The following is a 461,373-nucleotide window of genomic DNA, read 5'->3' on the forward strand; positions in this document are numbered from 1 at the left end:
ACCGTCGTTTTCCGCCTCTTACTCGGCGGCCCTGGCTGGCTGTGGTGGGTGGCAGGGGCTTTCCTGTACGGGCCGGTCGCCTTCCTGACAACCCGGTTCCTGCCCGCCGGCTGGGGCGTGACCGCCGCCGCCCTCGCCAATGCCGCCATCTTCATGGGCGCGCTGGCAATCCTAAGCCTTTTCACCGGCGCTTTCGACTACTACTCCCCCTACGTTTCCCCCGCCAACTTCTGGCGGCTGACCATAATAGAACTGCTGATGATTCCCCTCGCCACCCTTATTCTCGACTGGGCCCTCAAAAAATCGCTCGCCTTTCACCGCAGCTACAGCGACCTCGCCTGGCAGGCCAACTTCGACGGCATGACCGGCCTAATCAACCATCGCCACTTCCAGGAGCTGCTTACCAGCCTGCTGACCGTGCCGCAAAACCAGCCGCTGTCGGCGCTGATGATCGACATCGACCACTTCAAGCGATACAACGACGCCTTCGGACATCAGCGCGGGGACACCCTGCTTCGCGAACTCGCCGCCCTATTCATGGCCAACGTAAGAAACGACGACATAGCCGCCCGCTACGGCGGCGAAGAGTTCATCATCATCCTGCCCGCCACAGACACCGAGGCGGCGCTCGACATCGCCGAGCGCATGCGCCGGGCCGTGGCGGCCCACCCTTTCTACGGACGCGAAAAAATGACCAACGGGCGCGTCTCCGTATCGATCGGCGTGGCCACCTACCCCGTCGACGCAGCTGGCAAAAACGCCCTCATTTCCGCCGCCGACAAGGCCCTGTACACCGCGAAAAGGGCAGGGCGGAACCAGGTGAAGAAATACACCCCCGATATGGAAGACGCATCGTGACCAAACGGAAGCACCGCCCGGCGGCGGTGCTTCTCCTATTCCTTGCCGGCCGGTCAGGCCCTTTTCCGTCTCAGCAAGGCCATAGCCTCGGCCGCCGGCCGCGTGTTCACGATATCGGCCGCCGACAGCCATCCCTTGCGGGCCACGGCGACGCCGTACCGGACATAATCAAGCTCAGCCGGCGCGTGGGCATCGGGGTTAACCGCCAAAAGCACCCCCGTCTCCTTCGCCTTACGGCACCACCGCCAGTCGAGATCAAGGCGATAGGGGCTGGCGTTGATTTCGATAACCGTGCCCGTGGTTGCCGCCGCGGCGATGACTGCCCCCAGGTCGACCCCGTACCCGTCCCGGGCCAGCAGTATCCGGCCGGTGGGGTGGCCGAGAACGCCCACATACCGATTTTCCATCGCCCTGATGATCCGCCGCGTCATATCCGCCTCGCTCTGGCGGAAAGCGGAATGGACGGAGGCAATGACAAAATCGAACTCCGCAAGCACCTCGTCCGGATAGTCGAGCGAACCGTCGGGCAAAATATCGCATTCGATGGCCGCCATCAGTCTAAAGTCGGGGTTGGCCGCGTTCAGACGCTCGATCTCGCGGCGCTGTTCGGCCACCGTCTCCAGCCGGAGGCCGCGGGCGTAAACCGCCGTGCGGCTGTGGTCGCTCACCCCCAGATAACCCCAGCCACGCTCCCTCGCGGCCGCCGCCATTTCCGCCGGCGTCGCGCTGCCGTCGGAAAAGGTCGTGTGCACGTGAAAAACACCCTGAATATCCCTGGCGGTCACCAGCTCCGGCAGCGTCCCGCCAGCCGCGGCTTCGATCTCGCCCAAACCCTCGCGCAGCTCCGGCTCGATATAAGCCAGCCCCAGCATCCGGTAGAAAGCCGCTTCGTCGGGCACCGGCAGCCGCTCGCCGACCGCCGTCTCGATCCCGTACTCATTGATCTTCAACCCTTTATCCTTGGCCAGGCCCCGCAGGCCCACATGATGTTCCTTGCTGCCCGTAAAGTGGTGGAGCGCGGCGGCGAACTCCTCCGGCATCACGGCCCTAACATCCATATTCATCCCGTTCGCCAGCCTGACGCTCGTCTTGGTCGGCCCCCGGCCGAGCACCGCTTCCACCCCGGGCATCGCGGCCACGAGCTCCGTCGCTGCCGCGGGGTCGGCCGCCGCCACAACGACATCGATATCCTTCACCGTCTCCTTGCGGCGGCGTATGCTGCCCGCCACCGCAGCCCGATCCACTCCCGGCTGGCCCTCGAGCCAGGCGGCCGCCTTCTCGGCCAGCGGCCAGGCATCGACCAGGAGAAACTGCCCCTGAAACCTTTTAACATAATCGATCCCCTGCAGAATCCGCTCCTGGGTCTTTGCGCCGAACCCCGGCAACGCCACCAGGCGGTTTTCGCGGCAGGCGTACTCAAGCTCGCCGATCGAATTCACTCCAAGCTTCTCGTAAAGCTGCAGCGCTTTCTTCGGCCCCAGACCGGGAATCTTCACCAGCTCGAACAGTACCGCCGGAACCGCGGCCTTCAGTTCTTCGAAATACTTCACCCGGCCGTCGGCCAAAAACTCGCGGATTTTGAGGCCGAGCGCCTGGCCGATCCCCTTGGTCGCATCCATCCGCCCGCTGGCCACGAAGTCTTCCAGGTCGCCATCCAGCTCCTCCAGAATCCGCGCCGCCGTCTCGTATGCCCGGATCTTGAAAGGATTCTCCCCCTTCAGTTCCAGCAGCACCGCAACCTCGGCGAAAATCCGCGCCAGTTCCTGCTTATCAGCCACCAGACACCACCTACCTCGGTTCGAAATGGACGGTCACTTCCGCGCCCGGGTTTACGACACTGTTCGGCGGCAGCGACTGCCTGACCGCAACCCCGCTGCCCGCCGGCACGAAAACCAGTCCCGCCCCGTTAAGAATATCGCCGGCATCGCGCATGCTCCGGCCGAGAACATTGGGCACCGCCACCTTACCGGGCCCCGGTTTCACGACCGGCGCCGCCTTCTGGTGCGCCGGGGCCAGCGCCGGCGCAGAAGGTCGCGGCGCGGGAACGGTTACCAGCTCGGCGGCGTTGTGCGGCCGGATGGTCAGATAACGCATCACCTGGTTCATAATCTCGCCGAAAACCGGGGCGGCGATTTCGCCGCCATAGTATGCGCCCACAGGATCGTCGATCACGACCAGCGCCGCCACCTGGGGGTCTTCCACCGGGCCGAAGCCGACGAAGGAAGCGATATAGCTCCCGGCCTCGTAGCCCCCGCCGCTCTCCTTCAGTCTCTCGGCCGTACCCGTCTTGCCGGCAAAGCGGTATCCCTTCACGGCCGCCCGCTTTCCGCCGCCCTCGCTGACGACTTTCTCCAGCAGGCCGGTAAGCAGTTTCGCGGTTTCGGGGCTTATTACCTGCCTCACCCGTTGCGTAGGCGTCGCCGACGCCAGCGTCCCGTCGGCGTTGTATATCTCCTTGACAATATAAGGCTTGAGCAGCACTCCCTCGTTGGCGATCGCCGACACCGCTGTCACTAGCTGCAGCGGCGTGACGGCGATGCTCTGGCCGATCGCCATCGTGGCAACATCGGAATCGCGCATCTCCTTGGACCTGAACAGCAGCCCCTCTTCCTCGCCAGGCAGCTCAATATCGGTAGCCTTCCCGAACCCGAAAGCGCGGGCGTATTTATTCAGCCGGTCAGCGCCCAGCCGCAGGCCGATCTCGACGAAGCACGTGTTGATCGAATTCTTGATAACATCGACCAACGGCACCGTCCCGTAGCTGTCGCCGTTCCAGTTCTTGATCCTGCGGCCCGAAACCTCGACATAGCCTTTATCGACAAACCGGTCATGCAGTTTAACAACATTCTCCTGCAGGGCGGCCGCGGCGACAACCGCCTTGAAAGTGGACCCGGGCTCATAAATGATCGAAACGGCCCGGTTTTTCCACTCACTTGCCCCGTAACGGTAAAAGCGGTTGGGGTCGAAGCCCGGCCGCGACGCCATCGCCAGAATTTCGCCGGTACGCGGATTCATAATGACAACCGTAGCCCCCTTGGCCTGCGTTCGCGCCATCACCTTGTCCAAACTCTGCTCGACGATAAACTGGATGGCGCTGTCGATGGTAAGGAATACGCTCTTGCCTTGTTTAACCGGCTTGAACTTCACGCTCGACCGCAAAATTGGGATGCCGTAGCTGTCGGTGTCGACCGCCTGCCGCACCAGTTCGCCCTTGATCGTTTTGTCGAGCGCCATCTCCACCCCGCTAAGGCCGATATCGTCGGTGCCGACAAACCCAAGCACCTGGGCCGCCAGACCGTCGTTGGGGTAATAGCGCTTGCTCTCGTCGATAAAATGAAAGCCGCGGATATTCTCCGCTTTGATGAGATCGATGACCTTCTGGGCCGTCTCCGGCTCCAGCGTCCGCTTCAGCCATACGAAGCTTCCCCCTGCCAGCAATCTGTCGCGCACCGTCTCCATCTTCATATCGAGGATGGGGGCTAGCTTCGCCGCCATTGCGGCCGGCTCTTTGTTTAATTCGCGGGGATTAACGTACAGCGACTTGCGTAGACTACTTATAGCCAGCTCGCGGCCGCTCCGGTCGTAGATCGTGCCGCGCGGCGACTGGAGCAACTTGTTATCGCGCAATTGGGTCCGCGACCTCTCCGCCAGCTCCCGCCCCTCGACGAATTGAACCCAGGCGATGCGACCGACCAGCGCCGCGATCGCCGCCAGCAGCAGGAACATGGTGACAGCGATCGTTTTTCTCACCTGCGGCGTGGCCCTCGACATCGTTTCACCCTCCAATAAACTAATCCTTACGTATATTCGCCGCCTGCACGGCATTCCCTGTCCTTACGGCCATATTATTAGCCCCGCCCGCGGACGCGATACAGCCGCCCCCGCCCATAAAGTTCGCATGTCCAGCCCTATCCCGTGTAAATCTGCTATAATGGTATTATAATCACGCGTTTTCGACGACAAGGGAAGGTGCCCCGATGCCCCCGTTACCCGAATGGAAAAAAAATCTTGCCGCCCTATGGTTCGCCCAGCTTGCCGGCATGGGAGCCATCACCGGCGTAATGGCCTTTTTACCCCTTTATGTACGCGAACTCGGCATCACCGACCTCGCTGAGGCCGGGGTATGGTCGGGTCTTCTCATGGGCGCCGCGCCCCTCACCGCCGCCCTGGCAGGCCCCTTCTGGGGCGCGGTGGCCGACCGCCGCGGCCGGAAGCGGATGGTGGAAAGGGTCATGTTCGCCTTCTTCACCGTCATGGTGCTTATGGGCTTTGTGGCGTCGGTTAACCAACTGCTTTTCCTGCGCGTAATCCAGGGCGTTTTCGGCGGCTTCACCGCCGCCGCCCTCGCCCTCGTCACGTCTTTAAGCCCACCCGACCAAATAACCTGGACACTCGGCATATTCCAGACGGCCATGATTGCCGGCAGCGCCTTCGGACCGATGTTCGGCGGCATCATCGCCGACCACTTCGGCTACCGGTGGGCGTTCGTCTCCTTCGGCCTTCTCTGCCTCATATCGCTCGTCATAATCCGCCTTGCCGTCGTCGAGCGCTTCACGCCCGCGGCCGCAACGGCCAAACAGCCCGTCTGGCGGGAAATCGGCTCCATCATAACCATCCCGGGGCTCTGGCTTACGCTCGCCCTCCAGTTTCTCATCCAGTTCGCCATGATGATCATCGCCCCCATCCTGCCCATCTACGTCCATGTCTTGTCCCCCGACCTCACCTATATAGCCAGCGCCGCCGGCGCCATCATTGCCGCCGCCGGCCTCACCAGCGCCGTCGCTTCGGCTGCGATGGGCAAAATCAGCAAACGGTTCAGTCACCGCGCGATCTTGACGGTTGCCGGCGCCCTGTCGGCGATTTGCTTCGCCGCCCAGGCCCTCGCCGACAACGTCCTCCTCTTCGGCGCGATGCGGGCCGTCAGCGGCTTTTTCCTCGGCGCCATGCTTCCCACCGTCAACGCCCTGACCTACTTCCTCATCCCCGAAGAAAAGCGGGGAGTCGCCTACGGCGTCACCACCGCCTCGATGCAGATGGGCATAGTCCTAGGCCCCATCAGCGGCGGCGCCCTGGCCGTTTACTTCGGCTTCCCGGCGGTTTTCTGGCTTTCCGCCCTGCTGTTCGCGGCCGTAGCGGTATGCGTGCTGCTTGTCCGCAGCCTCCCCGACACCGGTGACGACAAGCCCTCCGCCTGATCGTCCCCCGCGCTCATCATGCCGATTGTTAGTGGCAAACTTCGTCACCATTTATCACTATCTATCTTTTTTCGTGAAAATTTTGCCGTCCCGGCCAATGCCGTTTACGAATGCCATAATAGTACTACTCGCCAGTTTTACAACTATCCATCCGCAGGGGAATCGGCCGCTGCGTTGAATTAACTGATTAAACGTAACACTAAGGCGGTGTGACTGTTGAAAAGAGCCCTCATCATACTCATAGCGCTGGCCGTCTTCCTGCCCGCGTCCGTACCCGCCCGGTCGGCGCCGGCCCCTGCCCCCCCCGCACAGGCTGACAAGGAAAAACCCGTATTGTCGGCGATTGCCCCCTGGCCGGCCAAAGCCGCCTGGGTCGGACAGCAGGCGACCATCGTTCCCGCCAAACTTTACGCCTCCTCCAGCTACTTGCTCATTTTCCGGGACCCCGACCAGGACATGAGCGGCGTCGACCAGCTCTTCCTTGCCCGCAAAAACATCGGCCAAATCTTCACCGTCCAGGGCCTGTACAAATTAGCCAAAAAGGGCGCCGCGGCCCGATACTTCTGGCGGCTGGACAGTAAAGACGGCACAGTCCTGTGGATCAGAGACTACCCGGAGGTCACCCTTTCCGGACTGCCGTTCGCCCTCGACAGCGAGATCGAAGCCGAAAAACGGGCGATCGCCGAAATAAACTCTCTCGTAGGGAATACCATCTGGATCGACCGCAACTATATCCCGCCAAAGGAACTGACCGCCGATGTCGCCCATCTCGCCCCGCTCACCGTCACCGCCTTCAAATCCGCCGGCCCCTTCAGCGAGGCTTATGCCCTCTCCCTCCGCCGGGAGGACGGCTCCCCGGTCGTATGGACCATTGCGCCCACGGGCGTGCGGGCCGCTTTCAGCAACAGCCAGTTTTACGGCATGATCAGGAGCGGCTTTATGCGTCATAATCCCCAAACCCTCTTTCCCCACTGGCCCCAGGACGACTGGCAGTTGATCAGGGATCAGGAGATCCGCGCCGGCTGGGACAAAGATAAAGTGCTTATGAGCTGGGGCGAGCCGAAAATGCCGCCCGTGTTGGTGCCGGACGGCTCGGAGGAAGACATGTATGAATGGCGGTACGGCAATTACTATTTGTACTTCAAGAATAACGTGCTGCTGAAAATCAAGATCCCCGACCCGGCCTACGTCCCCGCAAAGGCCGACGACAAGAGCGCCTCCGGCGGCAAGCCGGCAGCCCGCCAAGGCAACAAGCAAGATAAAAAGGACGGGCCGAAGATGATCGAAATACCCGCAGCCAAAAAGAATGACAACCGTGAATCCCCCCAAAACAAAAGGAGCGGCTAAGCCGCTCCTTTTTCATTCCTTATCATGCAGGCGCCGTTCGATGGCAAGCCCCGTCGGCGTTCGCGCCAGCCCTCCCTGGGAAGTCTCCCGGAGGCTGACCGGCATAGCCACCCCAACCCGCCGCATCGTGTCGACGACCTCATCGACCGGGATGGCGCTTTCCACGCCCGCCAGCGCCATATCGGCGGCCACCAGGGCCTGGACGGCATAAAAGGCGTTGCGCCGTACGCACGGCACCTCCACCAATCCCGCCACCGGGTCGCAGACCAGCCCCAGGGCATTCTTAAGCGCCAGAGCCACCGCCATCCCGATCTGCCGCGGCGAGCCGCCGTCCATCTGAACGATCGCCGCCGCCGCCATCGCGCCCCCGGCGCCGCACTCGGCCTGACAGCCGGCCTCGGCGCCCGAGATCGAGGCGTTCTCGGCGATGATCAGCCCGGCGCCGGCCGCTGTAAGCAGGCCGTCGACGATCGCGTCCTCGCTATAGCCCCGCGTCTCGGCCGCCGCCGCCACCGCCCCCGGCATGATGCCGCAAGAGCCGGCGGTGGGAAATGCTACTATCCTGCCCATGCAGGCGTTCACTTCGCTGACGGCGAGCGCGTAGGCGATCGCCCGGCCGGCGATCTCCCCGGTCAGGGCTTTGCCGCTTTCGAGCCGGGCGTGGCAAAGGCGGGCGTCGCCGCCGACCAGGCCGCTTGGCGACTTTTCGCCGCTCGCCAGCCCGGCGGCGATAGCCTCACGCATCACCCGCCAGTTGCGGGCCATATCCGCGCGGATGGCAGCCGCCGGACGTTGGGCGTGCCTGCTCTCCTGCTCCGTGATCACGGCCGCCAGCGTCGTGCCGGCTGTCTCCGCCCGCCGGATCCATTCGCCGAAACTGCGGATGCTGCTCATACGCCTTCCCCCAAAGCCGGCACAGCCAATACCGCCTTCATGGCCGCCACAGCCCTGATCGGCGGCAGCGCTTGATGGGGAATGGCCTCGTCGGCCTCGATGACCATCAGCGCCTCCTCGCCCCGTTCCTGGCGGGAAACCTGCATAAAAGCGATATTGACGCCCTCCTCGGCCAACCTTTTCGTGACCACCGCAATCACTCCCGGCTTATCTTCGTGGATGGTGATAAGAGTATGATACTGGCCGGTCACCCGCACGGGGTACCCGTCGATGCTGGTGATGAGAATATTGCCTCCGCCGACCGACGCGCCCACCACCCGGCGCGTCTGACCCGACACCCCGGTAAGCTCGATCAGGGCGGTATTGGGGTGCACGTCAGGCAGTTCCACAGTGGAAAAACCATACTTCAGGCCATGGTCGGCCGCAAGACCGAGGGCCGACTTGATCCGTTCGTCATCAGGGGCGAAGCCCAGCAAGCCGCCGATAAGCGCCTTGTCGGTGCCGTGGCCGCGGCAGGTCTGGGCGAAAGAACCGTGAAGCTTGATCTGCGCCGCCGCCGGCCGCTCGCCCAGGATAACCCTTGCCATGGCGCCCAACCTGACCGCGCCGGCGGTATGGGAGCTTGACGGACCGACCATGATCGGCCCGGCGATGTCGAACAACCCTCGCATATCAGCCGCCACCCCTCTTCGTCAAGGGCGTTCTCGCCAAATGAATAGCTCGCCCTTCAAGCGCGTGCACACTCTCCATGACCGTCTCCGCCAGCGTCGGATGGGGGTGAATGACCTTGCCGATATCCTCGGCCGTCAGGCCATGGCGAATGGCAATCGCCCCTTCCATCACCAGGTCGCTGGCGTGCGGCCCGAGGATGTGCATGCCGAGCAGCTTGCCGTCGTCGGCGTCGGCCACCACCTTGACCAGCCCATCGGCCTCGCCCATCGACACCGCCTTGCCGTTGGCGGCGAAATTAAAGCGGCCGGTCTTTACCCGGCGGCCGGCGGCGAGCGCCTCCTGCTCGGTCAGACCGACGGCGGCGATCTCCGGGGCGGTAAAAATGCAACCGGGAATAGCCCCATAATCCATCTCCACAGCGCCTCCCAGAGCGCTCTCGACCGCCGCCAGTCCCTCGCCCGAAGCCGCGTGAGCCCACATATAACGCCCGGTCACATCCCCGACGGCGTATATGCCGGCGACGTTCGTCTCCATCATGGCGTTGACCTCGATCCCTTTGCGGTCGAACGCCACACCCGCAGCCTCCAGCCCGAGACCGCCGACAATCGGTTGGCGGCCGGCCGCGGCCAGCACCTTCTCGGCGACGAGTTCCAGTTCCTTGCCGTCGGCGGTCGTCACGGCGACCGTAAGCCCATCGGGACCTGGCCGGATGCCGGTCACCTTCGCGCCGGTCAGCATTTTTATCCCCTGCTTGCGCAGCAGCAGCGCCATCCGCTTCACCAGATCGGCGTCGATACTGGGCAGGAGGGTCGGCAGCATCTCCACGACCGTAACCTGGCAGCCGAATGCCCGGAAGATAGCGGCAAACTCCACCCCCACCGCGCCGGAGCCAACCACGACCATACTGCGCGGCACCGCGTCCAGCGCCAGCACCTCGTCGCTCGTCAGCACCCCCGGCAGGTCGGCGCCCGGCACCGGCAGCCTCATCGGCTCCGAGCCGGTGGCGAGAATAATTTTGCAGACGGCGAACTCCTCCCGCCCGGCGTGACTGCTTACCGCCAGCGCGCCTGGGCCGGCCAGCGCCGCCTCGCCGTACCTAACCTCGATGCCGTTTGCAGCCACCAGTTGAACGACGCCAGCCTGCAGCTGCCCCACCACCTGGTCCTTGCGGGCCATGACGGCGGCGAAGTCGAAGCCGATGTTCTCGGCCCGCAGGCCGAAGGCCGCGCAATCCTGGAGGCTTTGCCACCGCTCCGCGCTCCTGAGCAGCGTCTTCGTCGGAATGCAGCCGCGATTGAGGCACACCCCGCCCAGTTTCTCCTTCTCGACCAGCAGCACCCTGGCGCCCAGCTGCGCCGCCCGGATGGCGGCCGTATAACCGCCCGGCCCGCCGCCGACGACCGCGATGTCGTACATAAAATCCCCCTCGGTTAGCGCAATAAATTCCAGCTATCGCAGCCATACTTCTCCGCCGCAAGTGTCGCGGCGACCGCCCGTTCGCCGGCGGTCAGGCCGCCGGGAACGAATTCATCCGCCAGCGCCGCGGCAAAACCCGCCGTCAGAGCATCGGTCAACTCCGTCCAGGCGGGTAAGCGGCCAAGCGCCTCCTCAAGGCCGATTGCCCGGCCGGCCAGCATCGCCGCCGTCGCCGCCCGCGCTTCCGGAGACGGCAGCCGGAGTATGGCCGCGACTTTGGCGGCGTCAAACCTGAGCAGCAGCGACCCGTGCTGCAGGATGACCCCGTTCTTGCGCACCTGGGCGCTGCCAGCCAGCTTGCGCCCCGCGCAGGTAAGCTCATACTGGGCCGGGGCGTCGAAACACGCCGCCGAGGCATGTTTAGACCGCCGTCCCTGTCCGTAGGCGGCGGGGGGGATGCTCAGTCCGGCCTCGACCCCCAGCCGCTTTAGCCCGTCCAGCAGTCCGCCGCTGAACCAGCGATAGGCCCCGGTAATCGTCGGCGGCACGCCCGGAAAATCTTCCCGCACCACCACGCTGTAAGTTAGCTCCGCGTCGTGCAGCACCGCCCGGCCGCCGGTAAGACGGCGCACCACGTCGATGCCGCGCGCGTGGCAGGCGTCTAGATCTATCTCCGCCGCCGCCCGCTGGAAATAACCAAGGCTGACCGCCGCCGGCCGCCAGCCGTAGAACCTGAGCGTGGGCGGCGCCTCGCCCGCCCCGTGGGCGAGCATGATCGCCTCATCCGCCGCCATATTTCCGGCGGCGGATGAGGCGCCGCTGTCAATCACCCGCCACGGCACGCGCCCCGCCCCCGATCACTTCGCATTCGGCGATCGCCTGCGCCGTCTCTGCCGCGGTCAGCGGCCGCGGATAGTTATACATCACCCCGCCGGGGCGCTCGTTATAATACGGACGGTTGCAGTCCGGACAGCCGCTCGTGCGGAACGCCGTCCCGTCGGCCAGCAGCCCGGCCAGCCCGTCAACCGCGAACCCGCCTATCGCGCCGCCCCGGCAGACTATCGCCTCCCGGCCGTATCCCTGCCGCAGCAGGTGATGCGCCACCTGGACCCGCCGGTACCGGCCGACGGGGGGCGCCGCCAGACCGGCCCAGGCCGTTCCCTTCACCGGCGTGAACGCAAACAGCCCCACCGTAATGCCCTTTTCTATGCAGGCCGCCAGAGTGTCGGCCATCTCTTCCTCCGTTTCGCCCAGGCCGACAATGAGATGGGTCGTAACCCTTCCCGGCAGGGCAGCGGCGCATTCGGCCAACAGCCGCCACCGCGCGTCCCAGTCGCCCTCCTTGGCTGCCCGGTACGCCGCCGGCGTGGCGGCGTCCAGCGCCACGCAAATGCGGTCGGCGCCGGCCGCTATCAGCCGCCTTGCCTCGTTTACCGTTTCCAGGTTGCTGGACACGCACACCGGCACACCGCTAAGAGCGCTCATAGACGACACCGCCTCCGCAGCCCCCTCGCGGTCGTCGCCGTCGTGGACGACCTGCAGGCAGGCCCGCCTGATCCTGCCGGCGACATAGGCGGCGTCGATGCCGATGATTGTCTTGGCCGCCTCCGCAGCCGGCCAGGTGACGCGCGACAACATATTGGCGCGCGCGCCGCTCTCCCGCGCCTGGGTGCAGAAGCGGCAATTATTGCGGCATTTTTCTCCCAGCATCACGTAAGCGGTGGTCGGCGGCGCCTCGCTCCGCGTCGCCAGACCGGCGACAACGGCGGCGGTTCCCGCCGACAGCCTCCAGAAATTCATAACACGCAACACTCCCCTCGTCCAACGGCGGTCAGGCCGAGGCTTTCGGCCAACCGCACCGCGGCGGGTGTAGGCTTTACGATCGCGTTGAAGCCCAGGCGAACCGCCGCCTGGTCCATGGTGTCGCGATAGCGGCCGCCCGGTCGCATACAGCCCAGGCGGACCGGCACGTCCGGAAACAACTGCCGGGCTGCGGCCATGACCGTCAGCGCCGCGTCAAGGTCAGGCGGCTTGCGTCCGGCGTAGCGCGTACCCCTGGTAGGCGTGAACACGATCAGCGTCAGACTGTCGGCGCCCAACAGCTTCAACAGCGCCAACGCCTGGTACTCGCCGCGGATCTCGCCGCCGTGCAGGCCGATGCAGACGTGAGGCGCCACCCGGCAGCGGGCTCTGAGCTTATGATAGCAGGCCGCATAATCGGCTACCTTCCGGTTGAGGCCGAAGACCTCCCTGATGGTATCGTCGGCGCCGACAAAATCGAACGACACCGTGTCGGCCAGCGGGGCGACGACATCGATATCGGCGTCGTCGATCAGCCCGGTGTGGATATTGAAGCGGCGGCCGGATTTCAGCGCAGCCAGCCGCCCGGCGTGTACGGCCAGCGGCACGCCGCCGCCGGCCGTACAGCCGCCGCTGATAAGGCAACTGGGGCCGAGTCCTTCGCCCCGGCCGGCCACCGTCGCCAGCGGCGTCATCCTCCTGAGATACACCCCGCCGCAGTGGGCGCAATCGAGGGCGCAATCCGCCCCGGTCACACTTACCGTCGTCGTCTGCGTAGGATAAGACAGGGTGATCACGGGGGGGAAATTCTCCTCCCTGATCGCCCAGCACTTTGCCTCAAGCTCGCCTAAGCCTTCCATCGCACCACCGGCTTGCGGGCGGCGGTCGCCTCGTCGAGCCTCCCCACAACGGTGGTGGCTGGGGCGGCTTTAAGCTTGGCGGCGTCCTCCTCCGCCTCGTCGGCGATCCTGAGCATGGCGGCGATAAAACCGTCGAGCGTCTCCTTGCTCTCCGTCTCGGTCGGCTCGATCATCAGCGCCTCCTCGACGATCAGCGGGAAGTAGATCGTCGGCGGATGATAGCCGTAATCAAGGAGCCTTTTTGCGATATCCAGCGTCCGCACGCCGTACGGCTTCTGGTCCTTCGAGGTCAGCACACACTCGTGCATGCAGAACCGCGCGAACGGCGAATGAAACTTCTCCTTCAGCCGGCTCAGGCAGTAGTTGGCGTTCAAAACCGCGTCCTCGCTGGCCGCCCTGAGCCCGTCGGGGCCCATGGCCAGGATATAGGCATAGGCGCGGACGATCACCCCGAAATTGCCGTAGAACGACTGCATCTTGCCGATCGACAGCGGCCGGTCGTAATCGAGGCGGTAGCTGCCGCCCTCGGCCGCAATCACCGGCACCGGCAGGAAGGGGATGAGCTCCTTCTTGACGCCCACCGGCCCCGAACCGGGACCGCCGCCGCCGTGGGGGGTGGAAAACGTCTTGTGGAGATTGAAGTGGATGACATCGAACCCCATGTCGCCCGGGCGGGAAATGCCCATAATGGCGTTGGCGTTCGCGCCGTCATAGTATAGCAGGCCGCCGGCGGCGTGGACGATTTCGGCCACCGCGCGGATATTTTTCTCGAACAGGCCCAGCGTACTGGGGTTGGTCAGCATCAGGGCGGCCGTGTCCGGGCCTACGGCGGCCCGCAGCGCCTCCAGGTCGACGGCGCCGTCCGGGTGGGATTTGATTTCCACCGTCTCCAGCCCGCCGACCGCGGCGGTGGCCGGATTGGTGCCGTGGGCCGAATCGGGGACGATGACCTTCGTCCGGTTCTCGCCGCGGTGGCGGTGGTAAGCGCGGATGAGCTTGAGGCCGGTCAGTTCGCCGTGGGCGCCAGCCGCCGGCTGCATCGTCACCGCATCCATGCCGGCGATCTCCGCCAGGTAGCCCTCCATCGCCGCGACCAGCTCCAACGCGCCCTGCACCGTCGCCTCGTCCTGGAGAGGATGGATGGCTGCGAAGCCGCTCATGCGACATGCATCCTCATTGATCTTCGGGTTATACTTCATCGTGCACGAGCCGAGAGGGTAAAAGCCCGAATCAACGCCGAAGTTGCGCTGCGACAGGGCCGTATAGTGGCGCACTAACTCCAACTGGCTGACCTCGGGCAAGGCGGCCGACGTCCGGCGCCGGAAGGCGTCGGGGATAAGATCGGCCGCGTCGGGGGCCGGCACGTCGCAGGCCGGCAGGTCGATCGCGCGGCGGCCGGGTTGACCCATCTCGAATATAAGCGCCTTGGCCTTTCTCATAATACCGCCTCCACTGTCCGCACCAAGCGGTCGATCTCCGCCCTGGTGCGTTTTTCGGTCACGCACATCAGCATGCAGCCGGCCAGGTCGGGGTAATAACGGCCGAGATCGAGGCCGCCGATAATTTTCTCACTGAATAAAGCAGCGTTGATCTCCGCCACCGGCTTGGCGCAGCGTACGGCGAACTCCTTGAAGAACGGTGCGCCGAACGCCGGCCGGCACCCTGGAAGCTTCGTAAGGGAATCGCAGGCGTAGCGGGCCTTCTTAACGCACAGCTCCGCCACCTCGCGAAAGCCCTCCCGTCCCACCGCGGTGAGATGCACCGCGGCCGCCAAAGCGCACAACGCCTCATTGGAACAAATGTTGGAAGTCGCCTTCTCGCGGCGGATATGCTGTTCGCGGGCCTGCAGCGTCAGCACGAAGCCGCGGGTGCCCTCGAAGTCGGTCGTCTGGCCGACGATGCGGCCGGGCATCCGGCGCATCAACTTCTCGGTGGTCGCAAAGAACCCCAAGTACGGACCGCCGAACGAGACTGACAACCCGAGCGGCTGCCCCTCGCCAACGACCACATCGGCCCCGAGCGCCCCCGGTGCCTCCAGCACCCCCAGCGACACCGGATCGGCGGCCGCGACCAGCAGCGCACCGGCCGAATGGGCCAGCCCGGCGGCGGCCGCCACATCCTCCAGGCAGCCGAAGAAATTGGGCGTCTGAACGATCACCGCCGCCGTCGCCGGCCCTACAAGATCCCCGAGGGCTTCGGCGTCCGTCGTGCCGTCCGCGAACGGCGCTTCTTTCACAGTTACGCCCCGGTCGACCGCGTAAGTGGCGAGAACGGCCCGGTAATGCGGATGGACCGTCCGCGCCACCACCACCTCACTGCGACCGGTCGCGGCGCAGGCCGTCATCGCCGCCTCGGCCATCGCCGTACCGCCATCGTACAGCGACGCATTGGCCACCTCCATGCCGGTGATCTCGCAGATCATGCTCTGATACTCCCACAACGCCTGCAGATAGCCCTGGGAAATCTCCGGCTGGTACTGGGTGTAAGCTGTGTAGAACTCCGACCGGCCGATGACGTGATCAACCACGCTCGGCACATAATGGTCATACGCCCCGGCCCCCAGGAAACAGGCGTATTCGTCCAGGCTGGCGTTCCTGGCGGCCAACGCCCGCATATGTCTAGCCAGCTCCGGCTCGGCCATCGCCGCCGGCAAAGCCAGCGGCCTGTCGAGTCGCACCTCCGCCGGCACGTCGGCAAACAGTTCCTGCGTCGACCCGACGCCGATGGCGGCCAGCATGGCCCGCCGGTCGGCGTCGGTGTGCGGCAGGTAACTCCTGGTCATGCTAATGGCCTCCCTCCGCCGCGAACTTCTCGTAGCCGGCGGCGTCAAGCAGCGCGTCAAGCTCGCCGGGGTTCGACATCTCGATTACAGCGATCCAGCCGGCTCCATATGGTTCTTCGTTGATTTTCTCCGGCGTATCGTTCAGCGCGTCGTTGACAGCTACCACCGTACCCGAAAGCGGGGTATAGATGTCGGACACCGCCTTTACCGACTCGACCACCGAAAACTTCTGCCCGGCAGTCACAGCCAAGCCCACCGTCGGCACCTCGACGAACACCACGTCGCCAAGCTGATGCTGGGCAAAATCGGTGATCCCTACCGTCGCCCGGTTGCCCTCGACCCTTACCCATTCGTGCTCGCGTGAATACTTAAGCTCCTGCGGATTATTCATTGTCATTTCCCCTCTCTTTTGTAAAATGGCCTTGGTATGATTTCGGCGGCCACGGCTTTGCCGCGGATCTCCACCGCAATACCTGTTCCCGGCTTCGCATACGCGGCCTCAACCAGCGCCATACCGAGGTTTTTATCCAGCGTCGGCGCATATGAACCGGTCGTCACCGTCCCGATTCTCCGGCCGTCGGCCAGCACGGGATACTCCGCCCTGGCCACGCCGCGCTCGGTCAGCGCGAAGCCCGCGATTTTCCGCAACGGGCCGGCCTCGAGCTGCGCGGCCAGCACCGGCCGGCCGTTGAAGTCCCCCTTTTCGGGTCGCACAAAGCGGGTCAGTCCCGCCTCCACCGGCGAAATCTCCGGCGACAGCTCATGGCCGTAAAGCGGCATGCAGGCCTCGAACCGCAGCGTATCCCGGCAGCCCAGACCGGCCGGCGCCAGCCCCAGCGGCGTTCCCGCCTCCATGACCGTCTCCCAAAGATAGGCGGCGTCCTCCGGGCGGCAGTAAAGCTCGAACCCGTCCTCGCCCGTATAGCCGGTGCGCGATATCATCACCCGCCTGCCGGCCACCTCGGCTGCCGGCAAAAACCAGTAATAGCCCAGCTTGCCCACGGGAGCGCCGGTCAGCTTCGCCATGATCGCCTGCGCAGCCGGCCCCTGCAGCGCCAGCTGCGCCGTTTCCGCCGACAGGTTGGCGAGCTTCACGTCGAAGCCCGCGCCGTTATCCCGCAGCCAGTCCCAGTCCTTGGCGATATTGGCGGCGTTGATCACCAGCAGGTAATCCTCGGGTCCGTAGCGGTAGATAAGCAAATCGTCGACCGTGCCGCCGTCGGGGTAGCACATCGGCGAATACTGCACCTGGTTATCACTCATCTTCGCCACATCGTTGGTCACTACCTTCTGCAGGTAAGCCAGCGCATCCGGCCCCTTAACCGTCACCTCCCCCATATGGGATACATCGAACAAACCCGCCTTCTCCCGCACCGCCCGGTGCTCGGCGATAATGCCGCCGTACTGTACAGGCAGCAGCCAGCCTCCGAACTCGACGATTTTGCCGCCATACTTCAGGTGGGTCTCGTATAAGGGCGTCTTCTCGGCCATGCAACTCTCCCCCTCGTTGAATATAGACTCTCTCCGCACCAGGATATTTATTAACGCGCCTGCCCTTACTCCCCGGAATCTTCTGCTCGTACAGAAGAAAAACAGAGACAAAAGAGCATTCGCTCCTTTGTCTCTGTCCCTTTTACCTGAGAGATTCACCCGTTAGGGTTCTCCTTCGGCGGCGCCTGCGCGCACTCTCCAGAGGATGGTCCGGCCATGGTCCTTTTGCCTGAGAGTTTAACAAAGGTTTTACTCCTTCGGCGCCGCATTCGCGGTCTCTCCCACTGCCATCATACCTTTATTCTGCTAATAAATTCCTTCGCTGCCGCCCGCCTTTTTCCTGCGCGGCGGCAATAAAATCTTTATTTCACAAAGTCCGCGCGTAACGGCACGTCAATAGCACTGCGGACGGCGGTCGGCGAATACCGGCATCCGCCGGCGGATTTCCTCCCCGGTCGCGAAATCCATGTCCACGACAAGGACCTCCTCGCCCGTCTCCGATCCCTCGGCCAGCACCTCTCCCCACGGATCGACGGCCAGCGAATGGCCATAGAAAACGTTCGCCTCATCGCGGCCGACCCTGTTAACGGCGATCACGAACATTTGGTTTTCGATCGCCCGCGCAATGTTAAGCGCCCGCCAGTGCGCCCCCCGCGACGCCGGCCACTCGGCGGGGACGAACAGCGTGCGGCAGCCTTCCAGCGCCATGGTCCGCGGCAGCTCGGTAAACCGCAGGTCGTAGCAAATGATCATCCCGGCGGGGCCGAAGCTCAGCTCGAAAACCGCCCGGCTGTCGCCGGGAGAAAGATAGCGGTCCTCCTCCATCAGGCCGATGAGGTGAATTTTGCTGTACTTGGCGATCACCGCGCCGTCGGGGCCGATGGCGTAGCAGGTATTGTAGACCCGCCCGTCCCGCGCTTCGGCGATCGAGCCGCTGATGACCTCCACGCCATGCTCGCGGGCGAACGCCGTCAGCATTGCCATCGTCGGTCCGTCGGCCGGCTCGGCCAATTTGTCTATCTCGGCAAGCTTATAGCCTGTCGTCCACATCTCCGGCAGCACGAACACCGCCGCCCCTCGCGCCAGCCCCTCCGCCAGCATGGCCTCCGCCTTGCGGCGGTTGGCGGCCACGTCGCCGAGCGCGATATCCATCTGCAGCAGCGCGACCTTCATCGCATTCTCCCTCCCCGCCCCGGGCGGCCAATCTTTCCTAAATATAATATGCGCCGCCGGCGGCAAAATCCTGCCGCCGCCGGCGCATATTTAAGTTACCGTTACTTCTTGAGCATCGTCGCCTTGCCGTCGACCACCAGCACGCCCTCCTGGTTGGTCACCGTCGTCCTGAATATCAGCCTGTTTTTGGCCTCGAGCTTCTCGACGCATTCGACCGTGGCCGTCACCGTGTCGCCAATCTTCACCGGGGCGCGAAACAACAGCTCCTGGCCCATGTAAATGGTGTTGGCGCCCGGCAGGGCGGTGCCGAGCACGGCCGAAATCAATCCCGCCGACAGCATTCCGTGGGCGATCCGCTCCTTGAACATCGTCTGTTTGGCAAACTCGATGTCGACATGCACCGGATTGAAGTCGCCGGTCACGCCGGCGAAGGTATAGACGTCGGCCTCGCTCACCGTCTTGGTCATGCTCGCCTTGTCGCCCACCTTAACGTCGGCGAACGGGATATCCTGCACCATAGCGGATGCTCCTTCCTTTCCCTAGCGGAGTATAGCCCCCGAAATAACCATCTTCTGCACCTGGTTGGTGCCCTCGTATATCTGGGCGATCTTGGCGTCGCGCATCAGACGCTCGACCGGATACTCCCGGCTGTAGCCATAACCGCCGAAGACCTGGACCGCGTCGGTGGACACCTCCATGGCGATGTCGGATGCGTACAGCTTGGCCATCGCCGCCTCCTTGGAATACGGCAAGCCGTTCTGCTTGTTGTAAGCCGCCCGGTAAGTCAGCAGCCTGGCGCAGTCGACCTTCACGGCCATGTCGGCCAGCATGAAGGCTACGGCCTGGTTGGCGGAGATCGGTTTGCCGAACTGCACCCGTTCCTTCGAATACTTGACGGCCTGGTCGAGAGCCGCCTGGGCAATGCCCAGCCCCTGCGTGGCGATGCCGATGCGGCCGCCGTCGAGGGTGGTCATGGCGATCTTGAAGCCCTCGCCCTCCTTGCCGAGGAGATTTTCCTTCGGCACCTTCACGTCCTGGAAAATCAGCTCCTGGGTCTGCGAAGAGCGGATGCCCATCTTATGTTCCTTCTTGCCGAAGGTGAAGCCGGGCATGCCCTTTTCGAAAATGAAGGCGCTGATGCCCTTGACGCCCTTCGTTTTGTCGGTCATGGCGAAAACCACATAAGTCTCGGCCTCGCCGCCATTGGTGATGAAAATCTTGCTGCCGTTCACGAGATAGTGGTCGCCATTGTCGACGGCCACCGTCTGCTGGGAGGCGGCATCGGTGCCGGCGTTCGGTTCGGTGAGGGCGAAAGCGCCGACCTTCTTGCCCTCGACCAGCGGCACAAGGTATTTCTGCTTCTGCTCCTCGGTCCCGTAGGCGAAAATCGGCCAGGCGCACAGCGACACTGTCGCCATATACGACACGCCGATGCCGGCGTCGGCCTTGCAGATTTCCTCGGCGGCCAGCACGTAGCTGAGATAGTCGCCGTCGGCGCCGCCGTACTTCTCGGGGAAACAGATGCCGTTGAGGCCGAGCTCGCCGATCGCGTCAAGGAGCGCGCGATCCGGCGTCTCGTTCTCGTCCCGCTCGGCCGCTCCCGGAGCGACCTGCTTCTCGGCGAATTCGCGGACCATCTTCTGCATCATCACTTGATCTTCAGTCAACTCAAAGCGCATTTCTCTTCCTCCACTTCATATACTTCACAATCGCTCTGACCTACTGCGGGGCGGTATCAGCGCCCGCTATCCCGGCGATCTTCTTCGCCAGTTCCTTCTTGCCCTCGATATTGCCCTGGCGGGCGATCATGATCCGCTGCGCCTGAGGCGAACCGGCGCCATGCATCGACTCGGTGCGGTAGCCGACCGCCGCCGTCCCCAGCGTCAGGTTCTCCACCAGCCTGAGCACCCGCAGGCGGTGCTCGGTAGGCACGCCCGCCGTCCCGCCCAGGTACTTCTCGATTTTCGGGCCGATCTCCGGATGGCGGAGATCCTTCTCCGACGGCATGGTCACGAACAGGCCGCCGGCGATGTCCTCGGCCAACCGGGCGATCTCGTACGGGAAGCGGGTCACGTTCTGCTTGCACACGTTGGCCAGCAGCATATCGATCAGATACGTCCCTGAAGCCGTCCGCGACCCGGCGGCCGAGCAGGCGATGCCGCAGGCATACAACGTCTCGTTGAGGTGAACCATCTCGATCAGCTTATCCTTGACATGCGACGCCTTCGCCGCCCCGTTATACTCGGCGGCCAGCGCGGCGGCGCCGATCAGCACGTCGCCCACCCCCACCTTGCAGCCGCCGTAGCTCTGGCGATGATACCCGGCGAACCGCTCCACCAGCGCGCCGCTGTAGCGGTACTCGCCGCACATGAACACGTCTTTCCACGGCACGAACACATCCTCGAAAATCACCAGCGACTCGTGGCCGCCGAACGTGCTGTTGCCGGTATCGATGTCCCCGCCTTCCAGCTTGCGGGTGTCGCACGACTGGCGACCGTAAATATAAGTTATGCCGGCCGCGTCGGCGGGCACGGCGAAACACACCGCGTAATCCGCGTCCGCCTCGCCCATGCTGATCGTCGGCATCACCAGGATCCAGTGGGAATTTAGCGCCCCCGTCTGGTGGCACTTCGCCCCGCGCACCACAATGCCGTCAGCCCGTTTTTCCGCCACGCGGAGGAATAGGTCGGGGTCGGCCTGCTTGTGGGGCGGCAGACTGCGGTCGCCCTTAGGGTCGGTCATCGCCCCGTCGACCGTCAGGTCCCCATCCTGGACCAGGCGGATAAAATCGTTGAACCGCGTGTGATATTCCGTCCCCAGCGCCTGGTCCATCTCGAAGGTCACGCTCTCCACGGCGTTGATCGCGTCCATACCGACGCAACGCTGAAAACACGCGGCCGTCTTCTGGCCCAGCAGCCGCTGCATCTTCACCTTCTTCATCAGGTCGTCGGCGCTCTGATGCAGATGGGTGAAACGGTTGATCTTCCGCCCCGTCAGGTGCGAGGTCGCCGTCATCAGCTCCGCGTGGGCCGGGTCGTGCGCCAGCGAATAAGTCATCTTCACCGCGTTGAGCGACGGACGGATGACGGGATGATCGACCGGATTGGCGACCTTCTCGCCCAGCAGATACAGGTTGAACTTCATCTTGCGCAGACTTTCCTCGTACTGCGCCGCCGTCATGAGCGCCATATCAGCCCTCCTTGCCTATCAGGCCGCGGCCGACCGCGAACGCGCGGCTGTCGTCGGCGTGGAACTTCTCGTCCACCATCGTCAGCAGTTTCTTCAGGACTACATCGGGCGGCAGGATATTGCTCACCGCCGTAAACGCCCCCAGCATAACCACGTTGGTCAGCAACACATTGCCGAGCTCCTTGGCCGCCCTGGTCGCGTTGAGGAAATGGCCGGCAAGCCCTTTCTCCCTGATGACCGCCACGATCTGCTCGGTGCTCGGGTATTCGTCCACCTTAAGGTTGGCGAGAATGGTCGGCACCGGCGCGGTATTGATGATGAACGTGCCCTTCTTGCTCAGCAGGCCTATATAGCGCAACGCCTCCAGCGGCTCGAACCCGAGCAGCACGTCCGCCTGCCCGGCCGGCACCAGCGGCGAGAAAATTTCGCCGTCGGCAATCCGCACGTGGGACAGCACCGAACCGCCCCGCTGGGCCGCGCCCTTCGTCTCCGTATTGACAACGTTATAGCCGGCATCCATCGCGCACTTGGCGACGACCTGGGAAGCGAGAATGTTCCCCTGGCCGCCGACGCCGGCGATCACTAAATCGAACTTCATTTTATGGCCCCCCTCTTGCATACCGATACGCATACGCCGCAGCCGTTGCAGGCGCTCGGCTCGATAACCGCCTTGCCGTCGCTCAGAGTAATGGCCGGGCAGCCGAATGTCCGCACGCACAGGCCGCAGCCGTTGCACACCGCCACATCCACCGCCACCTGCCGCGGCGTATACGAAATCCTGCCCTCGCGGCCGAACTTCAGATAGCACAGCGCCTCGGCGACAACCACCTTTACGCCCGTTTCCGCCGTGGCCTCGGCGATCACCCGGGCCGTCTCCTCCACATTATACGGATTGCAGCGGAACACCTTCGCGCCCATCGCCGCCGCCACCGCGCCCGGCTCGATCGGCGCCACCGGCTGATTGAGATTGTTGGCGCTGCCGGGGTGGGGCTGGAAGCCGGTCATCGCCGTCGTCGAATTGTAGGCGATCACCACCGTGATGTCGGCGCCGTTATAAATGGCGCTCGCCAACCCGGTCAGGCCGTTATGGAAAAAGGTCGAATCGCCGATCAGCGCGTACACCGGCTTGTCGAACCCGGCCTTCTTGATGCCGTAGGCCATCGGAATGGACGACCCCATGCAATAGATGGTCGCCTGCAGATTCATCGGTTCGAAAGTTCCCGCGTCGTGGCAGCCGATATCGCCGGTGACCACGCCGCCGTTCCCGCGCACCACCTCTTTCAGGGCTACCAGCAACCCGCGATGGCTGCAGCCGGAACACTGGGTCCGCGTGCGCGCCGGCACGTACTGGCCCTGCGGCGGGGCGGGGTACGGCTTGCCTGCTAAAGCCGCCTCCACCGCCGTCAGCACCAGATTCGCCGACAGCTCGCCCTCCTTGGGCAGATAGCCGCTGCGGCCCAGCACCTCCAGCACGATCTTGTGCTCAAAACACAGCTGCTTAATAATATTTTCCACCACCGGCTCAACTTCCTCGAACACCACGACCCGCTTCAGGCCGCGCACGAAATCAAGCACCTTGCCCTCCGGCAGCGGCAGGGTCGAAAGCTTGAGGATAGGCAGCTTGGCGCCGTGGATCCTTTCCGCCTCCTTAAGGAAAGCGTAGCCGATGCCGCAGCCGATGAAGCCGGTTTCTCCCGGCGCCTTCTCGACGCTGTTGAACGGCGAAGCCTCCATCACCGCCCTCAGTTCGGCCTGCTTGGCGTTCAGCCAGCGATGCCGCATCTTCGGCCTGAGCTCGCCGCCGGATTCCTTCTCCACCACCGCCGACATCACGAACCGCTTGCGGTCGATCACAAACTCGGCCGGGCGGCTCTCGGCGCCAAGCTCGCCGTGCTCCACCAGCCCGCCGGCGTGGTTGACGCGCATAACCGGGCGAAGAGCGAAGACCACCTCGGTCTTCTCCGACAGCTCGAACGCCGCCTTGGTCATCTCGTAGGCCTCCTGCACGCTCGACGGGTCGAACATCGGCAGGTGGGCGTAATTATGGACCAGGATCCGCGTATCCTCCTCGCACTGCGACGACAGACCGCCCGGATCGTCGGCGGTGACCAGCACCATCCCGGCCCTGATGCCGGTAAAATTGACATGCATCAGAAAATCCGCCGCCGCGTTGGTGCCGTTGTGCTTCATAACCGCCATCGACCGCTGATTGGTCAACGACGACGCCGTCGCCACCTCGAAGGCGTGCTTCTCGTTCGCCGACCACTCGGCGTACACGCCGGGATAACCGCCGCACAGGTCGACGATCTCGGTAGCCGGCGTTCCCGGATAGCCGGCGACGACCCTGACGCCGGCCTCCGCCGCCCCCCGGGCGATCGCCTCGTTGCCCAGCATAAACTCTTTACACATCGACTTTCCTCCCATTTCAAGCTCAGAATAATAATTGGCATCCGCCTGGCAATTAAGCCCTTGCGGCCGACGCACAGCTCCGGCCGCCCACAGGCGCCCTTTACTTGTTCATATATATGAACGCTGTTCATCTCCACGAACACAGGCATGGCCGTCATCTTCGCCCGCACTCAAGCCTGCGGGAACCTCGGCGACAACCAGACAGTTCATTATATCGAACACAGTTCACCATTATGAACAAAATAAAACTGTTGTTTATGGCGACAGTATTCTTGGCGCTGTTACGATTTTCCTGCCGGCGCACAACTTAATTTATCTTACCGCCGCCGCACCCGCATACCCCGCGCCGGTGACCGGTCTACACCTTTCCCAGGCGCATCGATACATGCCCGGCCATCGCGCGGACCTTCGCGACCACCGCCGGCATCATGTCTCCTTCGTACGCGCGGCCGGCCGCCATCGTCACGCTCAGCGCGGCCACCGTCTTGTGGGATTTGTCGACGATCGGCGCGGCCACGCAAATGCCGCCGGGAATAATCTCCTGATTGTCAACGGCATAGCCCTGCTCGGCCACTTTGCCCAGTTCGGCGACGAGCGCACCGAAGTCTGTCAGCGTATTGTCGGTGTAGCGCTCAAGCTGGATGCCGCCAATGCGGGCTTCGAGCTCCTCATCCGGCAGCGTCGATAACAGCACCTTGCCGATCGCGGTGGCGTGGGCCGGGATACGGTAGCCGATCGTTGCCACCACGCTGACGTCTCTCGACCCGTGATGCTTGGCGATATAGACGATGTGCCGCCCGTCGAGGATGCCGGCGTGGGTCGTCTCCCCGAACTCGTCGCTCAGCTTCTTGATGCCCTGGGAAATCTCCCGGGAAATATTGGTGTTGTTGATGCAGACCGCGCTGATCTGTATAAGCTTCAACCCTGGGTAATAAACCCGCGTTTCGGGGTCGTAATCCAGGTAATCACTGTTGACAAGCTCGTGCAGCAGCAGCGACAGCGAACTTTTCGGAATGTCGAGGTGGTGCAGGATAGCGGTGAAATTGGGCGGTTTGGCGCTTTTGGCGATATAGCCGATAATATCCAGGGTGCGGGACGCCGATTTCACCAGCGGCGCTTTGCTGCCTGCCACGGTATAACCCCCTTTTCGTTTGGGTTTCGGCAAAAACACCGACATACGACAGTGTTATTCCATAAAAGGCGCGTCATCCCCTGCCGTTCGGCCCGAAAAACACAAGTATCCGCCTTACTCGCCGGCCTTTTCCGCCACTATACCGATGAACACTTCTACCAACCGGGGATCGAACTGCACGCCGGCAAACCGTCTCAGCTCTCCGACAGCGTCCCGTTGCGTCATGGCTTTGCGGTAAGGCCGGTTGCTCGTCATGGCGTCAAAAGCATCCGCAATGGACAGAATGCGGCATTCCAGAGGAATCTCCTCCCCGCTAAGGCCAAGAGGATAGCCCCTCCCGTTCCACCACTCGTGGTGCTTGAGGATAAAATCGCTGATCGGGACAAACTCGGGTACCGATTGGGCAATCCGATGACCAATCTCGGAGTGGCGCTCCATCTCCTTCCTTTCCTCGGCGGTCAGCGGGCCGGGCTTGAAAAGCAGCGCATCGGCGATACCCACCTTGCCGATATCATGGAACTGGGCCAGCAGACTGAGATCATTTAGCTGCGATTCCTTCAGCGCCAGCCTTCTCGCCATCGCCACCACCAGTCCGAGAAGGCGCTGGGAATGGCCTTCGGTGATAAAATCGCGCGCCTTCAGCAACTCCAGCATGCCGTTTACAAGCGTGTTGCGGTTGCTGTGGCTGCTTGACAACTTGCGGCGGTACATGAAATCGTCCGCCTGTTTCAGAAGGTCGCGCACGGTGGCCTCACTCGGACTGGAGCCCCCGTAGTAGGCCCACCCGACCGACAGACTCAGCTTCAGGCCAACGCCGCCGAAATCTCCGATCTTCACTTCCCGCCGCATCTTGCGGCTTGCCTCCTGAACCTCGTCCTCGCCGATATCGGTCATCACGGCCGCAAACTCATCGCCTCCCAACCGCGCGACGAAACCCTCGCCGCTCACAGTCTCACCGATGATCGTCGCCACTTCGCACAACACCCTGTCTCCGACCGAATGACCGAAAGAATCGTTGATCAGTTTCAGCCCGTCGAGATCACAGCATATCACCCCTATCCCCTTGGGCCGGCTCGCGATCAGGCGGAGAATGGCCTCCTCGAAGTACGTCCGGTTAAACATTCCCGTCAGCGGGTCGTGCAAACCCAGATAAAGCAGCCTCTGCTCGGCTTTCTTGCGGACCGCGAGCTCCCGTTTAACCGAATCCAGCAGCCCGGTTATTTCCGCCTGCGACGCTTCGATCTGCGCCAGCATCGCGTTCATCGCCGCAGCCGCCCCCGACAGCTCGTCGCGGCCAGGCAAGTCCAGCCTGACCGAATAATCCTTCTCCCCGATAAGTGAATGAATAAACGTCCCCAGCTTTCTGACCCGCGCGAGAACCAACCTGTCCAGAACCAACAGAGTGATCATCGTCAGCAGCACCCCGAAAACCGCCGCAGCCAGCAGGAAAAACCGCATTTGCGCCTGGCCCTGCTTGTAAATATCCCTGGGCGTGGTGCTGACCAGGAACAAGCCTTTCTCGCCGCTTGCACCGACTAACGGGTAATACGCGGTTATGACCTCGTCACCCGTTTGCAGGATGACCCCGTCGCCCGCTTGCTCACGGCCGGCGTCCGCCAGGCTGCCGCCGTCCTCCCCGATCGCCACCTTCACCTGCGTCCGGCGGCTGATCTCCGCCATCAGCGCCGCGTCCCCATATTTCGCGAAGACGAATAGCCCCGGGCTGGGGCCGCTCTTGTCGCTTCTCAGTATTCTCTGCATGGCAAACAAAACTGGTTGTCCTTCCACCACAACAAAGCTTTTCAATTTTTCCTCGCCTTTAAGAACCGCGCCCTGCTCACCGGCCACCTTTTCCATCGCCGCCAGCAAAGCCCCGGGAACTTTGGTCTCGGTTTTCTTCTCCTGATCCACCGCTTTGGCGAACAGCACCCGCCCCCGCGCGTCGGTGACAAGCGCCACATTAATCTTCAAGTTAGCCATTTGAGCGTCAGGCAGGTTCTTCTCCACAAATTCCCGGTCACTGACATCCCGGGCGAAAGCAGCCAGGTCGTCCCATGGCGCCCAGTCGCCGACCAGCGATCCCAGAATGTCAAGCTCCTCTTCCCAGGCGAGCCGCGTCCTGGTAACGTTATTCATCACCTCCTCCCGTTCGAGGCTGAGGTAGCTCTCCCCCCACACCATCCGTCCCAGGAGAAGCATCGCGCCAACAAAAGAAACGATCAGCAGCACTTGCAGCATGGCTATTTTACGACCCAAGCCCATTGTAAGTACCCCCAGTTATTGAAACTAAGGTATTATTCTCCATGGTTCGTCAATAGCCGGCGCTCATTCCTTCTGACTAAAGGTAGATATACTTTCCGGCGACGGCGACGTCAGTCCCTCCGCGCAACGGAAAACAGCGGCACAGGCCGCTGTTTTCCGTTTGTTTCCCGCTGCTCGGTTCGCTCGTCCCTTCAGCGCAGCGCGGCGATCTTTTCGTTGTATACCGCCACTTTGGCGTATTCCTGCTCCCAGAAGGCCATATCCCGCATACTGTCCAGATAAGCCTGGCTATAGCCGAACTTCAGCCAGTCCTTCTCCTTTTGCGCGAACAGCCTTTCCTTGGCGGCCGCCTTGCGCACGTCGTAGATGCGGCTTTCGTCAGCGCCGGCGAAAATATCCTTAGCCCACCGCTCCATAACAAAGGGCGCGATCTCCAGATACCGCCGCTCCATATCGGCCAGCACCGAGTGGTAGCGGTCAAAACCGTCCGTGGCCACCGTGACGACATTGTCCCCCGGTCCGAGGCGAAGGAATTTGGCCAGCTTGACGGCACCGATAATGTTGCAGATGCCAGAAGGGCCGAATCTGTCCCGCAGGCTGTCAGCCAGCGCCCGGTCGACCCCCAGGGACGCGAAAATATCGGCGCCGTCCTGGAAGAGCTTAAGGCCCTGGATAGTTTCCTCATCTTTGATAAGAACAAGAAAATCGGTTGTCAAAACATTATGGATCAGTGTGCACATCTTGTCGCCGATACCCTCGATACGGTGCTGTCCCCGCCCGCCGTTGGCCAGCGTCGAGCACTCGTACGGTTCGAGGGCCCCGACCTTCGCCTCGGGGAAAGCCTGCTTGATCTGATCGCCGGCGGCGATCGTCCCGGCCGACCCGGGCGCCGAGACAAAGGCGGCGATGCGCCCGTTGCCCACCCCCCGGACAGCGGCAACGGCGCTGCCGCCCGTGACATGGCGGTGAAAACGATAGTTGGCCATCAGTTCGAATTGGGCCAACGCCTTGTTGAGCGGATTCTTCATCAGCGCGTGGGTGCGTTCCAGCGTCAGAATGACGTCCGACTCCGACCCCGGCGTAAGCTCAAGCTCGCCGCCATACTTCCTTATTCGCTCATAACGCTCCTTGCTCATGTTGTCAGGCATGATGACGACGGCCCGCAGGCCCAGCAGCTTGGATATATAGGCCGTGCCGATGCCGAAGTTGCCCGTGGACGGCCCTAAAATGGTGTGTGCATCGGTTATTTCGCCGTCGACAATGCCCTCGATGAGCGTGCTGTAAGCCGGGCCGACCTTATGGGAACCGGAGGGAAACCCGCAGCCCAGCATAACGACTACATTAGCGTCCGTGCCGGTAAGGGCGGGAGGCAGGACGAGCTTCCTGACCTGGTCGTCGGCGCCCCGCCAGGTGATATTAAAGAGATTGATGGGATTCATCTCGTCTTCGTAAAGCGCCTTAAGCGCTTTCGCCCGCACCGACGGCTCGATCAGAGCGGGCGAAAGCATCTCATCATAGGTTGGTCCGAAAGGAATCTTTGCCACGGGGTTGCCCTCCTCTGTCACTCGTCGAACTTCAATATGCTGGCGGCTATCGCCTGATAACCAGCGGCGGCGCCGGTCAACTGGTTTAGCTCCATGTATTCGTCGACCACATGGGCGCCGTCTTCCCGGCCCGGCCCGAAGCCGATAGTCGGGATGCCGGCGATGCCGGCCGAATAGCTGCCGTTGGTGCAAAAACTGTACTTGGTAACCTCGGGGTCAAGCCCACCCTGTCGCAAGCCCCGCAGCGCACCCGCCACCAGGCAATCGGTTTCCGGCAACACCCAGGCGGGGAAAAACCTTTTGCCGGCCATCTTTTCGCCGGTATAACAAACCTGCTCCGCGGTCACCACTTCCACCTCAGCCCGGAAAGCCCCGTCGTCCGCCGCCAGCTCGGCGACACACCGGCGTAGGGGCGCCAGCACGCTCTCCTCCGTTTCCCCCACCAACAGCCGCCGGTCAAAGGTCGCCCGGCACTGGTGCGGCACCACCGACGCCCCCGGATAAGGGACCGACACGATGTCGGTCAGCTCCAGAATGCCCTCGCCGAGGAAATCGTCACGCGGCACGGCTGTCCGTACAATCCGTTCCGCCAGCTTCATCATCATGTACACGGCATTCTTGCCCACCGCCGGATTGGAAGAATGGGCCGCCTTGCCGAAAGTAGTAACCGCGATTTCGGCCCGTCCCCGCTGGCCCCTTTTCAGGCTGAGCGCCGACGCCTCACCGATAACCACATAATCCGGCCGCACCGCCTCTACCACCCTGCCGAGCGCCAACCCCTCGAAGGTTTCCTCGCACACCGTCCCGGAAACTACAACAGAACCCTTCAGCTTGTCCTTATACTTCGCCAAGGGGGCCAGCCCGTAAACCATGGCCGCCAGCGCGCATTTCATATCGCTCGCGCCCCGCCCGTACAGGCGGCCGTCCTTTATCACTCCGGCGAACGGGTCCACCGACCACTTCTCCCGGTCGCTCACCTCGACAGTGTCCATATGCCCGTCGAACAGCAGCTTCGGCCCCGGGCCGCCCCTGATCTCGCCGATGACGTTGCCGGCGGCATCGGTACGGACATCGTCGAACCCCAGCTCAGTCATCGCCGCCGCTAAAAGCTTCGCAACGCCGCCTTCCTCGCCGGTATAGCTGCGCTGCCGGACAAGCCGCTGGCAGAACCGGATCATCGCCGACTCGTCGCAAGGCGCCACCGGCGGCCTTAACACCAATCCCTCTTTCATAGGCTCCTCCTGACCTCGGCCGCCGGCAAAACCGCTAGAACACAGGCGGCGTGATGGCCGAGATAAAAATTAATTCCTGGTCGCCGACACTCCATATCTTATGGGGGATGCTGGAAAGATAATAAATGCTGTCCCCTTCGTCAAGCTCGAAAAAATCCTGACCGATCTGAATCCTCATCTTCCCCTGGACCACCACCAGATTTTCCTCGCCGAAATGGCTCAGCGGCTCCTCGCAGGTGACACCGCCCGGCTCCACTCTGCCCACCATCATCTCGATGGTGCGATTCAGATCGGGGGACAACAGCTCGAAAGTGACCTCGCCCTTGCCCGTCTTCACCACCTTGCGCGCCCCCTTGCGGACGATAAGATTGTCAGTTTGCTCGTCCATCAGGAAATAAAAAATGGGTACGTTCAGCATCGCGGCAATCTTGCGCAGCGAGGTAATCGACGGTTCCGCCAGCCCGCGCTCCACCTGGCTCAAAAATCCCGAGGTAAGATCGGCGCCGGTGGCCAGTTCGCGGATGGTAAGCCCTTTTTCCTGTCTCTTGTCGCGGATTTTTTTCCCTAGCATTGTCGCCCTCCAGCAGAAAAGGTACTCCTTCTATTTTCTTCGTTCCCTGCGAAGAACCTTTCCCGCCGGAGAGCCTGCCGCCTCCCCGTTTTTTACCGCCGCCACCCCGTTAACGAACACATACTCGATCCCTACGGGATGGCGGCAGGGATTGGTGAAGCTCCCCCCCTCAGCCACTCTCGCAGCGTCAAACAGCACGATATCCGCAAACGCTCCCGGTGCGATAAAGCCCCGGCCGATAAGCCCCAGCCGGCTGGCGGGACGCCCGGTCATCCGGGCGACAGCCTCAGCGAGGGTAAGCGCCTTCTCTTCCCGCACATATTTCTGCAGGATGCGCGCAGCCGAGCCGTAGGCCCGCGGATGAGGCTTGCCCAGCAGCAGACCGTCGGTGCCCAGCATGCCGCTGCGGTGACGGATAATAGCGCCGACATCCTCCTCGGCCATGCTGAAATTGACCATCGACACCTTCAAATTTTCTTCGATCAGCAGATCGAAAACCGTATCTTGCGGCGTCGTGCCTTTCTGGCCGGCGATCGCGGCGAGGCTGACGCCTTCCCAGCGCTTGTTGGGGCCGTCGTCAAGGCCGGTCACCAGCACGCCGTCCCACCCGGCCGCCGAAGCGATGTTCTCCCAGCCCGGCAACCCGGCCGCCATCTCCTCCGCCAGCCGCGCCCGCGTCGCCGGATGCGCCAGGCGGGCCAGCAAAGCCTCCGGCCCGCCGGCGTGGGCGTGCGGCGGCAACAGCGCGCTCAGCATCGTGCTGCCGGCGGGGTAGGGATACTGGTCAAATGAAGCCGCCAGATTTTCGGCCGCCGCCTGGTCGAATAGCGCCAGAACCTCGTGCGCCGTGCCCCAGTTTTCCCGCCCGATCACCTTCAGATGGGAAATATGCGGAGCAACGCCTGTCTCCCGTGCAATGGCGAAAATCTCCCCGATCGACTCCTTAACCAGGCCGCGCTCGTTGCGGACATGGACGACGAATATCCCGCCGGCCGCCGCCGTAGCCGCGGCCAATGCGGATAATTCCTCACCGGCGGCGAACACGCAGGGAGGATAGATAAGCCCGGTGGAAAAACCAAACGCGCCTTCGGCGAAAGCCCGTCCCGCCATCTCGACCATGGCGGCTATTTCGGCGCTGGTGGCCGGCCGCTCGTCCGCGCCCGCGGCCGCCAGCCGCAGCGGACCGTGACTGACCAGCACCGCCAGATTGGTGGCTGTTCGCCGCCGCTCCAGCTCCGCGAGATAGTCCCCGAAACTCCGCCATCCCCAGCCCAGCGGCGGATCGCCCAACAGGCCCGCCACCTGACGGCGGTAAGCGGCAACCGTCCCGGCCGTCAGCGGCGCCACCCCCAGGCCATCCTGGCCCAGCAGCTCGGTGGTTATCCCCTGGCGGATTTTGGCCGCCGCCGCCGGCTCGACCATCTGAATAAGGTCGGAGTGGCTGTGCATATCGATGAAGCCCGGGCTCAGCGTCAGCCCATCGGCATCGATAACGGCGGCGAAAACCCCGTCCCGGAGAGACACGCGGCCCACCGCCTCGATACGGTCGCCGGCGATCGCCACATCGCCCGTAAAAGGCTCTTTGCCGGTGCCGTCGACGATAACTGCATTACGAATCAGCGTTCTAACCATGGGCTCCCTCCCCGGCGACAACCGACCGGACGGCCTCCAGGGACGGCTCTATCGCCACAGGCGATCCCGCGGCCCGGATGGCGCTCCGGGTATCTTTAAGGCCGTTGCCGGTTACAATGATGGCCACCGTTTCCCCGGCGGCGATTATTCCCTGCTCCGCCGCCTTTTTCACCCCGGCCACTCCCGCCACTCCGGCCGGCTCGCCGAACACGGCGGCCTTGCGGGCCAGCGCGACCATCGACCAAGCTATCTCATCGTCGCTTACCGCGACGAACGCTCCCGCCGAAGCGGTCACCGCCCTCAGCCCCTTGCGGAAATTGCGGGGATGGCCGACGGCGATGGAATCGGCGATCGTATCGGCCGCCACCGGACACAGCGATCCACCCTCCCGCCACGCCGTCACGAAAGGCTGGCACCCCGCCGCCTGCACGCCGAGAATCTTCGGCACCTTCGGCATAAACCCAAGCCGGTGCATCTCCCGTAAACCCTTCCACACGCCGCCGACCGTACAGCCGTCGCCCACCGACACCGCCACCCAGTCCGGGCAGGGCCGGCCTGTTAGGCTCGCGAACTGCTCGACCAGCTCGAAGCTTACCGTCTTCTTGCCCTCGATAAGATACGGGTTGACCGCGCAATTGCGGTTGTACCAGCCGAACTCCGCGCTCGCCTGCATGCACAGCTCCCAGGCCTGGTCATAAGTCCCCTCCACCGCCAGCACCTGAGCGCCGTAAATCATCAACTGGGCTTTTTTCGCCTCCGGCGCCTGCCGCGGCACAAAAATCGTGGCCGGCAGACCGGCCGCGGCCGCAAACCCCGCCAGGGAGGAAGCGGCATTGCCCGTGGAAGCGCAGGTAATCCTGGCGGCGCCTTTCTCCAGCGCCTTCACCACGCCCACGGCGCTGGCGCGGTCTTTAAAAGACGCGGTCGGATTTCGCCCTTCGTCCTTGATATAGCATTCCGCCACTTTCAGTTCCCGGGCCAGGCGGGGCGCCGGATAAAGCGGCGTCCAGCCGACCTGCGGGCGCGGGATCAGCGCAGGGTTCTCCACCGGCAGCAGCGGCAGGTACCGCCACATCGACCGTTCATCGCAGGCCCCCATTATCGCCGGGTTGATCTCCCGGCCTACGGCCGCATAATCGTACTTTACGTCCAGGATGCCGTCTTCGTAACCACAGACCGGGCAATAATATTCCACCTCCCGGCAACTATAGCCGCGCCCGCAGGTTACGCACTCCAGACCTTGAACATGACTCATCGGTTCGCCCCCGTTCAATGGCGGATTCTTCTCAGGAACGACTTGGTGCGCTCGTGGGCCGGAGCTTCAAAGATAGCCTGGGGCGGACCTTCCTCGACAATCGTCCCTTGATCCATAAAAATAACCCGGTCGGCTACCTCGCGGGCAAAGCCCATCTCGTGGGTGACGACCACCATCGTCATCCCGTCGGCCGCCAGCTCCTTCATCACCTGCAACACCTCGCCCACCAGCTCGGGATCGAGAGCCGAAGTCGGCTCGTCGAACAGCATTATCTTCGGACTCATAGCCAAAGCGCGGGCGATGGCCACCCGCTGCTGCTGCCCCCCGGACAACTCCCGGGGGTAACTGTCCCGCTTATCCGACAGGCCCACTTGCTCCAACAGGCGGCCGGCAATCGCCTCAGCGTCTCCTCTGGCCATTTTCTTGACGATCAACGGCGCCTCGATGATATTTTCCAACGCCGTCTTGTGGGGAAAAAGGTTGAAACGCTGAAACACCATGCCGATCTTCGCCCGCAGACTGCATAAATTCGTTCTCGCGGTCAGCGTCTCCCCCTCAAAGCTGATCGTGCCGCCCTGGATCGGCTCCAGGCGGTTGATGCAGCGCAGCACCGTGCTTTTCCCCGACCCGCTCGGCCCGATGATTACCACCTTCTCCCCGTAATGCAGATGGAGATCGAAGCCCCGCAACACTTCCACCGGCCCGAAGGCCTTATCTACTTTGTCCATTTCAAGAATATGCTTGTGGTTCATTGGCGCGCCATCCTTTTTTCCAGGTTATCGGCAATCACCATGAAAATAGAATTCAAGATCAGATACAGCACCGCCACCGTAGTATATACTTCGAAACTGCGGAACGTAGTATAAATAATTTGCTCACCTGTCCGGAACAGCTCGGTAATCGTCACCAGCGAAGCGATCGAAGAATTCTTCAGGGTCATGATAAACTGGTTCACCAGCGGCGGAATGCAGATCTTGCTGGCTTGCGGCCCGATGATGCGCACCATGGTCTGGCGGTAATTCATGCCCACCGACAAAGCGGCCTCCATCTGTCCGCGGTCGACGGCCTGGATGCCGGCTCGGATAATCTCGGTAATATAGGCGCCGGTGTTGATGGCGAGTCCCAATACGCCGGCCGTCATGCTGTCAAGCTTGAGCCCCAGCTGCGGGAGCCCGAAGTACAGGATGAACAACTGGACCATCAGGGGGGTGCCCCGGATAATCCAGACATAGGAAAACGCCAGCGACATCAGCAGCCGGTTGGAGGAAATTCGGCACAGCGCACCCGCTATGCCGAATACCATCCCCAGGAGCAGCGAGAAGAAAGAAATCTGCAGCGTAACCCAGCAGCCTTCCAGCAAAATGGGAAATTTGGCGATGACAATTGAGTAATCCAAGCTCATGGCGGAAGATCCTTTCCGGAAAAACTATTTGGCGCCTACCAGCCACTTCTTGTAAAGCTTGTCAGCTTCACCGTTCTGTTTCATTTCCTTGAGCGTCGAATTGATCAGAGCCAGCAGCTCCTTGTCGCCCTTCTTCACGGCGATGCCCAAAGAAGCCTTGGTAAAGGGGTCGCCGACGATTTTGACGTTGGGATGGGACTTATTGTATTCCAACTGATTCAGAAGATCGTTGATGGAAGCGTCCAGGCGGCCATTCTCCATGTCGAGGAGATAGTCAACCGTCTCTTTGTAGCTCTTGATCGTCATATCCGTACCCTTGGCCTTCTCGTCCTGGGCTACCTTCTCGCTGGTGGCCCCCGTCTTTACGCCCACCGTCTTGCCTTTGAGGTCTTTCAGACTCTTGATGCTCGTATTGTCCTTCATCGTCACCAGCACCATGCCGGTATCCATGTAGGGATCGGCAAAATCGACCACCTCCCGCCGCTTGTCGGTTATGTACATCGCGGCGATTACCAGGTCGGCCTGGCCGTTTTGCAGGGTGGGAATAAGACTGGTGAACTGCATCTCCCGCACTTCCAGCGGAACGCCGATTTTCTTGGCGATCATCTCGGCCAGATCGATATCATAGCCGATAATTTTGTTGGTCTTCTCATCGTGATACTCGAAAGGACGATAGTTGCCCGTAGCCAGTACCAGTTTGCCTTTTTTCTTGATCTCGTCAATACGGCTCTTGGGAGCGGCGGCCGGAGCCGGAGAACTGCCGCACCCGGCGGCCAAAAGACCGGCGAAAGCCAAAATGGTAATAAATCCGACGAGCTTGTGGAAAACCCTCATGCTGATCCTTCTTTCTGTAAAGTTTTTATAATAAGGCCATTGCCCTATTACCAAGCCACGAACGCAAAAAGGCCCTTGCCGAAAAAGCAAAGGCCCCGTCGCCCGATCAAACATAAATGCCCCGGTCTTTTGACCGGGGCATCATCGCCGTCAACTTTTCTATTGAGTAAAGTATAGCAAAGGCCTCACCAGTTGGCAAGTATTTTTGTTTAGTATATGTTATGATTTTTTATTCCTACTAAACTTTCAGCATCATCGCCCAGAAGCATCCGCACTTAGTACGTCGAGCGATGTATTGTCGCCTGCGTGAAAAACAGCGGCAGAGGCCGCTGTTTCCTTTTCCGCCGTTACTTTGCCATATTGTGCCCGGTCCAGCAATGCTTGCTGTTCGCCATCCACTCCTGCACATGATTCAGCGCCTCGCCAAACCGCTGGAAGTGCACGACCTCCCGCTCCCACAAAAAGCGCAGCGCATCGTTCACAAGCGGGTCCTCAGACAGGGCGATCAGATGCTCGTACGTCGTACGCGCCCGCTGCTCGGCTCCCATATTAGCCATCAGGTCGGCAATCGGATCGCCTTGGGCATGCAGGTATTTCGCTGTCCAGGGCACCCCGTTAGGATCGGTCCAGAAAAGCGCCCCGTCATGAAGCGCGTATTGCGTTCCCCAGCCGCCCTCTTCAAAATCCTGCGGGCAGGCGTCCTTTGTCAGCTTGTAAACCAAAGTCGCTATCATTTCCATGTGCGCCAGTTCCTCGGTGCCGATGTCGGTGAGAACCGCCTTGGACATATCGGTCGGCATCGTATATCGCTGGTTAAGATACTGCAGGGATGCGGACAACTCCCCGTTCGGTCCGCCATACTGCGCCACGATATACTTGGCCAGCTTAACGTTAGGACAGGTGACCTTCACCGGGTATTCGAGCTTCTTTTCATATACCCACATATTTCACCATTCCTTTATCTTAATATGACATTTCCCACGGCCACGGACCCTCGATCCAGTTCCACTCCTTGCGGCCGTGGAAACCGTGCGCCAGCAGTGACCCGAACTCTTCCTCGTATTCGCTCATCAGCTTGTTCAGCATTTCGACCGCGCAGTTGTAGTCGTTCAGCGCGTCCTGGTCACACGGATGGGTGTCGAGATACAGGTGTAATTCAATAGCCACGAACTGCATCTCCTGTATCTTCTTGAAAAGCATCATCTGCTGTTGGCAATCCATACATTGCACCTCCTAATCACTTCGGGACAGGGTACGCGCCCCAGAGTTCGGGGAAAAGAGTGCCTTTCATCAAGGCCTCGCATGGCGAGAACGCCGCTGTGTAGCATTGCCAGGGGATATACGCGTGAGCCAACATCCCGGGCGGGATGGGATACTCGTCTCCCGTGGCTTCGGTCACTTCCATGGCCATGCACCCGTCGTTCATCATCATTCCCTTCGCCGGCGGGCACCCCATCATCGCTTCCTCGTACCATTTGGGTCTGGTCTGTTTATCCAAACGAATCTCCCTCCTTAATCATGGACCTACTACATTTTATGTGAATCTGACTGGCAACGTCACAAAGGGCAAAAAAAAAGCCGACCATCACAGTCAGCCGGAGGCGCATTTCGTCACAGCGGCATCAGCAAAAACGCCAGCAGATACAGGGCCACGCCAACGCCCCGGTATAGGCAGGCCAGCACCCAGCCCAGGCGGATAAAAGTCGTATCAAACCCCGTATACTTGCCCAGGCCCGCGCATACCCCGAAAACCATGCCATTGTCGGGATCAAGAACAAGGTGCCTCCCGCCGGGAAAATAAGCGACCGGCCCCGTCCCGTCGTGCAGAAAACTCCAGATAACAGCGCCGCTCAACATATAGGCGCCCAGGCGGATAAGCCACAACATAAAAAGCCCCCTCGCAGTAGCATTATGCCACCATGGCGAGAGGGCTAAACATTTCCGTTCTTATTTCCTGCCCAGCCGGCGGTTGACCAGTTTCAGGCGGACGCTCTCCTTCTCCGGTCCGGTTTCGTCCGGCGGAGCGCCCTTTCCTCCCAGGCGGCCGACGCTTATCAGCAGGCCGGTCGCCAGCAGATTGACCACCAGAGAAGTGCCGCCGAAACTGATAAAAGGCAGCGGAATCCCCGTCACCGGCAGCAGGCCGGATACCATCGCGATATTGCCCGCCGCCTGGCCGACGATGAGGAAGGTCGCCCCGGCGGCCACCATCATCCCGACGCCGTCACGCGCCTGCAGCGTGATCTTGATGCCGTACCAGGCCAGCAGCGCGAACAGGGACAGCACCAGGAAAGCGCCGGCAAAACCCATCTCCTGGCACAACACCGCGAACGCGAAGTCGGTGTGGGCCTCGGGAAGATAATAAAACTTGCTTGCCCCCATCCCCAGGCCGGTGCCGAAAAGGCCGCCCGACCCGATCGCCATTAGCGCCTGGACCGTCTGATAACCGCTCGTCTGTTCGTAAGACCAGGGATCGAGCCAGGCCAGGATGCGCTCGGCCCGGTACGCGGCCGCGTAAACAAGATACACCGTCCCCATCGCGCCGCAGAACAAGAGGCCATACACCTGCCGTTTCGGTATACCGCTTGGCAGATAAAGAATCAGGCACAGGCCGACAATGACCACCGCCGTCCCCATATCCGGCTGCCGGAGAACAAGAAACCCCATCACTCCGGCGACGATTACCGGCCAGGAAAAAATCGTCACGGGGCGGCCTTTCTCAAGGCGCGGTCCTAAATAGGCGGCCGCCATCAGCAGCGCGGTCAGCTTGGCGAATTCCGACGGCTGAAACTTAATCCCCAGCTTCAGCCACCGCCGCGCGCCGTTGGCATCGATCCCGGCGAAATGCACCGCCACAAGCAGCGCCAGCATAACCAGCACGATCAGCGGCAAATACTTTATCAGCCGGCGGTAATCGATGCTGGCGGCGACGGCCAGGCCGACCATTCCGACCGCAAAGGCGACAAGATGCCTCTTCAGAAAAAACAAACTGTCGTTCAAGAGCTGCCCGGCCAGAACGAAGCTGGCGCTGAACACGTTGATCGCGCCGATGGCGAACAGTATCAGCACAATATATAAAACCGCTTCGCCGGGGCTGGCCCACGGAACAGGCACCCTGCGCACACCGCATCCTCCTTCCGTGCCGGGAAAACATCCCGTCCCCATTATACCAGAAACAGCCGACCCGCCCAATATCGCTTTTGCCCTGGCCAGAATAATATATACTACCGATTTCCGGAGGTGATACATAATGCCTACCTCAGCCGTCACCCCTTTCACCCTCCTCCTCCTCGACGCCGCCGGCCATTCCCTCCTCCTCGCCGACGGCCCCAGCGGCGAAGTTCTCGCCGAATTCCCCCTGCCGCGGGGATACGCTGCCATCGACCTGCTGCCCGGCCCCGGCCGGAACCATGCCTTCGTCACCCTGGCCGGCCACAATGGAACCGGCGCACTCTGCAAAATCGATCTCACGGCAAGAGCGGCCGACCATTCCGCCATGCCTTTTCCCCTGCCGCATCCCGTCCAATTTTCCCTGGCCGGCGACGGACTTGTCGCCTACCTGGCGGACCCGGCCGGCATCCCGCACGCCCTCGACCTCGCCACCGCGGCCTGCTCTACCTGGGAAAAACCGCCGGACGCTTCCGCCTGCGCCGGCCTCGCCGTAGCCGGAAACGAAATACACGGCGTATGGGAAGCCGACGGCGGCGGACTGGCTGCCGTCTACAGCCCAGACGGCACCCTTCTACGCACCTGTCGCCTCGGCGTCGTCCCCACCAGCCTCTCCGTCGTTCCCGGCCTGCTGCTAGCCACCTATACCGCCAGCCCAGTAAGCGGCGAAGGTCTCATCCTCTTTCCTCCCGACGGAGCCTCCCCCGTCGTCGTCACCATCCAGTGCTCCCGCTGCGCCGCCTCCCACCCCGTTTACCCGGCCCACGCCGCCTCAGCCGACGGCCTGACAGCCTACATCGCCTGCGAAGACAGCGCCTCCGTAGCCGTCGTCGACCTTGCCGCCGCCACGGTAACCGGCACCATCCACCTCGGGCGCTCGGCATCGCGGCTGTCCCTCACCGCCGACGGCCGGTTCGCCATTGCCACCAGCAACGCCAACGCCGATCTCTGCCTCATCGACCTCGTCAACCGCCGGCCGCTCGCCTTTACCGCCTGCAGGCGCGAACTCCTCCGGCCATTGGCGATAATCGACTGAACACATACAGAAACAGTGCGGACAAAATTAACCCCGCCAGTAAAAAGAACCCCTTTCCAGGGGTTCTCGTTTTACTTCTGCGCCCCTAGCGGTCGGGGCCACTTACCGCTCCACTTGACCTTGGCCGGCTTAGCCGGCGGCTCCGGCGGCGGGGGCGTAGTCGGCAGCGGCGCGTCTTCACGCTCACCGTCCTCCTCATCCTCCCCGTCATTATCCTCGTCATCGCGTCCGCCGTACTCCTCGTCATCATCCTCGTCTTCATCGTCGTAATAAACAACCGCCGGATTCTGGGCAAGCTCCGCGGCGGCCACCGCGACCGCACCGCCGGCGGCCATAACCGCGGTTTCCTCCAGAGCCGCGAACTCAAGCTCGCCGTCCTCGTCATAGGGGACGAAAGTCCCCTTCTCCAAAATAGCCAGCACCAGCAGGAAGTGGTCCGCCTCCCGCCGCACATGGTCGGCCAAAAGCGCAGGAATCAGACCCACAAGCCGGCACTCTGCGATCAGCGACTCGACCGCCCGCTTAAAATCCCTCAATTTGAGCGTCGACACCCGAACATCCTGCAAAAAACGCCGGAATGCCGGCACCTCATTTGTCGACCCCCTCAACATGCTCACGAAATCGCGGCCCTGCAGATAAAGAGCGTCGAATTCGCACGCGAACCCTTCCGCCGTCTCCACCATCGCCCGTTCCGAAGGGTCAAGGCGGTGGACGATAAACCGGCTATGATCTGCCATCAGCCGCAGCCAGAAAGTCACCTCCCGCGCGCCAGCCGACTGATAAAGCAGCCGTCCGCTCCCCATCGCGGACAACAGCATGAGAAAATATTCGGCCTCCCGCGACACATGGTCGAGAAATAGGGCGAAATTACACCCCAAAAGCTGGCACGTCAGTTCCATCTGCAGCAGACGGCGCTTATAACGGTAAAATTCGCCTACGACCGTCTGCGTAGCGTCGACAAGCTCGGTGAACTGCCGCTGGTTCTGTACCTGCTCAGCGCGGACCCGCAGCGCGGCAAACTCCTGCTGGAAATTATCGGCCTCCCCGATGAGGACGATGCTATCGCAAGGCAGGCCCGCCTTAATGAACTGAGCATGCTCTTCCATTATCCGCAGCCAAAACTTCAGTTCCTCAAGATTAAGCGGCGGTACCGGCTGACGTTTATCATTCACAACCTTCGGCCGTGGCATAGTAATCCTCCCCGTTTGCCAGATTTTTCGCTACTACATTGTATGCCACGACCCGAGCATTTGTTAAGTTTTACATAACTACGGAAAAACCACCTCGCAGCGGTTTATCTTCACCCCCAGCGATCTGAACCGCGTCTCGTACTCAGTCATGATATTCCCGGCCGCGTCGGCAGGCAAGTCGAAAGACACGTTCCGCACCTCCAGGCCAGCCTTCGCAAACTCCTCCAACGAAAAAGCGAACAACTCGGCGTTGTCGGTCTTAAAAAACAACTCGCCCCCCGGCGCCATCACGCCCCGATACCTCGTCAGAAAAAGCCCGCTGGTCAGGCGGCGCTTGGCATGGCGCTTTTTCGGCCACGGATCGCAAAAATTGATATACAGCCGCCCCACCTCGCCGGACGAAAAAATTTCCGTAATCCCGTTAGCGTCGAAATGCAGCAGGCGAACGTTCGGCACCCCGCGCGCGATGACCCTCTTCGCCGCCTGAAAAATCACCTCTGGCTGGGCCTCGATGCCGACGAAATTTATCCCCGGCTCCCTCGCCGCCAGCTCGCTGATAAAGGTACCCTTGCCGACCCCAAGCTCAACATGCAGCGGGGCCGTCCGCCCGAACTCCCTCTGCCATCCGCCTCCGGTACAAGCCGCTACCACGAGCCCCTCGTATTGCTTCAGAGCCTCGGCGACCCCCGGTTTTCTCCGTAAACGCACGACCAATCCTCCGTCCTCTTCGCAGTTCAAGGCAAAGCCGTCCACCCGCAGGCGCAATACCGCTTCGCGAAAAAATAGTAAAAATTTCCCTTATTTGTCATTTATTTTACAGGAAATGGAAAACAAATGGAGAATATCTAATACCATAAACGTTGAAAGGAGAGATCCCTGTGCCCCTTCCGGCCTTGCTCCAGGTTGTCCTCGACGCCATCCCGGGCGCTGCGCTAATCGCCGACGTCGGCCACCGCGTCGTCTACCTCAATAAATGCGCCGAAGCCCTGCTCGCCCTGCCCCGGACAGCAGGCACCGGCCGGCGGCTGCCCAACACCCCGGGCCTGGCCTGGCTGGGTCCGCTCCTTCAGAACCAAACCGCCTTCAAAGGCGAACAAGCCTCTATCCCCGGGCGACCGGCCACCGTCCTCGTCGACGCCACCCCGCTGCCCCCAGGTGGCGGCCCCGGCAAAACCCTCGTCATAATTCGTGAAACCCCGGGCACATGCGAAACCGCCCTCCGCACCGAACAGCTCGAAAGCCTCGCCGGCATCGGCGAAATCGCCGCCGGCGCCATCCACGAAATACGCAATCCGCTGACGTCGGTCAGCGGCTTCATCCAGCTCATGCGGGCCCGCGCCATCCGTCAGGCCGACCAGACCACGACAGACTACTGCACACTGATCGCCGAGGAAATCGGCCATATCAACAGCATCCTGTCAGACTTCCTCTCCCTCGCCAGATCGCGAAAAACCGAATTTACCGCCGTCGACATCGTCCAGCTCGTCCGCGACGTGCAAAACCTGATTTACGGCGAAGCCATTCTCTCCGGAGTAACCGTCGCGGTCCGCCTGCCCGGCGAACCGCTCCTCATCCGCGGCAACGGCGACAAAATCAAGGAAGTGCTGATAAACCTCGCCCGCAACGCCTTTCAAGCCATGCCGGAGGGCGGCGTCCTCACCATCAGCGCCCTCGCCGTCGGCCCCGCCGTGCGCGTCGACGTCGCCGACACCGGCCAGGGCATCGCCGGCCACGCCATGGCGGACATCTTCAAACCCTTCTACACCACCAAAGAAAGCGGCACCGGGCTCGGTCTGGCCATCTCGCGGCGCATCGTCGAGGACCACCGCGGAGAAATAACCGTCAGCAGCGAAGTGGGGAAAGGCACGGTCTTTGCCCTTACCTTCCCCCGCCTTCCCAGCGACGATACCTTCGCCGGCATGCAATAAAGCTTATCCGCTCCCAGGCAATCTTTACTCCTTCTCCAAACCGTACTTCTTGATATACCTGTACAACGTCACCCGGCTCACATCCAACATCCCCGCCAGACGGCTGACATTGCCGCGGGCCGCCTGCCACGCCGCCACAAACGCCTCGCGGTCTTCCTTCCAGGCCTCGCTCCGGCCCGTCTCCCCCGGCAGATGGATCGCCTGGGCCGTGATCACGCCTCCTTGAGTCCGGAAGAACGCCTGCTCGACGACAGTCTGCAGTTGCTTGATATTGCCAGGCCACTCATACGCCTTGAGAACCTCCACCGCCTGCGGCGCCATCTCCTTGGCGTCCATCCCGTGCTGCTCGGCCAGCTCCTGGATGATATGCGCGGCCAGCAGCGGGACATCGTCGCGCCGGGCTCTGAGCGCCGGCACGCGGATAACCGGCTTCGCCACCGTCTCATACAGGCTGAGCGGAAACCGCCCTTTCTCCGCCGCACGCCGAAGATCGCCGTCGCAGGCGGCGATAATCCTTACATCCAGCTGCTGCTCCGGCCGCTCCGGCAACCGCCCGGCCGCGAGTACGGCCGCCAGCCGATCCGCCACCGTCGGCGGCATCTTCTCGATCTCGTCAATAAACAGCGTGCCGCCGTGGGCCAGCTCCAGCTTGCCGGGGCTATGTCCCGCCGCGCCGCCTTCCGCCCCGAAAAGCTCGCCTGCCAGCACCTCGGGGGGGATATCGCCGCACCTTATCGTTATGAGCGGGCCGGCAGCCCGCGAACCAGCCTGGTGGATGCCGTGGGCCAGGCGCTGCTTGCCCGTCCCCGGCTCGCCCTGCAGCAACAGGTGATTATCGCTGCGGGCCGCCCGCCCGGCCTTCTCGATCATCGTCCGGAACACCGACGACTCGCCCGTAAGACTTGCCAGACTGTAGCGGGCCGCGTAACCGACCGCGTGGGCAGCCAGCACCTTCAAATCCTCGATCGACTGCGAGATCGCCGCGATGCCGCTCACCTCGCCGTCGCGATAAAGCGGCAGCACCGTCGTGATATCCTCATACGTCTTGCCCGGCGTAATCCACACCACTTCCTTGTTATAGGACGGGATGCCGAGCAGCCCCTTGGCCAGCGGCGTATGCCGGTAATTGAGCACAACCTCCTCCAGAACGGGCAGTCTGTCCGCATCGCCGCCATCAACCGGGGGTGCGAGCCGGCTTTGGCCCAGCCTGTTGGCATAAGCCACCCGGCCGCCCGGCAGAACATGGTAAACCGCCAGCGGCACCGCGTCAAGGATAGCGTGCTTGGCCTCCAGGCGGGCCACCATCGCCAGATTGTGCTCCATCGCATACTTCACCGTCAGCAACAGAGACTCCAGCGCCCCCGGCGGCAGATCGGCCTGCTGGGTTGAAACAAGCGTAAGGATATAATGCAGCTTGCCGTCCAGGAAAACCGGCGCCGACCCCGCGTCCCCCGCCTGACCGTCCTCGATCCACATCTCCGGGCCGAAAACGAGGAAAGGCGTCCTATGCTCGTAGGCGATCGCGATACTCGACGTACCGATATCCCGCTCGGTCAGCCTCGCCCCCTCCACCTCGCCCGGCGGCTGCTGAAAAAAAGGCAGCGCATAATTCTTCAGCGCGTAGCATTCGCTGTCAAGCAGCAACAGACTGAGATTATACATATTGAAGTGCCCCCGCACCTCCTGATACAGGCCTTCCAAAAAAGTCAGCGCGGTGCGGTGCTTCGCCCGGCGCTCCTCAAGCTCCGCCTTCGCCAGCTTCACCGGCGGCCTGAGCGAATCGCGCGGAACCCCCCAGGCGCGGCTTCGCTGCCAAGACTCGGCCACCCACGGGTGGACATTGGCGTCAAGCGTCCCGTGCTCAACGAACCGCCGGTAATACTGCAACAATTTTTCTTTGCTCCGCCGCTCTCGAATCATAATGTTTTTGCCCTTTCCTTTCGATATATAGTGTAAAGGAATTCGCCCGCAATTATAAGCGGAAAAATAATATTGGTTATCCACTAGTATTGATTATTATTATTTGCTATAATAAGCAAAAAAGGAGGGCTTTTCATGTTGGTAAACGGAGTAAGAGTAAGCGCCGACCCAGCCTTGAACAACGAGGAGATCGTCACCCTCGTCCATGACGAAATCAGGCTGTGGCATCAGCGCAACAAAACCCTTGGCGCGATCGAGCTGACCCTCGACGGCGAAAGCATCATCATCCGCGGCCACGAAAAATCGCCCATCCGCCGCGTCCGCCGCATCACCGGCTACCTCAGCACCGTCGACCAATTCAACGACGCCAAACGCGCCGAATGCCAAGACCGCGAGGTACACGCCGGCTGACCGCCGACCCGCCCTTTTCCGTTCATCCCGGGCAACCCGACAGGACACCGCCGGTGTCCTGTCCTTTTGTTCCCGGTGCCATCCGGCCCGATTTACCATACAATTCGCTATTTTTTACTATATTCGTGGCAAACCTTGCTTTCCCTCTCGCCCGTCGCGACCAGGAGCGGGACGTTCACACGGCAGGGGTTTCCCCGCCGGCGACGAACTATCAATATATCGTCCCGGCGCCGGGATTTCCAACGCCGGCGCCAGCGGCATCATCGAGCGAAACAGGGAGGTTTCAAGAAATGGCTCAGGCATTTGCGTCCCCAGGCAAATACATCCAGGGCTACAACGAACTGGCCCGCATCGGCAAACACGCCGCCAGCTTCGGAAGTTCAGCTCTCGTCCTCTGCAGCCGGGCACGGCTTCACGACCTGCAAGACATTATCGCCGACAGCTTCAAAAACGCCGGCATCCAGGCAGTCTTCGAGCCCTTCGGCGGCGAATGCACGAAACAGGAAGTCGAGCGCCTGCGCTCCCTCGTCAAAAATCACCAAAGCGACCTCATCGTCGGCCTCGGCGGCGGCAAAGCCATCGACACCGCCAAAGCCGTCGCCTACCACGAAAAAACCCCGGTCGTCATCGTCCCCACCGTCGCCTCCTGCGACGCCCCCACCAGCTCGGTCGTCATATTTTACAACGAGGACGGCGCCTTCCAGGAAGCGCTGCTAACGCGGCGCAACCCCAACCTCGTCCTCGTCGACACCCGCATCATCGCCAACGCCCCCGTCCGTCTGCTGGTGGCCGGCATGGGCGACGCCCTCGCCACCTACTTCGAGGCCCGCACCTGCGTCCAGGCCCACCGGCGCAACCTCGCCGGCGGCACCTTCACCCTCGCCTCCTACGCCCTCGCCGAGCTATGCTACCGGACCCTGCTCAGCGACGGCCTCCCCGCCGTTCTGGCCGTCCAGAGCAAAGTAGTCACCAAAGCCCTCGACAACGTTATCGAAGCCAACACCCTCCTGAGCGGCATCGGTTTCGAAAGCAACGGCGTCGCAACCGCCCACGCCATCTACGACGGCTTCACCGTCATCCCCGGCGCCCGCCGGATGTATCACGGCGAATGGGTCGCCTTCGGCACCGTCGTCCAGCTCGTCCTCGAAAACCGCCCCCGCCAGGAACTCGACGAAGTCCTGGGCTTCTGCCGCAGCGTCGGCCTGCCGACAACCCTCAAAGACCTCGGCATGGAAAACATCGGCCGCGACCAACTCCTGCAGGTCGCCCAAGCCGCCACCGCCCCGAAGGAATCGATCCACAACGAACCCTTCCCCGTCACCCCCGACGACGTCGTGGCCGCCATCCTCGTCGCCGACGCCCTCGGCCGCGAATATAGAGGCACCGTTGATAAAGACTGAGCCAGAATGCATTAAAACTGCCGGCAAACATTGCCGGCAGTTTTTACTTGGACTTTATCGCATAACCCATATAAGACACGCTCACATCGTCTCCTTCAGCCAGCGCAAAAACTTCCGCCAGTTCCCGTCCACCCAACCTGCCGCTCTTTATCGCCGGCAGCTTCCACAGTATGGCCGACTTGCGCCGTGACGTAAGCCCGCGCACCTCCCGAGCGGCCAGGTTATTTTTTTCCATCAGAGCAGCAAGCTCGGCCGGAGTGATGAATTTTTCCCATACATGCGCGTTCTCCGGACACAATCCGCTCCACTCCTGCCAGAACTTAATCATCACCAGCTTGCTTGCCAGCGTCCTGTTGACAGTTTCAAAGAAAAAAAAGCCGCCGCTCCTGAGAGTTCTCGCCGCTTCGCTAATCACCCTTCCGGCATCTTCAACATGTTCGAGAACATCGCAACAGGTCACGATATCGAAGCTTTCTTCCGCAAACGGCAACTCCTCGCCCCGTCCCACCCGGTAATCGATGAGGACACTGTTTGCTGCGGCATGCTCGCGCGCCGCCGCCACCGAGGCTGACGCCGGGTCGATACCCGTAACCGCAAAACCGTCCCTGGCAAACTCCTCGGCGAGAAAGCCTCCACCGCAGCCGATATCCAGCACCTTCCGCCCCGAAAGGCCTCCCTCCTGTACCTTCCGACGGAAAAATCCGTAGCGCACCGGATTGAGACAATACCTGAGGCTGGCGAACTCGAAGCCTGCATCCTCCCGCCACCATCGGTCGCCGCGCGTTTCGTACAAACCGTTGTTTACCGGCATCGTCCCGTCCCGCCTTTCCCGGTCAGTCCGAAATGCGCCAACGCCGTCCGACGGTTGACCAACAAATGGCCAAACGCGAGGATAATCATCAAATAGCCGGCTATCTCGTGACCCCGCCGCAAAAGGAAACCAACGGCCTGCTGCGGGGGTTCCAGGCCCCCCGGATTCGCCATGTAATCAAAGTCCCGATGTTCGTAATGGTGAATCATCACCCCGCTTGCCGCCACCCCGACAAACACCAGCATCAGCAGCAGCGACACCACTCTTCTTACAGCCATCTCAGCACACTCCCGCCGTATTCTCATTACCCCCCGCTCTGGCGCCCCTCCTCAGCGCTCTGACAACAAAAGAAAACATCGACGCCGCGTCCCTTATCACATCTTCAGCTTCGCGCGCCACTACCAGCGGCGGCGCGGTATACTCGGTAAACGCCTCCACAAACCGCAACGCGGTTGTCGCAGTATCGCCCGCCACCTCGAAAGCGCCGCACCGTATCCCCGCCAGCAGCACATTCTCCACCCTGCCCGCAAGTTCTCGCTGGATAACCTGACGGTGACCGAGCACCTTCTTGCCGATATAGCTTATGGCGCTTTCCATCATCAGTTCATAAACACCCCGGTTATTCCGGAGTTCCTCATTGTATCCTTTGATATGCCCCAAAATCAATTGCCGCAAAAGTGCTTCCGGCGGCAAGTCCTGTGCGGCCAGACCGTCGAGCCGCCGGATGCAGTGCTCCACCGCCCTTTGCCAGAAAGCGTCAATCAGTGCCTCCTTGTCGGAAAACTCGTTATAGATCGTGCCGACGCTTACCCCCGCTTCCCTGGCGATATCCTTGATCGTCGTCCTGCTGAGTCCGAATCTCGCGGCCAAATTTTCAAATATATTAAGAATTTCCTCGCGTCGCCCGTTCACTTAACCCCTTCTTTTTTGAACATTTTACGTTTCCATTCAAATATTACTAAGCCCGTGATCAAAAGTCAAGTCTATTTTGCCGTCGCCCCGACGCCGGTTCCAGCACTAAAAAAGCAGCCGGATATTCGGCTGCCCTATCAACGCCCCGCCGCTTGAACCGCCTGCAATGCCATGGCGATCCGCCGCTCCGGGGGCATACACGGCTGGTACCATTCCTGGGCAGGAGCATGCTCCCGCCGTTTCCGCGATTGGCATACCCATCCCGCCTAATGCCAAGCGCCTACCCCGCCGATCAACTGCCGTATCCCGCTCGTCCGACGTTGGCGGGCGATGGCGTTCTCCTCCCCTCCCACCGCTTATCCACCGAAAAAACCGCCTGACGGCGGTTTTTCCCGGCTATGCTTATTGGGGCTGCCTGGCTCCGGGGTCGGGCGTCCGGAACACGGGCGGCTGGGGGTCCTTGATATCGAAATACTTCCCCGGCGTCGACAAGTCAAAATACAGCCGGGCGTTTTCATCCACCCCCCAGTCCTGGGTCGAACTCGTCCCCTGCACCCGGTTAAAAGCCTGCCGGAAAAGCGTGTTATGGGCCTCCTCGCGGTTAAGGAGAAAATCGATCGTCTGCCGGACATACTTATCCTCAATCTGGCGGTGGAGATATTCGTACACCACCTTGGCCCGCTGCTCGGAGGCGATATTCGACAACAGGTCGGCGGGAAGGTCGCCGGTGACATTGACATAAGCCGCGGTCCATAAGTAGCCCGAAGCATTAGACAGCGCCGGGTTAAGCCCCATCAGCACATGACTCTCGATATGGCCCGCAGCCACCGCCGGCGCGTCCACGTCATGCCCGTTCAGCAGATTGACCGTCGTAGCCACCATCTCCATATGGCTCAGCTCCTCGGCGGCGATATCCATGAACAGATCCTTGATTGCCGGGTCCTTGATGCGGAAGCTCTGCGCCATATACTGCATCGCCGCCTTCATCTCGCCCTGGGGGCCGCCGAGCTGCTCGGTCAGCATCGCCGCATACGTCGGATTGGGCCTTTCCACCTTGACAGGCTGCAGCAATTCCTTATTATGCATAAACATCTGAGCATCCCTCCTTCTGTCAATAGTTTTTGCTTCCGGAGCACGCTCTATGCAGACGCAGCGGGCCCCCTGCGTAAGGGGCCCGCTGCGCCTGCGCGGCAACAATGACCGTTCACTTTGTAGCGCTTTATCGCCAATCACCCATTCCGTCAGCCACCCCGATCAGTTCGCCATTTACTCCCGGCCCAGCTTCCCGGGTTCAAACTTTCCTGTTCAGGCTTTCCGCCGCCGAGTCAAGCTTCGACGCCATAGCGCCGATGGACTGAACCGATTGCGCCACATCACCGATCGCTTGGGCAATCTGGGAAACCATCTCTTCGATGCGGCCAAGCTCCCCTTGATTAACCTCGCTATCATTCTGAACACTTTTTATAATTGCGGCGATTTTACTCACCGAACAGGCCGAATTGTCGGCAAGCTTCCTTATCTCATCCGCCACCACCGCAAACCCCCGTCCATGCTCGCCCACTCTGGCGGCTTCGATGGCGGCGTTTAGGCCGAGAAGATTTGTCTGTCCGGCGACGGTCTTGATCATATCCAAAACCTGCCTGGTCTCCTGAACCCTCACACCGGAGCTTTGCACCAGGTGGGTCAGGGACTTGCAGGCCGCGGCCACTTCCTCAGTCTGCGCGGCTACTTCCTCGGTGGTGCTGGCAATAGTGCCGATCGCATCGGTCAGCGACGCCGCCATCTCGTTCACAGCGTCGTAGAGATCCACCGACTCGACAAAGGCCACCGCGCCGATTACCTCGTTCCCCGCAGCGAAAATCGGGATCGCCGCCCCAATATAGGGAACACCGAATTTCTCCTTGCCGCCCCGCATATGGACAACCGCTTTTTCATCCATTGCCCTGACAATCGCCGTACCTGGTATTAATGCCATGCCGACTTTTACCCCGGTGTCGATTTTAGGGTTGACCAAACTAAAAAGGTACTTTTCCCTGTCGCACACCGCCATAGTGACGTCACCGCGAATAAGTTCCCTGACGACAGGCAGAACACGGAAGAACTCCTCGAAAACGCTTTGATTCGTCCCGGCGCTCATTCGTTTCACCCCCACCAGGGTCTCAGCAAGAACACGCAAACTCAGCGGCAGTTTTCGCTCTTATTTCTTCCACTGTTACCCCGGGATATGTTTCTTTCAGCACAAGCCCGCGCGAGGTCACTTCGAATACGCACAGATTGGTCACAATGAGATCGACGACCTTTCTCCCGGTCAGCGGGAGCGAGCACTTCTTCAATATCTTCGGTTCTCCGTCTTTGCTGGTGTGCTCCATGGCGACAATCACCTTCCTGGCCCCCGACACGAGGTCCATCGCCCCGCCCATGCCAGGCACCATTTTCCCCGGCACCATCCAGTTGGCCAAGTTTCCCTCCTGGTCGACCTCCAGCGCCCCGAGAACGGTCACATCCACATGTCCGCCGCGGATGATCGCGAACGACATCGCGCTATCGAACACGGCGCCGCCGGCGGCGATCGACACCGGCTTCCCGCCCGCATTCGTCAGATCCTCATCGACCCGTCCCTGCAAGGGCGACAGCCCGATGAAGCCATTCTCAGACTGAAGGATAACCTCCACGCCGGCCGGCAAAAAATCGGCCGCCAAAGTAGGAATTCCGATACCGAGATTAATTACATAGCCATCCCTGAACTCCTGAGCTACCCTTTTTGCGATCACAGTTTTGGCATCCATCACATTGCCCCCCCCTACCCCTGAACGATCCAGTCTACGAATATTCCCGGCGTCATTACCTCGTCCGGGTCCAATTGCCCTGCCTGGACGATCAGTTCGGCCTCCACGATAACCACCCCGGCTGCCGTCGCCATCAGCGGATTGAAGTTGCGGGCCGAACGGCGAAACACCAGATTCCCGGCGGTATCCGCCATGTACGCCTTCAGTAGCGCGACATCGGCCTTCAGCGGCTTTTCCAGCAGATACTCCTTGCCATCGACTTGTATCACTTCTTTCCCGTCGGCGACCATCGTCCCGAGGCCCGTGGGGGTGAGTACGCCCCCAAGGCCGGCGCCGCCGGCGCGAATCCTCTCGGCCAACGTTCCCTGGGGCACGAGCTCGACATCCAGTTCGCCGTTGTTCATCCGCCGGCCGGTCTCGGGGTTGGTGCCGATATGGGAAACGATGACCCTCCTCAGCCGGTCATTCACGACAAGCTTGCCGATTCCCCTGTCCGGCGTCGCGGTATCGTTGGCGATCACGGCAAGCCGGTCCGTGCCTCGTTGCAACAACCCGTCTATTAACTTCTCCGGCGTCCCCACGGCGAGAAACCCGCCGATCATTACGGTCATGCCGGCCTCGACCGCGTCGAGAGCCTTATCGAGTGTGCGGACCTTGTCCATCTTGTCCTCCTGCTCTTTTATAACCGGAGAAGCCGGATTCCTCCGGCTCCTCCGCTTCTTACAGGGTAACTCTGACTCCCGCCGCGTATTGCGCCAGCAGCGCGTCGAAACGGCTCAAGTAACTGAAATCGTTTACCCCTCTTCTGTTTTGGGCCTCGGTAACCAACTCCACGACTTTGTCGTTGAAGGGGGTCGGGACACCACTTTCCCGCCCCTTGCGGCAGATAATGCCGTTTATATAGTCGATCTCGCAGTCGCGGCCCTTTTCGAGATCCTGCAGCATGCTGGCCTTCAGCTTGACATGCTGCCCCCAGATCTTTTTGTAAAGAGGCATTTTCGCGGGTATTTCGCCGGGGTCATGAAACTCGAAAGATTCCATATCCTCCCCCTGCATTCTTGCCAGCCGCACTCCCTGCGCATGACTGACCTTGATGCACTCGTCGGCGATGAACGCCACGCAGGTCATCGCCTTGGCATCGGCCAGCACATCCCCGAAGGTGCACCCCAGCGCGGCCGACATGCCGCTGAAAGTGGCGTTCATCAGCACCTTGGCCCAGCGGATGCCCATCAGATTCGTCAGGATTTCCGTATTGCCCACGCACTGCAGGTACTCTTGCACCGCCGTCAGGCGGGGGCGGACGACGCCGTCCAGTTCACCGATTTCAAAGGCGAATTTCCGGACCGCTTCCTGGGTGGTAGTCAGCATCGAAACGCCCGGTTTCAGCCAGGTTGCGCCAAAACCCACCGCGCCCCCGATAGTCCTCTCCCGGCCTACGACCGCGGCCACACTTTCTTCGGGAATACCGTTCTGCAGCGTGCAAACGATGCTTTCCTCATGCAAAAACGGCAGCAGATTTTTTAACACCACAGAATTGGCCGTCTGCTTGTTGAGCAAAAACACCAGATCGTACTTTCCGGTCATTTGCTCGGGAGTGTACGCCCGCACCGGCACATTCAGCTCCATAAAGCCGGTGATCGTCGCCCCCGCGGCGTTAAGCGCCGCCACGTTCTCCACACTGACGTCGATCAGGTCGACGCTTTTTCCCTTATGATTCATCAGGGCGCCGATGATGGTGCCCAGAGAACCCGCCCCAATAATTGCGGCTCGCATAGAACTCGTCCCCTTGTTGTTATTTTGCCGCCGGTTTGGCGGTAAGCGATACCTTTTCATGAGCCGCTTCATCGGACTCCTGGCGGATGCGCAGGGCGACCGCGCGCGTAGACGGGCTCACGTCGGCCTCGAAATACGCCTCGTACGCCTCCTTGGGCGGAGCCTCCGTCATAAATACGGTTACCAGCACCGCGGCCAGCGACACTACAGCCCCGACGGCAAACGGGTTGGTAGCCCCCATTATCTTGGCGATAACATAAGTGCCCGCGCCGACGAACACCCCGGCATAGGCTCCGGCCCTGTTCATCCTCTTCCAGAAGAGCCCGAACCACACCGGCCACATGAACGCCGCGCCGAAAGCGCCATACACATAGGTGAAGCCCATGGCCAGAAGCATCGGCGGCTTTATGGCGCTGAGGACCGCCAGAACGCCGAGCAGGAACACCGAGACCCGCAGATGTTTCGTCGCTTTGGCTTCGTTCATTTCGCGGTTGGGGAAGAGGGCGCGATATATGTCGTAATAGATGGATGTCCCGCAGTGGAGCAGCATCGAGTTCGCCGTGGAAACCGACGCTGCCATGATGGCGATCAAAGTCATCGCGCCCACGAACGGGGGAGCGTACTTCTGGACGATGAGCGGCATGATGTAGTCGGTGGTCTTGCCGACCGGCAGGCTGGGCAGCAAGGCTTTGGCCCCCAGGCCGATGATTATCAGGCAGATAAAAATGGGGATAAGCGCGATTACCGTCCACATCATCTGCAACACGGCCGCCTTGGCGTTTTTCGGGGCCATGAAACGGGCGATCCAGTGCGGAGCCACCGCAGCTCCCAGGGCATTGGCCATAAAAATCGCCATCAGCGCACCCCAACCGAAGCTGCCCTCGGGAGAAAGCATGATCCCCGCCTTGATCGGCGGTCCGCCTACGTTGACAGGAGCGGTAGTCACGGCCACTGCGTCGAGAATATTGCCGATGCCGCCTGTCGCCGACAGGACGGCGCCCAGACCGAACGCCAGGCCGACGAGGATCAGGATGGCGTTGACGGTATCGGTCGCCGCCACCGACCAGAAGCCGCCGGTGCAGGTCATAAGCAGGAATACCAGGAAGCCGAAAATTGCCCATTCGTAAGGAATCCCGGTGATAGTATTGAAAACGATGCCAAAACCGACCACCTGCAGATGGGAGAAAATGAAATAACCGATGAACATGAGAACGGCCACGATAATTTGCAGACTGCTGACCTTCTGGAAAGGCTCATAGCGCATGCGGATAAACTCCGGGAAAGTCCGCGCCGGTATATCCGGCCGCCGGACCTTATAGGCGAGGAAGGGCATGATCGCCGTCGCCAGGAACCAGCCGGCCACCCAGCCGATGATCGCCGCCACGCCGGTGCGGTATAAAAATCCGGGAACGCCCATGACGGACGCGACGCTTACCCAGGTGGCGACAGAGGTGCCCACGCCGATGAACAGGCCCATCCGGTGGCCGCCGGTCGTGAAGTCCGACAGGCTCTCAACTTGCTTGGAGCTCTGCCAGGCCGTCCAGCCCAGAAAGACAACATATAGGCCGAAAACTATGATGTAAGATATGTCCATTTATTGCGCCTCCTTTTTTTCATAACTGAACAAACTACCTGTCGCTCCCCACCGTTTGACGCCGGACGCCTCGATCTTCATGCAAAGAATCAGAGCGACGACTAAAACGAACAAAATACTGCATCCCCAAAACATAAACGCTATGGCCACTGATTTCACCTCCCCGTTTTTGCGCGTTCCCCTCCGGAGCCCAGGTTATTTCGCCGCGGCGATAATGTCCTCGAATCTGGCGAGATAGCTAAAATCGTTTACCCCCTTCCTCGCCTCGGCTTCTTTCACCAGTTCCACCACCTTGTCGTTAAACGGCGTGGGAATACCGCATTTGCTCCCGCCGCGGCACACGACGCCGTTGATATAATCGATCTCGGTCTTTTGGCCCTTTTCCAGGTCCTGCAGCATGCTGGCTTTATTATTGTGGCGTCCCCACACCTTTTTGTAAAACTCCATCTTAGACGGGATGTCGGCCTTGCTCCCAAGCTCCAGGAAACCGAAATCGACCCCCTGCATCTCGACCATTTTATAGCCTAGCCCCCGGCACACCTTTATAACCTCATCGGCGATATGCGCCACGCAGACCATCGCCGTCGGGTTGGCCAACACCTCGCTGAACGTGCCGTTGAGCGCCGCCGACATGCCGCTGAAAGTCGCGTTCATCAGCAATTTGGTATAGCGGATACCCATCAGGTTGGTCAGGATAGTCGTCCCGCCGGCCGCGCCGAGGACATCCCTTACCTTTTCCAGGCGCGGGCGCAAAACGCCGTCTATTTCGCCGATCTCGAAGGCATATTTCTCGACCGCCTCCATCGTCGAGGTCAGCTCGGACACGCCCGGCCTCAGCCAGGTGGCGCCGAAGCCCACCGCGCCGCCGATCGTCCGTTCCTTACCCACGTAAGTCGCCACCGATTCCTCGGGAACGCCGTTTTGCAACGTGCATACGATGCTGTCCTTATGAAGAAAAGGGAGCAGCTTGGGTAAAGCGGTTTCATTGGCCGTTTGCTTCGTCAGCACCAACACCAGATCGTACGTCCCGGTCATCTGCTCCGGGGTAAGAGCCCTTACCGCCTGATGCAGGCTGAGATTGCCGGTGACCGTGGCGCCGTCGGCGTTCAACGCGTCCACATTAGCTTTGAATGAGTCGATCAGATCGACCTGTTTGCCGTTCCTGGTCATGAGCGCGCCGATGATGATGCCGAGCGCCCCTGCCCCCAAAATAGCCGTGCGCACAATAAGTCCCCCTGTAGCAGTTAATAATTTACCTTGTCAAGCCCCTTAAGAGATAGCATCGCCCGCGCCTCGTCGGCGGTCGCCGTCTCCAGCCCCAGCCGCTCGGCGATCTCCTTGAGCTGAACGACCTGCTCGGCGCTGGACTTCGCGAGCACCCCGGGCCGCAGATAAACATTGTCCTCCAGGCCGACCCGGGCATTGCCGCCCATGGCCAGCGCCGCGGTCACCAGCGGGAACTGAGCCTTGCCGGCGGCCGCGCACGACCAGACAAAATCGCCGATCTGCTCCCGGGCCGTCTTGACGAGATACGCCAAATTCTCCACCGTTGCCGGAATGCCGCCGAGAATGCCCATCACGAACTGGAGGTAAATCGGCTTTTTCACGATCCCCTTCTTGTAAAAATAGGCGATGTTGTTGACCATGCCCACGTCGTAGACCTCGAACTCCGGCCGGATATCGTATTTGTTCATGGTCTCGATGTAATACTCCATGCCGGCGAAGGTATTCGAAAAAATCAGGTCGTACGTGCCTTTCAGATGAGGGATCTCCCAGTCGTACTTCGGATTTTTGAGCTTGGAAGCGAGATCGGCGAATACAAAGTTGACCGATCCGGCGTTACAGGACGCCAGTTCCGGCTTGAGCTCCACCGCCGGAGCAAGACGCTCCTCCTTGGACATCCATACCGCCCCGCCGGTAGTTACGCACACAACCGCATTGCACTGCTGCTTGATCGAAGAAACGATGTGTTTCATAATCCCCAAATCGGAAGTCGGCTTGCAATCCTCGGGATTCCGGGCATGGATGTGGACCACCGCGGCGCCGGCCTCATGGGCTTTAACGGCATCAGCGATGATCTGTTCCGGCGTAGCCGGGAAGTAGGGGCTCAGGCTCGGCGTATGGGTCGCCCCCGTGACCGCCGCGGTGATAATAATTTTCTGGGTTGTCGCCATCTTGGATCCCTCCATCCGTATTTTTGTGCTGCTTATCCGCGAAGTGTCGTCAGTACCCATGGTTTGGCGACCTGCTTCAACTGATTTGCGTGTAACTATATAGAGCAAGAAGCATGCCACACTGTTTTTATGTAAAGTCCATCCACTCGTTCCACCCTGCCTGGACCCGCGCCTTTTTCCGCCAGGCCTGACGCCGCAAGCCTCCGAGCCCATCTGATCGAGCCGTGGGTAGTGCTGATCCTGGCATTAACCAGTCTACAAACGACGCCGCAATTAGCCGTCAAAAGTGTAAGCGAAAAGCAACACAAATCTTTGCGAATATTAAAAAAGTTGCCGCCATTCCCAACAATCAAGCAAAAAGAGACAGTGTAAGTAATTACTTACACTGTCTCTTTTTGCTTACACTATTTTTCTCGTCAGCTTATACCCAGGCGGCGCATTTTTTGATAAAGCAGCGGTCTGGCGATATCCAGCAGCTCGGCCGCCTTCTTTTTATTTCCCTGAGTAGTCCGCAGGGCGTCTAAGATCATTTCCTTCTCGGTGGCCGCCTTGGCTTCCTGGATGCCGCGTCCGGCGGTCAACTGCCCCCTGTTCTCGATCTTCGGCACCAGCCACTCGAAGTGCTTGGCTTCAAGAACATTACTGTTGCATTGGTTCACCGCTCTCTCGACGGCATGCTCCAGCTCGCGGATATTTCCCGGCCATTCGTATTTCATTATCAGCCCCAGAGCCTCCGGGGCCACAGACACCGTCCCCAGTCCCGCCTGATCCCCGTATAATTCCGCGAACTTTTCCACGAACAGCGGTATATCCGCTCGCCGCTCGCGCAACGGCGGCAGTTTGATCGGAATAACGTTCAACCGGAAAAAGAGGTCCGAGCGAAAAGCCCCCCGCGCGACCAAATCTTCCAGACTGTCGTTGGTAGCCGCCACGATCCGGACATTGACGGGGATGGAGTCGGAGCCGCCCACCCGCTCGATTTCCTTCTCCTGCAGCACCCGCAACAACTTCGCCTGAGCCGCCGGTGACAACTGGCTTATCTCGTCCAAAAACAACGTTCCTTTGTTGGCCTGCTCGAATTTGCCCTTTTTCCCGGACTTTCGCGCCCCGGTAAAAGCACCCTCCTCATAACCGAACAGCTCCGACTCGACAAGCTCCTGCGGAATGGCCGCGCAATTGAGCTTAACGAAGGGATAATGGGCCCGCCGGCTTTCCTGGTGCAGGGCATGGGCCACCAACTCCTTGCCGGTGCCCGTTTCCCCCTGGATCAGCACCGTTGAATTCACCGACGCCGCCTTGAGGATCGCCGCGCGGATCTCCCCCGCCGCGCTGCTGGAACCGATAATATCCGCCAACGAATACCGCACCCCGGAGTATTTCTTGACCTTCTGCTTGTAATAGTCAAGCTGGCTTTGCAGCTCCTTTATCGATTCAAACAGCTTCTCCGCCACCTCGAATACCTGGAAAGACATCGCGCCGATCAAGACCCCGTCCTTCATCAGCGGCATCCTATTGCATATCAGCGGCTTTCCCTGGTGATAGAACACATCTCCCAATATCGGCTTGCCTGTTTCAACCACCAGGGGCAGTTTGCTGGTCGGCACGACATCCTTCACGTTACGCCCAATAACGGCCTCAGGGTCCAACCCCCTCGACCGCGCGTACTTCTCCTCGAAGAAAACGATGCGGGATAAATGATCAACGACCACCAATCCCCACATATGCGCGAATACCTGTTTCATGATCTCGCTATGCTTCGCCAAGTATACCCCCCCTCCCCAGGCCTGAGACCGTCAAATTCCGCAAAAACCGTTCCCGGGTCGCGTTCCCTGATACCGGTAGTATTTGACCCGCACGCGCCAATACCTTCACCGCACATCGATTTCCCAACAAATGCATGAAAAAATGCCCGGCGCCAAGGACGGCGGGGCTCGATAAAGTGACCTAAATCACTTTCTCACAGTATTATTTTTACTATACTTGATACAATAGCGCCAACTCATTACCTGCTGCCGACAGTCCCCCTGCTTAATTCTATTTTCACAATCGAAGGAGGAGCACCATGACGTTACCCATCGCCAACATCCCCTTCATCAACAAACGCGTAAAATTCCCCGTCACCCCCCATATCCCCGCCGGGCTTACCACCCCGGACCAGCTCAGGCAAATCGCCGCCATCGCCGAAAAATACGGCGGCAGCCTTAAGATCACCGGCGGCGGCATCGTCATCCTCGGCCTCAGCGTCGCCGACGGCGAAAAAGCCCTCGCCGAGCTCGGCGCCAAGCCCGAATCGTTCATCGCCAAAGCGGTGAGGGGCGTTGCCGTCTGCCCCGGCAAACCCCATTGCCCCATGGCCCGACAGGACAGCACCGCCCTCGGCCTCGCCCTCGACGCCGAATTCTTCGGCCAGCCCACCCCCGGCAAACTTCGCCTGGGCATCAGCGGCTGCCCCAACTGCTGCGCCGAAGTGATGGTCAAAGACATCGGCCTGTACGGCACCGCCGAAGGCTTCACCGTCGCCGTCGGCGGCAACGCCGGCCGCAGCGCCAAAATCGCCCGGGTAGCGGCCGAAGGCGTACCCGCCGGCCAAATCGCCCCCCTCGTCCGGTCCATCCTCGCCTTCTACCGCGACCACGGCAAAGACAAAGAACGCCTCGGCGACACCATCGGCCGCGTCGGCTGGGAGGAATTTCTGACAGCAGTCTTCCCTCCCCGCTAGCCCCGCTGCGCGCGCCTGTTTCCACCCCAATACAAATTTGTCGCGTTTCTCCATATAATCCCCGCCACAATGGAGGAAATCGCCTCCTCCAGCCAAGCGCTAGCCCGGATGGCCGAAGAACTAACCAACGCCGTCAGCAGGTTTAAAGTATAATACACTTCCAGAACAAAAGCCGCTTACGCAAAAGGGTCGGCCGGTCCCGGTCGGCCCTTCCTTCTTCTCCGGGCAGCCCGTTTGTCAACGTCAAAGGGGCTGCCCTGTTTTTGCGACAGCCCCTTCCGTAAAGCCTGGGGTTACAGCCCCGCGGCCACGGCCAGCTCGACCGCCTGCCGGGGCACGTACACCTTGCCCGTCTTAGCGGCCAGCACAGTCAGTCCGTGCATTTCGCAACTCGTGCCGCCGGCCCTGACGATATCCTTACTGATCGGCAGCTCGACTCGCTTCATTCCCTTTTCCACCACCAGCACCGGATTGGCGGCATCAGCTTTATCCAGCCTCACAGTCGCGCCGATGGCGGCAAATGCCTTGTCGGCCTCGACGAACAACTTGCCGTCGACGGCATCCAGGTCGAGGCCCAAAGCTCCCGCCTGCGCCAATGCGAGGTCGGTATTCTGGATGAGGCCGGTCGGTCTGTTGGGGCCGTAAGCGTACAGGAACACATCCTCGCCGGTATGGCCGTTGGTGGTCCAGCCGATCACCGACCGGCGGGAAATCACCGGCCCGACCGCATAATTCATGCTGCCTTTCTTGGCTTTCTGGATTGCCGTCACTTCCCCGGCAGTCAGGTCATCGACGCCGTAGTAATTGCTCATGACAAACCGGATATTGCTCTCGGAAAGATCGCCATCCAGCACCTTCTCGATCCCCTCGCCGGTAAGCGTCGCTTTTTTAAGCGGGGCGATCAGCGCCTCGAAAGGCAGCTTGTCGTAAGTGGCGTCGGTCGTCTTGTTGCCGATCGACATGCCGCCGTTGCCGTGGTCGGTAAAGCCCAGCACCAGCGTCTGCCCGTCTTTCCTGGCGAAGTCGAGCGCCACCTTCATCGCTTCGTCGAACGCCAGCACGTCGCTGATTACACCGATGGGGTCGTTGGCATGGGACGCCCAGTCCACCTTGCTGGCTTCAACGAACAGGAAGAAACCGTTCTTGTTCTGGGAAAGCAGCTCGATCGCCTTCCCGGTCATCTCCGCCAGGCTTGGCTCCTCGGGGCGGAAGGTCGGGCGGTCGAACTCGTAGGCCATATCGTCCATGGCGAACATGCCCCAGACCTTGCCGCTCTTTACTGACGCCATCTGCCCGCGGTCTTCCACGAACCGGTAGCCGCGGTCCTTCAACACGGCGACGAGATTCTCGCCGTCGGTGCGTTTCCCGCCCTGCGCCACGGGAAGAAGATACTGCTTGCCGCCGCCGAACACCACGTCGATATCGAGGTAAACCTGCTGCTCGGCGATATCGTTATAATCGTTGCGGTTGAAGGTATGGGCCGAATAGCCGGCGGGGCTGGCGTGCTGGATGTTGGAGGTGGCGACCAAGCCCACCGCTTTACCCTGCAGTTTGGCCCCCTCCAGCACGGTGGCGCCCGGCTTGTACTTCAACTCATCCGCGACCGGGGCGACCCCGGGCATCGTAGTTTTCGCCGGCAGAATACCAATGAACTTGGAATTTGACTTATGGCCGGTGGCAAAGGCAGTCGACGCCGGCGCCGAATCGGATATAAGACTTTCCGCGCTGTAAGTGCGGATCGCGCCGCAGATCATCTCGTCGGAGACCAGCGCCTTCCCGCCGTTATACCAGCGGGCGACCGTGGCATGAGTGGCGCTCATGCCGTCCGGCATCACGATAATGACGTTTTTCACCGGCGCCTTGGCAAGCGCACCGGCCGGGAATAAGGGAATAAGCAACGCGGCTAGCATGAGCCAAACGGCAGCTTTTCTTTTCACAGCTTTAGCCTCCAATTATCTTTCTTTTCTTCGCGGTCGCTTACTAGGCGACCACCGACTTGACAGCCTCCACCAGCGCACCCTCGTCCTCGGTTGTCCAAATCAGGTACAGCTGTTCGAGAGTCGCCTGGGAAAACACATAGTTGCGGAACGCGAAAAACTTCGCGGTTTGCAGGTCGGCATCAGTCATGCCGTACTCCCGCTTGGCAATTTCGCCCACCTTGGCGATCGTCCACTTCGCAGACGGGACAGACAATACCCAGTCATGGTCTCCCAGATGAGTGATAAACCCTTCGACGCGGCGAGGCAGGGGAAGGGTTTTGCCGTCGGCGGCCAGGAGGCCGAGCGCTACAGGGTCTTTATCGGCGAGAATAGCCGCCGCGGAAAGCCAATTGACCACATCGCGCTCATCGTTGGCCGACCCCGGATGATTATGGGCGCAGGCCATCGCCACGACAAGCTCGGCCGGCATTTCGCGGTGGATGAGCTCGGCGATGGTGAGAACGTGGTGGGCGCCCGTACCGGCGATCGGGTACTCGGTACGGGACGCACCGCTTTCCTGCCACTGGAAAACCCACGGCTTATGCAGGTCGTGTAGCGTCTGCGCGGCGACGACGATATCGCGGCTCACCTGATAACCGTATACATCCTTGTACGCGTTGTAAAAACCTAGCGCAGCCTTTACGTTGACCGCCACGTGCGTGGCCAGCCCGCCGGGGTAGGAATGATGACTGGCGTAGCCGCTGCCGGGAGCGGCATAAAACGGGATTACTGCTTGGTTTGGGCTCTTGCAGGGCGGCAAAAACTCGTCGTAGGCGGCGCCGTCTTTAAGGTACCCGGCAGCCACCAGGCGCCTTTTCGCGTTATCCTTTTCGGCATCGCCCGGATACAGTTCCATCAGACGGGGCGCGGGATTCTTCAATATTTCCAGTGTCGTGCGGCGGATGGTCTCGTCCTGTATTTCCCGGGCAGTCGTTACCAGAAAATCGTAGGCGGCCTTAACGTGGGAGGATCGCTCCGCCATAGCGACCGGCTTCATAGCCAGGCACTCCGGTAGCGGCAGCTTCTTGGCCTTCAGCGCCGGCGCTTTCGCCGCGGCGGGTTGCGGCAAAGAGGCAAACGCCAGCGCGGCCGCGGCCCCTGCCGACATCCTGATAAAGTCGCGGCGGTTACAGTCGAGATTCATCTTGTCAAACGGATTACTCATTTTATCCCTCCTGGTATTCATCTGCTAACTCTATTGTAGCGGGAATAAATTCCTTGATTGTTAACCGCCTGTTAATTATATGTAAAATATTGGATAAGGGCCGCTGCCACCCTGTCGGCGGCAGCCCCGCGCCTATAAACCGCCATCGCCAAAACCGGGACAGCGTATTTGGCCTTGCCGGTCGCGATGCCCGCCCCTCCATAATATCCGGCGACGGTCCGCCGGATATTATGCCTGCCCGGCCTGTCAGGCAACCAATTGTCGCAACGTTTTGAAAAATCGTTGACACCCGTCATCATCCCGTGATACATTTAATATGAAAACTGACTCACTATTCATATAATTTCTTATCGAGCGAAATTATATATTTTTTTTGCGGCAAATATGAATAGTGATTCATGTTTCATGTTAAGCGCCCTTACAAAGAGGAGGGGAGTGGCCCGGCGGTATTTTATTTAGGACGTCCATAGTCTGCCAAACAAGACGACCGAGCGATTAGAAAGGGGATGAAACAATTGAAAACAAGCACAAAGGTCATCATCGCCGTACTTTTTTGTTATTTCGTGGCCTGGCTCGACCGTATGGCCATCAGCATGGCGCTCCCGTATATCGGCAAAGAGTTCAACCTGTCGGCCACAGCGCTTGGCGGCATCCTGAGCGCCTTTTTCATCGGTTACGCCGGCTGCCAAATTCCGGGCGGCTGGCTGGCCGACAAATTCGGCGCCCGGCGGGTAATCACAAGCGCCCTGGCGGTGTGGTCGCTGTTCACGGCTTTCACCGGCATGGTATCCAATATCACCCAAATGCTCATAGTCCGCTTCGTGTTCGGGGCCGGCGAAGGCGTTTTCCCCGGCCCGGTATGGAAAATCGTCGGCAGCTGGTTCAGCAAAAAAGACCGCGGCACCGCCAACTCCTGCGTCCTGACCTCGACAACTTTAGGCCCGGCCATCACGCCGCTGCTGGTGGCCCCGCTCATCGCCGCTTACGGCTGGCGCGCCGTTTTCTATATCCTGGGCGCGCTCGGCATCGTTTGCGTCTATATCAGTTGGCGCTACATCGTCGACAAGCCGGAAGAGTACCCGGGAATCTCGGCCGAGGAGGTCCGGCTCATCAAAGAACAGCGGGCCGCGGACGAAGCGGCCGCCGCAGGCATGGAACAAAGCATCGCTCCCAAGGCGTCCTTCTGGGAACTTATCCAGGAGCCGCGTATCTGGGTCATGTTCTTCGGCGTATTCTTCCTGACCGTCCCCATCTGGGGCTACATGACCTGGCTGCCCACCTACCTTGTAAAAGTGCGCGGCCTCACGCTGGCGAAAATGTCCATCGCCGCCTCCATCCCCTTCTTCGTGGCCACCGTCGGCATGCTGTTGTCCGGCTGGATGTCCGACAAATTCTTCCGTGGCCGCCGACGCTACCTGGTCATCGCCGCCGAGCTCGTCGGCGCCTTCTGCCTGTACCTGTTCTACACCACGCCCTCGGTGGAATACGCCACCCTGTACCAAAGCCTGGCAGCCGGCTTCCTTTTCATGGCCCTCGGCTCCATCTGGGCGCTGCCCGTCATCTACCTGCCCGAAAACCTTATGGGCTCCGGCAGCGGCTTCGTCAACACCGGCGGACAACTGGGCGGTCTCGTAGCCCCGTTCGCCCTTGGACTCGTCATCGACTGGACGGGCGGCAACTATGACGCGGCCTTCAAGCTGCTGGCCTTCTCCTGCCTTATCTCCTCCGCCATAATCTTTCTCGGCATCCGGGAAAAGAAAAACCCGGCCGGCCCGCTGCCGGCCGCCCAGGCTACCGGCAGGTGAAGCTGCCGGCCTGCCGAAATGCTCCTCTAGATCACCAAATTCCACGCAGGAGGGATATATAGATGAAAGCGTTGGCGGTGTGCGGCTCGCCGCGGAAAAACGGCAATACCGAATATTATCTCCGGCTCTTCCTGTCAGAACTGGCGGCCAAAGGAATCGAGACCGAATTCCTCTGGCTGGGCGACAAACGGATTCTGCCCTGCAAAGGCTGCTACGGCTGCCTGGAGCACAAGGCCTGTGTCCAGCAGGACGACTTCGAAGAAATTTTCGCGCGGATGCAGGCCGCCGACGCCATCATCGTCGGCTCGCCGGTATACGTAAGCAAGCCCACGGGCCTGTTGGCCTCCCTGCTGGAGCGGGTCACCTTCTCCGCCAGGGCCTCGGGAAGGATGCTGTCGGGCAAGGTCGGCGCGCCGGTGACCGTGGCGCGACGGGCCGGGCAAACCTTTGCCTTCGCCGAGCTCCTGCTGTGGTACTTCATCAATGACATGATCATTCCCGGCTCGATGTACTGGAACGTCGGCGTGGCCGGCGCCAAGGGAGCCATCGACGCCGACCGCGACCTGGAAGGAATCGAAATCATAAAATACGCGGCCGCCAACATGGCCAGAGTTATACAAGCCTTGCAGACGGCCGGCGCCAACGCCCCGGTCGACCGGGACAAACTCTTCTTCACCCCGCCGGCCTCCGACAAATAAAAAAACGGGTTCGCCGACCGCTTCGGCGAACCCGCTCCCGCATACAAAAAAGCTAAACCGTTATCAGGTACTAAACGCACCCCGGCGGATAAACCTCATGATCTCGTGGATAACCTCGTCCGGCACTGGCTTGCCGTCGAAGATTATCCATTTGAGACCGATGAAATTCGATATCCCGATCAGGCTGTATGCCAGGATACGGGGATCGATATCCGTCATCTCGCCCGCCTTCTGGGCGGCCTTGAGCTTCGACACATATCGCTCGGCGAACTTTTCATAGTAATCGCGGAACAGATCGTTATCGACAAACTGCGCTTCCCAGATTATCTTATACAAACCGCGGTGCTTGCTGACAAAATCGAAGAAAGTTTTGAAACCGATATACTCCTGGTCATAGCGGGTCGCGCAGCCGGTCGCGGCGATTTCTATCTCCCTGCGCAGCGTATGGCCGAGGTTCTCGAGTAAATAGCGAAAAACACTGATCTTGTCCTCGAAATATATGTAGAAGGTTCCGGGCGCCACTGAAGCCGCGGCCGTGATATCGACGACCGACGTGTTGTAATATCCCTTTTCGGCGAAAAGCTGTTCCGCCGCGCGGCATATTTTCTCCAGCGTTTCCTGTCCTTTCGCCGTCTTCGGCAGATTGACGCTAGCCAAATGTTTCTACCCCGCTTTCACCACAACCGTAAACCTATTATAACACCGATCGCCAAAGTCAGCCACCGGCCGTCCCCAGGCCCCGCCGGCCGGCGATCACCTTCACAAGGAGGCACAGCCATGGAACTCCAGACTTGGGTCGGAAATTACGCCTACTTCCGGGCGAGAACCTCGCCCGACAAGGAAGCGATCCACGACCTCGACAACGACGTCCGCTACACCTACCGCGAGCTCGATCGACGGGCCAACATCCTCGCCAACCACCTCGCCGCCAGGCTGGCCGTCGCCAAAGGCGACCGGATCGCCTTTTTGTCACGGAACCGCATCGAGCTTTTCGACGCCTACTACGCCACCGGAAAAACCGGAACCGTTCTCGTCCCCTATAATGCCAGGCTGTCGGTCGACGAACTGGCCCAGCTCGTCGCAAGCGAAAAGCCTTGTGTGCTCTTTTACGAGGACACGTTCGCCAAAATAGTCGCCGCCCTCAAAACGAAAGCCAGCATCAAACATTACGTCGTCCTGCCCGATACCCGGGAATCCCTGCCAGACCCCAATTACGAAGAAATCATGGCCGACGGCGATCCCACCCCGCGCAGTTGCCCCGGCCTTTCCCTCGACGACACCCACCTTATCATCCACACCGGCGGCACGACCGGCCTCCCCAAAGGCGGCATGATCTCCCACGGCGCCATGCTTTTCAACGCCATGAACGAGATAATCACCTGGGGCGTCTCCCATACCGACAGCGCCCACCTGCTGCTGCCCCTCTTCCACACCGGCGGCTGGAACCTGCTGACCCTGCCCCTTCTCCATGCGGGCGGCCGCCTGCTTATCAACAAGCAGTTCGACCCCAAGACCGCCCTGAAAATCATCGGCAGAGAAAAGCCCACCTTCGTATTCGGCGCCGCGACCATCTTCCGCATGATGATCGACCAGCCCGAATTCGCCGCCACCGACTTCTCCTCCGTCAAATGGATAATGGCCGGGGCCGCGCCCACCCCCGTCAACATCATGGAGAAATTCTGGGACAGAGGCATCCGCTTCGTGCTCGGCTACGGCATGACCGAGGCCGGCCCCAACAACCTATCCGTGCCGGCCGAGTTCATAACCCGGGACGTTATCCGGGAAAAATACGCCTCTGTTGGCAAACCGATGTACTTCACCCTCGCCAAAATCGTCGATGACGCCGGCAACGAACTCGGCGACGACCAGGTCGGCGAGCTCGTCTGGAGCGGACCGCAGATTTTCAGCGGCTACTGGGACAACGAAGCCGAGACGAACAAAACGCTGCGCGACGGCTGGATCTACACCGGCGATATGGCCAGGCGCGACAAGGACGGCTACTATTACATCGTCGGCCGGAAAAAGAACATGTTCATCAGCGGCGGCGAAAACGTCTTCCCGCCCGAAATCGAAAGATTACTTTATGAGCTGCCGGAAATATACGAAGCATGCGTGATCGGCGTCCCGGACGAAAAATGGGGAGAAGTCGGCAAAGCGATCATTTCCCTGCGCCCCGGCCACACACTGACCAGGGAAAAGGTCCTCGCCTTCCTGAGCGACAAACTGGCCCGCTATAAAGTGCCGCGCTATATTAGGTTCGTCGACGACCTGCCCAAAAACAACGTCGGCAAAATCGAAAATTCCCGGGTAATCGCCCTGTACGGACAGCCCGAAGATTAAGGAGCGGAAGATGGACAACAACTTCGTCGGCATAAAAGACATACAAATCTACGTTCCCGAAACCGTTCAAGACAGCCGGGTAATCGCCGAAAAATCGGGCATCCCCTGCGAAACCATCGAGCAAAAATTCGGCATCAAGCAACGACACAAAGCCGGACCGGACGAACACGTCTCCGACATGGCCATCCAGGCCGCCCGCAAAATCCTTGCCGGCATCGACCCTGCCGACCTCGATCTTGTCGTGTACTGCGGCAGCGAATATAAAGACTATTACCTGTTCAACCTCGCCGCCAAAGTGCAGCACGCCATCGGCGCGAAAAACGCCAACGCCTTCGAAATCCATTCCCTCTGTTCGGCCGGCGTATTATCGCTCAATATCCTCAAAAGCATGATGCTCTGCAATCCCGAACTGCGCAACGTGCTGCTCGTCTCCTCCTCCAAGGAAACCGACCTCGTCGCTCTTGACAATCCCCGCGCCCGCTTCATGTTCAACTTCGGGGACGGCGCGGCCGCCGCCCTGCTGGTAAAAGGCCATCCCGCCAACCGGATTCTGGGGACCCACATGATCACCGACGGGCAGTTCGCCGAAGACGTCGCCTGCTACGGGGTCGGCTCCCGCAACTACTACCGGACGGAAACACTCGACTACCCGCAGCGCAACCTCGATGTCCGCGACCCCCAGTCGATGAAAGAGCGGCTCGACCCCGTCAGTCTGAACAACTTCCTCGCCGTGATCGCCAAGGCCGCGGAAAAAAGCGGCTACAGGGCCGCCGACATCAAGTTCATCGCGCCGATTTTCATGAAACGTTCTATCCTGACCCACATTCTCGACCACTTTGGCCTGACGGAGGATAACTCCTTCATCCTCGAAGACTACGGACACTGCCAATCGGCGGACGCCTATATCGCCCTTTCCGAGGCAGCCAGACTCGGCCGCCTGAAGGACGGCGACCTGGCCGTCATGCTGGGGGCGGGAACAGGCTATACCTGGGCGGCCACCGCCATCCTGTGGGGCATTCCGTCGTAAGCCGCCGACGGCGTCTTCTAGCGATTATGGGGATTGTGATTTATCGACACTTTGGTTTTGGCCAGTTCGTTGCCGCGCTGGTCAACGAAGGTCACATTCACGCCGCCCCACACATCGACATACTTGCGGTCGATAGCGACGTAGTCTGACGGAGCGGTAAGATTTCTGGTCTCCATCTCGCCCGGCTTGACGCTCCTGGTGCGCACAGTAACAGTCAGGGCGTTGCCGGTCAACGTCACCTTTTCGATACCGATCGCGTCGGCTCCGCCGCCGCTCCCCAGGTAAGCGAACAGGACCACTTTCTCGTCATAGTCGACAGCCTTCGCCCGGGCCAGGACCGCTTCAGGGATACGGCCGTCTTTTCCAGCCTGGGCGTAGTCGGTGATGACCGCCATCGCCATATCGCCCGGGTACGCGCCTTTGTACCAGTTCCAGCCTTTATATTCATCCGTTCGGAAAATCACCTTGCCGGCGGGCGGCTGCGGAACCGGCGCGGTAACCGGCCCGTCGACCCTGTAGGTCGTCCAGATCGCCCCGCCGCCGCCAAACGGCCGCACGACGATCATCTTGTAAACTTTATCCCCGTGCTTCACCGCCACGTCCACCTGCCCGTGTCGCGCAAGAGGGGTGGCGCTGCGCCTGTTGACAACGGTAAAGGTGTCGTCGTCACCAAAGCCGTAATAGCTCTTGCCTTCGCGTTTCGCCACCTCCAGCGGATCGAGGCGCCACTGGTCGCGGCCGGCATCAACCGCCTGCTGCCACTTTATGATTTTGGCGTAGTCGAGTCCTGCCACGCCTGGCCCCACATCGGGTTTTTCGTCGCGGACCACGGCCCTGACCTGGCGGACCGCGGCGACCTGCCATATATTATGCGTACCCGGACCTGCCGGCTGAATCAGCTTGACGAGAAAGAACCGGCTGTCGTGGCCGACCAGTACCTGAGCCTCGCCGGTTCCCGACCGCGCACCCTTGTAAAGCTGGGAAACGAGGGTAAAGGTATCGCGCTCGGCGGAAAAACCATAGTCGGCAGCGCTCCTCTTAACTACCTGGACGGGGTCGAGAAGCCAGGACTGACGGCCTTCGTCGGCCGTGGCCTGAAGCTTGCCCGCTTCACCCTCGTCGATCTTGATCACCTTGGTATCGTCGGCCGCGTCTTCGACAATTACCCGGGCCGTTTTACCGTCGGGCCCGGTAACGGCCGCTTCGCCGCCTACCTCCACAGTTGCGACCGCTTCGTCGGACTCCGTTTCGACCGCCGCCCGGACAGGCGCCGGCGCCGGTTCGGCATGGGCGACCGCCTCAAGCCGTTGGCCGTAACGCTGCGTGAAACCCAACCACTTGGCCGCCGCTTCGTCCGGCATGGCCAGCGTCGCCACCGCTCCCGCCAGCAGCGCCAGGGCGGCGATACTATAAGTAATCTTGCCGTATTTGTTCAAATTCCTCTACCTCCTCTTCAATTGACTGCACAGTCACATCATGTTATCAAACGTTCGCCGCCCGTAAAAAGTAACGGCGGAAAAAAAGGAAATCGCCCGGTCCTACTCCAGCGACCGGGCGATTTTCTGCAATTCGTCCTCCGGCAGATTTCCTTCCACCGTTACGACCATATCTTTGATAGTCACCGTCACCCGGTTGGCCTTACCCTTGGCGGCGCCATCAGGCGGGGCGACCGCCGCCGCGTGGGCGGACGCTTTTACCGCGTCCGGCGTCGCCGCCTTACGCTGGGTAATGACGATCGCCTCGTCACCGTGGCCGTAAACCCGGCGTACGGTTTCGGCTCCCTCATCCACCGCCGTTTTCTCCGGCTGACGGCCGGGCCAGGCGAGGAAGCCGCTCCCCGGTGGCGACGCCGGTTTCTCCGTTGCCGGCTCCGCCGTTTTCTCCGGAACCTTGGCCAGCATCGTCCGCGGCCCGCTCCGGCCGCTGCCGGCAGCGGCCCCCGGCGCCGACCCCTCCTGGGCGGGAAGGCTGTCCGCAACCTGCGGCGGCCGTTTTGCCGCCGCAGGCTCATTTTTGACCCTGCCGGCCTTAGCCGCCCCGGCGGCATTATCGGCCGCCGGCTGCGGAGCCGGTATGCTTTCGATCACGACACTACCGGCGGGCGGAAGGGTCATCTGCGGCTGAGGCGGTGCCGACGGGCCGAGGTTGAAGGCAAACACGAGCACCGCGGCTGCCGCGGTGCCGGCAGCCCCCGAGGTCAGCCACAGCCGGCGCCGTTTCCGCTTCGCGGCCAGTTCGTCGCCCACTTTGTCCACCAGCGCAGCCACCACGGCCGGCGGCGGGCCGGTCCGTTTGAGGAGAAGCGCCACGCGGGCCAGCTCCTTCGTCTCCTCGTCGCCGCCGGCGGGCATTTGGCCGCGGTTCAGCGCGTCGAGCGCCGCCGACAGTTCGGTAAGTTTCTCGTTTTCCTTAAGGCCTATCGTGTTCACCTCCTAGCCGCTGATCCCATGTTCCAGGAACAAGCGGCGCAAATTCTTCAAAGCCCGTTGCTGGAGCATCTTCACCGCCGCCTCCGACTTGCCCATCAGCTTGGCGGTTTCCTGGAGGGTCAAGGCGGCAAATATTCTCAGTTCCACCGCCTGACGCTGCTCGGCGGGCAGCATGGCCACCAGCCGTGCGATGTCCTCCCGCCGCTCCTTGGACAGCGCGCTGTCCTCCGGCAGCGGGGCAGGGTCGGCGAGCGGCTCCTGGAAGTCGGCCAGCGCAACGACCTGCGGCGACCGTCCCTTCCTGCGCCAGTGGTCGGTTATCAGGTTGAGAGCGATCCGGCCCAGATATGTTTTAAATGACGCGCCCGTCTCCCGGTAGCCCGGCAAAGCCCTAAACGCCTTCAGAAAAGTCTCCTGCGTTATCTCCTGGGCGTCCTCGCTGTTGGCGGTTTTAAGGCAGGCCAGCCGGAACACCGGCTGCCAGTACCGGGCAACAAGCGTCTCAAGCGCCGCCTTGTTTCCTTGCTGCGCCTGGTCTATGAGCATCTTCTCGTCCGACACCTCAACTCACCACCTGGAGAAACTGAACGCTTTTTCAATCTTCCCACCAGGCGGCGAAATCATGCTTGCGGGGCGTTCTTTTGCCAGTCATTCTCTTAAACGCCGCCCAAGCGGAAAAGTAACGCCGGGGAAGAAAAAAAGCAGCTTTTTTACGCTGCAAGGACACACTATAGTAAAGCGCGGTCCGGAAACGGCCGCGGCGGCAAAGCCGTGAAGCAGCGAAAACAACGGCGCGGCCTGGGGGGGAGGCGAACGATGGACTACGCGGCGGACATCGCAGCCGAGCTGGCGGTGCTTAGGCACCTAGGGTATTCCGAGCCTGATGTGGCGCGGGTTGTGGGCATTTATAGCGGTTATTTGAGCTGGGAGGGGTTGTCGCGAAACCAGCAGCGGCGGCTGGCGGCGGACCTTAAGAGGCACACCCGCATCGCCCGGCGGTGGTATTTCGCGGTGGCGGCGAGCGCGGAGTCGCCCCTGACAAATCACTGACATAATCTGACGTTTACCCTGACATTTTCCCTGACGTCAACCCTGGCGGATGGTCTGACAATGGCGCAGGCGACGGGCTATTGCCCGTCGCCTTTTATTTGGGCAACGATTTTAACGATTTTTTCGCCATAGCCGACCCCGGGTATGGCCCATTTTCCGCCGAGGCTCTCCCAGGTCGGGCACTGGGCGAAATAGCGGGGGATGGCGCGGACGAGGTTGTAGCGCGGGTCGATGATCGGTTTGAGCGGTTCGCGGGCGGTGGTGTAGGCGAGGAGGTGCTGGACGTGGGCCCGCACGCCGAGGCGGGCGGACTCGAACGTGGCGCCGCGAGGGCCGCCGCCGGTGGTGCCGATGCCGGCGAAGTTGTTTTGTGAGGGCAGCACGTCGCCGCCGAACCGGAAGTAGCCGGTTTCGAGGATGGCCTGGGCGAGGGCGAGGTCGGGACGGATGCCCTCATGGCCGGCTTCCTCCCAGTACAGGTTGACGAGTTCTTCCAAGGCGACGTTAATTTTGGGCATCGGGTTGTGGCGGCGGATAAAGGTCACCATCTGTTCCTTGGAAATCTCGGCCTGGCCGAAGATGGGGGTGTGGCCTTTGACGGCTTTGGCGGCCTGAGCCGGCGTAGGCTCCGGTTTCGGAGATTGTTTCAGGATGTTCATGATGCGGTCGTAGAAGCTTTGGCCGTTGGTCTGCGAGGCGGTTTGGGCCGCTCCGCCGGTCCTCTCGGGGGAGGCGTTGGCCGGGGAGCAGACGAGGAGCAGGGCGAGGCCCAAGATGCAGGTTAGCTGTCGCGCAGGCGGCATGGTTCACCTCAGGTAGTTTTTTGCGTAAACTGAATATTCCCTAAAGGCCGGCGATAATCCTGCCGGCCGCAAATTAATAAGCCGGGAGTTGCACCCGGCTTGTCGGCTTCACAGTTTGCGTCTGAGATCCTGGCGCGCGGGCCGGTACATGCGGCAGAAGCGTTTTCCGCAGCTTGGCTTGTAGCAGGCGCGGCAGGTTTCCTTGTCGGCGCAGTCGGCGCAGCGGCAGTTGATGCAGGTGATGGGCTGGTTGACGGGGCTGGCGTTTTCCTTCAGGGTATAGAAGGAGCTGGGCTGCGTGTCGCGCACCGAGGAGAGGGTGACGAATTTGATGATGTCTTCCTGGGTGACGGGGTTGATGGAGACGAACTGACAGCCGATGTCATAGGAGCCGGATTTGTTTTTGATCGAACGGACGACTTCTACAGTGCCCCGCACTTTGCGGTCGGCGAGCTGAAATACGAGGTCAAGCCTGGTGCCGACCGGGAGGGCGAATTTGCTTGTGTAACGCAGGCCGCCGGCGCTGATGTCTTCGAGGGGCAACGGATAGTTGCGCCGCAGACTTACGCCCTTGGGCGTGGTGAAGCCTACGGCGGTCATGATCGTTTTGAAGTTTATGCGGCGGAATTTACGCTGATTGGGGTTCACCGCGTTCACATCCCTCCGTGGCGTTTGCCGGTCCGTCCCTGGAAACCGGATATTTATCTGCTACTATATATTGTCGTAATCTGGGGAAAAATCTTAAGCGGAAATGCGGTCGATCTGCGACAAAAAAATGTAAATACGTCCTTATTATGGCATTTTTTCGTTGTTTGGCACTCAGGAAGGATACCGGGCGGATTATCGCGAAAAGAGTTGTATCCGAAGGGGGTGCGACATTGGAAAAACTTGATATCGCGATTGTCGGCGCGGGGGTCGTCGGCCTGGCCGTGGCGGCGGAAATCGCCCGCCGGCAGGACGAGCTGGCCACTATCGTCCTGGAGCGCCACGGTAAGTTCGGCCAGGACACTTCAAGCCGCAACAGCGAGGTAATCCATGCCGGGATGTATTATCCGACCGGCAGCCTGAAGGCGAAGCTGTGCGTGGCCGGAAACCGGCTGTTGTACGAGTTTTGCGAACAGCACGAGGTTCCTTTCCAGCGGATCGGCAAGCTGATCGTGGCCAGCGAGGCGGCGGAGATCGAGGCGATCGACGCGGTGTACGCCCAGGGCGTCGCCAACGGGGTGCCGGGGCTGACCAGGCTGGACGCCGCGGAGGCCAAGAAGCTGGAGCCGAATATAAAGGTGGAGACGGCGCTGTTTTCCGAGTCGACCGGCATCATCGACACCCACAAGCTGATGGCGCGGCTGGAACATCTGGCGACGGCCAATTACGCGATGCTGGCCTATAAGCATGAGGTGACCGGCATCAAGCCGGTGGCCGACGGCTACGAGGTTACCTTCCTGGGGCCGGACGGCCAGACGGACGCGATCGAATGCCGCTGGCTGATAAACTGCGCCGGGCTTTACGCGGACAAGATCGCGGCGATGTGCGGCATCGACACGGCCGCCGCCGGCTATGAGATCAACCCGGTGAAGGGCGAGTATTTCGCGGTGGGGATGGGCAAGTCGAAGCTTGTGAATCATCTTATCTACCCGCCGCCCCTCCACGGGCTGAAGGGCCTGGGGACGCACGTGACCAAAAGCCTCGACGGGCGGGCGCGCCTGGGGCCGAACGTGGTGAACGTGACCGACCGGGAGGACTATGACGTCGATCCGGAGCACCTGGAGGAGTTTTATCAGGCGGCGGCGGCCTACCTGCCGTTCATCGGGCGCGAGGACCTGGCGCCGGACATGGCGGGGGTACGGCCGAAGCTGAAATCCTCGAACGGGGCGGTGGTCGATTTCATCATCCGCCACGAGACGGAGCGGGGCCTGCCGGGACTCGTCAATCTGGTGGGCATCGAGTCGCCGGGGCTGACCGCCTGCCTGGCGATCGCCAACCATGTAGCCGATATCGTGGACGCGGGCCTATAAAGCTTCGCGCCAACAAAAAGGAGAGCACCGTTGCCGGTGCTCTCCTCGTTTTATTATCGGCGGGCGATATGCTGACTCGACAGTAAAGACGACGATTATTCCTTGCGTCCAGAACGCTTTTATCAGCAACCGGCTGCCGGTCTCTGGAAGGCCCGGAGGAGGGCTGGCGGCCACGCGCGCAGGGCCTAAGCGCAGCGGCTTAATGCTGGTCTCAGAGGCGAATGCCGTCTGGGATCTGCCGCAGGGCAAGTATTGTTACTTCGAACTTATGAGATCGAGAAGCAGACCTATAATATTAAGGGAACGTAGTATAATGCAATTTGCAAAATTCATAGTGCCATGATATAGTACCTTCAAGAAAGAAGGAGTGAATTGATGTCGGTCGTTCTGTAAGAGTTTAGGCTAAGGGCATTAAACGAGCAGTTGTACTGCTTTTATTTGTGTTGCCATAAACTGCCTTACAGATTGAACACGCATCCGTTACTTTAATGGTGTAATTTGTAGCGCAGTAGCATAAAACTGCGCTTTTTATTTTCTTTCTGTAAGGCTGAAAACGGAAAGGAAGAGTATATATGTATACATTCACAAACCAATTTATTTCTGATAATAATAACGTGGAGTTTTTGAAGGCCACTATGATGGGGCCGAATGCTATGCGGGTATCCGAGGAATTGGCGTCACACCTCAACATCAATGAGAATATGCGGATACTTGACCTCGGCTGCGGGTGCGGTCTTTCCACGCTTTTGTTAACAAAAAAATACGGTGCGTCTGTTTTCGCAGCCGACCTTTGGATTTCACCAACTGAGAATTATGAGCGGTTCCAATCCATCGGGATTGATGATAAGGCCGTTCCGATTTCCGTAGACGCGACCAAAGGGCTGCCTTTTGCAAACGGATATTTTGACCTGTTGTTTAGCGTGGATGCCTATCATTATTTCGGAGATACGGCGGAAATGCTCCCATCGATCATTCCTCTTATAAAAAAAGGCGGCTATGTCGCCGTGGCGGTTCCCGGATTAAAATATGAGTTTGGGGAAAATGTCCCGGAGGAAATGCGGCCGTTTTGGAATGACGATATAGAAAGAACCATACACTCTCTTGACTGGTGGAAGGAGCTATGGAGGGCGGAGAAGGGCATTGAAATGGTTGACATCCGCGAAATGGCTTGCTGCAAGCAGGCGTGGGATGAATGGCTTTCCGCATACCATCCCGTTGTTGCGGGAGACATAGAAATGATGAAAGCTGAAAACGGCAAGTATTTTAATCTCGTTCAGCTGATCGCTAAAGTCATCTAATATCTTTGCCTTTTTTCTTGTTCTTCTTAGCAATATAAGCCCTAAAAGAAAACAGGGCGGCGGCAGGATGCGTAAAGGATAAAGGCCCCTAAAAGCAAGCTTTTAGGGGCCTTTACATTACTTCTTCTCCGATTCCTTCCGGATAGTTTCGATCTTCTTATCGCTCCTCGTGTCACGTCCATCTAGATTCCTAACTGTTCCTGGAGGCAAACCACGGGTTTTTTCAAAATTACCTACGGTACAATCACTTCTTACTTTTCTTACCATATTTTTCACTCCACCATAACGATATTAGTCTTAGGCGCTTTTATTAATGGTTACGACCATATGGTTTAACACCTTAAGGATTTCTCTACTAGAAACAGGGATGATGTTTGAAAAATTGGTGCTGGATTTAGTACCTGTACTCAAGTCCCAGTAAGAAAACGTATCATACCCAGACGGCCAAGGGGGATTAATCTTAAAATACTGAGCCAGCCCCTTGAGTACCTGAAGTTCGCGCGTAATATTTTCCGGCCGACCAAAAGTGAGCGTGATAATTTCCGTTTTTTTGCTACTAATGAGATAGGGAACTGGAATAGATACTCCTCCACGAGGGCAAGACTGAAGATGCTTAGGAGCGACCCATATTTCCGCATCGGCAAAAGTCAGATTATAGTCTGGCTCCAAGGCCAGAAAAAAGCTCTTGGCATTCCTGAGGAATTTGGATGTCAGTCCACTCTTGCGCACTCGATCTTCATAGTGCAAAAACGGATTACTATTCTTCTGATAACAAACTTGTCTTACGATTTCAATCGTATCCCGGATAGATAGTATGTACAGTAAGCTTCTCCTCGGGCTATCACCCTTAGGGTATCCAAAAAAATCACGATAAACATTGTATACAGGAAACTTCATGAGCGACCTCCTCGAATTAATATTCGAATCTGCGTCGGCTCACAGTTTCGTTCATTCAGTGTAAGTTTTTTAGCGCGTATCTCCTTCCACACCGTATTGCAAAAAAGCGTGTTCGTATGGTAAAATACTTAATAGCTATTAACATTTTAGCCGACTCCTACGAGTCCACAACAGCCCTAAGTGGTGATTCTTGGGGCTGGAAGAAGCCAACGTTCCCGCGTTGGCTTCTTCTCTTTTTTGTCACTTACCATTATAACGAACGAACGTCTGGTCTGTCAACATCTTTTTCGTGATTCACGTCTCTCCTGCAAGCCTCATCATTTGCGTCGCGTCGCGCCATTACACTTTATTCATCAGTTTCATTGCCACCATCATCATTCGAATCCAACGGGCGTTTTAAATCAACAATTAAGGCTTTATTATCTTCATCCCAATACGAAAAATATCGTATTGCTCTACCAGTAAACATCTCTGAACTATCCTGAAAGTATCTCATTAAGAATCTAATGAAATCTTTATTATTAATACGCACATAGCCATTCTTTAATTTCGAAATAAACTCTATTTTATTGGGTTCACTTTCACTAGTTGGAATTACTCCTATAACCTGTTTTTCCTTATCGAACGCTAACACAATATAGTCAGGTTTGGACATTACTTCAACAGCAGCCCTACTAAAAGTCAGTCCGTATTCCGCTATAGATACCGTAATCGTTCCTAAACTAGGATTAAAGTATTCAAACTTAAACAACATTATCACCTCATTAACTTATTCACATATATTCACTTTTATATTTGCATTATATCATTAATCGTTTCAAAAAAACACATCTATACATCAATGTTCATTTTTTAAAGTTACATACACTCTTTTAAATTTGTCATAACAATTAAACGCTTAGTCCACTAACTAACAAAAGAATACTTTGCAATATATGTGTTCATTTGACTCCCTAACACATTTATAAGGGAATGGTTCCTTTATATCATGGCAGGTGGTCTTTTCTATATTATTAAATTCCAAAATCAGTCATACGCTTCCGGTTTCATCTTGTGGAGATACCCGAACCCTATCAAAACATATCAACAGCAAAAAGCCGCGTACTGCGCGGCTCTTCCGGATTTGCATAGTGGAGGCGAAGCAAGTCGGACCCTTCCCACTTGGCTGAGGATTGCGCCGCTGGCGCTTTGGGGTGAAGCCACGGAAGCGAGGCGGCGGCCGCTACTTGGCGAGAGAGCCGGTAACGGCAGCCGGCGCGAGCCAGGGACGGCGAGCGAGCCGCTATCTGTCAGGAGACAGTTAGCGGCGTACGGCTAGCTGTCGGCGACGAGCCTAGTAAGACCGCCGCCGTAGCGTGTGGCGAGCCACAAAGCACCAGAAGGCGCAGGCAAAAGGCTCAAGAGATCAATTAGCCCTCCAGGGACTTGCGGATGGATTCGAGCTCCCGCCTGCGCTCGGCGGTGATTTTCGGATAGGCCATGTGGAGGTCGTGTAGGGCATCGAATAAAGACTGGGGGACGGAGTTATTGACACACCTTTAGGTTGGAATGTCAGTTACCCCGTCCCCTTCACACTCGTTCACTAGATTGTCGCTTACTCATTAACGAATCATGGCGGATATCCTGGACCCGTTTACCCATGACGGTAAATGCTAGCTGTATCGAAGGCCCCAGCGTTAAGGCCACGATCAAGGTACCGATACCGATCGGCCCCCCTAGCAGATAACCGGCGGCAGCGACGCTCGTTTCAAGTATCGTCCTCACTTTCCACACCGGCCACCCGGTCTTGTGAATAGCCCCTACCATGAAGCTGTCCCTGGGGCCGGCGCCCAAAGCCGCCGTGAGGTAAAAATAGCTGCCCCAGCCAATGACCAGCACTCCCCCCAGCAACATCGCCAACTGTCCCGGCCAGAAAAGCGGAGCCGAAATCCAGGGGCTGGCCATAAACAGATCAATGAAAACCCCGATAAAATACATGTTGGCGATGGTCCCCCAGCCGGGATGGATCCCCATCAGTGCGCTCAGCGCAATAACGATTACCCCTGTAAGCTGGCTTACTTGTCCAAGGGTTAGAGGAAGATAATTGATCAATCCCAGGTGAAACGCATCCCACGGTCCTGTCCCCATATTACTTTTCACGGTTAAGACGATACCGAGTCCGAAAAGACAAAGACCAAAAAGCAAAGATACCATTCTGACAATCATTCCCACGACTCCCTTTAGTCAGCCGGAAATAGGCTTGCGCCAGTTTCCGATTAATCATAATCATACCTGGTAGAAAAACCATCGTAAACATCCAATCTATAATTTGCGCGAAATAATTGGCTATCAGAAGGGGAAACTGCAAATGGGCAAGAGCGTTAGCATTGCTCAACCGGCACCCGGACGAATAAATATAGACTATATACACGATTAAATAAGCGCGCAATACAAAAGATGACCTGTATGCCGCAGGTCATCTTTTGTATTGGCGTAAAACAAAGAAAGCAGGGAAGACGAAGAATATTTCCGGATTTGGTTGGTGGCGGCGAGGGGAGAGCTAGCAAATCCCCCTAAAACAGGAATGCGCACGAGCCTTCCCGGCTGGAAATCGGTCGCTGCCGGCCCGCCAACCCCTCCACAAAAGCTCCCGAACCCGGCTTTTCTGCTTTCTCAAAACTTCCAGCGGCAGCCGAGGTTGAAGCCCCACTCCTTGCTGACAGCCGTGCCCCAGGATTTTTCGGCATCAATGAATAGCTGATAATGCTTTTTATCCTCGACAAAGCCGATGCCAGTCACCCACTGGTGACCCTTAAGATTTGAGTCAAAAGCTGCGCCGTCGACCCTCGTGGTGCTCTCGCCCTTGTACTCGTTAACCCATGACACCTTGCCGTACACCTGCCGGGTCGCCCCGTCGGCGCCCTTCCAACTGCGGCCCGCGGTGACACCCAGTCTGAGCTGCAGCGACTGCGCAGCCGGCGTGTCCACCGGCAGGCCATTGGCCGTGGTGTACGATGCTTTACCCGCCCACAAGGCCCCCAGTTCAGCCGCCGGCTCGATATAGGTGCCGTTTCCTTTATCGAACCGTTTGCCGATCTCGGCTGACAGGCCGAAACCGGTATTGCGGTAAGAACCGCTGTCGCTCGCCGTGTTGAAGCGGTTGCTGAACCAATTGTACTTGCCGATGATGTCGACGAAGTTGCCGTCGTCCCTGAGCCAGCTGACATAGGCCCCGGCGTAGTTGCTGTCCGTGGTGCCGCTGCCGCCGGCATTATAAGTGGCGTCACTCCTGCCTTTGCCAAGGACGAACCCGGTGTATTTTTTGCCGCCGGTAAAGGACTGAGGGTTGTCCTTGCCCACCTCGAGGCCGCGCATGATCAGGCTGGCGTCGCCGGAGACACCGGGCTTAACGGTAAATTTGCTGGCGTAGGCGCGAGCCCAAACGTCGTCGGAAGACTGGCTGCCCATGCGCAGGTCACCCATGCGTTTTTTGATTTCGTTCATTTCTCCGTACCACGCAATTATCGTGCCGGCGGATAGGCTCATGGCCGCTTGCGAGGTGGCGGAGGGACCGGGATATGCGAAATAATAGTCCTCGGCATCTAAAGAGGCGGACAGATATGATCCTTTGACCACCGTGTAGCGGTAAGCGCCCACGTCGCCGCCGCCGGTGAAGGTCGCAGTGCTGCCGCCCGGCAGGTCGACGACCTTTGCGATCTGTCCTGAGCCGGTTGCTCCGCCGGTATCGGTGATATAGAGCCGATGGCTGCCGTTGGCTGTGCCGGTGACGGTGATGGTGTCGGCATAGCCGCTGGCCAGATTGGTGTAGAGGCTGAAACTGCCGGAGCCGGACAGTGTGCTGAGGTTGAGGCGGCGGCCGGCGGTGGGGCCGGGAGAGAAGGTCAGCGCGCCTCCGCTGAGGGCCAGGTTGGCAAGGGTGAACGTGCCAGTGGCGCCGCTGAGGTTGATGGCGCCGCTGTTGTTTACGGTGCCGCCCACGTTCGAGCCGGCGGCGAGGATGACAGTGCCAGCGCTTTGCACGTTAACGGTGTTGCCGTTGCCCCCCACCGCCAGGCCGTTTACCGTGCCGCTGGCGACGGTCATGGTGTTGGCGGTGCCGTTTAGGACGACGCCGGCGACGGCGGCATTGCCGGTGACGTTCACCTGGCCGGAGGCGCCGGTGAGAGCCAGGGCGGCGGTGCCGCCGGTGACGGTGCCGCCGGCGATGTTGACGACATTGGCGGTGCCGCTGTCGGCTATGCCGTAGGTGCCGCCGGTGACAGTCCCGCCATTGATGGTGACGACGTTGGCGGCGCCGCCGCTGATGCCGACACCGGCCACGCCGCCGGTCACGGTGCCGGCCAGAGTCGCCGTACTGGAGCTAACATTGTTGAAAGAGACTCCATCCGTCGCGCCGGAAAGCTTGCCGCCCGGGTAGACAGTTAAGGTCGATTGATCAGCATTTACGTCAACTGCCACCCCCGCCGCATTGATAACGCTCCCGCTACCGGCTACAGACAGCGTCTGCCCTCCTCCAATCCATACAATTCCCTCATTTACTGTCCCGACGACTGTAGCAGTACTACTCAATGTTATCGCGGCACAGGCAGTGGAAAACAACAGGCTGTCCAGAATCTGGCCGCCCCGGGCCAGGCCCGCCTGCCAGGCGGCGTCCACCTCCTGCCGCCGGGACGGCGGCAGTTCGGCTAAGGAAGCGGCCGCAGGGACGGCCAGGGGGGCTAGGCTGCCGAGGGCATTGACAACGGCTAGCAGAGCAGACACCTTCTGTTGGCGGCTCAGGCGGCGTTTCTCGCTTTTTTTCATCTTGGTATCTCCTCTCTCTTAGGCTCAAAGCCGTGGTCGGCCATCAGCCGGTCGATGACGCTGTTGACCGCCTCGGGGGTGATGGCCCGGGTGCATTCGAACTGGCGGTCGGTGTCCTTGTGGCGGGGGCACCAGGCGAAGTCCTCGTGATCGAATTCGAGGGCCCCGTCGGAAAAGCAGCTGTTGCAGACATGGTAGTTGATAATCCGGTAGGGAGTGAAGAACTCCATGGTGGGCAGGCTGAAGCCGCTGATAAGGACGACAGGCTTGCCGGCGGCCCAGGCCAGCCAAGAGAGGCCGCTGGCCAGGCCGACAAAGAAGTCGGCGTGATAGAGGAGATCGACCCGCTCGGTGAGGGGCTTGTCGCCGGTGAAGTCCTCGGCCCCGTAGGGGATGGTGTTCCAGCGGCTGCCGCGGCCGTGCAGTGGTTCCCGGTCGATGCACAGCACCCGGTAGCCGCGCTCTTTCAGGTGTTTGACGGTGTTCATCCAGCCGGCGGGATTGTTCCAGTACTTGGCCTGAGCGGTGGACTGACTGGCGATGCAGACATAGGGCTCGGGGACGGGTCGCTCCAGGCAGCGAGGGGCGGCAACCGGCCGCACTTCCTCCGGCGGCAGGCCCAAAAGGTAGGGAATGGTTCTCTGAAGGCCGACGCTCCGCCAGTCCACCGGCTGGTGGTCCCGATCGCCACCGGGGAAGACCCCCAGGTAGTAGGAGGCGTAGACGCCATCCGGCCGCTCGTCCGGGCCGACAAAATGCAGATCGGGGTACGACGGGGCGAAGACTTCGGCCAGGTGTTTCTCCATGGCGCAGTAGACCTGGCAGTCATGAGTGTGCTTGAAGACCTGGGCATAGGGAAACCAGGCGATGGCATCCCCCAATGTGCCCACCGGGAACTGGATAAGCACCTTTTTGCCGGCAGGGCTATAGTCGTGGGAGAAGATCAGCCGGTCGCCCCGGTACACCTCCAGGCCGAAGTTGACGAAGTATTTTTTTGTGCTGATGGCGTAATCGCCGGAAACGATATTGTCGAAAAGGGTGACGCGGGCGTCCCGGTCGATAAACCGCACCCGCCAGTCGCCTTCCGGAACCTTGACCCTGAGCCCATAGTTAAAGTCAAACGCCAGGCCGGCGACGTCGGTTTTGCAGGTCAGCGGCCCGGGGGATATATTTAAGTAAGCCTTCTGGCCAGAGCGGACACCGGCCGGACCGCCTTGTACCCGCGTCAGGAGCTTGCTTTCATCTTGGGGTGTAGCCTGTATATCGCTCATCGTCTTCGCTCCTCCTGTGGTTCCTCCTTAATTATCCGCATCAGTAAAAAGCCTTTTGCGCCTACTGCTTGCATTGATGGGGCGTTTTTTACACTATTCGGTAAAAAAAAACCTACTTCCTGCTTGTTCCTACTCCCGGACGGCTTAGCCCAGCGAGTCGCCAGCCGCCTGCACCTCAGACCTTCCAGCCGCTGCTAGGTCTCCTCGCCCCCCGCCTACCACAGGCCGGCGCCGCATATGCCGATCTCCAGTCCTTCTCTGGTCACGGTCCTGCCGCCCCCGGTCGCCGGCAGGCCGTCGGCGCATACCGCCACTTGCAGCGACCTATACCTCTCACTTTGTCCATCAACGCCGCTGCAGCGTGTGGCGAACCCAAACTGGCCAGCAAAGGCGCAGGCAAAAGGCTCAAAGCGATGAAAAACCCGGCCTCGTTAAGACCGGGTTTTAGGTATGGGTGGGATGCGGCTTTTATCAGCCCTCGAGGGACTTGCGGATGGATTCGAGCTCCCGCCGGCGCTCGGCGGTGATTTTCGGATAGGCCATGTGGAGGTCGTCGAGGGCATCGACGATGATCTGCGAAACGATCAGCCGCGCGTTGCGCTTATCGTCGGCCGGCACTACGTACCAGGGGGCGTGCCGCGTGCTCGTCGCCTGCAGGCATGCCTCGTAGGCTTCTTTGTAGTCGTCCCAGTAGCGCCTTTCGGTAATGTCGGCGGGGCTGAGCTTCCAATTCTTGTCCGGGTCGTCGATGCGTTCGAGGAAGCGCCGCCGCTGCTCTTCGTGCGACAGGTGGAGATAGAACTTGATAACCCGGGTGCCGTTGCGGTGGAGGTGCCCTTCGAAGTCGACGATGGAGCGGTAGCGCTCCTCCCAGATGCTTTTCTCGTCGAGCAGTTCGTCGGGGAGCCCCTGGTTTTGAAGGAGCGCGGGGTGGACGCGGACCACGAGCACGTCTTCGTAGTAGGAGCGGTTGAAGATGCCGATCCGCCCGCGCTCCGGCAGGCGGCACGCCGCCCGCCAGAGGAAATCGTGCTTCAGTTCTTCGCTGCTGGGCTGTTTGAAGCTGAATACCTCGCAGCCCTGCGGGTTTACCCCGGTCATGACATGGCGGATGGTGCCGTCCTTGCCGGCGGCGTCCATGCCCTGGAAGATCAGCAATAAGGCGTAGCGGCCGGACGCGTAATGAAGGCGCTGCAGCGAGCACAGGCCTTTGACATGTTTTTCGAGCAGGTCTTCGTATTGTTCTTTGGATTCGTAATAGGGCCTGACGAGCGTCGGCCACTTCCCGAGCCTGACTTTATCGCCGGGCGGTACAAGAAAATCGGCGGCAGCAATTTTCACCGTTATCTCCTCCATTTCTTAAAATAGCCGGCGCTCTTTGCAACCTGACAAGAAGACTTATGCGACTCTTTCCCCGCAAAGGCGGGGATTTCCTCTATTTCCAGGTGCCGGGAGTGCGCTGCACGAACGGAACAGCCTTCCCGCAAGTGGCCTGCCTATGGTATAATTGCGGTGATAAAAGGGGAGGAGCGTGGTGCAATTGAATAAAAACAGGCTCGCAGTCGTAGGCCCGGCCGATTCAGTTGCACTGATCAGCGAGGTCGCTCAGGAGCGCGGCTCGCAGCTCAAGGTGTTCCCGATTATTTACCAGGATGCGTCGGAGGTGCCGGAAATACTCCGGCGCTACGATAACGAGATCGATTTTTGGCTGTTTTCCGGCAAGGTGCCGTATTGCCGCGCGGTTATTTCCGGGAACACGCAAAAGCCTTTGTACTATATTCCCCACACCGGCTCCAGCCTTTATCGCGTGCTTGTGCAGATCGCCAATAGCGAGAAGCTGCCGATAAACAATATCAGCTTCGATACCTTTAGCAAGAAGGAGATCGAGGAGGCCTTCGCCGATATATCCCCGGATATCCCGCGGTTTTATCTGCTGGAATACGACGGGGTCATTTCGGCCGGCGATGTGGCCGACTATCACTATGAGCTGTGGAAAAGCGGCAAGATCGAGGCGGCCGTGACGTGCTTTTTGTCGAGCTATCAGAAGCTGCGGGGGCTGGGGGTGCCGGCGTTCCGCATCTGGCCGACCAGGGACACCATCCGGACGATGCTGTCGGTCGCGATCAGCGAGGTGGAGGCATCCCGGTTCAAGGGCGGCCAGATAGCGATTCAGCATATCGCGATCGACGGCTATGAGGATTTTATCCGCGAGTCGGCTTCGAACTATGCCGCCAAGCGGACGGAAATGCGGCTTTATGAGCTGCTGCTCAATTATACCGAGGCGGTGAAGGGCTCGATCATCCTCCACGGTAACGGGCAGTACACCATTTATTCCACCCGGGGGGTGGTGGAGGAGCTTACCCGCCAGTTTACGGTGATGCCGATTTTGGATGATGTCACCCGCGAGCTGGTGGTCGGGGTGAGCGGCGGGATCGGCTTCGGCTCGACCGCGTATGCGGCGGAGGAGAACGCCCATATCGCGCTGGGGCTGGCCCAGCGGGCCGGAAAAGGCAAATGGATGGTCGTGCTCGACGATAAAACGGTGTGCGGGCCGCTCAATTCGGCAACCCATCTGCGCTATTCGCTCCGCGCCGACGAACCGGCTTTCCGCGAGCTGGCCGCCAAGCTGAATGTCAGCGCGACTACCGTGAACCGTATTTTCGCGGCCTGCGACAAGCTGGACCACGCGACGGTAAATGCCGACGATCTGGCTCCTTATCTGGGCATAACGCCCCGCAGCACCCGCCGCCTGCTCGCCAGCATGGTGGCGAACGGGCTGGCCGAGGTGGCGGGCGAGGAAGGCTTCGGCAAGGGACGGCCGCGCAAGCTGTATAATGTAAATCTGGACAGACTGCTCCCGCGGCCTTAGGGATGGAGGCCGGGCAAAATTTTTTCGCGGATTAATTTAGGAAATGACTTTAAATTGCCTAAAATATATTGTATAATCGGTGATATCAAGAATATATTTTACTACGAGTCAAAAGCGATGGAGCTTTGCACTAACTGCAAAACTCCATTTTTTTCTTTCGGCATTAAAGGATAAGTCCAAAAATGGCCGAATATAAAGGGCATGAGACAATTTGCGAAAGGTGATTTCGAATGCGTGACAATATTTTAGGGAAGAGCCTCGAAAGCCTGGTGACCGAGCTGCGGCGGGATTTCCACCGGCATCCCGAGCTGAGCGGCGAGGAGAAGAGGACGGCGGCGGTGATCGCGGACTGTCTGCGGCAGCTGGGGATCGCGGCCGAGACTTTTGGGACCCACCATGGCGTGGGCGGCGTGATTACCGGCGGAAAGCCGGGGCCGACGGTCGCTTTGCGGGCGGATATGGACGCCCTGCCCATCCAGGAGGAGCCGGATGCGCCGTACCGGTCGCTGACGCCGGGCGTTATGCACGCCTGCGGCCATGACGCGCATATGGCGATGCTGCTGGGGGCGGCGGCGCTGCTGGTCCGAAACCGGGAAAGCCTGGCGGGAACGGTGAAGCTTGTTTTCCAGCCGGCCGAGGAGGCCAATCCCGTCGGCGGCGCGCAGTTAATCCTGCGGGAGGGGTTTTTGGACGATGCGGCGGCGATTTTCGGGCTGCACGTGTGGCCGGATTTGCCTACCGGCCATGTCGGCGTGAAGCCGGGCGCCCTTATGGCGGCCTCGGACCGCTTTACGGTGAGGATAATGGGCAAGGGGGCCCACGCCGGCCAGCCCCACCAGGGGGTGGATGCGATCACGGTCGGCGCGGCGGTTATCAATTCGTTCAGCCACCTTATCAGCCGCCAGACGAATCCGGTCGATACGGCTACCCTGTCCATCGGCTCCATCCATGGCGGCGAACGGTACAACGTTATCGCCAGAGAGGTGGTAATGGAAGGGACGATCCGGACGCTGGACGAGGCGACGCGCCGCGAGATACCCGCTCAGATGAAGAAGCTGCTGGCCGGGATCGCGCAGGCTTATGGGGCCACTTTCGCGCTGGACCACCAGCCGGGTTATCCGGTGCTGAACAACTGGAGCGGGCCGACTCGGACGGTGATCGACGCCGCGTGCCGGGTGGCGGGGAAGGAACAGGTCCATACCGATGTCAAGCCTGAACTCGGGGCGGAGGATTTCGCCAATTATCTCACGCGCATTCCAGGAGCATTTTTCTGGCTGGGCTGCAGCGCCGCGGGGGAAAAAGCCGCCGCGTTGCATAATTCCGGTTTTTGCCTTGACGAGGCGGCCTTGCCGGTAGGCGCAAAGCTCCTTTATCAGATTGCCGTCGACGCTCTCGCGGGCTGTCGGGGCGCAGGGGGTGATGGCTCGGCCGCGTAGGGGCAGGAGTACTCAAAATATGGATTTAAGGAGGTACTTATGTCAAACACCGGACAGATAAACCCCGTTCCCCCAACGGAAAAGTCCAGTTGGTTCCAGAAGACCCTTGACGTAATCGAGTTTGTCGGCAATAAGTTCCCGACCCCGTTCGTCCTCTTTTCTCTCCTGGCCTTGTTCGTTCTGGTCGTGTCGGCGGTGTTCGAGGGCACGGCGGTTTCTTACCTGGGCAAGGGCGGCAAGCTGGTGGCCGTGAAGGTGGTCAGCCTGATGAACGCCGACGGGTTCCGCTATATTATTACGAGCATGGTCAAGAATTTTATCAATTTCCCGCCGCTGGGCCTTGTCGTGGTTATGATGCTGGCGATGGGCCTGTCGGAAGCGACCGGGTTCGTGAGCGCGCTGGTGCGCAAGATTTTGCTGGGGGTACCGCCCTGGGCAATCACGGCGACTATTTTTCTGGTAGGCATCAACGGCAATCTGGCTTCGGACGCGGCGATGGTTTTCGTGCCCGCAGCGGCGGCGGCCGTGTACGCCGGGATGGGCCGCAACCCGATTCTGGGGATGTCGGTAGCGTTTGCGGCCACCGCCGCCGGGTTCAGCGCGAATTTCCTGCCGGCAGGTACGGACGCTCTGATCGCCGGCATCACGCAAACGGCTATCGGCTCTATTCCCGCGACAGCCAAGTCGGCGGTCCACCCGCTGATCAATTATTATTTCATGAGTTCTTCGGTCATTATTCTGACGGTTGTCGGCACGCTGGTCGCCGAAAAGGTGGTGGCCCCCCGCCTGGCTAAATTGAACCTGCGCGATTTGGCCGACGATACGGCCGAGCACAAGGTGACGGCGGAGGAAAACAAGGGGCTTAGGTACGCCGGTGTGGCGGCCCTCGTTTATGTGCTGCTGCTGCTATTGTTGATGGTGCCCGAGTTCGGCTGGCTGCGCGATCCCAAGACTCATACCCTCATACCCAAGTCGCCGTTTATTTCCGGCATTATCCCCATTTTGTTCCTGTTCTTCTTCTCGGTGGGGATAGCGTTCGGCATCGGCAAGGGCGCTATCAAGAGCGAGCGCGATGTTTCCGATCTGCTGTCCAAGGGCCTGGCCGGCTCTCTGAGTTTTATCGTGACGGCTTTTGCCGCCGCCCAGTTCGTCGCCTGGTTCGGCAAGACGAATCTGGCGACGGTCATCGCGGTCAAAGGGGCGAACCTACTGCAGTCGATGCATTTCACCGGCGTCGCCCTGGTGATTTCCCTCATCCTCCTGTCCGCCATCGTCGATCTGTTCGTTATCAGCGGGTCGGCGAAATGGCTGGTGCTGGCGCCGATCTTCGTGCCGATGTTCGGCCTGCTGGGCTACGAGCCGGCGCTGACGCAGGCCGCGTACCGGATTGGGGAAAGCTCCGTCAACGCCGTGACGCCGCTGAACTATTATGTGCCGGTTATGCTGGGCATCATGGCGCGTTATCTGAAGGACGGCGAAAAGGCTGGCATGGGAACGCTGATGGCGACGCAGATCCCCTATGCGCTGGCGTTTTTGGTTGTCTGGACGGCGTGGCTGATCGTCTTTATGGCCTTCAATCTGCCGTTGGGACCGGGAGCGAAAATATTCCTGTAGTTTGCCGCTTCATTATATATTGCGGCCCGACAAAACCCCCGTGTACGGTTACACGGGGGTTTTTGTGTCCGGAATTACGCCTCACGCATGTAAAAATTCGCCTGATTTGCCGGTTATGTGTCGTTCGGCGGTATGTTAATTAAATTTTAACGAAATATTTGCGAGTTTGCATTATAATAGAGAATGGAGTTCATTAGCATAGCGAAGGTGAATATATTGGAGATTAAGGCGCTTAAGAAGCTGCGGTTATACGGGTTCAACAATCTTACCAAGACACTCAGTTTTAACATGTACGATATTTGTTACGCCAAAAGCGTGCAGCACCGCAATGAGTATATCGCTTATATCGACGAGGAGTACAACGCCGAGAGGCTTACGGCCATCCTGACCGAGGTGGCCGACATAGTCGGGGCGAATATCCTCAACATCGCCCGCCAGGATTACGAGCCGCAAGGGGCGAGCGTGACGATGCTTATTTCCGAGGGCAAGCATAAGCCGGGCGCAGCCGATGAGGACGGCTTGCTTGATCCTGCGGCGTGGGGCGAGGATATAGCGGCTCACCTTGATAAGAGCCATATTACTGTCCACACTTACCCTGAAAGCCATCCCGATAAAGGCATCAGCACTTTCCGGGCGGATATCGATGTTTCGACCTGCGGCGAAATTTCGCCCCTTAAAGCGCTCAATTATTTGATCAACTGCTTCAGTTCCGATATCGTGATCGCCGATTACCGGGTAAGGGGCTTCACCAGGGACATCAACGGCAAGAAGTTCTTTATCGACCATAAAATCAACTCTATCCAGAACTATATCGCGAAAGAGACCCGCGACCTTTATCAGATGATCGACGTTAATGTCTACCAGGAGAACATCTTCCACACCAAAATGCTGCTGAAGGAGTTCGATCTGGATAATTATCTGTTCGGGACCGCCAAAAAAGAGCTGCTGCCCGGCGAAAAAAAGAAAATCAAGCAGCGCTTGAAGAAGGAAATGGCCGAGATATTTTACGGCAAGAATATCCCGAAGGTTTGAGTGAGATAATTCCGTTTGTACGCGGGGTTATATGGCAAAGCGCCGTTTCGGTTTTTGCCCAGGGACGAGATGATTATGCAGAAGGAGGGCCAATAATGAGAATCGCCGAGCAAATTTTCCGGGCTAAGGATCGTACCAGCCAGATTCAGACCGACTACGATACCGGCCACGTGTTCCAGGTGTTTGTCAACGGCCGGCTGCAGGATCCCCACACATACCAACGGCAGGGACAGACGATCAATATGGGCTTCGATTGTCTTGTTGCCGGCGACGTGGTGCAGATATTTTACTTTCTGCCGTAGACATCGCGGCTTTCCGGGCCATCTTTAACTTGTGAAAACTGGCGTGCCGCCAGTTTTTTTGTTTGCCGGCCGGCGCCAAGTTTTGCCTTGATGTTTGGCGGAGGCGCGGTCCGCCGGGTCTAGCAATAGATCCGTTTGCCGAGGGCGGAGGTGATTAGTTCCACCGCCAGGACGGCGGTCGTGTTGCCGCCCCGGTCGACGATGGGGTTGACTTCGACCATTTCCAGCGATCTGAGGAGGCCGGTTTCGGCCACCAGTTCCAGGGCGAGATGCGCTTCCCGATAGTTGAGGCCGCCGGTAACCGGCGTTCCGACCCCGGAGGCGATCGACGGATCGACCACATCGAGGTCGAAGCTGACGTGAAAGCCGGTGCCGCCGCGGCCGGCAATGGCCACAGCTTCTTTGACGACGGCGGCGATTCCCATTTCGTCGATTTTGTTCATGCTGTAGACAGTTACTTTCGACCGCTTCAGCCGTTCTTTTTCTTCGGGGTCGAGGTCCCGCACCCCGATGATTACGGTTTTTTCTTCTTTTACTTTGGGGGTGAAGCCGCCGATGGTCACCAGGCGCGGATCGCCCCAGCCGCACGAGGCTGCCAGGGACATGCCGTGAATATTGCCGGTTTCGCTCGTTTCGAAGGTGTTGAAGTCGCCGTGGGCGTCGAACCATATGACGCCGACATCGGGGATTCTGCGGGCGACGCCCGCGAGCGTGCCCAGGGAAATGCTGTGATCTCCCCCCAGGATCAGCGGCAGGCTGCCGCGGCCGACAATGCCGGAAACGATGTGCGCCAGCTGTTCGCAGCCGTGAATGATTTCGTCGACGAACAACAGGTGGGGGTTTTCGATTTTGAGGCTTTCGGGAACGGGGATTTCGATGTTGCCGGTGTCGATGACGTCGATCTCCATTTTCTGCAGCGCCTTGCTGAGGCCCGCATAGCGGAGGGCGCTAGGGCCCATGTCCGTCCCCCGCCGGTTTGCCCCCAAATCCATGGGCACGCCCACTATTTCTACTTTCATCTTATTCTCTTTTCCTCTCCTCATGAATAAGGCTTTGTTATCGCTTGCCCCGTATTATTGTACGTAGCCTGAGGTCCCGTATGCGCCGCAGGCTGGTGCGGCTGGTTCAGTCAAGGGGAAGGTAGTGCTTTTTACCGTTTGGCTCCAACAGGAATTTGCGGCGGAGGTCAGTCAGGTTGGGGCCGAATTTGGCTTCAAGCTCCCGCCCGAATACGCTCATGATTTCCATGATGTAGATATCGTGGATGATGACTTCGGTGATCGGCATGACCAGCCCGGGATGCCCCGTCCAGGCGGCGCGGCTTTCTGCGCCGAGGGAAACGATGCCGGCGATGATTTCGCGGTCGTCGATGCTGGATACGATCCAGCGGCCGCCGTATTCGGCGGTGATTTCTTCCGGCATGTAGTGTTGATAGACGGTTGCAAACGGGAAGTCCAGCGCGCCGTAAGCTACTATCAGGATTTTTACTCCCTTGCGGGCCGCTTCCTCCAGCGCGTCGCGCAGCTCCAGCGCGTCGTCGCTCCAGACTTCGAGCAGTACGCGCCGCTCGGCTCTGCCGATTTCGTCCCGTACGCGGGCGATAATCGCCTCGTGGCCCGCGATGTTCCAGATGGTTTCGCGGTGCTGCGCGGTTACGGCAAAGCGCCGCAAAGCTTTCCGGGCGACATGATAGGTATTTTCCGCGCGGTGTTTCCTCCGGGCGATGAGCTCGTCGGGGGGCAAGGGAAGATACTGGGGCGTGCTTTCCTGGCTGACCAGGATGTCGCCGCGCGACACCAGGGCGCTCAGCACTTCGTAGATTTTGGAGCGCGGCACGCCGGAGTTCAGCGAAATCGCATAACCAGACAGCGGGGCTTTTTCCAGCAGCGCCAGATACGCTTTGGCCTCGTATTCCGTAAAATTGAGCTGCTGCAGAATCGAAACGACTTCACTTTTCATCCGCGTCCCCCTCGATAATATTCTTTGCTCTAAGCGGTTTGGGCTTGACAGGAAAGAAAAACCTTTCTATAATTACAAACAATAGCTACCTTTGTAGCTACTATTATACGGCAGCGACGGAGATGTTGCAATAGCGCCGCGGCCGGCAAGCAAATATTGTGGAGGAAGATCGAGAATGACGACGGCGCTTTTACCCGCAACACCGAACCGGTGCGTGATCGTGATGGATAAGGAGCTGTCCGGGGGAAGCCTGGCCAACGCGATCGCCGTGATAGCCCTCAGTGTCGGGCAGCGGCATCCCGCGCTCGTCGGCGAACCGTTGGTCGATGCCTGCGGGTTCGCCCATCCGGGGCTGATCCCCACAGGCATTCCGATGCTGTGCGCGCCGCAGGACGCTTTGGCGAGCATCCGGCGGGAGGCGCTGGCGAACGAGTGCGATGTGGTGGACTTTCCGGTGGAGGGTCAGCAGACGAAAAACTACGGGGAGTTTCAGGAGATGGTGAGCCAAGTCCCCACAGAGAACATCAAATATACCGGCCTGGCGCTGATCGGCCAAAAAAAGACGATCAGCAAGATCGTAAAAAGACTCGATTTGATGAGTTGACAACGGATGGGCTGACGCTGGGATGCGCGCAATGGTAGACGAAACCCCGGCCTGTAGAGGCCGGGGTTGGCTGTTTGTTCAGGGTCGGCTTTGCCGGCGGTTGTTCGCCTTTTACAGCCTGAACTTGGCGACGGCGACTTGCAGTTCCTGGGCAAGCCTGGCCAGCGCTTCGCTCGAGGTCGCGACCTCCTCCATCGAGGCCAGTTGCTCCTCGGTAGCCGCCGATACGCTCTGCGCTTCATCGGACGATTTTTTGCTCAGATCGTCGATCAGGTTTACCGATGCCACGATCTTTTGGCTGCCTGAGGCCATTTCCTGGATAGCCTGCGAGATCTGTTTGATTTGGCCGCTCACTTCGGTTACCATGCCCGCTATCTCGCGGAACGTGGCGCCGGCGGCATTTACGACTTTCGCGCCTGTTTTCACTTCTTGCGTCCCTTGCTGCATCGCCTCGACCGCTTTGTCGGTGTCGATCTGGGTATCGCTTATCAGGCCGGCGATCTTTTTCGCCGCCTCTTCAGACTGCTCGGCGAGCTTACGCACTTCTTCCGCCACGACGGCAAAACCCCGGCCCTGTTCTCCGGCGCGGGCGGCCTCGATGGCGGCGTTGAGGGCCAGGAGGTTGGTCTGGCCGGCGATTCCGGAGATGGTGTCGACGATCTGGCCGATTTCTTTCGACCGTTCACCCAGCTTAGCCACCACCGCCGCCGAACTGTCGACCGTTTTTTCGATGCGGTCCATCTGGCCAATAGCTTCGTCGACAGCCGCACCACCGGCAGCGGCTTTTTCCGCCACCCGTTCGGACTGGTTTGCGACACTGCCGGAGTTGGCGGCGATTTGCTGGATGCCTGCCGATAGCCTGGTAACCGTTGCGGCTGCTTCGCCGGCGGCGTTTATCTGTTCGGCGGCCCCGCTCGCGACTTCCTCGATGGAAATGGCGATTTGGTTGCTTGCCTGGGAAGACTGACCGGCGCTGGCGGTAAGTTCTTCCGAGGAGGCGGCCAGATACTCTGCCTTAGTCGAAATGTGTTTGATGAGGCTGCTGATGCTTTGGGTCATTTTTTCAAAGCTTTGCGCCAGGCGGCCAATTTCGTCGTTCGAGCTGATGCCCATGCTCGCCTGGGATAAATCGCCGCCGGCAATCTTCTGGGCGGCTGCCTCAAGCGACTGGATGGGGCGGGCGATGCGCCGGGCAAACCAGCTGATGGCGATGCCGGCGAGCAGCATGACGACAACGATGGTCACGAGGGAGATGATTGTAAGTGACGACAGCACGCCGGTTATTTCCCCCGTCGGCACGGTGAGGGCCAGCGACCAGCCGGTGCCCGGGACCGGAGCGTAGGCGATCATTTTTTCGACGCCGTCCCAATCGTAGCGCGCGAAACCGGTCTCGCCTTTCACCATTTTCCCGGTCACATCGCGAATGGCTTGGGGAAATTTTGTATCGGTCAAGGAGTTGGCTTTCATCACCAGGTCTTTGTTGGCGTGGATGATCACCAGCCCGTCGCCGCGAACCATGTAGGCGTTGCCTGTCTCGCCGACCTTGATGCCCAAGGTCCGTTTTTCCAGTTCCTCAATATATATGGCGCTTACCAAGACGCCCGCAATTCGATCACCGGCCTTGATGGGGGTGGCGAGAACAACTACCGATCTGCCTGTTGTCATCGATTTAAGAGGGTCGGAAATCGAGGTGACGCCTTTCATGCCCGCCTGAAAATAGGCCCGGCTGCCCAGGTTGCCTTTTGTCCCTTTTGTATCCACCAAGGTGCCGTCAGGCTTAATCCAGAAAATATTCTCGTAAATCCCCCGGTTGTTGCTAATTTCCGCGCCAAGATAGGCCAGCATAGCCTCCTGGTTGCCGCTGGCCATTACCGGGGAACGGGCAATGGTCATAACTTCCGTTTTGCGGACTTCCAACCACTTGCCAAGTCCTTCGGCGTTGGCGCCCACAGATTTTTGGAGCTCAGCCACGACGTTGTCGGTGATGATCGCCCGCGCCCGCCAGTAGTTCAGGCCGCCCAGGGCGGCGAGCGCAACCAGGACAATGGCGAGAATGGTAACCGTGAGTTTTGCCTGAATAGTTTTCACGAAATCAGCTCCTCCCAAATTGTGCGGAACCCTTCTGCCCGAAATTGCATTAAATTTGTAACAACTGCAAGAATTGTACCATTGTTGTCGCGTCAGGGGAGCGGGAGCCCGGGAGCCTGTGTTCGCCAGGGTATGTCAAATCTTTTCTTGCTTGCGGCCCACGAGGGCTACCGACAATATTTTACAAACTATCCGGTGTCGCTTTTTTGTCAAGCTGTTTTTGATACACCCAGGGAGATTTTGTATCATTATGCTCCTCTCTGATTATTTTCGCGGCAAACGCACCGCGGGACCTGCCCGCCGACGATGAGCCAGGGCTTTTTTCGGACAGCGGGCCGGGTATGACCGGGTCGTTTTTACGACGATTTGGTCAGTTGCAGCGTTATCTGGCACACTTCTTCGCTTTCTTGGCGGATATTTTCGATAGCGTCGAAAATCTCCATGATCTGTGTGTTTTCCTGCTGCGAGGCCTGCGATATCTCGGCGAATAAGGCCTGGTTTTCGAGCATTTCGCCGGACAGGTTCCCCATGGCGAAGACTATCTCGGACACGGCCGCCTGGATGCTGCCGACCGCCTGGCGAATGGTGTCGGTGGAGGTCTGGCTTTCGGCAGCCAGTTTGCCCACTTCCTTGGCCACGACGGCGAAGCCGCGCCCGGCCTCGCCGACGCGGGCGGCTTCGAAGGTGGCGTTGAGGGCCAGGAGATTGGTCTGCCCGGAAATGTGTTTGATGGCTTCGACGATGTTGCCGATGCTTTTCGCCGCTACCGACAGGGTATCGGATATGCTCTTGACCTGTTCAAGGGTGGCTATGCCGTGGCGGAATCTTGCGGTCAGTTTGTCGAAGGACGCGGTCTCCTCTTGAACGGACTGGGCTCGCTGCTGGGTGATGGCGGAAATCTGCTGCATCTTTTCCATGAGATGGTTCATGCCGTTGACGACTTTGCCGGACAGCTGCCTGTAACTGAACAGGGTGACCCATTTCATGAGCTCGCAGGCTGACCTGATTTCGATCATCCGCTGGGCGGCGATTATCCGGCTGGCGGGATTTAGGTACTGCCGATATTTCTGCTGCAGCGCGCCTTTCGCGCCCACAAGGGTCTCCGGCCCGATGACAACCTCGGCTTTGCCGAGGAGTTCGGCAACTTCATCCCCGGTGATTTCTTCGAAGGGGATATACGCGAAGCGCAGGTGGTCGATGCCGTTGCTGACGCATTGGTCGGCAACCATTTTCGTAAATTGCGCCGTGTTGCCGAATACGTGCACAGTCTGGTCCCGGGGCAGCTTGGCCAATTCGATGAAGTAAGGGGTGTAGGGGAGCAGGTCTATGCCGACCAGTTTGTCTACGGGTATGAGCTTGGCCAGTTCGGCGCGGCGCTGGGAAACGCAGACGAAGAGATCGGCCGCGTCAGGGCCGGAAAGTTCGCCAAGCGGGCAGCCCCGGATAGCAACGCCTTCCCCGAGCACTTGCCTGACAATTCCCGCCACCTCGTCCGCGACCAATTGGTCGCCGGCCACTGTCATAACTCTGATGTCCTGCACGCGCATTCCTCCGATGCAATCTTTTGAATATTTCCGGCGGTATTACGTCGTATGGAGGTGCTAAATAATGGCTTTTTGCAGTTGATTGTTATTTCGACACAATCCAGCGTAAACCTCCAAACAGTGTATTCGCGCGGCGAACGAACCCCGGCGCTGCCTGCGGCGAATCTATTTCTTGCGAGTTACCGCCAGCAGGGCGTCGACTGCTATGGGATCGAATTGCCGTTCCCTGCCTGCCTGTATAATGGCGATCGCTTGTTCCACACTCATGGCTTTGCGGTATACCCGGTCGGAGGTTAGAGCTTCAAAGACATCGGCGACGGCAATAATTCTGGCAAGGACGGATATCTCGTCTTTCTTCCGGCCATGGGGGTAGCCTCGCCCGTCGAAGTGTTCGTGATGGTCGCGGATCGCATCGCTGACGTTTTGCAGCCGGCCGATATGCTTGAGCGCGTCATACCCGATCTGAGGGTGCCGGCGTATTATCGAAAACTCGGCGTCGGTCAGTCGTTCCGGTTTGTTCAGTATCGGCTCGGGAATGCAAATTTTCCCGATGTCATGCAGGATAGCCGCAATGCTGAGCTCTTTCAGTTCGTTGTCGCCGAGGCCGATGTGTTTTCCTATGGATAAGGCTAGCGACTGCACGTTGGCGCTATGGGTTTTCGTGGGCGGGTCTCTGCTTTCGATAAGGTGGACCATGGAGGTTACTATATCCATCAGGCTCTGGAGGTTTTCCATTTCCAGAGATACTTCCTGGGTTATGTCGGTTACGATTTCAAAGACCTGCTCGATATTCCCGTGACGGTCTTTTACCGGTATAACTGTTTGCTGCCCGTATTTTTGGCGGCCGTTTCTATCGTATTTGAGCTTGGCGCCGCTTTCCGGCCTGCCGGATACGAACGCTTTCTGAACGAGGCAATCGCCGCAAAGTTCCCCGTTCCCTAAAACCTCGTAGCATTTTTTCCCTCTGACGGCTTGGAGCTGCATGCCGGTAACTCTCAGTACCAGCTCGTTGGCGTCGATGATGGTGAAGTCCTTTTTCAGTATGACTACAGCGCCGGGCATATACATAAAAAGCGGTCTAAGCGCTTCGTAGGCTACCGGGTTTTCAGGCCGAACAACCCTTGCGGCGGCCCGATATTCCGCAAAGACGACATAGGCGACGATCATGAGCAGCAGGAACCCGGCTCCCTGCAGCAGTACGATGTTATCAAGCCCCTGGCGTTGCGCGAGCTGATATTTTGTTGTGGCGATAATACTGAGGGCGATGCCGAATAGACATAGCGGCACCGCTGCCGTTTTCACCTTTATCGCTTCTCATCCTCTCACCGGGATAGGGGCAGAGCCCGTTTGACGATTATTGTCTAATTTTAGCATTATATATGGATATGCCTATTTCCTCTGGGAATTCGCTGAAACCCGGGTTTTTTCTTAAAATCGGGGGGCAACGCGAAAACCCGGCCTTGGGGCCGGGCTTTGCGTGCTGCGCGTGATGCGGTTGTCGGGCGGTCTACGGCTTGATGGTCTGCTTGTATACCTGCTTGCCGTCTTTGAGTTCGAGGATTACTACGCCTCTGACGGCGTCGTGGGTGGCGTTGAGGTTCATTTCGCCGCTGACGCTTTTGAAGTTTTTGGTGGCGGCCAGGGCTTCGCGGATTATGTTCGCGTCGGTGCTGTTGGCGCGTTTGATGGCGTCGGCGAGCAGGTTGGCGGCGTCGTAGCCCATGGCGGCCATGGAGTCGGGAATCTGGCCGTATTCCTTTTTATAGGCTTCGACGAATTTGTTGGAGGCGGGGTTTTTGTCCTCGGTGGAGTAGAAGTTGGTGAAGTAGGTGTTGTTGGCGGCCTGGGGGCCGGAAAGCTCGACGAGCTTGGGCGAATCCCAGGCGTCGGCGCCGAGGATGGGCGCGGCGATGCCGAGTTCGCGGGCCTGCTTGATGATTTTGCCCACGTCTTCGTAGTAGCCGGGGATGTAGATCATGTCGGGGTTCTGGGCTTTGAGTTTGGTGAGGATGGGTTTGTAGTCCTGGTCCTTCTGGAGGTAGGCTTCCTGGGCGACTATCTGCCCGCCGCCGGCGGCGAAGGCGCCGCGGAATATTTCGGCGAGTCCTTTGCTGTAGTCGCTGGAGTTGTCGACCATGACGGCGGCTTTACGGGCTTTGAGGCCTTTGAGGGCGAAGTCGGCGCCGACTTTGCCCTGGAACGAGTCGATGAAGCAGGCGCGGAAGGTGTAGTCCTTTACTTTGCCGGTGCGCTCGTCGACGGTTACTTTGGGGTTGACGGTGGCGGCGGCGACGAAGGGGATTTTGTTGGCTTCGGCGACGGCCGAGGCGGCGATCCCGCAGGAGCTGACGGTGAAGCCGGTCACGGCTACTACTTTGTCCTGGGATATTACTTTGGCCATGGCGTTGGTCGATTCGGACGGCTCGCCTTTGTTGTCGGCGGTTATGATGTCAAGCTGTTTCCCGAGGACGCCGCCGGCGGCGTTGATTTCCTTGAAGGCAAGTTTTGCGCCGTTGGCGGCCGAGGTGCCGTAGGACGCGGTGTTGCCGGTGAGTTCGTACACCATGCCGATTTTTATGCCTTTGTTGTTTGCGGTGCCTCCGCAGCCGGCGACGAGACCGGCAAGAACGATGATGGCGAGCGCTGCGAGGCCCGCTACAGACAACCGTTTCACGTTTATCCTCCCTCTGTTAGAAGCCGATTTTTGATGCTGCTTTACGCTACGGACCGATGTCCTGAATACACGTTATTTGACACGAAGCTTAAAAAACCTCCAGGACGAATGAACTAGGACAAGATTTTGGCAAGCAGGCGGGGCAGACAGGAACACCGTGCCGGCGCTCTTGTCCACGAGGGTTAGCCGGCGGTGTCCCGGTAGTCGTTGAAGTTTTCGGGGGGATCGCTGCTTTCGGCGACCAGTTTGCCTGCGGTTTGGCAGCGGGGGCATTTGCCGAAGTCGTCTTCCAGGATCAGGCCGGTTTCGGTTTTGAATTTTGCCCCGCATTGCGGGCATATGTAGAACAGCCAATAGGCTCCCCAGGTCATCGGGGGGCACCTCCTTTTTTGTGCACTTATTATATGATACCATTTTTTATGGCTGAGGGCGGACTTTTTAGCGGCGAGAGTCGCCGGGAACTGTATCAGGGTAGTGGCTTTATCGGCAAACAGTGATAATATTATATTGTCGGATTTAGTTTTCGTTGTGTCTAAATATGGTTTCGGGAGAGTGGGTAACAGATGAGTGTACGAGAGTCGGCCGAGCAACTGAAAGAGGAGCTTATCTCCTGGCGGCGGCAGATCCATGCGCACCCGGAGGTGGGCTGGCATGAGGTGGCGACGGGGAATATGGTGGCCGCGGAACTGGAGAAGATGGGCATAGAGGTGACGAGGGTGGCCAAGACAGGCGTGCTCGGCGTCATTAAGGGGACGGCGCCGGGTAGGACGGTGGCGCTGCGGGCCGATATGGACGCCCTGCCGATAACCGAGGCCAATGAGGTCCCTTATAAGTCGCAAAATCCCGGTGTCATGCACGCCTGCGGCCATGACGGGCATACGGCGATGCTGCTGGGGGCGGCGAAGATTTTGAGCCAAATGAGGGAGAAGATCAAGGGCACGGTGAAGCTGTTCTTCCAGCCGTCGGAGGAGATCGGCGGGGGAGCGCTGGCGTTTATCGAGGCCGGGGCGATCGAAGGGGTGGACGCGATTCTGGCGCTCCACCTGTGGCCGAATCTGCCGAGCGGCAAGGTTTCGCTGGTGCCCGGCCCGCGGATGGCGTCGGCGGACAAGCTGTTTATCAAGGTGCGGGGGAAGGCGGGACACGGGTCGATGCCCCATCAGGGGGTGGACGCCATTTTGGCCGCCGCCGCGATTACGATGAACCTGCAGTCGATCGTCAGCCGGGAGGTGGCGCCGCTCGAGCCGGCGGTGGTGACGATCGGCAGGTTCACCGGCGGGACGACCTGGAATATTGTGTGCGACGAGGTGGAGTTGGAAGGCACGACGCGCTGCTTCAGCCGCGAGATCAGGGACAAGTTCCCGGCCACGATCGAACGGATTATCAAGAGCACGGCGGCTTCGTACCGGGCAGAGGCCGAGCTGGAGTACGTGCCCATTTCCCCGCCGACGATCAACGATCCGTTGGTGGCGAAGGTGGCGGCCGGCGCGCTGACGGGGCTTTACGGCGAGGAAGCGCTGGGCGAGATGGAGAAGGTGATGGGCGGGGAGGACTTCGCTTATTTCCTGGAGCGCATCCCCGGGGCGATGGTGTTTGTGGGGGTGGGTAATAAGGAGAAGGGGACCGATTACCCGCTCCATAACGAGCGGTATAATCTCGACGAGGATGTGCTGCCGGCCGGCGCCGCGCTGCACGCCCAGTTCGCGCTGGATTTTCTGAGCAGGTAATATATGAACAGCAGCAAAACCCGTGCTCTGCCGCGGGTTTTGCTTTTTTTCCGGCGCGCGGCGGGGGGACGAACGCTTGAGAAACTAACAATTTTTTGATATAATGTAAGTTGTTAGTTTAAATAGTACAGAGATTATCATAATAAGAAAGGGGGAATGCTATGATCCGTTTTGAGTCTGTTACGAAGACGTACGATAATGGGCACAAGGCGCTGGACGGGATCAGCCTGACGGTGAATAAGGGCGAGCTGCTGGCGATCATCGGCCCGAGCGGCTGCGGCAAGACTACGACGATGAAGATGGTCAACCGCCTGGTGGAGCCGACGGGCGGCCGGATTTTTATTGGCGATAAGGATATAGGCACTCTCGATCCCGTTGAGCTGCGCCGCAATATCGGTTATGTGATCCAGAGCATCGGTCTGCTGCCGCATATGACGATCGCCGATAATGTGGCGCTCGTTCCCAAGCTGAAGCGCTGGGATAAGGACCGGTATCTGGGGCGGGTGGCCGAGCTGCTGAGAATGGTTCACCTCGACCCGGACGTGTACGGCAGCCGCTATCCGAACCAGCTCAGCGGCGGGCAGCAGCAGCGCATCGGCGTTATCAGGGCGCTGGCCGCCGACCCGGATATCATTCTGATGGATGAGCCGTTCAGCGCGCTCGATCCCATCAGCCGCGAGCAGTTGCAGGATGAACTGGTGCAGCTGCAGGAGACGGTACGCAAGACGATCGTGTTTGTTACCCACGATATTGACGAGGCGATCAAGATCGCCGACCGGATCTGCATAATGAAGGAAGGCCGAATTGTGCAGATCGCTTCGCCGGAGCAGATACTGCGCCATCCGGCCAACGAATTCGTGCGGGGCTTCATCGGCGAGGACCGCCTGCAGCGCCCGGAGGCGCTGCCGGCGATCAGGGACGTGATGGTGAGGCCGATCACGGCCCGCCCGAACAAGGGTCTGGCGGAGGCGATCGCGCAGATGCGCAAGCAGCGCGTCGATACGCTGCTGGTGGTGAATAACGACAATGTTCTCCTGGGCAAGGTGAGTGTGTGGGATATCCACAGCCACTACCAGGATGAGAGCCTTCATTTGCAGGATATGCTGCGGTCCGATGTGGCCCGGGTGAATGTCAGCCAGCCGCTGGCCGAGGCGGTGCAGATCATTAGCCGCGAGGGCATCGCTTATCTGCCGGTGGTCGGCGACGCCGGCGAGCTGCTGGGCGTAATAACGCGGGCCAGCCTGGTGGACGTGATGGCCGAAAGGGAAGGAGGGGCGGCGCTATGATGAATCAGTTGCTGGCCTTGTTCCAGAACCGCTGGCCGGATATCGCGACCGCTTCGTGGGAGCATCTGGAGCTGACCTTCGTTTCTCTTATTCTGGCCAATCTGATCGCCGTCCCGGTGGGCATCCTGCTGACGCGCTACCGCCGGCTGGCCGAGCCGGTCATCGGGGTGACGGCGGTTTTTCAGACGGTGCCCAGTTTGGCGTTGCTGGGGTTTATGATCCCGCTGTTCGGCATCGGTACGCTGCCGGCGATAATCGCGCTGACGATTTACGGTCTGCTGCCCATTCTCCGCAATACTTACACCGGAATCCTCGGCGTCGCGCCGGCGGCGGTGGAGGCGGGCGTGGGCATGGGCATGACGTCGCGCCAGGTGCTGCTGATGGTTGAGCTGCCGCTGGCGCTGCCGGTTATTATGGCCGGGATCAGGACGGCGACGGTGCTGATCGTCGGCGTGGCGACGCTGGCGGCGCTGATCGGGGCGGGCGGCCTGGGGGATCTGATTTTCCGGGGCATTTCGATGGCCAATTCGCCGCTGATTCTGGCGGGCGCCCTGCCGGCGGCGCTGATGGCGATTGTGTTCGATTATTTGCTGAAGCGGCTGGAGGTAATGGCTCAGCCGCGAGGGACGCGCAGATAAAAGGAGGTCAATGGATGAGAAAAAAACTGGCGATTGTTATGCTGATAGTTTTCGCGGCGGCGGCGCTGTCCGGCTGCAGCTTGCTGGGCGGCAAGGGCGACCGCGTGGTTATCGGCGGCAAGAATTTCGCCGAGCAAGATATTCTCGTTTATCTGATGAAGTATACTATCGAGGATAAGACGAAGGTAAAGGTCGATACCAAGCCTTTCCTCGGGGGCACGAGCATCGTGGCGCAGGCGCTTGACCGCGGCGATATCGATATCTATGCCGAGTATACCGGCACGGCCTTGATAAATCTGCTGAGGGAGCCGCTGATCAACGACCCGCAGGCTGTCTACGACAAGGTGAAGAAGATTTACGCGGAGAAGAAGGGCCTGGTGTGGCTGAAGCCGTTCGGTTTCAACAATACGTACACGCTGACGATGCGCGCCGACCACGCCAAGAGCCTGGGAATCGAGACGATTTCCGACCTGGCGGCGAAGGCCTCCACCCTGATGCTGGGCTGCACTCAGGAGTTTCTCGAGCGTCCCGACGGCCTGAAGGGGCTGGAAAAAGCGTACGGCTTCCAGTTCAAGGCGACCAGCGGCATGGACCCTGGGCTGACGTATGCGGCGGCCCGCGATAAGAAGGTGGATGTCATCGACGGGTTCGCGACCGACGGCCGCATCCCGGCGTTTAATCTGAAGGTGCTTAAGGACGACAAGCATTATTTCCCGCCGTATTACGCGGCACCGGTGGTGCGGGCCGACGTGCTGAAGAAGCACCCCGAGATCGAGCAAGCTCTGAACCTGCTGGCGGGAAAGCTGGACGACAAGGAGATGGCGGCGCTGAACGCCCAGGTCGATCTGGATAAGAAGGACCCGAAGGATGTGGCCCGCGCATGGCTGAAGGCCCAGGGGATAATCAAGTAGCGGTAAAGGAGAAGAGCACCGGCGACGGTGCTCTTCGTGCGTGTTTGTTGTTGCTGTCGCCCGGCCTAGTGCTTCCAGGGAATGATTTTGCGCTCGGCCCACTCCAGTCCGTAGTTGAAGATGAAGCCCAGCAACGACAGCGTCAGCACCCCCACCATGAGTTTGGTGGTGAGCATGAGGTCGCCGTAATGGAGTACCATCGCGCCGATGCCTTCTTTGGCGGCGATCATTTCGGCGGCGACGAGCAGCAGCAGGGCGGTGCCGGCGGCGAGTTTCAGGCCGGCAAAGATGACGGGCAGCGCTCCGGGCAGGACGACTTTGCGGATGATGCTAAAGCGGGTGGCTTTGAAGCTGACGGCTACTTTGAGCAGCAGCGGGTCGACGTTTTTGACGCCGGAGTAGGTGTTGATGACCACGGGGAAAAATACGCCGAGGCTGATGATGGTGATTTTCGATACTTCGCCGATGCCCAGCCAGAGGATGATGAGGGGCAGAAGGGCCAGCTTGGGGATGGGGTACAGGGCGTAGATGACCGGGTTGCCCACCGCCTCGGCCAGGCGCGAGAAGCCGACGGCGAGGCCGACGAGCAGGCCGGCGGCGCTGCCGAGGATGAAGCCGGCGCAGATGCGCCACAGGCTGGCCGCGGTGTTGGCGGCCAGTTCGCCGCTCGCCAGCATATCCCACCCGGTGGTGAGGATGGCGGACGGGGCGGGCAGAAAGAGCGCGGATACCAGGCCGCTCCGGCAGACGGCCTCCCAGGCGGCGAACAGGCCGAGAACGGCCGCCGCCGGCACCCAGCGGGGAATGCGCTGCTCCATGAATGCCAGCCGGTTGCGTACTTCGCGCTGAAAGTTCATCCGCCGTCCCCCTCGATCAGGGCCTCTTGCGCGTCTTTGCGGATGAGGCCCCATATTTGTTCGGCATAGGCGTTGAAACGGGCGAGGTGCTGTTCCCCGTCGCGCCCCTGGCGCGGCAGGTCGATGGCGATGACGCTGACGATTCGGCCGGGCCGCCGCGACAGGACTACCACCCGGTCGGCCAGGTAGACGGCTTCCTGGATGTTGTGGGTGACGTACAGGGTGCTGAGGCGGGTGGCGCACCAGATGCGGAGCAGTTCTTCCTGCATGAGGGTGCGGGTCTGGGCGTCGAGAGCCGAGAATGGCTCATCCATAAGCAGCAGGTCCGGCCGGATGGCCAAGGCGCGGGCGATGCCCACCCGTTGGCGCATGCCGCCGGAGAGCTGGTGGGGATAGGCGCGCTCGAAGCCGCTGAGACCAACAAGGGCACTGTAGTACTGCACCCGCTCGGCGCGCTCGGCCTCGTCCAGACCAGCCTCTTCGAGGCCAAAGGCGATGTTGCCGGCGACGGTGCGCCAGGGGAAGAGGCCCACGTCCTGGAAGACTATGCCGATGGAAGGGTCCCGGTCCTCAGCCAGCCCTTCGACGCAGATGCGCCCGGCGCTGGGGCTGAGCAGCCCGCCGACCATGTTGAGCAGGGTCGATTTGCCGCAGCCGCTGGGCCCCACAAGCACGACGAATTCTTCCTCGTCGATGGTGAGGCCGATGTCTTCCAGGGCTACGACTTGCTGGCCGTGCCGGTCTTCATAGTATTTATAGACATGGTCGACAACCACTTTCATGCTGTGTCCTCCCCGCGGGGCTTATTTAACCTGCTTGCTGGCTTCTTCCCACAGGGCGGTGTTGACGACTTGGGCGGCTTTTACCGGCTTGTCGATCATTTTGTGGGCGGCGTACCAGTCGATCTGGGTCTGGATGTCGGCGGCGAGGAGTTTGCCGTCGCGGTCCATGTAGGGCAGGCCGGATTTTATGTCGGCCGCCGGTGCTCCGGTGTATTTGGCGATGATGCCGACGACTTCTTCGTAGTTGGCTCCCGGCGCGCTGCGGCCGTCTTTGCGGATGAGCACGGCGTCGTAATAGTAGCGGGTGGCTTTGATATAGCCTTTGAGGAACTTGACGGCTGTTGCGCGGTCTTTGAGGAATTCAGGCGAGAAGAAGAGCCCCGAGGTCTGATAGTCGATGACGTCTCCCACCTGGGCGACGACTTTGCCGTAGCCGGCGGCGACGACTTTGCTGATGTTGGGTTCGTTCAAAATGACGGCGTCGACTTGCCCGCTCTGGAGGCTGGCCATCAGGGCGCCAAGCTTGCCCAGGGGGACCAGGTCGACGTCGGCGAGCGACAGCCCCTTGGTTTCCAGCAGCCGTCCGGTCATGTAGTGGAAGGTCGACCCCTTCTGGGTGATGCCGATGCGTTTGCCTTTGAGGTCTTCGATTTTGCGGACGCCCTTGTCCCACAGGTCGGTCCGCACCATGATGGCCGAGGAGGAGTAGCCTTTTTGTTCACGGCCTTTGTCCGCCACGATGGCCAACTGCTGGCCGCCGGCCACGAGGTTGTAGAGGCTGGCGGTTATGCCGGTAGCGCCTACCGCCACTTTGTTCGAGGCGGTGGCCACGACGATGGGATGGGCGGCGTCGAACCACTGGACTTCGAGATTGACGCCCGCTTCTTTGAAAAAGCCTTTTTCGATGCCGATGAAGATCGGCGCGGAGCTGGTCAGCTTGAGCATGCCGATTGTGACTTTTTTGTCCGCAGGCGCCGGCGCCTGCGAGCCGCAGCCGGCGGCCACGAGCGCGAGCGTTACCAGCCCTACGAGGATTCCGATTGCCTTGGCTTTCATTTCTTGTCTCCCCTCTCATATGGCAAAATCAGCGGAAAATAAAAAATCCCGTCCCCTTAGGGACGAGATTGACTCCCGCGGTACCACCCTTTTTGTATGATTACCACTCTGCAGATACGGGACGCTTACGTCCGATATCCCGGCCGGGTAACGGCGGCTGCCGGCTCGGCCTACTGCCGGGACGACCCGCCCCGTTTTCAGCCTGCAACTCAGGGGTGTATTTCACGGCGCGGCATCCTCCGGTTTTCACCAACCACCGGTTCTCTGCGCGAGACGCGCCACTACTTCTCCCCGTCTCTGTCTTTGTCGCTGTTTTTTATTAATAATACCAATGTATCCTTTCTTTGTCAATTGGCTTTTTCCCGCGGCCCTTGGCCGGTAGGCTATTATTGGGTTATGGCGAGGATGCCGGGTTTCTGTACGCTGATGCTCAGCACTTTCTTCGTCGCCGGGTCGATGCGGTATACCGCATTGTCCGGCGAGCTGGCCGTCCAGACCGCTCCGTGGCCGACCGCGAGGGTCGCCAGCCGCGGTCCGGCTTTGACCGTATCGGTAACCTTATTGTCCTTGGGGTCGATGAAGACGACGGTCCCCTCGGCATAGTTGGCGACGGCGATAAAGTCGGCGCCGGCAGCGGTCCATCGGCTGTTGCCCGTCTTGATGGCTGCGGCTACTTTCGCCTGCGCGGGGTCCAGGCGCAGGACGGTTTTGCCCATCGGGTTGCCGACCCACAGCGAGCCGAAGCCGGCGGAGATGCCGCTCGGATTGGTGCCGACCCGGATTGTGCCGACTACTTTATTGGCTGCAGGATCGATTTTCGATACGATCAGGTCGACGCTGGCCACCCATACCGCGTTATCGTGCACGCAGACGCTGTTTAAAACGCTGTTGGTGACCTTGATCCTCGCCGTCACCTTGTTGGTGGCGGGGTCGATGCGCACGATCGTACCACCGTTGGCGTCGGCCACCCATACCGAGCCCAGTCCGGCGGCGATGGCGGCCGGGGCGCCGCCGACATTTACCGTGGCAGCGATTTTGTTGGTGGCGGCGTCAACGCGCCATACTTTTCCGCCGCCGTAGTCGGAAAGCCATAAGCTGCCCCCGTCGGCGGCCATGCCTTTGCAGACCCTTTCAAGCGGTACTGTGGCCACAATCTTGTCGCTGGCCGGGTCGATCCGGTACAGCTTGCTGTCCGTCAGGCTGCCGCTGGCCACCCACACTCCGGCTGTCGCCACCGGGCCTGCGGCTTTTACTTGGGCGCTTTTTTCCTTATTGTCCCTGGCCTGCTCGCCGCCGCCACAGCCGCACAGCAGCTGCGCGGCCAGCAGCGTGGCCGCCGTCAGAACCACGGTCGCCGCCCGCCGTATCGTCCGGGTTTTTTCCATCATATCATCACCTCTCGTAATGATTACTGCGTTTTGCCCCGTTAATGTACAGGAAATATTTTACATTTTTATTTTTACCACAGTGGCGGGGGATTGTCAAACAGCGATCGCCGCGCCAAGCGCCAGGATTGTGACCGACAGAGGCCCGTCTCGGCGAACGCTTTTCCGGCAGACGCTGTTTGCCGACAAAAAAAGAGCACCGGAGTGCTCTTTCGTTTGTGGTATTATTTCTGTATTTTTGCCCACGAGTCTTTCAGACCGACGATGCGGTTGAAGACCGGTTTGCCGGGAGCGGAGTCGGGGTCGGCGTGGAAGTAGCCGTGGCGGATGAACTGGAAGCGGTCGCCGCTGTTGGCCGCGCCGAGGGCGGGCTCGACAAAGGCGGCGAGGGTGATGAGCGAGTCCGGGTTGACGCGGGAGAGGAAGTCTTCGTCGCCGGCCTCGGGGTCCTCAAGGGGGAAGAGGTGGTCGTAGAGGCGGACTTCGGCGGGGACGGCGCAGGCGGCCGAGACCCAGTGGACGGTGCCCTTGACTTTGCGGGTGCTGCCGGAGCCGCTCTTGGTTTCAGGGTCGTAGGTGCAGCGGAGTTCGACGATGTCGCCGGCGGCGTCCTTGACGACTTCCTCGCATTTGATGATGTAGGCGTTCTTTAGGCGGACTTCGCCGCCGGGGGTGAGGCGGAAGTATTTGGGCGGCGGGTTTTCCATGAAGTCGTCCCGCTCGATGTAGAGGACACGGCCGAAGGGCATGACGCGCGCGCCGAGGGCCTCGTTTTCAGGGTTGTTTTCGGCGGGGAGGTCTTCGGTTTTATCCTCGGGGTAGTTGGTGAGGACGACTTTGAGGGGGCGGAGGACGGCCATAAGGCGGGGGGCCTTGGGGCTGAGGTCCTCGCGGACACAGTGTTCGAGGAGGGCGTAGTCGACGACGCTGTCGGCCTTGGCGACGCCGATGCGGCCGCAGAAGTCGCGGATGGCTTCGGGGGTGTAGCCGCGGCGGCGCAGGCCGGATATGGTAGGCATGCGGGGGTCGTCCCAGCCGGCGACGCGGCCGTTTTCGACGAGGGCCCTGAGCTTGCGCTTGCTCATGACGGTGTAGGTGACGTTGAGGCGGGCGAATTCGATCTGCACGGGACGGGGCTGAAAGGCGCCGAGAACGTCGAGGCACCAGTCGTACAGGGGACGGTGGGCTTCGAACTCGAGGGTGCAGATGGAGTGGGTGACGCCTTCGTAGGCGTCGGAAAGGGGGTGGGCGTAGTCATACATGGGGTAGATGCACCATTCGTCGCCGGTGCGATGGTGATGGGCGCGCATGATGCGGTAGAGGACGGGATCGCGCAGGTTGAGGTTGGGGGAGGCCATGTCGATTTTGGCGCGGAGGACGCGGGACCCATCGGGGAATTCGCCGTTTTTCATGCGTGCGAAGAGGTCGAGGTTTTCGGCGACCGGGCGGTTACGGTAGGGGCTCTCTTTGCCCGGTTCGGTGAGGGTGCCGCGATATTGGCGCATTTCGTCGGCGGACAGGTCGCAGACGTAGGCGTGGCCGGCTTTGATGAGCTGGACGGCGTAGTCGTAGAGTTTGCCGAAGTAGTCGGAGGCGTAGAAGAGGCGGTCCTCCCAGTCGAAGCCTAGCCAGCGGACGTCGTCCTGGATGGATTCGACGTATTCGGTTTCCTCTTTGCTGGGGTTGGTGTCGTCGAAGCGCAGGTTGCATTTGCCGCCGTATTTGAGGGCGGTGCCGAAGTTGAGGCAGATAGATTTGGCGTGGCCGATGTGAAGGTAGCCGTTGGGCTCGGGCGGGAAGCGGGTGTGGACGCGCTGGCCGTATTTGCCGCTGGCGTTGTCTTTGTCGATGATGTCGTGGATGAAGTTGCTGCCGACATGATGTTCAGGTATGGACATGGCTCTGTGCTCCCTCGATTTATTTTTCCTACGGGCATATCTATGATAGATTATTTTACCACAATACCGGCGATAAGCAAAATCAGCGCCTGAGGGTGGCCTCGAGGCGCGTGGGGTTGAGGAGGAGGCCGATGGCGGCTTCGGGGCCGGGAACTACGATGTCGGCGGCGAGGATGGTGGGGACGCTTGCTCCTTCGGTACTTAGGATGCAGACAGACAGGGCGGCGGCGGCGAACATCTCTTTGTCGTTGACGCCGTTGCCGACCGCGACGACGCCTCCCGCCCCGGCGGCTTCGACGAAGGCGGCTTTGGCGGCGGCACCCTCGCCGGCGGCGAGGATGACGAGTTCGACCGGCAGGCCGCGGAGCTGATCGCGGGCGATGCCGAAGGTGTCGGCGGTGATGACGGCGACACGCAGCCGCCCGGCGAGGGCGATGAGGCCGTCTTTTACGGCGGCGGGGAGGAGGCCGTCGACGGCGAGGGTGCCGTTGTAGTCGAAAACGGCGGTGTGGAATGCGTATGTACGGCCGTCGGGCAGGGCGACTTCGAGCATGGCGGCGCCTCCTCCGCAGAATGTTTATGCTAGTATTTGGCACTGCGGCGGCAAAAATCCTGCAAAAGGAAAAGCCTTGCGACTTTTTCGCAAGGCCGATGGTCACTGAGCGTTTTTGTCCGGAGCTCTCCCCATCTTTTCCAGGCTGGCGGCGATGCGCTGCAGGGAGTGCGATATCTGCGTGAACCGCCACAGGATGTAGACGATTATCGCGATATGCAGCAGGGCGAATACTATGCCGAACCCGCTCATGAACCCGAACATTCCGGGGTACCCGTAACCGTAACCCATCATGCCTCTTCACCTCCGTAATACGTTGCCTTAGTATACGCGGGGGGGTGGGGGAGTATGTACGGACCCTAGCGGGTCCTTGGGGCGGCTATTTGTGTACGTAGACGCGGTTGCCGCCGGCGTTTTTGGCTTCGTACATCTTCATGTCGGCTTTGCGGATAAGGTCGTCGAGGCTGAATTCCTCCCCGCTCACGGGGGTTATGACCCCGAAACTGGCGGTGACCGGCACCATGGCGTCCCCGTAGGCGGAGCCCATGGCTTCGACCGCCTGCCTGAGCCGCTCGGCCAGCGCCGCCGCCCCGGCTTTGTCGACGCCGGGCAGGATTATCACGAACTCGTCCCCGCCGTAACGCCCGAATATGTCTTCGGCGCGCAGGTTGCCGCGGCAGATACGGGCGAAATCGGCAAGCACGGAGTCGCCTGACAGGTGACCGTGGGTGTCGTTGACGATCTTGAAGTCGTCAAGGTCGATGAGTATAAGGGAAATGGGGGCATTGCTCCGGCGCGCGTGGCCCACCAATTCCCTGCCGACTTTCTTCCATCGGGTGCGGTTCCAGGCTTTGGTGAGCGGGTCGATGGAAGCCTGGAGACGCAGGCCTTCTACGATGGTCGAGAAACGGGTGACGTCGCGGAGGACAACAATGAAACCGGCGTCTTCTCCCTGGCCGTCGTATAGTTCGATGCGCTGCAGTTGGTAGTTGATCCTCTCGCCGTCGACTTTTATGTACATCGTTTGCTCATCGGCTGAGCCGTCGAGGAAGTGTTGCATCGCCACGTGCTCCTGGAACAGGCCGCTGCCCCGCTTGCCTTTCGCCTGCTCGGTCAGGAAGGGGAAGGTCCGGCCGGCGGCAAGGTTGAAGTCGGCCAGACGTCCCTCACGGTCGAAGACGAGGATGCTGTCGGATAGCATCTGAAATATTTCCTGGCGGGCGAGGGGGACTATTTCGAGCATGCCAAGGCCGAAGGCGGCCCATGCGTAGAGAACCGCGGGAACGAGGAAGGCCGCCGGGTGAGGGTCGATCCCCCAGGGGACGGCTTTCATAAGGTAGGCGATGTAGACGCCCCAGGGAAACAGGGACCCGAGGAAAAACACGAAGGCTTGTTTGCTTTTTGCGGGCGGGGCGTTCCGCCAGGCGCGGGCGTATAGGATGTTGCCATAGAGGACGGCCAGGTTGATGTAGACGGTGTGGACCCAGTACCACGGCCCGGGCTCGAAGGCGACCACCGGAAAAGGGGCGTCGGGGTTGAGGCGCAACGGACCGTAATGCAGATGGTGAAATTCGGAGGTGTTGCTGAGGACAAAGGTGATGGCGGACAGCATGAGCAGGACGGCTTTTATGTGGGCCCATCGAGCGTTTTGCGCTCTGGTGTGGTATACGGCGAGGGTTACCCAGGCGGCCGGGAGGAAGGCGATGCCGACGGATTCGATCCGCAGCCAGAATCTGATCGCCGGCAGGGTATCGCTGGCGAGTTCGCACATATAGCCGAAGGTGTAGAAGGCGACCAGAAGGGCGAAGAGGAAAAACGTCCGGCCGAGAGGGCTCCGCCTGCGCCGCCAGGAGGCGAGGAGCAGGATGCCTATGATAAGGACGCTCAGGCCGATGAGGGTAACCAGCGCCCACCTTGCCGATTCCAATACAACCATCCCTTTATCGTGCCAGAATGGGATTTATCGGGTTCTATGTCGATTTTATCACTAGTAATCTTTTGCTGACAAGCTTTTGGAGGTGAAAATAACCTTATCGGCGCATTACGTATAGAACCCCGGAAAAGACTGTTCACGGTCTTTTCCGGGGTTTGCCGAACTACTGCCGGAGCAGCGCCGCGCCGTTCGGGGGAGCAATCAGCCGGTTTGGAAGTGGTCCTGCAGGGCTTTGTTGGCGATGGCCTTTACTCCTTCCCAGCCCGGGGCGGCGGCTTTGGCGATGACGGCACGCAGTTTTTGGATGGCGGAGGAGTAGTCGTCTAGGCCGAGGGCTTTATCGACGAGGGCTACGCCGCGGCGGGTGAGGATGATGTCGTCGGTGGCAACGGCAACGGGGTTGGCGTCGTCTTCGCCGAATTTGACGGTGACGCCGCTGATGAGGCCGGCCGTATAAAGAACGTTGACGGCGCGGCCGAGGGCTTCGCCGGCAAGACCCATGCTCTGGGCGGCGGCGCTCATTTGGGGTTTTTTGGCATTGCGTTCGGCGTAAAGGGTGTATAGTAGTTTTTCGGTGTTGTCGTCCATGGTTTTCCCCCCTTCGGTGTATTTTATAAGATTATATGCCGGAGCAGGAGCGTTTGGCATGGGCGGGGAGAATAAGGCGGCGGCGGGGGGTGTAAGCTAAAGGCACCCGATTATATGGAGGCGATGGTATGGAGTACGGTATTCCGGTGACGGTGGAGCTGCCGCAGGAGGTTTATGAGGAGGCGGCGCGGATAGCCCGCTACCGGGGCGAAACGGTGAGCGAGCTGGTGACGGCGGCGGTGCGGGCGGTGGTGGCGGCGGAGCGCGCCGAGTACGCGTACCCCGATTGGCCGCTGGGTCCGGCGCCGGGATGGGAGAACAGGGGCTAAAAGAAGACGCCCCTGGCGGGGCGCTGGTGCGGGAACGACGGTGTTAGAATTTGTAGGTGAGGCCGAAGCCCCAGCCTTTGACGGTGACGTCGGTGGTCACACTGGCGTTGCTGGCCGAGTAGACGGAGCCAGCGGGCGGATTAATGTTGCCGCCGGCGAATTTTAGCGCGTCGAACTTGGTGTCACGGTAGCTGACGTTGAACTGGACGTCTTTGCCGAGGTCGTAGGAGAGGCCGGCTTCCCAGTTGCGGTAGTCGCTGCCGAAGGAGGCGAGGCCCCAGAGGTTGGTTTTCTTGGCAATATTGTAGGAGCCTACGACGCCGAAGTGAAACATGCTTTTGTCTTCGGATTTGATTTCGGGGGCGGTGATACCGGCTTTTTCGGTGTTCAAATAAACACTACCGGTGAAGAGCCTTACGGCGACACTTTCAAAGCATCGCGCAACTTCGACGGCGACGCCAACCTCGATTTTGGGCTTACTTTCGGTATTGGGAACAAATGGGCATTGCAATACCGGCAGTACAACCCCGCTGGCACCATCTGGAGTGGCCGTGTAATCGATAATTCGTGGTCCGAAAATGAAGGGCTGTGCAAGTATAATGAGTACGTCGCCCTCAGTTTCGAGGGCAAGCTGCGGTCCGACGAGTTTAACCTGATGTACAGCCTGAACAAAAACTGGGCCGCCTTCGCGGGCGTTGTCCGGTCCAGCGCCAGCATCAAGACGACCGGCAGCTATGGATACAGTCACATCCATGACGACGGCTCATACAGCTAAACAGCGTAAAATATGTGTCGGTATCCGCGGGGCGGGCAGGCGTGAATCGGGCAGGAAAGACGGGCCGTCGACAAAAGAGGCGACGCCGGGCGCCCGGCGTCGCGGCGGGAAACTGCGGGAAGCCGCCAGGCGTAGGGTATGGGGCAGGTTGTTGTCGATAAAAAGTGCGGGCAGCCTTGCGCCTGTATGTACAAAGCGAAAGCCTTCCTGGAGCGTGGAAGGCTTCGGCGCTGTGGCGGCCCTGGGCGAGGTTGTTGGCGGCCGGGTTTCGAGCTGAAAAAAAGGCGAGGCCCCCGCATGCCGGGGGCCTTTTGTGGTGGCTTATATTCTGATGTCGATGACGGCGGCGACGCCGACTCCCTGGACGCGGGAGAAGTTGGCCGGGTTTTTGCTGTCGATGGGGATGAGGGCTTTGATGCGGAATTGGCGGTCGAAGTTGGCTTCGACCTGGAGGACGGCCTGGGTCATTTCGACGAGTTCGGGGTCGCCGACGATCTGGGCGGCGCCGATGTAGCCGCCGGAGCCTAAGGAGAGGATGGGAACGACTTTGGTGGCGTAGTCGGTGTCGGCGCCGTTCTTGGCCATTAGCCTGTTGATGAAGTTGTTGAGCGAGCCGCTGAATTTGTCGACGAGAAAACCGATGCCGCCTGCTTTGATGATGTCGCCCAGTCCGATCGCCTGGGCGGCCGGCAGCGCGGCGAGGGACAGAAGACAGACCACGAGGATGCCGACGACGGCCTTTTTCTTCATCCGGGAATAACCTCCTCCGCAGTTGGTTTGCCATCATTGTAGCACCCCCAGGGAGCGGATTTGGTCGGAAGGCGCGCGGCCAAAAAAAATGAAAGCCCCGCATTTTGCGGGGCTTTCATGGGTGTGGAGCCGATAAGAGGACTCGAACCTCCGACCCGCGCATTACGAATGCGCTGCTCTACCAACTGAGCTATACCGGCATTGGTCCGATAATTATTGTAGCGTCTCGGGCCCAAAATGTCAACAGTACCGGCTCAGGCAATGTTTGTAAGGCTCAGGCGGGGCAGGTGCCGGGCAGGATTTCTTCGACGGTGTCGCCGGCGGCGAAGAGGGTGTGGACGATGTCGGCGTCGAGGCGCCGGGCGGCTGCCATGTCGAGCATGATTTTTTCCACATCGCTGAGCGGCATGCTGGGCCGGTAGGGGCGGTCTTCACGCAGGGCGGCGTAGACGTCGGCGACGGCGACGATGCGGCAGCCGAGCCGGAGGTTGGCGGGCGGAATACGGAAGGGGTAGCCGGTGCCGTCGAGGGTTTCGTGGTGGAAGGCGGCCCATTCGGCGATGAGCTCGAAGCCGTCTACCTGGGTGAGGATGCGGTGGGTATAGTAGGCGTGCTGTTTGATGACGGTGAATTCGCGGGGAGTAAGTTTGCCGGGTTTTTCGAGGATTTGGTTGGGGACGGTGAGTTTGCCGAGGTCGTGGAGAAGGCCGGCGACGCGCATGATTTTTGTTTCGGTGTCGGAGTAGCCTTTGACGCCGGCGAGGAAGGAAGCGACCGCGGCGACCGTACGGGAGTGCGTGGCGGTGAAACGGCTGGTGCGGTCGACGATGGTGGCGAAGATTTCGGCGGCGCCGAGGAGGCCGTCGATATTGAGCCGGACCTGGCCGTGGCTCTGGAGGCTATGGAAGAAGTGGTCGAAGTAATGGGGGGTGGCAAGGTCGAACCAGAAGCTGTCTTTATAGGCAGCCTCGCCGAGGGCTTCGACGAGGTCGGGGTCGAATTGGCTGCCGCTATGGCGGACGATGGCGGCGAGGATGTCCTCGCGCTGGTCGAGGATGTAGCGACCATCGTTGATGAGCACTTCGAAGGTGTCGGCGAGGTTGATGATGCGCGCGGCGAGGGGAAGGTCCTTGCCGGCGAGGCCGGAGGGGCTGGAGCCGTCCCAGCGGTCGTGGTGATGGCGGATGGGTTTGGCCAGAGCTTTGAACAGGGGCGAGTCGACGAGCAGCCGGTAGCCTTCTTCGGCGTGCCAGTAGAGGTCGGTGATGGGTTTATGGCTATAAAGACTGTTTTTTTCGTCCCATCTGGAGGCTGCCCCGATGTCATGCAGAAGGGCGGCGTAGAGAAGGTTCTGGCGCGGCCCCTGGGCGAGGCCGATCTGGCCGCCGATGCGGTCGGCAACCATGGCGGTGCGCCAGTGGTGGCGGGAAAGGCCGCCGTCGGTGAGTTCGAGGGCGAGGGAGAAGGCTTTGAGAAGGTTGGTGAGGTAGATATTGAAAATCAAAGTGTCACCCCGTTGCGATTTTATGGCTTTCTTCCAGGCTGTCGATTTTTACTTCGTCGAATTTTGTCATAATACCTGCCGGTTTTTTGAACTATGTTTTTTTTGTCCCGCCAAAGGGACGTAACGGGCGCTAATCCAGGTTTTTCAACAAGACAAGCGACGGCCGGTCTGCTAAACTGAAGTTAACATAAGTGGGGAGGTGGGGAACGGGTGACTGTATACGACGTACTTAACAGGATCGACAAAGATTTGGGGGCCTGCGAGGACGCCATCCGCCGTTCTCGCCGCAAGAAGTCGCTTTACGTGCTGGTGAAGGCGACGGAGCGCAAGCGGGCCCTGGCGGAGATAAAGCAGTATATTCTGGCCAATCACTGATGCACGGCGGTCGTTTTTCGGCCGCTTTTTCACGACAAAGCCTCCCGAGCAGGGAGGCTTTTGTTTTGCAGATGGGGGCTTATCAACGGTCGCATATCTCCGACGTGAGGGCGTTCAGAGGTCCCCAGATGCAAGCGCTCTGAGGAGCAACGCCGCAGATGGGGGCTTATCAACGGCCTCACGTGTGGAAGCGGAGGAGGAGGATGGTCGCCATCCCCACTCCCATCGTAAGCGGGGCGCTGCCCGACCGCCGGGCGACGGCGGCGGCGACAAGGCCGGCGAGGAGGTAGGGGTTGTGCCAGGTTAGGTCGAGGCTGCCGCGGGGGAGGACGAGGGCGGGGACGATGAGGGCGGTGAGGATGCCGGTGGGTACATGTTTGAGCCAGCGGGAGAGCCAGGCGGGTATGCCGGTGCGGCGAAAGGCGAGCTGGGCGCCGAAGCGGGTGAGGAAGGTGACGACGGCCATGGCGATGATTATAACGACGATGTCGGTTCTCATGCTTTCGCCTCCTTTTCCGGGGAGGGTTCGAGGAGGCCGCCGACGATGGTGGCGGCGAGGGCGGCGAGGATTATGTACCATTTGCCGGGCAGGCTGAGGGCGGCGGCGACGGCTACGACGGCGGCGGCGAGGCAGACGGCGAGGCTGGTGCGGGAGTCCAGGCGGGGTATAAGCATGGCGAGGAAGGTGGCGGGCATGGCGAAGTCGAGACCCCAGGCGAGCGGGTCGGGGATGTATTCGCCGAGGAGGACGCCGGCGAGGGTGGAGAGGAACCAGGCAAGGTAGGCGGCGGTGTTGGCGCCGAGCTGGTGGCTCTCGCTATAGCCGTGCCTGGCGACGCGGTCGATGGTGATGGCGTAGGTTTCGTCGACCATGCCGAAGGCAAGGAGGGCCTGGCGGGCGAGGGGCAGGCGGGCGAGGTGGGGGGCAAGCGAGGCTCCCATGAGGAGATGACGGAGGTTGATGAGCAGGGTGGTGAAGACGATGAGGCTGAAATCGGCCATCCCCATGCCGAGCATGGTTGCGCTGATGAATTGGGCGGCGCCGGCGAAGACGAGGAGGGACATGAGGACGGTTTCCAGGGGGGTTAGGCCGACGGTGAGGCCGACGATGCCGAAGGCGACGCCGAAGGGCATTACGCCGATGAGGATGGGGAGGGTGTCGAGGACGCCGCGGCGGAAACCGGCGATGGCGGTTGTGTTCATGGGGGTTCAACTCCTGGTCGGGTATTTTCTTTTATGATACCTGGCAGGAATTAACCGGTAAATATCCAATTTTCTTTTTTAAGCGATAATTGGCTATTATGCAGGAGGTTTTGAGCAATGGATATATCCATTGATTTGACGACCGCGAGCGCCGGGCCGGAGCCGATGTATGAGCAGATCGCCGCCCGGATAGCCGCCCAGATCAAGAGCCAGGCGCTGCCGCCGGGATCGAAGCTGCCGCCGGAGCGCCAGTTGGCGGAACGGTGCGGGGTGAGCCGGACGACGGCGATCAATGCGTACCGCCGCCTGGAGGAGCTGGGGCTGGTGCGGACGCGGGTGGGCAGCGGCACGTACGTGGCGGAGGGCTCGGGCGAGGCGGCGGTGCTGCCTATGCCGTGGCATCAGCTGCTGGTGCCGGCGTGGCAGAGCCCGGTGTCGGGCATTATCCGCGATCTGGTGGCGATGGATGCGGCGGCCGGGGTGTCGATGGCGACCGGCATGCCCGACCCCGGCCTTTATCCGTGGGCGGCTTTTCAGGGCCTGCTGGGACAGGGAAGCCTGGCGATGAAAGATCTCGGCCATATCGCGACCGAGGGCTACGGGCCGCTGCGGGAGGCGCTGGCCGCGCGCCACACGGCGGCGGGGGTGCCGGCGAAGGCGGAGAACGTGGCGGTGGTGGCGGGGGCTCAGCAGGGGCTTTACCTGCTGGCGAAGGTGTTTTTGAATCCGGGGGATTATGTGATCGTGGAGGCGCCAACTTATATGGGGGCGCTGCAGATTTTCCAGTCGGCGGGGGCCAGGCTGCTGACGCTGCCGGCGCCGGGCCCGCTGCAGCTCGATCTGCTGGAGGATTACCTCATCCGCTACCGGCCGAAGCTGCTGTATGTGCTGCCTACATATCAGAACCCCACCGGCCGGGTGATGACGCAGCCGGAGCGGCAGGCGCTGCTGACGCTGGCGGCCCGCCACCGCCTGGCGGTGATCGAGGACGATCCGTACAGCGATCTTTTCTACGACCGGGAGCCGCCGCCGCCGCTGAAGGCGCTCGACCAACACGGCGGGGTGATTTACCTGCGCACTTTTTCGAAGACGGTTTTCCCGGGGCTGCGCGTGGGCTGGGTGGTGGCCCCGGAGGCGGTGATCCACCGCCTGGCGCTGGAAAAGCAGTACGTTGACCTGCACAGCAACAATCTCGCGCAATGGCTGCTGTACAAGTTTGTCGCGTCGGGGGGGCTGGACAGGCATCTGACGGCGGTCCGGCGGGAGTACCGCCAGCGGCGGGATGCGATGGCCCAGGCGCTCAGGCGGTTCGCCGGCGGACGGCTGAGCTACGCGGTGCCGGACGGGGGCTTTTATTTCTGGTGCCGGCTGACCGCTCCAGGGCTGACGACCAGGGCGCTGCTGACGGAGGCGGGCCGCCAGGGGGTGAGTTTCGTGCCGGGAGACGCTTTTTATCCGGGAACGGAAGGAGAACGGGAGTTTCGCGTGTGTTTCGCGACCAACGGGGCCGCGGAGCTGCAGGAGGGCGTCAAGCGGCTGACGCGGGCCGCGGCCCAGGCGGAGAAGGGGAGCGTGCAGGCGCCGCGTGCGCCTGCCGCGCCCCTGCCGCCGATAATCTGAGGAGACGAGTCTTCTAACTTGGCTGCCATTATAGATAAAAGAACAATAAAAGAGCACTACTCTTTGTATCAAGAGTAGTGCTCTTCCACCGATTATCTAAGGGGCAGGATATATGCGAATAAAAGACATGGCGGGAGAATCGGCGTTGTTGCCGTCAAAAAGTAATATAGTGGGCGACAGCAGCTTCCAAACTCCTTGGCACCAGGGGCGGAAAGTTCCGTCGCCCCTAAAACAAAAACTATATTGGGTTTTATGCAGCCAAACATATACTGCGCCGGCCTTTTTTTCGTTAAACTCAATACCGAGGTAGTCACTATTTTTATATTTTGGATTTTCGCCTAAAGCTGTTTTGGCTATCGCTATTGTAACGTCGTTGTCAAGAACCCAAATACCCTCGACCGGGTCGAGCGTTCTCCCGGCAAATAGTTTGTCAATGGCTTGCTGTTGACTGCCAATATCGCCAAAAGGTTTATATGGCGCCGCCCAACATGTACCCGACAATATGAATATGAAAATAACAACAAGGGTTAAAATAAGATTTTTTTCATAATTATCCCTCCCGAATTAATTTCATTATATTTATTCCATAAATTTAAAAATATCCCTTTTTAAAGAAAACGCCATTTGACAAGTACCCCTTACTGTTCCTCAATTGTCCTTCCCGAACCGTGCGCAGGCCGTTCAGGGCGCCGTAGGCAAGGCGCCCCGAGGACGTGCAGCGACGACGGCCCCGGATGGGCCTAGTGCCGGGCGCGCCATGGATGGCGTAGCGCCCGGCCGCGTACATGCAGTACGCTAGCAAGCGCCCGCAGGAGCAACGCCGCCTACGGGGTCATCAACGGCCTGCCCCCGAACAAAAATAACCGCTGGCGATCTCGCCAGCGGTTCTTTTAGCCGTTAGATTTTTGGAAGTCGATCATGAATTGGGCGAGCGCCCGGCACGCCTCCACCGGCACGGCGTTGTAGGCCGAGGCGCGGCAGCCGCCGACCGAGCGGTGGCCGGCGAGGCCGACGAAGCCCGCTTTTTTGGCTTCGTCGAGGAATTTTTTCTCAAGGTCCTCGCTGCCGAGGCGGAAGGTGATGTTCATGAGTGAGCGGCTGTCCTGCTGGGCGTGGCCGCGGTAGAAGCCGCCGCTCTTGTCGATGGCGTCGTAGATGAGGCCGGCTTTGTCTTTGTTGCGTTTGTGGATGGCGTCGACGCCGCCCTGTTCCTTGATCCAGGCGAGGACGAGGCCGACGAGGTAGATGCCGAAGGTGGGCGGGGTGTTGTAGAGGGAGTTGTCCTTGGCGTGGGTGGCGTAGCGGAGCATGGTGGGAACGCCGGCGTTGGCCTGTTCGAGAAGGCCGCGGCGGACGATGGCGACGGTGACGCCGGCCGGGCCGAGGTTTTTCTGAGCGCCGGCGTAGATGAGGGCGAATTTGCTGACCTCGACCGGCCGGGCGAGGATGTCGCTGGACATGTCGGCGATGAGGGGCACGGCGCCGGTGTCGGGGAAGGCGTGCCACTCGGTGCCGAAGATGGTGTTGTTTGAGGTGAGGTGGATGTATGCGCTGTCGGGAGCGTAGCTGAGGTCGCCGGCGGCGGGGACGCGGCGGTAGTTTTCGCTTTTGGTGCCGGCGGCTTCGAAGACTTCGCCGAACTGCTTGGCTTCGGCATAGGCTTTCTCGGCCCAGGAGCCGGTGAGGATGTAGCCGGCTTTGCGGCCGGACGGGAGGAAGTTCATCGGCACCATGGCGAACTGGAGGCTGGCGCCGCCCTGCAGGAAGAGGATGTCGTAGTCGGCGGGGATGGCCATGAGTTCTCTTAGGAGGCTGACGGCCTCGTTGTGGACGGCTTCGTAGTCTTTGCCGCGATGGCTCATTTCCATTATGGACATGCCGGTGCCACGGAAGTCGACCAGTTCGGCCTGGGCCTTCTGGAGTACCGGCAGGGGCAGGGCCGACGGGCCGGCGTTGAAGTTATAGGCTCGGTTCATGTGAGGGTCCCCCTTGTGCTGTATTCACTATGTAAATTACATATATTGTAGAATATTTTACCTCCCGAAGGGCGTTACGTCAAATTTGTTTGCGGTTTTGCCGCAAAAGGCGTCTGGGCTTAACAGGATTTTGTCTGCGGGTGTCGAATGGATATTGTTATTTTAGGCCACCAGATTGTTTTTCTGATGGACTTGGTTTCCGCCTGTAACGCCCCGGGAAAGGGCTGGCGCGCAAACCAGGTTTTCTTCATTGGTGCGGTCGGAACCGGTTTTAAATTGTTATTCTTATTTAGTGATTAGGTGGGGAAGGACAATGGAGTTCGTTTATTTGTATGCGGCGATGGCGACTGCTTTCGTCGCGGCGACGGCAGGAGCGCTCAGCCTTAGGGCGCGCCCGGAGGCGGCCAACCGGCTGGCTCACGGCCTGTCGGCGCTCGGCTCGCTGCTCGCCCTGGCGGGGGCGGCTTTCGTTTTTTCCGCCGGGCCGCAGGAGTTCACGCTGACGGGTGATACGCTGTTCGGACCGGTGGCGGTACGGGTCGATTACCTGTCCGCTTTTTTCCTGGCGGTGATCGGCGCGGTGGGCGCGGCGGCGAGCGTTTACGCAATCGCTTACAGCCGTGAGTATTATGGGCGCCGGCTGGGGGCGATGGCGGCGCTGTACGCCGCTTTCCTGCTGTCGATGCTGGCGGTGGTGACGGTCAGCCATGTGGTGGCGTTTATTGTGGCCTGGGAGCTGATGACGGTGACGTCTTTCCTGCTGGTGGCCCACGAGCGGGAAAAGGCGGCGAGCAGGCGGGCGGCGTACGTTTATTTCGTGATGACCCATATCGGCACGGCGTTTATAATGGCGGCTTTCCTGCTGCTCGTACCTCCGACCGGCAGCATGGCGTTCGCCGACTTAAGCGCGCCGACTGGCTGGCTGCGCGACGCGGCGTTCCTGTGCGCGCTGGTCGGCTTCGGGACGAAGGCGGGGATTATTCCTCTGCACGTTTGGCTGCCGGAGGCTCACCCGGCGGCGCCGACCCATGTGTCGGCGGTGATGTCGGGGGTAATGATCAAGACGGCTATTTACGGGCTGGCCCGTTTTTATCTGGAGTTCCTCGGCACGGGCCCGCTGTGGTGGGGGGCGGCGGTGCTGGCCGTGGCGGCGCTGTCGTCGGTGCTGGGCGTGCTGTACGCGCTGATGCAGCATGATGTGAAGCGCCTGCTGGCCTACTCCAGCGTTGAGAATATCGGCATTATTCTGCTGGGAATGGGCGGCGGGATGGCGTTCACGAGCGCGGGTCTGCCGGGACTGGCCGGCCTGGCGTGGGCGGCGGCGCTTTTCCATGTACTCAACCACGCGGTTTTCAAGTCGCTGCTGTTTATGGGGGCGGGGGCGGTGCTGCAGGCGACCCATACCCGCGATATCGAGCATCTCGGCGGACTGATCCGCTTTATGCCCTATACGGCCGCCTTTTTTCTGGCGGGCGCGGTGGCGATTTCCGGCCTGCCGCCCCTCAACGGGTTCGTGAGCGAATGGCTGACCTTCCAGGCGCTGTTCGCCCTGCCGGCGGCGCTGGCGGGGCTGACGGGCAAGCTGACGGCGGCGGTGCTGGTTAGCCTGCTGGGACTGACGGGCGCGCTGGCGGCGGCGTGTTTCGTGAAGGTGTTCGCGATGATTTTCCTCGCCAAGCCCCGCAGCGCGCATGCGGCGGAGGCGCAGGAGGCGTCCGGGCTGATGCTGGCGCCGATGGGGTTCCTGGCGGCGGCGTGCCTGGCGCTGGGGGTGCTGCCGGTGCCGCTGCTGGGCTTGCTGACGCGGACGGTGGCCCCGTTCCTGGGCGAGGCGCCGGCGACTACGCTGGCGACGGGCGACTGGTACGCGATGGGCTTTAAGGCGGCGGCGACTACGGGGACGATGTCGCCGGCGGCGCTGGCGGGCTTGCTGCTGGCCGGAGCGGCGGCGGCGTTCGCCGGCTATCGTCTGTACGGCCGGGCAGGCCGTACCGCGGGCGAGACGTGGACGTGCGGCATCGTGCCGACCGCGAGGATGGAGTATACGGCGACGGGGTTCGCCGAGCCGATCCGGCGGGCGTTCCGGGCGGTGCTGCTGCCGAAGCCGGATGTGGTGGTGGAACGGGATCCGCACCGTTATTTTGGCCGGCGGATGGTTTTCCATGTGAAGATAACGTATGTTCTCAGCGAGCTGGTGTACCGCCCCGTAAACCGGGGCGCGGTCGCCCTGGCGCGTTATATGAAGCGTCTCCAGACCGGGAGTGTGCAGCTTTATGTCGGCTATATCATGGCTGTGACGATTGTCGTGCTGGTCTGGAGCATAAGGTGGTGAGCGCGGTGGATTTGCTGATGCAGTTTCTGGTCGGCCTCGCCCAGGCGGCGATGGTCGCATCGCTGGCCCCGCTGGCGGCCGGCCTGATAAAGACGGCCAAGGCGCGCCTGCAGAACAGGCGGGGACCGGGGATATTGCAGCCGTATTACGATCTGGCGAAGTTCCTCGGCAAGGATAGCGTGGCGTCGCCTACGACTTCGTGGCTGTTCGCGGCCGCGCCGACCGTTTATTTCGCGGCCGCGCTGGGGGCGGCGGCCCTGGCGCCGGTATTGGCGCCGCTCGCGTTCGGCCTTGGCATGGGCTTCGCCGATCTGTTCATGCTGCTTTATTTGTTCGCGCTCGGCCGTTTCTTTCTGGCGCTGGCGTCGCTGGACGCCGGCAGCGCGTTCGGCGGCATGGGCGGGTCGCGGGAGATGTTCATCGCGGTGCTGGCCGAGCCCGCCATCCTGCTGGCGCTGCTGTCGGTGGCCCTGCCGGCCAAGTCGACCGGCCTGGCGGCGATGGCGGCCTCGGCGGCGGGCGTGAAGTGGACTTTGTCGGAGGTGTTCGCGGCCGGGGCGTTCTTTATCGTGCTGTTGGCCGAGACGGGCCGCATCCCGGTGGATAACCCCGATACCCACCTGGAGCTGACGATGGTTCACGAGGGGATGATTCTGGAGTATTCCGGCCGGCCGCTCGGCCTCATCCATTGGGCGGTGGCGATCAAGCAACTGGTGATGATAACGCTGTTCGCCGTTCTCTTTTTGCCGGGGGCGCCGCTCTCGTGGCCGCCGCTGGCGCAGGCGGCCGTGCTGGCCGCCAAGGTGGTGGCGACCGCGCTGGCCCTGGCGGCGGCGGAGACGGCGACTAACAAGATGCGGCTGTTCCGGATTCCGGCGTTCATGTCGGTGTCCGGGGTGCTGGCGCTGCTGGCGCTGGTGGCGCGGTAGGAGGGGAAGGCATGGAGATTCTCGCGTTTTTGCTGCTGATTTCGGCTTTTTTGCTGACAAGGACTACGCGCCTGTCGACAGCGGTGCATATTTTGCTGGCCCAGTCGGCGGTGGTGGCCGCGGCCTGCGCGGCGGCCGGCTGGCAGGCGGGGGAGACGCATATGTTTGTGGCGGCGCTGTTGACGGTGGTGGTGAAGGCCGGCCTTATTCCATACGCGCTGCTGCGCCTGGTGCGCCTGCTGAAGAAGGAGCGGGAGGTCCACCCGGTGGTCGGCCCTAATGGTTCTTCACTGGCGGCGGTGGCGGCGATGGTGCTGTCGTACGGTCTGATCGAGCGGGCGCTGCCGGCGGTGATCAGCCGCGACGCGGTGGCGAGCGCGGTGGCGTTGGTGCTGATCGGCCTGTTCCTGATCATAACGCGGCGGCAGGCGATCATGCAGATCGTCGGGCTGATCACGGTGGAGAACGGGCTGTACGTTCTGGGGCTGTCGACGACCCGCGGCCTGCCGCTGATTATCGAGTTGGGAATTTTCTTCGACGTGCTGGTGATGGTGACGGTGATGGTCATCCTCGCTTTCCGCCTGAAGCGGTCTTTTCATTCGACCGATACGAGTATTCTGAAAAGGTTGAAGGGTTGAGGATATGTACGAATTGATCGTGCTCGCCCTCGGTCTGCCGCCGGTGACGGCGGCCGCGAGCCTGGCCGTGCGCCGGCGGGGGTTTTTGAAGGTGATGAATGTGGCCGCCAGCCTGACGACCTGCGGACTGACTTTCGCGCTCGCGGCCGGGGTGCTGCGGGACGGCCCTTACGCCGGCGGGTGGCTGTTTGTCGATGCTCTGAGCGCGCTGCTGCTGGTGGTGGTGGGGCTGCTGACTTTTACGGCGACGCTTTTTTCGGCGTCGTATATGGAGGCGGAGGCGGACGAGGGCCATATAAAACCGGGGCTTCTGGGCGGCTATTACGCGCTGCTGCAGTTGTTTTCGTTCACGATGCTGGCGGTGCTGGTGGCGGAGAACCTCGGCCTGATGTGGGTGGGGGTGGAGGCGACGACGCTGGCGTCGACGCTGCTGGTGGCCTTCTATTTCAACCGCTCGGCGCTGGAGGCGGCCTGGAAGTATGTGATGGTTTGCAATGTGGGCATTTTGCTGGCGCTGCTGGGAACGATACTGCTGTATTATGCGCAGCTTAGCGCGGGGGGAGGCGGAGCGCCTCTCAGCCGGGCGGCCATGGAGGCACTGAGCGGCCGGCTTGATCCTTTCCTGGTAAAGCTGGCGTTCGTGTTTATCCTGATCGGTTACGGCACGAAGGCCGGTCTGGCGCCGATGCATACCTGGCTGCCGGACGCCCACAGCCAGGCGCCGTCGCCGGTGAGCGCGCTGTTGTCGGGGGCGCTTTTGAGCTGCGCGTTGTATGTGCTGATCCGCAATCTCGGCATCGTTACGGCGGTGCTGGGCGGAGAGTTCGTGCAGGCGGCGCTGCTGCTGTTCGGGGTGCTGTCGGTGGCGGTGGCCGTGCCGTTCATGCTGGTGCAGCACGATATTAAGCGGCTGCTGGCGTATTCGAGCGTGGAGCATGTCGGCATCGTGAGCTTCGGCTTGGGGCTGGGGACGCCGCTGGCACTGTACGGGGCGGCCTTCCATATCCTCAACCACGCGGTGGCCAAGTCGGCGCTCTTTTACCTGTCCGGGATAATTATTCAGCGGTACCGCTCCAAGCATGTGATGCGCATCCGCGGGCTGTTCGCGGCGATGCCGGCGGCGGGGACGATGTTCCTGGTGGCGGTGCTGGCGATCGTGGGTACGCCGCCGCTTAGCGTGTTTTTCAGCAAGTTCGCGATTGTGGCCGCGGCGTTCGCCGCCGGCAAGCCGGTGCTGGGCGCGGCGCTGCTGCTGCTGTTGGCGGGGGTGTTCGCGGGGATGATGTATTACGCGACCCGGATGATGTTCGGCACTGCTCCGGCCGGGCTGGCGGCGGCGCGACCGGGCGCCTGCGCGCTGGCGGCGGCGGGGTTGTCGCTGGCGTGGGTGGTGGGCACCGGTCTGTATGTGCCGGCGGCGCTGGATGAACTGCTTACCAGGGCGGCGGCGCAGATGTTCGCCGCGGTGGGAGGGCTGAGATGATGATCAAGACTTTTGTCGTTAAGGCGGAGAATCTGCGGGCGGCCGCCAACGCGTGCGCGAGCCGCAGCCGCCACGGGCTGCTGGCGATGTTCGCCTGCGACGAGCGGATCAGTACGGGCAGCTACGCGATATACTGCCTGTTTGACGGGCGGAAGCCTGACGGACTGGTGACGGTGAAGGGGCTGGTGCCTGCCGAAGGGCCGCTGGAGTTTCCTTCGCTGACGCCGGTCATTCCGGCGGCGGCCTGGTACGAACGGGAGATTTTCGATATGTTCGGCATAAAGCCGACGGACCATCCCGAGCTCAGGCCGCTGGTGCTGCACGAGAACTGGCCGTCGGGACTTCATCCGCTGCGCAAGGATTTCGATCCCGCCCGGGAGGTGCCTGAGGCGGACAAACCGTTCCCGATGCTCCACGCCCACGGCGAGGGGGTGTTCGAGGTGCCGGTGGGACCAATCCACGCGGGCATCATCGAACCGGGACATTTCCGTTTCAGCCAGGCGGGGGAAACGATCCTCCGCCTGGACGCCAAGCTGTTTTTCACCCACCGCGGCATCGAGAAGGCGGTGGAGGGGCTGACGCCGGACGAGGCGTTTCCGATGGTGGAGCGGATCTGCGGGGTGTGCTCGGTGTCGCACGCGCTGTCGTTTTCGCAGGCGCTGGAGGGGCTGACGGGGACGTCCATCCCGGAACGGGCGAAGTGGATCAGGGTGCTGACAGCCGAGCTTGAACGGCTATACAACCATGTTGGCGATATTGGCAACCTGAGCGCCGGGATGGGGTTCCAGGTGGCGGTGAGCAACGGCGCCCGTCTGAAGGAGAGTCTGCTGCGTCTGAACGAGGCGGTGACCGGTAACCGCTACCTGCGGGGCATGGTGGTGCCGGGCGGAGTGGCGATGGATGTGACGGGGAAGCTGTGCCGTGAGATTGGGGCCGCGCTGGAGCGGTTCGAGCCGGATTTCGCCTCGCTGGTCGGCCTGATGAGGGAGAACGACGCTTTTCTGAACCGCGTGGATACGACGGGAATCGTGCCGTTCGCCGCGGCCCGCGACCTGGGCGTGGTGGGGCCGGCGGCCCGGGCTTCGGGGGTGGACTGGGATATGCGCCGCGATAAGCCGTACGGCGGCTATGGCGAGCTCGATTTCGCCGTGCCGGTCCGCCACAGCGGCGATGTGGCCGCCCGCCTGTGGGTGCGGGTGGATGAGGTGCCGCAGACGGTGAGGCTTATCCGCCAGGCGCTGGAGAGGCTCGGGGCCGCCGGTCCCGAGCTGGCGGCGGCGGTGCCGCCGGCGCCGGCGTGGGGCGCGGGGGCGGGCTGGAGCGAGTCGGCCCGCGGCGCGAATCTGCACTGGCTGATGATGGATGACGATAACAGGATCTGGCGCTATTTCGTCCGGTCGGCGTCTTATCCGAACTGGCCGGCGCTTACGGTGGCGGCCCCGGGCAATATCATCCCGGATTTCCCGCTGATCAACAAGAGTTTCGAGCTCTGCTACGCCTGCCTGGACCGTTAGGGGGACGACGATATGCTAAAGATTCTGCAGAAGATAATGGCTGTGGGCACGGTGACGGAGGCGTGGGACGCCGGGGAGGCGCCGGAGCGGTTCCGCGGCCGGGTGGCGCCGGCGGGCGGGTCGTGCGCCGCCTGCGGCGCGTGCGTGGCCGCCTGCCCGGTCGGGGCGATCGAGGCTGACGGCGATACGGTGACGGTGAACCAGCGGGCGTGCATTTTTTGCGGCCGCTGCGTGGAGCGGTGCGAACGGGGCCTGCTTACCCAGACGGGCGACTATAAGCTGGCCGAGCTGGGGGGGCAGCTGCTGGGCGAGGCGGTGCGGGCGGAAATTGCCCGGACGCTGGGCCGGTCGCTGCATATCCGCCATTTGGACGTCGGGTCGTGCAACGCGTGCGATTTCGAGCTTAACCAGCTTTTAAGCCCGGTGTACGATTTGCAGCAGTACGGCGTGGATTTCGTGGCGTCGCCCCGCCACGCCGATCTACTGATGGTGACGGGTGTGGTGACGCGCAATCTGACCCAGGCACTGCTGATGACGTATGAGGCGACGCCGTCGCCGCGGCTGGTGATGGCGGTGGGGGCGTGCGCGGCCTCGGGCCGGACGTTCGGCGCGGACAATTACGCGGTGCGCGGCGGAGCGGACGCGTTGGTGCCGGTGGACGTGTATGTGCCAGGCTGCCCGCCCAGACCGCAGGCGCTGCTGTACGGGATATTGCTGGCGCTGGGAAGAATAGAGCAAGCATAGGAAAACCTCCGGGAGACGATCCCGGAGGTTTTTGCGTTGGATTTGGGTCTTGATGGGGTTTGCCGGCGGCCGATCAGCGGCCCCAGAGGCAAGCGCTCTTCCGGTGCGCCGCATCTCAGGTCTATCAACGCTTCTTTTAAGGGCGCAGGACGACTTTGACGGCGGCGTCGTCTTTGTCGACGAATTGGAACGCCTTGTCGATGTCTTTGAGGGAAAACTCGTGGGTTATGAGGGATTTGATGTCGATCAGCCCCTGGACGACCGGTCTGAGCGCCTGCGGGGTCCATACCTGCCGTTCCTGGCGGGTGTGATGGACGAGGCAGGTGTTTCTGAATTCGATGCCGTCGTCGTGCCAGCGGCTGATGTCGAGCCGGACGGGGCGCGTTATCCAGCTGTACCATACGAAGATCCCGTTGTGTTTCAGGAGGGCGGTGGCCGCGTTGATCGACTGCTCGCTGCCGGCGGCCTCGACGACGACGTCGGCCCCGCTGCCGCCGGTGATGTCGAGGACGGCCTGGACGGGATCGTCGGCGGTGGCGTTGATGACGATGTCGGCGCCGAGTTTTTTGGCGAGCTGGAGTTTGCCGTCGAGGACGTCAATGACTATGACCTTGGCGGCGCCTTTCTTCTTGGCGCACTGGGCGATGATCTGCCCGGCGAAGCCGCCGCCCATGACGGCGACGGTGTCGCCGAGCTGGACGCCGGCGTGGAGCCCCGAATACATGGCGCAGGCGACCGGTTCGCCCAGGGAGGCGATGTCCATTTCAAGTCCTTCGGGGACGGGCTCGAGTTCGAACACTTTGGCTTTGAAGTATGTGGCGAAGTTGTTGTTCCAGCCAAAAGCCATGACTTGGTCACCAGGCTTGAATTCCCTGACCTGACGGCCCACTTCCACGACTTCGCCGCCGCTTTCGTGGCCGAGATAGAAGGGGAATTTGGGTTCCTGGCGGAATTCGGCCGTCTTGGGCGGCAGTTGGCCGCGATAAAAGGATTTGTCGGAGCCGCAGATGCCCATGAGGTGGTTTTTGACGATGACTTCGTCGTCGCCGCATTCGAGCTGTCTATCGACGAGGCCGATGGCGTATTCCTTGGTGAGCAGGGCCGCTTTGGTGGCTTGCATTATTTCCTCCTCCCGTTATGCGCCGGGGGCCGCAACGTTCGCTTTGCGCTTTTTGTAGATGTTGACCGCTATCGGGGCGATGAAGGACAGGAGCGATACGCCGAGCAGCACGGCGGCAATCGGGCTGTTGAGGAAGATGGCGTAGTCGCCCTCCGACATGATGAGCGAGCGCCGGAATTCCTGCTCCGCGAGGCCGCCAAGGACGATGCCGAGGATGATGGGTGAAAGGGGAAAATGGTATTTTTCGAGTATGTAGCCCAGTACGCCAAAGCCGAGCGTCAGCCAGACATCCATCATGTTGTTGCGGATGGCGTACGAGCCGACGATGCAGAGGACAAGGATGACGGGCCCCAGTATGGGGTAGGGGATGCGGATGATGTTGGCAAAGCCCCTGATGAAGAAGGGGGCTACGAGGAGGATGATCGCGTTGGCGATCATCGTGCCGAGGAATATTGTGTTGATGAATTCGGCCTGTTCGGTGAACAGCAGCGGCCCCGGCTTGAGGCCGTGGAGGATGAACGCTCCCAGCATTACCGCCGTGGTGGCGCTGCCCGGTATCCCCAGCGCGAGCAAGGGGACCATGGCGCCGTTGGCGGCAGCGTTGTTGGAGGATTCGGGCGCGGCGACGCCTTCCGGATGCCCGGTGCCGAATTTTTCGGGTGTTTTGGACCAGCGGACGGCTTCACTGTAGCTGACCATGGCCGCGGTGGTGGCGCCGATGCCCGGAAGGATGCCGATGACCGTGCCGAGGGCCGAGCCGCCTAATATTGTCGGCATGAGCCGTTTCTGCATGGCGAAGCTAGGCAGTGATGTCCTGATTTTTCCTAGTTTTACTTTGACGGAGGTGTCTTCCATGACCTGGCGGAGTATTTCCGATATGGCGAACAGGCCGATGAGCACGGGGATGAAGTCGATGCCGCTCATTAGGCTGGGTAGCCCGAAGGTGAAGCGGGGAATGCCCGCCATGGGATCGATGCCGACAGTTGCCAGAAAGAGACCGAGCAAAGCGGCGAGGAACGCTTTCACCATGTTTTTCGCCCCCAGGGTGGTCACTACGCTGAGGCCCATGATGGCCATACCGAAGTATTCCGGCGGGCCGAAGGCCAGGGCGATTTTGGCCAGTTGGGGCGCTACGAGGATGAGAGCCGCGCCGCCGAGCAGTCCGCCCAGCGCCGAGGAGTAGACGGAAATCCCCAGAGCTTCGTGAGGTTTGCCCTGTTTGGTCAGCTCGTAGCCGTCGAGGGTGGTAGCGACCGCCTCGGGGGCGCCGGGGGTGCGGAAGAGAATGGCGCTGATGGAGCCGGAAAAAACGGCCGAGCAGTAGACGGAGATGAGCAGCAGGAATGCGGTGTCAGGCTCGAGGGTGTAGGTGAGCGGGATGAGGAGTACCACCATCATCGTGCCGCTCACCCCCGGCGTGGCGCCGCTGAGCATGCCCAGCAGGGCGCCGCCTAAGACGGCGGCGAGGTTCGAGGGTTGTATGATGTGGAGCAGGGCTGCCAGAAAGCTGTCCATTCCCCATGCCTCCTAATAGAAAAATAGGCTGATCATCCTGAAGATGCCAATGCCCCTAGGCATGGGAACAGCCATGATTTTAGGGAAAAGCACTACGAAGAGAACGGTAGCCCCGGTGGCTGTCAGCAGCAGGCTTTTCACGGATCTGACGCCCAGGACGGACATGATGGCCAGACAGAACAGCAGGGTGCCGACCGCGAAACCGAGCAAAGGCATGACGAGGGTGTACGCGACAGCAAGGGCCAGCGTGTACCAGAATCGAAGCGGGTAGGGCTTTTTATCTTCCTCCGCGGCGGCCAGAGCCTTGCGGCGTTTATATATGTCGACGAGGAGCGCCGCGGACAGGATGATCATGCCGGCGAGCAGCAGTTGCGGCCAGTATTCGGGACCGATATCGCTTATCCGCGTTTTGGGGAAGAAGAAAGTCTGGTAATAAAAGAGGCAGGAGGAGGTGAGAAATACCGCGGCGATCAGGGATTCTGTCAGCAGCACCGACATTTTTTTGCCTCCTTTGTCGCTATACTAGGGAAGGGCTGGGGGGGAGGGGAGAAGTTCCCCCAGCCCTTCGGAGACTGTTGCTATTTGATGTAGCCGAGTTTGGTGAGGGCTTTTTTGTAGATGTCGATGTCTTTCTGGATAGCGGCGCCATAGTCTTTGCCGTTCAGGTAGCCGGCCCGCAGGTCAAGGTAGGTGTCTTTCTCCACTTTTTTGTAGGTGGGGGTGTCCTTGGCTTTGGTGAAGGTTTCTTCGAGTTTTTTTACGACGGCTGGGTCAGTGCCTTTTTTGACCATTACACCGCGCCAGTTGCCAAGGGTGATATTCCAGCCTTTGTCGGGCGCGACCGGCAGGTTGGGGAATTTCTCAAGCTTTTTCTCGCTGAAGGCCAGTACGGGAATGAGGCTGCCGTCGGCTACCCGGCCGGCGACCGGACCGAGTTCCTCGAACATGACGTCAAGGTGTCCGCCGAGCAGGGCTGCCTGCATCTGGCCGCCGTTTTCATAGGGCACGTAGTTGACTTTGATGCCGGCTGCGTCTTCCCAGAGGGCGACCACGACTTCGTCGAAGCTGGCGGCACCCGTGCCGCCGACTTTGAGTTTGCCGGGGTTGGCTTTGGCGTAAGCGATGATGTCGTCGATGGTTTTGAATTTGCTGGTCTTGGTGACTTGCAGCATGGCGGTGTCATGCTGGATGCGGGCGACGGGGATGTATTGGTCCAGTTTGTGGGGGGTGCGCCCCAGGGCGACGTTGACGGCGTAGTTGGAGCCCATGAACCAGAGGGTATAGCCGTCGGCCGGCTGCTGGGTGACATAGTCGCCGGCGATGGCCCCGGACGAGCCGGGCATGTTCTTAACGGCGACCGGCTGGCCGAGGATTTCGCCGGCGGGTTTGGCGATGGCCCGGGCGAATACGTCGGTGCCGCCACCCGCGCCCCAGCCGACGATCCCTTCGATCGGCCGTTCGGGATATTTGGCTTTTCCGTCGGTGGCGGAGCCGCCACCGCAGCCGCCGACCACGAGGACGGCGACGAGCAGCAGGACACAAATCAGGCTCGCTCTCGATTTGGTTGTCATTATTATCCCTCCAGTGTTTTTGCCTGTCATTCGGCCATGAGCTTCAGGAGCGCGGCCGCCCTGGCGGGGTTGACGATGCCGCAGTGGCACTGGGCGGCGAGTTCGTCGGCCGCCTGCTGGGGAGTTTTGCCGCCCGCCTTGATTTCGTCGACCATGTGGTTGATGAGGTTGAAGGCGACCATGCCGTGGCCGCACATGGTGCTTATCTCGAGCACCTGGTCATTGGGCAGGCGTTTGGCGTTGCCGTGAATACCGAGGGAGTGTTCGATGGTGTGCCTCTCGATGCCGGCTTTATTGCAGCAGGCGTCGACATGGTCGAGGAGGCCGGAGACGACGATGGACAGCCCTAAGTCTGCTTCCTTCAGTTCTTTGAGGACTTGGGCGACGACTTCTTTGTCGGTGTAAACGGCGTGGACGATGGAGTTGTCCTGATGCCCGTTGGCAATGGCCTCGAGGCCTACTGCCAGGATGTTGCCGGTCTTCATGTCGCCGCTGAATACCGGATTGTATTTGTTGACGATTTTGTAGAACTCGCCGAAAACCGGGGCTTTGCCTTTGGCGTTGACGGTCTGGGCGGCGATCGCGAATACGACGTAGTCTTCCTGTAGGTTTTCCATTGTGCCGTGGCGGTGTAGCGAATGCGTCATTGTATTTATACCTCCTTCGCCAGCGGTCGTCCCAGACCGACGTTTGTTTTGCCGTTTAACGACGGTTCGAAGCCGACTTGGCGGGCGATTTCTGCGGTGGGCACGGTGTTGTCCGCCGACATGCGGCTGGCAAGGTCGAGGCTGAAGACGGTGTCCAGTTCGGGGGCGACCTGCTTGATCGCGGTCAGGGCGACCGCCAGTTTTTCGATGGTGACGTCGAATTCGACGATAGCTGATAGCACTTTTTCGTCAAGTATTCCGTCCTGCATTTTGCCGGTGGCGGTATCGACCATCAGCGCGGTGACAGGGTTTTGCGGCTCGAAGGTTACGCCGATCGGGGCAACCGCCATGGCGACTTTTTCGACGTCACGGAATCTGGTGCCCGTACCCGGTCTGCCGAGTTCGACGGCTACGCCGGCGTGCCCGCGCTTGAAGCGGCCGGTGACGTCGTTGGTTTTCATTTCTTCGGTGCCGCGCCCGGGAACTGAGGTGGTTTTGTGGGGGACGAGGGGGTTGGAGAAGGTCCTGCGGAGGTTGCGCATTTCGTCCAGCTCCTGTTGTTGAAGGGCGCCGGTGGGGCAGACTTTCGGCCTTTGGCATATGCCGCATTCGACGCATTCGTCGAGGTCGATCGCGCATTTCCCTTCGTTTTCCCGGTAAGAAATGCACCCCATTGGGCAGTAGGGCTGGCACAGTTGACAGCCGATACAGGTTTCCTTGTCAATAATCATAGGCTGCTCTCCTTTCGTTTTGGGCGTGGTTGCTTATGCCGTTTCTCCGTCTGTGATTTTCGCCGAGCGGCGGGAAGCCGCCTATTTTATTGCTTAAATGAGGCTGTTAATTGTCTTAATTGCTTTTATTTTTCGTTTATTTCATTTATTTACAGCCTGTTTAGTGTTTTTATTTCGTGGCGGCCATGTTAAAATTTTGGTGATAAAGAAACCTTGGTTAAGGGGGGCGGTAGTATAAATTTCTCCGATTCTTCCCTGCAGAAAAAGGTTTTTTTGTTGAATCTGCTCAGCGGTATGATAGTGTTGGCAATCATCATTTCGCTATTTTATCTGTCGCTTGTCGATAATACCGAGAAGCAAATAGCTGTCCAGGCGCGGAGCGTCGCTAATCTTGCGGCTGCACGGGTGGATGTCATCCAGGCTTATCTTAGCAAAGACCCGTCGAAAAATCTGGGAGGGATTGCGTACGAGGTGGAAAGAAAAACGAACGCCGCTTTTGTCGTGTTTCTGGACAAGAACGGCATTCGTTACACTCATCCTAACCCGGATCTGATTGGCAAGCCTTTTACCGGCAACGATGAGCTGCCGGCGTTGCGCGAGGGCCGGTCGTATATTTCGAAGGCGATTGGCATATCCGGCCCGTCGATCCGCGCCTTCGCTCCGGTGTTCGAATATACCGGCAACCAGTTGGGCGCGGTGGCGGTGGGCTTCTGGGAGCCCGATATCGCCAATATCATCTGGGGAGTTTTCCGCATCTTGTATATTATCATCCCGGTCAGCCTCGTTTCGGTCGCGCTGTTTTCCTTTCTACTGGCGAGCAATGTAAAAAAGACGCTGTTCGGCATGGAGCCGGCGGAAATCGCCATGCAGCTTAAGGAACGGGAGACGATGCTGGAGTCGGTCCGGGAGGGTATCATCGCGATCGATGCCGATTGCAAGGTGACGGTGGCCAACAGCGCCGCCCGTATAATCCTGGCGCCGGAGGAGAATATTCTCGGCAACGATGTGACCAAGGTGATTCCCAATACCAGGCTACCGATCGTGATGATGAGCAGGGCGGCCGAGCTGGACGAGCCGATGCTCCTCAACGGCCACGTGGTGCTGGTAAACCGTATCCCGCTCATGGTCGGCAACAACGCGGTGGGCGCGATTTCAACTTTCCGCGATATGACGGAGATCAATAATCTGGCCGAAGAGCTGACGGGAGCGAGGCAGCTTGTGGATTCGCTGCGGGCGCGAAGCCACGAGTTCATGAACAAGCTGCAGGCCGTTTCGGGCCTTATCCAGCTCGGTTCGTACGCGGAGGCCCGCAAGTATATAACCAGGCTGACGGCGAAGGAGCAGTCGTTTATCGAGTTTTTGCTGAAGAATATCGCCAATCCTGCGGCCGCCGGACTGCTGGAGGGCAAGTCGGCCGAGGCGCAGGAGCGGGGAATCGCGTTGTCGATTGACCCGCACAGCAGGCTCTCGGCGTTGCCGTCGTATTTCGATGAGAACGCGCTCATCATCGTGCTGGGCAACCTGATTGAGAACGCGATGGATGCCGTGCAGGATCTCCCCCCGGGCAAGAGGAGGGTAAACGTGCTGATAGCGCAGGACGCTGACGGGATATTCATCAGGGTCGTGGATAACGGCTGCGGAGTGCCAAGTCATTATCTGACCCAGATTTTCGAGAAGGGTTTTTCGACCAAGGAGTGGGGGAGGGGGTACGGGCTGGCGAATGTCAAAGCTAGGGTTGAATTGGCGTCCGGTTCGATCGATGTAAAAAGCGATGCTTCGGGAACCGAGATTGCGGTGAGGATACCCGTCGGGCCGGCCTGTTCGCAGGAATAGACGTTTATACTATTGCGGGGTGACAAGATGTCTTTTTCGGTGCTGATTGTGGAGGACGACCCGATGGTGTCGGATATTCTTCGGCGGGTTATCGAGCGGATGAACGGTTTTAAAGTGGCGGGCATAAGCGCTACGGAAACCGATGCGCTCAGCAGCATCGCCAGGTTATCGCCCGATTTGATCCTTCTGGATATTTATCTGCCAACCGGTAACGGGCTTAATATCCTCAAGCATGTCCGGCACAGGGAACTGGCCACCGATGTCATCCTCGTCACCGCCGCTAAGGATGTGCAGACGATTTCCGCGACGCTAAGGTTTGGGGCGATCGACTATATAATCAAGCCTTTCGATCTGGACCGCTTGAAGGCCGCGCTGAAGAATTACGCCAGGATGCGCAAGGTGTTCCACAAGAAAGAGGAGATCCGCCAGGACGATCTCGATAAGATCGCCAACCGGGTCGACCCGGATGCCGAAGAGGTGAAGGAGCCCTTTCACGAGGATCTGCCCAAGGGTGTGCATCAACTGACGCTGGAGCAGCTGCTGACGATTCTCCTGCGGGAGAAAAAACCGATGACATGCCAGGAGATCGCGACGGCGATGGCGATGTCGAAGATTACCGTCTGGCGCTATCTGGAGTATCTCGTGGAGACGAAGATGATCAAATATTCGTTGTTGTACGGCAGTACCGGCAGGCCCTCGAAGCTTTATTTCATCGAAGGTTGAGACGCCGAGACGGAAACGGACAAATTTTAGGCCTCCGGGATTATCATCCCGGAGGCCTTTTCTAGCAGCAAAATCGGCGAAGGCGGCAAGAGTACGCCGGAGGCCTTATTCCCGCTCCAGCAGTTTGGGGACGCGCGGGGCGCGGAGCTGGGAGGGGGAGGGCAGGCCGGAGCCCATGAGGGGCCGGACGTAGAATTTGAAGGCGTCGGTGACGTGGTTGCCTTCGGCGTTGATGAATTCGTCGGGCATGGTGCGGGTTTTGCCGGCGACGTCGGCGAGGGGCTGGAGACGGTAGTCGACCGAGTAGTAGCCGGTGCGGACGATGGCGATGGAGCCGTCGACGTTGTTCCAGACGGCCATTTGCACCGCGCGCTCACCGACTTCGCGGGCCTCGTGCTGGTCGACGTCGGAGACGCAGCCGAGGAAGGACCGCTGAAGGTAGCCGAAGGTGTCGCTACGAACGCGGGAGATGCCGAGTTTTTCTTTGATCTGCTGGGTGAGAAGGTCGCCGATGACCCAGCTGCCTGATAGGGAGACGTTGCCGTGGGCGTCGAATTCGGTGTCCTTGCGCAATGAGAGGACGATGGGGTCGCCCGAGCGGTCGCAGATGCCTTCGGAGAGGGCAACGACGCATTTGCGGTGGCGGTCGTAGGTCTTTTTGACCGCGGCAAGGAATTCGTCGATGTCGAAGATGCGCTCCGGCAGATAGATGAGGTGGGGACCGTCCTCGGGGTATTTCTGGGCGATGGCGGACGAGGCGGCGAGGAAGCCGGCGTGCCGGCCCATGACGATGCCGAGGTAGACGCCGGGCAGGGCACGGACGTCGAGGTTGATGCCCATGAAGGCCTGGGCGATGAAGCGGGCGGCCGAGCCGAAGCCGGGGGTGTGGTCGTTGCCCGTCAGGTCGTTGTCGATGGTTTTGGGGACGTGGATGGCGCGCATTTCGTAGCCGGAGGCTTCGGCTTCGTCGTTGACGATGCGGACGGTGTCGGCGGAGTCGTTGCCGCCGATGTAGAAGAAGTAGCGGATGTCGTGGGCTTTGAGGACTTTGAATATTTCGTGGCAGTATTTGCTGTCAGGCTTGTCGCGGGTGGAGAGAAGGGCGGAGGAGGGGGTGAGGGCGACTTGTTCGAGGTTGTGCGTGGTTTCCTGGGTGAGGTCAAGGAAGTCTTCGCGGATGATGCCGGCGACGCCGTTGACCGCGCCGTATACTTTGGTGATCTGGGCGAACTTGCGGGCTTCGAGGACGATGCCGGCCAGGGTCTGGTTGATGACGGCGGTGGGTCCGCCTCCCTGGGCGACGAGGGCTTTACCTATCAGGGCCATTATTATACCTCCTGCACGTTATTTTGTTTTATACGCGGGGCGGGGAGGGATTATGCCCCGCGGGATTAGTGTGGCTTTTTCGCGAGGACCGTATCCTGCCAGCAGGTCAGGCCGGATGGCGGCGAAACCGGGCCGGATTTGGTCCCTGTGCCGGATTATGGAATCGTCTTTTTTATTTTCGCCGCCGTTTGGCGCCTTCCTGCCGGGGAAAACGATTAGCGTACCGGACAAGAACAAAAAAGCCCCCGGCACGAGACCGGAGGCTTGGGGACGAGAGGGAGGCTAGCCGTGAAGGCAATATTGGCCGCTGATGCGCAGCACGGCGCGGCCGCCGAACAGGATGCGCCGGTCATGGCCTTCCCCGACGCTGCGCAGTCTGACGATGTTCGGATTGTCACGGGAGGGGCCCTGCTCGATGATGACGCCGTCTGGCCGCCACAGGCCCTGGTCGTGGAGGTAGTGGCCGAAGGCGGCGTTGCCCGAGCCGGTGGCCGGGTCTTCGAGGTAGCCGTATTTGGGGGCGAAGACGCGGGTGCGGAAGTGGGCGGACGCCAAGGCTGTTTCGCGGGCGAAGACGAGGATAATGTCGACGCCGTGCTGTTCGCAGAACAGGCGAAGCTCTTCCTGCGGGGGTAGCAGGGCGAGGCAGGCGTCCAGGGCGGCGAGCGGCAGGATGAGGGTGCGGAGGCCGGCATTGATCAGCCTCGCAGGCAGGACGGCGTCGACGTCGGAGGCGCTGGCCGCGAGGGCGCGCGCTATTTCCCCGGCCGCGAGCGGGCAAGGGAGGCGGCGGGGCGGGGGGGCGGTGATGTAAACGGCATCTTCTTGCGGAACGCGGTTGACGACCACGAGCCGGTCGGCGCCGACCAGGAGGGATAGCTCCGGTTTGCGGCGGAGTTCTTCGCTGTCGCTGATGAGGTCGTACATGATGGCGATGGTGGCGTGGCCGCAGAATTCGACCTCGCATTCGGAGGAGTAGAATTGCAGGGCGAAGCTGTCCTCAAGCGGCCGGAGGTAGCCGACTTCGTTGACGAAGCCTTTGAGTTCGCGGGCGATGCGCTGCATTTCGGCGGCGGCGATGACGGTGTCTGCGCCGAGGTAGATGCAGCCGGCGGGGTTGCCCGAGGCCAGGCCGTCGGCGAAGGCGTCGATCTTTTTGAAGGGAAAGGGTTTCATGCTGGCACTTCCTTTCGGCAGTCGGCGACTATTTTACTTCAATGGAGACGAAGAAACGATCTTCACCGAGGTGAGGGGGAGGAGCGGAGAAGACGACCTGCAGGATGGTGTCGCCGCTGTTGACCAGGCGGTGGACCTGGCCCGCCCGGATGCTGAAGCAGTCGCCCGCCTTGACGGATGCCGCCTGCTGCCACTCGACCGCGTCGCCTTTCAAGGCGCCAACGGCGATTTCGCCCCTGCCGCCGACGATGTGGTAGGCTTCCGCGCCGTCTTTATGGTAGTGGGCAGGGAGCGTGACTCCCGGGTCAATGGCGGCGAAGTACAGCGAGAGCTGCGGGTCGGCGGTGAGCCTGCGGATGCTGAGGCCGGTGCCGGGATCGGGGGGCTGGCTTGTCTGGGCATCAAGGTAATTCACAATTTCCATGGCCGATTCCTCCTTTATTGGCTGCCAGACAAAGACGTGCTATAATGAATATAAATTCCAATATATTGTCCAGCGACTTCGCCTTCATTCTATATTATATTGGAAATTTAGTCAATATATCGGAGGTAAATGTGGAGGAAATCGGTAAAAATGTGGCGGCTAATCTGAAGGAGCTGAGGAAGCGCCGTCAGCTTACGCTGGAGGAGCTGGCGGAGAGGTCGGCGGTGAGCAGGAGCATGCTGGGCGAGATCGAGCGCGGGCGGGCGACGCCGACGATAACGGTGCTGTGGAAGATCGCGCAGGCGCTCAAGACGCCGCTGACAACGCTGATCGGCAACCGGGAGGACAGTTTTACGGTGGTGCGTGCTACCGACCGGGTTCCCTTTAATGAGGAGGCGGGGCATGCCATAACGAGTATTTTCCCGTATTACGAGCCTCACCGCCTGGAAGCGCTGGCGATCGACCTGGCGCCGGGGGCGGCGCTCGATAACGCCGGCCATATGAAGGGTGTGGAGGAGTATCTGTTCGTGCTGGAGGGCGCGATTGAGGTTACTGTGCAGCGGGAGAAGATAGGCCTCCGCGCCCGGGATTCGATCCGGTTCGCGGCCGATACGGCCCACCGGATCGAAAACGTCGCCGCCGGTGCCGCGCGGCTGTTGAACATAATTTATTACCGCTAGAAGGGTCTTTGCCCGTCAATGTACAAAGGGCTCCGGAATTAATCCGGAGCCCTTTGTGGCGGTTATTATCTCTCGCGGGTTACGGCTTGACGGTCGCCCTGTACACCTGCTTGCCGTTCTTCATTTCGATTATGACCGCGCTCTTGACGGCGTCGTGGGTAGCGTTGAGCGTGGTGGCCCCGGTGATCGCCGGGAAGTTTTTGGTGGCCGCGAGGGCGTCGCGGATCTTCGCCGGGTCGGTGCTGTTGGCGCGCTTGATGGCGTCGATGAGGACGTTGGCGGCGTCGTAGCCGAGGACGGCCATGGCATCGGGGGCCTGCCCGTATTCTTTTTTGTAAGCATCGACGAAAGCCTTGGAGGCGGCGCTGGTGTCGTCTACGGAGTAGTGGTTGGTGAAGTAGGTGTTGTTGAGGGCCGCAGCAGTGCCGACTTCGACGAGTTTGGGCGAATCCCAGCCGTCGCCGCCGATGATCGGCACGGCGATGCCGAGTTCGCGGGCCTGTTTGACGATTTTGCCGACTTCTTCATAGTAGCCGGGTACGTAGATCATTTCCGGGTTGAGGGCTTTAGTCTTGGTGAGGATGGCTTTGAAGTCCTGGTCTTTCTGCAGGTAGGCTTCCTCGCCGAGGACGGTGCCGCCGCCTTTGGCGAAGGCGGCCTTGAAGAAGGCCGACAGGCCCTTGCTGTAGTCGCTGCTGTTGTCGACGAGGATCACGGCCTTTTTGAGTTTGAGGGTGCCGAGCGCGAAGTTGGCGCCGACCGTGCCCTGGAAGGGGTCGATGAAGCAGACGCGGAAGGTGTAGTCTTTCACTTTGCCGGTTTTTTCGTCGACCGTTACTTTGGGGTTGGTGGCGCCGACGGCGAGGAAGGGCACCTTGACGGATTCGACGACGTTGGAGGCGGCAATGGCGTTGGAGCTGGCGAATACGCCGGTTACGGCGACGACTTTGTCCTGGGTGAGGAGTTTGGTCATGCCGTTGGCCGATTCGGAAGGTTCGCTTTTGTTGTCGGCAACGACGGCTTTGATCTGTTTGCCGAGTACCCCGCCTTTAGCGTTGGCTTCTTTTATGGCCATCTTGGCGCCGTTGGTGGTGGAGGCGCCGAAGGTGGCGTTGCCGCCGGTCAGTTCGTTGAGTAGGCCGATCTTGATTTCGGCGGAAGACGAGGAATTGCTCCCGCAGCCGGCCAGTAGGCCGGCCAGCATGACGACGATCAGTGATATTACCGTTATTTTGAATGACGTTTTCATTATTATCTACCTCTCCCTTTTGTTTCGGTTGCCGCGCGTTGCGGCCGTGTTGCCGCTGACGCCCGGCGGCATATCTTTACGCCATCATTGATCGCTTGCATCCCCCCAAACGGTATGACCGGTCATGCGGTTCCGGCTGATCTCCCCCGGCAGCGGCGTAGTAGCAAAATAAAAAAAGCCAAATCATAAGATTTGACTCCGAAGAATGGACATTTGAGTTATCCGCCGCACAAAAATGCGACCGGATCAATCAACTGCTCTGTCCTTTTGCCTGAGAGATTCATCGGCTTGCACGCATGCCGACTTGCACCTTCGGCGCCCTTATCCAGGGGCTCTCCAGAGTTCCATCCGCCCACGGTTCCGCAACAGGGTATTTCGCTCCTCGGTTGCTGTTCCGTAGACTTCATATGGACACAAGTATTGAATTTTCGACACCTTTTAAAGTATACTCCCGGCGCCGGGGGTTGTCAAGGAAAATACAGCCTGGCAAAGACGAAACGCCTTCCGGCCGGAAGGCGTTTTTTTTTGGAGCGGGCAACGAGATTCGAACTCGCGACCCACGGCTTGGGAAGCCAAAAAATGCTCTTTTATCCCTTATACAGGGTCCACGAAGTCGGAAAAAGCGGGGGGTTCTGCTTGCAGTAAGTGCACCTCGCCTACTATTTCTATCTGGTTTTATACCCTATTGCCTTCCTAATTGCCTTCCTAAAATCGCAGATCCAAGCGCTCACTCACTTGCCCCCTCTCCGACCGTGTCATTCTGGAGCCGATACAACTCCTGTACTGGTCTCACTATAACAGGACATAATATGGGTAAATATTACAATATAGCATTTTATGTTATAATATAGATAAATGGAAAGGAATGGTGATGCTTTTGACTAGGCAAATAACAGCGAATCAATTAGACATAATGGAGCACCATCGGTACGCTGTATACTACGATGATCTACAAGAGGGTATTTGGGTCCAAAGCTTACATCCCAACCTTAATAACGTTGACTTGCACCCCATTACTGGTGCATTACGCCATAATCCTCAATTGGCTGCGGTGTTATCATACGATCGTCCTGATGCGATTATAACGGATAATGGTATACCGATATTGGTAATTGAAAGAACGGTCGAAGTCCCTAGTGGCCATAACGTAGGCCAGCGATACGGCCGACTAGTTGCTGCCGCAGAAGCGGGAGTTCCATCTATTTACTTTGGCCCGTATGCAGCTAGAAAACATGGCGGGGCGACCGAAGGTCCTAGGTATATGAATTTGAGACTTTTTTATTCGCTAGATAAGGTTACGCAGGTTACAAATATAGCAACAACCACTATTAACTGGCCGGTTGATCAGAACTACGAAGTGCGCCAAGATCCCGCAAAAGATCAGCGAGTAAGAGAATATCTCATACTTTTCTTTCAAGAATACGAAAGAGTTGGGTTAGCAGGGCTAAATCGGGCAATAATTGATTCTGAGTTTCAACGCAGACAGCTAAATGAAAGACAAGAATTTATTCGCACTAGAGTACGCAGGCCTGCTCAATACGACGGACCACCGGGGTCGGTCAAACTTCTAAATACCGAAGACGCCAGAACAAGATACCACCTGCCGGCGCAAAGCCTTAGGGAGTTTACTCACGTCGTAATCTATATGGCAGGGATGAGGTATCTAAGGTCAGATCCCTATGCAGGGATGGCAATGCTTTATAAATATCTTTATATATTCGGGGAAGAAAATGAGATTGGGCTGGTTTTACATTTTCCGAATATAACTATCGACATGTGGAGGAACCTAGAAAACTCCCAGCGTAAAGATATACGAATTTTTCGGGGTGTAGCTGATGGAATCATATTCCGGGACGGGTTCCTTGACGTAGCCGCATTACAACCTCAAACTACTATCACAACTTAAAAACGGGGGCGGCATTTGCTGCCCCCGTTAAATTATGGTTTTTGAAAAAATAATAGTAGCTCTGTTCCCATCTTGTTGGCACGGCGATTAACGCCAGCCCTCGTCGTTTCGGCTATTAGATTGAAACCGGCAATAGTCGCCAATTCTTTTGTTATGCTGCCCAAATCAACTATTTCACCTTTTACTAACGGATTACCAACCATCATGAACATACTTCTACCTGGTTTCAATACACGAAAAGCTTCAAGCATTGCTTTCTGATAGCTATTGCAGAAACGTTCCACCACATCTTTTGACTGACGACGACCGCCAGTGAGCTTTTCGTCTAATGCTTTTGGCTCATATCCCAACCATTTAAGACTTAGGCTCCCATACTCAGCGTAGGGAATAGACCCAATATAGGGTGGGTGAGTAACAATTGCATCTATAGAGCTATTACTAAGCGGTATATTTGCCGCATCTCCAAGAATTATCTCGGGGGTATACTTTGAAAATGGATATATCATTAATTCTTGAACCATTTGAATGCAGTCATATAAAGACTTTAAAAATAAACCTCCCGGAAGCGGGCGGGGTTTTGCGTCTCTATGAAACATTACATTAGGGTATCCATTGTGAGCGTTGCTACTGCGCCGAACTATATCGCTAAAAGCAACTAATGCTAAGTCCCGACAATCCTTATCTTCAATAATCTTAATATTTTGATGAATAACTATTAGTTCTTTTAGAACCGGAAGCTGATACCATTTTGTGAACCATGGATCTGTTAGCCTAGAATCCTGTTGTAATCCCAGGCTAATATTAGATGTCTTGGCAAATAAAGATGAATCATCAAGCTCAGCAAGTCTTTCAATTAAAAACCGAAAATCTAAGGTTAGTTTTTCTAAGCGCTCCATAGGTATTGGAGTAATCTTTACTTTGGAAATAAGCGCTGCTAAAGGGTTCAAATCTATTCCTATAGAATGGCGTCCGGCCAAAACTGCTTCTACTAAGGTAGTGCCTGAACCTACATATATATCGAGAACAGTTTCTTCTGGGGAAGATAGTAGTTCAATGGCCTGTCTTGCAATTTGCGGAATGAATTTACCCGAATACCGGTGAAGATTATGTGTCAAGTATTGGGTATTTGCGTTGTGAAACTCCCAGTCTAGACAAGATACATTATCCTGAAGACTAGTCCAATAGGCACTATCAGCTTTATTACAGTCTAATATCATATTCTTTCCTTCCTAGAAAGGTCCCTCTAATCTTGCCTCAGTCAGATTGGTTATTCGAATATAAATAAATCCGGGATCGGGCTGTTCAATAAACTCTTGTGCAGAAAAAGCTAAGGCAGGTATTAGTAAGAGGTTGTTCAGTGGTAAGATAGCAGAAATTCTTCTTTCGGTTGCAAATTTTTCGAGGGAACCCAAAAAATCATTGAGCCTATTGTCCAAAAGATCCCGCAGTTTATCACGATCGTCTCTGGAGTATTTCGGTTTAGCCTCAACAATGAGTAACTGGTTGTTTCGAAAAGCTAAAAGATCAGGAACAAGCTTTCCCTTACTATGACGCCGCGGGTCGGGGCTATTATCGCGCGCTAAATTAGGGTCAACAACATTTAAGGCATGCAATTCATCATCCGACCCGCCGGGGTATTGGCCTGCAATAAGTAACCAGCCCTCTCTCTTTAAGAAATTGCGCATTGCAACATGAATGTGACCTTCTGATAACGCCATTATCGCGAGGACCTCCTGTGGAAAAGCATTATATACTCTTCTTGGATAACTCTTTCTTGCCAGGGGACTTGAGAATTGCTATTATTTGTTTTTAGTTTATGTCGAATGGCATTATCAAACACAAAACCGTTGGCCTCAAAAATTTCTTTCATGATTATATCATTCGGAATTATGGTGTCGCCAATTTTCTTGTTTCCTATGACAAAGGCAACTCGTCCATTTGAGCGCATCCAAAAGCGCAACTTACTTGCAACCATATTCATGTCTTCAAAGAACTTCATCATCATTAATGTTCGGATATGGTGCTTGGAAGACAATGTCGCTCCGAGTGTCTGACTAAAGAAAGAACGATAGGTTTGGCTATTGTTGGAGACAAGGAAATCTTCGACGTGGGGCGGGTTTTTAGGTAGATACTCAGAGCCTATTACATGTTGTCCGAATTCGTATGGATCTGTTTCAAGGAACTGTTCTAGTGTTCTATATGACAGTAGATGCGTTCGAAGATAGCTTATGGCTTCTACTCCGTAAGGGGGAGATGTAATTACATGAGATACAGATGCCTCGGGTAGATCTACTTCCAAGACATCTCTTTCTAGGAGTGAAACAGAATGCTCGTTCACTAGTGTGTCGCGATGAGTTACAAGAGAATCCTGGATTGACTTCAGCATTTTGGAAAGCTGTCGGATCACTATTTGAAGGACATCAACATTCTCTTTCGGTTTTTTGCTGTACTCCGCCCGAACTACATCAACGTCTACATTACCGATGCTTCTCATTTTAGAAGAAAGCGCAATTAAAATTATATCACGTGCATATTGCTGTTGAGTTGCTGCAAACTCCGTTACAATAGATACTCCTAACAACGCATCCCTAGTAAACCAATTTTGGTAATTGGGGAAAGCAGAAATCAAATTGCCCGGTCGTGAGAGAATGTCTTCATAAGGTATTTCGTTAATGAGCCTCCCGCGCAAAAAACTTGACAACCGCTCGCTGTAGAAAAAGGACAACTGTTCAGGTATGTGCGAAACGCTGTCAGTGTTCATGGGGAACTTGCTTTTTGTCCGGGCAATCAAAGAAGATAGCGGACATATTTCGATACCAATTGATGGAATGCCAAGCAGCCTACATTCAACTAGTGTAGTTCCACTTCCAACGAAAGGGTCTAGGACAATATCATTTTGGGTTGCCTGAAAGTGGTTAAGAAGTGCTCTGACGAGATGTGGGGGAAATCTACCTACATATCTGTGCCACCCATGAGGTCCATAGTTTGAATTCCAACTTTTAGCATCTTTTTTGGGTGATTCGAGCCTAGTCAAGGAAGTGGGTTCTTCGGTAAAGCCTGTACTTTCAATTAGCGAGAGCCGCTTACGATAGAGTTCCCACGGAATTCTTTCCTCTGATTGTTCTTGCAAAGAGATTAGTGTGTTGTGGAACCAATTCTGATCGATAGGCCCATTGATTACGAATGGTGAAACGCGGATGATCTCTTTGGCGTTTTGACCATATTGAAATAGCCGATGAGCTTTGTTCTCTAGTCGATCAATCGAAGGCAGGCTCACATCAAAATCATTTTTCTTTAGTAACGAAGGATTTTGCATTATAATATACTTCTCCCCGACAACAATTTCGTAACATCATATAATTCTATTCGACAATTGAAACTACCTTCCATTCATATTGTGTTACTTGTATGATGCCAATTTCGACGTCGTACGAGATTGGCGGTTCTTATATTAAACTTAATTCATATTCAATGCTTCAAGAGCGTGGACGGCAGTCTGTTGCATGTCTGGCATCAAATGGGAATACGTGTCTAATGTCATTTGTATAGTGGAATGTCCCAGTCGCTCGCTTATAACCTTTATATTCACCCCCTGCTTTAATAGCAAGGTGGCGTGAGTATGCCGTAAATCATGAAAACAAAAATGCCGGTCCAACCCTGACTGCACTAGCATCTTCTTAAAATACCTTGTGGTAAAATTTGATGTATCCACAGGCTTCCCGAATAAGTTAGCGAATACAAGATTTTCTTTTGCATCGTATTGGTCTCCCATACCATTAATAAACCATTGCTGCTCTTTCTGGTACCGCTCAAGAGCTTTTTTGACGGCATCGGTAACTGGGATACGCCGTTTGGACCCTTTTGTCTTTGGCTCCTCAAATATCATTCCTTTAGTCGCGGAGGATACTAGTGACCGTCGAACGCTGACCACCTTCTTGGGTAAGTCTATATCGCCCCATTTTAAGCCAAACACTTCACCTAACCGCATACCCGTGTTAAGTGTCAACATCACAACTGCATAGGCCATAGCTTTATGATATTCACTGGCTGGCGACGGTTTTCGCCGCTGCTTAACCCCTAAGTAAAAGAATTCTCCTTCCTTCGCAGCCTTAAGAAGCAAGTTGGCTTGTTCTTCCGTTAGTGGCTTGATTTCTTCTTTTACCAATTGGGGAGGTTTGGTGGCATGAATAATATTTCGTGCAACTATGCCGTCTTCGATTGCCTGTTTGTACGCCATAGCTAAATACCTCCGGGTGGACCGTACTGTTGAAGTCGATACGCCAATACCAGCTCGCCCACCTTTGGTAAGCATCTCATTGAATACTTTGCGAAAGTCTTCCGGGGTTAATTTTTTTATAGGTTTGTCTCCGAGCTTGGGCTTAATATAGCTTTTGAGGCACGACTCATACTTCTCGAAGCTCTTAATCCGCACATTGGGTTTAATGCATTCCTTTAACCAATGGTCCAACCAGTCCCAAAGAGTCTTCTTGTCCGCACCGGGGACTAAACCGCTTTTTATGGTATCCTGAAACTCTTTCCCCTTTTTTGATACTTCAGTCTGGCTTTTCCCTATTATCAGCTTACGTTTGGTCTTACCCGTTGCCGGGTCCGTGTAAGGGAATTGCCCTTCCCACCTTTTACGTTTTACGTTCTCATAAATCGTCCCTTCGCCGGCGGCTCGGACCCTTGTTCGATTAGCCAATTCCTCCGATCTCCTTTGCTGGTTCAAGTAGTGTGTCAATGTTACAATTCAACCGGCGACTAATCAACTTAATTAAGAATAATTATCTCGTAATACGGAAAGTTTTCGGTTGGTTTCCAAAAAACCCGTGAGAAACGGCGCGCGCAAAAATTGAGGCCCCCCTCCGGTCCGGATTTTGGCAATTCCCGCCAACGACCCTGGGGGGCCTCCTGCATTGTTTATCCGAAGGTCAGCCGCCGGTTCGACCCGGCCGGCTTCACAGGCGGATGGTTTATCGCTGTCATCCGCTTGATATGGAATAGCTCATACTGCTCAACGCACTCAGCCCTGATCTCCTCCAGCAGCGGCTCCGTAAGAATGGAAACGATACCGTAGTAGCGGCCTTTGTTTATGCAGCACGGTAGCTCAATATCCATCACCCCGTCCTTGTTGTTGCGAATCCTTATCTGGTCGATCACCAGCACGCCATCCAGCACGACCGAGCAGAATCCCCGCAGCCCCTCATCCCGCGGCGTTGTATAGTGCCTAAACGTTGCCTTGGTTACTTTCATTCTGTCACCTCAAAAAGAAGGCGGGACCACCGACCACGATGGCCCCGCTATTTTTGTTTTTTACGCCGCGGCCTGGCTGAGCTTAACGAAGGCGTCGGCTATGATGACCTGCACGTCGCCGATCATGACGGCCTTGTAGTCGATCAGGTTCTGTTTGAAGCTCGACTCCAGGCTCTTTTCAATCGTGATCGACAGAGGCAGGTTATAGGCCAGGAAGTCGAAGCTCCCGAAGAAGAAGTTCCCGAACCCCGCGTAGTCATCCAGGATAACAGGGCGGCCAAGCAGGTAGCCGATACCTTCTGTCTGCGGATTGTTGACGAAGATCGGCTGGCCGCTGACCGTGTTGGTCATGCCCCAGACCATAGAGAATAATGTCTGGTTGCTCATGACCCACTTGGCATTGGCGCCATAGCCAGCTTTCAGGAGGGAAGCGATCCCCGTCAGGTCGGTGAACTTGGGTACCCCGCCGTTGGCGTAGGTAGCGGAGTTCGCCGCCGACCAGGCGATGCTGGCGAGGCCCGCACCGGCCGTCCCGCCGGCGCCGTTGATAAGGGCATTGTCCAGCGAGTTCATCATTACGGCGGTTAATTCATCGATCAGGTAGCTTTCCAGCGCGTCGATGCTGGTGGCCTCCGCGTTGCGGGACAGGCTAAATATCTTCACCGTCTCATTCGGCTTGAACAGGACGTTGGCTATGCTCGGAGTGTCGGAATCGACGGCGGTACCTTCGCTGTGGCCGCCAAACTGCGTCAGGCCGCTCGGCGTCGCCACAGGCACGGAAAGGTTGGACGGAATCCCAAACGACCGGGATATGCCGATGACGCCCAACTGCGCCCGAGCTTTGACGAGGATTTGATTCAGTGTCTGCGTCGGGATGACGGCCGCCATGTTGCTAGCGGCACCGAAGGTGCTGGCCCGCAGCTCCGCTTTGCCTTGGTTAAATACGCTCCGCTCCTCGTCGGTCAGGTCCAAGCCTTTTAGGTTTTTGAAGAACGCCCGGCGATACTCCTGGGTAGAGTAAACGTTGTCGTCCCGGTTCTCGGCGCCGATATTCTGAAGAGGGTTGAACGCTTTGCTGGTGCCTCGCTTCTCCGCTTGGTGGGCGACGACTTCCTCCAGGGCGGCAAGTTCTCTCTCGATCTCTTCTAGGTTAGCGTCATGATTGGTCCGCAGTTCATTCCGTATGGCAAGCTTGCGGGCCTCGATTTGGGAGCCGGTCAGGTTCTTGTGCTTGTTGAAGTATTCGGCTACAGTCATTGTTACACGCTCCGTTTTTGAGTGATACGCCGTGCTTGCGGGACGTGCCATCCCCGGCGCTCGGTATTTCGCACGATCTATACGCCACCGCCCATCTGGTCCGTCGCTTTGGCTATCCAGCCGCCGCACAAAGGCTTTACTGCTCGCTTTCCTCTCCAGGTCCGCCAGCAGGTTGTTTGAACTTGTAGGAGAGCTGGTACGCGTTGATGATGGCTTGGTCAACGAAGTTAAGGCTCTGGAGGCACTTCTGGCCTTCGGGGCCTTCGATCTGCGGGAGGCCGAGGATTTGTAGCGCTTGGTTCTTGTTGAGGACGCCAAGCGGCATGATCTCCTTAATGGCATTGATCTTGTCCGCCATAGAGGCGAAGGCCATACGGCCGGCTGTTTCGACCGTAATCCGGTTGTCATTTGCTATTTCCCTCTCTGTGAGCAGAGCCACGGACAGCCCGATTCCCAAGGAACGTGCAAAGGGCAATATGGTCGATTCAACGAAGTTGCTATATTCTTCCGCCGTATAACTCCCGTCCACAATTTTGGCGTTCACCCCAAGGTAGGCGTAAATCTTGGAAGCTACCGCCTGCTGCTCGGGAGCATTGACCGAGTAGGGCGGTATGTCGAGTTGCTGGAAGGTGGCCTTGGCATCGATTGACGCAATCCCGTTGTTGGCTCTTAGCGATTCAGTGAACTTCTTGCGCTGGGCTTCTATGTCTTCCGGCCGTAGCGTTTGCACGAAGGATAATAGCCCCCTGGGGCTTTGCACCTGGCCGATGCCGGCTATTAGGCCCTGCGTCTGGTCGCTGGCCAACTGAATCGCCGGCGTGATGGACTGGTTGGTCTCCGACAGCAGGTCGTTCTGCATGGGCATCCGCTTTAGGTGGATTAGGTCACGGTAGGGAAGGGTGGAGCAGTTACCGTTCTGGAAGATAAACCGCACGTAAAGGTCCGTCTTATCACTCACGAACTCGGCTGAGGATGGCGCCACCGGCCAGATAGCCTGTAGACTGCCGGTGTCCCAATGCGGCCAGAGCCAGAGGTCGTTCTTGGAGAAATATAGGGCGGTTATTCGATACAGCCACTCTTGGGTATTGCTGTACGGCGTGGGCCGAAGCCCCAAGACCCTATTGATTTGCGCATCGCCAGGCGCCCGATTTCCTTCCTCCCCAACAACGGCCTGAACGGTAAGCTTGGATGCGGCTTTGGCGACGGCGTTTACCCCCGCCAGGAATATGTCGGAATTGCTTAAGCCGCCGTAGCTCTTGAAGGCTAGCCCCGATGGCAGGGTCACTATCGACGTCTGCTCTGTCGGCGCCGGCCTCGTGAACAGGTTCTTGAGAAGTTGAAATGCCATGAGTTGCTCCTTTCGTGCCTACCGTTTGCATTTCGCTTCAAGGTATTCACGCAGAGAGGCCGCAGCTTTTTGTAGCCACGGCCTCACCTTGTGATCCCTTACGCTTTTTTTGTTTGCCTGATTACGTAGCATGTATTCGTTATACCTGGTGTATAGGCCCATCTTCCGCCCTCCCATAAATCGCGACCAGGCAGTCTAGTTTGGACTTTAGTTCAGGCAACGAAGCTATACCAAATACGGACTCAACAATACGTATGGCACCTTCCGTTTGCCAGACGTGGATGTCGATGTTGTTTCGTCGCCGGCAATAAAACCCGCAGACTTCGATGTCGTAGCCGTTGCCAAGATCACGGTAAACGCATTCACACCCGTCGATCACCCTCATGCAATAGTCGGTGCCGAGAAAGTCCAGAGCAGCGATTAACCGTCTACTGATAGCCATAATAATACCTCCAGTTTTGAAATAGTGACAAAATGACAAAAGTTCCACGATTTCACCCGGTGTTCTGTATGATTTTCTCCATAGGGGGAAGGTAGAGATTTTTGTCATTCTTGTCACTTTGTCACTTTTCTAAATAACAGCCTCTTTAATTCCAGCCCAAACCCATCCGTAGTTCTTCTTGTTCTTGACGTATTGCTTCGCTTCCATCATTCGGCCAAAGGTGGCTGCGCTTCCCGGCATATGGCCATTGTTGTAGCACCATGCCTTGTAGGCTTGGTAGAATGACCGAACAGGTGCCTCACATCGCAGCCCTTTTTCGCATTCATCCTCGAAAAATTGCTCCAGGGTATCGCACTCTTGGCGGTATTGTTCGGTCCCCTGGATGACAGCATCAGGTTCCCGCAGCCCTTCCCGCTGCCACTCCATGCAACCGGTGACGGCCCATGACAAGACTTCCGATAACACGACCGGGTCACGCAACCGCTCCTTGAGCGTGCTGTCGCGGCCTTGGCCGTCGCGGAACTGCTGCGTAAAGGGCACAATCAGAAACCGGCGCCAGATGCCCTCGTCAGTACCTCTAATCCGAGGAACGTGGTTCGTTGATAGCCAGAGCTTGAAAGCCGGCATGAAGTTAAAGGGATCGCAGCGCAGGCGCCGGGCTGTGAGGCGATCACCGCCTGTCAGAGCCTTTACCTTGGCTTCGTCCAATATCCGGCCCTGGCCCGTTTCAGAAGCCAACAGGAGCCTCACACCCGGTAATTTCGCGATCTCAGGGGTGGGCTCACTGCCTGTACTGGTCGTCTTATTTTGGAGCAAGACCTCGACGGCCAGAGTATCTGAGTAATCTCCCAGCGTGGCGCCCAACGTCTCCGTCAGGGTACCTTTGCCCGCTCCGCCATCACCGTGGAGAACCAGGAACTTCTCCTCTCGCACGCTCCCGGTAAGCGAGTATCCGGCGAACCGCTGAACGAAGGCCCGAACGTCCGGGTCCGGTAATATTGCCGTTACCGTTTGCTCCCACAGCCCGCGGGGCGAATCCGGCCGATACTCGGCCGCGCAGATGCGGGTCATAAGGTACTGGGGATTATGTGGAAGCAGGCGGCCGGTGCGTAGGTCAACAACACCGTTCTGGCAGTTGAGAAGCCAGAGGTCGGTATCTAGCTCATCCGGCCTTACCGGTACCAGGCTCTGGGCTAGCTCGATCATTGCCGTTATACGGGACCTTGTTTCCGACGACTTTGCCCATTTCTCTAGCGTATCATCACCGGCTACTGTTGCCGCCTTTCGGGTCTGGACAAGGACCTCCTTCGCCATCTCGACGATCCGGCCCGTGCTATCCATCGTCCATCGTTTTTTGTCCCAGATCAGCCATGCCCGCATGGCAAAACAATACCGAAGGCGGCTGCCATAGACGGCAATAAGGCGTTCGCTGTTGCCGACATCAGTTTGCCGGAAGACGCGGAGATCGGGTGTTTCACCGGAGGATGTAATGACCCGCTTAGGCTCGTAGCGTGCCGCCGAGCGGGCGATGGTTTCAACCTCTTTCTCCTTAAGGGGAGGATTACATCGGTCTTTGTTCGCCTTCAGTAACGCGGCAAGAATCTCGCTGGATGAAAACCCACTATTGCGGAGAGAGCAGCCCATCCGGAATAAGGTGTCGTTACGACTTCCCTCCGGTATTTCCTCTGGGCTCTCCTGTTTCTTGGTCGTTATGGTTTTTGTTGCTGCAGCTACCAGCCAGGCCGGGGCGTCGGCAATCGGAATGTCGCCCGGGTAAAAGGCCGGGTCCCAGGCGTAGCATCGTCCAGACTTGTGAAGGCTTGGAGCGGCTACGATATATCCGCCGTCGCCGCGCACGTCGATCTTGGGTCCAATCTTTCCGGATGAGTTTGGGATATGGGTACCGTTGTGCCGGAATAGATAATGCCGGCCACCGCCGCCCGTCTGGGCTTCGACTGTGTCCGGCAAAGGACTGTGATCCTTTATCAATTCTTCGAGCGCATCGCGACCAATATCTCCGTCGATATCAAGGACCCAAAGACCAGACTGTCCGCCAGTCGCGATTCCGATGTTGGCCGTCAGCCACCAGTTCCACCACTTTCGTATCTGGGCGGGGTCTGTAGTGGCGTCCTTCAGTCCATTCACTGTCCTCGGGTGTTTGCCGATTCTGTCGCAGTTTGGATTCCCGCAAGTACAATGACCGTCTTTGTCAGGAGTATGGACCGGAAACACTGACCAGCCCAGGGAGGCATAAAAAAGCGCTGCCTTCAACCTGTCGTCCTGAGCAGTAGCAGCGTTAAGCATCTCTTACACCCTCGTTCCGTATCGCGTTTACCGCTTTCCGGGGCGTAGGGTCCCACTTCCCAAAAGCGTTCTTCGCGTCCAGGGCCTCCTCTCTAGGCTTGCGCCTCCTGTTGGCGCGTTGTCGTTCTCTTTGAGCCTTACTGCAGGGCATTATTAATACACCTTTCTTGGGTTCGTTCCTTAGGAACCCCCCTAATCTCGACGATCGCTAGGTCGGATTGACTGTAGGCTTATTAAGTTTTTCGTCCACCCACCAAGCCGGCACGAATAACCGTCGACCGACCCTTACAGTCGGTACCGCCCCCGTCGAGCAGGCTTTATATAAGCCGGCGCGGCTCATGGGGAATGGGCCACCATTTTCCGCCAGTAGCTCAAACAACTCATACAGTTTCTTCTCATTCATCTGCTCTTCACCCTTTACATAGAATTCATTGGTTCGATGTAAGGCCAAAAAAAATCGAGACCGTTTAATCCCTTTTCAATTTTTTCGAGGCGTATAGAAACGCATCAACCCACTTCTTCTTTAACCACGGTTCAGCGTCAAAACCGCCCAAAATCCACTCAAACTCAAATGCGCCCTTTTTAACGATATTCCCGCGCTTACTCAAAACAGATAGTCTTTTCTGATCGTCTTCACTTACGTGTTCAGGATAATCCCCCTTTCTTATCTCCATTATTAGTATCATCCGGATAAAACTAATGGCTTGCGGAGAAATCTTAGGCATTTTTCCGCCGAATACTTCTCTTTCACGGTCTTGGCCGTATTCCCCGTGCATTAACGCCCATGCAGCGTAGGTTTCTTCGGTTGTCCCCGGAGGATAAATCGCAAATGCGCCACCAGGTCCACCACCACCCCTGTGGGCTTGTGGAATATGCCCACGTTCTTCATACTTCAAAAAACCCCGCCGGGTCAACTCGACCCCCAGTGTCGACAAAGCTTTCAGTTCCTCATCTGGGTTCAAACTTTATCCCTCCTTTCATGGAACTAATTGGTTCTATGTAAATTATACTGCCTCCCAATCTTGGCCGTCAAGTGTTTTCCTTTGAGTATGTTTAATAACTTCTTGTATTGCTTTACTCCGCTGCCTTCCTAACAAAAAAACGGCCTCCAGGCAGGTGCCTGAAGGCCGCGTCGTTACTGGGGGAGGAAAGGCAGGTCCTAAAAGAATCTCAAGCATTATCCAAAAGACTATTTTTGTACTGCCTGAGCCGCTGTAACAGTCTCCTTGTTTCTATTAGCCATTTTATCATGTAAAGCGATAAATGAATAGTGATTTGCAATTGTATCTATGATCGTGCCTTTCGTTTCTTCTTTGCGAACTTTAAGGTTTGCGAATTTACTCAGTGTAGTTAGGTCAGTCTTATTATATGCATTCAAATATGTTATTATTTCGTCCCTACTAGACATATTCGATATTGCGTAGAGAACTTCGTCCATCTCAAAGTGTCTTGTTTCTTTGCCAATTTTCTCGTTTTTATCTAACAAACGACCATGAATATCATCCAGCATCTCTTTAAAAGTGCTATTTTCATATAGTTTTAGAATCTCAAGTATTTTTTCAGCCAAAAGTATAATCTGTTTGATTTTCATGCTCTCACCTACTTAATCCGAGCTAAAAATTCTTTTGTTATATTTATTAACGCTTCACTTTGTTTCTTTGCGTTTGCATTTTTGTCTTTATATGCGTAAACAGGATATCCAGATGCTGATGCTTTGGGAATCCCATCTCCATTAGTTAAGTAGTTTTCAAAAACTTGATTAGGAAAAATATTCTTCAGTGTAGTCAAAACATTACTTTGCGAGTCTTTGGGTTCCTGAGAATATTCTCTAACATTATTAGAAACAATTCCTGCTAAATTAGTTTCATGAAAGTTGGCGTCAGAACCGGAAAACGCTTTATTCAGGTCTTTCACCTTATGAGTAATTGACAAAATACCATATGATGATAGTTTATCTAATATTGTAGGGATTAGATAGTAGTCACTCTCGTATAATGCATTTTGCGTTATAAAATTTAAATTTGGAGGACAATCGAAGAAGATAAAATCGTATTGGTCTTTTACTCCCTTTAAGATATTATGAACTATGCGAAATTTATATATATCCTTATTCATTAAATTGGCTTTGAAACTTGGTTTAGCATAAACAGCGATATCCATGTCCGTGTAGATCAAGTCAGGGTGTGACACTAGCAAATCTACATTAGTGTAAATATACCCCTCACTGGACCGTACAGATTTTTTCAAAATATATTGACTTAAATCCACATTTGCATTCTCATCGACCAAAAACTTCTCAAACAAATCTTTGATTGTACCAATTTTGTCGGTAAATACCTTCTTTTCAAAAATGTCATCGCTTAGACATGATATCGAAAGGTTACATTGAGCGTCAAGGTCGACTAGGAGGACCTTAGGTGAGGTGTCAGTTCCCAGAAGCTCAGACAGATTAGTTTCGGATAGCTCCTGAAGGCCGGTCCCCAAGTGATGCGTGAATGTCGTCTTTCCAACACCACCCTTCCAATTAATAACACTAACTACTTTAGTATTGCCCATTATTAATTCCCCCAACCTATATAATTGTAAGTAGAGTGTTAATTTTAAAATATTTCCATAAAAAACGAAATATACCTTCACTCATTCTATCTTTTCTATCCTGTTATACCCTCTATTGCCTTCCTTAACTGCCTTCCTAAAGAAAATGGCCTCCAGGCAAATGCCTGGAGGCCGCGATTTTACTGGAGCGGGCAACGAGATTCGAACTCGCGACCCACGGCTTGGGAAGCCGATGAAGACCTTTTCTGTTTAAATCCTATAATGCTTTACACCCAGGGAGAAATCTTTATGCTGCCAAGTGTTTGAGACTTTGACGGTGTGGCCAACAGTATCCAATCACTGCCGTTCTCGCCCATGCGTTGCACCCATGTTGCACCAAAAGACTTGCGCACTACTTTACATAATTTTGTTTTGTTGAAAGAGCGACATACTCTAATTGAACACTTTTATGGAGAAAGTCAAACTCTAATACTTTGCAAATTATATAATCGCCAATATTTAGCTGCTCATAATTATCTGAAGACAGATTGTACTTCTGTTCGAGTATCGATAAAAATCCTTTAATTTTATTCTCAACATGACAATTTATAGAGTTTCTCTTTTTGTTGGTGACAACTGCTTCTACAACCGTCCCAACCGGGAATTCCTCTGTGAAACCAAATACTTGTCTTGCTTCTGAATCGCTATCAATAAGTCGTTTTATTGCATTATAAGATATATTTAAATCAATCGAGTTTAAGTAAGTACCATCCTTTAGATATACAGACGGCGAAGTAATAAACTCTTTCCTATAGTCTATTAGATAACCGATCATATCAAGTGCAGTTGCTATAGACGAGATCTTTTCTAAATATACAGGAGATGATAATCTGCGGGAAATTCTAATCATTATTTCACTATTTTTATATAACGTATTTTCCGCGCAAGTTGCCAAATATGTTACATTTTCTAATAAATCTAGATGAACTGAGCCTGAAGGCGATATTTTGACTAGATCCTCATTTGCTATATCAAAAGATTGGCTTTCGGCAAAAATCAATTCCCTTTTTGATAGGACAGCAATTTCCCTCATAGTTATCTCGTCTTTATGTCCAAATAACTCCAGATCAGCAACAATATCTGCTACTCTATGGTAACCCTTGACACGACTTGGACCTTCAACGTTTAGTTTATCTTTTAGCCAGGATAAAATATCTATTCTCACGAAAGGATCAGGTAAATCATCCGTATACTTTGAAGAAAATAGATTTACGAAATTTGACTTCTCTTCATCAAAATATTTTCGGTTTTTTCTTAACAATGTATTGAGTATTATATGTTGTGGTAGGCTATATTGTTCTTCATATTCATTACCAGAAACTCTAATCATAAATATATCCTGAGCTTTAACATGTCCACTCTTGCAGAAATTAATAAATAATTCAATACCATCTCGTATACTTCTATTAGATAAGTTATAGAAAATTTTCAACGTCAATCGATCGTTTCTGATCGATTGTAATATCTTTTTAAAATATTGTATTTGCTCATTCTTTTCTATATGAATTGTAATTCCATTTTCCAGCGTGTAAGTTGTTGCTTCGTTTAATTTATTTGCATTAATGCGCAAAATGTATTCTAGTCTTGCCTGTAATACCTTAAATAAATCAGGAGGGTCTATTCTAAAAACTAAGTCTTTTACTACTGTATCAAGTGGCGGCGTATTTCGATAATTATCATATGTTGTATCTCTCAATGGCAAAAGAATTAAGCACTTAAAAGTATCTCTTAACCATTGAGCAACATCAAACATTAGAAGCTGTTGCTCGGCTAGTAATTTATCGCAGTTATCCAAAACCACAATAGGAATCTTTGTGTGCGTTTCTTTTAAATACTTTATATAAGATTTTAACTTAATTTGGTTATTATTTGTGCAATTTACTAAAACAGAATATAATTCTTGATTATATTTATCCGGTGTCGAACTTAATAATGCTCCCAAGCCTTTCTCGAACTCTTTTATTTCCTTTTTAAATACCTTTTTAATTGTTTCAAATTCTGTGAAGTCTATTTCCGAGTGATTATCTTGAATCCTTTGTATTGTGGCATCAATAATCCAGTCATATATTTTATCCTTATTTCCTGGAGCGTTATTCATGTTAATAAAAATAAATTCACATTGGTTGTACAACTCAATATGATTAACTTTCAAAAATACTTCCTTAAAATGCCTTATAAAAGTTGTTTTACCGCTCCCTTTAGTTCCAATAAATAGCATCAAAGAATAATTATCATTTTTTAATTCAATATGTTTATTTATTTTCTGTACTATCTCTTCCGGGTTATCAGTAGATATAAGAGTAGAATTGACCTCGCTTGGTAATTTAAATTTCTTTATTTCCTTAAACAGGGGTTCTGCGTGCTGTTCTCGTTTAGCGGAAGCCACGTAAGCATTATTAACGATTTCGATTCTGTCATCCTCTGTTTGAGGATCGAAAATGTTTCTATTTTCAAACACAAGAGTTCTACCATACTCATTTTCAATTAACTCTTGATCTTGGACTCTTTTACCACCAAGTTTTGATACAGGAGTATTATACAGTGCTTTTCCTTTAATGTCAGAATAATATTTATCAACAATAGAATTTAGTGTATCCTTCGAACAAAACTCGATTAAATTAACAAACGCTTTACTTCCAACAAATACTTCATCAAAATTTAGTTTAACTATTGGATCTGCTTGATCAAAATAACCGGTCCAAATTTCTCGTCCATTACACACCATTATCTTTTCACAAACATTTAGTTTATGCTTAAATTCAGAATTTATTTCATTAGCATAAAGTCTTGCTTCTGAGAACGCTTTTGTAAGATCCTCATTGGGTCCTTTAGCTTCAACCACCATCATAGGTATTCCACGCAAACTTATTAAATAATCAGGAAAATAGTAATGCTGTTTACTACCCTTATCAATAAGTACTTGACGTATTATGGTTTTTGTTCTTATGTCCGATGGCTTATAGCCTAACCCTAAAGGATTACTATTAGTCAACATCGGGAAGATAAACTTTTGTTCAATATCGCTCTCGGTTACTAAATCAGACAGATCACAGTATAGAGACATTACTATCCCCCCGAGTTAATATTCTCATCAACTTGTCTATTTTTAAGCTTTTGCCCGTTAGGTAATATTTCCATTTATTAATCAAAGCTCCTTCTGTGTCGATTTATTTCGCCTTACATTTTGTCTATAAAACAGATGATTTATAGACACAAAATTTCTTATCCATAAAGCCCGACTTTAAAGGATTTCTCAATAGCTTTGGGAAGCCAGGTTTTATAGACAGGAACCAAGCGTGTAATTTCCAAATTTAAAGACAGGCTAACTGTCATAATTGCGATTCCTTAAAATCAACTCCCGTGCCGTCCAACGGCACGGGAGTTCTTATTTGCAACTCGCAATTCTAATTATGACAGATAGATTGTAATCGGTAAAAAGGTTATCGATGCTTAAAAGTGTCATAGTTTATTATCAAAAAGAAGGACTAACCCACGTCCGGTTAGTCGAGAATCGGCTCTATCTAGCACCACTGAAGCACAAGGCCCCAGGTGACACCTATAATATACACCCGGTTATTGCCTAAGTCAAACTGGCATACCAGCTCCTTCGAATCCTATCCCATTATATCTCTACTAAGTGATGAATGGCGTTATTCTAGTCCTGGTGATAGGCCCAAGGAGCGACGCTGCATTGGAGCCGGAAAATCGCTCCTACGGCCTCCTAGGCAACCAAAAACTATTTAACCCTCGTCCTCGGGCGCGATATACTTACACGCCGGGTATTGATCGCAGCCTAATTTCCCGCCGAGCTTCTCGCGCGGAACTATGTGCCCTTTTCCGCAGGCCGGGCAGATCGGCGCGTCACCATAGGCCGGCTCTAGCGGCTCTGGTGTAATCGGCGTCCGTCGCCTTTTAGCCTCGGCCGCCTTTGCCCGTGTTATCCGTTCTGCCTGGCCCTGGCTCTTCCAAACGGCCAGGATGGGGGGGTTATCGTTATGTTTGAGTTCTCGAACGACGTATATTAGGCCGCCCAGGAGCATATCGAGATCATCGGGCCGCAGCCCTTCGGTCTCAAACGCTATGCGCATAAGCCCCCCAAGCTCTATTTTGTCCCTCGTGTCCGCTTTCCTGGCGACTTTATTTGCGTTGGCCGATCTGACCTTAATTTCGCGGTCAATCTCCGCCCGGCGCTTTCTCAGGCTTTCAATTCGCGCGGCTTCGCGCGTAGCAAAAGTGCTAATACTACTCACCTCTTTCTCGTCTAGTTTCTCAGCCGGCCGCCAGCGTGAGCAGATCGGCGCGGGAAAGTTGTAACCCATCGGCCAGGCCCTGGGCGTAACATTCATCGTACAACACGCTCGCCATAGCCTCCCCTGCGGCCTCCAGTTCGCGGGCGACCGTCGGACCGCACCGGCGAGCAACCTCCTCCAGAGCCGAGCAATAGCGGCCCTGGGCCTCGTGGTATTCCGGGTTACTCCTCGGCGCGAACGTGGCCAGCACGTCGCTCGTCCTCACCCTGGCCAGTTTACCCATGATCTCACCCTTGGTTAGTTCCATACAATGCCTCCCTTTAATTTGCCCGGAGGCCGGCTGCCGTGCTATTATTATGGCAAGGCAGCCCCGGCCCCGTTCGGGTGTTGTTCTGATAAGGAGTCGCCTGACTTTCGACGGTGGGGCGGCTCCTTAGTCATTCGGTTTCGGTGCGGCTAGTCCTTGCAATAACGCCATAGCTACCGCGTATTCAAAAGGGGTTTCTTGCTTGACTATGAACTTTTCGATGAGGGCGACGCACATATCAACGCTCAAATGAACCTCAACGCAAACCATCTTTTCCTCGGGGATCTGATTACGGAAGCGTTCTTTCCCTCTTGTTACCTGCAGGTGCTTGAATTTTCCCCGAACTAATTCCAGTTTCTTAACGTCGGTGCTCGCCGATGTAAAATCAAGCTCTATCGCGTTAATAATGACCGCCGGATTAATTTCAGCCATAATTCACCCTCTTTTAATCACTCGGTTTTACGAGCTTCACAAGCTCCTTCGGCCCCGGTCGGATGACTGTCATCGGCGACGGCAGCGGTATTGTGTCACCGCCCTGGCGGGAACATTTCAGATAGAGCGTCAGAGCTTCGGCCGCCCTGGCCAGCGCCTGGTCTTCGTCGGCCGCGCAACTTATACAGCCGGGAAGATCGGGAAAAACCACTGTTACGCCGTCGCCGGCGCGGGAGAATACGGCCGGGTAGTAAAATTCGCGGCTGCCGTCTGGATTTAAACGGTAGATTCGGCCCTCCTCGTCAGCGTGGCTTGTTGCCAGGCCGGAAGCGTGGGCCTGGCTGATCGCCGCCCTGGTCGCGCTGCCGAGGAGCTTTTCCTGCTCGTAGGCCGCTAGGGTCCAAAAATTTTTACTCACCGTCGCCGTCCTCCTCCAGATCGCCAATCAACAACTCATCATCACCGGCAGCGGCCATGACCGCCAGGGCCGGCCCCCAGCCGGCGCGGGGCAGCTTGTCGGGATTATACGCGTATTCGCGTGGCCCGGTCTTGACGATCACGCCGGCTGCCTCGGCGGCGCGGATATGATCGACGGTGGCCCGAATCCTCGCCAGCTTTTCCGCTTGATAGTGTTGCCTGCTGATTCGGCGGGCCTTGATGATCTGACGCCGCCGAGGGGTCTTTTTCGCCCTGCCCAATCATACCAACCCCTTGTATTTCGTGGCTTAGAAGGCTTCCTAGGAGGCCGTTTTTTTGTGGCCAAGCCCGGTTATTTGCAAAACATGCTCTAGGCGACGAAATCCAGCCGACCATGGCCGCGATAGCCAACGACCGGCGAAGCGATTCGCGCCGGTGCAACCCTTGATTACAGTTTCCCCGCCGGGGATCTCATCCGTCAAGGATTATAAACCGCCTCGCGGCGCTGCGCGTCCTTGACAGATGAGATCCCCGGCGGGTACGGTCTGGCCAAGGGTTGCCGGCGGCCCCTGCGCTTTCCGGGGTTATTCTCGCTCCAATCCCCTGTTTTGCCCGTGGTCGTGTTCGGACGTGTCTGCGTAATCGCCCAGGTCTTGGTGCAGCGCCGATATTCTCAGATTTAACCCGCCCTTGCCGTGGCTCTCAGCGCGGTTTAGGTCGGCGACGATATTATTGAGCGCCCGCCCGATCTGCGGCGCTGGGGCCGCGTTTTTACCGTTCCGGTCGTGGCTTCTCATTAGGGCACGTTGGACCGCCTTAAACTCCCCGTCTTTTGTGCTAAAAACATCTATTTTTTGCTCGACCGTCGCCCGCCTGGATTGCTCCTGGTTGTCTCTGCCCCGTATTTCGAGGAAATAACTGTTTATTGGGCCAAGATCGGCTTTGGCGATAGCTCGTATTTCCGCCTTTTTCTCTTCCAGCGTCCTTGCCGCTGCGTCCCGAAATTTGACGAGGTTTTCGAGCTTGTCGCCCACCGTCCCGGCCACTTTGGCCGTTTCGTACGCCTTTGTCGCTTCGGCGACCTTGGTTTCCAGCGCCTTAATTACCGGGTCGTGTTCGCGTAAAACGTTATCGTGGTGCCAGTTCCAAGCCATATCCTTGATCTCGTCCCTGGTCAAACCCTTTGCTGGCAGCGTCGAAAGCTCATTTTTGAGATCACGCAAATGCGCCCCGCAGGCGGCGCGGGCGCGGACTATCTTTTCTAGCGCTTCGGCATGGCCTACCTCGCCAGCCTCAATCTTGGTGGCCAGCGCCCGTAAATCTGTCTCTATTGCTTGCGCGGCGGCGGCGCGGCTTTGTATTTCGGCGGCCTTCGCGGTCTTAGCCTTTTCAACCTCCAATGCCTTGGCCAGCTTGGCGGCCCGCTGCTCCTGGGCGGCGTCTTTCACCGGCGCCGGTGCTGGCCGCTGCTCGGCCTCGATGGCCCGCCGCTGCGTCTTTTCGCGTTCCAATTGCGTTAAAATCTCGCCGGCCTGGGCTGCCAGGGTGACCGGGTCAGCGAGATCGCCGGCAACATGGGCTTTGCTGGGCATATACTCGTGATTCTCCGGCAATGCCAAGGTACTGCGCAGCTTTTCGACTTCCCCCCAAGCGGCCTGATTGCCGCCCGCGCGATCGATTTCCCGCACGGCGTCAGATGCGGCGTAAAATACTTCTGCGTAACTGACGGCCTGGCCGTGGGCTTTTACTATCCGTTTTTCCGCTGCCGCTCTGGCGATGGCCGCGGCATCTTTCTCGCGGCCGATGCGACCGGCCTTGATGCCGGTTATCTTCTCTACGCGCTGACGGTCCCGCTCGGCGATATCGCCGGCGATCTTCGCGATCTCTGCCTGGGCCTCAGGGGTGGCCAGTTCTTTGGTTAATTCGGCCTGCCGAAGCTCGGTCAGTAGGCGGGCCTTGTAATTTTCGTGCCGTGCGTCCGCCAAGCGGTCAAGTTCGGCCTGCTGGGCCGCGCTCGGCCGCTTGCCTTTAAGCTGCTTTGCCAGCGCCCGCTCTTCTTTGCGGAGGCTGTAGTCCTCCTTTTTGAGGTCCCACACTTCGTTTTTTAGCTCACGGCCCAGGCCATGCGTGTAACGATGGAGGGCGATCTTCTCGATCTCCTCATCAGTTAACGGAGGCCGATCCTTTGTCCTGGCGCGGTCCGGTCCAAGGTGCTGCTCGGGTTCGCGGTCAAGCTGGGTCGCCTTTTCGTGGTCGCCGGCTTCCAGGGCGGCTTGTCGCTGATCGACGAGGCTGCGCATGTCGATACGGGCCTCATGCCCGTTATTCTCTAGATGGCGGTTACATGTGCGCTCCCATTCTTCGCGTATCCGAGGAATAGCGTCTAAGTCGTGCCACATGACGCGGTCTTTTCTGGCCCCGTGGGCGGCCGGGTCGGGCTGCTGCCTGGTCGGGTCTTTATATTGCTTAGCGGCCTCGCTGAAATATACTTCCGGCGCTCTTTCGATTCCGTCCCTTCGCCTGTCCGAAAACATTATATGAGCGTGGGGGTTATCCTTCTGACCGTCAAGCCGCCCGACGTTGCTATGATAGGCCCACTCATACGGGAAGTCTTCGCCGAAGACCTGGTGGCAATAATCCTTGATGAGCTCGATGTTTTGCTGCTCGGTAAGCTCGACCGGGAGGGCTATCCTTATCTCGTGGTACGTTCTGCCGTTACTTCGCTCGTAGGCGTCGGCTGCCGCCCAGAAGTCGCGTGGGTTTGTCGCGGCCCACTCCGGGGCGTTCTCCATCTCCTCTGACTTGGCAACCAGTTCCTCGGCTTTCTCTCCGTGGCCATATTCGCCTTGTCTCATGATATAATCGCGGTGCGCTACTGCCGGGGTTACATTGCCGGTGCGGTCTATGCTGCTTCGGCTATGGGACATATTACAATGAGGTATCGCCACGGTATCACGCTCCATTTCGTGCTCGGCCACACCGCAGGTGTCTATGTTATGCGCCCGCAGGGTCGCACCATGTTACTTTGTAACATGGGGAAGTGCGCATTACCTGACAACCGCGCACGGTTGGTCAGGCATGACGCCTCCGGCGGATCATATTTTTGTGATTGTCCCTCGGTACACTTTCAACAAACTAAGCTAGTTTTTTAGCATAGGGACAAACCATCACACTTTCATAAACTCTGCCGAACTCTTCAGATTGAAGAGTAATGATGCCTTTTTCGCAACTGGAGAACCATTTGCATATAGAACAATTTGGCGGAGGCACAGGTTTATCCACTGACGGTACAGCCAACAGTTCTGCGGGCGGACGTTTAGAAGGGTCGCGTGCGACGGTAACCAGCCAGCCTGGACCAAGCTTTTTCGGAGTTTGGCTTTTGGCGTATGCGATCAATTGCCTAATAACTATTTCGTCGCAAATAGCAGATGTTATTGTCTTTACACCGTCTTCGGTTACCCCAAAATTTTTTAATTCGGCAACAAGAGCACATGTTGTTGTTGTCTCTTCGGAAGTCTCCGGGGTAATCTCTGGTATAGGTCCCGGCAGGTTTTTGTTATCCATCCCAACAAGGTGTGGTACTGGACCCGACACCTTGTTGTTTTCCATTCCGACAGGTTGTAGTGATGAGTATTTTCGCTTTTCGGCGGCTATTTTGACTAGTTCATCAATCTTTTGATAATCAAGGGTATACCATTTGGTCTGATCATAGCGCAGCCTGTTGTATTTTCCTGTCAGCAGAATTCCGCCATCTTTTAATTTTTTGAGTATACGTCGTACCGTTTCTTCACACCAGAACGGGAATTGTTCTTGCCAATCGGGTATAGTGTTATATACCCAAACACGGCCGTCGTGGTAATGATAATTGTACTCGTCCTCATTACGAGCGCGACTCTTTTCTATATTTTTTAACCAGTAGTGTATTTGTTGGGTTACTATAGCCTCATTCAGGCCGATAGCGACAGCCAATAGTGGTAACACTAGGAGAGGATATTCGTCTAATAGTAGCTTGCTCAAGCCATTCCACTCCCTTTCAAAACCATCGGCTTCGCAGATTACCGCTGCAAACTACTTAATGCCTCTATAAAGCCCTTGCTTTTATTTCTGTGTTTTGAAATAGTAGTTTGACAAGGAATAAGCGTGCATCCCCTGTGGCCTGCGAACTCCATAGCTCTGCAGCGCAAAACCGCTAATGCACCTTGGACATCTATACGAAAGCCATGTGCTGTTCGTTCACATGGAATAATCCTTAATCGACATAACTTCCTAATCTCTTTTTGTGATATCCCGGTAATTACCGCAAATTTAGCAGGATATGCAAATATTGAAAAAGGCGTATCATGCTCCATCAGAGCTACCTCCTAAATTAGAGTTCAACATAATCTCCAAACGCGTTATAACGGATTTCGTTAGTTTGTCGTTAAAAAAAATTGCCGGCTTTACCCCTAGTACTAATGCAATAATCTTTAACCTCTCAGTATCTAGCCTTGTCTGACCTGACATTATATGCCGATATCCTTGTAATGAAAGACCCAACTTATGAGCAAGGTATGTTTTTGTAACTCCCCGTGCTTGTCGAATTTTTTCAACATTTTCAAATACTGCCACACTAATCACCCTTTTGTCAACGGTTTTCGTTAATATTTTACTAACACCCGGCGTTAGTTGTCAATATTTATTTTGCATATTATATCCGATTTCGTTACCAAAAATATCGAAATAGGTTGGTAAATTTGTTACAATAGTGCCAGGTGGTGGATGAAATGAATATAGGCGAACAAATTCGGCTTTTTAGAAAACGCAAGGGGCTAACCCAAAAAGAACTAGGTGAGAAAATAGGGAAAACTGCACAAGTAGTATCTAACTGGGAGCGTTGCTATACGCCGACACTTAATCACGATGACTTAATCGCAATAGCACGAGCTCTAGAAATAACAGTTCCGGACATAATCGGTAAAGAAGAAGCGATTGATTATTTACTCCACAGCGGACAGAACCGCCCTTTTGATCTTGAAGAGTTACTTAAATATAATCAATTGCAGTATCGTGGACTTATGCTAAACGACGACGCTAAAGATGATATTAGAGTTGTGTTAGAAATAATATATCAGCGAAGCATGAAGTCAAAAAAACATAAATCCTAACGATGAATTAATAGGAGAGAGCATGCCTAAAAAGCGCGTAAATAATACCGGTAGCGTTTATCATGAATCTGGCCGTGGCTATCGAGCACAGGTTTCTTTAGAGGATGGCCGACGAGTATCAAAACGATTTTCTGATTCAGATTTAGGGCAACAACAAGCTTACGATTGGCTTCATGAGCAATTACATCATATCTCAAAAGGTGTTTTTGTAGCGCCGACAGACATAACTCTTGGTGAATGGCTCCTGGAATGGCTTGAAATCTACAGCAAGCAGAACGTCCGGCAAAGGACTTTTGAACGTTACGTTTCCCTTGCCAAACACGTCAATCCCATAGCAGGGTACCGGCTCCAAGATTTAAAACCAACCCATTTCCAGAAACTCTATGTTTCTTTGGGTCATTATTCCGGAGAAACGCGAAAGAAGGTTCACAATATCCTTCACGCCGCGCTAAAACAAGCAATCCACGACAAACTGTTACCTTATAATCCGATGGAAGGAGTAACACCTCCGAAAGTAGTACGGAAAGAAGTAATCACTTTCTCTAAAGAAGAAATGGAGGCTCTATTGGGTTATGCTAAAACACACCGGTGGTATCCCGCTCTGCTTTTGGCAGCCCATACCGGCATGCGATTAGGTGAGGTCCTTGGCCTTCGCTGGCAAGACGCCGATTTCAATGACCGGTGTATTTACGTGCGGCAAACCTTGCAGCACCCTAGCACCGGTATAAAATTTGAGCCGCCAAAGAGCAAAGCCAGCCGTCGGAAAATATCCATCCCTGAAGAGACGGTGGCTACTCTCCGCGAACATCATAGGCAGTGTATGGAAGACCTGATCCTAAGAAATAACCCGCACGGCCTCTACTTCACAGCCAATAACGGGTCACCGATACAGCCGAAAAACTTTGAGCGCTGGTGGGCGAAGCTCCAACTACGTATCAACGATGAGTGGCAGGAACTCGATAAACAACGGGAGGAGCTGCTAGCAAAGAAAATCAGCGCAAAGAGCCAAGAATATCGAGAGATAGTAGCCAAGCAGAAGGTTGCTCAGGAGAAACATCACAAAAAATTCCATGCTTTTCGACATACTCACGCCACTGATTTACTGGCCAGCGGCGAGAATATTATGGACGTAGCCCGCCGGCTAGGGCACTCGAAGGCATCTACGACACTCGACCTTTACGGCCACGCTATCCCAGCAAATGATCAGAGGATAGCCGAAAAGGTTGGTAAATTATATAAATTATAAAAAACTAGCCCGTCGATGGTATCGACGGGCTTTTAGCCTGGCTATTTAGTGGTTAGCTGTTTACCCATACAAGCTGACAGAAGATAAGTTGCTAAAGTATTTAAGCTTACGTCCTCTTCTTCCGCTCTCCTAGCTAAATCGCGATGGAGAGATCGCGGAATTCTAAGATTAAATTTACCGCTATATTCATCTGCTTCGGGAACCGGCTCGGGAATTGCAATCCCTTCCGCTAAAGCAGCATCTATCCAAGCGCCCTTCGCGTCCTCAATCATACGCAGCGTCTCTTCCGAGGTTTCACCCTGGGTAATGCACCCCGGCAAGTCGGGGATCGACGCTACATACCCGCCTTCTGCCGCTGGATGAAATTCAATTTTATACGGCAAGGAAGCGTAATACGCAAAGTCCCTCCTTCTTTCGTTCATAAGTTTACCTCCCTAGTATTTTTCTTTTAAAATCAGTCGTCTTTTATTTTCTCCTCTCCCCCTAATTGGTGGGAGGCCCACATTGCCAGGCTATTTTTACTCGCATGTTTTCTATCTATTTAGAGGTCCCAGGAGAGGACTACTCCTCCAAGCAGTCCCCAATTGCCTCTAACGCGAGCTCTACGTAACGTTCCTTAATATACGGCTGGTCGAATGGTACAGTTAATATCTTTCTATTTTTAGTATAAGTGTAATGACTCGACCCGCTTCTCGGTTGGCGCCTGGTGAATCCAGCCGTTATAAGTAGTTTGTCCAGTTCGTCAAACCTTACTGTCTTGGGATTGTTTCGAATTCTCAAAAGCAGCTTAAGGAGTTTACTCATTCATTTTCTCACCGCCTTGGCTGACGCCTTTTTAGTACCGCCGGTAGTACCACGTTCCCCTGCCACCATAGTACCATATATAGTACTAATATACAAGGGGCACGTGAAATAATTACAGAAAAAGTGGTCTTCCCTTTGGGAAGACCACTAAGCATTTCCAACGACTGCACCCACGTTGCACCCATTTGACCTGCGTCTTGATTGCACCATGCCTGTCAATCGTTGATTTTACTGGAGCGGGCAACGAGATTCGAACTCGCGACCCACGGCTTGGGAAGCCGGTACTCTACCACTGAGCTACGCCCGCATGTGTTGATTGACTGCGGTATTTACTATACCATATTTGCCGGCCGAGTTCAAGTGGAAGGATTGGGAAAAGGCTTTATGCTTTGCTTGCAGGAGTGGAGTTCGGCGGCAGTTGCTTAGTAGAATAGTTTTATGAACAGCTCGGCGAGGTGGGGATCGAATTGGCTGCCGGCGCACCGGGCGATTTCGGCAAGGGCTTCGTCGTGGGAGAGGGCCTGGCGATAAGGCCTGTTGCTGGTCATGGCGTCGTATGCGTCTACGATGCCGAGGATGCGGCATTCGAGCGGGATGTCTTCACCTGCTATGCCGAGGGGATAGCCTTTGCCGTTCCACCATTCCTGGTGCTTGAGGATCCATTCGGCGATGGGGGATAGTTCGGAGGAGGCGCGGGCGATCCGGTAGCCGATTTCGCAATGCCGTCGCATGATGGTCATTTCTTCTTCGGTGAGGCGGCCGGGCTTGTTGAGGATGCTGTCGGGGATGCCGACTTTGCCGATGTCGTGAAACTTGGCCAACAGCCTGATGTCGGCCAGCCGTCCTCCGGGCAGATCCAGTTGTTGGCCGAGTTTTTCGGCGAGGTGCTGGAGGCGATCGGCATGGCCTTCGGTGATGTGATCGCGCTCTTCGAGCGCTCTCATCATGGTCTGGACGATGGAGCTCCTCATGCTTTGGCTCTGGTGGAGTTTCCGGCGGTACATTTCATTGTCGGCGAGTTTGAAGAGTTCTTCGGCCCGCGTGCCGCTTGTGTAGTCGGCCGCCCAGCCGATGGACAGGCTAAGGGGCAATTGGGGGTTATTGTTGTTGTAGTCGGCGACAAACCGATCCATTTTTTCGAGGGCACGCTCGATTTTATCTTTGTCGGGGGCGTAGATGATGACGGCAAATTCGTCGCCGCCTATCCGGGCTACGATGTCATTGCCGGAAACTACGGTGTACCGAAGGCCGGCGGCTACGACGCGGAGGAGATCGTCGCCGGCGCGGTGGCCAAGGGTGTCGTTGATGAGTTTGAGACCGTCGACGTCGCAGACGAGGACGGCGATGCCGCGCTTGTCCAGCCAGGCAGCTTTGCGCATGGCGTCTTCGAAGTAGGTCCGGTTGTAGACGCCGGTGAGGGGGTCGTGCATGCTGAGAAATTCGATTTGGGCCTCGGAGTGTTTGATGGCGGTCATGTCCCGCATCATGGCGAGGACGACGGCATCGCCGACTTTCGAGAAGCGCATGTCGCGGTAGCGGAGGGCGCCGCGAACGTTGATGTTGTATTCATAGAACTGGGTTTTGCCGGTGGCGATTGCCTGGCTGATGCAGCGGCGGAAGTTGTCGGCGACGTCGTCGGGAAGGAGGTCGTCGATGTTACGGCCGATGGTTTCCGGCTCGATTTCGGCAAGGGTTTCGATTTCTTCGGGCTTACGGTAGTTAAGCAGGGTGCCGTTCTGGTCGAAAATGAGCATGAGGTCGGGAATGGCGTCGAGGACGGCCTGTTTTTCCGCTTCGGATTCGGCAAGATCTTTTTCGATCTGCATCTTCGCGGTGATGTCGCGCATGACCGTCAGACAGCATACTTGGCCGTCGATGGTCGCACGCCGGGCGTTTATCTCGACCACGATTCTCTGCCCGCTTTTGGTCGCGGTTTCGCGCAGGTAGGTCTGCGGGCCTTCGTTGACGGCCCTGCGCATGACTTCGACGGCGGCAGGGTAGTTCTGGGGGGTGGAAATAAGGACCGCCCCATGCTGCTTAAGTTCGTCTTCAGTGTAGCCGAACATTTCGACGGTGCGGCGGTTGGTCCAGGCGATGCCGCCGTTCTGATCGTTGACGATGATGGCGTCGTTGGTGCTGTCGAGGATTTCGCTGAGGGTGGTTTCGCTTTGCCGCCGTTCGTCGAGTTCGCTCTGGAGGGAGGAGTGGAGGGCGGCGTTGGCAAGGGCGAGGGAGGCGAATTCGCAGAAGTACTCCAGGAGGCCGATCTGCTCGGCGTCGAAGCTCCGTCCCGGTTCGGTGTGGGCCAGGCCGAGAACGCCGGCGATCTTTTGGCCGTCACGCAGGGGGGCGGCGGCGAGGGCGTGGATTTTGCCGCCGATCGGGGAGGTGAATCTGTCCGGCCAACGCGGGTAGTCGTTGACGACTTCCGTTTTGCCGGTGACGAAGACTTTGCCCATGAGCCCCTTGCCGACGGCAACGGGGGGAAACTCGCCGCTGTAGATGCCGAGGCCGGCTTTTATGTTGAGGATGGCGCCGTCGTCGGACGGGAGGGAAACGAAGGCGTCGGTGACGCCGGTTATGGCGGCCGCCTGCATGATGATGGCGGCCAGCAGTTCGTCCATATCTAGTTTATTGATGACGCCCAGGACGGTCTGCTGCCCAATGGACAGAAGGGCATTTTTCCGCGATATCTGTTCGTTGGCCTGCAAAACTTCGTCGTAGCGCAGGCGGAGCTCCTCTTCGGTGGCAAGCAGTTCTTCGTGGGCGGCGGTTAGGTCTTGGTGGCTGTCCCGCAGCTTGTGCTCGGTTGCCGAGAGGTTGGTATAGAGGCGGGCGTTGACGAGGGCAATGGCGGCCAGTTCGGCGAACTGGCCGAGGAGGGCGACTTCGTCGGCGGTGAACTTCCGCTCGCCGGCCAGGTAGCTGAGGCCGAAGATACCGATGACTTTGTCCCCGTCTTTAAGCGGGACCTCGACCACGCTTTGCAGGTTGTCGTGGAATTCGCCCGGCAGGCGGTTTTCCCAGGCGGAATAGTCGTCGACGAGGCAGACTTCGCCGCTTTGGTAGGCTTTGCCCAGCAGTCCGTCAGTTAGGGCGACCTTGTTGCCTATGTTCCCGGCAAATACGCCGCAGCCGACTTTCGTTTCGATTACGCCTGCGTGTTCGTCGACCAGGCAGAGGAAGGCGTGGGGGGTGCCGATGAGATTGGAGGCTTGGGCGACAATGGCGGTGAGTACTTCGTAAAGGTCAAGCCTGTTAACAAGGCCGACAGCCACTTCGTGAAGCGAGGCGAGGACGGCGTTGCGGCGGGCGATGGCTTCTTCCCGCTCGGTGGCGATGTTGTATTGCAGCCGCAGTTCCTCTTCGGTGGCGAGCAGCTCTTCGTGGGCGGCGTACAGTTCGTCGAAGCTTTCCTGCAGTCGCTCTTCGTTTTCCCTCAGCCGCTCTTCGGCCTGTTTCTGCTCGGTGATGTCAATAGCGGCGCCGATGACGCCCTTTACCCGTCCGGCGCCGTCAAGCATTGGCACCATCCGGTTGCTTAAATAGACGCCGTCGATAACTTGGTCGAAATAGACACGCTCCCCGCCGAGCGCCTGTCGCACGCTATCCAAGCTTTCCGGACGGGCTTTGAAGATGTCGAATATCGACTGACCGACGTATGCCCCCGGCCGGAGGCCGAGTCTTCCGAGGCCGCGCCCTTCGTTGAGGGTAAAGTGGCCGTATTCATCGAGGGAGTAAATTATGAGGGGCGTATTCGTCACTACTGTCCTGAACCGCTCCTCGCTCAGGCGGAGCCTGCGGGCACGGCCGACGATTCCGGCGGTGAAGATGACGACGAAGATGCTGGCAGCCCAGGCGACGCCTATGTAGAGATTGCGCCGCTGCTCCAGGGGGGCGAGGACGGCCTGAGATACGCCGACCTGGACGACGAGCGGATAGTCGCGCATCAGGCGGTAGCTAACCAGCAACCGCTGCCCGAAGACGCTGTCGTCAGCCACGAAAAAGCCTGCCGGACTTTTGGCGAGTGCGTCAAACAGCGGGCCGCCGGCTACCCGGGCGCCGACTTCGCTGGGTGTGCTGCTGGCGCGGACCGTCCGGTCGGTGCCGATGACCCTGATGACGTAGTGCTCGTCGAGGCCCATATCCCGGTAGAAGCTGGACAGGTAGTCGGCGGACAGGGCGAGGTAGGCGATGCCGCCGAAGGTGCCGTCGGGATTGCTGATGCGGCGGCTGAGGGCAATGGAGGGTTTGCCGGAAACGCGTCCTATGAAGGGCTCCCCTACGTAGAGGCCGCCGAGCGTCGCTTTTTGCTGGGCGAGAAAATGGGGCTCACGGGAGAAGGTCAGTCCGGACGGGGGGAGCAACAGGCTGACGACCATTTCGCCGGCCGGGTTGATTATCGCCCCCTGGTTTACGACCGGGTCGCGGGCGAGGCTGATGATAAGCCGGCGAAGTTCGGGAGTGACGGCCTGATTTTCTTCGTAATTGGCCTTGATTATTTTCAGATACTGGTCGTATAGTTTCAGTATCCTGTTGACGTTTTCCTCGAAGGTGACGCTGAGGGTTGCGCCATCGTGCCTGATGGCGTCGAGGGTGACTTGTCGGTCTTTTTCCGTTTGCCAATATGCTCCGCCCCAGATGGCGCATAAGACAAAAAAACCGAACAGCAAAACGGCCAGATCGGGCCGCAGCCATCCGTACAGACGCAAAGCAAACTGCCTGAACCGCAGGAAAGCACTCAACCGGGTCCCCTCCAAGTGGGCCGGAACGACGTTTTCGACGATCCCGGCCGGCGGCAATCGCAATATATTGTTTTTTTCTACAATTTACGCCATTCACCTTCTTGCAGGTTTGATTTTCCCCAGTCAGGCTGTCCGGCAGCCGAAAAGGTTGCGGCTCCCCTTGGGGGAGCCGCAGGTCAAGCCATATTGTCTTTGCATTTTTGCCAAAGCCAGTAGTAGCGGACAAGCACTTGTTCGAGTTTGGTTTCGAGCTCGCGCACTTTGGGGTCGAGCCTGCCTCTGGCTTTGAGAGCGGCGAGGTCGCGTCTTATGTCTTCGGCTTTGGTCTTCACTTCCTCAAGCTCGGCAAGGCCGGGATATGTGCTGACGGCAGTGCTGCCGACGGCCATGTTTTCGCAGATTTCTTCTTTCCCTCCGGCCAGACGGTCCAGCATCTTGGCCAGTTCTTCGATGCGGGTGCGGAGCTGTTCGAGTTCGGGCATTTGTGCGGCCTCCCTTTCCGACTGATGGTTTAGTTTGCCCGTTAGACCGGGTAATGATGCTTCAGGCGAGGCTGAGCAGGCAGGCAAGCCCGAAGGCGGCGATGACTATGCCGGAGAGCCTGTTTACCCACACCAGCCGGGAGGGGCCCAGTTCGGCGCGGAGAAGACCGGTGGCGCCGCTTAATATCAACCACCACAGCAGTGAGCCGGCGAAGACGCCGAGGACGAGAAGGGCGGCGCCGCGGCTGTCCTGACCGCCGCCGACGCCTACGCCGGCGAAGACGGCGGCAAAGGAGAGAACGGTAAGGGGGTTGGTGAGGGTGAGAGCGAAGGCGGAAAGGTAATCGCCCGGCAGGCTGCCGCCGATTCCGGCGGCAGCCTGCCGGGCAGGCGCGGCCCGGAAAGCCGTCCAGCCGAGATAGCAGAGAAAGAGGCCGCCGCCGAGCCGAAGATATGTCTGATGATCGACAAGCATAGCGGCGACGGCGGTAAGCCCAAGGGCGGCGACGAGACCGTAGATGGCGTCGGCGGTGGCGGTGCCGAGGCCGGTGACAAAACCGCGGAGAGGACCGCCGGCGAGGGTGCGGCGGATGCAGAGAACGCCGATGGGCCCGACGGGGGCGGCAATAGAGAACCCAAGCACAAGGCCCTGGAAAAAGAGGTCTGAAACCATGGCGCTCACTTTGCCGGCCCGAGCGGCAGTACGGGGGTTTCCTTGACGGTGGATAAGATGACGGTGGTGCGGGTCCTTACAATGCCGGGCAGGGCTTTTAGTTCTTCGCTGATGAGCTTCTCCAGGTGACGGGGGCCGGTGCAGCGGACTTTGAGGAAGTAGTCGTCGTCGCCGGCGGCGTGATGGCATTCAAGGATTTCCGGCAGGGCGGCGACTTTGGCGAGGAAGGGGGCGCGATGTTCGGGCTTTTCCAGGGTGACGGCGATGAAGGCGGCGAAGCCACAACCGATGGCGTCGGGGTCGAGAAGAGCGGCGTATCCTTTGATAACGCCGCGCTGTTCGAGCCTGCGGACGCGATCGGCGGCGGCGGGGGCGGACAGGCCGAGCAAGGCGCCGAGTTCGGCCCAGGTGGCGCGGGCGTTGGCCATCAGGGCGTCAACTATTTTGCAATCGTTATCATCAAGCACATTTATCACCCGTTTCGCAAGTTTTGTTTGTATTATAATTTGTATTAGTAGTTTTTGCAAGCTTTTGTCTTCCGAAATGAAAAACGCCTGCCGCGAGGCAGGCGTGGGGGTGTCAGGAGCAACACCGCAGATGGGTGCTTATCAACGGAACTGTTTACAGCCCGAGGCCGTTCAGAAGCGCCCAGATGCAAGGCGCACCGGAGGCTGACACCGGAAGCGTACACGGGCGTACGCTGAGGATGGCAGCCGAGGAGTAACGCCGCAGATGGGTGCTTATCAACGGCCGGTATCTGCGAAGGTTTGAAGCATGTGGGTGATAAGGTCCGCCATATGTACGCACCCCAGATGGCCGCCGACCCGGCGGACGACTTCTTCCCGGCCGAGGGACGCGAGCGGCGTGCCCGACAACGAGGCGACGGCGGCGGCGGATTCGGCGCAGATTTTGTCGGGAGCGCGCAGGAAGGCGCCCTGGGCGGCGGTGATGACGCCGCCCACGACGCTGAGGCGGGAGTCAAGTTCGTGGTAGGAATCGGTGAAGCTGCCGGCGATGTCTGCCGAGCCGTCCGTGTGCTCGGTGACGACAGCTGTTTTGGCACGGGTGAAGAGCAGATCGCTCCAGGCGCGGTTGGCGACATGCTCGTACCAGCTTCGTCCTTCGTAGGAGCGGTCGCTATACCGCCGGCAGGAACCGGTGTAGTTTTCCTTCCAGCTTTTTTCGAACGTTTCGGCGTCGGAAAAGCCGCGTTCGCCGAAGAGGTAGGTTTCGGACTGGATTATGCCTTTTACGCATTCGACCAGCAGCCGGTAGGGGACATCGCCTTCTTCCCTGGCGGCGGCGCGCAGTGCGGGGCCTGAACCGAGGCCGGCCGCCACTCCCGCGAGGGCGGGTACGGCGCGGCTGCCGTTGTGGGCGGCGCCGGGGGAGCGGCAGACGATCCAGCTGGCGTCCGAAATAATAAAGGTGGCGGTTGCGGCGTTTATTGAAGCGGTGGCTTCCCAGCCGGTGGCCAGCAGGGTGCTGCGGGCGTCGAGCCGGCCGGGGCCGCTCCTGGTGACGACGGTGAAGATGTTGCTGTGATATAGCGGGGTCATCGGACACCTCCGTGGCTTGTTGGCATTATTATACTGCACGCGCCGCTGCCCGGACAAGCCCGGACGGTCTTTCGCGTTACGCCGGGCAATAGCAAGAACGTTCAATACAGGCCCGCGGACTCGGAATATACTTGAGGTGCGAAGTGCCTTCAAGGAGGAGTTCATTATGCAAAACGGGTTTGCGGCGGCGGTGGCCGCAGGGAAAATCAATCATTTGTCGAAGGAGGTTCTGGCGGACAGTGTCGCCTGGACGGCTCATCCGCGCTTTCCCGGCGTGTTTTTGAAGGATGTAGTGCCGGGCGCGGATACGAAGAATGTTTTCAGCCAGCATCTGGTGCGGGTCGATGACGGCTGCGAGATCGGTCGCCACGCCCATGACGGCAAGTGGGAGCTGCACAATGTCGTCGCGGGGGCCGGGGCGTGCGTACTCGGCGACAGGGTAATCCCCTACGTCCCCGGAGAAATAACGGTGCTGCCGGCGAATGTGGAGCATACGGTTACGGCGCGGGGCGCCGACCTTTATCTGCTGGCCACATTTGTGCCGGCACTGGCTTAAGCGCCGCGGAAAGGCGGGCACGCAATGGCGTGCGAACGCGCGACGATCAGTCTAAACCGGGTCAGGGAACTGCATAACGTCGAGCTTGTCCGGGCGAGGGGCGTGGAGCATTCGCTGCCGCGGCACATGCATGATAAGCTGTGCGTTTCGATTATCGACAGCGGCGCCCGCGAGTTTTTTTACAGAGGCGGCCGTTATGTCGTCGCGCCCGGGCAGGTCCAGGTGGTCCCGCCGGGGGAGGCTCATACTTGTCGCACGGCGGCAGCGATGTATTCGTATCGGGTCGTCTGCATCGACGAAACGGTTCTGGCCGATACGGGCGGACGGTCATCGCGTCTTCCGGCCGCGACGGCGCTTTTCCGCAGCCCGGTGGTCGAGGACGCCGTGTTGTATCGCTCGCTGGCGAATATGCACGATATTTTATCCGGACAACCGGGGGCGCTGGAGAAGGGGGAAGCGTTTCACGCTACTGTCGCCCAGCTGTTTCGCCACGCGGCGACCGCCCCGGACGAACGGCCCGCCGGCAGCGAAAACGGGGCGGTCAGACAGATAAAGGATTATTTAGAAGGTCAGTTCGAACGGAACGTGTCGCTTGACGAGCTGGTGCTGATAACCGGCTTGAGCCCGTATCATCTTGTCCGCGTTTTCACCGCCGCGGTGGGGATGCCGCCTCACGCCTACCTTAACCAGGTCCGCGTAACGCGCGCCAAATTGATGCTGGCGGCGGGAAGGCGACTCGCCGACGCGGCCCTGGCGGCCGGCTACGCGGACCAGAGTCACTTTCAGCGTTCATTTAAGAAGGTCATGGGGATTACCCCCGGCCAGTATCTTGCCGCGCTATAGAACGGCAAAACCCCGCCGCTGGCGGGGTTTTGCCGTGGTTGGCGGTTCGGGCGTTACCGCTTGGTATTGAACCGGTTCAGGATGGACTGAACTTCTTGGTCGCTGTTCTGGGGAAATTCACGGTAGTGCTGGCCGACGGCCATAAAGGCCGCCGGCTGCAGGGGGCAGATGACTTCGTCGACGTCGGCAATCGCGGCGACGGTTTCGGGCGGTGCGACCGGGACGGCGACGACGATCCCGGAGGGGCGGAGGGTTTTGAGCCAGGCGATGGCGGCGCGGATGGTGTAGCCGGTGGCGATGCCGTCATCGACGATGACGGCGGTCCGCCCGGTTATGTCGGGGGTGGCGGCGCTGCCGGTGTAGGCGATCATGCGGCGCTCGATTTCAGCGAATTCGCGGGCTATGGCCCGGTCGAGATATTCCGTGGGAACGGCGTAGGCGCGGATGATTTCTTCGTCGAGTACGGCGGTGCCGTCGGCCATGACGGCGCCGATAGCGACTTCGGGGTTGGCCGGATGTCCGATCTTACGGGTGACGAGGATGTCGATTCGCACACCGAGACGTTCGGCTACCGGGGCGGCGACGATGACGCCGCCCCGGGGCACGGCGAAGAGGCTGACGCTCCCGTATCCGCGGTCGGCCAGTTCGGCGGCGAGGGCTTCCCCGGCTTGGCAGCGGTCTTGGTACATTACCTCACCTTCTCTTATAGTCTTTCCGGCTTATGGCGGTGAACTCGGCCCGCGCTCTGGCAAGTGCGTCGCGGGCGCGACGGGGCGCTGCGGCGTCCCGCGGACGGTAGCGGGCTTCCGCCGAGGCGCGGCACCATTCTTCGGCACAGGCAAAGGCGTAGACGAAATCGTAGGCCAGGTCGCCCTTGAGATGGACTGCGGCTTGCTTGCTGCGGTCCAGCCGCTCGGCGGCGTCAAGGTAGTAGTCGCCCGCAGCCTGGGACCCGGCGAGCTTGTCTGCTTCCGCCGATATCCGTTCCAGGCCGAGGAGCATTTCTCCTGCGTATTCGCGGGCGAAGGCGTTGTCGTCGTCGTTATAGTTGTCGAGGAAGGGGCGGGCGAGATGGCCGATGCCTGTCAGAAGAAGGATTACGGCCAGCCAGCCGATGATTGCCGTTCTCATATGTATTAGCTTTAACGATGCGCCGCCGGCAATGCGTGGGAAATAACGGCAAAAAGAGAAAGCCTTGACGCTAGGCGTCAAGGCTTTCTCTCCGATGGTGCCGCAGGGCGGAATCGAACCGTCGACACGAGGATTTTCAGTCCTCTGCTCTACCAACTGAGCTACCGCGGCATGATATGGCGACCCCGAACGGATTTGAACCGTCGATCTCCGCCGTGACAGGGCGGCATGTTAGACCACTACACCACGGGGCCGTATATGGCGACAAATGCACCCCTTGAAAACAGGGACATGTATTATAATACCGCATCCCCGCCCCTTTGGCAAGCGGTATTTTCTGGATTACGACGGCGCTCCGGGGTCGCAGGCGGGCGGTTCCTGCGGCGGTTCTTCCTTCTCGTCAGGCTTGGCCGGCTGCTTGTCCTGCAGTTCGGCCTCAAGCTGGGCGATGCGCCTTTCGGCTTTGAAAAGCCGGTACCGCGTCTTAATCTGGACGAACATGCCGAGGAGAAGCGCGGTGATGAAGCCGAGCGTGGCGGCCCCGAGGATGACGATAACGAGCGACGCCTCGAAGGTCCGGGTAAACAGGTTCACGGTGACCAGGCTGCTGTTCTGGACGGCGAAGAACGCCGTAGCGAACGATAGGATGGCGGCTGCCAGCAATGTCAGATATGCCATTGTTTCTTACCCCCCAGTCATTGTTAGGCCACCCCCAGGGCGGCAGGGACACCCGCTCCGGGCGTATTACAGGTGTTGCGGGGTTAGTCCATATATTAATATTATATTACTTTCTATCAATCTGGGAATATAGTAAAATAATTACCAAACGCCCGGCAGGCGACGTTAACGTAGGAGGACTTGTGATGAACGCCAGACAAGGGCTGGGAACTTTCGACGGAGTTTTTACGCCTACAATCCTTACCATACTGGGTGTCATCATGTACCTGCGGCTCGGCTGGGTGGTCGGCAACGCCGGTTTTGTCGGTACGCTGATAATTATTGTGCTTGCTCACACGATCACGGTATGCACGGCTTTATCCATGGCTTCGGTCGTGTCGAACATCGAGATCGGCGCCGGCGGCGCGTATGCCATCGTTTCGCGTTCGCTGGGTCTTGAGGTGGGCGGGGCGGTCGGCATCCCTTTGTATTTGTCGCAGGCTTTTTCCGTCGCCTTTTACATCATCGGCTTTACGGAGTTGTGGCACAGCTTTTTTCCCGGCCATTCCACCGTCCTGGTGGGGGTCGCAACCTGGGTCGCCCTGACCGCCCTGTCCCTGGCGAGCGCCCGGACGGCCTTCAGGGTGCAGTATGTCGTCCTGGGGGCGATCGTCCTGTCGGTCGCGTCCTTTTTGGCCGGACCGTCGCTCAACACCGCCGGCACATTATGGTGGAGCAATTTTCCGCAGGCCAACTTCTGGGAGACTTTCGCCATCTTTTTCCCGGCGGTCACGGGTATTCTCGCCGGGGTGAGCATGTCCGGGGAGCTGCGGACGCCGCGAAGAAGCATAATCGTCGGCACGCTCGCCGCGATCGCCCTCGGCATGGTCACGTATATCGCTTTGGCATACTGGTTCGCCCACCAGGCCACAGGCGAGGCGCTGCTGGCCGACACCTCGATAATCCTTGAGCTGGCGCTTTTCAAGCCGCTGATTGTCGCCGGCATAATGGGAGCGACGCTGTCCTCCGCTCTTTCAACGTTGGTGGGCGCGCCCCGCACGCTGGCGGCCCTCGCGGATAACCGGCTTGTGCCCTTTTCGCAGTTTTTCGGCAAGAAGGCGGCTGATAACGAGCCGCGGAATGCGATTCTCGTCTCGTCCCTGTTTTCGCTGGCGATAATCGTGGCCGGCAGCCTTGACCAACTGGCCCAGTTGTTGACGATGTTTTTTCTGACGACTTACGGGACGATCAATTTGGTCGTGCTTGTCGAGCAGGCCACCGGCATCGCCAGTTTCCGCCCCCGGCTGAGAGTGTCTTTGGCGGTGCCGTTCATCGGTTTTGTCGGCAGCATCCTCACGATGCTGCTGATCGATATGTGGTTTACGATCGTCACGCTGGTGGTGATCAGTGCGCTTTATATTCTTCTCGCCAGGAGAGAGCTGATTTCCCCCTGGGGCGATGTGCGGGGAGGCATTTTCACCGCTCTGACCGAGTGGGCGGCGCAAAAGGCGCTGTCGACCACTTACCACCCCCGGCTGTGGAAGCCGGCGGTGCTTGTTCCCGCGGAGAATCCCGACGATCTGCGGAAGACGGTGCGGTTCGTGAGTAATATACTCTACCCTTCGGGACGGATGTATCTGCTGTCGATTACGAACGGCGACAAAAACGCGACGGCTCGGTGCTACGAGGATGTCCTGGAGCCGTTGCGGAGGAAGAATCTGTTTATCCGCACGACGATAATCAGCAACGCCAACGCCGATTTTTTGTCGTCATTGTACGTGGTTACCCAGACCTTACTGAATTCTTTCCTGCCGCCGAACGCGGTGTTCCTGACTGTCAGCGGCGACAAGGACAAGCGGGCGAGGCTTAAAGAGGTTTATGCCAATATGCGACAATACAATACCGGGTTCATGTTCCTCAACATCCATCCCAAGATCGGGTTCGGCCAGGAGCGGACGATCAACTTATGGCTGCGCGACAAGAGCCCGAACACCAATCTGGCGGTGCTGCTCGCGATGCAGTTGACCAGGAACTGGGACGCAAAGCTGTTTTTGCTGAGGACGATCGGCGACCCGGCGGAGCGGGAAGAGGTGACGGGCGAACTGCAGGCGTTCGTGGAGCATGCCCGCCTGCCGGTGCAGACACAGGCAAAGGTGCTTGTGGACGATTTTCGCAGCGCGGTGGAGCGGGAAGCGGGCGATATCACGATCATCGGCATGCCGGACGATTTTGACAAGATGCTCGCGCTGGCGGACGGGCTGCCGGGAACGGTTCTGTTTGTGGCCGACTCCGGCCTGGAAAACGCCATCGTGTGATCGGCGGATAAGTAACGAAGAACGGCTCATCCAAGCAGTGGATGAGCCGTTCTTCGTGTTTGGTGGGCGATGACAGGATCGAACTGCCGACATCCTGCTTGTAAGGCAGGCGCTCTCCCAGCTGAGCTAATCGCCCGGATGGTGACCCGTAGGGGACTCGAACCCCTGTTCCCGCCGTGAAAGGGCGGTGTCTTAACCGCTTGACCAACGGGCCATTGTGGTGACCCACGATGGACTCGAACCATCGACACCCTGATTAAAAGTCAGGTGCTCTACCGACTGAGCTAGTGGGTCATGTCTGACAATATCAGATTATACCGTAAGCCTGTCAGCCTGTCAATGGTCAGATTATGGAAGTTTACGCGGCGCACCTTAGGGTGCGCCGCGGTATCTTAGGATGTGATTTTAAAATACTTCGTGAAGAACGATGGTCTGGTCCCTCGCCGGGCCTACGGACACGATCCCCAGCGGCACGCCGACGATTTCGCTGAGGCGCTCGATATAGCGGCGGGCGTTGGCGGGAAGGTCGGCGTAGGCGCGGACGCCGGTTATCGACTCCGTCCAGCCGGGCAGTTCCTCGTAGACGGGCTCGACTTCGCTCAGCACTTTGAGGCTGGCGGGAAATTCCCCGATGAGCTGCCCTTTGTATTTATAGCCGGAGCAGATTTTGAGGGTTTCGAGGCCGTCGAGGATGTCGAGACGGGTGACGGCGAGGTAGTCGAGACCGCTGACCTGGGCCGCGTAGCGGACGACGGCGGCGTCGAGCCAGCCGCAGCGGCGGGGCCGCCCGGTGACGGTGCCGAATTCGCGGCCGCGGTTGCGGATGAGATCGCCGGTGGCGTCGTTGAGTTCTGTGGGGAAGGGGCCTTCGCCGACGCGGGTGGTGTAGGCCTTGACGACGCCGATGACTTTGCTGATCTTCGTGGGGCCGATGCCAGCGCCGATGCAGGCGCCGCCGGCGATGGGGTGGGAGGAGGTGACGTACGGATAGGTGCCGTGGTCAAGGTCGAGAAGGGTGGCCTGGGCGCCTTCGAAAAGCACCTTTTTGCCGCCCTTGAGGGCTTCGTTGATGTATACGGAGGTGTCGGCTACGAAGGGCCTGAGAACCTGTGCGTAGCCGAGGTATTCGGCGCGGAGCTGTTCGAAGTCGAAGCCTTCGGCTCCGTAAACGGCCTGCAGAAGGTGGTTTTTGGCCTCGAGGTTGCGCTCGAGCTTGGCGGCAAATTCTTCTTCGTCCATCAGGTCGACCATGCGGATGCCGCTGCGGGCGTTTTTGTCCATGTAGCAGGGGCCGATGCCGCGTTTGGTGGTGCCGATTTTGTGCTCGCCGCGATAGTCTTCCTCGACTTCGTCGAGGAGCCGGTGATACGGCATGATGAGGTGGGCGCGGTTGGAGACTTTGAGGTCTGAGGTTTCGACGCCCTGCGATTGCATGGTGCGCAGTTCCTTGATCATGACTGCCGGGTCGATGACGACGCCGTTGCCTACTACGCAGGTTTTGTCTTTGTAGAGGATGCCGGAGGGCAGGAGCTGGAGCTTGAATTCCTTGCCGTCCACAACGACGGTGTGGCCGGCGTTGTTGCCGCCCTGGTAGCGGACGACGACGTCGGCTTTTTCGGCCAGGTTGTCGACGATTTTTCCTTTGCCTTCATCGCCCCACTGGGTACCTATTACTATTACCGCTGACATGTTATCACCTCTTGTTATAGGCCGAAACGGGCCATTATGGTATCGACGTGCCGCAGGTGGTGGGTGGGGTCGAAGCAGGCGGTGATTTCCTCCGGCGACAGGAATTTGGCGATCTCGGGGTCATGGGTGACGTTGGTTTTGAAGTCGGCGCCTTCGAGCCAGCGGGCCATGGCGTTGCGCTGGACCCAGCGGTAGGCGTCTTCGCGGCTGACGCCTTTGTCGACGAGGGCGAGGAGCAGTCGCTGGCTGAAGATGAGGCCGCCGGTCTTGTTCATGTTGGCCTGCATGGCGTCGGGGTAGACGAGCAGTTTGTCGATGATGTCGGTCATGAGACGGAGCATGTAGTCGACGAGGCTGGTGCTGTCGGGCAGGATGACGCGTTCGACCGAGGAGTGCGAGATGTCGCGCTCGTGCCAGAGGGCGACGTTTTCCAGCGCGGCCTGGGCGTTGCCGCGGACGACGCGGGCCAGTCCCGAGATGCGTTCGCAGGTGATGGGGTTGCGTTTGTGGGGCATGGCCGAGGAGCCTTTTTGGCCGGGGTGGAAGTATTCTTCGGCTTCGCGGATGTCGGTGCGCTGGAGGTTGCGTATTTCGGTGGCGAATTTGTCGAGCGAGGAGGCGACGACGGCCAGGGTGGTAAGGAATTCGGCGTGGCGGTCGCGCTGGATGACCTGGGTGGCAAGCCGGGCGGCCTTTAGGCCCATTTTGGCGCAGACGTGGGCTTCGACCCGCGGGTCGATGGTGGCGTAAGTGCCGACCGCGCCGGAGAGCTTGCCGACGGCGACGGTTTCGCGGGCCCGTTTGACGCGTTCGATGTTGCGCTCGGTCTCGTCGAGCCACAGGGCGAATTTCATGCCGAGGGTGATTGGCTCGGCGTGGATGCCGTGGGTGCGGCCGATCATTACGGTGTGTTTGTGTTCGCCGGCCCGCCGGAATAGGACGGCGCGGAGCTTGGCGAGGTCTTCCAGGATGATGTCGGCGGCCTGGGCCATCATGCTGCCGAGGGCGGTGTCTTTCACGTCGCTGGAGGTGAGGCCCATGTGAATGTATTTGGCTTCGTCGCCAACGCTTTCAGCCACGGCGGTGAGGAAGGCGATGATGTCGTGGCGGGTCTCCCGTTCTATTTCCCGGATGCGCTCGACGGAGAACTTGGCTTTCTCTTTGATGACCGGTACGGCGTCGGCAGGAATCTGTCCCAGCTCGGCCATGGCCTCGCAGGCGTATATTTCGATGTCGAGCATTGTCTGGAATTCGTTTTCGTCGGTCCATATTTTGGCCATGGCGGGGTTGGTGTAGCGCTTGATCATTTTATCACTCCTTCGGGGCAAGCCGCCGGTTCCGGACGGCCTGGCACAGTCGACTCTGTTACGAAGATTTTCCTTCGCGGGCGATGATTTCCCTGGCCACTACCACGCCGGCGGCCGAAGCCTGGGCGAGGCCGCGGGTGACGCCCGCGCCGTCGCCGGCGGCGAAGAAGTTGGTGATCTCGCTTTCCAGCACGGGGCTGAGGCGCGGACGGGAGGAATAAAATTTGACTTCGACGCCGTAAAGCAGGGTGTGGCGTGAGTTTACGCCCGGCGCAACCTTGTCGAGGGCCTCGAGCATTTCGATGATGGCCACCAGGTGGCGGTAGGGAAGAACGAGGCTGAGGTCCCCGGGGGTGGCGTCCTTGAGGGTGGGCTCGACCATGCCGCGGCTGATGCGTTCGGGGGTGGAGCGCCGGCCGTCGAGCAGGTCGCCGAGGCGCTGGACGATGACGCCGCCGCCCAACAGGTTGGCGAGTTTGGCAATCGATTTGCCGTAGGTGATGGGTTCTTTGAAGGGCTCGGTGAAGCTTTTGGAGACGAGCAGGGCGAAGTTGGTGTTCTTGGTTTTCTTTTCGGCGTAGCTGTGGCCATTTACGGTGATGAGGCCGGCGTTGTTCTCGTTGACGACTTCGCCGTAGGGGTTCATGCAGAAGGTGCGGACCCTGTCGTCGAAGGATTTGGTGTAGTAAACGAGTTTGGACTCGTAGATGATTTCGGTGATGTGCTCCATGACGACGGCGGGCAGCTCGACGCGCACGCCAATGTCTACCGGGTTGGTCATCATCGACAGGCCGAGCTTGGCCGCCTGTCCGGAGAACCATTCGGCGCCTTCGCGGCCGGGGGCGGCGACGAGGTATTTGCTCTCGATCCTTTCCCCGCCGGCCAGTTCCAGTCCCGCGTATTCGCCGTTTTCGACAATGATAGCCTCGACGGCGGTGTTGGTACGGATTTCGCATTTATCGTCGAGATACTCGCGCATGCGGGTAAGGATTTCGGTGCATTTTTCGGTGCCGAGGTGGCGGATGCGGGCGGGGATGAGGTTGAGGTCGGCTGAGGCGGCGATCCGCTGGATGCGGCGGATTTCTTCTTTTTTGTCGTCGCCGTAGACGGTGGTGGTCGCTCCAAAGTCAAGGTATATTTGGTCGATATATTCGATGAGCTCGGCGACCCGGTTTTTATCCATGTACTCGTCGAGGACGCCGCCGAATTCGGTCGTGAGCGTGAGTTTGCCGTCGCTGAACGCGCCGGCGCCACCCCAGCCGCAGAGAATATCGCACGGCTTGCAGCGCAGGCATTTGCTGCCGTGGTGGTTGATGGGGCAGCGGCGGGAGGTTATATCGCGGCCTTTTTCGAGTATCAGGGTGCTCAGACCGACCCTGGCGAGTTCCAGCCCGGTAAAGATGCCGGCCGGTCCGGCACCGATAACGACAACGTCGTAGCGTTTGGTCACGTACATCACCTCGTGTTTAGTCTTCCCTTGGTCAGAAAAATAACTCAAATAGGCGCGGACGTCGCTGCTATTTGAGTGCGCATGAGGAAATATACGTATTTTCCCTTGAATATAATAGCATTTCACCGGTGGGGTGTCAATATCAAAATTCGAATGTTTTTTATGCTTGGGCAAAAATCGTTCGGATTACCAGGCTGCTCCGAGCGACCCGGCAGAAGGGCGGGCGCAACCCGGTAAGCCAAGGGGTCTGCCGGGCGGGTAAGAAAGAGCAATGCGACAATAATAAGGCTTACTTATCGTGCAGGAGCCGTCATGGAAGATAATATTTTCGCCATTATAACACGCGCTGCTAAAAGGGTGCTCGTATACGAGCCGCCGCCCAATCCCAGCCGCTTTGTTCTGGCGGAGAACCCGAACGATGGTCGGCAGCGGACGGCAGGCGCGCCCCGCCCCTTCGACCGGTCGCTGGCGGGGCCAATTGTCGGCTTTCACCGGTAAAGTTTCGCTCCGCTAAAATATAAGGGCAGGAATAAGGTTCAACCTTTTCCTGCCCGTAATATTTCTGCTCATCTGTTCCGGCAGACTGCCCGGCGGGCCGCCTTTACGCCGGCTCACCCATTTTGGCATGATTGCGGAAGCGGGTGAATTCTTTCTGGAAGTACAGTTCGACGGTGTCGACGGGGCCGTTGCGGTGTTTGGCGACGATGACTTCAGTGATGTTCTTGTTTTCGGTTTCGTGGTTGTAGTAGTCTTCGCGGTAGAGGAAGGTGACGATGTCGGCGTCCTGCTCCAGCGAGCCCGATTCGCGCAGATCGCTGAGCATGGGGCGCTTGTTCTGCCTGGCCTCGACGCCGCGGCTTAGCTGGGAGAGAGCGAGGACAGGGACGTTGAGCTCGCGGGCGAGGGATTTGAGGGAGCGGGAAATTTCCGATATCTCCTGCTGGCGGCTGTCGCTTTTGCCGCCGGCGCTGCCCTGCATGAGCTGGAGATAGTCGATGACGACGAGGGAGAGGTCGTGCTCGACTTTGAGGCGGCGAGCCTTGGATCGAATTTCGGTGACGGTCGCGCCGGGGGTGTCGTCGATAAAGATGGGGGCGGAGGAGAGCCGGTCGGCGGCTTTGACGAGGTTGGACCAGTCTGTGTCTTTGAGGTCGCCGATCTTGAGGCGCTGGGCGTCGATGGTGGCCTCGGTGCAGAGCATGCGCTGGACGAGCTGCTCTTTGGACATTTCGAGGCTGAAGAAGGCGACCGGCTTTTTCTCTTTGACGGCGACGTGCTGGGCGATGTTGAGGACGAAGGCGGTTTTGCCCATGCTCGGCCGGGCGGCGATAAGGATGAGGTCGGAGGGCTGCAGGCCGGCGGTGAGGCGGTCGAGGTCCTTGAAGCCGGTGGGCAGTCCGGTGATGCCGCCTTTGGTGTGGTAGAGCTGCTCGACCCTGTCGAGGGCGGCCATGAGGATGTCTTTGATGGGGACGAAGTTGCCGGTGACCTTGCGGTTGGCGACTTCGAGGATCATCCGCTCGGCCTGGTCGAGGATGTTGATGACTTCTTCGTTGGCTTCGTAGCCGAGGCCGGCGATGTGGGTGGCGGTGTTGATGAGGCCGCGCAGAAGAGCTTTCTCCTCGACGATCCTGGCGTGGTAGATGACGTTGGCAGCGGTGGGCACGCTGTTGGCCAGCGAGGTGATGTAGGAGATGCCGCCGGCTGCTTCGAGCTTGTCCTCACGGCGCAGTTGCTCGGTAAGGGTGATGAGGTCGACGGCCTCGCCGCGGTTGTAGAGCGCGAGGACGGCGGCGTATACGAGGCGGTGGGACTCGCGGTAGAAGTCTTCGGGGCGCAGAAATTCGGCGACGCGGGATATGGCTTCACGTTCGATGAGCATGGCGCCGAGGACGGATTGTTCGGCTTCGAGGTTTTGGGGCGGCATTCTGTCTAGCACGGTATTCTCTCCCTTATGCGCTGACGCTCTCCGAGGCGGCGAAGAGCACGGCCAGCGCTTCGTCAACCGTTTCGACCGGGCGGATGTCGAGGCCGAGATGCCCGGCGGGGATGTCTTTTTCGTTTTCCTTGGGAATGATGATGGTGGTTATGCCGGCCTGCTTGGCGCCAAAGGCCTTTTCGAACACGCCGCCGACGCCCTTTACCCTGCCCTGGATGGAGACCTCGCCGGTGACGGCGCAGTCCTGACGGATGCTCCGGCCGGTGATGGCCGACACGAGGGCGGCGACGATGGCGGTGCCGGCCGAGGGGCCGTCGATGCGGCCGCCGCCGATGATGTTGACGTGGATGTCGTAGTCGGCGGGGTCCTGGCCGGTGATTTTGCGGACGACGGCGGCGGCGTTGAAGACGGAGTCTTTGGCCATGCTGCCGGCGGTGTCGTTGAAGCGGATGCGGCCTTTGCCCTTTTCAGCGGCCGGGAAGGCTACGGCTTCGATTTCTAGGACCGAGCCGAGATAGCCGGCGACGCCGAGGCCGAAGATTTTGCCGACTTCGCCGGTGGCGGTTGCTTTAAGGTTGACGAAGGGCGAGAGACGGCTGACCTGGGCGACTTTATAGATGTCTTCGATGTCGATGGTGATCTGGCCGGTCTCGCCGCGGTAGAGGGCCAGGCCGTAGGCGTCGGCGAGGATGTTGATGGCTTTGCGTCCTTCGATGGTGTATTCGCCGATAAGGCGGGGAATGTCGGGATGGACGGCAACGCCAAGTTTTTGAGCGGCGTTGTAGACGATTTCCTCGATGTGTTTGGGGGTAAGGGGCTCGAAGTATATTTCGGCGCAGCGCGACCGGATGGCGGGGGTGATTTCGCGGGCATCGCGGGTGGTGGCGCCGATGAGGATGAAGTCGGCGGGGGCGCCTTCTTCGAACAGCTTCTTGATGTATTTGGGGACGTTGGGATCGCTGGGGTCGTAGTAGGCGGAGTCGAAGAAGACGCGTTTGTCTTCGAGGACTTTGAGGAGTTTGTTCTGGAGCATGGGGTCCATTTCGCCGATCTCGTCGATGAAGAGAATGCCGCCGTGGGCGTCGGTGGCAAGACCGGGTTTGGGCTCGGGGACGCCGGTGTCGGCTAGGTCGCGGCGGGCGCCCTGGTAGATCGGGTCGTGGACGGAGCCGAGCAGGGGGTTGGTCATGTCGCGCGGGTCCCACCTGAGGGTGGTGCCGTCAACTTCGACGAAGGCGGCGTCTTTGGCGAAAGGGGTGTATTGGAGCTTTTTGGCTTCTTCGAGAACGAGGCGGGCGGCGGTGGTTTTGCCGACGCCGGGCGGGCCGTAGAGGATGAGGTGCTGGGGGTAGGGGGAGGCGAGCTTGGCGCGGAGGGCCTCGATGGCCCGCTCCTGGCCGACGATTTCGCCCAAAGATCCGGGGCGGAGTTGCTCCATGGCCGATTTGGTGAGTTTCTTCTGCTCGAGTTTTTCGAGGATGGCGTATTTTTTCAGTGTTTGCGGGGTCTCGACATTATCTTCTTCTTCTTTGAGGACCTGCATCTTAATTTCCTGAACGTATTCGCGGTGGCGCTCTTCCATCCGTTCGGCGATTTTCTTCTCGAGTTTGTCTTCGACTGCCCTGCGGGCCATGAGATCAGCCAGTTCGTCCTCGATCTCCTCGAGGAGGGCGGGGATTTCGTCGAGGGAGGGGAGTTTGTTGACCGTGGGGTCTTCGAAGACGAGCTTCTGGAGGGCCAGCACCCGTTCGGGAAGGCTATCTGAACGCAGCAGGCCGAGAGCGTCGAGTTTGCCTGCTTTGAGGACCACTTTTTCGGAGCCGATGAGGCCGGAGTAGAGGCCATAGAGGGAAGCGACGCGCCGCTTGAGCTGCTCAGCCTCCGTGTCGCGAACGGTTCCGGGCCGCTGGGGAATGAATTTGTTAAAGAAGTTCTTCATCGCTTAGTCCTTTCAGGGTGCGGTTTAGGAAACCCGAAACCGGCGGCCTGAGATTCACGGCCGTTCAGAAATCCCCAGATGCAAGGCGCACCGGATAAGCAGACATACTACGCTTTATCGCTTATACCCGGAAAGGGTGCGAGCGCGCCGCGACGACGGCCCCGGACGGGCCTAGTGCCGGACGCGCCATGAATGGCGTAGGCGTCCGGCCGCATACTGGGTGCGTACGCTAGCAAGCGCGCTGAGGAGCAAGTGCGCAAGTTCTTGGCGCTTCAGCGCCTGGAACTTGCGGCCTGCCCCTCGCGGGTACGCCGCGGATGGGGGTTTATCAACGGCCGGTAGTTTATTGGGCGGTGACCTGAACCTCGATTTGGGCCGACACTTCCGGATGGAGTTTGATTGTTACCGGGTACGCGCCGAGAGCTTTGATGGCATCCTTGAGCTCGATTTTGCGTTTGTCGAGGTCGAGGCCGTGCTGGTTTTTGAGAGCGTCGGCGACGTCTTTGCTGGTTACCGAGCCGAACAGGCGGCCGCCTTCGCCGGTTTTTACGGCGACGGTGACTTGCAGTTTGGCGATCTGGGCGGCGTGAAGCCGGGCTTCGTCGAGAATCCGCTTGGCTTTGCGGGCCTCGTTTTCTTTCTGTTGCTGGGCGGCGTTGACGTTGCCGGCGGTGGCGGGGATGGCGAGTTTCCGCGGCAGCAGGTAGTTGCGGGCGTAGCCTTCGGATGCTTCTATGACATCGCCTTTTTTGCCGAGGTTTTTAACTTCTTGTTGGAGGATTAGTTTCATCACTGTCACTCTCCTTGATGTACTTGGCGACGAGCGCGACGACGCGGCTCTTGGCTTCTTCGACGCCGACCCCTTTGAGCTGCGCCCCGGCCACGGTCTGATGACCGCCGCCGCCGAGTTCTTCCAATATGACCTGGACGTTGACTTCGCCCAGGGAGCGGGCGCTGACGGCGACGCCTTCTTCGATGGGGAAGAGGACGAAGCTGACTTTGACGCCCTCGATGTTGAGCAGCATATCGGCCGCCTGGGCGGCGGCGATCTGCGGGTCGCTGATTTTCTGGGTGTAGGTGGCGATGACTACGCCGCCTGGCAGCGTTTCGGTGTTGTTGATTATTTCGGCCCGATGTTTGAGGGTATCGAGATCGACGCGGAACAGCCGGCGGACGAGCTTGGGGTCGGCTCCGGCCCGGCGGAGGTGCGCGGCGGCGTCAAAGGTGCGGACGCCGGTCTGGACTGTGAAGCTTTTGGTGTCGACGACGATGCCGGCGTAGAGGGCGGACGCCTCGATCCGGGTGAGGTCGATTTTTTCGTCGAAGTAGGTGATGAGTTCGGCGACGAGTTCACTGGTCGAGGAGGACGAGGGTTCAAGATAGACGAGCAACGGGTTGGCGATGAAGTCTTCAGCCCGCCGGTGGTGGTCGATGACGACGGTTTTCTCGGCCTTGCCGAGGATGGCGGGGGCGGCGACGAGCGCCGGCCGGTGGGTGTCGACGACGAACAGGACGGTACCGGGGCCGACGAGGGGTTCCGCCTGAACGGGGTCGACGAACAGATTGCGATGTTCGTCGTAATCGTCGAAGCATTCGGCCAGCTTCTCGACCGCCACCCCCGGGCGGCTGACGACAACATGCACGGGCTTGCCGAGGAAGCGGGCCATCCTGGCGACGCCGAGGGCGGCGCCAAGGCTGTCGAAGTCTTCGTTGGCGTGGCCCATGACGACGACTGACGCCGCGCCGGCGATGAGGTCGCGGATGGCCTGGGCGACGATACGAGCTTTGACGCGGGTGCTTTTTTCGACGGTTTTGGCTTTGCCGCCATAGAACTGGACTTTGCCGGCGATATGGACGGCGGCCTGGTCGCCGCCCCGCCCGAGGGCGAGGTCTAGCCCTTCCTGGGCCCGCTGGCCGAGCGCGGCGATGGTGGGCTCGTCGGCGGCAACGCCGAGGCTGAGGGTTACGGGGATGCGGTTGCCGCCATGGATTGAGCGGATGGTGTCGAGGATGTCGAATTTGTCGGCCAGCGTGGCGTCGAGGGCCCGCCGGTCGAAGACCGCGATGTAGTTGTCTTCGTTGTATTTTTTCAAGAAGCCTTCGAGGAGGCCGGTCCACTCGGCGAGGCGGCGGTTGACTTCGGCAAGGATGGCGGACCGCTGGCTTTCGCTGAGACCTTTGAGAACGTCGCTGTAGTTGTCGATCTGGATGTAGGCGAGCACGGGCATGGCGCCTTCGCAGCTGAGTTTGACGGTTTCGCTGGCGGTTATGTCGGTGAAGGAAAAGATCATAAGCGCCGGCCCGTCCTGGGCGGGTCCTTCAATGGGTTTGTAGACCGCCTGGTAGTGCCGGCCGCGGGCGTGAAAGGACTCGTACCCGGATTTGCCCCACAGACGGTCGAGGTCTATGCCCGGCCAAAAGCGGTCGATGCCGTCGCCGGGTCCGAGCTCGGTGTCGGCCCAGTCGGCGACGACACTGTTGCGCCAGTGGAACTTGCCGGCCGCATCGACTATGGCGATGGCCAGGGGCAGGTTCTGAAGGGCGTAGCGAGCCGCCTGGCCGACGCCTTCGCTCATGAGGTCGAGATAGGCGGACAGTTGTTTCTGCCGTTCGAGGTGTCTTTCCCGCCCGTATAGGTAGAGGATGTAAAGGAGGATGGCGCCAATGACGGCGACGTATTTGTTGTAAAAGAGGATAATGAGAAGCAGCGCGGCCGATACGGCTAAATAGACGCGGGTATCGAACCACAGGGACGGTCCGCGGGGCATGGTTTTCCCTCCTGTCAGGACGACCGAGGTGTGTTTTGCTGCCGGTAGCCGACGGCTAGATCAAAAAAGCCGGCGAAAACGGCCGCTATTTGAAGAAAGCTGTTGACCAATATCATAATCAGTATAATATTGCGCATCAGCCTTGACAAATTGTATTTGTCGGCAAGGAAGTAAAATAGCGCCAAGCCTTGCCCGAAAAGGAGTATGGCCGCCACCCCCAGCAGGTTTAGGCCGATTTTGCCGATCAGCTCGTGATGCAGGTATTGGCCGATGAACAGCGTCGCCGCGGCGAGGGTGACGAAGTGGAGCATCTGCCTGGGCAGCGACCATTCCTTGAAGGGAGGAAAGGATATGGTCTGGTGGCCGAGCTTGCGCAGCACCGCCCGGGCAAGAATGAAGTTGAGGTAGGTCTGGAAAACTGCGGACATGGCGAGCAGCGCCGGCAGGAGCACCTGGAACAGGGTCATCATGACCTTGAACTGCTGCCGCATCTGGGCAAGGGCCGCTTCCGTCATGCCATAGCCGCGGTAAAACTCGACAGCTTCGGTCATCGCCTTTTCCATAGTCTCTATCTGCAGGTTGAACGGATTTATTCCCATGACGACGAAGGTGAGACCCATCAGCGCCAGGTTGGAGATCAGGCAGACGACCGAGCCCCAGAGAATCGTTTTGAAGGGCCCGAAACCCGCCCGGAAGGCATGCCCGAAGACGAGGCCGACAAGACCGAAGCCGACGACGATGTTGACAGCTTTGAAGGGGGAGATGAGGATGGCGCTAAGCACGCCGGCGACGACGGTGGCCATGACGCTCCACCGGAAGCCGTGGCGGACGCCGAGGAGGATGATGGGCACCGGCCACAGGAAGGTGACGAAAGCGCCGACGACGGGAACGTAGACGCTGATGAGCGCGAAGATGACGGCGATGGCGGACATTATGCCCGCTTCCACGGTGGGGCGCGTGTTGGTCTGTCGCATGGTTCACCTCAGGTATAGATTAGCGTTGGTGCTCGCGGCAATAGCATCGGCCAAACGCCGGTTTTCGATTCCCGGCTGTGGCATTGCGCGCCGCCGAGGAGAAACGCGGCAGATGGGGGCTTATCCGCGGCCGAAAAAGTCTGGACTGTATTTATTCGCACTCATATGCCCCGTTTCCTTCATGGCAGCGGCAAGCGTCCCTGCGGACCGCCGCTTAATTTCTGCCAGCTATTTTACGATATTAATGGTACATGACGATTAAACGGTTCTGTCGGCAAAGGGGGATTACCGATGTCAAGCGAGTACGCTAAACGCTCCTCGGGCGACGATGCCGCGCTGCACCGCGAGGTGGCCGAACTGGCATCGGCCAAGGCCAGCCTGAGCAAGGAACTGGATTTTTCGCGGACGGCCAACAAGTTTTTGAGCTCGGTGCTGGATACCGTTGACGCCCTGGTGGTGGTGGTGGATGCCTCCGGCCGGATCGTCCGCCTCAATCAGGCTTTCCGCCAAGCGCTGTCCGCCCCGGGACAGAAAATGGACGGACGGTATCTGTGGGAGATGCTGCTGCTCCCGGACGACGTCCTGGCAATTCAGACGATAATCGGCCGGCTTCAGGCGAAGCAGTGCCGAACGGCGTCGGCCAGTTTCTGGCTTACCAAGAGCGGCAATCTCCGCCTTATTTCCTGGTCGTTCACCGTGCTGCACGGCTCGGGGGATGAGGGCGATTATATCGTCGGCGTCGGACTCGATGTGACGGAGAGGGAGCAGGCGGAGGAGAACCTGCGGATCAACAAGGAGCGTTACCAGGTCCTGTTCAACAGTGTGAATGATGCTGTTTTTGTCTATAGCCTGGCGAAGGGCGATCAACGGAGCCGCCTTATCGAGGTGAACGAGGTGGCTTGCGAGCGCCTGGGGTACCGCCGCGAGGAGTTGATCAAGCTTTCGCCGGCCGATATCGAACGGCCGCTTATCACTGCCCAGATTCCGCTTATCGACCATAAGCTCCGCCAGCAGAAGCACGCTTTGTTCGAGGCGGTCCACCTGACCAAGACGGGTGAGGAGATCCCGGTGGAGGTCAACGCCCACCTGTTTTCGTTGTATGGGCAGCCGACGGTGCTGTCGGTGGCGCGGGATATCACCGAACGCAAAGAACTGGAGGAAAAGCTGCGGTTTATTACGATGCACGATTCGCTTACCGGGCTTTACAACCGGGCGTACTTCGACGAGGAGGTGCGCCGCCTGGAGGCTGCCCGCGAGCTTAAGGTCGGGATTGTGGGCTGTGATGTGGACGGGCTTAAGCTGATCAACGATTCGATGGGTCATCAGGCCGGGGACGCATTGCTGCGCGCCGCCGCCGCGGCGATCGCCAGCGCGGTCCGCGAGGGCGATTTCGTGGCCCGCGTCGGCGGGGACGAGTTCGTCGTCCTGCTGTACAATATCGACGCTACTGGCGTAAAGAGGGTTATGGACCGCATCCGCGCCGCAATCGCCAAGCAGAACGGCGCCGAGCCCGGACTGCCTCTGAGCATTTCCCTCGGGTGCGCGGTGGCGACCGAGGATACGAAGGATATCCATCAACTGCTGAAGGAAGCGGACGACCATATGTACCGCGAGAAGCTTCACCACAGCAAAAGCGCCCGCAGCATGCTGGTCCACGGACTCAAGAAGGCGCTGGAGGCCCGCGATTTTATCACCGACGGTCATGGTGAACGCCTTATGGACCTGATCGACAAGCTCGGCCGGACCATTGGCCTGGATGAGCGCGATATGGCCGAACTCCGCCTGCTGGCGCAGTTTCACGATTTTGGCAAGGTGGGCGTCCCCGACCGCATCCTGTTCAAGCCCGGCCGGTTGACTGAGGAGGAGTACGCGGAGATGCAGCGCCACTCTGAGATCGGTCACCGCATCGCCCAATCGGTGCCCGATCTTTGCCCGATCGCCGACCGCATTCTTAAGCATCACGAGTGGTGGAACGGCCAGGGGTGCCCGCTGGGGCTCGCCGGGGAGGATATTCCCCTGGAGTGCCGCATCCTGTCGATCGCCGACGCGTATGATGCTATGACCAGCGACCGGCCTTATCGCAAGGCAATGCCGCCGGAGGATGCTTTGAAAGAGCTGCAACGTTTCAAGGGGCGGCAGTTTGATCCGCTGCTTGTGGACAAGTTCATAAATGTGCTTAACCAGTAAGAATGGATAAAGCGCCGGCATGCCGGCGCTTACATTTTGCGGTGTAATTGCTAACTTGCCTGCCCGCGGGGGACGAGGCGGTCTTCAGCCGCGCCTGCGCGACGCCGGTAGGCAAACCAGTAGAGGAAGTAGAGGGTAGCCAGCGCGGTTAAACCAGCTACCGCCAGGACTTTATCGGCCCCGAAGCGACCGGCAAGGTACCCGCCGGCCAGCATGGAGACGATGGCGGCCGGGGTCAGGATAGCGGTGACGGAGCCGTAGACGCGGCCGCGAAGGTCGGCGGCGGTGGCGAGGTCGCGCAGGGAGTGCAGGCCGACGAGCGCGGCGTAAAAGAAGACGTAGCCGCCGAAAACGGCCGCGGCGGCAAGGTAAAAACTTTGAACGAAAGCGAGAAGGATGAAGCTGCTGTAGTGGATGGTGAGGCCGGCCATGGCGAGCGCAAGGTGACTGCCTCGTTTCATGAGCCAGGGGCCGGCGAGGCTGCCGAGGATGCTGCCGATGCCGACAGCGGTCATGAAATAACCGTATTCCTGGTCGCCGCCGCCGAGGAAGCTTTTGACATAGACGACGAACAGGGGCAGTTGAAGGCGCAGAGACAACGTCCACATGAAGGCAACGGCGATCAGAAAGCGCAGCTTGGGGCTGGCGAGAATGTAGCGGAGGCCGGCGGCAACTTCGGGCAGCAGTTGCCGCGGCGTAGCGGCGGCGGCGTGGCGCGGAAGGCTGATGATGCGGCTGAGCGCGGCCACGACCAGATAGGCGGCGGCGGTGGCGACGAAGAGGGCGGCGGTGCTAAAGGCGGCGGTGGCGAGCCCGGCAAGGAGCGGCGCGAGCATCTTGGCGCAGTTGAGACTGGTAAGCACCGCGGAATTGCCGAGCAGGAAGCCGTCTTGTGTCATGATTTCGGTCATGAGCGCCGTGCGGACGGTAGTGATAACGGTGAGGAGCAGGGAGATGAGCAGCCACAGCGCGTATATCCATATCAGGCTGGAACTGAGGCTCATCGCCGCAACGAGGACAGCCGTCGCTCCCGCCGCGGCCGCGAATACCGCCGCCCGGCTGTAGCGGTCGACGACGACGCCGTAGACGGAGGCGAACAGGCGCGGGGTGAAGGTGAGGGCCGCAAACACGCCGACGTTGAGCGCACTTTGGGTCAAGTTGTATACGTAGATGGTCATGAGGAAGAAGATGAATTCGTAGCCGAAGGCGGACAGGATGTAGGCGATAATAAAGTTCGCGATGTTTTTCTTGCCGATTGTCTGCACGGGATATTTCCTCCTTTTTGCGGTTAACTGAAAAGCGCTTTCCTCTCCGCCCCTAATTAGTATATAATGGTAGCCACAAGCGGGCTCGCGCTATATTACCATTGTCGGGACTTTAAGGGTCGTTTTCTTGTATTTTTTTGCGCTGTTGGGAGGCAACGTGGTGAACGGGCGAAACAGTTCCCCTGAAAACGCCATCAGCTATTTCCGTGCCGGCGACATCCAGGGGCTGGAGCTGTATCGCGGTGTCGGCGTCACCCGCCACGTGCCGCGGCATGTCCACGGGATGTTCAGCCTGAGCGTCGCCGAGGCGGGGGTGCGCATAAGCGAAAGCAAACGCCAAAAATACCGCATTACGCCCGGCTCGATCTTCGTGAGCGAGTGGGGCGAGGCGCACGCCGGCGATATTCCCAGCGGCACAAGTTATTCGAGCCGCTCGCTGCGGATAAGCCGGGAGCTTTTTGCTTCGCTGCTGGCGGAGCTGCCGGGCCGGGAAGCCTCGGAGGCCCATTTCCCCATGCCGCTGGTGGACGATGCCGAGCTATACGGGAAAATTTTTTGCCTGCATATGCTGGTTGCGTCTCCGGAGTCGCAATTGGCCAAGGAGTGCCTGCTGCGGGAGGTTTTCTCCCTGCTGGTCAACCGCCACTCCCGGCGGAAGGACGACTGGCCGGCGGTCGGCGACGAGACGGCGGCGGTGCGGCGGGTGTGCGATTATCTCGGTGACTGTTGCCGTGAGAATGTGTCGATCGGGACGCTGGCGGCGATCGCGGGGTTCAGCCCGTTCCATCTCTGCCGGGTTTTCGAGCGGGCGGTCGGCGTCCCCCCTCATGTTTACCAGTTGGATGTGCGCCTGACGAAGGCCGCCGAGCTGCTGGCCGGCGGCCGGAAAATCATCACCGTGGCGCTGGAAACGGGGTTCTGCGATCAAAGCCATTTCCATAAGGCGTTTAAGCGGAAGTTCGGGGTGACGCCCCGCCAGTATCTCAGATAATACGCAACCGCCGGCGAGACGCCGGCGGTTTTTTTGTGGCCGTTAACTGAGCAAGATTTTACAATATCCGTCGTTGCTGCCGCTCTTATCATAGTGGGGAGACATACTGCGGGAGGCGCGACGATGGGACTGATCGGGGATAAGTGTGAGTCATCCGATAACGGCGGGAGGAGCGGGGAAGGGTTTGCTCTTGTCGCGGGGGCGCTGTGGGGAGTTAATTATGTGGTGGTTAAGCTCGTGCTGGCGACGGTGCCGGAGCCGCTGTTTCTCCTCATCCGCTTCGGGGCGGCGATCAGCCTGCTGCTGGCCTACGCGGCTTGGCGCGGCGAAAATGCCCGCATCGCCCCCGGCGATGTTCTGCCGGTTATTCTTCTAGGACTGTTCGGCGTCGGAGTGCAGAATGTCACCTGGACCTACGGCATCCACCGGACGACAGTGTCGTCCGCGGCTTTGTTGATCTGCACGGCGCCGCTGTTCACGCTTCTGTTTTCGGTCATCACCGGCCGGGAGAGGGCCGGCATGCTTCGCCTGCTCGGCACGGCGGCCGCATTTGCGGGCATTTATGTCATTGTCGTTACGACGCCGGGCTCGCGCCTGGAGTTCAGCTCGGCGGCATTTGTAGGCAATCTGCTTATCCTGGCCAGCGCTCTGCTGTTCGCTTTTTATTCGCTTGCCTCCCAGCCGCTGCTTCGGCGTTACTCGGCTGTCAAGCTGTTTACGCTTGCTTCGATCGTGGCGGTGCCGGTGCTGGTCGCCAACGCGGCGCTCGCCCCTCCGCAAGACGATGTGAGGTTGTCCGGGCAACTGGTGCTGGAGTTTTTATATCTGGAGTTTTTATATATCGTTGTTTTCGGCACGATCGTGGCGTTCGTGTGCTGGTTTCAGGGCATCGGCAGGACATCGCCGGTGAGGACGACCCTTTATCAGTACACGACGCCGCTGGTAAGCACGCTGCTGAGCGTGACCATGTTAGGCGAGCCATTCAGCGGTGGCCAGGCGGCGGGCGCAGCCCTGATCTGCGGCGGCCTGATGGCGGCCCGTTATGATCGGACGGCTTTGACCGGTAGCCGCAGAAGAACGGGGAAAGCGGCAATATCGCCTTAGCGAGTAATGCGGAAAATTATGTCAGGAAGGGAACTGCAGGGCCGGAGACGAATATTAACAGGGTGGTTTGCGAAAGGGGATTTTTTCATGCGCCTGATTTCGACCCTTCTGACACTGCTCCTTGCCCTTGCCCTGAGCGGCTGCGGCGCAACGAAACCCGTAGCGCCCCCGCCTGCGCCCCCGCCTGCGCCGCAGGCGAGGGAGACGCCGCAGTTCGCCAATATGCTGACAACAGCCGGCGGGGATACGGTTTCGCTCGACCCAACCACCGTTAAGGCGAACGGCAAAGATGTGTCGCTGGTGCTCCGGTTTACGAAGAGCATCGTCAAAAACGGCGTCAAGACCGAGAGCTGGGATGCCGTCTTCCGGCCATCGGAACGGCTGGTCGCCGTAAAGGCGAAGATGCTGTACGGCGAGGGCGGCCAGGTGCTTTCGGCCGATACGGCCGGCGGCGACTGGGAATATGTTATCCCCGGTTCGGACACGGAACGGATCATGGCGGCGGTGGTGACGTACTGCAAGAGCCGCGGCCTGACGGTGAACGCGACGCCGCCTCCGTACGCGCTGCCCGGTTTTAAATTTCTGGCCAAGTCGACGGACAACAATGCGTATTATCTTTACAAATCGGCTTCGGTGCGGTCCGGGGGCGGACAGACGAGCGTCGAGGTACTGACGATCTACGAGACTGTCAAGGACGGCACCAAGTATGCGATATCGGCGGTGGACTTCCAGCCGGCGGCGAAGAAGTACCGCGCAACGACCAGGATGCTGTACGATGAGGCCGGAAAGATGCGGACAGCGCCGGGTGACCAGGGCTGGCAGCCCGTCGCGCCCCATTCGGTTTACGATATGCTGCTGGACGAAATAGCGCAGGACAGCTGAAAAGCAAAGCGGATGCCGCCGGGCATCCGCTTTTTCGTCCGGGTCACAGGGCGATCACGTCAACATCGTATTCGATTTTGCGGGCCACTTCCTGGGCAAGATCGGCGCCGAACAGTTCCCGCAGCAGGTAGAAGCCGAGCTCGAGGCCGGAGCTGACGCCGCCGGCGGTGACGATGGCGCCGTCGCGGACAACTTTGGCGGGCAGAACTTCGACGGAATAGGCCGCCAGTTCGGAAAAGGCAGTGTGATAGGTAGTGGCCTTGCGACCGGTGAGCAGACCCGCCTCAGCAAGCAGGAAAGCACCCGTGCAGACGGAGGTGACGAATCTGGCGCGTGTCTGCCGGTTGCGCAGGAACGCGAGGATGACCTGATTTTTCATCGCGGCCAGGCGACCTTTGCCGCCGGGAGCGACGATGATGTCGAGCGGCGGGCACTCGGCGAGAGTGGTATCGGGAATGATCCGCAGGCCGTTGAAGGCGGCTACCGGTTCGCGGTCTTCGGCCACGAGGAGGACGCGCGTGCTGTCTGGCCGGATTTTGTTGATATAGCTCAACACTTCATACGGGCCGACGAAGTCGAGTTCTTCGATCTGGGGAAAGAGGATAATGCCGATGGTAATCATGCTAACCACTCCTTCGGAACTCATTATATGCGCCTTAGCGGCTGGTCGGCCTGCCCGACAGCGTTACTCCGGATAAAGGCTGGCAGCAAAGGCCGTCTGGCCGTTGGTCCGGATAAAGGCGGTGGGGCATAGGCGCGCGCAAGCCCGGCAGGCGCCGCAGCCGTTGCTAGCCGCGCCCGGCGCATAGCTTATCCGCAGCTTTGTTCCTTTATCAAGAAAGGTCAGATAGCTTCTGCCTATTTTCCGGCAGACGGCGACGCAGCGGCCGCAGAGAATGCACCCCTTGGCCATTTCCGGCAATGCGGATTCGCTTTGCGCCCCACCGACGCCACTGGCGGCTCGCGGCGGGGCGACCGCGACGCCGGCCGCCTCCGCGGCGGCGAGCACGTCGTTTAGCAGGGCGGCGACCGCTTGCTCCCGGAAGGGAGCCCGCGCTTGCAGCATTTGCGCAGCCAGAGCCCTCAGACGGTGTATGGCGGGGGATGCGGTGCGTATTTCCAGCCCGGAGGCGCTGGGAAGCGTACAGGCGTGGCTTGCCTTCCACCGGCCCTGGCTGAACACTTCGACGATGCACAGGCTGCAGCGGCGCTGCGCGCCAAGCCGGGTATGATAACACAGCGCCGGTATATTGAAACCTGCCGCCAGCAAGGCCGGCAGCAGCGGCTCGCCCGCCGAAACCGCCAACGGTTGCCCGTCCACGATGATGGTTATGGTCTCATTCACAGCCGGTCACCTCCGGAAACCGCCCGGATGGCATAATGGGGGCAGATCTCGGCGCAAATCCGGCAGCGAGTGCACTTCTCATGGTCGAAGGTGTAGCCGAGCGGGCCCTTGCCGGCCTGATAGCTGATCGCCTGCACCGGGCAATCCAGGCAACCCCGGCAGTCGGTGCAGCGGGAGGGGATGATCTCGAAACGGATCAGGGGTTTACAGGATAGTGCCGGGCAGATGCCGGCCAGGTGGGCCTCGCATTCACTGCGGAAATGGCGGATGGTCGTCAGCAGGGGGTTTATGGCCGTTCGGCCCAGTGCGCACAGCGACAGGTCGGCGACGGCCCGGCTCAGTTCCGCGAGTTCGTCGATAAGGCCCGGGGCTCCTTTGCCGGATGTCAGTTCTTCCAGCAGGCCGGTAATGCGGGCGAGGCCGTCCCGGCAAAACAGGCACTGGCCGCAGGATTCGTCGGCCATGAAGCTGCTCAGGTGCCGGGCCAGGTCTACCACGCAGCGCGAATGATTGAGGACGACCAGTCCGCCGGAGCCGATCATCGCCCCTGCCGTAGACAGCGAGGAATAGTCGAGGGCAAAATCGGTGTAGGGAACGATGCCGCCGGAGGGCCCGCCGATCTGCAGCGCTTTGACTTCATCAGGCGAGGCGCCGCCGATTCTTTCGACGACCGTCCGGGCGCCGTCGCCCAAGGGCACTTCAATAAAGCCGGTATTTGGTATATCGCCGGTAAGGCAGAAAATTTTCGTTCCCGGGCTGTCGGCGTTGCCGGCCTCGCGGAAGGCGGCGGCGCCGCGGGCGATAATCCACGGGACGTTGGCGAGCGTTTCCACGTTGTTGATAACGGTGGGATGCCCGTAGAAACCCTGCTGCGCCGGGTACGGCGGACGCGGCCATGGTTCGCCGCGCCGGCCCTGCATAACCTGGAGCAGGGACGATTCTTCGCCGCAGACGAACGCGCCGCCGCTCTGAATGATACCGACCTTAAGGGAAAAGTTCGTTCCCAGTATCTCTTCGCCCAGCAGTCCGGCGGCCCGGGCATCGCCGACGGCCCGGCGCAGTCTCGCCACCGCCAGCGGGTACTCGTGCCGCACGAATATGTATGCCTCGCCGGCTCCGCAGGCATATGCGGCCAGTATTATCCCTTCGAGCACCCGGTGGGGGTCGCTTTCCATCAGCGTCCGGTCCATGTAGGCCCCCGGGTCGCCTTCATCCGCGTTGGCAATGACAAACCGCCGCGGGTCGCGGCTGGCGGCCGCGGTTTCCCATTTCCGGCCGGTATAAAAGCCGCCGCCGCCCCTGCCCCTAAGGCCGGAGGCGGTAATTTCGGCAATTATGTCGTCCGGGGTACGCTCTAACAAAGCCTTGGCAAGGGCGAAATAGCCGCCGGTGGCGACGTATTCCGGCAGGCTGAGGGGGTCGATCAGGCCGCAGTTACCGGTGATGCGGCGTTTTTGATGCTCGAAAAAAGCGGCGAACGCTGCTCTTGGCGCCTTTACTGTTTCCAGATCCTCGAACCCGGTCAGCAACCCGGGGCAGCGTTCGCGCAGCACGAGCCATGCGCCCTGCTGCATGGAGCGCTGCTGGGCGGTGCGAATGATCGGCCAGTGAACTTCACTGGAGACCTCCCCGAAAATGTGGTGCAGACCGTCGGGAGTCCGGACGTCGACCAGCGGCTCGGCGTAGCAGGCACCGATACAGCCGACGTTGCGTACGATTACGCGGTTGACAAAATCCGGCCGGGCCGCCAGCCGGGCCGCCCACGGCGCCGCGCCGGCCGCTTGGCCGCAGGAGGCCATCCCGACGCTGATGCGGGACATATTGGCTGGGCATAGGTCGGCGTGACCCTGTTCGGCTATTGCCCGGAGGGCGGGCGGTATCGCCCGCAATCCGTAGCGGACAGCCAATAACGGGGGGATTTCCTGAGGCGCTTTAGAAGGCACCGGGGCGGCGGGGGGCGGGGGGGTATAATGCTTAGGGGGCAGTTGCATTTTCGCCCTGACGAATAAGTCTTCAGCCGCGCTTTGCATCTTCTTCTCTTAATTCCCGCAGTTTGCCCGCCATTTGGTGCGATTTTGCCTTGCCTTCGAGGTCGCCGTTACAGATGAGAACCGGAGCCAGGCTGCAGGCGCCGACGCACTGCACCTTGTCGATGGTGACGAATCCGTCGGCGGAAGTGCCGTCGGCGTCGAGCTCCATTTCGCCGGCTAAACGGTCATATAGCAAATCCGCCCCCCTGGTATAACAGGCCGTTCCGTAGCATACCGATATGTGATTCCTGCCCAGCGGGCGGGTGCGGAAGCTGTTGAAAAAGCTGACCAGCCCCTGCAGCACTGATTCCGGCTGCCCGGTTTCAGCCGCAAGTTCCTGGAGGTCTTCACGGGAAATATACCCCTTTTGCTGCTGTATTTGGTTGAGAATATTGATCATTTGCCTTTCATTTTCCGGCAAGGCCTGCAAAATCTCCGTTACGCACAGCGGTTCGTCGCCCACGGGAAACCCTCCTAAGAATAGCGGCATTGGCGTGATTGTTAACTTCATTATAACATGCGGCGGCGCTTTCTATGGACAAAAGAAGGCGAGATGCGTACGCATCTCGCCTTCTTTACGGGATTTGGAGGCTCCACCTGCTATTATACCGAAGCCCCTTTGGTTTCTACGACGTTGCAGGACTCGAGGTTTTTGCCCTTGGTCTCGGTGCCGAGGAAGCCGACCGCGAGCGCCGACAATACGAAGCCGATACTGACGACCGTCAGGGTCATGTACAGCCCGATGATCGGATAGAGATAGCCGACTACGGTCGGTGCCAGGATGCCGCCGATACGGCCCAGGGACATGGCCGAACCGGTACCGGTGCCGCGAACTTCGGTCGGGTAATTTTCCGGTGTGTAGGCGAAGACGACCGAGTAGGCGCCGGCCAGGAAGAACACCGACAGGGAGCCGAAGGTCAGCATGAGTTCCACCGGCATCTTATGGGTGAGGGCCCAGCCGTAGAGAATGCCGGTGACGCCGGACAGCAGCAGGTAGACGACAATCGGCAACTTCCGGCCCACTTTATCGGCTAGGTAAGATCCCAGCAAGCCGCTCGGGATCCAGACCAGGTTCATGACCAAAACATAGCCGATCGAGGCGAAGGTCGAATAACCGGAGTTTTTCAACAGGGTGGGCAGCCAGGAATTCAGGCCCCAGTAACCGAACATGAGGCAGAACCACAGGATCCACAGCATCACCGTGCGCCGCATGAACAGGGGGCGGAAGATGACGGCCATCCGGTTGCCGGTTTGCGATTCGAGCTTGCTGACCGGCTGCGGCGGCGGCAGCTTCGTGCCGGTTTCCGCCTCGACGGCCTGCTCGATTTCGGCAAGGTGTTGTTCGGCGGCTTTATAGTCGCCTTTTACGATGTACCAGCGGGGCGATTCGGGAATGCCTTTGCGCAGGAACCAAACAAGGATGGCCGGGAGAACGCCGGCGAAGAAAGCGGCTCGCCAGCCGTAGGCGGGAACGAGCAGAAGGGCAACGCCGGAGGCGATCAGCACCCCGCCGCCCCACAGAGCTTCCGTCAGGCCGTTGAGACGGCCTCGATAGGCGCTGGGCATCATTTCGCTGTTGTAGGTGAAGACAACGGGTTGCTCGGAACCCAGACCAAGACCGGTAATGAACCGCAGAATCAAAAGGGTTTCGTAGCTGTTCACAAACCCGGTGAGGAAGGTCGCGACCGAGAATACCAGCAAGGTAATTTTGAAAAGCTTCAGGCGGCCGAACATGTCTGCCAGAATGCCGCCGCACAGCGCACCGAAAAACATCCCCAGGAAGGATATGCTGAAGGCCAGACCGATCTGCAACGGCGTCAGGCCAAGATCCTTCGCGAGGGCAGGCATGACGAAGCTGAGCAGCATGATATCAAAGGCATCAAACAGATAGCCGATTGCGGCCAGGGTAAAGATTTTCTTGTGCATCCGCGAGAACGGCAATCGTTCCATGCGGCCAATAAGCTCTTCCGCGGTAAACGTGGTTGTCGCCATTTCTGATTACCTCCGCTTTTTCAGTTTTTTATTTTAATATTTACAATCCCTACCTCTCTCCGGAACACCTGCTATTAACGCGCACCCACCACCTCCTTTCGTGTTTTCGGCAGGGTCTTTTATCGATGATTCATATATCAACCGGTTTAGAGAACTTGTTCCCATCCACCGAATACCTGTCCCAGGGCCGCGTCGACGGCACGCCGGATGATAGCCGGACCAGCCTGCTTTTTGTAGGCCGCGGACGCCCGCTGCCCCAAGGTCACACTGATTTCCTGCAACGCCGCCTGGACGCAGGCGTCGCGGTTGTTGCGCGTCAGGCTGCAGTTTTTCCAGATATTTTCCGCCGTTCTGACGCGGAAGGGGCTTTGGGCAACCGCGCCGACGGCGATCCGGCAATCCGTGCACATAAGCTCGCGGTCGTCGTAGCCGATGATGGCGGCGGCGCTGATCCGTGAAATGGCAAGCGCCTTGCGGCGTCCCAGTTTGATGAAGGCGCTTCCGGTCTTGGGCGCCAGGGCCGGAAAGGAAATGTCCACAAGAACTTCGCCCGGCAAAATGGCTGTCTGGCCGACGCCGACGAGGAACTCTTCAATGCCCAACGTGCGCTCGCCAGCCGGTGACAGGAGGCGCAGCCCGGCGTCGAGGGCGACCAGGGCAGGGACCGAGTCGGCCGCAGGCGAGGCGTTGACAATGTTGCCGCCGACGGTGCCGCGGTTTCTGATTTGCGGCGAGCCGACCGACGCGGCGGCCTGGGCGAGGACGAAAGCGGCTTCGCGGATGATCGGCGATTCCACGATGGCGGTGAAGGTCGTGGTCGGGCCGATATGGATGGTGTCGCCGTCGCTGCGGATGCCGTTGAGGTCGGCGATCTTGGTTATGTCGACAAGGGCTTGCGGCGTATGGCCCGCCCGAATCTCCACCATGACGTCGGTTCCCCCCGCCAGTACCATCGCGCCGTCTTTTTTCTCCGCCATGACCGCCATTAGCTCCGCGATGCTGCGGGGGGCGTGATACGTGTAACTCATACGCGTGCTCCTTCCCGGGTCATTTCTGTGGGGGGAGGTATTGGTTTTCGATGTCCCGGACCGCGGGCAGTCCGACCAGTTCGTTGAACTGCTGGAAGGGAATCATGTCTCCGACTAAGCCTTGAGTGGTGCCTGTGGACTTAAGTTCCTGCATGACGCGGGTGACTGCCTGGGCGGTGATGTAGGTCGATGAAGTCGGGAAGATAACCAGACCGTAACCGAGCGCCTCCAGTTCCTTGGCGGTCATGAGCGGCGTGCGGCCGCCTTCCACCATGTTGGCCAGCACCGGTATGTCGAAGCTGGAGGTGATGAGCTTCATCTCATCCAGGCTCTCCGGCGATTCGATGAACAGCACGTCGGCGCCGGCCGCAGCGAACGCTTTGCCGCGACGCAAGGCTTCTTCGATCCCGAGGGTGGTGCGGGCGTCGGTCCGGGCGATGATCACGAAATCCTGATCCTGGCGCGCGGCCACCGCCGCCTTGATTTTGCCGACCATTTCGTCGAGCGCGATTACCTGGCGGCCGGTCATGTGGCCGCATTTCTTCGGGGCGATCTGGTCTTCCAGTTGGATCGCCGCCACCCCGGCGGCTTCGTATTCCCTTACGGTCCGCATGACATTGACGGCGTTGCCGAAGCCAGTATCGCCGTCAGCGATGACGGGGATCCCGACCGCGGCGGCGAAGTTCCGCGCCCGCATCACCATTTCGGTCATGGTCATCAACCCGACGTCGGGCCCGCCCAGATGACTGGCAGCCTGGCCGTAGCCGGTAAAGTAGACGGCGGCGAAGCCCGCTTTTTCGACGATTTTGGCCGCCAGCGCATCGTGGGCGCCCGGCGCGACGAGGATTTCCTTGCCGGCCAACAGTTGCTTCAAGATCGTTGTTTTCTTCATCTGTTTCTCCTTCGCTAGTCGAGTCCGAACTGCCGTCGGGCGAAAGCCAGACAGGCGTCGCTGTATTTTTGTCCGAGAACGCCTACCGCGTAGAGAAGGTAGTTCTCATCCACGATAAAGCGCGGTTCTGTCGGCAACAGGGAAATGCCCGGATTGGCGAACGCCTGCTTCAACACGAACAGCTTATCCGCCGCCGAGCGGTGCGTGAAGATGCCGCCCACGGCGATGACGTTCCTGACCCGGCGCAGGTCGCGGCCAAGCGGCGTTCCCGGCACGATTCCCATGACGGGGTTGAATTCCTGGGAGATATAGCCGGCGTGCCGCTTCAGCGCCACCTCAATGGCGGCGGCGGCCAGCGCCAGGTCAAATTCCCGTTCGGTTTCGGTGCGGCTGATGTGCTCGGGGTTTTTCTCCAGGAAGGCCGTATAAGCCAGCAACTGTTCCTGCAGTTCTTCGCCCTGTTTGCCTATTTTGGCGAGGACGCCCTGCGGCCCGACCGCCTCGACGATGCCGGTGGCGCTGATCCTTAAGCCCAGGTTTCCTTCAACCGTGCGGTAGGAGGGCTGCTTTTCGTTGGTGACGACCAGCCCCTTTTCCTCGATCGTCAGTTTGTCGAGCTCCGGCAGCACGGAATGGATATCGGTGGTTGCGCCGCCGATATCGATGACGAGCATGTCGCCGACGCCTTCCCGGGTATAGGTGCCTTTGGCGAGCAGCTCCGCTCCCAGCAGGACGGCACCCGGCGTCGGCATGACTTTTTGGTCGGAAATGACATCCAGCAGTTTGTGAAGTCCTTTGGCCTGCGTGATTTGCTTGATGAACTGCTCGTGGATAGCCTCGCGGGCCGGCTTGACTTTAAGCTCGTGAATGGTGGGCATGACGTTGGGGACGCGAATTGATGCCACCCCGCCGCGGGCGAGGATGTCGGCCGCTTCGCCCTGGGCGTCTTTGTTGCCGGCGATAATGATGACGGCTTTGCTGCCTGACTGCACGATGATTCTGGCGTTCTCGATCAGTGAATCCCGGTCGCCGCCGTCGGTACCGCCGGCCAGCAGAACAATGTCAGGCTTGATTTCCCGCAGAACCTGCAGGCGGTATTCCGGCGGGTCTTCATGGTTGACGATTTCCAGCACCCGCGCGCCGGCGCTCATCGCCACTTCTTTGGCTGCTTTAGCGGTCACGCGCGGCATATAGCCGAGCGCGATCATCCGCAGGCCGCCGGCGGCGCTGCTGGTGGAGTATATCGCCGGGGCTGCAGCGACAGTCACGCCTTGCTGCGCCAACGAACCGCGGGCCGCCTGCACGCCGATTTCGATGTCTTCGATGGTCGTCGGCGCCTGGGCGCGGGCCGTATAGGTCAGCACTCCGTCCGCCAGGCGAAAGGCCGTCAGCTTGGTGTAGGTGCTGCCGACGTCATATACGAGGAGGTTTGCTTCCATGTCTGTTCATCTCCCCTGTCGAGCCATCAATTTCTGACGAACGCATACCCTTCCATGATCCGTCGCGCGGTCCGGGCGAACGCCGCCCGCGACAGCTGCCCGTTCTCGAAGGCGGCTTCGATCTCGATGACGCCGGCCGGGTGGCCGATGCGGATAACCTTGAGGGAATCGATGTGGGGAATGGCCTCGTGCACGATTGTGCCGGGGATTTTGGCGGCGGCGCCGGTGCAGGCCGTGCCGGTACCGGGATAGGTCTTGTGCAGCACCTGCATGAACATCATGCGGGAGATAAAGTCGATCTGGTCTTTGCGGATGGTCTGGCCCGAGGTGAAATCGACATAGTCCATCGCCGGTGCGACGAAGGCGACCATCGGGAAGGCCGGGCTTTTGGCGGTGGCTGTCGCGACGTCGGGCGCCATGCCGATCATGACGCAGGCTTGCGCGCGAATCTCTTCCATGAGGGCGAGCAGCTTCGGGTTGCCGTTGACGTCCTGAGGGGTTTCGCCACCGGTCATGCCCACATCTTTGGCGCGGACGAATACGCAGGGGTTGGAGACGTCGACGATTGAAATCTCCAGCGGTCCGGCGCTGGTCTGAATGGTATCCACCGGGTTGCCGGTCGGCAGCAGCTTCTTGGTCACCGAGCCGGCGGTGCCGGAAAAATCCATCATAATTTTAGCGCCGGTACCGGGCACGCCGTCGATTTTGCAGTCGCCCTTCACTTTGGCGAGGCCATCCTCGGTCGGCACTTCGGCGACGAGGATCTTGCCGGTGTTGGTGTTGTGGATTCTTACCGTTGTGAGCGAGCCGGTCGCCGCCACATATCCCTCGTCGATGGCGAACGGGCCGACGCCGGAGGAAATGTTGCCGCAGTTGCCGGAGTAGTCGACATACGGGGTGTTGATGCTTACCTGGCCGAAGGTGTAGTCGACATCGGCGCCGGGATGGGTGGAGGGGCCGATAATCGCCACTTTGCTGGTCAGCGGGTCGGCGCCGGCCAAGCCGTCGATTTGGCGGACATCGGGACTGCCGAAGATTTCGAGGATCACTTTATCGCGCAGGTCCTTATCCTGGGGCAGGTGGTTCGTTTTCAGAAAGATTCCCTTGCTGGTGCCGCCGCGCAGAATCACGCAGGGGATTCGCCTCATATCAGCCATTACAGACCCTTCCTCTCAAGCGCTTTTGCCGTCCATTCGACGCATTGGTCCGGATCGGTGCCCGGACCGAAAAAATTCTCCACACCGAGGAAGCCCGGGCCTTCTTTGGCGATTTTCTCTTCGTAGAAGGCGTGCTCTTCCTCTTTTTCCGCGATCCGTCCCCCGGCGATCAGCAGCACCTTGTCGCTCATGCCGAGTTCCTGCAGGCGTTTTTGCACCCGCGGGAAGAGTTCGCGCCCGAGACCCAGAAGGTTGGTGACCCCGACAATCTCGGCTTTGGCTTCGGCGGCCACTTCCGCCACCGTTTCCGGCAGGTTCATGCCGCGCAGGTAGATAACTTCGTAGCCGGCTTTTTCGAAAGCCTCGCGGATCATGTTGACGCCCATGACATGCGCGTCGGCGCCGACCGTGGCCAAGACCATTTTGTGCTTCCGCGTCGGTTTCTTGACAACAGGCACTTCGACCGCTTCACTGGTGATTGCCATCCGCGCCGTATCCACGCCCAGGGGGGTGAAGCCCGGCACGTAGCGTTTGATGCCGTCCTTGTCGCGGTGGGTGCGGACATGGCGTTTCAGGTCCCAGCCGCCGGCGCGCGGGCAGTCCATGATGCCGGCTTTGCCGGCGGCGACGATTTTTTCGATGAGTTCGTCGCTTTCATAGCCGCGCCAGAAGCGCTCGTTGATCTCGCTCGGCGCCAGTGTCCGTCCGATGCCGAGCACTCCTTCGAGCACCGCCATCGCTTCATCGAGAATCTCCGTCTTGCGGGCGTCGATATAGGGATCGCTGATTTCGACTTTGACCGTGCTTTCGAATACATTCTGCGTACCCCAGATGGCCTTCGCCATCGAGCCGCCGGTCGGAATACCCACGGATTCGGCCGCTTTCGGCCGGTAGAAGTGGGCGCCGCCCAGCTTGGCGCTGATCGCCATGCGGGCGAAATGAGCCGCTTCGGCGATAAGATCGCCCGGCGGATTCTGGAAGGTTTCCGGCACCACGATCAGGCTCTTGCTCCACATGGTTTCTTTGAAGGCGCGCATCGCGGCGAGGTCGCCGAGCAGGTTGAGGCCGGCCACATTCATCTGAACGGCGCTCAGTTCGGGCGGGAGTCCGGCCAGGATGCCCAGACCTTCGGCCAGTAGGCACATGGCCAGCGCCATACCGTCGGTGCCGCCGATGTTGTTCAGGTGTTTATGCGACTCGATCTGGACGAACATGTTGCTTTCGGCGCAGATTTCCAGCGCGCGGTAGCCGTTGACCACCTTGGTCTTGTAGTCGTGAATGCCGCGGCCGCCGAAATGGACATGGATGACGGGACCGATGTCGGTGCCGTCGAAGCCGGCGATTAAGGCGTTGATGATGGAGAGGTGGGGGGTGTCGCCGGTCGCGTTGATGCGCATAGGATGAGTCGCGCCGCCGCCCAGCTCGACCAACTGCCGTTCGCCCAGCGGCGTGATGCCGCCCTTGCCGCGCGACTGCTCGATCAGTTCGCGGCCGTTCAGCGGGTCGATATGCCGGGTGGCCTCGGAGTGAACGAAGTGGAATAGTTTGATGCCGAGTTTTTCGGCCATATTGTACATTTCCAGCGATTCTTTGTAGGTTTCTTCCGCCGTGTTCCGGCCCAGGATCGGGTTTTGCACCGGAATCCCGGTTTTTTCGGCCTGCCGGGCCAGCTCGTAGATCCGGTAGCCGCTGCGCTCGACACCGCTGACTGTCCGCGGATACGGGGCCGGCATGCCGTCCACCGATCCGTCTTTCCCGAGCGTCGGCATGGGAACGGCGAATGTCTCCGCGTACGCTTTCACCCGTTCATAGTCTTCGGCTATAATCCGCCAGGTTTTTTCCTGCATTGTTTTCCCTCCGCAGTCATTCTCAGTCTGTGATTCCGAGTTCTTGCCGGACCCTGTTGATCAAGCCGCCGGCTTGGACGGTGGCCAGGACGGTCGGCGCGAGCGGTTGTCCCGCCAGCACTTTGTCCGCCGTCCGGATGGTGCCCGCCGCAAGGTCGACCTCGATCCAGTCGCCGGTCTTGACGTGTTCCCGGATGTCGGCCAGGAGGACCGGCAACCCGATATTAATGGAATTCCGGCGGAAGATGCGCGCGAAAGAAGGAGCGATCACCAGGCTCACGCCGGCGGCCCGCAATGCGACCGGCGCTTGTTCGCGGCTTGAGCCGCCGCCGAAGTTCTTGCCGGCGACGATAATGTCGCCCGGTTTCACTTGGCTCGAGAAGTCCGGCATTTTGCTGCCTGCCATTGCGAAGCGCCCCAGGTTGGCCGCAGCCTCCGCCATTGCGTAGCCGGGCAGGATCTGGTCGGTATCTATATTGTCGCCAAAAACCCAGATACGTCCTTTGATCGGTTCCATCAATGCCCCTCCTCCGCCAGCAGCGCACCCGGCTCGGTGATTTTGCCGCGTACGGCGGTAGCCGCGGCGGTCGCCGGGGATGTCAGATAAATGCCGGCGGAACGGTGTCCCATGCGGCCGGGGAAGTTGCGGTTGGTCGTCGAGACGATGACGTCTTGCTCCGCTCCCAGCCCCTGATGCGCCCCGAAGCACGGGCCGCATCCCGGGTTTGTCACAACCGCGCCCGCGTCCCGTAGGATTTTGCACCAGCCGCGGGTTTCCATTTCGTCCAGCACGATTTTCGACGCGGGGATGATCAAACAGTTCACATCCGGGTGAACGGGATGCCGTCTCAGTACAGCCACCGCTTTTGCCACGTCGTTCAGGCGGCCGTTGGTGCAGCTGCCGATTACCACCTGGCTCACGGCAATGTCGCCAAGCTCGGCCACCGGTTTCACGTTCGCGGGCGAAGGCGGGCAGGCCGCGACGGGGGCGATCTTTTCCAGGGGGAGCTCGACGGTTTCGGCCACCTGGTCGGCTTTGCTTTCCGAGCCGAAACAGGCGATCATCGCCCCCATCTCGATCCCCATATTGCAAATGGTCATCCGCTCTTCCAGCGGCAGGCAGGCAATCCCCGGTCCGGTAAAAACGACCGCTTTGTCGGTGAGGCCGTCCACGCCAAAATGCCGGATGAGGTGCAGCACGATATCTTTGCCGGCCGCATACCCTTGGAGGGCACCGGTCAGATATACCTCGACGACAGGCGGCACTTCCAGGTCGATCGTTCCGGTCGCCATCGCGGCGGCAAGCTCGGTCGAGCCGACCGGTATGCCGATGACGCCGTACCCGCCGGCGGTGCAGGTGTGCGAGTCCGCCCCGACCAGTATCTGGCCAGGCTGCAGCCGGTGCCGCTCGGACAACAACTGGTGGCAGACGCCCTCGCCCTTGCTGTAAAGGGTCACACCGTATTTGCGGGCAAATTCCTTCATAATCCAGTGCGCGGTGCGGGCCTGCACGGTCGCGGCCGGAAATATATGGTCAATAACCAAGACCACTTTTTGCGGATCAAACACCCGGTCGATCCCGATCTGCTCAAACTGTTGAATGGCTATCGGCGCCGTGACGTCGTGGCTCATGGCCAAATCGACCCGGCAGCGGATGTCCTGCCCCACGCAGACTTCTTGTAGTCCGGCGGCCGCAGCCAAATACCTCTCAATAAAGTTCAAAAATGTTTCCTCCTACTCGACGGTGTCGATGCCGAGCTCTTTGGCAATCCGGAACGCTTCGGGCAGATCAGAGGCGTTTTTCAGCACCAGTCGCGCGCCGCCCCGGTTTAGGGTTTCCACCATCCCGTTCCGCTCGGTGGCCTCGACGGTGATCTTCTGCAATTGGGCTTCCGCTGCCGGTACGATCTCCACCGCGATTCCGGCGGCGGCAACCTTGTCCATCACTTCGCGGTAGAGCTTGCTGTTATCCGTGCCGGCGCCGTATACGGCCGCCATGAGGATCCCGGGGACATTGATCCCCCTCCGGGCAAACAGCTCGGCATAGAGTTCGATCCGGACCTTCCGCACATCGCCCTTGGCGAGGAAATGCGCGATGCGCGCCGCGTTCGTCGGCGAACCGACAGCCTGACTGCTGCCCCCCACCACGGCTTCGCTGAACGGTTTCACGATCGGGTTGGCCTTGCTGGCCAAGGCTCGGGCTTCGGCCAGCGCCTGGCCGATGGTCTGATCGATCCGGGCGCTTTCGTCCGCCTTGATGTCGGGCGAAATGTAGCTTTCCACCGCCTGGTTGGTCTTGAAGAAGGGCTCCATGTACTGGATGACGGTCGGTACCACGTATTTTGCCGAGATGGGGTGGACCGCCGCGGCCATGGCTATCATGACATCCGCCGGCACCGTGATCGGGATGGAGGTATGCATCGCCAATTGGGCCGCCAGTTTGCCGATCATCACGCCGCCGCCGATATGGGTGGCGCACAAACCCGCCACCATCACCCGGGGAGTGCAGGGATTGGCGATCGTGGGCGACAGGGCCATGACAATCGCCCGTTCCATCTGGTCCGGGCTGCCGCCCGCCAGTTCGACGAAAGCTGCGGCCGAAGCGGCCGAGCCGGCCCCGAAGCCCTCCATGTTGCAGCCGGTTGTGGTTTTTCCGACACGGAAAATCGTGCCGATTTTCATCATCACGGCCGCGACGCGGGCGGTCAGCTCAAACTCCAGGCCTTCTTCCAGCATCGCTTTGACGAACCCCGAGTAGGTGCAGGAGTCGCCCGTGCCGGCGCAGGGCTGCAAGCCGACCGAGTGATTGCCGACCTGGGCGCCGAGCGTATAAGCAAGTACTTTGTTGAGGAAGGCGTCTGCCACGATCGGCGTTGCCGGTTCCTGCGCCAGTTCGCGGCCGGCGTTGCCCATCAAAAAGCTCGATCCGGTGGTTGTGCCGATTTCGATGGCGTACAGATTGTGGGAAAAACTGGCCATAACCGCCGACAGCACTTCCTGGCGGGTGAGTTGCCCGACAGCCATCGCTTCGGCGATGATCACCTCGCTGACCCGCTCACCGGTTTGCCGCGCAAGGGCGATGCAGTCGCCGACCGTCAACCGTCCGGGCGCCAGTCCTTGCTCTGTCATGGTTCCGATAATTGTTTCCATTGCCACACCTCTTACTTGTTTTCGCGGACTTGCACGCCGACAAGTTCTTCCCATACCTTGATCACGGCGGAAATGTCCTCTTTGCCCAGGCCTTTGGCACGCGCCATCTCGAATACCTGCTGCGCCAACGTTCCGAGCGGCAGCGGCGTCTCTAGGGTTTTGGCGGTTTCGATCGCCAGTTCCAGGTCTTTATACTGGAGGTCGATGGCAAATCCGGCCGCGAAGTTGTTTTTCAGGATGAAGCCGGGACCCTTGGCCTCCAGGGCATAGCTCCTGCCGGAGCTTCCCTTGATTATGTCCAGCATGATCTCGGGCGACAGGCCGGATTTGACGCCCAGCACCAGTGCTTCCGCCACCGCGGCCATGTTGATGCCAAGCAGCAGGTTATTGACGACTTTGATGGCGTCTCCGGCCCCTACGCCGCCGACATGGTGAATGTTTTTACCCATCGCCCGCAACACCGGGTCGACTTTCCGGACGTCGTCCGCCTCGCCGCCGACCATTATGGTCAGTGTTCCGGCGGTCGCGCCCGCCACGCCGCCGCTGACCGGGGCGTCGACATAGCCGACGCCGTTTTTCCGGGCCAGCGCGGCCATCTGCCTGGTGCTGGCGGAAGAGACACTGCTCATGTCGATCAATATCTGTCCGGGCCTCGACCCGGATAACAGCCCGGTGTCGCCGGTGACGGTGGCTTCCACGATTTTGGCGTTGGGGAGCATGGTGACGACAACGTCGGTTTGCCGCGCCAGGTCCTGCGGCGATGCGCACGGCTTAGCGCCCTGCTGCTCCATCGCCGTTACCGCTTCCTTACTAACGTCGAAGACAAACAGTTCGTAGCCGGCTTTCATGAGGTTGAGAGCCATCGGTTTTCCCATGGCTCCGATGCCGATAAATCCGATTCGCAAAATGGCGTCCTCCTATCTTAGTCCGTCTTCACCCTTGACCTGATCGACTGTCAAACCGCCTACCCGTGGCAAGGGACGCCCGGAATCGGTGAGGGCGATAATCAGAACTATTTCGTTTTCGCGCGGCGCGTCGGCGATCCGCACTTCCATGGCGTCGAAATGCGTCCGCACATAGGCGGCGTTTTTAAAACCGAGGGAAACGTCGATCGCGGTGCCTGGCCCGCCGACCTTCTTGGTGGAGGGCAGGATGGCCTTGCCGCCGCCGACATTGTCGCGGATGGGGGTGCCGAGTTTCGGATGCAGCAAGGCGGCGGCATGCTCAAGTTCGCCGTTGGTGCCGACGATGGCCGCTTTGCCATAGCTTTCGACTTTTTCCGGCGCAATGCCTAAGGCCTCCACGGCCTTTTTGGTGAGCAGCTCGCCGATGGCGACGCTGGCGTCGATCAGGGGGGTCAAATCTTCTACGTATTTGCCGGCATACGGGTTGGTCAGCACCGCCGCCGCCGCCACCTTGCGCGTAGGTTTCGCGAGCTCTTTGCCCGCTTCCTGACGGGTTTCTTCCACAACGGTCACAATTTTACGGATTTCCAAGCGGTCCACCTCTTTCTTTATTTATTGTTTTTCAGCGGGTACAGAAATTCTTCCGGCACCGTTACCGCGATATCGCCGATGAAGATGGCGCAGCCACGGATGATTCCCTTGTCGTAATACTGCTTTGCCCGTCGCCGGCCATTTCCGAGCGCCGCTTGGATGATTTCGGGCGGCAGTTCGCCTATGTCTCGGACCACCAAGCGGCCGGGGATGTCGGTCGCGGGATCGATTTCCTCGGCCCGCACCAGACGGATCGCCGGGTGGGGGGCGTAGACGGCGTTGCCGATGCTGGTGGAACAGGCGTCCGCCAGGGCGGCGCAGCTGGCCGCGACCGTGGCCGCGGTGGCGATCCCTTGGGAGAAACTTCGTCCTCCCGAGCCGCTGGTCGTTATACCGCCGATCCCGTCGCCGGCGTTAGGCCGCAATACATGGGCGGGCTGCCGGCCGAGCCCCGGAGCGACGCCGACCGTCACTCGCTCGTTGTCCGCCAGCCTGACGGCGATATCGCCACCGTTGTTGACGATGCAGCGTGGTATGCCCTGGGCGAAAAGCCAGTCGGCCGTCATGTCGGCGATCGCGCCGGCAACCGCCGCCAGCGGTGTCAGGTCTTCGTCACCCGACATGCGTACCGCGGCCGCCATGCGCTGCAACACTTCCGGCAAACCGGCGATATCGCCGAGTTCCTGTTGAGGCCTGGCCGCGATCAGCCTGACTTCGGCCAGTTCGCCGATTTGCCTGACGGCATACACTGCGGCTTCGCGCGCCAGTCGGGTGGTCGCGCCCGCGCCGGAAATCTGGATGACCATCTGGGTAGGCCCGTAGTCGAGCGCCACTTTCCCAGGACCCAGTTCGTTTATCATCGTTACTTGCCTTGCCGCAAGGAGGGTAAAGGTTTGATGGCGTCGACATGGCCGCCGATTTCCGCATATTTGTTGCGGGTCATAGTGTATTCGACCGGCGCCACTGTGGCGGGGGTCGGTACCCAGGTGAAGGCTTTCGGGGCGACCTGCTCGACATCGACCAGGAAGTTGATGCCGCCGCCGGGCAGGATAAAGGTTTCGGCTCCGCCGATGGTCAGTTTAGCCTCGCCCGCATGCACCGCCCGCGACAGCTTGATGGGGAAAGTTGTGACGCCGGCCCGCGCGCTGCCGCCCGTTCCGCCGACGTATACGGCCGACACCCTCGCTTCTTCGCAGTTGTCGGCAATCAAGTCGACGATGGCTTTAGCGGCAGCAGTCAACGGGATTTCAGCCACGCTGCCGTCCGGCTGGACTTGCAGCAGTGCGCCCTTTTGCCCGGTGGTTTCGGTCACCAAGATTTTCATTCCGGCTTGGGCTACCGCCATGTCGACCGATTTGACGGCCTCCAGCGGGTGTTCGATGTGCGTGCCGCCCCAGCCATGGCCGGGATCGCCGAAGTAACGCCCCCGGGTGCTTTTTCGGCCGTTCGGCACAACGCCGCTCCAACGCATGCCTACTTCCTCTCCGGCGCGATGCTCGGACAATAGTCCAATAATGTGGTGGTCGAGAACGATCACTTCTTCGACCGCCTCGCTCATGGTCCGGGCGAACATGCCGACTGTGGCGCTGCCACAGCCGACCCGCATCTTTTTCTCGGCGACGCCATCAATGACTGGCACGCAGCCGACCTGCAGCTCCAATGTGCTGCCTTTCTCTACCTGCAGCGTGACCCGTTCTTCATTCGCCAGTTCGACGATCGTCCGGGCGGCGGCAAAGCCGTTTTTGCCGCTTAGTATGCTTGCGCCGCCAATGTAGAGCATCTTCGATCCGTACTCCTCGGGCTCGACCATGCCGACAACCGCGCCGTCGCGAAAGATTTTGGCGCCTTCTTCGCCGATATGCTGGTTGGCGTCGATTTTGATCTTGATGCCGCTATAGCTGAGCGGCGCTTCGGTGACGACGGTGACGACATCGATGCCGTCCACCGTGTCGCCGACGATATGCGGCGCCGGGCGGCAGCAGGGGTATTCGGTGCCGGCCCCCGCGCCGGTTGTCAGCGGCCGGTCGGGGATGGCGCGGTCGGCCGTTCGGGCCCGTTGGCTTTCGAGGACAAGGTCCCGGTTACGGACCAGCGTGCCGTTGATGTTGCTGTAGCGCCGGCAAGCGCCTTCAAAGCCCGGTTTGATCTCGCACTGCACCGGGCAAGAACGGCAGGAGGCCGAGCCGGCGGCGATTTCCGCCACGCGCGCGATCGCCTGAAAGGGACATACCCGCACGCAGACTCCGCAGCTGACGCAGTTTTCCTGCACAACAGCCAGTTTGTCGATAATCTTCACCGCCCCGGTCGGGCAGTTCTTTACACACAATGAGCAGGCTTTGCAGCGATCCTTTTGAATGATGATCATGCGAGCTTCCTCCCTACGGTCAGGCGATAGTGACTTTCCCCACGGGCGGGGGCGTGTTGCGGCTTTTGCTCACCTTGACCACTCCATCGACCAGAACCAGCGCGACACCCGGCAAGTCGCCGGCTTCGATCGCTTCCAGCGCGTTCTTGCCTACCGAGCCCATCGGGGTGTCCATAATGACGATATCCGCTTCTTTGCCCGGGGCGATCACGCCGGTATTCAGCCCATACACGCGGGCGGTATTGCCGGTGGCCATCGCTATCGCCTGAGCGGCCGGAATCCCGGACATGCTGGCCAGTTGGCAAATATTCCGCAGGATGCCCAGCGGGATGACGCCGGTGCCGGAGGGAGCATCGTTCCCGAAGATGATGCGGTAAAGCTGGTTGGCGGCTTGGGCTTTGCGGGCGACATAGTCGGCGACCTTCGGGTTGCCGCACTGCACGATTTCCAGCGCAAGCCCGGTGTTGTCCAGCAGGCTGTCCACTTCCGCGAGGGAGACGGCGGTCGGGCCGCCGTTGATGTGGGAAACGACATCCGGGTCGGTTTTGATTACATCAGCAGCGGTGACGGTGGAACTGCCGGGTATTGAGGTTCCCCCGGTATGCATCATGACCTTCATGTTGTGTTTTTTCGCCCACGCCACCATCGGCGCGGCATCTTCCGGTTTTTTCACCGAGCCCAGGCCGACTTCGCCGACAATTCGGACGCCGGCAGAGGCCATTTCGGCGAAGTCGGCTTCGGTCAGTCCTTTTTCCAAGATGACGGCGCCGGCGTAGACTTTCACGCCGCCCGGCTTAAGGATGGCGAACGACTTACTCGCGAGAATCGCCAGGGCCTTGACGCCCGCCGGGTCGGTCGGCCGGCCGGGGGTATGGACTTCCCCGGCCGAGATCATGGTGGTGACCCCGCCGTGGATCGAGCTGTCGATGAAATCGGCCATCTTTTGCCGCGGAGTATAGTCGCCGATCACGGGATGGGTATGGGAATCGATCAGTCCGGGAGTTACGGTCATGCCGCCGGCGTCTATCGATTTATACTTCACGGCTGCCGCGTCCAGAGCGGCAATCAGGTCATCGCCGCCCACAGCGTCAATTTTGCCGTCTTTGATGACAATCACCGAGCCAGCGACAGTCGGTTGGTCGACAAGTCCGCTGACGATCGTTCCGATATTTTTGATAACGGTGACTTCCATGCTGTTCACTCCTATTCGCTTAATCACTCCGCCGCTTTCGCTACAGTAGCTTCCTTTTCCGCCAGCGCCTGAAGGACCCTTTCCGGCGTGATCGGCAGCGAGTAGATGCGCACCCCGATCGCATCGTGAACGGCGTTGGCGATAGCTGCCGCCGTGGGGATCAGTGCCGGTTCGCCGACGCCTTTGGCGCCGAACGGGCCGGTTGGCTCAGGGTCCTCGACGATGAAGGGGTATATTTCCGGGGTGTCCAGTGCGGTCGGCAACAGGTACGTATCAAAATTCGGGTTGCCGATCCGGCCTTCGGCGACGGTTACTTCTTCAAGCAAGCCGTAGCCGACCCCCATGTTGCTGCCGCCCTCGATTTGCGCCTCCACAAGCTGCGGATTGATGGCTTTGCCGACATCGTGGCTGGCAACGATCCGCGTGACTTCCACAAGGCCGGTCTCGGTGTCCACCTCGACCTCGACGACCTGGGTCGCGAAGGCGTACGTGGCGTACGGCGAGCCGGCGCCGGTCGCGGCGTCGAGGCCGGTAGTCTCCGGATTGAACCAGCCGTGCCCGAGGGTGAGTTTTCCTTTGAGGCGGCAGTTGTTGATCACTTCTTTGACTGTCAGCGTCGTCGCTTTTCCGTTGACGATGACCTGCCCGCGCACAAAGTCTACAGGTCCGTCCGTTTTCAGCATGGCGCGGGCTTCGGCCAGCGCCACTTGCTTGGCTTCTTGGGCCGCCAGGCGGACGGCGTTGCCGGAAATGTAGGTCTGCCGGCTGGCGCTTGTCGCGCCGCCGTCAGGAGTCACCAGGGTATCCGCCGAGGTGACCCGGACGTTTTCCATGCTGATGCCCAGCTCTTCCGCCACGACCTGCGCCAGAACGGTATCTGATCCCTGGCCGATGTCGGCGCAGCCCGTCAGCAGGTTGGCCGCCCCTTCGTCAAGCCATTCGACGAAGGCCGAAGCCGGATTGGGGAGGCCGGTGTTGCCGATTCCGTAATACATGCAGCCAATCCCGATGCCCCGTTTTTTCATCACAATACCCCCGTGCGGAACAGCTTGTCGGCCTGGGCGCAAGCCTGGTTCAGCGTTGCCTCGATGCCTACGCTGTGGTTGAGAACTTGACCGGTTGCGGTCGTCCCACCGGGCCGCAGGACGTTTACGGCCCTGATTGCGTACGGCGGCATTCCCAGTTCTTCCGCCAACAGGTCCATATGCGACTCGTGCGCGAACGCCATCTGCGGAACGCCGAAGCCTCGCATTGCGCCCGCCTGGGGGTTGTTGGTATACACCGCGTAGGCGTCAACGAATACGTTCGGCACTTCATAGGGGCCGGTGGCGTGTACGGCCGCCCTGGTCAGCACGGCAGGGCCGTACGATGCGTAAGCGCCGCTGTCGCCGACGACGGTCGCTTTCAGGGCCAGCCATTTACCTGACGCATCGGCGCCGACTTTGTAGTCGATCCAATATGGATGGCGCTTGGCGGAGGCGGTCATCGATTCTTCGCGCTGCCAGACCATTTTCACCGGCCGTCTTGTCTTGTAGGCCGCCAGCGCCAGGTAGCACTGAACCGAGATGTCGAGCTTGCCGCCGAAGCCGCCGCCGGTCACTGCCTGCACGATGCGAACCTGATGGACACCCAGGTCCATGTTGCGGGCCACTTCGCGGCGGTCGAAGTGCACGTTTTGCGATGAGACCCAGATGGTGATCACGTTGCCGTCGTACTCGGCGACGCCGGCTTCCGGCTCGATGTAGGCGTGCTCGACCCATTGGGTGGTATAGCGCTTTTCAACGATCACCGCCGAGGCGGCGAACGCGGCTTCCACATCGCCTTTGCGAATTTTCCGCACCGTCAGAACGTTTGACGAGCCATGAAGCGGCACCGCGCCGGTTGCCATGGCGGCGTACGGGTCAAAATACGCCGGCAGTTCTTTGCAGGTGACGCGTACTTTTTTACCGGCGTCTATGGCAATTTTTTCGGATTCGGCCACCACCAGCGCCAGCGCGTCGCCGCGGCGCCTGATCTTATCGCCGGCCAGCATCGGTTCGTCTTTGATGATTATGCCGACGCCATTGGTCCCGGGGATATCTTTCGCGGTCAGAACGGCGAGAACGCCGGGAGTCGCGGCCGCTGCCGCCACGTCGATGTCTTCGATGACGGCATGAGCGATCTCGCTGCGGACAACTTTGGCGAATGCCAGGCCGGGACGCTTGATGTCCGCGGCGAAGATCGCCGCGCCGGTTACCTTGGCCAGCGCATCGGATTTCAGCACCGAGTCGCCTACGCCGGAAAGCCTCATCACCCCGCACCTCCTTGACGGGCGACCGCTTCAACCGCATCAACGATCTTGGTGTAGCCGGTGCACCGACAGACATTGCCGGAGATGGCGACCTTGATCTCTTCGCGGGTCGGCTTAGGGTTTTTGTCCAGCAATGCTTTGGCGGACAGCAGCATCCCCGGGGTGCAAAAACCGCATTGTACCGCGCCGTGGTCGAGGAATGCCTGTTGCAATACGTGCAGTTTTTCCCCTTCGGAGAGCCCTTCGACTGTCGTGATTTCGCAGCCATCGACAGCTGCCGCCGGAATCAGGCACGAGGCAACCGTCTGGCCGTCAAGGATCACGGTACAAGCCCCGCATTCGCCTATCCCGCAGCCCCGCTTGGTGCCGGTCAGCCCAATGTCGTCGCGCAAGAAATCGACCAAAAGTAGTTCGGGGCTGACAGATGCTTTTACGTTTTGTCGGTTAATTTTGCAGGAAATCTCGATATTCAAGGCTTACACCTCCGGAAATATTCCTAGCACGAACTGTACCAGACCGCAAAACAAACAAAAAACCTGCCAGATAAACTGCCAGGCGTCGTTGCCGTGTGGGTTCTCTTTGCTGTTTCTTGATTAGACATGCTGTGGATAAGGCTTAAACGACATTGCAAAAGCGAAATGACATTTCATAATTGCAAGGGCACCAACGGCCAATTGCAATTCGGGCAACATGGGCGGTTCTATTTTCCCATAAAACCAGCAGCTTTCGGGATAATCCAAAGCGGCAAACAGGGCCGCTTTTTGCTCGCGAAGGCAATATGCGCCTTCGCGTCATTTCATTTTTGAAATCAGCTGCCTTATTCCTGACAATTCATTGTTTCGGCGATTTTATCCAACTGCGCTACGCTTTGCGTAATCTGCTGGACGGTGGCGGCGATCTGTCCGACTGCCTCGGCGATCTGGGAAATCGAGCTTTGAATTTCGTTCATACGGCGGTAGGACTCTTCGCTGTCTTTACGCAGCGAATCGATGATGGTGCTCACATTGTTCACCGAAGCGGTGCTCGTTCCGGCCAGTTTACGAATCTCCTCCGCCACTACCCCGAACCCTCGGCCCTGCTCGCCGACCCGGGCGGCTTCGATCGCGGCGTTGAGTCCCAGAAGGTTCGTCTGATTGGCAATGGTGCGAATCAATGCCAGGACATCGTCCGTTTGCCTGGCCCTCTGCTGCGATTCGCGCGCCAGGTTCGTCAGCAACTGACTGGAAGCGGCGATCTCCTGAGTCTGCGCCGAGATTTCCTCGCTGGTGGCGGCAAGGGTGCTGATGCTGTCCAGCAAACCCGCCGACATGTTTTTGAGCTTCTCCTCGAGTTCAACCGGCTGGGTAATGGCAATAGCGCCGACAACCGCGCCGCCTTCGTCGAATACCGGAACTGCGACGGAAATATAAGGTACACCATACAGACTGCTGTCGAAGCGCAAAGCAATCCGCCGGCGCTCGTGCATGGCCCGATATACGCCGCTACCCGGCTTGACCGGCGCGTTGGGCGGCACTTTCAGATCGAAGGTTTTTCCCGGCTTATAGAGCAGGAAGTTGTCGCGGTTCGTCAGGGTGACTCCGGTTTCCTCATGGACTGCGCCCTGAATAAGGGGCAAGGAATAAGCCAGCTTCGCCAAAATTTCTTCTGCTGTTGCCATAGTCTCCTTTCTCGTTGCCTCGCATTTGCTATTGCTCTCACAATAACACGCAATAATCGTGCCAACAACAATGCGATTGCGACGGGGCAAAAAGGGGCCACCGCTTATGCGGTGGCCCCTTTGCCAGGTTTTTTAATATCAAATCTACATGATTAGCGCCATATTGTCAATACGTGCCGGAGGGAGGCGTTGGCCGTTTTACGGCGTAAAACCCGGCTTGCAGGCCGGAAGCCCAAAAGAGCTCGGCCGCCGAAAACCCGGACCCTTCAAGCAAGGCCAGATGTTCCGCGATTGTAATGGGTAATAGTTCGCTTCCGTAGCGGCTGATATGTTTTTCAACTTCCGCCGGCGCCTTGCCGCTGTTGAGTTGATGTGCGCGCCAGCGCTGCAGGCCGACTTGCACGCCGCGCTCAGACAGCGGACGGATTGTTTCGAAGGTGATGTAAAGGCCGCCGGCGCGCAGGCCCTCGCAGCATTTTCGGGTAGCTTGCGCCCGTTGCGCCGGACTTAGATAGTGATGCGCCATGACGGCGGTTACGACGTCGAAACAGTCGGTATAGGCAAGATTTTCGCTGCCGCACTGGTTATAGTCCACGGGCAAGGCGGCCAGTTTCTCTCTGGCAAGCTCCAGCATGGCCTCGGAGGGGTCCGCGGCCAGGAAGCGGGTATTGGTAAACGATTCCGCCGCCCGGGCAATCAAGGTGCCTGTTCCGCAGCCCGTATCGAGCCAGGAGCGGGGGGAAGGAGCCAAGACCCGGACAAGGTCGAGCACTTCGGCGTGAAAGGTGTGATAGCGGGGGATGGTCTTATGCACGTTCTCATCATAATGTATTGCTGCTTGCGAGGTCTTGTTGTCGTTCATGGGTTTCCTCCAACGGTTTACGGTTTCTCGTTCTTTAAGGAACCGGGGCCGCTTTCAAGCCCTGTTTCTACCAGCTTGCGCCAAAGTGTGGTCGTGCTGATTCCCAATCGGTGCGCGGCGGCTTTTTTTGATTGGCCGGAAAGGGCCAGCGCCCGCATAATGGCGTCCCGTTCCGCCAGCCTTACAGCTTCGGCTAATGTTTCGATACGCGGAATGGAATTTGGGGCGGACAGGTTCTGGATGTATTGGGGGAAATGGGTCAGCTCCAACACATTTTCATTGATACCAATGATGTTGATGGCGTATTCAAGACAGTTTTGCAGTTCCCTGACGTTGCCGGGCCAGGTATGTTCCCTCAACCGTTTGATGCTCTCATCCGATATGCTTGTCACGAATTTGCCCAACAGGTGATTGTACCGGCTGATCATTGTTTTGATCAGCGCCGGGATATCCTCGGGACGCTCCCGCAACGCCGGGATTTTAAGCTGAACCACGTTCAACCGGTAGTAGAGGTCTTGGCGGAAAGTGCCGGCAGCAACCATTTCGGCCAGATCGCGATTGGTGGACGAGACGATTCTTACGTCGATGCGGATCGGTTTGGAGCCGCCGATGCGAGTCACTTCCCGCTCCTGCAAGACCCGGAGCAGTTTGCTCTGCAAGTTGATGTCCATTTCGCCGAGCTCGTCGAGGAAGAGGGTGCCGCCGTTCGCCTGCTCAAAGGCGCCTGAACTTCCGGATTTTTTAGCGCCGGTAAAAGCGCCTTCCTCATAGCCGAACAGATAGCTTTCGATGAGCGATGTCGGCAAAGCGCCGCAGTTTACCGCGATGAAGGGCTTGCTGCGTCGTTCGCTGCAATTGTGGATGGATTGGGCGAACAGTTCTTTGCCGGTGCCGGTCTCGCCCAGGATGATGATCGATGAAATCCCGTTGGCGACATACTGAGCCATGCTTTTAACTTTTTGGATTTCCACGCTCGTGCCCACAATATCGGTGAAGTTGTAGCGGGCATATTGGAATTTCTTTACTTCTTCAAGTAATTTTTGCTGACGCAGCACGCCATGTTCGTTGTTAAACCCGAACCCGAACCGCGGGGTAATGGGGATGCGTACCCCGATGGCGCCATGGGCTGACATTGACTCGCCGATGACCGGGCGGCCGGTTTGCATCGCCTTTTGCGCCGCATTACTTATCTTGCCGATGAAGCTGGTGTTGGGCTGGCCATCGTAGTTCACGCTGGCGGTCCGCTTGCCATTTTCGTCGAACAACACGGCTTCGCCGCCGGCGACGCGGGCAATGAACGGCAGCGCCAGATTCAGCGAGTCCTGCAGTTCCTGTTCGCGTTGGATGCGTTCCAGGTTGCTTGACGCGATCACGTAATCGCCGAGCGGCAAGGCCCAGGCTTCCGCGCCTTCGATGATCTCGGAAGGCCCGGTGCGCACCTGGCCGCTTTCCCCGGCGGCTTTCGCCAGTTCGAACAAAGTTCCCCGCCATGCTTCGATCTCTTTGCCTAAGGAATCGAAGGTGCGGATGCGTATTCCCGTCTTATCGGTCACCGTCGCATAGCCGCCGGTGATGCGAGCGATAAACGGCAGCGCCGTAATCAAAGTCTCAAGCGATACAGACATTGTTGCACCTCAATGATTGATAATCAGCGTCCTTTGGCAGTATGGCGCTTTCGCGAGCGTGCTGCTGCTTTCTATGTTTTGCATGCTCTGATTCGCTTATATCAGCTTCGTCTTTGTCCAGCGATTTCCTTTTTATTATTTGTAAAATAGTCAACCGGCAACCCCCGCCGGTATACCGTGTGGCGACTTCCCGGCCAATGTCTTCCTTAGGCGCGAACCAGCGGACGAAGCAAGGGAGGCATGCATGTCAACTATTTAAAAACCCCAGAAGCATTAATGCTTCTGGGGTTTTATGTGCTTTATTCGGCAGTGAACGGCAGCAGCGCCATATTACGCGCTCTTTTGATCGATACTGTCAATTGCCGTTGATGTTTCGCGCAGTTGCCCGAGATGCGGCGGGGCAGGATCTTGCCGCGCTCGGTGGTGTAGCGGCGCAGCTTGGGAACGTCTTTATAGTCAATGGACGCTACTTTGTCCACGCAGAAACTGCATACTTTTTTCTTCGGCTTACGGCCTTTTCCATCGCGTTTCATGCTAAACCTCCTTTAAAAGGGAATTTCTTCTTCCGGAAATACCTGACCGCCAAACGGGGTGGCTTCCTTGTCTTCGGCGGGCTGCTTGCGCTCGAGAAACTCGATGTTCTGGGCGACGACTTCCGCTACGCGGCGCTTTTGCCCGTCATTGGTTTCGTAGGAGCGGATCTGCAGGCGGCCTTCGGCGAGAATTCGCTGCCCCTTGGTGAGGTTGTTGCCGCAGGTCTCGGCGAGTTTTTCCCAGGCGACGATGGGGATAAAATCGGCTTCCTTCTGTCCGCCGCCGGCGAACCGGTTGACGGCAATGGTGAAGGACGCCACCGCTTTGCCGCTTTGGGTGTAGCGCACCTCGGGATCCTGGGCTAGACGTCCGACCAGAATGACCTTGTTCATAGCTATCCTCCTGGCCTAATCTTCCTGTTTGACAACCATGTGGCGCAGGATTTCGTCGGTAATCTTCATCACGCGATCCAGCTCGGCGACGGCGCCGGCCGGGGCGGTAAAGTAGACCACGAAGTAAATCCCTTCGTTGAAGTCTTTGAGTTCGAACGCCAGGCGGCGTTTGCCCCAGCGGTCGACCTTGTCGATCGTGCCACCGTTGTTCTTGATGAGGTTCTCGAATTTGGCGACAACCGCCTCGACAGCCTCTTCTTCCAACGGCTTCACGATGTACATGACTTCATACTTCTTCATGAAACCACCTCCTCCTTTGGACTTTCGGCCCCCGTGAGGGAGCAGGGAAGGTTCAAATATTAATTTGAAACCTGTCTCATTAGACCAGTATATTATAGCACCAAATTTATCGCTAATGCAAGAAAAGCGACCAAACTATTTTCGCCGGCCACATGGTGTAAGCCCCGCAATAGTTGTTACTATGTGTCGATGGTAGCGATATTCTGTCGCGACAGCTTGGTATAAACGAAAAATTCTTTGTTACTAGGGGCGCTTGGCAAAGAAAAAGGCTAAAAAGCGGGGCCTGTTTGGCCCCGCTTTTTAGCAGCCCTGATTAGTAAGGCGTGAGGCCGTGTAGATGGCCCCTGATGCTAGGCGCACCGCAGACGCCGCCGCAACGCGCCTTCGGAGCATACGCCAGCAAGTCGGCGAGGAGCAACGCCGCAGATGGGGTCTTATCAACGGCCGGGATTATACGTTGAAGCGGAAGTGGACTACGTCACCATCCTGCATTATATATTCTTTGCCTTCCAGGCGGACCGTTCCCTTATCCTTGGCGGCGCTGTAGCTGCCGGCGGCCATGAGGTCGTTATAAGCGACGAGTTCGGCGCGGATAAAGCCGCGCTCGATGTCGCTGTGGATCTTGCCGGCCGCCTTCTGGGCCTTGGTGCCGCGGCTGATGGTCCAGGCCCGCACCTCCGGCTCGCCGGCGGTGAGGAAGGTGATGAGGCCGAGGAGTTTATAACTGGCACGGATAACTTTGTCGAGGCTCGCTTCACTGAGGCCCATCTCCGACAAGAAGGCGGCCGCTTCTTCGTCGGACAGTTCGGCGATTTCGGCTTCTAGTTTGGCGCAGACGGCGATCGCCTCGGCCCCGGCTTTGGCGGCGTGTTCTTTGACGGCCCGGAAGTAGGGGCTGGCGTCGGGGTCGGCGGCGTCGGCTTCGTTGATGTTGGCTACATAAAGGATAGGTTTGAGGGTGAGGAGGTTGAGTTCACGCACCAGGGCGATTTCGTCTTCGCCGCCGATTACCTGGCGGACCGGAATTATTTCTTCGAGGGAGGCCTTGAGACGGGCGGCGAGTTCGAGTTCGGCCTGGGCGCGCTTGTCGCCGCCTTTGGCCATTTTCTGCAGTCGCTCGGCGCGTTTCTCCAGTGTCTCGATGTCGGCGAGACACAGTTCGGTGTTGAGGATGTCGATGTCGGCAAGCGGGTTGGGCTCGCTGTCGGCGTTCATGACGCCGGGGTCGGTAAAGCAGCGGACAACTTCGATGACAGCGTCGACCTGCCTGATGTGGGAAAGGAATTTGTTGCCGAGGCCGGCGCCCTTGGATGCGCCCTGGCCGAGGCCGGCGATGTCGACGAACTGCATTTTGGTGGGGGTAATTTTCTTGGGCTTGTACATGGCGGCCAGGGCTGCAAGCCGCGGGTCGGGCACGTCGACGACGCCGACGTTGGGCTCGATTCCCCCGGACACAAAGCTGGAGACGGCTACGCCGGCCTTGGTTAGAGCGTTGAAGAGGGTGGTCTTGCCGACGTTGGGAAGGCCTAATATGCCTACTTCGAGGTTGGTACTCATGAATATTCCACCTTAACTTTAGAGGCTGTACCCGGACAGCCTCCGCGTTTTTTTCTCAGTTAATTGTAGAATATCCCCCGCAAGAATGCAATAGTCATCCGCCGGCTGCTTTGGGTACGCTGAGGCTGCGGATGACACAGTTTTCCCGGCAGCGCGGGCAAGTGTCCATCGCCATTTCATAGAGGCGCTTGTACTTGTCGCGCTCACCGATAAGGGTAGCAACGTTGGCTCCGGCAAGGCGGCGGTAGCGGTCGCGTTCGGCGGCGAGACAGTGGTAGCAGGGGGTTTCGACGGTGTATTTCCCGCATTCCGGACAGGTTGTAAGCATGAGCGGATATCCCTCCTTGAGTAATTGTGAAAGAAGGACTCCTTGCGCGGCCCGGCGGCGGAAAACAAATAAAAAACGCCTGGGCCGAAGGTATCCTGCCCAGGCGGTCGGCTGTCTGCAATACGGTCCCCTGTGGTTGATTCCACTGATCCGCCAGTTCCGTATTGGGGTATTCGATTCTGGATCTATTATACCCGGCGTGAGCCGAGGCCGTCAATACCAGTCCAGGCGAGCAGCGTGACCCACGGGCCCTATTTGCCGGCTTCACGGGGAACGATGTTTTTGACCGCCTTTTCGAATTTGGGGCGGGCAATCATAACCCGGCGGCCACAGCCAAGGCATTTGAGGCCAAAGTCGATGCCGGTGCGGGTTATCTCCCATTGGTCCGAGCCACAGGGATGGGTTTTCTTCATTTTCACGATGTCGCCGATTTCATAATGGACGGTCATGCTTTTCCTCCCTGCCTGCCGGGCAGCAGCAGCCCCGGCGCCGGTATTCCGGCCTGCTCGAACAAAATCTTGGTTTTATGGCGAAAAGCGGTCTCGACCTTGACTTGTTCGAGGGGAACGGTTTTTGCCACGACGCGTACGATGACTTCGCCGGGTCGGAGGTCGACGACGCCGATTATCTTCGGTCCTTCCTGGACCTCGGGCATGCGGGCGATTTCGCCGGCCGCCTCGCCGAGAAGGGCGATGACCTTGTCGATATCCGCTTCGTAGGCGACGGGGATATTTATGACCGCCTGCATCTGACCGCGGGTGTAGTTGCTGACGCGGGAGATGACGCCGTTGGGGATGATGTGGAGAACGCCGCTGGCGTCGCGCAGCTTGGTGACCCGGAAGGTCAGTTCTTCGACGGTGCCGGCCATGGTGTCGCTGACAATGTAGTCGCCGACCGCGAACTGGTCTTCGAAGATGATAAAGAAGCCGGTGATGAAGTCTTTTACGAGCCCCTGGGCGCCGACACCCAGGGCAAGGCCGACGACACCCGCTCCGGCGATTATGGAGGTGGTGTCGATGCTGAATTCCTGCAGAATAAGGATAGCCGCCAGGAAGTAGAGCGTGTAACGGATAATGGTCTTGAGCAGGGCGCTGAGGGTGCGGGCCCTTTTCTCTTCAAGAAACTTCTTCGCTCCCTCGGGCGGATGGAAAAGGCGGTCGACGACCAGTCCGCTCAGGCGGCCGAGGAGAACGGCGACAACGACAATGGCGATGATGCGCGCGCCTTTGTAGCCGAATACGTACATCAGGCCGGATTTGAAAATGCTCTCCATGCTTACTCTCCGTATTCGCGGATTTTCTCCCACACGCGGTCTGACAGGCGACGGTAAAGCAGGCTCCAGCGGGCCGCGTTGGCCGCGAGGACTTCGAGGGCGGCTGCCTGGTCCGCACCTTTCAGCAACAGGCTTTGCCCGCAACTGAGGTCGATTTCCCGCGGGGTCGGACGGGCGATTGTCTCAAGCCCCGCGCCGGCGAGCAGATGTTCCGCCCGGACGGCGTCATGGACGGAGATGAAGGTAAACAGCAGGTCGTATTGCATCTCAGACGTCATTTTACAGAGTGACGGCTTTGCCGGCGGCCAACTGGTCGAGGATGGAGTACATGTTGGTGACGCCGCCGACCGCCAACTGGTCTTTGAGACCGAAGAAGTCTAGGCAGGTGCCGCAGGACAGTACGGTGACGCCGGCGGCGGCCAGGGCGCCGAGATGGTCGAGGACGGGCGACCCGGCCACAGCAAGCCGGACGCCGCCGTTCACGAACAGGATGGCCTTGGGCAACGGCTCGCTTTCCCGAACGGTGAAGAAGAAGGATTTCATCAGAATGGCGCCGAGGTCGTCGCTGCCATGGCCGAAGGTGTCTTTGGTGATGAGGTAGACGGTTTCCCCGGCCGGACAAACTGCCGCCTCGCCGGCCGAATTACCCTGAGCGGCGGCAGGCGCGCCTTTGGTTATGCGGATGCGGTAGTGGCCGTCCTGTTCTTGGACGCTGACGCCGCAGCCGCTGGCGACGGCGAATTTTACGACGTTTTCCTTGGCGGCGAGGTTGTCGACGAAAGTGGTGACGACGCCTTCAGCCATGGCGTCGAGTGCTTTTTTTGTGGCGATGACCGGTTGCGGACAGGCAAGTCCGCGGGCATCGATGTCAGTAGACATGGATTTCTCCTTTCCCTCGGGCGATCAGGTGACCGATGCGGGCGGCATGGTTGACGCCCGCTTGCTTAAGGGCGGCGAGCAGGGAAGCGGCCTCGGCCTCCGGAAGGGCGAAAAGCAGTCCTCCGGAGGTCTGCGGGTCGAAGCACAGGTCGCGAAGCCTCTCGGGTACGTCGTCGGCGAAATCGACGGCGGTGAGGTAGCTGCGGTTGGTATAGGCGCCCGCGGGAACGAGGCCCATGGCGGCTGCGTCGGCTGCGTCGGGCAGCAGTGGCAGGGCGGAGCTGGCGATTTCAGCGCGCACGCCGCTGGCGCCGGCCATTTCGAAAAGATGGCCGAGGAGCCCAAAGCCGGTAATATCGGTGCAGGCATGGATGGTAAAGCCGGTTGCCGCCTGGGCGGCATTGGCGTTGAGGGTGGCCATCGTCTGGATGGAGGCGGCGACGCCGGCAGGATAGAGGTCGGCCTTGGCGGCTGTGGCGAGAACGCCCGTGCCGAGGGGTTTGGTGAGCACGAGAGCGTCGCCCGGGCGGGCGCCGGCGTTGGTCCAGATTTTTTCGGGATGGACGAGGCCGGTCACGCTGAGGCCGTATTTGGGCTCGGTGTCGTCGATGGTGTGGCCGCCGGCGATGACGGCGCCGGCTTCGGCGACTTTGTCGTAGCCGCCCTTCAGGATGGCGGGCAGTGTGTCCCCGGCAAGGTCGCATGCGGGGAAGGCGACGATGTTAAGCGCGGTAAGCGGCCGGCCACCCATGGCGTAGACATCGCTGAGGGCGTTGGCGGCGGCGATCTGGCCGAAGGTATACGGGTCGTCGACGATCGGGGTGAAAAAGTCCACCGTGAGGATCAGGGCGGTGTGGTCGTCCAGCAGGTATACGCCGGCGTCGTCGGCGGTAGCTGTGCCGACCAGCAGTCGCGGGTCATTGCTTTGCGGCAAATGGCGCAGCACGTGCGCCAGGGCTCCCGGCCCTATCTTGGCCGCTCAGCCGCCGCTGTTGGTGTATTTGGTGAGTTTGACCATTCCATTACCCCCTTTCCGGTGGTCTCGGCTCAAGGCAATTATTGCCTATCCCCACAGTTATTTATACCAGCGGGCGCTAAAATCCTTTTTTGTTCCCTGTGCATAAAATAGATGTAGTCTGACAGCAGGAGGTGGCGATGTGGCGACTACTTCGACCGATGCCGTTTCCCAGACGATCATCGACACTCTTCTCGCCGACGTTAACGCGATCGTTCCGAATTACGTATCCCTGGTAAATTCATATCGGCTGCTGGTCGGGGCGGCGGAGGAGACTCACCGCATACCCGGGGTGACCCCTGACGCGGTAGCCCGGGCGATCGAAAGGTTCGACCGCAGCGGCGTGCTAATCGATATCATCATCGATTTGCTGTGCTGTAAAATCGCGTTCAGCAGCGAGCTTTTAGCTGTAACTTGCGCGCCGGTGGATATTTTCCGCCTGCTGGCGAACAGGTTTGACGTCGCTGATACTCCGCACTTGGTGGCGGAGGAAATCCTCGTGCTCGAAGTGGTGCGCCGGGCGCAAGAACGCCTGCGTGGGGTAGGACCGGTGCCTCCCTGCACGCCGCCGGGGGGACCGCCGTATACCTTTGCTACCTCCTGCTACGTACCGCCGCCCCCGCCCCCGCCGCCAATACCGCCGGAGCCGCCGTTCACACCGCCCTGCTTCGTGCCGGTATCAGCCGAAGAAGGCGTGCCGGCCCCTCCGGCAAAGTCAGCCTCCGATACTAACGAGGTTGCTGATAATGCCGAAAAAAAACGGAAAGGGTCCGCTGCGCGCCGTGATTGCAACCCGCTCAGGCCACGGCGGCTGAAGAGATGAAGCGCGTCTGCCGACGCGCTGTCGTTAAGGCACCGCAGCTATTTGTCGGGGCAGGTGCACGGCTCGAGGTGAATCGTTGCCTCGCACGGCGACAGGCTGACTTCCAGCGAGGCCTCGACCTCGTCGCAGACGGCGTGCGCAGCGTCAAGATGCATATCGCGGCGGAGGATTACGTGGACGTCGATAAGCCGCAGGCTGCCGGACCGCCGCGTCCTTAGCTGGTGGAAAGCGAGGATCGCGGGGTGAGCGGTGAGGATGTTGGCGATTATTTCTTCCTCTTCCGGCGGCAGGCTAACGTCGGTAAGCTCGTAAAGGCTTTTTTTCGTCATGTCGTACCCGGCCTTGAAAACGAAGGCGGCGACGACGATGGCGATTGCCGGGTCGAGCCAGGTTAGGCCGGTGATTTTTATGACTACTAGGCCGCCTAGGACCCCGCACGAAGTCCAGATGTCGGCTTTAAGGTGGAGGGCGTCCGCCTCGAGGGCGTGGGAACGGGTTTCATGCGCGACTTTCATCAGCCTGCCCGATACATACCAGTTGACGAGGATCGATACCGCCATTACGGCGATGCCGTATTCCAGGTAGGCCGGAGTATGGCCGGCAGTGAGTTTATCCACCGCCTCGTAAACGATCCATAATGCGGCTAGCACGATAAGGGCCGCCTCAATGGCGGCGGACAGGCTTTCCACTTTGCCGTGCCCGTAAGCGTGGTGTTCGTCGGGCGGCTTCGCCGCCTTGCGGACTGCGAAGTAGGCGATGAGGGCGGCGATGAGGTCGACGGCCGAATGGGCGGCTTCGGATACGATACTGACAGCGCCGCCAGCCAGGCCGACGGCGAGTTTGAATATAACCAGCGCCGTGTTTGAAAAAATCGACAACCGGGCGGTATTCTGTTTTAAGGTATTGTGATCCAAAATAACCCCCCCCAGTAATATTATGCGCGCCGCCGGCCAAAAAGCTCCGGCTGCCATGACCTGATTACTCCCGCTATCCGCAGATAAGCGTTTGCCACAGCCCCAAAAAACAAAAGCCTGCAGGACTTGTGGTCCCACAGGCTATGCCTGCTGCCTTTGCCCGGCCGCGCCGGCTGTCGCCGGCCGCCTGATCCTTATTTCATTATATTACCATACGGGGGCGACGGTGTAAATCCACTGCTTGGTCAGTCGTTGCCTATCTGCACTAGATGGGTGACGGGATAACCAATGGCCGTCAGCCGGTCGACGAGGACCTTGGCGTCCTTGACGTCGGCGCGGATGACCATTTCGGCCCGGCCGTCTTCGGTGTTGTAGGTGGCCATGCTGAGGATGTTGATGCCCAGTTCCTTGAAGACGGCGGCGACGTCGGCCAGGACGCCGACCTTGTCGTCGAATTCGAACGTCAGGCGGGTGCGGCCTTCCGTCAGCCCCATTACGTCAACGAGGCATTTGAAGATGTCGGTCTCGGTGATGATGCCGGCAACCGCGCCGGCGGCGTCTACGACCACCAAGCCGCCGATTTTATGGGTGTACATCATCAATGCAGCCTCTTCGATGGTGGCGTCGGCGCCGATGGTGATGACCGGGGATTTCATGATTTCCTTGACAAGCATTTTGGCAAGAAGGTGATTGATTTCGAAGACGGACAGGGTGGTAGCCGGCGACGGCGCGACGGCGCGCAGGTCGCGGTCGGTTACGATGCCGACGAGCCTGCCGTTGTCGACGACGGGGACGCGGCGGAAGTTGTTGCTTTTCATGAGGTTGGTGGCTTCGGTAACCGTCATGGTCGGAGGAATAGTCACCGGATTGGGGGTCATCCGTTTGGAGACGAACATGGCCATCTCTCCTCGCTGTTTTTTGGTTGCGTTAGCCGCCGAGGTACGCCTTGCGGACCGCTTCGCTCTCGGCCAGCTCTTTTGCGGTGCCGGAAAGGGTGATTCGCCCGGTTTCGAGCACGTAAGCCTTCTGGGCGACGGAGAGCGCCATGTTGGCGTTCTGTTCGACCAGGAGAATGGTGGTGCCGCTGGCGTTTATTTCCTTAATGATAGCAAATATTTCTTTAACCAGCAACGGGGCGAGTCCCATGGAGGGTTCGTCCATCAGCAGGAGGCGCGGCCTGCTCATGAGAGCGCGACCGATTGCCAGCATCTGCTGCTCGCCGCCCGAAAGGGTGCCGGCGACCTGGGTCTTGCGCTCGCGTAGGCGGGGGAAGCGTTTGAAAACGGCTTCCATGTCCTCGGCGATGCCTTTGCTGTCCGAGCGCGTATACGCGCCAAGCTCGAGATTTTCGAGAACGGACATGTTGGCGAAGATGCGGCGGCCTTCGGGCACGTGGCAGATGCCCTTTTTGACGATCTCCTGGGCGGGCAGGCCGGCGATGTTCTGGCCTTCGAAGGTCAGATGTCCGGTCCTGGGCTTGAGAAGCCCCGATATGGTGCGAAGGGTGGTGCTTTTGCCGGCGCCGTTGGCGCCAATGAGGGTAACGATTTCGCCTTCGGACACTTCCAGGCTGATGCCTTTGAGGGCATGGATCGCGCCGTAGTAAACGTTGATATCGTCGATCTTAAGCATCAGTGCACCTCCTCGCCGAGGTAAGCCTCGATGACCCGCGGGTTGTTTTTGATCTCGGCCGGCGTGCCCTGGGCGATGATGCTGCCGTAGTCGAGAACATAGATGCGTTCGCAGACGCCCATAACCAGGCTCATGTCATGCTCGATGAGGAGGATGGTGAGGCCGAACTCCTTGCGAATCCAGCGAATCATGTCCATAAGCTGCTGGGTTTCCTGGGGATTCATGCCTGCAGCCGGCTCGTCGAGCAGGAGGAGCTTGGGCTGGGCGGCGAGGGCGCGCGCGATCTCAAGCCTGCGTTGTTCGCCATAGGGTAGGTTTTTGGCGATTTCGTCCTTCCGGTGAGCAAGCTGGAAGATTTCCAGGAACCTAAGTGCCTTCTGGTCGAGGCTTTCTTCTTCGGCGTGATAACGGCCGAGGCGCAAAACCGTCTCCAGGAGGCCGTATTTGACGTGGAAGTGGTAGGCTATTTTAACGTTGTCGAGGACGGATAGTTCGCTGAACAGGCGGATGTTCTGAAAGGTTCGGGCGACTCCGCGCTGGGTTATCTGATACGGTTTGAGACCGACAACGTTTTTGCCGTCGATTTCGATTTGCCCCTCGGTGGGATCGTAAACGCCGGTCAGGAGGTTAAAGGCCGTTGTTTTGCCGGCGCCGTTGGGGCCGATAAGGCCAACCAGTTCGCCCGGCTCGATGGCCATGTTGAAGGACGAGACGGCGCGCAGGCCGCCGAAGGACTTGGACAGGTTAGTTACCTTTAGCAGTGTCACGCCGTTCACCTCCCATCAAGCGTCCGAACATTTTGAGGCTGAGTTCCTTGTTGCCGAACAGACCCTGGGGCCTAAAGAGCATTAAGGAGATGAGCAGGAGCGAGTAGATGACCATCCGCCATTCGGGCCAATCGGCGAAGAAGGCCGACACCCCGGTGAAGAAGATAGCGCCGACGATTGAACCGCTCATGCTGCCAAGGCCGCCGAGAACGACCATGGTGAGGATGTCGAAGGACCGCATGAAGGTGAAGGAGGCAGGGTGGGCGATATAGGTGTAATGGGAGAAAAGCGCCCCGGCCACGCCGGCGAACGCGGCGCCGAGGGTGAAGGCGAGGACTTTGTATTTGGTGGTGTCTACCCCCATGGCTTCGGCGGCAATCTCGTTCTCGCGGATGGAGATGCACGCCCGGCCGTGGGTGGAGTTAACGAAGTTTTTGATAAAGAAGAGAACGAAGAGCATCAGGAAGAAGGCCCAGGTAAAGTTGGTAAGCTTGGGGATGCCCATGAAGCCCGAGGCGCCGCCCACGTAGGGTATGTTGAGGATGGTGATGCGGATTATCTCGCCGAGGCCGAGGGTGGCGATAGCGAGGTAGTCGCCGGTAAGGCGGAGGGTGGGCAGGCCGATGATAAAGCCGAGTACGGCGGCGCCGAGGGCGCCGGCGATGATGCCCACGATGAAGGGCAGGCCGAGTTTGACGGTCATGATTGCGCCTACATACGCGCCTACGGCCATGAAGCCCGCATGGCCGATGGAGAATTGGCCGGTGATGCCGTTGATGAGGTTGAGGCTGGTGGCCAGAATAACGTTTATACAGACGTAGACTATGTTACGTTCCCAGTAGTCCTGGATGAAGCCGATCGAGATGAGGGTTTGGATTGCCGCGTAGACGACAATGCCGAGTAAAAGCAGCCGGAGGTCGTGTTTCGTTTTTTCTCGCATGCCGGTCACCTACACTTTCTCCCGGACGTATTTGCCGAGCAGACCGGAGGGTCTGAAAAGAAGGATGAGGATCAGGATGCCGAAGGCGGCCGCGTCGCGGAAGGTGGAGGATATGAAACCGCTGACCATAGCCTCGACGACGCCCATTATGACGCCACCCAGCATTGCCCCCGGAAGTATGCCGATGCCTCCCAGGACCGCGGCAACAAATGCCTTAAGTCCCGGCATGATGCCCATAAGCGGGTCGATGGAGTTGTAGTAGATGCCGACGAGTACGCCGGCCGCAGCGGCCAGGGCTGAGCCGATGGCGAAGGTGAACGAGATTACGCGATCGACGTCGATGCCCATGAGGCGGGCGGTATCGTTATCGAAAGAGACGGCGCGCATGGCTTTGCCGATTTTCGTGCGGTGGACAATGTAGGTAAGGATGGCCATCAGGATGAGCGAGACGACGAGGATAATGATCTGATAGCTGTTTATTACTACGCCGCCGAGGTTATAAATCTCGGTGGGAAGAAGGGCGGGGAAGGTGCGGGGTTGAGGCGAGACGACGAGCATCCCGCCGTACTCAAGGAACAGGGAGACGCCGATGGCTGTAATAAGAACGGCGATCCTGGGCGCGTTCCTGAGTGGACGGTAGGCGAACCGTTCGATGGTGACGCCCACCAGAGCGGAAACCGCCATGGCAACGATGAGGGCGGGGAAGAAGGACAGTTTCAAGAACGTTGTGGCGAAGAACGCCACATAGGCACCCAGCATGTAGACATCGCCGTGGGCAAAGTTAATGAGACGGATGATGCCGTAAACCATGGTGTAGCCGAGTGCGATAAGCGCATAAATGCTGCCAAGGGAAATACCGTTTACCAACTGTTGATAGAACTGTTGAAGGAATGAATCCATGCGCTCCCTCCTTATCGTAGTTATTGTCGGTGCGGCGTCCGCTGCCGCCTGAATCGGTGATGACAAGGACATTATATGTCCAAAGGTTTTCCCCCGCAAAGGCCGAGGGCCAACCGTTGTTTTCCAAGAGTTGTCGTTGGAGCTCCTCGTGTAGTCGCGGTCCGCGATGCGGGCATGCAGGTCTCCTTAGAAACGACGAGGGCAGTCACCGGCCCGCGGCAGGCCGGCATCCGCCCCATATACACTCTTCGCGCGGTCCTCCAGCCAAGGACAATCGTCCGCCTTTGGACCATCATATGTTATCCACAGTGTATATTATAGGGAGACCTTCCAGGCCTGTCAATACTTCGTGACGCGGATTTTTTAATATTTGTCTCCTGGTGGTGTACTAGGGTTTGGGGGTGCATAGGTGCGTAAGAAAGGGGATAAGGACAAGTCCTTATCCCCTTGCACTACGACGATGTACCGATTAGGGATTGACAGTTTCCTTGAATACCATTTTGCCATCTTTCAAGGCGATAATGACGGCGCTCTTGACAGGGTCATGGTTGGCATTCAGGTTAATGGTGCCGGTTACGCCTTTGAGGTTCTTGGTCTGGGCGATGGCATCCTTGATTTTGACGGAGTCATCGGGACCGGCTTTCTTGATGCCTTCGACGACCATCAGCGCGGCGTCCCAGGCAAGAGCGGCCAGGGCGTCAGGGGTTTGGCCGTATTCTTTCTTGTAGGCTTCGACGAACTTGATGGTGTCGGGGTCCTTGGAGTCGGCGGCGTAGTGGTTTACGAAGAAGGTGTTTTCAAGCGCTTTGGCGCCGGCGATTTCGGCGAGCTTGGGAGAATCCCAGCCGTCGCCGCCCATCAGGGGCACGGTAATGCCGAGTTCACGGGCCTGCTTGACAAACATGCCGACTTCCTGATAGTAGCCGGGGTTGAAGATTACTTCGGGATTAGCGGCCTTGATCTTGGTGAGGGCGGCGCGGAAGTCGGTGTCTTTCTGCTGGTAGGCTTCCTTGGCTACGATCTTACCGCCGGCCTTGGTGAAGGCTTCTTCGAAGAACTGGGCCAGGCCTTTGGCATAGTCGGAGCTCATGTCTACGTATACGGCGGCGGTCTTGGCCTTGAGGGATTTGGCGGCGAAGTTGGCGGCGACCGTGCCCTGGAACGGGTCGAGGAAGCAGGCGCGGAAGACGAAGTCTTTAACTTTGCCGTTCTCGACGGTTACTTTCGGGTTGGTGGCGCTGTTGGAGACAACAGGAACCTTCTTGTCCATGGCGATCGGGCTTGCAGCCAAAACGTCGGAGCTGGTGACCGGACCGACAACGGCGACGACTTTGTCCTGGGTGAGGAGCTTGGTCATGGCGTTGGCGGCTTCGGCCGGTTCGGATTTGTTGTCGGCGACGACAAGTTCTAGCTTCTTGCCGTTGACGCCGCCGGCGGCGTTGATCTGCTTGAAGAGTAGTTTAACGGCGTTGACGGACGATTGTCCGAACGTCGCCTGCCCACCGGTCATTTCGAAGTTGGCGCCTACCTTGATGGTCGCCGATTTGGCGGGAGCGCTGCCGCCGCCGCAGCCGGCGAGAACGGCAACCATGGTGACTACTAAGGCCAGGGCTACGAGTGTAAGCCACTTTTTGGACACCTGAATTCCTCCTTCTCAAATACGCGTTCTTAATTAAACCAAAAACCAAATTATACTTTAGTTCCCCCTACCCTTGAGAAATCGGTTTTCCCCTTCCCCCCTCCGTTGATACAGGATCTTGATAATATGAAAAAGCCTAGAAAGAAGCCCTCCGGGGAGGACTTCTCACAAGCCTTTTTCCGCCTGCGGTGTATCCCGAAACTGGTTAGGCCTCCGGTGGCTGGCGGCAACTCTGCCGCCCATGGTACACATGGCGGGGATTTTTGTCTTTGTGTTTTATTATAGGTGTACTGTTTCCAGCCTGTCAACAACATTTTGGCGACAATACGTTGCCCCATGTCCTTGTGTAGAACACAACTGTCGCCATACACCTGGAGAATGTAGATAATTTTCGGCACGCATGGAAAGATTCCTGCCTCTCATTCCACTTATTTCCACAAATATTCGCGTCGGCCCGTTGACATTACCGCAAAGACAGGAAAACTCTCCCCTAAAGACAAATGCCTGCCTTCCGCCGGCGGGGCCGGGCGGAAAGCCGTGTACACGGTTACACAGACGATCGCCGAGCGCCGCGAACGAAATGCAGGCAACTGCGCCTTAGGCTTTATAGGTTTTGTACATATTGATCGGCTCGGCGTTATCGTACATCGTCCATATGCCGCATGGGCAAACCCCGGCGCATATGCCGCAGCCGATGCATTTTGCGCTGTCGCTGACGTATTGGAAACCTCCGCCCGCTAACGCGACGCGGGTGATGGCGTTTTCCGGACAGGACTTCAGGCACATGTGGCAATCGCGGCAGGTGCCGCAGCTGATACAGCGCAGATAGTCGTCGCCGGGAGAAGGCAGGTCGCAGCTGTGGCACTTTTTGAAGTAAGCGGTGCTGAGCTGCCCGGCGGGGATACGCTGCTTTTTCTCAGGCTGGTAGCCGCCGCCGGTGAGGTATGCGCTCACGGCAAACGCGGCCTGACGGCCGGCGGCGACGGCGTCGACCAGGCGCCCGGGCCGGATGGTGTCGCCGGCGGTAAATATGCCGGGAGCGACGGAGTAGTCATCGGCCGGCTTCAGGCAGCCACGCTCGAGAGTTATTTCCGCCGGCAGGTAGCCGAGGTCGGGGGCTTCGCCGATGGTAATGATGACGGTATCGCCGGGAAGGAGGTCGCCATTTTTGAGGATTATGCCTTCGGCGGTGATTTCCTTGGTCTCGACCGGCCAGAGAAGCTTGCCGCCCAGTTCCTCGACATGGGCGATCTCCTTGGCGAAAGCGGCCGGGGCCTGGATGTCGATGCAGGTAACTTCCTCGGCGCCCATTTGGTATGCTCCAACAGCGGCGTCCATGCCGGAGTTGCCGCAGCCGATGACGATGACGCGCTTTCCGACGGCCGGCTTTTCGCCACGGTTGACCGCTTTTAGGAAGTCAAGCCCTTTTACGATGCGTTCGTGGCCCGGCCAGGGGATGACCCGCGCCACGTGGGCGCCGGTGGCGACGACAACGGCATCGCTGGCGGCGCGCAGGGCGGCGAATTTTTCTTTGTCGACGCGAACGCCGGTTTGGAACTCGACGCCAAGGCTTTCGATACGGGCAAGTTCTTTGCGAAGCGCTTCCTGGGGCAGGCGGCCGCGGGGGATGACTTGCTCCATTTTTCCGCCCATGGCGGCGTTTTCTTCGTAGACGGTCACGCGGTGGCCCTGGCGGGCGAGGTGCCAGGCGGCGGTAAGGCCGGCTGCGCCGCCGCCGATGACGGCAACCTTTTTGCCGGTTTTGGCGTCGGGCGGCGCGACCAACGTGTCGGCGGAGTAGCGGCCGAGAAGGCCGATCTGGGCGGAGAGGTCGACCTGCTGACGGGTGCAATCATCCATGCAGAGGTTGGGGCATACGGCGCCGCAGATGGAGGCGGGGAAGGGGGTGTATTCGAGAATGAGGCGATAGGCTTCTTCTATTTTTCCGTCCCGCAGGAGGTTGAAACGCTGCTGGGAGGGGATGGAGGCAGTACAGTTATACTCGCACGGGGCGGCATAGCGGGCGTTTTCCCACTGGGGCACGCGCTGGCGGTTGATGCCGGTGGCCACGAGACCGACTGTGGCAAGATCATCGCTCGAAACGTCGCCGAAGATGCCGCCAGGCACCCATTCGGTGGTGCGGAAAGCGCGGATGTCTGTGTTGACTTTTTTCGGCCGTTCGTCGTAGGTGAGGGGCACGACTTTCCGCCATTCGTCCCAGGCGGAGAGGGTTCCTTTGAGCTCCGGGCGGTTGATGCCGCCGAGGAAGTCGTCCATCGTGCCGGCCAAGTAGGCGATATCGTCCCGGTCAAGGGGCAGCACCTTGACATCTTTGGCGGACAGGCCCGCGGCCTGTCCGCGGAAGTAGAGCCGGCCGCCGACCATGCCGACACAGGCCCGGTCGCCGAGAACCGAGTCGAGGTTTTCGCTGTCGACGCCGCAGACTACGGCTATGCCGCCGGACATGAATTCGAACGAGAAAGAGCCGCAGCTTTTCAACACCCAGAATTCGGGCGGGGCGTAGAGCGGGTCGTGTTTCATCATCGAGCCGGAGCGGGTGCCGACGCGGCCGCCGACGTACACGGAGCCGGAGGCGGCACAGTGGGCGCTGGTGTCGCCGCCGTCTCCCCTGACGATGATGCGTCCGCCGGCGTTGAGCCAGCCGACGTCGGCCGGTGCGGGGCCGTCGACGATGATTTCGGTGCCTTCCATGCACATTGAGCCGACGCGTTGGCCGGGGTTTGTGACAAAGAATCTTAGCGGTTTGCCTTCGGGATGCCAGAGCGGCCCGCCGATGTCGTGCTGGCCGGCGGCGTCGATGTGGAATTCGGTCTCGCCTTCGGCGAGGGCGTTGCTGATTGCCTGCAGGAGGTCCTGCGTAGGCATCCGGTCGTTGCCTTCAAAGGCCTTGATCTTAAACACTACGCGTCCCTCCTAGCATGAATATTGTATCGCCAGTTTGTCGGCGATGGCTTTGTCGGTGGTTACGAGGGCGTCGGAGCGGCCGACCGGCAGAGAGCTGTTGCCGATGGGGGCCATCATTTTCCTGATTTCGGCGTCGAGGGCCAGCATGTAGTCGACGATGTTCTGAGCGGCTTTGTCGACGTCGAGGCGCCTGACGAGGCGGGGGTCCTGGGTACAGATCCCGGTGGGGCAGAGACCGGTGTTGCAGGCGTTGCAGCGGCTTTCTTCGTTCCCGATGCAGCCGCACAGCTGGATGAGCAGTTTGCCGAGAAAGACGCCGTTGGCGCCGAGACAGATCATTTTGAAGGCGTCGGCCGCGGCGTTGCCGGTGAGGCCGAGGCCGCCGCCGGCCCACAACGGTATCTGGCCCTGGCGGCCTTGTTTGACCGCGGCGATGTAACATTCGCGGACTTTGGAGACAACAGGGTGCCCGGTATGGTCGAGCGACACTTCGTTGGCTGCGCCCGTGCCGCCCTGGATGCCGTCGAGGAAGAAACCGCCGCAGATCTTGTAGGGGTCGCGGAGGAGGTTGTTGTAGACGGACACCGAGGTGGCCGAAGCGGCGCATTTGATGGCGACGGGAACACGGAATTTGAAGGCGGCGTTGAGGGACATGTGCATTTTTTGCACCGATTCTTCGATGGAGTAAAGCCCCTGGTGGTTGGGAGGGGAGAGGAGGTCGGCCTTGGGCACGCCACGGATGGCCTGGATGTGCTCGGCAACCTTGGCGGCGGGCAGCAGGCCGCCGTCGCCCGGTTTTGCGCCCTGGCCTATTTTGATGAGGATGCCGGCCGGATCGACCTTCATGTGGGGCATGGCTTTGATGATGCGGTTCCAGCCGAAATGGCCGGAGGCGATCTGGATAATCATGTATTTGAGGTATTCGGATTTCATCAACTGGACCGGCATGCCGCCTTCGCCGGAGCACATGCGCACAGGCATGTCGTATTTTTCGTTGAGATAGGCGGTGGCGAGACAGACGGCTTCCCACGCCCGGGTGGAGAGGGCGCCAACCGACATGTCGCTGAAGATGACGGGGTAAATCCAGCGTACGGGCGGCGTCCAGTCGGACAACTTCAGGTCGCCGTCGTCGATGGAGAACGGCAGCTCGCCGGGCAGCAGCACGCGGCCGAAGGGCGCGAGGATGTCGAAGGTGTGGCGCTCGGAGTCGAGCGAGGGGTCGGTCATCTGGGAGATGCGGCCGATGACGATTTTGTCGAGGGTCCGCTCCTTAATGAGGTTGTTGCGGCCGCCTCTTTTGATGGGGTTGCCGCCGCCGCGGGCGAGCAGGTTGAGACGCGAGTCGTCGTTGCGTACCGGGCGGATGGCCCGGTTGGGGCAGACTTTCTCGCACATGCCGCAGCCCCGGCAGAAGTTGGCGACGCTGTTTTTCTGCTTAATGACGGGAATAGCCCGGTGGGTCTGGGTGGGTTCGGGAACATGGGCGGTGGAGATGGTGACCGAACGACGCTCCACCGCGGCCTCGATGGCCTTGAAGGTACAGGCGGCGACGCAGCTGCCGCACATCGTGCAGCGCTCGGGACTGTACTCTATTTTCCACGGCAGGTCGTTAAAGGTTACGTCCTGCGTTTTCGTTACTGTTTCCATCGCTGCACCTCCAGGTCGGGAGTGATGACGACGACTTCCCGCTCGTCGGGGTAGACGTCGCATGCGGGGTCGCGGTCGGGCACGACAACGTTGAGACCGCAGACTTCGGAGGAAATGGCGATGGTGGTGCCGTCGCCGCCGATGACGACCGGCCGCAGTTTTTTGGAGTCGCAGCAGGTTATGAGGCTGTTATTGGGGAGCATGCCGATGATGGTGTTGGGCCCGTTGATCTCCAGGTGGCCGAGCGACTGGCGGATAAGCTTGAGTTCGGCTTTGTCGGGCCGTTTCTCGATTTCTTCGAAGGGCAGGGGGGTGACGACGTGTTTATAGTATTTGATCGGCCACTTGAGCTGGTGAAGAACGTAGTGGAGGGTATAAAGGAAATTCTGCGAGTCGGACTCGAAGCCGATGTAGCCGCGGTGGAGCGATTTCTGATATTCCTTGTTCTTGGTGTAAAAAGTGTTCTCGCCGTTGGCGCACAGGGTGTAACCCTGGATGAAGAAGGGGTGGGCGGCGTAGCGGACGATTTCGTAGTTGGTGTTCTGGCGGCACTGGACGACGACGTTCTTGGCCATCAGTTCGCCGCTGTCGTCCCAGAGGCGGAAGTAAACGGCTATGTCGCGAGGGTCGCCAATCTCTTTTAGGGTTAACACGTCCGGCCACAAAGAGAAGGCATAGCCCTGGTCCTCTTTTTCCAGCATCGCCCTGAGGGCCAGCCGGGTGTCGAGAAGCAGTTCTTCTTTGGCTGCCTGGGCGGCGTTCTGATACTGCTCGGGATAGTCATAGCAACGGAAGATGTAGTGGGGCATGGCCTTGATGTCGAGCCCGGGCTTGCGGTTGAGCTTCGGCACCCACTCGTAGGCACGGGTGAAGTTGTGTGCCTCCATGTAGTTTTCGACCATTTGCGCGCCCTTCTGGGTGCAGGCCAGCGACAGCAGCGGCTTGTCTTTGTACTGGCCGAAAACGCCTTCAAGGTCCTGCATCACCATGGCGAACCCCGAGTTGTCGTGTCCCTCCTGTTGCGGGAGCATCAGGCGCAGGGCTTGCGACGGGTGAAACGCAACCTTGCTTTTGATCGCGCCTATTCGGCACATGTAGGCCACCTCTCTCCAAACAAATTAATAGCAAATCTCTCTAGTAGCCAATACCTTCGACCAAATATTGCAAAATAAAAACCGGCGAAGATCCCAGCCTCTCCGGGACCTTCCGCCGGGTATTTTATCCCCACGGTGTAACGCCGACAGCGTCTGTGCCGCTCGGTCCAGGCCGCCGTTGGCGCGGAACCCTAGGCACACTCCCTCACGGACAATTGTCCTGCGCAGTCATACTGCTTTGTTAACACTAATTATAGAAAGGAGTATATTTGCTGTCAATATGCAAAATAATATAAAGTTTATTCTGATAAATCGCGGAGTTTTGGCCCAGGACGGCGATTATCGCCGTCACGTATTGTATATTTATGCAAGTCGAGGTATTCGATAAGCGGCAGGGCAACCTTGCGGGAAGTGTTAAGAAGGTCGCGAAGTTGTGCCACTGTTAGGGTAGGGTTGTCAGCAAAGTGCTGTTGGATAAGCTTCGCAATGTATTGAATTGTTTTTCTGTATACAAGTATTTCGCCTACACGGACAAGTATGCCCTGCCGCACTAAAATATCCTGAGCAGCGCGTGCTTTGTCAGCCGGGAGAGACATTTTCTCAGCGATAACCTGCCAGTCTATTCCCGCCAGGCCGCTTCCGTCGAGCACCTGCTCGGCGCGGGCGGCGAGATCCTGACGCCAGTCGCTGTGGCGACTGGCGAAGTCCTTGAGGGCTACGTCGGCGCCGCTGATGGCAATGACGCCCTGAGCCTGCCAGTAGCTCAGAATTTCTTCATACGCCCGCTCCTTGAGGCCGAGCCTCTGGCGGAGGATTTCCTTTGCCAGTCCGGGCCGGTCGGGATGCTCCCGGTGGCAGTCGCTAAGAACGCCTGTCAGGCGTTCGCCCAAAGAGGCGAGGACGTTGGTGGCCAGGTAATGCTCGCCCAGTCGGATGATGGAGCCAGCAGCGATAAGCGCATCCAGGATGGCGCTGACGGTAGCGTCCTTTATATAGCCGCTGGCGCGCCTGATATCGTCACCCTGCACCGGCTGACCGAAGTCGGCGACGATGGCGTCCAGCACGGCAGATTCATCTCCTCCCGCAAGGGCTTCGGCCAAGGCCCGGCGAGCAGGCCGCAGTCGCCGACTGTTGGCGCTTGGGGCGACGAGGGTCGCGCCGCCGAGCAGATGTTGGGGCGAATAAAGCCGGATGATACCGCGGTCGCCAAGCCCGGCGGCGAGCGGTGATTCGAGGATCAGACGGGCAAAGCGCGGTTCGCAGTCCTTGAAGTAGTGAACGCGGGCAAGAAATTCGCCTGTGCCGAGATGGAGGCGGATGCGGGTGCCGGAAGCGACCTCGCCCCGCCAGTCGGCGACTATATCCCATTTGTCGCTGATCTGTCCGCGACAGGGGGCGCTGAGTACCATACCCCGCTCGACCGTTTCGCCATCCGCACCGCTAACGTTGATAGCCGCCCGTTGGCCGGCATAGACTTGCCCGCATTTGCTGCCATGCCATTCAAGCCCGCGGATTCTGACCAGGCTGCCGGACGGGTAGAGCCGCAGGCTGTCGCCGACGGCTGCGGTGCCGCTCAAGGCGGAGCCTGTAACGACGGTGCCATAGCCCCTTACAGAAAAGGCTCGGTCGACCCAAAGGCGGAAGGGGGCCTGGCTATCCCTGGCCGGCTGTAGGGCGGCCGCTGCTTGCAGAGCTTCGCGAAGCTCTGCCACGCCCTCGCCGGTAACGGCCGAGACCCGGAGGCGGGGAGCGGCGGCCAGGAAGGTGTCGGCGAGGACGGCGGCGATGTCTTCTTCGACCAGTGCCAGCCAGTCGGCATCGACTTTGTCGATTTTATTTATCACCACGACGCCGCTTTTGACGCCGTAAAGGCTGAGCATGGCAAGGTGCTCGCGGGTCTGGGGCATGACGCCTTCGTCGGCGGCGATGACGAGCATGACAAGGTCAATGCCGCCGGTGCCGGCGAGCATGTTTTTGAGAAACCGCTCGTGTCCCGGAACATCGACAACGCCTGCGGTTATGTCGGGGCTGAGGGACAGGGAGGCAAAACCAAGGTCAATGGATATGCCGCGCGCCTTTTCTTCTTTCAGGCGGTCGGTGTCCGTGCCGGTGAGGGCTTTTATCAGGGCGGTCTTGCCATGGTCTACGTGACCGGCCGTGCCGATTATTACATATTTCATAGCGCCGCCTCGGCGGCCAGCGCCTCAAGGGCGCCGCAGATCTCCGCCAGATCTTCAGGCGCAAGGCATCGCACGTCGAAGAGCAGGCAGTCGTCTTTGACGCGGACGATGATGGGCAGGGCACGCAGCCGCAGTTTTTCTTCGGCGGCATCGGCGCTCAGGCGCTCCGGGCGGACCCTAACGCCCCAGCCAGGAAGGTCGACCGCCGGCAAAGCGCCGCCGCCGGCGCGGGAGACGAGGGGGACGACCTCCGCCCGCCAGCCTGGCAGGTCGCCCAACAGGCCGGCGAGCGCGGCCGATTTGTCGGCCAGTTCCCTTTCGCCGGCCTGAAGCATAGACAGCACGGGGATATCGTGTTCGGGCTCGCCGAGCAGATAATCAAGCAGAGTTCCCTCGAAGGCAGCGAGGGTGAGCTTGTCGACACGGATGGCTCGCAGCAGGGGGTGGCGGCGGAGGGTATCGACAAGTTCCTTTTTGCCGGCGATGACGCCGGCCTGGGGGCCGCCGAAAAGCTTATCCCCGCTGAAGGTGACGATATCCATGCCGGCGGCCAGTCGCTCGGATACAGCCGGTTCGCGCCACCCATCGGCCTCAACCGGGCGAATGGTGCCGCTGCCAAGGTCTTCGATTAGCGGCAGCCCATGCTGCCGGGCGAGTGTGGCAAGGGCGCCGTCCTCGGGTTGGGCGGTGAACCCGACGATGCGGTAGTTGCTGGTATGTACCTTGAGAATGGCGGCGGTGCTGGGTCCAATCGCCCGCTCGTAATCGTGAAGGTGGGTTTTGTTGGTCGTGCCGACTTCGACCAGGGTGGCGCCGCTCTGAGCCATTACATCGGGCACACGGAACGAGCCGCCGATTTCCACGAGTTGACCGCGACTGACGATGACCTCGCGCCCGCGGGCCAGCGCAGAGAGTACGAGCATGACGCCGGCGGCGTTGTTGTTGACGACGATAACATCCTCCGCGCCCGTCAGAGCGGCAATCCGGGCGGCTACGTGGCTGTAGCGGCTGCCGCGCTCACCGCCGGCAAGGTCGTATTCGAGAGTGCTGTAGCCGGCCATGACGTCGGCGACCCGCTCCCTGGCCCGCCTGCTGAGAGGAGCGCGTCCGAGGTTGGTATGGAGGACAACGCCGGTGGCGTTAATTACCCGCCGCAGGCTCGGTTGACCGGCGTGGGCGAGAAGACGGCGGGCGATGCCGAGGATGGCCGCGGGGGTGGTATCGACTTCTTTGCCGGCAAGCGCTTCGCCGCGCACGATTTCGGCGGCCTGTCGCAGACTGCCTACTAGCAGCTCGCGGGGCACAGCGGCAAGTTCCGGAAAGGCGGCGGCGGCGGCAAGGAGCCGGTCGATCGCCGGTATACGGCGCATTATGGCGGACGGAGTTTGCATAGACCCTCCTTGGTTGCGGAGTTACCTAATTATATATTATTATTCCAAATTGCCCGGTCTTTTCCTGTCGGGGAATAAATCGCGACGTAAAAAGACATACTTTTGGTATCATCATTGAGCAAGGAGCCAATATGCTCAACCGCATTTTCAATGTTCCGTCGCCGGATTGTGAGCGTAGATTCAGTATCAGCAGTCCCCTCGCCCGCCAGGATCTGGCCGCATCCGTACGCGCGGCGTTGGTAGAGGCGGGTGCCTCGGGACGGCCGGTCGTCATATTATGCATCGGCACAGACCGATCCACCGGCGATGCTCTTGGCCCTCTCACCGGCAGCAGGCTGCGGACCCTCTACACCTATCCTCATATCTTCGGGACTCTGGATGACCCGGTTCACGCCACTAACCTGGCGGATTCCCTGCAAAGCATATCAAAGGTGTTTAGCAATCCTTATATCGTGGCAGTCGATGCCTGCCTGGGCCGACTGGAGAGCGTAGGTTGCGTTACTGTCGGTCGCGGCCCGCTCCGTCCTGGCGCGGCCGTTAACAAGGACCTGCCGCCGGTCGGCGATATTTGCATTACCGGCATCGTCAACGTTGGCGGGTTCATGGAACATCTTGTGCTGCAGAGCACTCGCCTGAACTTGGTCATGAAGATGGCCGACGCTATCGCCTTCGGACTGGCGACCGGGTTGTACGACTACGAAAAGGGCATCAGCAGCTGCTGATGCCCTTTTCGTAGTCGTAGCTACAAGCGGTCGATTTCGTCGAGGATATCCTCGGCCGTTTTGCCGGCGGCGCTGATTACCGGCACTTCGGTGAGAGTGTCCTGGATGTTCATTAGGTTGATGTCTGCGCCACTGACAACGATGGCGTCAACGCTGTCGAGATCGGTGTTGTCGAGGGCTACCACTTCGTAACCTTCGGTTTCCAACAAGTCGATGACACCTGATAAATTCTGCTCTACGGCGATGATTCCCTGGATCATCTCGCTCCACCTCCGCTGATAGTATCTCTGTTTCGTTTTTCTTTATCCGCGCTGTCAGCCCAGTTTATTCTCCAGTTGCATAGCGACTTCTTCGGGAGTGAGTCCGGCGGCGTTGACAAGCGCGGTGTTTTCCGCGACACCCCTTCGCTCCGAAGCTGCAAGGGGTACCCCTCGATAAATAACCGCTTCCACCGGCCTAACCCATTCGTCAGGGTCCACTACCTGATAGCCCTGGTTGCTCAGATGCTCCTTCACCGGGTCGAGGCCATGCTCTACCGACACGAGCCGCGCCATAAATAACACCCCCGCAATTATTTTTTGCGGGGGTGACGTTTTCATGCCTGTCAAGTTTTTGCTGGGTTCGGTTTTGGCTCTCGCGCCTGGTTGCTCGCTTCGGCCGGTTTGTCGCTGCCGTTGCGCATTTCGCAGGCGCCTTTGAAGATCGCGCCTTCACCGATGATGAGAACGCCGACCTTGATGTCGCCGTACAACTTGGCGCTCGCCGTCAGCTCAAGCTTGTCGGTCACGTCGACGTTGCCATGGACAGTTCCGGCGATGGTGGCGCTGCGTCCTTTGATCTGGGCGCGGAGGATGCCGGTTTCACCGACGATGATGTCGCCTTTAGCGGTGATCTCGCCTTCCGCCTGTCCGTCGACCCGGATGGTTCCGCCAGCGGAGATGTTGCCTTTGACATGGGTAGCGGGACCGATAATGGTTTCGATTTGATCGGTGAATGCGGGGGCTCGCTTGCTGCTACCAAACATCAGCTTTCTCTCCTCAGCTTACAAAAAGTTTGCCGGGTTGACCACGGTACCGTTCATGCGCACTTCATAATGAAGATGGGGGCCTGTGCTGTTGCCCGTGCTGCCCATGTAGGCTATGGTCTCACCCTTTTTGACCCGATCGCCTACAGAGACGAGGTTTTCGGAATTGTGGGCGTAAGCGGTGACGATGCCGTTGTGATGGTCAATCTGTATCATTTTTCCGTAGCCGCTGTACCAGCCGCTGTATATGACAGTACCGTCGGCGGTGGCTTCAATCGGCGTTCCGTAGTCATTTGCGATATCAATGCCGGGGTGCCAGTCGCTGCCCCAGCCCCACGGCGAGCCCCGCCAACCGAAGCGGGATGTCACGTCGCCGTATGTAGGCCAGATGGAGGGGGTGGCGGCGATGCGCTCGTTGCGGGCGATTAGGGCTTCCTTGAGAGCTGCGAGGCTCTGTTCACGCGCTTTTGCGCTTGTCTGGAGATCTTTGACGAGATCCGACAGCTCGCCAACTTTGGGTTTTACTATCGGGCCGCCTTGTCCACCCTGCGGGGAGGGCCGAGCGGTACCGGAACGGGAAGCGGGCAATTCGTCGCTGTTTACCAGCCGGCGAATTTCGACGTCCAGCTTGTTGAGGCGGCCGATGTCTTCCTGAAGTACGGCGGTAGCTTTGGCAAGCTGCTCGATCTGTTGGTGCTGCGCCGTGTTGACTTCCCGCAGGCGCTCAAGCTCCGCTTTCTCGGAGTTGGCCACACTCACCGTGTGGCGATAGTGGACGAAGGTGCCGATTGAAAACACCATCAGGAGACTCAGGGCCGCGGCGGCAATTTTGAGGGCTTTGATCGGTAGGCGTAAACTGAAGGCGCTCTTACCGTGGTGGGGTATGAACATTAATGTATACTCGCGCCGGTCGGGAGGCGTTTTTTTCGGGGGAAGACTTTTGCTTAGAACGGTTTTGACGTGCTTTGTTCCGCCATCGCCCTGTTTCCAAACAGGCAAACCATTTCACCGTCCTTTCGACAAAAAGTCCAAAACCCGATAGGGTGTAATATTATTCTCGTTTGGGACTGGATTATCCTGCTACCGTTTAGAAAATTTTTCCCGGGCTTCCGCAATAGCTCTTTTTTCTTCTTCTGTGAGGAAATAGGCTGACTGTCCCGCTGTCACCGGTTTGGCATAAACCCGCGATTCACTGCGGCTATAAATGCTTGAAAAAACAACGCCGTCGTCATTGGTATCGAGGAGAGCCACTGCGAAACTGAGGTCGCTGCCGGTGTCCTCGAAAGCGTTGAAGCGGACGACGCCCAACTTCTGAACGCAGTATTTAAGGCGTCCATCCAGCCTGCGGGTTTCCTGCTCAAGGGCGGCGACTTTGGCTGTCGCGTCTTTTACGGTGTCGATATGCTGAAGAAGAATGCTCTCAAGGTTGGTGCCGTCCACACCTTGCATCATTTTCCGGTAGCGCCGGTTGAGCTTGCCAAGCTTTATGTTGATGTTGATAAAAACAATAAGAGCGATGAATATAAGAACGGTGAGAGTAATGATTACATATTGGAGATTTTCTGTCAACCAAACGGTGAAGCGGGCCATGTAGTCCATGCGTGTGTGCGGGTCCCCTTTCCTTCGGCCGGTAAGCGCCGGCAGCCATTCTTTTTTATCAGTCCATATCAGTTGGCGCCGGCGAAGTCAGCGACCGCGGCAAGGGCGGCGGCAATATCGGCGGCGGCGGTGAAGCACCCGGGGCTAAAACGGACGGTGCCTGTTACCAATGAACCGATGGTTTGATGCGCCCAGGGGGCGCAGTGCAGTCCTCCCCGGCAAGCGATACCGAACTCGCGGTCAAGGCGGTGCGCGATCTCGCCACTGTCCTGGTCCCCGACCGTGAAGGACACGACGGCAGTACGGGGCTCGCCGGCCGGCGGACCGTAGACGGCGATCCCGGGGATTTGCGTCAAGCCGGCGAGAAGGTCGGCGGTAAGCTGATATTCGGCGATGCGGATGTTTTCCAGTCCTCGCTTGTTGATATACCGTACGCCGGCTAACAAGCCGGCGATTCCCGGCGTGTTCGGCGTACCGCTTTCCAACCGGTCGGGGTAGAAGAGCGGCTGGCGGTCGGACTCCGACAGGCTGCCTGTGCCTCCGTGACGGAACGGTTCGACCATAATGCCTTCTCGTACGTAAAGCCCGCCAGTCCCTTGCGGGCCGAGGAGGCTTTTATGCCCGCTAAAGGCCATGGCGTCGATACCCATGGCAGCGACGTCGATCGGTTCGACGCCGGCGGTCTGGGCGGCATCGACGATCAGCAGCGCGCCGGCGTCGTGGGCCAGGCGGCCGATGTCGGCCAGTGGCATTATCGTGCCGGTGACGTTGGAGGCATGAGTAGCGACAACGGCCTTGGCCCCGCCTTTCAAGGCCGACCGTAGATTGTCCAGGGGCAGGGCGCCGGTATGGTCGCAGGGTACGATGTCCAGGATGAGGCCGCGGTTTTCGAGTGCTCTGAGCGGTCGGGCAACCGCGTTGTGTTCCATGGAGGTGGTGACGACTCTATCCCCCGGGGCCAGCAGACCGAACAGGGCGGTGTTGACGGCGTCGGTGGCGTTGGCGGTGAAGGTGATGGTGCTGGAGTTCGTTGCCGCGAACAGGGCGGACAACTCTTCGCGGGCGGCGAACATTATTTTGTCAGCTTCGCGGCTGAGCCCGTGCCCACCCCTGCCAGGACTGGCGGCGCGGCGCAGGCAGGCGGCGACGGCCCTGGGTACGGCGGCCGGTTTGGGCCAGCTTGTGGCGGCATTATCGAGATAGATCACGCGGTCACCCCCGTCACTCGTCAAGAATGAGGCGGGCGGAAGGGAAGGGGGCCAGCGCCCGGGGCAGGATACCGTGGACATAGGCTATGAGCACGCCGTAATTGACAATCGGTACGCCGCTTTCACGGGCCACCGACAGCCGGTGCAGCATCTCCCGCCGGTTGAGCATGCAGGCGCCGCAATGGACAATGAGGTTAAAAGAATTCAGGTTGCGCGGGAAGTCGCCGCCGGAAACCCATTCGAAGGAAAGCTCGCCGCCGGCTGTTTGACGCAGCCAGCGGGGAATCTTAACCCGGCCGATGTCGTCGGCCTGGCGGTGGTGGGTGCAGCCTTCGGCGATAAGAACCTTGTCGCCCGGCTTGAGCTTATCAATAGCCTTGGCCCCGGCAACCAATGTCTCGAGATCGCCTTTGTAACGGGCGAAGAGGATGGAGAAGGAGGTAAGCCAAACATCGTCGGGAGTATCGGCAGCCGCTTTGAGAAATTCCTGTGAGTCGGTGACGACAATCCGCGGCTTGCCGCGCAGGTTTGCAAGCGCTTCGCGCAGCTCGCGCTCCTTGACGACGACGCTGTAGGCATCGTGGTCGAGGATATCGCGGATGGTCTGCACCTGGGGGAGGATGAGCCGGCCCTTGGGAGCGGCCAGGTCGATAGGAACGACGAGGACGGCGGTATCGCCGGGGTTCAGGAGATCGCCGATGACCGGCGGACCTTCCCAGTTGTCGGGTGCGTTTTTTATGATGGCCCGCTTAAGCTCTTCAATGCCCTGACCGGTTTTGGCGCTGACGGGCAGAACTGGTTCGCCGATTTCAGCGCTCCAGCCCGCGGCGGTGACCTGGCCGGGAGTCACGAGGTCGCTTTTGGCTGCGACGGCGACGATGGGGATGCTGCGTTTCCTGATGTCGGCGGCGAGTTCATGCTCGTAGGCGGTAATGCCTGTTTCCGGTTCGATGACGAGAACGGCAAGATCGGTTTTGTTGAGCACCTGGCGGGTGCGTTCTACGCGGAGCGCACCGAGGTCGCCCACGTCGTCGATGCCGGCGGTGTCGATGATAACCACCGGCCCGAGAGGGAGGATTTCCATCGCTTTATATACGGGATCCGTGGTCGTGCCGGGCACGTCGGAAACCAGGGCGATATCCTGATTTGTGAGGGCATTGATGAGGCTGGATTTACCGGCGTTGCGACGGCCGAATATGGCGATGTGGAGGCGCGCCCCCCGCGGAGTGTCTTGCATGGTATCTTCTCCTTATTATAGCTGGTTACCGCCAGCTTATCCCAAACCTACCTGCCGGGCTTGCGCCCGGCAATCCCCGGGCGGGTGAGAGCGCCCGGTTCGAAGACGGCATCCATGGCCTCATCGTCCAGAATTTCCTGCTCCCTGACGATGTCGCTGACCGGCCGGCCGGTGACGAAAGCCTCGCGGGCCACGCCGGTGGCCCGATCATAGCCGATATGGGGTACAAGGGCAGTGACCGCGGCCAGACTGGTGTCGAACAGGTCCCGGCAGTGTTCGGCGCGGGCGGTTATCCCCTTTATGCACAGATCACCGAACATGACCGCAGTGTTGGTCAGAAGTTCCATTGCTCCCAGCAGGTGGTGAGCGACAAGGGGGAGGAAGGCGTTCAGCTCGAGTTGGCCCGACTGCGCGGCCAGGGTTATGGCCAAGTCGGCGGCGATCACGTGAAAGGCTGCCTGGTTGACGGCCTCGGCGATTACCGGGTTGACCTTGCCCGGCATTATGGAAGAGCCGGCCTGCCGCTCGGGGAGCACGATTTCACCCAGCCCGGCGCGAGGCCCCGAGGACAATAGGCGGAGATCGTGGGCAATTTTGCCGAGATTGACGGCCATGGTTTTGACCAGGCCGGAAACTTCGACAAAAACGTCCGCATTCTGGGTGACGTCGACCATGTTTTCGGCCCTGGCCAGCCCGATACGGGCATACTGACGGACCCGCTCGTTTATGGCGTGGATATATCTCGGTGGCGCGTTGAGACCGGTGCCTACAGCTGTGCCACCAAGATTGGTCTGGCGGAGGCGTTCTTCCACCTTGTAAAGGCGCCAGCGGTCGCGAGCGATCGCCTGCGCCCAGGCGCCGAATTCCTGGCCGAGCATTATCGGCAGCGCGTCCTGTAGTTGCGTGCGGCCCACCTTGATGACGCCGGCGAACTCAGCCTCTTTGGCCTGCAAATCCGCCTGGAGGGCGGCGCACGCCTCGCTAAGCGGCTGGAGCAGCCAGACGGCGGCGATCCTGAGAGCGGTGGGGTAAACATCGTTTGTGGATTGGTGGAGGTTCACGTGGTCGAGAGGGTGAACCGGGCCAGTCTTGCCCCCGGTAAGGAGTTCGTTCGCGCGACTGGCGAGAACCTCATTGACGTTCATGTTGGTGGAGGTGCCGGCCCCGCCCTGGAAGGCATCGACGACAAACTGATCGGCCAATCCGCCGGCGACGACTTCGTCGGCCGCCCGGACAATAGCGCGGGCGACGTCGCCATCCAGAAAACCCTGCTCGCCGTTTACCTCGGCGGCGGCCTTCTTGATGAGGGCGAGAGCGGCGATCAGCCGGGGATGGACCCGGAAACCCGAAAGAGGGAAGTTCTCAACCGCCCGCAAGGTGTGGACGCCATAATACGCCTCGTCCGGCAGTTCGCGCTCTCCAAGCAAGTCCTTGTCGCGACGCAATCGGCTCACCTCCGTCGTGCGCAATGTTTCACGTGAAACAGTTATACCACCAGCGGACCGCGCGTCTTGGTCGCGGTGGCTGCCTCCGGCACGATTAATGCCTCGATAATGCGTTCAAGGTCATCAGGCGAGTAAAATTCGATTTCAATTTTACTGCGCATTTTCCCCGGTTTGATCTTGACCTGGGTGCCGAGGGCCATCTTTAGGCGTTCTTCGGCTTCGGCCAGGAATATCTCCCGGTTCTCCTGTTTTTTTGGTTTTGGCGGCCGTGGCGAGTTGAGCAGACGGCGGACCAGTTCCTCGGCGTCGCGTGCCGACAGCTCACCCTCGATGATGCTGTCAGCGGCTTCCTCCTGCAGTTCGGCGTTTTCCAGGGCGAGCAGCGGTCGGACCTGCCCCGTCGTCAATGTTCCACGTGAAACATATTCCTGGACAGCCGGAGCGAGATTAAGGAGACGAACGGTGTTGGCGATCAGCGGACGACTGCGGCCGATTTTACGGGCCACTTCCTCCTGGGTAAGGGCGAATTCCTCCATCAACCGTTTAAAGGCGAGCGCTTCTTCGATCGGGTTGAGGTTTTCCCGTTGAAGGTTCTCAATCAGGGCGATTTCGGTCATCTCTCCATCGCTGTATTCCCTGACGACAGCGGGGATTACCTGCAGGCCTACCATCTGGGCAGCCCGCCAGCGGCGTTCACCGGCGACCAGCTCATAGCCGGTCGGCGTCTTGCGGACGAGAATGGGTTGGATAACGCCGTGCTGCTTTATGGACTGAGCAAGCTCGGTCAGCGCGCCCTCGTCGAAAACCCGCCGCGGCTGAAACCTGTTGGGGACGATGGCCTTTACCGCAATTTCGTCGCGCGGCTCGTCCTCGCCGGGAGCAAAAAAGGCGCCCAAGCCGCGCCCTAAGCCTCGTTTAGTCATCGCCAATCACCTCTTTCGCCAGGTCGAAGTACACTTCCGCCCCTTTGGACTTGGGGTCGTATTTGATAACCGGCTGGCCGTGACTCGGCGCCTCGCTCAGTCGAACGTTGCGGGGAATAATGGTCTGATAAACCTTGTGGCGCAGATGGCTCTTCACCTCGTCGACGACTTGGATGGAAAGATTGGTGCGGGCGTCGAACATCGTCAATACGACCCCTTCGAGGGTTAGGCCCGGGTTGAGATTCTTCTGGACAAGGGAGATGGTGTTCATCAGTTGGGTCAGTCCTTCAAGGGCGTAGAACTCGCACTGGATGGGAATGATTACTGAGTTAGCGGCCGTAAGCGCATTAATGGTCAGTAGGCCGAGCGACGGCGGGCAGTCGATGATTACATAGTCGAATTCGTATTTTGCTTTATCGATCGCTTTCTTGAGACGAGTCTCTCTCGATAGCACCGAGACGAGTTCGATCTCGGCGCCAGCCAACTGGATGGTTGCCGGAAGAAGGAACAAGCCGGAAACTTGCGTAGGCTGGAGAACAGATTCCACGGGGATGTCGTTGACGAGGGCGTCGTAGGCGCACCGCTTGATGGCGGCTTTGTTGAACCCCAGACCGCTGGTGGAATTGCCCTGGGGATCGCTGTCGACAAGCAGCACTTTCTTGCCAAGCTCAGCCAGACAGGCGCTCAGGTTGACGGCGGTCGTCGTTTTGCCCACGCCGCCTTTTTGGTTGGCTATGGCAATTACTTTTACCACGATCTTCACCTCAAAAGTTTATGAAAGTCAGGTTTATCTCATTCAACAATTTAATGGTAATTTCCTGCCGCTTCCCGGGGAGAATATTTTCGCCGCCGCCAAAATACGACAGGGAATTTAACATAAAGCGGAAGTATTGACAGAACTTTGGGGGTAGGCTATGATTAGCAATAATGTTATATTCAGCTCTTATCGCGAGCGGCTGAGGGACTGGCCCGATGAAGCCCGGCAACCGGCCTTGTGCAGTGGTGCCAAATCCAGCGGGGATTCCCCCGGCAGATGAGAGGACCGACTATTGGACCTCCTTTCTGCGGAAAGGAGGTTCTTCGATTAGGGGAGGTTGCATGCAGTCGTACAATCCGCCGCTGACGAGAGTCGATAAGGAGGAAACCCGTCGCTACGCCGGGCTTAGCGGCGTAGCCGCTTTCCCGGAACAACTCCTCGAAACCGCGTGCGGCGATGCTCTGCTTCTTGCCCGGCCGCGTTCGGTATGGAACATCTACCCGTACGCTTCGGCGACAGGCATTATCGCTGCACCAACGCCGCTGCACCTATCGGGCGACAAGATCCGCCGCCATCTGGACGGTGCAAAGGAGGCTGCGGTGCTGGCGGTCACCATTGGCCCGGCTTTGGAAGAGGAGGTGTCGCGCCTGTTCGCCGCCGGGGAATACACCGCCGGGCTGCTGCTCGACGCGGCCGGTACGGCGGCGGTGGAACAGGCGGCCGACGCCGCAAATCACTATATCGCCGATCAGGCCGCCCGGCGGGGCTTGAAGGCGCGGAACCGCTTCAGCCCCGGCTATGGCGACTGGGCGATTACCGACCAGCCAGCTGTGGCGGCGCTGGCGGACGGGAACCACGTCGCCCTAGCGGTAACACCCAGTTGCATGCTGGTGCCGCGTAAATCGGTGACTGCGTTGATCGGGCTCGCCCCGGCAACCGTTCGAGAAGATAATCTGTGCGACAGCCGCGGTTGCGCGAGCTGCCCGCAAGCAAACTGTATTGCCAGAAGGGAGTTGTCGTAATGATTTTCGTCTTTGACGGCGCAATGGGCACGATGCTACAGCAGGAAGGTCTGGCCCCCGGATACTGCCCGGAGCTTTGGAACGTGGAAAACCCGGCGGCTGTAACTGCCATCCATAGTCGGTACGTGGAAAGCGGCGCCGACATTATCGAGGCGAACACTTTCGGCGCCAATCGGATCAAGCTCACTCACTACGGTCTGGCCGACCGGGTGACGGAATTGAACAAGGCCGCCGTAAAGGCGGCCCGCGCAGCTTGCGGTTCACAAACAAAAGTGGCCGGCTCGGTAGGCCCTACAGGCAAATTCATCGCCCCGCTCGGCGAGCTGTCCTTCGACGCCGCCTATGACGTGTATTTCGAACAGATCGCCGCCCTCAATGCCGCCGGCGTGGATATGATCATCATTGAGACAATCATCGATATCCAGGAGATGCGCGCGGCTCTGTTGGCCGCTAAAGCGGCAACCGCCAAGCCGGTCGTCTGCCAGTTGTCGTTCGGCGCCGACGGCCGCACCCTGACCGGCACCGACCCTAGAACGGCGGCAGTAGTTCTCGAAGCTATGGGGGCGGACATCGTAGGCGCAAACTGTTCGCTCGGCCCGGCCCAGCTTTTGCCGGTAGTGGCCGAACTGGCGGCGGCCTGCGGCCTGCCGGTCAGCGTACAGCCCAACGCCGGCATGCCCGAGTTGGTAAACGGGCAGACGGTCTTCCCGATGGGGCCTGCCGAAATGGGCGCATGGACCGCGAAACTGGTTGCCGCCGGCGCCACATACCTGGGCGGGTGCTGCGGCACCACTCCCGAGCACATCAAAGCGATCAGGACCGCTCTTGCTGCCGGTATACAACCCGCTGCGCGGGCCGCGGACGTACGCACCGCCCTGACCAGCCGCAGTCAAACCGTATATCTGGGCGCCGGCCTGCCGACGGTAATTATCGGCGAACGCATCAACCCGACCGGCCGCAAGGCTCTGGCGGCCGAGATCCGCGAAGGCAGCTTCGCCGCCGTCAAGCGGGAGGCTCTGGAGCAAGTCAACGCCGGCGCAAAGGTGCTGGACGTAAACATGGGCGTGCCGGGCATTGACCAGGCGGCTGCGATGGCCGCGGCGGTGACTGAGCTGTCGGTGCTGGTGGACGTGCCGCTGGCGATCGATACTACCGACGCCGCCGCTCTCGAAGCCGGGCTGAAAGCTTTCCCCGGGCGGGCGCTGATAAACTCGGTGTCGGCCGAGCCGGACCGTCTCGAACAATTCCTGCCGCTGGCGAAGAAATACGGCGCCGCCGTGCTGTGCCTGCCGATCGCCCCCGGCGGCGTGCCGGCCACAGCCGACGAACGGGTCAAAATCGCCGGCGACATCGTCAGGGCGGCACTGGCTGCCGGATTACGTCCCCAGGATCTGTTGCTCGATCCGCTGGTGCTGACAGTAGCCGCCGACGCCCGCGCCGCACAGGAAACGCTGGCAACGCTGCGCGCCTACCGCCGCCATTTCGGCTTTCCCGCGGTCATGGGCCTGAGCAACGTGTCATATGGCCTGCCACGCCGCGACCTCATGAACGCGACCTTTTGCGCCATGGCGCTCGACGCCGGCCTGGACGCCCCCATCCTCAACCCGTACGACCCGGCGATGCGCAATATGTTGAGCGCCGCCGCCGCTATTCTCGGCCATGATCCGCAAGGGCAGCTCTACAGCACCGCTAACGCCGGAATCACCGGCACGGCCGCGGCCGCTCCGGCACCCCCGGCTGACGTCCTTGCGGCCGTAAAACAGGCAGTGACCAGCGGCCAGAAGGAAGCTGTCGCCGCGCTGGTTCGCCAGGCGCTGACCGAAGGCCACAGCCCACTGGCCGTGACCGACCGGAGCCTGACCGCGGCCATGAACGAGGTGGGTGAGGCGTTCGGCAAGGGACGCTGTTTCCTGCCGCAGGTCATGCTGGCGGCGGAAACAATGCGGGCCGCGTTCCTGACGTTGAAGGAAGAGCTCCCGTCCCACCGCGCCGACAGTCTCGGCACAGTGGTATTGGCCACGGTCAGAGGCGACATCCACGACCTTGGTAAGAACATCGTCGCCGCTCTGATGGAAAACAACGGCATCAGGGTTGTAGATCTCGGTAAGGATGTTCCGGCCGAAGTGATCGTGGCCGCAGCCGAAAAAGAAAAGGCGGACATTGTCGGCCTATGCGCCCTGATGACGACGACGATGCCTCAGATTGACACGGCCATAGCCGCCTTAAAGGCGGCCGGCAACCCGGCCCGGACGATTGTCGGCGGTGCTGTACTGACGGCGGACTACGCCGCCCAGGCCGGCGCGGACGCGTATGCGGGGAATGGGGTGGAAGCGGTCAACATCGCCAAGAGGCTCCTCGGAAAATAGTGTCGATAGAACGAAAACGCCTGCCTTCCGGCAGGCGTTTATCATTTTCTCCGCTTCGGGATTTTAAGATTGATATTTATAAATTCCTCATCCATAGTTTGGTTGACTTTGACTTTGAGTCCGGATTTTTTCATTTCGGCCACGACCGTGTTGATGGTGTTGAGGAAGATGCGGACATCACGGATGATCTTTACCACGTTCTGGCGGGGCGCCTTCTTCGCCATTTCCCGGGAAATATCGTCAAGAATTCCCTCGACAAGGTCCTCCGCCTCGCGGACATTCATAGCGTTCTGGCAAATGACAGCCAATGCGGCCCGCTGCTTGTCGGGATCTTCCAGCTTCAGGAGGGCTCGGGCGTGGCGTTCGGTCAGGCTGGCGGCGACAAGGTCCTGGCGCACCTCGGCGGTAAGGCGGAGCAGCCTGAGCTTGTTGGCGATAGTCGACTGATTCTTGCCCACCCTGCGGGCAAGCTCCTCCTGGGTTAGCCCAAAATTGGCAAGAAGCTGTTGGAAGCCCTCGGCCTCCTCGAGAAAGTGGAGGTCCTCGCGCTGGAGGTTCTCGATCATGGCCAGCTCGGCCATTTCCTTGTCACCCAGCTCGCGTACTATCGCCGGGACGGCGGCGAGACCGGCGAGTTTGGCGGCGCGCAGGCGGCGTTCGCCGGCGATAAGCTCGTAGCCGTCGCCGTTCCTGCGAACCAACAGGGGCTGGATTATGCCGTGCTCACGGATGGAGTCGGCCAGGTCATGCAGGCTGTCGTCGTCGAACGTTTTCCTGGGTTGGAACGGGTTGGGAGCGACTGCATCAACATTTAGGAGTTGGATTTCTGTATCATCGACAGCTTGCTCCACAACAGTTATTTCCGGGGCGGATCCGCTGTTGAGGCCGAGAAACTTGGCCAAATTTTTCACGTTGCTCTCACCGCCTTGACATACTTTATTTACATACATTATATGGTAAATATTCGGCGCCTAATGGTGATTTTCCTCTCAATCACAACGGCTTTTTTTCCGGCAGGCCGGGGCGGCGGGGGTACGCACCCGGGGTTGCGGAAATCTTTTGGATGTATACGACCGCGCGGGAATCATCAAGTCCGGGGAGGCGGACCGTCCTTACATCGGCTATACGGCCGCCAAGCGCGGTGATGGCCACGCCGGCTTCGTCGAGCTCGTCGCGGTACTGGGCGCCCTTCAGAGCGACAAAGTGGCCGCCCATGGACACGAACGGCAGGCAGAGTTCGGCGAGAACGTTAAGTCGGGCGACCGCCCGCGATGTAGCCACCATATAGCGCTCGCGGTGGGTTTTCTGCCGTCCCGCTTCCTCGGCCCGGCCGTGGACGATCTCTACGCCGGCAAGACCGAGTCGCTCGACAATCTCGCGGAGAAAATTGAGCCGCTTATTGAGCGAATCGAGAAGAGTAATCCGGATGCCGGGCCGATATATTTTGAGCGGCAGACCGGGAAAACCGGCGCCCGTCCCCACATCGATTACGGCGGCGTCATCGGGAAATACCTGTTCGTCGTAACAGGAAAGAGAGTCGATAACATGTTTGACCGCCACCTCATGCGGCGCGGTGATTGCGGTGAGGTTGACTTTTTCGTTCCAGGCGACGAGCAAATCATTGTAGACGGTAAAAGCTTCGAGCTGCGCGTTAGTAAGCTCTATGCCGCTTTCTTTCGCGGCTGCGGCGAGACTGGCGGCGAACGTCACTGTCCATCCCTCCTGCGGCGGTGCTGCTCGAGGTAAACAAGCAAAATTGATACGTCGGCGGGCGAGACACCCGAAATACGGGCCGCCTGGCCAACGGACAGAGGTCTGATCTTGGCTAACTTCTGCCGGGCCTCGAGCGACAGGCCGCCGATTGCCTCGTAGTCGATCTCGGCGGGCAGCAGCTTGGCTTCGATCTTGGCGGCCTTTTCCACCTGTTCAGCCTGTTTTCTGATATAGCCGTCGTATTTAACGGCTATTTCCACCTGCTCGCGGACGGCGGCGGGAAGATCGGGCAGTCCGAACTGCTGCTGAAGTAGGGTGTAATCCAGTTCGGTGCGTCGGAGAAGGTCGTAGAGAGTGCTGCCTGAGCGAAGTTCCGCCGAGCCCATGGCCCGCAGCCTTTCCTGGGTCTCGGGGGAGGGGGTAACGGTAGCCGCGGCGAGCATGGACAGCATTGCGGCGATAGCGTCACGTTTGGCGGTAAAGCGCCGGTAGCGCTCGTCGCACACGAGGCCGAGCTGGCGCCCTTTCTCGGTCAGACGCAAGTCGGCGTTGTCCTGGCGGAGGATAAGACGGTATTCGGCCCGCGACGTCATGATGCGATACGGCTCGTCGGTGCCTTTGGTCACAAGATCGTCGATCAGTACGCCGATATATGCGTCGCCACGCCCAAGAATGAAAGGGGGGAGGCTCTTAACAAGCAGAGCGGCGTTTATTCCGGCCATCAAACCCTGGGCGGCGGCTTCTTCGTACCCTGATGTCCCGTTCGACTGGCCGGCGGAAAAGAGGCCGCCGATCTTTTTGAATTCCAGCGTCGGCTTTAGCTGGGTAGGATCGAAACAGTCATATTCGATGGCATAGCCCGGACGCATGATTTCGACGTTTTCCAAGCCAGGGATGGTGCGCAAAAAGGCGTACTGCACCTCGACCGGCAGACTGGTCGACATGCCCTGCACATACATTTCATTGGTGTGGAGACCTTCCGGCTCAATAAAAAGCTGGTGGGCCTCCTTCTCCTCGAAACGGACGATCTTTACCTCGATGGAGGGGCAGTAACGGGGGCCGGTGCCCTCGATTTTACCGGTATACAGCGGCGCGCGGTGGAGGTTGTCGCGGATCACCTGATGAGTGCGGGCGTTGGTGTAAGTAAGCCAGCAGGGCAGCTGCTCGCGGGTCGCTATATCGCTCATAAAGGAGAAATTGTGGGCCCGCTCGTCGCCCGGCTGGATTATCATCTTGGAAAAATCGAGACTGCGACGGTCAACCCTGGCCGGGGTGCCGGTCTTGAAACGCATGATGGACACGCCGTGGGCGGCGAGGGAGGAAGAGAGCTTTATTGCCGCCCGTTGGCCGTTAGGTCCGCCGGGAAAGGCGACATCGCCGATGATAATCCTGCCGCTGAGATACGTGCCGGTTGCGATAATGACGCACCGACAGGCGAATATTTCGCCGGTCTCCATCATTACACCGGTGACGGCGCCGTTTTCGACCAGCAGCTCTTCCGCCAACAATTGCTTAACATCCAGGTTAGCCTGATTTTCGAGTGTTTCTTTCATGTACCGCTGATATAATTTCTTGTCGGCCTGAGCCCGGAGGGCATGGACGGCGGGCCCTTTGCCGGTGTTGAGCATCCGCATCTGGATGGCGGTACGGTCGGTGTTGATACCCATTTCGCCGCCGAGTGCGTCAATCTCGCGCACAAGGTGCCCTTTGGCCGGCCCGCCTACGGCCGGATTGCACGGCATCATGGCGATATTGTCCATGTCGAGGGTAACAAGCAACGTGCGCACACCGAGGCGGGCGGCGGCCAGCGCAGCCTCACAGCCGGCGTGGCCGGCGCCGATAACAATGACGTCATATCTTCCGGCTGAAAACATCGAATCACTCCATCTATAGCGTAGGACAGCCTGCTGGTTTATTTGCCGATACAGAACTGCGTGAATATCTGGTCGATTATATCTTCGCCGATCGTTTCGCCGGTAATCTCACCGAGCTTTTCCCACGCCGCCCGCAGATCGACCACCACACAGTCGGGAGGCATGCCGGCGGCGATAGTGGCGAGCGCATCTGCCAACCGGTCGCGGGCCTGCTCGATAATACGGCTATGGCGGACGTTATTGACGAATGCCCCTTCCGGCTGGCTGACCCGGCCGCTGTACACCATCTCGACAATGGCCTGTTCAAGCTCTTCGACCCCGGTGCCTTCGAGAGCCGAAATTCTGATAACCGCCTTATCGTCCACCTCACGGTGGACCTCATCCAAATCAATCACCGCCGGCAGGTCGGTTTTGTTTACGATAACGATAGCCGGCCGGCCGGCCAGCAAACCCATTACCTCCCTGTCTTCGTGCGCCAATGGCGCCGAAGCGTCAAGCAGCAGCAGGATGAGATCGGCCTGGCAGATGGCTGCGCGGGCCCTGGTAACCCCGATGCGCTCTACGACATCGGCCGTTTCACGAATGCCGGCGGTATCGACGACCTTAATAGGAATTCCGCCGATGTTGACGAACTCCTCGATGATATCGCGGGTAGTGCCAGGTATCTCGGTAACGATCGCCCGCTTTTCGCCGAGCAGGGCGTTAAGCAAGCTGGATTTGCCGACATTTGGCTTGCCGATAATGACCGTTTGCAGTCCTTCGCGCAGGATGCGTCCGGTCTGAGCGGTTGCCAGCAGACGGTCAAGGTCGGCGATAAGCTTGTCCGCAGCCATTGAAACATCATGGGCCGCCAGTTCCTCGATATCATCCTCAGGAAAATCAATGGCAGCTTCGAGGTGGGCGACAAGCCTGAGTATCTCATTGCGGAAGGCTCGTATTTTGTCAGAAAAAGCGCCGGCCAGGTGCCCGACCGCCACACGCAGGGAGGCGTCGGTCTTGGCCCGGATAACATCGATAACCGCTTCGGCCTGGCTGAGGTCGAGACGGCCGTTTAAAAAAGCTCTTTTAGTGAATTCTCCCGGCTCAGCCAGCCGGGCTCCAGCGGCAAGGACAAGGCTGAGAATGCGACGCAGGGGCAGGGGTCCGCCGTGGCAGTGAATTTCGACCACATCTTCGCGGGTATAGGACCGAGGAGCGCGCATGACCAGCAGCAGCACCTCGTCAATCTCCTGGCCGCTAGCCGGCTCGACAATTCGCCCATAAGCGGCCCGGAACGACTGCTGCCCACTGACCGGAGCGCCACTGGCGGAGCGGAATATTCTGCCGGCAATGTCGATGGCGTCCGGTCCACTGAGACGGACGATGCCGATGCCGCCTTCGCCTACGGCGGTGGCTACGGCGGCGATGGTGTCTTCCTGGAACACCTTTTATCACCTGCTTTTGGCGGAAGATGAAACATCTCCATTGTTTCTCCCCGCGGGAAAATTATGCGGATCTGACACAGGCAAGATCGTTCGACGCCTGCATGCGACAAACCCAGTAATACTTCTATTACTGGGCTTGCTGAAACGAGCTATCTTTTCGGGGTGATTACTACTTTGCGGAACGGTTCTTCGCCTTCACTGAAGGTCGTTACCCGTTGGTCTGTCTGCAGGGCGGTATGGATTATCTTACGCTCGTGGGGGCTCATCGGCTCGAGAACCACCTTTTCGCCACGGAGCTTGGCCCGATCCGCCAGCCGTTGGGCCAGCCTAACCAGCGTTTCCTCGCGGCGCTTGCGGTAATCCTCCACATCGATGATAATCCTGACCCGCTCGTCGCTGTCCCGGTGGGCGGCGAGATTGGTAAGGTACTGGAGGGCATCAAGCGTCTGCCCGTGCTTACCGATCAAAATTCCGAGGTCTTCCCCCCTAAGGTTAAGGGTTACCTGCTCCTCGCCGGTAAGTTTCTCGATCTTGACGTTGAGCTTCATAGCGGTAAAAATGCTCTGCAGGAAGGTTTTCGCCACTTCGACGGAGTCGGCGGTCGCCTTACCAGCCGCGCTTACCAGCTCCTTCTTTTCCTGAGGCTCGGAAATGGCGGCGGGGGATTGGCCGGCGAGCAAATTCACCCGCACACGGGCGGGCTTGCCGCCAAGGAAACCAAACAAGCCTTTACTTGGTTCTTCCAATACTTCGTATTCAATTTGATCACGGCTTACACCGAGTTCAGCGATAGCGGCCTCGACGGCCTCGTCGACGGTTTTGCCCGTTTTCTCCACACTAGTCATAGGCTCAGCGCGCTCCTCCCTGCGCCGCAGCGGCCGGTCGATAAAGCCACCACTGCTGTACTATTTGCACTACATTGCTTACCACCCAGTACAACCCCAGGCCAGCAGGGAAGGTAATAGTAATATAACCGATGAACAGCGGCATGAACAACAGCATGATCTTGTTTTGCTGCGACTGGTCGGTAGTAGTTTGCTTGGTTGTAACATAAGTGGTCGCCGCAGCCAAGAACGGCAGTATGTAGTATGGATCACTGGGATTATCCTGCGCCAGATTAGCCAGCCAGAGGAATCCGGGGTTACTTACATAAGTATATCCCTTAATGGCAAAGAATATGGCGATGAAGAACGGCATCTGGATAAGCAGCGGCAGGCAGCCGGCGAGAGGGTTAACGCCAGCTTCCTTGTAAAGCGTTGCGACCTCGCGGTTCATCTTATCCTTGTTGTCCTTGTACTTTTCCTGCAGAGCTTTAAGCTTGGGGGCAATATCCTGCATCGCTTTCATCGACTTAACCTGTTTAACGGTCAACGGGTAGAGAATCATTTTAATAACTATGGTCAACAGGATGATGGCAATACCATAATTAGGCACGCCCATCTTTGCCGTAATATTGTAAAAAAAGGTCAATGCGGCTTTCATCAGCTCTACGAGATAATCAAATCCAGGCAATAAGCTCACTTCCTTTTATACGATGTGCAAACCTTATCAGCGAACGGGATCATAGCCGCTGTCACCAAATGGATGACAGCGCAGTATACGCTTTATTGCCATCTTCGTACCCATTAATGGTCCATATTTTTCGACCGCCTCGCGGGCGTATTCCGAGCAGGTGGGAACGAACCGGCAGGAAGGTGGCTTGAGAGGAGAGATTAATCTCTGATAAAAAACGATGAAATAGAGGAGTAAAGTTTTCGTACGTAACTCCTCCTTTACTCATACAAGGATTTTGGCCCGTTCGCAAAGATGCAACAAAGCGGCGGTTACGGTGGGTAGTGTCTCTTTGACCAATGCCTGGCGACCGACGATAATCAGATCAAACCCATGTTTAATTTGGTGCTGTTTAAGACGATAAGCCTCGCGCAGCAGTCTCTTAACTCGGTTGCGAACAACGGCGTTACCAAGACGCTTCCCTGCGGCAAAGCCCACCCGGCGTTCACTGCCGCGCTGAGGAAGAATATATAGCACCATTTGGCGATTGGCAAAAGATTTTCCGCTCCGGTAAACCGCCTGGAAGCTTTTGTTCCGGCGCAACCGGCCAGACTTCGGCAATTTATACATTTTCATCCCGCTAAATGGAAAAAATAGGCCACTCCCGGCGGCCTATGCGGACAGTTTCTTGCGGCCTCTTGCCCGTCTTTTTTTAAGGACAAGGCGGCCACCCTTGGTCTTCATGCGTTCGCGAAACCCATGGGTTCTCTTTTTCCACAAAGTATTCGGCTGGTAGGTCCGTTTCATTTATTTACACCTCCTTAGAACAAAGACGCAATAGCACCCCATGTTAAATATTGCATTTTTAACTACCTAAGATTATAGACCAGTCCCTCGCCCAGTGTCAAGAAATTTGCTGCTTCATCCTGTGGATAAAATTTACACTACCCCCATGTCGTTAAAACAAACTGTTGATAACTTGTCCGGGTTTTGCTAAGATAAAATAGAAAAACGTGGCTTAGCAGGTAAGTTACCGTCACTAAATTAACATAATCTATAAGCCCTCGCAACCGGTACGCGGCAAGGGTTTCTGCTTATTGCCAGTGTATTTTTTTTTCGTCTGAACCCTTGATTTTGGCTGGTTATTCACATGTGTTAATAATACTGTGGATAATTTATGTAGCGTTCCTTTAACTGTGGACATTGACGAAGAAAGGACGGTTACAATGGATACTGCTCATATGGCTGCGGTGTGGGAACAAGTCTTAAAAAGTATGGAAAAAGAGATTATCAAACCTATTTTCGATACTTGGATAAGGTCGACAATTCCCCTGTCGCTGACCGAAACGACAATGGAAATAGGCACCCCTAGCCAATTCATCAAAGACTGGATTGAAACCCGCTATACTTCTACTATCCAGAATACCGTACAACAAGTCTTGCAGAAGCCCATCGAAATCAGATTCGTCAATCTTGATCTCGAAAGCGAAAAAAGCCAGGACGGCCACCAGCAAAGCGATAAAAGCTTCAAACCGCTGATCGAAAACATATCTGTGGCCACTATATCGGAAAATGGAGCTGAAGAGTTACATACCAGAAGAACAACAAACGGCTCCGAAGAAATTCTTACCTCCCTTAATCCCAAATATACCTTCGAAACATTTGTCATCGGCAATTCCAACCGATTCGCTCATGCGGCCTCTTTGGCTGTCGCCGAGGTCCCGGCGAAGGTTTACAACCCGTTTTTTATTTATGGCGGCGTCGGCCTTGGAAAAACCCACCTGATGCATGCCATCGGCCATCGTATAAGACAGAATCACCAGCATCTCAAGGTTTTATACATTTCCAGCGAGAAATTCACCAACGAGCTTATCAACTCCATCCGCGACGGCAATCCCGAAAGCTTTCGTCAGAAGTACCGAAATATCGATGTCTTGCTTGTCGACGATATTCAGTTCCTTTCCAAGAAAGAGCATACCCAGGAAGAATTCTTTCATACGTTCAATACCTTGCATGAAGCAAATAAACAGATTATTATCTCCAGCGACCGACCTCCCCGGGAAATCCCCACTCTTGAAGACCGCCTGCGGTCGCGCTTTGAATGGGGCCTTATCACCGATATTCAACCTCCCGATCTGGAAACCAGGATCGCCATTCTCCGCAAAAAAGCAATCATCGAGGGGTTTACCATGCCCAACGATGTAATGGTTTTCATCGCAAGCCGCATTGACAACAACATCCGCGAACTGGAAGGCGCCCTCATCAGAGTCATTGCCTATGCTTCGCTGACGAACCAAAGTATCGATATGAATCTGGCTACCGAGGCTTTGAAGGATATTTTTCCCCATAGCCGACCGCGCCAGATAACAATGGAGCTTATCCAACAGATTGTTGCCGTTTATTTTAAAATCAAACAGGAAGACCTGCTCGCAAAGAAACGGACCCGTAATGTTACTTATCCCCGTCAGATTGCGATGTACTTGTGCCGCGAACTGACAGAAACGTCTTTACCCCGTATCGGAGAAATGTTCGGTGGCCGCGACCATACGACGGTTATTCACGCCCACGACAAAATTAGCCGCGAACGTAACGAGGACGCTAAACTCAACAATATTCTCAAGGAAATTACCAAACGGATTGAAAGTGCATAACTTTGTGCATAGCTTATGGATTGTATTATCAGCTTTTTGTTGATACTGTCTTAAAAGCAATTTAATACTGAATACTGTGTTTTACGAAGCGATTTTATCGACATGATATCAACAGCGCCGATGCTGTTTCGACAATATGCGCGCCGTATTATCAACATATTTACAGGCCCTAATACTATTACGGCTATTTTACTATCTTATGTTTTTTAAAGTTGTAATATACCAATGGGAGGTCAAAAAGATGAAAATTTTTTGCCCGAAAGATGATTTGCACCATGCAGTGCAGACGGTGCAAAAGGCGGTGGCAACCAAAACACCTCTCCCTATCCTGACAGGCATATATCTTTCAGCTCAGGACGACCAACTGCAACTGCAGGCTACCGATTACGAGGTCGGCATCAGCTGCACCATAAAGGCCTCCGTTGAAGAACCGGGCGCAATAGTTTTGTCAGGGCGGTATCTTCAGGAAATGGTGCGCCGTTTACCGGGCGATACAATCGAAATTTCGTCAAGCCAGGAAGACCGCACAATAAAAATAACGTCTCAGAATTCGCAATTTAATCTTTTAAGCCTGCCTGCGGAGGAATTTCCCGTACTGAAGCCGGTCAGCGGAGACAATTCCTTTACCGTTAAGGATGAAGTTCTCAGAGATCTCATTAAAAAAACCGTTTTTGCCAGTGCCACCGATGAAGCCCGGCCGATCTTCACTGGCGGCCTTATCGAGATCGACAATGACGAAATTCGTATGGTTGCCACTAATACCCACCGGTTGGCGCTTAAAAAAGCGAAGCTTGGCGGCGGCAGCGGAAACGCCAAGATGATAATTCCCGCGAAGATTCTCAACGAGCTAGCCAGACTATTGTCTGCGGAAGAGCCGCACGAAGTCTCCCTTTCATGGCAAAAGAATCAGGTGGGAATAGTTTTTGACGATGTATATATCAACTCCCGGTTGATCGAAGGACAATTCCCTGACTATAATAAAGTCATCCCCGCCGCGTTCGCGACTAAAGTACAGCTTAATACCGATCATTTTTTGGACGCAGTTGAACGCGTCTCACTTCTGGCCAGAGACGGGGAGTATAATGTCGTTAAGTTCTTTTTCAAAGATGGGGCTGTAGTTATATCCTCCAATAATCCCGATGTAGGCAAGGCTCGGGAAATCGTCGACGCGAAAACGGATGGAAACGAAGTGGAAATCGCGTTCAACGCCAAGTACGTTACTGATATCCTCAAAAATATCGACAGCGACGAGCTGATTTTTTCTCTGAATACGCCGCTCAGCCCCGCCGGCATAAAACCGGTCGGCGATGACAACTATACATACATAATCACTCCTGTACGAACGGGATGAGAGGAGAAAATTGTTGGAACAGATAGCCATTAATACCGCTACCATCCAGTTGGATCAGTTCCTTAAATGGGCCGGCATCGCGGAAAGCGGTGGGCAGGTTAAGGAAATGGTATCGGAAGGGCTGGTAACGGTTAACGGACTAACTGTCAGCGAACGGCGCAAAAAGTTGCAGCCGGGCGACGTTGTCGCCATAAAAGGCTGTGGGAGCTGGAAAGTCGCTGGTGCGTAAAGGTGGCAGCATGAGGGTAGACAGGCTAAGTTTGCGTAATTACCGAAATTATAAAACCCTAGATGTTAATTTTACCAATAACATAAATATTTTTGTCGGCGAGAACGCCCAAGGCAAGACTAACATACTCGAAGCAGTCTACCTCGGCGCGGTGGGACGATCTCACCGAACGGCCGAGGACGACGATCTGGTAAAATGGGACCAAGACAGCGCCAGCGTCGATCTTTTTTTTACCCGCCATAACGTTGAAAATAAACTGGGCTTTCGGCTAATAAAAGGTCGAAATAAAGAAATATTATTTAATGATTTCATAATCAAACCGCGCGAAGTAATTGGGTCTTTAAACGTCGTACTGTTCTCGCCTGAAGATTTGTGGCTGATAAAAGGGGCGCCGTCACTGAGGAGGAGGTTTCTCGATATAGAGATATCCCAGGCGTCGCCTTTATACTATCGTAACTTGCTGCAGTACAACCGAGCGGTAACTCAGCGCAATCATTTATTAAAAAAGGTGTTGAACCGAAACAAGTTGCCCGAGCTATTGCCTTCATGGGATGAACAACTGGCTAAGCTTGCGGCATTTATTGTGGATAAGCGATTGGAAGCGGTGAAAAAGCTGGGAATGCTCGCCAATCTGATGCACCGCCGTTTGACGGGAAGCAGAGAAAGCTTGTCGTTCGTATATCAGATGGCGGGAGGCGAAGACGATATTCCCGGTGATCTGTACCAATGGTATCGTGATAAACTGGCGGAACAGCGTGAGGTGGACATTGCTCGCGGCAGTACGTCAGTTGGACCTCACCGCGATGATATAATATTACGGGTCAATGCCCGGGAATTACGCAGTTTCGGGTCCCAAGGACAACAACGCACGGGAATACTCGCTCTTAAATTGGCCGAATTGGAGTTTCTTAAATCAGAAACTGGCGAATATCCTGTGCTGCTTCTGGACGACGTGATGAGCGAGCTTGATAGTCTGAGGAGAGAACAACTGCTTTCCTTCATACGCGATCGTGTTCAGACCTTTATAACGGCGACAGACGCTACTCTTTTTCCGGCCATGAGGGCAGGGAGATATTTCCGGGTTCAGGACGGGAAGATAACGGAGTGAGTGGAATGGATTCTCTGCGGGAAATCGTACCCCGGATGATGAAAAGCATAGGTCTGGATAAGAGATACAAAGCTGAAATGATAATTTTTAACTGGCGACAGATAGTGGGCGATGAGGTTGCCGCCAATACCAGACCAATAAAGATAGGCCGCGGCGTATTGACGCTGGCGGCTAAGAACGCTGTCTGGGCACACCATCTATCGACACTCAAGGAAGAAATAATTGTCAGGATCAACGCGTTTGCAGGGGAAAAAGCAGTTAACGATTTGAAGTTTCAGGCAGGATATTTGCGAATTGACCAGAATGAAGAAAATGGTGATGAAGGGTACGCCGCGCCAAAGTTGCGGGAAATTCCCTTGGAAAGCGGCGAAACGAAGAAAATAGAGGAGATTACGGCCCCCATGGCCGATGATCTTCTCCGCACTAAAGTGAAACGTTTGCTTGTCAAAGAATTTGCTTTTCGTAAGTTTCGACGGAAACAGAAGTGGCAGCCGTGCACGAAGTGCGGGATTCTTAGGCCGGACGGCGACGACCTGTGTGTTTCTTGTGCAACCGTCGCCAGAGCAGCCGGGCGCGAATGTGTCAGAAAACTTTTGAGGGATGCACCGTGGCTTGGCTATGACGAGTGCGTGCGTTATATCGCCTGCCGGCGCAGCGACTTCGCCGCCGCCAGGGATGAATTGGCCGATATACTGTTTGCGGTGGTAGGACGCGATGAAAACGATAAAGTCGCGTTACCGTTACTCACAATGCTTTATTATCGGGTTGGACCCCAAGATCTGACCGAGGAAATGATCGCCACCATGCTTGAAAAAGTCAGGAGGAAAGGCAATGTTTCTACATCTCGGCGCTGATACGGTGATTCCTCTCCGCGATGTAATCGCTATAACAGATATAAAGAATGTACGGTCAGGGATAAATGACGATTTTCTGCGGGTTATGAGGGAAGAGAATTTGATCGACGACATATCTGACGGAAATGCCAAAAGTTTTGTCGTGACCGACAAGAGAGTGTTTATGTCGGCGATTTCCGCCGCTACCCTCAAAAAAAGGGCTAGTTTTCTAGCTGAAGACGAAGAAAATTAGGCGATGGATGTATTTGTCAGAATAGGGCAGGAGGTTCTAAATGGCGGCAAATGACACAACTGTAAACGGCAATTATGGCGCTGAACAGATCCAGGTTCTGGAAGGTCTGGAGGCGGTGCGCCGCCGGCCGGGCATGTATATCGGCAGTACGTCTACCAAGGGTTTGCATCACCTCGTTTATGAGGTGGTCGACAATAGCATCGACGAAGCACTGGCCGGCTACTGCGACAGGGTAGAGGTTACAGTTCACAACGACAACAGCATCACCGTCGTCGACAACGGTCGCGGCATTCCTGTTGATATGCATGAATCAGGCCTGCCCGCAGTGGAACTCGTTCTTACGAAACTCCACGCCGGCGGCAAGTTCGGCGGCGAGGGATACAAGGTTTCCGGCGGCCTCCACGGCGTCGGTGTTTCAGTCGTTAATGCGCTTAGCGAAATTTTGGAAGTCCAGGTAAAACGGGACGGAAAAGTTTATCAAATTAAGTTCGCCCGCGGCTTGACGGTCACCAATCTCGAAGAGATCGGAACGACAAATGAGACTGGCACCAAGGTTCACTTTAAGCCGGACGCGGAAATATTCGAGGATACCGTCTTTCAGTTCGAGACGCTGGAGCATCGTTTGCGAGAATTGGCGTTTCTCAACCGCAATATATTCATCGGTCTCAGCGACGAAAGGAGCGGTGTCCGCAAAGAATTTCACTATGAGGGCGGCATCGTCTCGTTCGTCAAACACCTCAATAAGAGTAAGGACAGCCTCCACGAAGAGCCGATCTTCCTTTCCGGCACACGCGAGGATACTGTCGTTGAAATAGCCCTGCAATATAACGACGGCTATGTTGAAACGATTTTTTCTTATGTCAACAATATCAACACTCAGGAGGGCGGAACCCATCTTAGCGGGTTTAAGACGGCTCTCACCCGCGCCATCAACGATTATAGCCGCAAAAACAACCTTCTTAAGGAAAACGAAGATAATCTCAGCGGCGAAGACGTTCGTGAAGGGCTGACGGCGATCATTAGCCTAAAGGTGCGCGAGCCGCAGTTCGAGGGCCAGACCAAGACCAAGCTCGGCAACAGCGAAATACGCGGCATAGTCGATACAATCATGTTCGAAGGGTTAACAGTATTTTTCGAAGAAAACCCGGCTGTAACCCGGAAAATAGTCGAAAAATCAGTGATGGCATCGCGGGCCCGTGAGGCGGCCCGCAAGGCGCGCGAGCTTACAAGGCGCAAAAACGCTCTTGAGGTAAGCTCTCTGCCCGGTAAACTGGCCGACTGTTCGGCGAGAGATCCCGAACAGACTGAGATTTATCTTGTCGAGGGAGATTCGGCCGGCGGTTCGGCCAAACAGGGCCGCGACCGTCGCTTCCAGGCAATCCTGCCGCTGCGCGGTAAAATCCTTAATGTTGAAAAATCGCGTTTGGACAAAATCTTAAACAATGAAGAAATCCGGGCTATGATTACCGCCTTTGGATGCGGGATTTCCGACGATTTCGACATCGAAAAGGCCCGCTACGGAAAAATTATCATCATGACCGACGCGGATGTCGACGGCGCCCATATCCGTACACTTCTGCTCACCTTTTTCTACCGCTACATGCAGCCGCTCATTCTCGCCGGCAAAGTGTATATCGCTCAACCGCCGCTGTACCTTGTTAAAAAAGGCAAGGAACACTGGTATCTTTACAGCGATGAGGAACTTGAACGCCGTATGGCGGCCAGCGGCCGGGACGGCGTAACGGTACAGCGCTACAAAGGTCTTGGCGAAATGAATCCTGAGCAGCTATGGGAAACAACCATGAATCCCGAAGGGCGTACCATTCTACAGGTAACCCTTGAGGATGCCGTCGAAGCGGACGACATATTCTCAAAGCTCATGGGCGACAAAGTCGAGCCACGCCGCCAGTTTATCGAGGAGTACGCAAAAAAGGTCCAAAATCTCGATATTTAGTGTTGTTGCTGTCGGATTACCCATAAGCTGAAATTTGTCACCCATATATTGAAATAATCGTGAACCGGCAGGAAGTAAGGGAAACCTTACTCCTGCCGTTTTTATTGGATAGTTTGAAACGAGAGGCATTATAATTCATCTGTATAGGAAGGGTTACGATTTTAGCCTGCATCCGAAGAAGAATAAAGTATATGTTGAATCTTGCTAACAGGCCTAAAGCCCCGGTGAAACGGGGCTTTTTTGCGTGGCCTTGTTTTTATTTGTTCGAATAGACAGAAATTTTTTCGCTTGGAGAAGGATTTTTATCCTGGGTGTATAATATATAAAATCATATACGATATGATATATTATTTTTCAATAGAGGCTTTTATAATATGGCGAGGTACGTATGATTCAATCAGTAAACAGGGCGATCAAAATTCTTGATTTTGTTTCCACAAACCACATGGCCCGTCTGGTTGATATAAGCAGGGGGTTAGGGCTGAACAAGAGCACCGTTCACGGCATAGTTGCGACTCTCGAAGAGATGGGATGCCTGCGTCAGGACCAGAGCACCGGTCGGTATGAACTGGGGCTGAAGTTGTTTGAGCTGGGGCAGTCTGTGATGGCAAACATGGATATTAGGGCGGTTGCAATGCCGTATTTGCTGGAACTATCGAGGAAATACGAGGAGACGGTGCACCTCGCGGTTCTATCCGGCGACGAGGTAATCTACATAGATAAGGTCGACAGCCCACGTTCCATCCGGATCTTCAGTATGATCGGCGGACGAAACCCCGCTTATTGTACTGGAGTCGGCAAGATTCTGCTCGCCGGCCTCACGGACGAAAAATTGAGCCGGGTGCTTGAGGGGATAAGATTTAGAGCGATTACGCCTAATACCATAACCGATGCAAACTCGTTTGTGGAGCATATTCGCAATATACGCCGGGATGGCTATGCTACCGATAACGGAGAGATCGAAGAGGGGCTTTCTTGTTTTGCCGCCCCGATCCGCAATCATCTTGGTTCCGTTACAGCCGCCATCAGCCTGTCGGGACCGACACAGCGGCTGATCAACGATAATTCAGCCAAGCTCATCGAAGACGTCGTAGATTGTGCCCAGACTGTTTCAATACAACTCGGCTTCGCGCCTGCTCTTGCTGGAGATAATAGTTTTTTTCTAAAATAACAGAATGGCGTTCGATAATATAAAACATCGCCTCTGTAAGAAGGAAAACCGCTACTCGGGTCTGGGGATATTACGGAACAGGGTTTGATAATAACGTACACTTGAATCCGGGCGGTAAACTCGGCGTCAATTACGCCCACATACTTTAAGGAGGGGTAGCATGAAACTCATTTCGGTGAAACCCGTCGTCGATACGGAAAAATGTATCGGCTGCGGCATATGCACCAAAGTATGTCCGTCGCTAGCCATAAAGGTAACGGACAAAAAAGCGGCAGTCAGGCTGGAGGACTGCCGAGGCTGCGGCGCCTGCAACCAGCGGTGCCCCGTTTTCGCCATCGCCATGGAGAAGCTGGAGCAGCCTTACACGGTATCTGTAGATATCAGCGATCTGCCTTATGAAAAAATAACCGATCTGTGCGTTAAGGCCAAGCTCAACCCCGAGCAGATCATCTGCTATTGTACTGCCACGCGGGCGGAAGAGGTAGCCGGCGCCATAATCAAGGGGGCGAAAAGCCCGGAGGAGATTTCCCGCCAGACCGGGATTCGGATGGGCTGCAAGGTCGAATGTATTCAACCGGTTCTGCGCCTCCTACAGGCGGCCGGCATCACTCCCGAAAAACCGCCGGGCTGGCAGTGGTATGGTCTGACGCCCACCGTGTTCGATATTTCCGAGGATATCAAGAGGAAGTACAACAGCCGTGGCTTCTACTTCGAGGAAGACATCAAACTGTTCGACGAAGTGGTAAAAGCCAAAAAGGAAAGGGGGAATTCCTGATGAAACGCCCGGCTATCACCCCGATGGCGCCGCGCGCGTCCCAGTATGGAATTGCCCCGGAGCTTGTGACCAAACGCATGGCCGAATACCCGGAAATGACCTCCCTCCTTGTTAAAGACCTGTTCGCCGATACGCCGGCGGTCATATATCCCGGAGACGGCGGCATCGGCGCGGTGCGGAAAGCGGCCGAAGCGGCGCTGGCCAAAGTCGACATGTCGATGATCAAGCGCGGACACTCGGTAAACGTCCTGGCCTCCCATCATGGCTTCACCCTTCTTGGCGGCGAACCGTACGCCGAACTGCTACGGGCGGTGCGCGACGTTATCGCCGTACGCACCGGTACGCAGGATATCCGCCTCAGGGCCGGGGTTGGGTTGCGCTTTAGGGAAACTGAGGAATATATCAAACGCTACAAGCTTGACGAGCATTTCAAGGGAAAAGCTCGCGGCATCGCCCCCATTGACGAGGGACTGGCCATCCAGACCGAGATCGGAACTCTCTACGGCCTTAAGGCGGTCTATGACGCCGATTGGATTGTCCACGTCCACAACAGCGACGTGCGCGAGGTCCACTTCCACCGCCAGGTTGACCGGGCCGTTAAGCCCTTCGGTATGAGTTACGCCCGCATCGAGACCCGATCCACCTACCACTGGAACATGGGCCCGCGGGGCGCCAACTTCACTGCCCGGGCCATCTTCGAATCCGATTTGGTTAAGAGCAAATTCGCCTTCGCCTCTTTCCTCAACATGTCACCGAGCGGTGTCGTGGGCGTGAGCGCCGAGAACGACTTATACGTTCTTAACGACCAACTGACTGTCGAAGGGTTGAAATACTACGGTAAGATCATGACCCTACTGGGAGAAATTGACGAATGCATCGTCGGCCTGGACTTTCCCTGTCCGGTGCCCTACGTTTTCGCCGCTGGCGTCATATACGCCAATTTCGCCGGCGCCAACGAAGACCTCTTCGATCTCGACAGGCCGCTGCCGCCGTACACCTGGTATACCGAAGCTTTCTACGGCAAGGACGGCAAACCGCTCGTCGACGGCGTCATCCCTATGAATCCGGCTATCAGGATGGTCGTCCACAACTATGCCTGGGGCGGCTATCCCAGCGCGTTCTTCTCCGAGCACATTCCCACCGTAGTGGTGGGGCAGGCCCAGGCTGACCTTCTGAACACCGACCCCCAGAATCTCCAGTACATGAAGCACTCGGTCGTTGCCGAACACCTCGACGGCGCGATGCATTTCGCCTATAAGACTGCCAAGACCGACAAAGTCATCATTTTCGACGGCGCCATGGGCGGCATCAACGTCTCGGGCAGTCTCGCCGACCTACTGATCGCCAGAGCGCCGGCAGTATCGGTGAAGGTGGACGAGGAACTCATGCCCAAGTGGCTGAGGCAGAGGGGCGTAATCAGGTTCTGATCCGCACACGACAGGACTAGGAGGCAGCAAAATGCAACCAGCGGCCCAGACGCAACAGGATATCCGCGACATAATCTTCGCCTCAATAAGCCACCGGCCGTACAACGCATATATCGCCACCGAGCGCGCCGGCGTCGTCACCGGCACGGCGCAGCTCGCGGACCAGCTCGCCGTCCTCGGGGTCTCCGTGGAGATGATGATTGTCGACGGCGCGGAAGTGTCTGCCGGCGCGCCGGTCGCCAAGATCACCGGCACCCCCAAACAGTTGGCCATGGCCGAGGAAGTAGCCATCGGCCTGCTGGCCAAAACCTCCGGCATCGCCACCGCCGCCCGGCGGGCTGTCGAACTCGCCGGACCGGAGCTCAAGATCGTCTGCGGAGCATGGAAAAAGATGCCACCGGAAATAAAGCGGTGTGTAAGGGATGCGGTCGTGGCCGGAGGGGCGTCCTTCCGCATCACCGATAGACCCTTCCTGTACCTTGACAAAAACTTTGTGCACATGCTCGGCGGGGTGGAAACGACTATGGCCACGGTAGCGGCGATGGATGATAAAATCAAATGCATTCAGATAAAAGGACGCTCGGCACCTATCGCCACCGAAGCCCTCATTGCCGCCCGCGGCGGCGCCGACATCCTCATGATCGACACCGGTAATCTATCCGACGTGGCGTCAGTCAACAGCGTCCTCCGTGCTGCCGGCCTGAGGGACAAAGTCAAAATAGCTTTCGCCCAGGGTATCCGCCTGGAGGATATCCCGGCCCTCCAGGACAAAGGCATCGACATTCTCGATATCGGCGTGAGCATCATTGACGCTCCGCTTCTCGATATGAGGCTTGATGTCCGGGAGGTGGTCGCACCGTGCAACTGAATCTCCTCGAGAAAACCGAGCTCAAGATTTACGGGCTGGAGCTTAAAGCCGCTAATCTCACGGTCGTCGCGGCCGCCGTCGCCAAAGTGCTGGCCATCCCCTCCGGCAAGGTGCTGGTGGTCGACGTCCGCGACGACCATATCTGTCTTGACCTACTGGCCAAAACCATCGACATCAGGCAAATTGCTGGCAAGGAGAAGGCTATTTTGGCCGCAGTCGGCAAGGTGAACGGTGTTGAAATTACCCCTGGGGCCTATGTCGATTCCGCCGGCATTCTTGGTCTCATCGGCGGCTCAGAGGAAGAAGCAGCCGGGATCGTCGCCCGCGCGGAGGCCATGGGCAGCGAGATCGAGCGGGCCGTCCTCGGGCGGGCAATCATCTTCGCCACCGGCTTTGAGGTTGCTAAAGGGATGATCGAAGACACCAACAGCCCTTATCTCATCGGAGTGCTTGTCGAACAGGGCTACCGGGCCGAGTTTGGCGGCATACTCGAAGATAATGCCGAAATTATCGCCCACCGGCTGCGGGATGCGGCCGACCGCGGCTTCGGACTGGTAATCACTACCGGCGGCGTGGGTGCCGAGGATAAGGACTTCAGTATCGAGGCGCTGACTAAAGTCGACCCTGCAGCGGTTACGCCGTGGATAGTCAAATTTCAGGCCGGCACGGGGCGGCACGTCAAGGACGGCGTGCGCATCGGCGTCGGCGGCTGCGGGCCGACAACCTTTGTAAGCTTGCCCGGGCCCAACGACGAAGTTGTAGTCGCCGGTGCCGCCCTACGCCGTCACTGTATGGCCGGACCTGTCGACAGGCAGTCCCTAGCCGCCGACATCGCCGCCATCCTGCGGGAGAAACTCCGCCACAAGAAGTGGCATCACTAGAGAACGGAGGAACAGCATGGACGACAAAATCATTCTCCAGCTTGCCCGGGAACTTTACGGGGCCGAAACCGGCCACGCCCCTATCGAAGCGCTGACCGCCCGTCACCCTGGCATAACCAACGAAGAAGCCTACCAGGTGCAACTTGCGGGCATGAACCTCAGGCTTGCCGACGGGCACACCATCGTCGGCAAAAAAATCGGCCTTACCAGCAAGGCGATGCAGACCGCTCTCGGAGTTTTCGAGCCCGACTACGGCTACATCACCGACCGGATGATGGTTTTTGAGGGCGAGCCGCTCTCTTTGAGTGAACTGATCGCCCCTAAGATCGAAGCAGAGGTGGCCTTCGTCCTCAAAGAGGACCTCGCCGGCCCCGGCGTGACGGTCACAAAGGTGCTGCAGGCCACCGCCGGGCTTATGCCGGCTTTGGAGATAATTGACACCCGTATCAAGGACTGGAAGATTAAAATTCAGGACACCATCGCCGACGGCGCGTCCATCGGCAAAGTAATCGTCAGCGGCCGCCTCATCCCGGCCGACGAATTCGATCTGCGCTACATGGGCCTGGTATTGGAGAAAAACGGCGAAACAGTCGCCACCGCCGCCGGCGCAGCCGTACTTGGCCATCCCGCCAACGCCGTCGCCTGGCTGGCCAATAAGCTGGCTGACTACGGCATCTCCCTTAAGGCCGGGGAAATAATCATGTCGGGTTCGCTAACCGCGGCCTGCCCGGTAGCTGCAGGAGACAACATCAGTGCCGCTTTCGACCGTCTGGGTACGGTGGGGGCGCGGTTTGTCAAATAAGTTGCGGAGGTGCACGAAGTGGACGGAAAACTACGCGCGGCAATAATCGGACCAGGAAACATCGGGATAGACCTGATGATGAAGATATTCCGCAGCCGAAATATAGAGCTTGCGCTCATGGCGGGAATTATCCCCGATACGCCGGGCATGAAAATGGCCGCAGAACGGGGTATCGCCGTCACTGCGGACGGCATCGACGGCGTACTAGATGTTCACGCCGCCAAAAAAATCGACATCGCTTTCGACGCCACCGGGGCGCGCCCCCATCTCGTCCATGCCCCCAAGCTGAAGGAAGCCGGCATCTTCGCCGTCGACCTGACGCCGGCCGCGGTCGGCCCGTACGTTGTGCCGGCGGTGGGCATGGACACCGAGCTGCTTTCCGAACCGAACGTAAACATGGTCACCTGCGGCGGTCAGGCGACAGTGCCGATCGTCTACGCCATCAACCAGGCCGCCCCGGTCGAATATGCCGAGATCGTATCGACCATCAGCAGCCGCAGCGCCGGTCCCGGCACCAGGCAGAACATCGACGAATTCACTCAGACGACCCGCAACGCCCTCGTCAAAGTGGGCGGCGCCGGAGCCGCCAAAGCCATTATTATCTTAAATCCGGCCGAGCCGCCGATCATGATGCGCAACACCATTTACGCCAAGTGCGACTCGACGCGCATCGAAGCTATCAAGAAATCGGTCGAGGAAATGGTGTGTAAACTCCGGCAGTACGTGCCGGGCTACCGGCTCAAAGTCGCTCCCTACGCCGACGGAGAGCGGGTGGTGTCGATGATCGAAGTGGAAGGCGCCGGCGATTACCTGCCTAAATATTCGGGCAACCTCGACATCATCACCTCGGCGGCGGTGGCAGTGGCTGAGCGGTACGCCGATCTGAAGAGGGGAGGGGCAAGATGATGAAAAAGATCAGGATAATCGATGCAACCCTGCGCGACGGCATGCACGCCGTCAGCCACCAGCTCACCCCCGAACAGATGGCGCAGATAGCCACCGGACTTGACGCCGCCGGGGTGGGCACCATCGAAGTCGGCCACGGCGACGGCCTGGGCGGCTCGTCCATGCAGTACGGCTTCGCCCGCGCCAGCGATAAGGCATACCTGGCGGCAGTCGCCAGCGCCATAAAAAACACCAGGCTCGATGTGCTGCTCATCCCCGGCATCGGTACAATCGAACACCTCGAAGAAGCGATGGAATACGGCGTGCGCACGGTAAGGGTCGCCACTCACGTCACAGAGGCCGACGTTGGCGAGCAGCATATCGGTTTCGCCAAGAAACATGGTCTCGAAGCGGTCGGATTTCTGATGATGGCCCACATGGCGCCGCCCGGGAAAGTGGCGGAGCAGGCCAAACTGTTCGAAAGCTATGGCGCCGACATGATCTATGTCACCGATTCCGCAGGCGCCATGGTGCCTGCCGATGTTGCCGCGCGCATCCGCGCAGTCAGGGAGGCGGTCAAGCTGCCGATTGGTTTTCACGGTCACAATAACCTCGGCCTGGCGATCGGCAATACCCTGGCCGCGATTGAGGCCGGGGCCGAATCAGTCGACGCCTGCCTGCGCGGTCTCGGAGCAGGGGCGGGCAACGCCCAACTAGAAGTGCTGGTGGCGGTGCTCAACAAGATGGGCGTGGAAACTGGTATCGATCTTTACAAAGCCATGGATATCGGTGAAGTGCTCGACGGGATCATGCATCGCCCGCAGATCATCTCGAACGAGGCCCTGGCCATCGGCTACGCCGGTGCCTACGGCAGCTTTATGCTTCACGCCCGGCGGGCCGCCGAGAAGTTCGGTGTCGACGCCCGCGATATTCTTATCGAGATGGGACGACGCAAAACAGTCGGCGGGCAGGAAGACCTTATTCTTGATGTCGCCATCGACCTGGCAAAAGCTAAACAGGCATAACGAACCGGAGGCGAGGACATGACGGCGGTTTACCGGCGGCGAATTGGGCAAGCCCAGCAGATGATGGCCGAACAGGGCCTGGATATCCTCTTCGTCAATAACCGCGAAAACCTCATCTATTTTACCGGCCTCACCCAGATCGAGTGCCTGGCCATCCTCATCCCTCGCGAGGGCGAAGCCTGCGCCGTAACCCTCTGGCTGGACGCCGACTACGTCAGCCGGCAATCAGGCTTGACCGCATATGGATATCATTTCCCGCGCGAGACGCTGGCCGCGAAGTGCATAGAGTGCATGCGGGCCTACGGCTTCAGCGCCCCCCGCGTCGGTTTCGAGCGCTATTTCGTCGCCTTCGGCGTCTTCGACGCCCTGCGCCAGGCTTTTTCCCCGGATAACTTCGTCAATGCCGGCGACCTCTTTTACAAGCTGCGTGCCGTGAAGGATGCGGAAGAACTTGCCCGCATGCGTAAGGCGGGCCGGATCGTCGCCGCCGGCATGGCTGCCGCCGTCCGGGCGGTGAGGCCGGGCGCCCGCGAAAACGAGGTGCTCGCCGAAGCCGAATACGCTATGCTCAAGGCCGGCTCGGACGGCTCGCCCTTCAGGCCGCAGGTGGTTTCCGGCGAACGGACCCTGCTCACCCATCCCTGCGCGTCAGACAAGGCGATAGGCGTCGGCGAAATCGTCGTCATCCACCTGGGAGCCGCCTGCCGTGGGTATACGGCAAAGGTGTGCCGCACGGTGGCGGTGGGCGACGTACCGGCCGGCAGGGTGGCGGTGTACGACCTTCTGCTAAGGGCTCAGGAAGCGGCCATCGATGCGCTGCGGCCGGGAGTCGCCGCCGGCGACGTCGACGGCGCGGCGCGGCGAATTGTCGCGGAAGCGGGGTGGGAGAAGCATTATCTCGACTACGCCGGCTACGGCGTCGGCCTCAGGCAATCGGAATTTTACCCTGTCATCGGCAAGGGGCGGACGGAGACGATCGAAGCGGGCATGGTCGTCGACCTGCTGCTGCCGACCGTCTACATACCCGAGATTGGCGGTCCCCGCGTGACCGACTGCATCTATGTCGGCGAGCGGGCCAATGAGATTCTTACCGACTATCCGCGGCAGCTTATCAGGATGTAAGGACAATATCAGCGTAAGGAGGGGAGAATTCATGAGTATCAAGTCGCTACGCGACTGGCTCGACGTGCTGAAAGGCGACGGGTTGATCAAAACGGTCAGCCGCGAGGTAAACTTAAAGTATGAGATTGCCGGCCTCGGGAAGAAGGCCGACGGCAAGTACGCGCTGTTGTTCAACAACGTCGCCGGCGCCGGCATCCCTGTCGTCACCGGCCTGGCAGGCACCCGCGCCATGTTTGCCAAAGCGGTGGGCGTGCCGACGGAAAAGTTGGTCGAAGCTGTTTCCGCTGCCCAGGCCTCGCCCTGCGACTTCGCGATTATCGACAAAAGCCAGGCGCCGGTCAAAGAAGTCGTCGAACTGTCCGTCGATCTCGGCAAGCTACCCATCCCGGTCCACCACGAAAAAGACGGCGGTCCTTACATCACCGCCGGTGTATTGATATCCAAGGACCCGGAGACCGGGGCGGGTAATCTTTCTATCCACCGTCTTCACGTTCTCGGCCCCAATCGTCTCGGCATACTTATCCTGCCCCGGCACCTGTCTCACTTCTATCGCAAGGCGGAAGCCCAGGGCAAGCCGCTGGACGTGGCTATTGCCATCGGGGTTGACCCCATCCTCCTGCTGGCCTCGCAGGCCATCGCTCCGCTCGGTTTCGACGAATATACCATCGCCAGCGCTCTATACGACCGGCCGCTCGAACTTGTCCCTGGAGAGACCGTGGACCTGGCAGTCCCAGCCCATGCCGAGATCGTTCTCGAAGGGCGCTTGCTGCCGGACGTCCGTGAAATCGAGGGCCCGTTTGGCGAATATCCCAAGTATTACGGTCCGGCCTCACCCAAGCCGGTCATCGAGCTTACCGCCATTACCACCCGACGCAATCCCATATTCCACACCATCGTACCGGCGACCATGGAGCACATGCTGCTGGGCGCCATCCCCCGTGAGGGCGGCATGCTGCAGGTGATCAAAGGAGCCGTGCCCAACGCATTGGCCGTTCATCTTACCCCCGGCGGCACCTGTCGCTACCATGCGGTCATCGCTATCGACAAACAGAACGAGGGCGAAGCGAAAAACGCCATGTTTGCCGCCTTCGCCAGCAGCCAGGAAGTCAAGCGCGTCGTTGTCGTCGACAAGGATGTCGACATCTTCGATCCCGTCGACGTCGAGTGGGCGATTGCCACCCGCTTCCAGGCCGGTCGCGATCTTGTCGTCGTTTCGGACGCCCTCGGCAACAAGCTTGACCCGTCCAGCAACGACGGTCTCAGTGATAAGCTGGGCATCGACGCCACCGTTCCCTGCGGCTCCGACCCCTTTCGGTTCGAGAAAATCCGCATTCCCGGGGAAAAAGACCTCAACCTTGACGCCTATATTGACAAGCCGTAAAATGGAGGTCTAACTCGTGCGCATTATTGTGGGGGTATCAGGGGCAAGCGGTGCCGTTTACGGCTGGGAGCTGCTTAAGTTCCTGAGCGGCGAAGGCCACGAAATTCACGCGGTCGTGTCGGCGAACGGCTGGAAGGTGCTGGAGCATGAGTGCAACGTTTCGCCACAAGATGTCGAGAATCTGGTAACCCGTCTGCACGCTTTCGACAATCTCGGTGCTGCTATCGCCAGCGGATCATTCAAGACAGATGCCATGGTTGTCGCGCCTTGCTCTATGCGCACTGTCGCCGCAATCGCTCACGGCCTCGCCGACAACCTTCTCTGCCGCGCCGCCGACGTTGTAATAAAGGAACGGCGCCGACTAGTGCTTGTACCGAGGGAAACCCCGTTAAGCTCCATCCATCTTGTCAACATGCTCTCGCTTTCCAATCTCGGAGTCACGATAATGCCGGCCAGCCCGGGCTTCTATCATCTACCCGAAAATATCGACGGCCTGGTCAAGTGTATGGTAGGGCGGATAGCCGACGCTCTCGGTGTCGATAATCAGCTCTTCCCAAGATGGGCAGGCTGACCATGGAAGGGGAGGTGGCCACGGAGGAAGCCGGGCGAAGACAATCCTTGGAGGGTATAATCAATTAAAATAAAGGGGGAAAAGAAGTGAACAAGCGTTTTCTAGTTATCATGGTGGTCATCCTGGGCCTCGTTGTCGCCGGCTGTGGTTCGTCGCAGCAGGGTGGGGCGCCGTCAGCTAACAAGTCGGATGCTCTCACGAAGCCGGTCGATCTGAAGTTTGCGTCGTTCAGCGTCGGCGGTAGCTGGTACATCTACGCCGTCAACATGGCCGAAATCATTAAGCCCGCATTACCTGCCGGCTCCAAGATCGACGTACTCCCCTATCAGGGCGGCGTGGGCAACCCTATCCTCGTTTCCAAAGGTTCAGCCGACCTCGGTCTTTCTTTCAGCACCGCTTCCAATTGGGCCTACAAGGGGATCGTCGACTATGAAAGCAAAGGCAAGATGGACAACCTTCGCTCACTCGTCGGCGGCCTGAACAAGCCGCACCGCATCGGCATTATGGTGCGCACCGACCTCGGCATCAAGAGCCTCCAGGAAATCAAAGACAAGAAAATGAAAATCCGTCTAGTAACCGTACAGCGCGGCGGCGCCGGCGAAGCTCTCGCCCGCCAGATTCTCGAAGCCTACGGTATGACCTATGATACCATCAAGGAAATGGGCGGTTCGGTCAACCATATCGACCTGCCGGTAGCCATCCAGCAGATGCAGGACGGCCAGGCAGACATCTTCATTCACAATGTCGGTTACAAGCAGCCGGACATCATGGAGATGGCTCTTCGCGACGGCATCCGGTTCCTCGCCCTCGAACCCGATAAAGCCAAGTACCTCGTGGATAAATACGGACATCAGGCCAACCTGAAATTCGAAAAAGGCGAATTTACAGGCGTGACCGCCGATGTTCCCGCTATCGGCTATCCCACCGGCGTCATCGCGACCACCAAGATGTCTAACGAAGTTGCCTATATCATAACCAAGGCCCTGTGTGAAAATAAAGCAAAACTGGCTACCGTCCATGCCAGCCTTGTCGACTTCGACCCTGCAACCGCCTGGACGCCGGAGAAGAACGGTTTCGTCCCCCTCCATCCCGGCGCTGAGAAATACTACAAGGAAAAAGGCTATATGAAGTAGCAGCCGCCCGCCGCCCCGGGGCGCCGGAAGGCACCCCGGGAGCTGCCGGGAGTCAGTAATAGGAGGAAAAGGCTTTGGAAGAAACCAGAGAAGAAATCCACACCGGCTGGAGAGTTTGGGCTGAGCGGGGCCTGGCCGTAGCCCTCCTCGCATTCCAATTAATGGCAATGTCGTTCGCCATGGTCCCGATCATGGTCCACAGACTGGTTTTCCTGTCCTTGTGTATGCTGTTGGTTTGCCTCAAACCCCCTAAGTCGAAATGGGAAAAATATACCAATATTACAATGGGCGTTATCATGGTCGTGCAGATAGTCTACGTTTTGCTCAGCGCGGAACGCATCAGCCTGAGAATTCCCTTTATCGACGACCCCACGAGTATGGACCTCATTCTTGGCGTGGCCCTTATCGCCATTATTATGGAAACTACCCGCCGGGTCGCCGGCATGAGCCTTGCAGTTATCGTCGCTGTGTTCATGGCCTACGGCTTTCTTGGGCCGTGGATTCCCGGCCCTCTCGGTCATCGTGGCGCCGGAATCGCCGACTTCATCGACAATCAGGTTCTCTCTCCTGGCGGCATCTTCGGTCAGCCGATCGGCGCCGTCATCGCCTACGTCTTCTATTTCATCCTCTTCACCGCCTTTCTCGAGGTCAGCGGCGGCGGCAAACTGTTTATCGATTTCGCTCTCCGCGTGGCCGGCTGGGCGAGGGGCGGCCCGGCTAAAGCGGCGGTTATTGCCAGCGGCGCAATGGGAACCATCAGCGGCAGTGCTGTGGCCAATGTCGTCGGTGTAGGTGCCTTCACCATCCCTCTTATGAAAAGGACGGGTTTTGCGCCCCATGTCGCGGGTGGTATCGAAGCCGCCGCTTCCACCGGCGGACAGCTCATGCCGCCGGTAATGGGTGCCGCAGCTTTCGTTATGGCTGAGGTCACCGGCATCTCCTACTTCGAAATCGCCCTGGCGGCGGCAATACCCGCCATCCTCTACTACCTAAGCATCTTTTTTCAGGTCGATTTCTACGCCCAGAAGTCCGGCCTCAAGGGGATGGCCAAAGCAGATCTGCCGAACCTTAAGGAATCAGTCAGGCGCTACGGCCACCTGATGATTCCCCTGGTAGCCCTAGTCGTATTCATGGGCATCGGCAACTCGCTTATGGCCGCCGGCCTCAAGTCGACAGCCATGCTGATCGTCTTAAGTTTTTTGCGCAAGGAAACGCGCATGCTTCCTATGAAATGCCTCGATGGCCTCGTCTCGGCAATTAGGACCCTCCCGGCCGTCGCCATCCCCTGCGCCGCCGCCGGCATTATTATTGGCGTTGTCATCAGCACCAACCTGGGCCTGCAGTTCAGCTCCTTCTTCCTAGCCATGGCCGCCGGCAGCAAGTTTATCACCCTCATCGCGATCATGTTTGTATGCATTATCCTTGGCATGGGTATGCCGACCATCTCGGCTTATATCATCGTCGTCCTATTGATGGTGCCGACCGTCATCCAGATGGGCATTCCCGTGCTTGCAGCCCACATGTTTGTATTCTACTTCGCTTTGCTGTCGTTCGTAACGCCACCTGTAGCCCTCGCGGCCTATACCGCCTCAGGCATCGCTAAGGCCGATGCAGCCAAGACCGGCTGGATGGCGTTCCAATTCACTCTCGGCGGGTTCATAATTCCCTTCGTCATCACCAACGATCAAGCGCTTCTGATGCAGGGCCCGGCTTATTGGGTAATCTGGCGCACGCTGATTTCCGTACTGGGGATTTACGTACTGGGCGGCGCTGCCATGGGCTGGTATTTCACCAAGGCTAAGCTTTGGGAAAGGGTGCTCGGGGCCATCGGGTCCCTGCTTCTGATCATTCCCATGGCCGTCACCGACTACACTGGACTGGCGATATGCGTCTTCATTCTGCTGACTCAGTATCGTAAAGCACGTAGGCTAAAATTCCCGGCTGACCCGCAGACGAAGCCGAACAGCCAAGAATCATGACCCAAAAGGGAGATGGGTGAACAGTGACAAAAGTGCTCTTAGTCGAGCCGATCCATGAATCGGGAGTAACGATCCTCCGCCAGGCCGGTCTGGAGCCGGTGGTGTCGCCTTCGACGGACACCGATACCCTGGCGGAACTGGTCAGGGACGACGTATTCGGCATCATCGTCCGCACCAGCCTGCTCGCCGGAAAGGTGCTGGAAGCGGGCAAAGATCTGAAAATCATCGGTCGCCACGGAATTGGTTATAACAACATCGACCTGGCCGCCGCCGACAAGCGTAACATCGTCATCGCCAATGTCCCCGACGCTAACGCCTACTCGGTCGTTGAATACGTGCTTACCGCCATCATGATGGTGTCGCGGAAGTTCCTCGACGGCGACAAGGCGCTCAGGTCCGGTAAGCTCATCCAGCCGGGCGCATCTCTTCCCGGCCTGGTGAAAAAGTTCAACCTGGGTGGCAGCGAGCTTCCCGGCCGCTGCGTCGGCGTGATCGGTCTAGGCAAAATTGGATCCCAGGTCGCCGAGATGGCCGCCTCCTTTCTTCGCATGGATGTGCTGGCCTATGACCCATACAAGAAAGAAGCGCCCCCGGGAGCCAGAATGGTCAGCGACATTCGCGAAATATATCGCAGCGCGGACTTCGTTACCCTCCACACCCCCGCTACCCAGGAAACGGAAAACATGATCGACGCCGCCGTCCTGGACGAGATGAAAACGACCGCCATCCTCATCAACGCCGGTCGCGGAGAACTTGTTGACGAACAGGCTCTTGCCGCCGCCCTTAAACAAGGGAAAATTGCCGGCGCCGTCCTCGACGTATTCTGGCAGGAGCCTCCCAGCATTACCAATCCGCTTTTCAGCGCCCCCAACGTATTGTTGACGCCCCATATCGCCGGCGCCACCGACGATGCGGTCGAACGGCTGGCCATCGGCTCCGCCCGTGCCGTTGCGGATTATTATCAAGGCAAAAAACCGGCCAACATCATTAATCCCCAGGTATGGGAAAGGCTGACGAAGCGATCTCAAGGAGAGTGACTATAATGAAAGTAAGCGTTGATAAAGAAGTCGTAACCATTGCCCCCCAGGAGCTCAAAGACCTGGTAACCAGCCTGCTTGAAAAAGTCGGCGTCCCCCGCGAACAAGGCACGATGGTCGCTGAGGTCATGGTCAACGCCGACCTCAAGGGCGTAGAGTCGCACGGCGTCCGTTGGCTGGATATCTACCTCAAACGTATCCAGTCCGGCAGCGTCAAAGCCGTTACCGACCTCAAAGTAGTAAAGGAAAAGGCCGGCCTGCTCCTCGTCGATGCTCAGGGAGGCCTCGGCCAGGTGGCGTTCACTCTGGCGATAGAAATGGCAATCGCCAAGGCCAGAACTGCCGGCGTCTGCGCGGTAGGCGTGCGCAACACCAACCACTGCGGCGCCCTCGGTTTCTATACCGAACTTGCCACCAAAGCTAACATGGCGGCCATGGCGATGACCAACAGCACCCCGCTCATGGCCCCGTGGGGCGGCGTCACCCTCAGCATCGGCACCAACCCCATCTCCTTCGGCGTACCCACCCAGGGCGACCCGGTCATTCTCGACATGGCGACAAGCGCCAGTGCGCGCGGGAAAGTATTCCTCGCCGCCCAGAAAGGTTATAAACTTCCCGACGGCGTCGCCCTCAACAAAGACGGCGAACCGACGACCGACCCCAAAGCTGCGCTCGAAGGAATCCTTCTGCCCGTAGGCGGACCCAAGGGATACGGCTTGTCACTCATCATCGACATTATGGCCGGTATAATGACCGGGTCAAACTTCGGCCAGGGGATAACCTCCCTGTACGGCGATTTGGCCAAAGCCCAGGATATCGGTCACTTCGCCGTCCTCGTCAATATCGAAGATTTTATGGAGATTGATGATTTCTTCGCCGGCATGCAGCGTAGCAGAAGCGAGCTGAAAAGCTCCAAGCTTGCGAAAGGCTTCACGGAAATTTTCCTGCCGGGCGAGATCGAGGCCAACACCCTCAGACAGAGGACGGAAAAAGGCGCAGTGTTGCCGCTGGCGACATGGAACGTACTGGAGGGTTGGGCGAAAAAATTCGCCATTCTGTGAGGAAACGCTCTTTCCGCGAAGAAGCCGGCGGGGCCTGGGCGAACGCGATGGCGGCCAGTCTCTTTTAGCCGGCGGCGGAACAGATAAATAATAGGTCTCAGCGACCCTTCCCAACGATAGTGTACTCGGAATGTGTGAAAATTTTCTCAAAGTCCTCCGCGGGCAAGACAGTTCCGCGAGGGTTAAAGGAGGAAGCGGCAGAGATGGCGGAACCGTTCACTGCCCCCATCGACAACTTTTTCAATCCCCGGGGCGTCGCCGTGGTCGGCGCTTCGGCGACGCCGGGCAGCCCCAACAACCAGATAGTGCAGTTCGCAAAGCAAATGAGCCTGAACGGCAAGGTGTTCCCCGTGAACCCCCGGTCGGACGAGATTGTCGGCCTAAAATGTTACCCTGATCTCATGTCTATTCCGGAGCCGGTCGACCTCGTCGTCATCGCCGTCGGCGCTCAGCACAGCCTGGGCGTGGCCCGTCAGATTGCCCGGCGGCGCGGCGAGAAGGGCGACGCCGGAGCGGTAGCCGTGGTCACCGCCGGTTTCAAGGAGATGGCGACCGCCGAAGGCGAGCAACTGCAAAGCGAGTTGATCGCGACAATCAAAGCGAGCGGCGCGCGGATAATCGGCCCGAATTGCCAGGGGGTGGCCGATACTTACAACGGCGTCAACACAACATTCAGCGTACCGCCTAACACCCCGAAAGGCGGCGTCAGCGTAATCAGCCAGAGCGCGGCCTTCGCCACCTCGTTTTTACGCTGGGCCAGAGATCAAAAACTGGTCGGCGTCAATAAGTTCGTCTCGCTCGGCAACATGGCCGACCTGGATTTCCGCGACTTGCTCGCCTACATGAGCGACGACGAGAAAACCAAGGTCATAGCTATGTACATGGAGGGCATCGTCGATGCCCGCGGCCTGATCGACATCTCCGCAAAGGTGACGAAGCGGAAGCCGATCGTCGTCATCAAAGGGGGGAAAACCTCGTTGGGCACTAACGTCGCCCAGAGCCACACCGCATCCATCGCCGGCAACAACGACATCTACGACGGCGCCTTCCGCCAGGCGGGCGTGATCAGGGCGCAGAGCGTCGCCGAATTCTATCACACCGCGAGGGTATTCGATAAAATGCCCCTTCCCAAAGGCAACCGAATCGCGATACTCACCGTCGTCGGCGGGCCGAGCACCATTTGCGTCGACGAACTGGTGTCAACCGGCGAAGTCTCGCTGGCCCATTTCAGCGACGAGCTGAAAAAAGAAGCGGCCAAGTACCTGGTAGCCAGTGCCAACATCGGCAGTCCGGACGGTTATATAGACATGACCGCCTCGGTCAATCCCAAGATGCATACCGATGTCCTCAGACTGTTGATGAACGATGACGGCATTGATGGCATCATTTTCATGACGACTCCCCCGGGATTCATCAAGGATGACGAACTGGCCGCGGCGATCGCCGAAGGCTACAATTCGGTGCCGGACGAAAAGAAAAAACCGCTGCTGTCGGTCATGCTCGCCGGCAACGCGGTTGCCAGATGCCGGACGTTGCTCGAGGAACAGGGTTTGCCGACCTTCGAATTCCCGGACGACGCCGCCCGGGTCATGGTCAACATGGTCAGATACAGCGCGTATCGGCGGCGAAACGCCTGTCAATAGAAAGGATTTAGGGGGTCAATATGGATTGTCGGAAAATAATCACCAGCAGTATCGCCGCCGGAGATGCCGTTATTCCTGAACTCGAAGCGCAGCAGATCTGCCGGGCCTACGACATAGCCTGTCCGGCCACGGTGCTGGCGCCCGGCAAGGCGGAATGCATAGCAGCCGCAACAAGCATGGGCTTCCCGGTTGTCATCAAAATCTTCTCTCGCCAGATAGTCCACAAATCGGATGTTGGCGGGGTGGTCACGGGAATAGCGACCGCCGATGAACTTGGCCGGGCCTACGACCGCATGCTGGCGAATATCGCAAAAAGCGCTCCCGGCGCCGAGATCGGTGGCGTCATAGTGCAGAAACAGATGCCTAAAGGCGTCGAGGTGGTTGTCGGCGGCCTGCGCAACGATCAGTTCGGCCCGGTCGTTATGTTCGGCATGGGCGGAATATACGTCGAAGTCTTCAAGGACGTCTCCTTCAGGCTGGCGCCGCTCGACAAAGACGAAGCTCTGCGTCAGGTGAGGGAAACCAAGGTTTACAAACTGCTGCAAGGCGTCCGGGGGGACAAGCCCTGCGACATTGACGCCCTCTGCGAGGTAATGGTCAACACCGGGAAGCTGCTGGCCGAATACCCCGAAATCGCCGAACTCGATTTCAACCCCGTGTTTTGTTATCCCGACGGCTGTACAGTCGTTGACGCGCGTCTCGTTCTCAAATCATCGTGACAAGTCATTCGCCATAGAGATGGAGGTTAGATGTATGGGTGAAATAAGGTTACACGGCCGCGGCGGACAGGGGACGGTAATCGCTGCCGAAATGCTCGCCAACGCTTTTGTTCTCGGGGGAAAGTATGCCTCCGTATTCCCGTCGTTCGGCGTTGAGAGGCGGGGATCGGCGGTTATGGCCTTCGCGCGCTACGGCGAGCAGCCGATCCGGGAGCGAACCAGGGTTTATCGGCCGGACATTCTTCTAATGCTGGACCAGTCGCTCACCGAAATCCGCGCCAATTACGACGGGTTCAAATCCGGCGGAACAATTATCGCTAATACCAAGCATAAGCAGGCCATCGAGGATCTCAGCCTCAACCAGGGGATGCTCGCCGTCGTGGACGGAGTGGGCATCGCCCTTGAGGAAACCGGCACCGCTATTACCAACACCTGCATGCTGGGCGCTTTTGCCAAGGCGACCGGCCTCGTGCGGTTGGACGACCTTAAAGAGGCCCTGGCATTATACTTCCAAGGCGATCTGTTGGCTAAAAACATCAGAAGCCTGGAAAGAGGCTATGCGGAAGTTGAGGTTTCCCGTTATACGCCGGCAAAGACAGCGGAACGGGAAAAGGGGCAAAGCGACCTAGTCGACATAGTGAAGCCGCCCGAGATAACAACTACTTTTGCCGCGGCCTGGGCCGACGTATCCCAAAAACTGTTGAATGTCCGTACCGGCGACTGGCGGTACAGAAGGCCGGAACTGGATAAATCGCCCTGTCGGCTGTGCGGCTGGTGCAGCATTTACTGCCCTGTCGGCTGCATGAAGCTGGGTGATGACGGATACTACCACCCCGACTTGGCTTACTGCAAAGGCTGTGGAGTTTGCGCTAACATGTGCCCGGCCCATGCCATCAAAATGACGGCGGAGGAGGTTATTTAATTGATTAAGGTACTTACCGGCAATAAGGCCGCCGCTCACGGCGTACGTCTGTCGCGGCCGGATGTCATCGCAATGTATCCGATAACGCCCCAGACGCCTCTGGCGGAAGAACTGGCGCATTTTCACGCCGCCGGGCAACTTGACTGCGAAATGGTTGAAGTCGAGGGCGAACACACTTCGATGAGCGTCATCACCGCCGCGGGAGTGGCCGGAGGACGGGTCTTTACCGCCACCTCCTCCTGGGGTCTGGCGTATATGAATGAGGCTCTCATGTACTGTGCCGGCATGCGCATACCGGCAGTAATGGTCGACGTCACCCGCGAAACGCCCTCAATGCGCGGCGTTGGCGGCGGACGCCAGGACATCATGAGCATACGGGACAGCGGCTGGATCCAGATCGAGCCCGAAACCTGCCAGGAGATCCTCGACTCGGTGATCATGGCTTATCGCCTCGCCGAGGACCCTGACATCTTGCTACCGGTAGTGGTCGCGTATGACGGCTTTTACCTGTCCCACTTGTCCGAACGGGTGGAAGTCCCCGAGCAGGCGGATGTCGACAAATTCCTCGCGCCGGTAAAGAACAGCGGCAGAACGACGCTTCTCTCCGGCGAAAACCTGCACTTCAGCCCCAGCATCGTGGGCAAAGAATTCGCGGAATACCGCTACAAGACAGTGCAAGCGTTCGAGGCCGCCAAAACCAAAATTGCCCTCATTGAACAGGAATTCAAGGCTATTTTTGGGCGCGAGTACGGCGGCATGGTCGACACGTATCTGGCGGACGACGCGGAGATTCTCATCCTCACCGCGGGCAGCTGCGCCGGCACGGCCAGGGTTGTCGTCGACGCTGCCCGGGAACGCGGGTTAAAGGCCGGCTTGGCTAGGATGAGGGTGTTTCGGCCGTACCCGCGGGAAAGGCTGATGGAAGTGCTTGAAGGCAAAAAGGCGGTCGCCGTTATTGATCGTAGCATCTGTCTCGGCTGGAACTGCGGGCACCTATACATGGAAATGAAGGCCGTGCTGGCCGACATGGCCAACCCGCCCAAGACAGTTCTCGACTTCATTGACGGACTATGCAACACCGACATCACCTACGACCACATCGAAAAGGCCCTGAACGTCACCGCTGCCGCCATGAACGGCCGGAAAACGGCGGAGACCAACTGGCTGATATGGGACTGAATAAGGAGGACGCTATGGACAGAACTAAACATCTGATAATCGGCGCCGGACCTGCCGCCCTTGCCGCTGCCAAGGCGATCCGCAACGCCGACAAATCCGCGGATATAAAGCTTGTCACCAGAGAAGAATCGCTTCCTTACTCGCCGGCGATGCTGCCTTACCTGATCAGCCAGGAACTCAGCGAAAAAGATTTCTTCCTCAAAGGCCGAGAAACCCTTGACTCTCTTGGCATTCAGCTCGTCCGGGGCAAAGAAGTAGTCGCCCTTCACCCTGAGAAAAAAGAAGTGGAGTACGCCGGCGGCGAGCGCGAGACGTACGACAAACTGCTCATCGCTACCGGCGCCGCGCCCCAGGTGCCGCCCGTCGAAAATCTGGCGCCAGACCAGGTATACACCTTCAGAACCTACGGCGACTTCGAGCGACTAAGCAAAAACCTCGGGCAAAACCAGGATATCGCCATTTACGGCGCCGGTCTCGTAGCGGTCGAAGCGGCGGAAAAACTTTGCCACGCCGGTCACGCCGTCACCATCATCGCCAGGAGTTCCCTCCTGCGCAAGTACTTTGACCCCCATAGCGTCGCCGTTCTCGAAAAAGCGTTCGTCAAGCACGGCGGCAAAGTAATTACGAAAAGCACGCTGGCCGCCGTGGGCAAAAAAGCCGACAAGCTCGAACTCAAGCTTGGCAACGGCCGTACGCTGATTGTCGACCGGTTGCTCGTCGCTACCGGCGTAGCCGCAAATCTTGTCACAGGCGGCCTTATTCCCGTCGCCGCCGGCGGGCTCATGGTCGGCCGCCACATGGAAACCAGCATTCCCGACGTATTCGCGGCCGGCGACGTCGCTGCCGCCCCCTCCTTCGACGACAGTCAGAACGCACCCTGCCCGATACTTCCCGAAGCCGTGCAGCAGGGTAAAGTCGCCGGGGCCAATATGGCCGGTGAAAAGATCGAATACAAGGGCTGGATTCCCGGCAACTACCTTCGCTGCTTCGACGAACACCTTTTCAGCGTCGGCACAATCGACGCTACGCCCGCGGACGGCTACGAGACCTTCGAAAAAACGGACGGCGACAGTTTCCTCAAGCTGGTGGTCAAAGACGGCCTATTGGCGGGGGCTGAGGGCCTTAACCAGAAGTATGTCCATCCGGGCGTGTTCCACTACCTCATCAGGGAGCGGGTTCCGGTCGGCGAATACCGCGAACTCCTGCTCGCCAAACCCCGGGAGACGGCTTGCTGGCTGATGACGCGTCACCGTGCAGATCGAGCGATTTGACGCAAAAGGAGGAAAGGCTATGTTAAACAATACCCTTGTGGTCCGCGACACCAACTGCCCGCCTTCGTGCAAGCTTTGCGTCGAAGCGTGCGGACAAAGATCGGGAGAGTGTTCCGAGCCTGTTATCGAAAAAATAGACCTGCCTGAAGTGAATTATCACAGCGTGCTCACCTGCAATCAGTGCAGCCGGGCGGAATGTCTCGACGTTTGCCCTACCGGCGCCCTAAGCCGAACGGAGGCCGGGCCGGTCGTTCTCGATGCCGGCCGGTGCGTAGGCTGCAGCATCTGCAACCTGGTCTGCCCTTACGGCGGAATATATCCGAGGCAAAGCGAGCATAAATCGCAGAAATGCGATCAATGCGGCGGTGACGCGGCATGCGCGAAAGCATGCCCGCACAATATCCTCACCTTTGAAAAAGCGGCGGGCGTGGCTGATAAACTGGGCGAGGACCTGCTCTCCCCGGGGCTGCCGTATTGCGCCGGCTGCGGGATGGAACTCCTCGACCGCCAGACGCTGCAGGTTCTGGGCAAGGATATCGTGCTGTTCGGCGCCCCGAGCTGCAACGTGCTCAGCTCGAAGGCCAAGGTGCCATACTACGGGACACTGATGACCCAGGTACCGTCAAGTGCGACCGGTGTCGCCCGCTACTTCAAGCATATCGGCAAAGAAACCATCTGTGTCGGGATAATCGGCGACGGCGCGACCGCTGACCTGGGCTTCGGGGCCTTATCGGGAGCCGCCGAAAGGGGCGAGAGGATTCTTTATATCTGCTACGACAACGAGGCTTACATGAACACCGGTATCCAGCGTAGCAGCACCACCCCTTTCGGCAGTTGGACGAATACGACCCAAGTGGGCGCACGCGGGCGCGGCCGCCAAGGCATGCCAAAAAATGTGCCGCTGCTGATGGCGTACCACAACATCGAATACGTGGCCACGGCTACCCTCGCCTATCCGGAGGACTACGTGCGCAAACTTCTTAAAGCGAAGGAAGCCGTCAAACGCGGCATGGCCTATATACACGTCCTCACCCCCTGCCCGACCGGCTGGAAGTTCGCGACGGAAAAGGTCGTCGAAGTTACCAAGGCGGCTGTAGAGACCAACTATTTCCCGCTCTGGGAGGCGGAAAATGGCGTTATCAGGTTCACTCACGAAGTGAAAAAACCGGCGCCCATCCGGGACTTCACCCGTCTTATGAAACGGTTTGCTCATCTGACGAACGAAGAACTTGATCAAATCCAGGAGCATGTCGATCGCTCCTACGCCCAGCTAAAGCGCGTAACGACTTGCACTTAGCGGTCAGCAGGCAAGATGAGGAGGAGAAACGACGTGCGGTCGGTAGACCGTCGGCGTTCCTCCTCCTCTTGATAATATCAGCTGATAATATCAGCGGAGGGTGGTGCAGCATGAAAAGTATAAGGGCGAAGCTTTTGGTAATTTTATTGCCAATGTTTATCCTTTCCTTCGGAATATTGTCCGGTATCAGTTACTACTTCTCTTTGCAGTTGCTGAACGGCAGCGTTGACGAGACCGCTTCCGCGATCGGCCGGGACAACGCCAACCGTATCCAGGCCGATATTCTGACCGCGGTCGTTCAACTCGAGGATCTCGCCAGCCAGCCGGCCCTGCGAGGCGCCACTGACCGCCCGCAAATCGTCGCCGACCTTGCCGCGGCCCACAAGCGAATCGGCAAGTTCGACTCTCTCAACTTCGTGTTTCTCGACGGCATGTCGATCCGCATGGCCGGAGATACCGTTTTCCTCGGGGACCGTGACTACTTCAAGAAAGTGGTGGCAACCCAAAAAGCCGTCGTATCCGAGCCGGTGATAACGAAATTGGCCAAGAAGGCTGCGGTTATATTGGCTGTGCCCGTAATCGATAATGGGCGCCTAACGGCGGTGCTTGTCGGTACATATACCCTGGAAAAAATAACCGACCTAGTGAAGGAGGTCAAGTTCGAACAGAGCGGCTACGGTTTCGTAGCTGCCAAAAGTGGCTTGGTTATCGCCCATGCCGCAGAACCCGCGGTCGTTTTCAAAATGCGGCTGACCGAAAAAAAGATCGACGCGGGGCTGAAACTCCCCGATACTGAGCTTGACAACAACCTGATGGAGTTGTTCAAGAGCGGCGTTGAAAAGCAGGTTTTGGGCAAATATACCTTTGGCGGTACAGGACGGATCGGCGTTTTCACCCCCATCCGTTTGCCCGGAGACCAACGCTGGGTATTGGCGGTCACCGCCCCAGAGGCGGAGGTCGCAAGCAAAACCGCCACCCTTGCCAGGATAATGCTTGCCGTTTCCCTGATGTTCGTCATTCTCGCCGTGATACTCATCGCCGTCTTCAGCAAACAATTTGTAAAACCGATCCAACAGATCCTTGACGAGTGTCTGCTTATGACCCGCGGAGATTTCCGCGAGCAAGAAAGGAAGGTTTTCTCCCGCGACGAGATCGGCCATCTGGCGGCCGGTTTTCGCGACATGCGCTCCAGCCTGCGGACCCTGATCGGCAAGGTAAGCTCACAGTCCGACCAGGTGGCGGCAGCCAGCGAAGAACTGACGGCGAGTACCCAGCAGTTCGCCGACGCCGCCAACCAGGTTTCCGGATCGATCACCGGCATAGCCGAAGGCACGGCGCAGCAGGCGGCGTCGGCTGCCGACGTTTTCACGGTCGCGGAACAGATGTCGGCAAATACCGCCGAGATTTCCGCCTCGGCGCGCGAAGTGGCCTGCATAGCCGCGGAAACCGCCGGGGAGGCGGAGCAGGGCAACCGGACGGTCGGCGAGGTAGTGAGCCGGATGCGGCGGGTCGGGGAAGGATCGGTCGCGGTGCAGACTGCCATCACCGAGCTGGCAAGAGGCTCGCAGGAAATAAGCGAAATAGTCGACCTTATTTCCACCATCGCGGGACAGACCAATCTTCTGGCCCTCAACGCCGCGATCGAGGCGGCCAGGGCAGGCGAGCACGGCAGAGGTTTTGCCGTTGTGGCGGAAGAGGTCAGAAAACTGGCCGCAGAATCCCACCAGGCCGCCCAGCAGATTGGGGCGCTTATCCAGAGGAACCAGGCCAACATGGACCGCGCTGTTAATGCCACCCAAGCCAGTACCGAAGGTGTCGAGGCTGGTATCGCCGGCGTCAACGATTCCGGGGAAACCTTCAATAAGATTGCCGGTGCAGTCAGGAATCTTGCGGAGCGCATTGAGGCGATATCGTCAGCGATACATCGTATAGACGACGATACTCGTTCTCTCGTTGCCTCGATCCGGGGGATCAACCAAATTAGCAACGAGAATGCAGCGGAGACCCGGAACGTATCGGCGGCGACAGAGGAACAATTGGCCTCGATAGAGGAAATCGCCTCTTCCAGTCAGAATCTCGCGACGCTGGCGGAAGATCTGCAGGCGGCGATTTCCGGATTCAAGCTGTAAATGTGTTTGGCTGCTGCGGTGGAAACAAAATGATGGGAGTTGAGATAATATATATTTTCGTATATAATATTATGTTGTGAAACTGTATAGGGTATGGTGGCGGTATGACAAAGGATTCACCCAGAAAGATCAAGAAGCAAGAGGCGTATCAGCACATAAAGACTAACATCTTGCGCGGAGTATACGGGCCGGGGTATCGCATCGTTATCGACCGGGTGGCCAAGGAACTGAACCTGAGCACTATCCCCGTACGCGAGGCGATCCAGCAGCTTGAGGCAGACGGGCTGATCGAGAACATTCCGTATAGCGGGGCGGTCGTGAAGCGTCTGGATGAAGTCAACTATCAGGAAGTATCTTACGTGATGCTGATTCTTGAAGCGGCCGCCACGGCTCTTGCCGCAAGATCCCTGACCAAGAAGGACCTCGACGGTCTGGAAAAGACGAACAACGCGATGAAGACAGCGTTGGAGGAGCTTGACTTCGAGCGGGTCGGGGAACTCAACGTTAAATTCCATGCCGTCATCCATAACAAGTGCGGTAATTCGTACCTTATTGAAAAGCTCGAACAGGTATGGGAGAGACTGGCACAAGTGCGTCGGGCCAACATAGCATTCGCTCCGCAACGCGCCAGGGCTTCCACGGAGGAGCACGAACGGATCATCGCTCTGCTGAGAGAGAAAGCTCCGGCGGCGGTTATCGAGGATTACGTACGTCAGCATACTCTTAACACCCTTAAAGCGATTCAGACCCTGAACAAGGGTACGGGGAACTTTATAAACTGTTCTATCTAACTGTGGTTAATATAGTGCTAGTGCGGCGCCTTTATGGTGCCGCGTTTCTTATACACGGGGTTTAGAAAAGCTTTCAGCGGTGAGGATGACAGGAAAACTCCTTTTGATAATAATTGCGGTTTGTCAACTGCAATAACTATCGAAAGGGTCGTTAAGATGAACGACCCACATCTCGACCTTTACGCGCGCGGGACCTTCAAACCCACAAAACGCGCATGACCAGTCTCAAAGCAAACTTACATATTATTATAGGAGGCCCCATACAACTAGAAAATATCATGCATAGTATAAAAGATATGGAAGTTCCAAGCGTCTTAGAAGGCATTTTGGGTTTTAAGGGTAATTGTGGCACCACGTGCCAGGCGCGTTTTATGTGCGATTTTTCCGGAAAGTATCGTTTCCAATGCGGTACTGGTCTCAAATTATCTGCGAAATGTAGCCTTAATTTCGTACTTAGCAGCCAGGCCAGTCTCGTTTTCAATGCGAGCCTACAGCTGTTATCGGATTACCCATAAGGTGAAATTTGTGACCCATAAGCTGAAATAATCGTGAAACGGCAGGAAGTAAGGGAAACCTTACTCCTGCCGTTTTTATTGGATATTATCCGAACGAGGACATCGCATTCAAGCGGTATTTTAAGAGTCGCCACCCTGCGCAAAATATATGGTGGGCAGCACGGTAGGCTCGATCAGCGGCGATGTTAATATCATCGCCGGCAAGGACGCCAGAGTCACCGCTTCAGATATCATCAGCGGTAAGAACACCAGTATTCAAGGCCAGAACGTCACCATCGAGGCTGGACAAAACAGCGGCCAGAGCAAACAAACCTACGAGTTTAAACAAAGCGGCCTGACAGTCTCTTTGGGCGGAGATACAATAACCCCGGTCTTGAGCGCCGCGAGCGATGTTAGGCGGATAAGCAACGTTTCGGACGAACGGCTGCAGGCGCTTTATGCCTATAAGGCTTATACAGATGCCAAGGACGCGTATAACGCCCTGAAAGACGGCTCGCCGCTGTCGGTAAGTGTCAGCATCGGCAGCACCAAGTATTCCACGGAGACGGTGTCATCGTTGTCCTCGGCCCAGGGCAGCCAAGTTAGTGCGGGCGGCAATGTCAACATCACCGCCACCGGTAGCGGGGCCACGGACGCGGCAGGCAAGGCGGCGGACGGCAGTGTGAATGTCGTGGGTTCCGGCGTGAGCGGGGAGAACGTCACCCTTACGGCGGCCAAGGACGTCAATCTCGTAGCGGCGGATAACGCCACCACGACGACCAATACTTCCAGCAGCAGCTCCGCCGGGGTAGGCGTGCAGATCGGTCCGAAGGGCGGCGTATTCGTCCAGGGCAGCAAGGCGAGCGGCAACGAGAACGGCGCTGGCACGACCCATACCGAAACGGTGGTGGCGGCGAGCGACACGCTCACCGTCAAGACCGGCAGCGATGCCAACATTGTCGGCGCCCAAGCCAAGGGCGACAACGTGAAGATGGAGATTGGCGGCGACCTCAACATCGCCAGCCAGCAGGATACCGACAGCTACCATGAGCGGACAAGCTCGGCCGGCGGGACCATCGGCCTGGGGTCCGGAGTAGCCAGCAGTGTATCGGCCAGCAAGGGCAAGATTGATTCGGATTACGCCAGCGTCACCGACCAGAGCGGCGTCTACGCCGGCCAGGGCGGCTTCGACATCACCGTGGGCGGCAACACCGACCTGAAGGGAGCTGTCATCGCCAGCGAGGCTGCGCCGGATAAGAATAAGCTGAGTACGGGGACGCTGACCTGGAGCGATATTGAGAATAAGGCGGAGTATAAGGCGAGTAGTGTAGGGGTAAACGTAGGCTTTGGTCCGGGTACTGAGAAGAAAGACCAAGGCATAACGCCTAATATCGGCACTACTGCAAGTGGCAACGCAGAAAGTACAACGAAATCAGCCATTGCTGCTGGAACGATTGAGGTTCGAAGCAATCCAACTCAGGATTTGTCTGGACTCAGTCGAGATACCGGAAACTCGCTTAATACCTTGGGCAAAATATTCGATAAGAAGACGGTGCAAGAGCAACAGGAATTAGCCAAGGTGTTTGGCGAAGTGGCCTTTAAAGCAATAGGAGATTTAGGGCTTCCTGATGGTAGCGACGAGAAAGTAGCTCTCGAGGCATTTGCCGGTGGCTTAATGGCAAAATTGGGCGGTGGCAGCTTTGCGTCCGGATTGGCCGGTGCAGGCTTTACTCAGCTTGTCATGAATGAACTGGCAAATATAAAAGACCCAGCCGCATTGCAATGGGCAAGTGCGATTGTAGGGGTTATAGCAGCTAACCTCGTAGGCGGAGACGCGCAGACTGCCGCTGCCGTAGCTGTAAGCGAAATACGAAATAATCGTTTGTCGCATATTATTACAGACCCCGTTAAAGTGGCAGAGGGACTTAAACAGGGGCTTAAAGACAAAGGTATTGAGGCTGTTGAAGCTTTCAAAACCATTATTGAGCACCCTGTAGATACAGCAAAAGGAATTGCGGGTACTATCGCGGAAATATGGAATGATCCGAGTCTCGTTGCGAAAATTGGTAAAGAAACGTTTCAAGACTATCAATACCGACTTGACGCGATGGTTAATGGATCGGCTTTTGACACGGGCGAACAACTAGGGTATTTATCAGTTGACCTCGGGCTTCTTCTTCTTGATGTTGGAGTTGCTTCGAAATTAGTAGAAAAAGTACCTGGCTTAGCGCGTGCAGTAGAAGTGCTCAATAATGAGCGTGGTTCGATCAGAATAGGTAGTATGACTACCAAACAAGTTACTGATGCAGCAAAAGTGTTGGGCTTTGAAAAAACCAACTATTTTTCGCATGGTCAACCGATCTATAAGAAAGGGAATTTATATATAACGCCTGATATCGATGGTCACAACGGTGGGGTATGGAAAGCTGCAAGTTCAGTTGAAGATCTAAAAAGCAAATCTACCAGATTAGGTACTTACGATGCGAATCTAAATAGGATAGGGGACTAAGAAATGTTCACTTGGCGTATAACAAAATACAACCCTGATTATCGAGATGAATTGGGTAGATATTCGAAACGCGAGTGGACATCATTTTCTGAAATCGGGAGTAGCTTTGATGGGCATGAGTTAACAAAAAGCGAGTATCTCGCAGTTGAAGATGCCTATGTGGATGCAATAGTGACTTTTATGGGGTGTATAAAAGCTACTTCACTGAAGGTCATAGGTCTCGAAAAAGGGAGTGCGCCAAAGCCAGTTCAGGAGCTTTATTCAACTGAAATGTCTAATCTCTATGCTACAGTTCGAAACCATAGTGTTCTTAGCTTAAAGGATGTACAACTGATGGCTCGATTGGTTTTGCGAGAAGACTTATGGTGTAAGCTTGAAAGTGTCGATAACATGTTTGTTCATTTTGGCTATGACTACTATATGTACATTGGATGTATTAAAACGTGCGAAGATGCTATTAATAAAATCATGCAAAAGGGACTCTTTGTAGAAAAACATGAATCTCCATATGCATAGATCTCAGGAGGAAAAGGGATGCGATTTATGCGCATCCTTTTCCTTTGTCGCCTGTTCCTTCAAACGCTTTCTCAATATATTCTCTATTAAATCCATCAGTTTAGGTGCTTCTGGGGCATCTCAGGAAATCAGCTTAAATGGCAGACGACGAGGCATAGGTAAAATATCATCGAAATCATCAAGACAAGGCTTAAACTGAGTTCTATGCGCTAAATAATAACTATTTACGCAGCTTCATCAATGTCGTTATAAGATACAGGGGGACGGTTCTTTTGTATCCTAGATGGATGTGGTATGATAATCTGGGGTGAAAAAAATGCCGAGACAAGCACGTAAGAAAAGTGAAAGTGGAGTATATCACATAATGCTTAGAGGAATAAATCGGCAAGTTCTATTTGAGGAAGAGGAAGATAAGGCGAAATTCCTGGACACGATTAAACAGTACAAGACCAAGAAAGAGTATAAAATACTAGGCTATTGCCTAATGGACAACCATGCCCACATCCTCATAAAAGAAGGTAACGAGCCAATAGCAAACACGATGAAGCGGATTGGAGTAAGCTATGTATGTTGGTATAACTGGAAGAATAAGCGCAGAGGGCATCTATTTCAGGATCGGTATAAAAGTGAGTCAATCGAGGATGACCAGTACCTATTAAGCGTTTTGAGATATATACATCAAAACCCGATGAACGCGGGAATCGAGCAAGAAATATCAAGATATAAATGGAGTAGTTACAACGAGTACGTTGGAGTACCTAAAATAGTGGATACGGCATTTGTGCTAGGAATGTTTTCAGAGAATGAAAAACTGGCAAGAGAAGAGTTTGCAAGATACATGGTCGAGAGCGGCGGTAGCAAGATTAGTTTGGAAGAAGATAAAAGACTAACGGATAATGAAGCAAGAGAGAAAATACAGCGACATATAAATATGACATTTGCCGAGGTGCAGCAACTTGATAAAGAAAAGCGAAATGAAATACTGAGAAAAATGAAGGATATTGAAGAAGTATCGATAAGACAGATAGCAAGAATAACAGGGTTTACGGTTAACGTTGTAGCAAAAGCATAAGGATACAAAAGAACCGTCCCCTTATATCAAGATCTATCTTGTTGAAAATGTGGATGTTCTGTGGTAATGTAGCTAATAAAATGTAGTAAAGAAACTACACTTTATTAGGCGTTTATATACCACGGAAGAGGTGAACTATGATGGATCGGACAAGTAAAGAATACACAGCCTTTTTGGAACAGGTTTTAGAGCAGGTAGACGGGACTATTGTTACTGATGCCGAAGGAAAAGTAGTCTATCTCAATAAAAAATATGCGGATATGCTTGGTGTGGATGTAGGGACATCTATTGGTAAACATGCTCGAGAAATCATACCTCAAACGCGCATGGACATTGTGGCTAAAATGGGCCAAGAGGAAATAGGCTCAGTGCATATGGTTAAAGGAACCATACCTGTAGTGTGCAATCGCTTGCCAGTAATGAAAGATGGGAAACCAATTGGGGCGGTAGCTTTTACGACTTTTCGGAAGATGGATGAAGTCGCTTCACTTTTTGCCGAAATTAACCGGCTCAACCTTGAAATTAAAGAATACAAATCCGAGCTTGTCAAATTGCGAGGCGCAAAATACTCACTGGATCAGGTAGTCGGATCATCACCTCAATTGCAAAAAGTGAAAGAGCTTATAAAAAAAGTCGCTCCGTCCAAACTCGCTGTTCTGATTAACGGCGAGACCGGTACTGGAAAAGAGCTGTTTGCTCAGGCTATTCATCAACTTAGTCCTAGGAAACACAAGCCATTTGTGAGAATAAACTGCGCAGCTATACCCAAAGAACTTCTGGAATCGGAACTGTTCGGTTATGAAGAAGGAGCATTTAGCGGGGCAAAAAAGGGTGGCAAGCCGGGTAAATTTGAACTTGCAAATGAAGGCACGCTTTTGCTTGACGAAATCAATGAACTGCCCATATTCCTCCAATCTAAACTCTTACGGGTCATCCAGGAGCATGAAATCGAGCGGGTTGGCGGTATAAAACCAATCGAAATCGACGTTAGGCTGATATGTACGACGAATCGCGATATGCAGGATATAGTACGCAAAGGCGAATTCAGGGAAGATTTATTTTATAGGATTAACGTTGTCGATGTCAGCATCCCGCCTCTACGTCAACGTAAGGAGGAGATTAGAGACCTTACGAGCCATTTCATAAAGAAAATTAACGTAAATCATGGCCTGGGGATTACTGGTATTAAAGAGAATGTGCTTAGGTTATTTGAAAGGTATCGGTGGCCAGGTAACGTCAGAGAATTGGAGCATGTAATGGAGAGAGCGGCAGTAATGGCTATATCCGGCGAACTTGATGAAGCCCACTTCGATTATCTTCTGCCCCGTTTATTAGGTAACACGGAGACAGATTCGGCGGAAACAAACGGTTCAGCTAGTTTAGGAAAGGTCAAAGACGTGGCGGAGAAGCAAGCAATCTTAAATGCCCTGTCCAAGGCTAATGGCAACAAAACTGCTGCGGCTAGAGAGTTGAATATCCATCGAACCGTACTCTATGCTAAAATGAAAAAACATGGCATAGTGTAGTTAAACAGCTACGATTATTGTAGTGGAAAACGCACGCGAATAACCCCTATAAAACCTGGTAATCCAGGTTTTATAGGGGTTTTGTTTATTGGCATACATATTGCGATTAGGAAGGGAGCAGAGTGGGGAGGTGAGCCAATAATTCCGCGCATTTTCTTAGTTTGCCAGATTATCTTATATAAGGAGCTGAAAGTAAAGTGACAAAGAAGTTGATAATCACCGCAGCAGTAACGGGAGCAGTTCACACTCCCAGCATGTCACAATATTTGCCAGTTACTAAAGAGCAGATCATCGACGACGCGGTTAAGGCTTGCGAAGCAGGGGCATCCGTCGTCCATATCCATGCACGCGATCCAAAGACTGGTCGACCGACCAGTAGTCTTGAGTTGATGGGTGAAATCGTTTCGGGAATAAAGAAAAGGTCAGACGTTATCGTATGTATTACCACGGGCGGCCAGTTGGGCATGTCTTTGGAAGAGAGGCTTGCGGCGGTTCCCGCTTTCCAGCCCGAACTCGCATCCTGCAATGCCGGCTCGGTGAATTTTGTCCTTCAACCGGCGGCAGCCAAAATTGCTAACCCAAAATTTGACTGGGAGATTCCCTTTCTTGAGGGGACATACGATCTTGTTTTTGCCAACACGTACAAAGGGCTTGAGTATTACATCACAACAATGAATCAATACGGGACTTTACCTGAATTCGAAGTTTATGATGTCGGCATGATTAATAATATCGCCTTCTTTATCAGAAAAGGCATTGCAAAAAAGCCTGTTTACATCCAATTCGTTATGGGAATTTTGGGTGGCATCCCGGCCACGATTGAGAACTTGGCATTCCTGGTAAAAACGGCAAAAGAGCAGATTGGCGACTTCAAGTGGTCGGTCGCGGCGGCTGGAAAAGCGCAATTTCCCCTTGTCACCGCTGCTTTAGGCATGGGCGGCAACGTACGGGTCGGGTTGGAAGATAACCTATATGTTAAGCCGGGAGTTCTGGCAAAGTCGAGCGCTGAACATGTGGATCTGGTACGTAACATTGCCGAAGGATTGGGCATTGATGTGGCTACTCCGGCGGAAGCACGACAGATATTAAACTTAAAAGGCTTAGAGAAAGTTGGATTCTAGACGCATTAATTAATCAATCAGAGTTGGGAGAATGGAAAAGTGATTAATAAAGTAGCGATTCTGGGCGCTGGGACGATGGGGCACGGAATAGCTGAATCCTTCGCCATGTATGGTTATGACGTAAATCTCTATGATATCAACGCCAAAGCGCTTGATAAAGTCAAGGCGCACATTGAGCAAGAATTGACAATGCTTTCGGAGGAAGCCTTTTTAAAGAGTGAAGAGATACCCGCCATTATTAATAGGATAAAGCTTTTCACTGATCTCCAGCAAGCGGTTGAAGACAGGGAGTATGTAATTGAATCAGCCCCTGAAAACATGGAGTTAAAGCAGAGATTATTCAAGCAGCTTGATGAATTTTGCCCGCCTGATACCATTTTGGCAAGCAACACCTCCAGTCTTCCGTTAAGCGGAATGATGGCGCTTGTTAGTGAGGAGCGCAAGAAGAGGATGATGGTGAATCACATGTTCAATCCGGCACATCTCATTCCGCTTGTAGAACTCTCTTATTTCGGAAACATGCCGGAGGAAATTTATAAAGAGGTGGAGAGTTTATATCTTTCCATCAGGAAACAACCCGTACGCGTTTCGAAAGATGTACCTGGACTGGTGGCCAACCGCATCATGCAAGGAGTTGCAAGAGAGGTTTTTTCGCTGATTGAGCAAGGGGTTGCGGAGGCGAGCGATATCGACAAGGCGCTAAAATTCGGCCCAGCTTTCCGCTATGCCACAACCGGTCAGTTAGAAGTAACCGACTTTGGCGGCTTAGATATCTGGTGCATTGTCGGGGACAACCTCTTAAAGGTTATGGATAATTCGCAGAGTGCGAACAAACTGCTACGGCAAAAGGTACTCGAAGGAAAACTGGGGGTGAAAAGCGGCGAAGGGTTCTTTAAGTATGATCCCGATAAAGTATCCGAGATCAGGAAAAACTTCATGAAAAAGCTGATTCGCCAACTTAAAGTATCTCAATCTTATGTATAATTCTTTGGCAAATCATTATAGGGAGGATTTTAATCAATGGATCTAAGCGTATTAGGCCTTATTTTATCCTTGGTGGTGCTGATTGCTCTAGCTCTGCGCGGCTGGCATATTATCTTGCTCGCGCCTATCGCCACGGTAATAGTGTGCCTATTTTCGGGTCTCGATGTATTGCAAAGTCTCTACGGACCATATATGGAAGGTTTCATTGCATATGCAAAAAGATTTTATTTGGTTTTCCTAGGTGCTTCTTTATTCGCGAAATATATGGATGACTCTGGTGCTGCTAAGACGATTGCTCTTGCTATTCTAAAAAGGGTTGGGAGAGATAAGCCATTTCCTATGTTAGTAGCTATCTGGATAATAACTACAGTTCTGACATATGGAGGCGTTAACCTTTGGGTTGTTTCTTTTGCCTTGATTCCTATTGCATTGCCAATATTCAAGGAAATGAATTTGCCGTGGCATTTGTGTCTTGCCCCGTTTATGCTTGGCTTAGGTACTGCGACATTGACGATGCTTCCGGGAACCCCGGCATTAGCGAATATAATGCCGACAAAGTATTTAGGGACTACTGCAACTGCGGCACCGCTCATTGGCGTTGTCTCTTCGATAATCAGTACAGCCCTTGGATTGTACTACGTTAAATGGGCCCTCAACAAAGCGCAGCAGCGTGGGGAAGTATTCTCCCGGCCTGATAGTATAATGGTCGGCAACGTTGAAAAAACAGAGCTGCCATCATTACCCATGTCAATAATTCCTCCCGCAGCGTTGCTGATTGTACTAAACGTTTTTAAAGTGGATATCGTATATTCGCTACTTGGCGGGACACTGCTTTGTATCGTGCTGTTTTACAAATACGTTAATAATCACCTTGATACGCTTAACAAGGGAGCTGTTAACACCATTCTGCCAATGGTGAATACTTGCGCCGATGTTGGTTATGGCAAGGTCGTCGCAGCAACCGCAGGATTTACAACGGCAGTCAATGCTCTAATGAGTATTCCGGGGCATCCTTTGATCTCTATGACAGTCGCTGTAAATTTACTCTGCGCCATTACCGGCTCGGGTTCCGGCGGTCTTGGCATCGCCCTGGAAGTATTAATTCCGAAATATCAAGCCTTAGGGCTCAATCCTGAAGTCATTCACCGTATTGCTGCGATGGCCAGTGGCGGTTTGGATACAATGCCGCATAACGGCGCCGTGATAACGATTCTGGCTGTATTTGGACTGACTCATAAGGTGGGCTATAGACACATGTTTGCTACATGTGTGGTTGTTCCTCTGATTACTCTTATTCCGGCGGTTATTCTCGCGATATTGTTCTATTAGTTATATCAGGTGTGTTGCTAATTAAGTCTAAAATTATCACAGGCAAGGCTGAGGTTGCTTTGACAATATTGCGGCAGCCGAAGTCTTGCCCTTCTTTCTTAAGTCTAAGCAGGAAGAAAACGAATTAGCGTAATTGGAGGGCTATGCTTGAGCAAGGAAGTTTGTAATGTTCTAGAACATTTAATGCATGCATTGCCGTATTTTAATAATTTGTTAACAAAGGACATCGGTGTGTCGCTGACAGACCTGGAGAAGTTCCTGCTTTATAAACCGGCAACAAATTTTGACATGAAGGTGTCAGCAGGCGATCCGATTAAACCGGGATCTGCTGTTGATCAAGCTATAAGGGAAAATCGAAGAGTAGTCCGCAGAGGCGACTCATCGCTATATGGGATGCCTTATATTGCGGTATGCTGTCCTATTCGGGACGAGACCGGAGCGGTTGTGGGGTGCGCCATCACCACCGAGCCGGTCGATATGCAGGATTCATTAAAGGAGATGGCTATAAACGTTAATGACAGCATTAGCGCTATCGCCAGCACTTCGGAGGAAATATCGGCCCAGGCTGAGGAAATAGCCGCCACAACTAGCAACTTGGCACAATTAGCCTTGCATTCACAAGAACAAGTTAAAGAAACTGACGGGATAATTACTATTATCCGAAGTATCGCCGCACAAACAAACCTTTTAGGGTTGAACGCCGCTATTGAAGCGGCCCGCGTGGGCGATGCCGGGCGGGGTTTCGGCGTTGTGGCTGAAGAGATCCGAAAGCTTGCTGCAAACAGCTCCGATTCTGTAAAAAACATAGATAAAATCATTAAAGCTATTCAGAGGGACAGCATTAACGCCTACGATCAGCTTCAGCAAGTGAATGAGGCTGTCAACCAAATCGCCGTATCGATTTCGGAAGTGGCGAATGCGGTACAAAATACAGTCGCGCTTGTGCAAAAGCTTGATCATGTGGCGGAAAGCTTCAGTAAGGATAGCGGACAATAGTGACAACGCGGCGCCTTGCAGGGGCCGCGTTGTCATTATGGGGCTGATCAGTTGAAGATGACGACGCCACACTATGCCGGAAGGTATTCATTCGACCAGCCAGAGGCGTCGCTATTTATAAAAAAAACCGGCAATTAAATAAAGCATCGATGACAAAGCAATCGCGACTACTCCATAGGGCAGGACGTAGTTCACATGAATAGTTAACGGCAGGTCTGTTACCGCCGCGGTGAGTACGGGAGTTTCCCCCAGTGGCGACAGGTTATCGCCAATTGAGCCGCCTGCAAGGACGGCGCCAATGGTTAACGAAACGTTGGCGTCCGTCGTCGCAGCCAATGAAAGGGCCATCGGCATAACCAACGCCCATGTTCCCCAGGAAGAACCCATAAAGTATGAGGCTAAACCTGCGACGGCAAAAACTACTAAAGGCACTAGCGGTCTGGAGATAAAATTATTTGCCAAGAAGTTGCCTATGAACGAGTTGAACCCCAAGTCCTGTGTCACGCCGGTAATAGCCCAGGCGAAGATTAGGATGACTATCGGCGGCAGCATTTCTGTGCCGCCGCTTAAGAAATGGCTCTGGAGTTCCTTCATCGGAATTCTTTGGATGCCATAGATGACGGCAGTGAAAACGATGGTTGCCAAAGTCGCGGTAAAGATGGCTTTTTCGTAATCGGCGTTCATCATAGCGTTCCAGAGAGAATTCGCCCCTTTCGCCTGTCCGGTCCACCAGAACAAATATATGATCATCAGCAGTAATAGGGCTAACGGGACTAACAAGTTCGCTACCCTTGGCGGCACTTTTTCCGCAAATGCGCATTCCTCATGCGCCTCGTGGGAATCGTGGTCCCCTTCAGGCAGATCTTTTTTATAAGCTGGGTCTGCAAGTCTGAAAAAACTAAAGTTAAAGCTCCAGAAAATGGAGACCAAGCTGATAACGACCATGAGAATCGAATAAAAATTGAAGGGCAGCGAAGCCAGATAATACATATAAGGGCTGCCGGCAATGCCTGCCTGGGACATCGCTGAGCCGGTCACCCCCAGTATGTATCCCAGATAAGTGGTGGCGAAAGGGATTAAGACAATCAACTGAGAGGAAGTAGTATTGATGATAAACGCCAGTTTTTCTTTGGACCCGCCCGTTTTATCCAATAGGGGCCGGCTTATCGTACCGGTGGAGATAACATGGAAGCAGCAATCGAGAAAGGTCACGGGGGTGACCAGCAGCACGCTCAGCAGTGCGCCTTTTTCCGATTGCACGTAAGGGTCCACGGCTTTGGCGAAGCCTGATATTCCGCCGCCGACCTTGAACATTTCCGCAAGCGCCCCGAAGCCGAATAAAAAAAGGATGATATAGGCATGGTTTTCGTCCGCGACTACCCGGGATAAGTATTCACCCGCAATCACTGCCCCGGTGAGCGGATTACCGCCTGATTTAATAACGGCGCCGGCAAGCAGACCGACCACCAGAGAAGGGATGATCCGTTTCGTGACCGCCGCGCCGAGGATTGCCGCTATGGGAGGAACTACCGAAAAAGCGTCCATGATAATCGCTCCTTTCTTATAACGTTTAGTATCGCACGGACAGCTCGATTGTATTAGAATTGCTTGCCGTAAAAAAGCTGGATGATGCGGAAGATGGGGGGAGGCAGTGCCTCCCCTTTTTCTCTTTACCCGGCCGGCGGAAAACATTAGAAGCCTGCGCTGCTGGGGTTGAGCCGTGAGCTAATAAACCCTGATCGTTATCCCGCTGCCGGGAAGAGTACAGTCTACTTCCGGAGGCATACTATCTGTCGGACCACAGCAAATATGCCAATGATAATATCAGGGAAAGGTTGTGCAACTGTGTCGCAGCTGACGGAAGTCGTGTTACGCACATTTATCGCTCTGTTGGTTTTAATGGTTTTGGCCCGCGCTATGGGAAGGCGGTCGGTGGCACAGCTTACGTTGTACGACTACGTCGTCGGGCTCGTAATCGGCGACATCGGCGCCGCGGTTGCCGTAGACAGGGCAATCCCGGTGATCGAAGGAGCGGTGAGTCTGGTCGCCTGCACTGTCTGGATTCTCATCTTTAATTTCGCAATGTTGCATAATGTGCCGGCCCGGAAACTGATAGAGCCGGATCCGGTAATGGTCATCTACAACGGGCGGATCCTGGAGAATAACCTAAGCAAGACCTACTACACGGTCAACAATCTCCTTGAGCTGCTTCGCGAGAGAGAAATTTTTGATCCTGGCCGGGTATCCCTGGGAATTATTGAATCCGACGGGGAACTGAGCATAGTGCAAAAAGACCGGGCCGGTGAAAATACCGAGACGTTTCATGTCCATATGTCCGGCCGGGCGCTGGTGATCGACGGGCGAATCATCGATAGGGCTTTTGAACACCAGGGTCTTAGCAAAGACTGGCTTTTGGATAATATCGCCAGGCGCAATATAGGATTAGAGGAAGTAATGGTTGCGGTTGTTACTCCGGAAGGAAAGTTATATATCGACACCAGAGACGACAGAGTGGGAACGTAATCTTAAAACAAGGTTGTCTGCCCGGATGAGTAGACGCATTCTCTGCAGCATAAGCGAATAAATGTATGCGAAGCGCGAAAGAATAAAGTAAACAAATGGGCTATATGGAATTGTTGGGCAAAGTAAACGGGCTCGAAGTAGATGGAGGATGATATGATTCCGATTGATTTCGACTATTACCGTCCGGACACTGTGGCGGAAGCGACTAAGCTTTACCACGACCTGGCCGCGGCCGAAAAGCGGCCGCTGTACTACGGCGGCGGAACGGAGATCATTACCATGGCCAGGGCTTACAACCTCGACACCGGGGCGGTGATCGACATCAAGGGGATCCCCGCATGCTCGGAACTGGGTTTCGCCGCCGGCAAGCTCGCAATCGGGGCCGGTGTAACCTTGACCCGGATATCGGAAGCAAAATTGTGGAGTTTTCTTGCCAAAGCCGGCGGACGTATCGCCGACCATACAACACAAGGCAAGATCACCCTTGGCGGGAACATCTGCGGCACGATTATCTACCACGAAGCATTGTTGCCGCTGCTGCTCACCGATTGCGAGGTAGTGGTCGCCGGAGAAAAGGGAGAAAGGCGGGTTTCCATCCATAAGGTGTTTGACCAAAGACCCCGCCTCGAAAAAGGCGAGATGGTCGTTCAATTCCTGGTCGAAGAAGAATTTCTAGACCTGCCGTACGTACATGTGAAGAGAACCAAGAGTGAGAAGATCGATTACCCGCTTGTTTCGTTCGCCGCATTAAAAAATAAAGACGAGGTTAGGGTGGCGTTTAGCGGGGTTTGCGCTTTTCCCTTTCGGTCGGCGGATATTGAACGCATAATAAACGAGAAAGGCACGGCGCTGGAGGAGCGTGTGCGCAGGGCGGTCAGAAGCGTGCCGGCCCCGCTGCTGAACGATGTGTCCGGATCGTCAGGATACCGGGAATTCGTTTTGGCCAATACGCTCCAAAACACCTTGACAGCATTTGAAGGTAAGGAGAGTGCTTAGCATTATAGGCAAGAGTGTTATCGAACTCAATGTCAACGGCGAGATACGTAGTGCCGTCGCCCGTCCCGCCGACGTATTGCTCCACGTTCTCCGTGAGCAACTCGGATTGACCGGAGCAAAACCCGGCTGCGAGAACGGGGATTGCGGCGCATGCACAGTATTGGTGGACGGCTGGCCGGTCAAGTCGTGCCTTATGCTTGCGGCTGAAGCCGTCGGCCATGAAATCGTTACGGTCGAGGGGCTAAAAAACGCTCCCATTCAACAGGCATTCGTAGAAAACTGGGCTTTTCAGTGCGGCTATTGCACCTCAGGCTTTCTTATGGTTTGTCACGCTCTCGCCACGCTCCATCCCGAGGCGGAAGACTATGTAATCGAAGAATGGCTGCAGGCGAATGTCTGCCGCTGCACGAGCTATGACGAAATAAAAACGGCCATTGCAGCCGTTCTGAAGAGTACATCTTCCTAGGGGAACAGCGAAAATGCCGGTCGTTCGGGATATTGGATCGGTGTCGAAAAACGACCGATGTGAATAACGTTTAGGATTCGGAGTGAATGCTATGCCGGTAAAAGACGTCAACAGGAAAATCGACAAGGACATTGAGGTGAATATTAGTTATCTAAAAGAGTTGTTAGGCGTAGGGGAAACTTTCGATATTAACTTCCGCGAGTTCAGGGTCGGTCACCGGAAGGCAGCGTCCTTTTCCGTGAACGGTATGATTAATGACGTGCTGGTAACCAATATATTTCAGGATATGATGGTCTTCTGCCAGGAAGAGATGAATGTCAATACTCTCCAAAAATTGCTGCACTCAAGGGTGACCCACACACAGGCCAAACTGCTCGATAACATGCATGACGCGCTTATAGGTCTGCTGGCCGGGGAGATTATCTTTTTCGTCGATAAAGAGGAAGAGGTTTTGGTTATTGACGCCCGCGGCATTCCCCACCGATCTCCCTCCGAGTCGATGATCGAGAAGGTGACCCGCGGCTCGCGGGATTCCTTCGTTGAGATTCTGCCCTTTAACACCACCCTGATTCGCCGCCGGTTGCGCGATCCCGGGCTCAGGTTTGAAACAGTCAAGGTTGGGGCCCGTTCACAGTCCGATATAGCCATCGCTTATATAAAGGATATCGCCGACCCTAGCATTATCGAAACAGTGAAAAGACGCCTGAAAAGTATCAGTATAGATGGCGTGCCGATGGCCGAAAAGGCCATTGAAGAATTCATTCTGCGCGGCAATCGCTGGAATCCGCTTCCCAGGGTACGGTATACCGAGCGCCCTGACGTAGTTGCTGTGCATCTTTTGGAAGGGCACGTCTGCGTGCTTGTGGATACTTCACCCCATGTAATGATTTTGCCGACGACCTTTTGGCATCATGTCCAGCATGCCGAAGAGTACCACCAGAACCCCACCATCGGATCGTATCTGCGACTAATCCGGCTTTTTGGCGTTATGCTGTCGTTGCTGCTGCCGCCGCTGTGGCTGAGTATTGTTTTTCAACCAGGACTGTTGCCTGAGACGCTGGCGTTCTTGGGGCCACGTGATCCAGGAATCATTCCGCTTGGCTTTCAGTTCATTCTGGCCGAAATTGGTGTTGAACTTGTCCGCATGGCCACAGTCCATGTACCATCGTCCCAGGCTACCGCACTGGGCTTCATCGGCTCCTTCATGCTGGGTGAGTTCGCCACCAAAGTGGGGTTGTTCGGCAACGAGGTAATCTTCTATACGGCGATCGCTGTGGTGGGAGCTTTTGCCACGCCGAGTGTCGAACTTGCGATGGCAATGCGATTCTTTCGTTTGGTCCTGCTTCTTTTGGTAATGATGTTTAAGTTGCCGGGCCTGCTCATTGGCCTGTTGGCGCTATTTTGGCTGTTCGTTACCACGAAGTCTTTTGAATACCCTTACTTGTGGCCGCTGCTACCGTTCAATTATCAGGCTATGAAAGACGTTCTCCTGCGTTTGCCGATGCCGCTGAAGGTGTTGCGCCCCGCCTTGCTGAAGCCTATGGATAAAGACCGGAGGGACGACAACTAGGCGGTTTTTCCCCGGAACCGGGGATCCCACCGTTGCAATACTTTGGGGATTACTGCGGCCAGTGGCTGTTGATACAGAATAAGCAGCATAATCGGTATTGCCGAGGCGGGGGGGAAGTATGTAAGGGCGATTACTAAGCCAAAGCTGATATTTCGCAGCCCGACATTGTATATCATAGTCAGCGTCATCCCCGGCGTGCGGTCCCGCAGAATAAATGCGCCGAGATAACCGGCCGCGTATCCGGTCAGCGACATCAGGAAAGTAACCACGGCCATCTTAAAAAGGGCAAGGTTCCAGGAAAGTTGAGGGCTGATTACAGAAGAATTTATTAAAATGACGATGAAAAAGGCTAATTTGGACAATGTCGCCCCGATTCCCTCGCCTAAGGGAGCAGATCTGCCGCGTGTAAAGTCGTAAATAGCCATGCCGATTATACTTGGGAGCGTAACCATAAGCATTAGCTGTATTACCAGATTCCAGTAATTTATCGCTACGAGCTGCCCGATAACCACATTGAAGTAAAGCGGTAAAATGACCGGGGTGGCAACAGCGTCCAGGGTAACCGCCGCTAGGGACAGATTGAGGTCGCCTTTCGTCATTGCCGTCCAGACTACGGAAGTCACTCCTATGGGAATGGCGGCGGCGACGAGATAACCCAGGCGTACTTCGGTTTCTGCAGGGTAAATGACCGCGCTGATGCCCCACACGATAGCAGGAGTGACAATATGTATCAGCGCCAGGGACCAGAGCGGAATCCACGGTTTTAGCAACGAACGGCCGAACTTCCCAAGGCTCGTCGTAATAGATGTGGCAAAGGTCATGTATGCGAATAGGTATACAATGACCTTTTTCAGCGCCGGACTATCGGGAAGCCTTACAAAAAAACCGATTGCCAGGGCCACTAGGACAAGAAGAAACATATGGCTATCAAGCCATTTGTTAAGTTTCTGCATGACACATCTCCTCAAAAATACAGGTAACCCGAAAACGTATGGCGAGCGCCATACGTTTTTCAGCTACCGACTATCGTGCCCCCGTTGGGATGTAGTACCTGCCCCGACATATAACCGGAATCAGCCGAGGCGAGGAAAACATAGCAGGGAGAGATGTCTGACGGCTGCCCCGCCCGCTTCATCGGAGTATCCTGGCCAAATATAGTTACCTGGTCGGCTGGAAAAGAGGAGGGGATGAGCGGCGTCCAAACAGGTCCGGGGGCCACCGCGTTGACACGGATGTCCTTGCCCTGTTTCATCAAAGAAAGAGCGAGAGAGCGCGTAAAGGCGACCACCGCTCCTTTTGATGCCGAATAGTCAATAAGCTGCTCGTTACCCTGGTAAGCGGTCACGGAGGCGGTGTTGATTATCGTTCCACCGTTTTGAAGATGGGCGAGGGAGGCTTTGGTCAGATAAAAGTAGGCGAATATATTAGTCTTAAAGGTTCTTTCAAGCTGCTCGGCGGAAATGCTTTCCAGACCCGGCTGGACATGTTGCTCGGCTGCATTGTTGACGAGTATGTCCAACCGACCGAAATCTTTCACCGTCTGTTCGACGACCTGGCGGCAAAACTGCTCGTCTCCCACGTCGCCGGCGGTTACCAGGCAACGTTTGCCGACCTGCTCCACACCGCGTTTTGTTTCGGCGGCGTCGTCGTGTTCGTTGAGATATACTACGGCGACGTCCGCTCCCTCCCGGGCGAACGCCAGGGCAACCGCCCGGCCGATGCCGCTGTCGCCGCCGCTTATCAGGGCTACTTTTCCTTGCAGTCGCCCGCTGGCCCGGTAGTCCTCACGCATCGATACGGGGCGGGGGTTCATCACCGCTTCGATTCCCGGCTGCCGGTCCTGGTGCTGGGGTGGAAAGCTCTGCACTGGACTATTTTGCGGACTCATCTCATCGACCTCTCTTTGGCGTGACCTGGTTGGTAGTATTGCCCGAGAGACAGACGGCTAATCCGGATAGCGTTAATCTTTACCGCCGGAATAGCCGTGTATAAAAGCTTACCGCTGGAAACGATACTAACCTTGGAGGGATGCTATATGCCGGATAAAGAGAATCAGGGAGGTTCATCCCAAAGTTCGCGGGAGTTAGCGGGCAACACAAACAATAACGATCAACAAGGAGTTCAGAGCCCCAGCGGCGGACAGCAGTCAACCGGTCAGGGGCAAAATAAGGCAAGCCAGGAAGTACCGCTTACGGCCGAGCAGCAGAAGGCTGCCCAAGCCATCCAAAAGCAGATCGAGGCTTTCGAAAGCATGCTTGGTCAAAAATCGAATTCCGAGCTAAAGGAAATCGCCACTAGGCTTGAAACCGTTGAACGGGAAATGTTGCTGGAAAAAATCGACCAGCAGCTACAGACCATGAAAGAAACGATCGTCAAACCCGGCGACGCTGCCGCCAGTGCCGCCGCCGCCGGCGCGGCGACGGTGGTTCTCAACGAATCACCGACTTGAGTTGAGTTAAGAAGGTTCAGTCATGGTACACCTGATTATCTCTGTAATTATTTTCAATTTAGTGGCATGGCTGATTCCCAAGAGAATAACACGCGATGAAATGCTGGCAACATCGCTTTTCGCCCTTCAGCTCGAAGCCGAAGCTGACATTTACCTCGATTTAAAGTACCGGCTGTACGGTTATTTTAACCCCGGCCCGGACTGGCTTGCCCTTGTCCCGATATACGGAATTTTCCCGGCAATCACGATCGTCTTCTTAAATTACTACCCCTTTACGGGGAAAAAGTCTGAAAAAGCGATCTATATCGCGGCTTGGTCGCTTTTCTCGGCGCTTTACGAATGGAGCGCGGTCTACGCTGGATGGTTTTTTTATAGCGGCTGGAAGACCTGGTATTCGGCACTTTGTTACCTGCTTATATTTTTTCTGCTGATAAAGTTTCATGACTTAGTCAGATGGCTCAAGCGAGGCAAATGATGCCTTAAAGGTTCATCGGGACAGGTAGGTCGAAAAAAATGTCGCCCGGTCTGAGATTCACAGACCGGGCAGTTGTTTTCTTGCTCGCCGCGTGGAGGATATGGAAGCTTGCTTCTTGAATTCTAAGAGACAGTAAGAGAGTCGTGTGGGCAGGGGGGGCCGGTATGACAGGAAAAATACTCATCGTTGACGACGAAGAGAATATCCGCCAACTTGTGAAGTATAATCTCGAGAAGGAGGGCTTTTCCTGCCGTGAAGCCTCGGACGGACAAGCTTGCCTCGATATTGTCCGCCGGGAACGTCCGGACCTGATCGTGCTGGACATCATGCTGCCCGCGAAGGATGGCCTTGAGGTCTGCCGCATCCTCAAATCCCAGCGAGCCACGGCGGGGATACCGATAATCATGCTCACCGCCAAGGCAGAGGAAGTCGACACCATCTTGGGATTGGAGATGGGGGCCGACGATTACATAACCAAACCCTTTAGCCCGCGGGAGCTTACCGCGAGGGTAAAAGCCGTGCTCCGCAGGTCTCAGAAAGAGCCGCTGCAGGCAGATGAACTTTCAGCAGGCCAGGTCAGGCTGAATCTGCTCCGCCACGAGGCTTTTCTCGGCGACGAGCGGCTTGAACTTACACCGAAGGAGTACGAACTACTGAAACTTCTCCTCGCCAATGCCGGGAGGGCTTTTTCCCGCGACCAACTGCTGGAGACGGTATGGGGGTACGAATATGCCGGGGATTCCAGAACGGTCGATGTGCATATCCGTCACCTGCGGCTCAAACTGGCGGGTGCTCCCGATGTCGCGCAGGCCATCGAGACTGTGAGGGGAGTTGGGTATCGTCTTGCCGAGCTTTGATCTGTAAGCCTACCATCTTTTTCAGTGGTCCGGCAATAAAGACTGCGTCGCTGGCGGCTTTCGACACGTCCAAATAACGGGACGATAGGCGGGGTAATTTAGGACGAAAGTCCTGATAAAAAATTGACTATGTTGTCTTGACAATGTAAAATGAAACCACAATGAAATATTGAGGCAAACCTACCGAAAGATAGGGACGCAAAGCCATGGGTCTAAAGCTGCCGCCAGGCGGCTACGATTGCCAGGTTGCCGTTTTACCGACACTATTGGTCAGGGTTTTGTCCTGGCTTGTTTTTTTGCGCTATACCCTGGCTTTGAATGGGGGCGGCTTCAGTGATAAAACACAGGTTTTTGCTCGCTACAATCACGGCTGTGATCGCCGGTACAATCGCTCTGGCCGGGTGCGCGTCCCCGCAGGACGGCGGGTCGCAGGCCCAGTCCTTGTCTCACCCGGTAAAGCAGAAAAAGTATAAGGTTTTCCATGTCATGAGCTATCATTCGCCGTGGGAGTGGACGGATACACAGTTCGCCGGCTTCAAAGACGCCCTCAAGGGGCTTGATGTGGAATACCGGGTTTACCAGATGGACGCGAAAAACAGGAGTTCCGCCGAATGGCTGCAGCAAAGCGGCCGGGAAGCGGAGAAGCTGATCGCCGCCTGGCAGCCGGATCTCGTATATACCAGCGATGATGAAGCCCAGAAGTACGTTACCAGCCGTTTTGCCGGCGGCCCGATCCCCTTTGTCTTCAGCGGGGTTAACAAATCGCCGCGAGAGTACGGATTATCGGGCAGTAGGAATGTTACCGGCGTTTTAGAGGTAGAACATTTCGTGGAAAGCGCCGCCCTGTTTCACAGGATCGTGCCTAACGCGGTAAAGGTGGCAGTGGTTTTCGACGATGCTCCCATTTGGGAAGCTGTTGGCAAGAGAATGAAGGACAGGGTCGGCGAAGTACCGGGGCTAGAGTTCGTAACCTGGGACACGATTCACACGTTCGCCGCGTATCAGGCGAAAATCAAAGAATACGAACAGCAGGTCGACGGCATTTGCCTTGTCGGCATATTCAACTTTAAGGATGAGCGCGGCCACAACGTCCATTATCGCGACGTGCTCAAGTGGACTGCAGAGAATAGTCGTCTGCCGGATTTCAGCTTCTGGCTCGACCGGGCTAATTTTGGCACTCTGTGCGTAGTATCGGTATCCGGCTACGAACAGGGATTAGCCGCAGGCAGGATCGCCCGGGAAATTCTTGTGGACGGCAAAATACCGGCCAGCATTCCCATTGCGCCTACAACAAGGGGGCAGGCGGCTATCAGCTTGGCACGGGCGAAGAGTCTCGGCCTGAAAATCGACAGCAAGGCGTTGCTGAGCACCAAGGTTTTCAGCGCGTACGGGTGGCGGTGATATGGCAAAAACCCTGCAGACGAAAATAACGCTGATCCTGTTGGCGGTATTCCTGCTGACGCTCTCCGTAAACGTGTTCATTACCGGCAGGATTTTTCGCGCCGAGTATACCGGCGCGGTCGAAGGCGAATTGTTCGCCGTCGGGCAGGGGCTTAAAGTCCAGGTGGAGCGGCTGTTGGGCTATGGTCTGCCGTTTAGCGACATAGTCGGTTTCGACGAGCTATGCACCGAGGTAGTAAAAAAGTATCCGGATATTACCTACGCAGCGGTTGTGGATACCAATGGCGCGGTGCTGTTTCACAGCAATAACTCCGACGGACGCATCGCGAGCTACGAGCCGGAGCTTAATCGCGCCGTCGGCCATAATAAGGAAAGTGTTGTCAGATATAGTGACGGCGGCAGGGAGATGTTCGGCTTCGTCGTTCCGGTCGCCGAGCCGGACGGACGTCACGTCGGGGCCGTCGTGCTAGGCTATCCGGAAGAAAATATCGCCGACAAGGTCGCCGCACTCACCGGCCAGAATGCGGCGGTATCCTTTCTGCAGTTCGGAGTCGCCCTGGTGATGCTCGGCCTGTTTCTTTCCCTGTGGGTAACGAAGCCGCTGGTCAAGCTGCAACGCGCTACCGAGAACATCGTGGCCCAGGGCACGGAAGCGTTTCAGCCGGTCGAAATCCGCTCGCAGGACGAGATCGGGCGCCTGGCGGACTCGTTTAACGAGATGGCCGCCGATCTGCAAAAAACCACCGTCTCAAAAGCGCGGCTGGAAGAAGCGCTTAGTCAACTGCAACATGCCCAGTCCCAGCTCGTCCAACAGGAAAAGCTGGTCGGCATCGGCCAACTGGCGGCCGGCGTCGCCCATGAAATCAATAACCCGATGGCATATATCATCAGCAATCTCGAAAGTTTACGCCATTATACCGCCAGGCTCAAGCAGTTTGTGGCGCTTCAGGAAGCCGCGCTGGCCGACTTGGCAAAGGCCGGCGGAAATAAGGCCGCGGCGGCGGAGGTAATAACGTCGGTCGATGATGTCAGGCGGTCGATGAAAATTGACCATGTCCTTGGCGACACCGAAGAGCTTATTAGGGAGACCCTAGACGGCGCCGCCAAAGTAAAACATATCGTCCAGGATCTTCAGGGGTACGCCAGGTCGGATCAGATCAGAAAGATGGCGAATATCAATGACGGCATTGCGGCTACCGTCAATGTTACCGGCAACGAACTCAAAAACGTAGCCGTCGTCAGCCTGGACCTGGGGGAGCTCCCCCTGACCAGGTGCAACCCCGGGCAGCTTAATCAGGTGTTTATGAACCTATTGGTCAATGCCGCTCAGGCAATCGACGCATTCGGCGAGATTCACATCAAGACCTGGGCGCATAAAGATAACATCTTCATCAGCATCGCAGACAGCGGTCGTGGCATTGCGGCGAAGCATATGAACAGGATTTTCGAACCGTTTTTTACCACCAAAGAGGTCGGCAAAGGGACGGGATTGGGCCTTAGCGTCTGTTACGACATCGTCCGCAACCATGGTGGCGTAATCAAGGTTGAGAGTGAGGAAGGAAAGGGAACTACAGTCACCGTCGTACTTCCCGTTGTTCGCAAATAATTAGTGCCGGAGGCAAGGATGCCCCGGGCAAAGCGCGGCCGGAGGTGCTGTGAAAAAAGTAACTCCTGATTTAATTCCTGACTCGGTATCTTCTATATGGGACATATTGCCCTACCCCTTGTGTTAACAGACCTTTAAAATAGGACTTAAGTACTATATATAGCTTCAAAAATGGGACTTTTGTTTCATAAAAAATTCTTTTATAACACTTTATAATAAAAGAAGGCAAACTCTGACAAAGTACGACAACTTAGGTGGGCTATCGCAGGAGTACGCAAACGACACCTGCGCAGCAAGGGAACGAATGGGGTAGCTACTTTCGGGAGGAGAATATGGCGAGCCAGGATAAAATTCGTTCGGACATCAGAACTGCCTTACCCGGCGCGGAGGAATTTATTGTCGATAGTTTAGTCTCGAAGGTGGAAGAGGAGCTTAAAGACATCTGTCGCTCGCGAAAAATGGGCCGACGTCGGCAGAAGGTCGCCATCGAAAGAATAATAAACCATGAAGAACTGGCCGCGCTGGGGCTGAGATAGCGCGCTGCCGATTGAAACTGAACGGCAACCTGTATCTATAGGGAGGTGGTTGTCATTTCTTCTTTATCAGACACGCAATTTGCCGATATTGTAGCCGAGTACAAGGGTCTGGTCCGTGCGATGGCCAAGAAGTTTTACTTTCCTGGCAGCGATCGCGAAGATGTTATCCAAGAAGGAATGATGGGGCTTTATAAAGCAGCCCTTGCTTATAAGCCGGACGGCAGAACGTCGTTCAGAAGTTTTGCCGCGATGGTTATCAACCGTCATCTGATAACTGCGCTCAAGACGGCGCGGAGGGGCAAGGCACTGGTGCTTACCAGCGCCGAAAGGCTCGAAAACCGAGTGCAGGAAGACCGGTACGCCCATATAAAGGAAGTCGGGGAAATTATCCCCGGAGCGGCGACCGATCCTTTGGCGACGATTATCGCCGAAGAAGAAGCGGCAACCTTTATCCGCAGACTGAAAAAGGTGCTTTCCCCCCTGGAGATGGAAGTTTTGCAATGCCGCCTCGCCGGGTATACAATCCAGGAAACGGCCGCGACGCTGGCGCGGTCGCCTAAGGCTGTCGATAATGCTTTGACGCGGATCAAGAATAAATTCCGGGTAGAGACCGAAATTCTTAAAAGGGCGATCGGTCAGTAATCTCGTCTCAGCGACATATATTTGCGGTACTAAAGGCCTCTGCAAAGAGGGCTTTTTGTCTATTACACAGAAATATTTTTTCGTAGAAATCTTTTCTGGCGGACTAATTCGCCAGGCGTACAGGAGGAATAATAAATGGAGAATAAAGGCGATCTTCTGGAAAAAGGCGCTATACTGCAGCGGGACAAGGAAACGTACGCAATTGCCCCCCATATTCCCGGCGGTATTATCCTCGACTTCAGTCTGTTGCGCAAAATCGCCGACGTTGCCGAGAAATACGGCGCCAAAGCGGTGAAGCTTACCAGCGCACAACGCGTGGCCATCGTCGGCATCGCCGACGACAAGATCGACCAGGCCTGGGCCGACCTCGGCACTCCGAAAGGCGCAGCCGTGGGACTGTGTGTTCGCAGCGTAAAGATTTGTCCGGCGATGCATTTTTGCCGGATGGCCCAGCAGGATGCCGTGACCCTCGGTTTGGAGCTCGACAAGCGCTACCACGGCATGGAGCTTCCCTCGAAGTTCAAGATGGGTGTCTCCGGCTGCCCAAATTCCTGCAGCGAGCCGGGAATAAAAGATTTAGGCATCATGGGCACACCCAAGGGATATACTGTTATGATCGGCGGCAATGCCAGCGCCAGGCCTCGACTTGCCGACATCCTGGCCCAGGGTGTTCCCCAGGAGGAAGTGTTGCCTCTCGTCGATAAGATCATCGCCTATTATAAGGCCAACGCCAACAAATACGAGCGACTAGGCCGGATGCTCGACCGTATCGGCCTGGAAAAGGTCAAACAGGATCTGTTGGGGTAGGCGGGAGGTTGACTATGACGGAATTTGAAGGCAACAAGCCCAATGTTGACCCCAAGGCGTTTATCGCCGAAGGAGCCCGGGTGATCGGCAAGGTTACGCTGCAAGAGTTCAGCAGCGTCTGGTTCAATACCGTCGTGCGAGGCGACGTCAACCGCATTGAGGTCGGCCGCTACAGCAACGTGCAGGATAACAGCGTCATTCATGTCGCCGACAACTATCCGGCCATCATCGGCGACTTTGTCACTATCGGCCATAATTGTGTAATCCATGCGGCAACAGTTGAGGAACACTGTCTGATCGGCATGGGGGCGGTAATTCTCACCGGAGCCGTTATCGGTAAAGGCAGCATCGTCGCCGCCGGGGCCGTGGTCAGGGAGAACCAGGTGATTCCGCCTTATTCCCTGGTCGTCGGTTTGCCGGCCAAGGTGATAAAAACTATCCCCGACGAGTGGCCGCGCATCCATGCTCAAGCGGTTAAATACAAGACGCTGTGGACGCAGCGCTACGGCATCCTCCCCGATGCCGGCGGCGAAGTGTACAAGGGCGAGAAGATTATCTAGATAACGACACTGCAGAGCGGCAGAAGGGGTCTTAAAGCAGAGCCCTACTGCCGCTTTGCCGAGAGAGGGATGGCACATGCCGCGCACCAAGCGCCAGAGGACGCTCCGCCTGGTCGAGAAAGGAGTCCTGATATTTGTCGGCTCCATCCTGACAGCCGTTGGGCTGGAGATTTTCCTCGTCCCCAATCAGATCATCGACGGGGGTATCATCGGTCTCGCTATTCTGCTCAGTCATCTGACAAACACACCGCTTGCCGTCCTGATCGTCGTCCTCAACCTCCCTTTTCTTTATATCGGCTACAAGCAGATCGGCAAGACCTTCGCCATTTCCACCGTCTTCGCCGTCGTATCCCTGGCCGGTTGGGTGGCGTACTTTCGTCCCGTTCCCGAGCTAACGCACGACCTTTTCCTTGCCGCCGTCTTCGGCGGGATAACCGTCGGCGTGGGAGTGGGCCTGATCATCCGCTACGGAGGGTCGCTCGACGGCACGGAAATCATTGCTATTATTCTTGATAAAAGGACCGGCTTTTCGGTCGGCGAAGTGGTAATGTTCATCAACCTCTTCATCCTTTCCGGAGCCGGGTTCGTATTTTCCTGGGACAAGGCGATGTATTCGCTGGTTGCCTATTTTGTCGCCTTCAAGGTCATCGATATTACCATCGAGGGCCTTGACGAGACAAAAGGGGTAATAATCGTTTCCGACAATCCCGACGAAATTGCCGAAACCCTTCTTGCCCGTCTGGGTAGGGGCGTGACGGTGCTGCACGGTGCCGGCGGGTTTACCGGCGAGCCTAAGAAGGTCCTTTACTCGGTTGTCACCAGGCTGGAAATTGCCAAGCTTAAGTCGATCATCTATGAAAAAGACGAAAATGCGTTCGTCACGGTACAGGATGTCCATGAGGTGATCGGCGGCAGGGTCAAAAAGAAAGCCATCCACTAACCTCGGGCCGCAGCGGAAAAGGATGCGGCAAAATTGCGCCCGAAAAGAGGATTTGGTGATAACAGGAAAAATATATATGTATGGGTTTCCGGAAAACCGGCCCAGGGAGGGAATCTAAGCGACTGGAGGGGGGAAGGGAAGGGGATTTACGGGGTTTTGGTAAACCGGAAAATAGTCAGGAGGGATATCATGCGTACAAAATGGTTGGCATTAGTTTTGGCAGTTGTTTTTGCCGCCGTTGTCGCCGGTTGCGGCGGCTCATCGGGCGGCGCTGATGTAATCAAGATCGGCCAGACGGTTGCGCTGACCGGCGACAGCTCGATGTGGGGCCAGTCGGAAAAGAACGCCCTGGAAATGGAAATCGCCAAGATCAACGCTAAAGGCGGGGTGCTGGGCAAGAAGCTCCAGCTTGTCGCTTACGACAACCGCGCTGACGCCACCGAGGCGGTCAACATCGCCAAACGGCTTGTCGGCGAAAAGGTCGTCGCCATTATCGGCCCCGCCCAGAGCGGCGTCGCCATCGCCACAACCTCGGTTACCGAACCGTCAAAGGTGCCGTTCATCGCCACCACCGCTACCAATCCTAAGGTTACGGTTGACGACAAGACCGGCAAGGTCAGGAACTATGCGTTCCGCACCTGCTTTATCGATCCCTTCCAGGGAACGGTGGCCGCCCAGTTCGCCGTCAAGGACCTGAAAGCCAAGACAGCGGCTGTCATTTATGATGTCGGCTCCGACTATTCCGCCTGGCTGGGCAAGTATTTCATCGAAGAGTTTCAGAAGCAGGGCGGCAAAATTATCGCCAATGAAGCTTTCCGTACGGGCGAGCTCGACTTCCGCGCCATCCTCGGCAAAGTGAAGGGCTCCAGCCCTGACGTCCTCTTTATCCCGACGATGCAGAAAGAAGCGGCTCTCGTTATGAAACAGGCTGCCGACCTCGGCATCAAGGCCAAATTCCTCGGCGGCGACGGCTGGGGCAGCCCGGACCTCGTAACCCTCGGCGGCTCGGCTGTGGAAGGTTCGTATTTCGTTAACCTGGCCAGCTTGGACGACCCCGACATCCAGTCGTTCATCAAGGAATACAAGGAAAAATACAAGAGCGACCCGGTTATGCCCAACCCGGTAATGGCTATTGACGGCTTGTATGCCATTGTCGACGCCCTCAAGAAGACCAACAGCACCGACCCGGCGAAGATCGCCGAGCAGCTCGCGAAAACCAAGGACCTGCAAGCGTTGAGCGGCAAGCTTACCATCGACCCCAAGACCCACAATCCGCTCAACAAACCGGCGGTCATCCAGGAAGTCAAAGGCGGCAAGTTTGTATTCAAGGCCAAGTTTGTCACCCAGTAACACCGATATGGGGCGGTGCGGGCCGAAGGCCCCCGCCGTCCCTGTTTTTTTCGGCTGGGCAAGTCTCATATTAAGGAGCGGGCGCCTATGTTCATCCAAACGCTAGTGACCGGACTCGCTATCGGCGGCATCTACGCCCTGATGGCGGTAGGATACTCCCTGGTATTCAGCATCCTCAACTTCAGCAACTTCGCATACGGTTCAATCATCATGCTCGGCGCGTACATCGGTTACTATGTTTTGATGCATATGGGCGTCCCTCTGGCGCTGGCCGTTCTCCTTTCCATCGCCGGGGCTGCCGTGCTCTGCTTCGTCAACGAGCGGATGGCCTACAGTACGCTGCGCAAGCGCAACGCCTCCTCGCTCTACTTCATGATCAGCGCCATGGGGACATCGATATTCCTCGAAAACCTCGTTTATGCCACAATCGGCTCGCGTTTTTACGCCTTCCCCGAAGTTCTCACTCAGCAGAACGTCTCCTTCGGCGGTGTATCGATCGGCCTTCTGGACGTATTCGCTATCGTCTTTTCGGCTATCGCCATCTACGGCCTGCACTACTTCCTCCAGAACAGCAAGACGGGCATCGCCATCCGGGCGGCGTCTTACGACATGCAGGTCTGTCAGCTAAACGGCGTCAACGTCAACAAGGTAATCGGCTGGGTATTTCTGCTCGCCGGGGGCTTGGCCGGCATCTCCGGCATGTTCCTGGGAATGAAGTACATGGTATATCCCACCATGGGCTGGATAACCAACAAAGCATACATCGCCGCCGTCATCGGCGGCCTCGGCAGCCTCCCTGGGGCGGTCGTCGGCGGACTCATCCTCGGGGTGCTGGAGACCTTCGTATCCGCCTATGTGTCGTCGGTCGTCCGCGATGTTTTCAGCTTCTCTCTGCTTGTCGTTCTGCTCCTGGTGCTGCCGACAGGCCTGTTCGGCAAATTTCTCGAGGAAAAGGTGTAACCGGCCATGCTCGATTATGTCAGTGGCATCATAACCTTCAGCCTGATCTACGTCATCGCCACGGTGGGGCTGGCCGTCTTCACCGGGTTTACCGGTCTTTTCTCCCTCGGCCACGCGGCCTTTTTCGCCATCGGCGCCTACACGGCCGGCATCCTTACTTACTTTTACGATGTGAATTTCTGGGCGGCGCTGGCAGCCGGCATTGCCTCATCCTCGCTGGTCGGCTTGTTCATCGGCTACCCGACGCTTAAAGCCAAGCTCCGCAGCGACTACTTCGCCATCGCTACCCTCGGCTTCGGCGAGGCGGTGCGGGTGCTGCTCGAAAACCTCGATATCACCCAGGGGGCTCGCGGTCTCCCCGGCATCGCCAACGAGACAACCCTGCCGGTAGTAATCCTTCTGACCGTACTCGTTTTGTGGGTGGCCCGCAACTTCGTCCACTCCCGCTACGGGCGGGCGGCCATCGCCGTCCGCGAGGATTTCGTGGCCGCCGAGATGATGGGCATCAACCTGTTCCAGGTAAGGATCCGGTCGCTGGTATTCAGCGCCGGTTGCGCCGGCTTGGCCGGCGGCCTGTTCGCCCATTACGTCTCCTTCATCCAGCCGGGCATGTTTACCGCCGCCCTCTCCACCCAGCTGACCGCCAGCGTCGTTGCCGGAGGCATGGGCAGCATCACCGGGCCCACGGTGGCTGCGGTGCTGTTCGTCGCCGTGCCCGAGGCGCTCAGGATGGCAAGTATGTGGCGGCTTGTGGCCTACGGCTTCCTGCTGGTGGCGATCATGGTCTTCAGGCCCCAGGGACTGTTCGGCTTCCGGGAAATTTCCTGGCAAAGCTGCGTCCGCTGCTTCCGCAGAAAACCGGCCGCCGCCGGAGAGGGGGCAGGACGGTGAGCATGCTCGAACTGACAGGGGTCACCAAAAAATTCGGCGGTATCGTCGCCTGCAAAGACATCAGCTTTTCGGTCGCCCCGGGGCAGGTCGCCGGCCTCATCGGCCCCAACGGCGCTGGCAAGACGACCGTGTTCAACCTTATCACCGGCGTATACGCACCCACAGCCGGAAGCATAACCTTCGCCGACCAAGACATCACCGCCATTCGCCCCGACAAGGTAGTGGCGCACGGCATAGCCCGCACCTTTCAGAACATCCGCCTGTTCCGCAATCTGACGGTGCTCGACAATGTCCGGATCGCCGTCGACAAAGAGGTCGACTACGCCCTTGGCGAAGCGTTGGTGCGGTCGCCGCGGGTGAAGAACTTAGAACAGGAAATCTGCGCGTTGGCGATGGAACGACTTGAGGAAGTCGGCCTGGCGGATAAGGCGGATGTGCGGGCCGACAGCCTGCCGTACGGTCTGCAGCGCAAGCTCGAAATCGCCCGCGCCCTGGCCCTCCGGCCCAGACTGCTGCTCCTTGACGAGCCGGCCGCCGGCATGAATCCCGAGGAGTCGCTGGAACTCGCCGGGCTGGTGCGCACCCTTCACGCCCGCCACGACTTGACCATCCTGCTCATCGAGCATCACATGGACGTGGTGATGGAGCTGTGCGAGCGGATTTTCGTCCTCGACTTCGGCGTCAAACTGGCGGAAGGCACGGCCGAGGAGATCCAGACCAATCCTGATGTGCTGCGAGCCTACCTCGGGGAGGGATACAAACGTGTTAGAAGTCAGTAACCTTAATGTCAAGTACGGCCAGATACACGCCCTCCGCGACGTCAGCCTGTCGGTGCAGCCCGGCCGCATTGTGGCCGTCATCGGCGCCAACGGCGCGGGCAAATCCACCCTGATGATGACGCTGGCCGGCCTGCTGGCCCCCGCCTCCGGGCAGGTAACCTACGAGGGGAGACCGGTACCCGCCAAAGCATACGAAGTGCTTGCCAGGGGGATCTGCCTGGTTCCCGAGCGCCGCCGCCTGTACGCCAACCTGACGGTAAAGGAAAACCTCCTTATGGGGGCGTTCCTTCGCAACGACAATGACGGCATCGAGGCCGACCTGGAAAAAATGTACGCCTTGTTTCCCATCCTGCGGGAACGGCTGAAGCAATACGCCGGCACGCTGTCCGGCGGCGAACAGCAGATGGTCGCCATCGCCCGGGGGCTGATGTCGCGTCCCAAACTATTGCTGCTCGACGAGCCGTCGCTGGGGCTGGCGCCCCTTCTCGTGGAAAATGTTTTCAAGACGATCCGGGAGATCAAGGCCCGGGGCACGACCATCTTGCTCGCCGAACAGAACGCCTTTCAGGCCCTGGAGATGGCCGACGACGCCTTTGTCCTCGAGACGGGGCGCGTATTGCTGACAGGCGCGGGCAGCGACCTGATCGCCGACCCCTTGGTGCGCAAAGCGTACCTGGGCATAAAAGGCTAGGGAAACGATAAACAGGGGAGATTCGCGATGAAACTCGAAACATTGCTTGTTCACGGCGACGAAGGCGACCCGGCGACCGGGGCGGTGAGCACGCCCATCTACCAGGCGTCGACTTTCAGGCAGCACACCGTCGGCCAGCAGGGCGGCTACCAGTATTCGCGGGGTTCAAACCCTACCCGCCATGCGCTTGAGGAGCAGATGGCCCTCCTGGAGGGCGGCAGCCGGGGCTTCGCGTTTGCTTCGGGCATGGCGGCGATGACGGCCGTCCTGCACCTTTTCAAGGCCGGCGACCACATCGTCGCCAGCCAGAACCTCTATGGGGGCACCTCGCGCGTTCTCGACCGGGTACTAGGCCGCTTCGGCCTGTCGGCCAGCTACGTGGAATTCCGCGATCTGGCAGAGATTGCCGCCGCCATCACCCCGGCGACAAGGGCGCTTATAATTGAAACTCCGTCCAACCCTACCCTGATGGTGACCGACATTGCCGCCGTCGCTGCCTTAGCCCACGAACGGGGGCTGCTTGCCATCGCCGATAACACCTTCATGTCCCCTTACCTGCAGCAGCCGCTGTCCCTGGGCGTGGATATCGTCGTTCACAGCGCCACCAAGTTCATCGGCGGCCATAGCGACGTGCTCGCCGGCGTGGTGGTCGTCAAAGACGGAAAACTGGCGGAGGAACTGCATTTCGTCCAGAACGCCACCGGCGGCGTTCTCGGACCTCAGGACTCCTGGCTGCTTCTCCGCGGCCTTAAGACCCTCGGTGTGCGCATGGACCGCCAGGCGGCCAACGCCCGGGCCGTGGCCGAGTGGCTGCGGGGCCGGCACGAGGTGCATAAAATTTATTACCTCGGCTTTGCCGATCATCCGGGGCACGACCTCCACTTCCGCCAGGCGAGGGGCACCGGCAATGTCGTCTCCTTCGACCTGGGCGACGGCGACTTCGCCCGCGGTTTTTTGTCCCGGACCAAGCTATGCGTTCTCGGCGACAGCCTCGGCGGCGTGGAGACGCTCGTCAACCTGCCGGACGTTATGTCCCACGGGTCTGTGCCGAGCGCGCGCAAGCTGCGCATGGGGGTTACAACCAGTTTGATAAGACTGTCGGCGGGAATCGAGCACCCGGATGATATAATTGCCGATTTGGAACAAGCGCTTAAACAGTAGGCTTATCAAAAATATTTTGGAAGGTTGATTTTTGTGCCGACTGACTTCTATAAATACCATGCTCTCGGCAACGACTACATCGTCATCGACCCAAATAAAAGCGCGCTAGCGCTGTCGGAAGAAAACATCCGCCTGATCTGCCATCGCAATTTCGGCGTCGGTTCGGATGGCATCCTTTTCGGACCGCTGCTGGAAGCCGGGGGGATGAGACTAAGGATACTCAACCCCGACGGCAGTGAGGCGGAAAAAAGCGGCAACGGAATTCGCATCTTCTCCCGCTATCTTGTGGAAGCAGGCTATGTTAAGGGCAAAGAGTTCTCGCTCATAACCGCCGGCGGAACGGTTGCGGTCGCGGTGCTCGACGGGGTCGGCGGCTTAATAAAGGTCGACATGGGTGCAGCCAGTTTCAGCAGCGCCGACCTGCCGGCTAGCGGTCCGGCGCGCGAGATCTTCGGCGAGACGCTCGCCCTGGGCGAAGCGGAGTACACGATCAACTGCGTTTCGATGGGCAATCCCCATTGCGTCATTCCTCTTGACGATATTTCCCGGGAAACAGCCGAACGGCTCGGACCGCTCGTCGAAAACCACCCGCTTTTCCCGCGGCGGACCAACGTTCAATTTCTCAAGGTAATCGACCGGGCCAATATCCGCATCGAAATCTGGGAGCGGGGAGCAGGATACACCCTCGCCTCCGGAAGCAGCAGCTGCGCCGCGGCCAGCGTCGCCCACCGGCTGGGGCTTACCGGGCCGGAGGTCAAGGTTCATATGCCAGGCGGGGTCATCGATATCGACATCCGGCCGGACGGCCACGTTTTCATGACCGGGCCGGTCACCGGCGTGATGACCGGGTCGTTTGCCCCCGACCTTCGCCGCCAGGTCGGACTTGGGGCCGTTAAGCAGTGATTACCGTAGCGCCGCTCGCGGAGAGCGACTTGCCTGCGCTGATCGCCCTATTTGCCGAACTGACCGATGAGCTCACCGATTATGCGCCGATGGCGGCCAACTTCCGCGCCATGTCTGCCGGCGACAGTTACATTCTGCTTGGGGCAAAACTGGAGGGTGAACTCGTCGGCTTTGTTATGGGCATAATTTGCCTCGATATCGTTGGCTGCTGCCGGCCCTTTTTGGTGGTGGAAAACGTCATCGTCGCAAAGGCGGCGCGGCGCCAGGGGGTGGCCCGGCGGCTGTGGGACGAACTGGAGGCCGAAGCCCGGCGACGAGGCTGTTACTACGTCTTCCTCGTATCGGTCGACTGGCGGGAGGATGCTCACCGTTTTTACGCCAGCGTGGGCTTCGCTCCGGATAAGTATAAAGGCTTTAAGAAATATCTAGACAGATAAAAGACCGTACGGCAATCCGTACGGTCTTGGCTTTCTACGTCCTGTTAGCCTTTCTTTCTCAGCGCGTCGGCGATGCGGGACAATCCCTCCAGCATCAGCGTGCGGGGACAGGCAAAGTTGAAACGCGCGAAGCCCGCGCCCTGGCGGCCGAAAGACAGCCCGTCGCTCAGTCCGACCTTGGCGTCATGGATAAGAAACTTTTTCAACGCATCGTGGTCGGTGAAGCGGGTGCGGAAATCGAGCCAGGCTAGGTAGGTGCCCTCCGGTTTCTCCACCCTCACGCCAGGCAGTTCGCGGCGTGCGAAGTCGACCAGCGCATCGGCGTTTGCCCCCAGATAGGAAAGGAGGTTATCCAGCCAGTCTCCGCCCGTTTTGTAGGCCGCCTCGGCGGCTGTCAGTCCGAACAGGTTGCCCTCGCCGATGTCCAGCGCGGCGACCAGGTCGCCGTACCGTCTGTGTTTGTCGGGGTCGGGTAGCACGACGAACGACGTGTAGGTGCCGGCGATGTTGAAGGTCTTGCTGGGAGAAAAGAAGGTAACGCTGGCGTTGGCATACTCTCTGCCCAGTGACGCGAACGGCACGTGGCGGTGGCCGGGGAAGACGAGATCGCAATGAATCTCGTCAGCGAGGACGGTGATGCCGTGCCTCAGGCAGATATCGCCGAGGGTGCGCAGCTCGTCTCGTGTCCAAACGCGACCGACCGGGTTGTGAGGGCTGCAAAGGATCAGCATCTTTACCGTCGGGTCGAGCTTGCGCTCCAGGTCGGCAAGGTCCATCTCCCAGCAGCCGTTCCTTTCCCGGAGGGGATTCTCCACTACCTGGCGGCCGTTCCTGGTAACGCAGGTAAAAAAGGGCGGGTAGACAGGGGGCTGGATTACGATCTTATCACCCGGCGAGGTAAGAGAAAGGACGGCGGCGCTGAGCGAGGCCACCACCCCCGGAGTGTTGAGGATCCAGTCGCGCTCGATTACCCAGCCGTGCCGGCGGGCTTCCCACGCCATCGCCGCGTGAAAAACCTTTTCTTCTTTTGTTTGGTAGCCGTAAACGGGGTGGCTGGCTCTGGCTTGTAGGGCGGCGGCGATTCCCGGGGCGGCGGCGAAGTCCATGTCGGCGACCCAGAACGGCAGCACATCGGTTGTCCCGAAAATCTTTTCGAGCAGGTCCCATTTTTCACAGTCGGTACCGCGTCGCTCGATGGTTGCGTCAAAATTGTAGCTCAATAGAATGCCTCCTTAAATATCAGGGTTTTGGCGGCGCGGTTTTACTTCCGCGAGATGGGCAGCAGCCATCGCCAGGGCGCCGCCGTAAAGAGCGACGATGATGTCCTTCTGGGCGTCCCAGATGTCGCCCTGGGCGCCGAGAAAGATTATGCCGAGGTCGGGGTTGACCATCTCCACGACGATGGCCTCGATACACTCGAAAATGGCGCTGACGGCAACGAGCAGGAGCGGGGAGAAGAAATAAGGCCAGGGAGACGCCACCTTCGCCACCCGCTCCAGCCACTCCTTAAGGGGGTAAGCGAGCAGCAGGCCGAACGAAAAATGAACGATGCGGTCGTAGTGGTTACGACCTAAGCCAAAGCTCTCCTTGAGCCAGTCGCCGGCGGGCACGAAGCTGTACGACCAGTGGGCTCCTATCGCGCATAGCATCAGATAGACGATGACAAGGATGTAAGACAGGTCAGAGAACCGGAAGCGCCGGGCCGAGTAAAGGAAGGGTGGGCCGAGAAGAAAGACTAGGAGATTGTCGAGCACCCAGTCGAATCGGTCGAGCGGCTCGAAAGCGAGATAAATCCACAGGATTAGATAGGCGGCGAAAAAGCCTTTGACTAGCATGGCTGCCTCCTAACGGCTTTGGGCCCTAACGGCCGCGAAGAATTCCCAGATGACGTCGGTGGCGGGCATGGTACCCGGGTCCGTGCCGATATACGAGGCCGGGAACTGGGGCGTGCCGCCCGGCCACAGGTGGCCCAGGCCTTCGACAAGGTAAACGCGCATAGGCAAAGTGGCGCAGGCCAGCGACCTGATTCCCTGGCGGCCGGCAGCCGGCACCAGGCCGTTATCGCAGCCGTTGAGTACTGTCCACTCTCGCAGGCCGTCCAGGAGGGGCGGCTGAGTGAAGGTACCCCAGGGATGGCTGATAGGACCGCCGCCGAGAGGATTATAAGGATCGGCCGTGCCGGCGATGAATAGCGTCGGCACGCGCGGCCTATGGGACGGGGTGGACTGTGGCGGCCAATACGGGCCCGCAACAGGGGCGATGGCGGCGAATTTGTCCGGCAGGAGGGCGGCAGCCCGGAAAGCGAGCGACGCCCCGTTGGAGAATCCGGTCAGAAACACTGCCTTGGTATCGACGGCGTATTTTTTTGCCAGATCGGCCAGCATAATATTAAGAAACTTGACGTCGTCGACACCGCCCAGAAAGCTCTGGCCGCGGCCCGAGCCGTCGTTCCACAACTGGGGATTGGTAAGAAAGCCGGGCGGACTGGTGGGATCGGATCGTACGGCGTCTGGGAACACGACAAGAAACCCTTGCCGGTCGGCCTTTTTATCCCAGGCGGTTTCACCGATCACTCCCGTACCGGTGGCACCGGCGCCGTGCAGCATGATGACGACCGGCAGCGGTTGCTTGCTGCTGTAGCTTGACGGCAGATAAACATTATAAGTGCGCGTCCGGCCGTCTACGACCAGCGAATGGGTGTCGAGCCTGGCTGCGCAGGCAGGCCCCGTGGCCAACGCCAGCAGCAGGGCGGCTGAGACAACAACATTCAAGAGCTTCACCGGCACCCCTCCCCACGACATATATATCCATGTTCTGGGTGGCCGCGCAATATCCTTCCGCAGCTCAGTCGCGCGAAAAAGGGTTTTAGGTCTGAGCCGGGGAAAATCACCTTACTAGGTTTTTCCTCATAAGTTACGCCCGGATTTAATGCCGGAGCTATAATTTAAAAGGAGACGGCGAACGATATGCGTTACGAAGGATTGGTTTACCGTCCGCCCAGTGAGGCGAACAGTCTTTTGATCCAGTGTACGATTGGCTGTCCCCATAACAAGTGCACCTTTTGCCCGATGTACAAAGGGACAGTCTTTCGTATCAGACCGGTTGAAGAGCTCAAGGAAGACCTGCGATCCGCCAGGGAGTATTACGGCGACAAGATCGAGACCATTTTTCTTCCCGACGGCAACACCATCCTCATGAAGACGGAACAGCTACTCGAGATCCTCGCTTTCGCCCGGGAAATGTTCCCGCGGCTTAGTAGGGTGACCAGCTATGGCTCCGCCCGTTTCATCAACCTGAAACCGGCGGCTGATCTGCAACTCTTGCGGGAGGCCGGGCTTACTCGCATTCATTCCGGCATGGAAAGCGGCGACGACCCAGTCCTGGCCGGGATTAGAAAGGGCGCGACAGCGGCGGAAATAATCGCCGCCGGGCTAAAAGTCAAGGCAGCGGGCATGGAACTGAGCGAATACGTCCTGATCGGTATCGGCGGGCGCGGGAGAAGCTGCGAGCACGCCGCCGCCAGCGCCGCCGTCCTGAATGCAATTAACCCGGACTTTATCCGGCTGCGGACCTATATTCCGATACCCGGCACCCCTCTCTACGAAGACTACCGGCAGGGCCGGTTCGATCTCCTGTCCCCGCATGAGGCCCTACGGGAAACGGCAATGTTTATCGAGCATCTTGACGTCACCGGGCAGCTTTTCAGCGACCACAACTCTAACTATGCCTACGTCAACGGCCGGCTGCCGATGGATAAGCAAGCGATGCTCGCTGGGATCGATAAATTGCTGGCCATGCCGGAGGCGGCGTTCCGGTCTCCCGAAGCAGGCGGTTTGTAATGTGCGGAAGGCGGAAAACTCTGGGCGTTTGCCCAGAGTTTTCCGCAGCCCGAGAGCGTTTACTTGTCGCCTTTCTCCGGCACCACCCTGGCGAGTGAGGCCTTGATTTCCTTCAGGGTTCGCACGGCTGTCAGGATGGCGCACTCCCGAGCCTGTTCGTCCCACCAGGCGCAGCGTTCCCGCCGGCAGCCGAACTCGATGAGCGGGCAGGTAAGTCTTTCCATATTACCTCCGGTCACAGGGGGGATAGTATAACATTCGTGCCAGAGGAAAAAATATCCTTTGTTTCGGGAGGAAACCTGTCGGAGGAAAAGAGATACAGAGATAAAGCAAGCAAGGGGGCGATAAAGTGCCGAAAATCACCAGCAGGGCAAAGAGACTGCGCATTTACGTCGGCGAAGCCGATAGATGCCAAGGACTGCCGTTGTACCACGCCATCGTCCGCAAGGCCAAGGAACTGGATATGGCCGGGGCTACCGTTTTTCGCGGCCTGGAAGGTTACGGGGCCAACAGCCGCATCCATACGGCCAGGATCGTCGATCTTTCGTCCGACCTGCTGGTACTCGTAGAGATCGTCGATAGCGAGGAATACATCTCCAAGCTGCTCCCTTTCCTCGATGACATGGTGCAGGAAGGAATGGTCACAACTGAAGATATCGAAGTCATCAAATACGGCCGCAATCCGCCGAAGCGGTAGCGTGGCCGCGCAAAGCGAGGAATCCCGATGCTGAAAATTGTCGCCGTCGCCGTCGGTGGCAGCTGCGGGGCGGTTGCCCGCTACCTCGTGTCGCTGTGGGCCGCGGACCGCTTCGGCGCCGCATTCCCGTATGGCACGCTGGTCGCCAACATTGTGGGTTGCTTCATAATCGGCGCCTTTATGACCATTGCTACCGAGCGGTTTATTGTCAGTCCTCACTGGCGGCTTCTGGTGACCGTCGGCTTCGTCGGCGGGCTGACGACCTTCTCGTCTTTCAGCTACGAAACCTTCAAGCTGCTGGAGGATGCCCAAACCGCTCTGGCGTTTTACAACCTGGCGCTTAACGTTGGCGTCGGCTTTGCGGCCACCTGGTTGGGAATAGGCATTAGCCGCCTGCTTTGAAGCGAAAAGGGAGGATACATAATGAAGGTATTCCTATGGCGGCACAACCGCCGTTTGCACAGCTGGAGCATGATAAACGAGCCCAACGTTCACCAGTCCTTTTACACCGACGCCGTCGCGGTCGTCCAGGCGGACTCGCCGGAAGAAGCCCTTCGTCTCCTCGCGGCCCGTGAACCGGAGTGGGTCATTGAAGAATTGCAACGTCTCGAACCCAAAGTTTTTGTCGCCACGGAATCGGCAATAATCTTCGCCGACGTGCGCGGCGACTGACGGGGGGGCAGCAATGAAGGCGACACGCCGATGGCTTGCCGGCATCGCGGCGCTCCTGATGCTGGCGGCCTCACTCCTGGCCTATTCCCATATAAAAAAGCCTGAACAGGAAAGACCGGACCTTTTTTCGCAGGGGTCCATCGTCATCGGCCCGGCGCAGGCGGTCGGAAAGTTGCTGGTCGTTCACGGCGACGCTGTAATCTCCGGTCAGGTCGACGGGTGGCTGGCCGTAATCGGCGGCGATGTTCTTTTCCGGCCCGGTGGCCGGGTCAAAGGTCCGCTGCTCATCCTCGGCGGCTATCTCAAGGGCGACCCCGGAGCAGCAATTTCTCTCCCCGTTAAACTCATTTTACCGCCTGGGTCGCCGCTGGCCGGGGTGCTCGCCTGGGGCCTGGGCGGTATGGCGACAGCGGTGATGCTGTCGACGGCCTGGATAATATGGCGGCTGGCAAGATACCTGCGGCGGACGCCGCTGTTCGGCCGCGTGCAGGCCGTGCTGCGCGACAACAGGGAGCGATGGCCGGGGATTTACGCCCTTGCCGGCCTGGCGGTGTGCGGCTTGTTACTGGCGCTGTTCGTTCACCTTACCGAGGAAACCATCTACCATCAGGAAACCGAGCTTATCGACAGGGCGGTCATCTGGCTTGTACACACGCTAGCTACACCGGCCGCCGATCAGGCGATGATCGCCATCACCGCCCTCGGCTCGGGGGCCGTATACGCCGTCGTAGCGCCCCTTGCTCTCGGTGTCTTGCTGTGGCTGCGGCTGCGGCGCGAAGCTGCCACCCTTGCCGTTTGTCTCGTGGGAGCCTCCGCGCTCAACTGGCTGCTCAAGAGTCTGTTCGAGCGGGCCCGCCCCGACCTATTCAAAGTAATTAGCGCCACCGGCTACAGCTTTCCCAGTGGTCACGCCATGGTCTCCCTCTGCTTCTACGGCATGGCGGCTTATCTCCTCTGCCGCCACATCCGGGGCCTGCAGGCGCAAATTGTTGTCTACAGTCTTGCGGCCGTGCTGGTAAGCGCCATCGGCTTCAGCCGCATCTATCTGGGCGTCCACTATCCCAGCGATGTGCTTGGCGGCTATTTCGCCGGCGGCACGTGGCTGATTCTCTGCGTTTCGTTGCTATGGTGGTGGGAGATGGAGAAATAGGCCGCAGGAAAAAGCTATGGCCTGGATACGATCACCAGGCAGGATTTTTTGCCAGCAAGAGGGAAAATATATAGGTCAGAGTATAATACGCAACTTCTTTAGAGGTGAGAACGTGGATTTTGGTTTGGGGAAAGTCCTGCCCATAAAAATCGAAGAGGAGATGAAAAACTCCTACATTAATTACGCCATGAGCGTAATCGTCATGCGGGCACTGCCCGACGTGCGCGACGGACTGAAACCGGTTCACCGGCGGATACTCTATGCGATGCACGAAGCGGGCATGGCGCCCAACAAGCCGCACAAAAAATCGGCCCGTATCGTCGGTGAAGTCCTTGGTAAATACCATCCCCACGGCGACTCGTCCGTCTATGACGCCATCGTCCGTATGGCGCAGGACTTTTCCACCCGCTACATGCTCGTCGACGGCCACGGCAACTTCGGCTCGGTAGACGGCGACTCGGCTGCGGCCATGCGTTACACCGAAGTGCGCATGTCGCGCATCGCCGAGGAAATGCTGGCCGATATCGATAAAGACACCGTAAACTTCGTCCCCAACTACGACGAATCGCTCAAAGAGCCCAGCGTTCTGCCGTCCAAGGTTCCCAACCTGCTTATCAACGGCTCGGCCGGCATCGCCGTTGGCATGGCCACCAACATCCCGCCCCACAACCTTGGCGAGGTGGTCGACGGCGTCATAATGATGATCGACAACCCTGAGGTCACGGTAAAAGACCTGATGACCGTCATAAAAGGCCCCGACTTCCCCACCGCCGGCCTCATCCTCGGCCATGCCGGCATAAGGGACGCCTACAACACCGGGCGAGGCTCGGTAAAAATGCGCGCCCAGGCCCGTATCGAAAAAATGACCAACGGCAAATACCGCATCCTCGTTACCGAAATTCCCTACCAGGTAAACAAAGCGCGCCTCATTGAGAACATCGCCGCTCTCGTCAGAGACAAAGTAATAGACGGCATCACCGACCTCCGCGACGAGAGCGACCGCTCCGGAATGCGCATCGTCATTGAGCTAAGGCGGGATGTCAACGCCGAAATTATCCTCAATCAGCTTTATAAGCACACCCAAATGCAGGATACCTTCGGCGTCAACATGCTAGCCCTCGTGGACGGCCAGCCTCGCACCCTCAACCTCGCCGAGGTCCTTCGCTACTACATCGAGCATCAGAAAGAAGTCATTATCCGCCGCACCCAGTTCGAACTGGCGAAGGCAAAAGACCGCGCCCATATCCTTGAAGGCCTGAAAATCGCTCTCGACAACCTGGACGCGGTCATCACCACCATCCGCCAGTCACGCACCGTCGACATCGCCCGCGAAGCGCTGCAGACCAACTTCGGCCTCAGCGAAAAACAGGCCCAGGCCATCCTTGAGATGCGCCTCCAGCGCCTCACCGGCCTGGAGCGCGAAAAGATCGAGCAGGAATACAAGGATATCCTCGAAACAATCGAATACCTGGAAGGCATTTTGGCGGATGAACAAAAAGTCCTCAATGTAATCAAAGAAGAATTGCTCGATGTCAAAAAGCGCTTCGGCGATGCACGCCGCACCGTTATCACCACCGACGCCTCAAGTTTTGACGTCGAGGACCTCATCGCCGAGGAAGACGTGGTCATCACTCTTACCCACGGCGGCTACATCAAACGCCTCCCCGTCGACACCTACCGCAGCCAGCGGCGTGGCGGCCGAGGTGTAACAGGCATGGGTACAAAGGAAGAGGACTTCGTCGAACACCTCTTCGTAGCCACAACCCATCACAACATCCTCTTTTTCACAAACCGCGGACGGATGTACAGGCTGAAAGCCTACGAAATTCCCGAAGCCAGCCGCACCGCCAAAGGCACAGCGATTGTCAACCTGCTGACACTGGAGAATCGGGAAAAGGTTACTGCCGTCGTATCGGTCAAAGAATTCGACGCCCGCCGCTTTCTGTTTATGGCCACTAAAAAGGGCGTTGTCAAAAAAACCGAACTGATGGAGTACGATACCGCCCGTCGTGTCGGTCTGATCGGCATCGTTCTCGACGAAGACGACGACCTAATCGACGTTAAGCTAACCAACGGCGAGATGCATATCCTGCTGGGCACCGAGAAAGGCATGGCCATTAACTTCGCGGAAGGCGACGTCCGTCCGATGGGCCGCGCAACGCGTGGTATGCGCGGCATCGCCCTGCGCAAAGGCGACTATGTCGTCGGCATGGAAACCGTCAAACAGGACGGCGAGCTCCTCACGGTTACCGAAGCCGGCTACGGCAAGCGAACCGCTATCGACGAATATCGGCCGCAGACCCGGGGCGGCGTCGGCATCATCAACAACAAAGTTACCGATAAGACTGGCAAAGTCGTCGGCATCAAAGTCGTTCGGCCGGGCCAGGAGATAATGCTTATTACCGGCGAAGGCATCGTCATCCGTATCGACATCGAGGAAATATCGGTCATCAGCCGCAACACTCAAGGCGTCCGGCTGATGCGTATCGACGAAAACGACAAACTGGTCGCCGTGGCCGCCGTTGAAAAGAAAGGCGAATCAGACTAGCCGGGCCCCCGGTAAAGCTCGCGCGCCCCTCCCGGGGCGCCTTTTTGTCTCCATATGCATATTTTCTTTCGCCGCGAACAAAATATATTACGATAATTGCGAAAATGGCGCAAACGCCCTTGACAGTAGGCGGAAAGCCATGCTATCATATAAAAGCTGCCCCCCACGGGCACCAAAAAATGCATATTGACATGACCTGAGAGTTATGTTAATATAACAAAGTCGCCGCAAGCGGGCTGGACGAAAAGGCCAGCCGAGGCAAGCAGCGGCAAAGATGGAAAAAAGAGAGTGTTGACAGAGCCGATGAGGATATGTTAACATAAAGATCCGGTCAAACGCCGGACAGTGTTCCTTGAAAACTGAACAATGTAGGTAAAATTAAGCCAGATGTGCGGGCTGCGCTTCCTCGGGAGCGTAGTCAAAAAAGACACAATCGATTCAAACGAGCCATCAAAGGCTCCAAAGAATACAATTTTTTGGAGAGTTTGATCCTGGCTCAGGACGAACGCTGGCGGCGTGCTTAACACATGCAAGTCGAACGGGGAGTTAGCAATAACTCCTAGTGGCGAACGGGTGAGTAACGCGTAGACAACCTACCTTCTAGCTGGGGACAACACCGCGAAAGTGGTGCTAATACCGAATGTGATGCCTAAGGTGCATACCTTAGGCAAGAAAGATGGCCTCTACATGTAAGCTATCGCTAGAAGATGGGTCTGCGTCTGATTAGCTAGTAGGCGGGGTAAAAGCCCACCTAGGCGACGATCAGTAGCCGGTCTGAGAGGATGAACGGCCACACTGGGACTGAGACACGGCCCAGACTCCTACGGGAGGCAGCAGTGGGGAATCTTCCGCAATGGACGAAAGTCTGACGGAGCAACGCCGCGTGAGTGACGAAGGCCTTCGGGTTGTAAAGCTCTGTTATCGGGGAAGAACACTTTCCATGTGAACAATGTGGGAAGATGACGGTACCCGAGGAGGAAGCCACGGCTAACTACGTGCCAGCAGCCGCGGTAATACGTAGGTGGCGAGCGTTGTCCGGAATTATTGGGCGTAAAGCGCGCGCAGGCGGGATATTAAGTCTCATTTAAAAGTGCGGGGCTCAACCCCGTGATGGGTGAGAAACTAATATTCTTGAGTGCCGGAGAGGAAAGCGGAATTCCCAGTGTAGCGGTGAAATGCGTAGATATTGGGAGGAACACCAGTGGCGAAGGCGGCTTTCTGGACGGTGTCTGACGCTGAGGCGCGAAAGCCAGGGGAGCGAACGGGATTAGATACCCCGGTAGTCCTGGCCGTAAACGATGGGTACTAGGTGTAGGGGGTATCGACCCCTCCTGTGCCGGAGTTAACGCAATAAGTACCCCGCCTGGGGAGTACGGCCGCAAGGTTGAAACTCAAAGGAATTGACGGGGGCCCGCACAAGCGGTGGAGTATGTGGTTTAATTCGACGCAACGCGAAGAACCTTACCAGGGCTTGACATTGAGTGAAACACTCAGAGATGAGTGCCTGTCTTCGGACACACGAAAACAGGTGGTGCATGGCTGTCGTCAGCTCGTGTCGTGAGATGTTGGGTTAAGTCCCGCAACGAGCGCAACCCTTATCCTTTGTTGCCAGCACGTAAAGGTGGGAACTCAAGGGAGACTGCCGCAGACAATGCGGAGGAAGGCGGGGATGACGTCAAGTCATCATGCCCCTTATGTCCTGGGCTACACACGTACTACAATGGGCTCTAATAGAGGGCAGCGAAGCCGCGAGGCAGAGCGAATCCCAAAAACGAGCTCTCAGTTCGGATCGGAGGCTGCAACCCGCCTCCGTGAAGTCGGAATCGCTAGTAATCGCAGATCAGCATGCTGCGGTGAATACGTTCCCGGGCCTTGTACACACCGCCCGTCACACCACGAGAGTCTGCAACACCCGAAGTCGGTGAGGTAACCAGCAATGGGGCCAGCCGCCGAAGGTGGGGCCGATGATTGGGGTGAAGTCGTAACAAGGTAGCCGTATCGGAAGGTGCGGCTGGATCACCTCCTTTCTATGGAGAACTCGGGAGTGAAACATCTCCCGGTATCCAAGGTCGGACACATCTGGCAAAGAACATTAGACGCACGATATGTCGTGGCAGTAATGCTCACCCTACATTGTTTAGTTTTGAGGGAACACCAGTTACCAGAAAGTACATGTTGAAAAACATAAGCGAGTATGGTAACATAAGTGATCCTGGCAGGGACGGGAACATGAATCCTAAACCTGCAACCAGCTCCTTGAAAACAGCACAGAAGAAAGTGAAGTTAAAAAACCTCTCTATGTAAGTAGAGAAGTTCTTAACGAGCACATTAGGATTAGGCAAGGTGAAGCAAAGCTACATTAGCAAAGCTTAGGTTGGCTGTGTGCCAACCGTAATAAGTCAAGCTAGTAAGGGCATACGGCGGATGCCTTGGCGCCAACAGCCGAAGAAGGACGCGGTAAGCTGCGAAAAACTGAGGGGAGCCGCAAGCAGGCATAGATCCTCAGGTCTCCGAATGGGGGAACCCGGCGGTGGTAATGCACCGTCACCCACGCTTTAAGCGTGAGGAGGGCACCCGGGGAACTGAAACATCTAAGTACCCGGAGGAAAAGTAATCAAACGAGATTCCCTAAGTAGCGGCGAGCGAACGGGGAAGAGCCCAAACCAGGGAGCTTCGGCTCCTTGGGGTTGAGGACCAGCATAATCTTGGTCAGGTCTAGTCGAACTACCTGGAAAGGTAGGCCACAGAAGGTAAGAGCCCTGTAGGCGAAAGACAGAGCCAAGTGGCTGGTATCCAGAGTACCACGGGACACGAGAAACCCTGTGGGAAGCAGGGGGGACCACCCTCCAAGGCAAAATACTCGTTGGCGACCGATAGCGCATAGTACCGTGAGGGAAAGGTGAAAAGCACCCCGGGAGGGGAGTGAAAAAGTACCTGAAACCGTATGTCTACAAGCAGTCGAAGCTGTAAAAGGCGACGGCGTGCCTATTGAAGAATGAACCGGCGAGTTACAGTCACTAGCGAGGTTAAGTGGGAAACACGGAGCCGCAGCGAAAGCGAGTCTTAATAGGGCGACAGTTAGTGATTGTAGACCCGAAACCGCAGTGATCTATCCATGACCAGGGTGAAGCGTAGGTAAAATTACGTGGAGGCCCGAACCCGTGAGCGTTGAAAAGCTTTGGGATGAGTTGTGGATAGGGGTGAAATGCCAATCGAACGCGGAGATAGCTGGTTCTCCCCGAAATAGCTTTAGGGCTAGCCTCAAGTGATGACTTACGACGGTAGAGCTCTGATTGGGCTAGGGGCCGTTAGGTTACCGAACTCTGTCAAACTGCGAATGGAGTAAGTTTAACTTGGGAGTCAGACTGCGAGTGCTAAGATCCGTAGTCAAGAGGGAAACAGCCCAGACCATCAGCTAAGGTCCCCAATGCCGTGCTAAGTGGCAAAGGATGTGGCGATACAAAAACAACCAGGATGTTGGCTTAGAAGCAGCCACCATTAAAAGAGTGCGTAATAGCTCACTGGTCGAGTGTCGCTGCGCCGAAAATGTCCGGGGCTAAAGCACGGAACCGAAGCTATGGCTTGAACGAAAGTTCAGGGGTAGGGGAGCGTTCCTACTGGGTCGAAGTCGCATCGGAAGGTGCGGTGGACTGGTAGGAAGTGAGAATGCCGGTATGAGTAGCGAAAAGGAAGGTGAGAATCCTTCCCACCGAAAGCCTAAGGATTCCTGAGGAAGGATCGTCCGCTCAGGGTAAGTCGGGACCTAAGCCGAGGCGTAGATGCGTAGGCGATGGACAACTGGTTGATATTCCAGTACCACCCCAAGTCGTTTGAGTGATGGAGTGACACAGTAAGGTAGGTAATCGCGAGGATGGAAATTCGCGTCTAAACTAGTAGGGTGTTTGGGAGGCAAATCCCCCAAACGAAAAGCCTGAGAAGTGACGGGGAGCCGATAGCGATATTGGCGAACTTACTGACCCTAGACTGTCAAGAAAAGCTTCTAGCGAGACTTGTGGGTGCCCGTACCGCAAACCGACACAGGTAGGCGGGGAGAGAATCCTAAGGTGCGCGGGAGAACCCTCGTTAAGGAACTCGGCAAAATGTCCCCGTAACTTCGGGAGAAGGGGAGCCCTGGGACGTGTAGATTAGAAACGATTGAAGCGTCCTGGGGTCGCAGAAGAGAGGCCCAAGCGACTGTTTACCACAAACACAGGTGCCTGCTAAAGCGAAAGCTGACGTATAGGTGCTGACACCTGCCCGGTGCTGGAAGGTTAAGGGGAGTGCTTAGAAGCAATTCGAAGGTGTGAACCGAAGCCCCAGTAAACGGCGGCCGTAACTATAACGGTCCTAAGGTAGCGAAATTCCTTGTCGGGTAAGTTCCGACCCGCACGAAAGGTGTAACGACTTGGGCACTGTCTCAACGAGGGACCCGGTGAAATTGAAATACCTGTGAAGATGCAGGTTACCCGCGACTGGACAGAAAGACCCCATGGAGCTTTACTGCAGCCTGGCATTGGATTTTGGTAAATCATGTACAGGATAGGTGGGAGACTTAGAAGCGAGGACGCAAGTCTTGGTGGAGTCGCCCTTGGGATACCACCCTTGATTTACTGGAGTTCTAACTGAAGAAGTAACGACTCTCAGGACAGTGCCAGGTGGGCAGTTTGACTGGGGCGGTCGCCTCCGAAAGTGTAACGGAGGCGCCCAAAGGTTCCCTCAGCGCGGTTGGAAATCGCGCGCAGAGTGCAAAGGCAGAAGGGAGCTTGACTGCGAGTCAGACAAGACGAGCAGGGACGAAAGTCGGGCTTAGTGATCCGGTGGTACCGAGTGGAAGGGCCATCGCTCAACGGATAAAAGCTACCCTGGGGATAACAGGCTAATCTCTCCCAAGAGTCCATATCGACGGGGAGGTTTGGCACCTCGATGTCGGCTCATCACATCCTGGGGCTGAAGTAGGTCCCAAGGGTTGGGCTGTTCGCCCATTAAAGTGGTACGTGAGCTGGGTTCAGAACGTCGTGAGACAGTTCGGTCCCTATCCATCGCGGGCGTAAGAGACTTGAGGGGAACTGCTCCTAGTACGAGAGGACCGGAGTGGACTGACCAATGGTGTACCAGTTATCCCGCCAGGGGTACAGCTGGGTAGCTACGTCGGGAACGGATAAACGCTGAAAGCATCTAAGCGTGAAACCGGCCTCAAGATGAGGTCTCTCACAGCATAAGCTGGTAAGGCCCCTTGTAGAACACGAGGTTGATAGGCCAGGAGTGTAAGGGCAGTAATGTCTTCAGCTGACTGGTACTAATAGGCCGAGGGCTTGACTTATGGCCAGACACACAGCGCTTCAGCGCTGATGTGGTCGGCAAGTTCTGAGCGTAGCGAAGAACATCCTATGTCTAATCCAAGCAAATGTGCATACACTTTCTTCTGTGATGTTTTGAGGGAGCGTACTTTTAAGAGATGCTTACCTCTACAATCTGGTGCCGATAGCTGTGGGGTCCCACCCGTTCCCATACCGAACACGGCAGTTAAGCCCACATACGCCGAAAGTACTTGGCTGGAAACGGCCTGGGAGGATAGGTAGGCGCCGGTTAGACAGAGTACCGCTAAGGTACTCTGTCTGTCTCTCACATCGCGGGGTGGAGCAGCTGGCAGCTCGTCGGGCTCATAACCCGAAGGTCGCAGGTTCAAATCCTGCCCCCGCAACCAAATTATCAATAACATCTGGTGCCGATAGCTGTGGGGTTCCACCCGTTCCCATACCGAACACGGCAGTTAAGCCCACATACGCCGAAAGTACTTGGCTGGAAACGGCCTGGGAGGATAGGTAGGCGCCGGTTAAGCGCAAAACAAAACCCCGTTCGTTTTACGAACGGGGTTTTGTGCTGTTTCATGTACCGGCAGGAGATGATGTATATTGCTAGAAGGAATACATATACACTGATTGGGGGAGTAGTCATGATGTGCGGATCAAGATTCAAAGCATGGCTGGCTGTGGCCGTAATAGTCGTTGTAATGGCGCTTGCCATGCCGGTAAATGCGGCAAAGCACGACGTCCCTGCCGCGATAACCAAAGTTATTGGATTGTATGAAGGCGCTAGTGATAAGTTTCTTTTGCGTGAAAACGACGGTCACGTAGAAATGGTTTACGATATGGGCGACAGGAACAGCGCCCCGTTCTCTCTTTATGCCGTTTTTCCCTTACAGGTCATCGCGGCTGATGAATATCAGCTTATTATTGCCAGCCCGCTAAGAAAGGCTACCGGGAAAGTTTATATCGAACGTGACGCTAGTGGGTTCGGAAACGTATGTCTAGTGGGGCCGGATGCCTATAACCGCCGTTTTTTCGATCCAGAGTTAGGGAAGACGTATCGTCTGAAGGCGCAGTATTCTTTGGAGGAATTGCGTCGGCTGGCGGCAACGGCAAGCCCGCCTCCAGAACAGGGGACGTTTTTGCACCCAGACCTTATCAATGTGGCAACTCTCGACTCTTCGATCCATCTCGATATCCGCTACGCGACCGACAACAACTTTATCGGCGCTCCTCTTTACGACCGGCCGCGGGCCTACCTGCAGCGCCCGGCGGCGGAGGCGCTAGTGCGCGTACATAAAAAACTCGTTTCCCACGGATACGGGCTGATTATTCACGACGCATACCGGCCGTGGGCAGTGACGAAGATGTTCTGGGACGCTACACCGGAGGCGCAGAAGATGTTTGTCGCCGATCCCGCCAAAGGATCCCGTCATAACCGGGGCGGGGCTGTGGACCTTTCGCTCTATGACCTATCTACTGGCCGCCCCATTGCTATGATCAGCGGCTACGACGAATTTTCCTTGCGGGCTCATCCGGGTTATCCAGGCGGCACCGCCCTGGAGAGAGGGCGCCGTGACCTGCTGCGCATCTACATGGAGGCCGAAGGTTTTACCGTTTATGAGGAAGAGTGGTGGCATTTCGATTATAAAGATTGGCGCAGTTATCCGATAATGAATCTTTCGTTCGCCGAACTCGATGACGCCAGCGGTCGATAAGCGTTTGACTAAGGTATCAACTAATCCACCGGAGCCCTGCGGTTTTTCCCGCAGGGCTCCGAGCTTATATCGGGCGGTTAACCTATCCAATACCAGTTGACGAACATGATAGTACAGAGGGAAAGCAACAGGGCGTTTACAACCAGAAAACAGGTGAACAGCGCTTTTGGCATGCCGGCGTAGAAGACATAGAGCGGGAAGACTACGAGCAGGAAGCGGGACATGCTATACAACGGGAGAAAAGAGGAGGTGGAGAACAGCGGAATGAGAAACCACAACCATCCGATCAGCAGATAAGAGCCCGGAATGTGCCGGCTGAAAATTGTCGCATAGCTTAAGCCTGCGAAGCCGGCAAGGACCAGAAAGGCGTCGAGGGAAATCCCGGCCTGGGTATTGGGCCAAAAGGACCCCAACAGCCCAAGGTTTCGGATATAGCTTTCCGGTGGCCAGGCGAAATAACGCCCCCACGCCTGCTGCGAGTGCACGAAAGCAAGGGAATCGCCACAGAAGAAAGCATTGAAGCCCATATACCCCAGCAAGGCGGCCGGCGCCAGGAAGGGCGACAATAGCTCCCAGGTCGGCCGTCCGACGACCTTGCGGCTTAAGTATAACTCGTAAGCCACGAAGAAAAAGAGGAATACGCCGAGGTTGCGGGTAAGCGTGGCCAAAGCAGCGCAGCTTCCGGCGGACCACCAATCCCCGCGGCGCGCGAAATAAACGCAGGCGAGGGCAAAGGTCAGGAAAATTGGCTCGGTATAAACACTGTTCAGGAAAAAGGATGTTGGCATTACCGCGTAGGCCAAAAGAGCCTTATCGGTAAACCTATCCGAAAAATCCTGACGGAAGGCGGCATGCATAACCGCAAAACTCAGCAAAGTGAACAGGTTGCAAACTAGTAGCCCGGCTACGGCATGACTAAGCCCCAAGCAGGCGACAATACGGATGAAGACGATGAGTACGGGAAAAAAGACCACGCTTTTCGCATCGTAACCTTGGGCGGCAATATAGGTGTACCAATGAGCGTCCCATTTGAGAAACAGGTTGGCCAGCGGCGGTGTATCGCCGAGATAGGGATTCACGAACCCCGCCGGTGAATGTGAGGGGAAGGCGTCTGACAGCCAGGCCGAAAGCAGCACTATCGCCGAATGCAACAAAAATGGGCGCCAAACCCTCCCTATGAATAGGAAAAGAGTCCTCGCGGCAGACACAGCCTCCATTTACGGGGTTTCGCCCGCGTATTCGCGGGTTACGACGAAGTCGGGGCGTGTTTCAGGACGCCCCCAGGTCCAGCGATCGTTAGCGGTGAAGCTCCACCAGGTCGCCAGTACAATGCCGACAAGCTGACCAGCGACGGGATTCCACCCGTTTATGTGGAATGTGTGGGCAAAGGCGGCCGTAATAGCGATACTGAGAGCCGAAACAAAGGCAAACTGGATAAACTGTTTCCAGCGACGCCAAAAGGCCGGCTTCCTTTCCATCCTCCAGGTGATGCTGTCATTCCAGAAAAAATTATGCACCATTGCGACAAAGGATGCAACCACTGAGGCAAAAGCTACGTCAAAGGAGAAGAAATTCAACAAAAGCGTCAGCGCCAAAAGGTTGACGGGTACTCCGGCGGCGCCGATCAGACAGAAGGTGAAAAAGCGGGCTTCTTCGGGACTGTGCCGCGCGAGGCGCACGATATGGCGCAGATAGTCGTACTGATCTTTCCAGGTCATTTTAGATGCGCCGCTGTCACGGGCCACGAAGGTGTAGGGAATCTCATGGACGGAGCGGTAAGCGCCCTTTACGAGCACCTCCATGAGGATCTTCCAGCCGATGGGGTCAAGCCTGGCTTGTGCAATAACGCTGCGGTGAAGGCCAAAGAAACCGCTTGTGCAGTCGGAAATAGCCCGTAATCGCTGTATCGACAGGCGGCCGATCACGCGTGCCGTCCAGGAAACGAGTTTGCGGAAGGCATTAAGGCCGCCGTCCGAGCCACCGCCGATAAATCGGCTGGGGATAACCACCTCCGCGCGGGCCAGACGTTTCATTATCACCGGTAAGAGTTCCGGTGGATGCTGCAAGTCGGCGTCCATTACAACGATATAATTGCCCCTGGCCAGCGAGAATCCTTTTACCACTGCGGAAGCCAGCCCTCTTTCGCTGCTGCGGTGAGTGAATCTGACTTGAGGATACTGTGCCTGGAGCATCTCCAGGATAGCCGGGGTATCATCGCGGCTGTCATCGACAAATAAAAGCTCATATGAATAGCCGCATCCCGTCAGAACCGCGGTAACCCTCTCCGTAAGCGTCCGGACATTCTCCCGCTCATTGTAAGTCGGCACAATTATGCTCAGGTCCATGCGCATGCTTCCTTTCGGCCCCTAATGGCTTTTTTTTCTAGGCATGACTCTTTATTAGTATGGACTGTTTACCGGCAGGTACACGCCGCGCCTAAAGGAAAATAGAGCCAGCAACATGTACAGCACCCGCAGGAATCCCGCGCCCCTTACCGAATTAATCAATGATGAAGAATGGTGGTGATTACAATGATCATATCCAAGGAAAGCAAACAGATTATCCAGCTTGACGACAAATCCACGCGGAGGGTGCTTGTCCATGGGCCTTCACTTATGTTGGTAGAATTTGCTTTTAAAAAAGGCGGCGTAGGCAAAATACATAAGCATGAATCCCACGAGCAGGTTGGCTATGTGGCCCGGGGAAGTTTTGAAATCACTGTAGGCGGTGAAACGAAAATCGCCCGTGAGGGAGACTGTTACTACGCTGACTGCAACGTGCCCCACGGCGTGGTTGCGCTTGAGGATGACTCTGTCTTGATCGACACCTTCACCCCGATCAGGGAAGATTTTTTGCCGCAATAAACCGCTGGGCGCCATTTTCAGGCAATAGCTGGGTTAATATTTGTCAAGCCCCGGTGCGTCAGAGGTGGCGAAAGGGCACAAGCACATTAAGAACGGAATCCCCAAGGCATCTGCCTTGGGGATTCCGCGTATAAAGCGTATGCAATTTCGCGCACGGCAATACGCGATTCAAATGGTGTTAATCAGGGCATACATAGCCAACAGCGTATGCATTATTGCCTATATCATTGCGGCCGGTAGGGATCTCCGCTTTCTTTATAACACGCAATTTTCACAACTTTGCGAATTGGCATATTTCTTGCGTTGGTAGTTATCAGATGAATGAGAACCGTTTTGAACGGAGGTCAACCATGAAAGACAATAGCCAAATTTGCAACGAAATCGAACTATTTTGGGACGGATACGAGTATATCGTTCTTTCTGAAGCTTCCCCGGAGATGAGCCCGGATGAGCGGATAACTTCTGCCTGTTAGATAACCGGGTTCCTGCGTTTTCGCTGGGCCTTGATAATGGCGTCGACGACGGCCTCCACTGTCTCGGCCGACACGCCATGGGCGAGAGCCTTTTTGGTAAGCTACAGGAATGGCATGCTCTCGGATTTTGCTAACAACGCTATGACCTCCGGATCGAGGTTAGGCAGACAGTCGGTCGGTAGTTGGGCCTCGCTGACGCGGAAATAATCGGCGTTAATCCCGAGAGCATCCGCCAGACTGCCGATAACTCGGGACGAGACCTCTGTTTTTCGACCGTTTTCAATGTTGGTGATATATGAACGGGAAACGCCGGACCGTTGCGACAGCTCCTCAACGGTCAAGTCGCGCAGCTTTCGCAAGGAACGAAGCTTTGCACCGATATCCACCTTTATCCACCTCCACGCATATAACATTATACCGTATTATATCCAACGTTTCCAGTAGAGTTTTCGAGCGGCTTAGAGCCCAACGCTGAGGGGGCGACCTGGATTCCAAGGGAATATTTTCACAAATACCGTTGACAGTGTTTCTAAAAGAAACTATAATCGAATCAGATATTACAGCGAAAAGCATTTTTTTTGCGCATTTGTGTTTCCCAAAGAAACCATGCGGGCCTTTTGTTTCTAGGGAGGGATACGGTTGAGCGGGTCACGGATAAGAGAACTAATGCGGCGAAGGAGCCTCAATATTACTGAACTCGCCAAACTGGTGGATGTGGAAAGATCTCATATATCCAACATCCTGGCTGGACGCAAGAAACCGTCCATCGATCTTGCGCTCAGGTTGTCGCGTGTTTTGGGGGTCACTGTCAACGAACTTATGCGGAAAGATGGGTTCCGAACTTTCGGACCAAGGCCGAGACGATAAGTAAGATAAAAGAGACCGCCGATGTGCCCGTTGCTCCGGCCGGAGCGTAGGAGAGGCGGGAGGGAATTGGGGCTCTAAAGGAGAGCATCTGTAAAAAAGCCCGAATCGTGCGTTTGTCGCACGCGGCGTGCGGAGGGAGCATGACTGCTTGATTCGTTTTTACCCCTCGTGATTCCCTGGGAAACGTTTTGCCAAGAAGGTCGACGGATGAGACCTTAATGGATAAGCCGAAGAAAGTAAAAAGGAGGTAAGTCTATGGAGACTACATCGGTTCCCAAAGAGCAACTCGCCCCGATGGCGAAAATGACCGAAGCCGAAGAAAAGTTTGACAGACGGCGCAAAACTATCGGCTGGTTCCTCGGCCCAGTCCTTGGGCTATTGGTATTCTTCATCCCGATTGAGGGGCTGAAGCCGGCCGGCCACACGCTGATGGCGATCATGACCTTTGTCGCTACGTGGTGGATATGCGAGCCTGTTCCCATCCCCGTGACATCGCTTATCGGCCCTGTCCTCGCCGTGCTGTGCGGGGTGACATCCGCCGGCGCCGCCTTTGCCCCCTTCGCCAATCCGCTCATCTACCTATTTATGGGCAGCTTCATGTTGGCTACAGGCATGATGAGCCACGGCCTTGACAAACGCTTCGCCTACGCCATTCTTTCAATGAATTGGGTAGGGTCGAGCCCGACCCGGATTTTGTTGGCCGTAGGTCTGGTTACCGCCCTTCTCTCCGGCTGGGTAAGCAACACAGCCACCACCGCCATGATGTATCCCATTTCGCTGGGCCTGCTCATGGCCATCAAGGATATGTACAAAGCCAATGGTGAGGACCTTGACCTCAGCACGTACAAATACGCCACCGGCCTAATGCTGATGACCGCCTATGCTGCTTCGGTCGGCGGCGTGCTAACCCCGGTGGGTACCCCGCCAAACATTATCATGATGGGCTTCCTTGACAAACTCGCTGGCATCAAGATTACCTTCTTTCAGTGGATGATCTGGGGATCAATCGCGATGGTCGTATACTTCGTCCTAATGTTCGTCGTCCTCAGGCAGATGTTCCCGGCCGGCATTTCGGAAATACCCGGCGCTAAAGAGCTTATCACCAGTAAGCGCAAGGGTCTCGGACCCCTGAAGACTGGCGAACGCAACGCCATCATAGCCTTCGCCCTTGCCGTTATCCTATGGGTGCTGCCCGGCATTCTGACCATCTTCTATGGGCCCGGCGCCCCCATTATAAAAGCCTACGGCAAGCTCTTCCCTGAAGCGGTTGTCGCCATGATGGCCGGTTTGCTGCTCTTCATCATGCCGACCAACTGGGAGAAGCGCGAGTTTACCCTGCAGTGGAAAGACGCCGTCAAGGGCATCGACTGGGGTACACTGATCCTGTTTGGCGGCGGCTTGTCGCTGGGCGCGATGATGTACACCACCGGTCTGTCGAAGTGGATCGGCGATGCAATCGTTAAAGCTACCGGCGCTAATTCCCAAGTTGCGATAATAGCCGTGTTCTCGGTGATGTCGCTCTTGATGTCCGAGCTGACCTCACACACCGCGGCCACCAACATGGTCGGCCCACTTGGCATCACCGTAGCGATGTCCGCCGGCCTAAGCCCCATCCCGGTGGCGGTAGCCATCGCCCTGGCGTCTTCTCTCGGCTTCATGTTGCCGGTGTCGACTCCGCCGAACGCCATCGTGTACGCCAGCGGTATGATCCCCATCACCAAGATGATCAGGTCGGGCGTCCTAATCGACGCGATCGGCCTGGCTGTAATTACAATCCCGCTGGTAATCTACGTTGTTCAGGCAGTGGTAAAGTAAGGTGGAATAATGTTCCGGCACAGCTTCGCCTGTGCCGGAACATTCACTCTCGGCGCCATGACGATTTTCAGAATGGGACCGTCAGCTGCCAAACACGCTGCTGATCATGTCTATAGACATGACAGTGGTTTTGTTGTTTTAATGCCCAAGCCTGACTATCCGCATGAGGAAAAGTAATACGCGACACAGGTGATAAAAACGCTGCTTGCCGCCGCTTGCAGCTAAATGGGGCAAAAAAAAGACCGCTTTACGCGGTCATAATAGGGTAGGTTATCCTTAACGGATAATCCTCCCTATGTGGGGAGCTTGCGGAAGAGTCCGGTAAGCCGGCGAAAAAAGCCGGGAGGTTGCACTGGAAACAGCAGGAAATCTCCTGTGTAGGCAAGAAAACATACAAAAAATTATTGTTGAGGGTAAACATCGGCTAAAACCGCTAGTCTGGGCTCTTTTCCAAAGAAAATGATTTCCAACAGAAACGTGCTTGCGCACGTGCGATACTTTGGGCTGCCGAGGAAGGCCTTGCATTCCCCGGAAGCCCTGGCAAACCCGGCTAGCCGGCTTCAGAAGCGCACCACCTCCAAAGGGCAGCACTAGCCTCGGTCGGTTTGCCACGGTCCCCGGCCGGATTTAGCGGCGCGGAACGAAACTGGATCGGGCACCAACTGTTTATATTGCAAGAAGCGTGCCAAAAACCACGTGCTAGTGCTACGCGGTTTTTGATACGCTTTGCCCGCCGAATTTGGCAATTATGCCTAATCAGCCCCTGGCTCCTTTAATGATTTCTTTGGAAACATTAAGTAATAAGCACGCGTGAGCACATAAGCAAAAATGCATACTGAGAAAGCGTTTTTGCATACGAGTGGGGGATAAAATGCAACATCTTGAGGCAGAGGAAGAAAACAAACTGTTGTGGAAGATAATCGATTCTTCTTATGACGGGATATTTTTAACCGACGGAGACTGCAACGTCGTCTATTGCAATGAAGCTTATCTTAAAATATCAGGGCTCGACAAGGAGATGCTCAAAGGGAGGAACCTCGGCGAACTTGTCAAGGCAGGGGAGATTCCCGACGCCTGTTCTCCCGATGTTGTCAAGACCCGAAAGCCAATGACCAAGGTCATCGACTATTACCACGGCGTTTCCGCGCTGGTGACGAGCATCCCCGTCTTTGGCGACGACGGCAGTCTGCTCAGGGTATTTTCCAACGTCCGCGATATCACCGAGCTCGTAAGCATCCGAGAGCAGCTCAAGAGTAGCACCGACCTCAACGAAGAATACCGGCGGCTCTTGTGGCAGGCTGAAATGACCGGCCGTGACGGCAGTTTCATCGTGGCCAGCCCGGTAATGGAAAACATCTTCAAGCTGGCGGCACGGATAGCCCAGGTTTCTTCCCCTGTGCTTATCCAGGGAGAGTCGGGCGTGGGCAAGGATGTACTCGCCAGGTACATCCATGATTGCGGCGAAGAGGCGGATAAAAGACCGTTCGTCCAAATTAACTGCAGCGCCATCCCGGAAACGCTGCTTGAGTCGGAGTTGTTCGGCTATGAAGCCGGCGCCTTCACCGGAGCGTCGAAAAAAGGCAAAGTGGGTCTGATCGAGCTAGCCAACAACGGTACCCTGTTCCTTGACGAGATCGGTGAAATGCCCATGTCCCTACAGGTTAAGCTGCTCGATGTTTTGCAGACCGGCAGGATGTTCCGCCTCGGCGGCACGAAGACGGTTGAGACGAAGGTGCGGATCATCGCCGCGACGAACACCAACCTGGAAAAAATGATCGAGGAAGGGCGCTTCCGTCGTGACCTGTTCTACCGTCTGAATGTCATTCCGATTTACATCCCGCCGCTACGCGAACGTCGCGAGGATCTCGTGCCAATGATCCTTAATTTCCTTGACCAGAATAATCGCAAGTATAACATGAAGAAAAAAATTTCCCCTAAGGTCGTCGATATCCTGACCCATTACGCCTGGCCCGGCAATGTTCGGGAGCTCCGCAACATCATCGAACACATGACCGTTCTCGCCGAAAGAGACACCATCGATGAAAAATACGTTCCCCTAAACGTAGCGAGAGCCGCACTCACGCCCTTGTTCATCGAAACTCCCGACTACTTCTCCTCCTTCAATCTGCAGGAGATAAACGAAGTCGTCGAAAAAGCGGTAATTGAAAAGGCGCTCGCCACCTTCGGATCGATGCGCAACACGGCCAGCCATCTCGGAATCGACTTATCGACCCTGGTTCGCAAAAAACGGAAATACAATTTATAACCATAAAACCAAAAAGGTCCCGCGGGAGCGGGGCCTTTTATTAGGGGCGTTACCACGTTGTGTTCCCGGTCGTTTAAGGAGCGGAGACGCGCATGCCTTAGGTGGAAAGATTATATCCGCCGCGGCGCGAAACCCGAGCCGCAGGAAAGACCGGCCTCCTTGAGGAGGCCGGTTTCGGCCCGCAATACCTACCAGCCCTCCCGGGCGGGCTTCTTGACCGTGCGCACAAAAAAGTACGGCGGCGAATCAGCGAGCCAGTCGCGCATCGTCTTTTCATTGAGAGCGCGGTAGTGGCTCACCTCAAAAATGCAGTGCATAATCATCCGGTCCGGCCCGCGGGACTGCGACGTTATCCTGAAGCCTCCGACATCGGACACCTTTCCGTCCAGCCGCTGCTCGAGCCACTGCTGTACGTCAGTCCCCCCCAACGCCAGGAGCTCGGGATATTCCAGCGTGATCATGAACTTGCACTTCACTGTTTTCCTCCTCCATCCGCAAAACCAATACAAACAAAAAGAAAGCTGCGTTGACAGCCTCCTCCAAGAAACACTCACTATTTCGCAATCTCTAATTCATTATAAATTATTAGGATAAAAATGGCAATACAGTAGTGGAAATATAATCACATATCGGTCCTGAAAAATCCCGAAACTCCTCCGTTGCAAGGGCGGGTCGCTGGTAGGCGATAATTGACACCTTTGCGAGCAAGGAGGTAAAATGAAAATGATTTTTACAATGTGATAACCCAAGAGAGAGGGGTAATATTATGGAGAACGGACGAATATTCATCGCCGGCGCCGGGCAGATGGGCGCGGGTATCGCCCAGGTAGCGCTGCAGGCGGGCTACCGTGTCTGTCTCTACGATGTGCGGGAAAGCATCACGAATAAAGCGGCCGAGAAGATCGCCGACGGCTTGCGTAAAGGGGTAGACAAGGGCCGGTTGACGGCGGCCGACAAAGATGCCTGCATCGAGAGGCTGACAATCACCACCGCTTTGGAAAAAGCAGCGGACGCCGGGCTGGTAATTGAAGCGATCAGCGAGGACGCCGCCGCCAAGAAACAGCTATTTGGCAGGCTTGACACGCTTTGTAGCCCGGAAACCGTTTTTGCCAGCAATACGTCGTCGATCTCCATAACCGAACTCGCCTCCGCCACCACGCGCCCTGAACGCTTTATCGGCATGCACTTCTTCAACCCTGTGCCGGTGATGAAGTTGCTTGAGATAACCAAGGGTCTGCGCACCACCGAGAACACGTTGAATCTCGCCCTGACCACCGGCGAAAAACTGGGCAAAGTGACTGTCGTAGCTAAGGACGTACCCGGGTTTGTCGTCAACCGCATTCTCGATCCGATGCTTAACGAAGCCATCGGCATGCTCGACGAAGGCGTCGCTTCGGCCGAAGACATCGATAAGGCGATGGTCAACGGCTGCAACCACCCCATGGGCCCGCTGGCTCTCACCGACATGATCGGCCTCGATGTCCTGCTGGCGATAATGGAGGTTCTGTATCGTGAATACGGCGACCCCAAATACCGCCCCGCGCCGCTGCTCCGGAAAATGGTGCGGGCCGGCTATCTCGGGCGCAAGAGCGGCCGCGGGTTCTACCAATACTGACCAAGGGATGCCGGACAGAAGTGTCCGCCGCAGCCAAGATGCCAAAAAGGGAAGAGGGGGGGGCAGCAATGAAAAAAACCGGCAGGAATATAGACACGAAGTTTTATGTACAGTCGATCGCCCGTGCTTTCGCCATCATCGAGGTAATCAGCGAGGCTAACGACCACGGCCTGAGCTTGAGCGAGATCGCCGAGAAGATAGACCTACCCATCAGCACCGTTTACCGTATCGTCCAGAACCTCATTGCCTGGCGGCACCTGGCGGAAAAGGACAACGGCAACTACACCCTCGGCTTTGCCTACCTGACCTACGGCAACATCGTCAAGCGCGACCTCGTCCTGACCAACTACGCCCGCAAATACATGGAAGAGCTTAACCAGAAAACCAGGGAAACCATCTATCTAGCCATCCTCGACAGGACAGCAGGCGACATCATCTATATAGACAAACTCGAAAGCCACCGCAACATCAAGCTTGCCGCGGGGGTCGGAACGCACAATTACATCCACTCCACCGCCAATGGCAAATGCCTCGTTTCCAGGCTGGGCAGCGATAAACTCCGCGAATTGATTGGGGTCAGGGGAATGCCTGCGCTTACGCCCGCCACCATAACCGATTTGGCCAAGTTCGGCGAAGAGATAAAAAGAGTGCGGGAAACAGGCTTTGCGCTCGACGACCTCGAGAACGAACCCGGAGTGCGGTGCGTGGCAGCGCCCATCCTCGATTATACCGGCAACGTCGTCGCCGCTGTCAGCATCTCGGGTGTTGAAGCCAACATGTCCCTCGACACTCTTGTTGCAGAATACAGCGCATTGGTTCGTGAGGCCGCCCTAAACATATCCCGGCAGATGGGCTACGACATTAGCGGCCAATAACGGGCCGACGGCTGAACGTAATAGGATGTGGCGGTGCTGCGCCACATCCTTTCCTCGTTTCCCGGTCACAGCCAGTCCGGCTTCTCGCCGGCGGTTGGCCGGCGGCCGTAGAAGTAGTCGTCGAGATGAACCATCGCCCTCCTGGCCAGCGACGACTGCCGGAGGCTATAGCGAAACAGACGGTGGAGCAGGGTGTCGGGTTTGCTGTAGGGGCAGACGTTCATGCACACCGCGCAGTCCGTGCCGACCCTGCACCAGAACTCGTAGCAGCGCGCCTGATCTATTCGCCACTTGCTCACGCCGTTGTGCTCCGCCCTGCCCCCATAGGGGATGGCCTGGGCCGGGCAACTGCGGGCGCACTTCTCGCATGCGCTGCACGCATCCTGTACGCCTAAGGCGGTCGGCACATCAGCGATCAGCGGCAGATCGGTGGTCACTACCCCCAGCCTGACCCGCGGGCCGTAGTCTCTGGTAATCACAATGCCCATCCGGCCGAGCTCGCCGACACCGGCGTCATGCGCCACCAACGGCGCGCAGACCAGATAGCTGCCGTCCATGTGGTTGCGGGCGTCATAGCCCAGCTCGCGGAGGAAATAGGCCAGCACCATGCCGATTTTGGCGGCTTCGATGTACTGTCGGCATGACTCCATCACGACCGGCGCCAGCGGGGCGTTCCGCACCAACCCCCAGTCCATCTCCACCGCGAACACGACCGCAAACTTATGGGCGCTGGCTACCTCTTCCCCATAGTTTTCGGGGTGGCGTCCCCGGTGGGAATAAAAATGGTAAGGCCGCAGCGCGGCGACACCGACGACCTTGGCGCCGTGGTACCTTGCCAGGCCCTTGAGCATGGCCGTCATTTCCTCCGGTGCCGATGCCTGCTTATTGTCCGCCGCCTGGCCTTCAGCCAGTGGGCGCATATCGGCCAGAAAGCGGAACCCCGAGCCGGCGATACCGGCATGAATAGGCTGGTAGGTAGCTGCTCCCGGGCTGCAAAGCCCGGGAAGCGCGCGGATGCGGTCATCCTGCTCCCGGTTCTCCGGGCGGCGGGAATAGTAATCGTGATAATGCGCCGTGCCGTCCCGGTAGCCGGCGCGGGCGAACATGACATCCCGCTCGTCGAGGCGCGGCATATCCGCGGGGAGCGCCGCCCGGCCGGCGGTACCGGCAGGCAGGAAAAAAGCCATTACAACGGCCGCCGCGGCTGCCTCGGCAATTGCCAAAACCGCCAGTTTGTACGGATAATCGGCCGCGAGCGCCCCGGCCCACAAGGCGAGCAATATCGCCCCGGTCGCCAAAACCCGTGGCAGCCGGCGCGTTTCCCGCTCCCGGTAAAGCGTCGCGGCCAGCCAGGCGAACAGAACAGCCGCCACGGACGCCAGCACCCAGCCGGCGGTTATCGCCATCGTCAACATCGCCAAATCCCCCCGTTTCCCGGCCCGCTACACGACTCGCTAAAGGGCGGTCCCAAGCATAGTTTCCAACGTTCCTAGCACTAGGCGCCCCGCGCTGCTGATTATCGTACCCTGCTTGGTTTTGCCGGTCTCAATCAGGTGATGGCTTTCCAGGTGCTTGATAATCGTGCGGAGCCGGCCGTCGCTTATATCGATGCCTTGGCTTTGCAACAAAAGCAGCATTTTATTACGGCCGAGCACTTTGCTGCCGGCTGTATTTTTCTGAAAAATGGCCAGTACACGAAAAATAAGCGGTAAATCAAATTGCAGGGCCAGTTCCTGCAGGATATCCCGGGCGGTCTGCGGCAGGACGTTTTGGCAGGTCGCAGCTATTCTTATGTCATCGGGAAGGTCCTCCACCGATATAAGGTCCTTGTTGCTCTGCAGGGCGAGATAACTAGCCAGATTTTTCAGCTCACGCACATTTCCGGGCCACTGATAATCCATCAGCAGGCGGTATGCTTCCTCGGTTATAGGCTTGTTGATCCCGGCCGTCCGTAAAAAGTGGTGCAGCAAATGTCCCAGGCATCCCTTGCGTTCCCGTAGCGGGGGAATGTTTAACGGAAAAACGTTTAACCGATAATACAAATCTTCGCGGAAAAGGCCCTGGCTGATAAGTTCTTTTAAGCTCTTGTTAGTTGCAACAATAACGCGGGTATTAACGGGAATAACCTTCGTATCGCCCAGGCGCATCAGTTCTTTTGCTTCCAGGACCCGAAGAAGGCGGGACTGAATCCAGGTCGAGGAATTGCCGATTTCATCAAGGAAAATAGTCCCGTTGTGGGCTAACTCAAACAGACCCTTTTTCCCCGATTTCTTCGCGCCCGTAAAGGCGCCCTCCTCGTAGCCAAATAGCTCGCTTTCGATGAGGTTGTCCGGTATGGCGCCGAAGTTAACGGCTACGAAGGGGCGGTCCCGCCGCGGCGACGCGTTGTGGATCGCCTGGGCGAGCAGTTCTTTGCCGGTGCCGCTTTCCCCGGTAATAAGAACCGTCTCGTCAAACTGGGCCATCGATTCGGCACGGCCCAGCAGCTCATGCATGGAAGCCGTCTGGGCGACAATGTCCTTGAAAGCGTATTTGGCGGTATAGCCGTTGTCCTTTTTATACAGGATTTTTCTTACGCTTTCCTCCATTTTTTCGATTTCGCGAATTTCCTTAAAGGTAAAAATGCCGTTGGAGACAGTTTCGGTAGAGGGCAGAAAAGTAACAAAAAGTTTTTTGTTGTTAAAAAAGAGAATGTTGTCAGTTTCGTTTTCGCGGCGATGATATCCCCGGAACTGGTCGCCCATGACATCATAAATATTCCTGCCAAGTACGGCGGCTTTTTTCAGGCCCAGCAGCCTCTCGGCAGCGGGGTTGCATTCGGAGATATTGAAGTTCTGCACGGAAATAATGGCCTCGTTGATGTTGTTAAGGATAGACTCCAGCGACAAGCGCAGCGTCTCGGCGCAGAGGTATTGCTCGGACAGCCGCTGGTAGGCATTGACCAGCACCTTTTTGTTGTACGAAATGAATTTTTCGGTGTACCCCGGATCGAGATCAAGTTCATTTAGCATCCTGATAAAAACGGAAATCGACAACTGTCTCATGCCGACGTCGATTTTGATTTTTATGTTGTCGGGACAGATATGCAGCATTCCGGGGGAGATCGCGGTATCGATATCGCTGTCGACAGGCAGCCCGCAGTCTTGCCAGTAGGGCTTGAAATCCAGGTAATCTATGCCGATATTAATGAGGTTTTGGATAGTGTCAAGGGTGCCGGCATGGGTTTCGTTGATTACCAGCACCTTTTTCCCCCTGGGCAGCAGAAAGACCCGCTCGAAAAATAACGGCAGGGCGAGGTCGCGCTTCGCCAGGATAATTTTCTCGTGCGGGTGGGTATCGAGTATTCTTGCGTAAGATTTCTCGCCGGAAGCCAGTATCAGGTCGGGAGAACCGGAGCCCGCCAGGTTTCCTTGTTCCAAATACGAATGGATGCTGAAATTAACCGCTTTGCCGAAGATGTCCTGCAATGATTTGGCAAGGTTGGTGGCCGGCATTTTTCGCATCGACACGATCAAAACGTTTTTGGGAGCTGTGGGGTTCATAAGCTAATCCTCCGCGGCTCAAAATGCTGTAAGATCGGTATATTATAAGAAAAGCAATGTATGGAAACCTTCAAATAATATAGTATCATCATCCCGGTTGGCCGTCTACCGTTATTAGGCTATTTATTACGACTGTCAACCCAATTATGACGTCAATAAATAACCCAATAATCCGGACGGCCGTTTTGTGGTTGGCAGGGATAGGGGAGCAAAACGGCATTGCTACAGCGAATATTCGCTGTTTTCTTATTTTTCGGGCAGTTGGCACGAGTCGTGCATTATATTGAGTTGAAAGAGATGAATTAGATAAGGGAAGGGGTGGAAAGGTGGAAATTTCCGAATCCAGGGCGGAACAGGCGGGGGGAATAATATTAGGCGTTTTTTCGTTACTGCTGTATTTCGTGATTATTCCGGCGGAAATAGCCGATGTGCGCGGAATGGGCGTTTCGCCGCGGTTCATGCCGCAAGCGGTAGGCATACTGCTCTTTATCCTGGCGGTATCGTTGTTTATAAGCGGCTATCGCAAAAGAGACCGGCAGGGGCAGAAGACATATTCGCTCAGCCGGCATGAGGCCAAGCTCGTCGTAAAAAGCTTGGCGGTAGTCGCGGCGTATATCGTCGCCTTCGATATGGTGGGGTATCTGATCCCGACGATAGTGGTGCTGGGCTTGCTCATGTACATGTACGGTCAGCGCAAAAAGAAAGTGCTTTTCTCGGTTGCTTTGGGGCTGCCGGTGATGATCTACCTGTTTTTTACCAAGGTTCTGCACATGGTGCTGCCGTAAGTATGGCTGAATTGGAGGCAGAGTAATGTTCGAATTGCTGTTGGGCGGCTTTGCGACCGTGCTGTCTACTCCGTCCATTCTCATATCCCTCATAATTGGCGTGGTTCTCGGAACGGTACTGGGAGCTATACCCGGGCTGACAGCAACTATGGCGATCGCGCTGGTCATCCCGCTAACCTTTTACATGGACCCTGTCCAGTCGCTGTCAATGCTGATCGGCGCGTACAACGGCGGAACCTTCGGCGGCAGCATCTCGGCGATTCTGCTCGGTGCCCCGGGGACGCCCGCGGCGGCGGCGACGGTGGCGGACGGCTTCAAGATGGCGCTGCAGGGAAAAGGCGCCAAAGCGATCAAAATGGCGCTGTTCGCGTCGGTTTCGGGCTGCCTGTTCAGCTGCATCGTGCTGGTGCTTATCGCCGAACCGATCGCCCGGTATGCGCTGAAGTTCGGTCCGGCCGAATACACCGTCCTGATGGTCTTCTCGCTCACCATTATCGGCTCGGCGGCCGGCAAGTCGGTAATCAAAGGTTTTATCGGCGGTCTGCTTGGCCTGTTGTTCGGCATGGTCGGGCTGGATTCGATCGCTTCCGTGACCAGGTTCACCTTCGACTCGCCGAACTTGGCCAGCGGCATTGACTTGATCGTCATGCTGATCGGGTCGCTGGCGCTTTCCGAAGTGCTTGTCCAGGTCGAATCGGTGGCGCGGGGCAAGGTCGACGCACACCTGCCCCCTCCCCGTCAACCGGACGACGCGCGGCTGTCCTGGCGGGAGTATATAGCCAATATCAAAACAATCGCCCGCTCCGCCGCCATCGGCTGCGGCATCGGGGCGCTGCCCGGCCTGGGGACCACGCTGGCCGCCTACATCGGCTACGACATGGCGAAGAGAAATTCCAAGCATCCCGAGGAATTCGGCCAGGGGGCAATAGAGGGCGTGGCCGCCGCCGAGACCGCCAACAACGCGGTTTGCGGCGCCAACCTCATCCCCCTGCTGGCGTTGGGCGTTCCCGGCGACGCGATGGCGGCGATCATGATCGGCGCGTTCATGGTTCAGGGACTTACGCCGGGGCCGCTGGTATTTCGCGAAGCCCCCCAGGTCATCGCCGGCCTGTACGCAGGCTTGATTCTGTCGAACCTCCTGCTCGCCCTGTTTGTCATGACCTGCTACAAAGGCTTCACCAAGGTGTCGCAGCTTGAGACAACGGTAATTTTCCCGGTCGTGTTCGTCTTCTGCTTCATCGGCGTATACGCTCTGAACCAAAGCGTTACCGACGTGTGGATAATGCTCTTCTTCGCGGTGATCGGCTATATCATGGTCAAATTCGACTACTCGCCGGCCACGATGATGATCGGCTTTATCCTGTCGCCGCTCCTGGAGGTGAACCTCCGGCAGGCGTTGCTGATTTCGGGCAATAACCCGGCGATCTTCTTTTCGACGCCGATAACCTGGTTCTTCTGGCTGGTTACCGTTTACTCCGTCTTCACCATTATCAGAAGCAGACGGCGGAGTAGTAAACCAATATAAAAAATGGGAGGAAAAAGCATGAAAAAGACAAGGTTGACGATTATCGCTACGGTTCTGGTGTGTCTCGCCCTGGTGTTCACAGCCGGCTGCTCCGACAAAAAGGCGGCAAAGTTTCCCTCCGAGCCGATTACCATGATCGTCAATTACGGCGGCGGCGGCGGTACGGACATTTCAGCCAGGGCGTTGGCGCAGGCGGCCGAAAAGCACCTCGGCGTCCCGGTCACCGTAATCAACAAGGCCGGTGGCGTAGGAACCACGGGCATCATCGAATTGAAAAACAAAAAGCCTGACGGGTACACGATCGGCGTGGTCACATACGCGCCGTTGGCCATCGTTCCCCATCAGATGAAAGTTCCCTACACCCCGGAAGATTTTAACTATATCTGCGCCTACGGCATCTATCGTTACGGGCTGGCCGTCAAAGCAGATTCGCCGTACAAGACGGTGGACGACCTTGTCGCCGCGGCGGCGAAGAAACCTGACGGCATGCCTTACGTGGCTTCCGGATATCCCCAGCCGTTCGTTTACCAGAAAATCAGCGAATTGAAAAAAGTCAAATTCGTTCACGTCCCCACAAAATCCGGCAGCGAAACCAATACCGCCGTACTGGGCGGGCATGTCGAATCCGCCGTTGCCGTAATGTCCGACCTGATGCCGTTCGTCAAATCCAAGGAAATGCGCATCCTCGCTTCCGTTAGCTCGGCCCGCCTCGAAATCGCGCCCGATGTTCCCACCCTGAAAGAACAGGGCTATGACATCGCGATCAACTCGTATATGGGGGTCGGCGTGCCCAAGGGCGTTCCCGCCGATCGTCTGAAGGTCCTGCGGGAAGCGTTTGCCAAGGCGTTTAAAGATCCCGAGTTCCAGGCCGTCATGAAGAAAATGAACGTCCCGGCGAACTACATCCCCGGTGACGAATTCGGCAAAATCTGCGCGGAAGGTTACAAAGAATCGGCCGAAAACCTGAAAGCGATGAAGAAGAAATAACCGGCCCGCAAACGGATAATACGTTTGACCAGTCAGTACTGGAAGATGCGGCCCTGATGGCGAAAGTCCAGCCGGCGCCGGAAACCGTTTTCCCCACCCCCTCCCGCGGTTTCCGGCCGGCGGCCGCCTCGAAAATGTTGTGAATCGCAGTTATCCGGCAGGTGTGCAGGCTCGTGGACTAGAGAAAGGGGTCTAATCGTGAACATAAATGATGTAAAGAAAGTCGCCGTTCTTGGCACCGGGACGATGGGTTCCGGGCTGGCGCAGGTTTTCGCTGCGGCGGGCTACAAAGTGCAGTCCTACGATATTTCCCCCAAAGCGCTGGAGACATCAAGCACGGTGATAAAAACCAGTCTTAATACCTTCGTCGAATTGGGGCTGATGCCGGAAAGCCGGATCGAAGAAGTGCTGGCGAATATAGCGACGACAACGTCCCTAGAACAGGCGGTCGGTGACGCGGACCTGATCGTCGAAGCAATTATCGAAAAAATCGACGCCAAGAAGGAAATCTATCAGAAAGTCGATGCTCTTTGTCCTGCCAATGCGGTCATTGCGAGTAACACTTCCTTTTTGAATATCTTTGAAGTCATGCCGGAACGCCGGCAGCCTAACGCGGCAATCGCCCACTTTTTCGCCCCGGCCCATATTATTCCCCTGGTAGAAGTCGTCAAGGGGGAAAAGACCTCTGAAGAAACGGTAAATATGCTGGTGGATATTTTGCGCAAGGCGGATAAAGTGCCGGTAGTAATGGAAAAGTTCGTTCCCGGGTTTTGCATCAACCGGATGCAGCGGATAATCGGTCGGGAAGTATTCTTCCTGCTCGATAATGGCTACATAACCCCCGAAAACCTCGATTTGGCGGTCAAGGCCAGCCTGATACCGCGAGCGATGGTGCTGGGCTTCGTGCAGCGCTACGACTTCACCGGTCTGGACCTGAGCGCGATGAACCTGGAGAACAAGGGCTTCCTCGAAGCGCCACACGACAACTCTCCCAAGAGCCTGTTCGACAGAGTCAAAAAAGGCGATTACGGCGTAAAAACCGGCAAAGGCTTCTTCGATTACAGCGGCAGAAAAATGGAAGAAGTCCTGAAAAAAAGAGACGAGGAACTTATCCGGGTTTTTGAATCGGTCAAGGACCTGATTTACAAAAAAATATAAGGCCCCGGAACAGCCGCGCCTCGCAGGAAAAACCGGCGGAGAAAGCGGCTACGGATGCCGGGGAGCCGCAATTTTCCCTGAGGAAAGGTGATCGATTATTAATAAGAAGCTGATTATTACCGCCGCTCTGTGTGGCGCGGGCACGACAAGAGCTTTATCCCCGCATGTGCCTCTCACTCCCGATGAAATCGCCGCCGATGCCGTTGCCTGCGTAAAGGCCGGCGCATCAATCGTCCACATTCATGTACGCGACGAACAGGGCAATAACAGCATGGCGACAGAACTGTTCGTTGAAGTAGTGGGCAAGGTTCGAGCCGCTGTCGCCGCCGCCGGGCTCGACGTCGTCCTCAACCTGACGACCTCCGGCAGCAAGTGGCCCGAAGATGTACGCGTCGCGCACCTCCCGGTGCTGATGCCGGAAATGTGCTCCTATGACCCCGGGTCGATGAATTGGGCCAACAGTTATGTTTTCCTGAACACCCCCGCCTTTCTGGAAAAACTCGGCGCCGTCTGCCAGGAGCTTCAGATCAAGCCCGAAATCGAGATATTCGACGCGGGCATGCTCGGCAATGTCGAGTATTATCTCAAAAAAGGCGTCCTGAAACCGCCCTGCCATTATCAGTTCGTGCTCGACGTACCCGGCGGGATGCCGGGCAACATCGAGAGCCTCGCGTACCTGTTGCCCAAGCTTCCTCAGGGCTCGACCTGGTCGATAACAGGCATCGGCAAGAGCCATGTGCCGATGATGCTGGCCGGTCTTGCCGCGGGGTGCGACGGGCTGCGCGTAGGGCTTGAGGACAACGTCTTCCTGGAAAAGGGCGTCCACGCCACGAACGCCCAACTCGTGGAGAGAGCTGTCGAACTGGGCAAAGTGGTGGGCAGGCAGATAGCGACTGCGGAAGAGACGCGGCAGATTCTGGGCTTGAAAAAGCACCGGTAGATACTTATATCCGCGACCGGCCGCCCCTGGGGACTTGCCGCACAAAAAGTATGAGGTGAATAACGTGAAAGACGTAGTAATCGTCGACGCTTGCCGCACGGCGGTCGGCAATATGGGCGGCAGTCTGAAGCCCCTAACGCCAGATGACCTCGCCCGTGCCGTCATGGCCGGCATACTCGGAAGAACAGGCATCGAACCGGCGCTGGTCGACGAAGTCGTTTTGGGCCATTGCCGCCAGAGCTCCGACAATCCCAATATCGCGCGCCTAGCTGCCCTCATGTGCGGCATCCCGGAGGAAGTGCCGGCTTACACCGTCATGCGCCAGTGCGCTTCCGGCATGACCGCCGTTGCCGACGGGACGATGGCGATTCAAACCGGACAGAACGATATCGTGCTCGCCGGCGGCACCGAGAGCATGAGTAATTCGATATTCTATTTCCGCAACGCGCGCTACGGGCTGGGGGTAGGCAACAGGGAGCTGCTCGATTCCGTGACTGAAGTTCAGTTTTGCTCTCAGCCGCAAGACATCTACGGCCGGTTCAACATGGGCATGACCGCCGAAAACGTGGCAGAACGCATGAATATCAGCCGGGAGGACCAGGACGCTTTTGCGTACCGGTCGCAGGTGAAAGCGGCCGCAGCCATTGCGGCCGGGCGGTTTAAAGATGAAATCGTGCCGGTGACAGTGCCGCAGGGCCGCAAAAAGGAACCGATCGTATTTGACACCGACGAATTTCCCCGGGCGACTTCCCTTGAGGCACTGGCGAAATTAAAGCCGGTTTTTCGCACCGACGGGAAAGGCTCCGTAACTGCCGGCAATTCGTCGGGGCGCAACGACGGCGCTTCCGCCCTGCTGCTGATGTCGGGCGAAAAAGCGCATCAGCTTGGCCTTAAGCCTATGGCTGTCATACGCGGTTTCGCCGCGGCGGGCGTCGATCCGCGGGTAATGGGTCTAGGCCCCATTCCGGCGACCAAAAAAGCGTTGAAAATAGCCGGCCTATCGCTTGCCGACATACAGCTCATCGAACTGAACGAAGCTTTTGCCGCCCAGTCGCTGGGCTGCATCCGCGAACTTGATTTTAACCCCGAAATCGTCAACGTCAACGGTGGCGCTATCGCGCTCGGGCACCCGGTGGGCAGCTCCGGCTCGCGGATCATCGTTACCCTCGTCCACGAGATGCGCCGTCGCGGTCTTAAGTATGGACTTGCCACCTTATGCGCCGCCGGCGGTATGGGGATGACCACTATCGTCGAAGCGGTGTAGCGGGAAAGGAGGCTATATTTTGTCGCTTTTGGGTACTGGTCACATTGTCGGCATTGTTGTCACACTTGCCCTCGTCTCGGCGGTAGGCATCTATGCCGGACGCAAGGTTAAATCGGCAGCCGACTTTTCCACCGGCAATCGCAGCGTTTCGCCAGCCCTTGTTGCCGGTACCCTGATGGGAACGCTCGTAGGCGGAGCCTCAACGATAGGCACGGCCCAACTGGCTTTTAAGTTCGGTTTTTCCGCCTGGTGGTTCACGCTGGGCGCTGGAATGGCCGTCGCCATTATGGGCCTCTGGATGGTGCGGCCGCTGTGGGAAAGCGCGGTCGACACCCTGCCGCAATACCTGGTGAAAACTTACGGGGCAAATATCGGGCCGGTCTCAAGCGTATTTACGTCGATCGGTATTTTTTTTAACCTCATGGCCCAGGCGCTGGCGTTCTGTGCGCTGGTGACCTCGATGTTCCCCATGCAGCCGTCGCTGGCCGCCGTAATCGGACTAATACTTGTTCTCGCCTACGTTCTGTTCGGCGGTGTCTGGGGAACGGGGCTGACCGGGGTCGTAAAGCTGATTTTGCTTTATCTCGCCATGCTGGCCTGCGGCATTACCGCGTACGCAATGGCCGGCGGCGCGGAAGGCCTTATGGCCAAGCTGCCCGCGCACCCCTGGTTCTCCCTGTTTGGTCGCGGCGTCAGCAAGGATTTGGCTGCCGGGTTCTCCCTGATAGTGGGCGTTTTGTCCACCCAGACCTATTTTCAGGCGCTGTCGTCAGCCAAAAACGTTCCCGACGCCCGGAAAGGTGCCCTCGTTTCGGCGCTGCTCATTCCGCCGATCGGCATCGGCGGCGTTCTCGTCGGCCTGTACATGCGGATAAACTTCCCTGATACCGTCTCCAGCGAAGTGCTGCCGGTCTTCGTCCTCAAGTTTTTGCCGCCCGTTCCGGCAGGGGTGGTGCTGGCCACGCTGCTCATCTCGGTGGTCGGCACCTGGGCTGGGCTGACTTTGGGCATCTCAACAATGGTCACCAAGGATCTGTATCAGCGTTACATTTCTCCCCGGGGGGACGCCAAACAGGTACTGCTGGTTCAGCGCGGCATCATCGTGGCTATCTCCCTGGCTGTGTTGCTGTTCGTCAGCAGCAACGCCGGGAGCCTCATTCTGGGCTGGAGCTTCATGTCCATGGGGCTGCGCGGCTGCACCATCCTGCTGCCGCTCCTTGGCGCGATGTTCTTCCCCGGCCGGGTAACGCCCGCAGCCGGCATCGCCGCGGCGGTGCTGGGCCCGCTGACCAACTTCGCTTGGAAACTGGCATTCCCGGCGGGTATGGACCCGCTGTACCCCGGCCTGCTGGCCAGCTTGCTGGCGCTGGTCGCCATAAGCCTGCTAACCAGGAAAAACACTCCGGCATGAGCGTGCTCAGCCGGTATTGCTAGCATGTAGACAAGAAAGGGCAATGACATGATCTACCGGAATTTCGAACAGCTTATAGAAACTGTGCGGGCAAAAAGCAAGAAAAAGCGGACGGTGGCGGTTGTTGCCGCCCAGGACGGGCATACGCTGGAGGCCGTCGTCAAGGCTGCCGCCAAGGATGAAGTAATCGAGCCGTTGCTGGTCGGGGACAAAGAAGCGATCGAAAAACTCCTGACCGCCATGGGCGAACGCCCGGCGAACTATGAGGTCATTCACGCGGCAACGGCCGAAGACGCCGCCGTCGGGGCGTTGAAGCTCGTCAACGGCGGCCGGGCGGATTTCCTCATGAAGGGACTGATACCGACCGCCGGCTTAATGAAGGTTCTATTCAGCGACAACCAGTTCCGCGTAGGCAGCCTGCTGTCGCACCTGAGCATCATCCACATCCCCAACTACCACAAACTCGTAGGACTGACCGATGTGGCGCTGAACATCTGTCCCGACCTAAACCAGAAACGGGCGATCGTCGAAAACGCCGTTACGACAATGGCGCGTATGGGCTTCGACCCGCCTAAGGTCGCTATCCTGGCGGCGAGTGACGAGGTCAGCGCCAAAATGCCGGAAACGACCGATGCCGCCGAGCTGAAAAAGCTGAACGCGGCCGGTGAGTTGCCCGGCTGCCTGGTCGAGGGGCCGCTTTCCTACGATTTGGCGTTCAGCAAGGAAGCAGCCGCAATCAAAGGCCACAAGAGCCCGGTCTGCGGCGAGGTCGACCTGCTGGTGGTTCCCAATATCTCGGCCGGCAATATCCTTATCAAAGCCCTGCGCTACGCCGCAGGCGCAAGCAGCGCCGGAATAGTCGTCGGCGGCAGGGTGCCGATCGTACTCACCTCGCGGGCGGCGGAAACGGAAGCAAAACTGTTGCCGCTCATCCTCGCGGCTTCGGCCACCCTTTAGAAAGCAGGACAAGCTGTGGAGTATTCTGCCTGATCTCCATAAAATGCCGGAGGTAACCAGTTTATGCTCGAAAAAATGTACAAGATACTGTCGATAAACCCTGGCTCGACCTCGACCAAAATCGCGGTGTACGAAAACGAAAATGAACTGTTCCGCGGGTCGGTCGAGCACGATGTCGCGGAATTGTCCCGTTACAAAACAATGGTCGATCAGTTTGAAATGCGTATGGACGCCGTCATGTCCCGGCTGGTTGCCGCCAAATACCCCATCGGCGAGCTGGCGGCCGTGGCGGGACGGGGCGGAAAGCTTCCGCCGCTTAAGCAAGGCGCGTATCGGGTTAACAAAGCGATGGTCGATTTCCTCACCTACCGCCCCATTGACGACCACGCCTCGAACCTCGGGGCGCTCGTAGCTTATGAGATAGCATCCTCTCTCGGCATCCCCGCCTATATATACGACGCCGTCGTCGTCGACGAACTGGAGGAAGTCGCCCGTCTGTCAGGCATCCCGGAGATTACCAGAAGAGCATCCTGTCATGTCCTCAACATGCGAGCCGTCGCGATAAAAACGGCGAAAAAGTTCAATAAGAATCTGCGGGACATGAATGTTGTCGTTACCCACATGGGCGGCGGCATCACCGGTACGGTAATCAGCGGCGGGCGAATGATCGACGTTCTCACCGACGAGGAAGGGCCCTACTCGCCGGAGCGGGTAGGCCGCGTTCCTTGCCGCCAGCTGGTCGACCTGTGCTTTTCCGGCAAGCATGATCGGGCGTCGGCTACCAGGAGAATGCGCGGCAACGGCGGGCTCGTAGCCTATCTCGGGACTAACAAAGCATTGGAAGTGGAAGAGAAAATCAAGAACGGCGACAAGTACGCGGAATTGATATATTACGGGATGGCTTACCAGGTCGCCAAGGCCATCGGCGAACTTGCCACGGTGGTTAAAGGCAAGGTCGACGTGATTGTCCTAACCGGCGCGATCGCCCATTCCCGGATGATGACCGACTGGATCGTCGACCGGGTCGGCTTTATCGCTCCCGTGGAAATCATCCCCGGGGAAAACGAGCTTGAGGCGCTCGCTTTGGGTACGCTGCGCGTTTTGCGGGGCGAAGAGCAGGCCCATGAATTTACGGAGCCGGAGTGATCCGTGCGGCATTCAGGCCGGAAAGTGAACTCGACAGCCTTAAGAGGACAGCGGCTATCGGCTATGAGGGGTGATTAAACATGAGTGAAGAACAAAAAAACGCCATTCTGGAACACTTCCGCTACGTGTTGCCATTGCTGAACGACATTTGCGTGCAAGACCTCGGCATTGCCCTGACCGACCGGGAAAAATACCTGTTTTACAAACCCGGCAAAAAACTGGCGTTCAAGAGTGTGCCGAACAGGCCGGTGCAGCCGGGTTCGGCCGTGGCCAGGGCCCTGGAGGAAAAGCGCCGGGTAGTGATAAGAGCCGATAAATCGGTCTTCGGCGTTCCCTACATTGCCTCCGCCTTCCCGATAACGGACGACTCCGGGGAAGTGATCGGCTGTGCGGTCGCCACAGAGTCGGTCGAACTGCAGGACAAGATGATGGAAATGGCCAATACCCTCAACGAGAATATCGGCGTCCTGGCCAGCACTGTCGAAGAATTATCCGCTCAGGCCGAGGAGATCGCCAGTGTGTGCACCACTCTCGCGCAAAGCGTTCTCGATTCCCAGAACAGGGTAAAGGAAACAAACGGCATAATCGGCATAATGAAAGACATTGCCGGCCATATAAACCTTCTCGGTCTGAACGCGGCCATCGAAGCGGCCCGGGTCGGCGACGCCGGCCGCGGTTTCGGCGTGGTCGCCGAGGAAATCCGCAAACTGTCGACAGGCAGCGCCGATTCGATTAAAAAGGTCGAGCAGGTCGTGACAGCGATTCAGGCGGACAGCGACAATAACTATACCCAGCTTGTTCATGTCAATGAAGTTGTCAACCAAATCGCGGCAGCCATATCCCACGTGGCCGACGCGGTTCAGCAGTCCGGCGGTCTTGTTCGCGATCTGAACCAGTTGGCGGAAGACCTGAGTAAAGACGCGGACTAAGCCGTTTTCGAATTCGCGGTTGAAGCAACGGGAGATGGTTGTAATGAGGTTTACCGGCAAGGTAGCCGTAATAACCGGCGCCGGGCGGGGGATTGGCCGGGCGGCTGCGCTGGCGTTCGCGCGCGAAGGAGCAAAAGTGGCCCTCTGCGATGTAAACCAGCATGCCTGCGAAGAAGCGGTCGATGCCATAAGACGCTGCGGGGGCGAGGCGGTCGGCGAGCAAATCGACATAACCGACGGAAGCCGGGTAAAAGGCTTTATGGAAAGGGCTGCCGGGGAATTCGGCACCATCGATATCCTGGTCAACAACGCGGGGGTATTGAAGGATCGCCTGATAACGGACATGACCGAGGAGGACTGGGATTCAGTCGTTGACGTATGTCTGAAAGGCAGCTTCTTATGCTGCAAGTACGCCGTTCCCTACATGATCAAACAAAGCTACGGGAAAATAGTCAACCTTTCTTCGCGGGCTTACCTGGGCAATCCCGGACAGGTAAACTATTCGGCGGCAAAAGCCGGCGTTATCGGCCTGACCCGCGCTTTGTCGAAAGAGCTGGGTAAACACTACATCACCGTAAACGCCGTGGCGCCAAGCCTGGTTGCGACCGAGCTTGTGCTGTCGCACCCCAAATTCGCGCTGCTTCGGGACCTGCAGCTAAAGCAGACCCCCATTCCGCGCCTGGGCGAGACGGAAGATGTCATCAACGCCATATTGTTTTTGGCGTCCGACGAGTCCGCGTTCATCAGCGGGGATGTTTTACATGTTTCCGGCGGTCGAAAAGGCTAAATATGCCGTAAGCCCGGCTATCGCAAAAAATGTCATTGCCGTCGATCAGGCAATGACATTTTATTATTTGGAACGGGTCTCTATTTCCCGCATGCATTCTAACAGCCAGGCGACGTAAGCGCGCTCCCGCATGATGGCGCCTTTTAAAACAATATAGTCGCCGTAAAGCGGCGAAAGGATCTCTTCGACCTCCCGGGAATAGGGATGCTGCCTCATGGTCTCTTCCAGCTTAGCCAATTTCGTTTTTCGTTGATCGAGCTGATAACCGAATTGCCGCAGGAGATCCTCTTTACTCATGGCTTCGACGAAATAGGCTTTCAGACGGAAGATATCTTTGGGCGTAGGCTCCGGGCGCTCCTGTTTGGACAGCCAGCTGAAAAAAGCTTTTCTTCCGGCTTCCGTAATCGAGTAAAGCTTTTTTTCCAGTTTCTCGCCCTGGATAACCGTTTCGTAGGTCACCAGGCCCTCGGCGGTCAGTTTTTTCAACTCCGGATAGAGCTGACTGTGCCGCGCATGCCAAAAATTCGCCAACCCCAAGTTAAACGCTTTCATCAGATCGTAGCCAGTCATCGGATCCCTGTTTATCAGGCCCAAAACCGCGTATTTCAATGTACGCATGCCTTAAAACATCACCCCTATTCATATGACTGCAATATAAACATATACATGTAACAATTGACATGTTTGTATAATTAATATAAATTATAAATAGCCGAAATACAAGTCCGAAGCGAAAAAACTCGCAAACTTCACCGCAAAATAACCTTCGAGGAGAATGGCAGAATGCGAAGAAAATACCCAAACCTATGCAAACCGATCAAAATCGGCAATGTTGTTTTCCGCAACAGAATGTTTTCCGCTCCCATGGGCGGCACGGACATTACCGCCGATTGCACTATCGGCCGCGCCTCGACGGCTTTTTATGAGCTGCGGGCCAAGGGCGGAGCAGGAGCGGTTACGGTAAGCGAATGCATGGTGCACCCCGAAACGGACGGCTCTCACGCCTTTCATCTCGACCTGCATACTCCCGGTTCGCTCGCGAGCTTCACCTACACCGCCGATGCCATTCGCCGCCACGGCGCAATCGCCAGTGTCGAACTGTCCCATTCCGGGCAGTATGCGGGAACATATCTGACCGACAAGGACAAGAAGCGGGGCCTTGCCCAGTGGGGGCCGAGCGCCGGCGTCCGTCCCGACGGGCTGGAAGTAAAAGAGCTTACCGAAGAAATAATCGCCGACATTGTTGCCGCTTACGGCAATTGCGCCGCGCTGGCCAAAAGAGCCGGCTTTGAGCTGATCATGGTCCATGGCGGACACGGATGGCTGATCAATCAGTTCCTGTCTCCCTATTTTAACCGCAGGACGGATCAGTACGGCGGATCGCTGGAAAACAGGGTGCGTTTCGCGCGGGAAGTTCTCGACAGTGTCCGCAAGGCGGTCGGGCCCGGCTTTCCGATCGAATTCAGAATGAGCGGTTCGGAATTGTTCGAAGGCGGGTACGATCTTGCGGAGGGCGTCGAAATCGCCAGACTGCTCGAATCGCGCATCGACTTGCTGCACATATCAGCCGGCACTTACCAGCGCGGCTTCAGCACAACCCATCCCTCAATGTTCGTACCTCATGGATGCAATGTTTATCTCGCCGCCGAGATCAAAAAGCACGTAAGCGTGCCAGTAGCGACGCTGGGCGGCTTGAACGATCCGGCAATGATGGAGGAAATCATCGCCAGCGGCAAAGCGGATGTCGTCGAGATGGCCCGCGCCCTGCTGGCCGATCCGGAACTGCCCAGAAAAATAATGAGCAACAGGGACGAAGACATCGTCAAATGTCTGCGCTGCTTCACCTGCATGGCCGAGCGGGCGGTCACCTCCACAAGGCGTTGCGCCGTAAACCCGCTGATCGGCCGGGAACTCGACGGGACGGAAATCGTTCCCGCCGCGCGGCCGTGCAAGGTTATGGTCGCGGGCGGCGGGCCGGGCGGTCTGAAAGCCGCGATTACCGCCGCCAGACGGGGTCATAAGGTAATCCTCTGCGAAAAGACCGGCGAGCTCGGCGGCATCTTGAAGGGGGAACAGGCGATCCCGTTCAAATACGAAATGTACCAACTGGGCGTTACACTCGGAAAGTTGGCGGCGGACGCCGGTGTCGAGGTACGTCTGAACACCGCGGTTACCAAAGAGTACGCCGAAAAGGAAAATGTCGACGCGCTGATTGTCGCGATCGGGTCCGAACCGCTCGTTCCCCCGATTCCGGGCTTGCAGGCCGAAAACGTGATTATCGTCAACGACTATTATTTGAAGAAAGATATGGTCGGCGACCGGGTGGTCGTCTTGGGCGGCGGCCAGGCGGGCTGCGAAGCGGCGATTCATCTTGCCCGCGAAGGCAAGGAAGTGCATCTCGTGGAAATGCGGGCGGAACTGGCCCCGGACGCGAACATCAGGCATCGGCCGATACTGCTCGGCGAAATCGACAAGCTCAAGATTCACGTCCATACGGGCTGCAAGGCGACGCGGGTTACGCGGGAAGGAATCTTCTGCGCCGCGGCAAACGGCGATGAGCGTTTTGTTGCGGGCGCCACGGTGATCTGCGCGCTCGGTCAGCAAGCCCGCAGAAAAGAAGCGGAAGAACTGGTCGACTGTGCGCCTTATGTAGCGCAGATCGGCGATTGTGTCCGCGCGTCCACCATAACGACCGCGATCTATCAAGGATACCACGCCGCCCTAGACATTTGATGCAATAACAGTGACGCCGAGGGCCCTGCTGGCAGCAGCAGGGCCCTCGGCGTCACTGTTTTATCGCGGGAATTTCTTCGGCTCCTCCTGGTCGGCGAGGCTGACGGGAGGACGCTCGAGGCTCAGGAGCAAATCGCCGGTTTCGATATGTTCGCCCGGCTTGACGTAAATTTCTTTCACAAAGCCGTGTATCGGCGCCTGGATGGACGTTTCCATCTTCATGGCCTCGGTGGCGATAAGCGGGGTTCCCTTTTTCACCTTCGTCCCCTTCTCGACAAGTATCTTGACCACCGTGCCGGACATCGAGGCTCCCACCTGTTCGGGGTTGGCCGGGTCGACCTTGGTGCGTTGGGCGGCAACCGCCTTGACGCTCTTGTCGCGGACGACGATCTCCCGCAGCAGGCCGTTCAGTTCAAAGCCTACGATCCGTTCACCCGCGGCGTTGGGCGATCCGACGGCCAGCAGTTTGATATACAGGGTCTTGCCCTGCTCGATATCTACCCGGATCTCCTCGCCCGGCAGCATGCCGTAGAAAGCGGTGGGCGTATCCAGCAGAGATACGTCGCCGTACTCGCGGATAAAAGACAGCCAGTCGGTGAACACCTTTGGATACAGCGCATAGGAGGAAAGGTCTTTCTCACTGACCGGGCGCTCAAGAAGCGGCTCAATCACCTCTCGGATCTTGGCGAATTCGGCCGGGGGCAGCAGCTCGCCGGGGCGGCAGGTGATCGGCTTCCGGCCCTTCAGGACCAGCGTCTGCAGTTTGGGGGGGAAGCCCTGATAGGGCTGGCCGATCTGGCCTTCGAAAAACTCGATGACCGACTGCGGAAAACTGAGCAGTTCCCCTTTTTCGTAAATGTTCTCTTCCGTGAGGCTGTTTTCGACCATGAACAGCGCCATATCGCCGACCACCTTGGAGGATGGTGTCACCTTGATGATATCGCCGAACATATCGTTCACCCGGCGGTACATGACCTTGACTTCCTCCCAGCGCCCTTCCAGGCCGAGGGCCTTGGCCTGCTGCTTGAAATTGCTGTACTGGCCGCCCGGCATTTCATGCTCGTAAACCTCCGGGTTCGGGAAAAACAGCTTGGAATCGAAGTCGGTATAATAGCTGCGGACATCCTCCCAATAATGGGACAGCTCGGTCAAGCCGCGAATACCGACATCCGGCTGGCGCTCGTGCCCGCTCAGGGCGTAGTAAAGGCTGTTGGCGCTCGGCTGGGAGGTTGAGCCTGCCAGCGAGGAAATGGCCACATCGACGATATCGACCCCGGCATCGATGGCCCGGGCATAAGTATAGATGCCGTTGCCGCTGGTATCGTGGCAGTGGAGGTGCACAGGCACCGACACCGCCTCCTTGATGGCCGTCACCAGCCGGTAAGCGGCTTCCGGCTTCAGCAGGCCGGCCATGTCCTTGATGCCGAGGATGTGTGTCCCGGCCTTTTCCAGTTCCTTGGCCATCGTTACATAATAATCGAGGTCATACTTGCTGCGCCGCGGGTCGAGGATGTCGCCGGTATAGCAAAGCGATGCTTCGGCGACTTTCCCGGCATCGCGGACGGCCTCGATCGCCACCCGCATGCTTTCCAGCCAGTTGAGGCTGTCGAAAATCCTGAAAACATCTATCCCGGCCGCCGCCGACTGGGCGATAAAGTGACGGACGACGTTGTCGGGATAGTTGGTGTAGCCGACCGCGTTGGCGGAGCGGAGGAGCATCTGGAACAGGATGTTGGGGGTCTTCGCCCGCAGGGCCGCCAGGCGTTCCCACGGGTCCTCGCGGAGAAACCGGTAAGCGACGTCAAAGGTGGCCCCGCCCCACATTTCCAGCGAAAACAGGTTGGGCAGCAGGCGCACCGTGGGATCGATAACCTTGACCATATCGTACGTGCGCATGCGGGTGGCCAGCAGGGACTGATGGGCGTCGCGCAGCGTCGTGTCGGTAAGCAGCACCTTTTTCTGCTCTTTAACCCAGGCAATCAGGCCGTCTACGCCTTTTTCCTCCAGGATCTGCTTACTGCCGGCCGGGATATCGTCGCACGGCGCCTGAGGCATGCGCGGTGTGGGAAAGACGGGTTTTTCCCGCCGGCCGAGGCCCTCGTAACCGTTCACGATGATATTGCCGAGGTGCTTCATCACCTTGGTCGCCCGGTCCTTCGGCGGCGTGAAAACGAAAAGCTCTGGCGAAGTATCGACGAAAGCCGTGTCGTAGGTACCGTAGAGAAACTTCTCGTGACTTATCACGTTTTTCAGGAAGGGAATATTGGTTTTGACGCCCCGGACCCGGAACTCCTCCAGGCAGCGCTTCATCTTCGCGATTGCCGCCTTGCGGGTCAGGCCCAGGGTTGATGCCTTAACCAGCAGCGAGTCGTAGTATGGCGTAATAACCGAGCCGCTGTAGGCGTTGCCGGCGTCCAGGCGCACGCCGAAGCCGCCGCCGCTGCGGTAAGTGACGATCTTGCCCGTGTCCGGCCGGAAATTGTTGGCGGCGTCTTCGGTAGTCACCCGGCACTGGATCGCATGACCGTGGCAGTGGACCGCCTCCTGCGACGGGATGCCGATCTCCTCACTGCCGAGAGGCAGGCCGTCGGCGATCAGCAACTGCGCCTGGACAATATCCCGGCCGGTGATCATCTCGGTAATCGTATGCTCAACCTGGATGCGCGGATTGACTTCGATAAAATAGAACTTGTTATCCGGCGTAACCAGAAACTCCACCGTGCCGGCGTTTACATAGCCGACTTTTTTCATCAGCTTCACGGCCGCATCACAGATCTCGCGGCGGAGCGAGTCCGGCAAGCCGACCGCCGGCGCCACTTCTACAAGCTTCTGATGCCGGCGCTGAACCGAGCAGTCCCGCTCGAAAAGATGAACGATATTGCCGTAGCGGTCGCCGAGAATCTGTACCTCGATGTGCTTGGGGTGAGCCAGCAGCTTCTCCAGGTAAACCTCGTCGCTGCCGAAGGCCGCTTTAGCCTCCGAGCGGGCCCGCTGATAGGCCTCTTCCAGCGAAGCCGCCTCGTTGACGATGCGCATTCCGCGGCCGCCACCGCCCGATACCGCCTTGATTATCAGGGGGAAACCATGTTGCCGGGCGAAAGCTTTCACTTCCTCCAGGCCGGATACGGGGCCGTCGCTGCCGGGTATCATCGGAATACCGGCGGCCTTCGCCTGCTCGCGGGCATTTATCTTATCGCCGAACATAATCAGGTGCCGTAGCTCGGGTCCGATAAAGATCAGGTTTTCCTCGGCGCACCTTTTGGCCAGTGCGGCGTTTTCCGATAAGAAGCCATAGCCGGGATGGACGGCGTCGACATCGTTTTCCTTGGCAATCTTGATAATGCCCTCGATATCGAGATAAGCCTCGACCGGCCCTTTTCCCTCGCCGATCAAATAAGCCTCATCCGCTTTATAACGGTGGAGGGAAAGCACATCCTCCTGGGAGTATATCGCGACGGTGCGGATCCCCAGTTCATTGCAGGCCCGGAAAATCCGGATGACAATTTCACCGCGATTGGCGACCAGTACCTTTTTGATCCGGTTCATAAAAAGTCTCGCTCCTTTTTTCTCCATCCCCATGTGTAATAATTTAACAGACAAACGAAAGTCTATCACAATTTATTGTTTCATTCAACACTTTTGGGGCCGACCGGGCAAGTATACCAAGATACTGTATACACGCGCCCGCATGCAAAGAACTTTTGCCTCTCGCAGGAGACAATAGTTCGGATGCCCCCGCCCGCGCTGCAGGACGGCTCATGTCCGGCTATGCTAAAGCCGCGGTGAATACCGTGGTTTAAGCGTATTTTGGGGGAAATCACCCTTAAGGGTGATAGACGATCAGCCGGGCGAGCCTTATGATAAAAACTACTAACAACCCATTAATTAATTAGTAAGTTGTTAGCTTGTGAAAAACTCCGGTCGAAATCAGCAGCTGGAAAAGTAAAAGGAGGCATACTGTGAAGAAGAAGTTTATGACCACTTGCCTGTACGCCCTGGTGTTCGCGCTGGTGGTGCAGGTCGCTTTCGTCGCCGGCGCCGAGGCATCGTCCCGCTACCTCGCACGCGATACCAGCCTGAAGTATAAGCCCGGCTGGTCCGCCACCTTTAAAGGCGGTACGACGGTATATCTGGATGGCCATGGCTTTGTTACGTCGGGCGTTCTCCGCAATGACACCTCTTTAAGCTACAAGTCCGGCTGGTCCGCCACCTTTAAGGCCGGCAGCATGGTAGGCTTTGGCGACGGCGGCTATGTCCGTTCCGGAGTGCTGCGCAACGACACCTCTTTAAGCTACAAGCCCGGCTGGTCGGCCACCTTCAGAGCCGGAAGTTCCATTTCCTTCCGCAGCGACGGCCATGTCAAAGCCGGGTATCTAAGCCACGACACGTCGCTTAGCTACCGGTCCGGCTGGTCAGCCACCTTTGCGCGCGGACACGCCGTCTCATTCTACAATAACGGCTACGTCCGTTCCGGGGTGCTGAGAAACAATACCTCGCTAGCGTACGCGCCCGGCAAAAGCCGCACCTACCGGGCCGGACAACGCGTATCCTTCGATTCCCGGGGCTATGCGAACTAAAAAATATTAAGACCGCGGCACGAAGCCGCGGCCTTTCTCCTTTTGCGGGCACAGGCTGGGAACCTCTTATTATTAAAACAGGTGTACTGACTTTAAGGCAATTGGCATTTAACAAAATCCAGTCAGCAGCCCGCACCCCGAGAAACTTTTTGAAGCATAAGTTTGCCGAATCGGCAAACCTATGCTTCATTTCTTGTTTGGCAAACAAATAAAAAAAGTTCTTTGTATTAGCAGGAGAATCAGAATACGCATCAAATCATATATCATATATAATATATCATATATGATGGCGGGTAAAACGCCATAGTTGTTACAGGTCCGTATTTCCGGCAAGAGAAAGGTGTATTGCGAGGTATCACTTAGCTGAAACTTACGTTAGGTTAATTGTAATTATTATTCACAACGGAGGAGAAGAAATGGCCAACAATCATTACAAAGAAAACGCGTGGTGGGCAAGTCCTTACAATGACCATGAGTTAGTGAGGAAAAGAATTGAAAAGGCACCGAAAGTAGAAATTCACGATGCTACGTTGCGAGATGGCGAGCAAACTCCTGGTGTGGTTTTTTCGGTAGATGATAAAATTCGGATTGCCGAAAAGTTGGACGAGGTGGGTATTGAACGCATAGAGGCGGGTATGCCGGCCGTATCCAAAGACGACTATGAAGCTATCAAGGCTATATGTAAACGTAATTTAAAGGCAAAGATATTCACTTTTGCCCGTGCAATGAGAGAGGACATCGACAAGGCGGTAGACTGCGGAGCCTATGGGGTTGTCATTGAGGTTCCGATTGGTTATCCTAAACTAAAATACCAGTTTAAATGGACATGGGAGAATGTACTTGAAAAGAGCATGGACTGCATCAACTATGCTAAGAGTCAGGGCCTTTATGCGGTCTATTTCCCATACGACACCACCCGGGCTCGGGAAGAAGATTTAGCGCATCTTCTAACTGGAATCATGAAAAACTCTCCTCCCGACTCGGTGGGGGTAGTTGACACAATGGGATGTGCCCTACCTGAAACCATTCAGTACATGGTGAAAAAGGTAAAGGCATTAACGGGCGGGCTCCCGGTGGAGGTCCATACTCATAACGATTTCGGCATGGCGGTGGCCACTCAGTTGGCGGGTGTGGCCGCAGGCGCGGAGGTAATTCATTCCTGTGTCAACGGCCTGGGCGAGCGAACGGGCAATGCCGCCGCCGAGGAGCTGATGGTAGCTTTAAAAATTCTCTATGGAACAGACAACGATTACAAGCTGGATAAACTGATGGACCTTTGTCAACTGGTTGAGAATATCTCCGGGGTCCGTCTGGCGGATAACAAACCAGTGGCCGGCAAAAGGAATTATACTCGCGAATCAGGCATCGGCGTCGACTTGGTCATCAAAGAGCCGCTGGCGATGTTTGCGACCGACCCAAGGTTTTTTGGCCGGGAAGGCGATATTGTTTTAGGTAAAAAGAGTGGCAAAGCGTCAATCGAATACTATTTGGACAAGCTTGGTATCCAGCTTTCCGGTACAGCTGTGGTAGAGGTGCTGAAACAGGTTAAAGACAGGGGGGCCGAGAAACGTGGCCTACTGAGCCTGGACGAATTTAAAAGTATTGTCGCGTCTTATGAAAAGGGCTGACAGTCAGAAATAATATGCTAGGGAGTGGTAGTAAATGAAAATTATTGACCTGAGTGTGTCACACTGCAATGATGCGACGGAGCCATTCGGGCCAAAGATAGAACACTCAGATCACTCTGCGGGCGCGCATCGTCTGGCTAAGATGGCCGGGATTGAGGCGAGCGACTTTCCCGATACTATGGCGTTGGCCACGGATTTTATTTCCGGTTCTGCTCATGCCGGCACGCATATAGATGCTCCGTATCATTACGGGCCGTTGTGCGAGGGTCGGCCGGCAAAGACGGTGGACCAGGTGCCGTTGGAGTGGTGCTATGGACCGGGAGTGGTCCTGGATATGCGCCACAAGGAGGCCGGCGCGGAGATCACGATCGAGGACATGAAGCATGCCCTCGGGAAGATCGGGTATGTTTTGAAACGTGGCGATATTGTACTTTTGCATACCGGCTGCGATAAGTACTGGGGAACTGATACGCCGACATATCTTGCCATGCAGTCGGGGCTTGGCATATCAGGGTTGAACTGGTTACTTGATCAGGGCATCCGCTGCATCGGGATCGATGCCTGGACGCTGGACCGGCCGGTTAACGCGATGGTAGCCGCGTACAAGCAGACAGGGGATAAAAACGAACTGTGGCCGACCCACATCCACGGCCGCAGGAGGGAGTATCTTCAGATCGAGAAACTGGCCAATCTGGAGATGTTGCCTCGGCCCTATGGCTTTACCATCAGCGCGTTACCGGTTAAATTACAAGGCTGTACGGCAGGCTGGTGCAGAGCCGTAGCCGTATTTGCCGATTAGGGCTGCGGCGTAAAGACTGATGGGGGAAGGGTGTCAATGAGCGGGTTTGGGTATGCCGAGCCGAGAACTGTGAGCGAAGCGCTGTCTCTGCTGCGCGTGTATGGCGCTTCGGCGGCGGTCCTGGCGGGGGGTACTGATGTAATAAATCAGATACATCTAGGTAAACGTACCCCCACGATGGTTATCAACATAAAAAAAATTGCTGATCTGCACGGGGAAATAATCGTGCGGCCGGACGGGGTCGAGATCGGCGCCCTGGCGACTCTGACAAAAGTCGCCGAGCATCCTGTGATACAGGAGCGGTTTGCCGCTTTAGCCGAAGCGGCGGTCAAAGTTGGGTCAAAGCAAGTTAGGAACAGAGGTACGCTGGCCGGAAATATTTGCAACGCCTCACCGGCAGCGGATACGGTGACCGGACTGCTGGTCTTTGACGCGGTCGTCAATGTTGTAACCGGCGATGAAGGCATGCGAGCTGTTCCCCTCGAGGAGTTTATTACCGGCCCCGGGCGGACAGTGTTGAGCAATGATGAGTTGGTGGCGAACGTTTTCTTGCCGTATCTGCCCACCCAAGCAGCTTCGACCTATAGTAAGCTGTCGCGACGCGAGGGCGTAGATTTAGCTACCGTAGGGGTAGCGGTTGCTGCGACTCAAGAGGGTGGGGCAAGAATTGCTCTCGGCGCTGTCGGTCCCAAGGCGTTCCGCGCTTCGCGGGCAGAAAACCTGTTAAAATCATTGGTGATCGCAGAAAAGACGATAAACGAGGCCATACGGACAATTTTGGAGGACGCGAAGCCGATTAGTGATTTGCGCGGCAGCAGGGAGTATCGGCTGGCGATGGTAGAAGCGCTGACGCGGCGAGCAATCAACGACGTTACCGCTAAGTTAATCGGATTGAAAGAGGACTGATAGCATGAGCGAGGCAGTGATACGGATAAAATTCCGGCTTAACGGCACTATGCGGCAGGCGGAGGTTTTGCCGCACCAGACATTGACTTCGCTAATCCGCGAACATTTCGGTCTCCTCGGTACAAAAATAAGCTGCGGAGAGGGAGAATGCGGAGCGTGTACGGTGATTCTTGATGGGAAAGCGGTAAATTCCTGTATAATCCTTGCTCCCGAGGTAGATGGCCGGGATGTGCTCACCATTGAGGGATTGTCAACGGATGGAGAATTGCATCCCATTCAAAAGGCGTTTATTGACGAGGGGGCAGTGCAGTGCGGTTTTTGTACTCCCGGAATGATAATGTCCACCAAAGCACTGCTGGATGAGCACCCTGAACCTACGGAAGAAATGGTGCGCGAAGCACTTGCCGGCAATCTTTGCCGTTGTACCGGATACCACCGGATTATCAACGCAGTGATGGCAGCGTCCAATAGCTGCAAATGCGGCGGTAAAGATTGCACTTAACAGGGTGGTGTAATATATGGGTTTAGAGTTTATCGGTAAAAACATAACAAGAACTGATGCTGTTAGCAAAGTGACTGGGGCAATCCGGTATACGAACGATATATTTATGCCAGGGATGCTTTATGGAAAAATTTTTCGTTCCGACCATGCACACGCTCGTATAATTCGGGTACATACCGAAGAGGCCAAAAAGAGCCAGGGTGTATTTGACGTATTATCATCAGCGGATCTACCACACCCGATTCCCCGTTTCGGGCCGGTAACTGCGGAACAGCCTGTTCTTGCGGATGAAAAAGTCAAATTTTACGGCGAGCCCGTCGCCGTAGTATTGGCGGAAACTGAAGGGGCAGCGCAGGATGCGGTTAAGAAAGTTTGGGCGGAATACGAGGCACTGCCTGCTTTATGCACGATCGACCAGGCTTTGGCCGCGGATGCTCTCAACATACATGCCAATGAGGCGGGACTTAGCTGCAAAGGAAATGTTCACAGTTCGTACTTATATAGCTGGGGAGATGTAGAAGAGGCCAAAAAGGGCAGTGAATATATAATCGAAAACACATATGAATTCCCTATGATTCACCATTTGCCCATAGAGCCTTTCTGTGTCATTGCTTACCCGGAAAACGGCGGGGTTGTTATTAAATCGCCGGTGCAGCATCCGTTCATATTGCGGCGGGTAGTTGCTTCCGCATTAAACCTAAGCCTTTCGCAGGTAAGAGTAGTTTCCGTGCCTATCGGCGGCGGCTTCGGCGCGAAAGGCTACGCGAAATATGAACCGTTGGCCGCTTATCTCGCCCTAAGGACAGGAAGACCTGTAAAGCTCCACTTTTCGATGAACGAAGGGTTTTATACCGCCCGTCGTCTTTCGGCGCGGGTCAAGATCGCTTCCGGATTTGACAGAACCGGCCGAATCGTGTTTCAGGATGTTGTCGCGGACTACCAAATCGGCGCCTACGCCGACTCGGCGCCGCGCGTCGTGGCCAAGGCCGGATATCTGGGCGGATGTGGACCATATAGAGTGCCGAACGTAAGGACAACCGCCAACGCAATTTATTCTAATACCGTTCCAAGTACTGCGGCCCGTGGCTTCGGGATGCCCCAGATGGTTTGGGCAATTGAATCACAGTTAAACGAAGCCTGTCGTTTGATTGGCATCGATGCTTTGGAGATACGTTTAAGGAATCTTCCTAATAGGGGAGAGACACTTGTTCCCGAGGATACTCCGGCCGACGGGGACTGGAAACAGGGTATCAAGCTGGCTGCCGAAATGATCGGCTGGCACTCGCCCAAGGCGGCTGGCCTGGGAAGGAGCATTTCGGTAGGCATCAAGAACCCGGTGCCGGCGGCCGTGTCTAACGCTATCGTGAAGTTGCATGCCGACGACAGCGTGACCGTCGCGGTCGGCACGACCGAGATGGGGCAGGGGGCCAGAACGGTGTTTACTCAGATCGCGGCGGAAGCGCTGGGCCTTCCTGTGGAAAGAATCACCGTCGTCATGGGTGATACGGCTACAGTCCCTTTTGACCTATGCACTGCTGGCAGCCGTTCGACGGTCAGTATGGGCAATGCGGTTAACTTGGCCTGCAAGGATATATTACGCCAGTTGAGGGAAATGGCTCATGAACTAAAGTTGATTGATATTGGAGAGGAGGTGAAGATCTCTGGCGGCCTCGTGGAAGGGTGCAACGGAGTAATATCCTATCCTGAGCTGTTACAAAAGTATCTCGGGGTAAATCAGGGCGAAGTGATCGGCCGAGGCGTGTTCAAGGGAACAAAAGACCCGACAAATGCGTTGGGCGGACTGACCGATTTCTGGGAAGTCATCTTTACCGCTGCAGAGGTAAAGGTGGATGCGGAAACAGGAAAAGTAACCGTCAACAAACTCGTCAACGTAAGCGACATCGGCAAAGCTATCAACCCCTTGCAAGCGAAATCCCAGGAAGAAGGGGCGTCGATTATGGCTATGGGCCATGCGCTGATGGAGCAAATGATATATGACGAGGGTGGCCGGCTGAAAAACGGCGGAGCTTTGGATTACCGAATCCCGACGATTATGGATGTGCCTCGGGATATGAAAAGCGCGTTCATAGAAAACCAAGATGGCCCAGGGCCTTATGGCGCCAAAGGACTGGGCGAAAGCGGCGCTATTTCTCCTGCCCCGGCGATAGCGGATGCCGTCAGAGATGCAACCGGAGTATGGATTAAAGATTTGCCTCTAACCCCGGAAAAAGTATGGCGAGCACTTAACGATAGATAGCAGTCTGACAGATACCTAAAACAGAAGGGGGAGCAAGAGAGATGAGCGCAAGTCCGGAACTTCAGAACCAGTCCGGGAAAAGTTATCTGGAGATGTGGAAAACTTCGGGGCCGGCTTGGATGGCTGCCGGATTGAACATTGGCGGCGGGACGGTTACTAATTCCGTGCTACTGGCCGCGGCGACAGGGTTTAAATTTGGCTGGGTATTTATTTTTGCAACATTCGCGATATTCATGTGTACTATGGCGTGCGTACAGCTTACCGTGGTCACCGGGAAAAACCCAATAACCGTGATGCGTGAGCATATTAGCCCGGCTGTTGGCTGGCTGGTAGGATCCGCAATCGTAATTGTAAATTTGGTGTTCGCGACTCTTCAGGTCGTGTTAGGAGGATTGGTACTGCACACGCTGTTCCCGATGCTCTCTCAGACAGTCTGGGGGATCACAAGCGTGGTTATTGCCGCTTTTATTGCGCTGGTTCCCGGTAAGGCTGCAATGGATGTAGTGCAGAACATGCTCAAGTGGATGGTATATGCGCTGACGGCGAGCTTTTTGGTTACGCTTGTCTTCGTCGATGTCGATTGGTCAGGTTTCTTCAGCGGGCTATTCCTTATCGAACTTCCGACGAGCAAAAATGCCGTCCTGTTGTTCACCGCCGTGCTGGGATCGGCCCTCGCCATCAATGTGCCGACAATTCAAGCCTTCGCTACGAGAACCAGCGGATGGGGACCAAGCAGGTTGGCGAATTTTCGCTTTGAGACAGTAATGACCAACATATTTTTGTTCCTGGTGCAGTTGGGCGTTCTAATCGTAGTGGCTTCAACCCTGTTTAAAGCCGGTATCACTCCTAAGACTGCAGTTCAAGCTGCGACTGCGCTGGAGCCTTTGGCAGGCAAATTCAGCACGGTATTATTCTGTCTGGGTTTGTTTGGTGCAGTTCTGAGCACTATGGTGGCAGAATCAGCTGTTCATGCGTATACGGTATCTGATATCATCGGCAGAAAACCGGAACCGGGGACAAAGTTTTTTAAAATACTGCAGACAAGCCTATTTGTTTTAATGCTGACCGTCCCGCTCTTTGGATGGAATCCTTTCAGCTGGGTCGCATGGGGGGCGGCGTTTAACTCCACGTTTATGCCTCTGGGTATCGCCGCCTGGTGGTACCTCATGAACAAGCAGGAAGTCGTCGGGAAATATCGCGCCGGCACCTGGTACAATATCGGCTTAGGAATAACTTTCCTTATCGCTTTAGCCGCGGCCGTCCGCTTCTGGTATGTTACGCTAAGCTAGCATTACTGTGTAAAGAACTGCACCATCAGGTGCAGTTCTTTACACAGTGGACAGACAAAGAGATTGAAGGCGAAGTTGAGGAGTATTGATGGAAACAGACAGGCAGGTTGTCAGCGGCAGGGAGGCGATCTTGCATTTCGTCAGGATTGCGCATTGCATCAACGATATCACGTCCGCCGACATAGGCGTTTCCGTGTGGGATAACGACACGTGCATCGTATATGTGCCGGCGCGGAACCTAGATTTCGGTATTAAACCCGGTGACAGGATGAAGCCTGGGTCTGCCGGCGAGGTTGCCTTGCGTGAAAAAAGAAAAGTCCTGGTGGAAATGACGAGGGAGCAATCTCCCTGGGGAATACCTTACATCGTCAACGCTATGCCGTTTTGCGACGAAAGGGCCGTTCCCGTGGGGTGCGTGATTACAACGGAAAGGACCGATAAGCACGATTGTATCAGGCAAACAGCGCTTAATCTAAAGGTGTCTTCGCAACAACTGGCTTCCTCTTTGCAAAGTTTTAATCAGCAGTCGGACGATCTGGCGGCAGCGGAGAACATGCTGAGGACCAGGCTGAACTTCATGGAGACGACTATTGCTGAGACCAATACCATTATTGATTTTATCGACAACATTGCGAGACAGACTAATATTTTGGGAATAAACGCCGCTATCGAGGCGGCCAGAGCAGGAAACCAGGGAGCGGGGTTCAAGGTGGTCGCCGACGAGGTAAGGGCGCTGGCTCACCGGAGCGCGGAGTCGGCAAGAAGGATTCAGACAATGATTAAGCTAATATGCCAATCCTTTGACGATACTGGCCAGCAGATGCATGCCGTGAAACAGTTGGTGCAGAATCAAGTAGCTGTTATACAAGAATTATCGGCAGCGGGGGAGGAACTGAGTTCTATGGCAGATGATTTAGAAAACTCGACAAAACTTGAGGTCTGACAGATGGTGCTTGATCAATGAAAGGGCCGTTGATTTTGATAAAAGGAGCCGGCAATCTGGCCAGCGGCGTTGCCTACTGCGCGGCCTCATCCGCGACGGCTGCGGGGTGAAAACGGCGCTTAAGATCGGCGACGTCGACCCGCGGGCACCCCGGAATACTGTTCGGCAATCAGCGACAAGGCCCGGGCGGTGGCGGGAGGAGTGCTTGAAGCCTTGTTGATGCTTAGCTGAGGGGACAGAAAATGCAGCTTTGTCGCAGAATCAGCCAGATAGTCGGACCATGGCGGGCGTGTCAACACGGGCAAAGCCACCAAAAAGCAGCCGATCAAATAAGAGGTGCTTAACTGGCGAGAGGAGACCAGCCGGATTGGGTGAGATAGGTGGCATCAAAAGATATATTATTATATAATATATAATAACGGTTCTAAAGAAAATGCAGGAGAATCGGTTCTGAGGAGGGGATGAAAATCTTTGATCTGCTTGCGAACGGGAAGCAGCCGGTGATAACGACCAAACTCGAAGCAGTATATAATGTACTGCGCGAGAATATTGTGAGCGGAAAGCTTGAACCGGGAACGAGATTAATCATAAAAAAAATTGCCCAAGATTTGGGTGTTTCGGAAATTCCTGTAAGAGAAGCTATCCGGATGCTAGAAGCACAGAATTTAGTGACAATGACACCTCATGCCGGCGCTCAGGTCGCTACTTTTGATTTGGACGATATAAGAGAAGTTACGGATATTAGAAGTCTGCTGGAGGGGTACGCTGCAAGAACCGCAATTCCATTCATCGGCGACGAAGCGATCGCGGATTTGGAAATGTGTATAGAAGAAATGGAAAGGTGCATTCACACAGAGGATAATGTTAATTTCGGCATTTTAAACCGCAAGTTCCATCAGAAAATATATGAGCATTCGCCCCTGAAACGCCTCTATAGAATGATATATGAGATGTGGGACGGATCTGAGCGTACGCGAGCAGTGTTCAGCCTTTCTAAGAGGAGACCGCAAGAATCAGTCCAGGAGCACAAAGCTATCCTAAAGGCAATCAAAGAGCACGACGGCGACACTGTCGAAAAGCTGATCAGAGACCATCGCCAACGGGTAGGAAGCATCTTAATTGATCACCTTAAGAAGAAATAACTTTGGTTTAGCGATAACTCATGAGCCTCTTACTATCCTGAGCTAAAGTAAAAACTCTGATTATAAAAGTATTTTAACCAGAATTAGTTTTTGTAGCGAAAAATGGAAAACTGCTATTGCCCCAAACAATATTGCTGCAGGTAGACCCAGTACTTCCACTAAGAAAATTGGTAAAAATTTTACTGCACAGGCACACAACAACCGCCTAAAAAATATTCTCGCCACCCTATTGACAACATCCCCGCGTACTGGTATATTGTATACAATGTTACACTTCGCCGCCGAAATTGGCGGTAATGGACGCGGAGTTTACAGTTTATCGGCTTGGCGTCCGTTCCCGGAAAACCGAATAACGAACAATCTACAGGTGATGATTGGGAGAAAAGGATCGGCCCAAACCGCTCAGAGAGCCGGTGGTTGCTGCGAACCGGTGCGGAAGCCGTCTCCGAACAACTCGCCCATGAACTGTTTCGCTGAAAGCACACCCGTGCAACTAGGCGAAGACGTAGGCCGGGCGTTAGCCGGCAGCCGCTGATGGGCGGTGAGAGAGTACAGTGTAGGGTGGTACCGCGGAATATTCCGCCCCTATTGACGTCATGGCGTCAGTAGGGGCGGTTTTGTTTTCGCCGACACAAAAAGAGGAGGACCGACATGGACACGAGGATTATCAGGATATTCGATACGACGCTGCGGGACGGCGAACAGACTCCGGGCGTCACCCTCAACGCCGCCGAAAAACTGGAGATTGCCCAAACCCTTGCAAAGCTCCGCGTCGACATCATCGAGGCCGGGTTCCCCGCCGCCTCGCCCGGCGACTTCGCCGCCGTCAGCGAAATCGCCGCCAAGGTCCGCGGCCCGGTCATCGCCGGCCTCGCGCGCACCAGTTCCAAGGACATCGACGCCGCCGTCAACGCCCTCAAAAAAGCCGAGCGGCCGCGCATCCACACCTTCATCGCCACCAGCGACATCCACCTGCAGTATAAGCTCAAAATGACCCGGGACGAGGTGCTGGCCGCCGCCCAGGACGCGGTCCGCCACGCCCGCAAGTTTGTCGACGACGTCGAATTCTCCGCCGAAGACGCCTCCCGCTCCGACCGCGACTACCTCTGCCGGGTCTTCACCGCCGCCATCGCCGCCGGCGCCACCACCATCAACATCCCCGACACCGTCGGCTACACCACCCCAGACGAGTTCGGCGCCCTCATCCGCTACATCCGCGAGCACGTCCCCAACATCGACCAGGCTGTCGTCAGCGTTCACTGTCACAACGACCTTGGCATGGCTGTAGCCAACTCGCTCGCCGCCGTCTTAAACGGCGCCGGCCAGGTCGAGTGCACCGTCAACGGCCTTGGCGAGCGGGCCGGCAACGCCGCCATGGAAGAAATCATCATGGCCCTCCACACCCGCCCCGAATACTACCGGGCCGCCACCGGCATCGACACCAGCCACATCTACCGTGCCTCGCGGCTGGTCAGTGTGCTGAGCGGCATCGCCGTCCAGCCCAACAAAGCGGTCGTCGGCGACAACGCCTTCGCCCACGAATCGGGCATCCACCAGCACGGCGTCCTCAACAACGCCCTCACCTACGAAATCATGCGTCCGGAGACCATTGGCCTCAACCGCAACGCCCTCATCCTTGGCAAACTATCCGGCCGCCACGCCCTCGAAGAACGCCTCAAAACCCTCGGCTACGATCTCGAACCCGAGCGCATCAACGAAATCTTCGTCAAATTCAAGGAACTGGCCGACCGCAAGAAAATGGTTTTCGATCGCGACATCGAAGCCCTCGTAGCCGAGAAGGCATCCGCCATGCCCGAATGGTTCAGGCTTGTGAACCACCATGTCGTAAGCGGCAACCAGACCACCGCCACCGCCATGGTCAGGATCGAGACCGACCGCGGCTTCACCGAGCAGGCTGCATGCGGCGACGGGCCGGTCGACGCCGCCTTCAAAGCAATCGAAAAAGCGGTCGGATTCCCCATCTGCCTGAAAGACTACCAGATCAAAGCCGTCACCTCCGGCGAGGACGCCCTCGGCGAAGCGACCGTCTGGCTTGAGCAGGATGGCCGGGTAATCAGCGGCCGCGGCCTCAGCACCGACATCATCGAAGCCAGCGCCAGGGCCTACGTCGGCGCCATCAATAAACTCATCGCCACCTGCGGCCACCCGGCCGCCGGCGACATGGCAGCGGGAGGAGAATAAACCAATGGGCATGACTATGACGGAAAAAATCCTTGCCCGGTGCGCGGGTCTGGACAAAGTCGTCCCCGGCCAGCTCATCAAATGCCGGGTCGACCTCGTCCTCGCGAACGACATCACCGGGCCGCCGGCAATCGTCGAATTCGATAAAATCGGCCGCCCCGTCTTCGACCGGCACAAAATAGCCCTTGTCCCCGATCATTTCACCCCAAACAAAGACATTAAATCTGCCGAACAGGCCAAGGCGCTGCGCGACTTCGCCAAAAAGCACGCCATCACCAACTACTGGGAAGTCGGTCGCATGGGCATCGAGCACGTCCTCCTGCCCGAGGAAGGCCTCATCGCCCCCGGCGAACTCATCATCGGCGCCGACTCCCATACCTGCACCTACGGCGCCCTCGGCGCTTTCGCCAGCGGCGTCGGCCACACCGACGCCGGCGCGGCCATGGCCACCGGCGACACCTGGTTCAAGGTGCCATCCGCCATCAAGGTCGAGCTCACCGGCAAACCGTCGCGCTGGGTCACCGGCAAAGACGTCATCCTCACCCTCATCGGCATGATCGGCGTCGAGGGCGCCCGCTACCAGGCCCTCGAATTCACCGGCCCCGGCGTCGCCGCCCTGTCGATGACCGACCGCTTCACCATCGCCAACATGGCGGTCGAAGCCGGTGCCAAAAACGGCATCTTCCCGGTCGACGGCGCCACCGAAGCCTATCTAGCCGACAAGGTCAAGCGGCCCTTCACTCCCGTCGCCGCCGACCCCGACGCCGAGTACGCCCAGACCGTCGCCATCGATCTCGGCAGTCTCGCCCCCGTCGTCGCCATGCCCCACCTGCCGGAGAACGTCAAGCCTGCGACCGAGCTCGCCCACATCGCCATCGACCAGGCCGTCATCGGCTCCTGCACCAACGGCCGCCTCGACGACCTCGCCCAGGCCGCGTCCGTCCTTGCCGGCCGCAAAATCCACCCCGACGTACGGGCCATCGTCATCCCCGGCAGCCAGCAGATATACGCCGAAGCCATGGCGCGCGGCTACATAGCCACCTTCATCCGCGCCGGCGCCGTCGTCAGCACCCCTACCTGCGGACCCTGCCTTGGCGGCTACATGGGCATCCTCGCCGCCGGCGAACGGGCAGTAAGCACCACCAACCGCAACTTCCGCGGCCGCATGGGCCACGTCGACAGCGAAGTCTACCTCGCCAGCCCGGCTGTCGCCGCCGCCAGCGCCGTCACCGGCCATATCTCCGACCCCAGGGAGGTGATGAAATGATTCTTGAAGGCAACGTCTGGCGCTACGGGGACAACGTCGACACCGATGTCATCATCCCCGCCCGCTACCTCAACACCGCCGACCCCCAAGCCCTTGCCGCCCACTGCATGGAAGACATCGACCCGACCTTCGCCGGTAAGGTTAAACCGGGCGACATCATCGTCGCCGGCCGCAACTTCGGCTGCGGCTCCTCCCGCGAGCACGCCCCCCTCGCCATCAAGACCAGCGGTGTCACCTGCGTCATCGCCGATGGCTTCGCCCGCATCTTCTACCGCAACGGCATCAACATCGGCCTGCCCCTCGTCGAGCTGGGCGCGGCCGTCGCCGAAATCAAAAACGGCGACCGGATCCGCGTCGACCTCGGCGTCGGCAGCATCGAAAACCTGGCCAGCGGCAAAAAATTCGCCATCCAGCCGCTGCCCGGCTTCATCCAGGACATCGCCAAAGCCGGCGGTCTCATCAACTACGTCAAGGGGGAAAAGGCGTGAGCAGCAAAAAAATCGCCATCATCCCCGGGGACGGCATCGGCCCCGAGGTGACCGCCGCCGCTCGGGAAATCCTCACCCTCGCCGCCCGCAAAGCCGGCCTCGACCTCGAATACGCCACCTGCCTGGCCGGCGGTGCGGCCATCGATGCTACCGGCGTGCCCCTGCCCGATGACACCCTGGCCGCCGCCAAAACCGCTGACGCCGTTCTTCTCGGCGCGGTTGGCGGGCCGAAATGGGATACCGTCGCCCCCGATATCCGCCCCGAAAAGGCCATCCTCGGCCTCCGCAAAGCCCTCGGTCTCTACGCCAACCTCCGGCCGGTCAAAGTATCGGCTGCCCTTGCCGCCTACTCCCCCCTCAAGCCCGAAATCGTCACCGGCACCGACATCCTCATCGTCCGCGAACTCACCGGCGGTATCTACTTCGGGCCGAAATGCGAAAGCGAGACCGCGGACGGCGTCGAACGGGCCTGGGACACCGAAATATACAGCGTCCCCGAGGTCGCCCGCATCGTCCGTATGGCCTGCAAGGCCGCCAAAGGACGCCGCGGCAGAGTCACCTCCGTCGACAAAGCCAACGTCCTTGCCTCTTCCCGCCTCTGGCGGCGGGTCGCTTCCGCCATAGCCCAAGAGGAAGGCACCGAACTGAGCCACATGTACGTTGACAACTGCGCCATGCAGTTAGTCCTCGGCCCCAAAACCTTCGACGTCATCGTCACCGGCAACCTGTTCGGCGACATCCTGAGCGACGAAGCCGCCGTCGTCGCCGGCTCCATCGGCCTGCTGCCCTCGGCCAGCATCGGCGACGGCCCCGGCCTCTACGAGCCCATCCATGGCTCCGCCCCCGACATCGCCGGCCAGGGCATCGCCAACCCCGTCGGTACAATTCTCTCGGCGGCCATGCTTCTCCGCCACTCCCTCAGGGCCGAGGCGCCCGCCGCCGCCGTCGAGCAGGCCGTCGACGCCGTCCTCGCCGAGGGTTACCGGACCGCCGACCTGTATCGCCCGGGGCTTACCAAAGTTTCGACCGAAGAAATGGGCAAACTGATAATCAAGCAGCTTTAACAGGGGTGCGTGAAAAATCCATCTGCGGCATCCCCATAACGAAGGAGGTGAAGCGGCATGAAAATATCCGGCGCCCAAATCATCGTCGAATGCCTTAAAGAACAAGGCGTCGACACCGTTTTCGGCTACCCCGGCGGCACAATCCTGCCGCTCTACGACGCCCTTCGCGACTCGCCCGTGCGCCATATCCTCACCGTCCACGAACAGGGCGCGGCCCACGCCGCCGACGGCTACGCCCGCGCCAGCGGCCGGACCGGGGTATGCATCGCCACCTCGGGACCGGGGGCCACCAACCTCGTCACCGGCCTTGCGGCCGCCTTCATGGACTCCGTCCCCGTCGTCGCCATCACCGGCCAGGTGCCCATCTCCCTCATCGGCCGCGACGCCTTCCAGGAAGTCGACATCACCGGCATAACCATGCCGATAACCAAGCACAACTTCCTCGTCAAGGACGCCGCCAAGCTGGCCGAGACCCTCCGCTACGCCTTTCGCATCGCCGCCTCCGGCCGCCCCGGCCCAGTGCTCGTCGACGTGCCGCGCGACATCCAGACAGCGGAGGTCTTGTTCGAGCCGGCCGCCGAACCGGCCAAAGTGCCCTTTGCCCTAAGCGGGGCGGTGCTGACCCGCATCGATGCTGCGGCCGAAGCCATCGGCCGCGCCGAGCGGCCGGTCATCATCGTCGGCGGCGGCGCCGTGGCCGCCGACGCCTCGGCCGAAGCCGCCGCACTGGCCGAAAAGCTCTCCTGCCCGGTCGTCTGCACCCTCATGGGCCTCGGCGCCATCCCCGCGTCCCATCCGCTCTTCCTCGGCCTTACCGGCATGCATGGCCATAAACCGGCCAACAACTGCATCCATGACGCCGACCTCATCATCGCCGTTGGCAGCCGGTTCAGCGACCGCGTCACCGGCGACCGGGCCAAGTACGCCGCCGGCAAAACCCTCATCCACATCGATGTCGACCCGGCGGAAATCGACAAAAACGTCGCCGCCGGCATCGGCCTTACCGGCGACATGAAAACTATCCTCTCCTTCCTCGCCGCCAGAGTATCAGTAGGCGGCGACACTGAAGCCTGGTGGGAAAAAATCGCCGCCTGGCAAGTCGATTACCGCTCAAAGCCCGCCGGAGAGCGCCTCACCGCCCCAGGGCTGTTCGCGGAAATCTCCGCCCAGACGACAGGCCTCGACTGCATCTTCGCCACCGACGTCGGCCAGCACCAGATGTGGGCCGCCCAGCACCTCAAAATCGAAACCCCGCGCACCTGGCTCACCTCGGGCGGCCTCGGCGCCATGGGTTTCGGCCTACCGGCCGCCATGGGAGCGCAGGCCGCCTGCCCCGGAAAACGCGTCATCCATATCGCCGGCGACGGCGGCTTCAAAATGACCGGCGCCGAGCTCTACACCATCGCCGTTCACCGTCTGCCGGTCATCTCCGTCATCGTCAACAACAACGGCCTTGGCATGATCCGCCAGCTTCAACACGCCTTCTTCGACAAACGTTACACCGCCTGCGAGCTGCCTGCCGTCGACTTTACCGCCTTCGCCGCCGCCTTCGGCATCCCCGCCGCCACCGCCGACACCCCCCGTGAATTCGCCGCCGCCTTTGCGGCCGCCCTCGCCGCTCCCGGCCCGCGGGTGATCGTCGCCAACATCGCCGCCCAAGACCTCGTAACTCCCATGGTGCCGCCCGGGGCAGCCATCAATGCCTATCTCGACATCTGAAAGGAGGTGGCCTTAGTGACCGTCAGCAACAACCCGTATTCTCCCGCCGACGCCGAAGCCATCCCCGGGATCGACCCGCGGGCGGATGAAAACCTGCTGCGCCAATCGCTCGGGGCGTAAGTAAAAGAAAAAAGGAACTTATTAAAAGTGTATTGACAAAACTCTTGAGTCCGTGGATAATGTATACAACATTACAATGACGTGATGTAAGGAAGTGCGTCTAGGGTTCCGCCGTTAACACGCGGGTCTGGACCGAGCGGCGCAGAATGCGATAACGCATTACACCGTGGGTATAAAAGACCCTGCGGGAAGTTTCTTACGAATTAAGTAGGAGACTTTCGCGCAGGCATTTTTATACCCATATGTTTTGTATACAGTATCCTGTATGCTTGTACTTTTAGGAGGAGGTCGACCATGAAACACGTGCTGTCAATACTAGTTTACAATCAGCCGGGCGTGCTGGTCAGGGTCGCAGGGATGTTTTCGCGGCGGGGCTTCAACATCCACAGCCTGGCCGTCGGCCCGACCCAGGATCCGAGATATTCGCGAATTACCGTGGCGGTGTGCGGTGACAACGGTATCCTCGACCAGGTCGTCAAACAGCTCGACAAGCTCGTCGAAGTCGAAGCCATTCAGCTCCTGCCCCCCGAGGCCTCGGTACGGCGGGGGATCGCGATGGTCAAGATTGCGGCCGGCGGCGACAAGCAGCCCGAAGTCCTCAAACTCGCCGAAGTTTTCCGCGCCAGTATCGTCGACCTGTCCGAGCACACAGCCACGTTTGAAATTACCGGCGACGACGACAAAATAGACGCCTTCGTCGACCTGCTCGGCCCCTACGGCATCATCGAATTGGTCCGCACCGGCCTCGCCGGTCTGGCCAGGGGCGCCAGCAACATCCACCAGTACGAGAGGAGAGAATACTATGAGCAAATTGTATTATGATCTTGACGCCAACTGGGATATGATCAGCAGCAAGAAAATCGCCGTCATCGGTTACGGCAGCCAGGGCCACGCCCACGCCCTCAACCTCAAGGAGAGCGGCATCGACGTAACCGTCGGCCTCTATAAAGGCAGCAAATCCTGGCACAAAGCCGAAAACGACGGCGTCAAGGTCGCCGCCGTGGCCGACGCCGTCAGCGGCGCCGACATCGTTATGATCCTCATCCCCGACGAAAAACAGGGCCAGGTCTACCGCGACCACATCGCCCCCAACCTCAAAGCCGGCGCCGCCCTCGCCTTCGCCCACGGCTTCAACATCCACTTCAGCCAGGTCGTGCCGCCCGACAACATCGACGTCTTCATGGTCGCCCCCAAAGGCCCCGGCCACCTCGTCCGCCGGATGTACACCGAAGGCAAAGGCGTTCCCTGCCTGATGGCCGTCCACCAGAACTTCACCGGCAACGCCCAGGAGCTTGCCCTCGCTTACGCCCGCGGCATCGGCGGCACCCGCGCCGGCGTTCTGGCCACCACCTTCAAGGAAGAAACCGAAACCGACCTCTTCGGCGAACAGGCCGTCCTCTGCGGCGGCGTCACCGAGCTCATCAAGGCGGGCTTCGAAACGCTCGTTGAAGCGGGCTATCAGCCCGAATCGGCCTACTTTGAATGTCTGCACGAAATGAAGCTTATCGTCGACCTCATGTACGAAGGCGGCATCGGCATGATGCGCTACTCCATCAGCGACACCGCCGAATTCGGCGACTACATGACCGGCAGGCGCATCATTCCCGACGCCACTCGCGCTGAGATGAAGCAAATTCTCGCCGAGATCCAAAACGGTGAATTCGCCAAAAAGTGGATCCTGGAAAATCAGGCCAATCGTCCAGTGTTCAACGCCATGCGCAGGAGCGAGGCCGAGCACCAGATCGAAAAGGTCGGCCGCGACCTCAGGGCCATGATGCCCTGGCTCAAGAAATAACACAACAGCTTACAGACGATATAATTTAACGGCAAGGAGGGATTGGAATGGAACGTTTAGCGCATGTTGGCGGGATCAGCGACGACCTTGGCGGCGTCGACCCGCACGCGGACCAGAACCTGCTGCGCCTCGCCGGAGTCGTCTAAGCCTTTAGTCAACGCAATCATAGTGTCGATAAAAGTGATGATCGGGACGGCTATGCGAACAGCAGCCGCCGCAGAGAGCCGGGGTAGGTGAAAGCCCGGCGCGGCTGCCGCATATCGGATCACCCGTGAGCTCTCCTCCGACGGCTTCGGCCCTAGACGGGAGCGCGACCGCGCGTTACAGCGGAGCCGGCTGATGGGCCGGTGTGAAAAGTAATAAACGATAGGGTGGTACCGCGGATACCCGCCCCTATCGGCGCCCACGCGCCGATAGGGGTATTTTATTTTGGGCTTGGCGCAAGCCGCCGGGCATTATTATGGAGGTGCAGACATTATGCAGCTTACCGGCGCTGAAGCTGTCGTTAAATGCCTTGTCGAGGAAGGCGTCGACACCGTGTTCGGCTATCCCGGCGGCCAGATCATGCCGCTTTACGACGCCCTCTACGACGCGCCCCTCAGACACATCCTCACCGTCCACGAACAGGGAGCGGTCCACGCCGCCGACGGCTACGCCCGCGCCGGCGGCCGGGTCGGCGTATGCATCGCCACCTCCGGCCCCGGAGCGACCAACCTCGTCACCGGGCTGGCGGCCGCCTACCTCGACTCGGTGCCGCTCGTCGCCATCACCGGCCAGGTGCCCACCGGCATGCTTGGCCGCGACTCCTTCCAGGAAGTCGACATCACCGGCATCACCATGTCGGTCACCAAGCACAACTTCCTCGTCCGCGACGCGGCCCGCATTCCCGAGATCATGCGCCTCGCCTTCCGCATCGCCCGCTCCGGGCGGCCGGGGCCGGTGCTTGTCGACCTGCCGCGCGACGTCCAGCAGGGCCTGCTGACCTTCTACCCCGCCGAACCTGCGCCTGCCAAGCGCAAGGCCGACGAAGCGCGCACCGAGGAAGCGGTCGGTCGCGCGGCGGCGGCCATCAAAGCCGCCCGGCGGCCGGTCCTGGTGCTCGGCGGCGGCGTCATCCGCGGCCAGGCCAGCCATGAGGCGGCGTTGCTCGCCGAAAAGCTCGGCCTGCCGGTCGTCGGCACCCTCATGGGGCTCGGCGCCCTGCCGTCCAACCACCCCCAGTGGCTCGGCCTCACCGGCATGCACGGCCACGTCGCCGCCAACCGCGCCGTCCACGAAGCCGACCTCGTCATCGCCGCCGGCAGCCGCTTCAGCGACCGCGTCACCGGCGACCCCAAGCGCTATCCGGCTGGCAAGACCTTCATCCACCTCGACATCGACCGCTCGGAAATCGGCAAAAACGTCGCCAGCCATATCGCCCTCATCGGCGAGCTCGGGCCGCTGCTTGCCAGCCTCGCCGCCCGGGCCGCCGCCGGCGACATCGCCGCCTGGACCGCCGCCGTCGCCGCCTGGCGGGCGGAATACAGAGCCGACTACAGTGCCGAGCGCCTCAACGCCCCCTGGATAATGAACGAGATCTCCCGCCAGGCCGCCGGCCAGCCGGTCGTCTTCGCTACCGACGTCGGTCAGCACCAAATGTGGGCCGCCCAGCATCTGTCCGTCGACGCGCCTAGCACCTGGCTCACCTCCGGCGGTCTCGGCTGCATGGGTTTCGGCCTCCCCGCCGCCCTCGGGGCGCAGGTCGCCGCCCCCGGCCACCGCGTCGTCCTTGTAGCCGGCGACGGCGGCTTCAAGATGACCGGCATGGAGCTCCACACCCTCGCCGCCTACAACCTGCCGGTAATCGCCGTCGTCCTCGACAACCGCTGCCTGGGCATGGTCCGCCAGTGGCAGCAGCTCTTCTACCGCGAGCGCTACTCGGCCAGTATCGCCCCGCGCGAGCTGGATTTCGCCGCTTTCGCCGAAGTATGCGGCGTTCCCGGCCGGAAGGTCGCCACCCCGGCCGAATTCACCGCCGCCTTTGCCGCCGCCTGGCAGGCCGGCGGCCCCGCCGTCATCGCCGCTGACATCGCGACAAAGGACATAGTCACGCCGATGATCGCGCCCGGCGCGGCCCTCAACGAATTCGTTAATGTAAAATAAGGCGATCGTCGACAAGCGATACTGGTGCGGGCGCCCAGCGTCCGTGGGCTTCTGAGCGGTCGCGGCGTAATCCGAAAACGACGTGAAAAGCAGAAAAGGGATTTCCTCGTCGGGGGGAAAACATAATATATAGAAGAAACCTGTAGAAAAACCCCCGGAAGGTGCCATAGCAATGACCGCGACCAACCGAAACAAAGCAACCGTAACGCTGGGGCTGGTGTCTCTCGGCTTTATTGTCAGCCATCCCTTCGCCCACACCTTTATCGGCGGCCTGCTCGCCAGCGGCTTCAGCGCCGCCCTGGTCGGCGGTCTTGCCGACTGGTTCGCCGTGTCCGCCCTCTTCCGGCGTCCCCTCGGCATCCCCTTCCGCACCGAGCTTATCCCCCGCAACCGCGCCCGTATCACCGAAGCCATCATCGCCATGGTTGAAGACGAACTCTTAACCCGCGAAAACATCCGCGCCACCGTCGGCCGCTACGATATCGCCGCCCTTGTCGTCCGCTACCTTGCCGATTACGACGGCAAAGCCCGCATCAGTGAATTTCTCGCCAGAATAAGCGACGACGCCGTAGGACAGATCAACCCTGACAAAACCGGCCGGTTCCTCGCCGACCTTATCCGTGATAACGCCGGGCAGATAAAGCTCGCCCCGCTGCTTGCCCAGACGGTCGAATGGTCGGTCAGGCACGGCTTCGCCGACCGCCTGGCCGACTTCGTGCTCGGCGAGCTCGAAGCCCTCATTGCCCAGCCGCAGGTCGGTGAATTGCTGGCCTCCTTCATCGGCGAGGCGCGGCTTGCCTACGAGCGCGACCTCAGGCGCCGCCAGTTCGCCGGCCAGTTCCTCGAAGGGCTTGGCTTCACACCCGCCGCCATGGCCGCCATCGCCCAGCGGGAGGGCGGCCTGCTGCTGCGCTCCCTTCAAGACCCCGCCCACCCGTGGCGGGAAAAGCTGCGCCAGTGGGCGCTCACCCTTGCCGCTCGCCTCAAAAGCGACTCCGTCCTGCAAGAAAGGGTCGAGCAAGCCAAGAACGAATGGCTGGCAGGGCGGACCGACCTGGCCGAGCGCATCGGCGGCGGCGTGGCCATCCTCCTTAAGGCGGCGTCCGGCGACACGGGCCGGGCGGCAATCCGCCGTTGGCTGACCGCCCGGGTGGACCGCCTGGTGCTTGCCTTCCGGGATGACGCCGGCCAACAGCAGGCGCTCGCCCGGCTCCTCCGCCAGGCGCTCATGGCGTTCGTCGACACCCACCACTTCCATATCGGCACCATGGTCCGCGAACGTCTCGACCAATATTCGACCACAGCGTTGGTAGATTTCATCGAAAGCCGGGTCGGCAACGACCTGCAGATGATCCGCATCAACGGCTCGGTCGTGGGAGGACTGGCAGGCATGCTCATCTTCCTGCTGACCCGCTTGTGGTAGCCGTGGGTGCCGCCGCATACCGCCGCAAAGCCAACAGGGTGCTGGCGTTCGTCTTCGCACTGTTTGCCGCCGCGGCGGCGGCCAAATACCGCTACCCGGACTCGCTGGGCGTAAGAATAGCCTTCATCGTCGCCGAAGCCGCCCTGGTCGGCGGTATCGCCGACTGGTTCGCCGTCACCGCCCTCTTCCGGCGGCCGCTCGGCTTTCCCTGGCACACCGCCCTCATCCCCAAAAGCCGCGACAAAATCGTCGCCGCCATCGCCGGGGCGGTCCAGAACGAACTGCTCAGCAAAGAATCGATCAAAAACCGCCTGGCCGGCGTCAGGCTGGTGGACGTCATCGTCGGCTGGCTGGAAGAAGGCGACCGTCAGGCGCTGCTGCCTTCCCTGGCCGCCCGTTACGCCCAGTCGGCCTGGGCCGGCCTCGACATCCCCGCCGTCGCCCGCTACGGGCAGAAATGGCTCAAGGCCCTTATCCACGAAGCCGATCTTGCCGCCCACAGCCGCCAGGGGCTTGCGTGGCTGCTGGCCAGCGGCCGGGCCGACAGGATCACCGAACAGCTTTTGGCCGAAATCACCGCCGCGGCGGCCAGGGACAGCACCCGCCTTGCCATTGAGCGCCACCTCGACCAATACTCGCGGACCGCGGCCCGCAGCTGGTGGCAAAAGCTTGTCCTCAGCCTGGCCGAGGCCACCGACACGCTCAACACCGCCGAAGCCGCCGCCGTTCTACACGCCGAACTTCTGCATCTGCTTCGGGACCTCGCCGCCGCCGACCACCCGGTCCGCGCCTGGGTGCGGACCAGGCTGGCGGCAGCCGCCGAGCGCCTGGATGGCGACCCGGCCTGGGCGGCGGGCCTCGATACCTGGAGGAAAGGACTGGCCGGCCGCCTGAGGCTCGAAGAATCGCTGGCCGCCTTAGCGGCCCTGGCGGTCCGCAACGCCCCTTCCGACTGGCCGTCCGCGTGGGCGGCCCGCCAGGCCGAAAAACTGTGGGCCGCCTTCAAGGCTGATTCCGCCATGCGCGACTGGGTCGAAGAACAGCTTCAGGCCGCCCTCAACCGCTTCATCGACAGCGAGCACGGCCTGGTCGCCACCGTTGTAAAAGACGCGCTCATCCGCCTCAGCGACGAAGACCTCAACACGTTCATCGAGGACAAAGCCGGCGAAGACCTGGCCTGGATACGCATCAATGGCTCGGTGGTCGGCGGCGTTGTCGGCCTGCTGCTCTTCCTCTTCTTGCATTATTTATACGATCCGTACATTGTACCTATGTTTCACGCGGTACTAAGATAAGAGGCGTCCAGAAAGCTCCGGGATCAACGCGGCAGATGGGCTCCCTGGCGGTTTTCAGGAGCCGATGTACACCGGCGTTCCCACCGTCACCATCCCCGCAAGCTCCAGCACATCCCGGTTATACATCCGGATGCAGCCGCGCGACACATAGCCGCCGATCGAGGCGGGGTTGTTGGTGCCGTGGATGCCGTAGCGGGGGATGCTCAGACCGAGCCACATCGCCCCGAAAGGACCGCCGGGGTTGGGCCGCTTTACCACGATGGTGTAAGAACCCGGCGGCGTCTGGTGGCCGGGACGCCCCACCCCCACGGGATAAGTCCCGACCAGGCGGCCGTTGCCGATCAGGGAAAGGGTGCGGGTGGACAGCGAAATGCGGATGGCGTAAGTCATAAAATCACCTCGCTCCATCATATGCCTGAGACAAAGAGAAAGCCCCGCGTGTTACGCCCGCATGAGCGGGCAACATACGGGGCTTTCCGGCTAACCGGGAACTTCGGCCGCAAAAAGCAGCCCTTGAGGATGAGCAATCAAATCAGATACCGCAAATACACATACACCGTCGACATTGCCACCGTCAGCAGCATGACCGGAAAAGCCACCTTGAAGAACCCCCCGAAGGAGATATTGTAGCCCTCCTGCGCCGCCAGGCCCACGACGATGATGTTCGCGCTCGCGCCCACGATCGTGCCATTGCCGCCCAGGCAGGCGCCGAGAGCCAGGCTCCACCACAGCGGTTCGAGGTTGGTGATCCCCAAAGCTCCCATATCTTTGATCAGCGGAATCATCGTCGCCACGAAGGGGATGTTGTCCACGAACGCCGACGCGATGGCGCTCAGCCACAGGATAAGCATCGAGGTGGCCGTGATGTTGCCGGCCGTCAGCTTCATCGCCTCCTGGGCCAGCCACTTGATCACGCCCGTTTCCACCAGGCCCCCGACCAGCACGAACAACCCCACGAAGAAGAACAGCGCCACCCACTCCACCTTGTGGAAGATATGCTCCAGCCCATGCTCCGACTGTTTCGCGGCCAGCAGCAGCAGGATGCTCGCCCCGAACAGCGCGGCCGTCGCCGATTCCAGATGGAAAAACTGATGGGTTGCGAAAAGGAAAATCGTAAGCGCGAGCACCGCCAGGCACGTCTTGAGCAGCTTGATATTGGTAAGTTGCTTGGTCTCGTCGAGCTGCATTATCTTTTCCCGCAGCTCGTCGGTGGTCTTGAGCCGCCCGCGGTAAACCCAGGCCAGGATGGCGGTGACGATAAAGTGCGTCAGGAAAGAGAACGCCGCCAGATTATCGATGAAAGCCATAAAGGTCAGCTCCTTGACCGCGCTGCCGATCATGATGTTCGGCGGGTCGCCGATCAGGGTTGCCGTGCCGCCGATGTTGGAGGCGATTATCTGGGTTATGAGGAAAGGCAGGGGAGATACCTCAAGCTGGCGGGTGATACTGATCGTCACCGGCACCGTCAGCAGCACGGTGGTGACGTTGTCCAGCAGCGCCGAGCACACCGCCGTCAATGTCGCCAGAGCATAGAATAGTTTCACCGGGTCGCCGCCCACCTTCTTGGCCGTCCAGATGGCCAGATAGCGGAACAAGCCGGTCTCGCCGGTCACGCCGACGATGATCATCATCCCTACCAGCAGGCCGATAGTGTTGAAATCGATGTGGTGGATGGCCTGCTCCTGGCTGAGGATACCGAAGACGACCATCAGCATGCCGCCCACCATGGCGAGGACGGTGCGGTGGATCTTCTCCGAGATGATCAGCGCATACACGATAATGAACACGGTAACGGCAAAAACAACCTGTGTACTCATCTCCAACCTCCCCAAAAATTAATGTGCCGCAGCTCAAAAAAGACAAGGAGGAGACCTTGGTGACAGTCTCCTCCCGAGCGCCTTATCCTATGCATTTGCTTTAGCGGGCTTTTCTGTTACAGCAGGTAACGCAGGTACACATATACCGTCGAAATGACGATCGTCAGCAACATGACCGGGAAAGCGACCTTGAAAAAGCCCTTGAAGGAGATGTTGTAGCCTTCCTGGGCCGCCAGGCCGGCGACGATGATGTTCGCGCTCGCGCCGATGATCGTGCCGTTGCCGCCCAGGCACGCGCCGAGAGCCAGGCTCCACCACAGCGGCTCGAGGTTGGTAATCCCCATCGCCCCCATATCCTTGATCAGCGGGATCATCGTCGCCACGAAGGGGATGTTGTCCACGAACGCCGACGCGATGGCGCTCAGCCACAGGATAAGCATCGAGGTGGCCGTGATGTTGCCGGCCGTCAGCTTGATCGCCTCCTGGGCCAGCCACTTGATCACGCCCGTTTCCACCAGGCCGCCGACCAGCACGAACAGGCCCACGAAGAAGAACAGCGCCACCCACTCCACCTTGTGGAAAATATGCTCCAGCCCGTGTTCCGACTGTTTCGCGGTCAGCAGCAACAGGATGCTCGCCCCGAACAGCGCGACCGTCGCCGACTCCAGGTGGAAAAGCTGGTGAGTCGTGAAGAGGAAGATCGTGAGCGCGAGCACCGCCAGGCAGGTCTTGAGCAGCTTAATATTGGTAAGCTGCTTGGTCTCGTCGAGATGCATTATCTTTTCCCGCAGTTCGTCGGTGGTTACGAGCTTTTTGCGGTAAAACCACGCCAGAAGGGCGATGACGATAAAATGCATAAAGAAGGCAATCAGAAACAGATTGTTGATGAAGGCCATGAAAGACAGTTCTTTGACCGCGCTGCCGATCATGATATTCGGCGGGTCGCCGATCAGGGTAGCGGTGCCGCCGACATTGGAAGCGATGATCTGGGCTACGAGATAAGGAATGGGCGGAACCTCGAGCTGACGGGTAATGCTGATCGTCACCGGCACCGTCAACAGTACGGTGGTCACGTTGTCCAGCAACGCCGAACACACCGCGGTGAGCGTACCGAGGGCGATGAAAAGCTTCACCGGATCGCCGCCCACCTTCTTGGCCGACCAGATGGCCAGATAGCGGAACAAGCCGGTCTCGGCGGTCACGCCGACGATGATCATCATCCCTACCAGCAGGCCGATGGTATTGAAATCGATGTGATGGATGGCTTGCTCCTGGCTGAGGATACCGAAGACGACCATTAACATGCCGCCCACCATGGCGAGGACGGTGCGGTGGATCTTCTCCGAGATAATCAGGGCATACACAGTGATGAAGACCGCTACTGCGAAGATTACCTGTTTGTCCATTAACATACCTCCGACATAAATTTCAGAAACGCATATCGACAAACAGAAAGGAGGGGACCTTGGTGACAGTCTCCTCCCAAAACCCGGCCATATGCGCTTAGAATCAATTTTAACCTATTTTCCGGTGCCAGGCAAGTAGGGCCCGGCCAAACTAGATCAAATAACGCAAGTATACATACACCGTACAAATCGAGATCGACAACAGCATGAGCGGGAAAGCGATCTTGAAGAAGCCCTTGAAGGTGATGTTGTAACCCTCCTGGGCCGCCAGCCCGGCGACGATGATGTTAGCGCTCGCGCCGATGATCGTGCCGTTGCCGCCCAGGCAGGCGCCGAGAGCCAAGCTCCACCACAGCGGCTCGAGATTGGTGACCCCCATCGTGCCCATATCCTTGATCAGCGGGATCATCGTCGCCACAAAGGGGATATTGTCCACGAACGCCGACGCGATGGCACTCAGCCACAGGATAAGCATCGATGTGGCGGTAAGGTTGCCGGCCGTCAGCTTCACGGCCTCCTGGGCCAGCCATTTGATGACGCCGGTATCCACCAGTCCGCCGACCACCACGAACAGCCCCACGAAGAAGAACAGGGCCACCCACTCCACCTTGTGGAAGACATGCTCCAGGCCGTGCTCAGTATGCTTGGCGGTCAAAATCAGCAGCAGGCTGGCGCCGCTGAGGGCGGCGGTGGCGGAATCGAGATGGAACATCTGATGAGTCGTAAAGAGGAAAATCGTGAACGCCAGCACGAACAGACAGGTCTTAAGCAGGGGGATATTGGTAAGCTGCTTGGTTTCGTCCAGTTCGCGGATCTTCGCCCGCAGCTCGTCGGTAGTCTGGAGCTTGCTCCGGTAAATGCGCGACATAATGAATATCGTGATAAAGTGGATAAAGAAAGCGATAATAAACAAGTTCTGGACGAAGGCCATGAACGTCAGCTCTTTGACGGCGCTGCCGATCATGATATTGGGCGGATCGCCGATCAGGGTGGCCGTGCCGCCGATGTTCGAAGCGATAATCTGGGCGATCAGGAACGGCATCGGCGAAATATTCAGCTGGCGGGTGATGCTGATGGTAACAGGCACGGTCAGCAGCACGGTCGTTACATTGTCGAGGAAAGCCGAGCAAACGGCGGTCAGTGTGGCGAGGGCGTAAAAAAGCTTTACAGGGTCCCCGTCCACCTTCTTGGCCGACCAGATGGCCAGATAGCGGAATAGGCCGGTCTCGGCGGTAATGCCGACAATTATCATCATCCCGACAAGAAGGCCGATGGTATTGAAATCGATGTGATGGATAGCCCGCTCCTGGGATATAACTCCGGAAAGGATGAGCGCCATCCCGCCCGCCATGGCCAGGATGGTGCGGTGCATTTTTTCGCTGATAATCAGAGCATACACCAGGAGAAAGATGGAAACCGCGATGATTACCTGTTTGTCCAAGACAAAGACTCCTTCCAAAGTGTTCTTGGTAATTCGCCGTTAAGCGCAACGCGGCCCGTAGGGCAAAAAAAAGCAAAGCTGTGGGAAACCTACCCTGCAGGCCCCTCCCAGCTCCGCGGCAATAAGCACTTCAAATATTATTTTAATCCATCGTTTGCTAATTAGCAAGAATAAAGCGCTACAATTCGGGCAATAAAGATAATTTTGTCACAAGCGCAGCGCCGCCTCGGCGGCAAGGGGGGAACGCTCGCACTCGTCGTACTGCAGCGTCACCTGGAAGCAAAGCTTCGAGCCTCGCATCTTCTCGCTCGCGTAGCTCAGACCGTTCGAGCGGCTGTCAAGGAACGGATTGTCGATCTGCTCCGGGTCGCCCAGAAGAACGATCTTCGTGCCCAGCCCCGGCCGGGTTATAACCCCTTTAGCCTGGCGCGGCGTGGCATTTTGCATCTCGTCGAGAATCATCCAGTACTTGTAGAGCGACCGCCCGCGCTGATAAGCCAGCGCCTCGGTCTGGATTATGCGCTTGTCGAACAGCATCTGAACAGTATCTTCCACCTGGGAAATTTCTTTTGACTCGGTCATCATGTGCCCTGACATGAGGGTGAACATATTATCGCGCACTCCCCGCATATACGGGCTAATTTTCTCGTTCTCCGATCCGGGTAAGAAACCGATATCCTCATCCATGGGGATATTGGGCCGGCAGATGAGCAGATGGTGATACTCGCGGGGACGGCAGTCCAGGTGCTTATAAAGGCCGACGGCGAGCGAATAAAAGGTCTTGGCCGTCCCGGCGGGGCCCTTGATGATGACGAGCGGCGCTTCTTCCGCATCCATCATCAGGCATTCCTGCATAAAAACCTGGCCGATATTGCGGGGCGTAACGCCGAACGGGTTGCGGTTGCGGTACTTCAGGTGCACCACCTTCTCCCCGTCGAAGCGTCCCAGGGCAGTGTGCCGGTCATTATCGGTGGACCTGATAAGCATGAACTGATTGGTCACGAACGTCCCCGGCCTGAGCAGGTGGTCAGACTCGTCATATTCGCCCAACAGTGCGGGATCGATGGCGTTGCCGTCATCGAGATGGAACTTATTGATCGTATCCGAAGACGTATAGACGATCGCGCGGCCCGTATACTGATCCTCGATCGCCGCCACCTTGTCGTTGCGGAAATCCTCCGCCTGGATATCGAGAATGACCGCCTTGACGCGCAGATTGGTATCGCGGCTGACCAGCACCGAATAGTGGCCGTTGTCCATCAGGCCCTTGCAGACCTGCAGGATGCGGTTGTCCGGCTTCGACCGGTCCCAGTGGGGCGGCAGATTTATCTCCAGGCAGTTTGTCTCGATACGGAGCATGCCGCCCTGCTCGTTGAGCGCAACACCCTCCAGCAGGTTGCCGTGAGAGCGCAGCTCGTCGATGATGCGGCTGACTTGGCGGCTGTGGGCGCCGCGCTCGGTGGTCTCCGACTTGAACTTGTCGAGTTCTTCCAGCACCACTTCGGGGATAATCACCGTGTGCTCGCTGAAGGCAAAGATAGCTTGGGGAGAATAAAGCAAAACATTAGTATCAAGTACATAATGCTTAGTCAATGGAATCCCCCTTTTGACAAAAAGTGCTACCTGCTTTCATTATAAATGAAAACCACAATATCTGCACTAAGTTTATGGCCTGACCACCTACATATTGGGTAGATGGTTGACGGGCCTGCTGCTATAATAATAACAGGAACCACCAGGAGGAACTGCCATGGTCGAACGCCTGCTCGTCGCCGCCGTAGTGTTCTTCGCCACGGTCTGCGAAATACTCGACGTGACCAGCAAATATATCAGCGACAGATTTCATCGCAAAAGCGCGGCATTCTGAAATAATATGGCATGATTTTCCGATAGCGGAAGGAAAAACCGCCGGCATTCAGATCTTCGAAACCATCGTCGACATCAGCGCAATGGGTACCACCCTCCTGCGAAGTGCATATCTGGGGGAATAATAATGCGCGTAACCAAACACCCCGTCCTGGGCGACGCCTCGCCCGGACGGCAGGTCACAATCTGGCTCGACGGCGAGAAACTAACCGCCGTCGAAGGCGAGCCCATCGCCGCCGCCCTTCTTGCCCACGGCCGCCGCGTGTTTCGCAAAACCCCGCGTTTTCACGAGCCGCGCGGGGTTTTCTGCGGCATCGGTCGCTGCACCGACTGCATCATGACCGTCGACGGCGTCCCCAACGTGCGGACGTGCGTCACCCCCGTCCGCGACGGCATGGTCATCACCTCCAACCTTGGGGAGGCGACGACCGAATGAACAACAGCTACGACATCGTCGTCGCCGGCGCCGGGCCGGCGGGTCTCGCGGCCGCCGTCGAAGCGGCCCGGCGGGGCGCCCGCACCCTCGTCGTCGACGAAAACGCCAAACCCGGTGGCCAACTATTCAAGCAGATCCATAAATTCTTCGGCTCCCACGAGCACAAGGCTGGCGTGCGCGGCTTCGCCATCGGCGAAAAGCTGCTCGCCGAAGCGGCCGAACTCGGGGTCGAAGTATGGCTCGACAGCGTCGTCTGGGGTCTCTTCGCCAACAAAGTAGCCGTCCTCAGAGGCGGCGAACAGATAACGGTAGCGGCGGCCAAAATCATCCTCGCCACCGGCGCCTCCGAAAACGCCGTCGCCTTTCCGGGCGCCGTCCTGCCCGGCGTGATGGGCGCCGGAGCCATCCAGACGATGATCAACGTCCATCGCGTCCTGCCCGGCAAGCGGGTCGTCATGCTCGGCTCGGGCAATGTCGGCCTCATCGTCTCCTATCAGCTCCTTCAGGCCGGAGCCGAAGTCGTCGCCCTCGTCGAAGCCATGCCCCACATCGGCGGCTACGGCGTCCACGCCGCCAAAATCCGCCGCGCCGGCGTTCCAATCCTCGTCAGCACCACCATCGCCCGCGCCTACGGCGACGGGCAGGTCGACGGCGTCGTCCTTGCCAGGATCGGCGACGACGGCCGCACAATCGACGGCAGCGAAACCACCCTTGCCGTCGACACCGTCGGCGTCGCCGTCGGTCTCACCCCCCTTACCGAACTAGCCTGGCTCGCCGGCTGCCGGTTCGTATTCTCGCCCCGGCTCGGCGGCCACGTGCCCCTTCACGACGCCAACATGCAGACAACCCACCCCGGCGTCTACGTCGCCGGCGACATCACCGGCGTCGAAGAAGCCAGCACCGCCATGGAAGAAGGCCGCCTGGCCGGAATCGCCGCCGCCGAAGCCCTCGGCTTGACCGGCGCCGCCGCGGCCGAACGCGACAAAGCGGCGGTAATCGCTCGCATGGACGTGCTGCGCTCGGGGCCGTTCGGCCTCGCCCGCCGCACCGCCAAGGCGGAAATCCTCGCCCAGGGGAAGGAGGCGGCGGCATGCCGGGAGTAAAATACAGCGGACGGCTCAGCGACAGCGAACTAGCGAGCGTCCTTCCTCCGCAGGAAAGACTCGCCCAAGGACCGGTCGCGGTTATCGAATGTGTCCAGGAAATCCCCTGCAACCCCTGCGAAAAAGCCTGTCCCTTCGGTGCCATTACCGTCGGCCGGGACATTACCGCCCGGCCGGTCATCGACCTCGACAAATGCCGCGGTTGCGGCCTGTGCATCAGCCGCTGCCCCGGTCTCGCCATCTTCGTCGTCGCCGTCGGCGAAACCGAAGCCACCGTCATGCTTCCCTACGAATATCTGCCCCTGCCGGCGGCCGGCGACACCGTCGACGCTTTCGACCGGAGCGGCAAGCCGGTCGGCAAAGCCCGGGTCGTGAAGGTCAACACCGCCGCCAGCCTCGAAGTCACGGCCGTCGTCACCCTCGCCGTACCCGCGGCGCTCGCCAACGTCGTCCGCAACTTCCGGCCGCGCGGCCGGGACGAAGTATACATCTGCCGCTGCAACGAAGTCAGCGAAAGCGAAGTCCGCCAGGCCGTGCGCGAAGGAGCCCGCACCGTGGCCGCCGTCAAGCTCGCCACCCGGGCCGGCATGGGCCTCTGCCAGGGACGCACCTGCCGCCGCCTCGTCAGCCGCATCATCGCCGAGGAAACGGGCCAGCACCCGGCCGACATCCTGCCAGCCACCTCCCGCCCGCCCGTACGCACCCTGTCCCTTGGGGCACTGTCCGGAGGTGAAGACGATGAATAATAAAACCTGCGACCTCGTCGTAATCGGCGGCGGCGTCATCGGCACCGCGGTCGCGTATTACGCCGCCAAGGCCGGCCGCAAAGTCGTCCTCCTCGAAAAAGACCACATCGCCGGCGGCACCTCCGGGGCCTGCGATGGCTTCATCATCATGCAGTCCAAAAACCCCGGCCCCCACCTCGAACTCGCCATGGCCAGCGCCGCCATCTACCGCGGCCTCGCCGAGGAACTCGACTACCCGATCGAGTACGAGCCCAAAGGCGGCATGATCGTCATCGAAAATGAAATCCAGGCCGCCCTGATGAAGGAGCATGTCGCCAAACAGGCCGTATCCGGACTGGCGGTCGAAATCCTCGCCGCCGCCGAAGCCCGCCGCCGCGAGCCCGCTCTCGCCCCCGACCTGTGGGGCGCCACCTACTGCGCCGCCGACGCCCAGGTCAACCCCATCAAAGTCGCCCAGGGCTTCAGCAATGCGGCCCGTCGCCTGGGAGCGGAAATCCGGGCCGGCACCGAAGCCGTCGGCCTCATTGCCGACCGCGGTCGCGTCGTTGGTGTCACCACCGCCGCCGGCGACATATACTGTGAATATGTCGTCGTCGCCGCCGGCGTATGGACCCCCGGCCTTGTACGACCCCTCGGCCTCGAGCTGCCGATCAAGCCGCGCCGCGGCCAGATCCTCGTCACCGAACCCCTGCCGCCGACCATCCGCCACGTTCTGTTGTGCGCCTGTTACCTTGTCGCCAAATACCGGCCCCAGGACCTCGACCCCGCCGAAAGGCACAACCGGCTGGGAGTCGGCCTCGCCATCGAGCAGACGGCCGACGGCGGCCTCCTCATCGGCTCCACCCGCGAATTCGCCGGCTTTGACCGCGCCACCACCCTTGCCGGCCTCGAAGCCGTCGCCGCCCACGCCCGCCACATCCTGCCCGGGCTGGCCGGCGTCAACATCATCCGCGCCTTCGCCGGCCTGCGCCCTTATACCCCCGACGGCCTGCCCATCCTGGGGCCGGCCGAGGGGATTCCCGGCCTCATCATCGCCGCCGGCCACGAAGGCGACGGCATCGCCCTGGCGCCCGTCACCGGGCAGCGCATCGCCGCCTGCCTTGAATAACTGAACAATCTTTTCAGGCCTCGGCCTGACACCAGGGGTGAAACAATGCAAGTAGGCATCATCGGCATAGGCCGCATGGGCAGGGAACTGGCCCGCCGCCTCAAAGACCACGTCGAACTTACCGTCTTCGACCGCGACGCCGCCTTCCTGGCCGCCATGCAAAACGAACTCGGCCTGCCCGCCGCCGGTTCCATCGACGAACTGGCGGCCATCGGCACCGTCATCCTCGCCGTCCCCGACCCCGAAGTGATAAACTGCATCAAAGACTTCAACCAGCTCAAAACCCCCGTGACGATCATCAACATCGCCACCAACGTAGCCCAGCACGTCTTAGAAGAAACGGCCGTCCCGCCGGTCCGCTGCATCAACGTCAAATTTGTCGGCCACGCCGGCGAAATGTCCCTCGGGCTCGACCCGGTCGTCGTCATCGACAGCCGCCCGGCCGAGCTCGTCCCGGTCGCGCGGGAGATCTTCTCCGTCGTCGGCCACGTCGTCGTCGGCAAAGCCGACATCGTCAGCTTCATCAACACCACCGCCGCCGAAAAAGCCCTTGAAGCCGCCGTTCACATCGAAGAAAGCCTCCGCCAGCAGGGCGTCACCGATCCCGACATCGTCAAAAGCGCCATCCGCCAGGTAGCGGCCGGCGTGCTCAAAGCATATGCGGACCAGGATCTTGGGCCTTTCGCCCGCCAGATTGTCCGAGCCGTCAGGGCTAAAATGAAAAAATAGGGGGCAGGCCGTTGATAGCCCCCATCTGCGTTGTTGGTTCTGTGGGCGCTTGCTAGCGTACGTCCGAGTACGCGTCGCATCGCGTCCTCGAACCGCCTAGCATCTGGGGACTCTGAACGGCCTGCGCACAATTCATGTTATTATAAGAACGCCCCGAAACCGGGGCGGTTCTTTTTTGCTCCTCAAACTGGTCGGTTCCAAATATAGCAAAAGTGGCGATTGACGACAGGCCGGATTAGCGGTATAGTTTCATCATGGCGGATAATCCGCCCGGAGGTGTCGATGCTGCTGCTCACCGTCGACGAACAGAGCCTTGAGCCCATCTACCGGCAGATCGTCGCCCAGATCAGGGACAAAATCGCCGGCCGCGTCCTGCTGCCCGGCGAAAGACTTCCCTCCACGCGCCGGCTGGCCGACCAACTCGGCATTCATCGCTCCACCGTCGCCACCGCTTACCAGGAACTGTGGGCCCTCGGCTTCATCGACCTCAGCCCCGGCTCCCGCCCGCGCGTCCGCGACCGCATGCAGTTTGCCACCGCCGCCGACCGCGGCGACAAGGGCCTCGTCGACTGGCAAACCGTCGTATCGCCGGCCAGCGAAGCCGTCTGGCGGACCTACCGCCGGCTCGACCCGCTTGGCAAGGAAAGCACCCCGGCCCTCATCAACTTTGCCAGCATGAACATGGACAGCCGCCTCTTCCCCCTCGAAAGCTTCCGCGCCTGCCTCGACCGGGCGGTGAAAAACCATGGCGACGCCCTTCTCGGCTACGGCGCCCGGGCCGGCTTCCCGCCGCTTCGCGAATACATCGCCCGCCGCCTGCAGAGCCACGGCATCTCCGTAACCGCCGACGAAATCCTCATCACCAACGGCTCGCAGCAGGGCATCGACCTCGTCTTCCGCATGATTGCCGCCCCCGGCAAGACGGTCGCCATCGAATCCCCCACCTACGACTACGTTCTCCCCCTGCTGCGCTTCTACGGCCTGAGACCGGTGGAGATCCCCATCCGTCAGGGCGGCATGGACCTGGGTGCGCTCGCGGCCGCCATCGCCCAAGAGCGGCCCGTCCTCGTGTACACCATGCCCACCTTCCAGAACCCCACCGGCATCAGCACCGGCCAGGCCCACCGCGAACGCCTCCTCTCGCTGTGCGAACAGCACCGCATCCCCATTCTTGAGGACGGCTTCGAAGAAGAAATGAAATACAGCGGCCGCGTCGTCCTGCCGATCAAATCGATGGACAAACGCCAGCTCGTCATCTACTGCGGCACCTTTTCCAAAGTCCTCTTTCCCGGTGCCCGCGTCGGCTGGTTGGCGGCCGAAAAAGAATGCGTCGAGCGGCTCGTCGCCATCCACCGTTTCAGCGAGCTCGCCCCCAGCATGATTCTTCAGGCGGCCATCCACGAATTCTGCCAGAGCGGCCACTATGACCGCCATATCGGCAGGATGCATCGCGCCTATCGCAAAAGGATGCAAACCGCCGTCCGCGCCCTGAGCCGCCACATCGACCCGGCCTGGGCGGAATGGACCGAACCGAGCGGCGGCTTCCTCATCTGGTTAAAGCTCAAGCCGGCTCCCCACCCGCCGCCCGACTGGAAGACCCTGCTGGCCGCCCACGGCGTCGAAGCGACCACCGGCGGCAGCTTCTTCTACGGCGAAACCCCGGATACATATCTGCGGCTTTCCATCTCCCCCCTCAACGAAGAAGAAATCACCGAAGGCGTGCGGCGTCTCGCCGCCGCGCTTCGCCAGGCCCATCACCCGGACTGAGCGGGGAAAATCACCGGAACCGGCCCGAGCGCCGGCCGACCGTCGCATAAATTACCGTAAATGACCCATGTTAACACTGACCGCATTCATACAGGAGGTAGAAAAACAATGGAACAAGGTACATTTCGCGTAAAAGCCGGCCTGGCGGAAATGCTCAAGGGCGGCGTAATCATGGACGTAACCACCCCCGAACAAGCTAAGATCGCCGAGCAGGCCGGAGCCTGCGCCGTCATGGCCCTCGAAAGGGTTCCCGCCGACATCCGCGCCGCCGGCGGCGTCGCCCGCATGGCCGACCCCACCATCGTCCAGAGGATCATGGAAGCAGTCACCATCCCCGTCATGGCCAAAGCGCGCATCGGCCACTTCGTCGAGGCCCGGATCCTCGAAGCCCTCGGCGCCGACTACATCGACGAAAGCGAAGTCCTGACTCCCGCCGACGATAAATTCCACATCAACAAACACGAATTCAAGGTCCCCTTCGTCTGCGGCGCCAAAAACCTCGGCGAAGCCCTCCGCCGCATCGGCGAAGGCGCGGCCATGATCCGCACCAAGGGCGAGCCCGGCACCGGCAACGTCGTCGAAGCCGTCAAACACATCCGCATGGTCATGAGCGAAATCCGCCTCCTTCAGAACCTTCCCGAGGAAGAAGTCGCCGCCTTCGCCAAAAACATCGCCGCCCCCATCGAGCTTGTCCGCGAAACAAAGAAACTCGGCCGCCTGCCGGTCGTCAACTTCGCCGCCGGCGGCATCGCCACCCCCGCCGACGCCGCCCTCATGATGCAGCTCGGCTGCGACGGCATCTTCGTCGGCTCGGGCATCTTCAAATCCTCCGACCCTGCCGCCAGGGCCAAAGCCATCGTCGCCGCCACCACCTACCACAACGACCCCAAAGTCCTCGCCGAAATCTCCCGCGGCCTGGGTGAGGCCATGCCCGGCCTGGAGATCTCCACCATCGCCCCCCACGAACGCATGCAGGAGCGGGGCTGGTAACAGTGAAAATCGGCGTACTCGCCCTGCAGGGCGCCTTCCGCGAACACCGCTGGATGCTTGAACGCTGCGGCGCCGAAGCGGTCGAAGTCAGGAAACCGGAAGACCTCGACGACCTCGCCGGCCTCGTCATCCCCGGCGGCGAAAGCACCACCATCGGCAAACTGCTCGTCGAATGGGGCCTCATGGATAAAATCCGCACACGGGCCGCCGCCGGCATGGCCATCTACGGCACCTGCGCCGGCATGATCCTCCTTGCCAGGGAAATCGTCGGCAGCGACCAGCCCCGCCTCGGCCTTATGGATGTCGCCGTCCGGCGCAACGCCTTCGGCCGCCAGCGCGAAAGCTTCGAAGCCGACCTCAAGGTACCCGAATTCGGCGCCGAACCGGTAAGGGCCGTCTTCATCCGCGCCCCCTACATCGAAAGCGCCGGACCGGGCGTCAAAATCATGGCCGCCGTCGGCGACCACATCGTCATCGCCCGCCAGGGCAACCTCCTTGCCACCGCCTTCCACCCCGAGCTTACCAATGATGACCGTATCCACAAATATTTCATTGAAATGATCCAAGGCAAGGCATAATAAAAGGGCCAGCGAATATATTACATATTCGCTGGCCCAATTTATTTAAAGGGAGTAGCATCGCCATGCACATCCCCGCCGATACCCTTGAGCGCATCGAGCGCGAACTCACCCTCACCCCCGCTAGGGAAGAGGCCATCGTCGCCGATTTCCGCGCCGCCATGGCCGCCGGGCTGGCCGGTGAGCCGAGCACCCTCAGAATGCTGCCCTCCCACCTCGGCAAACCGTGCGGCGACGAGCGCGGTCTTTTCCTCGCCCTCGATTTCGGCGGCAGCAACGTCCGCGTCCAGCTCGTCGAGCTGTGCGGCGGCGGGCGATGGCTCGTCCGCAGGCAGACCGCCGCCCCGCTAAAAGACCCCGCAGGCGCCTACGACCATACCTCCGCCGCCGCCACCGGCGAGCAGCTCTTCGACTTCCTCGCCGCCCAAATCGCCTCCCTCGTCGACGGCGGGGCCGACTACCTCCTCGGCCACACTTTCTCCTTCCCCTGCCGCCAGCTCGACCTCGGCCACGCCGTCCTCCTCGGCTGGACCAAGGAAATAAAGACCGCCGGCGTCGAAGGCCGCGAAGTCAACGCTCTGCTGGCCGCCGCCCTCGCCCGCCGGGGCCTGGCGGGCGTGCGGCCCGTGGCCGTCATCAACGACACCGTCGGTACCCTCCTCGCCGCCGCCTACCGCGACCCCGCGGCCGACATCGCCGCCATCTGCGGCACCGGCCACAACACCTGCTACTACGACGCCGCCCGCGATCTGGTCATCAACATGGAATCCGGCAACTTCGCCGCCCGGCCCTTCACCCGCTGGGACGACGCTCTCGATGCAGCCAGCGAACATCCCGGAACCCAGCGGCTCGAGAAAATGGTCGCCGGCCGCTACCTGGGCGAGCTCGTCCGCCTCATCCTCGCCGGCCTGGGCGACCCCGTCGGCCAGCCTTATTCGCTTACCACCGCCGACCTTGCCGACTGGCTTGCAAACCCTGGCCAAGCTCCCTCGCGCCGCCGCCTCGCCGCCCTCGTCGCCGGGCGTTCCGCCCGGCTGGTCGCCGCCACCTTCCGCGGTGTCCTCGCCCATATCGACCCCGGCCGGAAAACCGGGCACACCATCGCCGTCGACGGCTCGCTGTACGAAAAAATGCCCGGTTATGCCGGGGCGCTGGCCGCCGCTCTCGGTCAGGCCCCCGTCCTCGTAAAAGACGGCTCCGGGGTGGGCGCCGCGGTCGCCGCCGCGCTTGCCGCTAGTCGCCGTTAGACCGGGCGGCGGGCTGGTCGTCCCAGCGGGGCATATTGCCGCGGGGGCTGTTGAACACCGAATTGATCGCATGGGTCGCGTTGAGTTGGGTCATCAGCCATATGTACATATCCCGCAGACTGGCCAAATCGAAATGAGTGTTCTTCAGCGCGTTCAGCGTCCAGGCCGCCAGCCAGATAAACAGGAAGACGACCGTAATCATCCCGACGCACACATTAGGGGCATTGACGACAAGCTTCCACATCCCGGATCGCTCCTTTCCCGCTGCTACAGGATATGCGGCAAGCGGCCCTCCCGTCCGTCCGAAAACATGAAACCCGCCTCCAAGCAGAGGCGGGTTCGTCGTTAAAGCCTGTAAAACTAAGGGCGGTTCTCGCGGGGGAGCTTCTCCAGCGCCTTGATCAGCAGCGTCAGCACCCGGTTGACCGGCGTCGCCACCCCGTAGCGCTCGCCCTCGCGGACAAGGGCGCCGTTGATCGCCTCGATCTCCGTCATCCGACCCCCCGACAAATCCTGCAGCATCGAAGAACGGTTCTGGGCGGTGGCCACGGCGACGGCCAGAACCTTCTCCACCGGGTCGCCGTACGGCAGCTTCACCCCGGCGGCGTCCGCCACCCTCACCGCTTCCTCCACCGCCAGCGCCAGCACCTGTCTGGTTTCATCATGTTCGGCCAGCTCGCCGTTTTTCAGGCCGGTGATGCCGGTCAGCGCGTTGATACCAACGTTGACGATCAGTTTACCCCAGATAAGGGACGCCACATTGTCGTCAGCCACGGTCTGTATGCCCGCCCGCGTCAGACAGGCGGCTATTTTCTCCAGGCGCGCGGTCAGTCCGCCGCCCAGCTCGCCGATATGGGTCTCGCCGCTGCCGCCGTGCATGATCCGCCCCGGCCCCAGCAGCGTCGCCCCCTGGGCGGTCGTGCCGGCGATCACCCTGCCTGCCCCGACCGCGGCGGCGATCGCCTCCGCGTTGCCGTAGCCGTTCTGGAGAGTCAGCACCGCCGTATCCGGGCCGAGCAGGCTCAGGGCCGTTTCGGCGGCCTTCGCGGTCGCGGTCGACTTCACGAATACGATCACAAGCTCGGCTGTGCCGATATCCTCCAGCCTGGTCGTCGCCTTCGGGCGGGCGACGATATCTCTGTCTGCGGCGGCGATGGCCAGTCCCTTGTCATTGATGGCCCGGACATGCTCTTCCCACACATCCAGCAGCCACACCTCTTCTCCCGCCAGCGCCAGACGGCCGCCGAACAGGCTGCCCATGGCGCCGGCGCCGATGATGGCGATCTTCACAGCCTCACCCCCGGGCTAATAAAGCCGTTTGAGCACGTCGTCCTTCATCGTGAAGCTGTGCTCCGGCCCGGGGAACTTGCCGGTCGCGACCTCTTCGGCGTAAGCGTTGAAGGCGGCCACGATATCCTGGCTGATATTTGCGTACTGTTTGACGAACTTCGGCACGAACCGGTCGAACAGGCCGATCAGGTCGTGGGTGACAAGCACCTGGCCGTCGCAGTGGACGCCCGCGCCGATGCCGATTGTCGGGATGGTAAGCTTCTTGGTAATGATTTCCGCCAGCGGTGCGGGAATAGCCTCAAGCACGATCGCAAACGCGCCGGCCTCTTCCAGCTTCAGCGCCTCGTTGATCATCCGCTCGGCCGCCGCGGCGTCCTTGCCCTGCACCTTGAAGCCGCCGAGCGCCGAAGCCGTCTGCGGCGTGAGGCCGATATGGGCCATGACCGGGACGCCGCCGTTGACGATCGCCCTTACCGTCTCCACCACCGGCAGGCCGCCCTCCAGCTTAATGCAGTCGGCGCCACCCTCCTTCATCATCCGGGTCGCGTTATACACCGCGTCGCTGATGCTCATATTATACGAGCCGAACGGCAGGTCGCCGACAATCAGAGTGTTCTTCGCGCCGCGCACCGTCGCCTTGCAATGGTGGATCATCTCCTCCATCGTCACCGGCACCGTGCCGTCATAGCCCAACACCACCATACCCAGCGAATCGCCGACAAGGATCAGCTCGATGTCCGTCTTGTCCACCAGGATGCCGGTGGGATAATCGTAGGCCGTAACCATGCGGATTTTTTTGCCCTGCTCCTTCATTTCCTTGAGCGCGGGGATAGTCACCTTCTGCTTAGCCATGGACGTTTCCTCCCATTCGAATATTGATACCGTACCGCAGCGCGCTGCCGCGCCGCTGCCTAATGCAATTAATTCGCTGCCGGAAAATAATTCCCTGCCCGTAAAAAGCGAAAAGGGTGGCGCACTACCACCCTTGTCGGCTACTTCACGGTTTAGTTCTTGCCGCTCTTGCTGCTGCACTTCGCCTCGAAACCGGAGAAAGTGGCGAAATCGCCCTGCACAGGGCTGTCCTGCGCGTCTTTATTCTTATCCTCAGCCATCGTTATTTCTCCCCGGGCTTTCTACGAGCACCCTTCGATGCACTTGAACCCGCATCTTACGCAGGCCTCGCCGTTCAGCACGTCCTGGTCGACCGCTACGGAACTCTCGCGGCTGCTGTCGGACTTCTGGGACATCGATCACCACCCCTTTCGGGTATTAGTGTGCCCATACCGGCGGTTGATAACACCTATCTGTTTTATTGCGGATTAACGGCTTTTCGCCAGCAGTGTCTGCAGCCTGACGATGAACTCCCCCTGCGCGCGGTTGATCTTCCGCATCGCCAGCGGCACGGGAAAAAAAGCCGCCTGGTCGATCTCCGGGAACCACTGCTGGCGACCCGACCCGGGCGGCCACTCCAGCGGGAAAAGATTGCTCGCCGGAACGCGCTCCTCCTCCCAATCGCCCTCGAACGCCCACGCGTGCACCACCTTGCCGCTCGCCTGCACCACCGAACCCAGCGGCATAAAATCGCCCGCCGCCGTCAGCCCCGTCTCCTCGGCGAACTCGCGGACGGCGGCCGCCAGCAGCTCCTCCCCGCTCTCGATCTCGCCCTTGGGGATGCCCCAGTAGCCCCAGTCCTTATTTTTCAGATACGGCCCGCCGGGATGAGCAAGAAAGATCTCCAGCGTGCCGCCGCGCCGCCGGAACATCATCAGGCCGGCGCTGACCTTATTTATTTTCATGACTGCTCCTTCTGCGCCGGACGTGGATATCCTCCCGGCGCACATCCATTATAGAAGTTTTCCCGCAGAGTGTCAGCCGGAAACAGGAATAAAAACCCTCCGTCCGGAAATATTGAAACAGAAAGCAAACCCGAAGGAGGTAATATAAAATGCTGTTCACCCCGTTCACCGCCAAGGGGCTAAACCTGAAAAACCGTATCGTCATGCCGCCGATGTGCAACTACGTTGCCGGCCGCGTCGGCCTCGCCACCGATTGGCACTTCGTCCACTACGTCACCCGCGCCGTCGGCGGCGTGGGACTCATCATCCAGGAAGCCACCGGCGTCGAGGACGGCGGCCGCATCACCGCCCGCGACCTCGGGCTGTGGAACGACGGCCAGCGCGACAGCCTGGAGCGCATCGTCGCCGCCGTTCACCAGCACGGCGCCAAAATCGCCGTCCAGCTTAACCACGCCGGCCGCAAAAGCGAAGTCGACTACCTCGAACCGGTCGCCCCTTCGCCCATCCCCTTCAGCGACAAACACCGCACCCCCCACGCCCTCACCGCGGCCGAAATCGCCGCCATCGTCGACCGTTTCGCCGCCGCGGCCCGCCGTGCCGCCGCCGCCGGCTACGACGCCGTCGAGATCCACGGTGCTCACGGCTACCTCATCAGCCAGTTCCTCTCACCCCTCGGCAACAAACGCGACGACGGCTACGGCGGCTCCCCGGCGGGCCGCGCCCGCCTGCTCGGCGAGGTCGTCGCCGCCGTGCGCGCCGTCCTTCCCGCCACCATGCCGATAATCGTCAGAGTCTCGGCCTCCGACTGGGAAGAAGGCGGCAACACCCCCGAATCCATGGCCGCCATGCTCAACCTCGTTAAAGGCGAAGGCATCGACATCGTCCACGTCAGCTCCGGCGCCGTCACCCCCGCCGTCCCGCGGGCCTACCCCGGCTACCAGATACCCTTCGCCCTCACCGTCAAAGAAAAAACCGGCCTGCCCGTCATCGGCGGCGGCCTTATCACCGAACCCATCCAGGCCCAGCAAGTCGTCAAAGCCGGCGTCGATCTCGTCTACCTCGGCCGCGAGCTGATGCGCAGCCCCTACTGGCCCCTCAAGGCCGCCTTCGTGCTCGGCCAGGAGACCGACTGGCCCGAGCCGTACCTGCGGGGCAAATTCCTGTGAACCGTCTGCCCGCGGACGCCGCCCTGCTCGTCGTCGATGTCCAGAAAGCCATCGACGACCCCGTATGGGCCAAACACGGGCCCCGCAACAATCCCGGGGCTGAGGAAAACATCGCCGCCCTGCTCGCCGCCTGGCGCCGCACCGGACGCAAAATCGTCCATGTCAGACACGAGTCGACCGAGCCCGGCTCCACCTACCGTCCCGGGCAGCCCGGCTGCGAATTCAAGCCCTGTGCCGCGCCTCAGCCCGGCGAACAAGTCGTCGTCAAAAACGTCAACAGCGCCTTCATCGGCACCGGCCTCGAACAAACCATCCGGGCCGCCGGCACCGCCTGCCTCGTCGTCTGCGGCGTCATCACCAACAACTCCGTCGAAGCCACCGTGCGCATGGCCGGCAACCTCGGCTTCGATACCTGGCTCGTCCATGACGCCGCCTTTACCTTCGCCCGCCCTGACTACGAGGGCCGCCTCCGGAGCGCCGCCGAAGTCCACGCCATGTCGCTCGCCAACCTCGCGGGCGAATACTGCCGCATCGTCACAACCGGCGAAATGCTCGCCAAGATTTGACCCCAGGGGGTGACAACCATGAAAGTAGCGGCCGTAAGCGTCGCCAGCTACGACCGCGCCGCGGTGGAAAGCGGCCTCGCCGAAGCGCTCGGCCTCCTCGGTGGCGTGGCGCGCTTTATCGCCCCCGGCGACAAAGTGCTCGTCAAACCCAACATGCTCGAAGGCCTGCCCCCCGAAAAGGCGGTCACCACCCACCCCGAGATCCTGCGGGCGGTGCTCCGCGCCGTCAAGGCGGGCGGGGCCACCCCCGTCGTCGGCGACTCGCCCGGCACTACCGGTACCCTAAAAGCGGCCGAGAAATGCGGTCTCCTCGCCGTCTGCCGCGAGGAAGACGTTCCCCTCGTTCCCTTCGAAGCCACCGTCGACCTTCCTTATCCCGCTGGCGGCATCGTCAAAAAATTCACCCTGGCGCGGCCCCTGGCCGAGGCCGATAAAGTCATCTCCCTCGCCAAGATGAAAACCCACACCTTCATGGGCATCACCGGCGCGGCCAAGAACATGTTCGGCTTCGTCGTCGGCATGCAGAAGGCCCAGTTTCACCTGCGGATGCAGGCGCGCAAAGAATTTGCCGCCATGCTCATCGACCTCGCCAACCTCGTACAGCCCGTATTATCTATCGTCGACGGCGTTGTCGGCATGGAAGGCAATGGCCCGCGCAACGGCAAACCGGTTCACGCCGGCGTTCTCCTCGCCGGGGCCGACTGCTTCGCCGTCGACGTCGTCATGGCCGAAATCATGGGCTTCGACCCCGCCCGCCTGCCCCTCACCGCCCTCGCCTGCGAACGCGGTCTCACGCCCCCTCTTGCCGGCATCGACCTCGCCGGCAGCGCCAAGGACATCCGGCTCAACTTCGTCGCCCCCCGCACCATGCTGTCGCTGACCGACCGTATCCCCGGCTGGGCGGCCGCCTTCGGCCGCAGCCACCTCACCGCCCGGCCGGAAATCGGCGCCGCCTGCGTCGGCTGCGGCCGCTGCGCCGCCCACTGTCCCCCTGAGGCTATGACCGTAACCGACGGCAAAGTCCGCATCGACTACGGCAAATGCATCCGCTGCTATTGCTGCCAGGAGCTTTGTCCGGCCGATGCGGTGCATCTGGAAGAGGGGCGGATGCTCAAGCTGGCGCGGCGGTTTTTGTGACCGGTTGATCTTTGCATGAGCGTGCTTAACCGTAAGCATTGATAAAATCGTCAATGTTACTGGACAATAATAAGGGCCAGGCTTCCATGATCTTTGCAAAAGGCCATTCCCACCAGGCAATTTTCAACAACTTCTTAATTACCTGCTCGTCAAACCGCAACCTGCACAACCTGGCCGGATTACCCGCCACGATGGAATACGGGGCGACATCTTTGGCCACGACACTATGTGCGCCGACGACGGCACCATCGCCAATTCTGACGCCGGACAGAATGAGCGCTTTACTTCCTATCCAAACATCATTTCCGATAATGACGTCGCCCTTCGACTTTGGATGGCCTGGGAAACAATGGGCCTGCTCGCAAATTGCACTGAATGGATAGGTGGTAACCCAGTCGGAACGATGCTCCCCGCCAAGCATGATTTCAACGCCGTCAGCGATGGAACAAAAGCGGCCGATTTTTAACGTTGCTCCTTCATCCCAGGAGAAAATCGTAGGCGAGCCATAGGTCCAGTCGCCGATATCGTAACCCCGATAAAGCTCGTTTTGGCTTAGAAAAAAAGACATGCTCCTATTCCTCCTCTGTACCAAAATATGCCGGCAGTCTGGCGGATGCCATCCAGCGATTCTTATTTCCCGGTTGTCGCCAGTCTTGCACGCGCCTTTTCCCCAAACAGGATAGCGGCGCTCCGACCAAGAGCATTTCGCCGCCCCGCTCCATGCTCTGCTCCCACTCGTCGACCGTATCCCCGGCTGGGCGGCCGCTGCTACTGCTGCCCTCTGATCGGCAGATACGGTGCACATGGAAAAGGGCCATATACTGAAGCTGGCGCAGCGATGTCAGCAAGCCCCGCATATTTGTAAAAATGGCGGGTTTTTGTTCGAAAACAGGATTAATACGGAGTTTGGAGAATTTATCTATTTATTTCAGTGCCTGCACGGACTGTTAATGCTTATTTGCTTGGGAGGGGGCTTTTGAGTGAAAAAGAGAACAATATTTGCTGTGCTTGCCGTCGCACTGGCTGTCGGTACTGTAAATCAGGCGCCGGTTTCCGCCTGTTACGGAGTGCGGGCAATGGGTATGGGGGGAGCCTTTATTGGTGTAGCGGATGATGTAAATGCCGTATATTGGAATCCAGCCGGAATTGCCTTTACCAAAGAAACTCAGGCCAATATACAACACATAACAAACAACCGCGAACTGATAAACTATATAGATATTGTCGAAGTGACCACCCCGGTAAAAAACGGGGCAATCGGGTTGACTTATGTTAAAGACAGGGCCGCCATGAACTACCTGATTCAAGGCCAAAACTATAATCAGGAGTGGTATGTTTTATCCTATGGCGCCAAAATCACGGATAACCTGGCAATAGGGACAAATATAAGGCAAGTAGTCGAGAAGACAGCCCTTAACGGCCAAACAGAATCAAAACACTTTACGGGGTTGGATGCCAGCCTGTTTTATAAAAATAATAAGTGGTCTTGCGGCTTATTGGTGCAGGACTTTAATAGGCCGACGACTTTGGACGGCGGCTATATGATTCGTAACTACCGCCCGGGTATTGCCTATCGCCCGGACAATAAAACAATTATCGCCGCCGATATTTATGATGCGACCGACGAAATAGAACGGGCGTATTGCGTTGGGGCGGAGTATAAGGCAAGCGATGCAATAACGCTTAGGGCCGGCTGCTACCAAAGGAACTTGACGTTCGGCATAGGCATAAAGGTAGGAAAGGACACGGAAGTCAACTTTGCGCACCTGGGCGGAGACTTGGGTGGCACCAACATGATAGGTGCGCAAACCAAATTCTAATAGTAGCAAAAAAGAGCACTTCACGAATCACCCGCCAAATAAGAGAAAGACTATGGACACCGAAAAATCCCGGTGTCCATAGTCTTTCTCCGCAGCTGTTGCACGGACCGTCAATTTTTTTATTCCGAACGGCTATCTCAGCTTAAAGACCACCGCTATTTTCGAAAAACAGCGTATCGCCTGCCTCGAATCGGTTTCGTGCGCAGGAATAAAGCGCCATTCCCTTACCGCTTGGACGGCGGCGTCGTCCAGCAGCTTGCTGCCGGACGAGCTAACAATCGATACTTCCCCGGGATGGCCGGTCTCCAGGATTTCCGCCTTGACGACAACGCTGCCTTCCACACCGGACTGCCGCGCTTCTTCCGGATAGCGAGGCTCGACTCGGGACAGAACCCTCGGCCCGGTGACGCCCTTGGCGGCCTGCCTACCTATTGCCCCGGGCGCGGCACTGCCGGCAGACTTATTTTTTTCGCCGCTGCCGGCGGCACTCATCCCGGGCTGTGAGGGGAAGACATCGTCAGCAACCGCTTTTGGGTCAACCGTGTGCTCCGGAGATTTCGCCACCTGTCTGATGACGACCTTCGCAGCCTGGGGATTCTCCGCCGCAGGCGGAGAAGGCTTGCGTTCGGGCTTGTCGCCCGTAGTAGGCACATCGATCAATTCCAACTCGATGGTTTGCGGCGCCTGCGGGTTAAAAAGCAATTTGCCGCTCCAAAACCCAACCATGCCGAACAGCAGAAGATGTATAAGGCACGACAGGAGCAGCGCTTTTCGCCAGACGGTTTGCCGAACCATCAATGTTCCCTCGGGGGCGGCCCGGTAGCCACGGCTACTCGCCGGACCCCCAACGCCTTTAACTCATCCAACACGGTGACTATCCTTCCATACTCGGTCTGCCTGTCAGCCCGCAGCAAAAAGGCGGGGTCCCCCCGTTGCGCCAGCAGGGCCTGTATGCGTGGCCTGAAAAGCTCCGGCGGAATATCCTCCCGGTCGATCAGTATCCGGCCTTCGCTGGTGATCGTTATAACCGTGTTTTTGGTTAATTCGGTCTGCGTGGTCGCGGCTGCCGGCAGATTAAGCGGCAATGACCGTTGTTCCACCATATACAGAGTGCTCATCATAAAGAACACCAGCAAGAAAAAGATAATATCGATCATCGGGATAATCATCAATTTTGGGGTCCGCTCGATGCGCAGGTTACGCAGTTTCATGCCGTTCACTCCGGTTCATGGCGGTCAGGAGAAAGGTGCAGCCCCTTTCCAGATCGGTAACAATCGCATCCAGGCGGTAAACGAAATAGCTGTGCACGGCAAGCGCCAGCACCGCGACGCACAGCCCCGCCGCCGTGGCCACCAGGGCCTCGCCCACTCCTCCCGTGATGGCTCGCGGCTGGCCGGAGGCTATGTTCATAACGCTGAACGACGAGATCATGCCAACAACCGTGCCCAACAAGCCCAACAGCGGAGCCAAAGTCACGATAGTATCCAGAATCCCCAGCCGTTTGCGCAGGTTGGCGGCGGCCAGCGACGCGGCGCCGGAAAGCATGTTTTCCAGACCGTGGCTATTTAAGTGTGGATGCTTAAGCCCTTCCGCCAAAACGTCCGGGATTACGCCGTCTGCCAGCCGGCATACTTCCAGGGCCCCGTTGTTATCGCCCTGCGCCAGTAAAGGTCCCAGCTTCGCCAACAGCGCGTCGGCATCGGTATCGGCGCGGCGGTATGCCTGAAACCGCTCGATGGCGATAGCCATCACAATTATCGAGCATAACAGCAAAGGATACATGACCAAGCCTCCCTTTTGGAAGACGGCCAGTGCGGCAGATAACGACTCCATATACATACCTCCATTGAGCGCCGAGCCAACTTATCCAGCCTACAGTTTGTAATGCCAGGACAGGGAATACGTTCTTCCCGGCATCGGGTAGTTGGCTTCAAAGTAATATTTGTCGAAAATATTGCAGATTGCCAGGCTGAAAACAGAGCGCTTGTTTTCTAGCTGAAACGACAGATCGGTCGTTGTATAGCCGGGCAGACTGCGCCCGGCGGCCGTCATCTCGCCGGTGTAATGCATATCGATGGCAGCCCGGAAGCTTCTATTTTTGTAATGGAAGCCACAGGAAAAGGTATATTCGGGCAAATTGTTCAGCAAAGTGCTGGCGTCGAGATTATCGCCGCCTTTGCTTCCTTTTTGGCGCGAAGCGGTTACGATTGTGCTGAAGTGCGGATTGGAATCGTAATTAAACGACATTTCCAGGCCCCGGATCTTCGCGTTGGCGACATTATAGGTAGGATAATAGCCCTGGGTGGTAAAGCGTGAAATATAAATGTTGATATAGTTATCGATGTCCATATAATAGCCGGTCACCCTCCAGGAAAGCCTGTCGGTCGCCTGCTTGCGCCAGCCCACCTCATAAGACCGGCCGTGCTCAGGATTGAGCGTACCGAAAGCCTGCTGCCACTCCGCCTGGGTGGCGAAACCGCGCGCCGCCGATATTTGCCGTGCCGTACTGCCGGCATCCCAGTTGAAGTAATTGTAGCTCCACCGGAAGTAATCGGCAGGGGTCGGCGGGCGGAAGACCGAACCGGCGCTGGCGTAGACCGTTTCCCGGTCGCTGATGTTGTGGGTTATGCTTAGCTTCGGGCTGAAATAATTGGCGTCGCTGCTGCATGGCTTCTGGGGCAGCGTGGCATCGAATACATCCATCCTAAACTTGGAATAGTCATACCGTGCACCCAGCCCGATGATCCACTTCGGATCGATCTGCCAGTTGTCCTGGAAAAACAGTCCGTTGAAATCCGTTTTCAACAGCGATTGATACGACGTCAGGTCATAGTTCATTGTTTGATACTGAAGCCCATACGTCAGCTTATGGTTTCCCGCGGTCGATGTCTGCTGCCAGTCGACGCCCCGGTCGGTAAGATTTGATTGCCATATTTGCCGCAGGGTGGTGTTGAGGGCCGTACGTCCCCATTCCGTCCGGAACTGGTTGTTCTGATGCAGGCTCAGCTTGCTGGAGCCGGAGGTATAACTAACGGAATAGTTATTGGCTCGCCAGAAACGGTAGCTGCCGTCCGTCAACGGCCAGCCGGCGGTGCCGAATAAGGTGGGAGGATCGTTGACAACAGGGTAGTTGGACAGGTACCCGTTTGTCGATCCCGGTTTATTCCCCGTGATTATTCCCTCTGTGCGGATATCATGCAGCATGGAAAAGTCGAGACTTTCCCGTGCATTGATCTTATAGCGAAGATTGAGATTCGCGTTTTTATCGTCGCTCCAGTTGTTGCGGTAAAATCCGTCGGATTTGTTTTTGTTGAGGTTGACCAGCCAGGAGTATTTGCCATCGTCGCTTGCTCCCTGGTTTGTGAAGATCACTTTCCGGGTGGCAAAAGAGCCGTAGCTGTATTTGATGTCTGATTGGACCTTGCCGGGAGCAGTTTCCGTCACCAGGTTGACTACACCGCCCCACGTCCCGGCATAAGCCGCCGAACTGGCGCCGGGGATGACCTCGACTTTCTGGATGCTGGCGATCGGAATGGAGTCCCAGGCAAACCCGCGGCCCAGCATCAAGCCGCCCTGGTTTTGCAGGATATTGCCGTTTATAGCGACCAGAAATCGTTCGCCACCCATGCCGCGCAACGTTGGCTGTGTGCCCGAATTGGGGTTGAACAGCACCGTAAACCCGGGAAGATCGCGGAACAAATCGGTAACGCTATTGATCTGGCCGGCATTGATTTTATCTTTGACATCGACGGTCGTCTTCTGAGCTTTCTCGATATCGACCTGCTCTTTTGCGCCGGTGACATATACTGTTCCCAATTCATATTCCGGCGCCGTCGGCGATTGCGCCGCATACGCCCGGACATCAACCGGATTAAGCAGATAAAAAGCGATTGCCGACAAGAGCAGTATTTGTCCCGATCTTTGCATTGGTTTTGTGAAAAATAGCATCCCGTACTCCCCTGTTTCCCCTAATATTTATCTTTTTTTATTTCGTTCTCTGTCACTATTATCCTTTGATAGGAAAAAATACAGATTTGTGAAAGGTAAAGGAAAATTTTGCATCAGGGAGGAAGTAATAAAATTATAGGAAAACGTTGCATAAATTAGGAGGCGTGCAGTGTAGATGAAACGGAGCAAACTTGCATACGGGTTATTCATCCTTGTATTTCTGGCTGTTGTAAGTCTGGGTGCCCAGCCTTGTTACAGCAAGCCGCTAGAGACAATCAAAATTGGGGCATTGCTGCCGCTATCCGGGGACTGGAGCGAGGCCGGCCGGGGGGCGCAGGCGGCCCTTGCGGCAGGCGTCGGTCAGGTAAACCATTATCTGGCTGCCTCAGGCTTGCGGCTGGAAATTGATATTCGCGATACGGAAGGCAAGCCTGCAAAAGCGCTGGCCGAACTGGCGTCGTTGGCCCAACAGGGGACTCGTATCGCTATCGGCCCCATGAGCAGCGAAGAGGCCAAAGTGCTGAACGAATACGCATCCGGCCATTCCATCCTGCTGGTAAGCCCTTCGGCGACCGCGACCGAACTTTCGAAAAAGGACAACTTCTTCCGGGTGATTCCCACCGACTGGAATCAGGCGGACGGGCTGATAAAGATCATGGACAGGGAGGGCGTAACCCATTTTGCCGTAGTATACTACGACGACGTATTCGGCCGGGGATTTTGCGAGCAGATGAAAACGGCGGCCTTAAAAAGCGGCAAACAAATGCTCGGCGGCATCCCCCTTGCGTCGTCGCCCGATTATGTGTCAACGGCGGGCGAGCTTGACAGGCTGACGCAAACGGCTGATCCCGCCAAAACGGCGATCGTGTTGATCGGCCCCGGTAAGCAGGCGGCCGAATTTGTCAAAAGCGTATCTCCCGCCAGCCCGGCTGCCGGGATGAAATGGTTTGCCGGCGCAGAGATTATCGGCAGCAAAGACTTTGTCGCCGACAAATCGGTGGCCGCTTTTGCCGCCGGTGCCCGCATGGAAGGCCTGAGTATCGGCTATAACGGCATTGCCCTCGACGCATTGCCCTCCATTAACTATTTCTTAAACGGCGCGGCGGACATCTCGCCTTTCGCGCTTACGACCTGGGACAGTCTCTGGCTGATCGCCGAGACTTGCCGCCAAAATCCGGAGGCCGACGTGGACGCGTTGAAGGCGACGTTGACAGCTACCGCCAAAGAATTCCGGAACTCCTACGGACTGATCAACACCATGGACGACAACGGCGATACCGTGAGCGCTCGGTTCATGCGCTATCAGCTTTATGCGACCGGCAACGGGAACTATGACTGGCGTTGCAAGGGTCATTACGTCAATCCGTCGATCAGCGCTCCGTTTATCAGGACAATCGAACCCGGGATCGCGAAAAACGGCGGTGTGGTCCGGGTCGGTGCGATACTGCCTCTGCGGGGCGATACTGCCCTGGAGGGTAAAGAAGTACAGGCCGTCCTTGAACTGGCGGCTGCTTCATTCAACAAGTATGCGTCTGACAATGGCTCGGGGATCAAAATCGAGCTGGTGGTCGAAGACACAGCCAGCAACCCGCAGACAGCCAAGGCGGTTACCCGGAAATTGCTCGATCAGGGAGTGAAGAACTTCATCGGCGCTGTGAGCAGCAGCGAGCTTGCCGCCGTGGAGCCGTTGCTGCGCTCGCGGGACGCGCTGGCGATATCGCCGATGTCCACCGCGCCATCGCTCAGCAAAAAGGACCATATCTACCGGCTAATCATGAATGACGGCTATCAGGCGCAGGCATTGGCTTCCCTGGCAAAACGGGATGGGATTAAAAATGTCGTTGTTTTATACCGCGACGAGGTCTACGGCCAAGACCTGCTGAAGACCTTCAGCGCCGCCTATGACGGCAAGGTGTTTCCGTTAGGCTACAACGCTGGCGACGGGAATCTCGACCAATTGCTTGCGCGGGCCGAACAACTGGTGGCTTCGGCAGGCGAAGACAACACGGCCGTGCTGGTGATCGCCTATAATGAAATTACGGAAATCTTACGCCTTAAGCCGGACAGCAACTTAAATTCCGTGCCCTGGTACGGCACCGACAGTATCGCCCTGCAAGGCGCGCTCTGCAGCGACGGGACGGCGGCGGGGGTTGCCGCCCGGGTCGGGCTGACAGCGGTCGGCTACAGCGCGTACGGGAATTATTTCGACCCCTTATACCACGTCATAAACTATCAACTGGCGGATAAAATTCACCATCAGATTAAAGAAAGCTCGGTCGCCGCCTTTGACGCCTTGTGGATGATTGGCTGCGCCTACCTGGAAAACGGCGCTGCCGCCGACAACAAAAAAATCGCCGCCTATGTACAAAAGGCGGTTTTCCGGGGAGTAAGCGGCCTTGTCGCCCTGGATGCATACGGAGACCGCAGCATCGGCTACTACAGAATCTACCGGTTCAACGAGGCCAAAGACGGACAATACCGGTGGACCAACATCGGGCTGTACAGCTTGGACTACGCCAAAAAAGGCATAATAGAAATAAACAAGTAAGAAAAGTAATCAATTATCAAGCCGCGGTGAACGCCGCTACGTCCGCATCATATTAAAATGAGGGGGAATGGTTGTGAATCAGGAGATTACCAAGGAAGACGCCAACGAACTATACGTTCTTTGGACCAGCGGAGACCGCGAAAACGCCTTAAGCATGGCCTTCATGTACACGCATAACGCCAAACTCAAAGGCTGGTGGGAAGACGTAACCCTGATTGTCTGGGGCGCGTCGACGAAACTGCTGGCTCAGGATGAGGAACTGCAGGCGCGCATCAGGCAAATGATCGACGCCGGTGTCGACGTAGTGGCCTGCTTGGCGTGCGCCGAGATGTTCGGAGCGACGAAGTTGCTGGGTGATCTCGGCATCGAGGTCAAGCCCATGGGGTACCCGTTGACGCAACTGCTTAAAGCGGGCAAAAAAGTTCTTTCCGTATAGTGTCACATGTAGCGCCCTGCCGTCGGAATAGACGGCAGGGCGCTTTTCATATGATTAACCGTCAAACAGGCCGAAGTTCTGCAGCCCTTCCAGGATTCCCGCCGCGTAATGTGCGCTGGCGAAATGGACGCCGCCCTCGGTGCCTGTCAACTGGCGCCTGAAATCGGGGCAGGCGTTGCCGACGACAATCCCCCTAAAACCCTGGACGAACATCGAATAGTCATTGCCGCTGTCGCCGCACACGATCACCTGGTGATCCGCGACATCGCGCATCTTCTGCACAAACCGCAGAGCCGGGCCTTTGCCCGCTCCTTCCGGCAAAACATCGATGATCCGCCCCAGGGAAGATATGATCTCGACCGGCAGTTTCAGCTCCCGCTTCATTTCGCATAACTGGGCCAAAACCGCTTTATGATTGCCGCTATCGGTGGTGTACGATAACCGGAACCGCGGGCGGATTGGTTGCATGATCAGATTATTGACATTCGCGAACAGAGACCGTATCTCGGCGGGATTCCAAGTGGAACCTATCTTCGTTTCCCAGCCGGCGTTGCGGATAAACTTGGGCGCGACATGAATCTCCGTGCCCACGTCGGAGACCAGCACATCTGGAGTAAGCAGCCCGTCGGACTCGACAAGCCGCCGGGCGGAAGAGAACAGGCGGCCGGTTATATACACCAGCAAAATCCTCGACCGGTGGCGCTTTATAACCCGATTCAGCGTGCCTAGGGATTGCCGGCAGCCTACCAGCGTGCCGTCAAGATCGGTGGCTAATAAATATTCTGGCGGATGCTTGGCGTCTCTTTTCGGCATTCGACCACCTCGCGGTATATTTTCGTCAAATCCGACGCAACCTGCAGCCAGGAATACCTTCGGGCGTGCAGGGCGGTATCTTTTCTCATTCGGGTACTCAAATAATCGTTGGTGAGCAATTCATAAATAGCATCAGCCAGCATCGCCGGGTCTTTGGGTTCCACCAGGATGCCGGTAATCCCGTCCAGCACAGTATGCCGCAGCCCACCCGTGTTCGAAGCGATCACCGGGCAGCCGCAGGCCATGGCCTCGAGGGCGACCAACCCGAAAGACTCGTAATAAGAAGGGACGACCGTCGCTCTGGCCATAGAGAAACATTGCGCCAACCCTTCGTGTTTCAGGGGGCCGAGAAACTCAACACAGTCAGTCAGCGCATTTTCGTCGATGAACTTGCGGTAGCGACATTTTTCGGCGCTGACCGCCGACTCCGGCAAATCGAGGGGGTCGCCGCCGCAGATCAGCAGACGGACGCTTTTCATTGTCTGCGGACGGTTCGCCTTCAGCGCCGCCATCGCCTTGAGCAGGACGCTCAGTCCCTTGTTTTCCTCGAACCGGCCCGCGAACAGCAGCGTATTGCGCCTGTCGGCGACGGTTTTCGTGTGGGGATGGAAAACGCCGGTATTTACCCCGCAAGGCACCAGGCTGACTTTATCCGGGGCAACCCCGTAATAATCCCGCAGCACTTCTTGCTCGTCCGGCGTGGTCGCCACTACGCAGTCCGCGGTTCGCAGCAGCCTTTTTTCCGTGTCCAGCCGGATTGTGACCGCCCTCGTCCTGTTCTGTTCCATGGCATTGCTGCGGATAACACCGAGCGAATGAGAGGTATGGACGAGCGGTAGCCCGTATCTACTCCGCAGATGCTGCCCGATATAGCCTGACAGCCAATAATTGCTGTGGATAAGCGAATACTTATCCGGACTTCGTATGAACGCCGTCAGCTCGCTGATGAAATGCGGGATCATTGCGTACATGCGCTGCTTCGGGAAGAACCCCTTCTTGCCCGCTTCCAGGCGGATGACCCGCGACTTTTTGCCCAACACCTCCACCTGCGGCGCTTCCGGATCAGACCAGTGGGTAAAGACATCGGCCGCGAACCCGAGCCTTTCCAGCGCGGTAACAACTTCTTTCACATAAATATTTTGTCCGCCCGACTGAATCCCCCCCAACTTTGCCAACGGATCTCCATGATATGAAAGGAACATTACCTTTTTCCCCTCAGGCAAGTTAACCCCTCCTAAAAAAATTTCAGCCTCCCGGCTGTTAGGGCTAAGTCTATTGTGTTGTAAAAGCCTCGACTAAACAGCGGTTTTGCTGGGATTAATTTACTAACAATTTTATTATAGTATATGGGTTGTTAGTACGTCAAGTTTGCACTACAATAAGATTAAGGATGATGAAAGGGGGGACTGTCTCTGTTTCAGGACCTTCTACAGCAAACAGTCTTCAACAATACGGTCGAAAAGTACCTTATAGCCCTGGCCGTTTTCGTCGCGACGCTGCTCGCGCTCAAACTGTTCGACAGCCTTGTCTTAACACGTCTCAAAGAATGGGCCGAAAAGACCGAAACCAAGGCCGACGACTTTTTTCTTGCCACCCTGGAGCATACCTTCATGCCTGCCCTGTACTTCGCCGCCTTCTACGCGGCCACGCGCGGCCTGGCTCTTAATGCTGCGCTGAGCCGTGGCGTCGATATCCTGGGAATCATTATTCTCACGCTGTCCGGCATCAGATTCCTGGTCGCGATGGCGGACGTCGCCCTGAAATATCTGCTGCATACCAGCGGCAACCCTGAGAAAGAGCGCAGCCTTAGAGCCATCGCCCCCATATTCAAGGTAACGGTATGGATGATCGGCCTCGTCTTTCTCCTCGACAACCTCGGGTTCGAGATCTCGGCCGTCGTAGCCGGGCTGGGCATCGGCGGCATCGCGGTCGCTCTGGCCGCGCAGGCCGTCCTGGGGGACCTTTTCAGCTATGTCGCCATCGTGTTCGACCGCCCGTTCGAAATCGGCGACTTCATTATTATCGGCGAACACATGGGGACAATCGAGCACGTAGGCATAAAAACGACCCGTATTCGCAGCCTGAGCGGCGAGCAGGTCGTATTCTCAAACTCCGACCTCACCAATTCCCGTATCCGCAACTACAAGCGGATGATTACCCGGCGGGTCCTGTTCAAATTCGGCGTCATCTATTCCACCGCCGACGAACAGCTGAAAGAAATACCGGCGATCGTCAAGCGCATCATCGAAGCCGCCGAAGGAACGACGTTCGATCGCGCGCACTTTTTTTCCTTCGGCGACTTCAGCCTCGATTTCGAGGTGGTGTACTATGTTCAGGGAAACGACTACAACCGCTACATGGACGTTCAGCAGACCATCAACCTGAACCTGAAAGAAGAGTTCGCCCGGCGCAACATCGAATTCGCCTTCCCCACCCAAACCCTCTATCTGCAGCGCTAACGAGGCACCCCTGCTCCGCTTAGCTTCCCCTGGGAGCTTCTGCCGTATCAGGCAGGAACACCGGGCTTTGCGTAGAAATAGCATTATAACCCAAGATGCATACGCGTGCTGAGCATACCTCCAGTAGTTAATACTACTAGGGGGTTTTTTGTACCGGATGAAAACCGCTGGAGGAGGAAGAAAAATGAGTTTCAAACTGCCGGCCTACCGCGAACCAGACTTTCGGCAGCCGCGCTTGCTCGACTGCCCCGACGTAGCCGTGCGGCGGGTGGAGAAGGCGGGCGTCGCCCCCGACAACTTTCACGCCACCACCATATTCCCGGAATACTACAAGCTCGGGGGCGAATGGAAGCTATTAAGCCAAAGCCGGATGGACTGCACCGTCGTCCTCGGCGGGGGCGGCAACCTGGAAGCGAAGGAATTCCGTCGCCTGCAGCCGGGCGACATGGTTGCCGTCGGCAGAACCGAAGACGGCAGCGAAGGCATCTACGTCCACACCGCCGGCTTCCGGGAAAACCCCGGCCTGGCGGAAACCTTCGCCTTCCGCACCGGCCGGTCGCGGGAAACCTCCTACTCGCGGGACTACGACCGGCTGTACGAACTGCTGCGCTTCGAAAAAGACAACGGCTACATCGTCTGGGTGCTGGGACCGGCGGTCGTATTCGACTCCGATTCCAAAAAAGCGATGATCTCCCTGATCGAAGACGGCTACGTCCATGCCATCCTTGCCGGCAACGCCCTCGCGGCCCACGACCTTGAAGGGGCGGTCCTGAAAACGGCGCTCGGGCAGGATATCTACACCCAGGAAAGCTTGCCGGACGGCCACTATCACCACCTCGACATCATCAACCGGGCGCGGGCCAGCGGTTCCCTGGGCGAATTCATCGGCGGCCTCGCGGCCGACGCCAGCTTAATCTGCGCCTGCGCCAAAAACAACATTCCCGTCGTCCTCGCCGGCTCCATCCGCGACGACGGGCCGCTGCCCGGGGTATTAGCCGACGTCTACGCCGCCCAGGACGCGATGCGCGCACACGCCCGGAAAGCAACCACCGTTCTCTGTCTCGCCACCCAGCTCCACTCCATAGCCACCGGCAACATGACCCCCGCCTATCAGGTGGTCGACGGTGTTGTCAGGCCGGCGTACATCTTCAGCGTCGACGTCTCCGAATTCGCGGTCAACAAACTCCGGGACCGGGGCACGCTCGAAGTCACCTCGATCGTCACCAACATCCAGGATTTCCTCGTCAACCTCAGCCGTAACCTCGTCAAGGGCTAGCCCGCAAACAAAGACCCCGGGGGCGGTACCCGTCCCCGGGGCCTTATCCATTGCTCAATGATTTTCCGCCCCCCCCGGGTCGGCTTGACAAACCCTCCCGCCGCGGTTAAACTTAATACACAGCCTCATAAGACAAGCCTTTCGCCCTGAAGGGGAGTAGCTTGCGAGGCAGAGTCAACACACTGGCGGCGACGCCTGGCTCTGCCGTCGGCGCAGCCGATAAGCGAGACCTTTGGTGTGGTCGTTTTTTCGCGGCCAGACCAATGGTCTCGTTTTTTAGTCCGCCGGAAAGGACGCAGCGCCTGCTCCCCGCGAAGCCGGAGCTTCCAATCAATCACCCGAGGGAGGATATGCACGTGACCGCCTACATCGCTTCGATGCTCTTCGTAGTTCTCGCCGAAATGGGCGACAAAACCCAGCTCCTGGCCATGGCCTTCGCCGCCCGCTACCCCTGGCGAACGGTAATGTGGGGCGTATTCGTCGCCACCATCTTCAACCACCTCTTCGCTGTCGTCGTCGGCAACTACCTCACCGCCGTCGTTCCCCTCGGCTACATCAAGCTCGCCGCCGCCGCCTCGTTCGTCGTCTTTGGCCTGTGGACCATCCGCGGCGACTCGCTCGACGGCGAAGACGAAAAAACCGGCCGCAGCCCCTTCTGGACGGTCGCCGTCGCCTTCTTCATCGCCGAGATGGGCGACAAAACCCAGCTCGCCACCGTCGCTCTCGCCGCCCAGTATAGCACAATCATTCCCGTATGGCTTGGCACGACCACCGGCATGCTCATCGCCGACGCCATCGGCATCGTCTTCGGCATCGTCATGGGCAAAAAAATCCCCGAACGCGCCGTCAAATGGTTTGCCGCCATCGTCTTCATCGCCTTCGGCCTTGCCGGCCTCTATGAAGCCCTTCCGGCCGGCGTCGTCACCCTGCCTGTCGCCGTTGCCGCCGGGGTATCGCTCGCCGCGGCGATGTACGCCGTCGCCCGCTGGGGGAACAGCGCCGGCGAGGAGAAAACAGCCGCCGCAACCAAAAAATGATGCCCACCCAAATAGCCGCCCGCGCAGGGGCGGCTGTTTTTCCGCATGGCCCTTTTGCCGCGGAAAGGATTGCCAGGCGGCCGGACGTGCGGTACACTAAACTTAACTGTGCCCACCAGGGAGGATCGCAATGTTCACGAAAAAAACGCTGCTCGCCCTATGCCTGCTCGCCGCTCTTTGCTGGCCCGCCGTTTTCGCCGCCGCCGCCCCGGCCGTCATCGTCAACGGCTATCAGGACGAAGCCGGCCGGCGCTTTCCCGAGGACGACGTCAAAACCATCGTCGCCGCCGGCGACGGCTACAACATCTACACCGACGAAGCCAACGGCTTCAGCCTCCGTTACCCCGCCCACATGACCGTCGACTGGTCGCTGTCCGCCGTTCGCACCGTCATCGCCGACGACACCACCCGCATCGAAATCTATCATGACGACTTCCGCGGCACCGCCGCCACCGCCGCCGACTACATCCACTACGGCAACAAATACGTCAAAGCCTCTCCCCATCACACCATCCTCGCCGACCGCTGGCTGCAGGCGGGCGGCCGCCAGGTTCACCTCCTCGCCTGGACGCGGCCGGCGTTGGCCCGCGTCAGCGGCGACAAAAACCACTATGCCTCCCTCGAAATCGTCGCGGACGAAAACGACGTATACACCGTCTTCATAAAATCCGCCGTCCCCATCACGAACGCCAGCGACATCCTCGCCGGCTTCGCGGTCGTCGACCGCCGGGGCGTCCCCCGCAACTACAAGCGCTATGCCCCCTCCCGCACGCCTATGAACGCCGAGACCGCCGCCTTCTTCGGCCGCTACTTCGGCGATCGCGCCCCGCTCACCTGGGGCATCTTCGAACCCTCCGCCCCCCAGACCCTCGGACCCCTGGCCGCCATCGAAAAGCGCCTCGACTTCACCTTTCCCGTCCTCCTTCACTATCAAATGTTTGACGAGCAGTTCCCCGTCTGGGGGCTCGACAATGCCTACCGGAACGGCAAATATGTCGAACTGACCCTCCAGACAGTATTCTCCGGAGAGGTCAACGCCCTGTGGGCCACCGAAAACCGCAACGCCGGCATGGTCTACGCCATCCTCGACGGCCGCTACGACGACTACTTTGCCGCCTACGCCGACAAACTCAAAGCCTTCGGACACCCCGTTCTCTTCCGCCTCAACAACGAAATGAACGGCGACTGGTGCTGGTACTCCGCCTTCTACACCGGCAAGGACGCCGACCTCTATCAGGCCCTGTGGCGCTACATCCACGACCTCTTCGTCGCCCGCGGCGTCGAAAACGTCGTCTGGGTCTGGAACCCTCACGACGTATCCCTGCCCGCCTTCAAATGGAACAACTACCTCGCCTATTACCCCGGCGACGCCTATGTCGACGTCATCGGCCTCACCGGCTACAACAACGGCACCTACTTCCCCGGCGAACGCTGGCGGGAATTTGCCGAAATCTATCCCGCCCTCCACGACGAATACGCCAACCACATCGACAAGCCTTTCATGATCACCGAATTCGCCTCCAACTCGGTCGGCGGCGACAAAGTCGCCTGGATTCACGGCATGTTCGACGGGATAAAGAAACTCGACCGCCTCAAAGTCGCCGTCTGGTGGAGCGGCGTCGACTTCGACCGGCAGGGCAATCCGGGGCGGATCTACCTCATCAACGAAAACGACGCGGTCCTCGACGCCTTCAGGGAAAGATTGAAAGAATACAAAGGCGGCCGGTGACAAGCGGCAGCATCATGGCAAATCGGCGATAACGAACGGCACGGGAGGTATAATCCATGAACATGCCGGCGAAGCCGACGGCCGGCGAACGGCCGCCGGCGGGAAAAGCCGCGGGGCCGCTCAGCCTGCAGCGGCTGCTGGTAGTTGTCCTGATCGCCTTGGCTGCGGTAGGCTTCTATCAGCTGTGGACGGCACGGGTGGAAAGAGCGCTGCTCGTCGCCGAAACGCAGCTGATCGACTCCCAGATCGCCCTAAAGGCCACCCTCTTTGCGGCCACCGCCCAGCTCGACCTGCTCCGCGTCGGCCTTGAGCAGGCACTCGACGACCCGGCCCCCCGGCCGTTGCCGTCCGCTCACGACTGGCTGCTCCCCGTTCCCGGGCGGGATGCCTTCAGCGGCCCGACACCCTTACTGTCGCCCGGCGTTCCGGCCACCCACGTCACCCTCGGCGCCCCCCTGCCCGCGTCCGGCGGCGAACGGGCCCGGGAGCTGGCCGCCGCCGCGACGCAAGCGCCGCTGTTCGCCGCCGTCAAAAATAACCTCGGCAACGCTTCCTGGGTCTACTACTATTCGCTCAACCGGCTGCTGGTCGTCCACCCCTACGAGCCGGGCAGCATCAGCTGGTCCGACGCCCTCCTCGCCCGAGATACCTTCGTCAACGCCTCCCCGGCCCGCAACCCCGGCCGCGGCTACTACTGGAGCAACGTCTACGCCGACAGCGCCGGCAAGGGGCTGATGTGCTCGGTCGTCAACCCCGTATACGACCGTGCGGGCCGCTTCCGCGGCGTCGTCGGTTTCGACTTCACCGTCGACAGCCTCATCGGCTACCTCACCGGCGAAGAACTCGCGATCGGCACACCCTTCATCGTCAACAAGAACGGTCAACTGCTCGCCCATCCCACCCTCGTCAAATCATCGGACAGCAGGGTCAGCACCCTGGAGGACGCCCTGCCGGCCCCGCTCAGGCCCGCCGCCAACCGGCTGCTGGAAATCCATCCGGGCGGGTTCGCCGCTATCGGCGACGCCTACGTAACCGCGCTCGACCTGGGGACAGCCCCCTGGCGGGTCCTGTTCGTCGTCGACAAACGGCGACTCGGCCTTTCCGTCCTCGGCGACATGCGCTTCGAGCTAGCCGGCATGGGGCTGCTGCTGCTCGCCCTGTTCTTCTTCCTCAGGAACGTCCGCCTGACCGAGGAACTGGCCCGCCTGGCCGTAACCGACCCCCTCACCGGCCTGGCCAACCGCCGCCGCTTCATGGACGCCCTGCACGGCGAAATCGGCCGGAGCCGTCGCAGCGGTCGCCCTTTCTCGCTATTGATGCTCGACATCGACCACTTCAAACACGTCAACGACACCTACGGGCACAACCTCGGCGACAAAGCCATAATGGCCCTGGCGGAAACGCTTGCCGCCGGAATCAGGGAAATCGACATCGCCGGCCGTCTCGGGGGCGAAGAATTCGGCGTCATCCTCGCCGACACCGGCCTCGCGGGTGCCCTCGTCGCTGCCGAACGGCTGCGGCAGGCCGTCGCGGCGGTGAACATCGCCGCCGGGGACGGCGCGGCCTTCCGGATCACGGTCAGTATTGGCGCCGCCGAGCAGGGCGGGGAGGGGGGCAGCCCCGAGGAACTTATGCACCGGGCCGACACCGCGCTTTACGCCAGCAAAAACAGCGGGCGAAACCGGGTCACGGCCAATAACGGACAATAACCGGGCGCCATAGCCTTCAAAAGTACATCCCGCAGCCATACCGGCGGCGGGATGTACTTTTTATAATATTGCGAATATTGGTACTGCAAACCTTTAAATGGTATAATTTGGATAAGAATAAACCTGCTCGATAACCGAAAATCCCACAAAAACGGCGAGGGGGTGAAAAAATGGATGCGCTGGTTGCCGCGGGATACATCATAACCGTTCTGCTGATTTGCTTTAATACCTACCTTGTACTGAACCGGGATGTACAGATCGACCAGGAGCATGAGCCGCGCGAAGGCCCGGAAGGATAAAGGAAAGGAGGACCCGATAATGGAGGACTATCTGTCCAAGTACGGCGTCATTATCGCCATGATGATCGTCTATATGGCCTTTTCCCTTTGGATCGGCTACTATTTCAAGAATAAAGCGCAGAAAGGCGTGTCGGAATACTATGTCGCCAAACGGGAGATCCCCGGCTGGGTCGTCAGTTTGGCGTTCTACTCCACCTTTATCAGCACCAACACCTATATCGGCCAGGCCGGAGCGGCGTTCAGATTCGGCCTCACCTGGATATGGCAGGCGGTTGTCTGGACGATCTTCTGCATCATATCCTGGCATGTGCTCGGGCCGCGTTTGCGCAACCAGACGGCGAGGCTGGGGTCGGTCACCCTGCCCGACTACTTCGACTTCCGCTACCAAAGCCCGCTGTCGAAGCATATCAGAGTCCTCGCCGCGGTCATCATCGTCTTTTCCACCCTGTGGTACATGGTGGCGATCGCCAAAGGCTGCGCCCACCTGCTCGACTCCATCCTCGGCATACCCTACTGGGCGGGGGCGTTCGCCGTCATCTTCCTCACCGCCCTCTACACCGTCTGGGGCGGTATGTACAGCGTCCTCTGGACCGACGCCATGCAGGGCGTCATCATGTTCTTCGTCGCCATCCTGATGGCGGCGGTGCCCTTCCTGTACGTCGGCGACATCGGCGCGGTCTTCGAAGCCATGCGGACAACCGACCATCTTACGGCGGCCGGCAAACCCATCGGCGGCGGCCTGCTAGAATTCGGCGCCCTGGTCGCCCCCGCCTACGTACTGGGGATTGCCGCCTCAGTCGGCATCAAGCAGGTTGCCGAGCCCCGCTGCCTGATACGCTTCTACTCCATCAAAGACAAAGCGGCCATGAAGACGGCGATGCTCTGGACGCCCATCCTCATGGGCATATCCCTGATCTGCGTCTTCGGCATCGGCGCTTACGTCCACGCCATGGTCGACGCGAAAGAAGCGGCCATGCTCATGAAAAGCACCGACAAAGTTATCGGCTTCATGCTCGACAAGTACGACAGCACCTGGCTGTCAGGCTTCTGCATCGTCGGCCTGTTCGCGGCCGGCATGTCCTCGCTGGCGTCCGTCACCCTGATTGTCGGCACCGCCTGCATCCAGGACATCCGCAACATCATGGGGCGGCCGCTGGCGGCCGGCGCGACGATCGTCTGGACGAAAGTAGCCATGGTAGCGTACTGTGTGCTCGTATTCCTCGTCACCATCAGGCCTCCGGCCGGCATCGTCGAACTGACGGCCTTCTCGGGAGCGATCTTCGGCGCCAGCTACTTCCCGGCGGTATACGGCGGGCTCTACTGGCGCTGGGGCACCGGCCACGGCGCGTTCTACTCCATGCTCGCCGGGCTGGTGTCGTGCATCGCCTGGCGGTACCTCATCCGTTTCGACGTGCCGGGCATGAGAAATATCCACGAAATCTTTCCATCCTTCGTCATCAGCATCATCATCTTCGTCATCGTCAGCAAGCTGACCCAAAAATATGCGCCGAGCGAAGAGCGGCTAAACCAGGTATTTGAAAACCTGGACGGCGAGCAAGCCGGTACCGGGCAAACACCGGCCCGCCCCGCCGGCTAACCCCTGCGAAAAAATAGCGCCCAGCCAGCAAGCGCCCGCCGGATGGCTCCGGCGGGCGCTTCCGATAATTTAACAGGCCCGGTCAGGCTTCGCCGTACATGGCGCAGCGGATGCCGGCTGGAGTTAGGCATTTGTTACAGGAAACGCACCTTGCCCCGCTCCTGTCTCCCGACCGCCAGCGCTCAAGCAGGCGCGGCTCGGCGATCAGCGGCCGGCACAGGGAAAAATAAGCGATCTTGGTATCCTGCAACAACCGCTTCATCACCTCCGGAGAACGGAGGCCCCCGACCAAAATGACCGGCGCCGTCACCTCGTTGGCGATCCTGGCAGCGTATTTCGCGAAATAAGCCTCCTGGTCAGGAGAGGTAATATCGCGGCGGACGGTGCATTTCTCCCTGAACGCCGACAGGCCGCCGCTGATTTCCAGCCCGTCGATCCCCTTCTCGGCCAGGAGCCGGCACGTATACAAGCTGTCGGCGAACGACATCCCGCCATCGACAAAGTCATCGCAGTTGACTTTGGCCAGGATGACGAAATCAGGCCCCGTCTGCCGACGGATCGCCTCATACACTTCCAATAGAAGCCTGGCCCTGTTTTCGGCCGGGCCGCCGTAGCCGTCCGAGCGGCGGTTATAATACGGACTCAGGAACTGGCTCAGCAAAAACCCATGGGCGGCGTGAATCTCCACCCCGTCGAACCCGGCCGCTTTTGCCCTGCCTGCAGCCGTCGCAAACCCTGCGGTCAACCGCGCGATATCGGCTTCCGTCATCGCCTTGCCCGTCCTGCCGGTGCCCAGATCGGGTACAGCCGAGGGGCTGTAGACGTCCGGGCCGCTCTCATAAGGCGACTGCGGTCCCCCGTACCCGATCTGCAGCACTACCTTGCCGCCCTCCGCATGGACTTTGTCGGTCAACTTGCGGAAGCCGTCGAGCAGCGAATCGTCGTGGATGCCGCACATCGCCGGCAGCCCCTGGCCGTCAGGCAGAACATAAACCCAGCCGGTGACAATCAGCCCTACCTGGCTGCGGGCCGCCTCACCATATGCCGCGATCATCCTCTCGGTTACGCCGCCGCGCTCGTCGGCCGCGAAATCCATCGTCGCGGCGCGGATAAAACGATTTGCCAGGGGCAGGCCGTTGATTGTCGTACTGTCGAATAGAGTCTTCATCACCAAACACTCCTTTTTACCATAATTGTTCGTCCCGGGGCGACGCAACAACTGCCCTCCTCTCCATTCCGGCCTCCCGTGGCCGTCGATAAGCTTCCGGCTGCATTCTGACGCCTACTTGGGTGCGCACAGTGGCAGACGGTATTATGGAATGATCGTCCCGATATCGGCAAAAATTATGGAACGATCGTTCCTCAATTAGCAAAAAAACAAATGCGGGTACATATTACGTCAGCGTCTCCAGTGCAACCGTCGCCATATCTTCCAGCACCTCACGGTTACCGTTGACCCTGGCGACGACGCTCATGCCGCGGATCACGCCGACAAAAAAGCGGGCCAGAGCGCGGCAGTCTTTCTCCGGGGCTATTTCCCCACTTTCCTGGCCTTTAACGAGAAACGCGAAAATATCTTCCTCCAGCCTGGCGGCGCCGGCTGTTATCATTCCGAGGATATGTTCGTCCAGCGTGCCCAAAGCGGTAGCGGTATTCGTGTAAAAACAGCCGCCCGGCAGATCCTTGTCCAGGGCGAACCTGATTACGCCGCCCAGTAGTTCGGTCATGCCCTGTTTGACGGAGTCCGCGGCTGCGAAAACGGCCGCCCGCTTCCGCCCGGTGAGATTCTGATAGTGCTCTAGCGCCTCGCGAAAAAGGTCCGGCTTGTCGCCGAAGGTTTCGTACAGGCTGGAGCGGCTGATTCCCATTCCGGCGGTGAGGTCGGCGACGCTGGTGCCTTCATAACCTTTGGCCCAGAAAATTTTCATCGCCTTCTGCAAAACGTCGTTACGGTCAAATTCCTTCGGCCGGGCCATTCTTTTCACCTCTGGAACAAAGTGTATCATATCGGGAACGATTAGTCCAGAATTTTTTCAACACCGAAAAGGAGAAATGGCAGCGCGCCAAAAACGTCGCGCAGCCATCGGGGGCCCGTTGATAAGCCCTGGGGCAACGGCCGGGCGACAATCTGCGACAATAATTTGTTTCCGTGGCGGGCATCTATATAACGCGATCCTTCAACTTCGCCGGCATGCGCAGTCCGGCCTATGGAAAAGTGGCCCGTTACTACAGCATTCTCCATCCGGGCAGAGGGTTTTTGTCACGTGGGGTAGAATTACTTAGTGCTATTTTGTCTTCGATGCAGAGGTGGATAATGAAAATCGTAATCGTGGGTGCCGGTAAGGTCGGGTACACGCTGGCCCAGAAGCTGACACAGGAGAATCACGACGTTATCGTCGTCGAGCAGGACGACGAGCGGCGGGCCATCATCGAACACCATCTCGATGTAATGACGGTCGCCGGTAACGGCGCCAGCCCGAGGGTTTTGGCCGAAATCGGCCTCGACGACGTCGGCCTGATGATTGCCGTCACCGACAGCGACGAGGTCAACATGATCTCCTGTATGGCCGCCAAACAGCACGGCGTCCCCAAGGTCATCGCCAGGGTGCGCAATACGGAATATCTCGAGGAAGACTGCCGGGCATTCGGCAGAACCCTGGGCATCGACCTGATCATCAACCCCGAAATGGTGACCGCTGTTGAAATAAGTCAGATACTCAAAACCCCGGCCGCCCTCGACGTCGAAGATTTCGCCGGCGGCAAGGTCCGCCTTCTTGAAGTCAAGGTCCGCCAGCATTCGCCGTTCAGCGGCGTGCCGCTGCGCGACCTGCGCCTGCCCGAGAACGTGCTTATCGCCGGCATACTCCGCAAAGACAAAATGATCATCCCCATAGGCAGCGACGCCGTCGCAGACAACGACAGCGTTTTCTTCCTCGGCGAAAAGGACGCCATCTGCCGCATGGAACCGATGTTTTCCCACAAACGCTCGCGCGTCGAACGCATCCTCATCATCGGCGCCGGCCGCATCGGCCGCAACCTCGCGCTCCTCATGGAAAGCGGCGGCTACAAGGTAAAGGTCATCGAAAAGGATCGCCGCCGCTGCGAGGAACTTGCCAAGGCTGTCGACGACACGCTCGTCATCTGCGGCGACGGCACCGACGCCGATCTGCTTTCCGAGGAAGGCATCGGCGACTTCGACGCTGTTGTCTGTCTCACCGACGACGATAAGCTCAACCTGCTTGTCGCCCTCATGGCCAAAAACCTCGGCGCCCAGAAAACCTTTGCCCGCGTCGGCCGGCCTGATTTCATCCCCCTCATGGAGCAGGTGGGCGTGGATGTCGTTTTTTCGCCCCGTCTGGTGACGGCGGGGGCCATCCTCCGCCAGGTGCGGCGCGAAGAGATCGTAGCGGTGACGCTCCTGGAGGGCGCCAAGGCCGAAGCGATCGAAGTCGACCTGCGCGCCGGCAGCCGTATAATCGGCAAGCCGCTCCGCGACATCAAATTCCCCCGGCGGGTGCTGGTCGGCGCGGTCGTCCGAAACGGCGCCACCTTCATCCCCAACGGCAAAAGCGTGCTGGAAGCCGGCGACAGGATCGTCCTGTTCACATTGCCGGACTACGCGGCGAAAATTCTCGACTTCGTAGAAAGCAAGGACTAAGCCGCATGGGAACAAGAATCGTCGCCCGGCTGCTGGGGAGATTGCTCGGCGCCTACGCGCTTTTTATGGCCGTGCCCCTCGGCTATGCCCTGTTAAACGGTGAATCCGCCTATTTGGCGTTCGTGTTTTCGTCCTGCATCACCGCGGCGCTGGGAGCGCTGCTCTTCTACAACGGCGAAGAACCGGGGCGCATAACCAGCCGCGAAGGATTTCTCATCGTAGCCGGCACCTGGCTGCTCGCCGGCGCGACGGGCGCCATGCCCTACTGGTTTTCCGGCTGGGTGCCCACCTACCTCGACGCCGTCTTCGAAACCGTGTCCGGCCTTACGACCACCGGGGCCAGCGTCATCCCCGACGTCGAGAGCCTCCCCCGCAGCCTGCTGCTGTGGCGCAGCATGACCCAATGGCTCGGCGGCATGGGCATCATCGTGCTGTTCGTCGTCTTCCTCACCAACGTCGGCGCCGATGCCGTAAACCTCTTCCGGGCCGAGTCGCCCGGGCCGACGGTTGAAAGGGTCCTGCCCCGCATCCGCACCATGGCCCTCATCCTCTGGCGGCTGTACGTAATATTCACCATCGCGGAAATCGCCCTCCTGATGCTCGCCGGCATGAGCCTGTTCGACGCCGTCAACCACGCCTTCACCACCATGGCGACCGGCGGCTTCTCTACCATGAACGCCAGCGTCAAGCAGTTCGACAACCTGTACATCGAACTTATAATAACCTTCTTCATGTTCGCGGCAGGCAGCAACTTCGCCCTTTACTACCTCGCGTGGCAAAAGGGCGTCCGGCGGCTCTTCCAGGACACGGAATTCAAAACCTACCTGGGAATAATGGCTGCCTCCGTTCTGTCCATCGCCGCCCTCCTCCACGTCCACAACGGCGCCGGTGTCAGCGGCTTGCGCGACTCGCTGTTCACCGTCACCTCGATCATGACGACCACCGGCTATGCGACCGCCGACTTCGACCAGTGGCCGTCGGCGGCCAAGATTATCCTCCTGATGCTGATGCTGCTCGGCGGCTGCGCAGGTTCGACAGCCGGCGGCATCAAAGTGGTCCGCCTGCTTATCCTCCTGAAGGACGCCGCTTGGTCGCTTCTGCACGCCGTCCACCCCAAGCTGGTGTCCGCGCTCAAAATAGACAAAAAACCGGTGGACGCCGGCGTTCTTCACATGGTCCTCCAGTTCTTCTTCCTGTTCTTGCTGATATACTTCGTCTCCGTCCTGCTGGTCGCCGCCACGGGCTTGACACCCTTCGACGCCATCGGCGCCGTCGCCGCCTCGCTCGGCAACGTCGGACCGGGGTTCGGCGTCGTCGGTCCTACGACCACCTACGCTGACCTTGCCCCGCTTGCCAAAGCGGTGCTGACCGTCGACATGCTGCTGGGCAGGCTGGAGCTGTTCACCGTCCTCGTCCTCTTCCACCCCGAGTTCTGGCAACCGTATATGCTCAGGCGGCGGTCAACCGACTGAGGACAAACAATGACGAAGCGCCGCTCGTATGAGCGGCGCTCTATTTCTGCCCGTTCTGGCGGCCGGCGAGCAGGGCGGCAAGCTCACCGACCGAGCGGGGCACGACGCCGGCGGGGAGAATGCTTCGGTCTCCCAGGGCGGCGGCCACGTCGGCGAGGATGGGTCTGGCGAAGCCAAGCGCGGCATGGTCGGCGCGGGCGAGGATATCGGCCGGGGAGCCGGCGGCGACCATCCTGCCGGCGGCGAGCACATAGACCAAATCGGCCCAGTTCCACGCCCAGTCGATATCGTGGGTGGCAACCAGCAACGTCTTGCCGGCGGCATGGAGCATGGCGAGCGTCTCCCTCAGGCTGGTCAGCCCCGGATAATCAAGGCCGGCAGTCGGTTCGTCCATCACCAGCGCTTCCGGCTCCATCGCGAGCACGCCGGCGATCGCGACCCGCTTCTTCTGGCCCTGGCTCAGGAAATGCACCGGCGCCGTCCGGTGCTCCAGCATGCCGACCGACTCCAGCGCGGCCTCGGCCCGCCGCCTCGCTTCCTCCGCCGTCAGGCCCATATTCATCGGCCCGAAAATCACGTCGTCCAAAACATTGCCGGCAAACAGCTGGGTATCGGGGTCCTGAAAAACAAGACCGACCTTCTGGCGCAGGGCCGCCAGGAAACCGCGGCCGTAGCTGTAGGGCTGTCCCTTGTAGCTGAGCTGGCCGGCGACGGGACGCAGGATAGCGTTTATATGAAGAAAAAGAGTAGACTTGCCGGCGCCGTTGGGGCCGACCAGGGCGACCCGGCTGCCGGCCGGAATGGCGAGCGTTGCGCCATCCAGGGCCAGATTGCCCGGCCGGTAGCGGAAAGTGACATTGTCAGCGGCGATGAGGGGAGTAGCGGCCATATAGTCCTCCGGTATTTACAACGGGCCTTATTTAGCAGCCCCGGCTTTTCGGAAATCTTACACTACCCCCGCCGCCGCCAAAACGGCCAGCAGCGCCACGATGGCGGTCAGCCGGAAGGGGTTGGCCGCCTGCTCGGGGTAATAATGGGTCAGTCGGTCCTGGTAATTGCGGGCTGCCAGTGCGTTGCTCAGATCGTTTGCCGTAAGAAAAGCCTTGCGCCCGACGTTGGCGGCCAGCAGCGCCAGCGAGTTCAGCGACCGCCGCGGGCCGGCGTAGCCCAGCCGCGACTGCTGCGCGGTGTAAATCTGACCCGCGGCCGTCAGGAAAACGAAAATAAACCGGTAAGTGAGCAGCGCAATCTCGCTCACCGGCCTCAGCCCGGGGAACCGGGCGAACCATGCCGCCAGATAAGCCACCGGCGTCGTCGTCGCCAGCATCATCAGGCACGACACCGCCGCCACGCTGCGCAGCAGCAGTCCGCCCGCCGCCGCAAGCCCTTCGGCCGTTACGCCTATGTAAAACCCCCCCGCCTCAACCGACGCGAGAGCGGCAAACGGGGCGGCGGCTACGCTCACCGCCACCCCCGCCAGGCCGGCGGCCAGAAAGGCGCACGGCGCCAGCCACAGCCGCGCGATATACCCCACCGGAATACGGGCCAGCACCATCACCGCGTGCATCGCCGCCACGACCGCGACGAGCGCGACGGGGCGGGGCAGCGCCAGCGCCAGCGCCAGCGAGCCGCCGCCCAGGAGAAGCTTCTCGCCAATGCTGACCCTGTTAAGGGCGTTGTTATAAGCGAGATAATCGAGATAAAGCATCTCAGCCCGCCGTCCGGCGGCGGTGGCGGTACGCAAAATAACCGAAAAACCCCACGCCGATGGCGGCCTGCAGCGCGAACAGCCAGGGCTCGGCAGCCTCCGAAGGCTCCCACAGCGCCGCGGCCCACGGCTTATAATCGGGTCTCAGCTCGCCGATGGCGGCGGTCGCCTGATCGTCGGTGCCGGCAAAATCGCCGCTGATGACGACCGGCGCCAGCACGACGGCCGCCGCGACAAGCAGATACAAACAGATACGCCCGGTTTTCATAAAAAAACGCCTCTTTTCAAAACGTCTTTAGCCCGCGACGACGCGTCAGCGGCCCAGCGACGACTCCTTCCACCACAGGGGGATAATGCCCTGCTCGCCGTACCGCAGCAAAGCATTGTACACCACCACGCTGATGAGGCCCTCGCAGATCGCCAGCGGCAGCTGGGTGAGGGCGAAAATGCCGAGGAACTTGCCGTAGGCGGCCGCAAAGCCGCCGACAGGATCGGGGAAGGCGAGCGCCAGTTGGCCGGCAGTCACCACGTAAGTCAGCCAGTCGCCGAGCACTGCGGCCGAAAACACCGCCAGCTTCTCCGGGCAGCCCAGCGCGAGGGCGAGGCGGAATGCCCCCCAGGCTGCGAACGCCCCGGCGATCCCCATCGCGAAATTGTTCGCCCCCCAGGTCGTCAGCCCGCCGTGGGCAAGCAGCAGCGCCTGGAAAAGCAGCACAATGCCGCTTAAGACGCTCGACACCGCCGGCCCGAACAGGATAGCGCTCAGGCCCACACCGGTCGGATGAGAGCTTGAACCCGCCACCGACGGGATCTTCAGGGCCGACAAAACGAAAATAAACGCCGCCGCCAAGCCAAGGAGCATCTTCCTGTCCGGGAAACGGGTGAGCACCTGATTGATCCTCCGGATGCCGAACAGCACGAACGGCAGCGTGGCCACCAGCCAGCCCACGGCATGCTCCTTCGGCAAAAAGCCCTCCATGATATGCATCGCCGCCGCGGTTGCCGGCGCCGTCACCAGCAGCGCGCCCACGGCCAAAACCTTCAAACCCATGCGCAAAACCTTCCTTCGCAGCAAAAAATCCCTACCCCGGTCGGGAAGTAGAGATTTTGCCTGCAAGCCGTCAAAATCCCCTCCCCATCGCTCGTGGGTTAAAGCGGTGATTGTCGGAAAGGCAGTTCTTCTGACTCAGGATCATCGCGCGCCTGCGCCTTCCCAGGACGGTTTCCGTCCCAGTGGCGGATCATGCAGGCTGGCTCCCCATTACAGCGGCGGGACCGTGTTGGCATCGCACCAAGCTTCCCTATTAAGCCGTAAGGCACCTTTCCCGTTATATGTAATTTTTATTCCCCTAAAATTGTATTTTATGCCGGAGTCACTGTCAAGCCTTTATCACATCGACGCCCATATACGGCCGCAGGGCCTCGGGAACGACGACCGAGCCGTCGGCCTGCTGGTAGTTCTCCAGGATCGCCGCCACCGTACGGCCGATGGCCACCCCCGAGCCGTTCAGCGTATGGACGAACTCCGGCTTGGACTTGGCGTCGCGGCGGAACTTGATATCGGCGCGGCGGGCCTGGAAATCCTCGAAATTCGAGCACGAGGAAATCTCCCGGTAGCGGCTGAAGCTGGGCAGCCACACCTCAAGATCGTACGTCTTCGCCGACGAGAACCCCATGTCCCCGGTGCACAGCAGCACCACGCGGTAGGGCAGGCCAAGCAGCTGCAGCACCTTCTCCGCGTTGGCGGTCAGCGCCTCCAGCTCCGCGTAAGAATCCTCCGGCAGACTGAACTTGACCAATTCCACCTTGTTAAACTGATGCTGGCGGATGAGGCCGCGGGTATCCCGCCCTGCGGCGCCGGCCTCGGCCCGGAAGCAGGCGCTGTACGCCGTATACCTAAGCGGCAGGTCCTTGGCGTCAAGGATCTCCTGGCGGTGGTAGTTGGTCACCGGCACCTCGGCGGTGGGAATGAGATAGTAATCGAGGCCTTCCAGCTTGAACATATCGGCCGCGAACTTGGGCAACTGGCCGGTGCCCACCATGCTGTCGCGGTTGACGATGAACGGGGGGAAAAACTCGGTATAACCGTGCTCGCGGGTATGCAAATCGAGCATAAAATTGATCAGCGACCGCTCCAAGCGGGAGCCCAGGCCGCGGTAGAACGTGAAGCGGGCGCCGGTGACCTTGCCGCCGCGTTCGAAATCGAGGATGCCGAGCCGTTCGCCTATTTCCCAGTGAGCCCGCGGCTCGAAAGCAAACTCCCGCGGGTCGCCCCAGCGGCGAATCTCGGGATTGGCCGACTCGTCCGACCCCACCGGCACCGACTCGTGCGGGACGTTGGGGATATTAAGCAAGATCGCGTCGAGCTCGCTCTCCGTCTCCTTCACCTTGCTGTCCAGCGATGCTATTCGGTCGCCCACGGCGCGCATTTCCACGATCAAGCCCTCGGCGGGGGCGCCGCTCTTCTTCAGGCGGCTGATCTCCTGGCTGACGGAGTTGCGTTTACTCTTAAGGGCCTCCACCTCCACGAGCAGTTCCCGCCGCTGTTTCTCCAGCGCCAGGAAACCGTCGAGACTGAGGTCGAGCCCGCGGTTTTTCAAAGCTGCCAAGACCTTATCAGGGTTTTCGCGTACGAACTTGCTATCAAGCATATCAGGTTCCTCCTTAGTGGTCTGCCCGTTATTGTATGCGGCCCGCGGCTGCACTATACATGTGCTTATTTCCCTGCCATGGGAAAATCAGCCAACTTATCACTATTTTAATTGTACCCTTCGCCGCCAGGCCAGTCAAGCGGCGTGCGAGGAGAGCCCTTCGCCGCCCGCCAGGGAGGATTTTCCCAGGCCGGCAGCGAAAACTAGCCGGCGAGGTGATGTGCGGTGTTCACGACATTCTCCAACCACACAGAGCTCGAACAGGCCCTGCTCGCATGCGACAGGTGCCCGCTTCGCCGCGACGCCATCGGGCCGACCTCCTGCAACGGCACTGTCGAAGCGCCCCTGGCCGTAGTCGGCGAGGGCCCGGGCGGCGTGGAGGACGAATACGGCGTCCCGCTGGTAGGCCCGTCCGGCCAGCTTTTGGACAAGGCCCTCGGCAGCGTGGGAGTGACCCGCGACAAAATTTACACCACCAACATAATAAAATGCCGCCCCAAAGGCAACCGCACTCCTACCGTCGAAGAAGGGCGCGTCTGCGCCCTCAACTGGCTCGACGAAGAACTCGGCTTCGTCAACCCCAAAGTCATCGTCGCCCTCGGCAGCGTCGCCCTCAAATACCTTATGGGCCCCGACGCGCGGATAACAAAAGACCGCGGCCGCTGGTTCGACACCAAATACGGCATCCCCGCCATCGCCACCTACCACCCCGCCTACCTCCTGCGCCTCACCGGCCACGACCAGGTAAAGGCCAAATGGGAAGTCTTCTACGACCTCAAGGCAGCCGTCGAAAAAACCCGCGAACTCGCCCCCGGCTGCGAACTCGCCTCCCCCGAAAAACCTGACCTGCTCGCCATGTACGAGGGGCGGCGGCAGGAACGGCG

Annotated in this window: 415 protein-coding genes, 8 tRNA genes, 4 rRNA genes, 2 pseudogenes, 6 riboswitches and 2 other annotated features (2 of these 437 only partly in view); of the genes and pseudogenes, 186 read left to right on the forward strand and 243 right to left on the reverse strand. The window is 58.1% G+C overall.

Annotated features, from left to right (window positions below; translation table 11 throughout):
• On the forward strand, positions 1 to 858 hold the 3' portion of the coding sequence (locus Q4T40_17890; protein ID MDT8903109.1) for a diguanylate cyclase. The gene continues 312 nt to the left of window position 1, outside the view; only the last 858 of its 1,170 coding nucleotides appear in the window; its start codon lies off the left edge, out of view; its stop codon occupies positions 856 to 858.
• 53 nt (positions 859 to 911) lie between these two features.
• On the opposite strand, the gene polX is transcribed toward Q4T40_17890, so the two are convergent.
• Both polX and Q4T40_17900 read right to left on the reverse strand, forming a co-directional pair.
• Positions 912 to 2,636: a DNA polymerase/3'-5' exonuclease PolX gene (gene polX, locus Q4T40_17895; protein MDT8903110.1), complete on the reverse strand. Its 1,725-nt coding sequence runs from the start codon at positions 2,634 to 2,636 to the stop codon at positions 912 to 914.
• A 10-nt stretch (positions 2,637 to 2,646) separates the two neighbouring features.
• Positions 2,647 to 4,629, reverse strand: coding sequence for a penicillin-binding transpeptidase domain-containing protein (locus Q4T40_17900; GenBank protein MDT8903111.1), 1,983 nt, complete (start codon positions 4,627 to 4,629; stop codon positions 2,647 to 2,649).
• A 206-nt stretch (positions 4,630 to 4,835) separates the two neighbouring features.
• On the opposite strand from Q4T40_17900, the gene Q4T40_17905 reads away from it, so the two are divergent.
• Together Q4T40_17905 and Q4T40_17910 are read left to right on the forward strand one after the other, a co-directional pair.
• Positions 4,836 to 6,053, forward strand: coding sequence for an MFS transporter (locus tag Q4T40_17905; protein ID MDT8903112.1), 1,218 nt, complete (start codon positions 4,836 to 4,838; stop codon positions 6,051 to 6,053).
• Between the two features lie 216 nt (positions 6,054 to 6,269).
• Positions 6,270 to 7,400 (forward strand): hypothetical protein, encoded by a 1,131-nt coding sequence (locus Q4T40_17910; GenBank protein ID MDT8903113.1) that lies wholly within the window; start codon positions 6,270 to 6,272, stop codon positions 7,398 to 7,400.
• Between the two features lie 12 nt (positions 7,401 to 7,412).
• On the opposite strand, the gene sdaAA is transcribed toward Q4T40_17910, so the two are convergent.
• The 31 genes from sdaAA to Q4T40_18065 form a co-directional block, all read right to left on the reverse strand.
• Positions 7,413 to 8,294, reverse strand: a complete 882-nt coding sequence (gene sdaAA, locus Q4T40_17915) for an L-serine ammonia-lyase, iron-sulfur-dependent, subunit alpha (protein MDT8903114.1) — start codon at positions 8,292 to 8,294, stop codon at positions 7,413 to 7,415.
• A complete protein-coding gene (sdaAB, locus tag Q4T40_17920) occupies positions 8,291 to 8,965 on the reverse strand; it encodes an L-serine ammonia-lyase, iron-sulfur-dependent subunit beta (GenBank protein MDT8903115.1) in 675 nt (224 codons plus the stop codon). The genes sdaAA and sdaAB overlap by 4 nt, the downstream gene beginning before the upstream one ends.
• Position 8,966: 1 nt before the next feature.
• Positions 8,967 to 10,382, reverse strand: coding sequence for a dihydrolipoyl dehydrogenase (lpdA, locus tag Q4T40_17925; protein ID MDT8903116.1), 1,416 nt, complete (start codon positions 10,380 to 10,382; stop codon positions 8,967 to 8,969).
• Positions 10,383 to 10,396: 14 nt separating this feature from the next.
• Entirely contained in the window at positions 10,397 to 11,224 is an 828-nt protein-coding gene (locus Q4T40_17930; protein ID MDT8903117.1) for a lipoate--protein ligase family protein, read from the reverse strand.
• On the reverse strand, positions 11,205 to 12,182 hold the full coding sequence (locus Q4T40_17935) for a radical SAM protein (GenBank protein ID MDT8903118.1): 978 nt from the start codon (positions 12,180 to 12,182) through the stop codon (positions 11,205 to 11,207). The genes Q4T40_17930 and Q4T40_17935 overlap by 20 nt, the downstream gene beginning before the upstream one ends.
• A complete protein-coding gene (locus Q4T40_17940) occupies positions 12,179 to 13,042 on the reverse strand; it encodes a radical SAM protein (GenBank protein MDT8903119.1) in 864 nt (287 codons plus the stop codon). Before Q4T40_17940 ends, Q4T40_17935 begins: the two co-directional genes overlap by 4 nt.
• Complete coding sequence (gene gcvPB, locus Q4T40_17945) at positions 13,030 to 14,481, reverse strand: aminomethyl-transferring glycine dehydrogenase subunit GcvPB (protein MDT8903120.1); 1,452 nt, start codon at positions 14,479 to 14,481, stop codon at positions 13,030 to 13,032. Before gcvPB ends, Q4T40_17940 begins: the two co-directional genes overlap by 13 nt.
• Positions 14,478 to 15,824, reverse strand: coding sequence for an aminomethyl-transferring glycine dehydrogenase subunit GcvPA (gene gcvPA, locus Q4T40_17950; GenBank protein ID MDT8903121.1), 1,347 nt, complete (start codon positions 15,822 to 15,824; stop codon positions 14,478 to 14,480). Before gcvPA ends, gcvPB begins: the two co-directional genes overlap by 4 nt.
• A 1-nt stretch (position 15,825) precedes the next feature.
• Positions 15,826 to 16,215 (reverse strand): glycine cleavage system protein GcvH, encoded by a 390-nt coding sequence (gene gcvH / locus Q4T40_17955; protein MDT8903122.1) that lies wholly within the window; start codon positions 16,213 to 16,215, stop codon positions 15,826 to 15,828.
• A gap of 2 nt (positions 16,216 to 16,217) precedes the next feature.
• Positions 16,218 to 17,315 (reverse strand): glycine cleavage system aminomethyltransferase GcvT, encoded by a 1,098-nt coding sequence (gcvT, locus tag Q4T40_17960; protein MDT8903123.1) that lies wholly within the window; start codon positions 17,313 to 17,315, stop codon positions 16,218 to 16,220.
• A gap of 207 nt (positions 17,316 to 17,522) precedes the next feature.
• Positions 17,523 to 17,609: riboswitch (glycine riboswitch) on the reverse strand.
• Positions 17,610 to 17,708: 99 nt separating this feature from the next.
• Positions 17,709 to 18,488, reverse strand: a complete 780-nt coding sequence (locus Q4T40_17965) for a carbon-nitrogen family hydrolase (protein MDT8903124.1) — start codon at positions 18,486 to 18,488, stop codon at positions 17,709 to 17,711.
• Positions 18,489 to 18,589: 101 nt separating this feature from the next.
• Positions 18,590 to 19,006 (reverse strand): MaoC family dehydratase, encoded by a 417-nt coding sequence (locus tag Q4T40_17970; GenBank protein ID MDT8903125.1) that lies wholly within the window; start codon positions 19,004 to 19,006, stop codon positions 18,590 to 18,592.
• 21 nt (positions 19,007 to 19,027) lie between these two features.
• Positions 19,028 to 20,167 (reverse strand): acyl-CoA dehydrogenase, encoded by a 1,140-nt coding sequence (locus tag Q4T40_17975; GenBank protein ID MDT8903126.1) that lies wholly within the window; start codon positions 20,165 to 20,167, stop codon positions 19,028 to 19,030.
• Positions 20,168 to 20,207: 40 nt separating this feature from the next.
• Entirely contained in the window at positions 20,208 to 21,677 is a 1,470-nt protein-coding gene (locus tag Q4T40_17980) for a 4-hydroxyphenylacetate 3-hydroxylase family protein (GenBank protein MDT8903127.1), read from the reverse strand.
• A 1-nt stretch (position 21,678) separates the two neighbouring features.
• Complete coding sequence (locus tag Q4T40_17985; GenBank protein MDT8903128.1) at positions 21,679 to 22,275, reverse strand: indolepyruvate oxidoreductase subunit beta; 597 nt, start codon at positions 22,273 to 22,275, stop codon at positions 21,679 to 21,681.
• A complete protein-coding gene (locus Q4T40_17990) occupies positions 22,272 to 24,086 on the reverse strand; it encodes a thiamine pyrophosphate-dependent enzyme (protein ID MDT8903129.1) in 1,815 nt (604 codons plus the stop codon). Before Q4T40_17990 ends, Q4T40_17985 begins: the two co-directional genes overlap by 4 nt.
• Positions 24,087 to 24,444: 358 nt before the next feature.
• The gene (locus Q4T40_17995) at positions 24,445 to 25,218 is read right to left on the reverse strand and encodes an IclR family transcriptional regulator (protein MDT8903130.1); all 774 of its coding nucleotides are present in this window, start codon (positions 25,216 to 25,218) and stop codon (positions 24,445 to 24,447) included.
• A gap of 114 nt (positions 25,219 to 25,332) precedes the next feature.
• Positions 25,333 to 27,480 (reverse strand): diguanylate cyclase, encoded by a 2,148-nt coding sequence (locus Q4T40_18000; protein MDT8903131.1) that lies wholly within the window; start codon positions 27,478 to 27,480, stop codon positions 25,333 to 25,335.
• 191 nt (positions 27,481 to 27,671) lie between these two features.
• Entirely contained in the window at positions 27,672 to 29,024 is a 1,353-nt protein-coding gene (locus Q4T40_18005; GenBank protein ID MDT8903132.1) for a pyridoxal-phosphate dependent enzyme, read from the reverse strand.
• A gap of 17 nt (positions 29,025 to 29,041) precedes the next feature.
• Positions 29,042 to 30,256, reverse strand: coding sequence for a YgeY family selenium metabolism-linked hydrolase (locus tag Q4T40_18010; GenBank protein MDT8903133.1), 1,215 nt, complete (start codon positions 30,254 to 30,256; stop codon positions 29,042 to 29,044).
• A 34-nt stretch (positions 30,257 to 30,290) separates the two neighbouring features.
• Positions 30,291 to 30,827 (reverse strand): XRE family transcriptional regulator, encoded by a 537-nt coding sequence (locus Q4T40_18015; protein MDT8903134.1) that lies wholly within the window; start codon positions 30,825 to 30,827, stop codon positions 30,291 to 30,293.
• A gap of 30 nt (positions 30,828 to 30,857) precedes the next feature.
• Entirely contained in the window at positions 30,858 to 32,459 is a 1,602-nt protein-coding gene (locus Q4T40_18020; protein ID MDT8903135.1) for a D-aminoacylase, read from the reverse strand.
• On the reverse strand, positions 32,452 to 33,714 hold the full coding sequence (gene thrC, locus Q4T40_18025) for a threonine synthase (protein ID MDT8903136.1): 1,263 nt from the start codon (positions 33,712 to 33,714) through the stop codon (positions 32,452 to 32,454). The genes Q4T40_18020 and thrC overlap by 8 nt, the downstream gene beginning before the upstream one ends.
• 14 nt (positions 33,715 to 33,728) lie before the next feature.
• Positions 33,729 to 34,451: an amino acid ABC transporter ATP-binding protein gene (locus tag Q4T40_18030; GenBank protein MDT8903137.1), complete on the reverse strand. Its 723-nt coding sequence runs from the start codon at positions 34,449 to 34,451 to the stop codon at positions 33,729 to 33,731.
• An 11-nt stretch (positions 34,452 to 34,462) separates the two neighbouring features.
• Positions 34,463 to 35,116, reverse strand: a complete 654-nt coding sequence (locus tag Q4T40_18035; GenBank protein ID MDT8903138.1) for an amino acid ABC transporter permease — start codon at positions 35,114 to 35,116, stop codon at positions 34,463 to 34,465.
• Positions 35,117 to 35,140: 24 nt separating this feature from the next.
• A complete protein-coding gene (locus Q4T40_18040; protein ID MDT8903139.1) occupies positions 35,141 to 35,950 on the reverse strand; it encodes a basic amino acid ABC transporter substrate-binding protein in 810 nt (269 codons plus the stop codon).
• 347 nt (positions 35,951 to 36,297) lie between these two features.
• Positions 36,298 to 36,894, reverse strand: a complete 597-nt coding sequence (locus Q4T40_18045; GenBank protein ID MDT8903140.1) for a manganese catalase family protein — start codon at positions 36,892 to 36,894, stop codon at positions 36,298 to 36,300.
• A 19-nt stretch (positions 36,895 to 36,913) separates the two neighbouring features.
• Positions 36,914 to 37,171: a spore coat protein CotJB gene (locus Q4T40_18050; protein MDT8903141.1), complete on the reverse strand. Its 258-nt coding sequence runs from the start codon at positions 37,169 to 37,171 to the stop codon at positions 36,914 to 36,916.
• A 16-nt stretch (positions 37,172 to 37,187) separates the two neighbouring features.
• Entirely contained in the window at positions 37,188 to 37,448 is a 261-nt protein-coding gene (locus tag Q4T40_18055; GenBank protein ID MDT8903142.1) for a spore coat associated protein CotJA, read from the reverse strand.
• A 113-nt stretch (positions 37,449 to 37,561) separates the two neighbouring features.
• Positions 37,562 to 37,837, reverse strand: coding sequence for a PspC domain-containing protein (locus Q4T40_18060; protein MDT8903143.1), 276 nt, complete (start codon positions 37,835 to 37,837; stop codon positions 37,562 to 37,564).
• 60 nt (positions 37,838 to 37,897) lie between these two features.
• Positions 37,898 to 39,073: a putative peptidoglycan glycosyltransferase FtsW gene (locus Q4T40_18065; protein MDT8903144.1), complete on the reverse strand. Its 1,176-nt coding sequence runs from the start codon at positions 39,071 to 39,073 to the stop codon at positions 37,898 to 37,900.
• Positions 39,074 to 39,200: 127 nt separating this feature from the next.
• Here Q4T40_18065 and Q4T40_18070 point away from each other — a divergent pair, with 127 nt between their 5' ends.
• Positions 39,201 to 40,154, forward strand: coding sequence for a hypothetical protein (locus Q4T40_18070; protein ID MDT8903145.1), 954 nt, complete (start codon positions 39,201 to 39,203; stop codon positions 40,152 to 40,154).
• 71 nt (positions 40,155 to 40,225) lie between these two features.
• Here Q4T40_18070 and Q4T40_18075 read toward each other — a convergent pair whose 3' ends face one another.
• Both Q4T40_18075 and trmB read right to left on the reverse strand, forming a co-directional pair.
• Positions 40,226 to 41,344 carry a DUF2935 domain-containing protein gene (locus tag Q4T40_18075; protein MDT8903146.1) on the reverse strand — a complete coding sequence of 373 codons (1,119 nt, stop codon included), beginning with the start codon at positions 41,342 to 41,344 and terminating at the stop codon, positions 40,226 to 40,228.
• A 78-nt stretch (positions 41,345 to 41,422) separates the two neighbouring features.
• Positions 41,423 to 42,052, reverse strand: a complete 630-nt coding sequence (trmB, locus tag Q4T40_18080) for a tRNA (guanosine(46)-N7)-methyltransferase TrmB (protein ID MDT8903147.1) — start codon at positions 42,050 to 42,052, stop codon at positions 41,423 to 41,425.
• Between the two features lie 170 nt (positions 42,053 to 42,222).
• Between trmB and Q4T40_18085 the strand changes: the two genes are divergently transcribed.
• Complete coding sequence (locus Q4T40_18085; GenBank protein MDT8903148.1) at positions 42,223 to 43,272, forward strand: ATP-binding protein; 1,050 nt, start codon at positions 42,223 to 42,225, stop codon at positions 43,270 to 43,272.
• A gap of 24 nt (positions 43,273 to 43,296) precedes the next feature.
• Here Q4T40_18085 and Q4T40_18090 read toward each other — a convergent pair whose 3' ends face one another.
• Complete coding sequence (locus tag Q4T40_18090; protein ID MDT8903149.1) at positions 43,297 to 45,192, reverse strand: sigma 54-interacting transcriptional regulator; 1,896 nt, start codon at positions 45,190 to 45,192, stop codon at positions 43,297 to 43,299.
• Between the two features lie 135 nt (positions 45,193 to 45,327).
• On the opposite strand from Q4T40_18090, the gene nrdD reads away from it, so the two are divergent.
• On the forward strand, positions 45,328 to 45,603 hold the full coding sequence (gene nrdD / locus Q4T40_18095; GenBank protein MDT8903150.1) for an anaerobic ribonucleoside-triphosphate reductase: 276 nt from the start codon (positions 45,328 to 45,330) through the stop codon (positions 45,601 to 45,603).
• A 290-nt stretch (positions 45,604 to 45,893) separates the two neighbouring features.
• Positions 45,894 to 47,003: a glycerol dehydrogenase gene (locus Q4T40_18100; protein MDT8903151.1), complete on the forward strand. Its 1,110-nt coding sequence runs from the start codon at positions 45,894 to 45,896 to the stop codon at positions 47,001 to 47,003.
• 43 nt (positions 47,004 to 47,046) lie between these two features.
• Here Q4T40_18100 and ubiG read toward each other — a convergent pair whose 3' ends face one another.
• From ubiG to Q4T40_18165, 13 genes are all read right to left on the reverse strand, one after another.
• Positions 47,047 to 47,814 carry a bifunctional 2-polyprenyl-6-hydroxyphenol methylase/3-demethylubiquinol 3-O-methyltransferase UbiG gene (ubiG, locus tag Q4T40_18105; GenBank protein MDT8903152.1) on the reverse strand — a complete coding sequence of 256 codons (768 nt, stop codon included), beginning with the start codon at positions 47,812 to 47,814 and terminating at the stop codon, positions 47,047 to 47,049.
• Positions 47,805 to 48,092 (reverse strand): DUF4405 domain-containing protein, encoded by a 288-nt coding sequence (locus Q4T40_18110; GenBank protein ID MDT8903153.1) that lies wholly within the window; start codon positions 48,090 to 48,092, stop codon positions 47,805 to 47,807. Before Q4T40_18110 ends, ubiG begins: the two co-directional genes overlap by 10 nt.
• Position 48,093: 1 nt before the next feature.
• A complete protein-coding gene (locus tag Q4T40_18115; GenBank protein ID MDT8903154.1) occupies positions 48,094 to 48,726 on the reverse strand; it encodes a TetR/AcrR family transcriptional regulator in 633 nt (210 codons plus the stop codon).
• A gap of 402 nt (positions 48,727 to 49,128) precedes the next feature.
• Positions 49,129 to 49,818: a manganese catalase family protein gene (locus tag Q4T40_18120; GenBank protein MDT8903155.1), complete on the reverse strand. Its 690-nt coding sequence runs from the start codon at positions 49,816 to 49,818 to the stop codon at positions 49,129 to 49,131.
• Between the two features lie 199 nt (positions 49,819 to 50,017).
• Positions 50,018 to 50,863 carry a methyl-accepting chemotaxis protein gene (locus Q4T40_18125; protein ID MDT8903156.1) on the reverse strand — a complete coding sequence of 282 codons (846 nt, stop codon included), beginning with the start codon at positions 50,861 to 50,863 and terminating at the stop codon, positions 50,018 to 50,020.
• Between the two features lie 22 nt (positions 50,864 to 50,885).
• The gene (locus Q4T40_18130; GenBank protein ID MDT8903157.1) at positions 50,886 to 51,512 is read right to left on the reverse strand and encodes a 3-oxoacid CoA-transferase subunit B; all 627 of its coding nucleotides are present in this window, start codon (positions 51,510 to 51,512) and stop codon (positions 50,886 to 50,888) included.
• A 14-nt stretch (positions 51,513 to 51,526) separates the two neighbouring features.
• Positions 51,527 to 52,174, reverse strand: a complete 648-nt coding sequence (locus tag Q4T40_18135; GenBank protein MDT8903158.1) for a 3-oxoacid CoA-transferase subunit A — start codon at positions 52,172 to 52,174, stop codon at positions 51,527 to 51,529.
• Positions 52,175 to 52,232: 58 nt separating this feature from the next.
• Entirely contained in the window at positions 52,233 to 53,285 is a 1,053-nt protein-coding gene (locus Q4T40_18140; GenBank protein MDT8903159.1) for a ketopantoate reductase family protein, read from the reverse strand.
• 19 nt (positions 53,286 to 53,304) lie between these two features.
• Positions 53,305 to 54,879 carry a sodium:solute symporter family protein gene (locus Q4T40_18145; GenBank protein MDT8903160.1) on the reverse strand — a complete coding sequence of 525 codons (1,575 nt, stop codon included), beginning with the start codon at positions 54,877 to 54,879 and terminating at the stop codon, positions 53,305 to 53,307.
• Positions 54,880 to 55,029, reverse strand: coding sequence for a hypothetical protein (locus tag Q4T40_18150; protein MDT8903161.1), 150 nt, complete (start codon positions 55,027 to 55,029; stop codon positions 54,880 to 54,882).
• Positions 55,030 to 55,074: 45 nt separating this feature from the next.
• The gene (locus Q4T40_18155; GenBank protein ID MDT8903162.1) at positions 55,075 to 56,103 is read right to left on the reverse strand and encodes a ketopantoate reductase family protein; all 1,029 of its coding nucleotides are present in this window, start codon (positions 56,101 to 56,103) and stop codon (positions 55,075 to 55,077) included.
• 20 nt (positions 56,104 to 56,123) lie between these two features.
• Positions 56,124 to 57,053 carry a 3-keto-5-aminohexanoate cleavage protein gene (locus tag Q4T40_18160; GenBank protein MDT8903163.1) on the reverse strand — a complete coding sequence of 310 codons (930 nt, stop codon included), beginning with the start codon at positions 57,051 to 57,053 and terminating at the stop codon, positions 56,124 to 56,126.
• A gap of 416 nt (positions 57,054 to 57,469) precedes the next feature.
• Positions 57,470 to 58,816 carry a sigma 54-interacting transcriptional regulator gene (locus tag Q4T40_18165; protein MDT8903164.1) on the reverse strand — a complete coding sequence of 449 codons (1,347 nt, stop codon included), beginning with the start codon at positions 58,814 to 58,816 and terminating at the stop codon, positions 57,470 to 57,472.
• Between the two features lie 299 nt (positions 58,817 to 59,115).
• On the opposite strand from Q4T40_18165, the gene Q4T40_18170 reads away from it, so the two are divergent.
• On the forward strand, positions 59,116 to 59,772 hold the full coding sequence (locus Q4T40_18170; GenBank protein MDT8903165.1) for a nitrite reductase: 657 nt from the start codon (positions 59,116 to 59,118) through the stop codon (positions 59,770 to 59,772).
• Between the two features lie 293 nt (positions 59,773 to 60,065).
• Here Q4T40_18170 and Q4T40_18175 read toward each other — a convergent pair whose 3' ends face one another.
• Positions 60,066 to 61,709, reverse strand: coding sequence for an alkaline phosphatase (locus Q4T40_18175; GenBank protein ID MDT8903166.1), 1,644 nt, complete (start codon positions 61,707 to 61,709; stop codon positions 60,066 to 60,068).
• Between the two features lie 43 nt (positions 61,710 to 61,752).
• Positions 61,753 to 62,916 carry a twin-arginine translocation signal domain-containing protein gene (locus Q4T40_18180; protein ID MDT8903167.1) on the reverse strand — a complete coding sequence of 388 codons (1,164 nt, stop codon included), beginning with the start codon at positions 62,914 to 62,916 and terminating at the stop codon, positions 61,753 to 61,755.
• 515 nt (positions 62,917 to 63,431) lie between these two features.
• Between Q4T40_18180 and Q4T40_18185 the strand changes: the two genes are divergently transcribed.
• Positions 63,432 to 64,721 (forward strand): MFS transporter, encoded by a 1,290-nt coding sequence (locus Q4T40_18185; protein MDT8903168.1) that lies wholly within the window; start codon positions 63,432 to 63,434, stop codon positions 64,719 to 64,721.
• Between the two features lie 62 nt (positions 64,722 to 64,783).
• The gene (locus Q4T40_18190) at positions 64,784 to 65,419 is read left to right on the forward strand and encodes a flavodoxin family protein (protein ID MDT8903169.1); all 636 of its coding nucleotides are present in this window, start codon (positions 64,784 to 64,786) and stop codon (positions 65,417 to 65,419) included.
• 63 nt (positions 65,420 to 65,482) lie between these two features.
• Here the strand turns inward: Q4T40_18190 and Q4T40_18195 are convergent, their stop codons facing one another.
• A complete protein-coding gene (locus Q4T40_18195; GenBank protein MDT8903170.1) occupies positions 65,483 to 66,076 on the reverse strand; it encodes a TetR/AcrR family transcriptional regulator in 594 nt (197 codons plus the stop codon).
• A gap of 120 nt (positions 66,077 to 66,196) precedes the next feature.
• Here Q4T40_18195 and Q4T40_18200 point away from each other — a divergent pair, with 120 nt between their 5' ends.
• A complete protein-coding gene (locus Q4T40_18200) occupies positions 66,197 to 67,759 on the forward strand; it encodes an AMP-binding protein (GenBank protein ID MDT8903171.1) in 1,563 nt (520 codons plus the stop codon).
• Between the two features lie 10 nt (positions 67,760 to 67,769).
• Complete coding sequence (locus tag Q4T40_18205; protein ID MDT8903172.1) at positions 67,770 to 68,786, forward strand: 3-oxoacyl-ACP synthase; 1,017 nt, start codon at positions 67,770 to 67,772, stop codon at positions 68,784 to 68,786.
• A gap of 17 nt (positions 68,787 to 68,803) precedes the next feature.
• Here the strand turns inward: Q4T40_18205 and Q4T40_18210 are convergent, their stop codons facing one another.
• The 3 genes from Q4T40_18210 to Q4T40_18220 all read right to left on the reverse strand — a co-directional run bounded on the left by Q4T40_18210 (position 68,804) and on the right by Q4T40_18220 (position 71,776).
• Positions 68,804 to 70,222, reverse strand: coding sequence for a hypothetical protein (locus tag Q4T40_18210; protein MDT8903173.1), 1,419 nt, complete (start codon positions 70,220 to 70,222; stop codon positions 68,804 to 68,806).
• Between the two features lie 102 nt (positions 70,223 to 70,324).
• On the reverse strand, positions 70,325 to 71,215 hold the full coding sequence (locus Q4T40_18215; protein MDT8903174.1) for a hypothetical protein: 891 nt from the start codon (positions 71,213 to 71,215) through the stop codon (positions 70,325 to 70,327).
• A gap of 3 nt (positions 71,216 to 71,218) precedes the next feature.
• Positions 71,219 to 71,776: an RNA polymerase sigma factor gene (locus tag Q4T40_18220; protein ID MDT8903175.1), complete on the reverse strand. Its 558-nt coding sequence runs from the start codon at positions 71,774 to 71,776 to the stop codon at positions 71,219 to 71,221.
• A gap of 255 nt (positions 71,777 to 72,031) precedes the next feature.
• On the opposite strand from Q4T40_18220, the gene Q4T40_18225 reads away from it, so the two are divergent.
• Positions 72,032 to 72,265: a hypothetical protein gene (locus tag Q4T40_18225; protein ID MDT8903176.1), complete on the forward strand. Its 234-nt coding sequence runs from the start codon at positions 72,032 to 72,034 to the stop codon at positions 72,263 to 72,265.
• A gap of 77 nt (positions 72,266 to 72,342) precedes the next feature.
• On the opposite strand, the gene Q4T40_18230 is transcribed toward Q4T40_18225, so the two are convergent.
• Positions 72,343 to 73,068: a glucosaminidase domain-containing protein gene (locus tag Q4T40_18230; GenBank protein ID MDT8903177.1), complete on the reverse strand. Its 726-nt coding sequence runs from the start codon at positions 73,066 to 73,068 to the stop codon at positions 72,343 to 72,345.
• Between the two features lie 108 nt (positions 73,069 to 73,176).
• Positions 73,177 to 73,716: a PilZ domain-containing protein gene (locus tag Q4T40_18235; GenBank protein MDT8903178.1), complete on the reverse strand. Its 540-nt coding sequence runs from the start codon at positions 73,714 to 73,716 to the stop codon at positions 73,177 to 73,179.
• A gap of 230 nt (positions 73,717 to 73,946) precedes the next feature.
• Here Q4T40_18235 and Q4T40_18240 point away from each other — a divergent pair, with 230 nt between their 5' ends.
• Together Q4T40_18240 and Q4T40_18245 are read left to right on the forward strand one after the other, a co-directional pair.
• Positions 73,947 to 75,083 (forward strand): NAD(P)/FAD-dependent oxidoreductase, encoded by a 1,137-nt coding sequence (locus Q4T40_18240; protein MDT8903179.1) that lies wholly within the window; start codon positions 73,947 to 73,949, stop codon positions 75,081 to 75,083.
• A gap of 572 nt (positions 75,084 to 75,655) precedes the next feature.
• Positions 75,656 to 76,381, forward strand: coding sequence for a methyltransferase domain-containing protein (locus tag Q4T40_18245; GenBank protein ID MDT8903180.1), 726 nt, complete (start codon positions 75,656 to 75,658; stop codon positions 76,379 to 76,381).
• Positions 76,382 to 76,678: 297 nt separating this feature from the next.
• On the opposite strand, the gene Q4T40_18250 is transcribed toward Q4T40_18245, so the two are convergent.
• From Q4T40_18250 to Q4T40_18275, 6 genes are all read right to left on the reverse strand, one after another.
• Positions 76,679 to 77,278 (reverse strand): hypothetical protein, encoded by a 600-nt coding sequence (locus tag Q4T40_18250; GenBank protein ID MDT8903181.1) that lies wholly within the window; start codon positions 77,276 to 77,278, stop codon positions 76,679 to 76,681.
• Between the two features lie 346 nt (positions 77,279 to 77,624).
• The gene (locus tag Q4T40_18255; protein ID MDT8903182.1) at positions 77,625 to 78,032 is read right to left on the reverse strand and encodes a hypothetical protein; all 408 of its coding nucleotides are present in this window, start codon (positions 78,030 to 78,032) and stop codon (positions 77,625 to 77,627) included.
• Between the two features lie 815 nt (positions 78,033 to 78,847).
• A complete protein-coding gene (locus Q4T40_18260; GenBank protein MDT8903183.1) occupies positions 78,848 to 79,483 on the reverse strand; it encodes a membrane protein in 636 nt (211 codons plus the stop codon).
• 447 nt (positions 79,484 to 79,930) lie between these two features.
• Complete coding sequence (locus tag Q4T40_18265) at positions 79,931 to 82,081, reverse strand: autotransporter outer membrane beta-barrel domain-containing protein (protein MDT8903184.1); 2,151 nt, start codon at positions 82,079 to 82,081, stop codon at positions 79,931 to 79,933.
• The gene (locus Q4T40_18270; GenBank protein ID MDT8903185.1) at positions 82,078 to 83,352 is read right to left on the reverse strand and encodes an autotransporter strand-loop-strand O-heptosyltransferase; all 1,275 of its coding nucleotides are present in this window, start codon (positions 83,350 to 83,352) and stop codon (positions 82,078 to 82,080) included. Before Q4T40_18270 ends, Q4T40_18265 begins: the two co-directional genes overlap by 4 nt.
• Positions 83,353 to 83,823: 471 nt before the next feature.
• Positions 83,824 to 84,693, reverse strand: a complete 870-nt coding sequence (locus tag Q4T40_18275; protein ID MDT8903186.1) for a polyphosphate kinase 2 family protein — start codon at positions 84,691 to 84,693, stop codon at positions 83,824 to 83,826.
• 193 nt (positions 84,694 to 84,886) lie between these two features.
• On the opposite strand from Q4T40_18275, the gene Q4T40_18280 reads away from it, so the two are divergent.
• The 5 genes from Q4T40_18280 (at position 84,887) to Q4T40_18300 (ending at position 90,605) form a co-directional block, all read left to right on the forward strand.
• The gene (locus tag Q4T40_18280) at positions 84,887 to 86,221 is read left to right on the forward strand and encodes a GTP cyclohydrolase (GenBank protein ID MDT8903187.1); all 1,335 of its coding nucleotides are present in this window, start codon (positions 84,887 to 84,889) and stop codon (positions 86,219 to 86,221) included.
• Positions 86,222 to 86,451: 230 nt separating this feature from the next.
• Positions 86,452 to 87,657 (forward strand): amidohydrolase, encoded by a 1,206-nt coding sequence (locus Q4T40_18285; GenBank protein ID MDT8903188.1) that lies wholly within the window; start codon positions 86,452 to 86,454, stop codon positions 87,655 to 87,657.
• Between the two features lie 39 nt (positions 87,658 to 87,696).
• A complete protein-coding gene (locus Q4T40_18290; protein ID MDT8903189.1) occupies positions 87,697 to 89,271 on the forward strand; it encodes an AbgT family transporter in 1,575 nt (524 codons plus the stop codon).
• 216 nt (positions 89,272 to 89,487) lie between these two features.
• Positions 89,488 to 90,303, forward strand: a complete 816-nt coding sequence (gene speD / locus Q4T40_18295; protein MDT8903190.1) for an adenosylmethionine decarboxylase — start codon at positions 89,488 to 89,490, stop codon at positions 90,301 to 90,303.
• Positions 90,304 to 90,398: 95 nt separating this feature from the next.
• Positions 90,399 to 90,605 (forward strand): hypothetical protein, encoded by a 207-nt coding sequence (locus tag Q4T40_18300; protein MDT8903191.1) that lies wholly within the window; start codon positions 90,399 to 90,401, stop codon positions 90,603 to 90,605.
• A gap of 119 nt (positions 90,606 to 90,724) precedes the next feature.
• On the opposite strand, the gene rocF is transcribed toward Q4T40_18300, so the two are convergent.
• Together rocF and Q4T40_18310 are read right to left on the reverse strand one after the other, a co-directional pair.
• On the reverse strand, positions 90,725 to 91,624 hold the full coding sequence (gene rocF, locus Q4T40_18305) for an arginase (protein MDT8903192.1): 900 nt from the start codon (positions 91,622 to 91,624) through the stop codon (positions 90,725 to 90,727).
• Between the two features lie 106 nt (positions 91,625 to 91,730).
• A complete protein-coding gene (locus Q4T40_18310) occupies positions 91,731 to 92,564 on the reverse strand; it encodes a TrmB family transcriptional regulator (GenBank protein MDT8903193.1) in 834 nt (277 codons plus the stop codon).
• Positions 92,565 to 92,739: 175 nt separating this feature from the next.
• Here Q4T40_18310 and Q4T40_18315 point away from each other — a divergent pair, with 175 nt between their 5' ends.
• Entirely contained in the window at positions 92,740 to 93,168 is a 429-nt protein-coding gene (locus tag Q4T40_18315; GenBank protein MDT8903194.1) for a DUF2000 domain-containing protein, read from the forward strand.
• Positions 93,169 to 93,279: 111 nt separating this feature from the next.
• Here Q4T40_18315 and Q4T40_18320 read toward each other — a convergent pair whose 3' ends face one another.
• The 5 genes from Q4T40_18320 to Q4T40_18340 all read right to left on the reverse strand — a co-directional run bounded on the left by Q4T40_18320 (position 93,280) and on the right by Q4T40_18340 (position 99,845).
• Positions 93,280 to 95,256: a methyl-accepting chemotaxis protein gene (locus tag Q4T40_18320; GenBank protein MDT8903195.1), complete on the reverse strand. Its 1,977-nt coding sequence runs from the start codon at positions 95,254 to 95,256 to the stop codon at positions 93,280 to 93,282.
• A gap of 356 nt (positions 95,257 to 95,612) precedes the next feature.
• The gene (locus Q4T40_18325) at positions 95,613 to 96,797 is read right to left on the reverse strand and encodes a methyl-accepting chemotaxis protein (GenBank protein ID MDT8903196.1); all 1,185 of its coding nucleotides are present in this window, start codon (positions 96,795 to 96,797) and stop codon (positions 95,613 to 95,615) included.
• A gap of 168 nt (positions 96,798 to 96,965) precedes the next feature.
• Positions 96,966 to 98,102 carry an HD-GYP domain-containing protein gene (locus tag Q4T40_18330; protein ID MDT8903197.1) on the reverse strand — a complete coding sequence of 379 codons (1,137 nt, stop codon included), beginning with the start codon at positions 98,100 to 98,102 and terminating at the stop codon, positions 96,966 to 96,968.
• A gap of 205 nt (positions 98,103 to 98,307) precedes the next feature.
• Positions 98,308 to 99,474 (reverse strand): ABC transporter substrate-binding protein, encoded by a 1,167-nt coding sequence (locus Q4T40_18335; protein MDT8903198.1) that lies wholly within the window; start codon positions 99,472 to 99,474, stop codon positions 98,308 to 98,310.
• A 182-nt stretch (positions 99,475 to 99,656) separates the two neighbouring features.
• A complete protein-coding gene (locus Q4T40_18340; GenBank protein MDT8903199.1) occupies positions 99,657 to 99,845 on the reverse strand; it encodes a hypothetical protein in 189 nt (62 codons plus the stop codon).
• Positions 99,846 to 100,037: 192 nt separating this feature from the next.
• Here Q4T40_18340 and Q4T40_18345 point away from each other — a divergent pair, with 192 nt between their 5' ends.
• The 4 genes from Q4T40_18345 (at position 100,038) to Q4T40_18360 (ending at position 104,036) form a co-directional block, all read left to right on the forward strand.
• Positions 100,038 to 101,201 (forward strand): M20 family metallopeptidase, encoded by a 1,164-nt coding sequence (locus Q4T40_18345; protein MDT8903200.1) that lies wholly within the window; start codon positions 100,038 to 100,040, stop codon positions 101,199 to 101,201.
• 161 nt (positions 101,202 to 101,362) lie between these two features.
• Positions 101,363 to 102,487, forward strand: a complete 1,125-nt coding sequence (locus tag Q4T40_18350; protein ID MDT8903201.1) for a betaine/proline/choline family ABC transporter ATP-binding protein — start codon at positions 101,363 to 101,365, stop codon at positions 102,485 to 102,487.
• Entirely contained in the window at positions 102,484 to 103,125 is a 642-nt protein-coding gene (locus Q4T40_18355) for an ABC transporter permease (GenBank protein MDT8903202.1), read from the forward strand. The genes Q4T40_18350 and Q4T40_18355 overlap by 4 nt, the downstream gene beginning before the upstream one ends.
• A 14-nt stretch (positions 103,126 to 103,139) precedes the next feature.
• The gene (locus Q4T40_18360) at positions 103,140 to 104,036 is read left to right on the forward strand and encodes a glycine betaine ABC transporter substrate-binding protein (protein ID MDT8903203.1); all 897 of its coding nucleotides are present in this window, start codon (positions 103,140 to 103,142) and stop codon (positions 104,034 to 104,036) included.
• A 65-nt stretch (positions 104,037 to 104,101) separates the two neighbouring features.
• On the opposite strand, the gene Q4T40_18365 is transcribed toward Q4T40_18360, so the two are convergent.
• The 9 genes from Q4T40_18365 to Q4T40_18405 all read right to left on the reverse strand — a co-directional run bounded on the left by Q4T40_18365 (position 104,102) and on the right by Q4T40_18405 (position 113,088).
• Positions 104,102 to 104,893, reverse strand: a complete 792-nt coding sequence (locus Q4T40_18365; GenBank protein MDT8903204.1) for an ABC transporter permease — start codon at positions 104,891 to 104,893, stop codon at positions 104,102 to 104,104.
• The gene (locus Q4T40_18370) at positions 104,890 to 105,675 is read right to left on the reverse strand and encodes an ABC transporter ATP-binding protein (GenBank protein MDT8903205.1); all 786 of its coding nucleotides are present in this window, start codon (positions 105,673 to 105,675) and stop codon (positions 104,890 to 104,892) included. The genes Q4T40_18365 and Q4T40_18370 overlap by 4 nt, the downstream gene beginning before the upstream one ends.
• A gap of 21 nt (positions 105,676 to 105,696) precedes the next feature.
• Complete coding sequence (locus Q4T40_18375) at positions 105,697 to 106,731, reverse strand: ABC transporter substrate-binding protein (protein MDT8903206.1); 1,035 nt, start codon at positions 106,729 to 106,731, stop codon at positions 105,697 to 105,699.
• A gap of 55 nt (positions 106,732 to 106,786) precedes the next feature.
• Positions 106,787 to 107,038: a binding site (T-box leader), on the reverse strand.
• Positions 107,039 to 107,117: 79 nt separating this feature from the next.
• Positions 107,118 to 108,119 (reverse strand): PQQ-binding-like beta-propeller repeat protein, encoded by a 1,002-nt coding sequence (locus tag Q4T40_18380; protein ID MDT8903207.1) that lies wholly within the window; start codon positions 108,117 to 108,119, stop codon positions 107,118 to 107,120.
• Positions 108,120 to 108,340: 221 nt separating this feature from the next.
• Complete coding sequence (locus tag Q4T40_18385; GenBank protein ID MDT8903208.1) at positions 108,341 to 110,014, reverse strand: glutamine--tRNA ligase/YqeY domain fusion protein; 1,674 nt, start codon at positions 110,012 to 110,014, stop codon at positions 108,341 to 108,343.
• Between the two features lie 82 nt (positions 110,015 to 110,096).
• Positions 110,097 to 110,567, reverse strand: coding sequence for a hypothetical protein (locus tag Q4T40_18390; protein MDT8903209.1), 471 nt, complete (start codon positions 110,565 to 110,567; stop codon positions 110,097 to 110,099).
• A 102-nt stretch (positions 110,568 to 110,669) separates the two neighbouring features.
• The gene (locus Q4T40_18395; protein ID MDT8903210.1) at positions 110,670 to 110,861 is read right to left on the reverse strand and encodes a hypothetical protein; all 192 of its coding nucleotides are present in this window, start codon (positions 110,859 to 110,861) and stop codon (positions 110,670 to 110,672) included.
• 85 nt (positions 110,862 to 110,946) lie between these two features.
• Positions 110,947 to 112,494 (reverse strand): histidine kinase N-terminal 7TM domain-containing protein, encoded by a 1,548-nt coding sequence (locus tag Q4T40_18400; protein MDT8903211.1) that lies wholly within the window; start codon positions 112,492 to 112,494, stop codon positions 110,947 to 110,949.
• 207 nt (positions 112,495 to 112,701) lie between these two features.
• Complete coding sequence (locus tag Q4T40_18405; GenBank protein ID MDT8903212.1) at positions 112,702 to 113,088, reverse strand: hypothetical protein; 387 nt, start codon at positions 113,086 to 113,088, stop codon at positions 112,702 to 112,704.
• 128 nt (positions 113,089 to 113,216) lie between these two features.
• Here Q4T40_18405 and Q4T40_18410 point away from each other — a divergent pair, with 128 nt between their 5' ends.
• Positions 113,217 to 113,417: a hypothetical protein gene (locus Q4T40_18410; GenBank protein MDT8903213.1), complete on the forward strand. Its 201-nt coding sequence runs from the start codon at positions 113,217 to 113,219 to the stop codon at positions 113,415 to 113,417.
• Between the two features lie 43 nt (positions 113,418 to 113,460).
• Here the strand turns inward: Q4T40_18410 and Q4T40_18415 are convergent, their stop codons facing one another.
• Positions 113,461 to 113,751 carry a hypothetical protein gene (locus tag Q4T40_18415; protein MDT8903214.1) on the reverse strand — a complete coding sequence of 97 codons (291 nt, stop codon included), beginning with the start codon at positions 113,749 to 113,751 and terminating at the stop codon, positions 113,461 to 113,463.
• Here Q4T40_18415 and Q4T40_18420 point away from each other — a divergent pair.
• Positions 113,743 to 114,192 (forward strand): hypothetical protein, encoded by a 450-nt coding sequence (locus Q4T40_18420; protein MDT8903215.1) that lies wholly within the window; start codon positions 113,743 to 113,745, stop codon positions 114,190 to 114,192. The two genes, Q4T40_18415 and Q4T40_18420, sit on opposite strands and share 9 nt — an antisense overlap.
• A gap of 321 nt (positions 114,193 to 114,513) precedes the next feature.
• Here Q4T40_18420 and Q4T40_18425 read toward each other — a convergent pair whose 3' ends face one another.
• The 3 genes from Q4T40_18425 to Q4T40_18435 all read right to left on the reverse strand — a co-directional run bounded on the left by Q4T40_18425 (position 114,514) and on the right by Q4T40_18435 (position 116,446).
• A complete protein-coding gene (locus tag Q4T40_18425) occupies positions 114,514 to 114,942 on the reverse strand; it encodes a hypothetical protein (GenBank protein ID MDT8903216.1) in 429 nt (142 codons plus the stop codon).
• A 124-nt stretch (positions 114,943 to 115,066) separates the two neighbouring features.
• A tRNA-Thr gene (locus tag Q4T40_18430) sits at positions 115,067 to 115,142 on the reverse strand.
• A gap of 74 nt (positions 115,143 to 115,216) precedes the next feature.
• Positions 115,217 to 116,446, reverse strand: a complete 1,230-nt coding sequence (locus tag Q4T40_18435; GenBank protein MDT8903217.1) for an HD domain-containing protein — start codon at positions 116,444 to 116,446, stop codon at positions 115,217 to 115,219.
• Positions 116,447 to 116,656: 210 nt separating this feature from the next.
• On the opposite strand from Q4T40_18435, the gene Q4T40_18440 reads away from it, so the two are divergent.
• Entirely contained in the window at positions 116,657 to 116,821 is a 165-nt protein-coding gene (locus Q4T40_18440; protein ID MDT8903218.1) for a hypothetical protein, read from the forward strand.
• Positions 116,822 to 116,999: 178 nt separating this feature from the next.
• On the opposite strand, the gene Q4T40_18445 is transcribed toward Q4T40_18440, so the two are convergent.
• Complete coding sequence (locus tag Q4T40_18445; protein MDT8903219.1) at positions 117,000 to 117,320, reverse strand: AzlD domain-containing protein; 321 nt, start codon at positions 117,318 to 117,320, stop codon at positions 117,000 to 117,002.
• Positions 117,317 to 118,024, reverse strand: coding sequence for an AzlC family ABC transporter permease (locus Q4T40_18450; protein ID MDT8903220.1), 708 nt, complete (start codon positions 118,022 to 118,024; stop codon positions 117,317 to 117,319). The genes Q4T40_18445 and Q4T40_18450 overlap by 4 nt, the downstream gene beginning before the upstream one ends.
• A gap of 117 nt (positions 118,025 to 118,141) precedes the next feature.
• Here Q4T40_18450 and Q4T40_18455 point away from each other — a divergent pair, with 117 nt between their 5' ends.
• On the forward strand, positions 118,142 to 119,644 hold the full coding sequence (locus tag Q4T40_18455) for a PLP-dependent aminotransferase family protein (protein MDT8903221.1): 1,503 nt from the start codon (positions 118,142 to 118,144) through the stop codon (positions 119,642 to 119,644).
• Between the two features lie 890 nt (positions 119,645 to 120,534).
• Here the strand turns inward: Q4T40_18455 and serC are convergent.
• The gene (gene serC, locus Q4T40_18460; protein MDT8903222.1) at positions 120,535 to 121,620 is read right to left on the reverse strand and encodes a 3-phosphoserine/phosphohydroxythreonine transaminase; all 1,086 of its coding nucleotides are present in this window, start codon (positions 121,618 to 121,620) and stop codon (positions 120,535 to 120,537) included.
• A gap of 313 nt (positions 121,621 to 121,933) precedes the next feature.
• Between serC and Q4T40_18465 the strand changes: the two genes are divergently transcribed.
• Genes Q4T40_18465 through nuoB form a run of 6 tightly spaced genes read left to right on the forward strand, consistent with a single transcriptional unit; the run spans position 121,934 to position 129,260 of the window.
• A complete protein-coding gene (locus Q4T40_18465; GenBank protein ID MDT8903223.1) occupies positions 121,934 to 123,952 on the forward strand; it encodes a proton-conducting transporter membrane subunit in 2,019 nt (672 codons plus the stop codon).
• Positions 123,953 to 123,957: 5 nt separating this feature from the next.
• Complete coding sequence (locus Q4T40_18470) at positions 123,958 to 124,881, forward strand: NADH-quinone oxidoreductase subunit H (protein MDT8903224.1); 924 nt, start codon at positions 123,958 to 123,960, stop codon at positions 124,879 to 124,881.
• 11 nt (positions 124,882 to 124,892) lie between these two features.
• Positions 124,893 to 125,519 (forward strand): hydrogenase, encoded by a 627-nt coding sequence (locus Q4T40_18475; protein ID MDT8903225.1) that lies wholly within the window; start codon positions 124,893 to 124,895, stop codon positions 125,517 to 125,519.
• Between the two features lie 4 nt (positions 125,520 to 125,523).
• Complete coding sequence (locus Q4T40_18480) at positions 125,524 to 127,002, forward strand: proton-conducting transporter membrane subunit (GenBank protein MDT8903226.1); 1,479 nt, start codon at positions 125,524 to 125,526, stop codon at positions 127,000 to 127,002.
• Positions 126,999 to 128,516: an NADH-quinone oxidoreductase subunit C gene (locus tag Q4T40_18485; protein ID MDT8903227.1), complete on the forward strand. Its 1,518-nt coding sequence runs from the start codon at positions 126,999 to 127,001 to the stop codon at positions 128,514 to 128,516. Before Q4T40_18480 ends, Q4T40_18485 begins: the two co-directional genes overlap by 4 nt.
• Positions 128,517 to 128,528: 12 nt before the next feature.
• Positions 128,529 to 129,260 carry an NADH-quinone oxidoreductase subunit NuoB gene (nuoB, locus tag Q4T40_18490; GenBank protein ID MDT8903228.1) on the forward strand — a complete coding sequence of 244 codons (732 nt, stop codon included), beginning with the start codon at positions 128,529 to 128,531 and terminating at the stop codon, positions 129,258 to 129,260.
• Positions 129,261 to 129,396: 136 nt separating this feature from the next.
• Here nuoB and Q4T40_18495 read toward each other — a convergent pair whose 3' ends face one another.
• The 6 genes from Q4T40_18495 to Q4T40_18520 form a co-directional block, all read right to left on the reverse strand.
• Entirely contained in the window at positions 129,397 to 130,380 is a 984-nt protein-coding gene (locus Q4T40_18495; protein ID MDT8903229.1) for a zinc-binding dehydrogenase, read from the reverse strand.
• A 15-nt stretch (positions 130,381 to 130,395) separates the two neighbouring features.
• Positions 130,396 to 131,895 (reverse strand): tripartite tricarboxylate transporter permease, encoded by a 1,500-nt coding sequence (locus tag Q4T40_18500; GenBank protein MDT8903230.1) that lies wholly within the window; start codon positions 131,893 to 131,895, stop codon positions 130,396 to 130,398.
• Between the two features lie 12 nt (positions 131,896 to 131,907).
• Positions 131,908 to 132,393, reverse strand: a complete 486-nt coding sequence (locus Q4T40_18505; GenBank protein MDT8903231.1) for a tripartite tricarboxylate transporter TctB family protein — start codon at positions 132,391 to 132,393, stop codon at positions 131,908 to 131,910.
• An 80-nt stretch (positions 132,394 to 132,473) separates the two neighbouring features.
• A complete protein-coding gene (locus Q4T40_18510; protein MDT8903232.1) occupies positions 132,474 to 133,466 on the reverse strand; it encodes a tripartite tricarboxylate transporter substrate binding protein in 993 nt (330 codons plus the stop codon).
• A 26-nt stretch (positions 133,467 to 133,492) separates the two neighbouring features.
• Positions 133,493 to 134,113, reverse strand: a complete 621-nt coding sequence (locus tag Q4T40_18515) for a hypothetical protein (GenBank protein ID MDT8903233.1) — start codon at positions 134,111 to 134,113, stop codon at positions 133,493 to 133,495.
• Between the two features lie 5 nt (positions 134,114 to 134,118).
• Positions 134,119 to 134,844 carry a 4Fe-4S binding protein gene (locus Q4T40_18520; protein MDT8903234.1) on the reverse strand — a complete coding sequence of 242 codons (726 nt, stop codon included), beginning with the start codon at positions 134,842 to 134,844 and terminating at the stop codon, positions 134,119 to 134,121.
• A 276-nt stretch (positions 134,845 to 135,120) separates the two neighbouring features.
• Between Q4T40_18520 and Q4T40_18525 the strand changes: the two genes are divergently transcribed.
• On the forward strand, positions 135,121 to 136,677 hold the full coding sequence (locus Q4T40_18525; protein ID MDT8903235.1) for a sensor histidine kinase: 1,557 nt from the start codon (positions 135,121 to 135,123) through the stop codon (positions 136,675 to 136,677).
• A gap of 27 nt (positions 136,678 to 136,704) precedes the next feature.
• Positions 136,705 to 137,400: a response regulator gene (locus tag Q4T40_18530; protein ID MDT8903236.1), complete on the forward strand. Its 696-nt coding sequence runs from the start codon at positions 136,705 to 136,707 to the stop codon at positions 137,398 to 137,400.
• A 105-nt stretch (positions 137,401 to 137,505) separates the two neighbouring features.
• On the opposite strand, the gene Q4T40_18535 is transcribed toward Q4T40_18530, so the two are convergent.
• The 3 genes from Q4T40_18535 to Q4T40_18545 all read right to left on the reverse strand — a co-directional run bounded on the left by Q4T40_18535 (position 137,506) and on the right by Q4T40_18545 (position 140,326).
• Positions 137,506 to 138,726: a 6-phosphofructokinase gene (locus Q4T40_18535; GenBank protein ID MDT8903237.1), complete on the reverse strand. Its 1,221-nt coding sequence runs from the start codon at positions 138,724 to 138,726 to the stop codon at positions 137,506 to 137,508.
• Between the two features lie 282 nt (positions 138,727 to 139,008).
• Positions 139,009 to 139,902 (reverse strand): PhzF family phenazine biosynthesis isomerase, encoded by an 894-nt coding sequence (locus Q4T40_18540; GenBank protein MDT8903238.1) that lies wholly within the window; start codon positions 139,900 to 139,902, stop codon positions 139,009 to 139,011.
• A 28-nt stretch (positions 139,903 to 139,930) separates the two neighbouring features.
• Positions 139,931 to 140,326, reverse strand: a complete 396-nt coding sequence (locus tag Q4T40_18545; protein ID MDT8903239.1) for a cupin domain-containing protein — start codon at positions 140,324 to 140,326, stop codon at positions 139,931 to 139,933.
• Positions 140,327 to 140,457: 131 nt separating this feature from the next.
• Between Q4T40_18545 and Q4T40_18550 the strand changes: the two genes are divergently transcribed.
• Complete coding sequence (locus tag Q4T40_18550) at positions 140,458 to 141,006, forward strand: XRE family transcriptional regulator (GenBank protein ID MDT8903240.1); 549 nt, start codon at positions 140,458 to 140,460, stop codon at positions 141,004 to 141,006.
• 79 nt (positions 141,007 to 141,085) lie between these two features.
• On the opposite strand, the gene Q4T40_18555 is transcribed toward Q4T40_18550, so the two are convergent.
• Positions 141,086 to 142,255, reverse strand: coding sequence for an ABC transporter substrate-binding protein (locus Q4T40_18555; protein ID MDT8903241.1), 1,170 nt, complete (start codon positions 142,253 to 142,255; stop codon positions 141,086 to 141,088).
• A 249-nt stretch (positions 142,256 to 142,504) separates the two neighbouring features.
• Positions 142,505 to 142,605: riboswitch (glycine riboswitch) on the reverse strand.
• A gap of 515 nt (positions 142,606 to 143,120) precedes the next feature.
• Between Q4T40_18555 and Q4T40_18560 the strand changes: the two genes are divergently transcribed.
• Positions 143,121 to 144,161 carry a hypothetical protein gene (locus tag Q4T40_18560; protein MDT8903242.1) on the forward strand — a complete coding sequence of 347 codons (1,041 nt, stop codon included), beginning with the start codon at positions 143,121 to 143,123 and terminating at the stop codon, positions 144,159 to 144,161.
• A 32-nt stretch (positions 144,162 to 144,193) separates the two neighbouring features.
• Here Q4T40_18560 and Q4T40_18565 read toward each other — a convergent pair whose 3' ends face one another.
• From Q4T40_18565 to Q4T40_18665, 21 genes are all read right to left on the reverse strand, one after another.
• Positions 144,194 to 145,378, reverse strand: a complete 1,185-nt coding sequence (locus Q4T40_18565) for a DNA methyltransferase (GenBank protein ID MDT8903243.1) — start codon at positions 145,376 to 145,378, stop codon at positions 144,194 to 144,196.
• Positions 145,379 to 145,390: 12 nt separating this feature from the next.
• Positions 145,391 to 145,879 (reverse strand): hypothetical protein, encoded by a 489-nt coding sequence (locus Q4T40_18570; protein MDT8903244.1) that lies wholly within the window; start codon positions 145,877 to 145,879, stop codon positions 145,391 to 145,393.
• Positions 145,879 to 147,477 carry a DNA methyltransferase gene (locus Q4T40_18575; GenBank protein MDT8903245.1) on the reverse strand — a complete coding sequence of 533 codons (1,599 nt, stop codon included), beginning with the start codon at positions 147,475 to 147,477 and terminating at the stop codon, positions 145,879 to 145,881. The genes Q4T40_18570 and Q4T40_18575 overlap by 1 nt, the downstream gene beginning before the upstream one ends.
• A gap of 141 nt (positions 147,478 to 147,618) precedes the next feature.
• Positions 147,619 to 148,863, reverse strand: a complete 1,245-nt coding sequence (locus tag Q4T40_18580) for a site-specific integrase (GenBank protein ID MDT8903246.1) — start codon at positions 148,861 to 148,863, stop codon at positions 147,619 to 147,621.
• Positions 148,864 to 149,081: 218 nt separating this feature from the next.
• Positions 149,082 to 149,414, reverse strand: coding sequence for a septation protein SpoVG family protein (locus Q4T40_18585; GenBank protein ID MDT8903247.1), 333 nt, complete (start codon positions 149,412 to 149,414; stop codon positions 149,082 to 149,084).
• A 60-nt stretch (positions 149,415 to 149,474) separates the two neighbouring features.
• Complete coding sequence (locus tag Q4T40_18590; GenBank protein MDT8903248.1) at positions 149,475 to 150,671, reverse strand: phage major capsid protein; 1,197 nt, start codon at positions 150,669 to 150,671, stop codon at positions 149,475 to 149,477.
• 136 nt (positions 150,672 to 150,807) lie between these two features.
• Positions 150,808 to 152,019 carry a phage portal protein gene (locus Q4T40_18595; GenBank protein MDT8903249.1) on the reverse strand — a complete coding sequence of 404 codons (1,212 nt, stop codon included), beginning with the start codon at positions 152,017 to 152,019 and terminating at the stop codon, positions 150,808 to 150,810.
• A gap of 139 nt (positions 152,020 to 152,158) precedes the next feature.
• Positions 152,159 to 152,461 carry a hypothetical protein gene (locus tag Q4T40_18600; protein MDT8903250.1) on the reverse strand — a complete coding sequence of 101 codons (303 nt, stop codon included), beginning with the start codon at positions 152,459 to 152,461 and terminating at the stop codon, positions 152,159 to 152,161.
• Positions 152,462 to 152,590: 129 nt separating this feature from the next.
• The gene (locus tag Q4T40_18605; GenBank protein ID MDT8903251.1) at positions 152,591 to 154,765 is read right to left on the reverse strand and encodes a phage/plasmid primase, P4 family; all 2,175 of its coding nucleotides are present in this window, start codon (positions 154,763 to 154,765) and stop codon (positions 152,591 to 152,593) included.
• A 467-nt stretch (positions 154,766 to 155,232) separates the two neighbouring features.
• Positions 155,233 to 155,727, reverse strand: coding sequence for a hypothetical protein (locus Q4T40_18610; GenBank protein ID MDT8903252.1), 495 nt, complete (start codon positions 155,725 to 155,727; stop codon positions 155,233 to 155,235).
• Positions 155,728 to 155,954: 227 nt separating this feature from the next.
• A complete protein-coding gene (locus Q4T40_18615; GenBank protein MDT8903253.1) occupies positions 155,955 to 156,356 on the reverse strand; it encodes a hypothetical protein in 402 nt (133 codons plus the stop codon).
• 8 nt (positions 156,357 to 156,364) lie between these two features.
• Positions 156,365 to 157,321, reverse strand: coding sequence for a ParA family protein (locus Q4T40_18620; protein ID MDT8903254.1), 957 nt, complete (start codon positions 157,319 to 157,321; stop codon positions 156,365 to 156,367).
• A gap of 391 nt (positions 157,322 to 157,712) precedes the next feature.
• Entirely contained in the window at positions 157,713 to 160,424 is a 2,712-nt protein-coding gene (locus tag Q4T40_18625) for a S1 RNA-binding domain-containing protein (GenBank protein ID MDT8903255.1), read from the reverse strand.
• Positions 160,425 to 161,100: 676 nt separating this feature from the next.
• Positions 161,101 to 161,610 carry a conjugal transfer protein TraD gene (gene traD / locus Q4T40_18630; GenBank protein MDT8903256.1) on the reverse strand — a complete coding sequence of 170 codons (510 nt, stop codon included), beginning with the start codon at positions 161,608 to 161,610 and terminating at the stop codon, positions 161,101 to 161,103.
• Positions 161,611 to 161,629: 19 nt separating this feature from the next.
• Positions 161,630 to 161,917 carry a hypothetical protein gene (locus Q4T40_18635; protein MDT8903257.1) on the reverse strand — a complete coding sequence of 96 codons (288 nt, stop codon included), beginning with the start codon at positions 161,915 to 161,917 and terminating at the stop codon, positions 161,630 to 161,632.
• A 126-nt stretch (positions 161,918 to 162,043) separates the two neighbouring features.
• Positions 162,044 to 162,349, reverse strand: a complete 306-nt coding sequence (locus Q4T40_18640) for a hypothetical protein (GenBank protein ID MDT8903258.1) — start codon at positions 162,347 to 162,349, stop codon at positions 162,044 to 162,046.
• Between the two features lie 13 nt (positions 162,350 to 162,362).
• Positions 162,363 to 162,767 (reverse strand): type II toxin-antitoxin system HicB family antitoxin, encoded by a 405-nt coding sequence (locus Q4T40_18645; protein MDT8903259.1) that lies wholly within the window; start codon positions 162,765 to 162,767, stop codon positions 162,363 to 162,365.
• A complete protein-coding gene (locus Q4T40_18650) occupies positions 162,760 to 163,047 on the reverse strand; it encodes a hypothetical protein (protein MDT8903260.1) in 288 nt (95 codons plus the stop codon). The genes Q4T40_18645 and Q4T40_18650 overlap by 8 nt, the downstream gene beginning before the upstream one ends.
• A 303-nt stretch (positions 163,048 to 163,350) precedes the next feature.
• Positions 163,351 to 165,621, reverse strand: a complete 2,271-nt coding sequence (locus tag Q4T40_18655) for a MobA/MobL family protein (GenBank protein MDT8903261.1) — start codon at positions 165,619 to 165,621, stop codon at positions 163,351 to 163,353.
• 280 nt (positions 165,622 to 165,901) lie between these two features.
• Positions 165,902 to 166,783, reverse strand: a complete 882-nt coding sequence (locus Q4T40_18660) for a hypothetical protein (GenBank protein ID MDT8903262.1) — start codon at positions 166,781 to 166,783, stop codon at positions 165,902 to 165,904.
• A gap of 38 nt (positions 166,784 to 166,821) precedes the next feature.
• Positions 166,822 to 167,115, reverse strand: coding sequence for a hypothetical protein (locus Q4T40_18665; protein ID MDT8903263.1), 294 nt, complete (start codon positions 167,113 to 167,115; stop codon positions 166,822 to 166,824).
• A 414-nt stretch (positions 167,116 to 167,529) separates the two neighbouring features.
• On the opposite strand from Q4T40_18665, the gene Q4T40_18670 reads away from it, so the two are divergent.
• Together Q4T40_18670 and Q4T40_18675 are read left to right on the forward strand one after the other, a co-directional pair.
• A complete protein-coding gene (locus tag Q4T40_18670; protein MDT8903264.1) occupies positions 167,530 to 167,910 on the forward strand; it encodes a helix-turn-helix transcriptional regulator in 381 nt (126 codons plus the stop codon).
• Positions 167,911 to 167,932: 22 nt separating this feature from the next.
• Positions 167,933 to 169,156 (forward strand): site-specific integrase, encoded by a 1,224-nt coding sequence (locus Q4T40_18675; protein MDT8903265.1) that lies wholly within the window; start codon positions 167,933 to 167,935, stop codon positions 169,154 to 169,156.
• A 41-nt stretch (positions 169,157 to 169,197) separates the two neighbouring features.
• Here the strand turns inward: Q4T40_18675 and Q4T40_18680 are convergent, their stop codons facing one another.
• The 7 genes from Q4T40_18680 to Q4T40_18710 all read right to left on the reverse strand — a co-directional run bounded on the left by Q4T40_18680 (position 169,198) and on the right by Q4T40_18710 (position 177,419).
• Positions 169,198 to 169,578, reverse strand: a complete 381-nt coding sequence (locus tag Q4T40_18680; GenBank protein ID MDT8903266.1) for a toxin-antitoxin system HicB family antitoxin — start codon at positions 169,576 to 169,578, stop codon at positions 169,198 to 169,200.
• A gap of 614 nt (positions 169,579 to 170,192) precedes the next feature.
• Positions 170,193 to 170,267: transfer RNA gene (locus Q4T40_18685), tRNA-Gly, on the reverse strand.
• Positions 170,268 to 170,382: 115 nt separating this feature from the next.
• Positions 170,383 to 174,705: a PAS domain S-box protein gene (locus tag Q4T40_18690; protein MDT8903267.1), complete on the reverse strand. Its 4,323-nt coding sequence runs from the start codon at positions 174,703 to 174,705 to the stop codon at positions 170,383 to 170,385.
• 176 nt (positions 174,706 to 174,881) lie between these two features.
• Positions 174,882 to 175,187, reverse strand: coding sequence for a hypothetical protein (locus Q4T40_18695; GenBank protein ID MDT8903268.1), 306 nt, complete (start codon positions 175,185 to 175,187; stop codon positions 174,882 to 174,884).
• 61 nt (positions 175,188 to 175,248) lie between these two features.
• Positions 175,249 to 175,860: a LysE family transporter gene (locus Q4T40_18700; GenBank protein ID MDT8903269.1), complete on the reverse strand. Its 612-nt coding sequence runs from the start codon at positions 175,858 to 175,860 to the stop codon at positions 175,249 to 175,251.
• Positions 175,861 to 175,865: 5 nt separating this feature from the next.
• Positions 175,866 to 176,327 (reverse strand): Lrp/AsnC family transcriptional regulator, encoded by a 462-nt coding sequence (locus tag Q4T40_18705; GenBank protein ID MDT8903270.1) that lies wholly within the window; start codon positions 176,325 to 176,327, stop codon positions 175,866 to 175,868.
• 276 nt (positions 176,328 to 176,603) lie between these two features.
• Positions 176,604 to 177,419: a DUF2889 domain-containing protein gene (locus Q4T40_18710; GenBank protein ID MDT8903271.1), complete on the reverse strand. Its 816-nt coding sequence runs from the start codon at positions 177,417 to 177,419 to the stop codon at positions 176,604 to 176,606.
• Between the two features lie 166 nt (positions 177,420 to 177,585).
• Between Q4T40_18710 and Q4T40_18715 the strand changes: the two genes are divergently transcribed.
• On the forward strand, positions 177,586 to 177,975 hold the full coding sequence (locus tag Q4T40_18715) for a cupin domain-containing protein (GenBank protein MDT8903272.1): 390 nt from the start codon (positions 177,586 to 177,588) through the stop codon (positions 177,973 to 177,975).
• 24 nt (positions 177,976 to 177,999) lie between these two features.
• A complete protein-coding gene (locus Q4T40_18720) occupies positions 178,000 to 178,818 on the forward strand; it encodes an AraC family transcriptional regulator (GenBank protein ID MDT8903273.1) in 819 nt (272 codons plus the stop codon).
• Between the two features lie 53 nt (positions 178,819 to 178,871).
• On the opposite strand, the gene Q4T40_18725 is transcribed toward Q4T40_18720, so the two are convergent.
• The 5 genes from Q4T40_18725 to Q4T40_18745 form a co-directional block, all read right to left on the reverse strand.
• Positions 178,872 to 179,507, reverse strand: coding sequence for a phosphoribosyltransferase family protein (locus Q4T40_18725; GenBank protein ID MDT8903274.1), 636 nt, complete (start codon positions 179,505 to 179,507; stop codon positions 178,872 to 178,874).
• A 4-nt stretch (positions 179,508 to 179,511) separates the two neighbouring features.
• On the reverse strand, positions 179,512 to 179,949 hold the full coding sequence (locus Q4T40_18730; protein MDT8903275.1) for a hypothetical protein: 438 nt from the start codon (positions 179,947 to 179,949) through the stop codon (positions 179,512 to 179,514).
• Between the two features lie 95 nt (positions 179,950 to 180,044).
• Positions 180,045 to 180,120: transfer RNA gene (locus Q4T40_18735), tRNA-Phe, on the reverse strand.
• A 6-nt stretch (positions 180,121 to 180,126) separates the two neighbouring features.
• Positions 180,127 to 180,203, reverse strand: a tRNA-Asp gene (locus Q4T40_18740).
• 88 nt (positions 180,204 to 180,291) lie between these two features.
• A complete protein-coding gene (locus Q4T40_18745) occupies positions 180,292 to 180,627 on the reverse strand; it encodes a LapA family protein (protein MDT8903276.1) in 336 nt (111 codons plus the stop codon).
• Positions 180,628 to 180,812: 185 nt separating this feature from the next.
• Here Q4T40_18745 and Q4T40_18750 point away from each other — a divergent pair, with 185 nt between their 5' ends.
• Complete coding sequence (locus tag Q4T40_18750; protein ID MDT8903277.1) at positions 180,813 to 182,921, forward strand: hypothetical protein; 2,109 nt, start codon at positions 180,813 to 180,815, stop codon at positions 182,919 to 182,921.
• A gap of 60 nt (positions 182,922 to 182,981) precedes the next feature.
• Here the strand turns inward: Q4T40_18750 and Q4T40_18755 are convergent.
• The 6 genes from Q4T40_18755 to Q4T40_18780 form a co-directional block, all read right to left on the reverse strand.
• Positions 182,982 to 183,057 (reverse strand) — tRNA-Val (locus Q4T40_18755).
• A 3-nt stretch (positions 183,058 to 183,060) separates the two neighbouring features.
• Positions 183,061 to 183,135, reverse strand: a tRNA-Glu gene (locus Q4T40_18760).
• Positions 183,136 to 183,139: 4 nt separating this feature from the next.
• A tRNA-Lys gene (locus Q4T40_18765) sits at positions 183,140 to 183,215 on the reverse strand.
• A gap of 111 nt (positions 183,216 to 183,326) precedes the next feature.
• The gene (locus Q4T40_18770) at positions 183,327 to 184,610 is read right to left on the reverse strand and encodes an adenylosuccinate synthase (GenBank protein ID MDT8903278.1); all 1,284 of its coding nucleotides are present in this window, start codon (positions 184,608 to 184,610) and stop codon (positions 183,327 to 183,329) included.
• Positions 184,611 to 184,624: 14 nt separating this feature from the next.
• Entirely contained in the window at positions 184,625 to 185,917 is a 1,293-nt protein-coding gene (purB, locus tag Q4T40_18775; protein ID MDT8903279.1) for an adenylosuccinate lyase, read from the reverse strand.
• Positions 185,918 to 185,975: 58 nt separating this feature from the next.
• Complete coding sequence (locus tag Q4T40_18780; protein MDT8903280.1) at positions 185,976 to 187,373, reverse strand: NAD(P)/FAD-dependent oxidoreductase; 1,398 nt, start codon at positions 187,371 to 187,373, stop codon at positions 185,976 to 185,978.
• A gap of 306 nt (positions 187,374 to 187,679) precedes the next feature.
• Between Q4T40_18780 and Q4T40_18785 the strand changes: the two genes are divergently transcribed.
• Positions 187,680 to 187,865 carry a hypothetical protein gene (locus Q4T40_18785; GenBank protein ID MDT8903281.1) on the forward strand — a complete coding sequence of 62 codons (186 nt, stop codon included), beginning with the start codon at positions 187,680 to 187,682 and terminating at the stop codon, positions 187,863 to 187,865.
• Positions 187,866 to 187,968: 103 nt separating this feature from the next.
• Here the strand turns inward: Q4T40_18785 and dnaB are convergent, their stop codons facing one another.
• From dnaB to Q4T40_18810, 5 genes are all read right to left on the reverse strand, one after another.
• Positions 187,969 to 189,306 (reverse strand): replicative DNA helicase, encoded by a 1,338-nt coding sequence (gene dnaB, locus Q4T40_18790; protein MDT8903282.1) that lies wholly within the window; start codon positions 189,304 to 189,306, stop codon positions 187,969 to 187,971.
• Between the two features lie 13 nt (positions 189,307 to 189,319).
• The gene (lonC, locus tag Q4T40_18795; protein ID MDT8903283.1) at positions 189,320 to 191,245 is read right to left on the reverse strand and encodes a Lon family ATP-dependent protease; all 1,926 of its coding nucleotides are present in this window, start codon (positions 191,243 to 191,245) and stop codon (positions 189,320 to 189,322) included.
• Positions 191,246 to 191,588: 343 nt separating this feature from the next.
• On the reverse strand, positions 191,589 to 192,035 hold the full coding sequence (gene rplI / locus Q4T40_18800; protein MDT8903284.1) for a 50S ribosomal protein L9: 447 nt from the start codon (positions 192,033 to 192,035) through the stop codon (positions 191,589 to 191,591).
• The gene (locus tag Q4T40_18805; protein MDT8903285.1) at positions 192,007 to 194,013 is read right to left on the reverse strand and encodes a DHH family phosphoesterase; all 2,007 of its coding nucleotides are present in this window, start codon (positions 194,011 to 194,013) and stop codon (positions 192,007 to 192,009) included. The genes rplI and Q4T40_18805 overlap by 29 nt, the downstream gene beginning before the upstream one ends.
• Before the next feature lie 14 nt (positions 194,014 to 194,027).
• Complete coding sequence (locus Q4T40_18810) at positions 194,028 to 194,987, reverse strand: YybS family protein (protein ID MDT8903286.1); 960 nt, start codon at positions 194,985 to 194,987, stop codon at positions 194,028 to 194,030.
• Between the two features lie 291 nt (positions 194,988 to 195,278).
• Here Q4T40_18810 and Q4T40_18815 point away from each other — a divergent pair, with 291 nt between their 5' ends.
• Positions 195,279 to 197,174 carry a diguanylate cyclase gene (locus Q4T40_18815; GenBank protein ID MDT8903287.1) on the forward strand — a complete coding sequence of 632 codons (1,896 nt, stop codon included), beginning with the start codon at positions 195,279 to 195,281 and terminating at the stop codon, positions 197,172 to 197,174.
• A 50-nt stretch (positions 197,175 to 197,224) separates the two neighbouring features.
• On the opposite strand, the gene Q4T40_18820 is transcribed toward Q4T40_18815, so the two are convergent.
• On the reverse strand, positions 197,225 to 198,439 hold the full coding sequence (locus tag Q4T40_18820) for an MFS transporter (GenBank protein ID MDT8903288.1): 1,215 nt from the start codon (positions 198,437 to 198,439) through the stop codon (positions 197,225 to 197,227).
• A gap of 160 nt (positions 198,440 to 198,599) precedes the next feature.
• Here Q4T40_18820 and Q4T40_18825 point away from each other — a divergent pair, with 160 nt between their 5' ends.
• The 3 genes from Q4T40_18825 (at position 198,600) to Q4T40_18835 (ending at position 201,416) form a co-directional block, all read left to right on the forward strand.
• Entirely contained in the window at positions 198,600 to 199,430 is an 831-nt protein-coding gene (locus Q4T40_18825) for an AraC family transcriptional regulator (GenBank protein MDT8903289.1), read from the forward strand.
• Between the two features lie 123 nt (positions 199,431 to 199,553).
• Positions 199,554 to 200,534, forward strand: a complete 981-nt coding sequence (locus Q4T40_18830) for a DMT family transporter (protein MDT8903290.1) — start codon at positions 199,554 to 199,556, stop codon at positions 200,532 to 200,534.
• A gap of 87 nt (positions 200,535 to 200,621) precedes the next feature.
• Positions 200,622 to 201,416 (forward strand): hypothetical protein, encoded by a 795-nt coding sequence (locus Q4T40_18835; GenBank protein ID MDT8903291.1) that lies wholly within the window; start codon positions 200,622 to 200,624, stop codon positions 201,414 to 201,416.
• A gap of 43 nt (positions 201,417 to 201,459) precedes the next feature.
• Here the strand turns inward: Q4T40_18835 and Q4T40_18840 are convergent, their stop codons facing one another.
• From Q4T40_18840 to selD, 33 genes and pseudogenes are all read right to left on the reverse strand, one after another.
• The gene (locus tag Q4T40_18840; GenBank protein MDT8903292.1) at positions 201,460 to 202,038 is read right to left on the reverse strand and encodes a DJ-1/PfpI family protein; all 579 of its coding nucleotides are present in this window, start codon (positions 202,036 to 202,038) and stop codon (positions 201,460 to 201,462) included.
• A gap of 63 nt (positions 202,039 to 202,101) precedes the next feature.
• On the reverse strand, positions 202,102 to 202,761 hold the full coding sequence (locus tag Q4T40_18845; protein ID MDT8903293.1) for a 2Fe-2S iron-sulfur cluster-binding protein: 660 nt from the start codon (positions 202,759 to 202,761) through the stop codon (positions 202,102 to 202,104).
• The gene (locus Q4T40_18850; GenBank protein MDT8903294.1) at positions 202,758 to 204,668 is read right to left on the reverse strand and encodes an NADH-ubiquinone oxidoreductase-F iron-sulfur binding region domain-containing protein; all 1,911 of its coding nucleotides are present in this window, start codon (positions 204,666 to 204,668) and stop codon (positions 202,758 to 202,760) included. The genes Q4T40_18845 and Q4T40_18850 overlap by 4 nt, the downstream gene beginning before the upstream one ends.
• Before the next feature lie 106 nt (positions 204,669 to 204,774).
• Positions 204,775 to 205,254: an NAD(P)H-dependent oxidoreductase subunit E gene (locus tag Q4T40_18855; GenBank protein MDT8903295.1), complete on the reverse strand. Its 480-nt coding sequence runs from the start codon at positions 205,252 to 205,254 to the stop codon at positions 204,775 to 204,777.
• Positions 205,255 to 205,394: 140 nt separating this feature from the next.
• Positions 205,395 to 206,783 carry an MFS transporter gene (locus Q4T40_18860; GenBank protein ID MDT8903296.1) on the reverse strand — a complete coding sequence of 463 codons (1,389 nt, stop codon included), beginning with the start codon at positions 206,781 to 206,783 and terminating at the stop codon, positions 205,395 to 205,397.
• Positions 206,784 to 206,929: 146 nt separating this feature from the next.
• Positions 206,930 to 207,811, reverse strand: coding sequence for a xanthine dehydrogenase family protein subunit M (locus Q4T40_18865; GenBank protein MDT8903297.1), 882 nt, complete (start codon positions 207,809 to 207,811; stop codon positions 206,930 to 206,932).
• Between the two features lie 19 nt (positions 207,812 to 207,830).
• On the reverse strand, positions 207,831 to 208,703 hold the full coding sequence (locus tag Q4T40_18870) for an isocitrate lyase/PEP mutase family protein (protein ID MDT8903298.1): 873 nt from the start codon (positions 208,701 to 208,703) through the stop codon (positions 207,831 to 207,833).
• Between the two features lie 14 nt (positions 208,704 to 208,717).
• Positions 208,718 to 210,142: a glutamate mutase L gene (locus Q4T40_18875; protein MDT8903299.1), complete on the reverse strand. Its 1,425-nt coding sequence runs from the start codon at positions 210,140 to 210,142 to the stop codon at positions 208,718 to 208,720.
• Between the two features lie 26 nt (positions 210,143 to 210,168).
• Positions 210,169 to 211,299 (reverse strand): PrpF domain-containing protein, encoded by a 1,131-nt coding sequence (locus tag Q4T40_18880; protein MDT8903300.1) that lies wholly within the window; start codon positions 211,297 to 211,299, stop codon positions 210,169 to 210,171.
• Positions 211,299 to 213,146 (reverse strand): cobalamin-dependent protein, encoded by a 1,848-nt coding sequence (locus tag Q4T40_18885; protein ID MDT8903301.1) that lies wholly within the window; start codon positions 213,144 to 213,146, stop codon positions 211,299 to 211,301. Before Q4T40_18885 ends, Q4T40_18880 begins: the two co-directional genes overlap by 1 nt.
• A 22-nt stretch (positions 213,147 to 213,168) precedes the next feature.
• On the reverse strand, positions 213,169 to 213,663 hold the full coding sequence (locus tag Q4T40_18890; protein ID MDT8903302.1) for a 3-isopropylmalate dehydratase: 495 nt from the start codon (positions 213,661 to 213,663) through the stop codon (positions 213,169 to 213,171).
• Positions 213,663 to 214,868 (reverse strand): aconitase/3-isopropylmalate dehydratase large subunit family protein, encoded by a 1,206-nt coding sequence (locus Q4T40_18895; GenBank protein MDT8903303.1) that lies wholly within the window; start codon positions 214,866 to 214,868, stop codon positions 213,663 to 213,665. Before Q4T40_18895 ends, Q4T40_18890 begins: the two co-directional genes overlap by 1 nt.
• 12 nt (positions 214,869 to 214,880) lie before the next feature.
• Positions 214,881 to 216,296, reverse strand: a complete 1,416-nt coding sequence (locus tag Q4T40_18900; GenBank protein MDT8903304.1) for an L-serine ammonia-lyase, iron-sulfur-dependent, subunit alpha — start codon at positions 216,294 to 216,296, stop codon at positions 214,881 to 214,883.
• Positions 216,297 to 216,307: 11 nt separating this feature from the next.
• Positions 216,308 to 217,201 (reverse strand): 3-hydroxyisobutyrate dehydrogenase, encoded by an 894-nt coding sequence (mmsB, locus tag Q4T40_18905; GenBank protein ID MDT8903305.1) that lies wholly within the window; start codon positions 217,199 to 217,201, stop codon positions 216,308 to 216,310.
• Positions 217,202 to 217,213: 12 nt separating this feature from the next.
• Entirely contained in the window at positions 217,214 to 217,792 is a 579-nt protein-coding gene (locus Q4T40_18910; GenBank protein MDT8903306.1) for an amino acid synthesis family protein, read from the reverse strand.
• 17 nt (positions 217,793 to 217,809) lie between these two features.
• Positions 217,810 to 218,652 (reverse strand): hypothetical protein, encoded by an 843-nt coding sequence (locus Q4T40_18915; GenBank protein ID MDT8903307.1) that lies wholly within the window; start codon positions 218,650 to 218,652, stop codon positions 217,810 to 217,812.
• A 2-nt stretch (positions 218,653 to 218,654) separates the two neighbouring features.
• Positions 218,655 to 220,157, reverse strand: coding sequence for a 4Fe-4S binding protein (locus Q4T40_18920; GenBank protein ID MDT8903308.1), 1,503 nt, complete (start codon positions 220,155 to 220,157; stop codon positions 218,655 to 218,657).
• 19 nt (positions 220,158 to 220,176) lie between these two features.
• Positions 220,177 to 221,349, reverse strand: a complete 1,173-nt coding sequence (locus Q4T40_18925) for an amidohydrolase family protein (GenBank protein MDT8903309.1) — start codon at positions 221,347 to 221,349, stop codon at positions 220,177 to 220,179.
• A 23-nt stretch (positions 221,350 to 221,372) separates the two neighbouring features.
• Positions 221,373 to 223,639, reverse strand: a pseudogene (locus tag Q4T40_18930) (xanthine dehydrogenase family protein molybdopterin-binding subunit).
• Positions 223,639 to 224,112: a (2Fe-2S)-binding protein gene (locus Q4T40_18935; protein MDT8903310.1), complete on the reverse strand. Its 474-nt coding sequence runs from the start codon at positions 224,110 to 224,112 to the stop codon at positions 223,639 to 223,641. Before Q4T40_18935 ends, Q4T40_18930 begins: the two are co-directional and overlap by 1 nt.
• A 344-nt stretch (positions 224,113 to 224,456) precedes the next feature.
• Positions 224,457 to 225,296 (reverse strand): methyl-accepting chemotaxis protein, encoded by an 840-nt coding sequence (locus tag Q4T40_18940; protein ID MDT8903311.1) that lies wholly within the window; start codon positions 225,294 to 225,296, stop codon positions 224,457 to 224,459.
• Between the two features lie 166 nt (positions 225,297 to 225,462).
• A complete protein-coding gene (locus Q4T40_18945) occupies positions 225,463 to 226,158 on the reverse strand; it encodes a class I SAM-dependent methyltransferase (GenBank protein MDT8903312.1) in 696 nt (231 codons plus the stop codon).
• A 17-nt stretch (positions 226,159 to 226,175) separates the two neighbouring features.
• Positions 226,176 to 227,762 (reverse strand): sigma 54-interacting transcriptional regulator, encoded by a 1,587-nt coding sequence (locus Q4T40_18950; protein MDT8903313.1) that lies wholly within the window; start codon positions 227,760 to 227,762, stop codon positions 226,176 to 226,178.
• Between the two features lie 320 nt (positions 227,763 to 228,082).
• Positions 228,083 to 228,316: a 30S ribosomal protein S18 gene (gene rpsR / locus Q4T40_18955; protein ID MDT8903314.1), complete on the reverse strand. Its 234-nt coding sequence runs from the start codon at positions 228,314 to 228,316 to the stop codon at positions 228,083 to 228,085.
• Positions 228,317 to 228,328: 12 nt separating this feature from the next.
• The gene (locus Q4T40_18960) at positions 228,329 to 228,709 is read right to left on the reverse strand and encodes a single-stranded DNA-binding protein (GenBank protein ID MDT8903315.1); all 381 of its coding nucleotides are present in this window, start codon (positions 228,707 to 228,709) and stop codon (positions 228,329 to 228,331) included.
• Between the two features lie 15 nt (positions 228,710 to 228,724).
• Positions 228,725 to 229,009, reverse strand: a complete 285-nt coding sequence (gene rpsF / locus Q4T40_18965; protein MDT8903316.1) for a 30S ribosomal protein S6 — start codon at positions 229,007 to 229,009, stop codon at positions 228,725 to 228,727.
• A gap of 450 nt (positions 229,010 to 229,459) precedes the next feature.
• On the reverse strand, positions 229,460 to 230,566 hold the full coding sequence (ychF, locus tag Q4T40_18970; protein ID MDT8903317.1) for a redox-regulated ATPase YchF: 1,107 nt from the start codon (positions 230,564 to 230,566) through the stop codon (positions 229,460 to 229,462).
• A gap of 94 nt (positions 230,567 to 230,660) precedes the next feature.
• The gene (locus Q4T40_18975; GenBank protein MDT8903318.1) at positions 230,661 to 230,894 is read right to left on the reverse strand and encodes a hypothetical protein; all 234 of its coding nucleotides are present in this window, start codon (positions 230,892 to 230,894) and stop codon (positions 230,661 to 230,663) included.
• 90 nt (positions 230,895 to 230,984) lie between these two features.
• Positions 230,985 to 231,065: riboswitch (ZMP/ZTP riboswitch) on the reverse strand.
• Between the two features lie 80 nt (positions 231,066 to 231,145).
• Entirely contained in the window at positions 231,146 to 231,343 is a 198-nt protein-coding gene (locus Q4T40_18980) for a DUF951 domain-containing protein (GenBank protein MDT8903319.1), read from the reverse strand.
• Positions 231,340 to 232,167, reverse strand: a complete 828-nt coding sequence (locus Q4T40_18985; protein MDT8903320.1) for a mechanosensitive ion channel family protein — start codon at positions 232,165 to 232,167, stop codon at positions 231,340 to 231,342. Before Q4T40_18985 ends, Q4T40_18980 begins: the two co-directional genes overlap by 4 nt.
• A 2-nt stretch (positions 232,168 to 232,169) precedes the next feature.
• The gene (locus tag Q4T40_18990; protein ID MDT8903321.1) at positions 232,170 to 232,433 is read right to left on the reverse strand and encodes a DUF3343 domain-containing protein; all 264 of its coding nucleotides are present in this window, start codon (positions 232,431 to 232,433) and stop codon (positions 232,170 to 232,172) included.
• Between the two features lie 13 nt (positions 232,434 to 232,446).
• A complete protein-coding gene (yedF, locus tag Q4T40_18995; protein MDT8903322.1) occupies positions 232,447 to 233,046 on the reverse strand; it encodes a sulfurtransferase-like selenium metabolism protein YedF in 600 nt (199 codons plus the stop codon).
• Entirely contained in the window at positions 233,036 to 234,064 is a 1,029-nt protein-coding gene (gene selD, locus Q4T40_19000) for a selenide, water dikinase SelD (protein ID MDT8903323.1), read from the reverse strand. Before selD ends, yedF begins: the two co-directional genes overlap by 11 nt.
• Positions 234,065 to 234,203: 139 nt before the next feature.
• Between selD and Q4T40_19005 the strand changes: the two genes are divergently transcribed.
• Positions 234,204 to 234,884, forward strand: coding sequence for a hypothetical protein (locus tag Q4T40_19005; protein ID MDT8903324.1), 681 nt, complete (start codon positions 234,204 to 234,206; stop codon positions 234,882 to 234,884).
• 38 nt (positions 234,885 to 234,922) lie between these two features.
• Here the strand turns inward: Q4T40_19005 and Q4T40_19010 are convergent, their stop codons facing one another.
• The 12 genes from Q4T40_19010 to selA form a co-directional block, all read right to left on the reverse strand.
• Positions 234,923 to 235,855: a cation diffusion facilitator family transporter gene (locus tag Q4T40_19010; GenBank protein ID MDT8903325.1), complete on the reverse strand. Its 933-nt coding sequence runs from the start codon at positions 235,853 to 235,855 to the stop codon at positions 234,923 to 234,925.
• Between the two features lie 188 nt (positions 235,856 to 236,043).
• The gene (locus Q4T40_19015; GenBank protein ID MDT8903326.1) at positions 236,044 to 236,694 is read right to left on the reverse strand and encodes a CBS and ACT domain-containing protein; all 651 of its coding nucleotides are present in this window, start codon (positions 236,692 to 236,694) and stop codon (positions 236,044 to 236,046) included.
• 31 nt (positions 236,695 to 236,725) lie between these two features.
• Positions 236,726 to 237,430 carry an ABC transporter ATP-binding protein gene (locus tag Q4T40_19020; protein ID MDT8903327.1) on the reverse strand — a complete coding sequence of 235 codons (705 nt, stop codon included), beginning with the start codon at positions 237,428 to 237,430 and terminating at the stop codon, positions 236,726 to 236,728.
• A complete protein-coding gene (locus tag Q4T40_19025; protein ID MDT8903328.1) occupies positions 237,430 to 238,197 on the reverse strand; it encodes an ABC transporter ATP-binding protein in 768 nt (255 codons plus the stop codon). The genes Q4T40_19020 and Q4T40_19025 overlap by 1 nt, the downstream gene beginning before the upstream one ends.
• On the reverse strand, positions 238,175 to 239,137 hold the full coding sequence (locus Q4T40_19030; GenBank protein ID MDT8903329.1) for a branched-chain amino acid ABC transporter permease: 963 nt from the start codon (positions 239,135 to 239,137) through the stop codon (positions 238,175 to 238,177). The genes Q4T40_19025 and Q4T40_19030 overlap by 23 nt, the downstream gene beginning before the upstream one ends.
• A 9-nt stretch (positions 239,138 to 239,146) precedes the next feature.
• Positions 239,147 to 240,037, reverse strand: coding sequence for a branched-chain amino acid ABC transporter permease (locus Q4T40_19035; GenBank protein ID MDT8903330.1), 891 nt, complete (start codon positions 240,035 to 240,037; stop codon positions 239,147 to 239,149).
• 469 nt (positions 240,038 to 240,506) lie between these two features.
• Positions 240,507 to 241,676: an ABC transporter substrate-binding protein gene (locus tag Q4T40_19040; protein ID MDT8903331.1), complete on the reverse strand. Its 1,170-nt coding sequence runs from the start codon at positions 241,674 to 241,676 to the stop codon at positions 240,507 to 240,509.
• 597 nt (positions 241,677 to 242,273) lie between these two features.
• A complete protein-coding gene (locus tag Q4T40_19045) occupies positions 242,274 to 244,598 on the reverse strand; it encodes an FAD-dependent oxidoreductase (protein ID MDT8903332.1) in 2,325 nt (774 codons plus the stop codon).
• Positions 244,599 to 244,610: 12 nt separating this feature from the next.
• A complete protein-coding gene (locus tag Q4T40_19050; GenBank protein MDT8903333.1) occupies positions 244,611 to 246,248 on the reverse strand; it encodes a glutamate synthase-related protein in 1,638 nt (545 codons plus the stop codon).
• Positions 246,236 to 247,342, reverse strand: coding sequence for a glutamate synthase (locus tag Q4T40_19055; GenBank protein MDT8903334.1), 1,107 nt, complete (start codon positions 247,340 to 247,342; stop codon positions 246,236 to 246,238). The genes Q4T40_19050 and Q4T40_19055 overlap by 13 nt, the downstream gene beginning before the upstream one ends.
• Before the next feature lie 299 nt (positions 247,343 to 247,641).
• A complete protein-coding gene (gene selB, locus Q4T40_19060; protein MDT8903335.1) occupies positions 247,642 to 249,522 on the reverse strand; it encodes a selenocysteine-specific translation elongation factor in 1,881 nt (626 codons plus the stop codon).
• Entirely contained in the window at positions 249,519 to 250,913 is a 1,395-nt protein-coding gene (gene selA, locus Q4T40_19065) for an L-seryl-tRNA(Sec) selenium transferase (GenBank protein ID MDT8903336.1), read from the reverse strand. The genes selB and selA overlap by 4 nt, the downstream gene beginning before the upstream one ends.
• A gap of 131 nt (positions 250,914 to 251,044) precedes the next feature.
• Between selA and yyaC the strand changes: the two genes are divergently transcribed.
• A complete protein-coding gene (yyaC, locus tag Q4T40_19070) occupies positions 251,045 to 251,635 on the forward strand; it encodes a spore protease YyaC (protein MDT8903337.1) in 591 nt (196 codons plus the stop codon).
• A 20-nt stretch (positions 251,636 to 251,655) separates the two neighbouring features.
• On the opposite strand, the gene Q4T40_19075 is transcribed toward yyaC, so the two are convergent.
• The 10 genes from Q4T40_19075 to Q4T40_19120 form a co-directional block, all read right to left on the reverse strand.
• Positions 251,656 to 251,895, reverse strand: a complete 240-nt coding sequence (locus Q4T40_19075) for a YkuS family protein (GenBank protein MDT8903338.1) — start codon at positions 251,893 to 251,895, stop codon at positions 251,656 to 251,658.
• 54 nt (positions 251,896 to 251,949) lie between these two features.
• Positions 251,950 to 252,189, reverse strand: a complete 240-nt coding sequence (locus tag Q4T40_19080) for a YkuS family protein (GenBank protein ID MDT8903339.1) — start codon at positions 252,187 to 252,189, stop codon at positions 251,950 to 251,952.
• Between the two features lie 50 nt (positions 252,190 to 252,239).
• Positions 252,240 to 252,659, reverse strand: a complete 420-nt coding sequence (locus Q4T40_19085; GenBank protein ID MDT8903340.1) for a polymer-forming cytoskeletal protein — start codon at positions 252,657 to 252,659, stop codon at positions 252,240 to 252,242.
• A gap of 18 nt (positions 252,660 to 252,677) precedes the next feature.
• A complete protein-coding gene (locus Q4T40_19090; GenBank protein ID MDT8903341.1) occupies positions 252,678 to 253,550 on the reverse strand; it encodes a M23 family metallopeptidase in 873 nt (290 codons plus the stop codon).
• 189 nt (positions 253,551 to 253,739) lie between these two features.
• Positions 253,740 to 254,258 carry a DUF4446 family protein gene (locus tag Q4T40_19095; GenBank protein ID MDT8903342.1) on the reverse strand — a complete coding sequence of 173 codons (519 nt, stop codon included), beginning with the start codon at positions 254,256 to 254,258 and terminating at the stop codon, positions 253,740 to 253,742.
• A gap of 68 nt (positions 254,259 to 254,326) precedes the next feature.
• The gene (locus Q4T40_19100; GenBank protein ID MDT8903343.1) at positions 254,327 to 255,466 is read right to left on the reverse strand and encodes an aminotransferase class V-fold PLP-dependent enzyme; all 1,140 of its coding nucleotides are present in this window, start codon (positions 255,464 to 255,466) and stop codon (positions 254,327 to 254,329) included.
• 13 nt (positions 255,467 to 255,479) lie between these two features.
• On the reverse strand, positions 255,480 to 256,703 hold the full coding sequence (gene hydF, locus Q4T40_19105) for a [FeFe] hydrogenase H-cluster maturation GTPase HydF (protein ID MDT8903344.1): 1,224 nt from the start codon (positions 256,701 to 256,703) through the stop codon (positions 255,480 to 255,482).
• Between the two features lie 47 nt (positions 256,704 to 256,750).
• Positions 256,751 to 258,148 carry an aspartate ammonia-lyase gene (locus tag Q4T40_19110; GenBank protein ID MDT8903345.1) on the reverse strand — a complete coding sequence of 466 codons (1,398 nt, stop codon included), beginning with the start codon at positions 258,146 to 258,148 and terminating at the stop codon, positions 256,751 to 256,753.
• 41 nt (positions 258,149 to 258,189) lie between these two features.
• Positions 258,190 to 259,071 carry a ParB/RepB/Spo0J family partition protein gene (locus tag Q4T40_19115; GenBank protein ID MDT8903346.1) on the reverse strand — a complete coding sequence of 294 codons (882 nt, stop codon included), beginning with the start codon at positions 259,069 to 259,071 and terminating at the stop codon, positions 258,190 to 258,192.
• Positions 259,064 to 259,825, reverse strand: coding sequence for an AAA family ATPase (locus Q4T40_19120; GenBank protein MDT8903347.1), 762 nt, complete (start codon positions 259,823 to 259,825; stop codon positions 259,064 to 259,066). The genes Q4T40_19115 and Q4T40_19120 overlap by 8 nt, the downstream gene beginning before the upstream one ends.
• A gap of 186 nt (positions 259,826 to 260,011) precedes the next feature.
• Positions 260,012 to 260,111: riboswitch (SAM riboswitch) on the forward strand.
• A gap of 58 nt (positions 260,112 to 260,169) precedes the next feature.
• Between Q4T40_19120 and Q4T40_19125 the strand changes: the two genes are divergently transcribed.
• Both Q4T40_19125 and Q4T40_19130 read left to right on the forward strand, forming a co-directional pair.
• The gene (locus tag Q4T40_19125; GenBank protein MDT8903348.1) at positions 260,170 to 260,850 is read left to right on the forward strand and encodes a methionine synthase; all 681 of its coding nucleotides are present in this window, start codon (positions 260,170 to 260,172) and stop codon (positions 260,848 to 260,850) included.
• Positions 260,850 to 263,216, forward strand: coding sequence for a homocysteine S-methyltransferase family protein (locus Q4T40_19130; GenBank protein MDT8903349.1), 2,367 nt, complete (start codon positions 260,850 to 260,852; stop codon positions 263,214 to 263,216). The genes Q4T40_19125 and Q4T40_19130 overlap by 1 nt, the downstream gene beginning before the upstream one ends.
• Positions 263,217 to 263,257: 41 nt before the next feature.
• Here the strand turns inward: Q4T40_19130 and noc are convergent, their stop codons facing one another.
• From noc to rpmH, 9 genes and pseudogenes are all read right to left on the reverse strand, one after another.
• Entirely contained in the window at positions 263,258 to 264,127 is an 870-nt protein-coding gene (gene noc, locus Q4T40_19135; protein MDT8903350.1) for a nucleoid occlusion protein, read from the reverse strand.
• Positions 264,128 to 264,209: 82 nt separating this feature from the next.
• Entirely contained in the window at positions 264,210 to 264,926 is a 717-nt protein-coding gene (gene rsmG / locus Q4T40_19140; GenBank protein ID MDT8903351.1) for a 16S rRNA (guanine(527)-N(7))-methyltransferase RsmG, read from the reverse strand.
• Positions 264,923 to 266,803, reverse strand: coding sequence for a tRNA uridine-5-carboxymethylaminomethyl(34) synthesis enzyme MnmG (gene mnmG, locus Q4T40_19145; protein MDT8903352.1), 1,881 nt, complete (start codon positions 266,801 to 266,803; stop codon positions 264,923 to 264,925). The genes rsmG and mnmG overlap by 4 nt, the downstream gene beginning before the upstream one ends.
• A 38-nt stretch (positions 266,804 to 266,841) precedes the next feature.
• On the reverse strand, positions 266,842 to 268,227 hold the full coding sequence (gene mnmE / locus Q4T40_19150) for a tRNA uridine-5-carboxymethylaminomethyl(34) synthesis GTPase MnmE (GenBank protein MDT8903353.1): 1,386 nt from the start codon (positions 268,225 to 268,227) through the stop codon (positions 266,842 to 266,844).
• 149 nt (positions 268,228 to 268,376) lie between these two features.
• Complete coding sequence (gene jag / locus Q4T40_19155) at positions 268,377 to 269,072, reverse strand: RNA-binding cell elongation regulator Jag/EloR (protein MDT8903354.1); 696 nt, start codon at positions 269,070 to 269,072, stop codon at positions 268,377 to 268,379.
• Positions 269,073 to 269,076: 4 nt separating this feature from the next.
• Positions 269,077 to 269,709 (reverse strand): YidC/Oxa1 family membrane protein insertase, encoded by a 633-nt coding sequence (locus tag Q4T40_19160; GenBank protein MDT8903355.1) that lies wholly within the window; start codon positions 269,707 to 269,709, stop codon positions 269,077 to 269,079.
• Positions 269,710 to 269,775: 66 nt separating this feature from the next.
• A pseudogene (gene yidD, locus Q4T40_19165) lies at positions 269,776 to 269,970 on the reverse strand (membrane protein insertion efficiency factor YidD).
• A gap of 33 nt (positions 269,971 to 270,003) precedes the next feature.
• On the reverse strand, positions 270,004 to 270,348 hold the full coding sequence (rnpA, locus tag Q4T40_19170) for a ribonuclease P protein component (protein MDT8903356.1): 345 nt from the start codon (positions 270,346 to 270,348) through the stop codon (positions 270,004 to 270,006).
• A gap of 42 nt (positions 270,349 to 270,390) precedes the next feature.
• A complete protein-coding gene (gene rpmH / locus Q4T40_19175) occupies positions 270,391 to 270,525 on the reverse strand; it encodes a 50S ribosomal protein L34 (protein MDT8903357.1) in 135 nt (44 codons plus the stop codon).
• A 419-nt stretch (positions 270,526 to 270,944) separates the two neighbouring features.
• Between rpmH and dnaA the strand changes: the two genes are divergently transcribed.
• The 38 genes from dnaA (at position 270,945) to Q4T40_19365 (ending at position 314,713) form a co-directional block, all read left to right on the forward strand.
• Complete coding sequence (dnaA, locus tag Q4T40_19180; protein ID MDT8903358.1) at positions 270,945 to 272,369, forward strand: chromosomal replication initiator protein DnaA; 1,425 nt, start codon at positions 270,945 to 270,947, stop codon at positions 272,367 to 272,369.
• A gap of 241 nt (positions 272,370 to 272,610) precedes the next feature.
• A complete protein-coding gene (gene dnaN / locus Q4T40_19185; GenBank protein MDT8903359.1) occupies positions 272,611 to 273,720 on the forward strand; it encodes a DNA polymerase III subunit beta in 1,110 nt (369 codons plus the stop codon).
• 13 nt (positions 273,721 to 273,733) lie between these two features.
• The gene (locus tag Q4T40_19190) at positions 273,734 to 273,949 is read left to right on the forward strand and encodes an RNA-binding S4 domain-containing protein (GenBank protein MDT8903360.1); all 216 of its coding nucleotides are present in this window, start codon (positions 273,734 to 273,736) and stop codon (positions 273,947 to 273,949) included.
• Between the two features lie 10 nt (positions 273,950 to 273,959).
• Positions 273,960 to 275,057 (forward strand): DNA replication/repair protein RecF, encoded by a 1,098-nt coding sequence (recF, locus tag Q4T40_19195; GenBank protein ID MDT8903361.1) that lies wholly within the window; start codon positions 273,960 to 273,962, stop codon positions 275,055 to 275,057.
• Positions 275,058 to 275,062: 5 nt separating this feature from the next.
• On the forward strand, positions 275,063 to 275,911 hold the full coding sequence (locus tag Q4T40_19200) for a DUF721 domain-containing protein (GenBank protein ID MDT8903362.1): 849 nt from the start codon (positions 275,063 to 275,065) through the stop codon (positions 275,909 to 275,911).
• Complete coding sequence (locus tag Q4T40_19205; GenBank protein MDT8903363.1) at positions 275,889 to 276,143, forward strand: DUF370 domain-containing protein; 255 nt, start codon at positions 275,889 to 275,891, stop codon at positions 276,141 to 276,143. The genes Q4T40_19200 and Q4T40_19205 overlap by 23 nt, the downstream gene beginning before the upstream one ends.
• 40 nt (positions 276,144 to 276,183) lie before the next feature.
• Complete coding sequence (gyrB, locus tag Q4T40_19210; protein ID MDT8903364.1) at positions 276,184 to 278,097, forward strand: DNA topoisomerase (ATP-hydrolyzing) subunit B; 1,914 nt, start codon at positions 276,184 to 276,186, stop codon at positions 278,095 to 278,097.
• A 388-nt stretch (positions 278,098 to 278,485) separates the two neighbouring features.
• Complete coding sequence (locus tag Q4T40_19215) at positions 278,486 to 279,268, forward strand: IclR family transcriptional regulator (GenBank protein ID MDT8903365.1); 783 nt, start codon at positions 278,486 to 278,488, stop codon at positions 279,266 to 279,268.
• A 160-nt stretch (positions 279,269 to 279,428) separates the two neighbouring features.
• Positions 279,429 to 280,043 carry a 4Fe-4S binding protein gene (locus Q4T40_19220; protein MDT8903366.1) on the forward strand — a complete coding sequence of 205 codons (615 nt, stop codon included), beginning with the start codon at positions 279,429 to 279,431 and terminating at the stop codon, positions 280,041 to 280,043.
• Positions 280,043 to 281,470 carry a hypothetical protein gene (locus Q4T40_19225; protein ID MDT8903367.1) on the forward strand — a complete coding sequence of 476 codons (1,428 nt, stop codon included), beginning with the start codon at positions 280,043 to 280,045 and terminating at the stop codon, positions 281,468 to 281,470. The genes Q4T40_19220 and Q4T40_19225 overlap by 1 nt, the downstream gene beginning before the upstream one ends.
• A gap of 31 nt (positions 281,471 to 281,501) precedes the next feature.
• Positions 281,502 to 282,338: a hypothetical protein gene (locus Q4T40_19230; GenBank protein MDT8903368.1), complete on the forward strand. Its 837-nt coding sequence runs from the start codon at positions 281,502 to 281,504 to the stop codon at positions 282,336 to 282,338.
• Positions 282,329 to 283,219 (forward strand): molybdopterin-binding protein, encoded by an 891-nt coding sequence (locus Q4T40_19235; protein ID MDT8903369.1) that lies wholly within the window; start codon positions 282,329 to 282,331, stop codon positions 283,217 to 283,219. Before Q4T40_19230 ends, Q4T40_19235 begins: the two co-directional genes overlap by 10 nt.
• Positions 283,220 to 283,235: 16 nt before the next feature.
• Complete coding sequence (locus Q4T40_19240) at positions 283,236 to 284,021, forward strand: fumarylacetoacetate hydrolase family protein (GenBank protein ID MDT8903370.1); 786 nt, start codon at positions 283,236 to 283,238, stop codon at positions 284,019 to 284,021.
• Between the two features lie 18 nt (positions 284,022 to 284,039).
• Positions 284,040 to 284,927 (forward strand): acetaldehyde dehydrogenase (acetylating), encoded by an 888-nt coding sequence (locus Q4T40_19245; GenBank protein MDT8903371.1) that lies wholly within the window; start codon positions 284,040 to 284,042, stop codon positions 284,925 to 284,927.
• On the forward strand, positions 284,924 to 285,931 hold the full coding sequence (gene dmpG, locus Q4T40_19250) for a 4-hydroxy-2-oxovalerate aldolase (protein ID MDT8903372.1): 1,008 nt from the start codon (positions 284,924 to 284,926) through the stop codon (positions 285,929 to 285,931). The genes Q4T40_19245 and dmpG overlap by 4 nt, the downstream gene beginning before the upstream one ends.
• Positions 285,932 to 285,949: 18 nt before the next feature.
• Positions 285,950 to 287,053: a Xaa-Pro peptidase family protein gene (locus tag Q4T40_19255; protein ID MDT8903373.1), complete on the forward strand. Its 1,104-nt coding sequence runs from the start codon at positions 285,950 to 285,952 to the stop codon at positions 287,051 to 287,053.
• Between the two features lie 31 nt (positions 287,054 to 287,084).
• Positions 287,085 to 288,434 carry a UbiD family decarboxylase gene (locus Q4T40_19260; protein ID MDT8903374.1) on the forward strand — a complete coding sequence of 450 codons (1,350 nt, stop codon included), beginning with the start codon at positions 287,085 to 287,087 and terminating at the stop codon, positions 288,432 to 288,434.
• A gap of 16 nt (positions 288,435 to 288,450) precedes the next feature.
• Positions 288,451 to 289,005: a UbiX family flavin prenyltransferase gene (locus tag Q4T40_19265; GenBank protein ID MDT8903375.1), complete on the forward strand. Its 555-nt coding sequence runs from the start codon at positions 288,451 to 288,453 to the stop codon at positions 289,003 to 289,005.
• Between the two features lie 86 nt (positions 289,006 to 289,091).
• Positions 289,092 to 290,138 carry a TAXI family TRAP transporter solute-binding subunit gene (locus Q4T40_19270; protein ID MDT8903376.1) on the forward strand — a complete coding sequence of 349 codons (1,047 nt, stop codon included), beginning with the start codon at positions 289,092 to 289,094 and terminating at the stop codon, positions 290,136 to 290,138.
• Positions 290,139 to 290,212: 74 nt separating this feature from the next.
• Positions 290,213 to 292,117 carry a TRAP transporter permease gene (locus Q4T40_19275; protein MDT8903377.1) on the forward strand — a complete coding sequence of 635 codons (1,905 nt, stop codon included), beginning with the start codon at positions 290,213 to 290,215 and terminating at the stop codon, positions 292,115 to 292,117.
• A 23-nt stretch (positions 292,118 to 292,140) separates the two neighbouring features.
• Complete coding sequence (locus Q4T40_19280) at positions 292,141 to 293,154, forward strand: hydroxyacid dehydrogenase (GenBank protein ID MDT8903378.1); 1,014 nt, start codon at positions 292,141 to 292,143, stop codon at positions 293,152 to 293,154.
• 5 nt (positions 293,155 to 293,159) lie between these two features.
• The gene (locus Q4T40_19285; GenBank protein MDT8903379.1) at positions 293,160 to 294,215 is read left to right on the forward strand and encodes an Ldh family oxidoreductase; all 1,056 of its coding nucleotides are present in this window, start codon (positions 293,160 to 293,162) and stop codon (positions 294,213 to 294,215) included.
• Positions 294,216 to 294,418: 203 nt separating this feature from the next.
• Positions 294,419 to 295,858, forward strand: coding sequence for a CoA-binding protein (locus Q4T40_19290; GenBank protein MDT8903380.1), 1,440 nt, complete (start codon positions 294,419 to 294,421; stop codon positions 295,856 to 295,858).
• A 20-nt stretch (positions 295,859 to 295,878) separates the two neighbouring features.
• Positions 295,879 to 296,577: an acetate--CoA ligase family protein gene (locus Q4T40_19295; GenBank protein ID MDT8903381.1), complete on the forward strand. Its 699-nt coding sequence runs from the start codon at positions 295,879 to 295,881 to the stop codon at positions 296,575 to 296,577.
• A gap of 34 nt (positions 296,578 to 296,611) precedes the next feature.
• A complete protein-coding gene (locus Q4T40_19300) occupies positions 296,612 to 297,499 on the forward strand; it encodes a 2-oxoacid:acceptor oxidoreductase family protein (GenBank protein ID MDT8903382.1) in 888 nt (295 codons plus the stop codon).
• Positions 297,500 to 298,678 (forward strand): hypothetical protein, encoded by a 1,179-nt coding sequence (locus tag Q4T40_19305; protein ID MDT8903383.1) that lies wholly within the window; start codon positions 297,500 to 297,502, stop codon positions 298,676 to 298,678.
• A gap of 14 nt (positions 298,679 to 298,692) precedes the next feature.
• Positions 298,693 to 299,949 (forward strand): FAD/NAD(P)-binding oxidoreductase, encoded by a 1,257-nt coding sequence (locus tag Q4T40_19310; GenBank protein MDT8903384.1) that lies wholly within the window; start codon positions 298,693 to 298,695, stop codon positions 299,947 to 299,949.
• A 19-nt stretch (positions 299,950 to 299,968) separates the two neighbouring features.
• Positions 299,969 to 301,246 (forward strand): thiamine pyrophosphate-dependent enzyme, encoded by a 1,278-nt coding sequence (locus Q4T40_19315; GenBank protein MDT8903385.1) that lies wholly within the window; start codon positions 299,969 to 299,971, stop codon positions 301,244 to 301,246.
• Between the two features lie 110 nt (positions 301,247 to 301,356).
• Positions 301,357 to 303,375, forward strand: coding sequence for a methyl-accepting chemotaxis protein (locus tag Q4T40_19320; GenBank protein MDT8903386.1), 2,019 nt, complete (start codon positions 301,357 to 301,359; stop codon positions 303,373 to 303,375).
• A gap of 104 nt (positions 303,376 to 303,479) precedes the next feature.
• Entirely contained in the window at positions 303,480 to 304,166 is a 687-nt protein-coding gene (locus tag Q4T40_19325; GenBank protein ID MDT8903387.1) for a GntR family transcriptional regulator, read from the forward strand.
• A gap of 663 nt (positions 304,167 to 304,829) precedes the next feature.
• Entirely contained in the window at positions 304,830 to 307,169 is a 2,340-nt protein-coding gene (locus Q4T40_19330; GenBank protein MDT8903388.1) for a hemagglutinin repeat-containing protein, read from the forward strand.
• A 3-nt stretch (positions 307,170 to 307,172) separates the two neighbouring features.
• Positions 307,173 to 307,685, forward strand: a complete 513-nt coding sequence (locus Q4T40_19335; GenBank protein ID MDT8903389.1) for a hypothetical protein — start codon at positions 307,173 to 307,175, stop codon at positions 307,683 to 307,685.
• A 316-nt stretch (positions 307,686 to 308,001) separates the two neighbouring features.
• Positions 308,002 to 308,757, forward strand: a complete 756-nt coding sequence (locus Q4T40_19340) for a transposase (protein MDT8903390.1) — start codon at positions 308,002 to 308,004, stop codon at positions 308,755 to 308,757.
• A 137-nt stretch (positions 308,758 to 308,894) separates the two neighbouring features.
• Positions 308,895 to 310,283 (forward strand): sigma 54-interacting transcriptional regulator, encoded by a 1,389-nt coding sequence (locus tag Q4T40_19345; protein MDT8903391.1) that lies wholly within the window; start codon positions 308,895 to 308,897, stop codon positions 310,281 to 310,283.
• Positions 310,284 to 310,480: 197 nt separating this feature from the next.
• A complete protein-coding gene (locus Q4T40_19350) occupies positions 310,481 to 311,404 on the forward strand; it encodes a 3-keto-5-aminohexanoate cleavage protein (GenBank protein MDT8903392.1) in 924 nt (307 codons plus the stop codon).
• 39 nt (positions 311,405 to 311,443) lie between these two features.
• Positions 311,444 to 312,388, forward strand: coding sequence for a 3-hydroxyacyl-CoA dehydrogenase NAD-binding domain-containing protein (locus Q4T40_19355; protein ID MDT8903393.1), 945 nt, complete (start codon positions 311,444 to 311,446; stop codon positions 312,386 to 312,388).
• A gap of 36 nt (positions 312,389 to 312,424) precedes the next feature.
• The gene (locus Q4T40_19360; GenBank protein MDT8903394.1) at positions 312,425 to 313,717 is read left to right on the forward strand and encodes a hypothetical protein; all 1,293 of its coding nucleotides are present in this window, start codon (positions 312,425 to 312,427) and stop codon (positions 313,715 to 313,717) included.
• 147 nt (positions 313,718 to 313,864) lie between these two features.
• Positions 313,865 to 314,713, forward strand: coding sequence for a methyl-accepting chemotaxis protein (locus Q4T40_19365; GenBank protein MDT8903395.1), 849 nt, complete (start codon positions 313,865 to 313,867; stop codon positions 314,711 to 314,713).
• A 111-nt stretch (positions 314,714 to 314,824) separates the two neighbouring features.
• Here the strand turns inward: Q4T40_19365 and Q4T40_19370 are convergent, their stop codons facing one another.
• Positions 314,825 to 316,258, reverse strand: coding sequence for a Na+/H+ antiporter NhaC family protein (locus Q4T40_19370; protein MDT8903396.1), 1,434 nt, complete (start codon positions 316,256 to 316,258; stop codon positions 314,825 to 314,827).
• A 387-nt stretch (positions 316,259 to 316,645) separates the two neighbouring features.
• Here Q4T40_19370 and Q4T40_19375 point away from each other — a divergent pair, with 387 nt between their 5' ends.
• From Q4T40_19375 to Q4T40_19390, 4 genes are all read left to right on the forward strand, one after another.
• A complete protein-coding gene (locus Q4T40_19375; protein ID MDT8903397.1) occupies positions 316,646 to 317,236 on the forward strand; it encodes a DUF421 domain-containing protein in 591 nt (196 codons plus the stop codon).
• A 153-nt stretch (positions 317,237 to 317,389) separates the two neighbouring features.
• Positions 317,390 to 318,232, forward strand: coding sequence for an FAD binding domain-containing protein (locus Q4T40_19380; protein ID MDT8903398.1), 843 nt, complete (start codon positions 317,390 to 317,392; stop codon positions 318,230 to 318,232).
• Positions 318,225 to 318,698 (forward strand): (2Fe-2S)-binding protein, encoded by a 474-nt coding sequence (locus Q4T40_19385; protein ID MDT8903399.1) that lies wholly within the window; start codon positions 318,225 to 318,227, stop codon positions 318,696 to 318,698. The genes Q4T40_19380 and Q4T40_19385 overlap by 8 nt, the downstream gene beginning before the upstream one ends.
• Before the next feature lie 91 nt (positions 318,699 to 318,789).
• Complete coding sequence (locus Q4T40_19390; protein ID MDT8903400.1) at positions 318,790 to 320,268, forward strand: spore germination protein; 1,479 nt, start codon at positions 318,790 to 318,792, stop codon at positions 320,266 to 320,268.
• Here Q4T40_19390 and Q4T40_19395 read toward each other — a convergent pair.
• Positions 320,265 to 321,221: a bile acid:sodium symporter family protein gene (locus tag Q4T40_19395; GenBank protein MDT8903401.1), complete on the reverse strand. Its 957-nt coding sequence runs from the start codon at positions 321,219 to 321,221 to the stop codon at positions 320,265 to 320,267. The two genes, Q4T40_19390 and Q4T40_19395, sit on opposite strands and share 4 nt — an antisense overlap.
• Positions 321,222 to 321,280: 59 nt before the next feature.
• Entirely contained in the window at positions 321,281 to 322,156 is an 876-nt protein-coding gene (locus tag Q4T40_19400; GenBank protein ID MDT8903402.1) for an SDR family oxidoreductase, read from the reverse strand.
• A 147-nt stretch (positions 322,157 to 322,303) separates the two neighbouring features.
• Between Q4T40_19400 and Q4T40_19405 the strand changes: the two genes are divergently transcribed.
• The 18 genes from Q4T40_19405 (at position 322,304) to Q4T40_19490 (ending at position 337,713) form a co-directional block, all read left to right on the forward strand.
• Positions 322,304 to 322,717 (forward strand): hypothetical protein, encoded by a 414-nt coding sequence (locus Q4T40_19405; protein MDT8903403.1) that lies wholly within the window; start codon positions 322,304 to 322,306, stop codon positions 322,715 to 322,717.
• A gap of 22 nt (positions 322,718 to 322,739) precedes the next feature.
• On the forward strand, positions 322,740 to 323,192 hold the full coding sequence (locus Q4T40_19410) for a CBO0543 family protein (GenBank protein MDT8903404.1): 453 nt from the start codon (positions 322,740 to 322,742) through the stop codon (positions 323,190 to 323,192).
• A gap of 164 nt (positions 323,193 to 323,356) precedes the next feature.
• Entirely contained in the window at positions 323,357 to 324,049 is a 693-nt protein-coding gene (locus tag Q4T40_19415) for a response regulator transcription factor (protein MDT8903405.1), read from the forward strand.
• A gap of 163 nt (positions 324,050 to 324,212) precedes the next feature.
• Positions 324,213 to 324,303: riboswitch (cyclic di-GMP riboswitch) on the forward strand.
• Positions 324,304 to 324,382: 79 nt separating this feature from the next.
• The gene (locus tag Q4T40_19420) at positions 324,383 to 325,450 is read left to right on the forward strand and encodes an ABC transporter substrate binding protein (GenBank protein MDT8903406.1); all 1,068 of its coding nucleotides are present in this window, start codon (positions 324,383 to 324,385) and stop codon (positions 325,448 to 325,450) included.
• A 1-nt stretch (position 325,451) separates the two neighbouring features.
• The gene (locus Q4T40_19425; GenBank protein MDT8903407.1) at positions 325,452 to 327,056 is read left to right on the forward strand and encodes an ATP-binding protein; all 1,605 of its coding nucleotides are present in this window, start codon (positions 325,452 to 325,454) and stop codon (positions 327,054 to 327,056) included.
• Positions 327,057 to 327,388: 332 nt separating this feature from the next.
• Complete coding sequence (locus tag Q4T40_19430; GenBank protein MDT8903408.1) at positions 327,389 to 327,592, forward strand: hypothetical protein; 204 nt, start codon at positions 327,389 to 327,391, stop codon at positions 327,590 to 327,592.
• Between the two features lie 45 nt (positions 327,593 to 327,637).
• A complete protein-coding gene (locus Q4T40_19435) occupies positions 327,638 to 328,234 on the forward strand; it encodes a sigma-70 family RNA polymerase sigma factor (protein ID MDT8903409.1) in 597 nt (198 codons plus the stop codon).
• Positions 328,235 to 328,369: 135 nt separating this feature from the next.
• Positions 328,370 to 329,041 carry an NAD(P)/FAD-dependent oxidoreductase gene (locus tag Q4T40_19440; protein MDT8903410.1) on the forward strand — a complete coding sequence of 224 codons (672 nt, stop codon included), beginning with the start codon at positions 328,370 to 328,372 and terminating at the stop codon, positions 329,039 to 329,041.
• 14 nt (positions 329,042 to 329,055) lie between these two features.
• Positions 329,056 to 329,601 carry a gamma carbonic anhydrase family protein gene (locus Q4T40_19445; GenBank protein ID MDT8903411.1) on the forward strand — a complete coding sequence of 182 codons (546 nt, stop codon included), beginning with the start codon at positions 329,056 to 329,058 and terminating at the stop codon, positions 329,599 to 329,601.
• A 76-nt stretch (positions 329,602 to 329,677) separates the two neighbouring features.
• Entirely contained in the window at positions 329,678 to 330,541 is an 864-nt protein-coding gene (locus tag Q4T40_19450) for a YitT family protein (protein ID MDT8903412.1), read from the forward strand.
• Positions 330,542 to 330,730: 189 nt separating this feature from the next.
• Positions 330,731 to 331,891: an ABC transporter substrate-binding protein gene (locus tag Q4T40_19455; GenBank protein ID MDT8903413.1), complete on the forward strand. Its 1,161-nt coding sequence runs from the start codon at positions 330,731 to 330,733 to the stop codon at positions 331,889 to 331,891.
• 87 nt (positions 331,892 to 331,978) lie between these two features.
• Positions 331,979 to 332,851, forward strand: a complete 873-nt coding sequence (locus tag Q4T40_19460; GenBank protein ID MDT8903414.1) for a branched-chain amino acid ABC transporter permease — start codon at positions 331,979 to 331,981, stop codon at positions 332,849 to 332,851.
• Positions 332,852 to 332,857: 6 nt separating this feature from the next.
• Positions 332,858 to 333,742, forward strand: a complete 885-nt coding sequence (locus Q4T40_19465) for a branched-chain amino acid ABC transporter permease (GenBank protein MDT8903415.1) — start codon at positions 332,858 to 332,860, stop codon at positions 333,740 to 333,742.
• On the forward strand, positions 333,739 to 334,521 hold the full coding sequence (locus tag Q4T40_19470) for an ABC transporter ATP-binding protein (protein MDT8903416.1): 783 nt from the start codon (positions 333,739 to 333,741) through the stop codon (positions 334,519 to 334,521). The genes Q4T40_19465 and Q4T40_19470 overlap by 4 nt, the downstream gene beginning before the upstream one ends.
• Complete coding sequence (locus tag Q4T40_19475) at positions 334,469 to 335,212, forward strand: ABC transporter ATP-binding protein (protein MDT8903417.1); 744 nt, start codon at positions 334,469 to 334,471, stop codon at positions 335,210 to 335,212. Before Q4T40_19470 ends, Q4T40_19475 begins: the two co-directional genes overlap by 53 nt.
• 27 nt (positions 335,213 to 335,239) lie before the next feature.
• Positions 335,240 to 336,373 carry a PLP-dependent aspartate aminotransferase family protein gene (locus Q4T40_19480; GenBank protein MDT8903418.1) on the forward strand — a complete coding sequence of 378 codons (1,134 nt, stop codon included), beginning with the start codon at positions 335,240 to 335,242 and terminating at the stop codon, positions 336,371 to 336,373.
• Positions 336,374 to 336,406: 33 nt separating this feature from the next.
• Complete coding sequence (gene dapF / locus Q4T40_19485) at positions 336,407 to 337,276, forward strand: diaminopimelate epimerase (protein ID MDT8903419.1); 870 nt, start codon at positions 336,407 to 336,409, stop codon at positions 337,274 to 337,276.
• Positions 337,273 to 337,713, forward strand: coding sequence for a GNAT family N-acetyltransferase (locus Q4T40_19490; protein MDT8903420.1), 441 nt, complete (start codon positions 337,273 to 337,275; stop codon positions 337,711 to 337,713). The genes dapF and Q4T40_19490 overlap by 4 nt, the downstream gene beginning before the upstream one ends.
• Positions 337,714 to 337,757: 44 nt before the next feature.
• Here the strand turns inward: Q4T40_19490 and Q4T40_19495 are convergent, their stop codons facing one another.
• Genes Q4T40_19495 through Q4T40_19505 form a run of 3 tightly spaced genes read right to left on the reverse strand, consistent with a single transcriptional unit; the run spans position 337,758 to position 340,493 of the window.
• Positions 337,758 to 338,933: a PatB family C-S lyase gene (locus Q4T40_19495; protein ID MDT8903421.1), complete on the reverse strand. Its 1,176-nt coding sequence runs from the start codon at positions 338,931 to 338,933 to the stop codon at positions 337,758 to 337,760.
• A gap of 12 nt (positions 338,934 to 338,945) precedes the next feature.
• Positions 338,946 to 339,548 (reverse strand): DUF2238 domain-containing protein, encoded by a 603-nt coding sequence (locus Q4T40_19500; GenBank protein ID MDT8903422.1) that lies wholly within the window; start codon positions 339,546 to 339,548, stop codon positions 338,946 to 338,948.
• Positions 339,549 to 339,557: 9 nt separating this feature from the next.
• Entirely contained in the window at positions 339,558 to 340,493 is a 936-nt protein-coding gene (locus Q4T40_19505) for an alpha/beta hydrolase-fold protein (protein ID MDT8903423.1), read from the reverse strand.
• A 186-nt stretch (positions 340,494 to 340,679) separates the two neighbouring features.
• Here Q4T40_19505 and Q4T40_19510 point away from each other — a divergent pair, with 186 nt between their 5' ends.
• Positions 340,680 to 341,552, forward strand: a complete 873-nt coding sequence (locus Q4T40_19510; protein ID MDT8903424.1) for a radical SAM protein — start codon at positions 340,680 to 340,682, stop codon at positions 341,550 to 341,552.
• 59 nt (positions 341,553 to 341,611) lie between these two features.
• On the opposite strand, the gene Q4T40_19515 is transcribed toward Q4T40_19510, so the two are convergent.
• Entirely contained in the window at positions 341,612 to 341,776 is a 165-nt protein-coding gene (locus tag Q4T40_19515; protein MDT8903425.1) for a hypothetical protein, read from the reverse strand.
• A gap of 125 nt (positions 341,777 to 341,901) precedes the next feature.
• Here Q4T40_19515 and Q4T40_19520 point away from each other — a divergent pair, with 125 nt between their 5' ends.
• The 11 genes from Q4T40_19520 to Q4T40_19570 all read left to right on the forward strand — a co-directional run bounded on the left by Q4T40_19520 (position 341,902) and on the right by Q4T40_19570 (position 353,643).
• A complete protein-coding gene (locus tag Q4T40_19520; GenBank protein ID MDT8903426.1) occupies positions 341,902 to 342,249 on the forward strand; it encodes a DUF190 domain-containing protein in 348 nt (115 codons plus the stop codon).
• Between the two features lie 27 nt (positions 342,250 to 342,276).
• Positions 342,277 to 342,651: a fluoride efflux transporter CrcB gene (gene crcB / locus Q4T40_19525; GenBank protein MDT8903427.1), complete on the forward strand. Its 375-nt coding sequence runs from the start codon at positions 342,277 to 342,279 to the stop codon at positions 342,649 to 342,651.
• Positions 342,652 to 342,672: 21 nt separating this feature from the next.
• Positions 342,673 to 342,921 carry a hypothetical protein gene (locus Q4T40_19530; GenBank protein MDT8903428.1) on the forward strand — a complete coding sequence of 83 codons (249 nt, stop codon included), beginning with the start codon at positions 342,673 to 342,675 and terminating at the stop codon, positions 342,919 to 342,921.
• Between the two features lie 13 nt (positions 342,922 to 342,934).
• Entirely contained in the window at positions 342,935 to 344,071 is a 1,137-nt protein-coding gene (locus tag Q4T40_19535) for a phosphatase PAP2 family protein (GenBank protein MDT8903429.1), read from the forward strand.
• Positions 344,072 to 344,183: 112 nt separating this feature from the next.
• Positions 344,184 to 346,619 (forward strand): DNA gyrase subunit A, encoded by a 2,436-nt coding sequence (gene gyrA, locus Q4T40_19540; GenBank protein ID MDT8903430.1) that lies wholly within the window; start codon positions 344,184 to 344,186, stop codon positions 346,617 to 346,619.
• Between the two features lie 473 nt (positions 346,620 to 347,092).
• Positions 347,093 to 348,646: ribosomal RNA gene (locus Q4T40_19545) — 16S ribosomal RNA — on the forward strand.
• A 370-nt stretch (positions 348,647 to 349,016) separates the two neighbouring features.
• Positions 349,017 to 351,939: ribosomal RNA gene (locus Q4T40_19550) — 23S ribosomal RNA — on the forward strand.
• Between the two features lie 151 nt (positions 351,940 to 352,090).
• Positions 352,091 to 352,207: ribosomal RNA gene (gene rrf / locus Q4T40_19555) — 5S ribosomal RNA — on the forward strand.
• Between the two features lie 40 nt (positions 352,208 to 352,247).
• Positions 352,248 to 352,323, forward strand: a tRNA-Met gene (locus Q4T40_19560).
• A gap of 14 nt (positions 352,324 to 352,337) precedes the next feature.
• Positions 352,338 to 352,454 (forward strand): 5S ribosomal RNA (rrf, locus tag Q4T40_19565).
• The 16S, 23S and 5S rRNA genes sit together here with 1 tRNA gene alongside, the layout of an rRNA operon.
• Before the next feature lie 118 nt (positions 352,455 to 352,572).
• On the forward strand, positions 352,573 to 353,643 hold the full coding sequence (locus tag Q4T40_19570; protein MDT8903431.1) for a M15 family metallopeptidase: 1,071 nt from the start codon (positions 352,573 to 352,575) through the stop codon (positions 353,641 to 353,643).
• 77 nt (positions 353,644 to 353,720) lie between these two features.
• Here the strand turns inward: Q4T40_19570 and Q4T40_19575 are convergent, their stop codons facing one another.
• On the reverse strand, positions 353,721 to 354,860 hold the full coding sequence (locus tag Q4T40_19575; GenBank protein ID MDT8903432.1) for a mannosyltransferase family protein: 1,140 nt from the start codon (positions 354,858 to 354,860) through the stop codon (positions 353,721 to 353,723).
• Positions 354,861 to 355,988, reverse strand: coding sequence for a glycosyltransferase family 2 protein (locus Q4T40_19580; protein ID MDT8903433.1), 1,128 nt, complete (start codon positions 355,986 to 355,988; stop codon positions 354,861 to 354,863).
• 186 nt (positions 355,989 to 356,174) lie between these two features.
• On the opposite strand from Q4T40_19580, the gene Q4T40_19585 reads away from it, so the two are divergent.
• A complete protein-coding gene (locus Q4T40_19585; protein MDT8903434.1) occupies positions 356,175 to 356,507 on the forward strand; it encodes a cupin domain-containing protein in 333 nt (110 codons plus the stop codon).
• A gap of 574 nt (positions 356,508 to 357,081) precedes the next feature.
• Here the strand turns inward: Q4T40_19585 and Q4T40_19590 are convergent.
• Positions 357,082 to 357,366 carry a helix-turn-helix transcriptional regulator gene (locus tag Q4T40_19590; protein MDT8903435.1) on the reverse strand — a complete coding sequence of 95 codons (285 nt, stop codon included), beginning with the start codon at positions 357,364 to 357,366 and terminating at the stop codon, positions 357,082 to 357,084.
• 736 nt (positions 357,367 to 358,102) lie between these two features.
• On the opposite strand from Q4T40_19590, the gene Q4T40_19595 reads away from it, so the two are divergent.
• Positions 358,103 to 359,662, forward strand: coding sequence for a DASS family sodium-coupled anion symporter (locus Q4T40_19595; GenBank protein ID MDT8903436.1), 1,560 nt, complete (start codon positions 358,103 to 358,105; stop codon positions 359,660 to 359,662).
• 871 nt (positions 359,663 to 360,533) lie between these two features.
• Complete coding sequence (locus tag Q4T40_19600; protein ID MDT8903437.1) at positions 360,534 to 361,928, forward strand: sigma 54-interacting transcriptional regulator; 1,395 nt, start codon at positions 360,534 to 360,536, stop codon at positions 361,926 to 361,928.
• A gap of 188 nt (positions 361,929 to 362,116) precedes the next feature.
• Here the strand turns inward: Q4T40_19600 and Q4T40_19605 are convergent, their stop codons facing one another.
• On the reverse strand, positions 362,117 to 362,404 hold the full coding sequence (locus Q4T40_19605; protein ID MDT8903438.1) for a hypothetical protein: 288 nt from the start codon (positions 362,402 to 362,404) through the stop codon (positions 362,117 to 362,119).
• A 290-nt stretch (positions 362,405 to 362,694) separates the two neighbouring features.
• Between Q4T40_19605 and Q4T40_19610 the strand changes: the two genes are divergently transcribed.
• Positions 362,695 to 363,543: a 3-hydroxybutyryl-CoA dehydrogenase gene (locus Q4T40_19610; GenBank protein ID MDT8903439.1), complete on the forward strand. Its 849-nt coding sequence runs from the start codon at positions 362,695 to 362,697 to the stop codon at positions 363,541 to 363,543.
• Between the two features lie 68 nt (positions 363,544 to 363,611).
• A complete protein-coding gene (locus Q4T40_19615) occupies positions 363,612 to 364,418 on the forward strand; it encodes an IclR family transcriptional regulator (GenBank protein ID MDT8903440.1) in 807 nt (268 codons plus the stop codon).
• Positions 364,419 to 364,483: 65 nt separating this feature from the next.
• On the opposite strand, the gene Q4T40_19620 is transcribed toward Q4T40_19615, so the two are convergent.
• Complete coding sequence (locus tag Q4T40_19620) at positions 364,484 to 365,833, reverse strand: reductive dehalogenase domain-containing protein (GenBank protein ID MDT8903441.1); 1,350 nt, start codon at positions 365,831 to 365,833, stop codon at positions 364,484 to 364,486.
• Between the two features lie 39 nt (positions 365,834 to 365,872).
• Positions 365,873 to 367,960: a sigma 54-interacting transcriptional regulator gene (locus tag Q4T40_19625; GenBank protein MDT8903442.1), complete on the reverse strand. Its 2,088-nt coding sequence runs from the start codon at positions 367,958 to 367,960 to the stop codon at positions 365,873 to 365,875.
• Positions 367,961 to 368,286: 326 nt separating this feature from the next.
• On the opposite strand from Q4T40_19625, the gene Q4T40_19630 reads away from it, so the two are divergent.
• The 11 genes from Q4T40_19630 to Q4T40_19680 all read left to right on the forward strand — a co-directional run bounded on the left by Q4T40_19630 (position 368,287) and on the right by Q4T40_19680 (position 379,849).
• Complete coding sequence (locus Q4T40_19630) at positions 368,287 to 368,745, forward strand: tripartite tricarboxylate transporter TctB family protein (protein ID MDT8903443.1); 459 nt, start codon at positions 368,287 to 368,289, stop codon at positions 368,743 to 368,745.
• 25 nt (positions 368,746 to 368,770) lie between these two features.
• The gene (locus tag Q4T40_19635; GenBank protein MDT8903444.1) at positions 368,771 to 370,270 is read left to right on the forward strand and encodes a tripartite tricarboxylate transporter permease; all 1,500 of its coding nucleotides are present in this window, start codon (positions 368,771 to 368,773) and stop codon (positions 370,268 to 370,270) included.
• Positions 370,271 to 370,288: 18 nt separating this feature from the next.
• Complete coding sequence (locus Q4T40_19640; protein ID MDT8903445.1) at positions 370,289 to 371,257, forward strand: tripartite tricarboxylate transporter substrate binding protein; 969 nt, start codon at positions 370,289 to 370,291, stop codon at positions 371,255 to 371,257.
• A 198-nt stretch (positions 371,258 to 371,455) separates the two neighbouring features.
• Positions 371,456 to 372,415 carry a 3-hydroxyacyl-CoA dehydrogenase family protein gene (locus Q4T40_19645; protein MDT8903446.1) on the forward strand — a complete coding sequence of 320 codons (960 nt, stop codon included), beginning with the start codon at positions 371,456 to 371,458 and terminating at the stop codon, positions 372,413 to 372,415.
• Between the two features lie 115 nt (positions 372,416 to 372,530).
• The gene (locus Q4T40_19650) at positions 372,531 to 373,355 is read left to right on the forward strand and encodes a 3-keto-5-aminohexanoate cleavage protein (protein ID MDT8903447.1); all 825 of its coding nucleotides are present in this window, start codon (positions 372,531 to 372,533) and stop codon (positions 373,353 to 373,355) included.
• 64 nt (positions 373,356 to 373,419) lie between these two features.
• Complete coding sequence (locus tag Q4T40_19655; GenBank protein MDT8903448.1) at positions 373,420 to 374,619, forward strand: thiolase family protein; 1,200 nt, start codon at positions 373,420 to 373,422, stop codon at positions 374,617 to 374,619.
• Between the two features lie 19 nt (positions 374,620 to 374,638).
• Complete coding sequence (locus tag Q4T40_19660) at positions 374,639 to 376,030, forward strand: sodium:solute symporter family protein (GenBank protein MDT8903449.1); 1,392 nt, start codon at positions 374,639 to 374,641, stop codon at positions 376,028 to 376,030.
• Between the two features lie 48 nt (positions 376,031 to 376,078).
• Positions 376,079 to 376,987: a phosphate acyltransferase gene (locus Q4T40_19665; protein ID MDT8903450.1), complete on the forward strand. Its 909-nt coding sequence runs from the start codon at positions 376,079 to 376,081 to the stop codon at positions 376,985 to 376,987.
• Positions 376,988 to 377,050: 63 nt separating this feature from the next.
• Complete coding sequence (buk, locus tag Q4T40_19670) at positions 377,051 to 378,133, forward strand: butyrate kinase (protein MDT8903451.1); 1,083 nt, start codon at positions 377,051 to 377,053, stop codon at positions 378,131 to 378,133.
• 80 nt (positions 378,134 to 378,213) lie between these two features.
• Positions 378,214 to 379,062: a methyl-accepting chemotaxis protein gene (locus tag Q4T40_19675; protein MDT8903452.1), complete on the forward strand. Its 849-nt coding sequence runs from the start codon at positions 378,214 to 378,216 to the stop codon at positions 379,060 to 379,062.
• A 43-nt stretch (positions 379,063 to 379,105) separates the two neighbouring features.
• Positions 379,106 to 379,849 (forward strand): SDR family NAD(P)-dependent oxidoreductase, encoded by a 744-nt coding sequence (locus Q4T40_19680; protein ID MDT8903453.1) that lies wholly within the window; start codon positions 379,106 to 379,108, stop codon positions 379,847 to 379,849.
• A gap of 63 nt (positions 379,850 to 379,912) precedes the next feature.
• Here Q4T40_19680 and Q4T40_19685 read toward each other — a convergent pair whose 3' ends face one another.
• Positions 379,913 to 380,467, reverse strand: a complete 555-nt coding sequence (locus tag Q4T40_19685) for a PadR family transcriptional regulator (protein ID MDT8903454.1) — start codon at positions 380,465 to 380,467, stop codon at positions 379,913 to 379,915.
• A gap of 165 nt (positions 380,468 to 380,632) precedes the next feature.
• Between Q4T40_19685 and Q4T40_19690 the strand changes: the two genes are divergently transcribed.
• The gene (locus Q4T40_19690; GenBank protein ID MDT8903455.1) at positions 380,633 to 382,582 is read left to right on the forward strand and encodes an FAD-dependent oxidoreductase; all 1,950 of its coding nucleotides are present in this window, start codon (positions 380,633 to 380,635) and stop codon (positions 382,580 to 382,582) included.
• A 60-nt stretch (positions 382,583 to 382,642) separates the two neighbouring features.
• On the opposite strand, the gene pyc is transcribed toward Q4T40_19690, so the two are convergent.
• The gene (gene pyc / locus Q4T40_19695) at positions 382,643 to 386,128 is read right to left on the reverse strand and encodes a pyruvate carboxylase (GenBank protein MDT8903456.1); all 3,486 of its coding nucleotides are present in this window, start codon (positions 386,126 to 386,128) and stop codon (positions 382,643 to 382,645) included.
• 413 nt (positions 386,129 to 386,541) lie between these two features.
• On the opposite strand from pyc, the gene Q4T40_19700 reads away from it, so the two are divergent.
• The 19 genes from Q4T40_19700 to Q4T40_19790 all read left to right on the forward strand — a co-directional run bounded on the left by Q4T40_19700 (position 386,542) and on the right by Q4T40_19790 (position 410,140).
• Positions 386,542 to 387,159, forward strand: a complete 618-nt coding sequence (locus tag Q4T40_19700) for a hypothetical protein (protein ID MDT8903457.1) — start codon at positions 386,542 to 386,544, stop codon at positions 387,157 to 387,159.
• A 416-nt stretch (positions 387,160 to 387,575) separates the two neighbouring features.
• On the forward strand, positions 387,576 to 388,787 hold the full coding sequence (locus tag Q4T40_19705; protein ID MDT8903458.1) for a hypothetical protein: 1,212 nt from the start codon (positions 387,576 to 387,578) through the stop codon (positions 388,785 to 388,787).
• Between the two features lie 34 nt (positions 388,788 to 388,821).
• The gene (locus tag Q4T40_19710; protein ID MDT8903459.1) at positions 388,822 to 389,586 is read left to right on the forward strand and encodes a cyclase family protein; all 765 of its coding nucleotides are present in this window, start codon (positions 388,822 to 388,824) and stop codon (positions 389,584 to 389,586) included.
• A 36-nt stretch (positions 389,587 to 389,622) separates the two neighbouring features.
• Positions 389,623 to 390,492: a xanthine dehydrogenase family protein subunit M gene (locus Q4T40_19715; protein ID MDT8903460.1), complete on the forward strand. Its 870-nt coding sequence runs from the start codon at positions 389,623 to 389,625 to the stop codon at positions 390,490 to 390,492.
• Positions 390,493 to 390,496: 4 nt separating this feature from the next.
• The gene (locus tag Q4T40_19720) at positions 390,497 to 390,994 is read left to right on the forward strand and encodes a (2Fe-2S)-binding protein (GenBank protein ID MDT8903461.1); all 498 of its coding nucleotides are present in this window, start codon (positions 390,497 to 390,499) and stop codon (positions 390,992 to 390,994) included.
• 16 nt (positions 390,995 to 391,010) lie between these two features.
• On the forward strand, positions 391,011 to 393,251 hold the full coding sequence (locus Q4T40_19725) for a xanthine dehydrogenase family protein molybdopterin-binding subunit (protein ID MDT8903462.1): 2,241 nt from the start codon (positions 391,011 to 391,013) through the stop codon (positions 393,249 to 393,251).
• Between the two features lie 41 nt (positions 393,252 to 393,292).
• A complete protein-coding gene (locus Q4T40_19730) occupies positions 393,293 to 394,540 on the forward strand; it encodes a divalent metal cation transporter (GenBank protein ID MDT8903463.1) in 1,248 nt (415 codons plus the stop codon).
• Between the two features lie 88 nt (positions 394,541 to 394,628).
• Positions 394,629 to 395,483, forward strand: coding sequence for a methyl-accepting chemotaxis protein (locus tag Q4T40_19735; GenBank protein MDT8903464.1), 855 nt, complete (start codon positions 394,629 to 394,631; stop codon positions 395,481 to 395,483).
• 461 nt (positions 395,484 to 395,944) lie between these two features.
• Positions 395,945 to 396,625 carry a GntR family transcriptional regulator gene (locus Q4T40_19740; protein ID MDT8903465.1) on the forward strand — a complete coding sequence of 227 codons (681 nt, stop codon included), beginning with the start codon at positions 395,945 to 395,947 and terminating at the stop codon, positions 396,623 to 396,625.
• A 361-nt stretch (positions 396,626 to 396,986) separates the two neighbouring features.
• Positions 396,987 to 397,215 (forward strand) — a binding site (T-box leader).
• A 61-nt stretch (positions 397,216 to 397,276) separates the two neighbouring features.
• Positions 397,277 to 398,827, forward strand: a complete 1,551-nt coding sequence (locus Q4T40_19745; protein ID MDT8903466.1) for a 2-isopropylmalate synthase — start codon at positions 397,277 to 397,279, stop codon at positions 398,825 to 398,827.
• Positions 398,828 to 398,831: 4 nt separating this feature from the next.
• Positions 398,832 to 400,094 (forward strand): 3-isopropylmalate dehydratase large subunit, encoded by a 1,263-nt coding sequence (gene leuC / locus Q4T40_19750; GenBank protein MDT8903467.1) that lies wholly within the window; start codon positions 398,832 to 398,834, stop codon positions 400,092 to 400,094.
• Positions 400,091 to 400,582, forward strand: coding sequence for a 3-isopropylmalate dehydratase small subunit (locus tag Q4T40_19755; protein ID MDT8903468.1), 492 nt, complete (start codon positions 400,091 to 400,093; stop codon positions 400,580 to 400,582). Before leuC ends, Q4T40_19755 begins: the two co-directional genes overlap by 4 nt.
• Positions 400,579 to 401,646 carry a 3-isopropylmalate dehydrogenase gene (gene leuB / locus Q4T40_19760; protein MDT8903469.1) on the forward strand — a complete coding sequence of 356 codons (1,068 nt, stop codon included), beginning with the start codon at positions 400,579 to 400,581 and terminating at the stop codon, positions 401,644 to 401,646. The genes Q4T40_19755 and leuB overlap by 4 nt, the downstream gene beginning before the upstream one ends.
• A 57-nt stretch (positions 401,647 to 401,703) precedes the next feature.
• A complete protein-coding gene (gene ilvB / locus Q4T40_19765; protein MDT8903470.1) occupies positions 401,704 to 403,365 on the forward strand; it encodes a biosynthetic-type acetolactate synthase large subunit in 1,662 nt (553 codons plus the stop codon).
• Positions 403,366 to 403,779: 414 nt separating this feature from the next.
• Entirely contained in the window at positions 403,780 to 404,307 is a 528-nt protein-coding gene (ilvN, locus tag Q4T40_19770) for an acetolactate synthase small subunit (protein ID MDT8903471.1), read from the forward strand.
• Positions 404,288 to 405,280 (forward strand): ketol-acid reductoisomerase, encoded by a 993-nt coding sequence (ilvC, locus tag Q4T40_19775; protein ID MDT8903472.1) that lies wholly within the window; start codon positions 404,288 to 404,290, stop codon positions 405,278 to 405,280. The genes ilvN and ilvC overlap by 20 nt, the downstream gene beginning before the upstream one ends.
• Before the next feature lie 477 nt (positions 405,281 to 405,757).
• Positions 405,758 to 407,422, forward strand: coding sequence for a biosynthetic-type acetolactate synthase large subunit (gene ilvB / locus Q4T40_19780; GenBank protein ID MDT8903473.1), 1,665 nt, complete (start codon positions 405,758 to 405,760; stop codon positions 407,420 to 407,422).
• Positions 407,423 to 407,594: 172 nt separating this feature from the next.
• Positions 407,595 to 408,845: a DUF445 domain-containing protein gene (locus Q4T40_19785; protein ID MDT8903474.1), complete on the forward strand. Its 1,251-nt coding sequence runs from the start codon at positions 407,595 to 407,597 to the stop codon at positions 408,843 to 408,845.
• Positions 408,839 to 410,140 carry a DUF445 domain-containing protein gene (locus tag Q4T40_19790; protein ID MDT8903475.1) on the forward strand — a complete coding sequence of 434 codons (1,302 nt, stop codon included), beginning with the start codon at positions 408,839 to 408,841 and terminating at the stop codon, positions 410,138 to 410,140. The genes Q4T40_19785 and Q4T40_19790 overlap by 7 nt, the downstream gene beginning before the upstream one ends.
• 54 nt (positions 410,141 to 410,194) lie before the next feature.
• Here the strand turns inward: Q4T40_19790 and Q4T40_19795 are convergent, their stop codons facing one another.
• The 5 genes from Q4T40_19795 to Q4T40_19815 form a co-directional block, all read right to left on the reverse strand.
• Positions 410,195 to 410,530, reverse strand: a complete 336-nt coding sequence (locus Q4T40_19795; GenBank protein MDT8903476.1) for a L,D-transpeptidase — start codon at positions 410,528 to 410,530, stop codon at positions 410,195 to 410,197.
• A 137-nt stretch (positions 410,531 to 410,667) separates the two neighbouring features.
• Complete coding sequence (locus Q4T40_19800; protein ID MDT8903477.1) at positions 410,668 to 411,957, reverse strand: ArsB/NhaD family transporter; 1,290 nt, start codon at positions 411,955 to 411,957, stop codon at positions 410,668 to 410,670.
• 116 nt (positions 411,958 to 412,073) lie between these two features.
• Positions 412,074 to 413,363: an ArsB/NhaD family transporter gene (locus Q4T40_19805; GenBank protein MDT8903478.1), complete on the reverse strand. Its 1,290-nt coding sequence runs from the start codon at positions 413,361 to 413,363 to the stop codon at positions 412,074 to 412,076.
• Positions 413,364 to 413,514: 151 nt separating this feature from the next.
• Positions 413,515 to 414,804, reverse strand: coding sequence for an ArsB/NhaD family transporter (locus tag Q4T40_19810; protein ID MDT8903479.1), 1,290 nt, complete (start codon positions 414,802 to 414,804; stop codon positions 413,515 to 413,517).
• 207 nt (positions 414,805 to 415,011) lie between these two features.
• Entirely contained in the window at positions 415,012 to 416,397 is a 1,386-nt protein-coding gene (locus tag Q4T40_19815; protein ID MDT8903480.1) for a PhoH family protein, read from the reverse strand.
• Between the two features lie 400 nt (positions 416,398 to 416,797).
• Here Q4T40_19815 and Q4T40_19820 point away from each other — a divergent pair, with 400 nt between their 5' ends.
• The 9 genes from Q4T40_19820 to Q4T40_19860 all read left to right on the forward strand — a co-directional run bounded on the left by Q4T40_19820 (position 416,798) and on the right by Q4T40_19860 (position 425,374).
• A complete protein-coding gene (locus Q4T40_19820) occupies positions 416,798 to 417,106 on the forward strand; it encodes a (2Fe-2S)-binding protein (protein MDT8903481.1) in 309 nt (102 codons plus the stop codon).
• Positions 417,103 to 418,209, forward strand: a complete 1,107-nt coding sequence (locus tag Q4T40_19825) for an FAD-dependent oxidoreductase (GenBank protein ID MDT8903482.1) — start codon at positions 417,103 to 417,105, stop codon at positions 418,207 to 418,209. Before Q4T40_19820 ends, Q4T40_19825 begins: the two co-directional genes overlap by 4 nt.
• Positions 418,197 to 418,955 carry a (2Fe-2S)-binding protein gene (locus tag Q4T40_19830; GenBank protein ID MDT8903483.1) on the forward strand — a complete coding sequence of 253 codons (759 nt, stop codon included), beginning with the start codon at positions 418,197 to 418,199 and terminating at the stop codon, positions 418,953 to 418,955. The genes Q4T40_19825 and Q4T40_19830 overlap by 13 nt, the downstream gene beginning before the upstream one ends.
• Positions 418,948 to 420,063 (forward strand): FAD-dependent oxidoreductase, encoded by a 1,116-nt coding sequence (locus Q4T40_19835; protein MDT8903484.1) that lies wholly within the window; start codon positions 418,948 to 418,950, stop codon positions 420,061 to 420,063. The genes Q4T40_19830 and Q4T40_19835 overlap by 8 nt, the downstream gene beginning before the upstream one ends.
• Complete coding sequence (locus tag Q4T40_19840; GenBank protein ID MDT8903485.1) at positions 420,064 to 420,792, forward strand: NAD(P)-binding domain-containing protein; 729 nt, start codon at positions 420,064 to 420,066, stop codon at positions 420,790 to 420,792.
• A gap of 282 nt (positions 420,793 to 421,074) precedes the next feature.
• On the forward strand, positions 421,075 to 422,559 hold the full coding sequence (locus Q4T40_19845) for a PLP-dependent aminotransferase family protein (protein MDT8903486.1): 1,485 nt from the start codon (positions 421,075 to 421,077) through the stop codon (positions 422,557 to 422,559).
• 108 nt (positions 422,560 to 422,667) lie between these two features.
• Entirely contained in the window at positions 422,668 to 423,549 is an 882-nt protein-coding gene (pdxS, locus tag Q4T40_19850; protein ID MDT8903487.1) for a pyridoxal 5'-phosphate synthase lyase subunit PdxS, read from the forward strand.
• A 2-nt stretch (positions 423,550 to 423,551) separates the two neighbouring features.
• Complete coding sequence (pdxT, locus tag Q4T40_19855; protein MDT8903488.1) at positions 423,552 to 424,127, forward strand: pyridoxal 5'-phosphate synthase glutaminase subunit PdxT; 576 nt, start codon at positions 423,552 to 423,554, stop codon at positions 424,125 to 424,127.
• Between the two features lie 65 nt (positions 424,128 to 424,192).
• Positions 424,193 to 425,374: a hexokinase gene (locus tag Q4T40_19860; protein ID MDT8903489.1), complete on the forward strand. Its 1,182-nt coding sequence runs from the start codon at positions 424,193 to 424,195 to the stop codon at positions 425,372 to 425,374.
• Here the strand turns inward: Q4T40_19860 and Q4T40_19865 are convergent.
• From Q4T40_19865 to Q4T40_19880, 4 genes are all read right to left on the reverse strand, one after another.
• Positions 425,361 to 425,618 carry a hypothetical protein gene (locus tag Q4T40_19865; GenBank protein ID MDT8903490.1) on the reverse strand — a complete coding sequence of 86 codons (258 nt, stop codon included), beginning with the start codon at positions 425,616 to 425,618 and terminating at the stop codon, positions 425,361 to 425,363. The two genes, Q4T40_19860 and Q4T40_19865, sit on opposite strands and share 14 nt — an antisense overlap.
• Before the next feature lie 116 nt (positions 425,619 to 425,734).
• Positions 425,735 to 426,664 carry a 2-dehydropantoate 2-reductase gene (locus tag Q4T40_19870; GenBank protein ID MDT8903491.1) on the reverse strand — a complete coding sequence of 310 codons (930 nt, stop codon included), beginning with the start codon at positions 426,662 to 426,664 and terminating at the stop codon, positions 425,735 to 425,737.
• A gap of 15 nt (positions 426,665 to 426,679) precedes the next feature.
• Positions 426,680 to 427,516 carry a 3-methyl-2-oxobutanoate hydroxymethyltransferase gene (panB, locus tag Q4T40_19875; protein ID MDT8903492.1) on the reverse strand — a complete coding sequence of 279 codons (837 nt, stop codon included), beginning with the start codon at positions 427,514 to 427,516 and terminating at the stop codon, positions 426,680 to 426,682.
• A gap of 467 nt (positions 427,517 to 427,983) precedes the next feature.
• Positions 427,984 to 428,460: an NUDIX domain-containing protein gene (locus Q4T40_19880; GenBank protein ID MDT8903493.1), complete on the reverse strand. Its 477-nt coding sequence runs from the start codon at positions 428,458 to 428,460 to the stop codon at positions 427,984 to 427,986.
• A 149-nt stretch (positions 428,461 to 428,609) separates the two neighbouring features.
• On the opposite strand from Q4T40_19880, the gene Q4T40_19885 reads away from it, so the two are divergent.
• The 3 genes from Q4T40_19885 to Q4T40_19895 are packed head-to-tail and all read left to right on the forward strand — an operon-like array spanning position 428,610 to position 431,329.
• A complete protein-coding gene (locus Q4T40_19885; GenBank protein ID MDT8903494.1) occupies positions 428,610 to 429,626 on the forward strand; it encodes an NADH:flavin oxidoreductase/NADH oxidase in 1,017 nt (338 codons plus the stop codon).
• A complete protein-coding gene (locus tag Q4T40_19890) occupies positions 429,623 to 430,192 on the forward strand; it encodes a cysteine hydrolase family protein (GenBank protein MDT8903495.1) in 570 nt (189 codons plus the stop codon). The genes Q4T40_19885 and Q4T40_19890 overlap by 4 nt, the downstream gene beginning before the upstream one ends.
• Before the next feature lie 18 nt (positions 430,193 to 430,210).
• A complete protein-coding gene (locus Q4T40_19895; protein MDT8903496.1) occupies positions 430,211 to 431,329 on the forward strand; it encodes a DUF362 domain-containing protein in 1,119 nt (372 codons plus the stop codon).
• A 25-nt stretch (positions 431,330 to 431,354) separates the two neighbouring features.
• Here the strand turns inward: Q4T40_19895 and Q4T40_19900 are convergent, their stop codons facing one another.
• Positions 431,355 to 431,897 (reverse strand): CatB-related O-acetyltransferase, encoded by a 543-nt coding sequence (locus Q4T40_19900; GenBank protein ID MDT8903497.1) that lies wholly within the window; start codon positions 431,895 to 431,897, stop codon positions 431,355 to 431,357.
• Positions 431,898 to 432,309: 412 nt separating this feature from the next.
• On the opposite strand from Q4T40_19900, the gene Q4T40_19905 reads away from it, so the two are divergent.
• On the forward strand, positions 432,310 to 433,149 hold the full coding sequence (locus tag Q4T40_19905; GenBank protein ID MDT8903498.1) for a hypothetical protein: 840 nt from the start codon (positions 432,310 to 432,312) through the stop codon (positions 433,147 to 433,149).
• A 132-nt stretch (positions 433,150 to 433,281) separates the two neighbouring features.
• Here Q4T40_19905 and Q4T40_19910 read toward each other — a convergent pair whose 3' ends face one another.
• Genes Q4T40_19910 through Q4T40_19925 form a run of 4 tightly spaced genes read right to left on the reverse strand, consistent with a single transcriptional unit; the run spans position 433,282 to position 437,097 of the window.
• The gene (locus Q4T40_19910) at positions 433,282 to 433,944 is read right to left on the reverse strand and encodes an energy transducer TonB (GenBank protein MDT8903499.1); all 663 of its coding nucleotides are present in this window, start codon (positions 433,942 to 433,944) and stop codon (positions 433,282 to 433,284) included.
• Positions 433,944 to 434,360 carry a biopolymer transporter ExbD gene (locus tag Q4T40_19915; GenBank protein MDT8903500.1) on the reverse strand — a complete coding sequence of 139 codons (417 nt, stop codon included), beginning with the start codon at positions 434,358 to 434,360 and terminating at the stop codon, positions 433,944 to 433,946. Before Q4T40_19915 ends, Q4T40_19910 begins: the two co-directional genes overlap by 1 nt.
• Positions 434,347 to 434,982, reverse strand: a complete 636-nt coding sequence (locus tag Q4T40_19920) for a MotA/TolQ/ExbB proton channel family protein (GenBank protein MDT8903501.1) — start codon at positions 434,980 to 434,982, stop codon at positions 434,347 to 434,349. The genes Q4T40_19915 and Q4T40_19920 overlap by 14 nt, the downstream gene beginning before the upstream one ends.
• 39 nt (positions 434,983 to 435,021) lie before the next feature.
• Positions 435,022 to 437,097: a TonB-dependent receptor gene (locus Q4T40_19925; protein ID MDT8903502.1), complete on the reverse strand. Its 2,076-nt coding sequence runs from the start codon at positions 437,095 to 437,097 to the stop codon at positions 435,022 to 435,024.
• Positions 437,098 to 437,272: 175 nt separating this feature from the next.
• Between Q4T40_19925 and Q4T40_19930 the strand changes: the two genes are divergently transcribed.
• Positions 437,273 to 439,645 (forward strand): ABC transporter substrate-binding protein, encoded by a 2,373-nt coding sequence (locus tag Q4T40_19930; GenBank protein MDT8903503.1) that lies wholly within the window; start codon positions 437,273 to 437,275, stop codon positions 439,643 to 439,645.
• 73 nt (positions 439,646 to 439,718) lie between these two features.
• Positions 439,719 to 440,081, forward strand: coding sequence for a DsrE family protein (locus Q4T40_19935; GenBank protein ID MDT8903504.1), 363 nt, complete (start codon positions 439,719 to 439,721; stop codon positions 440,079 to 440,081).
• Positions 440,082 to 440,135: 54 nt separating this feature from the next.
• On the opposite strand, the gene Q4T40_19940 is transcribed toward Q4T40_19935, so the two are convergent.
• Together Q4T40_19940 and Q4T40_19945 are read right to left on the reverse strand one after the other, a co-directional pair.
• A complete protein-coding gene (locus tag Q4T40_19940; protein MDT8903505.1) occupies positions 440,136 to 440,894 on the reverse strand; it encodes an HAD-IIB family hydrolase in 759 nt (252 codons plus the stop codon).
• Complete coding sequence (locus tag Q4T40_19945; protein ID MDT8903506.1) at positions 440,852 to 442,096, reverse strand: glycosyltransferase; 1,245 nt, start codon at positions 442,094 to 442,096, stop codon at positions 440,852 to 440,854. Before Q4T40_19945 ends, Q4T40_19940 begins: the two co-directional genes overlap by 43 nt.
• A gap of 408 nt (positions 442,097 to 442,504) precedes the next feature.
• Here Q4T40_19945 and Q4T40_19950 point away from each other — a divergent pair, with 408 nt between their 5' ends.
• The 7 genes from Q4T40_19950 (at position 442,505) to Q4T40_19980 (ending at position 451,000) form a co-directional block, all read left to right on the forward strand.
• Positions 442,505 to 443,353, forward strand: coding sequence for a mechanosensitive ion channel family protein (locus Q4T40_19950; protein ID MDT8903507.1), 849 nt, complete (start codon positions 442,505 to 442,507; stop codon positions 443,351 to 443,353).
• A gap of 184 nt (positions 443,354 to 443,537) precedes the next feature.
• On the forward strand, positions 443,538 to 444,629 hold the full coding sequence (locus tag Q4T40_19955; GenBank protein MDT8903508.1) for a hypothetical protein: 1,092 nt from the start codon (positions 443,538 to 443,540) through the stop codon (positions 444,627 to 444,629).
• A 356-nt stretch (positions 444,630 to 444,985) separates the two neighbouring features.
• Entirely contained in the window at positions 444,986 to 445,666 is a 681-nt protein-coding gene (locus tag Q4T40_19960; GenBank protein ID MDT8903509.1) for a TMEM165/GDT1 family protein, read from the forward strand.
• A 130-nt stretch (positions 445,667 to 445,796) separates the two neighbouring features.
• Positions 445,797 to 447,395 carry a glycosyl hydrolase gene (locus Q4T40_19965; protein MDT8903510.1) on the forward strand — a complete coding sequence of 533 codons (1,599 nt, stop codon included), beginning with the start codon at positions 445,797 to 445,799 and terminating at the stop codon, positions 447,393 to 447,395.
• A gap of 56 nt (positions 447,396 to 447,451) precedes the next feature.
• A complete protein-coding gene (locus tag Q4T40_19970) occupies positions 447,452 to 449,104 on the forward strand; it encodes a diguanylate cyclase (protein ID MDT8903511.1) in 1,653 nt (550 codons plus the stop codon).
• A 170-nt stretch (positions 449,105 to 449,274) separates the two neighbouring features.
• Positions 449,275 to 449,403, forward strand: coding sequence for a hypothetical protein (locus tag Q4T40_19975; protein MDT8903512.1), 129 nt, complete (start codon positions 449,275 to 449,277; stop codon positions 449,401 to 449,403).
• 19 nt (positions 449,404 to 449,422) lie between these two features.
• Positions 449,423 to 451,000: a hypothetical protein gene (locus Q4T40_19980; GenBank protein MDT8903513.1), complete on the forward strand. Its 1,578-nt coding sequence runs from the start codon at positions 449,423 to 449,425 to the stop codon at positions 450,998 to 451,000.
• 82 nt (positions 451,001 to 451,082) lie between these two features.
• Here the strand turns inward: Q4T40_19980 and Q4T40_19985 are convergent, their stop codons facing one another.
• On the reverse strand, positions 451,083 to 452,168 hold the full coding sequence (locus Q4T40_19985; protein ID MDT8903514.1) for an NADH:flavin oxidoreductase: 1,086 nt from the start codon (positions 452,166 to 452,168) through the stop codon (positions 451,083 to 451,085).
• Between the two features lie 226 nt (positions 452,169 to 452,394).
• Positions 452,395 to 452,976 (reverse strand): TetR/AcrR family transcriptional regulator, encoded by a 582-nt coding sequence (locus Q4T40_19990; protein ID MDT8903515.1) that lies wholly within the window; start codon positions 452,974 to 452,976, stop codon positions 452,395 to 452,397.
• Positions 452,977 to 453,314: 338 nt separating this feature from the next.
• On the opposite strand from Q4T40_19990, the gene trkA reads away from it, so the two are divergent.
• Positions 453,315 to 454,658 carry a Trk system potassium transporter TrkA gene (gene trkA, locus Q4T40_19995; protein ID MDT8903516.1) on the forward strand — a complete coding sequence of 448 codons (1,344 nt, stop codon included), beginning with the start codon at positions 453,315 to 453,317 and terminating at the stop codon, positions 454,656 to 454,658.
• A 5-nt stretch (positions 454,659 to 454,663) separates the two neighbouring features.
• Positions 454,664 to 456,130: a TrkH family potassium uptake protein gene (locus Q4T40_20000; protein MDT8903517.1), complete on the forward strand. Its 1,467-nt coding sequence runs from the start codon at positions 454,664 to 454,666 to the stop codon at positions 456,128 to 456,130.
• Positions 456,131 to 456,170: 40 nt separating this feature from the next.
• Here Q4T40_20000 and Q4T40_20005 read toward each other — a convergent pair whose 3' ends face one another.
• The 5 genes from Q4T40_20005 to serS all read right to left on the reverse strand — a co-directional run bounded on the left by Q4T40_20005 (position 456,171) and on the right by serS (position 460,489).
• The gene (locus tag Q4T40_20005) at positions 456,171 to 457,019 is read right to left on the reverse strand and encodes an ATP-binding cassette domain-containing protein (GenBank protein ID MDT8903518.1); all 849 of its coding nucleotides are present in this window, start codon (positions 457,017 to 457,019) and stop codon (positions 456,171 to 456,173) included.
• A gap of 57 nt (positions 457,020 to 457,076) precedes the next feature.
• Positions 457,077 to 457,838 carry a cobalt ECF transporter T component CbiQ gene (cbiQ, locus tag Q4T40_20010; GenBank protein ID MDT8903519.1) on the reverse strand — a complete coding sequence of 254 codons (762 nt, stop codon included), beginning with the start codon at positions 457,836 to 457,838 and terminating at the stop codon, positions 457,077 to 457,079.
• Between the two features lies 1 nt (position 457,839).
• Entirely contained in the window at positions 457,840 to 458,106 is a 267-nt protein-coding gene (locus tag Q4T40_20015; GenBank protein ID MDT8903520.1) for an energy-coupling factor ABC transporter substrate-binding protein, read from the reverse strand.
• A gap of 45 nt (positions 458,107 to 458,151) precedes the next feature.
• Complete coding sequence (locus tag Q4T40_20020; protein MDT8903521.1) at positions 458,152 to 458,889, reverse strand: energy-coupling factor ABC transporter permease; 738 nt, start codon at positions 458,887 to 458,889, stop codon at positions 458,152 to 458,154.
• A gap of 102 nt (positions 458,890 to 458,991) precedes the next feature.
• Positions 458,992 to 459,177: riboswitch (cobalamin riboswitch) on the reverse strand.
• 40 nt (positions 459,178 to 459,217) lie between these two features.
• Positions 459,218 to 460,489, reverse strand: a complete 1,272-nt coding sequence (gene serS / locus Q4T40_20025; protein ID MDT8903522.1) for a serine--tRNA ligase — start codon at positions 460,487 to 460,489, stop codon at positions 459,218 to 459,220.
• A gap of 225 nt (positions 460,490 to 460,714) precedes the next feature.
• Between serS and Q4T40_20030 the strand changes: the two genes are divergently transcribed.
• On the forward strand, positions 460,715 to 461,373 hold the 5' portion of the coding sequence (locus Q4T40_20030; protein MDT8903523.1) for a uracil-DNA glycosylase. It continues 13 nt past the right edge of the window; the window shows 659 of its 672 coding nt (coding positions 1-659); the start codon lies at positions 460,715 to 460,717; its stop codon lies beyond the right edge, outside the window.

The organism is Selenomonadales bacterium 4137-cl (genome assembly GCA_032334055.1).
Taxonomy (GTDB): Bacteria; Bacillota; Negativicutes; order Sporomusales; family UBA7701; genus Anaeroselena; species Anaeroselena agilis.

Excerpts from the sequence above, each read along its gene's own strand:
- Q4T40_17900 (MDT8903111.1), bottom strand. The coding sequence starts at position 4,629 with ATGTCGAGGGCCACGCCGCAGGTGAGAAAAACGATCGCTGTCACCATG.
- Q4T40_17905 (MDT8903112.1), top strand. The coding sequence starts at position 4,836 with ATGCCCCCGTTACCCGAATGGAAAAAAAATCTTGCCGCCCTATGGTTC.
- sdaAA (MDT8903114.1), bottom strand. The coding sequence starts at position 8,294 with ATGAGCAGCATCCGCAGTTTCGGCGAATGGATCCGGCGGGCGGAGACA.
- sdaAB (MDT8903115.1), bottom strand. The coding sequence starts at position 8,965 with ATGCGAGGGTTGTTCGACATCGCCGGGCCGATCATGGTCGGTCCGTCA.
- lpdA (MDT8903116.1), bottom strand. The coding sequence starts at position 10,382 with ATGTACGACATCGCGGTCGTCGGCGGCGGGCCGGGCGGTTATACGGCC.
- Q4T40_17935 (MDT8903118.1), bottom strand. The coding sequence starts at position 12,182 with ATGAATTTCTGGAGGCTGTCGGCGGGAACCGCCGCCGTTGTCGCCGGT.
- Q4T40_17940 (MDT8903119.1), bottom strand. The coding sequence starts at position 13,042 with ATGGAAGGCTTAGGCGAGCTTGAGGCAAAGTGCTGGGCGATCAGGGAG.
- gcvPB (MDT8903120.1), bottom strand. The coding sequence starts at position 14,481 with ATGAGAAAGGCCAAGGCGCTTATATTCGAGATGGGTCAACCCGGCCGC.
- gcvPA (MDT8903121.1), bottom strand. The coding sequence starts at position 15,824 with ATGACCAGGAGTTACCTGCCGCACACCGACGCCGACCGGCGGGCCATG.
- gcvH (MDT8903122.1), bottom strand. The coding sequence starts at position 16,215 with ATGAATAATCCGCAGGAGCTTAAGTATTCACGCGAGCACGAATGGGTA.
- gcvT (MDT8903123.1), bottom strand. The coding sequence starts at position 17,315 with ATGGCCGAGAAGACGCCCTTATACGAGACCCACCTGAAGTATGGCGGC.
- Q4T40_17965 (MDT8903124.1), bottom strand. The coding sequence starts at position 18,488 with ATGAAGGTCGCGCTGCTGCAGATGGATATCGCGCTCGGCGACGTGGCC.
- Q4T40_17970 (MDT8903125.1), bottom strand. The coding sequence starts at position 19,006 with ATGGTGCAGGATATCCCGTTCGCCGACGTTAAGGTGGGCGACAAGGCG.
- Q4T40_17975 (MDT8903126.1), bottom strand. The coding sequence starts at position 20,167 with ATGCGCTTTGAGTTGACTGAAGATCAAGTGATGATGCAGAAGATGGTC.
- Q4T40_17980 (MDT8903127.1), bottom strand. The coding sequence starts at position 21,677 with ATGGCGCTCATGACGGCGGCGCAGTACGAGGAAAGTCTGCGCAAGATG.
- Q4T40_17985 (MDT8903128.1), bottom strand. The coding sequence starts at position 22,275 with ATGAAGTTCGATTTAGTGATCGCCGGCGTCGGCGGCCAGGGGAACATT.
- Q4T40_17990 (MDT8903129.1), bottom strand. The coding sequence starts at position 24,086 with ATGTGTAAAGAGTTTATGCTGGGCAACGAGGCGATCGCCCGGGGGGCG.
- Q4T40_18000 (MDT8903131.1), bottom strand. The coding sequence starts at position 27,480 with ATGGGCTTGGGTCGTAAAATAGCCATGCTGCAAGTGCTGCTGATCGTT.
- Q4T40_18010 (MDT8903133.1), bottom strand. The coding sequence starts at position 30,256 with ATGAAAGAGGGATTGGTGTTAAGGCCGCCGGTGGCGCCTTGCGACGAG.
- Q4T40_18015 (MDT8903134.1), bottom strand. The coding sequence starts at position 30,827 with ATGCTAGGGAAAAAAATCCGCGACAAGAGACAGGAAAAAGGGCTTACC.
- Q4T40_18020 (MDT8903135.1), bottom strand. The coding sequence starts at position 32,459 with ATGGTTAGAACGCTGATTCGTAATGCAGTTATCGTCGACGGCACCGGC.
- thrC (MDT8903136.1), bottom strand. The coding sequence starts at position 33,714 with ATGAGTCATGTTCAAGGTCTGGAGTGCGTAACCTGCGGGCGCGGCTAT.
- Q4T40_18035 (MDT8903138.1), bottom strand. The coding sequence starts at position 35,116 with ATGAGCTTGGATTACTCAATTGTCATCGCCAAATTTCCCATTTTGCTG.
- Q4T40_18040 (MDT8903139.1), bottom strand. The coding sequence starts at position 35,950 with ATGAGGGTTTTCCACAAGCTCGTCGGATTTATTACCATTTTGGCTTTC.
- Q4T40_18045 (MDT8903140.1), bottom strand. The coding sequence starts at position 36,894 with ATGTGGGTATATGAAAAGAAGCTCGAATACCCGGTGAAGGTCACCTGT.
- Q4T40_18050 (MDT8903141.1), bottom strand. The coding sequence starts at position 37,171 with ATGGATTGCCAACAGCAGATGATGCTTTTCAAGAAGATACAGGAGATG.
- Q4T40_18060 (MDT8903143.1), bottom strand. The coding sequence starts at position 37,837 with ATGTTGTGGCTTATCCGCCTGGGCGCCTATATGTTGAGCGGCGCTGTT.
- Q4T40_18070 (MDT8903145.1), top strand. The coding sequence starts at position 39,201 with ATGCCTACCTCAGCCGTCACCCCTTTCACCCTCCTCCTCCTCGACGCC.
- Q4T40_18075 (MDT8903146.1), bottom strand. The coding sequence starts at position 41,344 with ATGCCACGGCCGAAGGTTGTGAATGATAAACGTCAGCCGGTACCGCCG.
- Q4T40_18090 (MDT8903149.1), bottom strand. The coding sequence starts at position 45,192 with ATGATTCGAGAGCGGCGGAGCAAAGAAAAATTGTTGCAGTATTACCGG.
- nrdD (MDT8903150.1), top strand. The coding sequence starts at position 45,328 with ATGTTGGTAAACGGAGTAAGAGTAAGCGCCGACCCAGCCTTGAACAAC.
- Q4T40_18100 (MDT8903151.1), top strand. The coding sequence starts at position 45,894 with ATGGCTCAGGCATTTGCGTCCCCAGGCAAATACATCCAGGGCTACAAC.
- ubiG (MDT8903152.1), bottom strand. The coding sequence starts at position 47,814 with ATGCCGGTAAACAACGGTTTGTACGAAACGCGCGGCGACCGATGGTGG.
- Q4T40_18110 (MDT8903153.1), bottom strand. The coding sequence starts at position 48,092 with ATGGCTGTAAGAAGAGTGGTGTCGCTGCTGCTGATGCTGGTGTTTGTC.
- Q4T40_18120 (MDT8903155.1), bottom strand. The coding sequence starts at position 49,818 with ATGTTTATGCATAATAAGGAATTGCTGCAGCCTGTCAAGGTGGAAAGG.
- Q4T40_18125 (MDT8903156.1), bottom strand. The coding sequence starts at position 50,863 with ATGAGCGCCGGGACGAATCAAAGCGTTTTCGAGGAGTTCTTCCGTGTT.
- Q4T40_18130 (MDT8903157.1), bottom strand. The coding sequence starts at position 51,512 with ATGGATGCCAAAACTGTGATCGCAAAAAGGGTAGCTCAGGAGTTCAGG.
- Q4T40_18135 (MDT8903158.1), bottom strand. The coding sequence starts at position 52,174 with ATGGACAAGGTCCGCACACTCGATAAGGCTCTCGACGCGGTCGAGGCC.
- Q4T40_18140 (MDT8903159.1), bottom strand. The coding sequence starts at position 53,285 with ATGCGAGCCGCAATTATTGGGGCGGGTTCTCTGGGCACCATCATCGGC.
- Q4T40_18145 (MDT8903160.1), bottom strand. The coding sequence starts at position 54,879 with ATGGACATATCTTACATCATAGTTTTCGGCCTATATGTTGTCTTTCTG.
- Q4T40_18160 (MDT8903163.1), bottom strand. The coding sequence starts at position 57,053 with ATGGCGACAACCCAGAAAATTATTATCACCGCGGCGGTCACGGGGGCG.
- Q4T40_18170 (MDT8903165.1), top strand. The coding sequence starts at position 59,116 with ATGACGTTACCCATCGCCAACATCCCCTTCATCAACAAACGCGTAAAA.
- Q4T40_18180 (MDT8903167.1), bottom strand. The coding sequence starts at position 62,916 with ATGAGTAATCCGTTTGACAAGATGAATCTCGACTGTAACCGCCGCGAC.
- Q4T40_18190 (MDT8903169.1), top strand. The coding sequence starts at position 64,784 with ATGAAAGCGTTGGCGGTGTGCGGCTCGCCGCGGAAAAACGGCAATACC.
- Q4T40_18200 (MDT8903171.1), top strand. The coding sequence starts at position 66,197 with ATGGAACTCCAGACTTGGGTCGGAAATTACGCCTACTTCCGGGCGAGA.
- Q4T40_18205 (MDT8903172.1), top strand. The coding sequence starts at position 67,770 with ATGGACAACAACTTCGTCGGCATAAAAGACATACAAATCTACGTTCCC.
- Q4T40_18225 (MDT8903176.1), top strand. The coding sequence starts at position 72,032 with ATGGACTACGCGGCGGACATCGCAGCCGAGCTGGCGGTGCTTAGGCAC.
- Q4T40_18230 (MDT8903177.1), bottom strand. The coding sequence starts at position 73,068 with ATGCCGCCTGCGCGACAGCTAACCTGCATCTTGGGCCTCGCCCTGCTC.
- Q4T40_18245 (MDT8903180.1), top strand. The coding sequence starts at position 75,656 with ATGTATACATTCACAAACCAATTTATTTCTGATAATAATAACGTGGAG.
- Q4T40_18250 (MDT8903181.1), bottom strand. The coding sequence starts at position 77,278 with ATGAAGTTTCCTGTATACAATGTTTATCGTGATTTTTTTGGATACCCT.
- Q4T40_18255 (MDT8903182.1), bottom strand. The coding sequence starts at position 78,032 with ATGTTGTTTAAGTTTGAATACTTTAATCCTAGTTTAGGAACGATTACG.
- Q4T40_18260 (MDT8903183.1), bottom strand. The coding sequence starts at position 79,483 with ATGATTGTCAGAATGGTATCTTTGCTTTTTGGTCTTTGTCTTTTCGGA.
- Q4T40_18265 (MDT8903184.1), bottom strand. The coding sequence starts at position 82,081 with ATGAAAAAAAGCGAGAAACGCCGCCTGAGCCGCCAACAGAAGGTGTCT.
- Q4T40_18270 (MDT8903185.1), bottom strand. The coding sequence starts at position 83,352 with ATGAGCGATATACAGGCTACACCCCAAGATGAAAGCAAGCTCCTGACG.
- Q4T40_18285 (MDT8903188.1), top strand. The coding sequence starts at position 86,452 with ATGCGTGACAATATTTTAGGGAAGAGCCTCGAAAGCCTGGTGACCGAG.
- Q4T40_18290 (MDT8903189.1), top strand. The coding sequence starts at position 87,697 with ATGTCAAACACCGGACAGATAAACCCCGTTCCCCCAACGGAAAAGTCC.
- Q4T40_18300 (MDT8903191.1), top strand. The coding sequence starts at position 90,399 with ATGAGAATCGCCGAGCAAATTTTCCGGGCTAAGGATCGTACCAGCCAG.
- rocF (MDT8903192.1), bottom strand. The coding sequence starts at position 91,624 with ATGAAAGTAGAAATAGTGGGCGTGCCCATGGATTTGGGGGCAAACCGG.
- Q4T40_18310 (MDT8903193.1), bottom strand. The coding sequence starts at position 92,564 with ATGAAAAGTGAAGTCGTTTCGATTCTGCAGCAGCTCAATTTTACGGAA.
- Q4T40_18315 (MDT8903194.1), top strand. The coding sequence starts at position 92,740 with ATGACGACGGCGCTTTTACCCGCAACACCGAACCGGTGCGTGATCGTG.
- Q4T40_18340 (MDT8903199.1), bottom strand. The coding sequence starts at position 99,845 with ATGACCTGGGGAGCCTATTGGCTGTTCTACATATGCCCGCAATGCGGG.
- Q4T40_18345 (MDT8903200.1), top strand. The coding sequence starts at position 100,038 with ATGAGTGTACGAGAGTCGGCCGAGCAACTGAAAGAGGAGCTTATCTCC.
- Q4T40_18350 (MDT8903201.1), top strand. The coding sequence starts at position 101,363 with ATGATCCGTTTTGAGTCTGTTACGAAGACGTACGATAATGGGCACAAG.
- Q4T40_18355 (MDT8903202.1), top strand. The coding sequence starts at position 102,484 with ATGATGAATCAGTTGCTGGCCTTGTTCCAGAACCGCTGGCCGGATATC.
- Q4T40_18360 (MDT8903203.1), top strand. The coding sequence starts at position 103,140 with ATGAGAAAAAAACTGGCGATTGTTATGCTGATAGTTTTCGCGGCGGCG.
- Q4T40_18365 (MDT8903204.1), bottom strand. The coding sequence starts at position 104,893 with ATGAACTTTCAGCGCGAAGTACGCAACCGGCTGGCATTCATGGAGCAG.
- Q4T40_18370 (MDT8903205.1), bottom strand. The coding sequence starts at position 105,675 with ATGAAAGTGGTTGTCGACCATGTCTATAAATACTATGAAGACCGGCAC.
- Q4T40_18375 (MDT8903206.1), bottom strand. The coding sequence starts at position 106,731 with ATGAAAGCCAAGGCAATCGGAATCCTCGTAGGGCTGGTAACGCTCGCG.
- Q4T40_18380 (MDT8903207.1), bottom strand. The coding sequence starts at position 108,119 with ATGATGGAAAAAACCCGGACGATACGGCGGGCGGCGACCGTGGTTCTG.
- Q4T40_18385 (MDT8903208.1), bottom strand. The coding sequence starts at position 110,014 with ATGTCCATACCTGAACATCATGTCGGCAGCAACTTCATCCACGACATC.
- Q4T40_18390 (MDT8903209.1), bottom strand. The coding sequence starts at position 110,567 with ATGCTCGAAGTCGCCCTGCCCGACGGCCGTACATACGCATTCCACACC.
- Q4T40_18395 (MDT8903210.1), bottom strand. The coding sequence starts at position 110,861 with ATGATGGGTTACGGTTACGGGTACCCCGGAATGTTCGGGTTCATGAGC.
- Q4T40_18405 (MDT8903212.1), bottom strand. The coding sequence starts at position 113,088 with ATGGACGACAACACCGAAAAACTACTATACACCCTTTACGCCGAACGC.
- Q4T40_18410 (MDT8903213.1), top strand. The coding sequence starts at position 113,217 with ATGGAGTACGGTATTCCGGTGACGGTGGAGCTGCCGCAGGAGGTTTAT.
- Q4T40_18415 (MDT8903214.1), bottom strand. The coding sequence starts at position 113,751 with ATGTTTCACTTCGGCGTCGTAGGCTCCTACAATATTGCCAAGAAAACC.
- Q4T40_18425 (MDT8903216.1), bottom strand. The coding sequence starts at position 114,942 with ATGAAGAAAAAGGCCGTCGTCGGCATCCTCGTGGTCTGTCTTCTGTCC.
- Q4T40_18445 (MDT8903219.1), bottom strand. The coding sequence starts at position 117,320 with ATGAGAACCGACATCGTCGTTATAATCATCGCCATGGCCGTCGTCACC.
- Q4T40_18450 (MDT8903220.1), bottom strand. The coding sequence starts at position 118,024 with ATGAACACAACCGCCATCGCCGGTTTCCGCCGCGGCGTCCTCGACACC.
- Q4T40_18455 (MDT8903221.1), top strand. The coding sequence starts at position 118,142 with ATGGATATATCCATTGATTTGACGACCGCGAGCGCCGGGCCGGAGCCG.
- serC (MDT8903222.1), bottom strand. The coding sequence starts at position 121,620 with ATGAACCGAGCCTATAACTTCAACGCCGGCCCGTCGGCCCTGCCCCTG.
- Q4T40_18465 (MDT8903223.1), top strand. The coding sequence starts at position 121,934 with ATGGAGTTCGTTTATTTGTATGCGGCGATGGCGACTGCTTTCGTCGCG.
- Q4T40_18475 (MDT8903225.1), top strand. The coding sequence starts at position 124,893 with ATGGAGATTCTCGCGTTTTTGCTGCTGATTTCGGCTTTTTTGCTGACA.
- Q4T40_18480 (MDT8903226.1), top strand. The coding sequence starts at position 125,524 with ATGTACGAATTGATCGTGCTCGCCCTCGGTCTGCCGCCGGTGACGGCG.
- Q4T40_18485 (MDT8903227.1), top strand. The coding sequence starts at position 126,999 with ATGATGATCAAGACTTTTGTCGTTAAGGCGGAGAATCTGCGGGCGGCC.
- nuoB (MDT8903228.1), top strand. The coding sequence starts at position 128,529 with ATGCTAAAGATTCTGCAGAAGATAATGGCTGTGGGCACGGTGACGGAG.
- Q4T40_18495 (MDT8903229.1), bottom strand. The coding sequence starts at position 130,380 with ATGCAAGCCACCAAAGCGGCCCTGCTCACCAAGGAATACGCCATCGGC.
- Q4T40_18500 (MDT8903230.1), bottom strand. The coding sequence starts at position 131,895 with ATGGACAGCTTTCTGGCAGCCCTGCTCCACATCATACAACCCTCGAAC.
- Q4T40_18505 (MDT8903231.1), bottom strand. The coding sequence starts at position 132,393 with ATGTCGGTGCTGCTGACAGAATCCCTGATCGCCGCGGTATTTCTCACC.
- Q4T40_18510 (MDT8903232.1), bottom strand. The coding sequence starts at position 133,466 with ATGACAACCAAATCGAGAGCGAGCCTGATTTGTGTCCTGCTGCTCGTC.
- Q4T40_18515 (MDT8903233.1), bottom strand. The coding sequence starts at position 134,113 with ATGACGCATTCGCTACACCGCCACGGCACAATGGAAAACCTACAGGAA.
- Q4T40_18520 (MDT8903234.1), bottom strand. The coding sequence starts at position 134,844 with ATGATTATTGACAAGGAAACCTGTATCGGCTGTCAACTGTGCCAGCCC.
- Q4T40_18530 (MDT8903236.1), top strand. The coding sequence starts at position 136,705 with ATGTCTTTTTCGGTGCTGATTGTGGAGGACGACCCGATGGTGTCGGAT.
- Q4T40_18535 (MDT8903237.1), bottom strand. The coding sequence starts at position 138,726 with ATGGCCCTGATAGGTAAAGCCCTCGTCGCCCAGGGAGGCGGACCCACC.
- Q4T40_18540 (MDT8903238.1), bottom strand. The coding sequence starts at position 139,902 with ATGAAACCCTTTCCCTTCAAAAAGATCGACGCCTTCGCCGACGGCCTG.
- Q4T40_18545 (MDT8903239.1), bottom strand. The coding sequence starts at position 140,326 with ATGGAAATTGTGAATTACCTTGATGCCCAGACAAGCCAGCCCCCCGAT.
- Q4T40_18555 (MDT8903241.1), bottom strand. The coding sequence starts at position 142,255 with ATGAAAACGTCATTCAAAATAACGGTAATATCACTGATCGTCGTCATG.
- Q4T40_18560 (MDT8903242.1), top strand. The coding sequence starts at position 143,121 with ATGGTGATGCTTTTGACTAGGCAAATAACAGCGAATCAATTAGACATA.
- Q4T40_18565 (MDT8903243.1), bottom strand. The coding sequence starts at position 145,378 with ATGATATTAGACTGTAATAAAGCTGATAGTGCCTATTGGACTAGTCTT.
- Q4T40_18570 (MDT8903244.1), bottom strand. The coding sequence starts at position 145,879 with ATGGCGTTATCAGAAGGTCACATTCATGTTGCAATGCGCAATTTCTTA.
- Q4T40_18575 (MDT8903245.1), bottom strand. The coding sequence starts at position 147,477 with ATGCAAAATCCTTCGTTACTAAAGAAAAATGATTTTGATGTGAGCCTG.
- Q4T40_18585 (MDT8903247.1), bottom strand. The coding sequence starts at position 149,414 with ATGAAAGTAACCAAGGCAACGTTTAGGCACTATACAACGCCGCGGGAT.
- Q4T40_18590 (MDT8903248.1), bottom strand. The coding sequence starts at position 150,671 with ATGACTGTAGCCGAATACTTCAACAAGCACAAGAACCTGACCGGCTCC.
- Q4T40_18595 (MDT8903249.1), bottom strand. The coding sequence starts at position 152,019 with ATGGCATTTCAACTTCTCAAGAACCTGTTCACGAGGCCGGCGCCGACA.
- Q4T40_18600 (MDT8903250.1), bottom strand. The coding sequence starts at position 152,461 with ATGGCTATCAGTAGACGGTTAATCGCTGCTCTGGACTTTCTCGGCACC.
- Q4T40_18605 (MDT8903251.1), bottom strand. The coding sequence starts at position 154,765 with ATGCTTAACGCTGCTACTGCTCAGGACGACAGGTTGAAGGCAGCGCTT.
- Q4T40_18615 (MDT8903253.1), bottom strand. The coding sequence starts at position 156,356 with ATGAAAATCAAACAGATTATACTTTTGGCTGAAAAAATACTTGAGATT.
- Q4T40_18620 (MDT8903254.1), bottom strand. The coding sequence starts at position 157,321 with ATGGGCAATACTAAAGTAGTTAGTGTTATTAATTGGAAGGGTGGTGTT.
- Q4T40_18625 (MDT8903255.1), bottom strand. The coding sequence starts at position 160,424 with ATGTCTCTATACTGTGATCTGTCTGATTTAGTAACCGAGAGCGATATT.
- Q4T40_18635 (MDT8903257.1), bottom strand. The coding sequence starts at position 161,917 with ATGGAACTAACCAAGGGTGAGATCATGGGTAAACTGGCCAGGGTGAGG.
- Q4T40_18640 (MDT8903258.1), bottom strand. The coding sequence starts at position 162,349 with ATGGCTGAAATTAATCCGGCGGTCATTATTAACGCGATAGAGCTTGAT.
- Q4T40_18655 (MDT8903261.1), bottom strand. The coding sequence starts at position 165,621 with ATGAGACAAGGCGAATATGGCCACGGAGAGAAAGCCGAGGAACTGGTT.
- Q4T40_18665 (MDT8903263.1), bottom strand. The coding sequence starts at position 167,115 with ATGGAGCATGATACGCCTTTTTCAATATTTGCATATCCTGCTAAATTT.
- Q4T40_18670 (MDT8903264.1), top strand. The coding sequence starts at position 167,530 with ATGAATATAGGCGAACAAATTCGGCTTTTTAGAAAACGCAAGGGGCTA.
- Q4T40_18675 (MDT8903265.1), top strand. The coding sequence starts at position 167,933 with ATGCCTAAAAAGCGCGTAAATAATACCGGTAGCGTTTATCATGAATCT.
- Q4T40_18680 (MDT8903266.1), bottom strand. The coding sequence starts at position 169,578 with ATGAACGAAAGAAGGAGGGACTTTGCGTATTACGCTTCCTTGCCGTAT.
- Q4T40_18695 (MDT8903268.1), bottom strand. The coding sequence starts at position 175,187 with ATGCCCGAACTCGAACAGCTCCGCACCCGCATCGAAGAACTGGCCAAG.
- Q4T40_18700 (MDT8903269.1), bottom strand. The coding sequence starts at position 175,860 with ATGGTTTCAGACCTCTTTTTCCAGGGCCTTGTGCTTGGGTTCTCTATT.
- Q4T40_18710 (MDT8903271.1), bottom strand. The coding sequence starts at position 177,419 with ATGACCCCGCTATATCACAGCAACATCTTCACCGTCGTCACCAGGAGC.
- Q4T40_18715 (MDT8903272.1), top strand. The coding sequence starts at position 177,586 with ATGCAAAACGGGTTTGCGGCGGCGGTGGCCGCAGGGAAAATCAATCAT.
- Q4T40_18720 (MDT8903273.1), top strand. The coding sequence starts at position 178,000 with ATGGCGTGCGAACGCGCGACGATCAGTCTAAACCGGGTCAGGGAACTG.
- Q4T40_18725 (MDT8903274.1), bottom strand. The coding sequence starts at position 179,507 with ATGTACCAAGACCGCTGCCAAGCCGGGGAAGCCCTCGCCGCCGAACTG.
- Q4T40_18730 (MDT8903275.1), bottom strand. The coding sequence starts at position 179,949 with ATGAGAACGGCAATCATCGGCTGGCTGGCCGTAATCCTTCTTCTGACA.
- Q4T40_18745 (MDT8903276.1), bottom strand. The coding sequence starts at position 180,627 with ATGGCATATCTGACATTGCTGGCAGCCGCCATCCTATCGTTCGCTACG.
- Q4T40_18750 (MDT8903277.1), top strand. The coding sequence starts at position 180,813 with ATGAACGCCAGACAAGGGCTGGGAACTTTCGACGGAGTTTTTACGCCT.
- Q4T40_18770 (MDT8903278.1), bottom strand. The coding sequence starts at position 184,610 with ATGTCAGCGGTAATAGTAATAGGTACCCAGTGGGGCGATGAAGGCAAA.
- purB (MDT8903279.1), bottom strand. The coding sequence starts at position 185,917 with ATGATCAAGCGCTACACCAACCCCGCCATGGCCAAAATATGGACCGAC.
- Q4T40_18780 (MDT8903280.1), bottom strand. The coding sequence starts at position 187,373 with ATGTACGTGACCAAACGCTACGACGTTGTCGTTATCGGTGCCGGACCG.
- Q4T40_18785 (MDT8903281.1), top strand. The coding sequence starts at position 187,680 with ATGGAAGATAATATTTTCGCCATTATAACACGCGCTGCTAAAAGGGTG.
- lonC (MDT8903283.1), bottom strand. The coding sequence starts at position 191,245 with ATGAAGAACTTCTTTAACAAATTCATTCCCCAGCGGCCCGGAACCGTT.
- rplI (MDT8903284.1), bottom strand. The coding sequence starts at position 192,035 with ATGAAACTAATCCTCCAACAAGAAGTTAAAAACCTCGGCAAAAAAGGC.
- Q4T40_18805 (MDT8903285.1), bottom strand. The coding sequence starts at position 194,013 with ATGCCCCGCGGACCGTCCCTGTGGTTCGATACCCGCGTCTATTTAGCC.
- Q4T40_18810 (MDT8903286.1), bottom strand. The coding sequence starts at position 194,987 with ATGCGACAGACCAACACGCGCCCCACCGTGGAAGCGGGCATAATGTCC.
- Q4T40_18815 (MDT8903287.1), top strand. The coding sequence starts at position 195,279 with ATGTCAAGCGAGTACGCTAAACGCTCCTCGGGCGACGATGCCGCGCTG.
- Q4T40_18830 (MDT8903290.1), top strand. The coding sequence starts at position 199,554 with ATGGGACTGATCGGGGATAAGTGTGAGTCATCCGATAACGGCGGGAGG.
- Q4T40_18835 (MDT8903291.1), top strand. The coding sequence starts at position 200,622 with ATGCGCCTGATTTCGACCCTTCTGACACTGCTCCTTGCCCTTGCCCTG.
- Q4T40_18840 (MDT8903292.1), bottom strand. The coding sequence starts at position 202,038 with ATGATTACCATCGGCATTATCCTCTTTCCCCAGATCGAAGAACTCGAC.
- Q4T40_18860 (MDT8903296.1), bottom strand. The coding sequence starts at position 206,783 with ATGGCGACAACCACGTTTACCGCGGAAGAGCTTATTGGCCGCATGGAA.
- Q4T40_18865 (MDT8903297.1), bottom strand. The coding sequence starts at position 207,811 with ATGAGTTACACGTATCACGCCCCCCGCAGCATCGCGGAGCTAATGGCG.
- Q4T40_18870 (MDT8903298.1), bottom strand. The coding sequence starts at position 208,703 with ATGAAGAAAACAACGATCTTGAAGCAACTGTTGGCCGGCAAGGAAATC.
- Q4T40_18875 (MDT8903299.1), bottom strand. The coding sequence starts at position 210,142 with ATGGAAGCAAACCTCCTCGTATATGACGTCGGCAGCACCTACACCAAG.
- Q4T40_18880 (MDT8903300.1), bottom strand. The coding sequence starts at position 211,299 with ATGGCTGATATGAGGCGAATCCCCTGCGTGATTCTGCGCGGCGGCACC.
- Q4T40_18885 (MDT8903301.1), bottom strand. The coding sequence starts at position 213,146 with ATGCAGGAAAAAACCTGGCGGATTATAGCCGAAGACTATGAACGGGTG.
- Q4T40_18890 (MDT8903302.1), bottom strand. The coding sequence starts at position 213,663 with ATGGAACCGATCAAAGGACGTATCTGGGTTTTTGGCGACAATATAGAT.
- Q4T40_18900 (MDT8903304.1), bottom strand. The coding sequence starts at position 216,296 with ATGGAAACAATTATCGGAACCATGACAGAGCAAGGACTGGCGCCCGGA.
- Q4T40_18915 (MDT8903307.1), bottom strand. The coding sequence starts at position 218,652 with ATGATAAACGAACTGGGTCCTGGGAAAGTGGCGCTCGACTACGGGCCT.
- Q4T40_18920 (MDT8903308.1), bottom strand. The coding sequence starts at position 220,157 with ATGATCATCATTCAAAAGGATCGCTGCAAAGCCTGCTCATTGTGTGTA.
- Q4T40_18925 (MDT8903309.1), bottom strand. The coding sequence starts at position 221,349 with ATGGAAGTCACCGTTATCAAAAATATCGGAACGATCGTCAGCGGACTT.
- Q4T40_18940 (MDT8903311.1), bottom strand. The coding sequence starts at position 225,296 with ATGGCAACAGCAGAAGAAATTTTGGCGAAGCTGGCTTATTCCTTGCCC.
- Q4T40_18945 (MDT8903312.1), bottom strand. The coding sequence starts at position 226,158 with ATGAACGACAACAAGACCTCGCAAGCAGCAATACATTATGATGAGAAC.
- rpsR (MDT8903314.1), bottom strand. The coding sequence starts at position 228,316 with ATGAAACGCGATGGAAAAGGCCGTAAGCCGAAGAAAAAAGTATGCAGT.
- Q4T40_18960 (MDT8903315.1), bottom strand. The coding sequence starts at position 228,709 with ATGAACAAGGTCATTCTGGTCGGACGTCTAGCCCAGGATCCCGAGGTG.
- rpsF (MDT8903316.1), bottom strand. The coding sequence starts at position 229,009 with ATGAAGAAGTATGAAGTCATGTACATCGTGAAGCCGTTGGAAGAAGAG.
- ychF (MDT8903317.1), bottom strand. The coding sequence starts at position 230,566 with ATGAGTACCAACCTCGAAGTAGGCATATTAGGCCTTCCCAACGTCGGC.
- Q4T40_18975 (MDT8903318.1), bottom strand. The coding sequence starts at position 230,894 with ATGCTTACAACCTGTCCGGAATGCGGGAAATACACCGTCGAAACCCCC.
- Q4T40_18980 (MDT8903319.1), bottom strand. The coding sequence starts at position 231,343 with ATGACCGTCCATTATGAAATCGGCGACATCGTGAAAATGAAGAAAACC.
- Q4T40_18985 (MDT8903320.1), bottom strand. The coding sequence starts at position 232,167 with ATGGAGAGCATTTTCAAATCCGGCCTGATGTACGTATTCGGCTACAAA.
- Q4T40_18990 (MDT8903321.1), bottom strand. The coding sequence starts at position 232,433 with ATGCAATACGACCTGCTGTTTACCTTCATCTCCGTCCATGACGCCGTC.
- yedF (MDT8903322.1), bottom strand. The coding sequence starts at position 233,046 with ATGTCTACTGACATCGATGCCCGCGGACTTGCCTGTCCGCAACCGGTC.
- Q4T40_19010 (MDT8903325.1), bottom strand. The coding sequence starts at position 235,855 with ATGGCAGCCGGAGCTTTTTGGCCGGCGGCGCGCATAATATTACTGGGG.
- Q4T40_19015 (MDT8903326.1), bottom strand. The coding sequence starts at position 236,694 with ATGTTCGTCTCCAAACGGATGACCCCCAATCCGGTGACTATTCCTCCG.
- Q4T40_19020 (MDT8903327.1), bottom strand. The coding sequence starts at position 237,430 with ATGCTTAAGATCGACGATATCAACGTTTACTACGGCGCGATCCATGCC.
- Q4T40_19030 (MDT8903329.1), bottom strand. The coding sequence starts at position 239,137 with ATGCGAGAAAAAACGAAACACGACCTCCGGCTGCTTTTACTCGGCATT.
- Q4T40_19035 (MDT8903330.1), bottom strand. The coding sequence starts at position 240,037 with ATGGATTCATTCCTTCAACAGTTCTATCAACAGTTGGTAAACGGTATT.
- Q4T40_19050 (MDT8903333.1), bottom strand. The coding sequence starts at position 246,248 with ATGGAAACAGTAACGAAAACGCAGGACGTAACCTTTAACGACCTGCCG.
- Q4T40_19055 (MDT8903334.1), bottom strand. The coding sequence starts at position 247,342 with ATGTGCCGAATAGGCGCGATCAAAAGCAAGGTTGCGTTTCACCCGTCG.
- selB (MDT8903335.1), bottom strand. The coding sequence starts at position 249,522 with ATGAAATATGTAATAATCGGCACGGCCGGTCACGTAGACCATGGCAAG.
- selA (MDT8903336.1), bottom strand. The coding sequence starts at position 250,913 with ATGCAAACTCCGTCCGCCATAATGCGCCGTATACCGGCGATCGACCGG.
- yyaC (MDT8903337.1), top strand. The coding sequence starts at position 251,045 with ATGCTCAACCGCATTTTCAATGTTCCGTCGCCGGATTGTGAGCGTAGA.
- Q4T40_19075 (MDT8903338.1), bottom strand. The coding sequence starts at position 251,895 with ATGATCCAGGGAATCATCGCCGTAGAGCAGAATTTATCAGGTGTCATC.
- Q4T40_19080 (MDT8903339.1), bottom strand. The coding sequence starts at position 252,189 with ATGGCGCGGCTCGTGTCGGTAGAGCATGGCCTCGACCCGGTGAAGGAG.
- Q4T40_19085 (MDT8903340.1), bottom strand. The coding sequence starts at position 252,659 with ATGTTTGGTAGCAGCAAGCGAGCCCCCGCATTCACCGATCAAATCGAA.
- Q4T40_19090 (MDT8903341.1), bottom strand. The coding sequence starts at position 253,550 with ATGTTCATACCCCACCACGGTAAGAGCGCCTTCAGTTTACGCCTACCG.
- Q4T40_19095 (MDT8903342.1), bottom strand. The coding sequence starts at position 254,258 with ATGGACTACATGGCCCGCTTCACCGTTTGGTTGACAGAAAATCTCCAA.
- hydF (MDT8903344.1), bottom strand. The coding sequence starts at position 256,703 with ATGCAAGACACTCCGCGGGGGGCGCGCCTCCACATCGCCATATTCGGC.
- Q4T40_19115 (MDT8903346.1), bottom strand. The coding sequence starts at position 259,071 with ATGACTAAACGAGGCTTAGGGCGCGGCTTGGGCGCCTTTTTTGCTCCC.
- Q4T40_19125 (MDT8903348.1), top strand. The coding sequence starts at position 260,170 with ATGCAGTCGTACAATCCGCCGCTGACGAGAGTCGATAAGGAGGAAACC.
- Q4T40_19130 (MDT8903349.1), top strand. The coding sequence starts at position 260,850 with ATGATTTTCGTCTTTGACGGCGCAATGGGCACGATGCTACAGCAGGAA.
- mnmG (MDT8903352.1), bottom strand. The coding sequence starts at position 266,803 with ATGTTTTCAGCCGGAAGATATGACGTCATTGTTATCGGCGCCGGCCAC.
- jag (MDT8903354.1), bottom strand. The coding sequence starts at position 269,072 with ATGACTAGTGTGGAGAAAACGGGCAAAACCGTCGACGAGGCCGTCGAG.
- Q4T40_19160 (MDT8903355.1), bottom strand. The coding sequence starts at position 269,709 with ATGAAAGCCGCATTGACCTTTTTTTACAATATTACGGCAAAGATGGGC.
- rnpA (MDT8903356.1), bottom strand. The coding sequence starts at position 270,348 with ATGTATAAATTGCCGAAGTCTGGCCGGTTGCGCCGGAACAAAAGCTTC.
- rpmH (MDT8903357.1), bottom strand. The coding sequence starts at position 270,525 with ATGAAACGGACCTACCAGCCGAATACTTTGTGGAAAAAGAGAACCCAT.
- dnaA (MDT8903358.1), top strand. The coding sequence starts at position 270,945 with ATGGATACTGCTCATATGGCTGCGGTGTGGGAACAAGTCTTAAAAAGT.
- dnaN (MDT8903359.1), top strand. The coding sequence starts at position 272,611 with ATGAAAATTTTTTGCCCGAAAGATGATTTGCACCATGCAGTGCAGACG.
- recF (MDT8903361.1), top strand. The coding sequence starts at position 273,960 with ATGAGGGTAGACAGGCTAAGTTTGCGTAATTACCGAAATTATAAAACC.
- Q4T40_19200 (MDT8903362.1), top strand. The coding sequence starts at position 275,063 with ATGGATTCTCTGCGGGAAATCGTACCCCGGATGATGAAAAGCATAGGT.
- Q4T40_19205 (MDT8903363.1), top strand. The coding sequence starts at position 275,889 with ATGTTTCTACATCTCGGCGCTGATACGGTGATTCCTCTCCGCGATGTA.
- gyrB (MDT8903364.1), top strand. The coding sequence starts at position 276,184 with ATGGCGGCAAATGACACAACTGTAAACGGCAATTATGGCGCTGAACAG.
- Q4T40_19215 (MDT8903365.1), top strand. The coding sequence starts at position 278,486 with ATGATTCAATCAGTAAACAGGGCGATCAAAATTCTTGATTTTGTTTCC.
- Q4T40_19220 (MDT8903366.1), top strand. The coding sequence starts at position 279,429 with ATGAAACTCATTTCGGTGAAACCCGTCGTCGATACGGAAAAATGTATC.
- Q4T40_19225 (MDT8903367.1), top strand. The coding sequence starts at position 280,043 with ATGAAACGCCCGGCTATCACCCCGATGGCGCCGCGCGCGTCCCAGTAT.
- Q4T40_19230 (MDT8903368.1), top strand. The coding sequence starts at position 281,502 with ATGCAACCAGCGGCCCAGACGCAACAGGATATCCGCGACATAATCTTC.
- Q4T40_19240 (MDT8903370.1), top strand. The coding sequence starts at position 283,236 with ATGGACGACAAAATCATTCTCCAGCTTGCCCGGGAACTTTACGGGGCC.
- dmpG (MDT8903372.1), top strand. The coding sequence starts at position 284,924 with ATGATGAAAAAGATCAGGATAATCGATGCAACCCTGCGCGACGGCATG.
- Q4T40_19255 (MDT8903373.1), top strand. The coding sequence starts at position 285,950 with ATGACGGCGGTTTACCGGCGGCGAATTGGGCAAGCCCAGCAGATGATG.
- Q4T40_19260 (MDT8903374.1), top strand. The coding sequence starts at position 287,085 with ATGAGTATCAAGTCGCTACGCGACTGGCTCGACGTGCTGAAAGGCGAC.
- Q4T40_19285 (MDT8903379.1), top strand. The coding sequence starts at position 293,160 with ATGAAAGTAAGCGTTGATAAAGAAGTCGTAACCATTGCCCCCCAGGAG.
- Q4T40_19290 (MDT8903380.1), top strand. The coding sequence starts at position 294,419 with ATGGCGGAACCGTTCACTGCCCCCATCGACAACTTTTTCAATCCCCGG.
- Q4T40_19295 (MDT8903381.1), top strand. The coding sequence starts at position 295,879 with ATGGATTGTCGGAAAATAATCACCAGCAGTATCGCCGCCGGAGATGCC.
- Q4T40_19300 (MDT8903382.1), top strand. The coding sequence starts at position 296,612 with ATGGGTGAAATAAGGTTACACGGCCGCGGCGGACAGGGGACGGTAATC.
- Q4T40_19310 (MDT8903384.1), top strand. The coding sequence starts at position 298,693 with ATGGACAGAACTAAACATCTGATAATCGGCGCCGGACCTGCCGCCCTT.
- Q4T40_19315 (MDT8903385.1), top strand. The coding sequence starts at position 299,969 with ATGTTAAACAATACCCTTGTGGTCCGCGACACCAACTGCCCGCCTTCG.
- Q4T40_19320 (MDT8903386.1), top strand. The coding sequence starts at position 301,357 with ATGAAAAGTATAAGGGCGAAGCTTTTGGTAATTTTATTGCCAATGTTT.
- Q4T40_19325 (MDT8903387.1), top strand. The coding sequence starts at position 303,480 with ATGACAAAGGATTCACCCAGAAAGATCAAGAAGCAAGAGGCGTATCAG.
- Q4T40_19330 (MDT8903388.1), top strand. The coding sequence starts at position 304,830 with ATGGTGGGCAGCACGGTAGGCTCGATCAGCGGCGATGTTAATATCATC.
- Q4T40_19335 (MDT8903389.1), top strand. The coding sequence starts at position 307,173 with ATGTTCACTTGGCGTATAACAAAATACAACCCTGATTATCGAGATGAA.
- Q4T40_19340 (MDT8903390.1), top strand. The coding sequence starts at position 308,002 with ATGCCGAGACAAGCACGTAAGAAAAGTGAAAGTGGAGTATATCACATA.
- Q4T40_19345 (MDT8903391.1), top strand. The coding sequence starts at position 308,895 with ATGATGGATCGGACAAGTAAAGAATACACAGCCTTTTTGGAACAGGTT.
- Q4T40_19360 (MDT8903394.1), top strand. The coding sequence starts at position 312,425 with ATGGATCTAAGCGTATTAGGCCTTATTTTATCCTTGGTGGTGCTGATT.
- Q4T40_19370 (MDT8903396.1), bottom strand. The coding sequence starts at position 316,258 with ATGGACGCTTTTTCGGTAGTTCCTCCCATAGCGGCAATCCTCGGCGCG.
- Q4T40_19380 (MDT8903398.1), top strand. The coding sequence starts at position 317,390 with ATGATTCCGATTGATTTCGACTATTACCGTCCGGACACTGTGGCGGAA.
- Q4T40_19390 (MDT8903400.1), top strand. The coding sequence starts at position 318,790 with ATGCCGGTAAAAGACGTCAACAGGAAAATCGACAAGGACATTGAGGTG.
- Q4T40_19395 (MDT8903401.1), bottom strand. The coding sequence starts at position 321,221 with ATGCAGAAACTTAACAAATGGCTTGATAGCCATATGTTTCTTCTTGTC.
- Q4T40_19400 (MDT8903402.1), bottom strand. The coding sequence starts at position 322,156 with ATGAGTCCGCAAAATAGTCCAGTGCAGAGCTTTCCACCCCAGCACCAG.
- Q4T40_19405 (MDT8903403.1), top strand. The coding sequence starts at position 322,304 with ATGCCGGATAAAGAGAATCAGGGAGGTTCATCCCAAAGTTCGCGGGAG.
- Q4T40_19410 (MDT8903404.1), top strand. The coding sequence starts at position 322,740 with ATGGTACACCTGATTATCTCTGTAATTATTTTCAATTTAGTGGCATGG.
- Q4T40_19415 (MDT8903405.1), top strand. The coding sequence starts at position 323,357 with ATGACAGGAAAAATACTCATCGTTGACGACGAAGAGAATATCCGCCAA.
- Q4T40_19425 (MDT8903407.1), top strand. The coding sequence starts at position 325,452 with ATGGCAAAAACCCTGCAGACGAAAATAACGCTGATCCTGTTGGCGGTA.
- Q4T40_19430 (MDT8903408.1), top strand. The coding sequence starts at position 327,389 with ATGGCGAGCCAGGATAAAATTCGTTCGGACATCAGAACTGCCTTACCC.
- Q4T40_19440 (MDT8903410.1), top strand. The coding sequence starts at position 328,370 with ATGGAGAATAAAGGCGATCTTCTGGAAAAAGGCGCTATACTGCAGCGG.
- Q4T40_19445 (MDT8903411.1), top strand. The coding sequence starts at position 329,056 with ATGACGGAATTTGAAGGCAACAAGCCCAATGTTGACCCCAAGGCGTTT.
- Q4T40_19450 (MDT8903412.1), top strand. The coding sequence starts at position 329,678 with ATGCCGCGCACCAAGCGCCAGAGGACGCTCCGCCTGGTCGAGAAAGGA.
- Q4T40_19455 (MDT8903413.1), top strand. The coding sequence starts at position 330,731 with ATGCGTACAAAATGGTTGGCATTAGTTTTGGCAGTTGTTTTTGCCGCC.
- Q4T40_19460 (MDT8903414.1), top strand. The coding sequence starts at position 331,979 with ATGTTCATCCAAACGCTAGTGACCGGACTCGCTATCGGCGGCATCTAC.
- Q4T40_19465 (MDT8903415.1), top strand. The coding sequence starts at position 332,858 with ATGCTCGATTATGTCAGTGGCATCATAACCTTCAGCCTGATCTACGTC.
- Q4T40_19475 (MDT8903417.1), top strand. The coding sequence starts at position 334,469 with ATGTGCTGCGAGCCTACCTCGGGGAGGGATACAAACGTGTTAGAAGTC.
- Q4T40_19480 (MDT8903418.1), top strand. The coding sequence starts at position 335,240 with ATGAAACTCGAAACATTGCTTGTTCACGGCGACGAAGGCGACCCGGCG.
- Q4T40_19500 (MDT8903422.1), bottom strand. The coding sequence starts at position 339,548 with ATGCTAGTCAAAGGCTTTTTCGCCGCCTATCTAATCCTGTGGATTTAT.
- Q4T40_19510 (MDT8903424.1), top strand. The coding sequence starts at position 340,680 with ATGCGTTACGAAGGATTGGTTTACCGTCCGCCCAGTGAGGCGAACAGT.
- Q4T40_19515 (MDT8903425.1), bottom strand. The coding sequence starts at position 341,776 with ATGGAAAGACTTACCTGCCCGCTCATCGAGTTCGGCTGCCGGCGGGAA.
- crcB (MDT8903427.1), top strand. The coding sequence starts at position 342,277 with ATGCTGAAAATTGTCGCCGTCGCCGTCGGTGGCAGCTGCGGGGCGGTT.
- Q4T40_19530 (MDT8903428.1), top strand. The coding sequence starts at position 342,673 with ATGAAGGTATTCCTATGGCGGCACAACCGCCGTTTGCACAGCTGGAGC.
- Q4T40_19535 (MDT8903429.1), top strand. The coding sequence starts at position 342,935 with ATGAAGGCGACACGCCGATGGCTTGCCGGCATCGCGGCGCTCCTGATG.
- Q4T40_19570 (MDT8903431.1), top strand. The coding sequence starts at position 352,573 with ATGATGTGCGGATCAAGATTCAAAGCATGGCTGGCTGTGGCCGTAATA.
- Q4T40_19575 (MDT8903432.1), bottom strand. The coding sequence starts at position 354,860 with ATGGAGGCTGTGTCTGCCGCGAGGACTCTTTTCCTATTCATAGGGAGG.
- Q4T40_19580 (MDT8903433.1), bottom strand. The coding sequence starts at position 355,988 with ATGGACCTGAGCATAATTGTGCCGACTTACAATGAGCGGGAGAATGTC.
- Q4T40_19585 (MDT8903434.1), top strand. The coding sequence starts at position 356,175 with ATGATCATATCCAAGGAAAGCAAACAGATTATCCAGCTTGACGACAAA.
- Q4T40_19595 (MDT8903436.1), top strand. The coding sequence starts at position 358,103 with ATGGAGACTACATCGGTTCCCAAAGAGCAACTCGCCCCGATGGCGAAA.
- Q4T40_19600 (MDT8903437.1), top strand. The coding sequence starts at position 360,534 with ATGCAACATCTTGAGGCAGAGGAAGAAAACAAACTGTTGTGGAAGATA.
- Q4T40_19610 (MDT8903439.1), top strand. The coding sequence starts at position 362,695 with ATGGAGAACGGACGAATATTCATCGCCGGCGCCGGGCAGATGGGCGCG.
- Q4T40_19615 (MDT8903440.1), top strand. The coding sequence starts at position 363,612 with ATGAAAAAAACCGGCAGGAATATAGACACGAAGTTTTATGTACAGTCG.
- Q4T40_19620 (MDT8903441.1), bottom strand. The coding sequence starts at position 365,833 with ATGTTGACGATGGCGATAACCGCCGGCTGGGTGCTGGCGTCCGTGGCG.
- Q4T40_19625 (MDT8903442.1), bottom strand. The coding sequence starts at position 367,960 with ATGAACCCCACAGCTCCCAAAAACGTTTTGATCGTGTCGATGCGAAAA.
- Q4T40_19635 (MDT8903444.1), top strand. The coding sequence starts at position 368,771 with ATGTTCGAATTGCTGTTGGGCGGCTTTGCGACCGTGCTGTCTACTCCG.
- Q4T40_19640 (MDT8903445.1), top strand. The coding sequence starts at position 370,289 with ATGAAAAAGACAAGGTTGACGATTATCGCTACGGTTCTGGTGTGTCTC.
- Q4T40_19665 (MDT8903450.1), top strand. The coding sequence starts at position 376,079 with ATGATCTACCGGAATTTCGAACAGCTTATAGAAACTGTGCGGGCAAAA.
- buk (MDT8903451.1), top strand. The coding sequence starts at position 377,051 with ATGCTCGAAAAAATGTACAAGATACTGTCGATAAACCCTGGCTCGACC.
- Q4T40_19675 (MDT8903452.1), top strand. The coding sequence starts at position 378,214 with ATGAGTGAAGAACAAAAAAACGCCATTCTGGAACACTTCCGCTACGTG.
- Q4T40_19680 (MDT8903453.1), top strand. The coding sequence starts at position 379,106 with ATGAGGTTTACCGGCAAGGTAGCCGTAATAACCGGCGCCGGGCGGGGG.
- Q4T40_19685 (MDT8903454.1), bottom strand. The coding sequence starts at position 380,467 with ATGCGTACATTGAAATACGCGGTTTTGGGCCTGATAAACAGGGATCCG.
- Q4T40_19690 (MDT8903455.1), top strand. The coding sequence starts at position 380,633 with ATGCGAAGAAAATACCCAAACCTATGCAAACCGATCAAAATCGGCAAT.
- pyc (MDT8903456.1), bottom strand. The coding sequence starts at position 386,128 with ATGAACCGGATCAAAAAGGTACTGGTCGCCAATCGCGGTGAAATTGTC.
- Q4T40_19705 (MDT8903458.1), top strand. The coding sequence starts at position 387,576 with ATGGCCAACAATCATTACAAAGAAAACGCGTGGTGGGCAAGTCCTTAC.
- Q4T40_19710 (MDT8903459.1), top strand. The coding sequence starts at position 388,822 with ATGAAAATTATTGACCTGAGTGTGTCACACTGCAATGATGCGACGGAG.
- Q4T40_19715 (MDT8903460.1), top strand. The coding sequence starts at position 389,623 with ATGAGCGGGTTTGGGTATGCCGAGCCGAGAACTGTGAGCGAAGCGCTG.
- Q4T40_19720 (MDT8903461.1), top strand. The coding sequence starts at position 390,497 with ATGAGCGAGGCAGTGATACGGATAAAATTCCGGCTTAACGGCACTATG.
- Q4T40_19725 (MDT8903462.1), top strand. The coding sequence starts at position 391,011 with ATGGGTTTAGAGTTTATCGGTAAAAACATAACAAGAACTGATGCTGTT.
- Q4T40_19730 (MDT8903463.1), top strand. The coding sequence starts at position 393,293 with ATGAGCGCAAGTCCGGAACTTCAGAACCAGTCCGGGAAAAGTTATCTG.
- Q4T40_19735 (MDT8903464.1), top strand. The coding sequence starts at position 394,629 with ATGGAAACAGACAGGCAGGTTGTCAGCGGCAGGGAGGCGATCTTGCAT.
- Q4T40_19740 (MDT8903465.1), top strand. The coding sequence starts at position 395,945 with ATGAAAATCTTTGATCTGCTTGCGAACGGGAAGCAGCCGGTGATAACG.
- Q4T40_19745 (MDT8903466.1), top strand. The coding sequence starts at position 397,277 with ATGGACACGAGGATTATCAGGATATTCGATACGACGCTGCGGGACGGC.
- leuC (MDT8903467.1), top strand. The coding sequence starts at position 398,832 with ATGGGCATGACTATGACGGAAAAAATCCTTGCCCGGTGCGCGGGTCTG.
- Q4T40_19755 (MDT8903468.1), top strand. The coding sequence starts at position 400,091 with ATGATTCTTGAAGGCAACGTCTGGCGCTACGGGGACAACGTCGACACC.
- ilvB (MDT8903470.1), top strand. The coding sequence starts at position 401,704 with ATGAAAATATCCGGCGCCCAAATCATCGTCGAATGCCTTAAAGAACAA.
- ilvN (MDT8903471.1), top strand. The coding sequence starts at position 403,780 with ATGAAACACGTGCTGTCAATACTAGTTTACAATCAGCCGGGCGTGCTG.
- ilvC (MDT8903472.1), top strand. The coding sequence starts at position 404,288 with ATGAGCAAATTGTATTATGATCTTGACGCCAACTGGGATATGATCAGC.
- ilvB (MDT8903473.1), top strand. The coding sequence starts at position 405,758 with ATGCAGCTTACCGGCGCTGAAGCTGTCGTTAAATGCCTTGTCGAGGAA.
- Q4T40_19785 (MDT8903474.1), top strand. The coding sequence starts at position 407,595 with ATGACCGCGACCAACCGAAACAAAGCAACCGTAACGCTGGGGCTGGTG.
- Q4T40_19795 (MDT8903476.1), bottom strand. The coding sequence starts at position 410,530 with ATGACTTACGCCATCCGCATTTCGCTGTCCACCCGCACCCTTTCCCTG.
- Q4T40_19800 (MDT8903477.1), bottom strand. The coding sequence starts at position 411,957 with ATGAGTACACAGGTTGTTTTTGCCGTTACCGTGTTCATTATCGTGTAT.
- Q4T40_19805 (MDT8903478.1), bottom strand. The coding sequence starts at position 413,363 with ATGGACAAACAGGTAATCTTCGCAGTAGCGGTCTTCATCACTGTGTAT.
- Q4T40_19820 (MDT8903481.1), top strand. The coding sequence starts at position 416,798 with ATGCGCGTAACCAAACACCCCGTCCTGGGCGACGCCTCGCCCGGACGG.
- Q4T40_19825 (MDT8903482.1), top strand. The coding sequence starts at position 417,103 with ATGAACAACAGCTACGACATCGTCGTCGCCGGCGCCGGGCCGGCGGGT.
- Q4T40_19830 (MDT8903483.1), top strand. The coding sequence starts at position 418,197 with ATGCCGGGAGTAAAATACAGCGGACGGCTCAGCGACAGCGAACTAGCG.
- Q4T40_19835 (MDT8903484.1), top strand. The coding sequence starts at position 418,948 with ATGAATAATAAAACCTGCGACCTCGTCGTAATCGGCGGCGGCGTCATC.
- Q4T40_19845 (MDT8903486.1), top strand. The coding sequence starts at position 421,075 with ATGCTGCTGCTCACCGTCGACGAACAGAGCCTTGAGCCCATCTACCGG.
- pdxS (MDT8903487.1), top strand. The coding sequence starts at position 422,668 with ATGGAACAAGGTACATTTCGCGTAAAAGCCGGCCTGGCGGAAATGCTC.
- Q4T40_19860 (MDT8903489.1), top strand. The coding sequence starts at position 424,193 with ATGCACATCCCCGCCGATACCCTTGAGCGCATCGAGCGCGAACTCACC.
- Q4T40_19865 (MDT8903490.1), bottom strand. The coding sequence starts at position 425,618 with ATGTGGAAGCTTGTCGTCAATGCCCCTAATGTGTGCGTCGGGATGATT.
- panB (MDT8903492.1), bottom strand. The coding sequence starts at position 427,516 with ATGGCTAAGCAGAAGGTGACTATCCCCGCGCTCAAGGAAATGAAGGAG.
- Q4T40_19880 (MDT8903493.1), bottom strand. The coding sequence starts at position 428,460 with ATGAAAATAAATAAGGTCAGCGCCGGCCTGATGATGTTCCGGCGGCGC.
- Q4T40_19885 (MDT8903494.1), top strand. The coding sequence starts at position 428,610 with ATGCTGTTCACCCCGTTCACCGCCAAGGGGCTAAACCTGAAAAACCGT.
- Q4T40_19895 (MDT8903496.1), top strand. The coding sequence starts at position 430,211 with ATGAAAGTAGCGGCCGTAAGCGTCGCCAGCTACGACCGCGCCGCGGTG.
- Q4T40_19900 (MDT8903497.1), bottom strand. The coding sequence starts at position 431,897 with ATGTCTTTTTTTCTAAGCCAAAACGAGCTTTATCGGGGTTACGATATC.
- Q4T40_19910 (MDT8903499.1), bottom strand. The coding sequence starts at position 433,944 with ATGGTTCGGCAAACCGTCTGGCGAAAAGCGCTGCTCCTGTCGTGCCTT.
- Q4T40_19915 (MDT8903500.1), bottom strand. The coding sequence starts at position 434,360 with ATGAAACTGCGTAACCTGCGCATCGAGCGGACCCCAAAATTGATGATT.
- Q4T40_19920 (MDT8903501.1), bottom strand. The coding sequence starts at position 434,982 with ATGGAGTCGTTATCTGCCGCACTGGCCGTCTTCCAAAAGGGAGGCTTG.
- Q4T40_19925 (MDT8903502.1), bottom strand. The coding sequence starts at position 437,097 with ATGCTATTTTTCACAAAACCAATGCAAAGATCGGGACAAATACTGCTC.
- Q4T40_19930 (MDT8903503.1), top strand. The coding sequence starts at position 437,273 with ATGAAACGGAGCAAACTTGCATACGGGTTATTCATCCTTGTATTTCTG.
- Q4T40_19940 (MDT8903505.1), bottom strand. The coding sequence starts at position 440,894 with ATGCCGAAAAGAGACGCCAAGCATCCGCCAGAATATTTATTAGCCACC.
- Q4T40_19945 (MDT8903506.1), bottom strand. The coding sequence starts at position 442,096 with ATGTTCCTTTCATATCATGGAGATCCGTTGGCAAAGTTGGGGGGGATT.
- Q4T40_19950 (MDT8903507.1), top strand. The coding sequence starts at position 442,505 with ATGCCTGCCCTGTACTTCGCCGCCTTCTACGCGGCCACGCGCGGCCTG.
- Q4T40_19955 (MDT8903508.1), top strand. The coding sequence starts at position 443,538 with ATGAGTTTCAAACTGCCGGCCTACCGCGAACCAGACTTTCGGCAGCCG.
- Q4T40_19965 (MDT8903510.1), top strand. The coding sequence starts at position 445,797 with ATGTTCACGAAAAAAACGCTGCTCGCCCTATGCCTGCTCGCCGCTCTT.
- Q4T40_19970 (MDT8903511.1), top strand. The coding sequence starts at position 447,452 with ATGAACATGCCGGCGAAGCCGACGGCCGGCGAACGGCCGCCGGCGGGA.
- Q4T40_19975 (MDT8903512.1), top strand. The coding sequence starts at position 449,275 with ATGGATGCGCTGGTTGCCGCGGGATACATCATAACCGTTCTGCTGATT.
- Q4T40_19980 (MDT8903513.1), top strand. The coding sequence starts at position 449,423 with ATGGAGGACTATCTGTCCAAGTACGGCGTCATTATCGCCATGATGATC.
- Q4T40_19985 (MDT8903514.1), bottom strand. The coding sequence starts at position 452,168 with ATGAAGACTCTATTCGACAGTACGACAATCAACGGCCTGCCCCTGGCA.
- Q4T40_19990 (MDT8903515.1), bottom strand. The coding sequence starts at position 452,976 with ATGGCCCGGCCGAAGGAATTTGACCGTAACGACGTTTTGCAGAAGGCG.
- trkA (MDT8903516.1), top strand. The coding sequence starts at position 453,315 with ATGAAAATCGTAATCGTGGGTGCCGGTAAGGTCGGGTACACGCTGGCC.
- Q4T40_20000 (MDT8903517.1), top strand. The coding sequence starts at position 454,664 with ATGGGAACAAGAATCGTCGCCCGGCTGCTGGGGAGATTGCTCGGCGCC.
- Q4T40_20005 (MDT8903518.1), bottom strand. The coding sequence starts at position 457,019 with ATGGCCGCTACTCCCCTCATCGCCGCTGACAATGTCACTTTCCGCTAC.
- cbiQ (MDT8903519.1), bottom strand. The coding sequence starts at position 457,838 with ATGCTTTATCTCGATTATCTCGCTTATAACAACGCCCTTAACAGGGTC.
- Q4T40_20015 (MDT8903520.1), bottom strand. The coding sequence starts at position 458,106 with ATGAAAACCGGGCGTATCTGTTTGTATCTGCTTGTCGCGGCGGCCGTC.
- Q4T40_20020 (MDT8903521.1), bottom strand. The coding sequence starts at position 458,889 with ATGGGTTTGAAGGTTTTGGCCGTGGGCGCGCTGCTGGTGACGGCGCCG.
- serS (MDT8903522.1), bottom strand. The coding sequence starts at position 460,489 with ATGCTTGATAGCAAGTTCGTACGCGAAAACCCTGATAAGGTCTTGGCA.